Below are 453,862 nucleotides of genomic sequence, written 5' to 3'. Positions count from 1 at the left end.
GCCGGCGTCCTCCAGTCGGCCGCGCCGCAGCATCAGGATGTCGCGCGGGTAGTTCTGGTACAGCCGCCAGGGCGCGATCGCCGTCCACGCCGTGCTCGCGGGCGGTGTCGCGGACGTACTCGCGGATCGCGTCCCCGTCGGCGATCGCCTTGGCGCCGGTCCAGGGCCGGAACGTGTAGCCCAGCGTCTGCATGTCGGAGTCGGAGCGGATGCCGGGGTAGCGGAACAGGTCCCAGGTGCCGCCGATCGCGTCCCTGGCCTCCAGGACCGCGAACGTCCTGTCCGGGGTCTCCCGGCGGAGGTGGCAGGCGGCGCCGATGCCGGACAGGCCGGCACCGACGACGATCAGCACGTCGACGTGGTCCGCGGGCGCGTCGTCACCGGTCGGGGGCGTCACGCACCCGGCTCCGACCGGGACAGCGCCGCCGCGGGGAGGGACGGCTTCGGCCGGCGCGGTTCGCGGACGCCGGCGGGCGGCGGACCGCCGGGACCGCCACCGCCCGGCCGCACCCGGCGCCGGAACCGCCGCAGCAGGGCCACCAGGGGAATGAGCGGCAGGGCGAGCAGGAGCCACGGGTTCCTCGTCATCTGCTTCATCTGCATACTCCGACACTCCGCTCACCGCCCGGCGTGCGCCATAGCCCTTACAGGCTAAGGGACGCCGCTCCCGCTGAGCCGGCCGTCGCTGTGGCAGTGTGGGTGGCGCCGCAGACGACCGGAAGTTCGACGACCGGAGGCCCGACGACCCGTGACCACGATCATCTGGATCACCGAGGGCGCTTGGCAGGCGACCGTGGACGCCGCCCGCTCGCACGTCCCCGACTCGGCCGAACTCACCCTGCTCCACGTCACCGGTGACGACGTCGAGGCCGCCGCGCACGGCGCGTTCGCGGGTCTGCTCGGCCGCGGTCACCGTGAGCGCGATCCGGGCGACTATCTGGAGGAGCTGTCGGCGACGGCCGGTGCCGAACTCCTGGAAGCGGCGGCCGACCGGCTCGGCCGGCCCGCGGCCCGGCTGCAGGTCCACGGGCGCATCGCGCGCGAGGTGGTCCGGGCGGCGGAGGGCGCCGAACTGCTGATCTGCGCGCGGGACGGCGACCTCCACCGGCTGGGGCCCCGCAGTCTGGGGCGCGACGGCCGGTTCGTCGTCGACCACGCGCCCTGTCCCGTCCTGCTGGTGTGGCCCGAACCCGCCCCCGGTCTCGGCTCGATCCCGCCCCCACCGACCGGCCCCCCGCCACCGCACCACGGTCCGCCGCACCACGGTCCGGAGCACCACGGGGCGTGAACGTGCGGGCGCGGGCGGGCTGTGTCGGCGTCACGCGGAGGAGATCACGCCGATCCCGTTCGGCACCGGGCGTTCGGGCACGCCGGACGGATGGTTCCGCACCGTGCTGTGCGCGGCGTCCGGGAGCCGGGTGACGAGGGTGGACGAGCCTCCTCCGTCGAGGTCGACGGCGCCGTCGGCTCCGAGGGCGCGCAGCAGTCGGGCCAGTTCGCCGAGGGTCAGTCCGTCGTCGTGTTCGGCGCCGCCGTCCAGGGCCAGCAGATACAACCGGTGGCCGTGGCGGCTGAATCCGGCGGCGGTCCGGGTGGCGGCGACGGTCTCGTCGAGGCCGTCCAGGGGGACGCCGTCGCGCAGGACCGGATACCCGCCGATCGCGAAGGTCAGCGGGACGCGTCCGGTGGCCCGGAGGCGGTGCCGGACGGCTACGGGGTCACCGGGCCGCAGCTTGCGCAGTACGCGGGCGCCGGCCTCGCGCCCCACCAGGACGACCGTCCCGCGCGGGACGAGGCCTTCGCCCAGGGTGGTCGAGACCGAGGTGACGCGGCCGTTGTGCACCGTCACCTCGTAGGGGTCGGTGCCGCAGGGGGCGGCGCGAACGTCGTCGGTTCCGCATGCGGCGCGTTCGCGGGAGGCGGGTCCCCAGGCCGAGGTGTACGCGCCGATGCCGTTCACGGGCAGCGCGTACTGGTTGAAGCCGGCGAGCTCCCATGTCCCGGGCGGGGTGACGACGGTGCCGCGCAGCCGCAGCCGGTCCAGCCGGGCCGTGCCGTCGGCGCCGATGCCCAGCACGTCCTCGCCGGTCGCTCCCGGCACCAGCGCGGGGCCGTAGCGCTGGCCGTCCGGAACAGCGGCCTTGAGCGGCCGCCCGTCCGCGACGGCAGGGCCCACGGCGGAACCGGTCGGCCGCACGCCCGGGTGCTCGTCCTCGGTGATGTCGAAGAAATCGCCGTTGACGGCGGCGACCGCGCCGCGCGCGTCGGCCAGCCGGGACACCGGCGCCCGGATGCCGGTCACCGCGCCGCTCGTGCCGGGCCGCAGCAGCTCGACCTTCACACGGGCGTCGTCCAGATCGACCGTCAGGAGGTGGCCGTGCGCCGTGCCGTGGGACGCGGCCACCGAGAACGTCTCGTACCGCACGCCGGGCGCTGGATACGTCGCGTCCGCGAACAGCGGACCCGGAACGGCGTCGGCGCTCCCGGGCACCGCCATGACGAACAGGGCGCTCCAGGCGGCGGTCACGACGACCGCCGTACGTAAGCGGCTCCCGGGCCGGGAGTGCCGGCGGGAGCCGGAGGACGGACGGGCGGGCAGGCGCGAGGTGGTGCGGGGCATGGGCCGGACCTTTCTTGCCTGTGCGTCGAGGTGTGGGGTGACACGTGTGCGGTGGACCGCTCGGTCACTCTTCCCGATCGCGTCCGCCCTCCGGCGCGTCCGCCGCCCCGTTCCCGCTGTTGGCGTAGCGCGGCCAAGCGTCCTGCCGTGCCGGACATGCCGAAGGGACCGGCGGACGGAGCATCAACTCCTGTCCGCCGGTCCCTTCCTGGAGTCCGGCCGCGCCCGGTGGCGCGCTGCCCCTAAGGCCTTAGTCGATCGTGATCGGGCCGTCGGTCGGCTTGTCCCGGCCGGTGTCCTTGTCGGTGTCCTTCTCGGTGGGCTTCGGCTTGACCGGCTCCGTGGGGCCGGCGGCCGGCTTCAGGTAACCCTGCAGTTCGAGCAGGCCGTTGTCCTTGCCCGGACGGGGGTACTCGGTGGAGCCGCTCAGGTTCTTGCGGACGGAGTCCAGGATGGTCAGCCCCTGGCCGACCAGTCCCGCCGCGATCTCACTGAGGCCGTCGGCGCCGTTGAGGACGTTGACGTTGGCCCCGGCGAGGCCGCCGGCGGCCTCCTTGACGATAAGCGGCAGCTGGTCGATCAGCATCCGGTCCAGTGCCACCCGGTCGTACGAGGCCGCGGCCTCGGCCTGGATCTTCATCCGCTCGGCCTCGGCGATCGCCAGCACCTTGATCCGTTCGGCCTCGGCCTCGGCGGGCTTCACGATCTCTGCCCGCAGCTGCTGCTGCCGGAGCTCGGCCTGGCGCTGGGCCAGTTCGGTCTGGGCGATGAGCACTTCCTGCTGTGCGTGGGCCATCGCCAGCGGGCCGGCCTGAGCGGACTCCGCCTGCGCGCGGTCCACCTGGGCCGAGTACTCGGCCTTGACCACGGCGGTCTGCCGGGCGTACTCGGCCTGGTTCCGTGCGGCCACCTGCTCCGCCTCCACCGAGGCCTGGGTGGCCTGCGCCTGGGCGATCTGGGCCTGCCGCTGGATGGCGGCCTTGTGCGGCGCCGCCATCGCGGCGATGTATCCGGTGTTGCCGTCGTCGATCGACTGGATCTGCAGCGAGTCGACGGTCAGACCGATCTTCGCCATCTCGGTCTTGGAGGTCTCCAGGACCTCGGTGGCGAGCTTCTGCCGTTCGGTGACGATCTCCTCGACCGTCATCGAGCCGATGATGGAGCGCAGATGACCGGCGAAGATCCGGCCGGTCAGTACCGACATCTGGTCCTGGTCGGAGAGGAACCGCTGACCGGCGTTGACAATGCTCTCCCGGTCGTTGCCCACCTTGAAGGCGATCACGGCCCGGACCGTCAGCGCGATCCCCTGCTTGGTCACACAGGTCTCGGCGACCTCGGCCTCGCACATCGCCAGGGTGAGGAAGCGGGTCTTGCGGAAGACGGGGAGCACGAACTTTCCGTGGCCGGTCACCACGCGGAACGGCGCACCTTCCAGTCCCCGCCTGCCGCCTGAAATCAGCATCGCCTCGTCGGGGGCGGGAACGCGATAACCGAACATTTCGTCTCCTTTAAGGGGCGTCGGTGACGCCGCCCAACGCATCCAGGGGATCTGCCCACTCGATGACGCCGACCTGCCGGGTCCCGCGGGACTCGATGACGAGCACGGTCGTCCCGCGCGGCAGGGGCTCCTCGGACCAGGCGAGGAAGGTCTCGGTTCCCCCTCTGACGCGCACCAGGATCTCGCCGGGTCCGGCGGATCCACGCGTGGCGATCAGAAGTTCCCCCGTGCAGCCGATAACGGCCTCGTCCTGCGCCATTGCCGACTGCCCCTTCGTCGTAGTGGTCCTGGGATATCGACCATAGTCCTCATGCCACCGGCGGCCTATCCTCGGGGACCCGGTGGGTCGTATAGGGGGAGGTCCGAGCGGGTCGGCGGCCCTGCGTAGGGCGTCTGGGACGGAGCTCGTGGCGCCCGCCGGTCAGGTGACGGGGAGGGCGAAGTCGTAGACGAGTTGGGCCGGGCCGGGTGGCAGCTGGAGGTCGGTGACCTCCAGGACGCGGCCGTGCTGATCGGCGATGGTCCGGCGGATGGTCAGCTTCGCGTGGTCCGGGGCGGCCGGCCGGGGGTTGTGGACCGGGGTGAGATCGATGGTGTCGCGCCGGTGGGGGCGCAGATCGGCGTCGATCATCCACTGGTACAGGCCGCGCAGGTTGCCGCGGTGGGGCTCGGACGAGGCGCGGCGGTGTTCGGCCAGCCGCGGGATCTCGGCGAGCGCGACCGGCGAGAAGTACGACGTCGCGTTCGCCAACTGGGCCCCGGGCGCCTGCTCGACCCGCTGGTGGACGAGGGTGGGCGTGCCGGGGGTGAGGCCGAGCAGGCAGGAGATGTCGACGGGGGCGGGCGCGGTGCGCAGCACGCCGAGGTCGTCGTCGATCCCCTCGGGCGTGACGGGCGCCGTATCGATCAACTGACCCGGCAGCGCCACCGGGACGACCGCGGCGCGGGTGCCTCTGCGTCCGGTGGTCACCATGCCGCGGTCGCGCAGGAGCTGCAGGGCCTGGCGTACGGTCTGCCGGTTGACGCCGAAGCGGTCGGCCAGCAGCCGCTCTGCGGGCAGTCGGTCTCCCGGGGCTATGCGGCCCTTGTCGAGCTCGGCCTGGAGTTGGTCGGCGATCCGCTGGTAGAGCGGACGGGCGGGCGGGGCGGAGCGGGAGGAACGGGGCACAGCGGGTGATCCCTTCCCATCGGGAGTGACGCATGGTGATCGCACATGTGAGATCCGTTCCCCATATTTATCATTGGTCTATACCTGTGGCGAGCATTACTCGTCGGTACGCCAGGTATTGGCGCGAACTCGCAGTCACCGGACCCGATCCGCGGCGCCCCGCGGTTTGTCGCTGATTGAGCAGGGCGAAGCGGGACCCCGCAAGGTGACCAGCACATTGCCGAGGGCGTAAGGGTCGGTGCGCGCCCGGCCGGAGGCCCGGCCGTGCGCACGTTCCGTGAGGTTCGCGGCTGCGGTTGAGAGCGCTTGCCGGCCGGGCCGGCGCCGGGGAACCCCTCGGCGCCGGCCCGTGCCGAACCGCTCAGCGCAGGCGGTCGCCGTCCCGGTCACGGCCCCGGTCGCGGGTGCGGTTGCCGGTGCTGGTGCCGCTGCGGTCGCGGTCGCCGTCGCGGCTCCGGCTGCGGAAGAACTCGTCGGTATCGAGGTCCCCGTCCAGGAACTTCCCTGCCACGAAGCCGATGGCGCCGAGCGCCGCCACGAGCAGGAACGCACCGAACCCGCCGAAGTACCCGGCGAACGCCAGGGCCATTCCCACGCCCAGGCCGACCAGCGGCGTGTTCATCGTCCGCCCGCCGTCTCCCGCGCCGGTCCGCCGCTCACTGGACCCGCTGCTCCCGCTCGTCCTCGTCGTCGTCCTCTTCGTCCGGCAGCTTGACGTCGCCGATCGCGATGTTGACCTCGACGACCTCGAGTCCCGTCATCCGCTCGACCGCGGCGATCACGTTCTCCCGCACCGCGTTGGCGACATCGACGATGGACACGCCGTAGTCCACGACGAGGTCGAGGTCGAGGGCGGTCTGCGTCTCGCCGACCTCCGCCTTCACCCCACGGGTGACGGATTTCGCGCTGCCCGGCACCCGGTCGCGCACGGCGCCGAAGGTGCGGGCGAAGCCGGTGCCCAGGGCGTGCACACCCACGACATCGCGGGCGGCCAGACCGGCGATCTTCTCCACCACGCCGTCGGCGATGGTGGTCCGGCCGCGCCCTCCCGCATCGCCGCGCGGTGGCTTGCTCCCGGGGTTGGGGCGGTCGGGCTCGGGCTTGGTCCGCGCTGTGCTGTCGCTCATGGTGAGTCGTCCCTTCGTTGGGCTGCTCTACGTCCCACGCTAAGCACGGGTCGCCGCCACCGCGCGCGGAGAGCGGTCGGGGGTCGGTCGGAGTGCGGCGCTCCGGGGGTGTCGGACGGGGTCAGCGGGCGGCGAAGTCCTGGGTCCACCATGGGCCGTTCGGGCGCATGCTCACGCCGACGCCGATCTCCTTGAACGCGCAGTTCAGGATGTTGGAACGGTGGGCGGCGCTCTTCATCCACGCGGTCATGGCCGCTCGCGGGTCCTTGGCGCCCCTGCCGATGTTCTCGCCCCACCGCGTCCACGGATACCCGGCGGAGGTCAGCCGGTTGCCTGGGTCCTGACCGTCGGGCGTCGCGTGCTCGTAGTAGCCGCGGGCCGCCATGTCGTCGGAGTGCGCCCTGGCGGCCGCCGTGAGTTTCCCGTTCGCCGTGACACGCCGGCAGCCGTGTTTCCGGCGTTCCACGTTGACGATGCCCACGATCTGCTGGGCCCGCCAGTCCGTGCCGGCCAGGGAGGTACCCGTGACGGCCGGGCGCGGGGCCGCCGCGGCGCTGTAGCTCCCTGCGGTGGCGGCGATGAGGCCCGCGGCCACCACCCATGCCGCGGTGCGCGACCGGCGCCGCCGGGGCGGTTCGACGGGAGACGGCGGCGGGGACCCGGAGTCGGGGTTCACGGGGCGTACCTTCCGGGTCTGTCAGTGGCTCGCCGTACGGTGGACACGTCGTGTCCGGGACGCGCGGACGAGGATCCGGGTGAGGCTGAGGACTGAGGACTGAGGACTGAGGACTGAGGGCTGAGGCGATGGCAGAGGTACTGGTGCGGATCGTGGGCCGGGAGCTGCCCGGGGCCGCCTGTGGCGACCACAGGGACGTCCATGTCGGGATCCAGCGGGGGCGGTACCGGACGCCGTGGTGTCGGCGGACGCCGCTGAGGTGGTCTTCGAGACCGCCGTCACCCTGGTCACCGCGCCGGACGGAACGGCCGACTTCCGCGGGCCCCATGCCCAGGGCCGCCGCGGCGGCCGGTTCCTCTATCTGACGTGGGGCGAACAGCCGCCCGGCGGAGCGTTCGCGATGTTCCGCCGGGCCAAGCTCCACCTGGGCGACATTCCCGCCGGGAACCTGGCGGCCGCCCGCGACGGCGGCGGCTGCCTGCGGGCGGACCTGGGACTGACCGACGGCTTCGGCCTGCCCCTGTGTGCCTCCGTTCACCCGCCCCGGGTGACCTGGAGCGTTGTCGCCAGTCGCTGACAGGTGCGCCGGCCGGCTACCGACCCGCCTCGTCGGTGGGCGGACGGGTGCCGCCGATCTGCTCGTTCAGTTTCTCCTGAGCCGTGTCGACCTGGCCGCTGTACTTGTTCTGTGTCTTCTTGTCGACGAGGTCACCGGCCTTCTCGACACCCTGCTTCGCCTGATCCTCGTGACCCTTGAGCATGCCTTTGATTTTGTCGAGCATGGACATGGCGGACCTCCTCGCGTGATGGACAACATCTTCAGGATCTACGCAGAGGACAGGGTTCGCATTACGGGCGTAACGCTTCGGGTCGGCCCGGGCCGGGCGCTCAGGCCGAGTGGACCGCCACCGCCAGCACCAGGAGGACGGTGACGACCGCGCAGATGCCGTGAGCGACGACCGCCGTGACGGGGAAGTGCCGCTCGGCGGTCCGCTCGCCGTGCGCATGGCGACCGGGGCTGGGCAGCCAGCGGAACAGCATCATCAGGCCCAGGGACGCCACGACGAGCACGACACCGCAGGCCGCCCACGCGGAGGCCATCAGATCGCCGAAGAGGAAGACCGTCCACGCGGCCAGGCCGACCACGGCCAGCAGGATGTGCCCCAGGATCAGCGAGACCGGTAACCGGGTGATGCCGGCCTCGCGTTGCCGCAGGCCACCGTGGCGCAGCCAGATCGTGAACAGATATGCCCCCAGGGAGGCGGTGAGCAGCCAGACGCCCAGAGCAACAGAGCCCATTCCCCCGCACCTCGTTCGATCGCTGTCCGGGCCGCGTCCACGACGGTCGGCGCGGCGCCCCCATCAGAGCGCCCCTCCGGATGCGGTCCGGGACAAACATTCCTTGCTTAACCCGAAAGGATGAACCGGGACGGTCCCGTACGGAACGGCGGGCGGCACTGCGCTAGCGCGCGGCCGGGGCGGGCACCCTGGGGTGTCCGCCCCGGCCACGGCCGCGTCAGGAGGTCGCGCTGGGCAGCGTGCTCCGCACCTCGCGGGCGGCGGTGACGAGGTTCTCCAGGGAAGTCCTGACCTCCGGCCAGCCGCGGGTCTTCAGACCGCAGTCCGGGTTGACCCAGAGCCGTTCGGCGGGAATCGCCTCAAGGCCCTTGCGGAGCAGGGCCGCCGCCTCCGCCGCGCTGGGGATCCGGGGGGAGTGGATGTCGTAGACGCCCGGACCGACCTCGCGCGGATAGCCGGCGGTGGCCAGCTCGCCCGCGACCTGCATGTGGGAACGGGCGGCTTCCAGGCTGATGACGTCGGCGTCGAGATCGTCGATGGCCTGGAAGATGTCACCGAACTCCGCGTAGCACATGTGGGTGTGGATCTGGGTGTCGGGACGGACCCCGCCGGCGGTGAGGCGGAAGGCCTCGGTCGCCCAGCCAAGGTACTCGGCATGGCCGTCGGCGCGCAGCGGCAGCGTCTCGCGCAGCGCGGGCTCGTCCACCTGGATCACCGAACTGCCCGCCGCCTCCAGATCGTCGACCTCGTCGCGCAGGGCGAGCGCGACCTGGCGGGCGGTGTCGCCGAGCGGCTGGTCGTCACGGACGAAGGACCAGGCCAGCATGGTGACGGGCCCGGTCAGCATGCCCTTGACCGGGCGGGTGGTGAGGGACTGGGCGAACCGTGTCCAGCGGACCGTCATCGGCTCGGGGCGGGAGATGTCCCCGGCGAGGATCGGCGGCCGGACGTAGCGGGTCCCGTAGGACTGGACCCAGCCGTGCTGGGTGGCGAGGTAGCCGGTCAGCTGCTCGGCGAAGTACTGCACCATGTCGTTGCGTTCGGGCTCGCCGTGCACCAGGACGTCGATGCCGGCCTTCTCCTGGAAGGAGAGGACCTCGCGGATCTCGGCCTCGATACGGGCGTCGTACGCGGCGGTGTCGATGCGCCCGGCCCGCAGCTCGGCCCGTGCGGTGCGCAGTTCGGTGGTCTGCGGGAACGAGCCGATCGTGGTCGTCGGCAGCAGCGGCAGCCCGAGGTGGGCGCGCTGGGCGGCGGCCCGTTCCTCGTAGGGCTGGGAGCGGCGGGCGTCGCTGTCGGTGACGGCCGCGGCGCGGGTTCTGACGGCCGGGTCGTTGGTGAGGGCGGAACCGGCCCGGGAGGCCAGGTCGGCCCGGTTGGCGGCGAGTTCGGCCGCGATCGTGTCGGTGCCCTGGGACAGTCCGCGCGCCAGGGTGACGATCTCGGCGGTCTTCTGCCGGGCGAAGGCCAGCCAGCGGGCGATCTGCGGGTCGATGTCGCGCTCGGCCGTGGCGTCCAGCGGGACGTGCAGCAGGGAGCAGGAGGAGGCGACGTCGACCCGCTCGGCCAGCCCGAGGAGCGTGCCGAGGACGGACAGCGACTTCTCGTAGTCGTTGATCCAGACGTTGCGGCCGTTGACGACACCCGCCAGCAGGCGCTTGCCGGGCAGCCCGCCGACGGCCGCGAGGTCGTCGAGGTTGGCCGCGGCCGGACCGGTGAAGTCCAGCGCCAGCCCGTCGATGGGCGCCTTGGCGAGGATCGGCAGGGCCTCGCCCAGCCGGTCGAAGTAGGACGCGACCAGCAGTTTCGGCCGGTCGGTGAGACCGCCCAGCACACGGTAGGTGCGCGCGGCGGCGTTGAGTTCACCCGGGGTGCGGTCCTGGACCAGGGCCGGCTCGTCGAGCTGCACCCACTCGGCCCCTGCGGCGAGCAGATCCGCGAGCACCTCGGCGTACACGGGCAGCAGCCGGTCGAGGAGCGTCAGCGGTTCGAAGTCCGCCGCGACGCCGGGGGCGGGCTTGGCGAGCAGGAGGTAGGTGACCGGACCGACGAGGACCGGGCGCGCGGAGAGGCCGAGGGCGAGCGCTTCCTTCAGCTCGGCGACCTGCTGGGTCGAGTCGGCGCTGAAGACGGTGTCCGGGCCCAGCTCGGGCACCAGGTAGTGGTAGTTGGTGTCGAACCACTTGGTCATCTCGAGCGGCGCGACGTCCTGCGTGCCGCGGGCCATCGCGAAATAGCCGTCCAGGGCGTCGGCGGCGACCGCGGCGCGGTGCCGGGCCGGAATCGCGCCGACCATGACGCTGGTGTCCAGGACGTGGTCGTAGTACGAGAAGTCGCCGGTCGGGACCTCCTGGATGCCGGCGTCGGCGAGCTGCCGCCAGTTGGTGCGGCGCAGCTCAGCGGCGGCGTCCCGCAGGGCGTCAGCACCGACGTCGCCCTTCCAGTAGCCCTCGATCGCCTTCTTCAGCTCCCGGTTCCGGCCCTGCCGGGGGTAGCCGTGCACGGTCGAGCGTGCGGTGGCGGACGTGCTGGTCATGGAACTCTCCTTCGCGAGTGTCTCCCATAGGACCCCGGGAGAATCGACGGCGCGAAGGGACCACAGACCGGACGGGATCACGTCGCTGAAGCGCCGGAACGCCGCACGTGCCCGCCTGATGTGTACTCCGACCCGCCCTCGAGGTCTCCGGAATCACCGTGCGCCGTTGGGGGCGCGCGGGCAGTGGCAGGTCTTCGGACTCGCGGGCGCGTCTCGTACGGACACGAGACACCTACTGGCCGTCGCTTCCCAGATCCCGGCTCGGGTCCCAGTGCGTATGACGGCGGTCGTTCCCACTCACCGCTGCGGGGCAGTCCCGGAATTCCACCGGGTTCCCTCTTACGACGCGCCTGTCTGGCGGACAGGGCGAACCAGCTGCACCGTCCAGCCTATGGCCAAAGGGGCCGCCGGGTCAGCATTGTTCAGCTACCGGACGGTGAAATGGGACACCGGCTCGTCCCGCCCCGTGGCCCGCTCGAGTACCCGGAAACAGGGGTGGTGCGCGAGGCGCGGCGGGCCGTACGATGCGACCGGTTCCGGCCGTCCGACGGGCGGCGGGGCCGACAATTTCATGCGTCCGCGAGTGGGGAAAGCCGGTGGGAATCCGGCGCTGACCTGCAACCGTGAGCAGCGTTCCGCGCTGCGAGCCGGAGAGCCCGCCGTACGACGTGCACTGCTTCTCACTGTCATGGTCTGCAGCGTGGAGCCCGAACCCCTCCTGGTTCTCCGGCCCCTGCCGCTTCCTTCATGGAACGCGCCAGGGGTTCGACGTGCCGTGGGGGACACGTGCGGGGTCCCGGCGCCGGCCCCGTACGAAAGGCTCTCCATATCGTGCTGCGTACCGCATCCCGGCGCATCGCCCTGGCCGCCGCCGCTCTCGCCTTCACGGCGATCGCTCCCTCGGCGTCCGCCGCGTCCGCCACTCCGGCCACCGCCGCCTCGCTTCCCGTGCTCGTCCGGGTCACGGTCGTCGACACCACCCACACGGTCTTCAACGGCATCGTTCTGACCAGCGGCCATGACGTCACGACCGCCACCGGTGGCACGCACCGGTGCGACGGGACCAACGGCGGCGCCAACCCGGGCCGGGTGGCCACCCCGACCGCGGCGCTCGACGACGCGGCGAGACGGGCGCACTTCTCCTGGGACGGCACCTGGTACCCCTCGTTCGACGACTACGCGGTCAGCCGCATAGCCGCCGACACGGCGGGCGCGAGCGAGTACTGGAACATCTCCGTCAACGGCACGCCGACCCCCGTGGGCGGCTGCCAGTTCCGTATCAGGACCGGTGACAAGGTCGTCTTCACCCTGACCGCGTTCTGACCCCCGGCCCGCCGGGGGCGGCAGCCCGCAGGCCGCCCCCGGCGGCGTCACGCCCCGACCGCATGGTGCAGACTCGATGCCGTGAGAAAGATCTTTGTCATCGGTATCGGCGCGGGCGACCCGGACCATCTGACGCTGCAGGCGGTCAAGGCGCTCAATCAGGCCGACGTGTTCTTCGTGCTGGACAAGGGCGAGGAGAAGTCGGACCTGGTCCAGCTGCGCCACGACATCATCGAACAGCATGTGACGCGCCCGCACCGGCTGGTGTCGGCCCAGGACCCGGACCGGGACCGTACGGCGCCGTCACCGGTCTACGCGTCGGCCGTCGGTGACTGGCGCCATCGCCGGGCCGACATCTACGAGCACTTCATCACCTCGGAGCTGGCGGACGACGAGTGCGGCGCCTTCCTGGTGTGGGGCGATCCCGCCCTGTACGACAGCACCCTGGGCATCCTGGAGGACGTTCTCGGCCGCGGGACGGTCGCGTTCGACTACGAGGTGATCCCCGGCATCAGCAGCGTCGCGGCGCTGGCCGCCAAGCACCGGACCGGGCTGAACCGCCCCGCGCGGCCCGTGCAGATCACCACCGGCAGGCAGCTGGCCGCGGGCTTCCCCGAAGGGGCCGACGACGTCGTCGTCATGCTCGACGCGCACCAGGCCTTCGCGCACCTTCCGGACGGCGGGGACGACGTCACGATCTACTGGGGCGCGTACCTGGGCACACCGGACGAGATCCTCGTCGCGGGACCGCTGCCCGACGTCTCGGACCGCATCCAGACGCTGCGCGCCGAGGCCCGCGCCCGCAAGGGCTGGATCATGGACACCTATCTGCTGCGCAGAACCCCCGCAGGCGACCGCGACGACGGCTGACCCGGCTGCGGGCTACGCCGGCACCTCGTGCAGCCACGCGGCCGCTTCCTCAGGGGTCGCGGCCACGGGCACCCCGTCGGGCACCGGCGGACGGCGGACGACGACGACCGGAACCCCGGCCTCGCGGGCGGCGGTGAGCTTCGCCGCGGTGGCCGGTCCGCCGCTGTCCTTGGTGACGAGGACGTCGATGCGGTGGCGGCGCAGCAGTTCCGCCTCCCCTTCGAGGGTGAAGGGCCCCCGGTCGAGCAGTACTTCCGAGGGCTCCGGCAGTGGTGGCTCCGGGGCGTCGACCGAGCGGACCAGGAACCACAGACCGGTCGTGGCTGCGAACGCGGCCAGCCCCGTCCGGCCCGTGGTCAGGAAGATCCGCCGGCCCAGCCCCGGGAGCAGCGCGGCGGCCCCGGCCAGGGAATCCGCGGGGTGCCAGCGGTCGTCCGGGCCCCCCAGCCAGCCGGGCCGCCGCAACGCGAGCAGCGGGATCCCGGCGGACGCCGCGGCCTCCGCGGCGTGGAAGCTGATGGTGCCGGCGAAGGGGTGGGTGGCGTCGATCAGCGCGTCCACCGCGTGCTCGGCCAGCCAGCGGCCCAGCGCGTCCGTGCCCCCGAACCCGCCGATCCGCACCTCGCCGGCGGGCAGCCGCGGTTCGGCCACCCGTCCCGCCAGCGAGCTGGTCACCCGCAGCGCGGGATCGGCGGCCAGCGCCGCCGCGAGCCGGCGCGCTTCAGTGGTGCCGCCCAGGATGAGCACATGTCGTGTCACGTTCGCCGTTCACTTCCCTCGCAGCGGCCGGTGGGTCCGCCGCGGTGGGGCACGGGCGGGGGACGGCGTCGCAGTTTATCCGTCAGGGCCGGGCACTGCCGGGCAGCGCGGTCGGCTCAGAGCGTGACGAGGGTGACCTCGGTGGCCTTGACGCTGGTCCAGACCGAGGTGCCGTCGGTGAGGCCGAGTTCTGCGGCGGCCTGGTGGGTGATCTCGGCGACGAGGTCGGGTGCCTGGTCGGAGGTGACGAGAAGGCGCAGCCGGCTGCCGGCGGAGGTGATCTCACGGATCGTGCCGGGCCAGACGTTGCGGGGACTGCCGGCGGGTTTGTCGCGGTGCACGGAGACCGCCTCCGGCGCGATGATCGCCAGCGCCCGCGCCCCCTCGGTGAGGGTGTCGGCGACGACGAGCTGTCCGCCGCCGGCCAGCGCGAGGCCGCTGGTGGTCGCCGTACCGGGCCACGCGTTGCGGCCGAGCATCCGGGCCACCCACGGGGAGCGGGGATGCCGGGTCACGTCGGCGGGCGACGCGTCCTGGAGGGCGCGGCCGTCCTCGAGGACGAGCACCCGGTCGGCGAGGGCGACCGCTTCGACGGGGTCGTGAGTGACGATCAGACAGACGCCGCCGAACCCGTCGAGGTGGGTGCGCAGCGTGTGCCGGACATGGGCCCGCGTGGTCTGGTCGAGGGCGGCCAGCGGTTCGTCGAGCAGCAGCAGCCGGGGTCGGGCGGCGAGTGCGCGGGCGAGGGCGACGCGCTGGGCCTGCCCGCCGGAGAGCTGCGCGGGTCTGCGGTGGGCGAGATGGCCGACGCCGAGCCGGTCGAGCCACTGCTGGGCGGTGCGGCGTGCATCGGAGCGCGGGACGTGATGGGTGCGCAGACCGTAGGCGGTGTTGGACAGCGCGGTCAGATGCGGGAACAGCGCACCGTCCTGCGGGACCCACGCGACACCGCGCTTGTGCGGCGGCAGGTTCGTGACATCGGTGCTGCCGAGGCGCAGTTCGGCGTGCGCGCGGGGGGTGAGGCCGAGGAGGGCGCGCAGCAGCGTGGTCTTTCCGGCGCCGTTGGGTCCGACGATGGCAATGGTGGTGCCGGGCTCCGCGTCCAGGGTCAGCTGGTTGAACCCGGTGACGTCGGTGTGCAGCGACCACCGGTCCGGTGCGGCCGAGGACTTCGGGTCGGGAAAGCCGTCCGAGGGGGTGCTCGTCAACGGATCGGCCGGCGGCGGGCCGTCGTCCACGGGTCGCTTCGAGCTGCTCTCCCGGGCCACCGCCCCGCCGGCCCAGCGGCCGCGCAGCGCGATCAGTACGGCCATCGCGATGACGAGCAGCAACAGGGAGACGGACGTGGCGGCTTCGGGTGAGTCCTGCAGGAGCAGATAGACCTCGAGGGGCAGTGTCTGGGTGGTGCCGGGGAGGTTGCCCGCGAAGGTGATGGTCGCGCCGAACTCGCCCAGGGCGCGCGCCCAGGTCAGCGCCGCGCCCGCCACCAGGCCGGGGGCGACCATGGGCAGCGTGACGGTGAAGAACACCCGCACGGGCGCGGCGCCCAGTGAGGCGGCGGTCTCCTCGTAGCTCGGGCGCAGCCCCGCCAGGGTCCCCTCCAGGCTGATGACCAGGAACGGCATCGCCACGAAGGTCGCCGCGACCACCGCTCCGGAGGTGTGGAACGGCAGCACGATCCCGAACGTGTTCTCCAACCACGGCCCGAGCAGCCCCCGTCGGCCGAAGCCGAGCAGCAGCGCGACACCGCCCACGGTGGGCGGCAGCACCATCGGCAGCAGCACGAGGGAGCGCACCAGTGATTTGCCGGGGAAGTCGACCCGGGCCAGCAGCCATGCCAGCGGCACCCCGAGCAGGAGCGACAGGCCCAGGGCCCAGAACGACACCAGCAGCGACAGCCTCAGCGCCGTGGTGACGTCGGGGCTGGTCAGATGGGTGCCGATGTCACCCCAGTCGGTGCGGTAGAGGATGCCGATCAGCGGCATCAGCAGGAACGCGATCGCGAGCAGTGCGGGCAGCGCCAGCGCGACCGGGGTGCGCGCGCCGCGTGCTCGGCTGCGGATGCGTGTCATCGGCGGTTCCTGGGATCGGGGCAGGCGAAGGCAGTCACAGGGCTGTCCGGTCCCCCGACCCGGACAGCCCTCACGGCAGGGGGAGCTGCCGCTTCCCGCACAGGACTACGGCTGCTGGAAGCCCGCCGCCTGCAGGATCTTCTGCGCTTCGGGGGTGCTCAGCCAGGCCACGAACGCGGCGGCGGCCTCGCTGTTCTTCGTGGTCTTCAAGGTAGCGGCCGGGTACGAGGCGACGGCGTTCTGCGCGTCGGGGATCTCGATGGCGTCGACCTTGTTCGTGGCGGTCGCGGCGTCGGTCGCGTAGACGATGCCGGCGTCGGCTTCGCCGAGCTCGACCTTGCTCAGCACGGCGCGGACGTTCGGCTCCTGCGAGACCGGCTTGACCACGAGCTTCTGCGCGTCGAGGACCTGCTTGCTGTACCGGCCGACGGGGACGGCGGGTGCGGCGAGGACGACCTTGAACTTGGTGTCGGCCAGGTCCTTGAGGGCCGTGATCTTCAGCGGGTTGCCCTCACCGGTGGCGATCACCAGGCGGTTCTTGGCAATGATGGCCGGGGTGCCGGTGTCGGACTTCAGGCCGTCCATGGTCTTGGTGTCGGCGGTCACCAGGGCGTCGGCCGGCGCGCCCTGCTTGACCTGCGCGGCGAGTTCCTGCGAGCCGGCGAAGGAGAACTTCACCGTCGTGCCCGGGTGGCTCTTCTCGTACGCGGCGCCTGCGGTCTTGAACACATCGGTCAGCGAGGAGGCGGCCAGCACCGTCAGCGCGGCCTTGGGCGCACCGGAGGTGCTGGCGGACGGGGTCGCGGTGGAACCGGCGTCCTTCTTGTCGTCACTGCCGCAGGCCGCCACGAGCGGAACGAACAGGGCGGCGGTCACGATCGCGGCAGCGGCGCGGCGTCTGTTGAAGGCAAAGGACATGAGGGTTGGACTCCCTGGTGACGTGGCTGTTCGGGCCGACCGGTGTCGCCCGAGCGGGTGGTGGGGGCCGCGTCGGGGACGGACGACGCCGCTGGTTGGAGCGGTGGGTCAGGTGCGGTCGATGTGCACGCTGGTGGACTTCACGCGGGCGGTGGCCCGCATGCCGACCTCCAGGCCGAGTTCCTCGACGGCTTCACGGGTCAGCAGGGACACCAGCCGGTGCGGACCGGCCTGGATCTCCACCTGGGCGGCGACGTCGCCGAGCTTGACCGCGGTGACGATGCCGGGGAACGCGTTGCGGGCGGAGGTGTAGGAGGTGTCCTCCTCACCGGTGCCTGTCTGGGCGATCTCGATGGAGAACGCGGCCAGGTCCCGGCCGTCGATCAGTCGGCGGCCGCCGTCGTCGCGGTGGGTCGTCACCCGGCCGGCGTCCGCCCAGCGGCGCGCGGTATCCGGACTCACACCCAGCAGGCGCGCCGCCTGACCAATCGTGTAGGACTGCATGTGCGACACGGTAGGGGCAATTCCATGGCATTTGCAATTCATGATGCGAATCTCCATGGCAACTGCCCCACCCTTTAGTGAAAGGTCCAATGGCGGTGGTCAGGCGGTGAGAAGCGCCAGTCCGATCCGGCTCTGGAAAACACTCCAGGTGGAGATCTCCGCGCCGTAGACGCCCGGCACGGGAATGTCGTCACTCATGGGATGGCAGAGGGCGACGACCAAATATCCCCGGGGGGTGCCGCCCATGACCCCGACATTGAGACCGGTGCGCTCACAGATCAGCGGCGCCGCCCACAGGTCGGCGTCACCGGCGATCGGGCCGATCGTCACCCGGCGCCCGCTCAGGGAGAAGGGCTCGGTGACCGGGGGTCCGCCGCGGGCGGCGGCCCGCACGGACAGGGCGGCCAGGGCGTCCTCCTGGCGGAAGTACCCCGACCCGTCGTCCCCGGCCGACGCCGCCGCGGTGTGCAGATACCGTCCGTCCGGCCCCAGGAGCGCGGCGGCGTAGGCCACGCCCGGCTCCTCGATGATGTCGGCCCGCAGGAAGTCGTCCCACGCATGGGTGGCCTCGGCGCTCTGTGCGGCGGCCCCGTCCCGGGGTCCGGCACCGTTGTCCGGCGACACCCGCCCTATCCCCTGGCCGCGGATGCGTCGGGCGAGGGGCAGGCCCCGACCCATACGCTGCTGATGGCGCTGATGTAGCGGGCCCCGCAGCGGTCGGAGGGCACCACCAGCTGGCTGCCGGACTCGTCCAGCGCCCCGCCGTCCAGGAGGGTGGCCAGCAGGATGGGGGTGTCCCCGAAGTCGGCGTCGATCTCCGCCCAGGACAGCACCGTGTGGTGCCCGTCCCCGCCGGTGACCGTCAGCAGGAAACGCGAGCGGTCCTTACGCCGCCGGGCGTCGAAGGCGGGCTCCGCGGCGGAGACGACCTCCCGCAGCAGCGGCCCCTCGAAGCGGTGGTGCTGCGGCCCGTTGGTCGCGCAGTCGAAGACCACGTCGGCCCGGTGCTGCTCCCAGCCGTTCCGCAGATCGGCGACGGTCAGGGTGACCGGCCGGTGCACCTCGCCCCGCAGGAGGAAGGACCGGGTGCGCGGCGGCGCGGCGCGCTGCGGCGTACTGGGTCGGCTCATCCGATTCCCCCTCCGGGCGGTGCACGCGGCGGCTGCTCACAACCTCATGCCCAATCGTCCGTCCGGAGAATCGTAGATGCAACCTAAAAGTGCTCCAGTTCCTCGTGTATATGAGGTGGGAATGGTGTCTGGACCGGCAGACGCGGTGTTCCCGGTGCGAGAGGCCCGCGAGTACCGCCCGCCGCTCAGTCGCGGGGCAGGTGGGTGGCGATCTCGAGGAAGAAGGCGTCGATGCCCCGCACGGAGTGCAGGAAGTCGTCGAGGTTGACCGGCTTGGTGACGTAGGCGTTCGCGTGGTGCTGGTACGCGTCCGAAATGTCGTCCGGCGTGGACGAGGTCGTCAGGACGACCACCGGGATGCCGGCCAGCGACGGGTCGTCCTTGAGGACGGCCAGGAGTTCGCGGCCGTTCATCCGGGGCATGTTCAGATCCAGCACGATGAGATCGGGGCGATCGTTGGCCGGGTCCCGCAGGTGCTCCAGGGCGGCGACGCCGTCGTTGGCGCGGGCGATGGCGCGGGTCATCCCCTTTTCCGCGAGGGCTTCTTCGATGAGCATCGCATCGGCGGCGTCGTCCTCGACGAGCAGGATGCTGTAGGAGCGGGGAGAGGCGAGGGCGTTCACGGGTTCGCTCCTGTGAAGTTCGGCGGGACGGAACTGAGGGGGTGCCCGCGGCGGAAGGTCTCCGTGACCGGCCGGTGTGAGGGCGCCGTCCCGACCTGTTCGGCCGCTGCCGTCAACTGGGCAGGGTCGAGTCGGGCGGTGGACTCCTCGCGGCGCATGTGCCCACCCTACGGTCGTGTCGATGAGGCGACAATCATGGTTGCCCGCGCTGGGTACGATGGCGCGGCTGTACCCGGGGGCGGAGTGGTTGGCCCTGCCGCTGCCGCGGCGGGGCGGGGTGATCGAGGAGTCGCAGTGACAGGGCTTGCAGGGGCGCGCAGCCACGAGGATTCGGCCGAGCAGCGGCGCTCCGGAGCGGGTGGGGCCCGCCGGGCCGACGGTCCCACGGCGGGCTGGACGACGCGGCGCTGGCTGACGGCGGGTGCCTGCGCCGCGCTCGCGGTCCTCGCCGTCCTCGCGGCGACCGGGGTGTGGGTCTTCGCCCGCTCCACGGCGATCTCGGACCGGCTGGTGGACGGCAGTACCCCGGCGCTGGTGGCCTCGGTGCGGCTGGAAGGCGCGTTGATCAACCAGGAGACGGGGGCGCGGGGGTACGGGCTGACCGGGGAGCCGGGCTTCCTGGAGCCCTACCGCTCGGGCCTGCAACAACAGAAGGACGCCACCGCGCAGTTGCGGACCCTGTTGGCCGACGACCCGGCCGGGGGCGCCGACCTGGACGAGGTGCTCGCGCGGGCCGAGACCTGGCAGTCCCGGTTCGGCCGGCCGGTGGCCACCGCGCCGGCCGGTGCCCCGGTGGCCCTGGCCACCGAGCGGGCGGACGAGGGCCGGCAGGACTTCAACGCCATCCGCGTCAGCGCCGCGCATCTGGAGAAGGACCTGGAGGCCGCCAGGGACCGGGCGCACGCCGAACTGCACCACGTACGGTCCCAGCGCAACTGGATCTTCTCCCTCATCGCCGGGGTGATCCTCGCCCTGACGGTGCTGGTGTTCGCGGGGCTGCGCCGCGGTGTGACGCTGCCCCTGGGGCGGCTGTCCGACGACGTCCGGCGCGTCGCCGGGGGGAACTTCGGCCACCCGATCACGGCCAGCGGCCCGGCCGACCTGCGCCGGCTCGCGGTGGACGTCGAAGGGATGCGCGGCCGGCTCGCGGCCGAACTGGCCTTCTCGGACTCGGCCCGCGAGCAGCTGGACCTGCAGGCCGCCGAGCTGCGCCGCTCCAACGCCGAGCTGGAGCAGTTCGCCTACGTGGCCTCGCACGACCTGCAGGAGCCGCTGCGCAAGGTCGCCAGCTTCTGCCAGCTGCTGCAGCGCCGCTACGCCGACCAGCTCGACGACCGGGCCGTGCAGTACATCGACTTCGCCGTCGACGGCGCCAACCGCATGCAGACCCTCATCCACGACCTGCTGGCCTTCTCCCGGGTGGGGCGGCTGCACACCGACAACGAAACGGTCGACCTGGAGGAGCTGTTCTCGCGCACCACCGACGCGCTGAGCATCGCCGTCGAGGAGTCCGGCGCGCGGATCACCCACGACCCGCTGCCCGCGGTGTCCGGCGACGCCACCCAACTGGGCATGCTGCTGCAGAACCTCGTCTCCAACGCACTGAAGTTCCGCTCCGCCGAACGGACACCGGCGGTGCAGCTGAGCGCCCGCTGCGAGGACGGCCTGTGGCACTTCGCGGTCACCGACAACGGCATAGGCATCGGAGCCGAGTACGCCGAGCGGGTCTTCGTGATCTTCCAGCGGCTGCACACCCGGGAGGCCTATCCGGGCAACGGCATCGGGCTGGCCCTGTGCAAGAAGATCGTGGAGTTCCACGGCGGTACGATCGCGATCGACCCCGGCCACACCCCCGGCGCCCGCATCACCTTCACCCTCCCCAGACTGCCCCTTCCCCAGGCCGAGTCGGCCGCGGACACCGAGAGAGTCTCGCCATGAACGTGCAGGACGCTCACGGGAACGCCGGCGGGCGCCGCACCGCGCCGACGATGCCGCCCGCCCTGCCCGCCCAGCGGGCGCCGGGGCGCTACGCCGTCCTGCTCATCGAGGACGACGCCGGTGACGCGGTGCTGGTCGAGGAGTATCTGGCCGACACCGGTCTGAGCGTCGACCTGGAGTGGGCCCAGACGCTCGCCGACGGGCTGGCCCGGCTGAAGGGGCGGACACCCGACTGCATCCTGCTCGATCTCCACCTTCCCGACGCCTCGGGAACCGGTGCCGTCCAGCAGCTGCAGACCGCCTGCCCGGCCGCGGCCGTCATCGTCCTCACCGGCATGGCCGAGAGCAGCGCGGGCGCCGAGGCCGTCGCCGCGGGAGCCCAGGACTACCTCGTCAAAGGCGCCGTCACCAGCGAACTCCTCGACCGCGCACTGCGCTACGCGGTGCACCGCAAGCACGCCGAGCGCACCGCGACCGAGCTGCGCGAGAACCATCTGCGGGCTCAGGAGAACACCCGGCTGGAACGGGGGCTGCTGCCCACCCCCATGCTCACCACCCGGGCCGTGGTCCCCACCTCCTGCTATCTGCCCGGCCGCGAAGGCGCGCTGCTCGCCGGTGACTTCCTCGACGTCGTGGAGACCGCGGACGGCGTCGTCCACGCCGTCATCGGCGACGTCAGCGGCCATGGACCCGACGAGGCCGCCATCGGCGTGTGCCTGCGCATCGCCTGGCGCTCGCTCGTCCTGGGCGGCCACCGCGAGTCCGGCCTGCTGGCCCTGATGGAACAGGTCCTCGTCGCGGAACGCCCCTACTCCGCCATGTTCGCCACCGTCGCGACCATCTCGCTCCACCCGGACACCTGCCGGATCGACATCACGCTGGCCGGCCACGACGAACCCCTCCTCGTCCAGCACGGCACGGCCCGTCCGCTGCCGTCCCGGCCGGGTCTCGCCCTCGGTATCGGTCCTGGCGGCGGTGGCCGGCACACCACCCGGGCCGAACTCCCGCCCGCCGCCTCGCTGCTGCTGCACACCGACGGTCTGGTGGAGGGGCACAGCGGTCCCGGGCACGAACGCCTGGGGACCACCGGCCTGCTGTCCATCATCGACAGCGCACCGCGGACGAGCGGGCAGGGGCTGGTGGACCATCTGACCACCGTCACCCGGAAACTGGACGCCGGACGTCATCTGGACGACCTCGCCATCCTGTTGCTCAGCTGGGACTTCACCGCCCCGGAGGGCGGCGGACGCACCGTCTGAACCCCTCGCGGTCAGGTTGTCCACAGGCCCGCCGGTGCTGCCGGAGGCATTGTCCGAGGCTCCCCCTAGAGTCGCAGCAACGTGATCGCGGCGGCGCTGCGACCGGGGGTGTGGCATGCGGTGTGCCCTAGGTGTGCCATGCCCCGGAACAGGCCGTCTGACCAAGGAGACAGCACATGGGGTGGGTTCCGGCCGGCGACTACGAAGTCGCCCTCGACGACGGGAAAGTGGTCTGCCGCAACGCGGCGGGGCGCCGGCTGAAGACGGTACCGCCGAAGCTGGCCGACGATCCGGCCGTGGTCGGGCTGCGCCAGCTGGTGGAGTGGCTGGACCGGCACGAACGGCAGTGCGTCGCCGACGTGGAGCGGTGGATGGTGCGCTCGCTGCCCGTCCCGGTCGCCGCCGTCGCCCAGGTCTGGCAGGACACCGCCTGGCAGTCGGCCCTGCGCGACCTCGTCGTCATGGGGGAGAACGGCGACGTCGCCGGGTTCCTGCGGGACGCCGACCCCGTCCGCGGCCTCGGCCTGGTGGACCTGGACGGTGACACCGTGCGCATCAGCCCCGAGCTGGTCCGCATACCGCACCCCGTGCTGCTGGAGGACCTCGAAGAACTCCGCGAGTTCGCGGTCGAACTCACCGTGAACCAGCGGGTGCAGCAGCTCTTCCGCGAGGTGTGGCGCCGCCCGGCCGGCCCGGACGCGGAGACCGCCTCGGTCGACGACTACGCGGGCGGCACCTTCAAGGAACTGCGGTTCCTGCACGGCCGCGCCACCCAGCTCGGCTACCGGGCGCGCGGCGGCCAGGCGGTCTGCCCGGTGGTCGAGGACGGCAGAACCGTCGAGGCACGGATCTGGATCGGCGACTACGAGAGCTACGAGCAGACCGAGACCGGCTCGCTGACCTGGACCGACGGCGCGGGACGGGCGTTGACGGCCGGCCAGGTCGGCCCGGTCGCCTGGTCGGAAGGCATGCGCATGGCGGCGGCCCTGTACGCGGGACGCGACATCGAGGACGAGGAGCAGGCGGCATGAAGACCGACGACATCACCCGGGCCGCGGCGCTGCTCGACGCCGGCGCGATCCTGCGCCCCGGCACCGTCACCCGTGACGACGCCGACGCGCTCACCGCCCGCACCTACACGCACCCGGCGCTCGACGACCGGCGCGTGGTGCGCCTGGTGGCGGGCACCCTCGGCGAGGCCGAGGACCTGGCGCTGGACTTCCTCGGGCTCGTCCGCGAACCCGACGCCCCCGAGGTGGGACAGGTCCGCCGGGAGACGTTGGGCTTCCCCGCCTGGGCGCTGGTCAACGACCCGGCCAACGGCCACCACGCCCTCGCCCTCGTCAAGGACATGGAGCGGCTCGCCCGCCAGGCCAAGTCGCGTGCCGGCGCGGCGAAGGACGGCTTCGAAGCGCTCGCCATCCGGCTCGGCCGGGCCGTACCGCACTTCCTGCCGACCTTCTACGAGCAGGCCGCCCGGGTCTTCCTCCAGCACGACAACAGCACCTACGCCGCGACGCTCTTCGGCAAGGCACGTGCCGCCGAGCGCGTCCACGGGCTCGCCGTCGACGAGGACCGGCAGCGGGCGGTCTTCCTGGAGTTCGCCTTCGCCGGCGCGCTGACCGTCAAGGCGCTCAAGGACCATGTGCAGGACCTCTCCCGGCGGCTCGACCCGGCGGAGGCCTGGGCGCAGTTCCGCCAGCTCGCCGTCGAACGGTGCGCCGCCGGGATGCCGCCGTACGCCGCCCTGCCGCAGGACGCCCGCGGGCTCATCAAGGCCGCGGGTCTCGACCGGGTGACCGCGGAGTCGGCGTTCGTCGCCGATCTGCTCGCCTCACCCAGCATCGTCCGCGCGCCCGCCTCGTTCTGGACCGCCTACCGCGCCACCCTCGTGGTGCTCGCCGATGGTGAACCCGCCGTCCGCGCCCGGCTGCTGGAGATCATGCCGACCGGCCTCGGGAGCGGCCGGTCCGCCGACGAGTCCTGGCTCGCGCTGCTCGCCGAGACGGGCGCCGACACCCTGCTCACCGAGGAGACCGGCACCGCGGGCGCCGATCCGGCGGACTGGCTCAGCCGCTGGGCCCTGCACCGCAAGCACGGTTCCTCCAGCTCCCAGCGGTGCCCGGTCACGCTCGCGCTCGTGGAGCGGATGGCCGCCCGGCTGCGCCTCGACGGACGTCCGGTCGACCTCTTCCAGGGGCGCTGGCACGCGGGCGCCGACCTCGACCTGCTCGACGGCTGCCTGACCTGGGGCATTCCGCTCACCGAACCGGCCCCCGGCGCCCCGGTCCATCTCCCGCTGGAGGGCTGGCTCAGTGACGGTGTGCCCGGCCGCCGTGACCTGACCGCCGTCGCGGGCCGCCCCCGGTTCCGCGAGCTGCTGTACGACGCCCTGAGCGGCCTCAACGGTCACCGGGCGGGGACCTCCGTGCTCGAGGCGATCGCCGGCCACCCGGTCCTGAGCGCGGTGCTCCACGACTGGCTGCGCGACCGCGCCGCGGAGTTCACCGGAGCGACCGGACTGCCCGGCTCGCGCGCGGCGCTCAGCCGGATCGCACCGTTCCGCCCGGTGGCCGCCCAGGTCAACGCCGCGGCTGTCGCCCGGGTCGCCGGACACGACCTGGCCCCGATCCTCGCCGCCACCCTGCGCGCGGGCATCGTGGACGAACTGGGCTGGCCGGCCCTGGAGGGGGCCTACCAACAGCTCAACACCGGTCAGGCCGACCAGAACCACTGGATCGTCGTCGCCGAGGCGTGGCCCGCGCTCATCGTCGCGAACCGGCACCGGGCCGTCGTCGTCGGACCCGAAGGGGTGCTGCTGGAACACGAACTGCGCCTCCCGGCCGACCTCGACCGGTGGCGGCGCCCGCACTTCCGCTACACGGACGGCGAACTGCTCGTCATCTGGCAGGAGGACGGCAAGCAGCGCGCCTACTGGTCGGCTCGCCCCACCGAGGTGTTCACGCTCGGCGGCGAACAGCTGCCGTACTGGTGGAACGCCCAGCTGGCCGGCTCCCCGTCGCTGCCGTTGCCCGGAGGTGGCCGCGCCACCGGCGGCCGGACCCTGCACGCCGGTGACACGACCCTGCCGTCCTCCCGGCCCGTGCTGGGCGACGGCACCGGACACTGGCGCCAGGGCAAGCAGGGCCGCGAGCACATCTGGGTCGAGTACGACCCGGCCGGCGGCACGCACGGACGCGCCTCGCTGCCCGCCTTCCTGCAGTCCGGGATCCGGGAGGACGCCCGGCTCTCGCCGGAGGACTGCGAGGTCCTGCCGTTGCTCCCCGGCCTGGAGAGCACCCCGTTCGGCACCGACGGCACCGTCCTGGGCCGCTGGGTGCGTACCGAGGGCCGCGACCACGAGCGGCGGGTCACCGCCGGCACACCCGACGGGCGCACCGTCACCCTCCCGGTGGCCCCGGGCCGGAACCGCCACCCCGTACCGCTGGGCGTCCTGCGGCTGCCGGGCGGAGCGGGCCCCGTCGCCGCCCTGGTCGGCACCACGATCCAGCTCCACCCGGCGGACGCCGCATCCGTCGAGGCCGGTGTGCTGGGCTCCGTCTCCGTCTCCGAACAGGGCGGCGAGTACGCGGCAGGCACCGGATACGTTCCGCCGCCGGCGTTCTGGCACGCCCTGCGCCCGCGCGACGAGCAGGGCTCGGCCGCCCTGCGCGCGGTCTCCGACGCGGACATCGCGTCCCTGCTCAGCGCGGCGATCACCGCCCTGGCGGAGCGCCGCGCCGCGGCCGCGGGACAGGAGAAGTACACCGGCCCGTCCGCGGACGAGGTGGCTCGGACGGCTGTCGCCGCGGCACTTCCCGCGCTGTCCGACCCGCGGCTGCTCACGGGAGTGACCGCGATCGTGCGGGCGGCAGTCAACCATGTGGTCGCCACCGCCTCGTTCGTCGCACCCGTGCAGCCCAAGCAGCCGAAGACACCGCGGACCGAGGGCATGTACGCCCAGCACCGGCCCGCACACGGCGACGACACGACCCTGCGGGCCGCCACCGCCGGTATCGCCACGCCCGGCGGCTACATGCGCTGGGGACAGGGCGAGGAGTGGACCGCCCTCCAGCAGATCCTGTCGGTCAATCACGTCCTGTCGGGGAAGCCCGCCGACGGCAAGCCGCTGCCCGAACCCACCCCGCTGCCGGCCCTCGGCGACGGCTGGACCGGCGAGGCCCAGACGGTCCCCGCCGTCGGGATGGTCTGGCTGCCCTTCCTGAACAGACTGCGGCATCTCGCCTACCGCGCGGCTGCCCCCAGCACCTCCGCCGAGCACCGGGAGGCACTGCTGACCCTTCTCGAAGCGGTCGCCACCGGCCCCCTCGCGGACCCCTCGGGCGCCCTGCGCGAGGTCGTCCTGTGCGAGGAGGGCACCGAGCGGGAACGGGTCGGCCAGGTGCTGCGCCGCGGTGGCCGCACCGTGGTGATCCTCGGCCGGCAGAACGTCAACCGGGGCAACGGCCGTGTGCACTGGCTCGCCCTCGACCACGACCCGGAGGGGACGTTCGGCCGGATCGCCGACTTCACCCTCCACGAGGAGCAGCGTCACGACCCGGCGTTCCCGCACGAGCGTCTGCTGCCGCTGATCCGCCTCGTCCGGGAGCGGGGCGCCGTCCCGTGGCGGCCCGAAACGGCCGTCGCGCTCGACGCCGCCACCGGCATCGGGCCCGCCCAGGCGGCCCTGCTGGTCGCGGCGGGCACCGGCGAGACGGAGACGGCCGGGCTCTCCGTGCTCGGCCTCAAGACCCGTCAGGCGGAACGGGCCGACCACCGGCTGAACTCGCTCGGCCGTGCCAACCGGCTGGCGCTGCTGGACGCACTGCTGCCGGCCGACCCGGCCGAACTGTGGGCGACGGGACCGGACATCGAGGCGGCGGCCCGGGTCTGGGCCGAGCGCCTGGGATCGCTGATCCGGCTGCCGGAGGATCTGGCGGACGTGCTGCACGGCGTCGGTACGGAAGCTGCGGAGGCGGTCCTCAACCCCGCGCGGACCGCGTGGCTGAGCCGCACCACCACCATGCGGCGCGACAAGGACGGCAACCTCGTCCCCGACGACCCGTCGGCCCTGCCCGGCCGGGGAGACCTCACCGGCGCCGTCGCCGCGCTCAGCGGGCTCGCCTACGGACTGCCGTACGGACATCCGCTGCGCGCCCATCTGCCCGCCGGACTCTCCGCTGTTCGCCGCCGTCTGACCGACCCCGGACTCGTCCTCGACCTGGACGTGGAGTGGACCGAGAAGGGCACCCCGACCGCCGCGGCACTGCGCACGGCCTACGGCCTGCCCGCGACCGGCGGAGCGGGACCTGACGGTCTCACCCGCGTCGGGGACAGCCTCGTGCTGCGCCCCTGGTACGGCGACAACGAGATGACCCTGGTGCGCACGGCAGGCATCACCGGCGCCGACGATCCCGTCTTCGGACTGCTCGAAGGACTTCTCGGCTCCGGGCGGATCAGTACCCTCGCCTCGGTACGAGCGCTGTTCGGCAGCGACCTGGAGCAGGCCGTCAACGCCGGGACCGGGCCCGACGACTTCACCGGACACGCGCAGGACCCCACCCGATCGGTGCCGGAACTGGTCACTGAGGTGGCCGCCGCCCACGCGCTGAGCGAGGACGCGGCCGCGGTCTACCTGCAGCTGCTGGCCCTGCCCGACCCGACGGACCGCGACTGCGCCCGCTGGACCGGCTGGAAGCCCGCCCGGCTGAAGAAGGCGCGGGCCGAACTCGCCGCCACCGACCTGGTCCTGGAGGCCAAGCGGTCCCGCGCGGGCCGGACCCTGTTCCTGCCCTGCGGCTGGCACGACTTCAAGTCGTCCGCCCTGCCGGTGGAGACCTGGAAGGAAGGGCTCTACCCGCTGCGCGACCACGTACGGGCCGTACCGCTGCTGCCGGTGCCCGCGCTGTTCGCCCGCGCCTGGGGGCGCGTGCAGGACGGCGACGCCCCCGCCTTCGAAGAACTCACCACCCGTGCCACCCGGAAGGGCCGCCGTCGATGACCACCGACATCCGCACCGAGACCGCATCCTCCGCAGCGCCGGACCGCCAGGTCAGCCCGCCCGAGGACCGCCACGCCACCGAACTGGCCTTCCTCGCCGCCTACGACAGCGGCCCCCGTCCGCCCTCCTGGCGGCTGACCCCGCGCACCGTCGTTACCTTCGTGATGGGCAGCAACGGCGAGGCCCTGCACCTGCCGGAGGCCGCCGCGGCGCCCGAAGGGGTGCCGCGCCGGCTGGTCGTCGAGCAGAAGTTCGTCGGCGACCGGGCCCTGGTGGAACGCTGCGTCGTCACCCTCGCCGGAGAGCGCGGGCTGCTGCTCGTCGGCGAGCCCGGCACCGCCAAGTCCATGCTCTCCGAGCTGCTGTCGGCCGCCGTGTGCGGCACCAGCGGCCTGGTGGTGCAGGGCACCGCGGGCACCACCGAGGACCAGCTCAAGTACGGCTGGAACTACGCGCTGCTGCTGGCCCAGGGCCCCACCCGGCAGGCCCTGGTGCCGTCCCCGGTGCTCACCGCCATGACCCGCGGCGCCGTCGCCCGGGTCGAGGAGATCACCCGCTGCCTGCCGGAGGTCCAGGACGCACTGGTCTCGCTGCTGTCCGAACGCCGCATCGCCGTCCCGGAGCTGGCCGGCGGGGAGGACGCCCTCGCGCACGCCGCCCCCGGCTTCACGCTCATCGCGACCGCCAACCTCCGTGACAAGGGCGTCTCCGAGATGTCCGCCGCCCTCAAGCGGCGCTTCAACTTCGAGACCGTCGGGCCCATCGGCGATCTCGACGCCGAGACCGCCCTCGTGCGCCGCCAGGCCCACGCGGCCGTCACGCGGGCGGGCGCCCCCTTCCAGGTGGACGACGCGATCCTCGAAGCCCTCGTGACGGCCTTCCGCGATCTGCGGGACGGGCGGTCGGCCGAGGGCTGGGAGGTCGAACGCCCCTCCACGGTGATGAGTACCGCGGAAGCCGTGTCGGTGGCCGGTGCCCTCGCCCTGGCCGCCGCGTACTTCCCCGGCGACCGTGACGTGCTGTCCCTGCTCCCGGGCCACCTGCTCGGCGTCGTCCGCAAGGACGATCCGGCGGACGCCGCCCGCTTGCTGGGGTACTGGGACGGCGCGGTGCGCCGCCGGGCCGAGCAGGGCTCCGCGACCTGGCGCACGCTGTGGGACCTGCGCTCGGTCCTGGAGAGCTGACGCCATGACCGTTCCGCCCATCACACGGTCCATGAAGCCGTCCGTGACGCCGTCCATGACTCCGGACGAGGCGGTGGCGGCCCTGACCGGCCCCACCGCCCCGTACCTCATCGGCGTCCGCCACCACGCGCCGTCGCTCGCCGCCGTCATGCCGGAACTGCTGGACGCCGCCAGGCCGGAGGTGCTGCTCGTCGAGCTGCCCGCCGACCTGCAGGACTGGCTGCCCTGGCTCGCTCATGCCGACACCCTGGCCCCGGTCGCGCTGGCCGCCGTCCCCGCCGGCGGGGACGGGCGCGGCCCCGCCTTCTATCCGTTCGCCGACTTCTCTCCCGAACTCGCCGCCCTGCGTTGGGCCGCCGCCCACGGCGTCCCAGTCATCGCCTGCGACCTGCCGCTGTCCGACCCGGCCTGGCACGAGCGCCGCCCGCCCGCCGCCCGGGGCAGCTCAGGCGGCGAGGGACCGGGGCTGCGTGACGCGCTGAACGCCCGGCTCACCGGGCGTCCCGGAGAGGATCTCTGGGACCGCCTCGTCGAGACCGCCGCCCCCGGCTCCACACCCGAGGCGCTGCGCCGCGCCGCCCTGCTCACCGGCTGGGCGCTGCGGCACGACGCCGAACGGGGCGGGGGAGTCGAGGCGTCGGACCCGGCCCGGGAGCGGTGGATGCGAGCCAGGATCGACGAGGTCCGGGCCTCCGGCCGCCGGGCCGCGGTCATCGTCGGTGCCTTCCACACCCCGGCGCTGCTGAGCCCGGACACCGACCCGGTCCCGCCGGCCGGCACGGCCTCCGACAGCCCGCCGTGGACGGTGTCGCTCATTCCGTACACCTACCCGCTGCTGGACGAGCGGTCCGGCTATCCGGCCGGCATCCGCGATCCCGAATGGCAGCACCTCGTCCTGCGGGCGGCGGGCAGCCCGGCCGCGATCGACGAGGCACTCCTCGGGACCGCGGTGCGGATCTGCGGCGAACTGCGCGCGCAGGACCACCCGTCGGGTCCGGCCGACGCCCGCGAGATCGTGCGGCTGGCGGGCGACCTCGCCAGGCTGCGCGGTCTGCCCGCGCCCGGCCGAGGGGAGCTCATCGAGGCCGTGCAGACGGTGCTCACCCAGGGCGAGCCCCTCGGGCGGGGGCGTGCTGTCGCCCGAGCGCTGGAACGGGTGCTGGTCGGCACCCGCTCCGGCCGGCCCGCCCCGGACGCGCCGCGCAGCGGTCTGGCACCGGCCGTCGAGGAGGAGGTCGCCCGCCTGGGCCTGCCGGGCCCCGGCGACCCGGGGACGGCCGCCGCCCGCGATCTGCGGCTGGACCCGCTGCGTTCGGACCTCGACCGCCGCCGCGAACTGCTGCTGCGCCGCCTCACGGTGTGCGGCATCCCGTACGCCTCGGCCACGGCCGTGACGGGTGCGGGCGGCAGCGACGCCGTCACCACCCGGTGGGAAGTGCGCTGGACGCCGGCCACCGCCGCCATGCTGGCCGCCGCCGGGGTCCGCGGCGTCACCCCGGGCCAGGCCGCCGAAGGCCTGCTGCGCGAACGCCGCCGCGCAGAACACGACGCGGGCGGCCCCACCGCCGAGCAGACCATCGACGGTCTGGCGGAGGCCGCCTCGTGCGGCCTGCCCGGGCTGGCGGACGCACGGCTCGAGGAGCTGGGCCAGGGTGTGCCCGCCACCGGCACACTGCCCCAACTGCTCTCCGCCCTCGCGCTGCTGGACCGCATCAGGGCCGGCCATGTCGCCGGACTCAGCGTGGACGCGGACCGCGGTGAGCGGGCCACGGCGGTCAACGAACTGCTGACCGCCGCCGCGGTCCGACAGGTCGACGGCCTCACCGGTTCCGACGATCCGGCGGACGCCCGCGCGCTGCTCGAACTCGCCCACCGCGCGGACGCCCTCGGTGGCATCCGTCTCACCGACTCCCTCACCCGGCTGGCCGCCGACGGCTCACCGCTCATGTCCGCCGCGGCCGGAGCCGTACGCGTCCTGCTCGGACACGAGGACTCGGACGCCTTCGGCACCCGCGCCGCGTCCTGGGTCGACGCCGCCGCGGACGCCGGCTCCCGGGCCGCCCTGACCGCCCGCCTCACCGGCCTGCTCACCGCGGCGGGCCCGCTCCTGGAGACCATGGCACCCGTCCTCGACCCGCTGCTGGGCCGGATCACGGATCTCGGCGACAGCTCCTTCCTGGACCGTTTGCCCGCGCTGCGCGGCGGCTTCGACACCCTCAGCCCGGCCGCCCGCGACCGGTTGCTGACGACCGTGGAGGCACGACTCGGGGACGACGTGAGCCACATCACCGACACGGACGGCATCGACCCGGCCGCGCTGGCGCGGTGGACCCGGGCCGATCTCTCCGCCCGGGAGACGCTGGGCCGGCTGGGTCTGCTGCCCGCCACCGAACCGGCTGCGGCCGGTGATCCGGCCGGGGCGGCGGACCTGACGGCACCGGCCGCCGAGTCACCGCCGCTGCCGGGCGGAGAGGAACGGATCCTGGCACCGGCCGACCGATGGCGGCTGGTGCTCGGCCGCCGGACCGACCAACTGCCTCCGTCCGCACTGCCGTTGGCCACCGCCCTGGACGAGCTGTACGGCAGCGGCCGTGGCGAGGGCTCGCGCGGTGATCTCACCGGCGGCGCCGGGGGCAACCGCGGTGGCCGCCAAGCCCCGTACCCGGGTGTCCGGGAGTGGTCCGAGGAGCTGGCCGCGCTGTTCGGTCCCGGCATCCGCGAGGAAGTGCTCGCGGCAGCCGCCGCGTCCGGGCGCCGCGATGTACTGACCGAACTCGACCCCGGCAGCGTCCGGCCCTCCGTGGACCTGCTGAAGACCGTCCTCCAGCACGCCGGCGGCCTGCCCGAGGCCCGGCTCGGCGCACTCCGTCCGCTGGTGCGCCGGCTCGTCGAGGAACTCACCCGGCAGCTCGCCACCCGACTGCGGCCGGCCATGACCGGTATGACGCTGCCCCGCCCCAGCCGGCGCCCCGGCGGACGGCTCGATCTGGCGCGCACCCTGCGCGCCAACCTCGCGACCGCGCGCATGGCACCCGACGGCAGCGTCCAGGTCATCCCCGAACGGCCGGTCTTCCGCTCCCGCGCGCGGCGCGCCGCCGACTGGCGGCTGGTCCTGGTCACCGACGTGTCGGGCTCGATGGAGTCCTCCACCATCTGGTCGGCCCTCACGGCCGCGGTGCTCGCCGGGGTACCCACCCTGTCCACCCACTTCCTGGCCTTCTCCACCGAGGTCATCGACCTCACCGACCAGGTGCACGACCCCCTCTCGCTGCTCCTCGAGGTCCGCGTCGGCGGCGGCACCCACATCGCCGCGGGACTGCGGCACGCGCGCACGCTGGTGACCGTGCCGTCCCGCACCCTCGTCGTCGTGATCAGCGACTTCGAGGAGGGCTATCCGCTCGGCGGGCTGCTCTCCGAGGTCCGTTCCCTCGTCGGGGCCGGCTGTCATGTGCTGGGCTGCGCGAGTCTGGACGACGCCGGACGTCCCCGGTACTCGACCGGTGTCGCCGGCCAGCTCGTCGCCGCCGGCATGCCGGTCGCCGCCCTCAGCCCGCTCGAACTCGCCCGCTGGGTAGGGGAGAAGATCGCATGAGCCAGGACCTCCCCGCCGTCGCACCCGCCGTGACCGCCGAGATCGTCGGCGCCCTCTCGCCCCGGCTGCGCAAACGCCTCGACGCCGCCGCGGTCAAGATCGCCGCCAGGCCCGCCGTCCGTGACGGCGACACCGTACGGATCGCGGTCGACGACGAGATCAGCCTGGAACTCCACGCCCCCGCCGGGGTGGTGACCACCCCGGACGCGATCCGCTGTGGCTGCCTGCTCGCGCCGGACTGCCTGCACCGCGCGGCCGTCGCGTCCGCGGCGCCCGTGGCCGACGACGAACCAGCGCCTTCACCCAACGACACGGACGCGAACACGGCCGCGAACGCGGACAGCGAGGCCGCTCCAGCCCCAGAAGGCGCTTCCGAGGACGTTCCGACGCCCGAACAGCGGGCGGCCGCCGGCGCTCTGTGGGCCGCCGGGGCCGCCGTTCTCGACGCGGGTATCGAAGGTGCCGGGGCCGTCCTGCAGGCCGAGTTGCTCCGGGCGGCCCACGCGGCCCGGCTCGGTGGGCTGCCCCGCCCGGCCGCGGCGGCCGTCTCGGTCGTCAACGGACTGCGCGCCGCGCGTTCCGCCGACCCGGCACACCGGCTGGGGGACCTGACCGCGGCCGTCCGTGAACTGCTCGCCACGGCCCACCGGTTGCCCGACGCGGGCGACTCCGAACTGGCCGCCCTGCGCGGCACCGCCCGACAGGCCTATGTGCCCGACGGATCCCTGCGGCTGTACGGGCTGTTCACCGAACCGCTGATCACCGCGGGCGGTTACGCCGGAGCCACCACCTGGGCCGCGGCCGCCGGCGGCCGGCTCTACACCGTCTCGGACATCGCGCCCGGCGGCCCCGGCCGGGCCGCCGCGGCGGCCGACCGCACCGTGCGGCTCGGCGACACCGCCCTCACCCACCGGGAGCTGTCGCGTGCCGGGCTCGCCCTGTCGGGGGCCACCGTCTCGCCGACCGGACGGCTCGGTGCGGGTGCGGCGGTCAAGGCGGTGCGGGCGGCGGGAGCCGTCTGGACGGCGGAACCCATCGAGGCCCTGTGGGCGGTACCGGCCGCCGAACAGGTCGCCCGTGCCCTCCGCGCCCGCGCCCCCGGTGCGGGGACCACACACGCGGGCGCCGACCTGCTCTTCCTCGACGTCACGATCCTGGGCGCCGCCCGCGAGACCGGCGGGGACTGCCTCCTCGCCGCGTGCGACGAGCTGACGCTCCGGCTCACCGCGGCCCATGACCACCCCGCACTGGCCCACCGGGACAACCTCCGGATGCTGGCGGCGCTCCCCGGCGCCCGGCTGCGGATCGTCGGCCGTCTCGTTCCGGCGCCCCAGCCCCGGTTGCACCTGCTGGCGATCGCGCACCCCGCCGATCCCGAACGCCGCGTCGACATGGGCCTGGACCGCCTCCAGCGCGCCGATCTCCCCGTCCTGCCACCTCCGGCCGGGCCCGGCTCCGGCGGCGAACCGCTGGACCAGGCCCCGCTCCATCTCCTGCACCGGCGGCTCGAACAGGCCGTCGCGGCAGGGCGCCGCTTTCTCGCCGTGCCCGGATCGCTGTCGTCCGACGCCCACCGCCTGCGCCGTTCCGCGCTCCCCACCGCCGCCGACCTCCTGGCCGCACTGCAGCAGGCCGCCACCGAACGCACCCGCGACCCCTTCGGCCGGCTGCTCCCCGCCGACACGACCCACTTCGCCCGCGCGTGGCTGGGCGCCGCCCTGTACGCCGAGGCGGCGGAGAACTCGCTCTGCGCCGCCGCCTGGCAGCCTCCCGGTGCCGCAGCCGGGTCAGGGTGAGCCCGTCGCCCGGTCACTGCATCCCATAACTGGTTACATCGAAGCAGGACCGGACAGGTGCCGGTCCGCCCATTCAAGGAGGAACGTATGGCCTTGCACTGGAAACTCGTCATCGACTGCGCCGACCCGCACCGGCTCGCCGGTTTCTGGGCACAGGCGCTGGGCTACGAGGTCGAGGACCACACCGCGCTCATCGAGCGGCTGCTGGGCGTCGGCGCGATCGGCGAGGCCGATCTGATCGAGACCGAAGGGCGCCGGGGCTGGTCGACGCTGGCAGCCGTGCGCCACCCGGAGGACCCGTTCGATGCCGCCACCGGCATGGGCCTGAACCGGCGGGTGCTCTTCCAGGGCGTCCCGGAGCCCAAGCAGGGCAAGAACCGGCTGCACATCGACCTGCACGTCGGTGCGGAGGCCCGCGAGGCGGAGGTCAAGCGGCTGGAAGGGCTCGGCGCCACCGTCCTGAACGTCGTGTCCGAGCCGGGGGGCAGCCACGTCACCATGGCCGACCCGGAGGGCAACGAGTTCGACGTCCAATAGCCAGCAGGAGCAGGAGCAGGAGCAGGAGACCGGTCGCCGCAGGCCGGTCGGGTGCTGCTGCCCTCACAGCTCCGCGGCAGAGGGCAGCAGCACCCGGAAGACGGCGCCCCCGCCGGGGGAGGTCACCAGTTCCACCTCACCGTGATGGGCCGACACCAGCGCCGAGGCGATCGCGAGGCCCAGCCCGGCACCGCCGCCGTCCTGGCGGCTGCGGGAGGCGTCCACGCGGTAGAAGCGCTCGAAGACCCGGGCCGCCTGCTCGGGCGTCAGCCCGGGTCCCGAGTCGGCGACTTCGATGACGCCGTCGGTGCCGACGGTGCCCACTCCGATCCGGACCGCGGTGCCCGGCGGGGTGTGGGCGACGGCGTTCCCGACGAGGTTGGCGACGACCTGGCGCAGCCGTGCCTCGTCGCCCAGCACCAGCGCGGCGCCGGGGGGCGTCCCCGCGCCGCCGGGCCCGGTCAGGGAGACGGAGCGGGTCGGGTCGAGCGCCGTGGTGTCGTGCAGCGCGTCGACCGCCAGGGTGCGCAGGTCCATCGGGGCGAGCTGGACGGGACGCTGTTCGTTCATCCGGACGAGCGTCAGCAGGTCCTCGACCAGGCCGCCCAGCCGCACCGCCTCGCTCTCGATGCGCGCCATGGTGCGCTTGACGTCCGCCTCGTCCGGCAGCGCACCCATCCGGTAGAGCTCCGCGAAACCGCGGATACCGGCCAGTGGTGTGCGCAGTTCATGGCTGGCGTCGGCGACGAAGCGCCGCATCTGCTCCTCGGACCGGGCGCGGACGGCGAAGGCCGACTCGATCTGGGCCAGCATGCCGTTGAGGGCACTCGACAGCCGCCCCGCCTCGGTGCGCGGGGAGGCCGCGGGCATCCGGTGCGAGAGCGGCCGCCCCGCGGCGATCTCGGCGGCGGTCGCCTCGATACGGCGCAGCGGACGCAGCCCCGCGCGCACCGCGAACCAGCCCGCCAGCCCGAGCAGCGCCACCACGACCCCGCCGATCAGCAGGAACGCGTCGCTCAGATGGTCGACGGTCGAGGAGACCTCGTCCAGCGAGGCCGCCACGACCACGCCGGACGGCAGCGCGCCGGAGGCGGAGGTCGCGGCACCGTTCTGCGCGGCGCCGGTCACCGGCACGATGAGCACCCGCCAGTTGCCGCCGCCGTGGTCGCTGGGGATGTCGAACGGCTTGCCCAGGTGCGCCCGGAGCGCGGCGGCGTCCATCACCGGCCACAGCGGGCGCGGGTCGCCGGCGGCCACCGGCAGCCGGAACTGCTCGGAGACCTTGCCGTCGGCCGCCGCGAAGGCGACGACGTACTGGCTGGGCAGCCAGGAGCGGGTGCTTCCGGCGTGCCCATAACGTGGCTGGGGAGTGCCCTCGGCGCCCAGCCGGCGGGCCACGGTCTCGCCGTACCGCCCGAGCTGCTGGTCGACCCGCTGCACCAGCCGCCCCCGGACCGAGCCGAGCACGACCGTGTCGCTGACCGTCAGCCCGAGCGCGACCAGCGCCACGGAGAGCAGCACCAGCCGGGAGCGCAGGGACAGGGCGGACGGCCGGAGTACGGCCAGCCGCCGTACCGCCTTCGTGAAGCGAACGCGCATTCCGGCTCAGCCCTGCGGGCGGCGCAGCACGTAACCGATGCCGCGCACGGTGTGGATGAGCTTGGGTGCGCCGTCCGCCCCGGAGTCCACCTTGCGGCGCACGTACGAGATGTACGACTCGACGATGCTCAGGTCGCCGCCGAAGTCGTAGGCCCAGACGTGGTCGAGGATCTGGATCTTCGACACCACGCGGTCGGCGTTCGTCATGAGATAGGCGAGCAGCTTGAACTCGGTGGGGGAGAGCGAGACGGGCCGGCCCGCTCGCAGCACCTGGTGGCCCACCGGGTCGAGTTCCAGATCGCCCGCCACCAGGCGCCCGTCGTCGGTGGGGCCGCCGGTGCGGCGCAGGATCGCGCGGATCCGCGCGATCAGCTCCTCCAGGCTGAACGGCTTGGTGACGTAGTCGTCGCCGCCCGCCGTCAGCCCGCTGATCTTGTCCTCCACCCCGTCCTTGGCAGTGAGGAAGAGCACCGGGAGACGGTCGGGTCCCGACGCGGTCCTGGCGTACGGGCCCGACTCCTCGCGCAGCCGGCGCACGACGGCGAATCCGGTCATGTCGGGCAGCATCACATCGAGCACCACCAGGTCCGGCCGCTCGCGGGCGACGGCCTCCAGGGCGTCCGCACCGGAGGCCGCGGAGACCACCTTGAACCCGACGAAGCGCAGTGACGCCGAGAGCAGCTCCCGGATGTTGGGCTCGTCGTCGACGACCAGCAGGCTGGCTTCAGGTGTGTCCATGGACTCTCGGCCCCTCGTGCGATGCGTACGGTTCTGCGGTTCCGGTCGTGCGGGGTGGGCCGATGCACCGTACGCCTTCCGGGCGTAAGGACGGAATCAGCCCCGGCCCGCCCCGAAGCCGCCGCCGCTCGCGCCGCCCTCGGTGACGGTGGTCGCGGCGATGTCGCCGGTGGCGTTCTGGCTGCCGCGTACCGTCACGGTCTGGCCGGGCTGCAGCTCGGACACCTTGCCGCTCTTGGCCTCGGTGACCTTGGTGGAGCCCGCGGTGGTGACCTTGACGATGTTGCCCTGGGCGTCGGTGACGTAGATCGTGCTGCCGTCGACGAGCTTCACCGTGCCGATCGTCAGACCGCCGCCCGCCGCCGGGCCGCCGGTACCACCGGCTCCGCCCTGACCTCCGGTCTGGCCGCCTGCCTGGCCGCCGCCGAAGGTACGGCCGCCGCCGGTCCCGGTACGGCCGGTGGCGGCGCCCGCCCCGGCGTTGAAGCCGCTGCGCCCCGCTGCGGCAGGGTTGTTCTGGACGTGGTTCTTCTCGACCAGCGCGCCGCCGGTGAAGGCCGCCGCGGCCACCACGCCGCCGGAGAGCAGCAGCGTCAGCCAGGGCAGGCTCCGCCGGGGCGGGGCGCTGAGCTCCGCCGAGATGTCCCGGGCGTCCGGCGGCTCGGCGAGGACGTCCTCGGGCCGGGCCGCCGGCCGGCCGCCGGGGCTCTCCAGGAGCTCCGCCCGGCCGGGCTCCCCGAAGGCGTGGGGCTCCGCTGCCGAGGTGCCGGGGACCACCGGCAGACGGGTGGTGCCGTCCGGGTCGCTGAAGCCGGGGTCGTACGCGGTGTAGGTGTCGGACGGCGCCGGATCCTGGGCGTCGGCCTTCACGAGATCGGTGCGGCGTCGGGCCATGTCCGCTTCTCCTGTCCGTGCTGTCGAGGGGGAATGATCGAGGTGGGGCGAGCGAGCGGGGGAGTGCGACGCCGCGGCGTCGTCCCCCGTCGTCTCACTCGTGCCGCAGGGCCTCGATGGGCCGCAGGCTCGCGGCGCGGTTGGCCGGGTAGCTGCCGAAGAACAGTCCGATCGCCACGGCGATGGCGAACGCGCCGACGACCGACTCCGGGATGACCACCGGTTTTATGCCGACGATCGTGAAGTGGGAGCCGATGAGCCCCACCGCCACCCCGAGCCCGCCGCCGACCAGCGACAGCAGTGTCGACTCGGCCAGGAACTGCCCCAGGATGACGCCCCGCGGGGCGCCGATCGCCTTGCGGATCCCGATCTCCCGGGTCCGCTCGGTCACCGTCACCAGCATGATGTTGGTGATGCCGATCCCGCCGACCAGCAGCGAGATCGCGGCCACCGCACCCAGCAGCACCGTGAAGGTCTTGTTGGTCGACGCCTGGGTGGTCAGCAGCGACTCCTGGCTGCTCACCCGGAAGTCGAGCGCCGACGGGTCCTTGAGGCCGTGCAGCCCCATCAGTACGGCGGTGATCTCGTTCTGCGCCGGGGTCGTGGCGTCGGCCGACTTCGCCTCGACCAGGATCTGGTTCAGCGAGCCGAAGCCGGTGAACGCGTTCTGCACGGTCGTCAGCGGGGCGACCACGACATCGTCCGGGTCCTGGAAACCGGTGCCGCCCTTGGCCGCCAGCTCACCGACCACGGTGAACGGGGTGCCGCCGAGCACCACCGACCGGCCGATCGGGCTGGCGGTCCCGAACAGGTCGGTCGCCGTGGTGGCACCGATCACCGCCACCTTGCGGGAGTTGAGCACGTCGTCGGCACTGAAGTAGTCGCCCTTGACGACCTTGCTGTTCGAGGCTTCGAAGTACGCCGGATAGGTGCCCACGACCTGGCCGACCGTGTGCGAGGTGCCCTGGTACAGCGCCGTCTGGGAGGTGGTGACCTCCGGCGCGACGGCCTGGACGCTGGGTGCCTGGGCGGGGTCGGCGAGTGCCTTGGCATCGGCGACCGTCAGCGGTTTCACGGTTGACGAGGAGCGCCCGCCGCCGAAGCCGGCGCCCGAGGAGATGGTCAGGGAGTTGGTGCCCAGCTTCTCGATGGAGTCCTTCACCGCCTGCGAGGAGCCGTTGCCCACCGCGAGGAGCAGGATGACCGCGGCCACCCCGATCAGTACCCCGAGCATGGTCAGCGCGGACCGCACCTTGTTCGCCGCGAGTCCGCCGAAGGCGAAGCGCAGCGTCTCGAACGGGTTCACCGGCTGCCTCCACCGGTCAGCGCCTGCGAGGAAGGCGAGGGGTGCGGTGCGTGCGGGGAGGCGGCCGCGAAGGCTGCGGGATCCCGCAGCGCGGGCGGCGGACCGTCCGCCGGCGCCTGCCGTACGTCCTCCACGACCTGGCCGTCGACCAGCCGCAGCACGCGCTTGGCGTGCCGGGCGACCTCGTCCTCGTGAGTGATCAGCACGACGGTGCGCCCCGAGGCGTTGAGCCGGTCGACGATGGCGAGCACCTCCTCGGTGCTGTGGCTGTCCAGGTTTCCGGTCGGTTCGTCCGCCAGCAGCATCGCCGGCGCCGTGACCAGCGCCCGCGCCACCGCCACCCGCTGCTGCTGCCCGCCGGACAGCTCATTGGGACGGTGGTCCATCCGGTCGGCGAGACCCACCAGCTCCAGGGCCGCCACCGCGCGGCGGCGCCGCTCGGCCGTCTTCACCCCGGCGTAGGCCAACGGCAGTTCCACCTGCGCGAGCGCGGACGTGCGCGGCACCAGGTTGAAGGACTGGAAGACGAATCCGATCTTGCGGTTGCGGACCAGCGAGAGCTGGTGCTCGTCCAGTCCGCCCACATCGATCCCGTCCAGCAGGTACCGGCCGGAGGTGGGCACGTCCAGACAGCCGAGGATGTTCATCAGCGTCGACTTGCCCGACCCCGAACTGCCCATCACGGCCACCATGTCGCCCTGTCGTACCACCAGGTCGACGCCGGGCGCCCTGCCGCTGTCCGGGTCCGGCGGGCCGCCGAGCGCGCGCACGACCGCGTCGCCGTGCCCGTACGTCTTGAGCAGCGACCGCACCTCGATCACCGGCGCGGGCCCCCAGGGGCCGTCCGCACGTGGGTCGGGCCCGCTCGCCGCCGCCTCGCGGCGGCGCAGCCGCAGCCCCAGGGCCGGGGTCATCCGCGGCCACCCCCGCCGCCGGTGCGGATCCCGCCGCCACCCGTACCGCCACCGCCGGTGGCGCCGCCGGTGCGGGTCCGCCCGGCACCGCCGAGACCGCCGGGGAAGGCGCCGCTCGGGAAACCGCTCGTCCCGGACGAGGACACGGTGGTGATCTGGACCTGCTGGCCCTCGGTGAGGCCGGAGGCGATCTGGTCCTCGGTGTCGCCCTCCACGCCGACCGTCACGCTCGTCTGCTGGGTGCTGCCGTCGGGCCTGACCACCGTCACCGTGCGGTTCGCTCCGGTGCCGGACACCGCCGCCGTCGGCACGTACAGCGCTCCGGAGGCCTCGCTCGTCACGACCTGGATGGTGGCGCTGAGTCCGGTGCGCAGGCCCTCGGTCGGGCTGGTGATGGCGAGGGTCGCCGCGTACTGCACGGCGCTTCCCGAACCGCTGCCGCCGCTCGAGCCCGATCCGCTGCTCACGGGCAGCGAACTGACCGAGAGCACCTTGGCGTTGAGCACGGTTCCGGACTCGGCGTTCAGGGTGACCGTGGCCGTCTGGCCGGGCTTCAGCTTGAGGGTGTCGGACTCCGAGAAGTTGGCCGTCACCTGCATACCGGTCGGATTGGTGAGCACGACGAAGCCGGTGGGCGTGGTCGAGGAGCCGGTGGAACTGCTGCTCCCCGAGCCGGATCCCGACCCGGAACCGGATCCGGATCCGCCGGACGAGCCGCCCGCCGTGGAACTGCCCGTGCCGGACACCGACTGCCCGGTCTTGCCGGACACCGAGGCCACGGTGCCGTCGACCGGAGACCTCAGCACCGTTCCGTCGACCGCGCGCTGCGCCGCGTCCACGGTGTTCTGCGCCTGGGTCAGCTGGGCCTGGGCCTGTGCGAGCTGGGCCGGATCGACGGTGGGCGTCGGGGTGGGGGTCGGGGTGGGCGTCGCGTTGCCCTGGGAACGGCCCGAGCCGCCGGACGAGCTGTTGGACGACCCGCCGCCGGAACCCGTCGTCGTGGAACTCGGCTGGCCCTCCTCCACCTTGGTGAGGTTGGCCTGCGCCGCGGTCAGCGACGCCTGGCCCTGGGCGAGCGCCTCCTTGGCCGCTGTCGCGTCCACCTTGGCGAGCACCTTGCCCTTGGCTATCTTGTCGCCGGGTTTGACGTCGACCTCGGTGAGCTGGCCGCCGGTGGTGAAGTTCACCCCGGCGTCGCTGGGCGAGGTGAGCGACCCGGAACCGGAGACCGTCGCCAGCACCGTGCCCTTGGCGACCGTCACCGTCCGCGTACCGGCCCGTGCGGGGGTGTCGCTGCCGCTGTTCACCGTCGCATAGGCGCCACCGGCACCCGCGAGGACCACAACGCCGAGCGCCGAGTTGATCAGGACGGCCCTGCGCCGTCGTGGGAGCACCTTCATGGCGGCACATCCTGGCCGTCCGCACCTTTGAATTCCTGGGAGAAGTCTGGGAGTTCCCTGGGAGCCCGAACGGCCGTATACCGCGCTATTGGGACGACAGCCCATCGAACGGACCCCGATCCGCGCTCCCCGGGCCCCGCCACGACGCCGACTGCCAGGGAACTCACAGCCAGTCCCCTGGCAGCCCCCACCTGCGTGCGGTTCAGTCATGGGCCGCCGGCAGCGCGGGTCCCCGACCCGCGCCCCACCTGACGTCGCAGACCGCTGACCCGTCCAACGCTCCGAGGAGACAACGGCCATGACCTGGACCACCGACGGGCCGTCCACCGACAGGCCGTCCACCGCCCGGCCGTCCACCACGCGACCTGCTCTCCGGGCCGCCGCGGCGGCCGCCGTTCTCGCCTCCGGCGTCCTGCTGCTCGCCGCGTGTTCCTCCTCGACGGCCGCTTCGGGCGCCGCGGCCAAGCCGTCCGCCTCCGGGTCGGCGTCCGGGGCGGCCCGGATGGACGCCTACCGCCAGTGCCTCGCGCAGCACGGTGTCACCCTGCCGGCGCGGCCGAGCGGCAGCGCGCGGCCGGGAGGCGGCGACGGCACGCCGGGAGCCGGCGGGGGCAGCCGCCGGCCCGGTGGCGGTTTCGGTGGCTTCGGCGGTGGCGGCGCCTCCGCGGATCCGGCCCGCCAGCAGGCGATGCAGGCCTGCGCGTCGCTGCGACCGAAGACCGGCGGCCAGGGCGGGAACCGGGGCGGTTTCGGCGGCGACAGCACCGCGATGAAGGCCTTCACCAGCTGTCTGAAGGACCACGGCGTCGTGCTGCCCTCCGCGTCCCCCGGCAGCGGCGGCCCGCGCGGCTTCAACACCTCGGACCCCAAGACGGCCCAGGCCTACCGGACCTGCCGGGTCCTCCTCCCGCAGCGCCCCTCCGGTGCTCCCACCGGAACCGCCAGCCCCTCCGCCTGACGCCGGGTACGAGGCGCCCGTCCCCCGCGCGGGGGACGGGGTCCGTCCCCGGGCATGATCCGGTGCGGCGGTCGCCGGGACAGCCTGGTCACATGGTCGCTCACGAGATTCCCGCAGTCGTCCGCCGCAGCCCGCTTCCCGCCCGATGGGTGGTCGGCGCCGCGCATGCCGCCGCGCTCACCGCCGTCCCGTCCGGGATATGGCGGATCACGATGGGGCTCGGGGTCCCGGTGGGGTTCGACACCACCGGCCTGGGAGCCCCCGGCTGGTTCAGCGTCGTGTGCGTCGCGATGGGCCTGGGCATCGAGGGACTGACGCTGCTCACCCTGGGACTGGTCAGGCCCTGGGGCGAGACGGTCCCGCGCTGGATCCCGGTCGTCGGAGGCCGGCGGGTCCCGCCGCTCGCGGCGGTGATCCCGGCCGCGCTCGGCGCGATCACCCTGATGCTGCTGTCGATCCCCAACGCGAAGGGCTTCGGCGGCGCGGAAGGAGCGCCGACGGGACCCGCACTCGTGGTGATGGACGCCTGTTACGCGCCCCTGCTGCTGTGGGGTCCGCTGCTCGGCGTGGTCACGATCTCCTACTACCGGCGCCGCCGCGGGCAGTAGGCGCGGCGGCGCGAACACTCTCCGCTCCGGCCACCCGCTCCTCCGAGCACCGGGCGGACCGGAGCCGGGCGGACCGGAGCCGGGCGGCCGCCCGGGTGTTCTGCCCTGCTGGTACCGGTGTTCAGCCCTGCTGTACCGCGGCAAGGCCCTTCTGCAGGTCCTCGCCGTTCATCACCGGCTGGATCTCGATCCTCGCGCCGAGTTCGGCGAAGAGCGGTTCCGCGATGGAGGGCAGCAGCGAACTGTCCGTCATGTTGAAGACGAAGGTGCACGACCGGTCGCCCTCGCTGGGGCCGAAGTAGGCCGCCTCGGGCTTGAGGAGTTCCGACAGCTGCTGCATGACCTGCCCCAGCCTGCCGCTCTTGAACGCCGCGTTCCCGGCCTGGGTGTCCAGATGCGCCCTCAGCATGACCCGCATGGGACTCGCTCCTTCCGTCCACCACGCCCGGCGCGGTCACGCCCGCGCTCACGGAGACCTGGTGACGTCGAGCTCAGCCTCTCCTCGGGTGATCGGGGTGGCAACATCTCATCGCCCGTCCGTGCCGACCCGGAAACCGTGACGCCTCCAGGGTGCGGGGACGCGGGCCTACGTGAGGTCGAACCGGGCGCTGACGCGCTTGCCCACCGGTACGAGTTCCATCGTCAGGCCGTCGCAGAGCCGGAGCACGATCTCCATGCCGTGCCCGCCGATCCGCAGCGGATCGGGGGCGAAGACCCGCGGCAGGGTGCTGCCGCTGTCCCACACGGTGACGTGGACGGACTCGGCGTCGCCGGCCAGCTCCACCAGATAGGGGCCGCCGGAGTGGCGCTCCGCGTTGGTGGCCAGCTCACTGACCACCAGCAGGATGTCCTGCATCTGTTCCGCGCCGACCGGGGCGTACCACTCGGCGGCGAGCTGGTGCAGGAAGTCGGCCGTCAGCCGGCGGGCGGCGCCGATACTGCCGACCGCGCCGTCGTAGTGCGCGGCCCGGTGGTGCGTGGCGGCCTGCACCGGCGGCGGCATGGCCGGCGTACGCCGTTTGATCCCGATCATGTCGCTCCTGCCCCCGTGATGGCCCGCGGGCCCGAACACTGACGCCTCTCCTACCCCGGGGACAGCGACCTATACCTGTCAGTAGCAAACCGTCGGTCAGCCGCTCGCGCCGTCGGCCGGCGGAGCGGGCCGTCGGTCAGCCGATCGCGATCACCGGGTGCTGCGCCGGGTCGGCCCAGCGCAGCACGTTGGTGAGGACGCTCTGCGGAATCGCGACGCAGCCCGCGGTGGGACCCGCCTTGGGGCCGAGCGCGTGCAGGAAGATCCCGGCGCCGCGGCCCTTGACCGCGGGACCGGTGTTGAAGTTGATCACCAGCGCATTGCGGTACTGCACGGGGTAGTTGATGAGGTGCTCACTGCCGTGGTCGCCGGCCTCCGTCAGCGGGAAGCCACCCTGCGCGGCCTGGCGCATGCGGTTGTAGTAACGCGAGTCCGGGTCCTCCACCCACCAGTCCGCCGCGGTGACCCGGTGGTACGGCATCCGGGTGCCGGGATCGGCGGCGACGCCGAAGCCCTGGGTGAGGGTGTAGGTGCCGGTGGGTGTCGTGTACGTGCCCTGCTTGCGGGTGGCGCCGTTGGTGATGCCGTGCGAGCCCACCCGCGCCGCGGAGGTCTCGTACCGCTTGATCCAGATGGCGCCGGTCTGCTGCCAGGCGATGACGGTCGCGTACGTACCGTGGGCCTGCACACTGATCACCTGATGGGCGGACCCGACCGTCACCGGCACCGGGAAGCGGGGCGGGGGAGCGGCGGCACCGTGAGCCGGTACCGACCCGAGCAGGGTGCCGGTGACGGCCCAGACGGTGATCGCGGCCACCGCGGCGGCCCGCCGCGAGCGGGGCCTGAGTGATATGACGCGTCGTCCGACAGCGGTCCCGCCGAGGTGTGTGAGTCCCATCGGCACACTCTAGAGCGGCATCCGGCCGCCGGCGCCAGGAGTTCGGCCGGCCGTGTCGGAGACGAGTTGACGGACGCGGCCCGGAAGGAAACGGTCCGGCAGGTGCCCGGTTCAGCGGGCGTCGGATGGCACCCGGTTCAGCAGGTGTCGGCGAGCATGCCCGCGCGCAGCCGGGCCAGCACGGAGCTGAGCAGCCGGGAGACGTGCATCTGCGAGACACCGAGCTCGGCGCCGATCTGGGCCTGCGTCAGCTCGTCACCGAAGCGCATCTGCAGGATGCGGCGGTCGCGCTCGTTGAGCTGCGCCACCAGCGGCTTGAGCGTCTGCAGGTTCTCGACGCCCGCCATGGCCGGGTCGAGATCGCCGATCCGGTCGGCGAGGCCGCCGCCCCGCTCGTCGTCCTCCGAGGCGGGCATGTCCAGCGATCCGGCGGTGTAGCCGTTGCTGGCCATCAGGCCGTCGACGACCTCTTCGGTCGTCAGGTCCAGATGGGCGGCCAGCTCGGCGGTGGTGGGGGAGCGGTCCAGCCGGGCGGACAGGTCGTCGACGGCCTTCGCCAGCGACAACCGCAGTTCCTGCAGCCGGCGCGGAACGTGGACGGCCCAGCTCGTGTCGCGGAAGAACCGCTTGATCTCACCGATGATGTACGGCACCGCGAAGGTGGGGAACTCCACCTCACGCGACAGGTCGAAGCGGTCGATGGCCTTGATCAGCCCGATGGTCCCGACCTGGACGATGTCCTCGAAGGGCTCCGACCGGTTGCGGAAACGCCGGGCGGCGAACTTCACCAGGGCCATGTTCAGCTCGATCAGGGTGTTCCGCGCGTACTGGTACTCGTGCGTTCCCTCTTCGAGCACCTGCAGCTGATCGAAGAAGATCTTCGACAGCGCCCGTGCGTCGGTCGGGGCGACCTTGCCGGCGTCCTCCACCCAGGGCAGTTCCGGCACCGGCACCGTTTCCGGCGCCGTCCCCGGCGCGACGGCGGTGCGCGATAGGCCCTGTGCCCTGGCTACTGCGCCCATGAGGTCGCATCTCCCTGTGGTTGGTGTTCGCCGGTCCCGACGACACTCCGTCTGCCCGCGATCCCGCACCCCATGCCTGCCGGGGCCCACCGGTTCTCCGGGAGGGGCCGAAAACCCGGAAGCATGAGCGGTTCACCTGGGGGCATGCGCTGGTCAGGAGGTTGATAACCATGGGTCCACTGCTTCTGGTCCTACTGCTCGCGCTGATTCTCTTCGGCGCCGGATTCGCCCTGAAGATCCTCTGGTGGGTCGCGGTGATCGTCCTGGTGGTCTGGCTGCTCGGCTTCGTGATGCGCGGTACTGGGGCATCCGGCAGCCGTGGCCGCTGGTACCGCTGGTAGCCGTGACACACGAGGTGACCGACGGGAACACGCACAGGTACGGGAACACGCACAGGTAGACGTATGACAGGTGGGGCCCGGCAGTTCCGACTGCCGGGCCCCACCTGACCTACTCGCCGTGCCCGGACCGCCACTCGGTGTGCCCGGGAACGGTCAAAGGCCCTGCCCCGCACGGCTCTTCATGGCACGATGCTGTCTCCGCGATCACGCCACCGCGAGGGGGACGGGCATGGTGCAGGCGCCGCCCCCTGGGCTGGGCGAGATCGACGCACTGGTGCATGAATGCTGGTCACGGCCGCCCCGGGCACCGGACCGCGCACTGCCGCTGATCGCACTGCTGGGACGGCCGGGCAGTGGCAAGACGTTCGCCCTCGACCACTTCGAGGCGGTGACCCGCGGGGCCCCCGCCGCCCGGGTCGACTTCGCGGCGGCGGACGAACAGCGACCGTACGAGGTCGCCGTGCATCTGGCCTTCCTGCTGGCGCGCAAGCACACCGGGATCAAGCCGCTGCGCTTTCCGCGGCTGCTGCTCGGACTGCTCGCCGTGCAGCCCGAACTGTCGCTGACCGACCGGGAGCAGGCCACCCGCGAACTGCGCAAGGCGTTACGCCAGGCCCGCAGCCGCGGCGCCGCGGTCGACGCGGGCGAGGGGATCAGCTCGATCGTCGACTCGCTCGGCCTGTCGCCGATCCCCGGCACCGACCTGATCATCGGCGTGCTGCTGCGCGGGTTCGAGTACATGCCGACCCGCACCTTCCTCAACCAGACGTACCACTGGTACGGCTCGCTCGGGCCGCCCACCGCGATGGACGAGCTGGTCGAGCTGAACCGGCGCAGCCGCAGCGCGGCGGAGGAGCACCGGGAGGCGGTGGACCGGCGGCTGTGCGAGGCGTTCCTCGCCGATCTGCGCGCCGCGTACGGGCACGCGCGCCGGGACCACAACTGCCTGGTGCTGCTCGACAACATCGACCACAGCCACGGCACCCGCTTCCTGGACCTGCTGGTACGGCTGCGCGCCGAGCACGCGGTGTCGCAACCGGGGAGGTACGACCCGCTGCTGATCGTGGCGACGAGTGCCACCACCCGCGCGGTGCCCGGCCCCGCCGACGGCCGGCCCGGCGACCCCTACATCCAGGTGGCCGACCGTGCCTCGTACGCCGACTGGCGGCCCCGCACCGACGCCCCGCCCGCCGACTGGTGGTACCCGGTGCGGCTGCGGGACCTGTACGAGGTCGAGGTGTCGCTCGAGGCGGGACGCCATCCCGTGCACGCCACGCGGCTGGCCCGCGCCACCCCGCTGGTGCACCGGCTCACCTACGGCCACCCCTGGAGCGTCCAGCAGGTGCACACCGCCATCGGCGGGCTGCTCGCGGCGGGTGTCTCCGACCGTGATCTGTACGGCCTGCTGGACACCCCGGTGCCGGGGGACGGCGGCGACCCGGTGCGCAGGCCGCCGCTCGGCACCGTGGTCCGCGACCATCTGCTCGAGGGGCTGACCACCGACCAGCGGGCCGCGGCCGTACCGGTCGCCGCGGCCAGGACTCCGGCGGCGGCCGTCAACTCCGGGCTGCTCAACGAGCTGTCCGAGCACGCCCGGGACACCGTGATGCTGGAACTGCGCAACCAGCTGTGGCTGTTCACCGCAATCCCCGAGGACGCCAACACCCGTGGCGGACGCGGCCCGTCCGGCTATCTGCTGGCACCCGGCGCCCCCGAGGAGCGGCCGGTCCTGCACCCGTGGCTGCGACTGCTGCTGCTGGAGGAACTCGCCGGACGGCCGGCCGCTCCGGCCGGCGGACCGGCCGCCTGGCAGCAGGCGCACCAAGCGCTGTGTGCCTGGCACGAGCGGCTCAGCCGCCCGCTGGACGCCCTCTACCACCGGCTCGCACTCAACGAACTCGACACGGTGGTCAGGCATTTCGCGCACGGCTTCGGCGCCGCCGACGCGGTGCCGTGGCTGCGCGAGCTCTACCACGTCACCGCCGCCCCGATGCACCGCGCGCAGCTCACGGACGCGCAGCCGTCGCACAACGCGGGCCAGCTGGCCCGCGAGCACGCGCCGGCCGCCTACGCCGATCCGGTCACCGGCCGTCCGCTCGCCGAGCTGGCGGCCGCGCTGTGGCTCGCGGGCGATCCCCGCAACCGGCTCCCACCGGGCCGCCCGGAACTCAACTACAAGATCAGCGCCATGTTCCGGCAGCTGGCGCTGGCGGCGGACGCCGACACCGACACGCTGCTGGACGAGGCCGCCCGCTTCACCGACTGAGGGCCGAAGCCGGTCCGTCCGATCGATCCCTGCCGAGGAGGAGCGCGTGATGTCGACCCGGGGCCATTGGGTGACCGGCCGTCATCTGTGGATGCGGTGGCCGTGGAACGTGGTGCTGGGCGTGCTGGTGCTCGCACTCGTCGGCGGCACGCTCACCTGGGTGCTGTGGCCGGAGGACACCTCGTGCGCGGACGGGGTCAGGCACGTCGGGGCCGACCGCAGCTGCGTCGGGGTGACGGACGGCTCGTTCCACTTCTCCGACAACCTGGCGGCGGTCTCCGACCTGGTCCACACGCAGAACGTCGCGGTCGACGAGGACAACCGTTCCTTCGTGAGCATCGTGTACCTCATGAACCTGGTCCCCGGCCCCGACGACACCAACACCCCGGACTCCGTACGGCACGAGATCCAGGGTGCGTACGCGGCGTTGTACGAGAAGAACAACACGCTCGGCGGAGGCGATGTCCCCCGTATCCGGCTGCTGCTGGCCAACTGCGGCAGTACCGACGAACAGCGGGACGCCACGCTGGAGGAGATCCGCAGCCGGGTGGGCCCGCAGCACATCGTGGCCGTCGCGGGGCTCGGCACCAGCACGGACGCGACCGCGCGGATGATAGGGAAGGTGACGGGCAGCACGGAGTCCGGCGGGCTGCAGCTCGCCGCGGTCGGTTCCGTCCTCACCGCCGACACGCTCGCCAGCATTCCGGGACTCGTGCGGACCGCCCCGACCAACACCGACGAGGCGGCGGCCGCGGCCTCGTTCCTGAAGCAGCCGCCCTACGCCGCGCTGAAAGTGCTGGTGATACAGGACGCCCGGCCCGACGACCAGTACAGCCGCACCCTCGGCAAGGCGTTCCTGGCGGCCTTCCCGAAGGAGCGGCTGGTCGGCCAGGTCGAGCAGTACGACTCCTCGCAGGAAGGCGTCGCCACCGCGTTCACGACCCGGATGGCCAACCTGTGCGCGGTCAAGCCCGATGTCATCTACTTCGCGGGGCGCGGTGTGAATCTGCCCAGCTTCCTCGCGCCGCTCAAGAACCGGCCGTGCTCCGCCCGCAAGCTCATCGTGCTGTCCGGCGACGATGCCTCGCAGACCGCCCAGGCCGCCGGTTTCGGCGAGATCAAGGAGACCCTGCGCAGCGGCACCGTCCGGCTGCTGTACACCGGTCTCGCCCACCCCGAGGCGTGGGCCAAGCGCCCGGAGTCGTACCCGGTCGGGCCGACGGACAACGCCGGCACTCTCGGTGCGCAGGGCTACTACCGGACGACGTTCCCGCTGGAGGCGCTGGACGACGGCCAGGCGATCATGGGGTACGACGCGGTCACCGCGGCGGTCAAGGGAGCCCGTGAGGTGGGCGGCTCCCCGGAGTCGCACGGCCGGGTGACCGGATCCCAGATGATCCAGATCTGGCAGTCGCTGCACGGGGTCAAAGCGGTGGAGGGGGCGAGCGGGTACATCTCGTTCGCCAACGACGGCTCTCCCCAGGAGAAGGCCGTACCCGTCATCGAGATCGGCCCCGACGGCCTGGTCCGCACCCTCGCCGTCTCCTCCCGATCGGGCACTCCGTTCATCCCGAAGAAGAACTGAGCACGGCGGCCGCCATCGAGGCGACCGCCGTGCCCGTCACGCGGTTCGTGTCCTGCGGTCAGGACGGATAGAGCTGACTCGCCGGCACGATGCGCTGTGCCTCGTCGGGCGCGTACCAGAGCAGCTTCATGGCCGCCTCGCCGGTGCGCTCGGTGAAGTCGATGCGGATCGAGTACTTCTTTCCGGCCTGCAGGGTCACGGTGCCGGTGTTGACTGCGGCATCGTGCGGAGTGGTGTTGCTGATGATCTGCTTGCCGTCGACCCAGACCTGCACCGTGTCGTCGGAGACGGTCAGGAAGGTGTACGTCCGGCTGTAGCGGGGCTGGACGGAACCGGTCCACCGTGCCGAGAAGTTGTCGGTCGGGACGGCCGGGGCCGGTGAACCGAGGTAGCGCCAGGCGAAGTTGACCGTCGGGTCGGTCCGCGTCACCTTCGGCGCCCCGCTGAACGAGGTGTTGTCCCAGTACTGCGCGGTCAGCCCGGTGCCGGTACCGTTCGCCGGCTGCGGCGGGGCGTAGGTCAGCTCGATGACGGTGGCGGTCGCGTTGACCGCCGCTCCCGACGGTGTGATGTCGTAGCCGTCACCCGCGGCCTTCACCGTGACCTGCTGGCTGCTGCCCAGCACCCGCGCCCCGGTGATGGTCAGCGGCGCGGTGGCCTTCAGGTGCAGCGGCTTGCCGGCGCCCGGCCAGGTGTAGACCGACGCCTCCAGCTTGTTGCCCGGTGCCGAGGCCACGGCTCCCCAGGCGGGAGTGGCCACGTTCCTGGCCGCGCCCGCGCCGTACACCGCGGCGCCCTGTCCGTTGGCGGAGAGCCAGGAGCCCATCGAGCGCAGCCGGTCGACCGCTCCCGAGGGCACCGCGCCGGTCTTGTCCGGGCCGATGTTGAGGAGGTAGTTGCCGCCGCGCGAGGCGATGTCGACGACGTTGCGGGTCAGGGTGGTCGCGGACTTCCAGTTGGTGTCGTAACTGGCGTACCCCCAGTGGTCATTGAGGGTCATGCAGGACTCCCAGAGCTGTCCGCCGACCGGGGCCGAGGGGATCTCCTGCTCGGGGGTGCCGTAGTCGCCGTCCACGACCCGTCGCTTGTCGACCCGGTTGTTGATCACCAGGTTGGGGTCCAGGCCGTGCAGATAGGTCTGCAGCGCCTCGCCGTCGGCGGTCGACCACGGGTTCACCGGGTTGTCGGTCGCCCACTCGCCGTCGAACCACAGCACCGCCGGGTGGTAGTTGTCGACGAGCTCCTTGAGCTGGGCGTACATGTCCTTCTTGTACTGCGGGAAGTCGGCCGTGAAGTTCGGGTTGTGCCAGTCCCAGATCGAGTAGTACAGACCGAACTTGATGCCCTGGGAGTCGGCGGCGGCCTTCATCTCGGCCAGGATGTCGCGGCTCCTGCTGAACGACGAATGGTCGCGCAGATTCCAGGTGTTGACCTTCGTCGGCCACATCGCGTAGCCCTCGTGGTGCTTGGCGGTCTGCACGATGTAGCGCTGGCCCGCGTCCTTGGCCAGTTTCACGATCGCGTTCGCGTCGAAGGAGGCCGGGTTGAACTGGGCGGCGATGTCCTCGTACTCCGCCTTGGGTATGGCGCAGTCGCGCTCGATCCACTCGGCGTTCCGGCAGACCGAGCCGTCCGGGCGGGTGTACGTCCCCTGCAGCTGGGAGTACGCGCCGTAGTGGATGAACATGCCGAAGTGGTCGTCGCGCCACCACTGGGTGCGGGCGCTGGTGAAGGGGTCGTCATAGGCGTAGTTGGTGCCGGGGCCGGCGGCGGCCGGTGCGGCGGTGGGGGTCGCGGCGGCGGTGGCCGGGCCGCCGGTCAGGCCGATGGCCGTGACCAGGGCGACCACGAAGGCGAGCGCCGGATGGAGGGTGCGTGCTGAGCGGCTCATGGGCATCTCCGTTGATGCGGGGACAGGGCTCATTCGCAGGACAGAACGATGGCAGGGCTATGACAGAACGAGAAGCTTTCATCCGATGTCTAGTGGTGGTCGACGACAACCGTCAAGAGAAATTGCCGGATACACGCCGCTCCACGGCAATTTCCCATCCCTCACCCACACTTGAAGAGGGAAGTCATCCAATCTTTGATGCGTGACTACCAGATACGCCCCGCCCGCAGCAGTTGGTCGCGGACCAGGGCGACATGCGGGAGTTCACCGGCACCGGGGCGCTGGGCGAGGTAGGCGGTGTTGATGGGCGGGTCCTCGGGTTCGAGGAGCGCGACGAGGGCCCCGGAGGCGAGTTCGGCGGCGCAGAGGTAGCGCGGCAGGACGGTGACCCCGGCTCCGGCGACGACCGCGGCGAGTACACCGCGAAGATCCGGGACGGTGATGGCGGCCTGGGCGGACAGCCGGGTGCCGAACACATGGCGCCAGTAGCGGCGGGCGATCGGCAGGTCCTCCGCGTAGGTGATCAGCGGGGCGGCGCGCAGCGCGGCCGGACCCTCGGCCGCGACGGTGCCGGAGCCGATCCGCCCGGCCCAGGAGGGTGCCGCGACGAGGACGAACTCCTCGTCCATGAGCGGGACGGCGGTGACGCTGCGACCGCGCGGCCGGACCGTCGAGATCACGAGGTCGTAGCGGCCGGCGCGGAGTCCTTCCAGCAGGTCGTCGGTGAGGCCGGTGGTGATCCGCAGCCGCACGCCCTCCCCGGTCAGCGGAGCCAGCGCCGGGAGCGCCCGGAGGCAGAGCAGCTCGGCGGGCCCGGCCAGATGCACCGGCTCCGCGGGGGTCCGCCGGTCGGAGTGGTCCCGTCCGGTGACCGCCGCGAGGGCGTCCAGCGGTGCCGAGACATCGGCCGCCAGCTGGTCGGCGACCGCTGTGGACGCGACACCGCGCGGCAGCCGGTCGAAGAGCTGCCGGCCCAGCCGCTCCTCCAGGGCCCGCACCTGGGTCGTCACCGTCGGCTGCGACAGGCCGAGCAGCCTCGCGCCCGCGGTGAAGGAGCCGGCACGGTGCACGGCCAGGAAGGTCCGCAGCAAGGTGAGGTCCACGGGGGCGGGTACGGATCCCGGTCCCGGCAGCTCCGATCCATCGGGATTCCTATGGGTCATGGTGGTGATTCTATTGGATTTCGATGGATCGGCGGCCTACGTTCGAGATCGACAGCGATCTGACACTCCGCGTACGGAATGTCGGACCGTCGCCCCCACCGAGAGATGTGACATGGCAAAGATCCTGTTCGTGATGACCGGCGCCGACCACTGGACGCTGGCCGACGGCACCAAGCACCCCACCGGATTCTGGGCCGAGGAGGCCGTGGCCCCCTACCGTGCCTTCACCGGTGCCGGCCACGAGATCGTGATCGCCACCCCCGGCGGAGTCGTCCCCACGGTCGACCGGGGAAGCCTCGCGCCGGAGGTGAACGGCGGCCAGGAGGCCGCCGACGCGATCGTCGCCGAGCTCGCCGCGATGACCGCCCTGAAGAAGCCCGCCAAGCTCGAAGAGATCGAACTGGCCGACTACGACGCGGTGTTCTACCCGGGTGGCCACGGTCCGATGGAGGACCTGGCCGTCAACGCCGACTCCGGCCGGCTGCTGACCGCCGCGCTGGACTCCGGCAAGCCGCTCGGAGTGGTCTGCCACGCCCCCGCCGCGCTGCTCGCCGCCACCCGCCCCGACGGCACCTCGCCCTTCGCCGGGTACCGGCTGACCGGTTTCACCAACGTCGAGGAGACCCAGGCGGGCTTCGCCGACAAGGCGAAGTGGCTGCTCCAGGACCGGCTCGTGGAGATCGGCGCGGACTTCCAGGAGAGCGACGCGTGGGCGCCGTACGTGGTCGTCGACCGCAACCTGATCACCGGCCAGAACCCGGCCTCGTCCGTGCCGCTCGCCGCCGAGCTCCTCAAGGCGCTGGGCTGACCGTCCGATGCCCACCGACCGGCTGACCGAGGTACTCGACGCCACCTACACCTGCCTGACCAGGTACGGCGTACGGCGCACCACCATGGACGACATCGCCTCCACGATGGAGGTGTCCCGGTCGGCGGTCTACCAGTACGTCCGCGGCAAGGACGACGCCTTCCGCCGGCTCGCCGAGCGCCTGCACATCCGGGCGCTCGATCGGGCCCGGCGGGCGGCGGCCGCCGACGCCCCGGCCCCGGAACGGATCCGGGGCATCCTGGCGGCCAGGCTCGACCTGGTGCGGGAACTCACCGGGGACTCCCCGCACACCGCCGAACTGCTGGACGGGAAAGCCCGGTTGTTCGGCGACATCTGCCATGACTTCACGACCGACCTGCGCACCCTGCTGATCGGGGTGTTCGCCGAAGCCGGCACGGGTCCGTCCGACGCGGCCGACGCCGCCGACATCTGTCTCGCCCTGGTCAGGGGACTGGAGGCCACCGACGACGGTGCGCGGCTGCTCCGCCCGGCCACCGGCGCCCTGCTGGCCGGACTGCCGTCCTGACGTCCTGGCCGGCTCCCGGCCCCGCTTCCGGACGGTCACTCCGCCAGGCCCTCCGGAAGTCCGCCGGTGTGCACCACAGCCAGCGACCGGGTGGCACGGGTCAGGGCGACATAGAGATCACTGGCCCCGCGCGCGGAACCGGAGACGATGAGCGCCGGCTCGACGACGATCACCGAGTCGAACTCCAGCCCCTTGGCCTGCCGGGGTTCGAGCAGCACCAGCGGCTGCGTCAGATCGGGCTCCTCGCCCGCCAGCACCCCGGGGAGCTTCCCGGCCAGTGCCTCGTGCAGCGCCCGCGGCGCGATCACCGCGAGCCGGCCGTCGTCCGGGGTCTCCAGGGACGCGGCCTCCGCGACCGTACGGACGAGGTCGTCCGTGACGCACACCCGGGGCCGTACTCCCGTCGAGCGCACCGAGCGCGGCGGCTCGTACGACGGGTCGGCGGCCCGCGCCACACCGGCCGCCAGCTCCATGATCTCTGCCGGTGTGCGGTAGTTGACGCCCAGCCGCACATGGCTCCAGCGGTCGCCGACGTACGGGTCCAGGATCTGCCGCCAGGAGTCGCAGCCCGCCGGATCGCCGGTCTGGGCGGGGTCGCCGACCAGGGTCAGCGAACGGGTCGGGCAGCGGCGCATCAGCAGCCGCCACGCCATCGCGGACAGCTCCTGCGCCTCGTCCACGATGATGTGGCCGAAGGCCCAGGTGCGGTCGGCGGCGGCGCGTTCCGCGGCGCTGCGGCGGTCGGTCTCCTCATGGCGGTCGGCGAAGCGCTCGGCGTCGATGAGGTCGTGGGCGGTCAGCACCTCGGACTCCCCGTCCTCGAACTCGAAGGAGCGCGAGCCGTAGGACAGTTCCAGAACTCCCTGGGCGTAGGCCACCTGCTCGCCGCGCTCCCGCGCCGCCGCCGCCCGCGCCGCCCGGTCGTCCTCGCCGAGCAGCTCGGCGGCCTCGTCCAGCAGCGGGATGTCGCCGACGGTCCAGTCGCCACCGGTGCGGCGGACCAGCTCGGCGTCCGCGTCCGGCAGCTGGACGGGATCGGCGAGGAAGTCCCCGACCAGCTGCTGCGGGGTGAGGTAGGGCCAGTACGCGTCGATGGCGGCGTGCACCGCGGGGTTGTCGTTCAGCTCGCGGCCCAGCTGCTCGACCTCCTCCGGGCCGAGGAAGTTCTCCCCGTCGTACGGGTCCGCGCCCAGCCGGTCGGCGAGCTGTGCGGTGAGCGCGTCGAGGACGAAGCGGCCGAAGTGGGCGCGGGCCAGGTTGTGCGGCAGCCGGGTCTGGCGCGCGCAGTGCCGGGCGTCCTCGGCGACGGCCCGCTCCAGCAGCAGCGTCTCGCGCTCGTGCTGGATGGGCAGGGCAGGATCGGGGACGGTCTGCCGGTCGCGCAGCACCCGCGCGAGGACCTCGGCCATGCCGGCCCGCCCCTTGACTGCGGCGGCCCCGGGGCTGTCCGTCCCGGTGGCGGAGACGCCGGGGAAGAGCTCTCCCACGGTCGACAGCAGCACGCCGGTCTCGCCGAGCGACGGCAGCACCTCGCCGATGTAGCCGAGGAAAGCCGGGTTGGGCCCGACGATCAGCACCGCGCGGCGGGCCAGCTGCTCCCGGTACGCGTAGAGCAGATACGCCGCGCGGTGCAGTGCGACGGCGGTCTTGCCGGTCCCGGGGCCGCCCTCGACGACGAGCACGCCCCGGTGCGGGGCGCGGATGATCTCGTCCTGTTCGGCCTGGATGGTCTGCACGATGTCGGCCATCCGGCCGGTGCGGGCGGCACCGAGCGCGGCGAGGAGCACGGCGTCCCCGCGCGGGTCCTCGTACCCGGTGCGGACCTGGTCGGTGAGGTCCAGGACCTCGTCGTGCAGCGCGGTGACGGTGCGGCCGACGGTGGTGAGGTGCCGGCGACGGCGCAGGCCCATCGGGGAATGCCCGGTGGCGAGATAGAAAGGACGTGCGACGGGAGCCCGCCAGTCCACGACGAGCGGGGTACGGTCCGCGTCGTCCTGCCGGATTCCGATACGGCCGATGTGATGGCGTATGCCATCGGCGAAGTCGATTCGCCCGAAGCAGAGCCCGGACTCCACGGAATTCAGCGCGGAGAGCCGGTCGGTCCGCTCGGTGGCGATCACATCGCGCTCGAGGCGGGCCTGGATACCCTTGCCCACCTGGGCGAAGGACGCCTGGACTGCGGTCTCGGCCTGCTCCCGGAGCGTGTCGAGGCGCTCGTAGAGCCGTGAGACGAATTGCTGTTCATTCTGCAATTCCTCGGTTGACAATTCAGCTCCTGACGCGGTACAGTGTCCACATAAGACTTCTCCGCGCTGTTTTGACGCGCGAAGACATGAAACACCTAATATACGCAAGGAAATACCCCGGACGTCAATACGTCCGGGGTATTTCCTTGCCCGGAATGATTTCGGGCGGCGGGGCGCGGCGTCCGTCAGCGGGAGGCGGGGGCGGCCCCGGCCGGGCCCGGTGCACCGGGCTGGTCCGCGTCCCGGCCGGTCGCGGCCGGGCCGACCAGTTCCTTGAGGACGTCGGCCATGGTGACGAAGCCGATGCTGCGGCCCTGCTCGTCGACGACCGAGGCGAGGTGGGCCCGGCCCGCGCGCAGGGCGGTGAGGACGTCGTCCAGGGGGCTGGCGGCGCTGACCGTGGTGATCGGGCGCAGCGCCGTACGGGGGAACGGCCGGTCTCGCGGCTCGGTGAACAGGGCATCCTTGACGTGCAGATAGCCCAGCACCCGGCCGTCGCCCTCCGCCACCGGGAAGCGCGAGAAACCGGACCGGGCGGACAGCTGCTCCAGGTCCTCAGGGGTGATGCCGAGCGGGGCGCGGACGACGCGGCCGGTCGGCAGCGCCACCTCGCCCACGGGCCGGCGGCCCAGCTCCAGGGCGTCCTGCAGACGTTCGGTGGCCCGCGAGTCCAGCAGCCCCGCCAGACCGGCGTCGGTCACCATGCGGGACAGCTGGGCGTCGGAGAAGACCGCCGCGACCTCGTCCTTGGCCTCCACCCGCAACAGCCTCAGCAGGGTGTTCGCGAAGGCGTTGATCGTGAAGATCACCGGCCGCAGCGCCCGGGTGAAGGTGACCAGCGGCGGGCCGAGCGCGAGCGCGCTGCGCGCGGGTGCGGCCAGCGCGATGTTCTTGGGGACCATCTCGCCGATGAGCATGTGGAGATAGGTGGCGACGGCCAGGGCGATCACGAAGGCGATCGGGTGGATGAGCGCGTCGGGCACGTTGACGGCGTGGAAGACCGGTTCGAGCAGCTGCGCGATGGCCGGTTCCGCGACGATGCCGAGCACCAGGGTGCAGACCGTGATGCCGAGCTGGGCGGCGGCGAGCAGCGGTGACAGGTGCTCCAGGCCCCAGATGACGCTGCGGGCGCGCCGGTCCCCTTCGTCGGCGCGCGATTCGATCTGGCTGCGGCGTACCGAGATCATCGCGAACTCGGCGCCGACGAAGAAGGCGTTGACGACGAGGGTCAGGGCGCCGATGAGGAGTTGCAGGGCGGTCATCGGGCGCTCTCCCCGTTCGGTGCCGACCGGGTGCCGTCGGCGGGCGGTGCGACGATCCGGACGCGCGAGGCGCGCCGGCCGGCCGCCTCGGTGACCTCCAGCCGCCAGCCGTCGAGCTCGACGGTGTCCCCGGTGGCCGGGATCCGGCCGAGGCGCTGGGCGACGAGTCCGGCGAGGGTCTCGTACGGGCCTTCGGGGGCGTGCAGGCCGATCTCCTCCAACTGGTCGTCGGTGCGGGTCGCGCCGTCCGCGTCGTAGCTCCGCCGGCCGTCGGCGTCCTCGCCGGTGAACGTCAGGTCGGACAGCTCGTGCGGGTCGTGCTCGTCGCGCACCTCACCGACGACCTCCTCGACGATGTCCTCCAGGGTGACCACACCGGCCGTACCGCCGTACTCGTCGATGACGACGGCCATCGACTGCTTGCCGCCGAGCCGGTCCAGCAACCGGTCGACGGTCAGCGATTCGGGCACCAGCAGCGGTTCGCGCAGCAGCGAGGTGACCGGGAAGCGCGGGCGGCGCCCGGCGGGGACGGCCAGCACGTCCTTGATGTGGGCGGTGCCGATGACGGAGTCGAGGGTGCCGCGGTAGACGGGGAAGCGGGACAGGCCGGTGGCGCGGGTCGCGTCGGCGACGTCCTCGGCGGTGGCGCGCGAGTCGAGTGCGGTGACCTGGACACGCGGTGTCATCACGTTCTCCGCGGTGAGTTCCGACAGGTTCAGGGTGCGGACGAACAGCTCGGCCGTGTCGGCCTCCAGCGTGCCGGCCTTGGCGGAGTGCCGGGCCAGCGCCACCAGCTCCTGCGGACCGCGCGCGGAGGCCAGCTCCTCCGCGGGCTCCAGGCCCATCCGGCGCAGCATCCGGTTGGCGGTGTTGTTCAGATGCCGGATCAGCGGGCCGAACGCGGCGGTGAAGGCGCGCTGCGGGGCGGCGACGGCCTTGGCCACCGGCAGCGGCCGGGAGATCGCCCAGTTCTTCGGGACCAGTTCGCCGACGACCATCAGCAGTACGGTCGACAGCGCGGTGCCCAGCACCAGCGCGGCCGAGGAGGCCGCGGAGTCCGGCAGCCCGGCGGCCCGCATCGGACCGGTGAGCAGCTTGGTGATGGAGCCCTTGGAGAGCATGCCGATCACCAGGCCGGTGACCGTGATCCCCAACTGCGCGCCGGACAGCTGGAGCGTCAGGGTGCGGACGGCCTGCAGTGCGGCGGACGCACCGCGCTCACCGGCCTGCTCGGCGCGTTCCAGCTCGCCGCGTTCGATCGTCGTCAGCGAGAACTCGGCCGCGACGAAGACACCGCAGGCGAGGGTGAGCAGCAGAGCGACCACCAGGAGGAGCACTTCGGTCATCGGGTCACCTCCGTCCCATGATCGGGCAGAGGTGGTCGGTCCGCACGGCACCGGCTACTGGGAGGTTCGTCCATGGAGGGACGCTCACACCTTTCCTGGGGGTCGTTCCGTCGGATGACTCGAGCACGCTCATAGTAAAGGAAAGGCAAAGGCGTGGCGTGGCGCGGGGCCTCCCGAGAGCTCGGCAGGTCGCTCACGGCGCCACGCGCGGGCTACCCCACGGTGTTGCGCGAACTCGTTCCGTGATCGCCCCAGGTCACTGTTTCACGCCGTTTTCGATCCAGTGGGAAGGGTCTCCAGGAGGCTTCCGGTGAGGGTGCCGAGGGATAGGGTGGAGGCTTCCCGCGACCCGCCCCGGAGGTGCCTGCCCGGTGTCCGACAGCTTTGTCCACCTGCACAATCACACCCAGTTCTCGCTTCTCGACGGCGCGCAGAAGCTGCCCATCCTCTTCAAGAAGATCGAGGAGGAGGGGATGCCGGCCGTGGCCATGTCGGACCACGGCAACATGTTCGGCGCGTACGAGTTCTTCCAGGTGGCGAAGCGGGGCCCGGTCAAGCCGATCATCGGCATCGAGGCCTATGTGGCGCCGTCCTCGCGGCGCAACCGGAAGCCGGAGTTCTGGGGCCCCGGCGGGCAGCGGGCCGTCTCGGACGACGGCGAGGGCAGCAAGGACGTCAGCGGCGGCGGCCGCTTCACCCATATGACGATGTGGGCCGAGCACGCGCAGGGGCTGCGGAACCTCTTCCGGCTCTCCTCGCTCGCGAGCTTCGAGGGCTTCTACGGCAAGCCCCGTATGGACCGCGAACTGATCTCCCAGCACGCCTCGGGGATCATCGCGACCACGGGCTGCCCCTCGGGCGAGATCCAGACCCGGATCCGGCTCGGCCAGTTCGACGCGGCCCTCCAGGCGGCCTCCGACTTCCAGGACATGTTCGGGCGGGAGAACTACTTCCTGGAGCTGATGGACCACGGCCTGGATCTCGAGCGCAACGTCCGCGAGGACCTGCTCAGGATCGCCAAGGAGCTGAAGATCCCGCTCCTGGCGACCAACGACTCGCACTACGTGCACGAGAGCGAGGCCGACTCGCACGACACGCTGCTGTGCGTCGGCGTCGGCAAGAACAAGGACGACCCGGGCCGCTTCCGGTTCAACGGGACCGGCTACTACATCAAGACCGCGGCCGAGATGCGGGAGCTGTTCTCCGAGCTGCCCGAGGCGTGCGACAACACGCTGCTGATCGCCGAGCGCATCCAGGACTACGACGAGGTCTTCGCCGAGGTCAACCAGATGCCGCAGTTCGTGGTGCCCGAGGGCGAGGACCAGGAGTCCTGGCTGCGCAAGGAGTGCATGCGCGGCCTGGCGATGCGGTACGGCGACCCCATCCCGGACGCCGTCATGGAGCGCTTCGAGACCGAGATGAAGATCATCGGTCCGATGGGGTTCTCCAGCTACTTCCTCGTTGTCGCCGACATCTGCAAGTACGCCCGTGACAACGACGTGCCCGTCGGCCCCGGCCGTGGTTCCGCGACCGGTTCCATCGTCGCGTACGCCACCCGCATCACCGAGCTGTGCCCCCTGGAGCACGGGCTGCTGTTCGAGCGGTTCCTGAACCCCGAGCGCATCAACCCGCCCGACGTCGACCTCGACTTCGACGACCGCCAGCGCGACCGGATGGTGCGCTACGTCACCGAGAAGTACGGGGAGGAGTACACCGCCCAGGTCAACACGTTCGGCACCATCAAGGCCAAGGCCGCGGTCAAGGACTCCTCCCGGGTCCTGGGCTACCCCTTCGCGATGGGCGACCGCATCACCAAGGCGATGCCCGCCGACGTGATGGGCAAGGGCGTCCCGCTCACCGGCATGTTCGACCCGTCGCACCCCCGCTACGGCGAGGCCGGCGAGATCCGGCAGATGTACGACAACGAGCCGGACGTCAAGCGCGTCATCGACACCGCGAAGGGCATCGAGGGCCTGGTCCGCGGCACCGGTGTGCACGCGGCCGCGGTGATCCTCTCGAAGACACCCCTGCTGGACCTGATCCCGATGCACCGCCGGGACAAGGACGGCGTGATCATCACCGGCTTCGACTACCCCAGTTGCGAAAACATGGGGCTGGTCAAGATGGACTTCCTGGGTCTCCGGAACCTGGGCATCATCCATCACGCCCTGAAGATCGTGAAGGAGAACCGGGGGGTCGACCTCAAGACCGAGACCATCCCGCTGGACGACGCCACCACCTACGAACTGATGGCCCGCGGCGACACCCTGGGCGTCTTCCAGCTCGACGGCGGCGCCATGCGCGCCCTGCTGAAGCTGATGGAGCCCACCCGGTTCGAGGACATCGCGGCCGTCCTCGCCCTGTACCGGCCGGGCCCGATGGCCGCCAACGCGCACACCAACTACGCGCACCGCAAGAACGCCCGCCAGGAGATCGAGCCGATCCACCCCGAGCTGCGCGAAGCGCTCGACCCGATCCTCGGCACCACGTTCCATCTGCTCGTGTACCAGGAGCAGATCATGGCCATCGCCCGGGAACTGGCCGGCTACAGCCTCGGCGGCGCCGACCTGCTGCGCCGCGCGATGGGCAAGAAGAAGCCCGAGGTGCTGGCGGCCGAGTGGGAGAAGTTCCACGGCGGCATGCAGACCAACGGCTACAGCGAGGAGTCCATCAAGGCGCTGTGGGACGTCATGCTCCCGTTCTCCGGCTACGCCTTCAACAAGTCGCACACCGCCGGCTACGGACTCGTCTCGTACTGGACCGCCTACCTCAAGGCGAACTACCCCGCGGAGTACATGGCGGCGCTGCTCACCTCGGTGGACGACGACAAGGACAAGGCCGCCATCTACCTGGCCGACGCCCGCAAGATGGGCGTCAACGTGCTGCCGCCGGACGTGAACGAGTCCACCGCGGACTTCACCGCCGTCGGCGACGACGTCCGGTTCGGTCTGAAGTCGGTGCGCAACGTGGGCACCAACGTCATCGAGTCGCTGGTCGCCTCCCGCAAGTCCAAGGGCAAGTACACGGCGTTCAGCGACTTCCTCGACAAGGCCGAGATCACCACGCTCAACAAGCGTGCCGTGGAGTCCCTGATCAAGGCCGGCGCCTTCGACTCGCTCGGACACACCCGCAAGGGGCTTTCCGCGGTCCACGAGGACGCCATCGACGCGATCATCCCGGTCAAGAAGGCCGAGGCGTACGGGCAGGACGACCTGTTCGGCGCGCTCGACAGCGGTGACGGCGGCGGTGGCGGCGGCTTCGGTCTGGACTTCAAGATCGGCGAGGACGAGTGGCCGCGCAAGCAGCTGCTGTCGACCGAGCGCGAGATGCTGGGCCTGTACGTCTCGGCGCACCCGCTGGACGGGGCCGAGCACATCCTCGCCCGCAACCGTGACACCTCCATCGCCGATCTGGTCGCCTCCGGGCAGACCCAGGGCGTGGTGAAGCTCGCGGGGCTGATCACCACCGTCGAGCGGCGGATGACGAAGCAGGGCAACGCGTGGGCGATCGTGCACCTCGCCGACCGTGACGCGAACATGGAGATCTGCTTCTTCCCCGCCTCCTACCAGCTGGTGCAGCACGCGCTGATCCCGGACACCGTGGTCGCGGTGACCGGACGGATCAACGACCGCGACGGAACGATCAACATCGCCGGCCAGGAACTGATGGAGCTGGACATCTCGTCCGCCGAGTACGGCGGCAAGCCCCCCGTCCAGCTGTTCATGCGGGCCCACAAGCTCAACCAGCCGACGATCAACGAGCTCAAGCGGATCCTGCGCGCCCACCCGGGCGACAGCCCGGTGCGCATGCGGGTCCGCGGGCCGGAGAAGACCACGGTCTTCGAGCTGGGATTCCTGGTGAACCACGAGACCATCGCCTCCGACATCAAGGGCTCCTTCGGCGCCGAGAGCTGGCTGGGCGTGGCATGACCGGCCCGTGGTTTCCGTCCCGCCCGTTTCCGGGCTGACGGGACGGAAACCACTGGCCGCGGGGGCGGGCCGGCTGTTTGACTGCGCCGCATGAACGACCTTCACCTCCGCGCGGCGGACCCCTCGGACATCGCGGCCGTACTCGGCTTCTGGCAGGTGGCGGCCGAGGGCGCCAGCATCAGTGACGACGAGCAGGGCGTGGCCCGGCTGATCGCCCGGGACCCGGAGGCGCTGCTCCTGGCCGAACGCGACGGTGTGCTCCTGGGGTCGGTGATCTCCGGCTTCGACGGCTGGCGGTGCCACATCTACCGGCTGGCCGTGCACCCCGCCGCCCGGCGCCAGGGGATCGCCGCGGCGCTGCTGGCGGCGACGGAGGAACGGTTCGTCGCGCTGGGCGGGCGGCGGGCGGACGCGATGGTCCTGGAGCGCAACGAGCTGGCGCACCGCGCCTGGAAGGCGGCCGGCTACGGCCCGGAGGAGCCGTGGCGGCGCTGGACCAAGCCGCTGAGGTAACCGCCGGCCGGCGGGATCCGCCTGCGGCCCACTTGCCGCCGCTAGCGGATCGGCGCTAGCTTGTAGGTATGGCCAAGACCCAGTTGAACGTGCGGGTGGAAGAGTCCACCGCCGAAACGGCCCGGGACCGGGCTTCGCGCCGGGGCATCAGCGTGAACCGGTACATCGAAGAGCTCGTCCAGCAGGACGCGGGTGAACGCGGACGCACCTTCGTCGAGGCCGCGGCCGACTTCATGAAGAGCTATGAGTCGGTGTTCGCGGAGGAGTTCGGCACGGAGCACGAAGGCAGCCGTTGAGCCTGCGTATCGACCTGGCCTGGCTGCTCATGGTCGCCGAGCACAACACCCCTGGCGACCCACAGGTCACCGACTGGGGCGCGCTGCTCGCGGCGGTGAGCCGGCACCAGGCGGAGATCTTCGGCACCCCCGTCTACCCCGACCCGCACGACCGCGCCGCCGCGCTGCTGCAGATACTCGTGCACGTTCCCGCCCTGGAGCGGTCCAACGCGATGTTCGCCTCGGCGGTCGCGTACGCCTACCTCGTCGCCAGCGGACTCAAGGTCACCACTTCGCCGGAGCAGGTCCGTGATCTGGCCCGGCTGGTCAAGGACGGCTCCGCCGGCGTCGGCCGGATCGCGGACGAGCTGCGCGGCTGGGGCGGATAGCCGGACGGCGGTCCCCGCACCCGTCCGGCCGGAGCACCGTCGCTAGCCGAGTCCCTCGGTCCGGGTGAACTCCTCCGCGTCCCACACACCACCGAGCTGCGGAGCCAGCCAGCCCGGCGCGGCGGCGCGGAACTCCTCGGGCGTGAGAGTGCTCGCACCGGCCGGGAGCACACCGAGCAGCGGTACACCCGCCGACTCCGGGAGGTCGACCAGGTTGCAGCGGGCCGCCAGGTCCGGTTCTGCCGGCCAGCTGCCGACGATGAGTCCGGCGCACCGCAGGTCCCGCGCGGCCAGCGCCTCCGTCGTCAGCGCGGCCGTGTTGAGCGTGCCGAGACCGGCGGGCACCACCACGAGTACGGCGGCGCCGAGCAGCTTCGCCACATCGGCCAGCGTCGAGCCGCCGTCGTCGAAGCGCACCAGCAGTCCGCCCGCACCCTCGATCAGCACCACGTCGTGCACGGCCGACAGCTTCGCGGCCGCCTCGGCGATCTCGGTCGGACGCACCGGGTGCAGTCCCGCCCGCCGGGCCGCGGTCGCGGGCGCCAACGGCTCGGGGTAGCGGGCGAGTTCGACCGCGGTGACCCCGCCGGCCAGCCGCGCGACCTCGGCCGCGTCACCCGGCTCACCCTCCGCGAGGCCCGTCTGGGCGGGTTTGAGAACGGCGACGCTCAGCCCCTGCGCCAGTGCCGCCGCGGCGACCGCCGCGGTCACCACGGTCTTCCCGATCTCCGTGCCCGTCCCCGTGACCGCCAGTACCGCCATGTGACCGCTTCCTCCTCGTGTCGATGCGGACGGTGCGCCGACCCTCCCGCGCCGTCCGCCCCCGGTTGTCAGCCCGAGGTTGTCAGCCCCGGTTGTCAGCCCGCGCGCGCGGCCGCCAGGACCGCCGCACAGATCCGCGCCACGTCCTCGTCCCCGGTGACGTAGGGCGGCATGATGTACACCAGATCACGGAACGGGCGCAGCCACACACCCGCCCCCACCGCGGCCCGGGTGGCCGCGGCCATGTCGACCTGGTGGTCGAGCTGGACGACACCGATCGCCCCGAGCACGCGCACGTCCCGTACGCCCGGCAGTGCGGCGGCGGGCGCCAGTCCGTCGAGCAGTCCGGCTTCGATGCGTTTGACCTCGCCCGCCCAGTCCTGCGACAGCAGCAGGTCGATCGAGGCACAGGCGACGGCCGCCGCGAGCGGGTTGCCCATGAACGTCGGGCCGTGCGCGAGCACCGGGACCTCGCCGCGCGAGATGCCGTCGGCGACCCGGGTGGTGCACAACGTCGCCGCCATCGTCAGATAACCGCCGGTCAGCGCCTTGCCCAGACACATCACGTCGGGGGAGACACCGGCGTGCTCCGCCGCGAAGAGGGCGCCGGTGCGGCCGAAGCCGGTGGCGATCTCGTCGAAGACCAGCAGCACGTCGTGCTCGTCGCACGCCTCGCGCAGCACCCGCAGATAGGCGGGCGAGTGGAACCGCATCCCGCCGGCGCCCTGCACCACCGGCTCGACGATGACCGCCGCCAGCTCGTCGGCGTGACGGCCGATCAGCTCGCGCAGATGGGCCACGTAGCGCGGGTCGGGCCCGGCGTCGAAACCGGACGGCGGCGCGTCGGCGAAGACCTGCCGGGGGAGCGCCCCCGACCACAGTTCGTGCATCCCGCCTTCGGGGTCGCACACCGACATCGGCTGCCAGGTGTCCCCGTGGTAACCGCCGCGCCAGGTGAGCAGCCGCTGCTTGGCCGGCCGGCCAAGCGAACGCCAGTACTGCAGGCACATCTTGATCGCGACCTCGACCGACACCGAGCCGGAGTCGGCGAGGAAGACATGGCGCAGCGGCTCCGGGGTGATCTCCACCAAACGCGCCGCGAGCCGGACGGCGGGCTCATGGGTGAGCCCGCCGAACATCACATGGCTGACCCGGCCGAGCTGGCCGCGCGCCGCCTCGTTGAGGACCGGGTGGTTGTAGCCGTGGATCGCCGACCACCAGGACGCCATGCCGTCGATCAGCTCGGTCCTGCCCTCCGCCGGGGCGGCCAGCCGCAGCCGGACCCCGGACGCCGATGCGACGATCAGCGGCTCCTGACGGCCGGGCATCGGCCCGTACGGATGCCAGACGTGCTCCCGGTCCAGCGCCAGCAGCGCGTCGGGAGTCAGCGCCTCCGGGGCCGGCGGCGCGGTGAGGGGCTCAGGCATTGGGCGGCAGGTCCGTTCCCGCGCCCCGCCGGCGGACGGCGACCAGCCCGGTGCGGGCGGCACCCGCCGGGACGGGCTCCTGGGCCGGTGCGCCCGCGGGCTCCGCCACCGGCTCGGGCGCGCTCTGCGCAGCGCCGCCACAGGGACCGCAGCCCCCGCCGTCGGCGTGCGAACCGCAGCCCGCGTCCTCGCTCTGGGAGCCACAGCCGCCACCCGCTTCGTGCGAGCCGCAGCCGCCGCCGGCGTGCGCCACGTCCGCGCGGTGCTGCGGGAGGGTGACCGTACCCGCACCCTCCACCTCGAAGCCGGCGTCGGCGATCATGTCGAGGTCGGCCTGGCCGGCCTGGCCCTCGCTGGTCAGATAGTCGCCCAGGAAGATCGAGTTCACCAGGTGCAGCGCGAGCGGCTGCAGGGTGCGCAGGTGCACCTCGCGGCCGCCGGCGAGCCGGACCTCCACGTCGGGGCAGACGAACCGCACCATCGCCAGGATCCGCAGGGCGCGCTGCGGGGTGAGGTTCCACTCCTCGGCCAGCGGGGTGCCCTCGAACGGGATGAGGAAGTTGACCGGCACCGAGTCCGGGTCCAGCTCGCGCAGCGCGAAGACCACGTCCACGAGGTCGGCGTCGGTCTCGCCCATGCCCGCGATCAGACCGGAGCACGCGGACAGCCCGGCGGCCTGCGCCTGCTGCACGGTGTCCACCCGGTCGGCGTACGTGTGCGTGGTGGTGATGCCCTCGTACGTCGCCTCGGAGGTGTTCAGGTTGTGGTTGTACGCGTCCGCGCCGGCATCGCGCAGCCGGTCCGCCTGCCCGGCGGAGAGCAGGCCCAGGCACGCACAGACCTCGATGCCCTCGTTCTGCTCCTTGATCGCCTCGATGGTCCGGGAGACCCGGTCCACATCGCGGTCCGTGGGACCGCGCCCGCTGGCGACCAGGCACACCCGCTTGGCCCCGCCCGCGACACCGGCCGTCGCGGCGGCCGCCGCCTCGTCCGGCTTGAGCCAGGTGTACTTCAGGATCCCGGCCGTGGAGCCGAGCCGCTGCGAGCAGTACGAGCAGTCCTCCGGGCACAGCCCGGACTTGAGGTTGACCAGGTAGTTGAGCTTCACACGGCGCCCGAACCACTGGCGCCGCACCTTGCCGGCCGCGGTCACCACATCGAGCAGGTCATCGTCGGAGGTCGCCAGTACGGCAAGCGCCTCATCCCGGGTGGGCAGCTCTCGGCGCAGCCCCTTGTCCACCAGCGTGTTCAGCAGATCCATAGGGGCGATCCTGGCCCACCGAGGGGCCGAGAGCCAATGATGGACCGCACAACAGGGGTGGCTACAGGTGTGTGTATCGCCACACCCTGTCCGGGCGGCCCGACCAGTACGTTGCTGCCAGGCCCACCCGCACCTCCGCACCGCCCCGCCGGACCCCCCTGGCGGACCCGCCCGAGCCTGCCCCGCCGACCCCAGGGACCCCGATGAGCCGCGACCCGTTCGACTGGATCGACGCCCACGCCGAGCGGCGCCGCGAGGCCGGTCTCGTCCGCACCCTGCGACCGCGGCAGGCGGAGTCGGCGCTGCTGGACCTGGCGGGCAACGACTACCTCGGGCTGGCCCGGCACCCCCGGGTGACCCGGGCCGGGGCCGACGCCTGTCTGCTGTGGGGCGCGGGCTCCACCGGCTCCCGGCTGGTCACCGGTACCACCGAGCTGCACACCGAACTGGAGGCGGAGCTCGCCGCCTTCTGCGGGTTCGAGGCCGCCCTGGTCTTCGCCTCGGGCTACGCCGCGAACCTGGCCGCCGTCACCGCGCTGACCGGGCCCGGCACGCTCATCGTCTCCGACACCTCCAACCACGCCTCGCTCATCGACGGCTGCCGGCTGTCGCGCGCGGACACCGAGGTCGTCGCGCACCGCGACACGGAAGCGGTGCGCAAGGCGCTGGACGCGCACGACGGGCCCGCCGTCGTCGTCTCCGACTCGGTCTTCTCCGTCGACGGCGACGCGGCCCCGCTCGCCGGACTGGCCGCCGCCTGCCGCGAGCACGGCGCCGCGCTGCTCGTCGACGACGCCCACGGACTGGGCGTCCTGGGCGAGGGCGGGCGGGGCGCGGCCTGGGCCGCGGGGCTGGCCGGCGCGCCCGATGTGGTCGTCACCGCCACGCTCTCGAAATCGCTGGGCAGCCAGGGCGGCGTGGTGCTCGGGCCGGCCCGGGTGATCGAGCACCTGGTGAACGCCGCCCGCACCTTCATCTTCGACACCGGGCTCGCGCCCGCCGCGGCGGGCGCCGCCCTCGGCGCGCTGCGGCTGCTGCGTGATGAGCCGGAGCGTGCGGAGCGGGCCCGCGCGGTGGCCCTGCAGCTGTACGACCGGCTGACCGCGGCGGGGCTGCGGTCGGCCCGGCCGGACGCCTGTGTCGTCGCGGTGCGTGCTCCGTCGGCCGGGGAGGCGCTGCAGTGGGCGGCGGACTGCAGGACCGCCGGCCTGGCGGTGGGGTGCTTCCGCCCGCCGTCGGTGCCCGACGGCATCTCGCGGCTGCGGCTGACCGCCCGCGGCGACCTGACGGATCAGCAGATCGCCGAGGCGGTCGAGGTGATCGTGCGCACCGCGCCGCGGGATTCAGCCCGGTCCGGCGAACTCACCGGCGCGTAGCGCCCGTACGAAGTCGTCCCAGGCGGCCGGCGCGAACAGCAGCGCCGGTCCCTGAGGGTTCTTGGAGTCGCGTACGGCCAGCGGTCCTGCGGACAACCGGGCCGTTTCGACGCAATTGTTGGCCGCGGTGCTGTAGCTGCTGCGCTGCCACCGCGCCGCACAAAGCGTTGTGCTGGAGGAAACGTACCGAGGCAGTACCGGCATATGGTGCCTCCTTACGCGCCTTTGCTGTTCCCGGAGCCGATCCAGGAGTCGCTCCCGGAGCCGATCCCGGAAATGAACGCCAATGAGTCGTCGTACGACAGGGCGTGGGAGCGCAATCGGTCGAACGCGGCGCTGTACGCCCTGAGATCCTCTTGTCGATCCACATAGAGACTACTCGTCAAATGGTCGATAACAACAACGTCCAGATCGGCGATGAGCGGGAATGAGAAGATTACGAAAGATCCCGTAACACCTATGTGGCCGCCCGCGGCGAAGGGCAGAACCTGCAGCCGTATCCGCGGCATCCTGGCGGCTTCCGCGAGGTGCCGCAACTGCGCCCCCATGACCTGTTCTCCACCGACCTTGCGCCGCAGCACCGCCTCGTCGAGCAGAGCGTGCAGCTCCAGCGGGGAATCCTGCTCCAGCACGGCCTGCCGGGCCGTCCGCACCTCGACCAGGGCGTCGACCTCCCGTGCCCCGAGCCGCGGGAGGACCGACCGGGTGAGCGCGCGGGCGTACGCCGGGGTCTGCAACAGGCCGGGCACCACGCTGTTCTCCATGGTGCGCGCCCGGCAGGCGCCGGTTTCCAGACTGATGAAGTCGCGGTACTCCGGGGGCAGTACGTCGCGGAAGTCGTGCCACCAGCCGCGCTGGGTACCCTTCCCGGCCAAGGTCGCCAGCAGGTCGCGCAGTTCACGGTCGCGGACCCCGTAGATGTCCAGCAGGCAGGCCACGTCCTCCGGCCGCGCGCTGCTGCGGCCGGTCTCGACACGGCTCACCTTCGACTGGTGCCAGCCGGCCCTGCGGGCGGCCTCGCCGCTCGTCATCCCGGCCAGATCGCGTTGCCGCCGGAGTTCCGCTCCGAGCTTTCGGCGTCGTACCGCGGGGATCTGTTGCATCGCGCGCCGCTCCTCCTGAAGGGACTTTTCAGACCGTCACCAGTGCGACAGTCTGCGCCTGAATACGTTCTCGCGTAGCAGGGTTCACCGCTTTGAGCGACAGATATATGCATATCGCTGTGGATCGGCCGCATTAGCGGCACCATAGGTGGCACTCTGGCGCGAAGTAGCCGTCCGCGGCTCCCTGCGGGCAGACCGCACGACGGAGTCTCGGGGCACGGCGGGAAAGGGACAGCGTCGCCATGGCAGACCTCCAGGAAGCATCCGTCACCCTGCCGAGCGACCCCGCCTCGGTCACCACGGCTCGCCGGTACGTGTGCGGGCTGCTGGCGGACTGGGGGATGCCGGAGAACGCGCCCGCCGTCGACGCGGTGCGGCTGATCGTCTCCGAACTCGCCACCAACGCCGTGCTGCACACGCTCGGCCAGTCACCCACCTTCACCGTGGACGTCCAGCTGGAGCGGTCCGAGCACCTGCGGATCGGGGTCACCGACAGCCATCCGCGCTGGCCGCAGCGGCTGCCGGCCGCCGTCCAGCAGGACAACGGGCGCGGCATGGTCATCATCCGCCACCTCACCGCGGAATCCGGCGGCCGGCTCTCGGTCACCCCCACGCCGGACGGCGGCAAGACCGTCTGGATCATGCTCCCCTGGGCGGTTCCGGTGCAGTGAGCGGTGCGACGCGGCCGGTGCGCCGTGACCGGTGTGCCGTGATCGGGGCCCGGGAGACCGGACCGGGACGTCAGCCCTGGGCCGCGACCAGGAGCGCCTCCGCACCCACCGGGACGTATCCGGCGGCCAGGAAGGCGCGCACGCTGGCGGCGTTGCCCGGGGCGATCTGGGCCCACAGCGGACGGCCGTCGGGCACCAGGTGGCGGGCGGCGCGGGCGAGGCGGCGGCCCAGACCCGTTCCGCGCGCGCCGGGGTCGACCTCCAGGGCCGCTTCCCAGCGGCCGCCGACGCCCCGGCCGATCAGTACGGTGCCGCCAGGTGTCGTCCAGGCCCGTACATCGTCACGGCGCCGCAGCGCGCGGGCGATCCGCGGATGGGCGCGGTCGGTGGCCGGCTCCAGTCGCAGATCCGGCGGCCCCGGCAGCGGCCGGGCGAGCAGCATCATGTCGATGTTCTCCACCCGCCGGCCGACGCGCCGGCCCAGGGCGTCCAGGAACGCGGGGCTGAGCGGTGCGGCGAGATCGCCGGGGGCCAGCAGGCCGCGCATCCAGTCGTGGTCGGTATCGGTGAACAGGACGGCGTGCGCGGCGAAGGAGAAGACCCCGGCGTCCCGCTCCGAAGGCTGCGGCACCATGGTCACCCCGCCGTCCGGGGAGGGCAGGACGCCCTGTTCCACGTCGGCCAGGATCCGCGGCAGACTCATGCCTGCGCTGCTTCAGCCGCCTGCGTCGCCTCGGCCGCCGCCCGGGCGCGTTCGGGGGCGCTGCGCTCGACGCAGAACTCGTTGCCCTCCGGGTCGGCCATGTACACCCATCCCGTTCCGTCCGGCCTCCGCTGGTCACTGACCACGGTTGCGCCCAGCCCCGCCAGCCGTTCGACCGTCTCGTCGCGGGTACCGGTGGGCGGCTGGATGTCCAGGTGCACCCGGTTCTTGGCCGACTTGCCCTCGGGCACCCGGATGAACAGCAGTCCGGGGACGCCCGGTTGGCCCGGATCGATGAGCACCTCGGCGTCGCCCGGGTCGGAGTCCTCCAGCGCGTAGCCGGTCAGCTCGGCCCAGAACACGGCGAGGCGGTACGGATCGGCGGCGTCGAAGGTGATGTGGTGGACGGGGTTGAGATAGGTCATATACGGCTCCCGGCCGGTGGGTTGGTCCCAAACGGGGTCAACATAGCCGTCAGGCGGGCGTCCTTGCCGGGAATATCGGCCCGCCCCGCGCAACGGCCGCGCGGGTCCGGGGCGTCCGGGCCCCGCGCGCCGTCAGCGGACCCGGCCGTACCAGACACTGCCGGTCCAGATCTTCTCCAGCCGGACCCGGGTGCCGGTCTTGGGGGCGTGCCAGATCTTGCCGCTGCCGGCGTAGATGCCGACGTGGTAGACGCTGCTGCCGGTGTGGAAGAACACCAGGTCGCCGACCTGTCGGCTCGACGCCGTGATGTGCTTGGTGCTGTTGTACTGGGCGCCGGTGGTGCGGGGCAGCTTCTTGCCGGCCTTGTTGAACGAGTACAGGGTGAGTCCTGAGCAGTCGAAGCGGTTCGGCCCCGCGGCACCGTACTGGTACGGCGAGCCCTTCTTCGACGCTGCGATGCTCAGGGCCTTGGCGGAGACGGTGGCCGCGTCGGCGTGGGTGGCGGTGGCCGGCAGCAGGGCGGGGACCGCGACAGCGGCGGCGGTGAGGACCGAGGCGGCCCCCAGACGGGACAGACGTGTGGACATGCCGGACCTGGCCATGCGAAACCCTTCGTCGTCCGCTTGCGAAGGATGACCTGTCGGGTTCGGGCAGGCGAAGAATCCCGGCCGCTGACGCGGCTTCACCCCAAGGGGACGGCCTGGATACCGCTGGGCCGGCCCCGTCGTGCCTGGGTCCTCCGTTCCTGCCGTTGCAGTGTCGACCGGGCATCCGGGCGGCGGCAGGATTGGGCGTCCGCTCGGACCGCCCCACCACGGCGGCGGGGTCTTGTCGTCGAAGGGAGCATGACTCACGAATGCGCTCGGATCGGTACACAAACGGCTTTATGTGATTCTCATCACCCATCACCTATTCGGGTGGACGGAACGCCGGCCGCTGCCGTTTCCGCCCGGGCGCACGCCGGTTGACCTGGGGCGGAGGCAATGACCGTGACGGGCGGACGTCGCAAGTCGGTGCTGCAACATCCACCCGTCACGCGCAAGGGTGACTACTCCGAACGTGCGGGCGGATGTCGCCCCGATGGGCCGTCAGTGGTCCGGCTGCGGCGGGACGGTCACCAGGGACGCCCGCCGCTCGCCGTCCAGGACGCGCAGCGCCCTGCCCAGCGTGCCCGTGTGCACCTCGGTCTCGCCGCGGTCGTGCATCACCGCCAGTGCCTCGCGCAGCGCCGTCGCCCTGCCGACCAGGGCCTGGGCGGCGCGCAGCGCGCCGTAGGTGTCGCGGGAACGGGACGGGTTGATCCGTCCCAGCAGGTCCACGATCTCCAGATAGCGGTCGACGAGTTCGCCCTCGGAACGCGTCAGGGCCGGCAGCGGCGGCGGTTCCGGCACCACCGGTGTCACCGGATGCCGTGCGCGGTGCCGCTGGTCTTCCGGCTGAGGGTGACCCGGTCGACGATTCCGTAGGCCAGCGCCTGCGTGGCGTCGAGGATCATGTCGCGCTCGATGTCGGCGCTGACCCGCTCGGGCTCCTTGCCGGTGTGCCGCACCAGCAGCGCCTCCAACTGCTCCCGGGTGCGCAGCAGTTCCCGGGCCTGGATCTCCAGGTCTGCGATGGTGCCCTGTACGGCCTGGCCGAAGGACGGCTGGTGGATGAGGACCCGCGCGCCCGGCGTGATCATGCGCTTCCCGGGCGCGCCGGCGGCGAGCAGCACGGCGGCGGCCGAGGCCGCCTGGCCGATGCAGACCGTCGACACGTCGCAGGTCACGAACTGCATCGTGTCGTAGATCGCGGTCATGGCGGTGAACGAGCCGCCGGGGGAGTTGATGTACAGCGAGATGTCCTGCCCGGGTGCCGAGCTCTCCAGATGGATGAACTGCGCCATGACGTCGTTGGCGGAGGTGTCGTCGATCTGCGTCCCGAGGATGACGACGCGTTCCTGCAGCAGCTTGGAGTACGGGTCCATGGTGCGGGTCCCGGAGCTGGTGCGTTCGGTGAACTCGGGCAGGACGTAGCGGGCGGTGGGTCGGATCATGGCGGCACCTCCATGTAAAAAATGTACAGGACGTACATCTCGATATGATGGGGAGCATGGCCCATGAAGTCCCGGTGACACAAGCGCGTGCGGAGCTCGCGGAACTGATCAACCGCGTTGTCTACGGCGGTGAGCAGGTGGTGCTGACGCGCCACGGCAAGCCGCTCGTCGCCCTGGTCTCCGCCGCTGACCTGCAGCGACTGCGCGATCTTGATGCGGCGGCCGAGGAGCCGGTGATCAGCACGGTCTCCTCGTTCGGCTCCCGGGCGTCCGCCACGGGCGAACGCCGCCGCTTCGGCATCGCCGCGGAACACCGCGGCCCGGACGCCGGGGATCGGCGTCCGGGCCGCGAATGAGACGGTCGGAGCGGTCGTCGTGCATGAGGTGCGGTGCGCACTGCCGGGCGCGCGCCCGTGCGGTGCGCGCTCAGTGCGTCAGAAGGTCAGCTTCCAGCTGTTGATGTAGCCGGTGTCGGCGCGGGCGACGTCCTGGACCTTGAGCTTCCAGACGCCGTTGGCGACCTCGCTTGAGGCGTTGACGGTGTAGGTGGCGACCACGTTGTCCGCGGAGTCCGACCCGCTGGAGTTCTTCAGCCGGTAGGCGGTGCCGTCGGGGGCGACCAGGTCGATGACCAGGTCACCGCGGTAGGTGTGGACGATGTTGACGCCCACCTGCAGAGCGCTGGGCGCATTGCCCGCGATGCCGCTGACGGTGACCGGCGAGGTGACCGCGGCGCCCGCGTCCGGGATGGCGACGTCCGTGGTGTTCTCGAAGACCGTGCCGGTCGGCGGTGTCGTGGTCCCGGTGCTCAGATTCCAGACCGCGTACGCGATGGCGTCGCTGTTGTTGTCCAGCGCGCTGTCGTTGAGGTTGGCGGAGGTGTCGCACGAGCGGTGGTAGCAGGCGTCGAACGCCTGGCCCGAGGTGCCGCCCCACTTCTGCGCCTGTGCGGCGGTCTTGGTGTAGTCCGCGCCGCTGAAGAGCCCGCCGACCGGCACGCCCGCGTCCTTGAAGGGGGCGTGGTCGGACCGGCCGTCGCCCTCGGTCTCGATCTCGGTCGGGATGCCCTTGGAGGCGAAGAAGTTCTTGAAGACGGTCTCGAGCGCCGCGTTGTCGTCGTAGACGAAGTACCCGGGGTTGGGCGAGCCGATCATGTCGAAGTTGAGATAGGCGTCGATCTTCGACCGCTCGGCGGCCGGCAGGTTGTTGACGTAGTAGGTGGAGCCGACCATCCCCAGCTCCTCCGCGCCGAACCAGCCGAAGCGCAGGTGCTTGGTGGGCTGCAGCCCGGCGCGCGAGACGGCGAGGGCGACCTCCAGCGTGCCGGCGGTTCCGGAGCCGTTGTCGTTGATGCCGGGGCCGGCGGTGACGGAGTCCAGATGCGCGCCGTTCATCACCACGTGGTTGGCGTCGCCGCCCGGCCAGTCGGCTATCAGGTTGTAGCCGGTGGAACCACTGGAAGTGAACTGCTGGATGGTGGTGGTGTAGCCGGCCGCGTCCAGCTTGCCCTTGACGTAGTCGAGGGAGGCCTTGTAGCCGGGCCGCCCGTGGGCGCGGTTTCCGCTGTTGGCGGTGGCGATGGACTGCAGTTGGGTCAGGTGCGCCTTGACGTTGGCGACCGGGATGTCCGGTGCGGCGACGGTCGGCGCGGGGGTGGCCGGGGCGGTGGCCGCGGCAGTGGCCGCGGGCGATGCGCTGATGAGGGCCGCCGAGAGCGCGGTGACCGCGCCGATGGCGGTCAGGGCATGGCGCAGCGTCAGTCTTGTGGACACGTGGTGCTCCGTTTTCCGTGGTGGGGGCGCGGAACGAACGAGGCACGCCGCGGCGTCGACCGCGGCGCGCAGGAGCGTCTTCTGGCCAGAAGTCTCTTTGATGCGGACATGATGATCCGGCGGTCCTGAAGGAGGCGTCAAGGGCGATAACCGGACAGGAAGTTCCGGTGAACGGACGAAGCCAGGCAAAGGCGTTGCAAAAGACCCGCAAAGACGGTGTAGGGGCCCAAGTTCTCACCTGCTGCCCGGGGCGCGTTGCCGGCTCTGGCCGGGGCGCTGTGCGTAACGTGAGTTAACGCCGGTGAAACGCCGCCGAACTATCGTTCCGCACCCGATCGACTGTGAGGTGTGGCCGTGCAACTGACCCCCCATGAGCAGGAGCGCCTGCTCATCCACGTCGCCGCCGACGTGGCGGACCGGCGCCGCGCGCGCGGTCTACGGCTCAACCACCCCGAGTCCATCGCGCTGATCACCGCGCACATCCTCGAAGGCGCCCGCGACGGCCGCACCGTCGCCGACCTGATGGCCTCGGGCCGCACGGTGCTGAGCCGGGCCGACGTCATGGACGGCATCCCCGAGATGATCCCGGACGTGCAGGTCGAGGCCACCTTCCCCGACGGGACCAAGCTGGTCACCGTGCACGACCCGATCGTCTGACGAGGAGGCCCCACCGATGATCCCCGGAGAGATCCTCCACGCGGACGAGCCCGTACCGCTCAACGCCGGAAAGCCCGTCACCCGGCTGACGGTGCTCAACACCGCCGACCGTCCGGTCCAGGTCGGCTCCCACTACCACTTCGCCGAGACCAACCCCGGTCTGGACTTCGACCGCGCGGCCGCCCACGGCCTGCGGCTGTCCATCGCCGCCGGCACCGCGGTGCGCTTCGAGCCGGGCATCCCGGTCGCGGTGGAGCTGGTCCCCATCGGCGGTGCGCGCATCGTCGCCGGGCTGCGCGGCGAGACCGCGGGAGCCCTCGATGGCTGAACTCACCCGCGCCGTATACGCCGACCTGTTCGGCCCGACGGCGGGCGACCGGATCCGGCTCGCCGACACCGACCTGCTGATCGAGGTCGAACGGGATCTGTCCGGCGGCCCGGCCGGCTCCGGCGACGAGGTGGTCTTCGGCGGCGGGAAGGTGATCCGCGAGTCCATGGGCCAGTCCCGGGCGACCCGCGCGGAAGGCACCCCCGACACCGTCATCACCGGCGCGGTCGTCCTGGACCACTGGGGCGTCGTCAAGGCGGACATCGGCATCCGGGACGGCCGTATCACCGCGATCGGCAAGGCCGGAAACCCCGAGACGATGGACGGCGTGCATCCGGACCTGGTGATCGGACCCGAGACCGAGATCATCGCGGGCAACGGCAGGATCCTCACCGCCGGAGCGGTCGACGCGCACGTCCACTTCATTTCACCGACCGTCGTCGACCAGGCCCTGTCCGCCGGGGTGACGACCATCGTCGGCGGCGGCACCGGCCCCGCCGAGGGCACCAGGGCCACCACCATCACCCCCGGACCCTGGCACCTGGCCCGGATGTTCGCGGCGCTGGAGGCGTATCCGGTCAACATAGGACTGCTCGGCAAGGGCAACACGGTGTCGTCCGAGGCGATGTACAGCCAGCTGCGCGGCGGCGCCGTGGGATTCAAGATCCATGAGGACTGGGGGGCGACCCCGGCCGCCATCGACGCCTGTCTGACGGTGTGCGACGCCACCGGAGCCCAGCTCGCCATCCACACCGACACCCTGAACGAGGCCGGCTTCGTCGAGGACACCCTCGCCGCCATCGCCGGCCGCGGCATCCACGCCTACCACACCGAAGGTGCGGGCGGCGGGCACGCACCCGACATCATCACCGTCGTCTCCCGGCCCAACGTGCTGCCGTCCTCGACCAATCCCACCCGGCCGCACACCGTCAACACCGTCGAGGAGCACCTCGACATGCTGATGGTCTGCCATCACCTCAACCCGGCCGTCCCCGAGGACCTCGCCTTCGCGGAATCGCGCATCAGGCCCTCGACGATCGCCGCCGAGGACTTCCTGCACGACCTCGGCGCGATCAGCATCATCAGCTCCGACTCCCAGGCCATGGGGCGGGTCGGCGAGGTCGTGCTGCGGACCTGGCAGACCGCGCACGTGATGAAGAAGCGCCGTGGATCCCTGCCCGGGGACGGGCGCGCTGACAACCACCGGGCTCGTCGCTATGTCGCCAAATACACCATCAACCCGGCGGTCGCGCAGGGCCTGGACCAGGAGATCGGCTCGGTCGAGACCGGAAAGCTCGCCGACCTCGTCCTGTGGGAACCGGCGTTCTTCGGCGTCAAGCCGCTGCTCGTCATCAAGGGCGGCCAGATCGCCTACGCGCAGATGGGCGACGCCAACGCCTCCATCCCCACCCCCCAACCGGTGCTGCCCCGGCCCATGTTCGGCGCCGTCGGACGTGCCCCGGCCGCCAACTCCTTCAACTTCACCACCCACACCGCGCTCGACGACGGACTCCCGGACCGGCTCGGCCTCGGCAAGCGGTTCCTGCCGATCCGCAGCACCCGGGCGCTGACCAAGGCCGACATGCGGGAGAACGACGCCCTGCCGCGCGTCGAGGTCGACCCCGACACCTTCACCGTGCGCATCGACGGCGAGGTCGTCGAACCGGCCCCCGCCGCCGAACTGCCCATGGCCCAGCGTTACTTCCTCTTCTGATGACGTCGAGTGCCACGGTGCCCACGACGGCACCGGCCCCCGCCGCCAGGGCCGCGCTGCTGATGCTGGCCGACGGACGGTTCCCGGCCGGCGGTCACGCCCACTCCGGCGGTGGCGAGGCGGCCGTCACCGCCGGCCTCATCCATGACCCGGCCAGTCTCGCCGCCTTCTGCCGGGGCCGGCTGCACACCTCGGGGCTGGTGGCCGCCGCGCTCGCCGCGGCGGCCTGCGCGGGTCTCGACCCGCTGCTGCTCGACGCCGCCGCCGACGCCCGCACCCCGTCACCCGCGCTGCGCGCCACCGCCCGCAAGCTCGGCCGGCAACTGATGCGCGCCGCGCGGGCCGCCTGGCCCGCCGCGGAACTCGACCGGCTCGCCGCCGCCCGCCCGCGCGGCGCACATCAGCCGATCGTGCTCGGCGTCACCGCCCGCGCCGCGGGCCTGACCCCACTGGACGCGGCGCACGTGGCGGCCTACGAAGCCGTCACCGGCCCGACCACCGCCGCCGTCCGGCTGCTCGGCCTCGACCCCTTCTCCGTCGGCGCCGTCCTGGCCCGCCTCGCCCCCGAACTCGACGCCGTGGCCGAACGCGCCGCCCTGGCCGCCGCCCGCGCCGCGACGGAAGGGCTCGAAGCCCTGCCCGCCGCGTCCGCGCCGCTGCTCGACCTCCACGCCGAGCAGCACGCGGCCTGGCCCGTCCGGCTCTTCGCCTCCTGACCCCGGGACGACCGCGAACCTTCCTGCCGTCCGCCGCCATCCGACCGACCGACCGACCCCGGAGCCGACCATGCACCTCGACCACCCGGACACCTACCCCGAGCGCTACACCTACGGCACCCCCGCCCGGCGCCCCGACGGCACCCGCCGGGCCCTGCGGGTGGGCCTCGGCGGCCCCGTCGGCTCCGGCAAGACCGCCACCGTCGCCGCGCTCTGCCGCCGGTTGCGCGACGAGCTGTCCATCGCGGTGGTCACCAACGACATCTACACCCGTGAGGACGCCGAGTTCCTGCTGCGCCACGCGGTGCTGCCCCCGGAGCGCATCAGCGCGGTGGAGACCGGTGCCTGCCCGCACACCGCGATCCGCGACGACATCTCCGCCAACCTCGAAGCCGTCGAGGACCTGGAGGACGCGGTCGGGCCGCTGGACCTCGTCCTGGTCGAGTCGGGCGGCGACAACCTCACCGCCACGTTCTCCAAGGGCCTGGTGGACGCACAGATCTTCGTCATCGACGTCGCGGGCGGCGACAAGATCCCGCGCAAGGGCGGGCCCGGCGTGACCACTTCGGACCTGCTGGTCGTCAACAAGACCGACCTCGCCCCGCTGGTCGGCGCCGACCTCGGCGTCATGGCCCGCGACGCCAAGGCCCAGCGCGGCGACCTCCCGGTCGTCTTCACCGCGCTGACCGCCGAGGACGGCATCGCCCCGGTCGCCGGCTGGATCCGCGAGCGGCTCGCCGCCTGGACCGCGGACCGGACATGACCGCCGCTGTCACGGGCGGGTCGCGCGCCGGCGGGGTGGGCGCCGCCGCCCGCATCGCCGCCGTGGCCGACGGGTGCGGCGGGACCGTGCTGCCGGTGCTCGCCGGCGACGGTCCGTTCGCGCTGCGCCGTACGCGGGCCACCGGCCGCGGCGCCCAGGTCACGGTCATCGGCGCGATGAGCGCCCCGCTGGGCGGCGACCGGCTGGAGCTGTCCGCCGAGGTGGGCGCGGGCGCCGAGCTGACGGTGACCAGCGCGGCCGCGACCATCTCGCTGCCGGGCACGTCCGGTGAACCCGCCACGTACGACGTGCGGTTGGTCGTCGGCCAGGACGCGGTCCTGCGCTGGCTGCCCGAGCAGGTCATCGCGGCCGCGGGCAGCGACCTGCGGATGACCACCCGTGTCGAGCTCGCGGCGGGCGCCCGGCTCGTCTACCGCGACGAGCAGGTGCTCGGCCGCGCGGGGGAGCGGCCCGGGCGGCTCACCACCCGGCTGACCGTGCACCGCGCAGGGGAGCTCCTGCTGGACCAGGAGCTGTCGTTCGGTCCCGGCGTCCCGGGCTGGGACGGTCCCGCGGTCGTGCACCGGTACCGTGCCGTCGGCCAACTCCTCGTCGTGTCGCCCGACTTCGCCCATGAGCCGCCGGCGGCCGCACTCCTCGCGGCGGACCCCGACGGCGGCCAGGCCGTCAGCACCCCGCTCGCCGGTCCCGCCGTCCTGGTCACGGCCGTGGCGCCCGACGCGTTGTGCCTGCGCCGGTTGCTCGACAAGGCGATGCGAACGGTGCTGCCGAACGGTGACGGTTCCGGTGCCCACCACCCGCAGACCGCCGCGGCCGAACGCGTTAGCGTGGCCCGATGAGCACTTCGATCAACGACGCAGCGGTACCGGCCCCGTCCCCCGGCCGCGAAGGCCCCACCGCGACGCGCGAGGCACAGCCCCACGAGGCCGGACCGGTACGGACGACGTACGCGCCCGACCGCGACGGCGACCCGGATCCCGGCGAAATCGTCTGGACGTGGGTGCCGTTCGAAGAGAACGACGGCCGCGGCAAGGACCGCCCGGTGCTGGTCGTGGCCCGCGAGTCGGCCGGCACGCTGCTGGCCGTCCAGCTGTCCAGCAAGCGCCATGACGAGGACCGCGAATGGGTGCCGATCGGCACCGGATCCTGGGACGCGGCCGGCCGCGAGTCCTGGGTCGACCTCGACCGGGTGCTGCGCGTGCACCCCGACGGGATGCGCCGGGAGGCCTGCGCGCTGGACCGTCCGCGCTTCGACCGCGTGGTGGGACGGCTGACGGAACGCTACGGCTGGAGCTGACCTCGCCCGCGCCGCAGCCCCGCACTCGCGGGCCCGCCGGGGCCGTCAGATCGCACACCATGTCACGTATTGGTAAAGAATCGCCGGTGTGACCTGTTCACAGGCACCTCACAGCCGAAAGGATCCTTTCGAATCTCTGTGATCACCGTGACCACAAGTCGCGGGTCAGTAGGGGGAGGAACTCCTTGAGACGCACTGTTGTGCTCGTCTCCACCGGCGCTCTCATAGCGGGCGCCATAGCCGCCGCTCCGGCGGCCACCGCCGGAGACAAGCGGCCCACCGGCCAGCACCAGCCGAGCGGACTCGCCGAGTCCATCGGCGTGGAGATCGCGGCCGCCCGTGCGGCCCAGAAGGGCATCGACTGGGCCACGTGTCCGGCCGACTGGGGCATCCCGGCCCCTGTCCAATGCGGCTACGTCACCGTTCCGGTGGACTACGCCAGGCCGTTCGGCAAGACCATCAAGATCGCGGTCGACCGGGCCGGCAGCACCGGCACCCCGGCCGAGCGCCAGGGCGCACTGCTCTACAACCCCGGCGGCCCCGGCGGTTCGGGCCTGCGGTTCCCGCTCCGGATCACCAACAAGTCGGCGCTGTGGGTGAACACCGCCAAGGCGTACGACTTCGTGGGCTTCGACCCGCGCGGCGTCGGCCACTCGGCGCCGATCTCCTGCCAGGACCCGCAGGAGTACGTGAAGGCCCCCAAGGCCGACCCGGTGCCCAGCAGTACGGCGGACAAGACCGCGCAGCGCAAGCTCGCCGCCGCGTACGCCAAGGGCTGCCTGGAGCGCACCGGCGCGCAGATGCTCTCGCAGATGACGACGGCCAACACGGCCCGCGACATCGACGTGGTGCGTGCCGCCCTGCACGAGAAGAAGCTGAACTACATCGGCGTCTCCTACGGCACCTACCTCGGTGGCGTGTACGCGACGCTCTTCCCGACCCATGTGCGCCGCATGATCATCGACAGTGTGGTCAACCCGGACGACGACCAGGTCTGGTACCAGAACAACCTGGACCAGGACGTGGCCTTCCAGGGCCGCTGGGACGACTGGAAGGCGTGGGTCGCCAAGTACGACTCCGTCTACCACATCGGTGACACCCCGGCGAAGGTGCAGACGCAGTGGGAAGCCCTGCGCGCCGCCGCCAAGGCGAACCCGATCGGCGGGGTCGTCGGCCCGGCCGAGCTGCTCGGCTTCTTCCAGGGCGCGGCGTACTACGACTCGTCGTGGGCGACCGTCGCGGGCGTGTGGAGCAAGTACCGCGCGGGTGACACCCAGGCGCTCGTCGGTGCCGCGGGACCGGACATGTCCGACACCGCCGGCAACATCTCGTCGGAGAACGGCACCGCGGTGTACACTGCGGTGGAGTGCACCGACACCAAGTGGCCGACCAGCTGGAAGAAGTGGGACCGTGACAACACGGAGCTCCACCAGAAGTACCCCTTCCTGACCTGGTCCAACGCCTGGATGAACCTGCCGTGCGCCACCTGGGGCGTCAAGCAGCAGACCCCGGTCGACGTACGGTCGCACCGCGGGCTGCCCGGTGTCCTCATCGTGCAGAGCACCCGTGACGCGGCCACGCCGTACACCGGGGCTCTCGAGATGCACCGGCGTCTGCAGGGCTCGCAGCTCATCACGGAGAACGGCGCCGGCTCGCACGGCGTCACCGGCCTGGTCAACCCGTGCATCAACAGCCGGGTGGACGACTACCTGATCAAGGGCAAGCTCGACGGCCACGACGTCGTGTGCACTCCGCACGCCGTACCGGTCCCCGCCGCTTCCTAGGTCTCCCGGCTCGGTCGGAAACACCTCGCCCCGGTCCGTCATGGACCGGGGCGAGGTCGTTCCCGGATGTCGCGACGGGCCGGGGTCAGCGGAGCAGTTTGCGTTTCGCGCGCTCGAACTCCGGCCGGGTCAGCAGGCCGCGCTTCATCAGCCCCGCGAGCCGCTCCAGCTCGTCCGCCAGCGAGACGGGCGGCGGCGCGGCGGGCGTTCTGGGGGCCCGGGACTGCTTGCCGATCGCGGCCTCGACGGCCCGGCACAGGACCTCGAAATCCGCCTGCTGCTCCTTGCCGAAGGTCACCGAGGAATCGGTTCTGGGGGCAGGGCCGCTGCCGGTGCCTACCGTGTTCCCGCCCAGCAGGATGAAGCGGATGCTCCCGTAGCCGGTCCAGCCGGGGGCCTTCCAGCGGACGGCGCCGATCCCGGCGACCGGCAGCCGCTCCACCCGCTTGCCCAGCAGGCCGGGCCGCCGGATCGTCACCTGCTCACCGTCGAAATCGACGTGCACATTCCTGCTGCTGGCATCCATGTCGCCCCCTGAGCGCCGATGGACCGGCATCCTTCCACGGCGCAGGTCCGCGTGGGGCGATACGACGAATCGGACGGGCCCGGCGGGCGGACCGCCGCCCGCGTGTCGCGGGGGACCCCGGCGGAGCGGGTAACTTGGCTGGATCATCCAGGCGAGGCGAAGGCACAGCGATGGCGAAGCTCAACGGCAAGATCAAGTGGTTCAACCCGGGGAAGGGCTTCGGTTTCATCACCCCGGCCGACGGCGGCGCTGACGTCTTCGTCCACGGCAAGAACATCGAGGGCAACGTCGCCGACGACAAAGCGGTGGAGTACGAGCTCGGCGACGGCCCCAAGGGCCCGCACGCGCTGAACGTGAAGGTCGTCTAGCCGCCGCTGCGGTCGGTGCGCCCGGCGGATCGGCTGCTCCTACAGCAGTACGAACATCGCGGCGCTCGCCGCGCCGACCGAGGCGCCGGCCACGGTCTGCGCGACGGAATGGTAGGTCAGCGCGACGCGCGACCAGCACACGGCGGCGACCAGCACATAGCCGAGCAGCCACCAGGGCGAGGCGACGACGGCGAGCAGCGCGACGACGCCGGAGGCCACCGCCGAGTCCACGCTGATCTTCCAGACCGCGTTCACGACCAGCAGGACGACGGTCACCGCCCACAGCGAGACCATCGCGATGAGGATGTCGGTCGGCGCGTGGGCCAGGAGCATCACCGCTGCACCGATCCCGATGGAGCCGAGGATGACGGCGAAGATCGGTGCCCGCTGCGTACGGTCCACCACATGCCGGTCGCCCCAGGTGCCGCGCTTGCGCTCCCACTCGATGTAGGCGGCCGGGACGACCCCGGCGCACAGCGCCGCGAACAGCCCCCACGCCGCACCGCTCAGGTTGCCCCCCGCGGCGGTCCCGAGACCGACCAGGCCGGCGAGCAGGGCGTTGCGGGGCTGCAGGACATCGGTGACGATGCGCGCCGTGGCCTCCAGCCTCGTACGGGCCGCTCCACGGGCACGACGGACTGCTGTGACGGGCTGCTGTGGGGCCGTCGCGGAGGTTTCGGCGGCCGGGGTTTCGGCGGCGTCGCATTCGGCGGCGGGGGATTTGATCAAGTGGCGCACCAGGTCAGGGTAGAGCCATCCCCCCGTGGCCGGGACGCGCGGGCCGACCTGTGTCGCGGAGCGCTCCAGCGGTCACTCGGGGCGGGCCTGTACCTCGGGCCCGCCACCACGCCAGTCGATGAGCGGATGGTCCTCGAGCTCCACATCGTCCAGACCGGCCCGGCGCAGGAACTCCACGATGTCCGGGAGCGAGTACGCGCGGCCGACCGGCGTGCCGCCGATCGTCACCCGCCGTGTGCCGTTCTCCAGCGGGTGGACGACGACCTGCTGTGCTTCTGGATCCATATCCCTAGGCTGCGTGTTCGAGCGGCCCGGCGCATCTCTTGTGGCGTATTGGGTTCACTCCCTTCACTCCTTTCAATCGCCGGCCAGGTCACGGCGGCGGAAACCGGTCAGTCCCACGGCCGCCGCCATGGCAGCGACCACGACGAGCCAGAGGTACGGCGCCGCCTCCTGATGCCCGCCCGGCGCCTTGGGCAGATGGGTGAAGGGGGAGAGATCCAGCATCAGCTGGGGGAGGTGGAGGACGGGTCCGAGCTGTCCGCACAGCAGGAAGGCGGCGAAGATCCCCCAGGCCGCCGCTGAGGCCTTCGGTATCCAGCCGAAGAGAACCAGGGCCAGCGCCGCGGTGACCCACACCGCCGGAGCCTGGGCCAGTGCCGCTCCGGTCAGCGCGGGCAGTCGCCCGCTGATGTCGCCGATGGTGGCGCCGTAGGCCAGCCCCGCGGACACTCCGCCGACCGTGAGCAGCACGAGCGTGCCGAAGGCGGGGAAGACCAGGTGGCTGCAGGCCCAGCGCACCCGGCCGACGGCGTTGGCCAGCAGGGGTTCCGCCAGCCGGCCGGTCTCTTCCGAGCGCAGCCGCAACGTGCTCTGTACGGCGTAGGCCGCGGCGAGCATTCCGAGCAGTCCCATGGCGGTGGCGAAGAAGGAGTCGGTCAGGGCGCCTGGTCCCCCCATGCGGCGGACCATGTCGCCCAGTTGCGCGTTGTCCTCGACGATGCCGGAGATCGAGTTGCCCACCGAGCCGTAGAGCGCTCCCGCGACGGCGAAGCCGGCGGCCCAGCTGTACAGGGCGCCGCGCTGCAGCCGCCAGGCGAGGGCGAACGGGCCGTTCAGCGACGCCGCGCCCTCGGCCGGCCCGGGGCGGGCGGGGAGCAGCCCGGCACCCAGGTCACGTCTCGCCACCAGGACGTAGCCGGCCCCGGTCGTGACCGCGGTGAAGGCGGCCACGAGCCCGAGCACCCACCACCGGTCCCCGGCGAACGGCCGGAGGTTCTCGGTCCAGCCGAGCGGCGAGGCCCACACGAGGGGCGAAGCGGCGTCCGCCGACGCCGCGTCCCCGGCGGCGCGGAGCAGGAACGCGAGCCCCAGCACGGCCCCGGCAAGCCCCTTGGCGACCCGGGCGCTCGCGGTGAGCTGGGCGGTGACCGCCGCGACACCCGCGAACATCAGCCCGCTGGCGGCGAGAGCGAGGCCCAGGGCGGCCGATCCGGCGACCGACTGGCCGAGCACCGTCAGTGCGGCGCCGACGATCAGCGCGAGGGCCGCATTGGCCGTCAGAGCGGTCAGCAGTCCCGCGGTGAGCGGCGCCCGCCGTCCCACCACACCGGAGCTGAGCAGTTCCTGGCGGCCGCTCTCCTCCTCCTCGCGGGTGTGCCGGACCACGATGAGGATGCTCATCAGACCGGTCAGCGCGGCGCCGATACATCCCATCCGCCACGCGGTGAGCGCACCGGTGCTCTCCCCGCTGAACGCCGGCCCGTACAGCGCCCGCAGGGAACTGTTGACGTTCATGCCGCGGGCGAAATCCGTCCGCTCCTTGAGCGTGCCGTACAACTTCTCCAGGGAGAGGCAGCTGCTGAGCACCGCGGTGGTCAGGGCGTAGACCCAGGCCGGGATCATGATCCGGTCCCGGCGCAGCGCCAGCCGGGTCAGCACCCCGGTGCCGGTGGCGGTGCCCGTGCCGTGCACCGGGACGCCCACGTCGGTGGAGCTCATCGGGCCACCGCTTCCGGCACGGCCTGGTAGTGGCGCAGGAAGAGCTCTTCCAGAGTCGGCGGCCGGCTCGTCAGGCTGCGCACCCCGGACTCGCCGAGCTGCCGCAGGACGGCGTCGAGTTGATCGGTGTCGACCTGCAGACTGACCCGGTGCCCCCGGACGTCGAGGCCGTGCACTCCGGGCAGGTCCGCCAACCCGTGCGGGGAGCCGCCGAGTTCGGCGGTGATCGCGGTACGGGTGAGATGGCGCAGTTCGTCGAGGGTGCCGGTTTCGACGGTGTGCCCCTGGCGGATGATGCTGACCCGGTCGCACAGTGCCTCGACCTCGCTGAGGATGTGGCTCGAAAGCAGCACGGTGACGCCGCGCTCGCGGGCGTCGGTCACGCACTCCTGGAACACCTCCTCCATCAGGGGGTCCAGACCCGACGTCGGCTCGTCCAGGATGAGCAGCTCCGCCTCCGCCGCGAACGCCGCGACCAGTGCGACCTTCTGCCGGTTGCCCTTGGAGTAGGCCCGCCCCTTGGTGGTGGGGTCGAGCTGGAAGCGGTCCAGCAACCGGGCTCTGCGGTCGGTGTTCAGACCGCCGCGGAGCCGGCCCAGCAGATCGATGGCCTCACCACCGCTGAGATTGCGCCACAGGGTGACATCGCCGGGCACGTAGGCGATCCGGCGGTGCAGGGCGACCGCGTCCCGCCAGGGATTTCCGCCGAGCAGCCGGGCGGTGCCGCCGTCCGGGCGCAACAGGCCGAGCAGGACACGGATCGCGGTCGACTTCCCCGCGCCGTTCGGTCCGAGGAAACCGTGCACCTCCCCCGTGCGGACACTGAGGTCGAGCCCGTCCAGAGCATGGGTGCGGCCGAACGACTTGTGGAGTGCGGCCACGCTGATTGCCGTCGTCATGATTCTGAACGTACAGTAGATTCACAAAGTTGTGAAGATAGAGAATTGTATAAACTTCGGACCGGGCAGGCGGCCGACAACCGGCCGGGCGGCAACGGGCCAGGCGGTAGCCGTCCGGCGGGCGATCGGGAGGCGGACATGGCACAGGAGCAGAGCCACAGCGAAGGCGCGGGGGTGCTGACGTTCGTCGAGCGGTTCGCCGCCGAGCTGGTCGAGGCCGGCATGCCGCGCATGCCCGGCCGGGTCTTCGCCGCCCTGATCGCCTCGGAGCAGGGCGCGCTGACCTCCGCGGAACTGAGCGAACGCCTCCAGGTCAGCCCTGCGGCGGTCTCCGGCGCGGTCCGCTACCTCGCCCAGGTCGGCATGATCGGCCGCGAGCGCGATCCCGGTTCGCGCCGCGAGCGCTACCGGCTGCACAACGACCAGTGGTACGAGACGTTCACCCGCCGGGACGCGATCATCGGCCGGTGGGAGCACACCCTGCGCGCCGGCGTCGAGGCGCTCGGCCCCGGCACCCAGGCCGGCTCCCGCATCGAGGAGACCGCGGAGTTCTTCGCGTTCCTGCAGAAGGAACTCCACTCGATGATGGACCGCTGGCGCGACCACAAGGAACAGCTCCGCGACCACAAGGACCAGCTCCGCGACCACAAGGACCAGCTCCACGAGCCCCAGGACCAGCTCCACGAGCCCCAGGCATAGCTCTGCGGGCGTCACCGAGCACGTCACCGGTGGCGCCCCTCAGACCGCGTCGTCGTCCCGGATCCGGATGAACCGTACGGTCGCCTGCCGTCCCGTCCGCACCCGGACCTCGACCAACGGGCCGTCGCGCACCGGTCGCAGGGGCGATCCGTCCTCGTCCCTGACCTCAGGACCGAGCAGCCCGGCGACCGCCGCCGCGATCCGCCCGGCGGCGACCGGGTCGAGACGGGGTGAGGTCTGAGCGCGGGTCGCGTCGTCGAACTCGACCAGCACCGAGTCGGGGCGCCGCCCGGAGCCGATGACGCCGACCAGCCGGGCGTCGACGGTCTCGGCGTGCCGCACCTTGATCCACCCCGGCCGGGCGCCGGGCCGGTACGCGGAGCCGAGCCCCTTGCAGACCAGGCCCTCCACGCCGTGCGGCACCAGGGTCTCGTACCAGTCCAGCGCCACCGCGCGATCCGTGGTCGCCAGCACGGTCTGCACCTGCGGTCCCAGGTCGCGCAGCGCCGTGCGCAGTAGCTTCCAGCGGTCGGCGAGCGGTAGGTCCCGAATGTCGTTGCCGGGGACGGCGAGGCAGTCGAAGGCGACGTACGCCACGGCGATGCCCGCCGCACGGCGCTGCGCGTCGGGGCGCAGCAGCTCGGTGAAGGCGAACTTCCCGTCGGCCCAGGCGCAGATCTCGCCGTCGAGGACGAGCCCGGCGGGCAGCGCCCGGGTGAGGGCGGCGGCGATGCCGGGGAACTCGGCGGCGATGTCGCGCCCGGAGCGGGTCTGCAGGACCGTGCGGTCACCGAGGGCGAACGCGACGGCGCGGAAGCCGTCCAGCTTGACGCTGTACTGCACTCCGCCGGGCAGCGCGTCCTCGGCCGGGATGTCGGCTTCCGTGCGGGGGCGCATCACGTCGACCCGCGGCCGCAGGACGACCGGATCCGGACGGTTCACGAGGGCCGCCGAACCAGGGGCCGCCTCACCAGGGGCCGCCTCGTGAGGGCCGCGTCATGACGGCAGCTTCCCGGCCCGCTTCCGTTCCAGGAGCGGAGCGAGCAGGTCTCCGTGGTCGGCCACGCGGTCGGGGACGTCGGCGATGGTGAAGGAGAGCCGCCCGGGGTCGTCGCACTCCTCGATCTCGTCCCACGACACGGGCGTGGACACGGTGGGCGTGGCGCGGGCGCGGACGGTGTACGGGGCGGCGGTGGTCTTCTTCGCCGAGTTCTGCGACCAGTCGATGAAGATCTTCTCGGTGCGCAGGTTCTTGGTCATCCTCGACACCACCTGATCGGGATGGTCCGCCTCCAGCTCCTTCGCGAGCGCCTTGGCGTAGGCCGCGGCCTGCTCGGGCGAGGCACCGGTCAGCGGTGCGTACAGATGCAGGCCCTTGGAGCCCGACGTCTTCGCCCAGGACTCGATGCCGTCGGCGCGCATCCGCTCACGCAGCAGCAGGGCGACGGCGCAGCAGTCGACCACGGTGCGGTCCTCGCCGGGGTCCAGGTCGAACACGAGCCGGTCCGCCGTTCCGGGCGCGGCGGCCTTCCACTGCGGGACGTGCATCTCGATGCACGCCAGGTTCGCCGCCCACACGAGGGTGGCGAGGTCGTTGATCTGCACCTGCTCCATCTCCTCGCCGCTGCTGCGCTCGGTGACCGACGTCGTCACCCAGCTGGGGGTACCGGACGGCGGTCTCTTGGCGAAGAAGGACGTGGCGTCCACCCCGCTGGGGGCGCGCAGGAACGACAGGGGCCGACCGCGCAGGTGTGGCAGCAGGACGGGGGCGATGGTGGCGTAGTAGTGCACCAGCTCGCCCTTGGTCGTGCCGGTCCGCGGATAGAGGATCCGCTCCAAGTGGGTGAGGGTCAGCTTGCGGCCCTCGATCTCCGTGATCGGCATAGTATGAAATCTCTCACATTTAGGGACAAAACGATGAGATCGCTCTGGAGCGGCACGCTGTCCTTCGGCCTGGTCGCCGTACCCGTCAAGCTCGGTTCGGCCGTCAGCAGCCACAAGCTCGGCTTCCGGCAGATCCATACAGCCGACCACGGGCGGGTGCGTCTCCAAAAGGTCTGTGCACTCGACGAGCAGGTCCTCACCCAGGCCGAGATTGGCAGGGCGTACGAGACGGCCGACGATCAGCTGATCGAGATCTCCGACGACGAGTTGAAGGCCCTGCCGCTCCCCACGGCCAAGACCATCGAGGTCAGCGGGTTCCTCGACGCCGACAGCGTCGACTTCCTGAAGCTCGACACGCCCTACTTCCTCGCCCCGGCCGATGCCGCCGCCAACAAGGCCTACGTCCTGATGCGCGAAGCGCTCCAGCGGTCGGGCAAGGCGGCCGTCGGCAAGCTGGCGATGCACAACAGCGAGCACCTCGCGCTGGTGCGCGCCCATGACGACGTGCTGATCCTGCAGACCCTGCGCTGGCCCGACGAGGTCAAGTCGACGTCCGAGGCCGCCCCGACCGGCAAGGTGAACATCACCGACGCTGAACTCGACCTCGCCGACACCCTCATCAACGCCCTCGGCGAGGCCGACCTGGAGGAGTACACGGACAACTACGCCGAAGCCGTACAGGCCCTCGTCAGCGCGAAGGTCGAGGGCGGCGAAGCACCCGCCGCGGCCGATGGATCCGGAGGCGGCGGCAAGGTCGTCGACCTGATGGCGGCCCTGGAGGCCAGCGTCGCCCAGGCCAGGAGCGCCCGCTCCGACAACGCCACCGACGCGACCGTCACGCCCATCAAGAAGCCGGCGAAGAAGACCGCCGCCAAGCGCGCGGCTCCGGCGCAGAAATCGACGCCCAAGAGCAACGACACCAAGAAGTCCACCGCGAAGAAGACCGCGGCGAAGAAGACCACGGCGACGAGATCAGCAGGCGGGACGGCCACGAAAACGACGGCCAAGAAGGCCGCGGCGAAGCCGGCGAAGAAGACCGCCGCGAAGACCGCGGCCGGCAAGAGCCGCAGCGCCTGAACCGCCGTCCGTCGCGCATCCGTGTCCCGTCCGGCCGATACTGGTCGGGTGGACAGTGGTCGTACGGCAACCGCGCCCTCCGGCGTGATCGACGAGGCGGTCCAGTGCCTGCCCGCGCCCGCGCTGCGGCCCTACATCGCGGGGTACTGCGGTTATCGGCAGGACGGCGTCCCGCCCACCCGGCACCGGGGCATGCCCTCGCCCTTCCTGACGCTGATCTTCACCCTCGACGACCCGCTGACCGTGGAGCTGCACCCCGACCCACGGCAGGCTCCGGCCCGCTACGACGCACTGCTCGGCGGTCTGCACACCACATCGGCGCTGATCACCCATGGGGGACGCCAGTCCGGGATCCAGGTGGCGCTCAGCCCGCTCGGCGCGCGGGCCCTGCTGCATCTGCCCGCGGGTGAACTCGCCAACGCGGACCTCCCGGCCGACGCCGTCCTGGGACGACTCGCCGACGAGGTACGGGCCCGGCTGCGCGACGCGCCCGACTGGCAGCAGCGGTTCGCCGTCCTCGACCGCGTCCTGTGGCGCTCCGCGCGCCCGGAATCCGTTGTCCCGCCACAAGTGGTCCGCGCCTGGGACCTGTTGGTGCGTTCCGGCGGCGCAATGTCCGCGTCGGTGCTCGCCAAGGACGTGGGCTGGAGCGGCAGGCATCTGGCCGGCCGGTTCCACACCGAGATCGGACTGAGCCCCAAGGCGGCGGCCCGGGTCATCCGCTTCGACCGGGCGCGGCGGCTGCTCGTCGTCCGGGCCTGCGGCCGGGGAGGTGACGTCCTGGCCGGCCGGGACAGCGCGGACGGCCCGGCGGGTGCGTACCGTCCCGGCAGCCCGAACGGTCTGGCGGATCTCGCGGCCGACTGCGGCTACTTCGACCAGGCACACCTCGCGCGTGAGTTCCGCTCCCTGGCCGGCTGTGCGCCGAGCCGCTGGCTGGCCGAGGAGTTCCGAAACGTCCAAGCCTTCGCCGCCCCCTCGGCGGCAGAGTGGACAGCGGACGAGGACAGCGGGGCCGTCCACCACTGAAACAGCTCCGCCGCAGCACCGACCCGAGGAGGTCCGGCCCGCATGGACGCCACCGACAGCCCCAGTGCCACCGACAGCACCAGTGCCACCGACACGACCAACACGACCACCGCCGCCGCCACGGACGACAAGGCGCCCCCGCCCCAGGTGTGGCCGAGCCTGCGGGCCCGTGACGCTCGCGCGCTGATCCGGTTCCTGGTCGAGGCGTTCGGCTTCGAGGAGACCGTCGTCTACGGCGAGGGCGACCGGGTGGACCACGCCCAGCTCGACTGGCCGCCGGGCGGCGGCATCATGCTCGGCAGCGTCCCCGAGGAGGGCGCGGCGGACCATGTCGCCCTGGTACCGGGCACCTTCGGCGGCTACGTCGTCACCGACGAGCCCGACGCGCTGTACGCCCGTGCCCGGGCGGCGGGAGCCGAGATCATCATGGAGCTGACCGACACCGACTACGGCTCACGTGACTTCGCCGCCCGTGACCCCGAGGGGAACCGGTGGTTCTTCGGCACGTACCGCGGTGCGCCGCGGAAGTAGGGAACCGCGAACGGGGGAGGGGGCGGTACCGCCGGGAATGCCGGCCGTACCGCCCCCTCGGGGTGCGTGGAGCTCAGTTCGCGGGGCTCGCGCCGGACGCGGGCGAACCGTACCGGCGCTCGAAGCGCTCGACGCGGCCCGCGGTGTCCAGCACGCGGGACGTACCCGTGTAGAACGGGTGGCTCGCCGAGGACGTCTCCACGTCGACGACGGGGTAGACGCTGCCGTCCTCCCACTCCACGGTCTTGTCACTGTCCGCGGTCGAACGCGTCAGGAATGCGAAGTCCGCTGAACGGTCGCGGAAGACGACCGGGCGGGAGACGGGGTGGATGCCGAACTTCATGGGGTTACCTTCCGTTGTGCGGAACGGGTGGGGCGGCCGGTCCTCGTTGCCGGCGGGATGCGCGCGGCGGGTGTGATCCGTTGGGTCCGTGTGATGCGACTGAACCGTGTGGGGTCAGCGCTCCTCGCGGAAGAGGACGTGCTGTCCGGCGGCCGGGTCGTACTTGCGCAGCACGAGACGGTCGGGGTTGTTGCGACGGCTCTTGCGCGTGACGTAACTCTGGCCGGTGCCGGCCGTCGAACGCAGGGTGATGACGGGACGGGCGTCACTGCGTGCCATGGGATTCCCTTCCGATGCGGTGGTCCAGGACACCGAACGGAATGATTGTCATTGTCATTCGGTATCTGCTCGTCTCAACGCGACCCACCGCCCGCACATTCCCGATCCGGGAACTTGCTCACAGCAATTGCCGTTCACTGTGTGTGACCAGTCGCGCGGGGGCGGTGCGCGATCGGCGCGACTTGTGCCGGCAGGGGGGAGGAGGTCTCGTTATGCCGAGGCGGGGGCGGCGGGGTGCGGTCTTCGATACGCTGACGACCCCGGGAAGGGAGTCCTGGAGAGCGCTCTCCAGGACGTGCTATAAAGACCGGCATGAGCGAAGTCCTCCGACCGGCACTTTCGGGACCTCCCACGCTGGAGGATGTGGCCCGCGTGGCGGGTGTCTCGCGTGCGACGGTCTCCCGGGTCATCAACGGGACCCGCAATGTCGACCCGGCCATCCAGGAGACGGTCCGCCAGGCCATCGCCGCGACCGGCTACGTGCCCAACACCGCGGCCCGGTCACTGGTGACACGGCGTACCGGGGCCATCGCGCTGGTGGTGTCCGGTGCGGGCGGTCCCGGGCCGGACGACGCGGTCCGCAGTGAGGTGTTCGTGGATCCGTTCTTCGGCCGGGTCGTCAGTGGTGTGGTGGGGTTCCTGCGGCCGTTGGGGATGCATCCGGTGCTGATGCTGGCCGAGACCGGCCCGGCGCGCGACCAGGTGGTGGCCTATCTGCGGCAGGGCAATGCCGACGGGGCGATGGTGGTGTCCACGCACGCGGGTGATCCGCTGCCGGAGCAGATCACCGAGGCGGGGGTGCCCGCGGTGTTGTTCGCCCGGCCGGCCCGGCCGATCCCGATCAGTTATGTCGATGTCGCGCATCAGGACGGGGCCAGACTGGCGGCCGACCGGCTGGTGGAGCGCGGCTGCCGGGAGGTGGTGACGATCTCCGGTCCGCTGGACGTCCCGGCCAGCCAGGACCGGCTGACCGGCTTCCGCGAGGCGATGGCCCGCCACGGCATCCCCTATGTGCCGTGCGCGGAGGGCAACTTCACCCAGGACAGCGGTGAGGCCGCGATGGAACGTCTGCTGGCCGAACACCCCCGACTCGACGGGGTCTTCGCCGCCAACGACCTGATGGCCCAGGGCGCCCTGCTCGTCCTGCGCGACCACGGCCGCCATGTCCCCGACGACGTGAAGGTCATCGGCTTCGACGACAGCAGCGCCGCCACCGCGTCACGCCCCGCACTGACCACCGTTCGCCAGCCCGTCGAGGACATGGCGGGCGAAATGGCCCGTCTCCTCCTCGACCGCATCAGCACACCCCAGCAGCGCGTCACCTCCGTCATCTTCGAACCGACCCTCGTCATCCGGCAGTCCGCCTGACGCCTCAGCTCCGGCATTCCGGCTCGGCTCCGACATTCCGGCCCGGTGGACTGGAGAGCGCTCTCCAGCCTTTGGATGGGGCCTGACATGAGCCCCGCCGCCGGGGCGTCCTGTGCCGTGAGCCGGCTCCCTTCGGGCACCATGGGTGGCATGGCCACCATGATCGACGCCGAATGGCGTGCATTCATCAGCGAGGGAACCCGTACCGGCAAGCTCGCCACCGTCCGCGCCGACGGGCGGCCGCACCTCGCCCCCGTCTGGTTCCTCCTCGACGGGGACGACCTGGTCCTCAACACCGGCAAGGAGACCGTCAAGGGCCGCAACCTCGCCCGCGACGGCCGGGTGAGCATCTGCGTCGACGACGACCGTCCGCCGTTCTCGTTCGTGGTCATCGAGGGCAAGGCCCGGATCAGCGAGGACCTGCCGGAGGTCCGCGACTGGGCGACCCGTATCGCCCACCGCTACATGGGCCCTGACCAGGCCGAGGTGTACGGCGCCCGCAACGGCGTCCCGGGCGAACTCCTCGTCCGTGTGCACATCGACAAGGTCATCACGGTCAGGGGCGTCGCCGACTAGCGCAGGTCCGGCCGTTCGCGATCAGCCGGACAGTCCCCTGGGAGACGTGCTGGTGTCAGGCGGCCGCGCCGCCGAACTCGCGCAGGGCCTCCTCGACGATCGCCTCCAGGCGGGCGTGGTGCGCGCCGCGCCAGTACACGCGCTCGCAGGCCGCGCACTGCGCGAACACGTCGTACGAGCGCTGCGTGCCGTGCCGCAGTTGATCCTGGACCGACTCCTTGTCGGCGTCGGCGAGCGGACCGTTGCAGGCCACGCACCGGGACCACGGGGTGAGCACGGGCGCGAAGCGCTGCAGCACGTCGCGGAGTTGATCCTCGGGGCGGTCGCTGTAGATGTACGCCCCGGCCCAGATCTCCCGCCGCCGGAGCAGCCCGCGGTCGCGGGAGAGCATGACGCGCCGCTCCTTCGCGGAGAGCGCGGCCAGCGCGGGATCGCCGATGTCCTCGTTCTCGTAGGCGGCGTCGACGCCCAGCAGGCGCAGCCGCCGCGCGAGGGTGCCGAGGTGGACGTCGAGCAGGAACCGCAGAGGCGCTCCCGGCACGTGCTGGGGCCGCTCGACGGCCTCGACGTGAACGGTTTCGCCCGCGGCGGGGATGTGCGAGACGGGCACGGCGCCGCCGTCGACGAGCAACAGACCGGCCTCGGTGAGCGGGACGCCCAGCGATTCGACGACATGGCCGAGCGTCGAGGTGCCGTCGGTGACGACCGTGCTCGGGCCCTGCCGTCGCTCAGCGGGGACGAAGAGGTGCAGCTCAGGGGCGAAAGTGATGTCGATCTCCGGTCCGTTCACGCGGTCAGGATGCCATCACGGGGCGGCGCCGGGCCAGTTGATTCCGCCGGGTGTCCCCAGTGGGCACCCGATGATTGTTAGATAACTTTCCTAACAGACTATTGACTTGCGCCGGTGCGCGGACCGACTCTGCGGTGACCCTGCTGGATCCCCCCTGGCAACGGAGGCACCATGAGCCGCACCATGAGCCGGCGCGCTCTTGTCGCGTTCCTCGCGACCGCCTGTCTCGTCCTCATCTCGGCGTTCGCGGGACTCGTGAACGCGGCGCCGAGTTCCGCGGCCCCCGCGGCCACGACGCAACAGACGTTCCTGACGTTCTACGGCTGGTACGACAACACACCGCCCGGCGGCGACATCTCGTACCCGCAGATCCACGACACCGCCGGCGGGACCGGCACGTTCGCGGATCCGATCACCTTCGCGACCTCAACGGCGGAGCTCCCGGCCGGCACGAAGGTGTGGGTCGAGCGGGTCAGGAAGTACTTCATCATGGAGGACAGCTGCCAGGAGTGCGGCGCGGACTGGAGCGGCCATGGTCCCAACGGGGGTCCGGGGCTGCACCACATCGACCTGTGGCTGGGCGGCAAGGGCGGCAACGCGATGAACGCGATCGACTGCGAGGACGCGCTGACGCACTACAACGCCGACAACACGCCGACGATGGAACCGGTCGTCGTCAACCCCGCCTCGAACGAGCCCTACGACGCCACGCCGATCTTCAACACCGGCACCGGCAAGTGCTACGGCGGCGCTCAGCCCAACACCACGGTCGGCCAGTACAAGAACGTCTCGACGGCGCAGTGCATGGATGATCCCGGCAACAGCTCCACCTCCGGCACCGCCCTCAAGACCGCCGCCTGCAACGGTGCGGCGAGCCAGCGCTTCACCTTCCACGGCGCGTTCATGGTGATCAACAACCTCTGCGCGGCGACCTCCGGCAGCAGCATCGTCCTCAACGCCTGCACGGGCGGCCCGACCCAGCAGTGGTCGGTCAACCCGAACGGCACGATCTCCGACATGCAGACCGGCCAGAAGTGCTTCCGGGCCTCGGGCGGCAATACGGTCGCCGGCAGCTGCTCCGGCACCGCGAGCCAGTGGGCCTTCACGCCCGCCTCCGCCACCAACGACTTCTCGCTGTCGCTGAACCCGACCGCGGGTTCGGTCAACGCGGGAGCGTCGACGACCTCGACGGTGTCCGTGCCGGTGGCCTCCGGTACGGCGGAGCCGGTGACGCTCTCCGCCACCGGTGCTCCTTCGGGTGTCGGCGTGAGCTTCGCGCCCTCGACGGTGACCGCGGGCGGCACCTCGGTGATGACGGTGTCGGCAACCGCCGCCGCCACCGCCGGCTCCGCGGCGCTCACGGTCACCGGAACCTCGGCATCGGCCGCGCACTCGACGGGTTACGCACTGACCGTCACCGCTCCCGGCGGCGGCCCGGTGCTGCTCTCCCAGGGCAGGACGGCGACGGCCTCCTCGGTCGAATCGACCTCCTTCGCGGCGGCGGCCGCCTTCGACGGCAACCTCACCACGACCCGGTGGGCCAGCAAGGAGGGATCCGACCCGCAGTGGCTGCGCGTCGATCTGGGCGCCACCGCGAACGTCAGCCACGTCAAGCTCCTCTGGGAGGCGGCGTACGGCAAGGCGTACACGATCCAGACCTCCCCGGACGGCACGACCTGGACGACGATCTACTCCACCACCACCGGCAACGGTGCCACCGACGACCTGACCGGCCTCACCGGAACCGGCCGCTACGTCCGGGTCAACGGCACCGCCCGGGGCACCGCTTACGGCTACTCCCTCTACGAGATGCAGGTGTACGGAACGACCGCCTCGTAGCGGATCAGGGAGTGACGGCAACCGTCCACGCGCCCGCGCGTGGACGGTTGCTTATGCGGGTGCGCGTCTGAGCGATGGTCCGTGGTCGCGCCGGCGACTTGACTGGAGCCATGAGCAACCAGCCGAACACGACCGTCCGTCACCCCGCAGGGAGAAGCGAAACGATGAGTGCTGCCCACCCCACCAACGGCGCCCAGAACATCCACCCGACGCCCCAGGCTCCCCTCCACCACCCGGCGCCTCCGGTCCCCGCCCGCAAGAGCGCCGCCGGCCCCGTGCTGGGCGCCGCCACCGTCGCCACGGCACTCATGGCGGGTCTCTTCTTCAGCTTCGACGTCGCGGTCATGCCGGGCCTGGGCCGCGGTGACGACCGGACGTTCATCGGCGCGATGCAGAACATCAACGTGGCCATCGAGAACCCGGTGTTCTTCCTCGCGTTCTTCGGCGCCCTGGTGCTGACGGGCGTCGCGGCCTTCCAGCAGCGCCGGCTGGCGCGGCGCGCCGTGTTCGGCTGGGTACTGGCGTCGGTGGCGCTCTACGTCGTGGCGCTCCTCGTCACGATGGGCGCGAACATCCCGCTCAACGACGAGCTCGCGAAGGCCGGCGACCCCGCGCACATCCGTGATCCGGCCGCGGTGCGCGACAAGTTCGAGAACACCTGGATCGCGCTCAACATGGTGCGGACGGCGGCGTGCACGGTGGCCGTCGGCTGCCTGAGCCGGGCACTGTTCTTGCACGGCCGGGGCGACGCCGGGGCGGGCAGCCGTTGAGCGCCCCCGACGGGCCGGTCCCGCACCGCGAGAAGCGGGTGCGGGACCGTCTGCTGCACGAGGCACGAGGCACGAGGCACGAGGCACGAGGCACGAGGCACGAGGCACGAGGCACGGGGACCGGGCGGCGACGGCGCGCGGCTCGGGGGGACGGATGGTCAGGGCAGGATGACGCCGGTCGTTCCCTCGTTGCCGTCACCGGAGTTGACCGTGCCGCGCGGTTCGAACATCAGGATCCGGGTCCCGGGCTCGGCCACCGGCTTGTGCAGGGTGCCCCGCGGCACGGTGAACACTTCGTGCGGGCCCAGCTCGACGGTGCCGTCCGGGAGTTCCAGCCGCAGCCGGCCGGCGAGGACGAGGAAGAACTCATCGGTGTCCGCGTGCCGGTGCTCGGAGAACTCGCCCTCGACGTTGGCGACCTTGACGTCGTAGTCGTTCACCTGGGCCAGGACGTGCGGCAGCCACTTCTCGGGGACGGCGTCCATGACGGTGTCGATGTTGCGCTTCCCGCCCGGGAGGGCCGGTGCCTCCGTGATGGATTCGATGCGCGGCGCGGCGATCTCCGCGTAGTCCTTGGCCGAGAGCGCCAGGGAACGGTCCAGCCGGGCCGCGTTGAAGAAGATCTCATGGTGGTCCAGCAGCGCCGGGTCCACGATGAGTTCCAGCTTCTCGTCGAACGAGAACGGCAGCACGGTGCCGCTGACACTGCCGGCCAGTCGCTCGGCGGTCTCCTTCGGCGCGAACGAGATGTACGTCCCGCCGAACAGCGCCTTCACCGCGCCGAGGTCAAGCCGCCGGTCACCGGGCACGACGGCGAGGACGTACTTGGTGGTCTTCTTGCCGAGCTTGACCATGACGATGATGCATTTCGCCGCCTGCGCCAGCGCGTTGCCCCGCAGCTCGCTGACCAGCTCGGTGGCGCCCTGCGGCGCGTGGTCGATGGTCCGGTAGACCGCACCGTGCTCGTCGAGCAGTGCGATCAGCCCGTTGTACGTCGCGTGCTCGTTCGTTTCCGCCGTGTCCTCGGTGTCGGTCATGACTCATTAAACCTCGCGGCGAAAGCGGCGCGGGTGGGGGAGTCCTCGCGCCGGTCCAGCACCGGGAAGACGACCTCGTCGAACCGGCCGGCGAAGCGCCCGCCGCCGGTCAGATGGCGGTGGAAGGCGTCCGCGACCTGCGCGGGATCGCACTGGAAGACCCCACAGCCCCAGGCGCCCAGCACCAGCCGCCGGTAGCCCTGGGCGGCGGCGACCTCCAGCACACGCTCCGCACGCGTCAGCAGCGCCCGCGGGATCCGGTCCACCCGGTCGGGGAGATTTCGGGTGATCACACCGGCGTTCGGCGCGGGAGAGGTCAGGAAGCCCGCCTCGTACGGCTCCTCCAGCAGCGCGCCGCGGTCGTCGCGGAAGACCGGTACGGCGGGGGAGTGGACGACCCGGTCCGTGTAGAAGGGGTCGCGGTCGGCACGGTGGACGGCGTAGAAGTCCGGTGTGCTCACCACACACGTGTACAGGGCCGAGGCGCGGCACAGCGACTCCTCCTGCGCCTGGGCGCCGTTGAGGTAACCGCCGCCCGGGTTGCGGGCCGAGGAGAAGTTGAGGACGGCGACGGGCCCGTCCGAGGAGTCCGTCAGCCGGCGCGCGGCCTGGAGGCTGCTCTCGCCGGTCACGCCGAAGGCGGTGGCCGCGGGCGGACCGGACGGCGGAGGCACGTCCACCGGCTCCGGCCCGAACAGCCGGGTCCCGGCGACCGCGCGTGCGACGCCGGCGGCGATCGGGACGTCCCGTCCGCTGGGCGCCGGGTACCAACCCGCCGCGACGATCTCCTGGGTGTGCCGGGCGATGCCGCGCAGCCGGGCGCTCATGCTCCGCACCGTGTTCTGTTCGTGTTCACGGGTCCCGACCCTATGGCTCCCACCTGCGCTGGAACCAGCGGTTTACGTACCGCCGGCCCAGCCGCCGACCGGGTTCCGGCAGCCATCCGGACCGGGTTCCGGCAGCCATCCGGCCGGGTTCCAGCCGCCTCCCAGCCGGGTGCGGCCCGTCGGCGGACGCGGACCTTGCGAACGCGACAGTCGCGATATAGCGTAAGTCTGGTCCGCGTCCGATCAGGAGGTTGCCCGGTGTCCGACACCCCAGCGGAGTCCCGTTCCGCCGACATCGACCTGCGCGCGTCGGACCAGGAACGCGACCAGACCGCCGCGATTCTCGCCGACGCGCTCGCGACCGGCCGGCTCACCACGGACGAGCACGCCGAGCGGCTCGAAGCCACGTACTCCGCGCGCACCCGTGGTGAACTCGCCCCGATCACCGGCGATCTGCCGGAGCCGGCGGTGGGCGCGAACCTGGTCGCCCCCACCGACGCGGACCCCGTCGACGCCCTCTTCAGCAAGATCCGGCGCGGCGGCCAGTGGCCCGTCCCGCCGCACACCGTCGCGCGCGCCCGGTTCGGCGCCGTCGTGATCGACCTGCGGCAGGCGGTGTTCACCCGCCGCGAGGTCGTCATCGAGGCCGGTTCGTTCTGCGGCAAGGTCGAGATCCTCGTCCCCGACAGCGCGCGGGTCTACGACACCGGGACCGCCCTGTTCGGCAAGCGCTCCCAGCTCGGCGGACACGACAAGACCAAGGAGGACTGGGACGAGGACGGCCCCGTGGTGCACATCACCGGCCGGTCCGTGTTCGGCCACGTCCGGGTCATGCGCAGCTACAAGTACCCCTGGCGCGACGGCCGCTAGAGCGGCGGCCGGGACGGCTGGTCGTCCTGCGGTTCGCTCTTTCCCGACGGCCGGCGCAGCCGTGCCGTGACGCCGCGCGCCTGCTCGGCCTTGACCTCGTTCGCGTAGCGGTCGACGTACTCCTGCCCGGACATCGCCAGGATCGCGTACATGATCTCGTCGGTCGCCGACCGCACCACGTACCGCTCCCCCTCCATGCCCTCGAACCGGCTGAACTCCAGCGGCGTGCCGAACCGGATGGTGACCCGGCCCAGCCGGGGGAGCTTGCGGCCGGGCGGCTGCAGTTCGAAGGTGCCCACCATCGCGCACGGGATCACCGGCACCTGAGCCGTGATCGCCATCGCCGCGACCCCGGTGCGCCCCTTGTACAGCCGGCCGTCGTGCGACCGGGTGCCCTCCGGATAGATGCCCAGCAGATGGCCCCGCCGCAGCACCGCGAGCCCGGACTTCAGCGCCGCCTCGGAGGCCTTGCCGCCCGCCCGGTCCACCGGGATCTGGCCCACCCCGCGGAAGAACGCGGCGGTCAGCCGGCCCTTGAGCCCGGCGCCGGTGAAGTACTCGGCCTTGGCCAGGAAGGTGATCCGGCGCGGCAGGATCGCCGGCATCAGGAAGTGGTCGGAGAACGACAGGTGGTTGCCCGCGACGATCGCGGCCCCGTCGTCCGGAATGTGCTCCAGTCCCTCGATCCGCGGCCGGAACAGCAGCCGCAGCAACGGCCCAAGGATCACGTATTTGAGCACGTGGTAGAACACGCGTCCCGTTTCCCCCCTCCACGCCGGGGAACGCCCGCACCCCGGTGACCAGGCACAGTAGTGCCGATACGGGCGGCGCGCGAGAGTACCGGTAAGCGCGGTGCCGGAGCACGGGGCCCTTCGGGTGAACCGGGCGGCCGGGAGGTGCGGTCGCGGGGTGGGCCCGTGGTCAGCGGGGCGCCCGGATGGCGAGCACACCGGCGGTGCACAGCCCCAGCAGCACCCAGGCGAACCACAGCCAGGCGTTCGCGCCCAGCACGACCGTGTAGGCGGACACGGCCACCAGGGACGCCACGGTGCACACCGCCATCGTCTTCGCGGGTGTCGGCATGAGGCCCTCCTCCCCGAGCATCCCAGGACGACCCGCCCGGTGGCGGCCCGCTCTCCATGGTGACCGGCCGCCGCCTCCGGCGCTACCAGTCGCCGTCGGTGACCTGGCCGTCGTCCTTGAGTTTCTTCACCTGGCCGGGCTGGACCGGCGCCCACGGCTGCTGGTCGTCGCCCAGCCAGTCGCCCACCGGTTTCACGTCCGCCAGCGGGGCCGCGGCCGCCAGATCGGCGGCGTCAGCGTCGTAGTAGTCGAACCAGGGCAGGCCGGCCGCGTTGTAGGCCGCCCGGTCCACCGGGGACGGTGGCGGCGCCTCGCCGGTGATCTGCCGCCACTGCGGGGCGGTCGCCAGATGGACGAAGACCCGGCCCGACGGGGCCGGCCGCCAGTCGCCCGGCAGCCGCTCGTCGCGGTACACCTCCTGGCGCATCCGGCCGCCCGCGCCCAGGCCCATCGACGGCGCGGCCGGGGCGGCCATGGCCGCCCTCGGCATCGCCGCGCCGTAGCCCGCCATGGGTGGCATCCCCTCGTCCTCCTCGGCCGCGACGCCCCAGGGGCCGCGGGTGGCGACCGCGCGCCGCTCCTGCTCGGCGCGCCAGACCGCGAGCGGCTCGTCCCGCAGCTCGAAGACCTGCAGCTGCACCCCGCCCCAGACCTCCTCGCCGGAGACCTGGCCCTCCACGGTCGCCCCCAGGCCCAGCGGCACCGCCACGAACTGCCGGATCGTGCCGGATCCGGAGTTGATGCCGTCCAGCCAGGGCTGCCGGGGCAGCACCACGTAGTTCTGCGGATCCTGTGACAGCCGGTCGCTCCACGGCTGCCCCGAGACCGCGCACACCTTGCCCACGCCCACCTGGAGCGCGGCCGGCACCGGCGAGGAGAAGCTCAGCCACATCGCCTCGCGCTGGTACACCGGCAGCACCACACCGCCGCGGGTCAGCCACTCGGCGGGCGCCCGGTCCGGATAGTCCGCCACTCTGCGCAGCGGGAAACTGCCGATCCCCGGCGGCAGCGGATGTGTCCCCGTCTCGGGCAGCCGCAACGTGCGCATGAAGCGCACCGTCACTCCGCCCGGCAGCTCCAGCGCTCCGCCCGATATCCGCACCTGGTCCCCCATCTCGCGCCTCCCCTTAGTCAGCTGTGTCAGCCGCGACCGCGAGCATCCAAGGATGCCAAATAGGCGTTGTACGCCACCAGCTCCGCGTCCCCGTCACGGTCGGCCGCGCGATCCGACCGCCGCGCCTGCCGCTGATCGGAGGTGTACCACTGGAACAGCAGCGCCACCAGCACGAGGACCGACGGGATCTCGCTGAACGCCCAGGCGATGCCGCCCGCCGCGCTCTGGTCCTGCAATGGATCTACCCCGAGGGACGCCGGGGGATGTAGGAACGTGGTCACCATCGGCTCGGTGCCCATCATCAGGGCGATACCGAAGAACGCGTGGAACGGCATCCCCGCGAACAGCTCCAGCATCCGCATGATGTGGCTGGGGCGGTGCGGCCCCGGATCCACGCCCATGATCGGCCAGAAGAAGACCAGGCCGACGGCGAGGAAGTGGGTCATCATCGCGATGTGTCCCAGCCGGCTGCCCATCAGGAAGTCGAAGATCGGCGAGAAGTACACCGCGTACAGGCTCGCGATGAACAGCGGGATCGTGAACGCGGGATGGGTGACGACCCGCATGTAGCGGCTGTGCAGGAAGACCACCAGCAGCTCGCGCGGCCCCTTGCGGCCGCGGCCGTGCGCCGTCGCGGGCAGCGCCCGCAGGGCCAGCGTCACCGGAGCGCCCAGCAGCAGCAGGATGGGGGAGAGCATGCTGACGACCATGTGCTGCACCATGTGCACGCTGAACATGACCATGCCGTAGTCGTTCATCGCGGTGCACATCACCGAGGCCACGGTCAGCACACCCAGCACGAAGGCGACGATCCGGCCGGCCGGCCAGCGGTCGCCGCGCCGCCACAGCCGCACCACGCCCCAGCCGTACAGCCCGAGCGCCAGCAGACAGCCCGCCAGGAAGACCGGATCGCCGCTGAACTCCAGCGCCCGACCGAGGGTGAACGGCGGCAAGTCCATGGGCATGCCGTGCCCGCCGTGGTCCATGGGTCACTCTCTCCTGTTCGTGCCGACTGCCCGCCCGCGCCGTCCGGCATTGTGCCGATTCGACCCGTGCGCCCGCACCAGACTAGAGCCGCCCCCGGCCGGTGATGCGGCCGGGGGCGGCCCCGTACGTCGGAAGCGGGCGTCAGCCCGGCACAGCGTCCGCCGCACGGCGGACGGGACCGGCTACAGGACGCACTCGGCCTCGATGTAGCGCTCGGCCGGCACGGTCTTGAGGTGCTCGACGGCCTCGGCCAGCGGCACCAGCTTGATGTCGGTGCCGCGCAGCGCCGTCATCATGCCGAAATCACCGTTGTGGACGGCCTCCACCGCGTGCCAGCCGAACCGGGTGGCGAGCACCCGGTCGTAGGCGGTGGGCGTGCCACCACGCTGCACATGGCCCAGGATCACCGGCCGCGCCTCCTTGCCGAGGCGCTGCTCCAGCTCCACCGACAGCTGGGTGGCGACTCCGGTGAACCGCTCGTGGCCGTAGATGTCCTTGGCGCCGGACGAGAACTCCATCGAGCCCTCCCGCGGCTTGGCGCCCTCGGACACCACGACGATCGCGAACTTCTTGCCGGCCGCGAAGCGCTTGCCGACCAGATCGGCGAGCTCGCCGATGTCGAAGGGGCGCTCCGGCACCACGATGGCGTGCGCGCCGGCCGCCATGCCGGAGTGCAGGGCGATCCAGCCGGTGTGCCGGCCCATGACCTCGACGATCAGCACCCGCTGGTGCGATTCGGCGGTGGTCTTGAGACGGTCGAGGGCCTCGGTGGCGACCATGACGGCCGTGTCGAACCCGAAGGTGACGTCCGTCGACGCGATGTCGTTGTCGATCGTCTTGGGCACGCCCACGATCGGCAGACCGGCGTCCGACAGCAGCTTGGCCGCCTTCAGGGTGCCCTCACCGCCGATCGGGATGATCGCGTCCAGACCCAGGTCCCGTACATGGCCCCTGGCCTGCTCCACGCCACCGCGCAGATGGGCGGGCTGCACGCGGGACGAGCCCAGAATCGTTCCGCCGCGGGCCAGGATGCCGCTGACGGCGTCCAGGTCCAGCTTGCGGTAGTCGCACTCCAGCAGGCCCTTCCAGCCGTCGTGGAACCCGATGACCTCATCGCCGTGGTCGACCACGGCGCGGTGTACCACCGACCGGATGACGGCATTGAGTCCGGGGCAGTCTCCGCCGCTCGTCAGCACACCAATACGCATTGCTCTCGCACTCCCGCGATTTCCAAACGGACGGCCGGACCCCGTCGTCCGGATGGAACCCCCGTTACCTTAGCCAGCCGCAGGCGGACGGCGCACAGCCGCCCGCACTGCGGACACCGCTCACCGCCTCAGGCGGGCTGACCCGCCGCCGCGATCCGCTCCGTGCGCAGCGCCTCGAACCACTGGTCGTCGACCGGCGGCAGGGCGTTCACGTCCAGCGCCAGCTTCAGCAGCAGGTCGGCGATCTGCGGATTGCGGGCCATGACCGGGCCGTGCATGTACGTGCCGAAGACGGTGTCGTTGTACGCGCCCTCGGTGCCGTCACCGGTCCCGTTGCCCTTGCCGTACCGGACGGTCGCCAGCGGGCGCGCGCTCGGGCCGACGTGGGTGATGCCCTGGTGGTTCTCGAAACCCGTCAGCGGCGGCAGGCCGAGCCGCGGGTCGATGTCGGCCAGGACGTCGCCGACGCAGCGCTCGCCGTCGCCGCGCACGCTGACGACGTCGAGCAGGCCCAGGCCGGCCTCGGGGCGGCCCAGGTCGTTCACGAACTCATGGCCGAGGATCTGGTAGCCGGCGCACACCGAGAAGACGATCGCGCCGTTGGCGACCGCGCGGTTCAGTCCGCCGTCGCGGCGCAGCCGCTCCGCGGCGAGGCGCTGCGGGCGGTCCTCACCGCCGCCGATCAGGTAGATGTCCCCGGAGGTGGGGATCGGCTGGTCGGACCGGACGTCGATCCGGCTGACATTGAGGCGGCGCTGGCGGGCACGCCGCTCCACGACGAGGGCGTTGCCCTGGTCGCCGTAGGTGCTCAGCAGGTCCGGGTAGACCCACACCAGGCGAAGGCTGGAATCGCTCATGCTTGCTTCTCCTTGTCCGGGTCAGTTGCCGACGCGGCGGCGCAGGTCCTGGAAGGCCGTGTAGTTGGCGATGGTCTCGATCCGTCCGGGGGGCGCCGAGCGCACCGCCTCGTCGACGTCGGCGCAGACGCGGAAGTCCAGTCCCGCGACCTCCAGGCGGACCGCGAGGTCCAGCTTGCGGTCGCCGATGACGTAGATCGGGTGCCCGGCGAGCCGGGTGTAGTCCACGTCCCACAGCCAGGAGGTGTCGGTGCCGTCCGCGCCGCGGGCGTTGACGGACAGGATCACCGGGGTGGGCGGGCCGTCGATGAGGGAGAACGTCTCCAGCCAGCCGGCCGGGTTCTTCGCCAGCAGCAGCCGCAGCTCGCGCTCCAGGTAGGTGACGACGTCGTAGCGTCCGGCCACCGCCTGCACCGCGTACATCCGCTCCAGCGCCACCTTCGGCTCCACCCCGAAGGCGGCCGCGGCCGCGGCGGACACGGCCGCGTTGGACTTGTTGGCCCGGCCCGGCAGTTGCAGGCGGATCGGCCAGGCCGCGCCGTACGGGTCGATGACGTGGTCGCCGGAGAGCGCCCAGGTCGGTGTGGGACGGCGGAAGCCGCAGTCACCGCAGAACCAGTCGTCGGAGGGGCGCTGCAGGACGCCGCCGCACGACGGGCACGACCAGGCGTCGTCCTTCCACTCCTGGCCGGCGGCGACCCACACCACGGTGGGGCAGGAGGAGGCGGCCCAGGTGATCAGCGGGTCGTCGGCGTTGGCGATGACGATGGCGTCCGTGCCGGACAGGCCCTCGCGCCAGTGCTCGGCGAGCATGCGGGTCTCGGCCGCGCGGTCGAGCTGGTCGCGGGAGAGGTTGAGCAGGGCGATGGCCTTGGGGGCGACGTCGCGGGCGACACCGGCCAGGTACTTCTCGTCGACCTCGATCACGCCGTAGCGGGCGTCCGCGCCGCCGGCGAGCGCCGAGGTGATACCGGCCGGCATGTTCGCGCCCAGAGCGTTGGAGACCACCGTGCCGTTGGCCCGCAGCGCCTCCGCGAGCAGCCGGGTCGTCGTCGTCTTGCCGTTGGTGGCGGACACCAGCACGACATCGAGGTGCCCTGCCAGCCGGGCCAGCAGATCGGGGTCGACCCTCAGGGCCACCCGTCCGCCGATCACCGATCCGCTGCCGCGACCCGCCGCACGGGACACCGCCGCAGCCGCCTTGCCCGCCGTCACGGCCAGCTTGGCCCGCGGAGTCAGTGGCTCCGAGTTGCCTGCCATCGTCTAACATCCTCCTCGCGTCCGGCCCCCACACCTGCACAAGCCTCGCGGTGGCCGAGTGTCCGCCCCTCCACGCCGATCCAACACCCGGGAGGCCTCGGTCTCGGAGCAGCCTATCTACATTCGCGCGCGGCCCCCGCACCGTCCGCCCCGTCACGTACAGGCTCTACGCTTGCCGGCATGCGACGCGGCACCATCCCCGGCAGTACCGGCACCATCCGTCCGATGCGTCTGATCGGCGACCCGGTGCTCCATGCGCCGTGCGCCGAGGTCACCGCGTTCGACGCCGAACTGGCCCGGCTCGTCGAGGACATGTTCGCCACCATGTACTCGGCCGACGGCGTCGGGCTGGCCGCCAACCAGATCGGTACGGCCCTGCGGGTGTTCGTCTACGACTGCCCCGACGACGAGGACGTGCGGCACCTGGGACACGTCGTCAACCCCCGGTTGGCGGAGGTGGACGGCGTCACCGTCACCGGTTCCGAGGGGTGTCTGTCGCTGCCGGGCATCAACGCGGGCACCACCCGCCACGACCACGCGGTGGTGGAGGGCTTCGACGTCCGCGGTGAGCCGGTGCGGATCGCCGGCACCGGCTTCTTCGCCCGCTGTCTGCAGCACGAGTGCGACCACCTCGACGGCGGCCTGTTCACCGACCGCCTCGGCGGGCTGCGCCGCCGCCGTGCGCTGCGGGCCGCCCGCCGGGCGCCCTGGGCGCGGCAGAACTAGGGCTGCCCGGCGGGGTTATGGCTTCCAGGTTCTGGTTTCTGGGTTCTGGCGGGGTTCGCCGGGTTCCGGATTCCGGGTTCCGGGTTGGTTCCGGGTTCTACAGGCCGGGGCTGCCCGCCCGGTCGCCGGCCGCGGCCAGCCGCCCCCACAGCAGGTCGGCGAGGTGGCTGACCAACTGGTCGCGTGAGACGGGGCGTTCGCTGAGCCACCAGTCGCCCGCCGCGTGCATCATGCCGACGATGCCGTGACCCCAGACCCGCGCCAGCTCCTGGCTCTGCGGGCCCAGGTCGAGCCGCTCGGCGATCACCTCGGCCAGGTCCTCACCCATCCGCCGCAGCAGCGAGGAGGAGTGCCGGCCGCCGTCGAAGCCCTTCTCCCCGTCGCCCGGCGCCTCGGCCGGGTGCATCAGGAAGCGGTACACCTGGGGGCGGGTCTCGATCGCGGCGAGATAGGCGTGCAGCGTGGCCTCCACCCGGTCGCGGCGGTCGTTGCCGGAGTCGAGGGCGGCGCGCAGCGAGGCGAGCAGCGCGTCGGTGTGCCGCTGGGCGAGCGCCCGGTACAGGCCGCTCTTGTCGCCGAAGTGACGATAGAGAATCGGCTTGGTGATTCCGGCTTCGGCGGCGATGGCGTTCATGGAAGCTTCGGGTCCGTCCCGCAGTACGACGCGGTCGGCGGCCTCGAGCAGCTCTTTACGCCGTCGCTCCGTCGCCGTCCGCTGGTCCTGCCGCTGGCCGGTGTCCACCAGGTACTCCCTGTCTGTTCGATTTCGTGCACTCTGCGCAACGTAACACCCCGGTCGGGGCGGCCGGGTTCACGGCGGGGAGTTGACAGCCCCTACTCGCGGGTAACAGACTGATGTTACCGCAAGTAACAACCAGGTGGAGGGGACATGGGCGACTTCACGCTCGAGCTCAACGACGACCAGAAGTCCGTGCGCGACTGGATCCACGGCTTCGCGGCCGACGTGATGCGCCCGGCGGCCGCGGAGTGGGACGAGCGCGAAGAGACGCCCTGGCCGGTCATCCAGGAGGCCGCCAAGATCGGTCTCTACTCCCTCGACTTCTACGCCCAGCAGTTCTTCGACCCCACCGGCCTCGGCATCCCCATGGCCATGGAGGAGCTGTTCTGGGGCGACGCGGGCATCGGCCTGTCCATCGTCGGCACCGGGCTGGCGGCCGTCGGCGTCCTCGCCAACGGCACCGAGGAGCAGATCGGCACCTGGGTCCCGCAGATGTACGGCGACGTCAACGACGTCAAGGTCGCCGCCTTCTGCTCCTCGGAGCCCGACGCGGGATCCGACGTCTCCGCGATGCGCACCCGCGCGGTCTACGACGAGGCCAAGGACGAATGGGTGCTCAACGGCACCAAGACCTGGGCGACCAACGGCGGCATCGCGGCCGTCCACGTCGTCGTCGCCGTCGTCGACCCCGAGCTCGGCTCCAAGGGCCACGCCTCGTTCATCGTCCCGCCGAACACCCCCGGCCTGTCCCAGGGCCAGAAGTTCAAGAAGCACGGCATCCGCGCGTCCCACACCGCCGAGGTCGTCCTCGAGGACTGCCGCATCCCCGGCGAATGCCTCCTGGGCGGCAAGGAGAAGCTCGACGAGCGCCTCGCCCGCGCCCACGAGCGCGCCAAGACGGGCGGCGAGCGGGTCAAGAACGCCGCGATGGCCACCTTCGAGGCCTCCCGCCCGGCCGTCGGCGCCCAGGCGGTCGGCATCGCCCGCGCCGCCTACGAGGTCGCCCTCGACTACGCGAAGACCCGCGTCCAGTTCGGCCGCCCGATCATCGACAACCAGGGCATCGCCTTCCAGCTCGCCGACATGCGCACCCAGATCGACGCCGCCCGCCTCCTGGTCTGGCGCGCCTCCTGGATGGCCGCGGCCGGCCGGCCCTTCACCTCGGCCGAGGGCTCCATGTCCAAGCTCTACGCCGGCGAGACCGCCAAGACCGTCACCGCCCAGGCCATGCAGATCCTCGGCGGCAACGGCTACACCCGCGAATACCCGGTCGAGCGCATGCACCGCGATGCCGCGATCTACACGATCTTCGAGGGCACGAGCGAGATCCAGCGCCTGGTCATCGCCCGCACCCTGTCCGGCCTGCCGATCCGCTGACGCTGATCCCGTTCCGACAGCCGCGTCCCCTTCGCTCCACGAAGGGGACGCGGCTGTTTGTCTCTATGTCTATGGACAGGATTCACCGAACTTCACCGCAGTGAACGTCACCGGCTGCCCGTTGAGCGCGGCGCCGGCCGCCGGCGTCTGGGTGCACACCTGCCAGTTGCTCTCGATGATGATCACGCGTCCTTGAGAGGCGTCCTTGGAGTCGACGGATGTGTTGGCAGGAAGAGCCGCGTGAGCCGCCTTGACGGACTTGCCGACGAAGTCCGGCATGGTCGCCCCGGCCTCCTTCGGCGGCGCCTGGTCGGTGCCGGGGCACTTCTCTTCGAGCTTGACCGCCCCGAAGTCGAGGGTGGTGTCGACGGGGATGCTCTTCCCTGCCGCGTAGTTCTGCGAGCAGACCTGCCAATCCCGGTCAAGGATCTGGTGGCGCGCGCGGCCGAGGGCGTCATGCGAGGTGAGGCCGGCGAACCCTGCGGCCTGCGCGGCGTCCTGCGCGGACTGGAGCCCCATGCCGATGAACGCGGGGACGGTCGCGGTCTTCGCGGGAGCCGCGGCGGACGATTTCGCGGAGGCGGACGGTACGGATGCCGCACCGGACGGAGCCGGGTTACCGGCCGGCGTGGTGGCCTTGGGGTCGCAGGCGCTGAGCGCCGCGGTGCTGATGATGACGGCGGTGGTAACGGCGATGGTACGGATGCGCATGGGTCCCCCTGGTGCTGCACGGTGGTTGCGTGACCGTAGCGCTACGGTGCGTCGCCATGGGGCGGGGCGGCAATTCGTGTCCCTTACGATGCCGGGCGCCCTTGGCGCGGTCGATTCCGGCGTCGGTGCGTGCATGGTGGACGAGACCCACGATTGCTGCCCTCGGCGCGGCCGGTGGGTCATCGGGGGGCCGGGGCGAGGGTTCTTGCGGCTGCCAGGGCCAGGTGCCAGGGGTATTCGGTGGGCTGGTCCTCGTCCGGGAGGTTGGGGACGAAGCCGCCTTCGCCGTACAGGACCGTCACGCCGGCCAGTCGCAACTCGCCCAGGGAGCGCTCGAATTGGGGGTGCTGGACGAAGGCGGAGTTCAGGCAGGGCATGGCCACCGTGGGGATGCCCTTGCCGAGGGCTTCGGCGACGACGCCCACCACGAAGTGGTTGGTGATCCCGAGTGCCCACTGGTTGACGGTGTTGAACGTGGCCGGTGCGAAGAGGATCACGTCGGGCGGGGGCCAGACGTCCGGTTCGCCGGGGAGTTTGTACTGGGAGCGCACCGGGTGACCGGTCAGGGCGGCGAGGCCGTCGAGGTGGTCGCCGAGCCAGTGGGCCGCGGTGGGGGTGAGACCCAGACACACGTCCCAGCCGGCGGCCTGTGCGTCGTCGATCACCCGGGCTATGTCGAAGACGGGCGGGGCGGCCGAGCCGAACAGGTACAGGGTGCGAGAGTCCATGGCCCCATCACATCCTGGCCGGACGATCATGCGCAACCAGCCCCGGACCGGCCTCAGCTGTGGCGTTCGCCGCCGTCGGACAGCAGGGCCACTGTTCCCGTTACCGCGGCCAGGGCGCCCGCGGCGATGACGAAGGTCCAGCCGACGGCGCCCGTCAGCGCCGGGAGGACGAGTACGACCGCGCTGAGGGAGAGCAGCGCGGACACCGCCGCGAGGACGAGCTTCCAGTTCTGGACGGCCATCCGCCCACCTTACGGACGAACCCACCGCGGGGGAGCCGGATCCGCGTCACAGGGGCGGGGGCCGGGTGCCGGACCGGGAGCGCAGGGCTTCCTCGAACTCGTCGAGGGTCTCCATCTGCAGTTCCGCGCCGCGGCGGACCATGCGTTCCCGGGTGGTGTCGCCCTGCCAGCCGTCGAGGACGGTCCGGACCGCGTCCCAGCGCGGCGGCGCACCGTCGCGGACCGCCTGCGCCGATTCGGCGACGGCCTCGCGGAGTACGCGGGCGAACTCCGCCGCGGACGGTACGGGGTCGGCGTCCCGTCCGGGCAGATGGGCCTCCATCAGCATGCCCACGCGGCCCATCGCGGAGAGGACCGTGTCGGCGTCCTGCGCGGCCCGCCGGGACAGCCCGCGGTGCCGGACGGGTTCGGCGTCGGCGCGTGCGACGGCCTGGTCCCAGGTGGCACTGGCAGCACGGGCGTCGAGCAGCGCCTCCCGGACCGTCGAGGAGCGCCGTTTGGCCGGATCCGCGAAACCCTCCAGGACGGCGGCCGTGTACCCGGCGGTGGCTTCCAGCCGCTCCGCGAGCCGGTCCCGCAGCCGCGGGGTCTCCCAGGCGGGGAACACGGCGTAGGCCGCCATCGCCAGCACCCCGCCGAGCAGCGTCAGCAGGACGCGTTCGGGAACGGTCTGGGTCCACTCGCTGCCGCCCATGCCCAGCAGCAGTACCGCGTACGCCGAGACGCAGGCCTGCGAGACCATGTAGCCGGTGCGCATCAGCAGGTACATCAGGGCGATGGAGAGAACGGCGAGGCCCGCGCACAGGTAGACGCCCGGTGACGCCGCCTGCATCACGCCGGTGGCGACGGTCACTCCCAGCAGCGTCCCGACGAACCGGGCCACGCCGCGCGCGTAGGTCTGGGAGAAGTCCGGGCGCATCACCATGACCGAGGCCATCGGCGCCCAGTACCCGTGGCCCAGCGGCAGCGCCGTTCCGATCAGATAGCCCGTGGTGGCGACCGTGGACATCCGCACCGCGTGCCGGAACACCGGTGACTGCCAGCGCATCTGCCGGCGCATCGCCCGCGCGGCCAGCGGTACGAGCCGCGGCAGGGTGGGGCGCAGCAGATGGGCGGACTCGGTGGCGTCCGAGGGGCCCGAGCCGTTGGCGCTCTCCACGGCGGCGCCGAGCAGGCTGATCAGCCGGGCGGCGGCCCGGCGGGCCGAACCGGTCAGCTCCGCCTCCGGCTCCGGCACCTCCAGGAAGGCGTTGACCGCCTTCGGCAGTTTCACCGGCCTCGCGTGCCGGATCGCGCGGGCCACCGAGTCCAGCACCGTCGCGGCCGCCGCCAGCAGTTCGCGGGCCCGGTCCCGTTCCGGGCCCTCGGCCGCGGCACCGACCGAGGGATCGGCGAGCGACGCCAGCACCGGCCGGATCCGCTCCGCCAGCGCCCGCTTGCCGTGCAGTTCCTCCGGACGGCGCCGGGCCTCCCACGGGGTCACCGCGGCCGCGCTGCGCGCCGTCATCAGCGGTTCGGGATCGAACGGGGCGTGCGGATCCTGGCGCAGCCGCCGGGCGTAGTCCGCCTCGGCGGCGAACGCGTCCGAGAGGGCGTCCCGTTGCGCCCCCCAGCGGCGGATGGGGAAGAGCACGATGAGCGTGGCCTGCACCAGCCCGCCGAAGGCGATCACCGCGGCATGTCCCAGGGCGTCCATGACGGACGTGGGCAGCGTGACGACGACCAGCATGACGGCGATGGTCAGGGCCGCGACGATGCCGGACGTCGGGCCGAGCGACCACGCCATGCCGGCCAGGAAGGACCAGACGGCCAGCAGCACGACGAAGGCGAGGAGGTGCGAAGCGGCCAGGTACCCCAGGAAGGTGCTGACGGCGAGGGCGGCGCCGGCGGCGAGGGCGAGCACCGGGCGGGAGCGCCAGCTCCGCTGGAAGGTGGCGGTACCCGCGGCGAAGGCGCCGAACGCCGACGACGCGGCCACGGCAGGGGAGGACAGCCACAGAGCCAGGCCGATCACGATCGCGACCCCGGCCGCACCACGGACGGCCACCAGGGGTTCGAGCCTGGTCCGCTCGACGCGCAACCCGGAGCGGCCGGTCTCCTTCAGCGCGCGCAACCAGGTCATGATCCAGAGGATAGGTGGAAACGCCGGAGAACCGGCTTTCCCTGTCGACGGGGCGGGCGTACGCGTGCGTAGCGTCCCGGCCGTTGGGTAGGCGCGGGCAGCGGCTGCGTCGGTAACGACGACAAACCGACAGAGCAACACAGCGACACAGCGACACGAAGTGAAGGAGAAGTCCATGGCCTATCCCGACCCGACCGTCCTCCGGGCGAGCGTTCCGCCGGTGCCCGATCCGCAACCGACGCCGCAGCCCCCTGACCCCGCTCAGCCGGACCCGGTCCCGCGCCCGGTGCCGCAACCCGGCCCGGGTCCGATGCCGCCCGGCCCGCCGCTGCCGTCGCCCGAACCCCTGCCGCAGCCGGAGCCGACACCGCGTCCCGAACCGGTGCCCGACCCGGCTCCGCTGCCCATGTGAGGCCCGGCGAGGCTGTGTGAGGTCGTGTGAGGCCGTGTGTGGCCGCCGTGTGACGCGCCCGTGGCGACCGTGTAGCGACCCCGCAGTGATCCCGTAGTGACCGGAATCCACGTTCCGCCGGCATCCCCCTGCCGCGCGGGGCGTGGCTTCTGGTTCAATAGGGCCCATGGCCAGCCTCACTGACATCGCGACAGGTCGCACCGACCTCGAGCCCTTCTGGCCGTCCCGGCAGGGACACCACTTCGACCGAGAGTGTTGCCGCGCGATCACCGCGCGGACCCGCACTCCCCGCTGACCTGCGGACAACGGCCTCCGGCCGTCGCCGTCAGCAGTACGGAATCCGGTACCGCGCAATACGTCGTCCAGCCAACGACCCTTCGCGCGAAAGAGCCGAATCCATGTCGAACACCCAGTCCCTGAACCTCCCTGCCGTCAGCCTCTCCCAGCAGTCCGCCGGCGGGACCACCACCCCGCTCCGCTCGCGGCTGCGTGCCGTACGCCCCGACGAGGTCCCGCCCGCCCCCGACTTCCTGCCGCCCGGTGCCACGTGGATGCCGGCGCCCGGCCATGTGCTGCCGACCGTTCCCGGTCAGCAGCGGATGGTCGGCTACCTGGTCCTGGTTCCCGCGGAAGTGGGACCGGTCGCGGTGGAGGCGGTGCCCGAACCCGCGCATGATCCCGGCGCCCGGGTACGGATCGACGCCGAGCGCCGAACGGCGGCGGTGGACGGCCGTCCGCTCGACCTGACCTACCTGGAGTTCGAGCTCCTCGCCCACCTCGTCGCCAACCCGCACCGGGTGCACTCCCGCGACCAGCTCGTCACCACGGTCTGGGGCTACGGTCACGTGGGCGACGGCCGTACCGTCGACGTGCATGTGGCGCGGCTGCGCCGCAAGCTCGGCGCCGAGCACCGCGGCAGCATCGTGACCGTCCGCCGGGTGGGCTACAAGTACGCACCGGTGGCGGCTACGGCACTACGGTGACCGGCCAGCGTCCGGCCTTGACCAGCCGGATGGCGACCGAGCCGACGATGCGGTGGCCGGCGTGCTCGGAGGCGCCGACCACCACCGCGTCGGCCTTGAGTGAGTCCGCCGCGGTGACCAGCCCGTTGTAGGGGTCGCCGCGGAGGGTGTGGAACTCCCAGCGGACGGCGAACATCCCCTGGAGCCGCTCCGCCGACCGGCGGATCTCGGCCATCAGCTCGTCGGCGACCTCGGTGGTGACCTCGGCCACCGGGGCGCCGAGGAGTGCGCCGGTGACGATGACCGGCTGTACGTAGACGACGGCGAGCAAGGCGTTCTGCCGCCGCGCCAGGCCGGCGGCGTAGGACACCGCCCGCCACGAGGAATCGGAGCCGTCCGCTCCGGCGACGATGACCTTGGGGCCGTCCGTTCCGCGCTCGAACGGCGCGGGTTCCTTGTCCACCACGTATCGAGGCTAGCCCCCGCCCTCCGGCACCGTTGGGCGCCTCCGCTTTCTTGATCACCCGAATGGCCGTATTGCCACGACACGCGGGCTTTTGCGATGCAGGATTTCGGTGAGGAGCCCCAGAGAGAACCTGCAGTCCTGTGGCTCCCGGGCCGCCGACGTGCCGCCCGCATCTCTGAGCCAACAGCCAAAGCCGGCAGTGCCGGCAACGGGGAGGTTTGCGATGCCGAGGGTGACCACCAGCGTGATCGTGTCGAGGCCGGCCGCCGAGGTCTTCGACTTCCTTGCCGACGCCCGGAATCTTTCGCTGTGGAGTTCGGGCGTCGCCGGGGTCGACGGGGATGCCGTGCCGCCGGGCGCGAACGCCGAGTACGGCTACCGCTATCCCGGACGGCACCGGGCGCACCGGCTGGTGTGCGCGGGCTACGAGCCCTGCCGGCACATCGTGTTCCGGGGCCAGCGCATGTGGAGCCCGCTGGGCACCCAGGTCCCCGAGTACGGCTTCGACCTGCTGCCGCACGGCGGCGGCACGCTGGTGCGGCTCTCGGTGCACAGTTCGCTGGGAGCCGGGATGGCGCTGTTCTCGCCGGTCGTGGCGATGGCCTGGCGGCGGGACCTGCCGGTCGACGCCCGCAAGCTCTGCGAGGCCCTCGGCGGTCTGCACGCCGCGCCCCGCGCGCTGGAGGCCGTACGCACGGCCGAGCCGGCGGTGCCGACCCCCGAGCCGCCGTTCGACTACGCCCCGGCCGCCCGGGTGTTCCAGCCCGGCGTCGGCGCGTAGGTCCCCCGGAGGGGAAGCGGGGGGACCGCGGGCGGCGGAATTGCAGGAAACCAGTGGAGTCGAACATCACTCATTGAGTGTTAAACTAAGTATGAAAGGTGGCGGGAAACCGCTCCTTTCCCCAAGTTGCCCCGGCCCGGTCCCCCCGTCCTGGCCGGGGCTCCTTTGTGTCCAAGGGGCCCAGCTGCGTCCCGGGGGCCCAGCGCGCCCGACAACGCGGCGGTGGCGTGGGATGCGCTCCCACGCCACCTGTGACCGCGGCTGTCCGTCTGCCAGGTCGAACTCGCCGATCCGGTCGGGCTAGTCGATGCTCCGCAGGATGTGCGACTCGGCCATGTCGTCCTCGTAGCCCGCCAGCTTGATCGGCGCGGACCGGGCCCAGACGTCGAGGTTGCGCACTTCCTTCAGCGGCGGAGGCCATTCACCTAGTCCGGGTGTGGCCTGGTTGCGCTGCTTGGTCTTCTCGGGTGTCACCGCGCACTCCATTCATTTCGAGTGAACCGGATGCGCCGACGCGGCCTACGACCGGGCGTCGGACACCCGGTGGGGCATATGTATCGAGCGGGTGCGGACGCGGTGGCGCCTGGTGCGGAGCCGGAAGGGCGGCCATGGTGGGTGGACGCTTCCCGGGACAGGCTCTGGGCGCTGGTTGCTGCCCCATGAGCCTGTTCGTTCCGCTCAGAGTAAGCCCGCCGAACGGTTCCGACCAGCCGATTTCCTCCCTGGGTCACCCCTAAGAGAACCCCAGTACACATGCGCGCCACTCAAGGGCTCCTCAAGGGTTGCGGGCCCTGGGCACCGGTGAGGTTTCCGACCCCGCCGCGCGGGGGCCGGGAGAGCGGTTGTTACCGTGCCGGGTGCTCCGAAGCAAGCGATCCGACGATTCGGCGGAACCCGGGGAACCCCAGGAGACCGCACCAGGCACGGCCGCCACCCCGTCACCTGCCCTGATACCCCGCCGTACCGCCGGTCGTGTGTTCGCGGACCTGACCCCGCTGCGCGAGTCCCCGCACTTCCGCCGGCTGTGGTTCGGCAACATGGTCTCCTGGATCGGCCAGCAGATGACCGCGATGGCGGTCTCGCTGCAGGTCTACGCGATCACCGGCTCCAGCTTCTCGGTCGGACTGGTCGGGCTCTGCTCCCTGGTCCCGCTCGTCATATTCGGGCTCTACGGCGGTGCCATCGCCGACGCCGTGGACCGCCGCAAGCTGGGCCTGGTCAGCGCCCTCGGCGCGACCGTCCTGTCCGGGGTCCTGGCGGGCGCCGCCCTGCTCGACCTGCGACAGGTCTGGCTGCTGTACGCGATCGTCGCCCTGCAGTCCGTCTGCTTCGCCCTGAACTCGCCGGCCCGCTCCTCGATGATCCCGCGCCTGCTCCCGCCGGAGCAGCTGCCCGCCGCCAACGCCCTCGCCTCGCTCGCCGGCGGCCTCGGCACGATGGCGGGGCCCATGCTCGGCGGCGTCATCGTCGGCCTGTGGGGCTACCAGGCCGCGTACCTGATCGACGTGGTCACCTTCGCCGCCTCCCTCTACGCCATGTGGCGACTGCCCGCCATGACCCCGGAACGCGACGCGTCGACGGCCGCCGGCACCCGTCGCGGATGGGCCTCGGTGCTGGACGGACTGCGTTTCCTCGCCGGCCGGCCCAACCTGCGGATGACGTTCTTCACCGACATGGCCGCGATGGTGCTCGCTCAGCCGCGCGTACTCTTCCCGGCCATCGCCGTCATCTGGTTCGCGGGCGACGCCAAGACCGTAGGCCTGCTCATCGCCGCCCCGGCCGTCGGCGCGCTGCTCGGCGGCCTCTTCTCCGGCTGGCTCGGCCGCATCCACCGCCAGGGACTCGCCGTCCTGGTCTCGGTCGCCTGCTGGGGCGCGGCCGTCGCCGTCTTCGGCCTCACCCGCAACCTGTGGCTCGGACTCCTCTTCCTCGCACTGGCCGGCTGCGCCGACACCATCTCCATGGTCTTCCGCAACACCATGCTCCAGGCCGCCGCCCCCGACGACATGCGCGGCCGCCTCCAGGGCGTCTTCATCGTCGTCGTCGCGGGCGGCCCCCGCCTGGGCGACTTCCTCGCCGGCTCGGCCGCCGACCTCTTCTCGCCGGCCACCGCCATCGTGGGCGGAGGCCTGGCGTGCATCGCGGTCGTCATCACGCTGGCGGCACTACAGCCGAGGTTCGCGCGGTACGACTCGCGCAACCCCGTGCCGTGACGCTCGCGCTCGGCGGTCAGCGCGGGGGTGGGGGAGTGCAGGTACCCCGCGTGATGGACCGGTAGGCGGTGCTCTGGTCAGCGGCGGCCGGCTTGGTCGAGATCCGCACACCCCACATGCGGTTGCAGTCGAGCCCGTCGAAGGTGTGTGACCTGCTGAAGTTGTACTCCCCGTTGAACGTGAACGTCTCCGAGGACCCATCCTGCGCTACGGGATTGCCCTTGCTGTCCGCGTCGTACCACGTCAACGTGATGGTGAAGGTACCGGTGCTGCCCTTGCCGATGGAGAACGAGGCCGTCGCGTTCGACCCACGGGTTGCCACGAACGTGCCGACCGAGGCGGATTTGACCAATGGTTGCGGCGGCTTCGACGTAGTGGTCGACGACGTCGTCGGAACCGTCGTCGGCGGGGCCGTCGGTGCGGTTGTGGTGGGTGTCGTGGGCGGGGTCGTCAGAGTGGTGGTCGTGCTGTCCGTCGGTGTCGGCGTCGTGGACGTTGACGCTGATGTCGTCGGTGTGAGGCTCGGGCCGACGGTCGCGCCGCCCGGGGGCGTGGTGGCGGGCGGCTCGCCGGTTCCGGTGAGCTGTGTGGTGACGGAGGGCGGGGCCGAGAGGCCGTCGGTGTGGTGCGGGGCCTTGCCGGTGCCGGCGAGGGCGACGACCGTGCCGGCGGTGGCGAGGGCCAGCAGGGCGACGCTGCCGCCCACCAAGGCGGCGGCGCGCCCGCGCGGCAGCCGCCGTGGCTTGCCGCCGCCGAACGGCAGGCCCGCGCCGGCGCCCGGAGCGGGCGGGGTGGGCGGGGTCGGCGGTGGGGGTGCGGTGGCGTCGCCGAGGGCGCTCGGCAGCAGGGCGGCGAGCAGCGCGACGATCGCGACGAGCGCCCGGCGTCCGCGGCGCTCCCAGTCCGGGCCGTACGCGGTGGCGGCGGCCGCTTCGAGTTCGGTGAGGAAGGCGGCGGCGCTCACCGGTCGTTCCTCGGCGCTCTTGGCGAGCCCGTGCCCGATCAGTGCCCGCAGTTCCTCGGGCGCGCGGTGCTCCGGAATCGGCGCGGTGATGTGCTGGACCGCCAGCTCGGCCATGGTCGCCCCGGTGTACGGGCGCTCACCGGTGAGGCATTCGAAGAACGTCGCCGTCGCCGCGTAGACGTCGGTAGCGGGTGACGCCGGCTCGCCGCGCCATTGCTCGGGTGCCATGTAGGGCGGCGTACCGGCGCTCGGGGCGTCGGCGCCCTGCCGGACGGCGATGCCGAAGTCCACCAGCGTGGAGACGCCGTTGTTCGAGACCATCACGTTGCCGGGCTTGTAGTCGCGGTGCACGACCCCGGCGGCATGGGCCGCCGCCAGACCGAGCAGCGACCCCTTCAGCACCGACAGCGCCGCCTCGGGAACGGCCGCGCCGTTCGTCCGCAGCATCGCCCCCAGCGATACGCCCTCGATGAGCTCCATGACGATCGCCGCGCCTTCGGCGGTCTCGACGTAGTCGTAGACGCGCACCACGTGCGGGGAGTCCAGCTGCCGCAGGAGCTGGGCCTCGTCGCGGAAGCTGCCGAGGAGGCCGGGCCGCGCCCGGCTCTCCTCGTTCAGGTACTTGACCGCGACCTCGGCGCCACTGCGCTCGTCGACCGCGTGCACCACTTTGCCGCTGCCGCCCTCTCCCAGGACACGCAGTGCGCGGTAGCCGGGAAGGGACCACTCGGGTTCTGACCGTCTGGGCTCTCGTGGGTCGGACATCGTCGGGCGCACCTCGTCGAATCGGACGGGCTCCGGCGCGGGATTTCCGCGGAGCTACCGGTTGATGGGTGGACGCCTGTACGCAGCCGGTGGTTGCACGGGAGCGTGTTCGATTATGGACGACGGTCCGGCGCCGTGTCCGGCGTTCGGCGGAGGTGCCCTGCGGTGCTCAGCCGGCCTGCACCGCGGCGAGCTGCTCCGCCAGCACATCGGTGGTGACGAAGGTGAGACCGGCAAGCGCGACATGCTTCCAGCGCACGTTGCCCTCGCCGTCGAGCAGGAAGACCGAGCGGCGCAGCCCGAGTCCGGGGACGGCGATGCCGTAGGCCTTGGCCACGGTGCGGTCGGTGTCGGCCAGCAGCGGGAAGCCGAGCCGGTGCTTGCGGGCGAAGGACTCGTGGCTGTCCAGGTCCTGTGGGCTGATGCCCCACACCGTGGCGCCCAGGCCGGTGAAACGGTCCAGGTCGGAGGTGTAGGAGCAGAGCTGCTTGGTGCACACGGCCGTGTCGTCGCCGGGGTAGAAGACCAGGAGCAGCGGGTTGCCGCGCTGTCCGGCGAGCGCGTAGTCGGCCCGTTCCGCGTCGGCGTCGCCCTGGCCGAGGACGAGCCCGGGCAGGGTGAAGTCGGGGGCCGGCGTACCCACTGCGGGCTGCTTGGACATGTGCGCTCCCTTGGCCTCGGCGTCGGCGCCGCCGGCGGCGGAACGCGATCACCGTGTTGCGCAGATGGTAGAGCCTGCCCGGTCGCACTCCGGAGGCCGGGCAGGCCCTGGTCGTTCAGGTCACCGCTGTCGAACGGATCATGTTCGTCCGTCCGGCCGGTCGTGCCGGTGCCGGGATCAGCCGCAGGTGAGGCGGGGAAGGGCCCAGTCGGCGTGATCGGAGGTGTTGCCGTTGCCGCCGTCGGTGACGACGAGCTTCAGTTCCAGACCGCCGGTGAGATCGGCCGTCAGATGCTTCGCCGCGTCGCTGACGGTGACCAGACCGCTGTCGGCGACCTTGGTGCCGTCCCGGAAGATCTGGAAGACCACCGATCCGTTGGTCGCCGACTCGTCGTCCACGCCCACATCCGTGGCCAGGGACGTGCAGGTGCCGCCGAGGTAGTAGGTGACGGCGCTGGCGGCGTGGGTGCCCAGGCCCTTGGCGTACGTGGTGCCGTTGATCGTGAGGGTGCGTCCGTCGCCCGCGGGCTGCTCGCCGTTGCTGCGGTCGCGTTCGACCGGTCCCCAGCCGTTCGCCGACGACGTCCAGTTGAGGTCACTGAGGGCGCTGGTACCGGCCGCCGGGCCGTTGCCGCAGGCCAGTTTGGCGTCGGCCCAGTCGGCGTGGTCGTAGTTGATGCCGTCGCCGCCGTCGGTGACGACCAGCTTCAGCTGGCTTCCGCCGGTCAGATCCGCGGTCAGGTGCTTGGGGCCGTCACTGGCCGACCGCACGCCGCTGTCGGCGACCTTGGTGCCGTCCCGGTAGAGCTGGAAGATCACCGTGCCAGGACTGGACACCTCGTCGTCCACGCCCACGTCGACGTTGACCGAACGGCAGCTGCCGCCCAGGTAGTAGCTGATCTCGCTGGGGGCGTGGGTGCCCAGGCCCTTGGCGTAGGTGGTGCCGTTGATGGTGAGGGCGTGTCCGTCACCTGCGGCCTGTTCGCCGTTGCTGTGGTCGCGTTCGACCGGGCCCCAGCCGTTGGTGGCCGACGTCCAGGGCAGATCGCTGAGCTGGTTGATCCCGGTCGGCGGCGGGACGGGACTGCCGGGTGTCACCCGGAACATCACCGTGCCGTGCGCGGGCACCGTGGCGCTGATGGTGCCGGTGGTGGAGCTGGTCTGCTTGGACCACAGGTCCTTGAGCGCGTACGAGGACGCGCCGCCGATACCGGCCGCCTCGGCGGTCGTCGAGATCGTCTGCGCGGACCCGTTCTCGTTGGTCAGGGTCACCGACCGGTCGCCACCGGCCAGCGCCTTGGTCATCACGACCTTGCCGCCGGAGCTGGACACCACGGTGCCCTGCTTGCCGAGGCTGTCCTGGTCGACGGCGATGACGTCGGCGTTCTTGAGGACGGCGAGCGTCGCGGCGCTCGCGGTGCGCAGATCGCTGCCGATCAGCAGGGGCGCGGCCATCTGCGACCAGAGGCTGAAGTGGGTGCGGTACTCGGTGTCCGTCATCCCGCCGTTGCCGACCTCGAGCATGTCCGGGTCGTTCCAGGCGCCCGGCTTGGCGTACGGGGCGAGCGACTGGTTCTGGTGGGCGATGCCGATCATGCTGGACCAGGAGTCGCTGATGTCGCCGGTGGTGCGCCAGGAGTTGCCGACTCCTCCGGCCCAGTTCCAGGGCTGGTTGGAGCCCCACTCACAGATGCTGTAGAGGATCGGGCGGCCGGTGGCCTTGAGGGCGTCGCCCATGGCCTTGTACCGGGTCTGGGCGTCCGCACCGGTGTTGTTGCAGTTGTCGTACTTGAGGTAGTCGACACCCCAGGACGCCCACAGGTTGGCGTCCTGCTGCTCGTGGCCGAGCCCGCCGGGGAAGCCGAGGGTGTCGCAGGTCTTGGTGCCGGCACTGGAGTAGAGGCCGAACTTGAGGCCCTTGGAGTGCACGTAGTCCGCGACGGCCTTGATGCCGTTGGGGAAGCGCGCCGGATCGGGAACGAGGTTTCCGGCGGCGTCACGGTTGGGCAGCGCCCAGCAGTCGTCGATGTTGACGTAGCTGTAACCGGCGCTCTTCAGGCCCTGCGAGACGAAGATGTCGGCGATGCCCTTGACCATCGTCTCGTTGAACTCCGCCCGGCAGTGGGTGGAGTTCCAGTTGTTGAACCCCATCTGCGGGGTCAGTGCGAGGCCGTTGTCGACGGCCGCGGCGGGTGCCGCCGTGGCCAGTTGCACGGTCACGGCGGCGGTGGCGGCAAGCGCTCCACCTCCCGTGATGAGTGCCAGGGAGGCGGCCAGGGCCGCCAAACGCTGTCTGATGATGTGGCGTTCGGGCTGCATGTGCGGCTCCATGCGAGGGTAAATGGCGCACAATTCAACGGGGTCGAACGAAAGCAACCACATCACAGCGGTACTGACAGGACATGTCAAGAAGTTCGACCCGGAAGCGCGATGCGCTTCCGGGTCGAGGGCCCCCGTTCGCCGGGGAGTTGGAGCACCGCCGAGGCGCCTGGCGGCACCTCCCCGCGGTAGCTGGGCGACTAGGGCGACGGCAGTACGCACACCACCCCGGGAGCGGCGAACGGCCGCCCGGTCAGGGTCAGTTTCCCGGTCTTGGTGTCGACATTCAGGACGGTGACCGTGTTGGACTTCTGGTTGGCGGCGAAGAGCAGCCGGCCCGTCGGGTCGAAGGCGATGTGCCGGGGGAAGTCGCCGCCCACCGGGACGGTGTCCAGCAGGCGCAGGGTCGCGCCGGCGGACTCGACGGCATAGCGGGTGATGCTGTTGTGACCGCGGTTGGCGAGGTACGCGAACGCCCCGTCGGCGGTGACCAGCAGCTGCGCCGGATAGCTCTTGACGCTCCCGGTCCCGGTGGGCTGGGGTGCGCCGGGGGTCAGCTTCCCGGTCGTGGCGTTGTACGCGCAGACCACGACGGTGTTGTCCAGCTCGTTGGCCAGGTAGGCGAACTTGCCGCCGGGGTGGAACGTCAGCGACCGCGGCCCGGCGCCGGGCCGCAGCGCGGCGAAGGAGACCTGGTGCAGCGTGCCGGCCGTCTCGTCGAGCTGGTACGTGTACACGGTGTCGTTGCCGAGGTCGACGGCGAGCACGAAGCGGCCGTCGGGGGCCGTGATGATCTGGTGGGCGTGCGGCCCGTCCTGCCCGGGTCCCGGCGGCGGGCTGCTGTGCCGGACGAGGGCGGTCCGCGCGCCCAGTTTTCCGTCCTGGCCTATCGGGTGCACGGCGACGCTGCCGGAGTCGTAGTTCGCGCTGAGCAGGTATTGGCCGCCCGGGTGAACGGACAGATGGCACGGTCCGTCGCCGCCGGTGGGCCGCGACCCGAGCACCTTCGGTGCGCCGTTGCTGCCGCCGTGCAGCGCTATCGCGGTCACGGCGCCCGGTGAGCGCTCGTTGACGGTGTACAGCGTGCCGGTGGTCGGGCCGAAGGCCAGGAAGGACGGATCCGCGACTCCGGTCACCACCCCGGTGGACGTGATCGCACCCGTCGAGGGCTCGTAGGCCGTCAGTGCGACGCCCTTGCCGCCTCCGCTCACGGAGGTGTAGACGCCGAGACAGAGCGGCCTGGTCTCGATGGCGGAAGGTTTCCGCGCCGTGGCCGCCGGCAACTCCGTCCGCGCGGTGGCCCTGGGGGCGCACCCCAGTCCCGCTGTGGCGGCTGCCGCCGCCGCGGCGGCGAGCAGACCTCGCCTGCCCATGCCTGCGTTGACCTCCACGCGACACACCTCCCGATACTGCGTTGCCGGTCCGCTGCTGTGCGGTGCTCCAGGGGAGCAGAGTCCGCCGACCGCCGCAACGCGTGTTGCGCGTGGTGCAACGTATCCACCCCGCGGATCCCGAACCGGCCACCGGCGGGTCGCCGTCCGTATGCCCCCCATTTCGCGCTGCCGTTCGCGACGGGCCAGGTCGGAGGGGTGCGCGCGGGATCGCGACAGCCGCTGGAAGTCACGACCTAGCCGGGAGTACGGTCCTGCCAGCCGTGCAGCGAGATTCGCGGGCCGTCGTCGAGGACGCAGCGCAGTGCGTGACCCGTGCTGGGCACCATCTCCCCGGGGAGGTCGTCGATGTCGAACCAGCGGACCGCGGAGTGCTTCTCCGGCTCGCTGTTGACGGGCTCTCCCGACCAGTCGTGCGTGGTGAAGACGACGGTGAGAAAGCCGTTGGGGGATTCGACGCCCCAGGCACCGTGGATGACGTGGGCGACACGGAGCGCCGCCGGGTCCACCACGAGGCCCGTCTCCTCCCGCAGTTCACGGGCGGCGGTGTCCGTGACGGGTTCACCCGGATCGCTCTTGCCGATGGGGAGATCCCATTTGCCCTGGCAGTACTTCGCCCCAGGACCGCGTTGCAGCAGCACGACCCGCCGCTTCCCGGCATCGTGGACGATCACTGCCGCGGCGAGCAGGGTCATCGAGTCCAGCGCGGGCGTGAGCGCGCCGGATCTGTCGGCGGCCGGAGGAAGGGCCATGGGAGTCCTTTCGTCGGTGGCGGGAGCGGACGCACGGGTCGGGCGGGGCGGGATCAGATCCAGCCGGGGCTGTCGGTGCCCCACAGGGTGGGCGGACGGGTCCAGTCGCCGGGGCCACCGGCGTAGCCGACCGGCGGGCGGGCGTACTGGAGGCGGCCGTACGGGGAGGGCGTTTCGGCCAGCCAGGAGCCGGGGTCGTAGGCCGCCTCACCGTCGGTTGCGGCGGGGCGGATGCCGTGCGTCAGCCAGGAGGCGGTTCCCGCCAGGGAGAACCGCAGATGCCGGCCTCCACCGGTGTCCTGGCGGTCGGTGAGCGCACGCAGCACCGCGGCGGCGAGCAGATATCCGGTGCCGTGGTCCAGGGCCTGGGCGGGGAGCACTCCGGGGTGTCCGTCGGATGCGGCCTCGATCCCGGCGATGCCGCAGGCGGCCTGCACGAGGCTGTCGAAGCCGCGGCGGCCCGCCCACGGCCCCTCCCAGCCCCACGCGCACAGCTGGGCGACGATCAGCCCGGGCCGCCGCTCCAGCAGTTCTCGCGGAGCGAGACCGTGCCGGTCCAGGGCGCCCGGTCGGTAGCCGGTGATCACGACGTCGGCCGAGGAGAGCAGTTCCTCGAACAGCAGCCGGTCCTCGGGCACATCGAGGTCCAGCAGCGTCGAGCGCTTGCCGAACCCCGTATCGGCATGGGCGTCGGGATGCTCCGGGAGCCGGGGGGAATCGACGCGCAGCACATCGGCGCCGAGCAGCGCCAGCGTGCGGGTGGCCACCGGTCCTGCGATGACCCTGGTCAGATCGAGCACCCTGACGCCGGCGGCCGGCAGCGCCGCCGCGCTCAGGGTCCCGGCCGCGCCGTCCCTGGTCCGACGGGACTCGACGAGGGGGAGTTCCGCCTGGTGGCCCGCCGCCGTGGCGACGGCCACGGCGAGCCCGCCCGCCGCGTGAACCGTCTCCTGGATCTCCAGGGCGCGACGGGTCAGCAGCCGCTCCGCGAGGTGCTGGGCCGGTGCGCCGTCGTCGCCCTCGTCCGGGATCTCCAGGGCGGTCAGCAGCCGGGCGCGGTGGTGCGGGTAGTTGGCGTGGGTCCTGACCCAGCCGTCGGCCGCCCGCCAGAAGCCGGAGAGCGGGGCGAACGACGTCGGTTTCCGGCCGTCGATCCGCAGATGCCGTTCACTGACGAAGGCGGTGGCCACCGCTCCCTCGTCCACCCGCACCTCCGGTACGGATCCGCCGGCGCGGCGCGCGAACAGCTCCGCGGCCGCCAGCGAGCACACCCCCACCGTCGCGCGCGCCAGCTCCCGCACCGGAAGCCGGGACGGCGGCACACCGCTCGACGCGATGTACGACACCCCTTCGAGCAGCTCCGCCGGACCGCCGAGTGCGGCCCAGGCGTGAGCGGTCGCCACGTCGATTCCCTCAGTCATCGGCCTATTGTGCTGCAGGCCCCGACCGGCGGCCCAAGCCGGTTCACCCCCACGCCCCCCGTGCGGATCCGGGACGGCGCCCGCTTTCACGCCCCGTGCGAACGGCGCGCGCCGGCGCACGCTGTTCGCACGGTGACGCGCGGGCCGGGAAGGGGGAAGCTCGGAGACAGTCCCGATCCTCCCGTACGACAGGCGAAAGGGGTGCAGCAGAGGCACCGTCCGTGCACGCCCGGCCCGGTGTGAGCGGATCCGAGAAGCGGCGTTCCAGCGGGCGTTCGCGCCATCCGCCTCCCAGACGCCGTCAGACGCCGTGATGCCGTCACGACGTCCCACCCCGCCCCGAAACCGAGGCGGGGCGGGGTGGCGTGCCCGGCCTCGGCACGGTGCACCCCCTCAGCGGGTCCTTCAGAGGACCGCGCTGAGGAATTCGCGGGTGCGGGTGTGCTCCGGGGCCTCGAACAGCTGGTCCGGAGGCCCGGCTTCGAGGACGTGGCCGTGGTCGAACATCATCACCCGGTCGGAGACATCGCGGGCGAAGCCCATCTCGTGCGTCACACAGAGCATGGTGATGTCGGTGCTCAGGGCGATGTCCCGCAGGACGTCGAGCACACCTGCCACGAGCTCCGGGTCGAGCGCGGACGTCACCTCGTCGAGGAGGAGGATGTCGGGCCGCATGGCGAGCGCGCGGGCGATGGCGACACGTTGCTGCTGGCCGCCGGAGAGCTGCGTCGGATGGGCGTCGCACTTGTCGGCGAGGCCCACCAGGTCCAGCAGCTCGCGGCCGCGTTCCGCGGCCTCGTCGCGGCTGAGGCCGAGGACGTGAACGGGCGCCTCGGTCACGTTCTCCAGCACCTTCATGTTGGGGAACAGGTTGAACTGCTGGAAGACCATGCCGATCCGGCGTCGCCGTTCTCGGAGGTACTTCTCGTTCGCCGGCACCAGTCTGTCCCGGCCGCCCGGCATGTGGGAGAAGGGCTCCCCGTCGACATGAATGGTGCCCTCGGTGACGCGTTCGAGGGTCATGAGCAGCCGCAGGATGGTGGTCTTGCCGGAGCCACTCGGCCCGATCAGGGTCACCCGCTCACCTCGTCGCAGCCCGAAGTCGAGCTGGTCCAGGACCGTGTGGTCGCCGAACCGCTTCACCACCTGGTCGAAGCGGACCATGTCCGCGACCGGGGAATCGTTGCGGAGAGCGTCGCCCTTCTCGGTGAGCGCGTCGGTCCCGGACTCGGCGTGGCTGCCGGGGCCGGTCTCTTCCTTGGGGTCGGTGTCACTGAGCAAGGCGCTTCTCCAGTCTTCTCATCAGCATCGAGGTGGGGTAGCTCGCGACGAGGAAGATCGCGGCGGCGAGGGTGAAGGCCTCCAGATAGGCGAAGTGGACGCTGCCGTACTCGTTCGCCTCGTGGACCATCTCCTGCACGGTGATCACCGAGAGGAACGGCGTCTCCTTGAACATGGAGATCACGTAGTTGCCCAGTGCCGGAACGACCTTGCGGACGGCCTGCGGCAGGATCACCGCGCGCCACACCCGGCCGCGCGGCAGCGAGAGCGCGACCGCCGCCTCCCACTGTCCCTGGGGTACGGCGTCGATCCCGGCGCGGTACACCTCGGAGGTGTACATCGCGTAGTGGATGCCGAGGACGGCGATGCCGATGGTCAGCGGATCCAGGCTGGGCACCAGCACCCAGACGGCGAAGAGCTGGATCATCACCGGGGTGGAGCGTACGAACTCCACGACGATGCGGACGGGCACGGTGACCCAGCGGGTCGGGGCGCGGCGGAGCACGGCGATCAGCAGTCCGAGCACCATGGCGACGACGGATCCGAGCACCGTGGCGAGCAGGGTGATCCCGAAGCCGTCCAGGACCACGGGCAGTCCCTCACGGGCGGTGTTCCAGTCCCACATCACACACCACCCGCCCGTGCGGCACGGCCGTCGGGATCAGTGATGCCGGCGGACGACGGCTTGAGGACGTGGCGCAGTCCGCTGCCTTGCCCCAGCCGGGCCTTGGCCACCGCCTCCAGGGCGTTCATCAGCAGCGTCAGCGCGTAGGCGAGCACGAAGTAGATGACCAGGAGCGTCACGTACGCGGCCGCGGTGTTGCCCGTCGTCGAGCGCAACTGGTCCATTTGGAACGTCAGATCGGAGATGGTGATCAACGACAACAGCGGTGTGGACTTGAGCAGCTGGATGAGCAGGTTGTTGAACGGCGGGATCATCTGGACCCAGGCCTGGGGCAGGATCACCCGGCGCATCCGCTGCCAGGGGCTCAGGTTGAGCGCGACGGCCGCCTCCCACTGCGCCTGGGGTACGGCGTTCAGTGCGCCGCGCACCACTTCGGAGCCGTAGGCGCCGTAGTTGAGGCCGAAGGCCACGACCGCGCACGCCATCGGCTCAAGCTTGAACCCGAGGATCGGCAGCGCGAAGAACAGCCAGAACAGCTGGACGTACAGGGAGGTGCCGCGGAGGAACTCGACGACCACCCGCGACAGGCCGCGGACGAGAAGGTGTTCCGAGCGGGACATGAAGCCGAGGACGAAGGCGAGGACGAGGGCCAGCAGCGCGCTGAGCACGGTGGCCTGGAGGGTGACGGAGACGCCCTGCCACACACTCGGCAGGGACCGGGAGAACTGTGTGAGGAATTCGCTCATCAGGTACGCCCATCACGCCTTGCACAGGTCGGCTGTCCGCAGGGTGGCCGGCGGTACCTCCTGCTTGGTGAAGCCGTACTTCCCGATCAGCGCGACATAGTGCTCGGGGTCGTCGGTGATCTTCTTCAACTGGCCGTTGAACGCGTCCCGCAGCGAGGTGGCGTTCTGCCGGAAGACGGCGCCGCCGGGGCTGTACTGCTTCTTGCCCTTCAGCTCCGGCAGGAACGGTTCGAGCACCTCGACGTCCGCGCCCTTGTTGGTCTTCGCCAGCCAGCGCAGGGATATCCCGGTCAGGGCGAACGCGTCGATCCGTCCCGCGACCAGCGCGTCGAGCCCGTCCTGCTGCTTGGCCAGCGACTTGACCTTGGAGTCCCCGACACCGGCACCGGCGGCGTACCCGGCCTCGACCGCGGCCGTCAGCACTCCGACACCGGCGCCCTTCGCGGCGCACGAGGCGAGGTCGCTCAGACCCTTGGGATTGCCCTTGCGCACCATCAGCGCGGTGGGGGAGATGAACTCCGGTTCCGAGAAGATGACCTTGTCGCACCGCTCCGGGGTGATCGCCATCCCGGCGCTCACCACGTCGAAACGGTCCGCCGCCAGTCCGGGGATGAGGGCGCCGAAGTCCGTGAGGGTGGGGCGCAGGTCGGGCACCCCGAGCCCGGCGAAGATCTCCTTGTGCAGGGTCGGGGCCTCACCGGCCAGCGCCGTGCCGTCCTTGAACCCGTACGGCGCCTCGCCGGCGAACCCGACTCGCACGTACCCCTGTTTCCTGAGCTTCGCCAACAGGTCGCCCTCGCCCTTCGGCGCTCCCGTTCCGGTCTCGGTGCGGCTGCACGCCGTGAGCAGCCCCGGTACCACCGCCATACCCGTCAAGGTGGTGGTCCCGAGCAGGAATCCTCTGCGGGAGAAGGAGCTGCGCTGCGACATGGATGGTCCCTTCGGTCACGTGCGCCACCTGGTGCGTGACGCCACATGAGGGCCGCCCCTACCCGGCAACACCGTTTGCATTCAAGGAAATCGCAGGTGGGGGTGGTTATCCGCAGATGTGTGGGATGCGCGGGTTGGGCCGATTACGCGGCGGCGGACCATTTGACGCGAGAGGTGCCGCGCCGCGACGATCAACGGCATGGAAGCGCGGATTCTGCGGGCCGGTGACCGTGTGCCGACGCCCTGGAGCAACGGCGGCGGCGTGACGCGTGAGATCACGGTGGACCCGGCGCACGCGGGCCTGGCCGACTTCGGCTGGCGGGTGAGCCTCGCCGATGTCGTGGAGGACGGGCCCTACTCGGCCCTCCCGGACGTCGACAGGATCATCACCGTGGTCGACGGGCCGGGGATGGTGCTGACGATCGACGGTGCCGCCCACCCGCCGATCCGTCCGCTGCGCCCGTTCGCGTTCCCCGGCGCCGCCGCCACCGACTGCCGGCTGACGGGCGGGCCCATCGTCAATCTCAACGTGATGACCCGGCGCGGACAGGCAGCGGCAACGGTCGGGATCGTGGACGGCGCGCACACCGCCGAGGTCCCCGTGAACGGCTCCGTGCTCCTCGTCGCCCTGACCGACGACGTCGACTTCTTCATCGACCCCGGTTCCGTTCCCGCCGTCGCTCCTGAGGACACCCGCCTCGCCCGCTTCGACGCGGTGCTCGTGTCGGGGACGGGTACCGAGATCGCGGCCCTGCGGTCCGAGGGCAGCGCGGCCGTCATCACCCTCAGGCCCTAGGCCCTAGCCGGACAGCTCGGCGCCGCACCGCGGACAGCGGGCGGGCGGCGGGCCGTCGGACACCGCGTCGCACTGCGGGCAGACGCGGTCGAGCCAGCAGGCGGACTCGCCGCCCTCCGGGTCGGCGACGGTGTCGGGCGGACCGGCGGAGCCGTCCCGGTCGGTCGGTCGCGCCGGTCCCGCGGGTTCGACGGGTTTCGTGGGGCTCATGGCGACCACTCTTCCACGGCGCCACGGCGCATTGTCAGTGGTGGGCGGCACGATGTCCTCATGACCGAGATCACCACGGCCCGGTTGGCCGACGCCGAGTCGTACACGCGGGCCGTCTCCGATGCCACCGAAGCGTCCGCCGCCTACTACAGCGGCGGGGACTCCCGCCTCGACGATGCCACCTACGACCGGTTGGCGCGGGCGATCGCGGCCTACGAGGCCGAGCACCCCGCCGAGATCGTGCCGGCGTCGCCGACCGGAAAGGTCGCGGGCGGCGCGGTGCCGGCCGGCGAGGTGGAACATTCGGCGCGGATGATGTCACTGGACAACGTCTTCGACGGTGCCGAACTCTCGGCCTGGGCGGACTCCCTGGCCAAGCGGCTCGGCGGACCGGTGACGGGCGGTTACGCGGTCGAGCCGAAGCTGGACGGGGTCGCCGTCGCCGCGCGCTACCGGGAGGGCCGCCTGGTCCAGCTGGTCACCCGTGGCGACGGCAGCCATGGCGAGGACGTCTCCCACGCCATCGGGACCATCGCCGGACTGCCGGACCGGCTCGACACCCCGGTGACGTTCGAGGTCCGCGGTGAAGTGCTGCTGACCACCGAGCAGTTCGAGCAGGCCAACCTCATACGCGCCGAGTTCGGCGCCACACCGTTCGCCAACCCCCGCAACGGGGCGGCCGGCACCCTGCGGGCCAAGGAGCGGCCGTACGTCATCGAGATGACGTTCTGGGCCTACTCGGGACTGCCGCTGGAGGAGGGTTCGGCGGAGCTCGTGTCCCTGGCCCACAGCCGCGTCATGGAGATCGTCGCGGAAGCGGGGGTGCAGACGACCGCGGCCACTCCCGTGGGGCTGCGCACCTGTGCCTCGATCGACGAGGTCCAGAAGCGCGTCGAGGAGATCGCCGCGCTGCGGGCCGCGCTGCCGTTCGGCATCGACGGAGTGGTGATCAAGGCGGACGACCCGGCCGACCAGGAGAAGGCCGGTTTCAGCTCCCGCGCCCCGCGATGGGCGATCGCCTACAAGCTGCCCGCCGTGGAGCGCGTCACCCGGCTGCTCGCCGTGGAGTGGAACGTCGGCAGGACCGGCGTCATAGCGCCGCGCGCCGTGCTCGAACCCGTCGAGATCGACGGCAGCACCGTCACCTACGCGACGCTGCACAACCCGGCCGACATCACCCGCCGGGACCTGCGGATCGGCGACCAGGTCACCGTCTACAAGGCCGGTGACATCATTCCGCGCATCGAGGCTCCGGTGGTCCAGCTCCGCACCGGGGCGGAGACGCCGATCGCTTTCCCCGCGGAGTGCCCCCGCTGCGCCTCCGACATCGACACCACTCAGGAGCGCTGGCGCTGTGTGCGCGGCCGGGAGTGCGGGCAGCTCGCCTCGATCCGCTACGCGGTGGCGCGGGACTGCCTCGACATCGACGGGATGGGGCACAAGCTCGTCACGCAGCTGGTGGAGTCCGGTCAGGTCACCGACTTCGCCGACGTGTTCACCCTCGATCGCGGGCAGGTGCTGGGGCTGGACCGGATGGGCGAGGTGAGCGCGGACAAACTGCTGGCGACGATCGCGGCCGCCAAGGACCGGCCGCTGAACCGGGTGTTCTGCGCGCTCGGCGTCCTCGGCACCGGCCGGAGCATGTCCCGGCGGATCGCCCGGCACTTCGGCACCATGGAGGCCATCCGCGCGGCGGACGCCGCCGCGCTGGAGGCAGTCGCCGGCATCGGCGCCGAGAAGGCCAGGGTCGTGGTCGCCCAGATCGCCGAACTGGCCCCGCTCATCGACAAGCTGACGGCCGCCGGGGTGAACATGACCGAGCCCGGAGTGCCGGCGCGGATGCCCGGTGAGGGCGACACCGACGCCGACGGCACGGCGGAGCCGCAGGGGGCCGTTCCGGCCGGCCCGCTGGCGGACCTGACGGTCGTGGTCACCGGCAGCATGACCGGTGCGCTGGCGGAGCTGTCCCGTACGGCGATGAACGAGCTGATCGAGAGCGCCGGCGGCAGGGCGTCGTCGAGCGTGTCGAAGAGGACCAGCCTGCTGGTCGCGGGGGAGAAGGCGGGTTCCAAGAGGGCCAAGGCGGAGGAACTCGGGATCCGGGTGATCGCCCCGGAGGAGTTCGCCGAGCTGCTCGGCGACCTCATACCGTGACCGGCCCGCGGAGAGCACCGAGCAGCGCCGTGTCGCACCCTGTCCCGGTGTCTCGCCGGACGCCCCGCTGAGGAACGCTACGCGGTGGCCTCGCCCAGATAGACCCAGAGCGCGTCCTCGCGGACGAAGCGGCTCACCTCGTGCTGCGAGTCCGTGTCGCCGTGCAGGCGGTAATGGGCGCGGAACTCCACCGTGCCCTCGGTGTGGAAGGCGCTGCCGTCCGTCGTCCCGACGATCTCCAGCCGGGTCCACTGCTGATCCGGCTCGAACTCGATGCCGGACGGCCGGGTGGTGGAGTGCCACGTCCTGAGCAGGTACGCGGCATCGCGGACGGCGAACGCGCTGAAGCGCGAGCGCATCAGCCGCTCCGCGGTGGGAGCCGCGGCCTGGCCGCTGTGGAGCCTGCCGCAGCAGTCGCGGTAGGACGCGTCCAGTCCGCAGGGGCAGGGAGAGGCGGGCCGGGCCGTCACCGAGGGGCGTGCGCTGTTCCGTATCACACCCTCATTGTGACGGCCCCCGGGCACCCGGAACTACGAGGCCACGGCCTGCGGTGCGGAGGACGGTCCGGACTCCGCGGCGAGCCGCTGCCTGGCGGCCTCGACCGCCCGGCCGACCGTGCGGAAACCGGTGATCACGCACAGGGTGTAGGCGGTGTCCTCGAGCCGGCGGTGCTCCAGCGACCCGGCCGAGTCGCCCCGGGCCTGCGCGGCGAGCGACTCGTAGCGCTCCAGTAAGTCGCGCAGGACGGCGGGATGGGCCATCAGCATGGTCGTACTCCTTGGGTGAGTGGCACGAGGTGCCCGACGGGACGGCGTTCGGTGCCTGTCGGGAGTGTTCTCGTCCTGGTTCTCGATTCCCACGAGATCGCCTCGACGACCGGACGATCCGACGACTGGACGACCCGTGGTGCGCCGAGGGTTCCCGGCCCTACGGCGCCTACCCGTGTCCCGGGGAGCGATGCCGCACATCGTCCAGAATCCGTGACAGCGGCAGCGGCTGACGGCGTACCCGTACCTCCAACAGGGCGCGGAAGCAGGTGTCGCACAGGGCCAGCGGCGCGCGCAGGCCGAGGTCGCGGACCGTCCGATCGGTACGGCCGCACTCGTCACAGGCCGCCAGATCCGCTGATCCCGCCATGTTGTCGATGCTGCTCCCGGATCGGGCCGCGGGGTAGGGGGCATCCCGGTCTCATGGGCGCGGGCCCGGTGGAAGGGATGCGCCGCCCCTCCGCCCACCGGAACGCCGGAAGATCGCCGAACGGGCCTTCGGGGCACGGCGGTTGGCGGCGGGCGGCCCGCTGGGGGAGACGGTCGCGGGCGAATGGTAAAGAGCCTTGACAGTCCGTTGGTCTAGTCCAATCATGGGCACTGCTCGGCTCTCCTCGTGACACCGCACCGCGTATCCCCCCATTCGCCGGCTCATTCTGTGGGAGCGTTCATGAGACGACCAAGATCCGTCCGAGTACTGCTGACCGCACTGGCCACGGCCGCCGGGTCCCTCGGCCTGGTGGTCGCGGGCGGCACCGCCGCGCATGCCGCGACGCCCATCCCCGCCCATGTCTTCGCGCCGTACTTCGAGGCGTACAACGGCGACAGCATGTCGGCACTGTCCGCGCAGTCCGGTGCGAAGTACCTGACGATGGCGTTCATCCAGACGCCGTCGAAGGGTTCCTGCACGCCGTACTGGAACGGCGACACGGGCATGCCGATCGCCCAGTCCAGCTTCGGTGCCGACATCGCGGCCATGCGGGCGGCCGGCGGCGATGTCATCCCGTCCTTCGGCGGCTACACCGCGGACAACACCGGCACCGAGCTGGCGGACAGCTGCACGAACGTCAACTCCATCGCCGCCGCCTTCGAGAACGTCATCACCACCTACGACGTGACGCGCATCGACCTCGACATCGAGGACAACTCGCTCACCAACACCGCCGGCATCGACCGCCGGAACAAGGCGATCAAGCTGGTCGAGGACTGGGCGGCGGCCAACGGGCGCACCGTCCAGTTCTCCTACACGCTGCCGACCACCACCAGCGGCCTGGCCTCCAGCGGACTGGCCGTCCTGCGCAACGCCGTGACGAACAACGCCCGCATCGACGTCGTGAACCTGATGACGTTCGACTACTACGACGGCGCCTCCCATCAGATGGCGACCGACACCCAGACCGCCACCACCGGCCTGCGCGGCCAACTGGGCACGCTCTACCCCGCGAAGAGCGACGCGCAGCTGTGGGGGATGGTCGGCATCACGGAGATGCCCGGCATCGACGACTTCGGCGCCGCCGAGACGTTCCAGACCGCCGACGCGGCCACGGTCTACAACTGGGCCGTCTCCAAGGGCATCGCCTCGCTGTCCTTCTGGGCACTCCAGCGTGACAACGGCGGCTGCCCCGGCACCGGGGGATCGGACTCCTGCTCGGGCATCGCGCAGAGCACCTGGTTCTTCAGCCACGCCTTCGAGCCGTTCACCGGCGGCGGAGGTCCGGTCACCAACGACTTCTCGGTCAGCACCACACCCGCCTCCGGGTCGGTGAACCCCGGCGCCTCGGTGACCGCGACGGTGAAGACCGCCGTCACGGCCGGCTCGGCGCAGACCGTCAACCTGACGGCGTCCGGCGCCCCCGCGGGTGTGACGGTCGGCGTCAGTCCCGCCTCGGTCACCGCCGGCGGGTCCGCGACGCTGACGGCCACCGCCTCCGCCACGGCGGCGGCCGGAACGTACGCGGTGACGGTCACCGGCTCGGCGGCGTCCGGCAGCCACCCGACGACGTACACCCTCACCGTCACCGGCCCCGGCGGGTCGGGCGTGCTGGTCAACGGCGGCCTGGAGAGCGGGAGCCCGACCCCGTGGACCTGCCAGCCCGGGGGAGCGGTGGTCGCCAGTCCGGTGCACACCGGCACCCACGCGCTGCTGGTGGCGCCCACCTCGGGCCAGACCGGCCAGTGCGGGCAGAGCGTCGCCCTGTCGCCGAACCACAGCTACACGCTGTCCGGGTGGGTTCAGGGCAGTTACGCCTACCTCGGGGTGAGCGGCGGCGCTTCGGCGAGCACCTGGACGTCGTCCGGCGGCTGGACCAAGCTCACCGTCCCCTTCACCACCGGCGCCTCCGGAACGGTCACCGTGTACCTGCACGGCTGGTACGCCCAGGGCAACGTCTACGGGGACGACTTCTCGATCACGTAGCACCCTCGTTACCCTGGTCCCGGCCTGCCCGGTCGGCGGGCCGTCCTCTACAGTCACACCCAACGTCTACAATTCTGTAGACGTTGGGTGTGCCCGTGAGGCACTCGTTGACAACGGCGCCGCCAAGCCGGTCATTCGACGCAATTCCAGGGACGGGACCAATGAGCGCGATCGGCGTCGGCCAAGCCGCCATTCTCGGAGTGGTGGAAGGGGTCACCGAATTCCTCCCGGTGTCCTCCACCGGCCACCTCAAGATCACCGAGGGGCTGATGAACATCCCGGTGGACGACAAGGCGGTGGTCGGCTTCACGGCGGTCATCCAGGTCGGTGCCATCGCCGCCGTCCTGGTCTACTTCTTCCGCGACATCGTGCGGTTCGCGAGCGCCTGGGGTCGCGGCATCGCCAACAAGAGCGAACGCGACAACCACGACTACAAGTTCGCCTGGTGGGTCATCTACGCCACCATCCCGATCGTCGTCGTCGGCCTCCTCGCCAAACCGCTCATCGACGGCCCGCTCGCCTCGCTGTGGGTGGTGGCCGGCTCGCTCATCGGCGGCAGCATCGTGATGTGGGTGGCCGAACAGATGGCCAGGTTCAAGCGCGGTGAGGACGAGATCACCCTCAAGGACGCCATGATCGTGGGCTCCTCCCAGATCCTCGCGCTGCTCTTCCCCGGCTTCTCCCGCTCCGGCGCCACGATCTCCACCGGTCTGCTCCGCGACCTGGACCGGCTGGCCGCGACCCGGCTCTCGTTCTTCCTGTCCATCCCGGCGCTGACCGGCGCGGGGCTCTACGAGCTCAAGGACGCCACCGGCGGCGGCGTCGACGTGCTCCCCCTCGTCGTGGGCACCGTGGTGTCGTTCGTGGTCGCCTACGCCTCGATCGCCTGGCTCCTGAAGTACATCGCCAAGCACTCGTTCAACCTCTTCGTGATCTACCGCATCATCATCGGGATCCTGCTGTTCTCCCTGCTCGGCACCGGCGTCCTGAGCGCCTGAGGTCCCGCCGGAACCGTCAGGTGTGTGCCTGGAGCGCCGGGGTATACGACGCCTCGACGGTGTGGACTTCCTGAGGAGGACGACATGGCGGGCTCGGTAGTGACGAGGACCTCCCCGACCGCTGTGCGGTTGCCGGAGGCGGACGTGGACCGGGCGGAACTGCCGCGGGTGGAGTGCCCCGGAAAGCTCGCCCCCAAGGACGCGCGGCAGCTGTCGAAGCTGTTCTTCGACCGGCTGCGGGAGCTCGACGAGGGCACCCACGAATACCAGTACGCCCGCAACACCCTCATCGAGCTGAACATCTCGCTGGTGAACTTCGCCGCCGGGCGGTTCCGCAACCGGTCCGAGCCGCGCGAGGACATCGTGCAGGTCGGGACGATCGGCCTGATCAAGGCGATCGACCGGTTCGACCTGTCGCGCGAGGTGGAGTTCACCACGTTCGCCATTCCGTACATCACCGGCGAGATCAAGCGCTTCTTCCGGGACACCAGCTGGGCCGTGCACGTGCCGCGGCGGCTGCAGGAGCTGCGCCTGGAGCTGGCCAAGGCCACCGAGGAGCTGGCCGGCCGGCTGGACCGCGCGCCCACCACCGATGAGCTGGCGGCGCTGCTCGACCTCACTCCCGCGGAGGTCACCGAGGGCCAGCTGGCCAGCAACGGCTACGTCGCCGGGTCCATCGACATCCCCGCGGGCGAGGAGGAGGGCAGCGGCGAAGGCGTGCTGGCCGACCGGCTCGGTGACCTCGACCCCGCGCTGGAGTTCGTGGAGAACCTCCAGTCCCTCAAGCCACTGCTGGCCGATCTCGCCCCCCGCGACCGCCGCATCCTGAACATGCGGTTCGGCGCCGAGATGACCCAGGCGGAGATCGGCGCGGAGCTGGGGATCTCGCAGATGCACGTGTCGCGGCTGCTCACCCGGACCCTGACGCGGCTGCGCGGGCAGCTGCTGATCCAGGAGTGATCCGCGGGCAGAAGACCGCCGGTGGGGCCGCTCGTGGATCGTGCGCGAGCGGCCCCACCGGCGTGGTGAACCGGCCGCGGTGGTCCTGCCGGCGGACCGGCGGCCCTACGCGGTGAGGGCGAAGTACACGCGCAGCGTCGTGCCGGCCGCCGTCGTGTGCATCCGCACCAGGTCGGCGAGGTGGTTGACGAGCAGCATCCCGCGGCCGCCGGGAGTGGCGCGCACGACGGGGATACGGCCGACGAGCGGATCGGTGAGGTGTCCGCGGTCGCGCAGCTCGCAGACGAGGTGGCCGTCCTCGGTCCACAGCCGCAGAGTGCCGGAGCCGCCGCCGTGCAGGACGGTGTTGGTGGCCAGTTCGTTGACGGCCAGCTCCACGTCCGGGATCCGGCCCGGGTCCAGGCCGGCGCCGACGGCGTACCGGGACGCGGCGAGCCGGGGCTCGGTCAGGGTCACGTTGTCGAAGGCGAGGGTCAGCGCGCCGTCCGGGGCCTCGGGCAGCGGCAGGTTCCACTTCGCGACGACGTAGGTGGGGGCGTAGTCCGGGCTGCGGACGCTGCCCGCGCCGTCGATGAGGACGGGGTGGGTGGCCGCGGCGTCGGCCAGGACGTCCGGGCTGAGCCGGTCGACGTCGTAGGGGCACAGGATCGTGACGTCGCGGTCGGCGAAGGCGAGGTTGATCAGTGCCTCGTGCTGGACGCAGGCCGGGTACTCGGTGGCCGAGCGGCCCCGCCAGATCGGCTCGCCGATGATCCGCACCCGGCGGCCGGGGTGGGCGTCGGCGAAGGCCCGCAGCACACCGGGGATGATCCGGCCCGGATTGCGGCCGGCCCGTGTCATGTCGAGCAGGCTCACCTCGGCGGCGCGGTCGTCGAGCGCCTTCTCCAGCAGGGCGAGGTTCGGGCCGGGAACGGCTACGGCGACCGGCTCGCCCCGGTCGAGTCCCTCGGTGATGAAGGGCACGGTTCCGGCGAGATAGGCGTCCCTGCCGCGGTAGAGGAGCGCCGGATGCGCGAACCCGCCGCGGCGAGTCGTGTCCTGCGGTATCGCGCTCATCTCGACTACCCCTCCATCGACAGCGGCCCCGTCCGCGACCACACCGCGGCTTCCGCCCTCAAGGATGCATTGTGCTCGATGGGGAGTCTGCCCGCCCCGGACCAAAGGATGGCACCCCGGTGACCCCTGCCCCGCGAGGCGGCCGTGGAAGAAGTTCTGGCGCGTGGCGCGGGAAGGCGGGATGCTGGGCTAGCCTGCGAAGTGCAGGGCAACATTTGTCATGTGGCAATGAAGGTGGAAGTGCCTCGGGCACCCGCTCGGCATGCGGTGACGACGTGATGGCGGGATGGGGACTGACATGGGCGACATGGTGGATGCGGACGCGCGGGTGAAACCACCGCGCGGCCGGTCCGGCGGTGCACGGAACCGTGCGGACGACCGGGCGCCGGACCAGGCAGCGGACTCCGCCGACCGCGGCGGACCGGTCGGCGAAGCGGAGCTCCGGCGGCTGCTCGCCGGCCTCACCGCCGTCCGTGACGGCGACTTCGGCACCCGGCTGCCCGGTGACACGGCGCTGCTCGGCGAGATCGCCACCGTGTTCAACGGGATGGTCGACCAGCTGTCGCTGTTCACCTCCGAAGTGACCCGGGTGGCCCGCGAGGTCGGCAGCGACGGCCGGCTCGGCGGCCAGGCGGTCGTACCGGGCGTGTCCGGCACCTGGAAGGACCTCACCGACTCCGTCAACGTCATGGCGGGCAATCTCACCACCCAGGTCCGCTCGATCGCCCAGGTCTCGACGGCCGTCGCCAAGGGCGACCTCTCGCAGAAGATCAGTGTGGAGGCCAAGGGCGAGGTCGCCGCGCTCGCCGAAGCGATCAACACCATGGTCGGCACCCTGTCCGCCTTCGCCGACGAGGTGACCCGGGTCGCCCGTGAGGTCGGCACCGAGGGCATGCTCGGCGGCCAGGCCAGGGTGCCGAACGTGGCCGGCACCTGGAAGGACCTGACCGACAACGTCAACTCCATGGCGAACAACCTCACCAGCCAGGTCCGCAACATCGCGCAGGTGACCACGGCCGTCGCCCGGGGCGACCTGACCCGCAAGATCGACGTGGACGCGCGCGGTGAGATCCTCGAGCTCAAGACCACCATCAACACGATGGTCGACCAGCTGTCGTCGTTCGCGGCCGAGGTCACCCGCGTCGCCCGCGAGGTGGGCAGCGAGGGCCGGCTCGGCGGTCAGGCCGAGGTCGAGGGCGTCTCGGGCACCTGGAAGCGGCTCACGGAGAACGTCAACGAGCTGGCCGGGAACCTCACGCGGCAGGTCCGCGCCATCGCGGAGGTCACCGGCGCCGTCGCCGAGGGCGACCTGACCCGGTCGATCTCGGTGGACGCCTCCGGCGAGGTCGCCGACCTCAAGGACAACATCAACTCCATGGTGGAGTCGCTGCGCGAGACGACCCGGGCCAATCAGGAGCAGGACTGGCTCAAGTCGAACCTCGCCCGGATCTCCGGCCTCATGCAGGGCCGCCGGGACCTCGGCATCGTCGCCGAACTGATCATGGACGAGCTGACGCCGCTCGTCGCCGCGCAGTACGGCGCGTTCTACCTCGCCGAGGACGCCCCCGAGGGCACCGAGCTGCAGCTGATCTGCTCCTACGGCTATCCGTCCGGTACCGGATCGCAGGACCGGCCGAGCCGGTTCAAGCTCGGCCAGTCCCTCGTCGGCCAGGCGGCCCGCAGCCGCCGCACCATCGCCGTCGACGACATCCCGGCCGGCTATGTGATCTCCTCCGGGCTCGGCCACACACCGCCCGCCAGCCTGATCGTGCTGCCGATCGTCGTCGAGGGCCAGGTGCTGGGCGTCATCGAGCTCGCCTCGGTGCACCGCTTCACCCAGATCCACCGGGACTTCCTGGACCAGCTGATGGAGACCATCGGCGCCAACGTCAACACCATCGTGGCCAACGCCCGCACCGACGAGCTGCTGGGCGAGTCGCAGCGGCTCGCCGCCGAGTTGCAGGCCCGCTCCAGCGAACTGCAGGTCAGGCAGGAGGAGCTGCAGAGCTCCAACGCCGAACTGGAGGAGAAGGCGGCGCTGCTGGCCACCCAGAACCGCGACATCGAGACCAAGAACCTGGAGATCGAGCAGGCCCGCCAGGAGCTGGAGGAGCGTGCCCAGCAGCTCGCGCTCGCCTCCAAGTACAAGTCCGAGTTCCTCGCCAACATGAGCCACGAGCTGCGCACCCCGCTCAACAGCCTGCTGGTGCTGGCCCAGTTGCTCGCCCAGAACCCGCACCACAACCTCACGCCCAAGCAGGTCGAGTACGCCGGCGTCATCCACTCCGCCGGATCCGACCTCCTCCAGCTGATCAACGACATCCTCGACCTGTCCAAGGTCGAGGCGGGCCGGATGGACGTCGCCCCCGAATGGGTGCCGCTGCGCCAGCTGGTGGACTACGTGGAATCCACCTTCCGTCCGCTGACCTCGCAGAAGGGCCTGGAGTTCCGGGTCGAGGTGGCGTCCGGTACGCCCATGGAGGTCCTCACCGACGACGCCCGGCTGCGGCAGGTGCTGGGCAACCTGATGTCGAACGCCGTGAAGTTCACCGAAGCGGGCGAGGTCGCGCTGCGCGTCTTCGTGGCCCCGCCCGGAGACCTCCCGGCGGCGGCGCTCTCCCAGGGACCCATGCTGGCCCTCGAGGTCCGCGACACCGGGATCGGGATCGCGGAACAACAGCTCGAAGCGATCTTCGGGGCGTTCCAGCAGGCCGACGGCACCACCAGCCGCCGCTACGGCGGCACCGGCCTGGGCCTGTCCATCAGCCGGGAGATCGCCCAGCTGCTGGGCGGCTCCATCCAGGCGGCCAGCGTGCCCGGCGAGGGCAGCGTCTTCACCTTCCATCTGCCCGTCGCCCAGCCCGACTTCGCCGCGCTGCACGGGGCGGCGACCGGCGACGCGACGGCGGAGCCGCTCGTCCTGTCGTCCCCGGAACCGGACCGGGAACGGGACCGGAACGAGAACCGGGACCGCGGCCACGACCACGACCGCCGCCGGGACCCCGGCCGGGACCCCGGCCGGGAGGGGGCGCTGGAGACCGAGCGGCGCCGGCTGCTCGTCATCGAGGACCAGCCCCGCGGACTGCTCTCGCTCGTCGCCGAGAGCGTCGTCGCCGAACTCGACCACGGCCGCGGTCCGGCCGATCCGCGCGGCCGGGTCCGGCTGCGCAGCGCCGCCGGGGCGGCGGAGGCCGTGGAGGCGCTCGCCACCGAGCCGTACGACTGCGTGGTGCTCGGACTCGACGCGAACGGCGAGGCCGGACTGCGCTCGCTCGACGTGATCATGAGCGAACCGGCGCTGCGCGAGGTGCCGGTCCTCGTCCACCCCACCCGGCGGCTCGACCCGGAGCGGGAACGGCAGATCGCCGAGCGGGCCCGCACCCGTCCGCTGGAGGTGCTCTCCGGACTGGACGAGCTCCGGGAGCGCATCGCCCGCCATCTGAAGTCCTACCGGCCGCGGGAGACCGCCCGCGGCGCCGCCGCCGTCGGACTCGACGGCCGGACGATCCTGGTCATCGACGACGACACCCGCAACGTCTTCGCGCTCACCAGCATGCTCGAACTCCACGGAGTCCGGGTCATGCACGCGGAGGACGGCCGCAAGGGCATCGACACCCTGGACCTGAACCCCGGCATCGACCTGATCCTGATGGATGTGATGATGCCGGAGATGGACGGGTACGCGGCCACCGCCGCGATCCGCGCGATGCCCCACTACGCCGATCTGCCGATCATCGCGGTGACCGCCAAGGCCATGCACGGGGACCGGGAGAAGAGCCTGGCCTCCGGCGCCAACGACTACGTCACCAAGCCGGTGGACTCCGCGGCCCTGGTGGCCTGCATACGGCGCTGGCTGCGGTAGAGCAGCCGGCACCCGCCGGCCCCGCCCCTCACCTCACCCGCACCGCCCGGGCCGCCGACACCGCGGCCGGCGGCGGCCCCCATGCCGAAACCGCTCTTCCGACCCGAAGGACCCGCGCCCGTGAACGACCCCACCCCCGAGTCCGTGCCGGACACCGGGCGGCCGGTGCCCCCCGGACCGCTCGCGGGGACCGGCGCGGGCGGATCCGGTGTGGAGCGGCTGGCCGCGGTCGTGGAGCGGCTGCGCCGCAGGCTCGACGCGCAGCAGAACGCGGCCGCCACGCAGGGGCTGCTCGATGTGGCGAAGGGCATCCTGGTCGAACGCGGCGTGGACGGACCGGCCGAGGCCGCCAGACACCTGGAGGAACTCGCCGCCCGCGCCGGGCTGCCGACCGCCGAGCTGGCCGCCGACATCGTCAACGAAGCGGCACACGACCCGTTGTCGCGGGCCGTCCCGGCTCCGGACGACAGCGCCGACCGCGCCGCGCCTCCGGTGTCCGTCCGGCTGCGGATCGCCGAGGCCGGAGCGCTCAGCGGCACCGACGCGCAGACGGTCGCCCAGTCGTTGCTGGTCCACGCGCTGGAGCCGTTGGGCGCCACCGCCGCCGCGGTGTGGCAGGCCGACCAGGAGGGTTCGCTCATCCTCGCCGGCAGCGCGGGATTCCCCCCGGCGGAGGCCGTCCGCTGGCGGTACGTGCCGCCCCGCGTCGGAACGCTGGCCCAGCAGGCGCTGCTGTCGGGGCGGACGCTGTGGCACGGCGCGCCGCCGGCGTCGGCTGCGTCCATCGGCCTGTCCGGCAGCGGTGCCGGCGCCCGGGCGCTGATCCCCGCGCAGCGGGCCGGCCGCACGGTCGGAGTCCTGGAAGTGTGCTGGCCGGAGCCCGGCACACCGCTGCCGCGCGCCGTCCACCGTCAGCTCACCGCCCTCGCCGGGCTGTGCGCGCACACGCTGGAGGGGACCGGCTCCGCCGCACCCGGCGGCGGAGCGGTCCGGGACGACAGCGCCACCCGGCTCGGCGGCCTCGCCGAGGGTCTCCTGGACCCCGCGCTGGTCCTCCAACCGCTGCTGGACGACCAGGGCCGGATCTGCGACTTCCGGATCACGTACACCAATCAGCACTTCACGGACTTCGCCGGCCGCCCGCGGGCCGACATCACCGGACGACCGCTGCTGGAGGCCTACCCGCTCGCGGCCGCGGACGGCGGCCTGTACGAGCGGGCGCTGCGCGTCCATGCCACCGGCGAGCCGTTCCGCACCGAGCGGACGGTCCTGCCGGTCGCCCCCGAGGGCACGGCGCCGCACCCGACGGCCGCGCTGGGCATCGGACGGTACGGCGACGCCCTGCTGGTGAGCTGGCGCACCCACAACGAGGCGACCCGGCTGGCGGCACTGGTCGAGCACACCCAGCGGCTGGGCCGGATCGGCGGGTTCGAGGAGACCCCGGCCACCGGCGAGGTCATCTGGAACAGCCAGCTGTTCGACATCTACGGGCTGCCGCCGGACTCCGCGCCGATCCCGCTGGAACGGCTGCGCCACCACGCCCACCCCGACGACGCCGACATCATCGGACGGTTCCTGCGGGAGGTGCTGCACCAGCGCGGGTCCGCCTCCACGGCCTTCCGGCTGCTGCGCCCCGACGGAGTCGTCCGGTACATCCGGGTGGTCGCGGAACCGGCGGCCGGCCCGGAAGGCGGCCCGATGACCGTGCACGGCGCCTACCAGGACGTCTCCGCGCAGCACTGGACGGAGGTCGCGCTGGCGGCCACCCGCAACCAGCTCGCCGACTCCGAGCAGCGGGCCGACGAACGCGACCTGCTCGCCCTGCAGCTCCAGCGCGCCATCATGCCGGCGGCCCCCGCGCCCATCGACGCGTCCGGGCTGCAGGTCGCGGTCCGCTACCGGCCCGCGGAGAAGGGCCACCTGGTCGGCGGCGACTGGTACGACGCCGTCGTGCTGCCCAGCAAGCAGGTCCTGCTGGTGGTCGGTGACATCGCGGGGCACGGGATCGACGCCGCCACCGGCATGGTCGTGCTGCGCAACGCCCTGCGCGGCCTGGCCGCGACCGGTGCGGGACCCGGCCGGATGCTGGGCTGGCTCAACACCGTCGCCCACCGGCTCACCGAACACGTCACGGCCACCGTGGTCTGCGGGCTGTACGACCCGTCGACCCGGGTGGTCCGCTGGGCCCGTGCCGGGCACCCGCCGCCGGTGCTGGTCCGCGGCGCGCGGTCCACGGTGCTGCCGCTGCCCGCCGGCATCCTGCTCGGCGCCGTCGCCGAGGCGAGCTACGCGGAGGAGACGGTCGTCCTGGAGCCGGGGGACACCCTGCTGCTCTACACCGACGGGCTGTTGGAGCGCCGGGACCGTACCGTCAACCAGTCCCTGGAGCAGCTGCTGCGCGATGCCGGGCCGCCCACCGGCGACCTGGAGGAGGACCTCGACCGGCTGCTCACCCACAGCAACTCCGACACCGACGACGACACCTGCATCATCGGATTCCGGCTTCGGTGAACATCACCGCGGTGAACACCCCGCGCGCCGCGGACGGCGCCTACGCGATGTGCGCGGCGACCGTGTGCGCCGGGAGCGGGGACGTCTCGGAAGCGGCGGCGTCCCGGAACGCGCGCAACCCGCTCAGCAGGGCCGTCCGCGCGGCCGGCTGCATCGTGGCCAGCACCTGCGACAGCTGCTCGCGGCGCCGGGCCCGCAACTCGTCGAGGAACTTCACGCCGCGTCCGCTGAGCCGGAGCCGGACCTCACGCCGGCTCGCCGGATTGGGATCGCGCTCCAGGTATCCGACGGCCTGCAGCCGGTCGCAGAGTCTGCTGACGGACGGCGGGGCCGAGCCCAGTGCCTCGGACAGGGTGCGGAGATTGATGCCCTCGTTGTCCGCGAGTATGAACAGCACCCGCAGCTGTGAGGCGGACACCGGAGCCGCGGAATCGTCACGTCCACGGCCCCACAACACCTCGAGAAGCTCAGTGATCTCCGAGGCGGCGCCTGCCGCCTCCTCGAGGTGGGTTGCGGATCGGGAGGAGTGCATAGCCTTCACCTTCGCACTGTCCGACCCCAACTGTCAGCTTTCCGGCTCCCGCCGGTGCGTACCGACCCATCGACCGAAGGCGTGGCCAGCCACCAGTGAACGCTCTCCAGGACTCCGGGCGCGCCCTGCGCGCCGCGACGCCTCCCGCCCTGCTCGACGCCCTGCGGCCGGTCCTGGCCCGCTGCCACGACGCCCTGGACGCACAGCTGTTGATGGCCGACTACGGTCTGGGACACCTGCAGGCGATGACGGTCCCGCCGCACGGCGTCCCGGCGCTGCCGGTGGACGGATCGGGCGCCGGCCGGGCCTTCGGCTCGCAGGAACCGTACGCCGAGCGGCGGGACGGCGGCAGCGTCCTGCACCTGCCGGTCACCGCGCGCGGTGACCGGCTCGGGGTGCTGAGTGTCACGTTCGCGGAGCCGCCGGACCCGGCCGCCACCAAGGAGCTGCTGGAGATCGCCGGGCTGCTCGCCCACGAGGTGGTGGTCGCCGAGCGCGACACCGACCTGTACGTCCAGGCGCGCCGGCTGGACCGGCTCACCCTCGCCGCCGAGATGCAGTGGCAGCTGCTGCCCGCCCGCTCCTGCAGCCGGCCCGAGTTCGCCCTCGGTGCACAGCTGGAGCCCGCGTACGACACCTTCGGGGACAACTTCGACTGGTCCGCCTCGCCCGACGCGCTGACCCTGTCGATCACCAACGGGATGGGTGACGGCATCAACGCCGCGCTGCTCACCAGCCTGGGCGTGGGCGCGCTGCGCAACGCCCGGCGCGCCGACCTCCCGCTGGCCGACCAGGCCGCGCTCGCCGACCAGGCGGTGTACGGCCAGCACCACGGCACCTGGCACCTGTCGTGCCTGCTGCTGCGGTTCGAGCTGGCCACCGGCCGGGTGGAGATCATCGACGCGGGATCACCGAGGGCGTTCGTGCTGCGGGACGGAACGGTACGGCCCCTGACGTTCGAGGCCCAGCTCCCGCTGGGCATGTTCGACGGCACCCACTACGAACCCGAGTCGATCCGGGTGCTGCCCGGCGACCGGCTGCTGTTCGTCAGTGACGGGGTGCACGCCGTCACCGACGCCGGCGGTGAGGCGTACGGTGACCGGGCGCTGGCCCGCGCGTTCCTGGCCACCCGGCTGCTGCCCGCGGCCGATGTGCCGCGGGCCGTACTGAGGGAACTCACCACACACCGCGGCTCGTCCCAGGGGGACGACGACGCACTGGTCGTCTGCATGGACTGGTTCGGCAGGCCCGCCTGACCGCGCCCGTCTGACCGCACTCGCCTGGCTGCCGCCGCCTGACCGCTCCGGCCGTCAGGCGGCCGGCGCTGTGGAGGTGGAGGTGGAGGACGCCTCGGGTGCGGACGCCTCGGGTGCGGGCGGCTTCGCGGCCGACAGCGGGGTGGCGATGTCCTCCAGGGAACGCCCCTCCGCCGGTACCGCCAGGAAGGCGGCGACGACCCCGGCCACCGTCATCAGTGCCGCACCGATGCAGAACGCCAGGACCGTGTCGTCGACCACCCCGGACTCGGTGAGCTTGGCGAACACCAGCGGCCCGGTGATGCCGCCCGCCGCCGTCCCGATCGCGTAGAAGAACGCGATGGCCATCGCCCGGGTCTCCATCGGGAAGATCTCGGAGACGGTGAGATACGCGCTGCTGGCCCCCGTCGAGGCGAAGAACAGCACCACGCACCAGCACGCCGTCAGCGTGTCGGCCGACAGATGCCCGGCCCCGAAGAGCCACGCGGTGCCGAACAGCAGCAGGCCGCTGCCGATGTAGGTACCCGCGATCATGGGGCGCCGGCCCCAGGTGTCGAAGAGCCGTCCCAGCAGCAGCGGACCCATCAGGTTGCCCGCGGCGATCACCGCGAAGTAGTAGCCGGTGTGCCCGGTGGGGACGTCGTAGAACGTGGTGAGGATCGCTCCGAAGCCGAAGGTGATCGCGTTGTAGAGGAACGCCTGGCCGACGAAGAGCGCCAGACCCAGCGTGGCGCGCTTGGGGTAGTCGCCGAAGACGGTCTTCGCGATGATGCCGAAGCCGATCGAGGTGCGCTGGTGGATGGTGATCTCGCCGGCGGGTTCCGGCAGCTCGCGTCCGGTCTCGCGGGTGATCTGCTCCTCGGCGGACGTCACCAGCTCGTCCGCCTCCTCACCCCGTCCGTGGATGAACATCCAGCGTGGCGACTCCGGCACATGGCGCCGCACCACCAGGATGATCAGACCCAGCACGACCCCCAGGGCGAAGGTGAGCCGCCAGCCCAGATCGGCGGGGAAGATGTTCGTGTCGAGCATGAGCACCGACAGCAGGGAGCCGGCGATGGCGCCCAGCCAGAAACTGCCGTTGATGATCAGATCGACCCGGCCGCGGTACTTGGACGGGATCAGCTCGTCGATGGCCGAGTTGATCGCCGCGTACTCACCGCCGATGCCCAGCCCGGTCAGGAAGCGGAACGTGAAGAACCACCAGGACTGGAACGACAGCGCGGTCATCGCCGTGGCCGCGAGATAGACGGCCAGGGTGATCAGGAACAGCTTCTTGCGGCCGTAGCGGTCGGTGAGCCAGCCGAAGAACAGTGCGCCCACACAGGCCCCCGCCACGTACAGGGCGGCGGCGAGACCGGTCACCTGCGCGGACGTGATGGACAGTCCGCTGCCCTGCTCGGAGAGCCGGCCGGCGATGTTGCCGACGACCGTGACCTCGAGCCCGTCGAGGATCCACACCGTTCCCAGACCGATCACGATGGTCCAGTGCCACTTCGACCACGGCAGGCGGTCGAGGCGGGCGGGTACCGCGGTGGTGATGGTGCCGGTCTCCGCCGCGCCCGCGCCGGCCGCTCTGCTGTCTGTGGTGTCTGACGACGCCATGGAACGCCTCCTCGGGCGATCAGGCACGCGCGGCCAGCGCGGCGGTGTGCTCACCAATCTGGTCCGGCGTCAGATAGGCGTCGGTGTACTCGAAGTCCCGCAGCCGGGCGGGGCGCCGGGCCAGGAAGCCGATGCGGACGAAGTCGTCGCCCGCGGTGGCGTTGAGCAGCCAGTTGGTCATCACCCGCACCTTGGCGACATTGGTCCGCAGCGCCATCAGGTGGTAGCCGCGGGCCACGGCCTGCGCCGGCAGACCGGCGAGGTCGATGCCCAGCGGCCGGGAGACCGCGTCCGTCCCGCCGAGGTCGACGACCAGGCCGAGGTCCTTGTGCACGTAAGGGCGCGGCTGCCGGCCGCGCAGCGCCGCGACGACATTGCCCGCGACCGCCTTGCCCTGCCGCTGGGAGTGCTGCGCCGTGGGCGCGCAGATCCGGCCGTCGCCCCGGGCCAGATCCGGAACGGCGGCGGCGTCGCCGAGTGCGAAGACGCCGTCCAGGCCGGGGACCTCCATCGACGGGGTCACCACGAGGCGCCCCTTGACCGTCTCCGTGCCCAGGGTCCCCATCAGAGGGCTGGCGGCGACGCCCGCCGTCCAGACCAGCGTGCGGCAGGGCAGTTCCCGCCCGTCGGTGAGGGTGACGCTCTCCGGGGCGGCCTTGGCGACGGAGACGCCCAGCGACACCTCGACGCCGCGCTTGCGCAGCATCGTCATGGCTTTGCGGCCCAACTCGTCGCCGAGTTCCGGCATGAGCTTGTCGGCGATGTCGACCAGATGCCACTTGATCAGTGACGGGTCCAGCCGCGGATAGCGCTTGAGGGCGCCGGTGGTGAGCCGCTGCAGACAGGCGGCCGTCTCCGTACCGGCGTAGCCGCCGCCCACCACCACGAACTGCAGCCGGGCCGCCTGCTCCGCACGGTCCGTGCTGTTCGCGGCGAGATCGAGCTGCGCGATGACGTGGTCGCGCAGATACGCCGCCTCGGCCAGTGTCTTCATTCCCCGGGCGTTCTCCTCCAGCCCCGGAATGTCGAAGCTGCGGGTGATGCTGCCGGGCGCCAGGACCAGGTAGTCGTAGGCGATGTCGGTGATCTCGTCGGTGGTCCTGCGCACGATGCAGACCTTCGCCCGCGGATCGACACCGATCGCCCCACCCGGCACGACGGCCGTCCGCCGCAGCACCCGGCGCAGCGAGACCGCCACCGACTGCGGGGTCAGGACACCGGAGGCGACCTGCGGCAGCAGCGGCAGGTACAGCGAGTACCCGAAGGGGGTGACCAGCGAGATCTGCGCCTCGTCGGGACCCAGCAGCTGCTCCAGCCGGCGCGCGCACTCCAGCCCGGCGAACCCGCCTCCCACGACGACGATCCGGGGTCGGTCCATGTCCACAGCCTCCGTTGTCCGTAACGCGGGTCGGCGACGCGGTGACGGATCGCGGTACCGGGGTACCGCGATGTCGTGCGGGCCGCGGCCCGGTCGGACGGTGCGAACGGGCCTCATGGGGTTCGGCTAACCCGCGACCCGGTAGGGAAAACATCTCGTCACCCGATTGATCGGGCCGAGGAGCGGAAGGCGTAGGGGGAGGAGAACAGGGCAGTCGGACCACCGCCGCGATGGGGCGGATCCTGGTGAAGCAGAAGGAGGCAGCGCTGTGCCCAAGGCAGCGAAAGTCGTGTACAAACCGATCGGTCTCATCGTCGGGATGGCGGGCGGCGCGGTGGCCGGCCTGATCTTCCGGAAGGTGTGGGACCGGGTCGGGCCCGGCGACGCGCCGGAACCGCTCGAGAGCGACCACACCTGGGGTGAGGTGCTCGCCGCCGCGGCCCTCGAGGGCCTGATCTTCTCGGTGGTCCGCGCGGCAGTACAGCGCGGCGGCGCCGTCGGCTGGCGCCGCGTCACCGGTACCTGGCCAGGTGACTAGGGCCTGTCCGGCCGATCACGAACGGCCCCTTCGCCGCCTGGCACGGCCCCTCGCGGCGTTGCCGAAACGCCCGAATACAACCGGTATGCGGGCGCTCCGGCGCCTTGCGAGGCACCGCACCAGACGACGCCTGGGCCGCCCATGATCGACCGGACAGGCCCTAGGGCCTGTCGTCTGGATCTTCGCGGCGTCGCGGTGTCCAGCACGCACATCTGCCGCGTTGTCGTCGGTCGACGACGCTCCGCGTCGCCTCCCTCCTCCGCCTTGCAGCTGCACGCACAGGACACCGCTCCTTCCCCCACGGAGATCCAGACGACAGACCCTAGCGGCGGCTCGGCGCCGGCCGGCAGCGCGACATCAAGGGCCGCTCGTCGATGACCGAGGCCGAGCCGACGAAGCCCCCCGGCCGATGGGCGGACTACTGCCGGTAGGTCTCCAGCAGCCGCAGCCAGACTTCGCTGATCGTCGGGTAGGCGGGGACGGCGTGCCAGAGGCGGTCGACGGGGATCTCGCCCGCGACGGCCATGGTGGCGGACTGCAGCAGTTCGCTGACGCCGGGGCCGGTGAAGGTGGCGCCGATGAGGTGGCCGCGGTCCAGGTCGATGACGATGCGGGCCTGGCCGCGGTAGCCGTCCGCGTAGAGGGACGCGCCGGCGACCCGGCCGAGGTCGTGGTCGACGACGCGGATCCGGCGTCCGGCGCGTTCGGCCTCCTGGGCGGTCAGGCCGACGGAGGCGATCTCGGGTTCGGTGAACACCACCTGCGGCACCGCCGCCACATCGGCGGTCGCGGCGTGCGGACCCCACGGCGAGGTGTCCAGCGGCCGGCCGGCCGCGAGGTCGCCGATGGCGGCGCCCGCGATCCGGGCCTGGTACTTGCCCTGATGGGTCAGCAGGGCGCGGTGGTTGACGTCGCCGACCGCGTACAGCCAGCCGCCGTCGACGGCGGTGACCCGGCAGGAGTCGTCGACTTCCAGCCATGATCCATCGGTGAGCCCGACGGTCTCCAGGCCGAGGCCGTCGGTCCGCGGGGCGCGGCCGGTGGCGAAGAGGACCTCGTCCGCCTCGATCTCCTCCCCGCCCTCCAGGATCACGGTCACCGGTGCGGACGGCGACTCCCGGCGGACGGCCGCCACGTCGACCCCGGTGCGTACGATGGCGCCCGCCTCGGTCAGTGACGTCGCGACGGACTCGCCCGCGAACGGTTCCATCCTGGGCAGCAGTTGGGCGCCGCGCACCAGGAGGGTGACCTCGGAGCCCAGCGCCCGCCAGGCCGTCGCCATCTCGACGCCGACCACGCCGCCGCCCACCACGACCAGCCGGCCGGGCACGGCCGGCGAGGACGTGGCCTCCCGGCTCGTCCACGGGTGCGCCTCGTCGAGGCCGGGCAGTTCCGGCAGGACGGCGCGGCTGCCGGTGCAGACCGCGACGGCGTGCCGGGCGGTCAGCGTCCGTTCCGTGCCCTCGGGTGTGCGGACGACGACCTGGCGCGGCCCGTCGAGCCGCCCTTCGCCGCGTACCAGGTCGACATCGACGGATTCCAGCCAGGCGGCCTGTCCGTCGTCCTTCCAGTGCGAGGCGAAATCGTCGCGCCGGGCCAGCACCGCGGCGGCGTCGAGACCGCCGCTCACCGCTTCGCGGGAACCGGCGACGGCGCGGGCGCCCGCCAGCGCGGCCACCGGGCGCAGCAGCGCCTTGCTGGGCATGCAGGCCCAGTAGGAGCATTCGCCGCCGATGAGTTCGCTCTCCACGACGACGGTGGTGAGGCCCGCGGCGCGGGTGCGGTCCGCGAGGTTCTCTCCCACCGGGCCCGCGCCGATCACGATGACGTCGTACGTCGTGGTCCCGGATGACTGGGGTGAGGGGCTCATGAGAGGGCCTGTCTGCAGGGGGCGGGCGTCCAGAAGTCATCTTCGCCCAACGGCCCGGGTACGGCCACCACCCGTCGCACGGGCGCGGCGGCAGCGGAAAGGGCGTGGTGGGGCGAGTTCCATTTGATTGGTCCAGACCCTTGACGCGACCATGATCACGCGAGTTCAATCACCCCTTGAACTAAGTGGTGATAAAAGAAGCCGCGCTTCCGCAACTTCCTTACCCGGCCTTCTCCGGCGGCCGCCGCCGACCCCCCACCAGATCACCGGCGGCTCGTCCCACCACAGCTGATGCACGGCCGCACACCAGCCGTGCACCGGTCGCACCACCGGCCACGACACGCCCGGAGCCGCACCACACCGGGGCGTGCCGCGGCCTGCGCACCACCGGTCAGGACTCCGCCACCCCTGGGGCGGCGGGCACCCCCACGCGCTCCCTTGGCGCACGTTCCGAAGGACAGCCATGCCCTGGTCACGCCTGAAGAAAACCCTGGTCGCCGCAGCGATCCCGATCATGTCCGGAGGTCTGCTGCTCGGCAGCAGCCCGGCCGCGAACGCCGCCGCCAACCCCGGACCCGGATTCCCCGCGCACTACGCGGCTCCTTACGTCGAGACCTGGAACTCGCCCTCGGCGATGGCCAGTGCGCAGGCCGCCACCGGCCTCAAGTACTTCACGCTCGCCTTCGTCATCGGCGGCGGCGGATGCAACGCGACGTTCAACGGCAACACCGACATAGGTGACGCCGGATGGACCAGCGCCATCAACAGCCTGCGCGCCTCCGGCGGCGATGTCATCGCCTCCTTCGGCGGCGCCGCCGGCACCGAACTCGGCCAGGCGTGTACGTCGGTCTCCTCGCTCCAGGCGCAGTACAAGAGGGTCGTCGACACCCTCAACCTGACCCGCATCGACCTGGACATCGAAGGCGGCGCGCTCAACGACACCGCCGCCAACGACCGCCGCAACCAGGCGCTCGCCGCCCTGCAGCAGCAGTACGCGGCGGCCGGCCGCACCCTCGCCGTCGACTACACCCTCCCGGTCAACCCGACCGGGCTGGAGTCCAACTCCATCAGCCTGCTGAACAACGCGAAGAGCCGCGGCCTCAACGTCAGCGTCGTCAACATCATGACGATGGACTACGGGCCCTCGATGGACATGGGCCAGGCCGCCATCAACGCCGCCACCGCCCTGCACGGCCAGCTCGGCCAGATCTGGAACACCAAGACCTCCGACCAGCTGTGGGCGATGGAGGGCAACACCCCCATGATCGGGGTGAACGACTCGACCAACGAGGTCTTCAGCACCGCCAACGCCACCTCGCTGGAGACCTTCGCCGCCAGCCACGGCATTCAGGAGCTGTCCTTCTGGGCACTGGGCCGCGACAAGGCCTGCGCCAGCAACGGCACCCTGTCCGACAGCTGCAGCGGCACCTCGCAGAGCCCGTACCAGTTCGCCCGCACCTTCAACGCGATCACCGGCAACAACGGTGGCGGCGGGACCGAGCCCACCGGGCGGATCACCGGCATCGCCGGCAAGTGCGTCGACGTGGCGGCCGCGAGTTCGGCCAACGGCACCGCCGTACAGCTCTACGACTGCAACGGCACCGGCGCCCAGAACTGGACCGTCGCCGCGGACGGCTCCCTGAAGGCGCTGGGCAAGTGCATGGACGCCACCGGCCAGGGCACCGCCAACGGGACGAAGATCCAGCTGTGGGACTGCTCCGGCGGTGGCGCCCAGAAGTGGACCCGCTCCGGCAACACGCTGGTGAACCCCGCCTCGGGCCGCTGCCTCGACGCCACCGGGCAGAGCTCGGCCAACGGCACGCGCCTCCAGCTGTGGGACTGCGCGGGGTCGGCCAATCAGCAGTGGGCGCTCCCCAGCTGATGACCGCCGCACCCCACAACGACAGGAGTACTCCGTGACCGCACGACACTCGAACCATCCGCTCACCGCCCGAAGAGCGGCACCGCTGGCGCTGGCGTTCGTCGTCCTCGCCATGACCTGCTGGACGCTCCTGGCGCCGGCCGGCAAGGCGTCCGCGGCGGCGCTGCCCACCGGGCTCGTCACCGTCGCCAACAAGAACAGCGGCCTGTGCGCGGACGCCCGCGCCGCCTCGACGGCCAACGGCACCGCCGTGCAGCAGTACACCTGTAACGGTACCGCCGCGCAGCAGTGGCAGTTCCAGGCCACCAGTGACGGCTACGTCCGGGTCAACAGCCAGGGCAACGCAGCCCAGGTGTGGGACGTCGCCGACGTCTCCACCGCCGACGGCGGCCTGATCCACCTGTGGACCTACGGCGGCGGCAACAACCAGCAGTGGCTGCCGGTCGAGGAGACCGGCGGCTCGTACCACTTCGTCAGCCGCAACAGCGGCAAGTGCCTGGACGTGCCGAGCGCCTCGACCGCCAACAGCGTCCAGCTGCAGCAGTGGGCCTGCAACGGCAGCACGGCCCAGTCCTTCCAGGTGACCCCGGCGACCGGCACCCCGCCGGACAACCCGCCCGGCACCCCTGACCTGGGCCCCAACGTCTCCGTCTTCGACCCGTCGATGTCCGCGTCGACGATCCAGAGCCGGCTGAACACCGTCTTCAGCCAGCAGGAGACCAACCAGTTCGGCGCCAACCGCTTCGCGCTGCTGTTCAAGCCGGGCACCTACAACGCCGACGTCAACGTCGGCTTCTACACACAGGTGGCCGGTCTCGGCCTGTCGCCCGACGCGGTCACCATCAACGGCGGTGTGCACGCGGAAGCCGACTGGTTCCAGGGCAACGCCACCCAGAACTTCTGGCGCTCCGCCGAGAACCTCTCCGTCAACCCCACCTCGGGCACCGACCGGTGGGCCGTCTCGCAGGCCGCGCCGTACCGGCGCATGCATGTGCGCGGCAATCTCGCCCTGGACGACGGCGGCTGGTCCAGCGGCGGCTTCATGGCCGACTCCAAGGTCGACGGCCAGGTGCGCTCCGGTTCGCAGCAGCAGTGGCTGTCACGGAACAGCCAGTGGGGCAGCTGGACCGGATCCAACTGGAACATGGTCTTCGTCGGCGACACCAACGCGCCCGCCAACACCTTCCCCAACCCGCCCTACACCACGGTGAACCAGACCCCCGTCACACGTGAGAAGCCGTTCCTCTACATCGACGCGGCGGGTGCCTACCAGGTGTTCGTCCCCGCACTGCGGTCGAACTCGCAGGGCACCACCTGGGCCAACGGCACGGCCGCCGGCTCCTCGCTGCCCATCAGCCAGTTCTTCATCGTCAAGCAGGGCGCGACCTCGGCCGACATCAACGGGGCCCTCGCGCAGGGCAAGAACCTGCTGTTCACCCCGGGCGTCTACCACCTCAACGACACGATCAGGGTGACCCGTCCCGACACCGTCGTCCTCGGTCTGGGCCTCGCCACGCTGGTCCCGGACAACGGCGTGACCGCGATGTCGGTCGCGGACGTCGACGGAGTGAAGGTAGCCGGACTGCTGATCGACGCCGGTTCGGTGAACTCCGCGACGCTCATGCAGGTCGGCCCGGCCGGCTCGAGCCAGAGCCACTCGGCCGACCCGACCTCCCTGCACGACGTGTTCTTCCGCATCGGCGGCGCGGGCGTCGGGAAGGCCACCCAGAGCCTGGTGGTCAACAGCTCCAACGTCATCGGCGACCACATGTGGCTGTGGCGGGCCGACCACGGCAGCGGCGTCGGATGGACGTCCAACACGGCGGCCACCGGACTGGTCGTGAACGGCAACAACGTCACGATGTACGGGCTGTTCGTCGAGCACTACCAGCAGTACCAGACCATCTGGAACGGCAACGGCGGCCGCACGTACTTCTACCAGAACGAGCTTCCCTACGATCCGCCGAACCAGGCGGCCTGGATGAACGGCGGCACCCGAGGCTACGCCGCCTACAAGGTCGCGGACGCGGTCACCAGCCATGAGGCATGGGGCTTCGGCAGCTACTGCTACTTCAGCAGCAATCCCGCGGTCGTCGAGGAGCACTCCTTCGAAGTACCGAACACCTCGGGTGTGAAGTTCCACAACATGGTGACCGTCTCGCTGGGCGGCACCGGAACCATCAACCACGTCATCAACTCCACCGGCGGCCCGTCCAACTCGGGCAGCAACGTCGCCAACCTCGTCAGCTACCCGTAGTTCACGATGCCGCGCCCGGCCGCTGTCACCAGCGGCCGGGCGCGGCATTCGCAGGTACCGGCGGCTACCGGTTCGCGGGGACGGTGGCGGTGGCGGTGTTCCAGCCCGAGACCCGCACGCGGGGCGCGGAGCCGTGCAGGTCAGCGGTCCGGTACGAGGCGGTGAACGTCACCGACTCGCCGGGCCAGAGACTCACCTCGTTGTCGGACCAGGTCACCGGCAGCACCGGGGCGCCGGCGCCGTCCACCAGATGGGCGTCGGTCAGCAGCGCGGGCGCTTTGCCCGTGCCCGTGTTGCTGAGGGTGACCGAGGTGGTGGACGTGCCGTCGCTTCCGGCGGTGGTCCGTGCCGTCGCGGTGACGGTGGCCGGAGCCAGGGAGCTGAGTCCCTTGAGGTCGGCGTAGGCGGTCGTGGGGGTGTAGTACCAGTCAGTGTTGTCCCAGTCCAGGACGTCCTGCCGGGTGGAGAGCCAGTACACGTTGCGGCTGACCTCGGCGCCCGAGGAGTCCGTCAGCACGAGCTTGGCCAGATAGGTGGAGGACAGCCCGCTCACTGTGGACGGCACGGTGAGTGCGGTGGTCTTGGCGCCGTCACCGCCGACCGTCAGTCCGGTACTGGTCTTGTCGTACTTCATGGTCCCGTCGGTGTTGTACAGGCTGACCCGGGCGGTGAGTCCGGACGCGGCCGCGTGCCGGTTGTTGACCAGGACCACCGAGCGGGTGTCGTACGAGTACTGCACGTGCAGCGGTTCGTTGGCCTTCTTGGCGCCGAAGTAGGCGCCGCCCTGGTCGAGATAGCGGTCGACCAGCTGCCAGTGCAGCGAGGTCCAGCCGCTGTTGAACATCCAGTAGATGACTCCGGTGGCCGGCTGGGAGCTGTCGGAGGCGTTGCGGCCGTAGGACTCGAACTGGGCGCGGACGGCCTCGTACTGGGCCAGCTGCGCCTTGCGGACGTAGTCGTCCAAGCCGGTCGGCTTGCCGTAGCGGCCGGTCAGCGCGTTGCCGAAGAGCTTGAGGTCCTTGAAGGTCGACGAGGGCGAGCGGTGGTACTGGGGGCGGTGGGGTCCTTCCAGAGGGTTTCGAGTTCGGCGGGGGACAGCGTGCGGCGCAGGGTGTCCAGGGTGGGGATGTCGGGGCCGGCGCTGGTCTCGGAGTTGAAGCCGGTGGCGCCGCCCTCGCGTTTGGCGTACCAGTAGTTGGGCGGCACCCAGTCGTAGGGACCGCTCATCTTCATGCCGGACGGTCCCGACAGCGGTGCGGACTTGGCGGAGGCGGCCGCGACCACGGGTGTCGGCCAGTCGGCGGCCTTCAGGGCGTCGACGTAGCCCTTCTCGATGGTGGCGTCGGGGGCGAAGTCGCTGCCGATGAGGAACGAGATGACGCTGGGGTGGTCGCGCAGCCGGGCGGCCTCACCGGCCATGGACGCCTTCGCGACGGGGTAGTCGGCCGCGGTCCACTTGTCGCCGGGCTCGCCGCCGTTGACGTTGCCCTCCCACTTGTCGCAGCACTCCCAGCCGGGCATCGTCAGGATGCCGTACCGGTCGGCGAGGTCGAAGAACTCGTCCGGTTCGATGTGGCCTTCGAGCCGGATGGTGTTGAGGCCCAGATCGAGCGCGTACCGCAGCCGGTCCTCGGTGTACGTGCGGTCCCAGCGCAGGAACACGTCGGGTGACCAGCCGCCGCCTTTGATGAGCAGCTTGCGGCCGTTGACGGAGTACTGGCGCGCGCCGTTGCCGTCCACGGGCGCCTTGACGTCCCGGATCCCGAAGCGCTCCTGCGCGCTGTCGGAGGCGGTGCCCGAGACGCTGGCGGTCAGCCGCAGGTCGTACATCGACTGGGCGCCCATGCCGGCCGGCCACCACACCGCGGGCTGGTTCAGCCGCAGTTGGGGATAGCCGGACGGCGCGAAGGCGACCGCCTTGGACTCGTGTGCGGCGAGGCCGACGTTCTGGCTGAAGGTGATGGCGCCGATCGTGCCGGACACGGTCGTCGTGACCGGGTCCGCGGTGTCGTTGCGGACCTGTGCCTTCACGGTCAGGTCGGCCGAGCCGAGGGACGGCAGTGCGAGGGCGGTGACCACGTGCGCGTCCCGCAGCGCCACCGGTCCGCCGCGGCGCACCAGGACGTCCCGGACGAGGCCCATGTTCTCGTCGGGCGGCGGCTGGAGCCAGTCGATCCACCCCATGGTCAGGTTCTTCCGGGGATCGTTCGGCTGGACGAGGAAGGCGACGGTGTTGGTACCCGCCCTGACCTGGGAGGTGACATCCAGCTCATGCCGGGTGTAGGCGCCGGCCACCGCGTCCTTGGTCGCGATCCGGACGCCGTTGACGTACACGTCGGCGGCGGAGACGACGCCGCTGAAGTCCAGATAGGTGCGCGCGGACGTGTCGCTGACGGTGAAGTCGGAGCGGTACCACCACGGGACGGCGAAGTCCGCGGTGGGGATCTTCTTGAGGTTCTGCGAGTAGAACGGGTCCGCGTAGCGGCCGGTGGCGAGCAGTGCCGCGAGCACGGTGGAGCGCGGACCGGCCGGGTACCAGCCGGCGGCCGGATAACCGGGTGTGGAGACCGCGGTGGGGGAGTCGGTGACCTTGGCGGACGACTGGATGGCGTAGCCGGTGAGGGCGGTCGCCGAGCCCGGCTCCGGTGCGGTCACGGTGACCGGTGCCGCCGGGCGGGCTGCGGCGGGGGCCGGGGGAGCGGCGTTGGCGGGGAGGACGAGGGCGAGGGCGAGACCGAGGACGGCGAGTGCCGCCGCGGTGGCCTGCCGTCGACGGTGTGGTGCCGGACGGAGGAACACGCTGGATCTCCCAGTGGCTCGTGGGGGGTTCGCGCCTGGGCGGGGGTGCCGAGTTTCAAGTTAAGGAACTTTACTAATACGGTTCCCCTGAATTTAGGGAGGCGGGCAGGCCGTGTCAACGGCGCCTGGGAGACATGCGCGTGCCGGCGCGGCCCCGCGGTGGCGGGACGGCGCCGGCACGAGGGGGTGTCGGTCCGCGGCGGACGGGAGTCAGTCCTTGTCGGGCCCCTGGGCGCGCACCTGCTCGACGTGTTCCAGGGAACCGCGCAGATCGCCGAGCCAGTCGTCGGCGTTGCGCTGGACCAGCCGTACGCACCAGGCCAGCGCGTCGCTGCGGCTGCGGGCGACGCCCCCCGCGATCAGGGTGTCGAGCACCTGGCGCTCGGGCTGGCGCAGCCGCGTCATGACCGGCGCGGCGACCGTGGTGTACCAGCCGCGGGTGTCCGCGCACTGCACACCCCACGACACCTTGCGCCCGTACTTCTCCTCGGCCTCCCGGGCCACCTCCATGCGGGCGCCGCGGGTGCGCCCGCGGAACTCCGCGATGCGCCCCTCCTGGGCCGCGTCCCGCTCCGCCTGCGAGACGTCCGCGGCCAGTTCGGGCTCGGGGATCCGGCCGACGACGGTGATCTCCTCCCGGTCGACGGTGATGTCCAGGAGCTCGGTGAACAGTCCTTCCGGCAGGCGCCCGGCGAACCAGCCGCGTACCGCTTCACGATCCTTCGCTGTAATCATGTAATCAAAATTACTCCTCCCGATCGGAGGGGCAAGCGATTTTCGCTGTTTACTTCGAGGGGACGGGTAGGCAGGGACGGACGGACTGGTCGGCGGCGACGACAGGGAGACCGATGGACGGCGGACACGGGCTGGACCGGACGGGGACCCGGAGCGTGAAGTGGCTGACCGCGGGCGTGGAGCAGGACGCCGGGCGGATCCCGCTGGGCGTGGCCGACATGGACCTGCCGGGATTCCCGGCCCTCTACACGGCGCTCCGGGACCGGCTGGACCATTACGCACTGGGGTACACCCGGGCCGATCCCGCCGCCCGGGAGCTGGTCGCGCGCTGGTACGCCCGCCGCCACGCGGCCGCGATCGACCCCGACTGGGTGGTGCTGCTGCCGTTCGGTCCCCGCACCGCGGTACGCGTGCTGCTCGACGCGGCCGCGGCCGGCCCGGCGCCGCGCGGCCCGGTGCTGACGCCGGCGCCCGAGTACGGCGGCTTCGCGGCCGTCGCCGGCGCCGCCGGCCGGACCGTACGGGAGATCCCGCTCGACCGGACGGGCGGCGGATACCGGCTGGCCGTGGACGAGTTCGCCGACGCCTGCCGCCGGGAACCGGGCGCCGTGGTGGCGCTGAGCAGCCCGCACAACCCCACCGGCCGGGTGTGGGACGCCGCGGAACTGCACGCGCTCGCCGCGGCGGCCGCCGGCTGCGGCGGGCTGCTGATCAGCGACGAGGTGCACTGCGAGATCGTGCACCCCGGGCACCGGCACAGCACCGCCGTACACGCCGCCGGGGAGTTCGCGCGGCACACCGTCGTCGTCCACTCGGTGGGCAAGGCCTTCAACGTCAGCGGCCTGGCGGACGCGTTCCTCCTCGTACCCGACGCCGGCCTGCGGCAGCGCGTCGTCGCCACGCTGGAGGGATTCGGCTTCTTCGAGGGCGGACGGCTGCTCGGGGCACTCGCCCAGCAGGTCGCGCTGGAACACGGCGAGCCGTGGCTGCGTTCACTGACTGCCGGGCTGACGGACCGGCGGGACCTGATCGTCACCCGGTTGGCGGACGCGGTTCCCGGAGCGGTCGAGTGCGTGCCGGAGGCGTCCTTCCTGTTGTGGCTGCGCGGAGCGGCCTTCGCCGGCGCGCGGCCGGAGGGTGTCGCACCGGACGCCGGGATCCGGGAGGTGCTGCTGGCCGCGTGCGGTGTGGAGTTGACGGACGGCGCCGCGTTCGGGGCGGCGGGGGAGGGATACGCACGGCTGAACTTCGCGCTGCCGGCGCCGGCGCTCGCCGAGGCCGCCGACCGGATCGCCCGTTTCGCCGAAAAGCGGCCGGGAATGCGGTCGGGGGGCAGGTGACGCATGCGGGAGGCATGTGACACAAAAGAACATCGGCCAAAAAGTTAACATATTCGAACAAACCATAAGAAAAAGTGAGCGCGATCGTCCGTAGTGAGGCACATTGGTTAGCGGCCGCCACAGCGGCCCGATGGGAGACATCACCATGCGTCACGACATGGCAGGCACCGCCAGGCGACCGGCCCGGCGGCAGCCCGGTTCCGCGGGACCGGTCACCGAGGCAGAGGCAGAGCTGTTCATCCACGGCATCTGTTTCAAGACCGGCCCACCGACCAGGGTCGGTACCGAGCTCGAATGGTTTCTGCACGACACGAACGACCCGGCCCTGCATATCGACCCCGGCCGGCTGGCAGACGCCGTCAGCGGTCTGGAACAGCTCCCGCTGAACGCCGGGCTCACCCGTGAGCCGGGCGGCCAGATAGAACTCAGCTCCCGCCCCGCCGACTCCCTCGCGCAATGCGTCGAGGAGACCTCGGCCGACCTGGCCGCCGTCCGCGGCCATCTCAAGGCGCGGGGCCTCGTCGCCGCAGGCCACGGCCACGATCCCTACCGCACACCACGCCGCATCCTGGACCTCCCGCGCTATGTCGCGATGGAGGAGTACTTCGACCGGGCGGGCCCCGCCGGCCGTTCCATGATGTGCAGCACCGCCTCCGTGCAGGTCTGCGTGGACGCGGGCACCGACAGCCCCGGGCCGCACGGCATCCGGTCCCGCTGGCGGCTGGCCCATCTGCTGGGCCCCGTCCTGGTCGCCGCGTTCGCCAACTCACCGCTGCGCCAGGGCGTCCCCAGCGGCTGGCGGTCCACCCGTCAGGCCGTGTGGTCCCTGATGGACACCGCCCGCACCCTCGCCCCGCCGCTTGACCGCGAACCCCGCGCCGCCTGGGCCCGGTACGCCCTCGACGCCCCGGTGATGTGCATCCGGCAGCAGGACGGCCTGCCCTGGACCGCGCCCACCGAACTTACCTTCCGCGACTGGATCGGGAACGGCGGCCCGGACGGCTCCGCACCCACCCTCGACGATCTGCGCTACCACCTGACCACCCTGTTCCCGCCCGTCCGGCCGCAGGGCCACCTGGAACTGCGCATGATCGACGCGCAGTCCGGCGAGGACGGCTGGATCGTGCCGCTGGCCGTGGTCACCGCCCTGTTCGACGACCCCGTCGCCCACCAGGCGGCGCTCCAGGCCCTGCTGCCGCTGGGCGTGGGCGGCCCGCCCGCCCCGCGCAACCCGCTGTGGGTCCGCGCGGCCCGCCGGGGCCTGACCGACCCGGCCCTGCGCCGGGCGGCCGACGCCTGCTTCCGGGCCGCCCTCGAAGCGCTGCCGCGGATCGGCGCACCCGCGCACGTCCAGGCCACCGTCACCGAGTTCGCCGAGCGCTACATCGCGCGCGGCCGATGTCCCGCCGACGACCTGATCGACCAGGTCCGCTCCGCGTCCGGCCGCCCGCCGGCCCGGACCGGCACGCCGACCAAGGAGGACCGCGCGTGAACGACAGCACCGCCCCCGGGCGGGCCCCCGGGCAAAACGATGACGCGCTGCGCGCCCGCATCGCGGCGGCCCTGACCACCGCGCGCGCCCGCACCCGGACCCTGACCGAATGCGTCGAGGACCCGGACCTCACCGCCCAGCACTCACCGCTGATGTCACCCCTGGTCTGGGACCTCGCACACATCGGGAACCAGGAGGAGCTGTGGCTGCTGCGCACCGTCGGCGGCCACGAGCCGATCTTCCCCAGTGAGATCAACTCGCTCTACGACGCGTTCGAGCACCCCCGCGCGGAGCGGCCCCGGCTGCCCCTGCTGCCGCCCGGTGAGGCCCGCGGATACAACCACGAGGTCCGCGGCCGGGTCATGGACCTCATCGAGAAGACCCCGCTGCACGGCAGCGGCCTCCTCGACGCGGGATTCGCCTTCGGCATGGTCGCGCAGCACGAACAGCAGCACGACGAGACCATGCTGATCACCCATCAGCTGCGGACCGGCCCCGCCGTCCTCACCGCACCGTCGCCGCCCGCCGCACCCGCCGACGCCGCGATACTGCCGCGCGAGGTCCTGGTACCCGCCGGACCGTTCACCATGGGCACCTCCACGGAACCCTGGGCGCTGGACAACGAACGCCCCGCCCACAGCGTCCAGGTCGATGCCTTCCACATCGACACCACACCGGTCACCAACGGCGCCTACCTGGAGTTCATCGCGGACGGCGGCTACGACGACCCGCGCTGGTGGACAGGACCCGGCTGGGAGCACCGGCAGCGGGCCGGCCTGTTCGCCCCGCTGTACTGGAGCCGCGAAGGCGGCCAGTGGCTGCGCCGGCACTTCGGCGTCACGGAACCGGTGCCCGCGGACGAGCCCGTCCTGCACGTGTCCTGGTACGAGGCCGACGCCTACGCCCGCTGGGCCGGACGCCGGCTGCCCACCGAGGCCGAGTGGGAGAAGGCCGCCCGCCACGACCCGGCCACCGGCCGCTCCCGGCGCTACCCGTGGGGGGACGAGGACCCGGGTCCGGAACACGCCAACCTCGGCCAGCGGCACCTGCGGCCCGCGCCCGCCGGCAGCTACCCCGCCGGAGCCTCCCCGCTCGGGGTGCGCCAGCTCATCGGCGACGTCTGGGAGTGGACCGGCAGCGACTTCCTGGCCTATCCCGGATTCGCCGCGTGGCCTTACCCGGAGTACAGCGAGGTCTTCTACGGCGGCGACTACAAGGTGCTGCGCGGCGGAGCGTTCGCCGTCGACCAGGTCGCCTGCCGCGGCACCTTCCGCAACTGGGACCACCCCGTACGCCGGCAGATCTTCTCCGGCTTCCGCACCGCCCGCTCCCAGGACGGCCGCTGATGTGCCGGCATCTGGCCTACCTCGGGCCGCCCATCGCGCTGCGCACCGTGCTCACCGAGCCGGCACACAGCCTGTACCGGCAGTCCTGGGCGCCCCGCGAGCAGCGCCACGGAACGGTCAACGCCGACGGTTTCGGCGTCGGCTGGTACGCGGACCGCGATCCGGTGCCCGCCCGCTACCGCCGCGAAGGACCGATCTGGGCCGACGCCGCCTTCCCCGACCTGGCCCGCGTCATCAGCACCGGTGCGCTGCTGGCCGCCGTCCGCTCCGCGACGGAGGGCGGTGCGGCGGGCGAGAACGCCGCGGCGCCGTTCGCCGCCGACCGCTGGCTCTTCAGCCACAACGGGGCGCTCACCGGCTGGCCCGCGACCCTGGAGCCCGCCGCCGCGCGGCTGTCCGCCGCGGAACTGCTCTCCCTGGACGCGCGCTGCGACTCCGCCTTCGTCTGGGCGCTGGCCCTGCACCGGCTGCGGGCCGGGGAGCCGCCGGGCGACGCGCTCGCCGGCACCATCGCCGACCTCGCCCCGCACGACCGGGGGCGCCTCAACCTCCTTCTCACCGACGGTGCCGTCATCGCCGCCACCACCTGGGGCGACACCCTCTACTACCGCCACGAGCCGGGCCGTTCGGTCCTCGTCGTCTCGGAACCCCACGACGACGGGGACACCTGGGTCAGGGTCCCCGACCGGACCCTGCTCGTCGCCACCCCCGACGAGATCCAGCTCACGACGCTCAAGGAGCCGAACCGTTGAGTACCTTCACGCTCACCCGCCGCCTGCCCGCCGACGCCACCGCCGACGCCCTGCGCGCCGACGTACGCGAAGGCCTCACCGCCGACCCCAAGTGGCTGCCGCCCAAGTGGTTCTACGACGCCCGCGGCAGCGAGCTCTTCGAGGAGATCACCCGGCTCCCGGAGTACTACCCGACCCGCGCGGAACGGGAGATCCTGCAGTCGAGAGCGAAGGAGATAGCCGCCGCCACGGGAGCGGCCACTCTCATCGAGCTCGGCTCCGGATCGTCCGACAAGACCCGGCTGCTCCTCGACGCGCTGCTCGCCGCCGGGACGCTGAAGACGTACACGCCCGTGGACGTCAGTGAGGCGGCCCTGCAACAGGCCGGGGAAGCGCTGCTCAAGGAGTACCCCGGGCTGCGGGTCGACGCCCTCATCGGCGACTTCCTGGGCGACCTGCGGGTGCCCGGGGCCGAGGGGCCGCGGCTGGTGGCCTTCCTCGGTGGCACCCTCGGCAATCTGCTGCCCGCCGAACGCGCCCGCTTCCTGGCCGCGGTCCGCGCCGGACTCGCCCCCGGCGACGCGCTGCTGATCGGCACGGACCTGGTGAAGGACGAGGCCACCCTCGTCGCCGCCTATGACGACGCGGCCGGGGTGACCGCGGAGTTCAACAAGAACGTGCTGCACGTCATCAACCGCGAACTCGGCGCCGACTTCGACCCGGGTGAGTTCGACCACATCGCCCTGTGGGACCGGCAACGCGAGTGGATCGAGATGCGGTTGCGGGCCCGCTCCCACCTGACGGTGAAGATCCCCGAGCTCGACCTCGCGGTCACCTTCGAGCCGGGCGAGGAGATGCGCACCGAGATCTCCGCGAAGTTCCGCGAGGAGGGCCTGCGCGAGGAGCTCGACGCCTCCGGGCTCGACCTGCGCCACTGGTGGACGGACACCGGCGGCCGGTTCGGGCTGTCGCTGTCTGTCGCCCGGTAACGGCGCTTCTCCGCGGGCACCGCGGCCGGCTCCCGCACCGTCCTCGGCGGTGCGGGAGCCGTCTCATGTCAGGGGTGTTCGAGGGGTGTCACTTCAGGCGGGCTCCGCCCATGAGACTCTGGGCACCGCTGAACTGATGTACGACACCTATAGGAGGGGTCGCGGGTGCCCGCGATACGTTTGACCCGGACGCACCGGATTCTTGTCGGTGTGGTGGTCGCCGGTGCGGTGGTGATCGCCGCGATCGGTTTCGCGGGATCGTATGCCGCGGTGCGGGAGCTGGCGCAGAACAAGGGCTTCGGCTGGTTCGCGAACGTGTTCCCGATCGGTGTGGACGCCGGGATCGTGGTGCTGCTGGCGCTGGATCTGCTGTTGACGTGGATGCGGATCCCGTTCCCGCTGCTGCGGCAGACCGCGTGGCTGCTGACCGCGGCGACCATCGCGTTCAACGGTGCGGCCGCCTGGCCCGATCCGGTCGGGGTCGGGATGCACGGCATCATCCCGGTGCTGTTCGTGGTCTGTGTCGAGGCCGCCCGGCACGCGGTGGGCCGGGTCGCGGACCTGACCGCCGACAAGCACATGGAATCGGTCCGCCTCACCCGCTGGCTGCTCGCCCCGTTCCCCACCTTCAAGCTGTGGCGCCGCATGAAGCTGTGGGAACTGCGCTCCTACGACCAGGTCATCCGCCTCGAGCAGGACCGCCTCGTCTACCAGGCCCGCCTCCAGGCCCGCTACGGCCGCGCCTGGCGCCGCAAAGCACCCGTCGAAGCCCTCATGCCCCTGCGGCTCGCCCGCTACGGCATCCCCCTCGCCGAAACCGCCGCCCTCGGCCTCGCCGCCGCCGGCATCACCCTTCCCGCCGTGCCCGCGGTCACCGCCGGTCCCGGCGGAGCGGACAGCGCCACCGCTGAGGCCGCCACCGCGGACGGTGAGGACCCCGGGGCCACCCGCCATGAGCAGTCCGCCGCTCCGGACAGCGTCGACGGCCGGGCGCACCCGGGACAGCCGGCGGGGGACGACGGGAACGACGGGTACGAGAACCTCTGGTTCACCCCGGTCCCGGTGCTGCCCGCGGACGAGTCCGGCGAGCTCGGCGGCTACCCGGCGCAGGACGACGGCACGGCGCCCGAGCCGGCACCGGTGGCCGCCCGGGAACAGCCGGCCGCCGCGCCCGCGGGTCCGGCCGGCGCCGCCTCGCGCCTCGACACCATCTACGCCGCGTTCGTCGAACTGACCGACGCGCTGGGCCAGTACCCGACCTTCGACGATCTCGCGAAGAGTCTCTTCGTCCGCTACAACGTCTCCGGCCGCGGCGGTCAGCCGCTGAGCCCCGACAGCCTGCGCCGCTACGCCGGCCAACTGCGGGAACGGTACGAGGCGGAGCGCTCGGGCGCGGAGTACGGCGTGGAGGTTTGAGAGCAACCTCCCCCGGAGGAGTGACCGTTGCGGGAAGTTGTCCTCCTGGGTGCCGACGGGCTGGGACACTCCAGTAAGAGCGGTTCGGCATGATCCGGTACCAATGCGTCGTATGGACGGGTTCGCCTCACCCGCCGCCAGCTGCCCCGCGCGGCCGGCGAGACAAGGAGGTGGCGGCGCTGGTGATCACGGTTCTGGAGTGGCTCGGTCTGTGGGTCGGTGTCAGCCTTGCCGCGGGCCTGCTGATCGCCGTGGCCGGATATCGTCGCAACACCCTGCGCCGCCGTGCCGAGGAGTCCCGCCGGATCGACCCGCCGGACGGCGAGCCCCAGGACTGACGTGCGGATCTGCCTCCGGACGAGGGGGGCCGACACGCTATCGCGACGGCGATCCGTGCGCAACACTGGATCCATGACGCCCGAGCAGCAGCGTGTTCTGGACACGATCGCGTTCCGGCTTGCCGCACGACTGGGCATCGACCGGGCCGAGGCCCGGATCGCGGTCGAGGACGCGGCCGACCGGCGTGGTCCCCATCTCGCCGAGGTCGACGCGGAGTTCCGTGCCGTGGCCGCGGAGCTGGCCGCCGCCGGGCAACCGGCCGTCCGGTTCGCCGCGGCGCTCCACCGGGCCGCCCGGCGCAGCGTCCGCGACGCGGTCCGGGAGCGGGAGCGCGGCAAGCGCTTCGTCGCCCGGCATCCGGATCTGGTCGCCCTCGACCACCGGCTCGACAGGCTCTACGAGCGCCCCACGTCCTGACGGCGGCCGCCGCTCCGGCGCGTTATCCGCCGCCGTGCCCGTGCTCCGCCACCGCGTGGCCGAGGTCCGTGCGGCGGTAGCGGATCTCGTGCCGGTGGCGCTCGCCGACGACGAAGCCCGCGTCCCGCAGGACCGAGAGGTGCTCCGAGACGGTGCCGCCCGCGAGGGCATGGCGGTGGGCGAGCGCCGAGGTCGAGGCGGGTTCCGTCAGGCCGGTCAGCAGCGCGGCCCGGGTGCGCCCGATCAGCCGGGCAAGCGCGGCGTCCCCGGTGCCGCGCGGCGGCTGCCACAGGGTGCCGAGGCCGCGCACCGGGTAGATCGCGGTGGGCTGCCAGGGCGGGTCGACGACGATGACGACCTCGTCCCACTTGAAGGCGCTGGGCACCAGCACCAGTCCCTCGCCGTGCAGATCGCGCCGGTCGTCGTCGCCGAACTCCCTCGTCAGGACGTTGTCGTGCCATCGCAGCATGGGGTGGAGCTCGGCGAAGAGCCGGTCGAGACCGCCCTCGGCCAGCCGCCGGGACTGGAAGCCGACATCCGCGTCGAGCAGGTTGCGCACCCGCGGCCAGACCGGTTCGACCAGTGTGTGCCATGCCTCGCGGACCAGCCGCGTCAGCAGCGCGAGAACGCCGGCCGGCTCGCCGAGCAGCAGCCGGCCGGTCTCGCTGTCCGACGCCCCGGGACTCTCCTGGAGCGAGCGGACGATCTCGGCGCGGACCTGTTCCGGTGGGGTCGCCGCGATGCGGGCGAGGTCCTCGTCGAACGTGGCGAGCGGACCGGTCGGCGGCGGCGACAGGAAGTCGGGGGTGTATCCGCGCCGGGGCTGCAACAAGGTGATCGGCCGCAGGTCCAGGGTGTCGAGCGCGGGGCGGACCGAGTCCAGCCACCGCTGGTGGTGGCCAGGACCCTGTTCGCCGGTGGCGACGCGGACCGCGGCGAGCGTCTCCAGCGCCGGAGAGACCGCGAAGCGGCATCGCCGCAGGTCGGCGGGGCTGAACCGCAGAGTGACGGCGATGGTGTGCTCCCCGCGGAGATCGGGTGTCCCGGTGAGTGATTCGGTCCGGGCCGAATGACTGGTGGGAGCGTAGCAAGGCTCGCAGGATGGCCCCCATGAGCAGCGCCACCGCCGCCCGGCGGGGCGACCGTGAGGGGAGCACGACATGAACGACACGACGAACGCGGCCGGTGCGGCGAACGCGACGGCGGGAACGGCGGGAACGGCGGGAACGGCCGGGACGGCCGCGACGGACGCCGGGTGGGAGCGGCGGACGGCGGAGCTGTGGGCGGCCATCGACGACCACAGCGAGGAGGACTTCCAGGCCCGGATGGAGAAACTCGCCGCCGAGCTGCCCCCGGACCATCCGGCGGGGGTGTTCGAACGCGCCGCCTCGTTCGACTCGACCGGCCACTCCGACCTCGCGGTCCCGCTGTACCGGCAGGCGCTCGGCCTCGGGCTGACGGGTGAGCGACGCCGCCGGGCCGTGATCCAGCTGGCCAGTTCGCTGCGCAACCTCGGCCGCGCGCCGGAGAGCGTCGCCCTGCTGACCGCCGAGCGGGACGCCGGCTCCGACCACCTGGACGACGCCGTCACCGTCTTTCTCGCCCTCGCTCTGGCGGACACCGGCCGCGAACGCGAAGCGGTGTCGATCGCGCTGACGGCGCTGGCCGGCCATCTGCCCCGCTACCAGCGCTCGGCGGCCAACTACGCCCGGCTGCTGGTGGAGCCCGATCCCGCCGGGTAACGCCGCACGGCCCGGCCCGGGCCCGGTGTCCGGCCGTGCACCGTCCCCCGTCTCCGGCTCGCGGAACGATGGCATGATGTCGACCTTCGCGAGCGAGAGGGGGCGCCACCGTGCGCATTCTGTTCACCTTCGTCGGAGGGAACGGCCACTTCGAACCGCTGATCCCGATCGCCGACGCCGCACGGGAGGCCGGCCACACGGTCGCGTTCACCTGTCGCCCCAGCATGGGCAGGACCGTGGCGGCGGCGGGATTCGACGTCCTGGAGGAGGACGCCGGCCATGAGTGGCAGGCGGAGCGGCGGCCGCTGCTCGCGGTCAGCACCGAGCGCGAGGACCAGGTGCTGCGGGACGCCTTCGCCGGCCGGATGGCGCGTGAGCGCGCCGCGAGCGGGGTCGGCCTGTACGCCGCGTGGCGGCCCGATCTGCTGGTGTGCGAGGAGATGGACTTCGGCAGCGTGATCGTGGCCGAACGCCTGGGACTGCCGTACGCACGCGTACTGGTCATCGCCGAGGGCTCGTTCGTACGCCACCACCTGATCGCGGAACCGCTCAACGAGTTGCGCGCCGCGCACGGCCTGCCCGCCGATCCCGGGCTGGACATGCTCGGCCGCCATCTCGTCCTGGCGCCCTTCCCGCCCGGCTTCCGGCACCCGGACTTCCCGCTGCCGCCCACCGGGCAGGCGCTCCGGCCGCGCGGCCTCGACGCGGCGGCGGAGGAGGCCGTACCGAAGTGGATCGGGGAACTGGGAGACGCGCCGACCGTCTACTTCACCTTCGGCACCGTGTTCAACGTGGAGTCGGGTGATCTCTTCGCGCGGGTGCTGGAGGGGCTGCGGGATCTGCCGGTCAACGTGGTCGTGACGGTCGGCAAGGACATCGACCCCGCGGAGCTCGGACCGCAGCCCGGTCATGTGCGCATCGAGCGGTTCGTCCCGCAGGCGGCGCTTCTGCCGCACTGCGACGTGGTCGTCTCGCACGGCGGGTCCGGGAGCGTGATCGGCGCGCTGGCGTACGGTCTGCCGTCGGTGCTGATCCCGATGGGAGCCGACCAGCCGCAGAACGCGGCCCGTTGTACCGCGCTGGGCGTCTCCCGGGTGCTCGACGCCGTGCGGGCCACCCCGGACGACGTCCGCGAGGCGGTCGTCGAGGTACTGGCGGACGCGTCCTACCGGCTGGCCGCCGAACGCCTGCGGGACGAGATCGCCGCCCTGCCGGACGCCACCCGGGCCGTCGCGCTCCTGGAACGTCTGGTCGCGGAGTAGGGCCTGTTCGGCCCAGCCGGCCGGGCTTTGGTGAACGATTTCAGCGTGTTGGTCATTTTGGCAGCTTTTGGGATGTTTTAGCGTCTGGGGTGGTGTGGTTGGCGGGTGGCGTGGACTGTGGAGGTTCGGGTGGCGTCGTGCGGTGAGGCCGAGTGCACGGGATGCGCGTGCGATACGGACCGGGAGCGTACGGCGCCTGCTGGAAGCAGATTCGGCATCGAGTCCCGCTGGTGGCCGCTGGCGGCCTACTGGGTGGCCTCGCGGCTGGTGATGCTGGCCATGCTGCGCACCGGGCACGGGGACATCGCGGAAGAGGTGCACCGGCTGTACACGCGCTGGGCCGGGGAACTGGAGGCCGGATCGTTCCCGGCCAGGGACGTCACCTGGCAGTACCCGCCGGGCGCCGGACTGGTCATGCTCGCGCCCACTCTGCTGCCCGTGGTGTCGTACCTGCAGGGGTTCGTCGCGCTGATGGTGCTGGCCGACGCCGTGGTGGTACTGGCCCTGGTGCGCGCCGCGCGCGGCGGCGGCCCGGCCGGCGAGCCCGGCAGCGCGGCCGGCGCCTGGCTGTGGGCGGGTGGTCTGCCCCTGCTGCTGGCGCTGCCCTTCGCGCGGTTCGATGTGGCGGTCACCGCGCTGGCCGTGCTCTCCCTGCTGGTCATCGGGCGGCGGCCGTGGCTCGGCGGCACCCTCGCCGGACTCGCCGCGATGATCAAGGTATGGCCGGCGCTCATCGTGCTCGGCACCCCCAGGGGCCGGTCCACCCGCGAGGCGTGGAGCGCGGTGCTGGTGTCCGCGGCGGTGCTGCTGACGGTGCTGGCGCTCGGCTTCCGCGGAACGTTCGGGTTCCTCTCCTCGCAGGGAAACCGGGGCGTCGAGGTCGAGTCGATGGGCGGCACCCTGCTGCACCTGGCCCGGCTGGGCGGCTGGCCCGGCCGCGTCAGGATGCACTACGGCTCGTTCGAGTTCCTCGGCCCCTACGTCTCCAGCGTCGCCCGCGGCTCCCTGCTGCTGACCGCCGTGGCGTTCGGATGGCTGCTGCTGTGGCGCTGGCGCGCCCGGGTCTGGAGCGAGGCCACCGTCTACGACGCGGCCCTGACGGCGGTGCTGCTGTTCACCTCCACCAGCCGGGTGATCAGCCCGCAGTACCTGATCTGGCTGATCGCCCTCGCCGCGGTGTGCCTGACGGTGCGCGGCACCACCCAGCGCCCGGTGGCGGTCCTGCTGCTCCTCGCCACCGCCGTCACCGCCGTGGACTTCCCGCTGTTCTTCGGCGCCGTGCTGAACAGCTCCTGGCAGGGCGTCGCCGTCCTGGTGACGCGCAACGGCCTGCTGGCGGCCGCGACGCTGCTGTCCTGCGTAAGGCTGTGGCGTGCGGCGGTCCCGGCCCGCCGCACCTCCCGCACGACCGGACGCCGCGCCGGACTGCGGCCGCTGCCCCTGGAGAGCGGAGCCGTCGGCGGCGGCTGACCCCATCCGGGCCACGCCGCGCCGCGCCGGCTTTAAGGTCGTGTCATGGCTGCAGACGAGGGGACCGTACGGGTCGACAGTTGGATCTGGTCCGTACGGCTGACGAAGACCCGGTCGATGGCCGCCGCGGCGTGCCGCGCCGGCCACGTCAAGGTCAACGGTGAGCGGGTGAAACCGGCCCACACGGTGCGGGCCGGGGACGAGGTACGGCTGCGCGGGGAGGGCGCCGAGCGGATCGTGGTCGTCTCGCGCATCGTGCGCAAGCGCGTCGGTGCGCCCGTCGCGGCGGAGTGCTTCGTCGACAACAGCCCGCCGCCGCCCGCCCGCGCGGACCTGCTGGCGATCGGCCACCGCGACCGGGGGGCGGGCCGCCCGACCAAGCGCGACCGGCGGGAGTTGGAACGCCTCCGGGACATCGACGCCTGACCACGCCCGGGACGCGGTCACCGGCCGCCGCACGGCGGCCGTCAGGGGTCGCGGACCGCTTGCCGTGGGAGATCGGCGCACATAGCGTGAGTCGTGCCGGCCGGGCCCCCGGCCCACCGGATCGCGCAGTGCGGACCTGGGAGGCGATCATCACGGACCCGATCGAGTTCCCGGACCGCGTGCCCGCTCCCGCACCTGTCACGGGTGCGGCGCCGCTCCGGCTGCCCGGATCAGAACGGTAGGCCCCGCCATGTTCTCGATGTCGCGGGCGGCCCGGCGGAAAGCGGACGGGGCCGGGCAGCCGGGCGTGGCCGGGAAGCCCGGCGGGACCGGGACGGCCGGGGAGATCCGCGTCCGGTCGGCCGCCGGGCGGTGGGTGCTGGTGGCCTCGGTCCTCGGGTCGGCGCTCGCCGGTATCGACGCCACCGTCGTCAACATCGCCCTGCCGGCGATCGGCCGTGACTTCGGCGCCGGCTTCGGCACCCTGCAATGGGCGGTCACCGCGTACACCGTCGCACTGGCCTCGCTCATTCTGCTGGGCGGAGCGCTGGGCGACCGGTACGGCCGGCGCCGGGTCTTCAACGTCGGCGTCCTGTGGTTCGCCGCCGCGTCACTGCTCTGCGGGCTGGCGCCCACGGCCGGCCTGCTGCTGGCGGCACGAGCGCTGCAGGGCGTCGGGGGAGCGCTGCTGATGCCCGGCAGCCTGGCCATGATCCAGGCGTCCTTCCACCCGGAGGACCGGGCGCGGGCGATCGGTTCCTGGTCCGCCTTCGGCGGCGTCGCCACCGCGATCGGTCCTTTCCTCGGCGGCTGGCTCGTCCAGGCCGCCTCCTGGCGCTGGGTGTTCCTCATCAACGCCCCGCTCGCCGTCGCCGTCGTCCTCATCTCGCGGCGGCACGTGCCCGAGACCCGCGATCCGGCGGCCACCGGCCGGATCGACGTGCTCGGCGCGGCCCTGAGCTGTCTCGGACTGGCGGGCGTCACCTACGCGATCATCGCCGCCCCGGAGCACGGGGCCGGGTCGCCGACGGTGATCGTCAGCGGTGCGCTGGGCATCGCCGCCCTGGCCGGCTTCCTCGTCGCCGAAGCGCGCCAGGCACACCCGATGCTGCCGCTGACCATGTTCGCCTCACGCCAGTTCAGCGCCGCGAACGGTGTCACGTTCGCCGTCTACGGAGCCTTCGGCGGAGTGTTCTTCCTGCTCGCCGTCCAGCTGCAGGTCGTCTCCGGATTCTCGCCGATCGCCGCCGGGACGGCGATGCTGCCGATCACGATCATGATGCTCCTGCTCTCCGCGCGCTTCGGCCGGCTGTCGCAGCGCATCGGGCCCCGGCTGCCGATGACGGTCGGACCGCTGATCTGTGCGGCCGCGATCCTGCTGATGTTCCGCGTCGGGCCGGACGCCGACTACCTCCGGGACGTGCTGCCCGCCGTCGTCGTGCTGGGCTTCGGCCTGGCCGTCCTGGTCGCCCCGCTCACCGCCACCGTCCTGGACGCCGTGGGCGCCGAGCACGCCGGCGTGGCCTCGGGCGTCAACAACGCCGTCGCCCGCGCGGCCGCCCTCATCGCCATCGCCGCGCTGCCCGCCGTCACCGGACTGTCGGGCCGCAGCTACGACGACCCCGAGGCGTTCTCGCACGGCTTCCACCTGTCGTTGATCATCGCGGCGGCGCTGCTCGTGGCGGGCGCCGTGCTGGCCGCCACCATGATCCGCACCCCAACCGCGCCGCCGGCCGAGGTGCCGGCAGCGCCGCAGGAGGAGGAGCCGTCCGCGCCCCGTATGCACTGCGCGGTGGACGGCCCGCCGCTGACCGCCCGCGAGTGCAACAGCGGCTGACGGCGGTCGGTCCAGCCGTGATCGCGACAGCGGCCGACGGCGGTCAGTCCAGCGTCCGCCGCATCGTGTAGATGGAGTACGTCCCCATCTCGCCCCCGGGATCCAGTTCCCTGACCTTGTCGAGCATCCAGGCGGGTGCCATCCCCCGCGCGCTGTACTCGGCCTCGCCGCGCGCCTCGAGGAGCCAGCCCTCACCGCCCAGCCGGTCGAGCCGGGCCAGGATCAGCGTGGGGGTCTGGAGCGTCGAGTCCTCCAGCGCGACGATCTCCGCTCCTTCGCCGGTGACCACCAGCTCGTAGACCTTTTCCGCCCCCGGGGGCCCGTAGTACCCGATGTACAGAAAGCCGTACTGCCAACGCTCCACTGTCGTCCTCTCCAACCGGTCGGATGGTGGCGCGGTCACGTCACTGAGGACGCTTGCGCTCATACAGCCCCTGCCCCGCCAGCGCTCCCGCATAGATGACGAATCCGATGCCGATCAGCCAGGACTGGACGATCAGCACGGTTCCGATGGGCCCGTACGAGACCGCGCTGCTGGCGATCAGCGGTGAGAAGACGGTGATGGAGAAGAACCGGAGCCCGACCAGCCCGCCCACGGTCAGCAGGGCGCCCGGCAGCAGGAGCCGCCGGGCGATGCGGCCGCACAGCAGGAAGTGCTGCATCCACCAGAAGAACGCCACGCCTCCCACCGCCGTCACCACGATGCGGATGAGGGGCTGCAGCGGTGTGTCCTGCAGGACGTGGTCGCAGTACTCGGCCGTCAGCAGGTAGCCGACCAGGACCGCGAGAGCCAGTGCCCGCCGCCAGGTGGCGTGCCAGGGTGCGGACGGCAGGTCCCAGATGCGTTCGTAGGCGGTCTGGATGGCGGCGATGAAGGACAGCCCGAAGACCGCCAGGGACGCGAGGCTGAGCGCGGTCGTCGTACTCAGCACCCGCGCCGGGCTGCTGAACAGGCTCTCCACCGCGCGCGCGGAACCGCCCGTCACCCCGAGCGCGTCCCGCACCCACGCCACGAACCCCTGACCGTTGTGCCCCAGCGCCGCCGCGACGACGATCAGCAGCGGAATCAGCGTCACCAGGCCGAGTGCGGCGAAGCCCATCGACCGCTGCATCAGCTCTATCTCGACGCCCCGCCGCCAGATCCGGCGCAGCACCCGGGCAGCCTTCGGCCCCCGGCGGGACGACGGACCGTCCGAGCCGGAGTGCGCGGTGCGGCGGGTGCCGGGAACGGACTCCGAGCCCATGGAGGTCTGCTACCCCGTCCGCGGGCGTGTGCACGGGCCGACGGCCGTCGGTACGACCGTGCGCGGTTCCGCGGCGGGGGAGCCGGATTCGGCCGAATGACCCGCTGCCACCGGCGACGCCGGGGCCGGGTGGCTGATCTCGGGCCGGGGAGGGCGTACCGGGCGGGACGGCCGGGTACGCGCAGCGCGTGGACGGGTCTCCCGTTCGTCTTGGCCGCAGATCACGAAGGACGGTAGTACGACATGGCGGAGTTCCTGACCGACATCGAAACGCTCCGGAGCCGGGCTCGCAAGGAGATCGAGAAGGGGCCGGTGACGGATGCCTACGGCGCCGACCTCAAGCGGGTCATCCAGGTGCTGAACGAGGCGCTGGCCACCGAGATCGTGTGCACCCTGCGCTACAAGCGGCACTACTTCACGGCCACCGGGCTGTACTCGGAGCCCGTCGCGGCCGAGTTCCTGGAGCACGCCCAGGAGGAGCAGGCGCACGCGGACAAACTGGCCCAGCGGATCGTCCAGCTGGGCGGGGAGCCGGACTTCGACCCGGACACCCTCACCAAGCGCTCGCACGCCGAGTACGACGCGAGCCTCGGCCTGATCGACATGATCAAGGAGGACCTGGTGGCGGAGCGGGTCGCCATCGCCTCCTACACGGAGATCGCCCAGTGGCTCGGCAACGGCGACCCGACCACCCGCCGGGTGTTCGAGGAGCTCCTCGCGCAGGAGGAGGAGCACGCGGACGACCTGCGCGGGCTGCTGGAACGCATCCCCCAGGAGAAGTCGGGCCTCTGACGGGCCGAACTCCCGCCTGTCCGCCGCGGACCGGTGCGCAACACGCCAGAACTCCCGAGCGTGCAGCGCACCGGTCCGCGGCGCGTCGTGGGGTGCGCTCGGGTCCTCGTGGACCGCGGGAGCCCTGTCACGCCCCGGGCGTTTGCCGCCCCGCGCCGGGGGAAGCGGCTTCAGTACAGAGTTCTCCGGCCGGCCGGCGGACCTCCGCCCCCGTGCGGAGCTGAACCGGCCGGAGACCTGCCACCACGAGGTGTATGACGGCACGGTGCGGAGCACGGAGTATCGTCCGGCCGGAAGCGCGGCCGGCGTTGACGAAGGAGTGCACGAGGCGGCCTCCGCCCTGGGGGCCAGACATCGCGGAGATACCCCATGGACGCTGACGAACACTCACAGCTCACACCGGACTTACCTGCCCTGGTCGAGGTTCCCGATCTCCCCGGAGCGGCCGCGTCGGCAACCGAGCGCGCCGCCCCTCCGGCCTCCGGGAAGCACGGTGCGGACCGCCGCGCCATCAGTCCGCTCAGCCGCACGGGGGAGGGACCCACACGATGGGCGCTGTAGAACTCACCGACGAGGAACGCCGGATCCTCAGCAGCATGGAAGTCAACTTCCGCCGTGAGGGCCGGTTCCTGCGCAGGCTGGTCAGTTGGGCCGGCCCCGCCCGCCGCCGGGTGCGACGCCCGCCGGTCCGCTGGCTGGTGGCGCTGCTCGGCGGACTGGCCGCCGGCTCCCTGGTCCTGCTGATCGAAGCGGTACGCGCGGACGCACCGACGCTGATCTACACCTTCGTCGGCACCTGGACGGTCACGCTGATCGGACTCGGGGCCCTGACCCGCCGCGCCACGACCGTCTCCGTCCACCGCCCCCACTGGCACCGGAAGCACCGCGCACACCAACCGGACCGGGCCTCGCGCAGCGCGCCGCGGCACGAGGCCTCCTGAGCCGAACGGCCCGGGTCAGCTCGCGAAGCCGTTCTCGGCCAGGATCGCGTCGATGCGGGCACGATGCGCCGCTTCCCAGGCGTCGAGGGACTCACCGGCCTCCTTGGCCAGCTTCGTGCGGGCGTCGGCCAGCACCTGCTCCTGACGGGCGCCGGGAGTGACGACGATGCCCTCCTCGTCGGCGACCACGATGTCGCCGGCGCTCACCCGCACGCCACCGCACCGCACCGTGCCGTTGAGCGGCACAACGGCCTTCTTGGTCCCCGGGATGGGGATGACACCCCTGGCGAAGACGGGAAAGCCCATCTCACGCACCTCGGCGAGGTCACGGATCACACCGTCGAGCACGAACGCCGCGATCCCCCGGCGCTGGGCGACGGCGCAGACGTTTCCGCCGGCGAGCGCGTAGTCCACGTCACCCGCTTCGACGACGATGACCGAGCCGGGCTCCGCGCGGTGGATGGCCGCGTGCAGCATCAGGTTGTCGCCGGGAGGGCACCGTACGGTGAACGCCGGGCCGGCGACCCGCGGGGACGGCCACAGCGGGCGAATGCCGATGTCCATGACCTGCTCACGGCCGAGGACGTCGGCGAGGGTGGTCGGGGAAACGCTGGTGAATCCGGTGACGCCGTTCATGTTCTTCCTTCGCTCGGGAGCACCCGACTCGGGTCGCTCCCAGGCTAAACCGTTCCCCTGGCCCGCGATCAGCGGGGAGTTCCCGCGAGCAGCGAGTCGACTTCGGCCCGGGTGGGCAGCGCGTTCTGCGCGCCGTGGCGGGTGGCGGCCACGGCGCCGGCCGCGCAGGCCCGGCGGACGGACTCGGCGAGCGGGCGGCCGAGACCCAGAGCGATGGCCAGTTGGGCGCAGAAGGCGTCACCGGCACCGACGGTGTCCACCGCGTCGGCCGGGAAGCCCGGTTCGCTGAGCCCGCCCCGGGCGTCGGCGGCGACCGCGCCGGCGGCGCCGAGCGTGACCACGACGGTCCCGGGTCCCAGCAGACGCAGCCGCTCGGCGCGCGCCGTCCAGTCCTCGTCCCGGCCCGCGGACGGTCCGTCCGGGAGGCCGAGCAGCCCGGCCGCCTCGGTCTCGTTGACGATCAGGACATCGACCGCGCGCAGCAGTTCGGCCGGCAGCGGGCCGGGACCGGGCAGCGGAGCGGCGTTGAGCACGGTCAGCGCCCCGGCGGCGCGCGCCTCACGGGCCGCGGCCAGTACGGTGGGCAGCGGCACTTCGAGCTGGAGCAGGACGGTGTCGGCGCGGTTCGCGACGGTCCCCTCCGTGAGGCTTCGCAACGTGGCTTCGTCCAGGTGGTGGTTGGCGCCGGGGGACAGGGTGATGGTGTTCTCGCCGTCGTGCTGCACCACGATCAGCGCCAGTCCGGAAGCAGTGTCCGGGAGGGTGCCCACCGCGCTGTCGTCGATCCCCTCCGCCGTCAGGGCCGCCCGCAGTTCGACGCCATGGGTGTCGTCCCCGAGCAGTCCGACCAGCCGGACCCGTGCGCCGAGCCGCGCCGCGGCGACCGCCTGGTTGCCGCCCTTCCCACCGGGCCCCCGCACGACATCGGCACCGGAGACCGTCTCGCCCGGCCGGGGGAGCCGCGGCACCGTGACCGAGAGGTCCATGTTGAGACTGCCCACCACGACCAGCCGTTCGTCCATCACCGATGTCCTTCTCTTCGTCGTCGCGACCGGGCCGCCCCGGAGCGCCGGGGCTATGCCTCCGCGAGCAGTCCGGTGATCGCCCGGCCGAACATCAGCCGGCCGGACCGCACCGTCAGGCCGTCGAACAGCCGCGGCAGTCTCCGTACCCGCAGATCCTCCCGCCACACGATCCGCGATCCGGTGTCCCGCGCGCCCACTTCGATCTCGGCCCACCCCACGACGACCGTGCCGCGCTTCTCCAGCCGGCAACGGCCGGTGCCACCCGGCGCGGGCGGTTCCCAGCGCACTACCTCCATGGGGTCGTCGAACCCGACAGGGCCCAGGCCGGTACGCGCGACGAAGACGGTGCCCAGTCGCGTGGGTGGCGGGGTCGTGACGGTGATCCTGGTCAGCGGCACATGGGCCGCGTGCCGCTCCCAGTGGGTGAGCCGCCGCCACACCTCCTCGACGGGCAGCGGGGACGAGCGCTCGATCCTGATCAAAGCCACCACGCGACCCTATGCGAGCGCGCCCACGGGCGCCGGGACCCGCCGTCGTGTCCTGATCCCGTCCCGCGCCGTACTCACCCTCGCGGCTTCCCCTAGGATGGCCGGACTCCGAGCACCGCTCCCTGGAAGTACGCCGCAAACGGGAGCGCGCCCGCACGTCATCGCTCGTGCGAGATCACGGAGGGGCGGCATCGATTTCGTCCGCCCTTTCTGAGGAGTCCCGCATGAACATCGGTCTCGGTCTTCCCGTCGACGACCCCGGTCGGCTGCTGAGTTGGGCCCGTCGTGCCGACGCCGGCCCCTTCACCACCCTCGGACTGCTGGACCGGCTGGTCCACGACAACCCCGAACCACTCATCACCCTCGCCGCCCTCGCCGGCGCCACCCACCGCATCCGGGTTCAGACCGAGGTACTGCTCGCACCCCTGCACCGGACCGCTCTGCTGGCGAAGCAGACCGCCACCCTCGACCGCCTCTCGGGCGGCCGCTTCACCCTCGGCATCGGGATCGGCGGACGGGAGGACGACTACCTGGCCACCGGAGTCGACGTCCACCGGCGCGGCCGCCGGCTCGACGAGCAGATGGCGGTACTGCGCCGGCTCTGGGCGGGCGAGCCCTACGGCGACGGTGTGGGACCGATCGGACCCGCCCCCGCGACCCCCGGCGGCCCCGAAGTGCTCTTCGGCGGCTTCACCCCCGCCGCGCTCGCCCGCGCCGCCCGCTGGGGTGACGGCTTCCTCGGCGCCGCGCCCTCACCGCACTTCACCGACCGCCTGTTCCGCCAGGCGGAACAGGCCTGGCGCGACGCCGGGCGCACCTCGTCGCCCCGGCTGGTGGCCCAGGTCAACGTCGCCATCGGACCGGACGCGGTGGTCGCGGAGGCCCGCGAGAACGTCGCCCGCTACTACGCGTTCCTGGGTGACGCCACCCACTTCGCCGACGGTCTGCTGGGCGATCCGCAGGAGATCAAGGCCGCGGTGAGTGCGTACGCCGACCTCGGCGCCGACGAAGTGATCCTCTACTGCTGGTCCCCGGACCCCGACCAGATCGACCGCTTCACCGACACCCTGTTCTGAGGTTCCGCCCGCTGCTTCGTGAGTGTCGTTCCCGGCCCGCCCGGGGCTGGGAACGGCGCCGACCGTTCCCCCGGCAGGTCAGGGGGCCCGTGGCGGCTGTACGGCCCGTTGCCGGCCCGTCCCCTTCTCATCCGCGGTCCGACAGTCGCGCGGAATGGATCACCCATGCTCCTTCGGCCTTCACACCGTGCGCCGCACCGGCCCTGGCGGGTCCGTACCATCGCGGCGGTAGTGGCGACCGCCGCGCTCGTCGTCGGCATACCGGGCGGACCACCGGCGCCCACCGCTCAGGCCGCCGCGGTGACCGTCGCAGGCGACGCGACCCACGACGCCTACGCGTTCGAAACGGTCCGGGCGGCCACCTGGAACATCTGTGGAGAGGCCGGCGGGGACTACCCCGGCTCACTGGCCGCGGACGGGGCCAGCGCCTATTGCCCGGACCGCAATCAGCCGCAGCTCAAGGCCGCCGCCATCGCCAGGTCCGCAAAGGCGCACGGCCTCAACGCGATCATGATCCAGGAGGTCTGCGGTGAGGTCCCCGGCAGGGAGCCGGCCCACGACGCGACGGTGCCGCCCTCGCTCACGGGCGCGGGTCGTCCTCCGCCGACGGGGGCGCGGGGTGGTGGCCGAGGTGGAGGGCCGGCTCGGGGGCGGTGTGGGGGGTGTCCAGTTCGGGTTCCAGGCCCTGGGCCGGTGAGGTGTGGGCGAGGCCCGCCTCCTGGCGCCAGGTCTGGAACGCGGCGGTGGTGGCGGCGAGCACGGCCAGCCCGAGCAGCCAGCCGCCCACCACATCGCTCGCCCAGTGCACGCCCAGGGCGACCCGGGTGTAGCCGACCCCGACCACGGAGATCACCGCCGCCGCCCACGGCAGCGCCCGCAGGCCGCGGGGGACCAGGGGCAGCAGGACGAGCAGCAGCACTCCGCAGGACGTCGTGGCGGTCATGGCGTGGCCGGAGGGGAACGAATAGCCGGGGGCGTGGGCCACCGGGTCCGGCAGTTGCGGGCGGGCGCGTTCCACCGCGGTCTTCACCATCACTCCCACCAGGGAGCTCAGGGCGGACGTGACGGCGGCCCAGGCGGCCAGTCGCCAGGCCCGGCGGTACAGCAGCCACACCACGACCGCGGCCACCAGCAGCCGCATGACGGTGGGCGACCACGGTCCGTTGGTGAGGAAGCGCAGCACCGTCACCCATGCCGGGTGGTCCAGCGCCGCCCGGTGCAGGTTCTCGGCCGCGCTCCGGTCGGCGCGGTGCAGCGGGCCCCAGTGGGCCTCCACAAGGACCAGGACGAAGGCGAACGGCACGGTGGCGACGGCGCACACCGCCGCCGTGACCAGCAGCCGTACGCCGAGGCGCTCGTCCGCGCCGCGCAGCCGGCGGATCAGGTTTCCGGGGAATCGCGACAGTGCCCTCATGCCGGTGACGGCTACCCGCTCCGGCCGGGAATCATCAGTGCCGGGGCGAGAGGCCGGCCCGGCCGGGTTCCGGCGCCGCACCGCTCAGACCCCCGGATCCTGGAGAACCGGCTCCTTGACGCGGGCGCGGACCGCCTCCAGCTGGGCGGCGAACGCGATGCCCATGAAGAGCGCTATCGCCGTCAGATAGGACCACAGCAGCAGTGAGATGAAGGCGCTCAGCGGGCCGTACACGGAGTTGAAAGAACTACTGAACTCGACGTACAGGCTGAGCAGCCAGGTCAGCAGGGTCCACAGCGCCAGGTAGACGGCCGCACCGAAGGCCAGCCAGGTGTAGCCGGGCTGCCGGCGGCGCGGCGAACTGCGGAAGACGACGGAGGCGGAGAACAGGGCGAGAAGGATGCCCACCGGCCGGCGCAACAGGTTCCAGGCCGTCGTCTGGTCCGGCGTCCAGTGGTACACCTGGGCCGCCGCCCCGGCGATGTCGGCGCCGCCCACCATGAGGATGGAACCCAGCCCCAGGGGCAGTCCGGCGAGCAGCATCATCACCAGCCCGCGCCGGTACTTCAGGTGGAACGGCCGGTCGCGCTCCACGCCGTAGATGCGGTTGGCGCCGCGTTCGATCTGGCTCATCGCGGTGGTGACGTTCACCAGCGCGAACAGCAGACCGAACCACAGTGCCAGCTGTCCGCCCTCGTCGGCGTGCCGGCGGCTGTCGGCGAGGGCGTTCTGCACGACATCGGAGCTCGGACCGCTCGACATGCGCAGCACGGTGAGTTCGGCCACCCGCCCGATGCCCTCGGCGTGCAGCACCGTGGACAGCCCGACGACGGCGATGGCGAACGGCACCAGCGACAGGACCGTCTGCAGTGCCAGTGCCCGCGCGTGGCTGAACCCGTCGGCGTACCGGAACCGCAGAAAGGCGTCACGGACCAGCTGCCATCCGCCGTAGCGGCGCAGGGTGGCCCAGGCCTCATCGCCCGAGAGCTCGTCGCCCGTGATGTCGCGGGTCTGCGGAACTCGTGTTGCCGTACCCATCGTGTGCTCCTGTCAGGGCTGCCGGTTCTTCGGTGCCCGCCGGCGCCGAGGACGATGCCGTGGGTGAGGTCGCCGGCAGCCGCATCAGCAGGGCGCCCGGATCGACCTCGATCACCAGGCGTACGCCGGGACCGACCGGTTCACCGTCCAACTCCCGTTCCTGGGGATGTTCGAAGGTCATCTCGATGCGCCGTGCGGTGAAGTACTCCAGCGCGCCGTCGGCGAACCGTCCACCGCGGCCCGGTGGCCGGGGCGTCCCGTCGTGGTGCGGCCGAGTCAGCACATGGGTGGCGGCGAGCAGCCAGCCGAGCGGTCCCGCCGGGTTGAGCAGCACGACGTCGAACAGCCCGTCGTCCGGCCGCGCGTCCGGGAGCAGCGGTACGCCGCCCTGCAGCGTGCCGACGTTGCCCACCAGCACCATCCGTGCCCGGCGGCCGAGCTCCGGTCCGCCGTCGAGCCGCAGCGTCAGCCGCATCCCGGGATCGCGCAGATGGCGCACCCCGGACACCAGATAGGCCGCCCAGCCGATGCCCGCCTTCATCCGGGAGGACGCGTCCCCGACCACGGCGGCGTCGAACCCGGCGCCTGCCATGGCGGCGAACCGGGCCCCGGAGATCCCGTCACCGTCGGCGGTCCCGAGGTCGATGGGGTGGGTGGTGCCCTCCAGCGCGGCGACGAGCGCGGCGATGGGATCGGCCGGGTAACCGAGGTTGCGCGCCAGCAGGTTGCCGGTGCCGCAGGGCAGGACGGCGACCGGGATACCGCTGTGCGCCAGGCCGTCGGCGCAGGCCATCACCGTGCCGTCCCCACCGCACACGACGATCAGGTCGGGTTTCCTGAGCGCGGCCCGCCGTCCGGCGCCGTTCCCCGGGTCCTCCTCGGTCGTCCCGTGCCAGGAGACGTCCTCGAAGCCGTACCGCCCCAGCGTGCGGCGGATCGCGTCGTGCAGTTCGTCGTCCACGACGGTCGGATTCACCACCACGGCGGCCCGCCGTCCGTACCGGGCGACGGCAGTCGCATCCGGAGAGGTGTCAGTCCCGGCCTGTCCCGGCAGGTGCGGCTGGGCGCGCGCGGGCAGCAGCGAACGCCCCATGACCAGCAGGATCCCGGCCCCGTTGAGCAGGCCGAAGACCACATCGGTGGGATGGTGCATCCCCCGGTACAGGCGCGCCACCGCGACCAGGACGGGAACGGCGAACAGCACCGCGGCCGGCACGAAGCGCCAGGTTCCGCGGAACCGGAGGAGGACGAGAACGGCCAGACCGCCGTACAGCGCCGTCGCGGCACCGGTGTGACCTGACGGGAAACTGGACGTCGGCGGGGCCACATCCAGGTGTGCCACGTCCGGACGGGCCCGGTCGACGGCCGCGGTCACCATGAGGAAGACCACCGACTGCAAGGCCACCGCGGCGCCCAGGAACAGGGCTTCGCGGTTGAGCCGCCCGTACACCGGCAGCAGGAGCAGGGCCACCGACACCGCCGTGATCAGCACGACGGCATGGGTGTTGCCCAGCTGGGACAGCCAGTACGTGACGCTGTTCCAGCCCGCCGACCGGTGCGCGGCGAAGGCCCGGTTGACCGCGTCCTCCGAGGTGAACGGCGGGACCTTCACCAGCCATCGGGTGAGCAGCAGGCCGAAGCCCATCAACAGCGCGCCGTGCATCACGAGCAGCATGCCGACGCGTCGCGCGGCCACTTCGTCGCTTGGTCTCATAGGCGGCTTCTTGCCCGTCCCGGCCGAACAACTCCTGCCGCGGCCGGGTGTTCCGCTCCCGATTGGCGTGGCACTCGGCCCTTTCGCCGCTCTATAAGTTGTGCAAACGCTCGAACACGATGTGTCCTTTCACTCGCGTCACTCCAGGATCGCGCCCCGCCGGAGAGGGCGTCAACGGTCCGGGAAGGCAAGTGCGGGAAGCGCGGATCCGCCGCGGGGAGAGCGGGAGCGAACTCGAACTGTTCGCCGAGTTTCTCCCGCGCGGCGCGAACGCGGGGCGCCGCGGGACCGGCCGGACGGTACCCGGCCGAGTGCGGCAACTCCCGCCGGGGCGAAAGGAATTCGCCATCCGGGCCGCCACACTTCCAGGTCAACGGGGGACGCTGCTCCTATCCTCCCGCGCCCGAAAGATGTAACCTCCCGGACGGGATCCGGGGAACCGAGTTGGCTTTCGCGGACGTTGACTGGGATGGTCTTACTCATACGGATGTCGGCGCAGCTCGGTCCGGCCCGGACCACGGGGACGTGATGTGAGCGTCCGTTTCGAATATCCCCTCATACGTTGATGGCTACCATCACGGTCATCAATGACGCGAAGTGAGCAACGAAAGGCGAGTGGTGTCCATGTCGGACGTCATGTCCAAGAGCCAGAGTCTGCAGGGCGAGTACGAAGCCCGCGTCGCCGCCGATCTGCGGCAGAACGACGGTGACCGCGACCGCGTTCTCGCGCAGATCGACGTGCTCCAGAAGGAGCTGGAGGTCCTCGTCCAGGACCGTGAAATGCTGCTGAGCATGCAGAGCGCCGTCGGCGCGACGAAGCAGCACTCCGCCTCCGAACAGGGCGAACCGCAGAAGACCGAGCCGGAAGCGCACGTCGCGCCGCACACGAAGTCGGCGAAGGTGCCCGGCGCCAGGCGACGTACCGCGCGCAAGTCGGTCCCGACCCAGGGCCGTGCCGGCCGCGGCCGCAAGACCGACGCGAAGAGCGCCGTGGCCGACGCCGCGCACGCCACCAAGGCGGCGCCCGCCAAGACCGCGACCGCGAAGGCCACCCCGGCCAAGACCGCCACCGCGAAGCCGGCGAAGGCCGCAGCGACGAAGGCCGCCACGGCCAAGTCCACGACCGCGAAGCCGGCGAAGACCGCCACCGCGAAGACCGCCGCTCCGAAGGCGGCCGACGCCAAGACGGCCGCCCCCAAGGCGGACAAGCTCGTGAAGGTCGTCGAGAACTACCTGGTCAAGCAGGGCGGCCCGGCCTCGGCGGCGGAGGTCGCCACCGCCATCTCGACGCCGGAGCGCTCCGTCACCATCATGAGCGTGCGCACCGCGCTCGAGGGCCTGGTCCGCAAGTCCGCGGCCCTGCGCTCCAAGCAGTCCCGTTCGGTCTACTACGAGTCCGTCCCGGCCGGCACCACCGTCACCGCGGCCGTCGAGGCCCCGCAGCAGAGCGAGCCCGTCACCCAGTAGGTCCCCGGCTGCCCACGTCGGCCAGGTACTGAGTGAGCAAGCGGAGGGCCGGCGCGGCTGCGGGGTGACGACCCCGCGGCTCAGTCGTCGATCGCCCGGTACGCCGAGGTCCAGAAGTCCTGGAAGACCGCGGGAGAAGTGGTGGAGTCCATGTGGCGCTGGGTCAGCAGAATGCCGACGAGGTCTTCCCCCGGGTCCGAGTAGGCGGAGGTGCCCGTGCCGCCGTTCCACCCGAACCGGCCCGGGGTCGTCGCCAGATCGGAGCGCCGCACGGAGACGGAGACACCGAAACCCCAGCCCTCGTCGGGACCGAGGAAGCTGCGGGTTCCGGACCGCTGCTCCGCTGCCAGATGGTTGCTGGTCATGAGTTCGACCGAGGGCCGGGACAGCACCCGTCCGCCGCCGTGCCGCCCCCGGTCCAGCATCATCCGGCAGAAGGCCAGGTAGTCGTCGGCCGTCGAGACGAGCCCGCCACCACCCGACGGGAACGCCACCGGACGGCCCCAGCGGCTGTCGGCGGGATCGTCCTGGAGCACGAGTTCGCCGGTCGCGGGACGGGCCCGGTAACTCGGCGGCAGCCGGTCCAGCTTCTCCGGCGGCACCTGGAACGCGCTGTCCCGCATGCCGAGCGGATCGAAGATCCGGTCGCTGAGGAAGGACGCGAACGACTGGCCGGCGGCGCGTGCGATCAGCACCCCCAGCACTTCGGAACCCGTGTGGTACATCCAGCGCTCGCCCGGCTGATGGACCAGCGGCAGTGCGCCGAGCCGTTTCATCCACTCGTCGGGATCGATCGCCGGCGGGTTCGGACTGGGGGAGAGGCCGGCCTCGTCCATCGCCCGCTGGATCGGGTGGGTCCCCCGGGGAGCGAGCACCGCTCCGATCCCCAGCCGGAACGTCAGCAGATCCCGGAGGGTGATCGGCCGGCGTGCCGGAACGGTGTCGTCGAGCGGCCCTTCGAGCCGCCGGAGCACCCTGCGGTCGGCGAGTTCCGGCAGCAGCCGGTCCACCGGCTCGTCCAGCCGCAGCCGGCACTCCTCCACCAGGATCATCGCGGCCACCGCGGTGACGGGCTTGGTCAGCGACGCGATCCGGAAGATCGCGTCGCGGCCCATCGGGACGGTGCCACCGGCGGCCATCGTGCCGAGCGCCTCGACCCGTGTCTCACCGCGCCGGTGCACCAGCGTCACGAGCCCCGGTACGTCACCGCGTTCGACGTAGCCGGACATGACGTCGCGCATCCGGTCGAGCCGTTCCCCGGACAGTCCGCTGCCGCTCAAGGATGGTTCCCTTCGTCAGCCGGTGGATGAGTACCGGCGGTGGTCGACTCCGGTCACAGGACGGGTGCGCGTCACTGCTGCTGTGGGTGGGTGCGCGTCAGGCCTTTCCGGAGGCGTCGTCCAGCGCCTTGGACACGATGGCCTTCGCCTCCTCCTGCACCTTGGCGAGGTGTTCAGGACCGTGGAAGGACTCCGCGTAGATCTTGTACACGTCCTCGGTGCCGGACGGCCGGGCGGCGAACCAGGCGTTGTCGGAGGAGACCTTGAGGCCGCCCAGCGAGGCACCGTTGCCGGGTGCCGCGGTGAGGACCGACGTGACCGGCTCACCGGCCAGTTCGCCCGCCGGGACCTGTTCGGGGGAGAGCGAGGCGAGGACGGCCTTCTGCTCGCGGGTCGCCGGCGCGTCGATCCGGGCGTAGGCGGGCTCGCCGAAGCGCGCGGTGAGGTCGGCGTAGTGCCGCGACGGGCTGCGGCCGGTGACGGCGATGATCTCCGCCGCGAGCAGCGCGAGCAGGATGCCGTCCTTGTCGGTGGTCCACACCGATCCGTCGCGGCGCAGGAAGGACGCGCCGGCGGACTCCTCGCCGCCGAAGCCCAACGAGCCGTCCAGCAGCCCGTCCACGAACCACTTGAAGCCGACCGGTACCTCCACCAGCTTCCGGCCGAGGCCCGCCGCCACCTTGTCGATCATCGACGAGGAGACCAGGGTCTTGCCGATACCGGCGTCCGACGGCCACTGCCCGCGGTGCTCGTACAGGTAGGAGATGGCGACGGCGAGGTAGTGGTTGGGGTTCATCAGGCCGGCGTCCGGGGTCACGATGCCGTGCCGGTCGGCGTCCGCGTCATTGCCGGTGGACACCTGGAAGTCGTCGCGCCGCCGGATGAGCGAGGCCATGGCGTGCGGTGACGAGCAGTCCATCCGGATCTTGCCGTCCCAGTCCAGCGTCATGAAGCGCCATGTCGGGTCGGAGTCCGGATTGACGACCGTCAGATCCAGCCCGTGGCGCTCCGCGATCCGGCCCCAGTACGCGACCGACGCGCCGCCCAGCGGGTCCGCGCCGATCCGCACGCCGGCCGCCCGGACGGCCTCCAGGTCCACCACGGCGGGCAGGTCGTCGGTGTAGTGCGTGAGGAAGTCGTAGCGGCCCGTGGTGCCGGCGGCGAGCGCGCGGGCGTAGGGGATCCGTCGGACGTCCTTGAGGCCGCCCGCGATCAGTTCGTTCGCCCGGTCCTGGATCCAGGACGTGGCCTCGGAACCGGCGGGACCGCCGTTCGGCGGGTTGTACTTGAAGCCGCCGTCGGCCGGCGGATTGTGCGAGGGCGTGACGACCACGCCGTCCGCCAACCCCGAGGTGCGACCGCGGTTGTGCACCAGGATGGCGTGCGAGACCGCCGGGGTGGGCGTGTAGCCGTCCGCGCTGTCGATCAGCACCGTGACGTCGTTGGCGGCGAACACCTCCAGCGCGGTGGCCCGCGCAGGCTCGGACAGCGCGTGCGTGTCCGCCCCCAGGAAGAGCGGACCGTCGGTCCCCTGTCCCGACCGGTACTCGCTGATCGCCTGGCTGGTGGCCGCGATGTGGTCCTCGTTGAACGCGACCGCCAGCGACGAACCGCGGTGGCCCGAGGTCCCGAACGCGACCCGCTGGCCCACCTCGCCCGGGTCGGGTCGGAGCGTGTAGTACGCGGTCACCAGCCGGGCCACGTCGACCAGGTCGGCGGGCTGTGCGGGCTGTCCGGCGCGCTCGTGCGGCATCTGGCTCTCTCCTCCGGGTGCGGGTCCGCCCCGCCACTGTGGGCCCGTGCCCGTGGTGGGAGGCGTTCCGCGTCGTTCGGCATTGTTCCCATTCTCCGTGCCCGGCGCGAGAGGGCGCACTCCACCGGCCACCGGACCATTGCCGTGTCGCGGGACAAGCCGCCCGCGGCCGCCTGTCGGCGGACCCCGTGACGTTTGCCGCCTGACGATCCGGTACAGAAGAGGGCTACGAGGCCTGCACCGATCGCCGCATCCCGGGCCGGCCCCGCTGATGCCGGAGCGGAGCGGGCCCCGGACGGCAACGCCCAGGACACCGGGTGATCAGCGGAGAGGTGGGACACGGTGAAGGTCGGGCTGTTAACGCGCGAGTATCCGCCGGACGTGTACGGCGGAGCCGGGGTGCACGCCGAGTTCCTCGCACGGGAACTGCGCGGTCTCGTCGATCTCACCGTGCACAGCTGGAGCGTCGACGACCCCGGCTCCGGTGACGACGGCCCGGACGACGTCGCGGACAAGGCCTCGGGCCTCGTACGGCACCGGGCGGCCGCCGGACTGGACGGGGCCAACAACGCGCTCCGGACGCTGTCGGTGGACCTGTCCATCGCGGCCGCCGTGACGGACATCGACCTCGCCCACTCGCACACCTGGTACGCCAACATGGCGGGCCATCTCGCCAAACTGCTCCACGGCATCCCGCATGTGATGACCGCCCACTCCCTGGAGCCGCTGCGCCCCTGGAAGGCGGAGCAACTGGGCGGCGGCTACGCGGTCTCCAGCTGGGCCGAGCGCACCGCCGCAGAGGCGGCGGACGCGGTGATCGCGGTGTCCCACGGCATGCGCGCCGACGTGCTCGCCTGCTACCCGCGGGTGGATCCCGACCGGGTCCACGTGGTGCACAACGGCATCGACACCGCCCTGTACCGGCCCGACCCGCGGGTCGACGTCCTGGAGCGCCTCGGTATCGACCCGGCCCGGCCGTTCGTCCTCTTCGTCGGCCGGATCACCCGGCAGAAGGGCGTACCGCACCTGGTGCGCGCGGCGCGTGCGTTCGCCCCCGGTACCCAGCTCGTGCTGTGCGCGGGATCGCCCGACACCCCGGAGCTGGACGCGGAGTTCCGCTCCCTGGTCACCGAGCTGCGGGAGCGGCGCGACGGCGTGCTGTGGATCCCGCAGATGCTGCCCCGCCCCGACGTCGTCCAACTCCTCACCCACGCGGCGGTGTTCGTCTGCCCGTCGGTCTACGAACCGCTCGGCATCGTCAATCTGGAGGCCATGGCCTGCGGTACGGCGGTGGTCGCCTCTGCCGTCGGCGGCATCCCGGAGGTGGTCGAGCACGGCCGTACGGGGCTGCTGGTGCCGTACGAGGAGGCCGATCCGCGCGGCTTCCAGGCCGCGCTGGCGGCCGCCGTCAACGAGGTCGTCGGCGACGGCGCCCGGGCGCGGGCGATGGGGGAGGCGGGGCGGCGGCGGGCCGTGACGGAATTCGGCTGGGACGCGGTGGCACGCAGGACCGTGGAGGTCTACGAGTCGGTACTGGAGTGACCGGCTGCCAGCGGGCAGCCGGAGACGAAGGGGGTCAGGGTGAGCGGACGACCGAACGTGCTGGGCATCGTCCTCGCAGGGGGCGAAGGCAAGCGGCTGATGCCGCTGACCGCGGACCGGGCCAAGCCCGCGGTGCCATTCGGCGGGGTCTACCGGCTGGTGGACTTCGTCCTGTCGAACCTGGTGAACGGCGGGATCCACCGCATCTGCGTGCTCACGCAGTACAAATCGCACTCCCTGGACCGGCATGTGTCGACCACCTGGCGGATGACCGGCCTGCTGGGCGACTACGTCACACCCGTCCCGGCGCAGCAGCGCCTCGGCCCCCGCTGGTACCTCGGCAGCGCCGACGCCATCTACCAGTCGCTCAACCTCGTGCACGACGAGCAGCCCGACTACATCGTGGTCTTCGGCGCCGACCACGTCTACCGCATGGACCCGCGGCAGATGCTCGACCGGCACATCGACGCCGGCGCGGGCGTGACGGTCGCCGGCATACGCGTGCCGCGTGAGCAGGCGTCCGCGTTCGGCATCATCACCACGGCGGACCGCAGTTCACGCATCGACGGCTTCCTGGAGAAGCCCGCCGACCCGCCCGGCCTCGCGGACGACCCGGACCGGGTCTTCGCCTCGATGGGCAACTACATCTTCTCCACGAAGGTCCTCATCGACGCGCTCCAGCACGACGCCGAGGACGAGAACTCCGTGCACGACATGGGCGGCAGCATCCTCCCGCTGCTCACCGAGCGCGGCCAGGCGCAGGTCTACGACTTCGACGACAACGAAGTGCCGGGTGAGACGGACCGGGACCACGGTTACTGGCGTGACGTGGGAACACTCGACGCCTACTACGAAGCCCATATGGACCTCATATCGATCCAACCGGTCTTCAACCTCTACAACCGGCAGTGGCCCATCTTCACCAACCAGGCCCAGCGGCCACCGGCGAAGTTCGTCGCCGGCGGGATCGCCGGCGAGTCGATGGTCAGCACGGGCTGCATCATCAGCGGCCAGGTCACCGGATCCGTACTGGCCCCGGGCGTGATCGTGGAGCAGGGCGCCGTCGTGCAGGAGTCCGTCCTGCTGGAGGGCGTCCGGGTCGGCCGCGGCGCCGTCGTCCGCCGCGCGATCCTCGACAAGAACGTCGTCGTCCCCGCCGGAGCCACCATCGGCGTGAACCCCGAACACGACGCCCGGCACTTCACCGTCTCCGCCGGCGGAATAGTGGCCCTGGGCAAGGGCCAGCGGGTGCCCTGACGAGCCGCGCGGGCCCTGGCCGGGCGGGCTGCGGACACAGCTCGGCCCGGTCAGCAGGGGGGGAGAGCTGGCCGGGCCGGGACTGCGAGGTAAGGGGGGCCTCTGAACACTCGGCTGCCCGGGTTCGCCGGTATCAAACCTCTTGGCCTGATGTGACCTGCGTCATGCCGTGATCGGGGCGGTGGCCGTGCTGTCCGGGACGACCGAACGCCCTTGTGTGTCCTGGGACTTGAGATCGCGGCTGAGAGGGTTCAGAGGGTGATGACGACCTTGCCGCGCGCGTGTCCCTCCGCCAGGTAGCGCATGGCGTCGGGGACCCCGCTCAGCGGGTACGTCCTGCCGACGACCGGGGTGAGTTCGCCGGCCTCGATGAGCTCCGCCAGGTACCGCAGGTCCTTCTCGCGCTGTACGGACATGAGGCCGCGCAGTTTATGGCGCAGGAACGGGGACAGCAGCATCGCCCGGAGCTGGCGGTCCGAGCCCTGCAGCCATCGCCCGCCGCCCTCGGCCCCGACGATGACGAGCGTCCCCTCGGGGGTGAGGGCGCGCCGGAGCAGCGACAGTGGACGGTTGCCGGCGGTGTCGAGGATGAGGTCGTAGTGCCGGGTGCCGTCCGTGCAGTCGTCCTGTGTGTAGTCGATGACGTCGTCCGCTCCGAGGGCGCGGACCAGGTCGGCCTTGGACGTGCCGCACACACCCGTGACCTGCGCCCCGAACGCCTTCGCCAGCTGTACCGCGAACGTTCCCACGCCCCCTCCGGCGCCGATGACCAGGACCTTCTGGCCGGCCTGGACCTGCCCCTGGTCGCGAAGGGCCTGCAGGGCGGCGACGCCGGAGCCGGGTACGGCCGCAGCCTGTTGCGCGCTGAGGTTCGCCGGTCTGGGCGTGATGCGGTCCTGCCGGGCGCACGCGTACTCGGCGAAGGAACCGTCGCAGGTGCCGAAGACCTCGTCGCCCGGCCGGAACCGGGTCACGTTCCCGCCGACCTCCTCGACGGTCCCCGCCACGTCGATGCCGCGGACGCGGGCCCTGGGCCTGCGCAGTCCGAAGCCGAAGAGCCGGATCAGGTACGGCCTGCCGGTCATGACATGCCAGTCCCCGATGCCGGCACTCGCGGCGTGCACGCGCAGCCGCACCTCCTCGTCACCGACGACGGGCGGGTCGATGTCCCTGACCTCCAGGACATCGGCCGATCCATAGGTGTCCTGAACGACCGCCTTCATGGTCTCTCTCCTTCGTCGTCCGGTGCGTCGTCCGGGTACTGGAACACCTCGCCGAGCGGCACCCTGAAGGCCCGTGCGATCTGGAACGCCATTTCGAGGGAGGGCGAGTAGCGGCCCTGCTCGATCGCGATGACGGTCTGCCGGGTGACACCGATGCGGTCCGCCAGGTCCGCCTGGGTCATCTCTGCGTTCACGAACCGCAGGCGCCGGATGTCGTTGGTGACCTTGGTCGGCTTTCCCACGGTTAGAACCCCCGGCGGTAGGTGACGAGCTTCACCGTGGTTCCGCAGAGCGCGGACAGCACGAACGCCAGGTAGATCGCGTTGGCGATCCAGAAGTAGTCGACCTCCGCCATCGCCAGGCCGAGCGGCACCACGACGCCGATGCCCAGGACGATTCCGCCGATGTACTCACCGAGCCGGTGGATCTCCTTGTCCCGCTGGTCGGTCCTGCCGGCCTCCTTGGGCCAGGCGGCGGCGATCACGATGTGGCCCACGATCGAGGCCGCGGTCGCGGCGCTGATGGCCAGGATCATCGGCATGACGTAGGCGACCGTGGTGAGCGGGACACCCTGCGCTCTGCCGAGGATGACCGCGAGGTAGCCCGCGTAGCCGCCGATCGCGACCACGGCGTAGACCCAGGCGTTCTTCTCGTCGAATGACATGGCATGAATGTATGGCAGAGCTGACACGATGTCTATGATTCTTTACATCGGATCGCGACGGAAACTGTGCGTGCTGCGCGTGCTGTGCGTCAGGCCTTCGGGCGTCCCGCCCTGCGCTGCCATCGGGTGAGGGCGAAGCCGGTCGCGAGGGAGCTGAGGAGGCCGATGCCCACGCCGCCGGCGACGACGGTACCGACGCCGATGCCGTCATGGCCCACGTTGTCGTCGGCCGCCGCCTCGCTCGTCCGGTCGGCGACCGCGTCGTAGCTCGTGGACGGGTCGTCGCAGAACGACCGGTTCCCGGGGTCCATCGCCGGCACGACCGTCAGGGTCACGGCGGCGGCGGCCTGGCCGCCGGCCCCGGCCTTCAACTCCACGGTGTAGGGACCGGGTTCGATGTCGCAGAGCACCATGGCCATGGCCTTCGCGTACAACTGCCCGCCCTTGCCGTCGTGGAACCGCTCCTTCGTGACACCGACCGGTTTGACGAAGGCACGGGACTCAAGGGTGAACGTCCCCTTGCCGTGGCTCAGGTCGGACTCGTCGACGGCGACGGTGAACGTGACCTCCCGGCCCCGCTGCCGGCTGGAGGCCGGATCCACGGAGAGCGACATGCCGGAGTCCGCGAGGGCGTACGGTGCGGCGGTCAGGAGCAGCGCCGCACCGAGCAGGGTCGTGGCGGTCGCGCGGGCGAAGGGCATGGGTGATGGCCTCGGTCTTCAGGGAGTGCTGCCCAGTAGGACGGACCCCGGGTCCCGATGGTTGTCCGGCCGCGCCGACCGATCCGCCGGCCTCCGGTGTTCGCCGCGCGGTTCGGCGCTGCGGGAGGGGTGGTCTGGTCACTCTGCTTATTGTAGCGTCGGCGTAGCGTGGATTCGTGGGGTTCGTGGGCTGCGGTCGGGGAGGCTGAAGCACGTGAAGTTGTCGGTGTCGCTGGGCTATTGGCAGGACCGGCCGCCGGAGGAGGCGCTGCTCACCGCGGCGGCCGCCGAGCGGAACGGGTACGAGGAGCTGTGGCTCGGTGAGATGGCCACCTATGACGTGTTCGCCCTCGCCACCGCCGTCGGACTCCGGACCCGGAGCATCCCGCTGACCGTCGGCCCGCTCGCCGTGGCCGTTCGGGATCCGATGACGATCGCCCGCGGGGCCGCCTCGGTGGCGGCCCTCACCGGGCGGCGGGTGGATGTGGCGATCGGCAGTTCCAGCCCGGTCGTCGTCGAGCAGTGGCACGGCCGTTCGCACCGGCGCAGCGGGGTGGCGCTGCGGGAGTCGGCGACGGCGCTGCGACAGCTGCTGGACGGGGAGCGGACCACCTCGGAGGGGGAGGTCGTACGCACCAGCGGTTACCGGCTGCGGCTGCCGGCCCCCAAGTCGCAGCTGACGGTGGCCGCCTTCGGCCCCGCGGCGGTCCGCACGGCGGCCGCGTTCGCCGACCGGATGGTGCTGAACCTCCTCACACCGGCCTCGGCGGCGAAGCTGGTCGGGCGGATGCGCGCGGAGGCCGAGGCGCTGGGCCGCCCGTCGCCGCGGGTGGCCGCCTGGGTGACGGCCGCCGTCGATCCGTCCCCGGAGGCGGTGGAGCAACTGCGGCGCGGGGTGGTCGGCTACCTCGCGGCGCCCGGCTACGCCGAGATGTTCATCGAGGCGGGTTTCGCCGAGGTCGTGGAGTTCGCGCGGTCACGCCCGCACCCGCGGGAGCTGCTCGCGGCGGTGCCGGCCGAACTGACCGCAGCGGTCGGGCTGGTCGGCGACCTGGACACGGTACGGGCCAGGCTCGCGGAGTACGCGGCGGCAGGGGTGGACGAGGTCGCGGTCGTCGCGTCGAGCACGGACGCCGACCCAGGAGGCGAGCGGACGCTCGCCCTGTTGCGGGACCGGTAGCTCAGCCGGCTCAGCGCAGGGGTGGACCGGCCGATCGGTGGAGGGGAGAGACATCATGGGGGCACGGAGACTGCATCCGGCCGAACGGGTCGCCGAGTACACCAGGGCGGGCTGGTGGGACGGCGAGACCACGGACTCGCTGCTGCGGGAGCGCGTACGGCGGCATCCCGGCCGGCTCGCACTGGTCGACCCGCTGAACAAGCCGGACCTGGTGGGGATGCCGGTCCGCAGGCTGAGCTGGGCCGAACTCGACGCGGACGTGGACCGTTTCGCGGCCGTACTGCTGCGGCACGGCCTCGGTCAGGGCGATGTGGTGGGGGTGCAACTGCCCAACATCGTCGAGCTGGTGTGCGTCTATCTCGCCTGCTGGCGGATCGGCGTGATCGTCTCCCCGCTGCCGGTGCAGTACCGCGAGCACGAGACGGTGCAGCTGGGCGGGCTGGCGGAGTTCACCGCGTTCATCACGGCGGTGCGGGTCGGCGAGCGGGAGATCGCCGCCGAGGTCGACGCTCTGCGCGACCGGCTGCCAGGGCTGCGGCTGCTGTTCGCATACGGAGCGTACGGAGAGTTCGGAGCATCCGACGCGGCCGGCCGTCACCTGCCGCCCGGGGCGATATCGCTCGACGCCGAACTGCGGTCGCCGTACGACCCGGCCGACGTCGCGGCGTACACCCGCGAGCACCCCGTCGATCCGAACGACTGCGTCACCATCTGCTGGACCTCGGGCACCGAGAGCACCCCGAAGGGGGTTCCGCGCTGCCACAACGACTGGCTGGCCATCGCCTGGACGTGTCTCGAAGCGCCGAGGATGACCGCGGACGATGTGCTGCTCAATCCCTTCCCGATGGTCAACATGGCCGGTTTCGCGGGGCTGTTCCTGCCGTGGCTCCGGATCGGGTGCGTCCTCGTCCAGCACCACCCCTTCGATCTGCCGGTGTTCCTGCGGCAGATCGCCGAGGAGCACGTCACCTACACCGTCGCGCCGCCGGCGCTGCTGACCATGCTGCTCGCCAGGGACGAACTCCTCGCGAGCACCGACATCTCCTCGCTCACCCGGATCGGTTCCGGTTCGGCGCCGCTCTCCCCGGCGATGGTGCGCGGCTGGCAGGAGAGGTACGGGATCGGCGTCATCAACTTCTTCGGGTCGAACGAGGGCACGGGGATGCTCACCGACCCGTACGACGTGCCGGATCCGGAGGAGCGGGCGCGCTTCTTCCCCCGGTACGGGGTGCCCGGCGTCGAGTGGTCCACCCGTGGCGCCGCCTGGACGAAGGTGCGGATCGTCGACGCCGCCACCGGTGAGGACATCGAGGAGCCGGGCCGGCCGGGGGAGTTGCGGATCAAGAGCCCGCAGGTCTTCGCGGGCTATCTCGGCGGCACGGACCTGCCGAGTCCCTTCGACGACCAGGGGTATCTCATGACCGGCGACCTCTTCGAGATCGCGGGCGACCGCGGGCAGTTCCTCAAGTACGTGGACCGGGCGAAGGACGTGGTGATCCGCGGTGGGATGAACATCGCCCCCGCGGAGCTGGAACAGCTCCTCGCCGGGCATCCCGCGGTGGCCGAGGTCGCGGTCGTGGGCTATCCCGACGAGGTGCTGGGCGAGAAGGCCTGCGCGGTGGTCGTCGCCCGGTCGCCGCTCGTGCTGGACGATCTGGTCGGCTATCTCAAGGAGCGGCACATCGCCTCGTACAAACTGCCCGAACGGCTGGAGCTGCGCGACGCACTGCCACGCAACCCCGTCGGCAAGGTGCTCAAACGGGTGTTGCGCGACAGCCTGTGACCGGCGGCTCCGACCGGCGGTTCGTCGCCCCCCGCGCTACGGGACGCGTTCGAGGAGGACCGCCACCCCGAGGCCGGCGGCGCCGCTGACCGCGGCGACGCCGTACCGGCCCGCCCGGCGCTCCAGTTCCTCGACGCAGCAGCCGACCATGACGGCCCCGGTGGCGCCGAAGGCGTGCCCCATGGCGATGGTCCCGCCGTTGGGGTTGAGCCGGTCGGGGCCCGCGTCGAGGTCGCGGCGGAACCGCAGACAGAGCGCGGCGAACGCCTCGGCGAACTCGAAGACGTCGATGTCGGCGGGGCGCAGACCCGCCTTGGCGATGACCCGCTCCACGGCGGTCTGTCCGGCCGTCAGCATGATCACCGGGTCGGTGGCCGCGGTGGCGGAGGCGACGATGCGGGCGCGGGGGCGCCGTCCGGAGTCCGCGCCGCCCAGCAGGAGCAGGGCGGCGCCGTCGGCGAGGGCCGGTGACGTGCCGACGGTGTGCAGGTGCTCGATCCGGCCGGCCTCGGGGTGGGCGGCCAGCGCCAGGGCGTCCTGTCCCTCCGCCCCGAGGACCGCGAACGCGGGTTCCAGCGCGGCCAGCGACTCCGGTGTGGTGGCCGGGCGGATCAGTTCGTCGTGCTTCAGGCCGCCCGCCGGGATGACGCTCGCGTCGAAGTACCCGGCCTCCCACGCGGCGGCGGCCTTGCGCTGGGTCTCCAGCCCGTAGGCGTCGAGTTCGGCGCGCGTCCAGCCGTCGAGGGTCGCGTTGAGGTCGGCCGCGATGCCCATGTGGACCGAGCCCACCCGCCGGATGGTGTCGGGGTCGCAGAACAGCGGCCCGCGGTCGCTGAACATCGGGACCCTGGAGGTGCTCTCGACCCCGCCGGCCACCGCGGTCCGCAGATCGCCGGCCCGGATCCGGGCGGCGGTCTGGGCGACCGCCTCGATACCCGAGGCGCAGAAGCGGTTGACGGTGCCGCCGGGAACGCCGTCGCCCCAGCCGGCGAGCAGCGTCGCGGTTCTCGCGAGGTTCGCGCCCTGCTCGTCCACCTGGGACGCCGTACCGATGACGACGTCCTCGACCAGCGCGGGGTCAAGACCCCGGTCGGTGAGGGCGTGCTGCAGGCCGACGGTGAGCTCGACGGGGCTGATGCCGTGCAGCGCGCCGCGCGAGGAGCCCTTGCCCCGGGGGGTGCGTACGTAGTCGAGCACGTAGACGTCGTCCATCGCGGTCCCTTCTCGAGTGACTCTGTTAGTTGTAGCATCGCATCGGAGGTGACGGATGAACACATGGGTGCTGGGCGGTCATCAGACGGATTTCGCCCGCAACTGGGCACGCGCCGGACTGGAGTTCTCCGATCTGGTACGGGAGGTGGTCGACGGGACACTGGCCGACGCGGGAGTGGAGCCCGAGGACATCGGCGTCATCCACGTCGGCAACGCCTTCGGTCAGCTCTTCACCGGCCAGGGCCAGCTCGGCGGGATGCCCGCGACCGTGGAGGACCGGCTGTGGGGCGTGCCCGCCTCGCGCCATGAGGCGGCCTGCGCCTCCGGCGGGATCGCGGTGCTCTCCGCCATGGCCGATCTGGAGTCGGGCCGCTACGACTGCGCGCTCGTCATCGGCGTGGAGTTGGAGAAGACGGTGCCGGGCGACGAGGCGGCCCGCCATCTGGGCGCGGCGGCCTGGACCGGGCACGAGGGCCAGGACGCGACCTTCATGTGGCCGTACATGTTCTCCGCGCTCGCCGACGAGTACGCGGCGCGGTACGGCCTGGACGACGCCCATCTGCGGGCGATCGCCGAGCTCAACTACCGCAACGGGCGAGCCAATCCCCAGGCGCAGACCCGGGACTGGAAGCTCACCGAGGCGAGCTTCACCGCCGACGACCACGCCAACCCCGTCATCGAGGGCCGGGTGCGCCGCCAGGAGTGCAGCCAGATGACCGACGGCGGCGCGGGTGTCGTCCTGGTCTCGGACCGCTGGCTCGCGGACCGCGCGCCCGCCGGCCGTCGCGCGCGGAAGCCGGCCAGGATCGCGGGATGGGGACACCGCACGGCCGGACTGCCGCTGCGACAGAAGACCGACCGCAGCGCGGGGGAGCCGTATGTCCTCCCGCATGTGCGGCAGACGGTGCTCGACGCCTTCGGCCGGGCCGGGATCGACGGCATCGACCAGGTCGACGGGCTGGAGACGCACGACTGCTTCGCCATGTCCGAGTACATGGCGATCGACCACTGCGGCATCACCGCGCCGGGACTGAGCTGGCAGGCCGTCGAGAACGGCGACCTGGAGATCGGCGGCCGCATCCCGGTCAACCCGAGCGGCGGACTGATCGGCGGCGGCCACCCGGTGGGCGCCACCGGCGTGCGGATGCTGCTCGACGCGAGCCTTCAGGTCACCGGCCGGGCCGGCGGCTACCAGGTCGAGGGAGCACGGCGCTTCGCCACACTCAACATCGGCGGGAGCACGACCACCACGGTCGGCTTCGTCGTGGAAGGGGAGGAAACCCATGGACGTTGAGATCGTCGGGCGCGCCCTGTCGACGCTGCCGGAGGACGACGACCACCCGTACCGCACCGGCCCCTGGCGGCCGCAGACCACCGAGTGGCGGGCGGACGATCTGGAGGTGACCGGTGAGATCCCGGCCGACCTCGAAGGCGTCTATCTGCGCAACACCGAGAACCCCGTGCACCCCGCCATCTCGCTGTACCACCCCTTCGACGGCGACGGCATGATCCACGTGGTGGGTTTCCGGGACGGGAAGGCCTTCTACCGCAACCGCTTCGTGCGCACCGACGGCTTCGCCGCCGAACAGGAGGCCGGGAAGGCGCTGTGGGCGGGCATCGCCGAGCGGCCCGTGCTGTCGCTGCGCGCCGACGGCTGGGGTGCGCGCACCCGGATGAAGGACGCCTCCAGCACCGACATCGTCGTCCACGCCGGGCAGGCGCTGAGCAGCTTCTGGCAGTGCGGTGACCTCTACCGGCTGGACCCGCTCACCCTGGAGACCATCGGCAAGTCGCCCTGGGCGCCGGACTGGGGCGTCTCCGCGCACACCAAGGTCGACGAGCGGACGGGGGAGCTGCTCTTCTTCAGCTACGCCACCGAGGCGCCCTATCTGCGCTACGGAGTGGTCGGCCCGGACAACCGGCTCAAGCACCTCACCGACGTCCCGCTGCCCGGCCCGCGGCTGCCGCACGACATGGCGTTCACCGAGAACTACGCGATCCTGAACGACTTCCCGCTGTTCTGGGACCCGGCCCTGATCGCCCAGGGCAAGTACGCCTCCCGCTTCCACCGCGACCTGCCGAGCCGTTTCGGGGTCGTCCCCCGGTACGGCACCGAGGTCCGCTGGTTCGAGGCCGACCCGACGTACGTCCTGCACTTCGCCAACGCCTACGAGGACGGCGACGAGATCGTCATCGACGGCTTCCACCAGGGCTGCCCCGAACCGGCCGACCCCCGTGGGGAGGGCGTCTACCAGCGGATGTTCCGCTTCCTGGCGCTGGAGCGGATGGAGACCCGGCTGCACCGCTGGCGGCTGAACCTGGTGACCGGGCAGGTGAAGGAGGAGCGGCTCAGCGAGCGGTTCACCGAGTTCGGGATGATCAACCCGAACCTCGGCGGACAGCCGTACCGGTACACGTACGCCGCCACCCAGCGCCCCGGCTGGTTCCTCTTCGACGGCATCGTCAAGCACGATCTGCACACCGGGAGCGAGGAGCGGTACGCGCTGCCCGAGGGCGTGTACGGCAGCGAGACCGCGATGGCCCCGCGGCCCGGCGCGACCGCGGAGGACGACGGCTACCTTGTTACGCTGACGACGGACGTGAACGCCGATCGTTCCGAGTGCCTCGTCTTCGACGCCGCGCGCCTCACCGACGGGCCGATCGCCCGGGTGCGACTGCCGGAACGGATCTCCAGCGGTACGCACGCGACGTGGGCGGCCGGCTCCGCGCTGCCGGGCTGGCAGGACGGGACGAGCATGCTGTAACGCGAACGCGGAGGGAGCCGAGTGGACGACGCCGCACCGACCCGGTTGCCGCCCGGCGGGCAGAACGCGATCGCGGTGGCACTCGGCCTGCTGGGCGACGAGTGGACGCTGCTGATCCTCCGCTACGCGCTGCAGGGCGTCCGCCGGTACCAGGACTGGCACGACCGGCTGCCGATCTCGAACGCGGTGCTCACCGCCCGGCTCACCCGGCTGACCGACATGGGGCTGCTGGTGCGCGACGCGTACCAGCAGCGGCCGGTCCGCTACGCGTACCAGCTGACGCCGCGCGGGCGGGAGATCTGGCCGGTGCTGGTCTCCATCTGGGGCTGGGAGTACCGCTGGGTCGACGCGCACAGCGAGCGGCTGCCGTGGATGCGGCACCGCGGCTGCGGGCGGCACATGGAGCCGGTCATGGTGTGCGGCGGCTGCGAGCAGCCGGTGCGTCCGCGCGAGGTGAGCAGCGTTCTCGGACCGAGCGGGGCCGCCGGACGCTCCATCCCGTCGGGCGCCACCCGGCGGCGCAGCGCCGCGGGCGCGGAGAGCGGTGCCGGGCTGTTCCCCGAGACGATGTCCCTGATCGGCAACCGCTGGTCGGTCGGGCTGCTCGGAGCGGCGTTCCTCGGCGCGCACCGATTCGGCGAGTTCCAGCAGCGGCTCGGTGCCCCGCCGGCGATGATCGCCGACCGGCTGCGGACCTTCTGCGCGCTGGGCGTGCTGGAGGCCCTGCCGGGCGAACCGGGCCGCGGCTCGTACCGGCTCACCGCGAAGGGCCGCGCCTTCTTCCCCGTCGTGATGACGCTGATCGACTGGGGTCAGCACTGGTTCCTGGCTCCCGAGGGGCCGGCCCTGCTCTCCACCCACCTGGGCTGCGGGGCGGACTTCGCGCCGCGGTTGGTGTGCGACGGATGCCGTCAGGTGCTGTGCGACAGCGACGTACAGGTCATCGGCGAGGAACCGGCCGCGCCCGTTCCGGTCCGGGCCAGGTGACGGGTCCGGTCCTCCTCCTGCACCGCTCGACCCGTCACAGGCCGCTGCCGTTCCGGGCCGGTCACAAGCTGCGGCCGTTCCGGGAGAAGTGCTGGTAGTCGGGGTTGTCCCAGCGGCCGCCCCACTGCCAGCCGATGGCCTGCATGGCGCTGTGCACGACATCGCCCGGCCGGATCATCCCCGGTACGGACCGGTCGCGGTCCAGGAACTCCGCGGCTTCGGCGGGGTGGACCCGGCCGTTGACGTCGACATAGGGATTCTCGACGGTGTTGATGTCGATGGCGTCGCCGTAGGAGTGCTGCGACTCCGTCCCCGGATCCCCGGTGACCTGGCGGCAGTTGAACGCCGAGGTGTTGTCGGCCCGCATCGCGGCCTCGTCGTCGCCGTGGAAGTCGGCCATCACCTGCATCCGCGCGATGGGGAAACGTGCCGCGAACGCCTTGGTGAAGACTTCCACCACGGGATCGACGACGTTCTTGTGGACGATGAGTTCGCCGGGATGCACCGTCCCGTCGTAGCCCCAGTAGTTCATCCCGATCAGCCGCAGATCGTCCGGACCCACGGGACAGCCGGCGCGGTAGGTGTCGACCAGCTTCTCCGGGGGGACGGCTTCGACGGTGGCGTCGAGGGCCGGGTCCGGCGCCGCGGCGGCGATGGCCTGGGGCCAGCCGCAGAGAAGAGCGGCGGTCAGCGCCAGCGCCCCGAGCCGGTGGGCCGTGCTTCGAGAAGGTCGCATGGGAGGAGGGGTACCAGGGAGGGCCGTGGTCAACCGGCTGCGGTGGCCGGGTCGCCCGTGCGGCGCACCCCACCCGGGCGCGGTGACCCGAACGGCCCTGTGCCGGGCGCCCGGGCCGGGGTGCCGGGGCCGGGCTCGTTCGGTTGCCGACTCAGTGGCCGCCGCGGAATCTGGTGGCCGGCGCCAGGACCATCACCGCTGCGGCTGACACGACGAGGACCGCGGCGGCGATCCACCCGGTGGTGTCGAAGGCGTCCGTGAACGCGGTCCTGGCGGCTTCCGTGAGCGCGGCGCCGTCCGGCCCGCCGAGCCTGCCGGCGGCCACGACCGCCTCGCCCAGCGAGTCCTTGGCGCGCTCCGCCACGTTCGCCGGGACACCGGCCGGGACCACCAGATCGCCGTGGTAGAAAACCGTGGCCAGGCTTCCGAGGAAGGCGATGCCGAGCACGTTGCCCAGCTCGAAGCCGGTCTCCTCGATCGCCGCCGCGCCACCCGCGCGGTCGGCGGGAGCCGATCCCATCAGCAGGGTGGAGCCCGAGGTGAAGGCCATGCTCGCCCCGGTGCCGACGCACACCAGCGAGACGATCAGCGGCGGGTCGGAGCTCTCCAGAATGGGCAGCACCGTTCCCAGCGCGAGCAGCGTCAGCCCGCCGGCGATCAGCGTCCGCGCCGCGACCCTGGCCAGCAGCGGATACGTCAGCAGCGACATCGCGAACATCGACAGCATGGCGGGCAGCATCCACAGCCCCGCCGCCGCGGGCTGCAGACCCCGGACGAGCTGCAGCCACTGGGTGAACAGGAACAGCACCGAACTCATCCCGAACAGCGCCAGCACGATGGCCACCGCCCCCAGGGTGAAGGCCCGGTTCGTGAACAGCCGCACCTCGACCAGCGGATCGGGCAACCGCAGCTGCCTGCGGACGAAGACCACCAGCAGAACGATGCCCAGCAGGAACATGCCGCCGGACGTCACATGCAGCGGTCCCTGCTTGGCGAGCATCTTGATGCCCTGCACCAGGGAGGCCATTCCGGCGAACGAGAGCAGCACGCTCCACCAGTCCCACTTCGCGGTGGAGGGGCTGGACGACTCCGGAAGAAGGATCCAGCAGGCGCCCAGCGCCACCACCACGATCGGGATGTTGACCAGGAACGCCGCATGCCAGCCGAAGTGCTCCACCAGCAGCCCGCCGACGATCGGTCCCGCCGCCGCGCCCGCCCCGGCGACCGAGGCCCAGATGGTGATCGCCCTGGTGCGCTCGTCGGGGTCGTGGAAGAGGTTGCGCAGGATCGACAGGGTCGCGGGCATGATCATCGCGCCGCCCAGACCCAGCAGCGCCCGCGCCCCGATCAGCCCCAGCGGATCGCCCGCCACCACCGCGAGCCCCGAAGCGGCGCCGAAGACCACCAGACCCGCCATCAGCAGCCTGCGGCGCCCGGTCCTGTCGCCCAGCGCCCCCATCGTGATCAGCAGTCCCGAGATGACCAGCGCGTAGGCGTTGACGATCCACAGCTGCTCCAGCGCCGACGGCTGCATGTCCTCGATCAGCGCCGGCAGCGCCACATTGAGGATCGTGGTGTCCAGCCCGACCACCAGCAGGCTCAGCGACAGCACGGCCAGCCCCCACCAGCGACGCGACGCTGCCGGTGGGGCGGTCACGGGTGCGGGGGACTTGCCGTCGGTGGTCACATGGGCCCCGTATCTTCCGGACGACCGGCCTGCGCAAAAGGCGCGGCGCTGACATACGGGGTCAGTATCGCTCCGCCGGCCCCGCCCCACGAGTCAGCCGCCGCCGGGGGTGGCCACCACCCGGCCGGCGGCTGCCCGGACTCCGGGCCGGACAGCAGGGCAGCGGGACCGGCGGTGCTCGGTGATCCACTTGCCGTGCGGCGCGTGCGGGTGTGACCTGGAGAGAGACAGCGGAAGGAGTTCCGTCATGGCCGCTTCCACAACCGTGCCGGTACGGCACCAGGGCTCGCTCGGGGTGGCACTGCCCGTGACGCTGGGCGTGATCTACGGCGTCTGGGCGGCCTTCATCGCGCGCGGGGGCGAGGGGCTCACCGCCGGAGACATCGGGCTCGGTGTGGTCGCCGGCTTCGCCGTGGCCGTGCTGTGCTTCCTGCTCGGCAGAACGCAGAAGGCCCTGCCGCGCGAGCTGCGCGCCGCCGCCTACGGGACACTGGCCGGCTGCTCGGTCGGATTCCTGCACAGCCTGACCGACGAAAGCATCCTCAGGTGCGTCGGCATGGGCATCGGCTTCGGCGCGGCGGCCGCGGCCGCTTCGTACTACATCTTCTACACCCACGAGCCCTGATCGCATTCGGTACCGGGTCCGGTCCCGGCGTCGTGCACGCAGCGTGCGACCTGGACCCGGTTCGAGACCCCCAGCTTGGCGAACACGCTGCCGACGTGTGTCTTGACGGTGGCCACGCCCATGGAGAGCGATGCGGCGATCTCCGAGTTCGTCAGACCCTCGCTGACCGCGAGTGCGACCTCCCGTTCGCGGGCGGTCAGCCGGTCCAGCAGGGTGGGCGCGGCCCGCTGACGTGAGGTGTCAGGGGACGTGGTGACGGCGGCGATGAGGCGCGTGGTCACGCTGGAGGCTGAGAGAGCCGAGGCCCGGGCCAACTCACAACCTTGCGGGCAGCGATCGATGTTTTGCGTCAAGTCATGGACTTGCTGCGGATCGGCTCGTAGGGTCGGGGATGTCTGGACCAGAGGTGCGTGTCATCGGCCCGAGCGAGCGCGCACAGCGCGGCCGCGTTCCGGGCCCGCGCCGCCTGATCGTCCGTCATCCGGGTGGGGGCCCGGCGGCGGACCGGTGTGGGCCGTCCCTCAGCGAGGTACGGCCCACACCCGGTATGTCAGACGGGCCGGCGCCCGTCGGCCCGAGTCTCGCCCGACCCGCGGACGATGAAACGGGTCAGCAGGATCACCGAACGCGGCGCCGAGCGGTCGCCGTCGATCCGGGAGAAGAGCAGGTTCGCCGCGGTGCTGCCGAGTGCCACCGGGTCCTGGCTCACCACCGTCAGCGGCGGGCTCAGCCGTTCGGCCAGCGGGAAGTCGTCGAAGCCGACGATCGCGATCCGGTCGAACAGACCGCCCTCGGCCTGGCCGAGACCGTCCATGACACCGATGGTGATGAGGTCGTTGCTGGTGAACAGCGCGGTCGGCGGGTGGCGCAGGGCACGCAGCTCGGCCAGCGCCGCGGCCGCGTCGGGCTGGGAGCGCAGTTCGTGCCGGACCAGTTCGGGATCCTCCGTCACCCCCCGGGCCGCCAGGGCCTCCTGATAGCCGGCGTAGCGCTCGCGCTGGGTCCAGATGCCGAACCGGTCGCCGAGATAGGCGATCCGGGTGTGCCCGTGGTCCAGCAGATGCGTGACGGCCCGGTTCGCCCCGGCGCGGTTGTCGACGGTGACGGTGTCGACCGCCAGCCCCTTGGCAGGCCGGTCGACACAGACGACCCGGGTGCCGCCCTCCATGGGCTGCTTGAGGAATCCGTGGTTGCCGATGGTCGGCACGAGGATCAGCCCGTCGACCTGCCGGGCGCAGAACGCCGCGACGACCTCCTGCTCCCGGCGCGGCTCGTCGTTGGTGCTGCCGACCAGGACGAGATAGCCGCGCCGGTGCGCCTCGTCCTCCACGGACCGCGCCATCAGGGCGTAGAACGGGTTCGCCAGATCGTCCACCACCAGTCCGATGGTGGACGTCCCCAGGTTCTTCGACCGCAGGTTCCGGGCGTTGTCGTTGCGCTGGTACCCCAGCTTCCGCACCGCCTGCTCGACTCGGGCCGTGGTGTCCGGGGACACGGCCGACTCGCCGGATATGACACGGGAGACCGTCATGGGACTCACTCCCGCGGCGCGGGCCACGTCCTTCATCGTCGGGCGCTTCACGGGCCTCCTCATCGACGGGTTCCGGTGCGGTGCCGGAACCCGACGCGTGGTTGATGGCCGGCGGGACCCTCCGCACTCCCCGCGTGCGGTCCGGGCACCGGCGGCGCCAACGTTACCCACCCATGCCGCCGGGACCGGGGGCGGGACCGGGTGAACACCCAGGTCCCGCCCCCGGCCCGGGAATCAGCAGGCGGACTTGTAGAAGTACTTGGTGATGGCGGGATCGGTCATGTTCTGCTTCGTGATGGCGACCATGGGAGTGCCGATCTGCGCGGTCACCTTCTTGCCCTGGATCGCGGCCAGCGCCTGGTCGACGCCCTGGGTGCCGATGCCGCCCGGGTCCTGGGCGACCAGGACGTCCAGGGTGCCGTTCTTGAGTGCGGTGATCTCGTCGGGTTCCGCGTCGAACGCGGCGACCTTGACCTTGCCCTGCTTGCCCGCGGCCTGCAGTCCGGTGGACACGCCCTGGGCGGTGTTGGTGTTGCCCGCGAAGACGCCGCCGAGGTCGGGGTGCGCGGCGAGGGTCGCCTGGATCTGCGACGCGGCGGTGGCCGGCAGGTCGTTGTCGTACAGCACGGGAAGCAGCGTGATCCCGGAGTGGTTGCTCTGCATCTCCTCGGTGAAGCCCTTGATGCGGGCATCGGTGGTGGAGACACCGGGCTTGACGCTGATCACGATGGCCGAGCCCTTGTCGCCCATCAACTGCGCGAGGGCCTTCGCCGCGGCCTTGCCGCCGGCCTCGTTGTCGGAGGAGATCCGGGAGACGCCCACCGAGGCCTCGGTGACCGAGGTGTCGACGAGCACGACCTTGGTGCCCGAGCCCTGGATCTGCTGGAGCGAGGGGGTCAGCGCGGTGCTGTCCACCGGGGATATCAGCAGGCCGTCCGGATGGGTGGCGGCGACCGAGTCGATGATCGGCCGCTGCACCGCGACGTCCCACTGCGCCGAGCCGTTGGTCTTGAGGTCCACGCCGACCTTCGCGGCCTCGGCCTGGGCGGCGCACGCCATCGTGATGTAGAAGGGGTCGCTCTTGACTCCGGTGATCAGCTGGATGGTCTTCTTCCCGGAGCCGGATGACCCGTTGTCGTCGCTGCTGCAGCCGGCGGTGGTGGCCAACACGGCCAGCACCGCGCAGCATCCGGCGAACTTCGTGGCTCTGTGCATGGCGGAGATCCTTCTGTGAGGGTGCGGCCCGAGGGGGAGCGGAGGAGCAGGGGGAGGGTTCGGGGCCGGCGGTCAGCCGTGGTCGCGGCTGCGCCTGCGGAACTGGTCGAGGTAGACGGCGAGGACCAGGACCACGCCGATGGCGACGTCCTGCCAGTACTGCTGGACGCCGATGATGATCAGGCCGGTGGTGAGGACCGCCGGGATGAAGACGCCGATCACCGTGCCGAGCACCGAACCGCGCCCGCCGAAGAGGCTGGCCCCGCCGAGCACGACCGCGGTGATGACCTTGAGGTTGTCGGTGGAGTGGCCGGCGATGGACGTGGTGCCGAAGTAGGCCAGCCACATCACGCTGCCGAGCCCGGCCAGCAGTCCGGCCAGGGCGTAGACCAGCACGAGATGCCGGTCCACCGAGATGCCGACCCGGCGCGCGCCCTCCGCGTTGGAGCCGATCGCGTACGTGTAGCGGCCGAACCGGGTGTAGGCGAGCATCAGGCCGAACAGGACGGTGGTGCCGAACGCGATGACCACCAGCCAGGGGATCTGCCCGAAGAGCTTGCCGAACCCGATGCTGTGCTGCAGCTTGCCCGACACGGCTCCGGTGAGGTCCTGCCCGCCGGTGATGATCTGGGCGAGACCCAGGGCCGCGCCGAAGCCGCCGAGGGTGACGATCAGCGGCGGCACCTTGGCCTTGGCCACCAACAGGCCCTGGACCGCGCCCCACACCAGGCCGGTGGCCAGGGCTATCAGCGCGGCGACCGTGATGGTGCCCCAGCCGGACTCGGCGCCGCCGTGGTGCACGGTGTACTCGCCGGACAGCACGGCGGCGAGCACGAGGACCGAGCCGACCGACAGATCGATCCCGGCCACGATGATGACGAAGGTCATGCCGACGCCGAGCACCAGGTAGATCGCGGCGTTGGTGGCTATCTGGGTGATGTCGTACTGGGTGAGGAAGGTGCCCGGCGCGGCGATGGTGAAGAAGGCGACCAGGAGGACCAGGACGCCGAACGTCCAGGCCTCGTTGACCGCCGCGATGCGCTTCGCCCACTCCGGCACGGTGATCCGCGGCCGCGGGGGCACCGGCGAGCCGTCCCCGGCCGGTACCGGGGACCCGGTGGGTGCCGCCTCCCGGGCTTCCGTCTTCTCCAGCCGCGGCTTTCCTGTTTCCGTCATGTCCTGTCCCGCCATTTCCGACTTCACGCCGCGCCACCGTTCGACGCCGGGTCCAGTGCCCCGGTCATGGCGCCGACCAGTTCCTCGACCGACGACTGCGCGGCGGTGAACCGCGCCACCCGGCGGCCCAGCCGCAGTACCTCGACGCGGTCGGCCACCGACAGCACCTCGGGCATGTTGTGGCTGATCAGGACGACGGCGATACCGCGGTCCCGGACGCGTCTGATGGTGTCGAGCACCCGTCCCCGCTGCACCACGCCGAGGGCGGCGGTGGGCTCGTCCATGAAGATGATCCGATTGGCGAAGGCGACCGCCCTGGCCACGGCGACCGACTGGCGCTGACCGCCCGACAGGGACGCCACGGGGACGCCCACATCCTGCAGATCGACCCCGAGTTCGGCGAAGGCCGCGACGGCCGACCGGCGCATCGCCGCCCGGTCGAGCACATGGAGCCGGCCGAGCAGACCGCCGCGGAACAGCTCCCGGCCCAGATGCAGATTGGCCGCCGCGTCCAGGTCCGGGGCGAGCGCCAGGTCCTGGTACACGGTCTCGATGCCGTACCGCCGGGCGTCCAGCGGGCTGGTCAGCCGCACCGGCGCGCCGTCCACCAGGATCTGCCCGCCGTCCGGTCTGATGGTGCCGGACAACGTCTTGACCAGAGTGCTCTTCCCGGCGCCGTTGTCGCCGATGAGTGCGACGACTTCGCCGGGCCACGCGGTGAAATCAGCGCCCTGGAGAGCCTGGACATGACCGAAGTGCTTGGTCACCCCCCGCGCCTCCAGGAGTGGTTCTGTCATCGAGAAGCCTCCCCGGGCCTTGGTAACGTTCTCAGCGATTCCCGGATTGTGGAGGTGACCTGATGTCGTGTCAATACTCTGCGCACAGGTACGTTTTAGCCGCCCAGGTCCGGACAATTTCGCGATTCTCGGCGCAGTGAGCACTCTTGACAGGGAATCAGGGACACGTCAAGAATCCTGTTTCGATTGATAACGTTCACATGCACTTCGAGCATCCTCCGTGCCTTCAGGACGCCGGCCCCGCGGCCCGCGGCCTCCCCCACGACAAGGTGGTTCTCCGTGCTCCGATCGCATTACGTCCGGCACTGTGCTGCCCCGGGCGTCAGTCCACCACCCGAACGGGCGACCCCGCTGCTGAGACTCGGTGTGGCCTTCTCCTGCCTGCTGCTGACCGCGGTCGGCGCGGTCGCGTTCGCCTCGCCCCCGGCGCACGCCGCCGTGTCGAACCCGACCCAGTACGTCGACCCGTTCATCGGCACCGACGACAGCACCGCGCCCAACCCGGTGCCGGGCGGCGCCGGCGGAAGCACCTATCCGGGCGCGGTGGTCCCGTTCGGCGGCGTCCAGCTGAGCCCGGACACCCCGACCGCCTCACCGTCCGGCTACCGCGCCTCGGACACCACCATCGAGGACTTCAGCGCCACCCACTTCGACGGTGCGGGCTGCTCGAACAACGAGGACCTCCCGATCCTCCCGGTCACCGGCGCGCTGGGCGCCTCGCCCGGCACCAGCTGGACCAGCTACGCGTCCGGCTACACCAAGGCGAACGAGGCCGCGGCGCCCGGCTACTACAAGAACCGGCTGGACAAGTACGCCACCAACGTCGAGCTGACCGCGACCACGCGCACCGGCATGGGCAAGCTCGCCTACCCCGCGGGCACCACGTCCCGGCTGCTGATCAACACCAGCCGCAGCGCCACCGGCAACCGCAGCGGCTCGGTCCAGATCAGCGGCTCGGAAGTCACCGGCAGCGTCACCGCCGGCGGGTTCTGCGGCTCGTCGAAGACGTACCAGATCTTCTTCGACATCCGCTTCGACAAGGCCCCCACCGGCTTCGGCACCTGGAGCGGCGGCACGGTCACGGCCGGCTCGGCGAGCGCGAACGGCACCAACACCGGCGCCTACGTCACCTTCGACACCACGGCCAGTCAGAACGTCCAGTTCAAGGTCGCCCTGTCCTACGTCAGCGTCGCCAACGCGAAGACCAACCTCACCACGGAGAACAACGGCTGGGACTTCAACGCCGTACGGACCGCGGCGGACACCTCCTGGAACCAGATCCTCAACCGGGTCCAGGTCTCCAGCGGCGGCGCCACCGAACTGCAGAAGTTCTACACCTCGCTCTACCACGTCTTCCAGAGCCCGAACGTCTCCAGCGACGTCAACGGGGACTACCGCGGCTTCGACGGGGCGGTGCACAACTCCGCCCACCCCGTGTACCAGAACTACTCCGGCTGGGACATCTACCGTTCCTGGGCCGCCCTCATCGCGCTGATCGCGCCGACCGAGGCGAGTGACATCGCCAAGTCGATGGTCCTCGACGGCCAGCAGGGCGGGCTGCTGCCCAAGTGGTCGCAGCAGACCAACGAGGACTTCGTGATGACGGGCGATCCAGGACCCATCATCGTGAGCAGCATGTACGCCTTCGGCGCCCGTGACTTCGACACCGCCGCCGCGCTGACGCTGATGGAGAAGTCCTCCAACGGCGGCACCGCCCAGGGCACCGCGATCCGCGGCCGGCAGTCCACGTTCACCAGCCTGCACTACATCAACGGCGACCCGTCGGACTCACTGGAGTACTCGGCCTCCGACTTCGCGACGGCGCAGTTCGCCAAGTCGCTGGGCAACACGACGAGCTACAACACGCACATGACGCGCGCCCAGTGGTGGCGCAACACGTTCAACGCCGAGTCCGGGTTCGTGCACCCGCGCAACAGCGACGGCAGCTGGCCCTGGCCCCTCGACCCGGCCAGCCAGTCCACCTTCACCGAGGGCAACGCGGCCCAGTACACCTGGATGGTCACCTACGACTTCGCCGACCTCATCAACTCGATGGGCGGCCGGCAGACCGCCGTGCAGCGCCTGGACCACCACTTCACCGAGGTCAACGCCGGGCAGAGCCGGCCGTACTACTACATCGGCAACGAGCCGGAACACGGGGTGCCGTGGGCGTACGACTACGCCCGTCACCCGTCCGGCGCCTCGGACGCGGTGCGCAAGGTGATGACCGAGTCGTTCACCACCGGACCGGGCGGACTGCCCGGCAACGACGACCTGGGCGCGACCTCCGCCTGGTACGTCTGGGCGGCGCTCGGCATGTACCCGGCCACCCCCGGCGCCGACACGCTCGCCGTGCACGGCCCGACGTTCCCCTCCATCACGATCCAGCGGGCCGCCGGGGACATCACCATCAACTCCTCGGGCTCGGGCAACTACGTCCAGGGTCTGAGCGTCAACGGCACCTCCACCAGCCACAACTACCTGCGGTATCCGGACGTGGCGGGCGGCGGCACGCTGAACTACACGATGGGCGGAACGCCGAGCGCCACCTGGGGCACCGGCGCCAACGACGCGCCGCCGTCCTTCCAGGACGGCGGGACCTCGGTCCCGGCCGCTCCCGAACTGGGCGCGAACCTCGCCCAGGGCAAGCCGGTGACCACCGCCTCGACCCCCTGCGCGGCGGCGGAGTCGGCGGACAAGGCCGTCGACGGCACGCTGAAGAACAACAGCAAGTGGTGCACGAACTCGACGGGCCCGGCGATGCAGGTCGACCTCGGGTCAGTGCAGACGGTCTCCTCGTTCGTCCTCGAGCACGCCGGACTGGGCGGCGAGAACACCGCCTGGAACACCGGTGCCTACCAGATCCAGACCAGCACCGACGGCACGACGTGGTCCACCGCGACGACCGTCACCGGTTCCCGGTCCAGCAGGACGTACAACACCATCGCCGCCCGGCAGGCCCGCTACGTCAAACTCGCCGTCACCTCACCCGGCAACAGCGGAGCCACCGCCGTGCGGATCTACGAACTGGAGGTCTACGGGGGCGGCAGCAGTGGCCCGGCCAACCTGGCGCTGAACCGGCCCGCCACCGGGTCCGCCTCCTGTACCACCACCGAGACACCTGACAAGGCGGTCAACGGCAGCGTCTCCGGAGGCAACACCGACAAGTGGTGCTCGGGCGCCGCCGGAACCAAGACCCTCCAGGTCGACCTCGGCGGATCGCACGCGCTCAGCTCGATCACCGTGCGGCACGCCGGCGCCGGCGGGGAGTCGGCCGGCTGGGACACCAAGGACTTCGATCTGCAGGTCTCCCCGGACGGCACCACCTGGACCACGGTGGCCCAGGTGCGCGGCAACACCTCCGACGTCACCAGCAACCCGTTCAACGCCACCGCCCGCTACGCCCGTCTCGCCGTCATCACGCCCACCCAGAACACCGACACCGCCGCCCGGATCTATGAATTCGAGGTCTACGGCAGCTGATCACCCGCCCTTCCGAGCCCCCGGTCGTCGGTCGACGACCGGGGGCTCGGCCGCGTCTCACTTCGAAGGTGCTTGAAGGAGTTGCGGCCTCCACCCCCCTCAATGAGGCTGGGCATCGCCGACCGAGCAACCGTTTCAGGCCAACGGGGGACGGGTCGGCAGGCCGGCGGGGGGACCAACACGGGGGTGTGGTCCACCCGCCCGCCCCTCTTCGGCGGACGGCCGCCGGCCGCCGCAGCACCCTTTCTCCTGCGCGCCCGTTTCGGTCCGCCATAGGTTTTGAACACGTTCAATGTTATGTTCTTCGCCATCGCACCAGAGATGACGCATGAGCGGGGGCAGCATGAGCGTGACCACATTCGCCGGCTGGACACGGGGATTCGAGGCCGAGATCGAGCACCGGCGCGCACAGGGCGAACCTGACTGGGCGGGCGGCGCGAGCCTGGCGCGGCCGCTCGCGCGCAGCCTGCAGCGCTTCCAGGTCGGCGAGGACGGCGACGGGGCGAATCTGATCCGCAAGGCCGACGAGGCCGGGGACCGCGACTACGCCGCGGCGGTCCGGCTGTTCGTGGCGGAGGAGCAGAACCACGCGCGACTGCTGTCGCTGCTGCTCGGCGCGGGCGGGATGCCGACCATCGCGGCCCACTGGAGCGACTCGGTCTTCGTCCGGCTGCGCAGACTGCTGGGCCTGAGACTCGAACTGCTGGTCCTGATGATCGCCGAGGTGGTGGCCCTGCGGTACTACCGGGCCGTCAGCGAGGGCACGGGGGACCCGCTGGTCAGCGAGGTCGCGGCGCGGATCCTGGCGGACGAGCGCCGGCACGTCCCCTTCCACTGCCTGCGGCTGCGGGAGGCACTCGGCGCACTGCCCGGGGTGCTGCGCGTCCTTGTGATGACCGGCTGGCGACTGCTGCTGCTCGGTGCCACCGTCGTCGTCGCCTGGGACCACGGTCCGGCGCTGCGCCATCTCGGCATGCCGCGGCGCCGGTTCATCGCCGATGTCATGCGGTCGTCCACGGACGTCGTCGCCGACATCCTGGGCACCCGGCCGCTGCAGCCGGCCGATGCCGCGCCCCAGCGGACACGGTCCCGGGCGGCCGTCTCACCGGGCCGGGCCGGCTGAGAGGCCGCGTCCGCCGCCCGACGCGGGGGCGGGAGGGCACTCGCCGATAGGGGGTCTGGCACCACCATCGCCGGGTGCCCAACCCCACTGACCTGGCCGTCTTCCTGTCACAGACTCGTGCATGTCAGCAAGTACCAGCGAGCACGGGGAGTTCGGCGATGAAGGGTCACACGCGACGGGACGTAGTACGCAGCGCGGCGATCGTGGCGGCGGGAGGGTTCGCGGCGCAGCTGGTGGGCGGTGGCTCCGCCGGTCTGACGTTGGCGGGCGCGGCGACACGGACACCGGCGGGCGGCAGCGGCTTTCCGTTCCTTCAGGGGGCCTTCGCACCGGTGACGAAGGAGGTGACGGCGTTCGATCTGCCGGTCACCGGCCGCATCCCCCGCGAACTGAACGGCCGCTATCTGCGGAACGGCCCGAACGTGCTGGGTCTCGAGGACCACCGGGCGCACCACTTCATGCTCGGCGAGGGCATGGTGCACGGTGTCCGGCTGCGCGACGGCCGCGCCGAGTGGTACCGCAACCGCTGGATCCGTTCGTCCGGTGTGGCCAGGAAGCTGGGCGAGCCCTACCACGGTCCGGTGCCGGAGAACGACTTCGCGAACAACACCCATGTGATCGCGCACAAGGGCCGCGTCCTGGCGCTGCAGGAGAGCGGGCCGCTGCCCTACGAGCTCGACGAGGAACTGAACACCGTCGGCACGTACGACTTCGGCGGGACGCTGAACGGCCCCTACACCGCGCACACCAAGTACGACGCCCACGCCGGTGAGCTGCACGCCGTCACCTACTACCCGACGTGGGACCACATCCGGCATCTCGTGGTCGACCACGCGGGGCGGGTGGTCAGGACCACCAGGATCCCGGTGGCGGACAGCCCGATGATGCACGACTTCGCGCTCACCAGGAAGTACGTGATCATCTTCGACATCCCCGTCACGTTCGATCCGGTGGCCGCCGAGGCGGGCAAGCTGGTGCCGTACATCTGGAACGACGACCACCCGTCACGGGTCGGGGTGCTGCCGCGGGACGGCGGGCGGATCCGCTGGTTCGAGGTGCCGCCCTACTTCCACTCGCACACCCTCAACGCCTACGACGAGGGCGATTCGGTGGTCGTGGACATCACCACCTACCCGGCCCCCTTCTACGTCGACGGACGGGGCTCCGACGGTCCCTCGTCGTTCAGCACCCCGTCGCTGAACCGGTGGACCATCGACCTGGCGCACGGCCAGGTGCGGTTCGCCCTGCTCGACGACCGGCCGCAGGAGTTCCCCCGGGTCAACGAGACGATGGTCTCCCGGCGGCACCGGTACGGCTACTCGGCGGCGGCCGCCGAGATGTTCACGGCCTACGAGACGGTCGACGGTGTCCCGCCGGACGAGTCCTTCAGCAACGCGCTGATCAAGCAGGACCTGGTCCGCGGCACCTCACAGGTGCACCGGCTGCCGCAGGGCGCGGCGGCCGGTGAGGCGGTCTTCGTCCCGCGGCACGGCTGCGATCCGCATCCGACGGCGGCCGAGGACGACGGCTACACACTGGCGTACGTGCACAACCCGGACCGCGGAGCCACCGACCTGGTGATCCTGGCCGCGCAGGACTTCACCGGCAAGCCGCTCGCCCGCATCCACCTGCCGGCACGGGTACCGCTCGGCTTCCACGGCAGCTGGGTCGCGGACGAGTGACCTCACTCCGGCCGGCCCCCGCCGGCTCAGCCGCTCACCGCCACGGGCGCCGCACCCGCCGTACGGGTGCGGCGCGCGGCGGGGACGACGAGCGGGGTACCGGTCTCGGGGTCGTCGATGACCTGGCAGCGCAACCCGAAGACCCGTTCCACCAGTTCCGCGGTGACGATGTCCCGCGGTGCGCCCTCGGCCACGACCTTTCCGTCCCGCAGCGCGATGAGGTGCGTGGCGTAGCGGGCGGCGTGGTTGAGGTCGTGGAGGACGGCGACGAGGGTGCGGCCCTGCTGTTCGTGCAGATCGGCACAGAGGTCGAGGATCTCGATCTGGTGCTGGATGTCGAGGTACGTCGTCGGCTCGTCGAGCAGCAGCAGCGGGGTCTGCTGGGCGAGCGCCATCGCGATCCAGACGCGCTGGCGCTGACCGCCGGAGAGCTCGTCGACATAGCGGTCGGCGAGGTCGGCGACCGCGGTGGCGGCCATCGACTCCCCGACGATGCGTTCGTCGTCCCGCGACCACTGGCGCAGCAGCCCCTGGTGCGGATAGCGGCCGCGTGCGACGAGATCGGCGACGGTGATGCCGTCGGGTGCGACCGAGGTCTGGGGGAGCAGCCCGAGGATCCGGGCGGCCTTCTTCGCGGGGAGCGACCCGATCGCCTGTCCGTCGAGCAGCACGGAACCGGCCGTGGGTTTGAGCATCCGCGACAGGGCGCGCAACAGGGTCGACTTGCCGCAGGCGTTCGGGCCGACGATGACGGTGAAGGAGCCGTCGGGGATCGCGACCGAGAGGTTCTCGGCGATGACGCGCTCGTCGTAGGCGAGGGTGAGGCCCTCGGCGGTGAGCCGCGGGGTTCCGGCACGGTGCTGCATGGGGTCCTTCCCGGCGGGACGGTGGACGGGGTGCGTCGGGGGTGTCATATCCGGCCCGCCTTGCGTTCGTTGACCAGCAGCCACAGCAGATAGCCGCCGCCGAGCATCCCGGTGACCACACCGGCCGGCAGCAGACGGTCGCCGAACAGCCGCTGGGCCGCCCAGTCGGCGCCGACCAGCAGGGTGGCGCCCATGCAGGCGGCGGCCGGCAGGTTGGGGCCGGCGGAGCGGGTGAGCCGGCGGGCGAGCTGGGGCGCGGTGAGGGCGACGAAGGCCACCGGGCCCGCGGCGGCGGTGGCGGCCGCGGTGAGCAGGACGGCGGCGAGCATCAGCACCAGCCGGGTGCGTTCCACCCGGACCCCCAGCGCGTACGCGGCGTCGTCGCCCATCTCGAGCATGCGCAGCGCCCGGCCGCGGCCGAGCACCAGGGGGACGAGGACCGCGCAGGTGATGAGCAGCGGCCGGACCTGGGTCCAGTCCCGGCCGTCGAGCGACCCGGTCAGCCAGACGACGGCGCGGGCGGCGTCGACGTAGTCGGCCCGGGTGAGCAGATAGCCGTTGACCGCGCCGAGCACGGCCGCCGCGCCGATCCCGACGAGCACGAGGCGGTAGCCATGGATGCCGCGTTTCCACGCCAGCAGATAGACGGCGGTCCCGGTGGCCAGCGCCCCGGCGAAGGCCCCGCCCGTGACGGCGTACGTCCCGCCGTGGAAGAGCACGATGACGGTGAGCGCGCCGGCGGCGGAGCCCTGGCCGAGACCGATCACGTCGGGGCTGCCGAGGGGGTTGCGGGAGACGCTCTGGAACACCGCGCCCGCGATGCCCAGGGCGGCGCCGACGAGCAGCCCGACCAGGACGCGCGGCAGCCGCACGTCGTTGACGATGAACTCCTGGGCGGCGGTGCCGCCGCCGGTCAGGGTGCTGAGCACCTCGCCGGGTGACATCGGGTAGTCCCCGGTGCCGATGAGTGCCACGGCGAGCACCGCCGCCAGGGCGGCGAGCAGCAGGACGACACCGGCGGCCCGGGTGTCGAGGCGGACCGACAGCCCGCCCTTGGTGCGCAGTACGGAACCTCTCACAGCTGGGCCATCCTTCGGCGGCGTACCAGGTGGATGAAGACGGGCCCGCCGATCAGGGCGGTGACGATGCCGGCCTGCAGTTCGCCCGGCCGGGCGACGAGCCGGCCGGCGATGTCCGCGCCGAGCAGCAGGACGGGCGACAGGATCGCGGCGTACGGAAGCGTCCAGCGCAGGTCGGGGCCGGTGATCGAGCGGACGATGTGCGGCACCATCAGACCGATGAAGACGATCGGCCCGCAGGCGGCGGTGGCCGCCCCGCACAGCAGGGTGATGGCGGTCATCGCCAGCACACGGGTCCGGGTCAGCGAGGCGCCCAGGGCCCGCGCGGTGTCGTCGCCGAGGGCGATCGCGTTGAGCGGGCGGGCCAGGGCGAGGGCGAGCAGCACTCCGGCGCCGATGAACGGCGCGACCTGGGCGACCACGGTCATGGTGGCGGACGCGAGCGAACCGACGGTCCAGAAGCGCATGGTGTCGAGCGCCGCGGTGTCCAGCAGTTCGACGGCGTTGACATAGCCGTAGAGCGCGGCGGTGAGCGCGGTGCCGGCCAGCGCCAGCCGCACCGGGGTCGCTCCCCGGCTGCCGCCGAGCGCGTACACCAGGACCGATACGGCCGCGGCGCCGAGGAAGGCGAACCAGACGTACCCCGTCAGCGAGGTGACGCCCAGGAAGCTGATGGCGGAGACGACGGCGGCCGAGGCGCCGGCGTTGACCCCGAGCAGTCCGGGGTCGGCCAGCGGGTTGCGGGTCAGCGCCTGCATGACGGCGCCCGCCAGCCCGAGCCCGGCGCCGACCAGCAGCCCGAGCAGGGTGCGCGGCACCCGCAGTTCACGGACGACGACATCGGTACTCGTGCCGGTGCTGTGGAACAGCCCGTGCCAGACCTGGTCGAGCGGGATCGGTTTGGCGCCGGTCGCGACGCTCGCGATGGCGATCAGCACCAGGACGCCGGTCGCTGCGAGCAGTCCGGCGGCGCGGGTCGCGGCACGCCGCCGGGGGGCGGCTCTCTCGGCCGCCGGTGCTCGGGCGGGACTGTCTACGAACATGCGGTTAGGTTAGCCTACCCTCACATCACCTCCCCAAGAGAGAAGCGCTCCATGCACACCCCCCGCTCCTCGTCCCCCTCCCGCCGCGCCCTGCTCACCGCGGGCGGCGCCCTCGGCCTCGGCGCGCTCGTCGCCGCCTGCGGGGGCGGCGGAGGGAAAACCGCCGCGGAGCCGGACCGGGCGAAGGGGCCATGGAGCTTCCGGGACGACCGCGGTACGACGGCGAAGTCGGCCGGCACCCCCGCGCGAGTGGTGGCCTTCACCGCGGCCGCGGCCGCTCTGCACGACTTCGGCGTCGAGTGCGTCGGGGTCTTCGGCCCCACCAAGCTCAAGGACGGCAAGGCCGATCCCCAGGCCGGCGACCTCGACGTCGCCAAGGTGACCGTTCTCGGCAACGCCTGGGGCGAGTTCAACGTCGAGAAGTACGCGGCCCTCGCCCCCGACCTGCTGGTCACCAACATGTACCAGCCCGACGCCCTGTGGTACGTGCCGGACGACAGCAAGAAGAAGATCCTCTCGCTGGCGCCCAGCGTCGCCTTCACCACCGCCGGCGTCTCCCTCACCGAGCCGATCCGGCGCTACGCCGAACTCGCCGCGTCCCTCGGCGCCGACCTGAAGGCCGCGAAGGTCACCGACGCCAAGGCCCGTTTCGAGAAGGCCGCCGAGACCCTGCGCCGCGCGGCCAAGGCCAAGGGCGGCCTCAAGGTCCTCGCCGCCTCCGGCAGCGCCGACCTGCTGTACGTCTCCACACCCGGCGTCTACGCGGACCTGAGCTACTTCCGCTCCCTCGGCCTGGACATCATCACGCCCGGCAAGGTCACCGGCGGTTTCTTCGAGAACCTGAGCTGGGAGAACGCCGACAAGTACCCCGCCGACCTGATCCTGCTCGACGACCGCACGGCCGCGCTGCAACCCAAGGATCTCGCCGCGAAGCCCACCTGGGCCCAGCTCCCCGCCGTCAAGGCCGGCCAGATCACCCCGTGGGCCAGCGAACCGCGCTTCTCCTACGCCGGCGCCGCCCCGCTGATCGAGCGGCTGGCCGCCGCGGTCGAGAAGGCGGTGAAGGTCGCATGAGCGAGCTGCCCTTCCGCTTCTTCGACCTGCGGGTCCTGCGGACGGCCCGGCTCGCACCGGACTTCGTGCGGGTCACCTTCGGCGGCACCGACCTGGCCCCGCTCGCCTCCGGCGGACGGGACCAGCGGTTCAAGCTGTTCCTGCCGCAGCACGGCCAGGACGCCCCGGTCATGCCCGACCCGTCCGACCCCGACTGGTTCACGGCCTGGCGCGCGCTCGACCCGGAGGTCCGCGGCCTCATGCGCACCTACACCGTCGCCGAACTGCGCGACGCGGGGGAGCCGGCCGGCCGGCCCGCCGAACTGGACGTCGACTTCGCCCTGCACGGCGACATCGGCCCGGCCTCCCGCTGGGCACAGGCCGCCCGCCCCGGCGACCGGGTCACCATCCTCGGCGCGGTCGAGGAGGACAACGGGGGCATCGACTTCCGGCCGCCGCCCGGCACCGACACGGTCCTGCTCACCGCCGACGCCACCGCGCTGCCGGCCGTCGCCGGCATCCTGGCCTGGCTGCCGCCCGGCCTGCCCGCGAAGGTCTGGATCGATATCCCGCACGCCGACGACCGCCGAGAACTGCCCAGCCGGGCCGACACCGTGGTGACCTGGCTCATCGGCGACGACGCGCCGCCGGTCCTGGAGGCCCTGCGCGCCGCGGAACTGCCCGGGAGCACGCGGTACGCCTGGATCGCGGGGGAGTCCGGGACGGTCAAGGCGCTGCGCCGCCACCTCGTCTCCGAGCGCGGGTTCGACCGTAAGGCGATCACCTTCACCGGCTACTGGAAGCGCGGCAGTTCGGAGGACGAACTCATCGCCGAGGTGGTTGCCTGAGCCGTCGCCCCGGCCGGTGGGCGGAACACCGGTCCGGTGTCCCGTTCCGGCCGGTCGGGGTCCGGCACTTGAGTACCGTTCGAGGGGAGCGGTGCAAGAGTGGTCGGGGCAGTTCGCCGTGCCCCTCGGGGAGGAGTCCCGCACATGCCCCAGAGGTTGACGCGCCCATGGGCCGCCGCACTCGCCCTGCTTCTGGCCGTCCCGGTGGTCGCGGCCTGCGACGGTATGGACAAGGCGCTCGACTGCGCCAAGATCGCCGCCCGGATCGCCGGGGATGTGCAGGATCTGCAGTCGACGGCCACCAATATCGGCCAAGTGTCGGAGCAGAGCCGCCGCCAGGACACCTCCGCCTCCCTGTCCAAGCTGGAGAAGGACCTCCAGGAGGTCGGGGGTAACAGCGTCCACGTGGACGTCCGCAAGGCCGTCGACGATCTGTCCGTCGCCCTCGGCCGCGCCAGGGACCGTGCCAAGGACGGCAAGGGGCCCGACGTCACGCCCCTCGCGGACGCGGCGGGCCGGCTGTCCGTCGCCTGCACGAAGGGATAGCGAACCGCCGTCAGGGACGGGGGGATTCCGGGCTGGTGCGGTCCTGGCCGGTGCGGTCCGGCCGGGTGGTCGCCGTATGGGCGGCGAGGACCAGTTGGACGCTGTGGTCGACGAGGCGTTCGCGCGGGACGTCCAGGGTGCCGCGGAGGTGGCCGGCGAACAGGTTCGCCAGGCCGCCGACCAGGGCATAGGCGGTCATCCGGCGGCCGGAGTCGTCCGTGCCGTCCGCGAGCTGGCCGTCGATGAGGCCGGTGAAGGACGGCATCAGCCGGTGGCTGTGCTCGCCCAGGACCGGATCGGCGAAGGGTTCGAGGAGCAGCAGCCGCCCCTTGTGCGGGTCGTCCAGGACGAGCGCGACGAACGCCTCGACGGCGGCGCGGGCCCTGGCCGCCGGCTCCGGCGAGGTGCGGGCGACGGCGTCGGCGAGCGTGTCGCGGGCCTCGGTGGCGACCCGTTCGAAGGCGGCGAGCAGCAGCGCGTCGCGGTCGGCGAAGCTCTCGTAGAAGTAGCGGTCGGTCAACTTGGCGCGGCGGCAGACGGAGCGGACGGTCACGGCCGCGCTGCCGTCCTCGCCGGCGAGGCTCAGGGCGGTCGCGAGCAGCGTCTCGCGGCGCGTCTCGCGTCGGGCGGCCAGCGTGCTGCCGCCCCAGGTGCGATCGCTCAACAGGGTCTCCTCGTAGGTGTGTTGACGACACCTGTCCGCACATTCTAATCTGGGCATCCTATTCTGATGACATGCGTCATCAGTTGGAGGTGCACCGTGTCGGACGTCTTACCGCTCGGACCGGAATCACTCACCTGGAAGTACTTCGGAGACTGGCGCTCCCTGCTGCTCGCCCCCTGGGCGGGCTCGATGCAGAACATGCACCCCGAACTCGGCGCCGGCGTCGCCGAACACTCGCGCTTCTTCGAGGAGCGCTGGGAGCGGCTGTTCCGCTCGCTCTATCCGATCGGCGGCGTCGTCTACGACGGCCCTCGCGCCGCCGAGACCGCGCGGACCGTCCGCGGCTACCACGACACGGTCAAGGGCGTGGACCGCACCGGCCGCCCGTACCACGCGCTCAACCCCGGCACGTTCTACTGGGCGCACGCGACCTTCTTCGTCCTGACCATGCACGTCGCGGAGTACTTCGGCGGTGGGCTCACCGAGGCGCAGCGGCGGCAGCTCTTCGACGAACACGTGCGCTGGTACGCGCTGTACGGGGTGAGCATGAAGCCCGTCCCGGCGACCTGGGAGGACTTCCAGGCGTACTGGAGCCACATGTGCGCCGAGGTGCTGGAGGACAACGAGCCCACCCGGCAGGTCCTCGACCTGGGCGCGGTCGCCAGACCGCCCGCCCTGCGCCTGCTGCCCGTTCCGGTGTGGGACGTGGCCCGGATACCGCTCGCCCGGCTGACGCTGTGGATGACGGTCGGCATGTATCCGCAGGCCGTACGGGACCGGCTGGGCTACGACTGGACGCCGCGCGACGAGCGCAGACTCCGGGCCCTCGGACAGCTCGTGAACCGGGGCATGCGTTTCGTTCCGCACGAGCGCCGCTTCCACCCCCGGGCGCGGGCGGGCTGGCGGCGGGAGAGCGGCCGGCCGCCGCTGGGCGCGCCCACTGTGCACACCCCGCTCCGCAACCTCCCCCCGGCCGATGAACGGCATCTGCCGCAGCACTACATGCCGGGGGACTGACCCCAGGGCGTGACCGCCGTTGCTCCCTGCCGCACACTGGGGCGGCAGCACCGCCCCTCGGCTCGGGAAGTCCGGCGTTTTCTGTTGTCCCCTCGCCGCGCGGGAGTCTCCTGAACGGCAGACAAGTGCCGATCCCGGCGGAAGGCGCCGGGGCGGGACGACGGCGAACGACAGGGAGCACAGCGCGATGCGAGGAACCGAGCGGAGCGGCGGACCGGACACCGGCACGGTGATCGCGGCCCGGGGCGGCGACCGGCGGGCGCTCGACGAGCTGCTCGCCGACTGCGTCCCGCTCGTCTACAACATCGTCGGACGGGCGCTGAACGGGCACAGCGACGTCGACGACGTGGTCCAGGAGACGCTGCTGCGGATCGTGCGCGGGCTGCCCGACTTGCGGGATCCGCGGTCCTTCCGCTCCTGGATGGTCGCCATCGCCGTCCACCAGGTGCGCGACCGGGAGCAGCAGCACCGGGCCGCGCGCCATCGCCGCGCCGATCTGGAGGCCGCCGAGCAACTGCCCGATCCGGGCTCCGACTTCGCCGCGCTCACGATCCTGCGGCTGCGCCTCACCGACCAGCGCCGCGAGGTGGCCGAGGCCACCCGCTGGCTCGACGGCGACGACCAGGAACTGCTCGCCCTGTGGTGGCTGGAGCAGACAGGTGAACTCGACCGGGCCGAACTGACCGTCGCCCTCGGCCTGTCGGGGCGCCATGCCGCGGTGCGCGTCCAGCGGATGAAGGAACAGATGGAGACCGCCCGCGCGGTGGTGCGCGCGCTGCACCACGTCGGGCAGCCGGGCAGCTGCCCGGAGCTGGCCGCCGTCACCCGCGACTGGGACGGAACGCCGAGCCCGCTGTGGCGCAAGCGGCTGGCCCGGCACGTACGCGGCTGCGCCGCCTGCGGCGGGCGGATCGGCGAGCTGCTGCCGATGAACCGGCTGCTCGGCGGGCTGCCGCTGCTGGTGCCACCGGCCGGCCTGGTGGCGCACGCCCTCCCGGCTGCCGCACCGCATACGGCTGTCCCGCATACGGCCGTCCCGCATACGGCGGTTCCGCACGCCGCCGTTCCGCGTACAGCCGTCCCGCACGCCGCCGTTCCGCATCCGTCCGGCCTGAGCGGTGCGCCCGGAAGGCCGCGGGCCGCGCACTCCCGTCCGCCGCGCGGCGCACGGTCGGTGTTCCGGCGCCCTCCCGTCGCCGGCGCGGCGGCGCTGGCGGCCGCGGCGGTCATCGTCGCGGGCGTCCTGGTGGCCAGCCATCTGACCGCGAACCCTCCGGGCCCGCTCGCCGCCGACGCCGCGCCCGCGCCGACGCCGTCCAGGTCCGCCCCCCTCATCCCGCAGGCCGCGGCACCGTCCGGCATACCGTCCGCGGTGCCCACCCCCTCCCGTACTCCCACACCCACCGCGACCGCGACCGGTTCCCCGTCCCGGCACCCGGTCCCGGCGGCGACGGTTCCCGTCGCGCGCTCGGCGAAGAAGGGTGTGGGCGTCTGGACGTTTCCCGGGGTGGACTGGGCGCTGACGCAGTCCGGCGCGAGCTGGTACTACACCTGGTCCACGCAGCATCAGGGGGTCGCGGGGTCCGGCACCGCCGGCTTCGTCCCGATGATCTGGGGCGCCGCCTCCGTCACCGACGCCGCCCTGGCGCAGGCCCGCGCCGCCAGCCCCTACCTGCTGGGCTTCAACGAGCCCGACATGGCCGCGCAGTCCGACATGACGGTGGAGCAGGCGCTGTCCCTGTGGCCCCGGCTCACCGCCGCCGGCCGGACGGTCGGCAGCCCGGCCGTGGCCTACGGCGGTGACACCGCCGGTGGCTGGCTCGACCGCTTCATGTCCGGGGCCGCCGCCCGCGGCTACCGCGTCGATTTCATCGCGCTGCACTGGTACGGCGGGGACTTCTCCACCCCCGACGCCGTCAGCCAGCTGAAGTCGTATCTGCAGGCCGTCCACGACCGGTACCACAAGCCGATCTGGCTCACCGAGTACGCCCTGATCAACTTCTCGCACGGCACCAGGTTCCCCACCCCGCAGCAGCAGGCCTCCTTCGTCACCGCCTCCACCACCATGCTGGCGGCACTGCCCTACCTGCAGCGTTACGCCTGGTTCGGCCTCCCGGCCTCGGACACCGCTCCCAGCAGCGGCCTCTTCCGCAGCGGAGCCGTCGCGACCGACGCGGGCCGGGCGTTCCGCGCCGCGCGCTGAGGCGTGGCAGGCTCGCGGCGCACTGGGTAGGGTCGGAGACATGGCTGCACAGTTCGCGCGGGAGACGGGCACCAAGGGCGAGTTCACCCGGCAGGCGAACCGCTTCACCGATCGGATCACCGCCGACGGCGCCGGCGGGCGGGTGCCCGAGGCGGGCCGCTACCGGCTGATCGTCTCGCTCGCCTGCCCGTGGGCGCACCGCGCGATCATCGTGCGGCGGCTGCTCGGCCTGGAGGACGCGATCGGCCTGGGCGTGGTCGACCCGATCCGTGACGAGCGGGGATGGCGCTTCACCCTGGACGAGGGCGACCGCGATCCGGTGCTCGGGATCGGCTTCCTGTCCGAGGCGTATCTGCGGACGGATCCGGCCTACGAGGGCCGCGTCACCGTCCCGTCCCTCGTCGACACGGAGACCGGGACAGTCGTCACCAACGACTACCCGCGGATCACCCTCGACCTCGAGACCGAATGGACCGCGTACCACCGGCCGGGCGCCCCCGACCTCTATCCGCCGCACCTCCGTCCCGAGATCGACGCGGTCGCCGACGAGCTGTTCCGCGACGTCAACAACGGCGTGTACCGCTGCGGTTTCGCCTCGTCGCAGGAGGCGTACGAGCAGGCGTACGACGCCCTGTTCAGCCGTCTGGACGTGCTCACCGAGCGGCTGGCGGGACAGCGGTACCTCGTCGGCGACCGGATCACCGAGGCGGACGTGCGGTTCTTCACGACGCTGGTGCGCTTCGACGCGGTGTACCACAACCACTTCAAGTGCAACCGGAACAAGCTCACCGAGAACCCGGTGCTGTGGGCCTACGCCCGCGACCTCTTCCAGACCCCCGGCTTCGGTGACACGGTCGACTTCGACCAGATCAAGCGGCACTACTACGCCACCCACGAGCAGCTGAACCCGTCCCGCATCGTGCCCAAGGGCCCGGACCCGTCCGGCTGGACCACCCCGCACGGCCGCGAGACCCTGGGCGTCTGAGACCCCGCACTCCGGTTGGGTGGACCGCATGCAGCGGACGGCCGGCCGGCTCCTCGGCGGCCCGCGCGTGCCAGGATGGCGCCATGTTGGAGATCAGTCCCCTGCGTCCCTGGGACCGTGTGAAGTGGGAAGTGCTGGCGCGCGGTTACCTGGCGTTCTACGAGACGACCGTGCCCGACGCGGGGTACGAGGAGACGTGGCAGCGACTGATCAACGGCGGGGAGCTGTACGGGATCGCCGCGCGCCTGGACGGCGAGGTCGTCGGCATCGCCCACTACCTGTTCCATGCCAACGTCTGGTCGGCCGGCGCCTGTTATCTGCAGGACCTGTTCGTCGACGAGACGGCGCGGGGCCAGGGGGCGGGGCGGGCCCTCATCGATCAGGTGGCCGAGGCGGCGCGGGAACGTGCCGTGCCGCGGCTGTACTGGCACACCCGGCAGGACAACGCCCAGGCCCGGGCGCTGTACGACAGGGTGACGCGTTACCACGGTTTCGTCTGCTACGTCCTGCCGCTCGACTGACGGACCACGTCCGGATGACGGCCCGTCACCGGTCGCGTACACCGTGCTGAGCTGGGGGTCCCGCAGGACCTGAGTGTTTCTGCAGTGTTGCCGAGCACGGTCATCACCTTCCGCCTGAGGAGGTGATGTCATGAAGAAGATCACTGTGCGCAAGAACGGCCCGGTCAAGCTGACCTCGGCTTCGTCCCAGTACGGGACCTGGCCCTGGTGCTGATCTGAGTTCCGCTGTTGGCCCGTGTGCGGGAAGCCCTCCCGTGCGCGGGCTCAGGCCGTTGCAGGAGACGCGTGATGACAGCACCGCATCCGGAATTCCATGAGCTCACCTTCGTGACCGAACGCGACGAGGTCACTGTGGGGCGCCCGGACATCGAGTCCTACGTGACGTTCCCGGCGGACGGCGCCGAACTGCTGCGACGCCTCATGGACGGCATGGAGACCACCGCCGCCGCCCGCTGGTACCAGGAGACCTACGGCGAGCCGGTCGACATCACGGACTTCCTCAGCACCCTCGACGACTGCGGATTCGTCCGCTCGGAGGGCGAGGACACCGCACGCCTGGGTACGGTGCGCCACCAGCGGCTGGGGCGCTGGCTGTTCTCACCCCCGGCCTGGATCGTCTTCGCCGTGCTGACCGCCGCCGGCATCGTCGCGATGGTCCGCGAACCGCAGGCGCGCCCGCACCCCCACGCGATCTTCCTGGCGGACTCCCTGCTCCTCACCCAACTCGTGCTGCTGCTCGGCCAGATACCGGGTCTGCTGTGGCACGAGATGTTCCATGTGCTGGCCGCCCGCAGGCTCGGCGTCGGATCCAGGATGACCGTGGGCCGGCGGATGTACTTCCTCGTCCTGGAGACGCATCTCGACGGCCTGCTCGGCGTACCGAGCCGGCGCCGCTATCTGCCCTTCACCGCCGGGGTCCTCGCCGACGTCCTGCTCTTCTCGGCCCTGACGGTGGGCGCCGCCGCCGACGCGGCCGACGGCGGGCTGTCCTGGCCGGGCCGCGTCGCCCTCGCGTTCGCCTTCCCCACGCTGTTCAGGATCGCCTGGCAGTTCTTCTTCTTCCTGCGCACCGACCTGTACTACATGGTGACGACGGTGCTGGGCTGCACGGACCTGCACGAAGCGGCGACCGCCCGGCTGCGCCGGCAGTGGCGGTGGGTGCCCGGCGTGCGCCCCAGGCCCGCCGACGCCGGGCCGTGGTCGCCGCGCGACGCCGCGGTCGCGCGCTGGTACGCCCCCGCGATGATCGGCGGCGTCATCCTGCTGTTCGGCTGGGCGGCCCTCGCCATCATCCCGGCGCTGGTGGAGTTCGTGACCCGAGTGGCCGCCGGGCTGACCGGCGACAGCGGCACCGGCCTGTACTTCTGGGACTCCATCGGCTCCGTCACCGTGATCCTCGCGCAATTCGCCTTGCCGTTCCTCCTGCCGGCCAGGAAGAGCGCCCGCAGAGAGGAACGCACCACATGAGCAGCAACCGCCAGACGCCCCGTCACAGCTGGCTCAGCGGACCCGACCGTACGGTGCGGGCCGCGACCGCCGGAGCACTCGCTGCCGCCGGGCACCTGACCACCGTCGACTGCCACCGGCGGCTGCGCGGACCGTACACCGCCGCGGGCAGCCTGCTGCGCGCCATCGTGCCCGAAGTGCTGCGGACCAGGCCCGCGCTGGTCGCCCGGCACGCCATCGAGATCCTGTCGGTCGCGCCCGAGCTCAAGGACCTCGTCGACGCGCCACCGCAGACGCTGACCTCCCTCGCGTCGCCGACCGAGCGGACCCGGTACTACTCGCCGCTGCGCACCCGCAGAATCGCCCATGGACTCACCGAATTCCTCAACGCGTGGGCCCAGGAGGCCGGTTCGACGGCCGGCCGGCCGCAACTGGTCCTGTTCGACAACCTGCACGCCGCCGACCCGACCGACCAGGAACTGATCACGGTCCTGCTGCGCCGCGCCAGGACCGAGGTCCTCACGATCGCGATCGGCACCAGCGCCTCCCCGGACCTTCCCGACGGGCTGGCGCAGGCCCTGGACCGCCATACGCGGCGCACCGAGCTGCCGGCTGCGCCCACGGCACCCGACACCCGGGTGCCGAACGAACTCCTCCAGGCGTACATCACCTCCGACGGCACCAGCGACATCCCCGCGGAGGCGGCCGCCTACCGGAACGCCGATCCGCGGCTGCGCTCCGGACTGCACCGCGTCCGCGCCGTCGAACTGGAGGAGGAGGACGACTGGAGCCTGCGGCTCGGCGCCATCGCCTACCACCGGGCGCACGCGGGCGGCCGGACCGACGACGAGTGCCGCGACCTGCTGACCGCCGCCGACTACTGCCTGCGGATGGGCTACTACGACGCGGCCATCGAGCTCGGCGGCCAAGGACGCGACAGCTTCGATCCGGTGGCACAGGAGCGGCTGTACTGCGTGGCCGGCGGCAAGACGGCCCAGGCGCTGGGCGCGCTGGGACGTACCGAGGAGGCGGAGGTGATCTACCGCGAGCTGCGCGGCCGGTACACCGACCCGGTGGTGCACATGGTCTCCAGCTACGCCCTGTCCATGCTGTACACCCGGATCCACCCCGCGGAGCGCCAGGACTCGGAGCTGGCGAAGCAGTACGTCAACAACTCCATCGCCATCGCCAAGCAGCTGCCCGACCCGGCCGACCGCGCCTTCCACACCGTCTTCCACGAGAACGGACTGGCCCTGGTCGAACTGCGCCGCGGCCACCCCGAGACCGCCCTGCGGCTGGTCACCGAGGGACTGGCCCGGCTGGACCGCGAGCTGGAGCCGGGCAAGCAGTCGCTGCACCGCTCCGTGCTGCTGCACAACCGGGCCCAGGTGAACGTGGCCCTCGGCCGGCTGGACGAGGCGCTGGAGGACTTCAACGGCGTCCTCGCGCTCGACCCGTACTACCCCGAGTACTACTGCGACCGTGCCGCACTGCAGTACAAGCGGGGCGACCTGGCAGCCGCGCTCGCCGACTACGACAAGGCGGCCACCCTCACCCCGCCCATCCACGAGCTGTACTACAACCGGGCCGACGCCCGCGCGGCCGCCGGGGACACCGACGGCGCGATCGGCGATCTGCGGTACGTGCTGGAGCTCGAACCCGACTACCTCGCCGCCCGGGTCAACCTCGTCTCCCTGCTCATCGACGAGGGCGACACCGAACTCGCCTCCGCCCAGCTCGCGCAGGGCCTCGAACTGCACCCGGGCGAACCGGACCTGCTGTGCACGCGGGGCCTGATCGCCATGGAACAGGACGACGCCGACGAAGCCCTGCGCGCCTTCGACGAGGCACTCGCCGCCGACCCGCTGCGCTCGGCGGCGCTCGCCAACCGTGCCGTCCTGCACTACGAGGCCGGCGACCACGCCGCCGCCGTCGCGGACCTGACCCGCGCCCTGGAGGTGACCGGCGACGACGCCGACCTCCTCTACAACCGCGGCTTCGCCCACCAGGCGGCCGGCAGCTGGCGGGCCGCCATCGCGGACTACCGGCACGCACTCGACCTGCCGGGCGCCGACCGCGACGCCGTCGAGTGCCAACTCGCCGAATGCCAGGCCGCCCTGGCGGTCGCGGTCGCGGGCTGAGGGGGCGCGCGCTCCGACCGGTGCGGGAATCACCCGGTATGGCGGACGCGCGCCCGCGGTCTGGTCGGAGGGCGTGGAGTCGGGCAGCCTCGAGCAACTGGTCGGCGACGCGGTGGCCTGCGCCCTGGCCGCGGGCGAACCGGAGCAGGCCGCGGTGCTCATGGAACACGGCCGGGTGGCGCTGCTGGCCCATTCGTCCGGCCCCGGCGAGACATTGGCCGCCATCCGTGAGCGGGCTGTGGTGGCTGCCCACCGTGTCATGACTCCGGGAGCTCCCCTGGACGGCGGACCGGAACTCGCCGACGGCCGGCTCACCACCGAGACGCTCTGGCGGTCCCGGCCGGACGACCCGCAACTCGTCGTGCTGTCCGGCTGCCGCACCGCGTCTCCGGCCCAGGACCTGCTGGGTGACGCCGACCGCGGCAGGGAACGGAGATGGGAGGCCGTCAGCCTGGCCTCGACCCTGCATCTGGCCGGGTACCGCCATGTCATCGGCACCCTCTGGGAGGTGTGGGACCGCGTCTACGCCGACGTCACGGAGCCGTTCTACCAAGGGCTGCTCTCCGGCGCCGAAGGCTTCGACCCGGACCGTTCCGCCCGCGCCCTGCACCACGCGCTGGTGGTGATGCGGAGCCGCTATCCGCACATCCCGTCGCTCTGGGCGGCCCATGTGCACGTGGGCCCGTGAAGGCGCCTCCTCAACGGGAGACCGGGCCCGGGGTAATCTGCGCGGACACCGACGGTCTGGGGACATGCACGTGAACGTAGTCATCTTCGGCGCATCCGGCATGGTCGGCCAGGGGGTCCTGCGCGAGTGCGTGCTCGACGACCGGGTCGAGAGCGTCCTGGTGGTGGGCCGCGCGCCGCTCGGCCGGAGCCACCCGAAGGTCCGCGAGGTGATCCACCAGGACTTCACCGACTTCTCCGCGATCGAGGACGAGTTCACCGGCCTCGACGCGTGCTTCTTCTGCCTGGGCGTCTCCTCGGGCGGCCGCAGCCAGGAGGAGTACCTGCGGATCACGCACGACTACACCCTCGCCGCCGCGACCCCGCTCGCCGCGCACAACCCGTCCCTGACCTTCACCTACGTTTCGGGAGAGGGCACCGACAGCACCGAGCGGGGCCGTTCGGCGTGGGCCCGGGTGAAGGGCAGGACCGAGAACGAACTGCTCGCCCTGGACTTCCACGCGTACATGTTCCGCCCCGCCTGGATCCAGCCCCGGAACGGGGAGAAGTCCAGGACCCGCTGGTACCGGCTGGCGTACAGCCTGACGTCCTGGCTCTACCCGGTCCTGCGCAGGCTGGCACCGGGACACACCACGACGACCGAGCACCTGGGACGGGCCATGCTCGCCGTGGTCGCCCTCCAGGGCGCCGGCGAACACGTTCTGTACAGCAAGGACATCAACCGGCTGGGCGGCGCCTGACCACTGCGCGGCCGCGGGGGTCGTACGGTGGAGATCGTTGTACCTCGATCCACCGTCCGCTCCGATCCCCGGGTGACCTCATGTGCTGGACCGCGACAGCCGACCTCGTGGCGGGTACCGGCATCGCCGCGGTCGGGGTGGTCTGCGTGGCGCGGGTGCGGCGGGCCCGCGATCTGCCGATCGCGGCGCTGCCGCTGATCCTCGGCGCCCACCAGATCGTCGAGTCCGTCGTCTGGCGCTCCGACGGCGGCGCGGGACCGGCCACCACGGCCTGGGCCGTCATCGCCCTGCCGCTGCTGCCGGTCTGGGTGCCGTTCGGGGTGCTGCTCGCCGCGCCCAGGAGCGCGCGGCGGCTGCTGATGATCCCGGCCCTCGTGGGGCTCGTCACCGCCGTGACGCTCGCCTACTTCCTCACCACCCGGACCGTGACCGCCGACGTCCGCGGCCACACCGTCGGCTACGGTCTCGACCTGCCGCAGTCGTCGCTGATCATCGCGGGCTATCTCGTCGCGACCATCGGTTCGCTGCTGCTCAGCGGCGACCGGTTGCTGCGGCTGCTCGGCGGACTCGTCGCGGCCGGCGCGCTGGTCTGCGCGGTGGTGTGGCGGCTGGAGTTCATCTCCACCTGGTGCGCCTTCGCCGCTGTCGCCTCCCTCCTCGTCCTCGCCTGGGTGCACCGCCGCCCCGCCGGGCCGTGACCCGGGGCGCCGGGCGCCGGAAGGTCCCCGCACCGTGCGGTGCGGGGACCTCGGGCCATCAGACGGAACGGATCAGGGACGCGGTCTAGCCGCGCGCCACGATCCCGGCCGCCAGGCCGTTCACCCAGAGCCGGTCCACCCGAGCGCGTTCCGTTGCGTTCGGAACCTCGTTGCGGCAGGAGGTGCCGGGGCCGCCGCCCGACATCAGCTCGCTGCACGGACCCGAGTAGTGGTCCGGGAGACCGAGCACGTGCCCGGTCTCATGGGCGACGACACGGATCGAGTCGTACTGCTGGTTCTGCCGGTAGTCCAGGAAGATGTAGCCGTTCCCGTGACCGTCGGTGCTGGCGTACGAGCCCTGGCTGGAGTTGCCCTCGTAGTACGCGAAGTCCGCGTTGCTGCCTTCCTGGAGCTTCACGTTCTTCTCCGCGGAGTTCCAGATCTGCGCGCTGCGCGATATCTGGGACCTGAACGACGGCGCGTTTCCGGTGCTGTAGATGAGAGTGACGGTCTGCAGGCCGGGGTTGGCCGCGCGCTTGGCCGCGACCGACCGCTGGACGGCGTCGAAGAACGCCTTGTTGGCGGCCGCGTTCTCGTTGGACCCGGCGTAGGACGCCGAGGCCTGGGCCGCGGACCGGTCCGCCTGGGGGGCGGCGGCGATGGCGGGCACGGTGCCCAGACTCGCAGCGAGGCCGATGCCCAGCGCTGCCGTGAGCAGCACCTTGGGGTATCGCATGGGGGGTCTCCTTCTCCTCCGAGAAGCCGTCGGTCGCTGTCGGGTACAGCTGAATCGGGGGGAACGGCGACCGGGGCTGGGGGATGAACTGCTGTTGCCGGTGAGTGTGCGGGAGAAGCGCGCCGCCGGGGATGATGCCAGGGGCCGATAGGCCGGGGACATCCCCGATAACGGGTGGCCAACTCGTACGCGAAAGACGGGTATTGCTGCGGTTCGGGACCCTGGTGCGACGTGCGGATCCCGCCATATCCTCCGCTCATGGAGCTCGAGGTGAGGCACCTTCGCGTGCTGTGCGCCATCGCCGATACCGGCAGTGTGCGCAAAGCGGCGCGGCAGCTGGGGATGACCCAGCCGTCCTTGACGACGCAGCTCCGAAGGATCGAGAGCGCCCTCGGGGCCAGCTGTTCTCCCGGGAGCGCACGGGCAGCCGCCCGACGCCGCTGGGGCGGACGGTCCTGTGCCGGGCGCGGCCACTCGTCGCCGAGATGAACACGCTGGTGGCCGAGACTCAGGCGGCGGTCGTCAGGGCCGCCGGACCGCATCTGCGGATCGGCGGCACGGCGAGCCGCGCCATGGCCGGGTGGGTCAGCAGGGTGCACGCACGGCTGCCGGACGCGGACACCACGATCCGGGTGGACGTGTCGGCCAACGCCCTGCTGCAGATGGTCGCGCTGAACCAGCTCGACGTCGCCTTCGTCCACGAGGTCGAGGGCGCGCCGTTACGGATCCCGGACGGTCTCGAACGGCGGATCCTCGTCGCGCGGGAACCGCAGTTCATCGCCCTGCACGCGCACCATCCGGCGGCGCGCCAGAGCGTGGTCCCGCTGTCCGACGTCGCCGGCGACCGCTGGATGGTCGACCCGAGTGTCGACGGCGAGTGGGACGGTGTGCAACGGGCCCTGCGCGCATCGGGGTTCACGCCGCGAGTGGCGTACGGGGACTATCTGACCGCCGCCGACATGGTGGCCGCGGGTGAGGCGGTCGCCCCCTGTCAGCCGACCTCGCAGCCGCGGCACGGCATGGCCATCCGGCCGCTGCGCGGCGACCCGATAGCGGTCGAACTCTTCATGGCCTCACGGGCGTTTCCCGAGGGCACGGCCGGTGAGGTGGGAACCGCCAAGGTCGACGCGCTCTACGCCGACCTGGTGGCGGCCTACCGGGAGGCGGCCGCCGCGGCGACCACGTACCGGCAGTGGCTGGCCAGGAACAACCGGCCGCTGCTGTACGTGGACGAGGACGAGCTGTCCCGGTCCGCCGGCTGCGCCTGACCCCCGACCGCCCGATGCCCGGACGCCTGACGCCGCCGGAACGGGTCAGCCCGCGTCCGGCGGCTGGAAGGCGGCGAGCAGGCGTTCGGCGGCGAGCGTCGCGGTGAGGGTGCCTTCGCGGACCTGCCGCTCCACGACGGGCGCGAGACCACGGACGTCGGGGTGCTCGCGCACCCGGGCGAGGAGCTGGTCGCGGACCATGGACCAGGTCCATTCGATCTGCTGATCGCGCCGCTTCGCCTCCAGCCGGCCGTCGGTCAGCAGGACGCGCCGGTGCTGTTCGAGGCGCTCCCAGACCGTGTCGAGTCCGCTGTTCTCGCGTGCACTGCAGGTGAGCACCGGCGGCGTCCACCCCGCGTCCAGCGGCTGCAGCAGCCGCAGCGCGCCGGCCAGCTCGCGGGCGGCGGAGGCGGCCTCGCGCTCGTGCGGACCGTCGGCCTTGTTGACGGCGACGATGTCGGCGAGTTCCAGGACACCCTTCTTGATGCCCTGCAACTGGTCGCCGGTGCGGGCCAGGGTGAGCAGCAGGAAGGAGTCGACCATGTTGGCCACGGCGGTCTCGGACTGGCCGACACCGACGGTCTCGACGAGCACCACGTCGTAGCCAGCCGCCTCCATGACGATGATCGACTCACGGGTGGCCCTGGTCACGCCGCCCAGCGTGCCGGAGGTGGGGGAGGGCCGCACGAAGGCCGCCGGGTCCACCGCGAGCCGCTCCATCCGGGTCTTGTCGCCGAGGATGGAGCCGCCGGTCCTGGTCGAGGACGGGTCGACGGCGAGGACCGCGACCCGGTGGCCGAGACCGGTGAGCAGGGTGCCGAGTGCGTCGATGAACGTGGACTTGCCCACGCCGGGCACCCCGCTGATGCCGACCCGGCGGGCCGTTCCCGAGTGCGGGAGCAGCTCGGTCAGCAGCCGCTGGGCCAGCTCGCGGTGGGCCGGGCGGGTGGACTCGACGAGGGTGATCGCACGGGCGATGTGCGGCCGCGACCCGTCGAGGACGCCCTTGATGTAGCCGTCGATGTCGATCGTGGGTGCCATCGGCTCACAACTCGTGGCCGAGAGCGGCGGCGAGGGTGTTCAGCAGGTCGTACGCCGCGTCCGGAATGACGGTGCCGGGCGGGAACACCGCCGCCGCGCCCGCCTTGTGGAGGGTCTCGATGTCCTGCGGCGGGATGACGCCGCCGACGACGATCGTGATGTCCTCCCGGCCCGCCTCGGCGAGCTGCTCGCGCAGCGCCGGCACCAGCGTCAGATGGCCGGCCGCGAGCGAGGAGACACCGACGATGTGCACATCGGCCTCGACCGCCTGCCGCGCCACTTCGGCCGGCGTCTGGAACAGCGCGCCGACGTCGACGTCGAATCCGAGGTCGGCGAAGGCGGTGGCGATCACCTTCTGGCCGCGGTCATGGCCGTCCTGGCCCATCTTGGCGACCAGGATGCGCGGGCGGCGGCCCTCGGCCTCGGCGAACGCGTCCGCCAGCTTGCGGGTGCGCTCCACGCCGGGTGACGTTCCCGCCTCGTCTCGGTACACACCGGTGATGGTACGGATCTGGCCGACGTGCCGCCCGTACACCTCCTCCAGGGCGTTCGAGATCTCGCCGACGGTCGCCTTGGCACGTGCCGCGTTCACCGCGAGTGCGAGCAGGTTGCCCTCCAGGCCGCCGCCGGGCCGGTTCCCGTCCCGGGCGGCCGCGGTCAGCGCGCGCAGCGCGTCCTGGCAGGCGCCCTCGTCGCGCTCCTCGCGCAGCCGCCGCAGCTTCTCGATCTGCTGGGTGCGGACCGAGGAGTTGTCGACCTTGAGGACGTCGATCTTCTCGTCCGTGCCGACGCGGTACTTGTTGACGCCGATCAGCGCCTGCCGCCCGGAGTCGATACGGGCCTGGGTGCGGGCCGCGGCCTCCTCGACGCGCAGCTTCGGGATGCCCGCGTCGATGGCCTTCGCCATGCCGCCCGCGGCCTCGACCTCCTCGATGTGCTGCCAGGCGCGCCGGGCGAGATCGTGCGTGAGCTTCTCGACGTACGCGCTGCCGCCCCACGGGTCGATGACCCGGCAGGTGCCCGACTCCTGCTGCAGGAACAGCTGGGTGTTGCGGGCGATGCGCGCGGAGAAGTCGGTGGGCAGCGCCAGCGCCTCGTCCAGCGCGTTCGTGTGCAGCGACTGGGTGTGGCCCTGGGTGGCGGCCATCGCCTCGACGCAGGTGCGCGGCACGTTGTTGAACACGTCCTGCGCGGTCAGCGACCAGCCGGACGTCTGCGAATGGGTGCGCAGCGACAGCGACTTGGGGTTCTTGGGGTCGAACTGCTTGACGAGTTTGGCCCACAGCAGCCGGGCCGCCCGCAACTTCGCGATCTCCATGAAGTAGTTCATGCCGATGGCCCAGAAGAACGACAGCCGGGGCGCGAAGGCGTCCACGTCCAGACCGACTTCCAGACCCGCGCGCAGGTACTCGACGCCGTCGGCCAGCGTGTAGGCCAGCTCCAGGTCGGCCGTGGCCCCGGCCTCCTGGATGTGGTAGCCGGAGATGGAGATGGAGTTGTAGCGCGGCATCTTCTGCGAGGTGTACGCGAAGATGTCGGAGATCACCCGCATCGACGGCTGCGGCGGGTAGATGTAGGTGTTGCGGACCATGAACTCCTTGAGGATGTCGTTCTGGATGGTCCCGGCGAGCTTCTCCGGGGGCACACCCTGTTCCTCGGCCGCGACGATGTAGAGGGCGAGGACCGGCAGCACCGCGCCGTTCATCGTCATCGACACGCTCATCCGGTCCAGCGGGATCCCGTCGAACAACTGCCGCATGTCGTAGATCGAGTCGATGGCCACGCCCGCCATGCCGACATCGCCCGTGACCCGCGGATGGTCGCTGTCGTAACCGCGGTGGGTGGGCAGGTCGAAGGCGATCGACAGCCCCTTCTGGCCGGCCGCGAGGTTGCGCCGGTAGAAGGCGTTGGACTCCTCGGCGGTGGAGAAGCCGGCGTACTGCCGGATCGTCCACGGCTGGTTGACGTACATGGTCGGGTACGGCCCGCGCAGATACGGCGCGATCCCCGGATAGGTCTCCAGGAAGTCGAGCCCGGCCAGGTCGTCGGAGGTGTAGAGCGGTTTGACGGCGATGCCCTCCGGGGTCTGCCAGAGCAGGTCCTCGTCGTCCTTGCCCGTGCTCTCCCGCACGGCCGCCCGCCACTGGTCACCGGTGATGCCGCCACCGGGGGCGGCATCCGCCGGGCCGTCCGGCTCCAGGCTGATGTCCGCGAAGTCCGGGATCGGTCCCGGCTGCCCCGTGCTGCCCTGCATCACGCCACTCCCATGCGGTCGAGGACGGAGGCGAGGACGGCGACCGCGTCGCCGCCCGCGAAGACGAACTCGTCGACTCCGGCCCGAAGATACGTTTCACGCTGCTCGCCCGGACGGCCCGCGAGGAACACCCGCAGCGCCCCGGCCGAGACCAGGGCGGCCGCCGTGTCCACGGCCTGCTCGGCGTAGAGCTTGTCGCTGGAGCACAGACAGGCCACGGTGGCACCGCTGCGTGCGAACGCCTCGGCGGCCGAGGCCGCGTCGACCGTCACCGGGTCCTGGACGGTCTCGATGCCGCCCGCCTGGAAGAGGTTGGCGGCGAAGCTCGCGCGGGCGGTGTGCGCCGCGGCCGGGCCCAGTGCGGCCAGGAAGGCCCGCGGCCGGGAACCCGTGGCGGCCAGATGGGCGTCGGAGCGGGCCCGCAGCGCCTCGAAGGCGTCGTCGCGCCGGACCGTCGGCAGTCCGCCGCCGTCCCCTTCGGCGACCCCGGCCGGATCGGGCGCGGCCTCGCGCTCCACCGACTGCTCGGCGAGGTTCGGGAACTCGCTGACCCCCGTGATCGGCTCACGGCGGTGCGCGAGGTCCGCGGACCGCTGCTCCCAGGTGCCCGACAGTCGTTCGGCGACCAGGCCGGACCGCAGCGCCGCCGCCTGGCCCCCGGCGCGTTCGATCTCCTGGAACCAGGACCACGCGGCATGGGCCAGCTCGTCCGTCAGCTGCTCCACGTACCAGGAGCCGCCGGCCGGGTCGATGACCCGGGCCAGGTGCGACTCCTCCATCAGGATCGACGAGGTGTTGCGGGCGATCCGCCGGGCGAAGTCGTCCGGCAGGCCGAGCGCGTCGTCGAAGGGCAGCACGGTGACGGTGTCGGCGCCGCCCACCCCGGCCGCCACACAGGCGACGGTGGTGCGCAGCATGTTCACCCACGGGTCGCGCCGGGTCATCATCACCGGCGAGGTCACCGCGTGCTGGCGCTGCGCCCCCGCGGTGGAGGCCGCCCCGCTCGCCTGCGCCACCCGGGCCCAGAGCCGCCGTGCGGCGCGCAGCTTGGCGATGGTCAGGAACTGGTCGGCGGTGGCCGCGTAACGGAATTCCAGCTGGGCGCAGGCCGCGTCGACGCTCAGTCCCGCGGCGGTCAGCGCCCGCAGGTAGGCGACGCCGGTGGCGAGGGAACAGCCCAGTTCCTGCGCGGCCGAGGCACCGGCCCCGTGATAGGGCAGCGCGTCCACCGTCAGTGCCCGCAGCCCGGGGTACTCACGGTCGCACCGCGCAGCGAGCGCGGCGGCGGCAGCCGACTGCGCGTCGAGAGCGGAGTGCCGTCCGGTCCGGGCCGCCAGGCCCAGCGGGTCCGCGCCGAGGTTGCCGAGCGCCGAGTGCGCCGGCACCCCGCGGGTCCCGTACAGGCGCAGCAACTCCGCTGCGGCGGCCTCGAACTCGGGGCCGGCGTCCAGGACGACCGGCGCCAGGTCGAGATAGACACCCTCGAGGGCCGCCGGGATCCCCGACACGGGCATGCCGGTGCCGCCGACCAGCAGCCACAGCGAGGTGACGCCGTTCTCCAGGTCCGCGAGCACGGCCGCGTTGGTGCGCTGCGGATGGGGCCGGGCATGCCGCTGGCGCACGTCCCACCCGGTGCCCGCGGTGCCCTCCGGCCGTCCGGCGCGGGTGAACGGCGGGAAGCCGGGATAGCCGGGATCCGCGGCGCTGTCCTGCGCGGTGTACAGCGGACGGGTGGCGATCCCGTCCTGGAGCATGGTGGACAGCGTTTCCTCGGCCGGGGTACCCGGGACCGCTGTACCCGCTTTGGTGAGAACGCCTTCGACAAGGCGTTGCCACTGCTCGCGGGAAGCGTCGGGGAACTCGTCGGCCAAGGGGAGTCCGGGATCAGGCAGGACCGTCATGAGGAAAGGCTAGGGCAGCCGCTAAAGGCAGGGCAGGCCCACGACTGTGACCTTGCCCTCCTTGTCCGCCCCCACCGTCCTGAACTGGGGCTTTTGAGCCTCCGGCGGGTGGGTGCCGCGGACGGTCAGGGGGGCCGGACGGGTGTGGCGCAGGGGGTGGGTGGGGAGGCCGAACGAGCCGGGGCGGCACTCACCGCTGCCTGATCCATCACGATTCGTCCGCCGGTGGCGCGGATCAGGCCTCGATCGGGGAGGCGGCGTCCAGTACGGAGGCCAGCGCGGCCTGGAGGTTCGCCGAGGCGCCGCGCCGGAAGGCGCGCTCGTAGGCCTCGTCGCCGATGCCGGCGCGCGCCGTCCGTTCGCACTCCTCCCGGATCGGTCCCAACTCCGGCGTCCCGCGCTGGGGATGGCCGACGGTGCGCCAGAAGGCCTGCCCGACGCCGAAGACCCCGGCCGCGCGTTCGGCTTCGCCCTGCGCCGCGATGGCGGCGGCCAGCAGGTCGAGGCCCAGGGCGATGCCGAAGTTGTCGCGCAGGAGCCGCTTGCCGTCGAGCATCGTCCGGGCGTGCCGGGCCGCGGCGGTGGGGTTGCCGGCGAGGAGGGCGACGATGGAGAGCTGGTAGTCGAGGTAGGAGCGGGTCCAGCACTCGTCGAGCTCCACGCACCGGTCGCGCAGTGCTTCCGCCTCGGATCGGGCCTCGGGCAGCTTCCCGAGTCCGATGAGGGCGAACACCCTGACCAGGTGGCAGCGGAACCGGGCGGCCGAGGCGTAGGGCCGGCCGGGTTCCGCCTCCAGGGCGTGATCGGCCGTCACCTGCGCGGCGAGCGGGTCCCCGGTCAGCAGGGAGATCAGCCCGCTGAGATAGGCGGCCGCGACGATCGCCTCGTTGTCGCCGTCCTCCCGCGCCGCGCGGGCGGACTTCTCGCTCAGCCGGCGCGCGGTCTCGTACTGGCCCTGGAGCGTCACGGTCAGGCCCAACGCCCACAGCGCCCGGGTCCGTTCGCGGCCGCGCACCGGGTACCCGGAGAGTCCCTGTTCGAGGTAGCCGCGGGTCTCGTGGAGATGGCCGCAGCCGCTCCAGAAGAAGCCGATCAGTCCGGCGAGGTCCAGCGCGTGCCGGGGGGCCCTGGCGAGGAGGTGGTCCAGGGCGGTGCACAGGTCGGTGCGCGCGTCGTTGACCCAGCGGTACCAGCCGGCCTGGTCGGCGCTGAGCCATCCCGCGTCGGCCTGACGGGCCAGCCGCAGGTAGTGGTACGCGTGGCGGTCGGCCAGGGCGGCATCTTCCGACAGCGCCCGGAGCCACCACTGGCCGTACTCCCTGATGGTGTCCAGCATGCGGTAGCGCAGGCCGTCCCGCCGGACCACCGACTGGGCCACCAGCCGTTCCAGCACGGGGCCGACGGCCTCGGCGCTCAGCGGACCGCCCGAGCACACCGACCGGGCCGACTCGAGGTCGAAGCCGCCCCGGAAGACCGTCAGCCGTGCCCAGAGCAGTCGCTCCAGCGGCCGGCAGAGCTCATGACTCCAGCCGATGGTGGTCCGCAGGGTCCGGTGCCGCTGCGGCCACACGGCGACGGACCGGCTCACCAGGTCGAAGCGGGAGCCGAGCCGTTCGGCGACCTCCTCGACGGTGGCCTGCCCGACCTGGGCGGCGGCGAGTTCCAGCGCCAGGGGGATGCCTTCCAGCCGCCGGCAGATCGCGCCGGCGGCCGAGCCGGCGCCGGTCTCCGTCAGCCGGCCGCCGGATCCCGCGGCGGCGCGCTCGGTGAACAGGGACAGCGCGTCCTGGCCGTCGGCCCGCATCGGGAGGACGCCCATCAGGTGTTCGGCGTCCAGGTCCAGCGGCTGTCTGCTGGTGGCCAGGACGGTCAGGCCGGGAACGGTGGTCAGCAGGTCCGCCACCAGATGCCGGCAGCCGTCGACCAGATGCTCGCAGGAGTCCAGTACCAGCAGCAGTTCCTTGCCGGCGAGCCATGCGCACAGCGCCTCGACCGGCAGCCGGGACGTGTGGTCGGAGAGATCGACAGCGTCCGAGACGGTCGCCAGCAAGAGCCGTTCCCCGTCCAGGGACGACAGGTCGGTCCACCACACACCGTCGCGGAACCGCTCGGCGGCGCGGGCCGCGGCCTGTAACGCCAGCCGGGTCTTGCCCACGCCGCCGGTACCGGTCAGCGTGACCAGCCGGTGACCGGCCAATGCTCCGTCCAGGCAGGCCAGTTCGCTGACGCGTCCCACGAAACTGGTGGATTCCTCGGGAATATGCCCCATCACGGGCCCAGTCTGGCACCAGGTGGCAGCGAGGTCAGGCGCGACGGGGAATCCACCCGCTCCCCGGCGGCGGCCGGCGGGTGTCCGGAACGCGCCCTACCGCTTCGGGATCCGACGATCTACCGTCGAATTAGTTTCCTCAGGCTACCAGTTTACGGGGGCTCCCACCGGAGGTGCACGTTCTCCATGACCCACACCGATGCCACACCGTCCCACGGCGGACCGTCCGCCGCCCGCGCCGCGGACCCCGCCTACCCCGCGCACCGCGGCTGCCCGATGGATCCGCCGGCGCTCCTCGGCGAGCTCCGGCAGCAGGCTCCCGCGTCCCGCGTCACGCTCTGGGACGGCAGCAGGCCCTGGCTCGTCACCCGGCATGCGGAGGCCCGCCAGGTGCTGCGGGACGAACGGTTCAGCGCCGACTCCACCCGTGACGGCTTCCCGTTCGTCTCGCCGTCCGCGACCGCCCTCCGCGACTCGCCGCCCTCGTTCATCCGGATGGACCCGCCGGAGCACGACCGCCAACGCCGCATGGTGACGCAGGAATTCATGATCAAGCGGGTGTCACGGCTCGGGCCCCGCATCGAGCGGATCGTGGACGACCTGCTCGACGACATGATCGCGGCCGGTCCGCCGGCGGACCTGGTCGAGGCGTTCGCACTGCCGCTGCCGTCCCTCGTGATCTGCGAACTGCTGGGCGTGCCCTACGCCGACCACGGCTTCTTCCAGGACCACAGCCGGGTGCTGCTGAACCAGAACACCTCCGTGGCGGAGGTCCGTGCCGCACGCGACGAGCTGAGCGGCTACCTGCGGGAGCTGGTCGGGGAGAAGGCCGTCCGTCCGCAGGACGACCTGCTCAGCCGGCTCCTCGCCGATCACACGGACCATGACGACCTCACCATGGACGACACCGTCCGGATGGCTCTGCTGCTGCTCATCGCCGGCCATGAGACCACCGCCAACATGACGGCGCTGTCCGTCCTGGACCTGCTGCGGCATCCGCGCCAGTGGGAGCTGCTGTGCGCGGACCCGGGCCGGGTGCCGGGAGCGGTGGAGGAACTGCTGCGCCACCAGACCATCGTGCACACCGGACTGCCTCGGGTGGCCCTGGCCGACACGGAGATCGGTGACGTCACCGTCCGGGCGGGCGAGGGCGTGCTCGTCTCGCTGGCCGCGGCCAACCGCGACGAACGGGCCTTCCCCGAGCCGGACCGGCTCGATGTGGAACGTCCCGGCCGCCGGCACCTGGCCTTCGGCTTCGGCGTCCACCAGTGCCTGGGACAGCCGCTGGCCCGACTGGAACTCCAGATCGCCCTCACCGGCATCGTACGGAGACTTCCGGGACTGCGGATCGGCGTTCCCGCCGGGGAGCTGTCGTTCCGTCACACCATGGCGGTGTTCGGCCTCTTCCACCTGCCCGTCGTCTGGTGACCCCGGCCGCCGCCGCGAACCCGCCGTCCCTCCCCATCGTGCAATCGTGCAATCGTGAAGGAGTACCCCGTGCGTGTCACCGTCGACCGCGCCCTGTGCTGCAGCTCGGGCCTCTGCGTCCTGACCGCCCCCGACGTCTTCGACCAGGCGGACGACGACGGCCGGGTGGTCCTGCTGCTCGCCGACCCGCCGGAGAGCGAGGAATCCGCTGTCGAGGAGGCGGTCGCGTGCTGCCCGGCGGGAGCCATCGGCATCAGGGACTGACGCCGCCGGCGGCCCGCCGGGGAAGGCCGGTCAGTGGGACCACTGCCTCCGCTTCGCGCAGATGCACTTGGTGCGGTGACACCGCGGGCAGACCACGCGCACGATGGCGCTCATCGACAGGCGGGAAGAATCCACGGCACACTCCCGGGTCTCGTGGGTGACACTGGTCGCTCGTCGCGTACCCCCCTCCTGGGGAGATCACGCCCCGCTTCCCCGGCGCCCCGCTCGCTGCCCGATCGGGTGAACACCGTTGAAGGACACCAGAGTTGGCGCGGAGCGCAGCCGATGCGGTACCCGGGTCCGCGCGCGGTGGCCCGCCGTGGCCGGTCCGCGGAACGTGTCGTCCGCCCCAGGTCCGTGATCCGGATGCGATATTGAGCCGGTCCTTCACACCGGCTCGGAGCGCGGCGGCCCCCGTCCGGCGCTCCAGAACCCGAGGAATGCCGATGACGCCGTCCGCCGAACCCCTCACGCTGCTCTCCCGCTCCCTCGACCAGACAGGTGCGCTCGTCGCCTCGGTCACCGACGACCAGCTGACGCGGCCGACCCCCTGCCCCGCCTGGACCGTCGCCGAGCTCGTCGATCACCTCGTCGACGGCCTGGGGCGGTCCACGCAGCGGGCCGGCGGCGGCACTCCCACGGCGGGCGGGTCCGGGCCGGGCGCGGGCCGTGGGCGGGCCGAGGCGTTCTCCGACGGCTCCGCGGCGCTCCTCGGGGTCTGGGGGCGGGCCGGCGACCTGACCGGCACGATCGAGCTCCCCGGCATGGGGGAGGTACCCGCCAGGTTTCCCGTCGACCAGCAGATGACCGAGTTCGCCGTTCACGCATGGGACCTGGCGAAGGCGCTGGGCCGGCCTGTCACGCTCGACCCCGAGGTGGGCGAGGCCGCACTCACCTGGGCCCGGGGCGCGCTGCGCCCGGAGTTCCGGGGCGAGGGAGACGGCTCCGCGGCGATCGGCCCTGAGGTGACCGCCCGCCCGGACGCTCCGGTGTACGACCGCCTCGCGGCGTTCTTCGGCCGTGATCCCGGGCAGTGGAGCTGATGCACGGTCTCCCCGTGAGCGGGATCCCGTCGGCGCCGCGATGAGACGTGGACCACCATCCCGGTGCGGATGTCACACTCCGGCCGTCCGCACCGCTCTCAGGTCGCACCAGCGACAGGAGGCCCACGATGTCCGACACCCCGCCCGCTGACAGGGCCCGCGAAACGGCGGCGGACGACGCCACGGGGGTGTTCGTCGGCCATCGTGAGCTGCTGTTCTCCATCGTCTACGACATGCTCGGCAGCGTCGCCGACACCGAGGACGTCCTCCAGGAGACCTGGCTGGCGTGGACGTCCAGGGTCGGAGCGCCCGGTGCGGAGCCGGTCCTCGTCCCGCGCCCGTACCTGGTGCGGATCGCGGTCAACAAGGCGCTGGCCCGCCAGGCCGTGATCAGCCGGCGGCGTGAGACGTACATCGGCCCGTGGCTCCCCGAGCCGCTGATCACACCGCTCACCGACGCGACGGCCACCGGTGACGGCGCCGATGTGGCCGAGCGCACCGAGTCGGTGTCGATGGCACTGCTGGTCGTCCTGGAGACCCTGACCCCGCTGGAACGCGCGGTGTTCGTCCTGCACGAGCTGTTCGGCTACGCCCACACCGAGACCGCGGACATCCTCGACCGCAGTCCCGCGGCGGTCCGCCAGCTGGCGCACCGGGCCCGCGAACACGTGCACGCCCGGCGTCCCCGCTACCGGGCCGACCCGCGGCTGCGGCAGCAGGTGACCGAGCGGTTCGCCGCGGCGGTGTCCGGTGGTGACCTGCAGGCCCTGCTCGAACTGCTGGCGCCCGACGTGACGCTGTGGGCCGACGGCGGAGGCAAGGCCACGGCCGCAGGACTGCGGCCGGTCCACGGTCGCGACAAGGTGGCCAACCTGCTGTCCACCCGCGCCGGCCGCGTCGGCCGCGGCCTGGACATCCGCTACGAGCGGATCAACGGAGACCCGTCGGCAGTCCTGTTCCGTGCCGGATCGCCCTTCGCGGTGCTGGTCGTCGAGCTGGTCCCGGAGAGTGCTCAGGTGCAGGGCATCTACTTCGTGACCAATCCAGACAAGCTCTCCCGCATCGGCTGACGCAGGGGCTGACCCGCAGGGCCTGACCCGCAGGGCCTCCGTCCGACCCGACGGCGGGTCAGTCCCGGTCACTAGAGTGGTGGAGTGACGGAATTCAGCGTTCTTGTCGACACGTCCAGCTGGCAGCCGGGCTTCGAACGACGGCTCCGCGCCGCGTACGGCGCCGTGGGGTATCCCGAGGCGGCGGCGGAAGCCGGCCTCGGACGGACCTGCGAGGGCATCGCCGAGTGGACCGTCGCCGAGATCCGATCGGCCGGCACCCGGGTGGGTTTCGTCGCGGTGACCATGGAAACGGACACCCCCACCGGCCGCATCGGCGACCTCTGGGTCGACGCGACCCACGCCGGGCAGGGCCATGAGCGGGCCGCCAGGTCCTGGGCCGAGGGATGGTGCGCGCGGCAGGGCGCGACGCGGGTCGCCGTACGGCTCGTCGAGCCCGACGGGCTCTTCGCCGACTACCCGGTGCGGGGCCAGCTCCGGATGCGTGTCATCACCGACGCCGCGAGGCCCCTGGACGGGGTCACCGCCCGGCCGATGACGCCGGCGGAGTACCCGGGGTGGCTGGCGGCCGAGAACGCCGCCTTTGCCGCCGATATCATCCGGTCCGGGGCCATGACCCCTGACGAGGCCCGGAAGAGGGCCGACCGCGCCTACACGGAACTGATCCCTCAGGGCCTGGACACCGAGGACCATTCCATCCTGGTCCTGGAGCACGCGGGAGCCCCGATCGGCACCGGGTGGCTGAAGCACCGCCACATCCCGGGGGTGACCTTCGGCTTCTCGCTGGAGATCGATGAGCAACACCGCGGCAAGGGGTACGGCAGGGCCGCGATGGCGGTGGGGGAGCTCGCCACCGTCGAGGCCGGCGACTCCGCCCTGATGTTCAACGTGTTCGGCGGCAACGAGGTGGCGATGAGCCTGTACACCAGCGCGGGCTACCCGGTGGTCGAGGAGACCCGGTCCATCGAACTGCCCCCGGGGACCGGCTCCCTGCCGTAACGGCATCCGGCCCCGCCTCCGGTCCGGTTCCGGCCTCGTCCCGGTCCGGGTGCGTCAGGCGCAGTAGCGGATCAGCCAGTCGTTGTCGGGGTTGCGGCCGAACTGGGGGTCGTTCGGTGGATCCGACGGGCTCTCCTCGACCATCTGCTCCGGCGCTATGCGCTCGGGGAGCTGCCCGAAGCGGGCGGCCCGCCCCTCGGCCGGGTCTTCGGCGGGACGCTGCCCGTCGAGGCCCTGCCCGTTGGAATGACCCGCTCGTTCATGACGTGCGTTCATGGCGACCCCGGACTCGGCTCGGCACAGATCGGAACCCCCTGGTTCCTACTCCGCCAACGAACCACCGGCCCCGGAGATTCCCCGGTCCGTGCCTTGCCGGCTGCAGCCGGAGCGCAGCGACCCGACTTTTAGCACTGTTGGGGGCGATGGTGCAGCCGTTTCGTGAAACGCGTCCGGAACTCGTCGGGTGCCCGTACGGTGACTCGCGTCGACCCTGACCCTGTCGGTACCCCCGCACGATCGTCCCGTAGCTGAGGGAGCCGTCGTGGAAGAGTCCACCATGCCCGTGTTCTCACCGGATCACACCCGTGCCCACGGGGACTGCACCGTGGTGCCGCTCCGCGGCGAGATCGACCTGCTGACCGCCCCTGACCTCACCCGCTTCCTGGACGCCCTGACCGAGGGAGTCCACCCGGACCTGCTCATCGATCTGCGGCAGGTGGACTTCCTCGACGGCAGTGGCATAACGACCCTGGTGCGCGCACGCGGCCGGGCGGTCGCCCGTGACGGCCGGCTCCGACTGCTCTGCACCCACCCGCCGACGCTGCGGATCCTCCGGCTCCCCGAACTCCGGCTGCAGTTCGACCTGCTGGAGCACATGCCGGCCCCCGAACCGGCCCCCGAACCGGCCCCCTAGGCCGTGTCTCCCCAGCCCCTGGTCGGATCCACTCAGGTCCGCGGTCGTCGCGCCGCGAACAGACCGATCACGCCCACCAGGGCGGCGGGCGCTCCCAGCAGCGTCCACACCGGCACGTGGGTGAAGAGACCGATGGCGTTGCAGACCACCCCGAACAAGATCAACGCCTTCCACGGGCCAAGGGGGCCGCGCGTCTGCTGCTGCGTCATTTCCGCTCCTCACTGAGAGTGCCGCGCTGTCCCTGCGGCATGGGTCGAACGTAGCCACGGCCGCGCGGCCCCGTCGCGGGCCCGGCGGCGCCGCAACTCCCGTCGTGCCAGGTCGGAGTGGGGTCACCGAGGAAACAGACGGTCCCCGGTGCGGCCCGCTCCGGGAACACCGGCCGAACAGCCCTTCCGGACGGCAGACTGGGAACTTCGAACGCGGCAGCGGGCCCAGCGGGGACCCGCGCGGGCCGGTGCGGCGCTGGGAGTGGGGGCAGGGGTGGCGGTGGCGACCGGGCGCGGAGCCGGGGAGGCACGGGGGGCGTTCGCGGACGCGCTGGCGCGGTTGCGCCGGGAGTTGCCCGACGTGTCGGACGAGACCCTGGCGCGCCGCGCCGGCCGCACGGCGCTGCCGTCGGGGCGCAGGGTCGAGGTCAACGCCCGGCGGCTGGGGGAGTGGCTGGGGGGCCGTTCGGTGCCACGGGACTTCGACGTCGTCGTGGCCGTGGTCCGCGCCGTCGAGACCGCCGTGGCCGGAACCGGGCCGGGACCGGCCCCCCGGCTGTCCATCGCGCAGTGGGAACGGCTGTGGCGCGCCGCCTGCGAGGAGCGTTCGCCCGCCCGGCACGGCGCCGCGGAAGCCGCCGCCGGTGCGGAACCCGGCCCGGCAGGAGCGGTGCGCGGCCTTGCCGTCGGCCGTCCGCCGAGCGACGCGGCGGCCTTGCGGGAGCGGCCGGACCTGGCCGGCGCCCTGGACTCCGCCATCGAGGAGCGTCAGGTCCGTCAGGTCGTGCTCACCGGGGCGGGCGGGGTCGGCAAGTCGCAGCTGGCCGCGGCCGCCTTCCACCGCGCCCGCCGGCGTGGACTGCTGGCCGTGTGGGTTCCCGCGTCGTCCCGTCAGTCGGCGCTGGCGGCCTGCGCCCGCGCCTGGCGGGTGATGGCCGCCGAGGGTGCGACCGGCGCCCGGGACGCCGGCGGCGGAGGGGACCGCGGATGGGACGAGGAGGCGGAGGCGGATCTGTTCGTCGGCTGGCTGCGCACGACCACCCGACCGTGGCTCGTGGTGCTCGACGACGTCGACGACCCGGCGGAACTGGCGGGGATCTGGCCCGTCGGCGACCACGGGACGAGCGTCGTCACCACCCGCCGCCGCGACGCGTCGGTGATCCGGCCGTCATCCCGGATCATCCGGGTCGGGATGTTCACCCCCGAGGAGGCCGCCGGCTATCTGCGCGCCCGCCTCGGCGCGGACCCAGGAACTTCGTCGTCCCCGGCCTCCGACAGCACCGGCGGATCGCGGCACGACGCCGAAGTGGACTCCCTCGCCGAGGCGTTGGGCCACTTCCCGCTGGCCCTGTCCCAGGCGGCGGCGTTCGTCATCGACACCGGCCTGAGCCTCGCGCGGTACCGGCGGCTCCTCGACGACCGGCAGGAGACGCTGGCGGACCTGTTCCCCTCCTCGTCCCCGGCCGACGAACACGGCGGGACGGTCTCCAGCACCTTCCGGCCGGCCCTCGAACGCGCCGAGACGCTGGCCCACCCCGGAACGGTCCGGGCGGCGCTGGCACTGGTGGCGATGCTGGCTCCCGGCGGCATACCCGAGGTGGTGCTGCACACCGGAGCCGCCCGGCGCTGGATCGGCAGGGAGCAGGACCGGCCCCGGGAGCGGGACGTCCTCCTCGCGCTGCGCGCCCTGCACCGGCTGAGCCTGGTCACCCACGACAGCGAACGCGGCCCCGCCACGGTCGAAGCGCACGCCCTGGTGCAGCGCGCCGCGCGGGAGACCGTACCGGCGGCGGACCGGCCGGCCCTGGCCGCCGCCGCGGCGGACGCACTGGAAGAGGTCTGGGCGTCGCGGGAGATCGGTCCCGACCTCGCGGCCGCCCTCTACCGCAACGTGGAGGCACTCCGGCTGACGGCCGGCGAGCTGCTCTGGGAGGGCCGGATGCATCCCGTGCTGCGCCGTACCGGTCCCCATCTGACCGGTCTCGGCCGGGCCGCCGCCACCCGGGACACCTGCTCCGAACTGCTGGTCCGGGCACGGGCCCGGCTGGGGGAGGGCCACCGGGACGTCCTGTTCCTCCGCTCTCAGGTCGCCCAGGCCGTCGGCGACCTCGGCAACGCCACCGCCGCTCACGCCGAGCTGGCCGGGATCCGGCGCGCGGCGGAACAGAACCTCGGCGCCGCGGATCCCGACACCCTGTCCGTGCGGCTGCATGAAGCCCGCTTCCTGATGGAGTCCGGCGGGGTCGGCGAGGCATCGGAGGCCTTCAGCACCCTCGCCGCCGACGCGGCCCGCGCGCTCGGGCCCGGTGCCGCGCCCACCCTCGACGCCCGCGGCTTCGCCGCCATGTGCCGGGGGCTCGCGGGTGACGCCGTCGCCGCGCGCGACGCCTACGCCGCCGTCGCCGAGGACCTGGAACGTGAACGGGGCATCGGCGACCCGGCCACCCTCGGTGCCCTCACCGACCTGGGACGGTGGATCGGGGAGGCGGGCGACCCCGACGCGGCGGTCGCGATGCACCTCAAGGCCGTCGACGCCCTGCGCACGGCGGCGGGACAACTGCACCACGACACCCTCGTCGCCCGGCACAACCTCGCCTACTGGCGAGGTCTGGCAGGCAGCCCCGAGCAGGCGGTGGAGGAGTTCGCCGCCGCCGCGATCGACGCGGAACGCGCGCTCGGGGCCGACCATCCGACGACCCTCACCTGCCGCGTCAACCTCGCCTTCTGGAGCGGCCGCACCGGCCGCCCGGCCGACGCCGTGACCGAACTGGCCCGCCTCCAGCCGCTCATCGACCGGATCCTGGGAGCCGACCATCCCCGCGCGCTGCGAACCCGGCAGCAGAGCGCCGAACTCCAGGACCGGGCGGGCGACCGCGCCGGGGCGACGACTCGGCTGACGACGCTGCTGAGCGACATGACGCGGGTCCAGGGCGCCGGACATCCCAGGACCCGCGAGGTGGCGGAGCTGCTGAACCACTGGGGCAGCCCCGCCGGCTCCTAGATCAGGGGGAGCCCCTCCATACCCCCCGGATCAAGTGCGGTTCAGCCGGCGGCGGGTCCCAGCCGGGCCAGCGTGTCGAGCACCTTGGCCCGGCTGACGAAGACCTCCGGCGGCAGCGAGACGTACAGCTGGATCGTGGTCACCCCCGGGATGTGGTACCGCAGAATGCGCTCCCGGCACTCCTCGGGCGATCCGCTGATGAACAGACCGTCCACGACCTCGTCCGGCAGCGCCTTCTGGGCGCCCTCGGGGTCGCCGGCCTCCCACCGCTCGTGCGACTCCCGCAGCAACTCGCCGTGCCCGAGCCACTCGTGGAACTTGCGGTACGGCTCGCGGTTGAGGATCCACGCGAGGAACGGGCGGGTGGCGCGATGGGCGTAGTCGGTGTCCTCGGTGGGGCACACGAACACCTTGACCACCAGCTCCTTGCCGGCCGGCTGCGGCCCGACCGCGTTCAGCACGGTGGGGACGTCCTCGGGGAAGAGCAGATTGGTGATCGCCCCGTCCCCCTCGGTGAAGCCCAGCCGCAGCATGCCAGGACGCAGCGCGCCCAGGATGACCTTGACCGGTGCGGCCGGCGGGTGCGGCAGCTGGAAGCCGGTGATGGAGAAGGTGTCGAAGTCTCCGGAGACGTGCTCGCCGCGCAGCGCCCGGGTGACGAACCGCAGGACGTCCCGGGTGCGTTTGAACGGTTCGTCGAACGGGATCCCGTTGATGTCGGTGACATGGGCGGGCACCGAGGCACCGATCCCCAGGAGCACCCGCCCAGGCGCGAGTTGGGCCAGGGTCGCGGCGGTCTGGGCGAGTACCGCGGGACCGCGGGTGTGCACCGGGACGATGCCGGTGCCGATGCGCAGCGACGAGGACCAGGCGGCCGCCGCGGCCAGTGGGGTGAAGGCGTCGGTGCCGCCGCCCTCGGCGCTCCAGACGTCGGTGTAGCCGAGGTCCGGGAGCCGTTCGACGATGAAGCGGTGCCGGTCGATGGTGAGCCCCGGCAGCGGCAGGGTGATGCCCCACCGCGGTGGGGCCGCCGCGAGGCGCGGAGGCGGTTCGTGCGGGGCGGTCATGGGGGCGACGGTCCTCTCGTGGCGGATGAACAACGGTGGACGCCGGGCTACTTGCGGACCCAGACGGTCGTCAGGTCCAGGAACCATGACTGCGGCTGCACCAGACCACGGACCTTGGGCGACAGCGCCCGCGGATTGCGGTCGTTGACCACGAAGAGCCACGGCGCGTCCTTCGTCACCAGATCCAGCGCCTGCCGGTAGTCGGCCCGCCGCTTGGCCTGGTCCGTCGAGGCCGACGCGGACGCGAGCAGGGTGTCCACCCGCGCGTTGGTGTAGTGGCCCGTCCAGAAGGGGCTCTTGCTGCCGATGAAGAGCGGCAGCAGTGCCTCGGACTGGAACAGGGTGGTGGACTGCGCGATCGCGTCGGAGCCGAGTGCGACCTGGCCCTTGGCCTCGGCGCTGATCAGGGTCGACCAGTCCGTGGTGCGGAGCTGCACCTTGATGCCGACAGCGGCGAGGTCGTGCTGGATCGCCTCGCTGATCGGCACCGGAAGCAGGTTGCCCGAACCGCCGGTCGGAACGGTGACGGTGGTGCTGAAACCGCCGGCCTTGCCCGCCTCGGCCAGCAACCGCCTGGCCTTGGCCGGGTCGTAGGAGTAGGCGTCGCCGGCCGGATCGAAGGCGAAGGTGGCCCGGGGCGCGGCCTGGTAGGCGGGGTCGGCGGTGCCGTGCAGCAGCTTCCCGGCGATCGCCTTGCGGTCGATGGCGAAGTTGGCCGCCTGCCGGACCCGTGGGTCGTTCCACGGTGCTTTCGACGTGTCCAGGATCCAGTACCACAGGTGGTCGTAGCTGTTGGTGACGAGTTGCACCCCGTCGGCCTTGAGGCTGTCGATGTCGTCGGGGTTCGGGTACTCGATCCAGTTGACGCCGCCGGAGCGCAGCGCCGCGGTACGGGCGGCGACGTCCGGGAGCGACTTGATCACCAGTCGGTCGAGCTTGGGCGCGCCGCGCCAGTATCCCTTGTAGGCGACCAGGTCGATCTCCTGCCCGGCCGTCTGGGAGCTGAACGCGAAGGGCCCGGTGCCGACCGGGTGCTGCCCGAAGTCGGCCGTTCCGTACTTCCGGACGGCGGTGGGGCTGGCGATCAGGACATGGGCGAGGTCTTCGGGAAAGTGTCCGTTGGGCGCGGTGGTGACCAGCTCGACGTGGTCGGCGTCGACCTTGCGGTACGTGGCGATGTCCCCGGCGTACTCCTGCGCGGCGGCGCCGAGCGCGTCGGTGTACTGCGCGTTGTGCTTGTCGAGGTAGCGGTCGAGGTTGAAGACGACCGAGTCGGCGTCGAAGGGGGTGCCGTCCTGGAACTTCACGCCCTTGCGCAGGGTGAAGGTCCAGGTTCTGGCGTCGGCGGCGACCTTCCAGGACTCCGCGAGCGCGCCGGTGATCTCCGGGGGCGCGTCGGTCCTGGACAGGTCGTAGCGGGTCAGCCCCTCGTACAACTGGAAGCTGACCAGGCGCTTGCCCTCGAATCCGGCACCGCCGATGACGGTGTCGGGGTTGGGCAGCTTGCCGGTCGCGCCGATGACCAGGGTGCCGCCCCGGCCGTTGGTGTCGGAGGCACCCGGACCGTCCGAACCCGTCGTGGTGGCCGCCGATCCGCAGCCGGCGGCCGCGAGCAGCAGTCCCGCGGTCAGCAGGGCCCCGGTTCTGCGCCGGAAGCGTGGCGTGGCGTGGTGGTGCGTCATCGTGAGTCCTCGGGGTCGGTGGAGATGCCGGTGTCGACGGGTACGAAGAAGTGGATGGGGCGGGGGCGGCCCGAACGGTCAGGGGAGATCGGCCGGTTCGTCGCCGGCGGCGGCGAGCAGGGCGCGGGTGTAGGGATGGCGGGGTGCCCGCCACATGTCGGCGACCGGCCCCTCCTCCACCACCTGTCCGTGCCGCAGGACCAGCACCCGGTCGGCCAGGTGCCGGACGACCGCGAGATCGTGGGAGATGAACAGACACCCGATACCGGTGGTGTCCTGGAGCTCCACCAGCAGGTCCAGGACCTGTGCCTGGACGGTGCGGTCCAGAGCGGAGGTGGGTTCGTCACAGACCAGCAGCTCCGGGCCGGGAGCCAGGGCGCGTGCGATGGCCACTCGCTGCAACTGCCCGCCGGACAGTTCGCGCGGGTAGCGCCGGGCCAGTCCGGGGTCGAGTCCGACCCGCTGGAAGAGCGCGGCCACCGCCTGCGGCCGGTCCCGTCGCGGGACGCCGTGCAGGCCCAGCGGGAACGCCACCGCCTCCCCGGCCCGCAGACCGGGGTTGAGCGAGCCGCCGGGATTCTGCGGAACGAACTGCAGCCGTCCGCGTACGGCCCGTGCGCTCCGGCCGCGGAGCCGGTAGGGGTCGTGTCCGGCGAAGCGGACCGAACCGGTATCAGGGGCGAGCAGCCCCAGCGCCAGCCGGGCGAGGGTGGACTTGCCCGAACCGGACTCGCCGACCAGGCCGACCGTCTCGCCGCGCCCGACGCCCAGGCTGACTCCTCCCAGCGCGAGCCGCCCGCCCGGATACCGCTTGGTGACGTCGGTGAGGTGGAGCAGGGGAGTGTTCTCGCCGCCGGTCCCCGCGCTGACGCTCATCGGCGTGCCCCCGCCCGGGCCGCGACGAGCTCCGCGGTGAAGTGGTGCGCCGGCCGGGAGAGCACCTGGTCGGACGGGCCCGACTCGACGATGCGTCCGGCGCGCATCACCGCCACCTGTCCGCCCACCCGGCGGGCCACCGCGAGGTCATGGGTGACGAGAAGTACCGCGATGCCGTGCCGGCTGCGCAGACCGCTGAACAGATCCAGGATCTGCGATCGGACCAGCGCGTCGAGCGCCGTGGTCGGCTCATCGGCGATCAGCAGCTCGGGCTCGCAGGCGACCGCGAGGGCGATCGCCGCACGCTGGCGCAGCCCGCCGGAGAGTTCATGCGGGAAGCTGCGCGCGATGCGCTCCGGTTCCGGGACTCCCGCCGTGGTCAGCAGTCCGGGTACGGCCTCCCGGGCCGCGCGGCGGGTGGTGACCACCTGGTGCCGGCGCAGGACTTCGGTGATCTGCGGACCGATGCGGCGCAACGGGTCGAGCGAACCGGTGGGATCCTGCGGCACATAGCCGATCCGGCTGCCCCGCACCCGGGAGAACTCCCGCTCGGTCAGAGCGCGCAGGTCGGTCGCGCCGAGTCGGATCCGGCCGGTGACCCGGGCGTTGCGGCCGGGCAGTCCGACCACGGTCCTGGCGAGCGTGGTCTTGCCGCTGCCCGACTCACCGAGCAGCACCAGGGCGCCGCCCGGCTCGACGGAGAGCGACACGGCGTCGACGGCATGGACGGGGGCGTCGCGGCCCGGGTAGTCGACGGACAACTCCTCGACGAGCAGCGCGGGTCGGCCGGTCGCCCGCGGCGCGTGCGGGGTCATCGGACCGTCTCCGGTGCGAGGTCACTCGGATCGCCGATGCGGCGCCGCAGCGCCTCGCCGAGGGTGTTGAAGACCACCGAGACGATGAGGATGGTGAGGGCGGGAAGGACGGCGACGCCGGGGTGGGTGAGCAGACTGGGGCGCAGGTCGTCGAGCATCGCTCCCCATTCGGCGGTGGGCGGCGGAACGCCGAGTCCGAGGAACGAGAGCCCGGCCGCGTACACCACGGACAGCCCGATCAGGGACGAGGCGTAGGCCAGGATCACCGGCGCGACGACCGGCAGGACCTGGCGGACGGCGACGAGGGTGCGTCCGGCGCCGCTGACCCTGGCCGCCTCCAGGTATTCGGCGGTGCGGATCCGCGCCACCTCGGTATGGGCGACCCGGGCCACCGCCGGAGTGAGCACCACCGACAGCGAGAGCACGGTCGCGCCCAGGCCCGCCGGCATCAGGGTGGCGATGGTCATCGCCAGCAGGATTCCCGGGAACGCGTACAGCACGTCGAGCGACCGCAGCAGTGCCTGTTCGGTGACCCGGCCGCCGAGCCCGGCGGCGATGCCCAGCGCGGTGCCGGCCGTCGCGGCGATCGCCACCGGGACGAACCCGCCGATCAGGGAGGGGCGGGCGGCCCAGATCAGCCGGCTGAGCACGTCGCGGCCCTGCCCGTCGGTCCCCAGGAGATGACCGGGACTACCGGGGTCGAGCAGGCGCACCTGCAGTGATCCGGCGACCGGGTCGTACGGGGCGATCAGCGGTGCGGCGACGGCCAGCAGGAGCAGCAGTGCGGCGAGCGCGGCGGGCAGCAGCAGCCCGGCGTCACGTCCCAGTGTGGCGGCCCACAGGGCTCGGAAGGGGAGTCGCTCTCGGGCGGAGGTATCGGTGCGGAGCACGGTCATCGGGGGCTCCGGACGCGCGGGTCGATCCAGGCGTGGGCCGTGTCGACCAGGATGTTGACGCCGACGAAGGCCACCGCGACCACCAGGACGCCGCCCTGGATGAGGGGCAGGTCACGTGCGGTGAGTGCGTCGTAGAGCAGGTGCCCGAGACCGGGCCAGGCGAAGAGGGTCTCCACGAAGACCACGCCCTCCAGCAGATAGGCCAGTTGGAGGCCGCCGATGGTGAGCAGCGCGGGGGAGGCGTTGTGCACGCAGTGCCGCAGCACCGCCGTACGGCTCAGCCCGCGGGCCCGCAGGCTGTCGGCGAGATCGCCCGCGAGGACCGAACCGAGTGCGGCCCGGAACACCTTGGCGGTGAGCCCCAGCGGAACCAGGGCGGCCGCCACGGCGGGCAGGATCAGATGGCGCAGCAGGTCCGGCAGTCCGCCGTCGCCGAAGACGTCATGCGTACCGCCGGCCGGCAGCCAGCGCAGCCGCACCGCGAAGACGGCGATCAGCAGCAGCGCCACCGAGTACTGCGGGGCGGACACCGACAGGGTGCTCAGCGCGCCCGACACCCTGCCGAGCGGCCCGCGGGGCCGCAGGGCACCGATGGCGCCGAGCAGGGTTCCGCCGATGAGGACCAGCGTGAACGCCGCGGCCGACAGGATCAGGGTCTGGCCCAGCGCCGGCAACAGCAGTTGGTCGACGGGGCGCTGGCCGGCGATGGACGTGCCGAGGTCGCCGTGCAGGGCGTGCGTCAGCCAGTCGGTGTATTGCACGGGCAGCGGCCGGTCCAGACCGAGACGGTCGGTCAGCTCCTGGCGCGCCTGCGGCGGAGCCCCCGGGCCCAGGAACGCGCTGACCGGGTCGCCGGGTACCAGGGCCACGGTGGCGAAGACCACGAGCGTCACACCGACGAGCGTGGGCACCGCGAGCAGCAGCCGCCGGATCAGGAACCGTCTCATGCGGGCACCGGCCGGAGCGGGGCGCCCGGCGGCCGGGCGACGGGGAGGCGGGCAGGGGCTGGCATGAGCGTGGTCCTTCCAGGGCCGGTCACTCCGGCCGATGGGAAGAAGGTGGCTCAGCCGGCCGGCCGGCAGCCAGCCAGGCGTTCATGCTGTTACCTGTGGTCATGGGATCCGGGGTGCGGATCAGCGCGCTGCCCCGCAGCGCCGGTCGTGGACCGACCTTGACCCGTACTCGCGTACGGAATTACCCTGCGCGCATGGCTATCCGGCGCACCGACTTCACGTTGGTCGGCATCTGCGGCTCGTGGCACCGCAGGTGCTTCGACGAGACATGTCGCCCCGGCGCCCGGCGCTGACCGCCCAGCCTCCGGCTGCCCGGCAGCGCCCCTCCTCCCGCAGCGGACAGCCGCCCCTCTGATGATCCGTCAGTGACGTTCCGGGACCTCGGAACCGTCATGGAGCAGGGCGGAACCCGCGTCCTATCGCCGCGTCGTCCCGCCAGGGACCGGCTCCGTCACCTCCGAGGGGACCGCACCGCCATGCCGCACGACATCCGTGACCTGACCCGTCGACCAGCCGGCCGGGCCGGACGGCCCGCCCGAACCGTCAACCTGCCGCTCCGGTCCGGAGGTTCCCGATGGGAACGCTGACCGAGCTCGCCGACCCGTGCTCCGGACGCAACCGGCGGCAGTCCGGGCGGCGGGGCCCGTCCGTCCCGGCCCGGCCGGCCACGACGGACGCGCTGCACATCGAGATCGACAATCCGCTGGACCTCATCGCGGGGCACCAACTGCTGGCGGAGCCGGACGCGTTCTCCGCCGGCGGCGGTCCGGTCCGCCGTCCCGCAGCCGAACCGTCCTGCTCCTGCGGGCATCCGCTGTGCACCGTGGCCGCGGACCGGGCCTCGGACACCACCCGGGTGTTCCTGGTGGAGCGGCACCCGGTGGCCAGCGCCGGACTGCGCAGCGTCCTGGCCAGCGTGCCGGGGATGACCGTGGTGGGCAGCAGCACCGGTGACCCGCTGCGCGCCGTGGAGGGGGTGCGACGGGTGCAGCCCGACGTCATCCTGCTGGGCGGCGGCGCGACACTCGCCGACGACCTCGCCGCCGTGGTCGAACTGCGCGGCCCCGACGGCGCACCCGACGCACGGGTGCTGCTGCTGCGCCGGGCGGAGAGCACGGCGGAGGCCAGCCGGATGCTGCTGACCGGGGCGAACGGCTGCTTCCCGCTGGACCTGCCGGAGGACCGCATCATCAGCGCCGTGGCGACCGCCGCCGCGGGCGGCGCGGTCTTCCTGCCCGCCCCGCCGTCGGCCCGGGTGCACCTGGCCAGTCTGGCCGGGCACGCCGCGGAGTCACCGCCGCAGCACTGCGGACTGACGGACCGGGAGCGCGACGTGCTCTCCCAGCTGGCCCGGGGCCTGGGCAATGCCGAGATCGGGCGCGAGCTCGCGCTGGCCGAGGCCACCGTCAAGAAGCATCTGACCCAGGCGATGCGCAAGATCGGCCAGTCCGACCGGCTGCGTGCGGCGCTCTACGCCCACCGGCACGGTCTGGCCGGCTGAGGGCGGGCTGCCGCTCCGGCGCGGGAGCGGCGGCCGCGGCGCCGTCGACGGCGGGCACCTGTGCGGGGTGCCCGCCGTCGGCATGTCCGGGCCCGGCAACGGCGGGGCGACCTTAGGAGCAGACGGGGGCTCCGTAGGTCGCCCCGGCCCGCTCCGTTCGGGGCTTCTGGCCACGGGGTGCCGCTCCGTAGCGTTGCCGAGGACCGAGACCGCCGCGACCCGCACCCCAGGTCCGCATCCCGGGTCCTCATCCCCCGACCCGTGACGGCCGCACAGCCCGGGGTCCCGGGTCCCGCACGACCCGTCCCCGTAGAACCTGTAGAAGGAGACCCTGATGAGCGATGTGCCCGAGGCAGCCATCGCACGGACCGGACCCCAGGAACCCACTCCACGCGGCGCGGGCGCCGGAACCGTCCCCGGACCGCGCACCGCGGTACTGGGGGAGCCGCGCTCCGGGGACGGCAGCACGCTCCCGGCGGCCGGCGGCCCGTACGACCTCCCCTACCCGGCCCCGTACCGGCCCGCGTACCGGTCGATGCCCGAGGACGAGCGCTCGGCCCTGTGGCGCCAGCGCCTGCACGAGGCAGAGGCCGGCCTCACCTCGTTCCTGGTGACGCGGGGCGATCATCTCCATCTGACCGACTGGTTCGCGCTGCAGGCCGAACTCTTCGCCGATCTGCCCGCTGCGCGGGACGCCGACTCGGCGTCCTGGCAACGGGTGTTCTTCCGCGGCCAGGCACTGATGGAGCGATTCCTCGTCACCCGGTACGGCGAGGAAGCGCTCGCCGGATGGGCCGGCGCCAACGCCGAGGTGCACCGCACCGTCGAGCCCGACCACGGGCGGGGCGCCGCCGACCCGATCCACCGCATCGCCCGGCAGGCCGAACTCTACGGTTCCGACTACGAGTTCGACTCCGACGCACCCGAAGGCCCCGACCATGCGGCGCTGACCATCACCCACTGCGCGATCTGGGACTACCGCGAGAGGGCCCGGCGCAGCGGAGTGCGCCTCACGCTCGCCTCACCGTGCACCTACTGCACCGAGGCGCTGTCCGCCAACATCCGCGCCAAGGGCTACCGTCCCGCGCACCGGCTGCGCAGCGGACCCACCGGGCACGGCTGCCGCTGGGAGGCCGACGCCCCGGCCGGCGACACCACCCTCCCCGTCACCCCGCGGGAGGCGTGATGTGCGGGATCACCGGATGGGTCGACTGGGAGACCGACCTGCGCACCAGGGAACGGACCGTGCGGGCCATGACCGAGACCCTGGCGTGCCGGGGACCGGACGCCGACGGTGTCTGGCTCTCCAAGTACGCCGCACTCGGGCACCGCAGGCTCTCGGTCATCGACCTCGACGGCGGTGTGCAGCCGCTGCGGGACCTCCCCCTTCCGCGCGCCGTGCTCAGCTACAACGGCGAGCTCTACAACTACCGCGAGGTGCGCGCCGAACTGCGATCCCTCGGGCACGAGTTCCGCACCGCGTCGGACACCGAGGTCGTACTGCGGGCCCACGTGCAGTGGGGTGACCAGGCACCCCGCAGGTTCAACGGCATCTTCGCGTACGCGCTGTGGGACACCCGCCGCGAGGAACTGCTGCTGGTCCGGGACCACCTGGGGATCAAGCCGCTGTACTGGCACGCCCACCGCAGCGGTGTGCTGTTCGGCTCCGAGCCCAAGGCCGTCCTGGCCAACCCGCTCTTCCGGCCCGAACTGGACGCCGAGGGCATCGCCGAACTCTTCGCCCTCCCGGCCGCGCCGACGGCGGGCCACGGACTCTTCCGCGGTCTGCACGAAGTGCGCCCCGGCACCGTGGTGACGGTCGGCAGGTCGGTGACCCAGCAGTCGTCCTACTGGGCGCTGGAGTCACAGCCGCACACCGACGACCCGGCGACCACCCGGGAGACCGTCCGCGCGCTCCTCGCCGACAGCGTCGAGCGCCAGCTGCTCAGCGACGTCCCGCTGTGCACCCTGCTGTCGGGAGGGGTGGACTCCAGCGCCATCACCGCGCTGGCCGCGAGCGCCCGCGAGCGCGCCGGCCAGGGCAAGGTCACCAGCTTCTCGGTGGACTTCCCCGGCAGCGCGGAACGCACCCCGGACGCCTGGCGCACCACCCTGGACGCCCCGTACGTCCAGGCCGCCGCCGAGCACATCGGCACCCGGCACACCTCCGTCGTGGTCCCCGACGACGACATGCTCGCTGCCCGTGACGCCGTCCTGCGCGCCCGGGACCGGCCCGGCTGGGGGGAGATGGACGCCTCGCTGCACCTGCTGTTCCGCGAGGTACGGCGGCACTCCACGGTGGCGCTCTCCGGGGAGGCCGCCGACGAGATCTTCGGCGGCTACCCCTACTTCCACGACGCGCAGGCACTCGCCGCCGACACCTTCCCCTGGCTGCACGGCCGCACCACCCCGGCCGCACTGCTGCGCCCCGAGGTCCGCGCCGAGGTCCGCCCCGACGAGTACACCGCCGAGGCGTACCGGCGGTCGCTGGCCGAAGTGCCCCGGCTGGACGGCGAGACCGGACCGGACCGGCGGCTGCGGGAGGTCTTCCATCTGGCGCTGACCCGCTGGCTCCCGCCGCTGCTGGACCGCGTGGACCGGGTGAGCATGTCGGTGGGCCTGGAGGTGCGGGTGCCGTTCTGCGACCACCGGCTGGTGGAGTACCTGTGGAACGTGCCCTGGGACCTCAAGTCCCCCGGCGGGCGCTCCAAGGGGCTGCTCCGCGACGCCGTCCGCGACCTGCTGCCACCCCAGGTGACGGACCGGCCGAAGAGCGGCTACCCGTCGACCCCCGCGGTCCGCTACAGCGAGGTGCTCACCGCCCGCGCGCACGAACTGCTCGCCGATCCGCAGGCTCCCGTCTTCGACCTGGTCGACCGGGACGTGGTGCGCCGTGCGCTCGCCGAAGGACGTCCACTGCCCAGCCCGCGAACGGCTCCCAACCCGATCGGCGGCCTCGACCACCTGATCCAGGTCGACGAATGGCTGCGGGCCTACCGCGTGGGGCTGCGATGAGCCCCACGAGTCCCGCCGCCCGCGCGCAGGCCCCGTCCGGCCGCCCGCGAACCGAACCGGCCCTCGGAGCGGACGCCTTCCGCGCCGCGGCCCGGCACTGGACCACCGGGGTCGGCGTCGTGACCACGCAATGGGGCGAGGAGGTCTTCGCCAAGACCGTCTCCTCGCTGTGCCCGCTGTCCCTGGAACCCCTGCTGGTCAGCGTCGCGGTGGACCGGCGAAGCCCGCTGGTCGACGCCGTCCGCGGCAGCGGCCGGTTCGCCGTGAGCGCGCTGAGCCGGGAACAGGAGCACATCGCCCAGCGGTTCGCCGCCCCGGGCGCCGGCCGCGCACTCGGATTCTTCACCACCGCGCCGATGCGGGCGGAGCTCACCGGCGCGCCCGTCCTGGAGCACTGCCTGGCCTGGTTCGACTGCCGGCTGCACAGCGTCCTGCCCGGCGGCGACCACGCGATCCTCGTCGGGCAGGCCGTCGCCGCGGACACCGGTGACGGTGAGCCGCTGCTCTACCACGACGGACGGTACCGCTCCCTCGACCGCCAACCGATCACCCCGACTGGAGTGCACGCATGACCCTGCTGGACACCACCGACACCGGACGGGGCCTGCTCACCGCCGACCGGTACCGGGCCGAACTCGACGACGGCCGTGAGCTGTACCTCGACGGGAAGCGCATCGGCGACCCGGCCGGCCATCCGGCGTTCAAGCCCGCCGCCGACGAGATCGGCCGGCTGCTCGACCTCCAGCACCATCCCGACCACCAGGACCTGCTCACCTGGCAGGACCCGGCCACCGGGCAGCGCCTGGCCCGCGCCTACCAGCCGCCGCGCACCCTGGAGGAACTGCGCGTGCAGCGGCGCAGCGCCGAGTTCTGGCACGCCGAATCCCTCGGCCAGCACGGGCGCTCGCCCGCCTTCATGGCCTCCATCGCGGTCGGCCTCTACGACTTCCGCCACCAGCTGGAGAAGGCGCGCACCGGATTCGGCACCAACGCCGAGGCCTGGTACCACCACACCTCCCGCAACGACCTGGTGCTCTCGCACGCGCTGGGCGACCCGCAGATCGACCGGTCCGCCGACCCGGTGGACGATCCCGATCTCGCGCTGCGCGTGCTGTCGGAGAACGAGCGGGGCATCGTCGTCCGCGGCGCCAAGCAGCTGACCACCCTGGCCCCGCTGGCGCACGAGGTGCTGGTCTACCTGTCGGCGTCGTTCGCCCAGCGCCGCGGTGAGCAGTTCGTCGTCTGGTTCGCCCTGCCGCTGAACACACCCGGCCTGGTGACCCTGTGCCGCGAACCCCTCGGCAGCAGCCCGTGGGGACACGCCCATCCGCTCGGCGCCCGCTTCGACGAGCAGGACGCCATGCTGTTCTTCGACGACGTCCTGGTGCCGTGGGACCGGGTCTTCCTGCTGCGCGAGAGCGAACTGGCCAGGACCGGACTGGGCCGGATCAACGCCTGGAGCGCCTACATCGGCCACGTCCGCTACCGCGAGCGGCTGCGCACCCTGCTGGCCACCGCGACCCTCGTGGCCGAGAGCATCGGTGTGGACGGCTTCCGGAACATCCAGGAGGACCTGGGAACGCTGGCCGGCTACGCCGAACTCACCGAGTACTTCCTGGACGCCGCCGAAGCCCGTGCCACCGTCACCGACAGCGGTCTGCTGGCGCCCGGGGACACCGCGGCCAGCCGGGTGTGGTCCGCCGAAGTGGCCGGCAAGGCGGTCGACATCGTGCGCGGCATCGGCGCCTCCGGGCTGCTGATGCAGCCGACGGCGAACGATCTGGCCAACCCACGGCTCCGGCCGCACCTCGACCGCTACATGCGCGGGCGCGGCATCGACGCCGAACACAAGTCCCGGCTGTTCCGGCTCGCCTGGGAACTGACCGGTGACGGCTTCGGCCAGCGCCAGGACCTCTACGAGTTCGTCCACCGGGGAGACCTGGCCCGCAACCGCATCAACCTGTACCGGCGCTACGACCAGAGCAGTGTGCGCGAGCGGCTGCAGCGGCTCATCGCCGAACCCACCACTTCCCCGGAGGTCCAGTCGTGACCGCGTCAGCCGTCGAGATCCAGGCCCGGACGCTGTCCGGCTACGCGGACGCCAGCAGGCTCCGGCAGGTCCACGACCGTGACTGGGTGCTCGACCAGGTGCCGGGCGCGCCCGAAGTGCTGCTCGACCTCGGCAGCGGCATCGGCCAGCTGCTGCGCTCCGCCCTCGACCGCCACCCGTCACTGTGGCTGGCGGTCGGCCTGGAACGGTCCGAGCACCGCATCGCCGAGGCGGCCGGACGGCTGCGCCCGTACGGCGACCGGGTCGCGCTGCACCAGGCCGATCTGACCGTGCCCGCCCCGCTGGAGTACCGGCCGGACGTGGTCACCATGACGTCGGTTCTGCACTGGCTGTACCCCGACGAGGACCGCATCCTGGCCTGGGTACGCGACCACCTCGCCCCCGGCGGGCACTTCCTGCTGACGACCTACCATCCGGCGCGGGACGAGCACGGCCTCGGCGGTGAGGACGACATCGTCCGCGACGCCCTGGTGGCCCTGGGCGCCGAACGGGACGCCGTACCCGGGGTGTTCGCCGCGGGGGAGGGGGACGCGGGCGGCGCGGTGCTGCCCATCGCCACCCGCACCCGGACGATCGAGGACCTGGCCGGGCTCCTGGAACGTCACTTCCGGGTCGAGTCGGTCCTCGACCGGGACGCCGTGGTGCACATCGAGGACGCGGGCCAGTACGGCCACTTCCACGCCGCCACCTTCGGCGACTACTACAGCCGCCTCGTCCCGCCCGCGCAACGTGCGGAGTTCTTCCGGGCGGTCGGCGAGGCCGCCTGGCGACGGCAGGGTGAACGCGGCTGGGTCAGCAACATGCCCGTACGACTGTGGAAACTCCAGCCACGTGATTGACGCCTAGTCTGGAAGCACCGAACCGACCCCGCCGGCCGAGGAGTCACCTCCGATGTCCACCCCCCTCCCCAGCCAGGAACTCGGCGCCTTCCTGCGAGCCCACCGCGAACTGCTCCAGCCGTCCGACGTGGGACTGACCGCCAGCTCCCGGCGCCGCACACCGGGGCTGCGGCGTGAGGAGGTCGCGTCGCTGTCCGGAGTGGGACTGGCCTGGTACACCTGGCTGGAACAGGGCCGGGTGACCGCCTCCCGGCAGGTGCTGGAGGCGGTCGCCCGGGCCCTGCGGCTGGATCCGGCGGGGCTGCGGCACGCCATGCGGCTGGCCGGGCACCACGAACCGACCGGTCCGCTGGACCTGGACGGTTCGGGGAACCTCGCGTCTACCGTGCAGCCGGTGCTGGACTCCTGGCCCACCAGCCCGGCCGTACTGCTGGACCGGCACTTCGACCTGCTCGGATGGAACACCGCGTGGAGCGCGCTGTGGGGCGCTCCGGAGGCGGTGCCCGCCGACCGCCGCAACCTGATGTGGCTGATGGTCGCGGGCCGCCAGCTGCGCACCGTGCTGCACGACTGGGAGCCGCTGGCGATGAACGTCTTCCAGCACTTCCGCGCCCAGGCCGGCACGTCCCTCTCCGACCCCAGGACCGGGGAGGTCTACCGCCACCTGGACGAGGACGCCCCGCAGTTGCGCCACTGGTGGGGCTGCCACTCGGTGGCGGAGCTGACCACGCGTACCGTCGTCGTCGAACCACCGGGCATCGGCCGGATCGAGCTGGCGCTGTCCTCCTTCCATCCGGTGGACGACCCCTCGGCGCTCGTGCTGCTCTTCACCCCGCGCACCGCCGAGGACCACTCCCGCATGACGGCGCTGACCGAGCGTCCGCTGCGTGCGGTCACCGGACTGCCCGAACGACACGCCGGCTGAGACGACAAGGAAGTGGGGGGAAGGGCCGCGGCCCTTCCCCCCACTTCGCTGCCCACGTCAGACGCTCTCGGCGGCCTCCTCGACGCCGTCCGACCGGCGACCGGAAGCCTGACCGGGGTCCGACGGCGTGCGCAGGCCGTGACTGACCGCCAGACCTCCCAGCGCGCCGAGCAGCGCGAGACCCACTCCGATGACCAGCGTGCCGGTCGAAACGTCCCCGAAGGCTCCGACGGCCCAGGCCCCCACGCCCGTTCCGGCGTACATCGTCGAGGTCAGCCAGGCGCTGGAGGTGGCGCGCAGCTCCGGCGCGACCGTGCCCGCCAGGGTCTGCTGATCGGTCACGAAGCCGCCGCTGGCCACGAACCACACCGTCACCCCGACGAGCGCCGCGATCAGACCGGGACCGCCGGCGGAGAGGGCGACCCCCACGGCGAGCAACACGCCCCACAGCCCGAGCAGCGGCAGATGGGACCGGCCGGCCGCCCGCGCCCGGTCACCGAGGCGCCCGGCGGCGAGCGAGCCGGTCACACTGCCCGCGCCGACCAGGATCCCGACCAGGCCGAGTTGAGCCACGGAGAGATCGAACCGGTGGACCAGCAGGGCCCCGAGGAAGGTGTACGCCCCGAGGTTGGCCGCGTGGAAGACGGTGTTGACCAGCAGGGCCCTGCGCAGTGCGGGGTCCGTCCAGCCGGCCAGTACGGCCCTGACCGCGCCGATCGCCGCTGCCGGGCGCGGGGTCGCCGCGACCTGGCGCAGGAGCAGCGGCAGCGCCGCCGCGGTGCCGATCGCCAGCGCCACGAAGGCCGAACGCCATCCGGCGATCCCGGCCAGCGCACTGCCCAGCGGCACTCCGACGACCTGCCCGCAGGAGAACAGCGCCATGCCCAGCCCGAGCGCCCGGCCCCGGAAGCGGTCAGGGGCCGTCTCGGCGATGTGCGCCCAGATCGCGGGCCCCGCCGCGGCCGCCGCCAGCCCCGCGACCGCCCGGGAGAGCACCAGCGGTGCCAGCCCGGTCGAGAGCGCGGCGGCGGCGTTGGACACGATGAACAGCGCGGTGCCGGCGAGCAGCGTCTGCCGTCGCCCGATCCGGTCGCTGAGCAGGCCGAGGAACGGCGCGCAGACGGCGTAGACGAGTACGTAGGCGGTGACGCTGGAGGCGGCGGCCGTCTCGCTGACGCCGATGTCCCCCGCGATGGTCGGAAGCAGCGGGGAGACCAGGAACGTCTCGGTCCCGAACAGGAACAGCAGCACGAACACGCCGGCATAGCGCAGCCAGTCGTAGGTCTCGGGCGCGGCGGCCGGCTCAGCGGGTGCGCCGGAAGTGCGGCTCAAGGGAATCACAGCCTTTTCGAGCGGGGATCCGGAGCCAGGGGAACCCGGACCGGCTCCCGCGGCGCGCTGCGGCGCGGCGGGGCAGGGACGGGGCGGGACGGCGGGGTGCGGCTCCGGCGGGGTCGGGGCCGTCCGGCCCCACCATCGTGGGCCGCCGCGCAACGGCCAGCCAGACAGGCGATCATCCTGTGACCGCAGCTCATAGGCAGCACAGCCACGAGGGGCCACGACCCGTCGGCCCTGACCCCTCCATGTCGCCGCGCCCGGCGCGGCGCTAGACGACGACCTCGTCGAGCTTGCCGCTGACCACGTCCTGCCAGGCGTGCGCCAGCAGGTCGAAGGAGCGGATCCGGTCCTGGTGGTCGTGGGTGATGGTGGTGACGAGCAACTCGTCGGCTCCGGTGGCCCGTTGCAGGACCCGCAGCCGCTCGACGACCGTCTGCGGCGAGCCGGTGAACTGGGTCCGCACCCGGTCGTCGACGAGGGCACGCTGCTCCTCGGTCCACACGTGCCCGGCGGCCTCCTCCGGGGTGGGGAACGGGATCGCGCCCCGGCCCGAGCGGATGCTGTGCACCCACAGGGCGTACGGGGCCGCGAGCCGGCGCGCGCTGTCGTCGTCCTCGGCCACCACCACGTCGGCGGAGACCAGGACATGGGGACGGTCCAGCACCGTCGAGGGCTTGAACGCCTCGCGGTAGGCGGCCACGGCCTCCAGTACCGCGGCCGGGCTGACGTGGTAGTTCGCCGCGAAGGGCAGCCCGAGCGCGCCGGCGGCGCGGGCGCTCGCCCCGGCGCTGCTGCCCAGGATCCACACCTGCAGATCGGCTCCCTCACCGGGAACGGCATGGGCCTCGAGACCGCCCTCGGTGAGGTAGTCGCCGCGCACCAGCGCCAGGATCTGTTCCACCTGGTCGCGGTAGTCGGGGAGTTCGGCGCCCGGGAACTGGACGAGCTCGGTGTAGCGGGCGAGCAGCGGGGAGCCGATGAGCCGGCTGATGTCATAGGGCGCGGGGATCAGCAGCCCCTCGGGGGTGTGGCGGGGCCCGGCGGGCGGCGTCGCGGCGGCCGGGCCCGGTGCGGGTGCGGGCGCGGAGGCGCCGGGCTTGCGAAAACCCGAGCGGCCCAGGCCGAGGTCGATCCGGCCCGGGTGCAGGGCGTCGAGCAGCCCGAACTCCTCCACCACCGACAGCGGGGTGCGGTGGCCCAGCTGGACCGCGCCGGCGCCGACCCGGATCCGCTCGGTCGCGGCCGCGACGAGCTGGATCAGCAGGGCCGGTGACACCCCGGCGACACCGGTGGTGAGGTGGTGTTCGGCCAGCCAGTAGCGGTGATATCCGGCGGCCTCGGCGCGCTGCGCCAGGTCGACGGTGTTCCGCAGTGCCTGGGCCGCGGTGGAACCGGAGCTGATGGGCGCCAGGTCGAGGACGGACAGCGGTACGGAGGGCGCCGCTGGGGGTCCCCCCGGACGGAGTTCGGGGGAGGCGCCGGGGGAGGGGTCCGCGGACGGGGCCTGGGAGGTGCCGCGTTGAGCGCGATCCGAAGGAAGTTCCGTCACGACGCCGCCTTCTTCGTACTGTCGTTGCTCCGGGTGCTGTTCCTGGCCGGTGGCCGGTCCAGGCCGAGGTGGTCGCGGAGTGTGCTGCCCTCGTAGTCGTGCCGGAAGACGCCCCGCTCCTGGAGCAGGGGGACGACCGTGTCGGCGAACGCGTCGAGTCCGCCCGGGGTGACGTGCGGGACGAGGATGAAGCCGTCGCTCGCGTCGGCCTGGACGAAGTCATTGATGGTGGTCGCGACGGTCGACGGGGAGCCGACGAAGGTCTGGCGGCCGGTGGTCTCGATCACGAGTTCGCGGATCGACAGCCCGCCGGCCTCCGCCTTCTGCCGCCATTCCTTCGCGGTGGCCAGCGGATCGCGGAACATCCGCACGCTGGCCCGGCCCCGCGCGACCGTGTGTTCGCCCGGGTCGGGGTCGATCTCGGGCAGCGGACCGTCCGGGTCGTAGCCCGACAGGTCGCGGTTCCACAGCTGTTCCAGGTACTTGATCGCGGTCTGCCCGCTGACCTGCGCCCTGCGGACGTCGTGCGCGCGGTCGCGTGCCTCGGCGTCGGTGTCACCGAGCACGAACGTCGCGGCGGGCAGGATCAGCAGCTCGTCGCGGGTGCGCTGATGGCGCGCGAGTCGGTCCTTGACGTCGGTGTAGAACGCCCGGCCGGCGTCGAGGGTGCTGTGCCGGCTGAAGATCGCGTCGGCGGTGGCCGCCGCGAACTCGCGTCCCTCCTCGGAGTCGCCCGCCTGGAAGATGACGGGGCGGCCCTGCGGGCTGCGGGGGACGTTGAACCGGCCGGCGATGTCGAAGTGCTGGTCGCGGTGGTGGAATTCGCCCGCCCGGGGATCGCGGAGGAACCGGCCGGACTCCGTGTCGGCGACGATCTCGTCGTCCTGCCAGGAGTCGAACAGCTCCCATGAGGTGCGCAGGAACTGCTCGGCGCGTGAGTAGCGGTCGTCCTGCGCGAGAAAGCCGCCGCGCCGGAAGTTCTCGCCGGTGAAGGCGTCCCAGGAGGTGACGACGTTCCAGGCCGCGCGGCCGCCGGAGAGGTGGTCGAGGCTGGCGAACTGGCGGGCGACCTCGTAGGGCTCGTTGAACGTGGAGTTGATCGTGCCGGTCAGGCCGATCCGCTCGGTCACCGCGGCGAGTGCGGCGAGCACGGTGAACGTGTCGGGGCGGCCCACGACATCGAGGTCGTAGATCTCGCCGCCCTGTTCGCGCAGCCGCAGGCCCTCGGCGAGGAACAGGAAGTCGAACCTGGCCCGCTCCGCGGTACGGGCGAAGTGCGCGAACGAGCTGAACTCGATGTGGCTGCCGACCTCCGGGTCGCTCCACACGGTGGTGTTGTTGACGCCGGGGAAATGCGCCGCGAGATGGATCTGCTTGAGGGGCTTGCTCATGGTCGGTCGGATCCCTCCGGCTCAGGCGCCGACGGTGCCGGCGGCACCGGTGATGCCGGCAGTGGCGGCGGTAACGGCGGTAGCGGCGGTGGCATAGCGGTTGGCGGGGCGCGGGAGGCCGAGCAGCCCGCGCAGCGTCCGGGCCTCGTAGGAACGGCGGAAGGCGCCGCGGGCCTGGAGCTCGGGCACCAGACCGCGCGTGATCGCCGGCAGGTCGCGGCCGATGGTGGCGGGGCGCAGCCGGAAGCCGGTGAGTCCGGCCCGCCGCCGTTCCAGGAGCAGATCGGCCAGTTGCGACGGCGTTCCGGTGAACACCTCGGCGTCGCTCGTCCAGGTCTCACCCGCCAGGGCGTCGAGCCGGTCCCGGCGCGTCCGTGCGACCCCGGGCCGCTCGTCGAGGAAGACCACCAGGTCGCCGAAGACGTGCACGGTGTCGTCGTTCCGTCCCGCGGCCTCCTGCTCGGCGCGGACCGCGGCGACGACCGTGCGGGCCTCGTCGGCGTCGTGCGCGGTGACGTAGCCGACGTCCGCCGCACGGGCCACCAGCCGGTACGGCACGGCCGAGTCGGCGAGGGCGGTCACGACGGGCTGCCCCTGCGGCGGGCGCGGGGTGATCGAGGGGCCCTTCACGCTGAAGTGCCGGCCGTGGAAGTCGGCGTAGTGCAGCTTGTTCCGGTCGATGAACCGGCCGGTGGCCACCTCCCGGATCTCCGCGTCGTCCTCCCAGCTGTCCCACAGCCGGCGCACCACCTCGACGTAGTCGGCCGCCTCGTCGTACAACTCGGTCACCAGGTCCGGCACGTGCGGCCCACCCGGCTCCGCGGCGCCGAACGGCGGGAAGGAACGGCGCCCGAAGTGCGCCGCCTCGTCGGGCCGGGCCGACACCCGGACCCGTAGTCCGGCGCGGCCGGAGCTGACGTAGTCGAGGGTGGCTATCGCCTTCGAGAGGTGGAACGGCTCGGTGTGGGTGGCGACCGCGGTCGGTACCAGCCCGATGTGCGTGGTCAGCGGGGCGACCCGGGCCGCGACGAGAACCGCGTCCAGCCGGCCGCGCACCTGGTCGGTGCGGTCGTCAGGACCGGTGCGGCCGGCGGACTGGAGGGCGAGGGAGTCCTCGAACGTCACGAAGTCCAGCAGCCCGCGCTCGGCCTCGGCGACGGCGTCGGCCCAGTAGCCGGCGGTGAGCAGGTCCCGGGGGCGGGCCCCCGGCTCCCGCCAGGCGGCGGGGTGCCAGCCGGCGTCGTCGAGCGCTACGGCGAGATGCAACGGGTTCAGGGATGCGGACATGGCGTGGTTGCCTTCCTGATCGACCGGATGAGGACGCGCCGCCCCGGGGGCGCGAGCGTCAGCAGGGAGTCAGATCAGGGACAACAGAGGGAGCCGGCGATCCGTTGCAGATCGATGTGCTGCCGTCCGTAGAGATGGACGACGGGCCCGCGGGGGTCGAGAGTGCCGACGACGACGCGACCGGGTGCTGTCCGCATCGTCATCACCCCTCTCCGGTTCGAACGGCCGGTGGCCTCGTCACCTCATATCGACGCTATCCCGCGGGTATTGCCCGGCGCAATGCCCGCCGGCCGCCCCGCCCCGGTCTACCGCGAGACCTCGATCACGACCTTGCCCCGGGTGTGGCCCTCCTCCACGGCGCGCAGCGCCTGGCCGGCCTGCTCGAAGGGGAAGGTCCGGGTCACGAACGGGTCGAGGGCTCCCTCGGCGACCAACTCCGCCACGGCGTGCAGCACTTCGGTGTTCCGCTTCCTCGCCACCGTCGACCCGCCGAGCTTGACGACGTTCACCTTGTCGGGACCGCTGATCAGCGCCGCGGGGTCCGCCAGGAGCGCGGCGACCTCCTCCAGGGACGCGCCGCCGACCAGGTCGAAGACCGCGTCGACGCCTTCGGGCGCCGCCGCGCGCACCCGGTCCGCCACGCCGGATCCCGACGCGACGTGCACGACCCCGAGGGACTCGACGAACTCCTTCTTCGCCGCGCTCGCGGTGCCGACCACCCGCAGACCCCGGTGGGTGGCGATCTGCGCGGCGGCGCTGCCCACTCCGCCGCCGACACCGTTGATCAGGAGCGTCGAGCCGGCCGGCAGATCGAGCTGCTGCAGACCGTCGTACGCGGTCGCCACGGCGACGGGCAGCGTCGCGGCGTCGGCCCAGGACACCCCAGCGGGCTTGTGCGAGGTGCTGGCCACCGGCAGCAGCGTGTACTCGGCATACCCGCCGGTGAGGGGATTGCCGAACACGGCGTCCCCGACCGCGTACCCCTCGACGCCGTCGCCCACCTGCTCCACCACACCGGAGACCTCACCGCCCAGCACCGCGGGCAGCTCCACGGCCGGCGCGTTGGCCTGGACGTATCCCGTCCGGCGCTTCCAGTCGACCGGATTGACCCCGGCGGCCCGTACCGCCACCAGGAGTTGGCCGGCGCCGGGCACCGGCCGGGGCACGTCGGCGAAGGACTCGGTCTCGGGACCGCCGAACCGGGAGAACACATAGGCCTTGGGCATCGGTATCTCACACTTCTGGTCGAGGAGCTGGAGAGGGCCGGGGGACGAGCCGGACAGGACAAGACAAGCACTTGCACCACGCTGCTGGAGCCCTGACCCGGCGGTCACTCGGGGCGGCGTTGCGCGCTGTCCGGGACCCGGACGAAGGTGAAGAGCGTTCTGCGGCGCAGGGTGAAGCCGATCGACTCGTACAGCCGGACGGCGCCGGTGTTGGACTCCGCCGCATGCAGGAACGGGGTGTCCCCCCGCTCGCGGATACCGGCGGCGGCGTGGCGGATCAGCCGCGTCGCCAGCCCGGACCCGCGATGGTCCGGGTCGGTGCACACGGCGCTGATCTCCGTCCAGCCGGGGACCCGCAGCCGCTCCCCGGCCATCGCGACGAGCCGGCCGTCCCGGCGGACCCCGTAGTAGGCACCGAGTTCGATGGTGCGGGGCAGGAACGGGCCCGGCTGGGTGCGGGCGACGAGATCCAGCATCTCCGGAACGTCGGCGGGGCCCAGCCGCACCGCCTCCGGCTCGGCCTCGGCGCGCAGCGCGGTGTCGACGAGTTGCACTCCATAGCCGGAGTCGATGGTCTCCCAGTCCTCGGGGACGGCCACGGTTCCCGTGACGGCGATGGTGAGGCCCGGCTCCATCAGTTCGGCCAGGTCCTTCCAGCCGCGTGGATCCTCGGCGTCGGCGAGCGCCACGAACGGCGACACGTCGGACTGATAGCGGGCGGCGGCCCCGCGGATCTCGGCGAGGTGGCGGTGCGGGCCCGTCAGTGCGGCCCATGCCGGGTTGTCCAGGACGTGCGGCGGCGCGGCCGCGTCCTGATCCGAGGGGTGCGGGGGATGGAGACCTGTGGGCATGGTGGTGGGGACTCTCCGTTCTGGCACGGTGCTGCTTCTGCGGCTACGGGGCGGTTCGCGGGACGGTCGTCAGCCCGGAGTTCAGCCGCGACAGAGGGCGCTGCTGACCCGCTGCAGATCGATGTGCCGTCGCAGGAACGCCGAGGCCCGGCCGTGGCGTCGCCACGCGGCCATCCCCGGACCTGCGTACATACCGTTCACCATCGTCATTCTGCCCGTGCGGGCCTCGCGTCCGCCGGAGGGGCTCCGGCCGTAAGCTAGGCACGCCGAGCGGAGCGTGTCAATGAGACCCCCGCCGGGCAGGGGGCCACTGTGAAGACAGGGCCTAGGAGTCTTCGGGTTCCCGGGTGAAGCCGAGTGCGAGTTCGGTCAGCAGTCGGGCGCCGAAGCCCGTGCAGCCCCGGGGACGCCAGGACGAGGCGGTGTCGTTCTGGGCCGTGCCGGCGATGTCGATGTGCGCCCAGGCGCGCCCGGCGACGAACTCCTCGAGGAACAGGGCAGCGTGGATCGCCCCGCCGTTGGGCCCGCCGATGTTCTTGAGGTCGGCGACGTCCGAGTCCAGTTCACCGCGGTATCGCCGGGCCAGGGGCAGCTGCCAGACGGGCTCGTCGGTGCGCCGGGCCGCTTCCAGCACCTGGTCCACCAGCGGTTGCGCGTTGCCGAACACCGCGGCGATCTGCGGGCCGAGCGCCCGCAGGCTCGCGCCGGTGAGGGTGGCGATGTCGACGACGGCGTCGGTGGGCTCCTCGGTGGCCAGGACGAGGGCGTCCGCCATCACCAGCCGTCCCTCGGCGTCGGTGTTCAGCACCTCGACGGTCGTACCGCCGCGCAGGGTGAGCACATCGCCGAGCTTGGTCGCGGACCCCGAGGGCATGTTGTCCGTGCACATCAGATAGCCGGTCACGAAGGTGGGGCAGTGCAGTGCGGACAGCACCGACATGGCCGCCAGGATCGCTCCGGCACCGGACATGTCGTTCTTCATCGTGGCGTGCACCGCGTCGGCGGGCTTGAGGCTGATGCCGCCCGAGTCGTACGTGATGCCCTTGCCGACCAGCGCCAGCCGGGGCACCTCGGGGCCGGCGGCGGGGGGCCGATAGGTCAGCTTGATCATGCGGGCCGGTTCCGTGCTGCCCGCGTTGACCCCCAGCAGCCCGCCGCAGCCCAACTCCCGCAGTGCGTCCTGGTCGAAGACCTCGACGTCCAGACCGCTCAGGGCGCCGACGCGCGTCGCGCAGTCGGCCAGCCGGGTGGCGGTGAGCAGGTTCGGCGGGGAGTTGGCCAGATCCCTGGCCAGCAGGGTGGCCTTCGCCAGGAGCCCGCCGCGCCGCGCCCCGCGGTCGGCGGCGTCGGTGTCGTGCGCGGGCACCACGAGGGTCAGGCTCCGGACGGGGACGGTCCCGGTGTCGCTCTTGAGCGGCTCGAAGGCGTAGCGGGCCAGCAGCGTGCCCTCGACCAGTGCCTGCGCCGCGACCAGGCTGTCCACGCCCGCGCCGACCGGGGTGAGCAGCGTCAGCCGCGCGGAGCGCCCGGCGGCCAGGGCGAACGCGGCCGCCGCGTCGCGCAGCGAGGCGGGGTCGGCGGTCTGCGGGTCGCCGATGCCGTAGAGCACCACCGGCGTGCCCTGAGCGTGCGCGCACACCAGCGTCTGTCCGACGCGCCCGGTGAAACCGGCCGCCCCGGCCGCGGCCGGGGTCAGTCCCACGTCGGCGGGCAGTTCGCCGCCCTCGGCGACCGGCATCCCCCAGATGTCGTCCGGGCCGGCCCCTGGCCCGGATTCCTCCGCGGCCACGACGCCGATCTCGGGCATGTGGTCGAGGGAGGGAACGGGGTCGGAGGTGTCCGCACGCAAGGACATGGCGGGTCTGCCTTTCACGCCTGCGGTGTCGGCCGCGTGGTCGCGCCGTCCTGATGCGCGGATGCCACTGTGCGCACAGGGCGCGCGGCCCCGCGCCCGGCAACACGCCGTATTGAGCCGAACGGCCGACCCCGGGACCGCCGGACCGGGGGAGGCGCGCACGGTCCGGCGGACCGTACGGCGCCTTCCGCCGTCGTCACCGCGTGCCGGGCTCCGGCTCCAGCAGCGTGGCCAGCCCGTCGAGGATGCGTTCCAGTCCGAAGGCGAAACGGTCTTCCATGTTCGGCTCCGACAGCTCCGCGGCGAGGGCCACCAGGTTGGGGAACCGGTCGGCGGGGAGCTGCTGGAGGTGGTCGCGGGCGGCGTTGACGACCTCGGTCCTGGTGGCCTGCCCGACGGCCTCGGCGGCCGAGAGGGGGGACTGCTCCTGGAGCACGAAGCCCGCCACGTAGTTGCCGAGCAGATAGCTGGTCAGGGCGGCTTCCGCAGCGGGGAATCCGGCCTCCCGGAGCCGGTCCAGCTGGTCCTCCAGGATGACGAGGAGGCTCGGGCCGAGGTTGAAGCGTCCGGCGACGACTCTGGCGGCGTCGCGTTTGCCGAGCAGGTGCCGGCGGTGCAGATGGCAGTACGCGCGCAGCTGCTCGCGCCAGTCGCCCTCCCGCGGCGGGGGCTCGGCGTCGGCCACCAGGGCGTCGGCCAGCAGGTCCAGCAGCTGCTCCTTGTTGCGGACGTGCCAGTAGAGCGAGGGTGCCTGCACGCCGAGTTCGGCCGCCACCCTGCGCATGGAGAGGGCGTCGAGGCCGTCCCGCTCCAGCACCAGCAGGGCGGCCCCCACCAGCGCTTCCTGGGTGAGCGGCGGCTGCTGGCCGGGCGCCTTCGCGCGGTCTGTCCTCATCGGTCGACTCCTCGTGTCCGCCGATACCGCCGATAGCGCGGATATCCACTTGCCATCTAACACCGTTAGGGGCAATCTAACGGTGTTAGAGATCGACTAACACTGTTAGGGGACCCCATGGCGGAGCTCAGCTCCCGACACAAGTACCTGGTGCTCGCCACCCTGTGCGCCACGATGTTCATGGCCATGCTCGACAACGTCGTGGTGAACACCGCCCTGCCCCGGATCGGACAGGAACTCCATGCCGGGGTGAGCGGTCTGCAATGGGTCGTGGAGGGCTACAGCCTCGTCTTCGCCGCCCTGCTGCTCACCGGCGGCACCCTCGGCGACCGCTACGGGCGGCGGCGGACCTACCTCGCCGGCCTCGCCCTGTTCACCGCCGGCTCGGCGTTCGCCGCACTTTCCGGCACCACCGGACTGCTCATCGCGGCGCGCATGACGCAGGGACTGGGCGCCGCGCTGCTCACCCCGGGCAGCCTCTCGATCCTGCGGCACACCTTCGAGGACGAACGGGAACGCGCCCGCGCCATCGGCCTGTGGTCCGGCATCTCCGCCATCGGTCTCGCCCTGGGTCCGGTCATCGGCGGCCCGATGGTCGACGCCTTCGGCTGGGCCAGTGTCTTCTGGATCAACGTCCCCATCGGCGGGGCCGCACTGCTCCTGGGCAGCCGCGTACTGCCCGAGTACTTCACCCGCACCGCGCGGCTCGACCTGCCGGGACAACTGCTCGCCGCCGTCGGACTGGGCGGACTCGTCTACGCCCTCGTCGAGGGGCCGAGCCGCGGCTGGACCGACCCGGTCACACTGGGCGCCGCCGCGGCCGGGGCGGTGGCACTGCTGCTGTTCGGCGTCGTGGAACTGCGGACCGCCGACCCCATGATGGATCTGCGGTTCTTCGCGGACCGGGTCCTGGCCGGGGCGGCGCTGGCCGCGTTCACGGTCAGCTTCGGCATGTTCGGCGTCATGTTCTTCCTGCCGCTGTACATGCAGAACGTGCTGGGCTGGGCGCCCACCGGCTCAGGCGTCGCGGCGCTGCCGTGCACCGCCATGATCATGATCGCGTCACCGCTGTCCGGCAGACTCGCCCTGCGGTACGGGGTCCGGCCACCCCTCGTCGCCGGTCTGACGCTGTGTGCGGTGGCGCTCGCCGGGCTCTCCCTGTACGGATCCGGCGCCCGGTACCCGCAGTACCTCTGGGTGCTGCCGCTGATGGGCTTCGGCATGGGGCTGAGCTTCGCCCCCGCCTCCATCGCGGTACTGCGCCGCGTCGCGCCGTCCGCCGCGGGCATGGCGTCCGCGGCGCTCAACACCGTCCGCGAACTCGGCGGTGTCGTCGGCGTTGCCGTCCTGGGCGCGGTGCTGACCAGCCGGCTGGCCTCCGGCCTGACGCACCGTCTGGAGTCCGCAGGCACTCCGCCGCGGGCACGCCACGACATCGTCGCCTCGGTCACGGGCGACGGCGCGGGCGGACTCGTCCGCGGCTCGGGGCTGCCCCCGGCACTGCACCGCACGATGGACGCGTCCTTCGTGGACGCCCTCCATCTCGCGGTCCGCTGCGGGGCGGTGGTCATGGCCGTCACCGCCGTGGCCGTCTTCCTCCTGCTGCGCTCCCGGCCCGACCCGGTGTCCCCGGTGTCCGGACCGGTGCTGGAACAGTCCGGAGCCGCCCTCGGTGCGTAGGAGGCCGCCGAGACCGACCGTGGTCGTGGTGCCCCGCCCCCTCGGGGGCACTACGCCGGGCGCACCGGAAGGTAGCTGAGGATGATCATCCCGGTGCTGTGCACCTCGGTGCCGTTCAGGGTGAACCGGGTCTGCAGCGCGTCGCGGTACAGCAGTTGCTCGGAGGTGGCCTTGCCGGACAGGACGGGGTGGAGCCACACCCGGAACTCGTCCAGCAGGCCGTTCTCCAGCAGCAGCCGGGTCACCGAGCCGAAGCCGTACTGCAGGATGTTCCCGCCCGGCTCCTCCTTGAGCTTCCGCACCTCGGCGACCACGTCACCACTGATCACGCTGGTGTTCTCCCAGCCGGGGTCCTTCAGCGTGGACGACACGACGTGCTTCCGGATGCCGTTGATACGGTCGGCGAACTCATCGGCTCCCGCACGCGAGGACCACGCCGGCGCGAACCCGTCGTAGGTCTTGCGCCCCATGATCAGGGCGTCGCTGCCGAACAGCTGGGCGTGGGCGGCCTTGGTGGCTTCCGCACCGAAGAAATCCATGTGCCAGTCCTGCATGTTCGACATGTCGCCGTCGAGCGTCACATAGGTGGCGTTGATGATCTTTCGCATGGCGTTACTTCCTTCGTTGTCGCTCCGTGCGGCGCGTCTCATGGGGATGGACGCCGGCGAAGATCCGAACTCATCGCTGCCTCAAGGAAAATCCCGGCACCCGGTGCGGAGCCGTGGCTACGGTGAGCGGATGACGAACGCCTGGAGCACCACCGACGCCGGCGTTCTCCGGCTTCCCTCCGGACGCCTGGTGCGCGGTCGTGCCCTGCGCCGGCCGCTGCCGGCCGGACCGGTACCCGACTTCGCGGTCCATCTGCTCGGCAAGCGGCCGCCCGAGGTGCCGTGGGAAGCACGCTGGCTGCGCTGGCCGGACTTCCGGCTGCCGGGCGACGACGCGGAGGCCCGGTCCGTCCTCGCCGAGGCGCTGGCCCGGGCCGGCGGCGAACGCGTCGAGCTCGCCTGCGGCGGCGGCCGCGGACGCACCGGCACCGCCCTGGCGTGCCTCGCCGTCCTTGACGGAGTCCCGCCCGGCGAGGCGGTCGCCTACGTCCGCCGGCACTACGACGCCCACGCCGTGGAAACGCCCTGGCAACGCCGCTATGTGCGCCGCTTCGCGCCCGGACGTCCGTGACCGTGCCGACAGCACGCCCCCGGAGTCCGGGCCACCCGCGGTCTCAGGCCCCGACGGTCCCGTCGACACCCTCCCGCAGGAGGTCGGCATGGCCGTTGTGCCGGGCGTATTCGTGCATCATGTGCAGCATCACCAGCCGGAGCGAGACCTGTTCGTCGCCCTTGGGCTCGTGGACGGTCACATCGAGGGACGGCGCCTCCCGCTCGATCCGGCGTGAGTGCTCGACCTCCGCCTGCCAGGCGTCGAACGCCTCCGTCCGGGTGGCGGAGCTCGCGTCGTACGCGACCTGGAAGTCGCGCTCGTCCGACCAGACGAGCGCGATGTCCTCCCCGTTGATGATCCGGCGGAACCACGCGCGCTCCACCTCGGCCATGTGCCGCACCAGGCCGAGCAGGGAGAGCGTGGAGGGCGGCATCGACTGCCGGCGCAGCTCCTCGTCCGAGAGTCCGTCGCACTTCATGGCGAGCGTGGCGCGGTGGTAGTCGAGGAAGGCGCGCAGCATCTCGCGCTCATCCGCGACCGCGGGCGGGCCTATGCGTTCGGTGGTCATTCCACGTCCTCTTTCGACCGCGCCGAAGGTAGTGGGGGATCCGGGGCCGACGCGGTCGCGTGGCAGGCGCCGCGGCCGTCGGCGCGGGCCGTGATCCGGTTCGCCCGGATGCGGACGGCGACCTCGGTTCCATCGCTGACGGCGGGCACGCCGGCCGCCGCGGCGAGGGCGCCCGACTCGTCGAAGACCACCTGGAGGCGCGGCCAGGCCGACGGCGGAAAGGCCTGGCGCAGGCAGCCGCAGAGGTCCGCGACGGCCAGCCGCGCCAGCGGTGCCAACTCGTCGGGGTCCCCGGTGACCAGGACCGCGGTGACCGTCGCGCCGGGCGGCGCCGCCCGCACCGCCTCCTCCACCGCCTCGAGCCGGTGCAGCCCCAGGATCGCCACCACTCCGTCGTCCGTGAGCCGCGCGGGTCCGCCGTGCACCGCGTCGACGGTGGGCGGCGGGGACCACGGCTCGTCGGTCGGCCACGCCTGGGTGATCACGTGCGGCGGTGGCCACCAGCCGTTGAGATCGAGGCCCGCCAGCTGTGCGCAGGCACTGACGACGTTGAACGGTTCGACGAAACCGGGCGCGGCCGCGGCCATCTGGCCGGCGCCGTGCAGGGTCGTCAGGACGGCTTCCGCGACCCGCACCAGACTGCCGGCCGGCGCTCCCGGCGGCCGGAGGCCCTCCAGCGCCAGCCCGAGCAGCAGCGCGTCCAGTTTCATCAGCTGGGCGAACGGCCGCCGGATCCGCTCCTCGGCGAGGATCTCGGGCATCAGGTACATCCCGAGCCGGGCCGGGCCGTGCGGCTCGTCGGTGTCCGCGAGCGGGAGGCGCGCGACCCAGGCGCGGGCGAACGCGCCGAGCGCCTCGGGGGCGGTGTGCCCGGGCTCGGGGTGCGGCGGTCCTGGGGCGCGTTCTGCGAGGGCGGCCAGGACCGAGAAGTACAGCGCGCGCTTGCTGGGGAAGTTGGAGTAGACGGCGCCACGGGTCAGACCGGCGCGCCCGGCGATCCGGTCCACCTTGGCGTCCCGGAAACCGTGCTCGGCGAACTCGCCCCGGGCCGCGGTCAGTACCTTGGCGCGGTTGCGCTCCTGCAGCTCCACCCTGCTGGGCCGGCCCATCGCCCTCACTCTTGCCTTCGCGCTTCCGCGTTGCGTCCGTAGCGGCTCAAGATACCTTGACCATTCAAATGGTGACGTCATATGGTCACAGCATTCGAGTGGCCGTCCCGACTCCCGAGTCCTCGCCTCCAGGGCCGTTCGACCGGCACAACCGTTTGAGGAGACATTTCCGCGTGGCACGCATCGGTGATGGCGGTGACCTGCTGAAATGTACGTTCTGCGGGAAGACCCAGAAGCAGGTCGGCAAGCTCATCGCGGGACCTGCCGACATCTGCATCTGCGACGAGTGCGTCGAGCTCTGCAATGAACTCATCGTGGAGGAGACCGGCGCGCCCCCCGAGGCCGGCTCGCTCGAGCTGCCGACACCGCGCGAGATCCACACGTTCCTCGACAGCTACGTCATCGGGCAGGAGAGCGCCAAGAAGGCGCTGTCGGTGGCGGTCTACAACCACTACAAGCGGGTCCGTCCGCGGACCGGCGGGACCGGGCAGCGCGGTGCGAAGGACGAGCCCGTCGAGCTCGGCAAGTCCAACATCCTGCTGATAGGCCCGACCGGCTGCGGCAAGACGTATCTCGTCCAGACGCTGGCCCGGATGCTCGACGTCCCGTTCGCGATCGCGGACGCCACCGCCCTCACCGAGGCCGGTTACGTCGGGGAGGACGTCGAGAACATCCTGCTCAAGCTGATCCAGGCCGCCGACCAGGACGTCCGCAAGGCCGAGCGCGGCATCATCTACATCGATGAGATCGACAAGATCGCCCGGAAGAGCGACGGGCCGTCGATCACCCGGGACGTCTCCGGCGAGGGCGTCCAGCAGGCGCTGCTGAAGCTGCTGGAGGGCACGACCGCGAGCGTCCCGCCGCAGGGCGGCCGCAAGCAGCCCCGCCAGGAGTTCATCCCGTTCGACACGAGCAATGTGCTGTTCATCGTCGGGGGCGCCTTCGCCGGGCTGGAGCGGATCATCGAACAGCGCGCCAGCCGCTCGGGCATCGGATTCGGCGCCGAGGTGCGCAGCACGGAGGAGCGGCGGAAGCGGGCCGAGGACGCCTTCGCCGACGTCATGCCCGCGGACCTGGTGCAGTTCGGGCTCATTCCGGAGATCGTCGGCCGGCTGCCCATGGTGTCGACCGTGCAGCCGCTGGACGTGGCGGCGCTGACACGGATCCTGACCGAGCCCCGCAACGCGCTCATCAAGCAGTACCAGAAGCTCTTCGAGCTCGACGGCGTCGAGCTCGAGTTCACCGAGGACGCCGTCGCCGCCGTCGCGGAGCAGGCCCTGCTGCGCCGCACCGGCGCCCGGGCGGCCCGCACGATCCTCGAAGAGGTCCTGCTCAACGTGATGTACGAGGTGCCGAGCCGGAACGACGTGGCCCGCGTCGTCGTCGACCGCGACACGGTGCTCGACAACGTCAACCCGACCCTGATCCCGCGCGATCGCCCCGGCCCCGCCCCGGAACCCGGTGAACGGACCGCCTGAGCCGGCTCGCGGGCCGGGCCCGGGGGAGCGCGGCTGACTACGCTGGGGGCGGTGTTCACCTCCGAAGGACCCACGTTCCGCGAACTGACCGTGCAGGCGCTCTCGTCGATCGAGCGCGGCTACGACCTGCTGGCGCCGAAGTTCGACCACACCCCCTTCCGCACCCCCGACCGCTTCCTGGACGCGGTCACCGGCGCGCTGCGCCCGCTCGGGCCGTTCGGGACGGGGCTCGACGTCTGCTGCGGCACGGGCGCCGGGGTCGGGGTGCTGCGGGAGCTGTGCGAGGAGCGCGTCACCGGAGTCGACTTCAGCACCGGGATGCTGGCCGCCGCCGCGGCGGCCGTCCCGGCGGAGGGCAAGCCCGCGGTGGACTGGGTGCGGGCGGACGTGCGGGCGCTGCCGTTCACGGCGGTGTTCGATCTGGCCGTGAGCTTCGGGGCGTTCGGGCACTTCCTGCCCGCCGAGCGGCCGGGTCTGTTCGCCGGGATCCACCGCTCGTTGCGGCCCGGCGGGGTGTTCGCCTTCCCGCTCGGCGCGCCGCTGCCGGTCCGCTCCCCGCTGTACTGGGCGCTGTACGGCTTCGACGCGGTCATGCGGGTGCGCAACGCCCTGTGGCGTCCGCCGTTCGTCATGTACTACCGGACCTTCCCGCTGCGGGGAGTGCGGGACGATCTGCTCCGGTCCGGGTTCACCGTGGAACTGCTGCCGCTGGAGGAGTTCGGCCGCCGACCGGACGGCAGCCCGCACTGCCGGCTGGTGGTGGCCCGGCGTACCTGAGCACGTCCGAACGGCGAATCCTCGCCGGTGGATATGAGGAAAGTGTCAGGATGCGGGAAACATCTCACGGCGACTTTCCTGAACACCAGTGCGCTTAACATCCCAGGGGTGTGCGCACATATTCTGGTCGCGGAAGACGACGAAATGCAGGCGGAGCTGGTACGCCGGTGCGTGGAGGCGCACGGCCACACCGCGACCGTCGTCCATGACGGCCGGTCCGCCGTCGACGAGGTGCTGCGCAGCCGGCCCGACCTGCTCGTCCTGGACTGGATGCTGCCGGAGATCGACGGCCTGGGCGTGTGCAGAATCCTCCGGCCCGGCAGCGATCTGCCGGTGCTGATGCTCACCGCCCGCTCGCACGAGGACGATCTGCTGCTCGGCCTGGAGCTGGGCGCGGACGACTACATGACCAAGCCCTACAGCCCCCGGGAGCTGATGGCCCGCATCCACGCCCTGCTGCGACGCGTCCAGCGGCCCCCGGTGGCAGCCGACGGAGTGCTCTGGGTCGACACCCTGGCGGTGGACCCCGCCCGGCGGGCGGTGAGCTGCGCGGGGGAGCCGGTGGTCTGCACACCGGGGGAGTTCGAGATCCTGCTGGCGCTGGCGGCCGAACCGGACCGGGTCTTCACCCGCGGTCAGCTGCTGGAGTGCGTCCGGGGGTACGAGCGCGCCATCTCCGAGCGCGCCATCGACGTCCACATCCTCAACCTGCGCAAGAAGATCGAGATCGACCCGCGCAAGCCGGTGCGCCTGGTGACCGTGTTCGGCGTCGGATACAAACTCACCGGCGGCCGCCGTGCCCCGTAACGTTCCGCTGCGCAAGAGCCTGCTGGCCCGGCTGCTGGTCACCTCGATGCTGATCGCCGTCTGCTCGATCGTCGCCACCGCGTGGCTCGCGGTGCAGACCACCACCCGGGCCATCCAGCAGGAGCAGGGCCAGATACTGTCCGACGACGCGATGATCCACGACACGCTGACCGGCTACGCCGCCGGGCACCGGGCATGGGACGGCGTCCAGCCGACGATCGACCGGCTGGCCCGGGCGACCGGCCGCCGCGTCGCGCTCACCGACCAGGACCGCCATGTGCTCGCCGATTCCGCGCCGAAGGGCCCTGAACTGCCGCCGCGGGCCTTCGCCGTCATCGACGCCCTGCGGACCGACACCCCGCTCCAGGGGCAGAGCGGAACGCAGCCGGTGTCCCGGATCGATCCGCGCGCCGTCGGCCCGTACCGGCTGCCCGCCGCCGAGCACGCGCTGCTGACGCAGTTCGCCGGCAAGGTGCTGACGTGTCTGCGCGACGAGGGGTGGGTGGGGAAGGTGGCCGACAGCCCCAGCGGCCGGCCCACCGTGCAGGTGTCCCGCGACGGCCAGACGAAGCTCGACGAATACGCCTACGACGACTGCGGTCTGGCGGGGCTGAGCCGGCCCACCGCCACCGAACAGCGCGCCCTGACCGGACTCGACACCCTGGTGAACGCCTGTCTGGCCCGCCAGGGATCCACCGTCGCGGGATATGTGACCCTGTCGTCCGACTTCACCTGGGGCAAGGGCTTCAAGGAACCGTCGGACTACCAGGTGCTGCAGGACTGCATCGACGCCAGCCGCCGGGAGCAACTGCGCACCTTCGTCGCCCCGGCCGCCCAGCTCTTCGTCAGCGACACCGGCGCCGGCGCCGGCCGGCCGCGCTTCGACCTGTCCCGGGCCAACACCACCCGCATCGCCGGCGTGACCGGACTCGTGCTGCTCCTCACCGTCATCGTGACGGCCCTGATCGCCACCCGGCTGGTCCGGCCGCTGCGCGCCCTGACCGACGCCGCGCAGGAGCCCATAGAACGGCACACCCGCGTCCCGGTCACCACCAGCGACGAGACCGGATTCCTCGCCGCGGCCTTCAACGACCTGTCCGAACGCCGGGAACGCACCGAGACCCAGCGCAAGGCCATGGTCAGTGACATCGCCCATGAACTGCGGACCCCGCTGACCAACATCCGCGGCTGGCTGGAGGTCGCCAAGGACGGCATCGTCGTGCCCGACCAGCGGCTGCTGTCGTCGCTCCACGACGAGGCGCTGCTCCTGCAGCACATCATCGACGACCTGCAGGACCTCGCGTCCGCCGATGCCGGCACCCTGCGGCTGCACCCCGAACCGGTGCGGCTGGGCGACCTCCTGCAGCAGGTCACCGACGCGAACCGCGCCCACGCACAGGTCGCCGGGGTGAGCATCGCCGGCTCCGTGGAGGGGGATCCGCAGCTGAGCGCCGACCCCGTCCGGCTGCGCCAGGCCCTCGGCAACCTGGTCTCCAACGCGCTGCGGCACACCCCGGCCGGCGGGAGCGTCTCCCTGCACGCCCACCGGACCGGCGAGATGGTCACCATCGACGTCACCGACACCGGTTCGGGGATCGCGCCGGCGGACCTGGCCAACATCTTCGACCGCTTCTGGCGGGTGGAGAAGTCCCGCAGCCGCCGCACCGGCGGCAGCGGACTGGGGCTGGCCATCGTCCGCCAGCTCGCGCAGGCCCATGGCGGCACCGTGACCGCGCGCAGCGTTCCCGGCGAGTCCACCGTCTTCACTCTGCGACTGCCCTCGCACCCTGTCATGGAAGCAGCGGACGGAGTGGCCGGCGGTCCGGCGTCAGCGGGACGGGTACCTGGCGACGCCGCCGTCCCACGCCGCCGTTTCGGGCGCGACCGCTCTCGTGACCGTCGCCGCGCTCACTGAACGGGCGGGTGCGCCGGCTGCGTCAGCCGCTCCCGGTACGGCAGCGGTGTCGGGTACATCAGCCGCGTCAGCCGTGTCGGGTGCCAGGACCACCCGTGACTCCCGCACGCCGCCCGCTTCGCCACCGACGCAACCGGTCACCACGGACAGGACCGCGAACGTGAGGGTGACCAGTGCGGCGGACCGCCGCATCCGCGGCCGGGCGGCTGTCGATCGCTTCAGTGCGCTCATCATGCCGGTCAGTTTCGCCGACACATTTTAGGAAGTTGTCAGGGTCGGCCGCTGAATTGTTCGCGGTCGCCGGAACACCGGAAAGCCGCGACAGCGACCGCTGCCAGGGCAGCGGTCGCTGTGCGGTTCCGCCGCGACGGGGAGGCGTGCGCGCGACGGCGCATATCCGCCGATACGTCGTCTTCCCCATTGCGGAGCATGGTGCGGAAAGCTCAGTTGGAGAAGTCCTGGGTGAGCCAGACAGTTCCTGAACTGTCCCGGAATACCGCGATACCGATATGGGTGAACGAGGAGCTCAGCATGTTGCGGCGGTGGCCGTCGTCCGGCGGTCGCTCGTCGAGCATGCTCTGGGTGAGCCCGAGCGCCATCTTGGCGATGGCCTGCTCGGTGTTCGCGACCGGTCCGCCCTCGCCGATGTTCTCTCCCGCCGACATCCACTCCACGCCCTGCGCCCGCTCGCGGTCGCCGAACGCGGGCTCGCCGGGGCACTGGTGGGACAGCCCGCAGCCGGCGGACATCACCTTGTTGTGCGCTGCCGCACTGCGGTTCAGCCCTTCGAGGAGCTTGTACGCGGGCAGCCCCTGGCCGGCCCTGGCCTGGTTGACCTTGGCCAGCACCTGCTGCACCGCGTCGCCGGAGACCGGCGGGGTCGACGGGGCGGAGGTGGTGGGGGCGGGCTTCTTCGGGGTCGGCGCGGGCCGGGGCGGGGTGGTGTGCCGCGGGGGCGTGGGGGTCGGCTTCGCCGTCGGCCGGGCGGGGTGCGTCACGGGAGACGTGGGCGGGGTGCCGGTCGGCGGCTTGTGTGTGCCCACCGCTGCGGTGGGGGTCGCAGCGGTGGGCTGTCCTGAGGTGTGGCCGGAGCCGCCGCCTATGCAGGCGAAGGCCGTCCCGCCGCCCAGCGCGGCGATGACGGCCGCGCCCAGGACGGCTTTGCGCAGCCGGGGCTGCCGCGATGCGCGGTGCTGCGGCGAGGGGGCGCTGGGCAGATCGGCGCGGCGGTGCGAGCTCATGTGTGGAAGACCTCGGGGGATCGGAGGTGGGGGCCGGCGCGGAGCACAGGGGGATGCCCCGCGCCGGATGTGTCACGACCGGTCGGAGGGGTGCTGCTGAGTGACCGGGCGAGATCGAACCTAGGCGCTTTCCGGCCCATGTCACACACCGCGACGGGAACCTTAGAGTCTCCTAAGGTTGCCCACAGGTTCCGCTCGGTTCCGGGCGGCCGGAGCCGCCGCGAAGCAACCGTCCGCGGCTACCAGGAGACTTCGCGGGTGGCCGCCTGCGGCTGCGGGTGGATGGTCCCCGTGGTCTCCGAGCGGTGGGTCGCACTGGAGAAGGTCACGGTCAGGGTGTCCGGTGCGTCCTGGACCGTGCTCGTGGTGAAGCCCGGCGACGGCACCGCGGAGACCAGACAGATGGCGTCGGCGCCCATGTTGAACGTCACCCGGCCGCCCACCGACTGCATGCTGTGCACCCCCACACCGCCGCGGCAGGTGCTCGACGCGTTGTGCCCGTTCACCGGGGCCGTCGTCGGAGGGCGCGTGGTGGGTGCCTTGGTGGACGGCGTCGCCGTCGGGGTCTTGCGGGGGGTGGGGGTGAGCGGGGTGCTCGGCGCCGAAGTGGCGGGGATGAGCAGGCCAGGCGTGGGGGACGGCGTGCTGAAGACCGTCGGCAGCGCATGCGCGGTCGGCGGCAGGGGAGCGGTGGAATGCACCACAAAGCGCACGGCCAGGAAGGCGGCGGTCACGGTCAGAGCCGTGCAGCACAGCCAGATCATGAGGTAGCGCAGCGGACGGGGCACGGCACCATCATGGCTGATCCGTTACGGTGTGCCGCATGGCCAGCGTCCTTGTCGTGGAAGACGACCCCGCCATACGCGCGGCACTGATCGAGATCCTGACCGGTGACGGCCATGTGGTGCGCAGTGCCGCCGATGGATTCAGCGGACTGAGAGAGGTGACACAAGGGCCCCTCGACGCCGTCATCCTGGACCTGGGACTGCCGGATCTGGACGGAAGTGACGCGCTGCGCATGATCCGTGGCATCTCCCAGGTGCCGGTGCTCGTGGTCACCGCCAGGGACGACGACGCCGAGATCGTCCGGCTGCTGAACGCGGGCGCCGACGACTATCTCGTCAAGCCCTTCTCCAGCGGACAGTTGACCGCCCGGCTGACCGCGGTACTGCGACGCGTCGGCCGGGCCGTCGCCTCCGTTCCCGGAGGCCTGCACGAGGGCCCGACCGCGACGCAGGGCCCGATGGTCGTCGGTGAGCTGCGGGTGGACGCGATGGCCCGCACCGCGCATCTCGGCGGCCGGGAACTGCATCTCACCCGGCGTGAGTTCGATCTTCTCGCCTACCTGGCAGGCAACGCCGGCTGCGTCGTCTCCAAGCGCAAGATCCTCACCGAGGTGTGGCGCGAGTCGTATGTCGACGATGCGACGATCGATGTGCATCTGTCCGCACTGCGCCGCAAACTCGGTGAACGGGCGATACGTCCGCGGTACCTGCACACGGTGCGCGGTGTCGGCATCAAGCTGGTGACGCCACCGTGAGACGCACCCTGGCAGGGGTGGCACTGGCGGTCACCTCCATGGTGGCCCTGTCCTTCCTGATACCCCTCGCCCTGCTGGTGCGTTCGGAGGCCCGCAACCAGGCGATCACCGCCGCGGAGCAGCAGGCCGCCGCCCTCGCTCCGGTGCTGGCCCTGACCGACGACATCCCCGACCTGCGCCAGGCCATCTCCGTGCTGGCCCCCGGCGAGGACCTGAGCGTCCACCTGCCGGCCGGACAGGTCGTCGGACCGACGCACGCGCCCGCCGCCCTGCTGCGGCGGGCCGCCCGCGACGGCGAGGCCATCGCCCAGAACCGGCCGGGCGGCTGGGTCTACCTCCAGCCGGTCGTCCTGGGTCCCGGGCGGGTGGCGGTGATCGAGGAGTTCGTTCCGTCGGACCGGCTCAACCGGGGCGTGGCCGCCTCCTGGGGAGCCATCGCGCTGCTCGCGGTGGCCCTGGTGGCCGGCTCCACCCTCGTCGCGGACCGGCTCGCCGCCCGCGTGGTGCGCTCCTCGCACAATCTGTCGCGGGCCACCCACGCCCTGGGCCGCGGCGACCTCAACGTCCGGGTGGACCCGATGGGACCGCCCGAGCTGTACGAGGCGGGGCTGGCCTTCAACGCGATGGCCGACCGCATGCTGGAGCTGCTCGCCGTCGAGCGTGAGCTCGTCGCGGACCTCTCGCACCGGCTGCGGACACCGCTGACCGCACTGCGTCTGACCGCCGACCGGATGGGGCCGACCGCCGACGCGGAACGGATCGCCGCCGCGATCCACCACCTCGACGCCGAACTGCACTCCATCATCACCGCGGCCCGCACACCCCTCGCCGTGGGCCCGATGGGATGGGGCCTGCGGCCGCTCTCGGGAGCCGCCGCCCCCGGCCGGTCGCCCGTCTCGGGCTCGCCCGCGGAGAGCTGCGCGGCGGCCTCGGTGATCCGTCGCAAAGCGGCCTTCTGGGCCGTTCTGGCCGAGCAGCAACACCGGCCGTTCCACGTGGACATCACGCTCGAAGAGGCGCTGATCGACCTGCCCGAGGACGACCTCGCGGCCGTTTTCGACGCCCTGGTCGGCAATGTGTTCCGGCACACGGCACCCGGCACCGCGTTCGCGGTGCGCCTGGAGCGCGGCGCACAGAGCGTGGCGCTCGTGGTCGAGGACGCCGGTCCCGGCATCCCGGACCCGGGCGGCGCCGTGGCCCGCGGGGTCAGTACGGTCTCCACCGGCCTCGGACTGGACATCGCCCACCGGGCGGCCGCCGTGACACGCGGAGCGGTGGACATCTCCCGGGGCCGGCTGGGCGGCGCACACATCGAGGTGACCTTCGGACTCGCCGCGGCCCAGGGCAGCGGCGGCCGCAGCAAACGCCGCCGCCGCAACGCCGCCTCCAGGGGCTCCCGGACCCGCTGGTGGACCACGTCGTGACGTCACCCGTCAGGGCCCGTCCGTTTCCCCGGCAGGGCTCGCCCGCCGGGCCTGGCCGTCGCGTCCGGGTCCACGGTCCACGGTCTACGGGCCGGCGGGGAGCGGCTGCTCGGCCCAGATGGTCTTGCCGCGCGCGTCGTAGCGGGTGCCCCAGATCCGGGCGACCTGGGCGACCAGGTACAGCCCGCGCCCGCCCTCGTCCGTTTCCAGGGCCCGCCGCACATGCGGTGACGTGCTGCTGCCGTCGGAGACCTCACAGATGAGGCTGCGGTCGCGGATCAGCCGCAGCCGGATCGGCGGATTGCCGTACCGGATGGCGTTGGTGACCAGTTCGCTGACGATCAGCTCGGTGCTGAACCCGAGCTCCTCCAGCCCCCACGCGGCCAGCTTCGCGGCCACCAGGGCGCGCGCCCGGCCCACCACCTCGGGCGTGGCCTCCAGCTCCCACGTGACATGACGGTCCGGACGCAGCCCGCGCACCCGCGCCATCAGCAGCGCGGCGTCGCCGCCGGGTGCCAGCCGCTGCTTCACCGCCTCGCAGAGGTCGCCGAGCCCGGGGGGCACCGGCAGCGGCGGATCGGACAGCGCCGTGCGGAACTCCTCCCGGTCCCGGGTGGCGGGTCCGTCCCCGGCCGCCGTCCGCCGGCCGGTGTACAGCACCAGCACGTCCCCGTCGGTCAGCGTCACCTCGCCGGTCTCGAACGGGTCGGTGCCCAGGCCCAGCGGAGGGCCGCCGGGCAGATCGGGGAAGCCGACCCGGCCGTCCGCGGAGAGCAGTGCGGGCGGCGGATGGTCCGGATGCGCGGCCCGCGCCATGGCGCACCGGCGCGAGACCGGGTCGAAGACCGCGTACAGGCACATCGTCCCGGCCGCGCCCTGCGCGAGACCGTCACCCTGCGCGGCGTCCTCGTCCTGGTCGCCGCCCTCGTCAGAGGACCGGTGGACGTGGTCGTCGAGCCGGGTCAGCAACTCCTCGGGCGACAGGTCCAGATCGGCGAGCGTCCGCACCGCGGTGCGCAGCCGCCCCACGGTGACCGCCGCGTGCAGTCCGTGCGAGCCCACGTCACCGACGACGAACGCCACCCGGGCGCCCGACAGCGGAATCACGTCGAACCAGGCACCGCCCAGTTCCGCGCGGCCCCGCTCCGGCAGATACCGGCCCAGCGTCTCCGCGCTCCCGAGCACCGGCAGCCGCTGCGGCAGCAGACTGCGCTGCAGGGCCAGCGCCGTCGTGCGCTCGCGGGTGTACCGGCTCGCGTTGTCGATGCACACGGCGGCGCGCGCCACGACCTCCTGGGCCAGCAGGATGTCGTCCCGCTCGAACGGCTCCGGGTGCTTGAAACGGGTGAAGACCGCGGCGCCGAGCACCGCGCCCCGCGCGGACATCGGCACCATGAGCAGCGAGTGCACCCCGGTCTCGCGGATCATCGCGGCCCGGCGTGGATCGATCGGGGTGATCTCGGCGATCAGTTCCTCACCCGTGAGCAGCAGCGGCTCACCGCCGGCCAGGATCCGCGGCATCAACGGCCCGGGTCCCGAGGTGAACGTGTCGATCTCGCCCCGCGCGATCACCGGCCCCGCCGGCCCCTCGGGGATGGACGACGTCGCGGCCCGGCGCAGCGGCACGGTCCCGGCCGGCGGGCCGGCCGGCGGCTCCTCACCGCCGAACACCGGCTCCAGCAGATTGACGTAGGCGTAGTCGGCGAGCCGGGGGACCAGGGCGTCGGTCAGTTCCTGCGCGGTCGTCAGGACGTCCAGGGTGCTGCCGATGCTCACACTCGCGGCGTTGACCAGGGCCAGCCGCTCCCGCGCACGGGCGCGTTCGGTCACATTGGCCACCGCGTGCGCCAGCCCGACCACCTCTCCGCTGCGACCGCGCAGCGGCATGATGGTCTCCGACCAGACCCGGTTCTGTTCCGGGTCGTCGGCGGAACGGCCGTGCACCTCGGTCGCGATCAGCGCCTCACCGGTGGCGAGCACATGCCGCTGACGGGCCTCCAGCGCGTCTATGTCCACATGGCTCAGCGGTGTGACCTCCCGCATGGTGCGGCCGATGGACTGCCCCGGACGGAAACGCTGCGTCCGGTTGTGCGCCAGGAAGCGCAGATCGGTGTCGAAGACGTCGATGACGAACGGTGACTCGGTGAACAGGCCCTGCAGGAGGGCGCGGCCCAGATCCTCCTGGTTCACCGCTTCGGCGTCGGTCCCGCGCAGCAGCCAGTACCGCTCGCCGGCGATCGGGGTGAGGCGATGGGCCCACAGCATGACGGCCACCGGACCGCCGTCCTCGCGGCGCAGCATCGTCCGCCCCAGGGATGTCTCCGGCTCGGCCGTGCAACGCGCCGCGATCCGGGCGGCGTCCGACGGGGTGTGGAGCAGGTCGGCCGCCCGCAGCCCGCCGAGCTCGTCGGCGCCACGGCCGAGCAGCTGCTCGGCGCCGCGGTTCCAGCTCACCACCATGCCGTGCGCGTCGACGACGACGTAGCCCGAATCCTGGGACTCGGGGAGCTGGTCGAGGGCAACGTGGAACAAGGGATCCTGCACGGCTCCCACCTAATCCGCGACCGCCAACCGGATATCGGATCGATTCTACACCGGGAGTATTGCACGGGTTTATGGGGAGTGGCCTTAAGATTTCTTCAAGTCATTTGCGAGGCCGTCAATGCGTTTCCCGGAATAGTGCGCTGTGTGCTGGAAGGTAAAACCACCGCGGGAACAACCGGGCGTTCCTTCCTTCCCGCGGACGGTCACGTCGTGCTCAGCCGATGAGCACCGACGCGACCGCCGCCGCGATCGTGACGACCGCGAAGCCGACCATCACCCCGCGCGCCCGCCGGGCCGGATCCACCCGCGGCAGGGGTTCATCGACCCGGCCGCCCCATGAACCCCCGTCCACCGTGCCGTCCGGTCCGTAGGTGCTGAGCCACCGGACGACGAGCGGGGTCCTGTCCTGCTTCTCCACGTGATGCATACCCACGCCAACGATTCGCCCGGGGACCGGAAACGCGCCCCCCGGCACCGCAACCGGATCGTCACCGGCGGGCCGACCGCATCAGTTTCCGAGGGCCGCCAGCGCTTCGTCCTGGGTGTCGTGCCACAGGGTGGTGACCGGGTCGTAGACCGTGATGCCCGGGGTCGGGGCGCCGATCCCGGCCGCCGTGAAGGTGAGCCCGCTGTGCGCGGGGTCGGCGGCGACCGTGAGCGTCGGGGCGTACCGGGCCGGGGCACTGCGGTCATCGGTCCTGAGCGCCGCGAACTGGTGCTGGCGCGCCTGGACGACCCGCGGGCCGTCGGCCGAGTCCGGGACGGTGCGGGCCTCTCCGTCGAGGCCCCCGAACGTCACGGTCGGGAAGCGGTTGACGGTGCATCTGCTCGCGCTCTGGTTCTTCACACTCACGAGCGCCACCGCACTCGCGATGGGCGGCAGCATGCGGACGGTGAAGGAGAGGTCCCCCGGCGAGCACGCACGCACCTTGGCGGATGCGGCAGGTGCGGCGGGTGCGCCGGGGGCCGCGGATTCGGCGAGTGCGGCCGGGGCCGCGGTGAGGGCGAGAGCGGATGTGAGGGCGAGTGTCGTCAGAGTGCGCATGACCACTCCCTATCCCCGCCGTCGCCCCGCTACGCTCCGTCAGACCGAACGCCGGGGACATCGACCGGTTCGGCGTAAACCCCCGCAAGGGCCCCGTCCGCGCCGGAAACGGCCGGCTGCTACCGTCGGGAATCATGAACGACAGCGTGTAAGTGGGCAATGCGGGCGTCGACGCCGCACTGGACCGGGGCTGGTTGCTCGGTCACTTCAAGGACGGGTCCGACCCCCGGCACAGCGAGGACGTCGAGATCAAGTGGGGCGTCCACCCGCCGGGTGACGAGCGGGCGGTCTGGGTGACCGCGGAGGAGCGTACCGCTCTGCTGGTCCTCATCAAGGGCCGCTTCCGGGTGGAGCTCCCCGGGCGGAGCGTGCTCCTCGCCGAGCAGGGTGACTACGTCGTGTGGGGCCGGGGCGTCGACCACTCCTGGTACGCGGAGGAGGAGTCGGTCGTGCTGACCGTCCGCTGGCCCTCGGTCGCCGGTTACAAGGCGGTGGAGGAGAGCGACTCCGCCCGGGTGTCCGGCTGACGCCGTCAGGGTTCCGAACCCTGACCTGAGTCGGGTTCTCAGCGGCGCTGGTCGTCGTCGGCGCCCCGGGCCGCCCGGCGGGGGCGGGCTCAGAAGGGCTTCGTCGGCAGGTACTTGCCGTCGAGGGTGATGACGGCCCGGGAGCCGCCGTCGGGGTCCTCGACCTTCCGCACATCGAGCCGGAAGTTGATCGCGCTGATGATGCCGTCGCCGAACTGCTCGTGGATCAGCGCCTTCAGCGTGGTGCCGTAGACCTGCAGCATCTCGTGGAAGCGGTAGATCGTCGGATCGGTGGGGACGCCGTTCGGGGCGGAACCGCGCGAGGGGATCGTCCGCAGCAGCAGGGCGGCGTCCTCGTCCAGGCCGAGGAGCCCGGTGACGGCGTCGGAGGCGTCGGCGGGCAGCGGATGCTGGCCGAGCAGCGCGGCCGTCACGAAGGCCACCGACAGGCCGGTGACATCGGCCAGCTCCTGCCAGCTGAGGTCCTTGCGCATCTTGGCGTCGACGACCTGGATCGCGAGCCGCTCGCGGGCCTGCGGGTCGAACTGGGCGTGCATCATGGGAGGTTCCTTCCAGGGGGTGGGGGTGTGACGGCCGGCCGACGTGGTCGTCAGCCGGCGAGTGCGGTGAAGCGGCCGCTCGCCGAGTCGAGTTCCTCGACGGCGCCGGTGCCGATGTCGTAGACCCAGCCGTGCAGGGTGACCGTGTGCCGGTCCAGTGCGCGGGCGACGCTGGGATGGGTGGCGAGATGCGCGAGCTGCGTCAGGACGTTGTCGCGGATCAGGGCCGCGACCGCGTCCCCGCCGTCCGCCGGGGCGGTGCCGGACGGGGCGTTGCCCGCCAGGTCGGTGCCGGCCGGGGAGACGTCGGCGTGCCGCAGCCAGTCGGCGATGGCGGGCAGTGCGGTCAGGTCCCGGCCCTCGGCGAGCGCGGTCATCGCGCCGCAGGCGGAATGACCACAGACGATGATGTCGCTGACGCCCAGGACACCGATGGCGTACTCGATGCTGGCCGCCACACCGTCCGCGCCGGCGGCGTGGGCGGGGACGAGGTTGCCGGCGGTCCTGATGACGAACAGCTCGCCCGGCTCGCGCTGGGTGATCAGCTCGGGGACCACCCTGGCGTCGGAACACCCGATGAACAGGGCGGTCGGCCGGTGGGTGGCGGCGAGGTGCTCGAAGAGCGCCGCCCGGGCGGGGAAGACGTCCCGCTGGAAGCGCTGGACTCCCTCGGCGATGTCGCGCATGGTCACTCCCTTCAGTGAGGGTGTCGGCGGAGGCCGACGTGCTCCACCCTGCGTGACCTGTGCCTATAGTGTCCAAGACGTGGAAGTCATGACATCGATTGCTGTCATCTATAGCTGGGGGCGCGGCCTTGGAACTACGGCACCTGCGCTATCTGCTCGCCGTCGCGGAACACGCGAACTTCACCCGCGCGGCCGAGGCCCTGCACATCTCCCAGCCGACGCTCTCCCAGCAGATCAAGCAGCTGGAACGCTCCTTGAAGGTGCAGCTGCTGGACCGGACCGGGCGCACCGTCCGGCTGACCGACGCCGGCCGGACCTACGTCCACTACGCCCGCCGCGCCCTGCGCGACCTGGCCGCCGCGGAACGCGCTGTCCTGGACGTCCAGGACCTCTCGTCCGGAACCCTGCGGCTGGCAATGACCCCGACCTTCACCGCCTACCTCGCCGGCCCGCTGACCGGGGACTTCTACACCCGCCACCCCGGCATCACCCTGGACGTCCGGGAGGACGCACAGGACCGCATCGAGGCCCGGCTGCTGGCCGACGAGCTGGACCTGGGCATCGGCTTCAGCGGCCCGCACCTGCCGGGCATCGCGGGCACCGCGCTCTTCACCGAGACCCTGAGCCTCGTCGTCGGCACCGGCCACCCCTATGCGGCCCGGAAGCGGCCGTTGCCGGTGCGGGCCCTGCACGGGCACCCTCTCGCACTGCTCACCAGCGGCTTCGTGACCCGCGGCCATATCGACGCGCATCTCGCCGCGCACCAGGTACAGCCGCACATCGCCATGGAGGCGGACTCCGTCAACGCGCTCACCGAGATCGTCCAGCACACACCGCTGGCCACCGTGCTGCCCGACGCCATCACCCGCGACCACCCCCATCTGCACCCCGTCGCCCTGGCACCGCCACTGCCCGCCCGAACGGTCAGCCTGCTGCGCCGTGAGACCGCCTACGAGACCGCCGCAGCCCGCGCGTTCGCCGACCTCACCCACCAATGGGCCGCCGCCCACGGCCACGCCCCCGCCTGACACGGGAACGGGTCGCGGACGGCCGGCAGACGACCCGTCAGGCACCCGTGGCAAAGTAGCCGAGCTGTTACCGAGTGTCGTCATGGCGTGGTGCGCAGGGGCCTGGTAACGGGTGATGCCGGGGGTGACCTGCTGTCGTTGTGATCGTTTCCTGAGGTGAGAGGCACACACCACATTTCCACGCCAGTGGTATCCCTCAGAACAGGACGACACGATGAGCAAGCACCAAAAAGGCCGTAGGCACCGGACGGTCAACCGCAACCCCCGTCCGGCCGGACCCGCGCGGCCGCCGGCCGCGCCCCGGACCCCGGCCGCCGGACGGGTGGTCCCCGAAGAGGAGCAGGGCGCAACGCGCACACCAGAGACGTCCGCGCAGCCTGCGAAGGCTGCGAAGCCGGACGCACCCAGAGCCTCGGAACCGGTGGCGGACGGCGGCCTCGGTCATCATGCGGCGCGTACCTGGGAGGAGGTGCGGTCCGCCGGGGACGGCGGTATCACGGTCGAGGAGCTGTGCACCGCAGTCGGCTACCAGTCGCGGACCGTCCTCAAGCACCTCAAGGTGCTGGCCCAGGACGGGCTGGCCGAACCGTTCGGAGAACGGTGGCGGCCCACCGGCCAGAAGCTGTTCTAGGGTCCGTCAGATCTCCCGCTGGATGGAGCAGTAGACGTCGGCGAGCCGGACCAGCGCCTCCAGCCGGGCCAGCCCCCAGCGCCCGTATCTGCGGTTGAGGGCCTCGAACCGGGCGGGCCCGGCCCGGTCCACGGTCTCGGCGGTGCCCAGGGCGACCTCCTGACCGGCGATGGTCAGCCGGAGCAGCCGGGGGTCCGGGTCGGCGACCGGCGGCAGCAGCGGCCGGGCGAACCCGTGGTGGGACGCGACCAGATGGATGACCAGGTCGGTGTCGAGGTCGTCGCGGCCGGCCGTGTGCAGTGCGGCGATGCGGGCCGAGAGCGCTTCGTGCCGCATTCCCTGCGGATAGCCGGAGGCCCGCCGGGCCTTCCCGGACCCGGCCCGGTCGGCCGGGTCCGTACCGGACTTGGCGAGCGGCTCCGGTGCGGCGAGGGCGGCGTCCTCGTCCCCGCCGTGCAGCATCGTCTGGAAGCGCGGGTCCCGCTTGCCCTCGTCGTGCAGGGCGGCCGCGAGGGCGACGGCGGCGATCGTACGGCCGTCCAGGTGAAGATTGCGGGCGTAGAGCCCGGCGGCCGTGGACACTTCGGCCTGGTGTTCGGCGAGGGTCTGCGGCAGACCGGCCGTGGAGGGCCCGTTGAGGACGGCCTGGCCGGCGACGAACAACCGGAGGCCGTTGACGGTGAGGAGACGTCCTCCGCGGGCCAGGGCGCTGAACACCCTGAGGTGCGGGACGTCGTCGGCCGCGCTGCCGGCCAGTTCGGCGAAACGGTCGCGGTAGCGGGCCTCCTGCTCGGCGGTGAAGGGCGCGGTGTCTGCGGCGATGTCGGCGATCAGCCGGTCCACCCGGGAGGCGAGCGCGGGGTCGCAGACGCGCACGGCGGTGGCCAGGGCCGGGCCGATCCGGACGGCGGCCCGCTCGTCCCCGCCGCCCACCAGGTCCGCGATGTCGATGACCGGATCCGTGGCATCGGGGTTCCAGCCGTACGCGTCGCACCCTCCGAAACCCGTCGGCAGGACGATGAGATCGTCGGCTTCGATGGCGTCGGGCGTGACGATCGCGGTGGCCGCGTCGAACCGGTACCGGAGGACCTCCACCCCGGACCCGCCGTCCGGCGGTCCGTCCGAGGGCCCCTCGCCCGGCCCGGGAAAAGCGTCGTCGTCGGAGATCGCGGCGGCGTTCGGGGTACCGGTCAGCCATCGCCGTACGGCGTGCAGCGGCAGTTCGATGCTCTCCTCGGCGGCGGGCGGGAACAGGTTCACCGAGTCGCGCCACTCCTCAGCGGTCCGGCCCGCCTCGCGGGTCCGCCACGCGACGCTGACGACGGGACGGGCGTCCGCGCGGATGCCGTGCAGATATGGGGCCACCGGCTCGTCCACGTCGGGTGCCGGTTCCGTACGCACCCAGGCGTCAAGCGCCGCCGCTTGCACGGGGGTTCTGGCCGGCGGGGATCCGCGCATCGCCTGCCACGCCGTGGCGTCGAGGCCGGCCGTCAGCCGGCGCAGCGCGGCGGGGGAGACGGCCAGCCCGGGGCCGGTCAGCTCGGGGGTCTCGCCGGGGCCGGTCACGACCGGCGGGCAGAGCCCGGCCAGCAGACGCCAGGTGGCGTCGCTCGCGTCGCTCAGACGCCAGGTGGCGTCGCTCGCGTCGCTCTGGGCCAGGGGCACGTCCGCCGTACCGCGGAGCACGACCGCGCGGGCGTCGGTGCGCCGCCCGGCGCGGTTGAGCCGGCCCAGCCGCTGGACCAGGGCCGGGAGCGGGGCCGCTTCGGTGACCAGCGCGTCGAAGTCGAGGTCGGTGCCGACCTCGACGGTCTGTGTGGTCACTACATGGAACGGGCCGCCGTGGCGGGGCTCGTCGCCGGCCTTCGTCCGGTCGTACCAGCGGCCCCGCAGGTACTCCCGGTCCAGGGCGCGGCTCCGCCCGGTCAGCAGCACCTTCTCGCCGGGCAGCAGCTCCAGGACGGCGCGGGCCCGCCCGAGCGTGTTGCAGACGACTCCGACGACCTCGCCGTCGGCGGCCAACTGCCGCGCCCACGCGGCGAGTGAAGCCGCCATCGACTGATCCGGGCCCGCCGCGTCCGTGCCGACCCCGACGGGGTACAGCCGCTTGGCCGACCGCAGCCGCGGGCCCGCCACCGGATGGTGCTCGTCGTCACCGGTGATGCCGTGCGCGTCGGCGCTCCCGCGCCCGGTGACCGCCGACATGGTCACCAGGACGGGGCGCAGGGCCTCGGGCGTCCCGTCCAGCGCGAAGGCGGCGCGGACGCCGGCCGCGAACTCCTCGGCCCCGTGCGCCTCGTCGATGACGATCAGTGAGTCGGTGCCGGTGAGGGCGGCGTCGATCGACCGGCGCCGGGTGCCGGTGCCGGAGCCGCGGAAGAGCAGGCGGCTGCCCACCTGGTCGACCGTACCGACGGCGACGGCGAGCCGGTCGGGGCGCTCCAGCCAGTTCGGCGACCAGGTCACCCCGCCCCGCATCCGGGTCGCCTCCAGCACATCGGTGTCGCCCTCGCGCCACAGCGCCCGCGCGACGCGACCGGTGACCGTGCCCACCGGAACCGTCGGTGGTGTCGGTGCGATCGGGGTTGTCGGCCGGTCGGCGTACGGATCCGACAGCGCGGACCGCAGCGTCCGGGCGAGCCGCACCGCGTGGTCGTACGCCTCGTCGGAGACCAACCGCCGGTCCACGACGTAGAAGATCCGCAGCGGTGCCCGCGAAGGGCGCACCTCGGCTCCGGTCCGGCCGCGTTCCAAGGCGGCGGTGAACACCGCGACATCGAGGACACAGGTCTTGCCGAGCCCGGTCGGCACCGTGACGGCCCGCGGCCAGCCGTCCTTCACCACCCGGTCCACCAGAGCCGTCTGCCACGGAAAGGGCTCGTACCCGTGAATCTCGCGGCAGAAGGCGGTGAAGTCGCCCGGTTCCAGTTCGAGTTCCAGCATGGATCGGACTCTCCTCAGGTGTCGGCGCCCAGTTTCTCAGGCGCCGTCAGGGCTTGTGAAGGTCGATCCGCCCGCGGAGTCGATGTGAGGGGAGTGAACGGAGAGTTGCTCGGAATTACAAGTTAGGAAACTTTACTAACTTCTATTGACGGCCACCTGGACCTTTGCCACGCTCGCTGCACGCGGCTTGGCGCGGCATCCCCGGATGTGACGCGCTCAGTGAGAGATCTGCCCCGGCCGTGGGCCTCGCGATGTCCCGGTGCAGCCGGGCTCCGCGATCGATCTCCCACGCCCGGAGGCAGTCGTGTCCCTGCTCCTGCCCGCCCGCCATCGCCGTCTGTACGGCCTGGTGGCGGCCCTCGCCCTGCTCATCACCCTGTCGGCGTCGTCGTCCGGATTCGCGGCCGGCGACGTGCTGCTGTCCCGCGGCAGGCCGGCCCTCTCGTCGTCCGACGAGAGTTCGTCCCTCAACGCGGCCAAGGCGGTGGACGGCGACACCGCCACCCGCTGGGCCAGCGAGGAGGGCCTCGACCCGCAGTGGATCCGCGTCGACCTCGGCGCCTCCCACACCCTCACCCGCGTGCACCTCGACTGGGAGGCCGCCTACGGCAAGGCCTACCGCGTCGAGGTCTCGCCCGACGGCTCCGCCTGGACCAAGGCGTACTCGACGACCACCGGTGACGGCGGCATCGACGAGGTGACCCTGCCGGCCGCCACCGCCGGCCGCTACATCCGCGTGTACGGCACCGCCCGCGGCACCGCATACGGTTACTCCCTCAAGGAGTTCGAGGTGTACGGCCCGGCCGGCGGCCCGGACACCACCGCGCCCACCGCGCCCGGGAACCCGCGCGTCACCGGCACGACCGCCACCTCCGTCTCCCTCGCCTGGGACGCGTCCACCGACGACGTCGGTGTCACCGGCTACCAGGTGGCACGGGACGGCGCGGTCGTCGCGACCGCGACCGGCACCACGTACACCGACACCGGCCGCACCCAGGGGACGGCCTACACCTACACCGTCAAAGCCGTGGACGCGGCGGGCAACGTCTCCGCCGCGAGCGCTCCGGTGACCGGCACGCCCGGTCAGAGCACCACGTCGTTCACGGTCGTCGCCGCCGGTGACATCGCCGATCCCGGCTGCGCCGCGGGCAACAACTGCGGGGCGGAGAACACCGCCAAGCGCGTCGAGGCCATCAACCCCGACGAGGTACTCACCCTCGGCGACAACCAGTACGACACCGGCAGCCTCAGCGACTTCAAGAAGTACTACGGGACGACCTGGGGCCGGTTCCTCAACAAGACCCATCCGTCGACCGGCAACCACGAGTACGACGACAGCACCCCGGCGGCCGGCTACAAGGGGTACTTCGGCAGCCGTGCCACCCCCGACGGCAAGACCTACTACAGCTGGGACCGGGGCGGCTGGCACTTCGTCGCGCTCGACACCGAGATCTCCATGTCCGCGACCTCCGCGCAGGGCAAGTGGCTGGAGGCGGACCTCACCAAGAACACCAACGGCTGCGTCGCCGCGTACTGGCACCGGCCGCTGTACAGCTCCGGGCCGCAGGCCGACATGGTCAGCAAGCCGGTCTGGCAGATCCTGCGCGCCCACGGCGCCGACCTGATCCTGAACGGCCACGACCACCTCTACGAGCGCTTCGCCCCGCAGAACGCGACGGGCGGCGCCGACTCGGCGGGGGTACGGGAACTGATCGTGGGCACCGGCGGCGCCGACAGCTACGGCTTCGAGAGCGCACAGCCGAACAGCCAGAAGCGGATCACCGACGTCAAGGCCGTCCTGAAGCTGACCCTCACCCCGACCACGTACACCGGGCAGCTGATCCGCGACAACGGCTCGGTGCTCGACACCTTCGGTCCCGTCACCTGCCACTGACACGTTCCGTCACCCACTACTGACACCTCCCGTCACCCGCTACCGACCCACGCTCACGCTCAACTCGCGGCGCATGCCGTGGAACAAGGAGACACCACGTGAAACGACACCTGACGGTGCTCACCGCCGCCATGGTGGCCCTGGCGGCCGGAGCCGGCGCGATGTTCGCCGGTTCCGTGCCCGGCCGGGCCGAAGCCGCCGACCGCGGCAATCCGCACGGCGTCACCGGTGACCTGGCGCACTCGTCGACCCGGGCGATCAGCAAGGCGGAGGCACTCGCCCACCCGGAGCGACTGGTCACCCTCGCCAAGAGCCTGCACACACGAGTGGTCAACGCCCGGCTGCCGCTGACAACCGATCAGGGCGCCCTGTGGCCCAGCGACTCCGACCCGCGCTGGCTCATCAGCTGCAACGAGAGCGACCCGGACAAGCCGGGGCTGCTGCGCACGGAGCTCGCGACCGGCAGGTCCCAGACCATCCTGACCGGCACCGAGAGCTGCGACCCCGTGCGGCGCACCGCCTGGGGAACGATCGTCATCGGTGAGGAGACCGGTGGCGGCCCCGAGGGCGGCCGGCTGTACGAGCTGATCGACCCGCTGCACACCACCGGAGTGACGCTCGACCGGTCCACCGGCCGCTTCAGCGGCGGCACCGGCGCGGCGAACCTCACCGTCCGGCCCGGCGTCGGCCGGATGTCCTACGAGGGCATCTCGGTGCTGCCCAACGGCCTGCTCTACTACGCCGACGAGAACCGTCCCGACAAGGGCGCACCCGGCGGCGCGCTGTTCAAGTTCGTGCCGGACAAGCCGCGGGCGGCGGGCGCCGGCCCCATCCACCGGCTGAGCGACTCGCCGTTCGCGTCCGGCCGGGTCTACGGGCTCCGGCTGGGCCGGTACGAAGGCGGCCGGGACTACGGCCAGGGCACCCAGACCGGCCAGGGCGCCTGGATCCCCGTCCCCGACCGCACCGACCCCGACCTGACCGGGGCCACCGCCGCGCTCCATCTGACCGGCCTGTACCGGCCGGAGGACATGGACCTGGACGGAACCGCGCTCGCCGCGGGGCAGGTCCGTGCCTGCGTCAACGAGACGGGAAACGAGGACGAGGCGCAGAACTGGGGCGAGTCGGTGTGCCTGACCGACGGGACGGTGGCCGCCGCCACCACCAACGCGGCCATCCCGCAGGTCCAGTTGTTCGTCCCGGGCAGCCCGGCGGTCAACATGCCCGACAACATGGCCTTCCGGCCCGGCCGCGGCACCTGGATCGTGCACGAGGACGGTGACACCGAGAGCGATCTGCAGGGCTTCCACGGCAACGACCTGTGGAGCTGTCTGCCGGACGGGTCCGACCCCGACCTGCAGAGCGACGGCTGTATCCGGGTGGCGACCGTCAACGATCCGATGGGCTCCTTCACCGGGGGCGTCTTCGACGCGACCGGGCGCCATCTGTACGTGATCGTCCAGTACAACGTCACCGGCTACGGCGTACTGCTCGACATCAGCGGGTGGAAGTAGCCGATGTACATCTCGGCGAGCAGCAGCACCAGTGCCGCCGACGGCGCCCCGGGCCTGCGCCCGGGGCGCCGGGCCGGGCTGCTGCGTACGGTCCCCGCCAACGTGGTCGCACTCGGCGCCGTCAGCATGGTCACCGATGTCTCCTCGGAGATGGTCAGCGCGGTACTCCCGCTCTACCTGGTGCTCCAACTGGGCCTGAGCCCGCTCGCGTTCGGCATGTTCGACAGCCTGTACACCGGCGCGACCGTCCTCGTACGGCTGGTCGGCGGCCATCTCGCCGACCGCCGCCAGCGCCGCAAACTGGTCGCCGGGATCGGCTACGGGCTGTCGGCGGTGTGCAAACTCGGCCTGCTGGCCGCGGGGACCTCGGTGGGCGCCCTCGGCGGGGTGGTGGCCGCCGACCGGGCAGGCAAGGGCCTGCGCACCGCCCCGCGGGACGCGCTCATCTCCCTCAGTACGCCACCGCAGACCCTCGGACTCGCCTTCGGCGTGCACCGGGCGATGGACACCGTCGGCGCCTTCATCGGACCGCTCGCGGCCTTCGCGGTCCTCGCCGCGACCGGCACCGCCTACGACGCGGTGTTCGTCGTCAGCTTCTGCGTCGCCGCGCTCGGTGTGGTGCTGCTCGTCTCGCTGGTCCGGGACCGGCAGGATCCATCCCCGGACCGGCGGGAGCCCGCGCTGCGCGCCGCGTTCGGACTGCTGCGCGCGGCCGCGTTCCGCCGCACCTGCGTCCTGACCGCCGCACTGGGCCTCGTCACGGTCAGCGACTCCTTCATCTACCTGCTGCTGCAAAGGCGGTTGGGGATCGCCCCGGAGTACTTCCCGCTGCTGCCGCTCGGCACCACCGGCGCCTACCTCCTGCTCGCCGTGCCGCTGGGCCGCATGGCGGACCGTACCGGCAGGTTCCGGATGTTCCTGGGCGGCCATGTGGCGCTGCTCGGCGCGTACGCGATGCTCCTCGGACCCGTCGGCGGACTGTTGGTCCTCATCCCGGCGCTCCTGCTGCACGGGGTGTTCTACGCCGCGACCGACGGCGTGCTGATGGCCGCGGCCGGCCCGCTGCTGCCCGCCGGGCTGCGGACCAGCGGGATGGCCCTGCTGCAGACCGGCCAGGCGGGTGCCCGGGTGGTGTCCTCGATCATCCTCGGCGCGGCCTGGACGGCATGGGGTCCGCGCACCGGGCTCGCGGTGATGGCGGCCGGGCTGGCGGTGTGCCTCCTGGTGGCCAGGTTCGGCTTCCCGGCAGGTGGCGCGGACACAGAGGGCGTCCGCGAACCCGACGCCCGGTCGTACGACGAGGAGACGATCTCATGACCGCTTTCCGGCAGCACGCCCGCTTCCGGCTGCTCGCACCGGTGGTCGCCCTGCTGGTGCTGGGCGGGCTCGGGGTCGGCTACAGCGTCCACGCGGCGCGGCGCGAGGCGGTCCCCGCCTTCCACGGCGAGCCGATCGACACCGTCCGCCCCGGCCAACTGCTGTTCCGGGACACCGCTCCCGGGGCCGGCCACGGCAACATCGCGGCCGTGCCGGCCGGCGGCGCCGGCGCTCCCCGTACGGTCAGCGGGCTGGGCTGCGAGCGCTTCTACAGCGCGGCGGGCACCGGCGTCTGCCTCGTCACCAGCACCGGCGCCGTCCCCAGGACGTACGCGCTGATCGTCGACCGTCAACTGCGCGAGGTCCGCCGGGTGAAGCTGTCGGGCATCCCCAACCGCGCCCGGGTCTCGCCCAGCGGGCGGATGGTCTCCTGGACGGTGTTCGTCCAGGGGGACTCCTACAACCGGGGCGGCTTCTCCACCTGGACCGGAATCCTCGACACCCGGACCGGCTACGCGGTGCTGAACATCGAGGACATCCCGTTGTTCATCGACGGCCGCCGCTACCGGGCGTCCGACGTCAACTTCTGGGGGGTGACCTTCGCGGCGGACGACAACCGCTTCTACGCGACCGTGACGACGAAGGGGAAGACGTACCTCGTCCAGGGCGACTACGGGAAGTGGGAGGCGCACACACTGCGTGAGAACGCCGAGTGCCCTTCCCTGTCGCCGGACGGCACCCGGGTGGTGTTCAAGAAGCGGGTCTCCTCCGACGCGGCGCGGCCCTGGCGGCTCTACGTGCTCGACCTGGCGACGATGCGGGAGACCCCGCTCGCCGAGCCGGCGAGTGTCGACGACCAGGCCGCGTGGTTCGACGAGCACACCGTCATGTACGCCAGATCCCGGGGCAAGGGGGGCTCCGACGTCTGGGCCGTCCCGTCCGACGGGACGGGCCGGCCCCGTGAACTGATTGTCGACGCAGCGTCACCAAGTCGCTGAAGGAAGGGTTCCGGGCACGGACGGTGGCCGTCGTGAGTCGGCCGACGGCCACCGGGACCACGCTGTGCGAAACCTGAGTGGGGGTACAACTCGGACGAGGACTCCCAAGAGCGGGCGTACGGCGGCCTGGAGAGCAAGCGCTGTCACGAAGTTGCGTCAAAAGCGAACCCAGAACGCGGCTCAAGCGTCTGAAGGAGTGAGCACAACGAGCCTGCCGGGCACAGCCGTGGCGGCGCTGGAGAGTCAGGAGCGCGTTATGGAACCGGAGCCGGCCGTTGACGTCAGGAGACGTGTCGTCTGTCCCCGCTGCCACAGAGTGAGATGCATCTGCACCTGACGGGCCCCGTCCGGTGGGTCCCGAGGCCGGGTCGGCCGGTCAGCCGGTCCGCCCCGAAGCGGCTCCCGTTTCGCCGAGGCGGCTCCGGGCGAAGCCGCGGGTCTGCCAGGTACCACCGTCGGAAGTGACCGCGAACGCCTCCGCTCCCGGCAGCTCCTCCAGCCACCCGCGGGCCCGGTCCGCGCCCATCGCGCAGGCGGCGGTGGCCCAGGCGTCGGCGTCGGTCAGGCCGCGGGCGAGCACCGTGACCGAGGCGAGGGCGTCGGCCGGGGGTGCGCCGGTGTGCGGGTCCAGGATGTGGCAACCGCGTTCGGCGGGGCCTGAGGTGGCCACGGCCAGCGTGTGCCGGGCCTCGACGACGGTCACGACGGCACCGGGCCGCAGCGGGTCCGCCACCCCCACCCGCCAGGGACCGCCGTGCAACTGCACATCGCCGCCGCCGTTGACGCAGACGGCGGGCGCGCCCGCTGAGCGCAGCATCGCCGCCGCCCGCTCCACGGCCCACCCCTTGACGAGACCGGTCGGATCGAGCCCTCCCGCGTACCGGGCGCTGAACCAGCCGCCGCTGCGCCGCTCGGCGTCCGCACACAGCCGCAGCACCTCCCGTACCTCCGGCGAGCAGTCGTCGGGGGCGAGCTCGCCGCGGGCCAGCCGGCTGAGCTGGCTGCCGGGCCGGTAGGGCGAGAACTCCTCGTCCACGTGGTGCAGCCAGACCGTGGCCGCGGCCAGCGCGGTACGGGTGCGCGGACCGCTGTCACCACGGACGTCGAACGAGAACACGGTGCCCATCACGTGCTCCACGTGCCGCAGCCGCTCCGGGGCGTCAGCCACCGGACCTGTCCAGTGCGCTCTGCAGGGAGCGGATGTACCCCTCGCTGGTGTACGTCGCGCCGGAGACGGTGTCGATGCCCGCGCTCTGGGCGTCGAGGGCCTCCTGGGTGAGTTGTGGAATGGAGAATTCAGCGATCTCCTGGTCCCGGCCGTTCTCGTCGGGCACCTGGAGCACGGAGACCGCGGTGATCTTCGCGCCGGTCAGGGTGATCCGCACCTGCACCGGTCCGAACCGCGTCTGGATGGTGTCCCCGTCCACGGTCCTGACCCCGCCGGACGCCGAACCAGCCGAACCAGCCGAACCAGCCGAACCAGCCGAACCAGCCGAAGCCGACGGGTCGGACCCTGCCGCAGTGGGGGAGGAGGATCCGGAGTTCGTGTTCTGCTGCGCCACCGACTGCTGTTGCGCGTGCGGTTTCAGGGACAGCAGGAGGACGACTCCGGTCACGGTCGCCGCCGCGCTCAGCACGATGCGGCGCAGGGGATGAGTTCTCATGGCGCTCACAGCTCGAAGGATTCGTGGTGGATGCGGCCGGCGGGCACACCGGCCGCGCGCAGTGCGTCGTACGATTCCCGCGCCATGCCGTCCGGCCCGCACAGGTACACGTCGTGCTGTGCGATGTCGGGCAGTATCGTCCGCAGGCCGGTGGCCGTGATGGCGGCGCGGGTGCAGTCCGCCGCGTTGACGGCGTAGTACAGCCGGGCTCCGCGGGACTGGGCTATCGACTCCAGCTCCGACCGCAGGGCCAGGTCCCCCGGTGTGCGGGCCCGGTACAGCAGGGTCAGCTCGCCGGGACGGGCGGGGAGCGTTTCGAACAGGGCGCGCAGCGGGGTGACACCCACACCGCCCGCGAGCAGCAGCACCTTGGAACGGGTCCGGCGGGCGGCGGTCAGCGCCCCGTACGGGCCCTCCGCCCAGACCCGGGTGCCGGGCCGGAGCAGGGCCAGCGCCGCGCTGTGGTCGCCGGCCGCCTTGACGGTGATGCGCAGCCGGTCCTGGCGGGGGGCGGCCGACAGCGAGTACGGGCTGGAGGTCCACCACAGTCCGCCGGTGAGGAACCGCCAGCGCAGGAACTGGCCCGGCTCGGCGCGCAGTTCGGCCAGCCGGCGCCCCTGGATCAGCACGGAGACGACGCCGGGCGCCTCGCGCACGACGGCCGCGACCCGCAGCCGGTGCCGGACGTTCAACCGGACGGGGACGAGAACGCGGAACCACACCACCAGCGTCGCGACCCCGAGGTACAGCGCGTACCAGGCGTTCCGGGCCGCTGCGTTCCCGGCGAAATCGGCGCCCAGGGCGAGTTGGTGGCCGAAGGCGAGGAAGAGCGCGAGATAGGTCAGGACATGCAGGTAGTACCAGGTCTCGTAGCTGACCCGGCGGCGTACGGCACGCGCGGAGAGAACGCCGACGGCGATGAGGATCAGCGCACCCGCCGTTCCCTTGAGCATCTCCGGATAGTCCAGCACCACGGTCGTGGTCTCCCGCACGATGCTCGTGCGGGCCTGCACCGAGTAGCCCCAGATGATCAGGACGATGTGCGCCAGCAGCAGACAGACGGTGTAGCGCCCGGCCATCGCGTGCCAGCGGGCCACCCGGTCGCTCCCCACGCCGCGTTCCAGGGCGGGCACCCTGGCCATGAGGGCGACCAGGACGGCGCAGCCGTAACCGGTGAGGAGGCCGGCGATCCGGCCCGCGCCGATCAGCCACCCCGCGGGCCCGACGACGGCGGCGGTGTCGTGCCACCACAGCGCCAGCACCGCGACGGCACCCGACGCGGCCAGGGCGAGCACCGGCCCGGCCGGTGACCGGCGGCCGCGCGGCACGGGCGGCCCGGGCTGCGCGGAGCCCCGCCGGGCTGCCCGGTGGCCGTAGGTCGTCGCCACGATGTCCCCTTTCGTCGGCTGACGGCCCACTGTGCCGCCGCAACCTCTGAATCAGCTCTGAACCGGCGGCCCGGGGCAGGTCTCATGGGAAACGCAGAGGTTGGGGCGGCATGCTGGACGGACCATGGACACCCCACCCGCGGCACGCCCGCTGCCCTCCCTCACCCGCCCGGACGGCACCCCGGTCCGGGTCCTCGTCGTGGATGACGAGCCGGACCTGCTGGAGGTCCTCGCCGGAGTCCTGCACTACGAGGGCTGGCAGGTGCGGACCGCCGCCGACGGTGCCTCGGCGCTCACCGCGGCCCGGGACTTCCAGCCGGACGCCGTCGTCCTCGACATCATGCTGCCGGACTTCGACGGGCTCTCCGTGCTGCGCGGACTGCGGGACCGGCAGCCCGGGATCTGTGTGCTCTTCCTGACCGCGCGCGACGCCGTCGAGGACCGGATCGCCGGCCTCACCGCGGGCGGCGACGACTACGTCACCAAACCGTTCAGCCTCGAAGAGGTACTGGCCCGGCTGCGCGGGCTGCTGCGCCGCGCGGGCATGACCCGGCAGCGGCCCGACGGGGCCCTGCTGACCGTCGGCGACCTGGTCATGGACGAGGAGGCGCGGGAGGTGACCCGGGACGGGCGGAACGTCGAACTGTCGCCGACCGAGTTCGAGCTGCTGCGGTATCTGCTGCGCAACCCCCGCCGGGTGCTGAGCAAGGCGCAGATCCTGGACCACGTCTGGTCGTACGACTTCGGCGGCCGGGCCCACATCGTGGAGCTCTACATCAGCTATCTGCGCAAGAAGATCGACGTCGGGCACCCGCCGATGATCCACACCGTGCGGGGCGCCGGATACGTCCTCAAGCCGGGCACCCCGTGATCGGACCGCACACCCTGCGCGCCCGGCTGACCTGCGGGCTGGTGGTGCTGCTCGCGGTCAGCTGCGCGGCCGTCGGCGTCGCCGCGGTGCTCGCGCTGCGGGGCTTTCTCACCGAGCGCCTCGACCAGCAGCTCAGCGACGCGGGCGGCCAGTTCCCGGCGAGCCTGGAGCACGCGGGGGAACACGGCGAACCGGACGCGGACAACCACGCGGACACCCGCCGCCAGTCGCCCGGCACCTTCGGCGCCCGGCTGCTCGCCGGAGTGGTCACCGACGCCGCGGTGGTGCGCTCCGGCACCGACACCACGGTGGAGCTGACCGCGGCAGACAAGGCGGAACTGGCGGCCGTTCCGGTCGACGGCGGGGCCCACGACATCGGGCTGTCGGCACTGCACGGCTACCGGGTCAGGGCCGTGGCAGGCGACGACCAGGACGTACTCGTCACCGGTCTGCCGCTGCGGGGCGTCGAGGAGGCCGTGCGCCGGCTCGAACTGGTCGAGGCGGCGGTCTTCGGCGGGGCCCTGGTGGTGACCGGTGTGGCCGGAGCGCTCTGGGTGCGCTGGTCGCTGCGGCCGTTGCGCAGGGTCGCCGCGACCGCCACGGCCGTGACGCGGCTGCCGCTGGACAGCGGCGAGGTCGCGCTGCCGCTGCGGGTCCCGGACGCGGATCCGCGCAGCGAGGCGGGGCAGGTCGCCACCGCCTTCAACCTCATGCTCGGCCACGTCGGAGACGCCCTGTCCAAGCGGCACACGAGCGAGGAACGGCTGCGCCGGTTCGCGGCCGACGCCAGCCATGAACTGCGTACCCCCGTCGCCTCGGTGCGCGGTCACGCGGAACTGGCCCTGCGCCACCCCGGACCGGTGCCGGCCGAGGTACGGCGGTCGCTGGAGCGGGTGGCCGCGGAGTCCGCGCGGATGGGCGAGATGGTCGACGACCTGTTGCTGCTCGCCCGGCTGGACGCCGGCCGGCCGCTGGAGCGCCGACCGGTGGACCTGACGCGGCTGGTGCTGGACGCGGTGGACGACGCACGGGCCGCCGGCCCCGGTCACCGATGGGTCCTCGATCTGCCGGCGGAGCCCGTCACCGTCCCCGGCGACGCCCACCGGTTGCAGCAGGTGGTGGCGAACCTGCTGGCCAACGCCCGCATCCACACCCCGGACGGGACCGAGGTCGCGGTGCGGCTGCGGACCGTACCGGCAGGCGACGGGACGGTCGAGGTGAGAGTCGCGGACAACGGCCCCGGGGTGCCGGAGGCGGTGCGCGCGACGCTCTTCGAACGTTTCGCGCGCGCCGACCGGCGGCGCCCCGGCGCGGGCAGCGGCGCGGGCCTGGGCCTGGCCATCGTCGCCGCCGTGGTCGAGGCGCACGACGGCACGGTCACCGCCCGCAGCCTGCCGGGCCGGTGCGAGTTCACCGTGCGCCTGCCGCTCGGTGAGGGCGCCGGCGGCGCGCAGGAGGGGTTGGAGGGGGATACGGGGCCGCAGTAGTGTGCGGCCCCGCGGCCGGCTCAGGGCCAGTCTTGGGCCATCGAGCGGTCTTCGCGCGCGATCGACTTGCACAACTGCCGGACGAGGGTGTGCGGGCCGACGTGCTTGGTGGCCAGTTCCAGTGCCCGCTCGATCGCCAAGTCGAACGGATCGCGGAGGATCTCCTCGCGGCGTCGCGGATCGGCGGAGGCGGTGGCGAAGAGCGACGTGACGGTGTTGCCCTCACGGGCGGACCAGGCGTTGAGCAGCCCGATGGTGTAACTCCGGGCGGCGGAGGGTTCGTTCCGGCCGGCCCCGGCGTCCGGGAGCGCGGTCCATTCTCGGCCCTCGGCCCGATGGATCCGCATGAGGAAGGTCACCGCGACCTTGGTCAGGGTGAACAGGGTGTCGTCGTCGAGTTCGAGCAGCAGGTCCACCCTGCCGCGGGCCGTGGCCGTCTCGCCGAGAGCGGCTTCCGCGACGGCGGCCTGGAGCAGTACATCGCCCCGCTGAAGGGCATTCATGTCGAGCACGGAGATCCTTGGGTGTGGGGCCGGGGGACTCGCGGGATGACCGCGCGAGGCGGGCCGTCCAAGTCTGTCACCGGTGACTCGCGCGGCACTGGAATGCGTCTCGGGAAGCGCCGGGCCACCCCTCGAGTTCCGCTGGAGGACCGCCGGAACGCCCGTAAGGAGGATCGGTTTACGGCCAAGATCGGAAGATGCTGATCGACTTCCGGGTGTACATGTTCGATATTTTGGAACACTTGGATCCGATGTGGTGAATCAATTGAATTGAAGATACACCTGACATTATTATTGCCTTCAACTTCGTTGTAATCATCACTGCTGGTCGTCGGGGGACTTCATGCTTGACTTACGTGCGCACCTCCGTCCCGCCGTGAGTCACCGCGACAGCAACCGCAAGCGGATCATCCTCGCCATCATGATCAAACCCGATACGCAGGCGGGTATCGTGCGTCGCACGCTCCTGTCACAGGCCACGGTCTCCACCGCCGTGCGCGATCTGGAGAAGGACGGCATCGTCCGGATGGAGCGCAACTCGGCCGCCCAGGGAAAGGGCGGCCGCGGAGTCCCGGTCTGTCTGCAGAGCGCGGCCAATGTGGCCGTGGGCGTCGACCTGGGCTTCAACCACGTCACCGTGATCGCCCGGCGGGTCGACGAGCAGTACGACCGGGTCAAGGTGCAGCAGAGCACCGACGGGGCCAACCGCGGCCTCGCGCACGTGATTCCGCTCGTCAAGAGGATGATCGAGCAGGCGGTGGCCGAGACGGGCCGCACGTCCGACGACATCATCTCCGTGGGCATCGCCGTGCCCCGGATGATCGATCCCCGGAGCGGGACGTTCGCCGCCCCGGTGCTGCCTCCCTGGAGCGAGGGCGGCGACCCGGCGAAGGAGCTGGCCAGGGCGCTCGGGGTCCGCGTGGTGATGGACAATGACGCCAACCTCGGCGCTCTCGCGGAGCAGACCTACGGCGGGAGCGAACACCTGGAGACCGTCGTCTATGTGAAGGCGTCGACCGGGATCGGATCCGGCCTGATCGTCGGCGGCAACCTGCTGCGGGGCCGCAGCGGTATCGCCGGCGAGCTCGGCCATCTGACCATGGATCCGCACGGGGTGATCTGCAAGTGCGGCGGGCGCGGTTGCCTGGAGACCATCATCGGCGCCGAGTACCTCATCGACCAGGTCAGGAAGTCGCAGTTGGGGAACTCGGCGGACCTGCCCGGCTCTCTCGCGGCGCTCATCGCGAAGGCGCACGCGAACGACGCCGTGTGCGTGCGCGCCCTGCAGGACGCGGGCCGGCTGCTCGGCAGGGCGCTCGCGCAACTCTGCAACCTCTTCAACCCGGACGTCATCGTGCTCGGCGGGCAGCTCGCCGCGGCCAAGGACCTGGTCCTGAAGCCCTGCAGGGAGGCCCTGGAGCGGTTCGCGCTGTCGGGCGCCGTGGACCCGTCGACCGGCTTCGAACTGCGGCTCAGCTCCCTGAAGCAGCGGGCCGAGGCGCTGGGCGCGCTCGTCCTCGGGCTCGACTCGATCCTCGCGGACGAGGAGATCGAGGAGAGCTGACGGGCGCGATCGATTTGAAGTCGGAACGGGAAATCCGGCAACCGGTCGGTTCAATTAATTGAGTCCGCGTCATCGACCCGCGATACGAACCGTTTCCCGTCCTATTCGGCACGGACGGTGGCGCCGTTCCTGACGTGGCACTCCTCGACTGGATGTGCGACAACGCGCGTGGACCGTTGGCGGAATCAGGCAACTGATGATGCATCAGTCCAGGTAGAGTTTCATCTTGCCGCACGGTGTTCCCCGACGTCCAACGGTCCGGGGCCACGCGGCGACTGATGACTGCCGACCCATTGCGGAGACCTGATGTCTTTCCTTTCGCGGAACGAGTGTTCCGATGATCTCTGTGTCCAGTGCGGACCGGGTTCTCCGAGGTCAGCGGAGGACAACGGGCCGGCGGTCTACGAGGCCCCGCTCCTCGCCGATCTCGGCCATGTCCGGGAACTGACCCTGGGGAGTTCCTCCAGCGGCAATGCGGACGCCAACTCACAGTATTATTGGTAGGACTCCGGTGACATCGCAGCACATTCCGACCCGGGACGCGCGATGACCCTGCTGACCCGTTTGCCCGCACAGTGTGCGCCGTACGTGGCCGGCACATTCCCCGTACCCGCCCCCGTCCCGGAATCAGCGGACGCGCACGCCGCGCCGAACGACCCGAGGCACTTCCCGGCGGACTTCCCGGCTGGGTTCCCGGCGCACGGGATGAGCAGGATCTGGCCGGGACTGTCCTCCCTGTGGTCCAGGGGCCCGTGGCGATCGGGCGAGTTACGGGTCGTGAGCTGCCAGGGGGCGGGCCTCGTCACGATGGGGCAGTGTTTCGCCGACGACCGACAGCTCAGGGCGGGACTCGTCCAGGCGGTGGAGAGCGACCGCTGGGAGGCCCTCACCCGATGGCCCGGCAGCTACCTCGTCGTCGTGGCGCGGGACGACGAACTCCTCGCGTTCACCGATCTGGCCGGCCAATTCCCCCTGTACTACTGCCCCGTACCCGGGCGGGTGGGCTTCGGCTCCCAACCCGCCGTCGCGGCAGCGGCGGCGGGCATTCCCGTACGGCCCGACCGCGCCACCCTGGCGGCCCAGATCCTGTGCCCCAGCGCAGGACCCCTGCTCGGGGAGCGGTCCGTCCTCGACGGTGTACACCGGCTCGGTGGTGGCCAGGCGCTGCGGATCGACGCCGCAGGACACCCGGAGACGTGGACGTACGAGCCCCTGATCCCGGACCGCCACGCGTCGCTCGCGGACAGCGCCGAAGCGCTGAGGACAGCGCTGACGGCCGCGGTCGGCGCACGCGTGGACCTGGGGGAACGGCTCACCGCGGATTTCAGCGGCGGTCTGGACTCCACCTCCCTCGCCTTCCTCGCCGCACACCGGACGCCGGCGCCGCTCCCCGTCTTCGTCTACCACCACCCGGACGCTCCCTCAGGGGACCTGGAGTACGCCCAGCGGTTCGCCCGGCTCGACGGGCGGCTGGAGCTGACCGTCCTTCCCGGCTCCCGAAAGACCCTCACGTACCACGGACTGGATCAGGTGCGCGGAGCCGGCGAGCCGGAGGCAGCCGCAGTGCATGGCGCCCGGCTACGACTCCGGCTCGCGGGCATCGCCGCAGGGGGCAGCACGGTCCACCTCGGTGGCGAGGGCGGCGACGCCCTCCTCGTACCGGCCGCCGGCCATCTGGCCGACCTCGCACGCCAGGGCGGACCGCGCACCTTCCTGCGGCACTGCCGCGAGGTGGCGCGAGCCCGCCGCGAAGCGCCCACGGCCGTGGCCGCCCGCGCGCTGCGCCTGTCACGAACTTCCCCGGCCGAAGCGCTGGAACGGCTGGCCGACCGCCTGGAACGGCCGTCGGAGAGCATCCCGCAGTGGCTGGACACCATCGCGTGGTGGCCGGACCCGGGATCCGAGGCCGGCTGGCTGACCGGGGCCATGCGAGGCGAGCTGGCCGGGCTGGCCAGAAGCCGCGCACGGACCGGGACGGTGACACCGGGCCTCGGCGTGGGCGACCGGACGGCCCTCACCGAACTCCGTATCGCGGCGACCGTCCAGCACCAACTGTCGGAAACAGCACGTGGGTTCGCTGTGTGGCCGCAGGCCCCGTTCCTCGACAACGACGTGGTCAGGGCGTGTACGGGACTGCCGTCGTACCGCCGGGCCGACCCCCGCACCGTGAAACCACTGCTCGGAGCCGCGCTGGCCGGTCTGGTGCCGGAACCCGTGCTGACGAGGCGCGGCAAGGGGAACTACACGGCTGAGGACTACCAGGGCGCACGGCTGCACGCGCAGGAGATCAGATCAGTGCTCACCGGCTCGCGACTGGCGGACCTCGGGATCATCGACCCCCGGGCCGTCGTCGGCTCGCTCGACCGGGTGCTGATGGGGATCCGGGCTCCACTGGCTGCGCTGAACCGGCTGCTGAGTGCCGAACTGTGGCTCCGCGGTCTGGACTGACGCCCCCCGCGGACCGACCCACCTTCCTGAGGAGAGGGCACCCATGCCGGACCTGTACATCCCCGAGCACATTCATGACAGCGTCGCCCCGCACGGCGGCAGCGTTCTGCTGAACGCACACTCGGGGCAGTGGTACGCCCTGAACTCCACCGCGCACACGCTCTGGCAGGAGTGGCAGCGTACCGGCGACTTCGATTCCGCCGTCGACGCCATGGCACACCGCTACCCACGGGAGCAGCGCACCCAAGTCCGGTCGGACGCGCAAGAGCTGGCCGCCGGGTTGGCCGCGCGCGGGCTGGTGGTGTCCGGGCAGCCGGGGGAGCGGCGGAGCCCGGGGGAGCCGGCCGAGAAGATCCCGGCCGCACGGACGGCACCACGGTCGCGATCCCATCGGGGGCTTCCCCAGCTGGCGTTCGCCATCGCGCTGCTGCTGCTACGGCTCCCGTTCCGGCTCACCGTCGCGTTGGTCGGGGCCCGGCAGCGATGGTGCCGTGCGGCCGCCACGCAGGAGCAGGCGCTGTGGGCGGTGATCGCGGCCGAGGCCGTGGCACGCCGATTCCCCGGACGGGCCGCCTGCCTCGAACTCTCCCTGAGCGCCGTGGTGACGATGGCACTGCTGGGGCGGCGGCTCGATTGGTGCATCGGCACGGTCGACGATCCCTATCGGTTCCATGCCTGGGCCGAGGTCGATGGAGTTCCCGTCACGCACCCCTCCGATTCCGAGAGAGCTCTTTTCCGGCGCGTCCTTTCCCTTTGACCGGCACAAGCCTTCCTTCGGTCCCACGGTGGCTCCTGCGGTCCCAACTGCAGGAGCGGCGCCATCGTGTGACGGGGTCTCACGCCTGGTCGAGACGGGCGGTGGAACTGGCGCCGATGATGGGGATGACCGGCAGCTCGCCGCCGAGGAGCCGGGCGAGGACGACCTGCCCAACACACCGATCCGCCCGGCCGCGCGTCCCCCGCGACGGCCGGGCGACACGGCTTACGAGCTGCGGCAGAGCATTCCCCTACCGGTCGTCCGTATGACGCTCATCCGCCAGGCGTCGAACGTGACGGACTCGCCGGGCAGGATCAGCATCCCGTCGTCCCCGTCCTGCCACGTCTCGCCGATACGGCGCACCTGGACCGCCGGACCCCCGACACCGGCCATGAACATGGTCGGGTCGATCTCCCATCCCCGCGCGTCGAGCCAGGCCTCGAACGCGGCGGTGTCCTCCGCGTCCGCCCCCCGTGGCCATAGGAATTCCGTCATGCTGTCCCCATCCCCCGTACATCCCCCGTAGCGCTCGTGGACCGAGCACACTGATCCTGTCAGGCGGCACTGACAAGCCGCTAAATTTTCGGTATACGCCGACGGTGACTCCGGACACCCCGACCATGACGGCGCCGTCCGGCACTCACCAGCGGAAGACGGAGAAGTCGACGGGCCGGGGCCGCAGGGCCTGGGTACGGGTGGTCAGATCGCGCAGCCGCCGGGCCATCTCCTCGGCGGGGAGCTGTTTGCGGTCTCCGTGTCCCGGCAGGACCCATTCGAAGCGCAGCCGGCCGGCGGTGCGGGCCAGTGAGGCGGCCAGCGCCTCGATGGAGTACCAGGTGACGCTCTCGGCGACTTCGAGATCCGCCGTGGTGCGGGACCAGTAGAAGCTGTCGCCGCTGAAGCAGTACCGCTCGTCCGCCAGGTACAGCACGCTCCCCAGGGTGTGACCGGGCAGCGGATACGCGGTCACCCCTTCGGCGATCTCGACGGGGTCCGTGCCCCGGATGACGTGATCGGCGTCCGGGGAGGCGTCGAGGTCGCCCTCATGGATCCACAGCCGGGCGCCGAACCGGTCGGCGTACCGCCGGCCGTGGGCCGCGTGGTCGCGGTGGGTGAGCAGTACGTCGGTGACGGGGCCCAGCGCCTCGTACCGCGCGGCCAGTCCGCTGTTCCAGCGCGGGGTGTCGACCATCATCAGCTGCCCGGACGGGCGGAGTAAGAGATACGCGTTGGCGCCCGCGGTGTGCGAGGAGTTGTGCCCGCACAGCTGGACGTCGTCGGTCAGACGCAGCGGGAAGGGGTCGGCCGCCGGGTCCAGGGCGCCGGACGGGTGGCGGATCGACCGGGTGTGGCAGGCGAAGGCGGCGGTGTGCAGCAGGCGGAGCTCCGCCGCGTCGCGGGGCTGCCGCAGCAGCTCCGAGCGACGGCCGACCTCGCCGATCAGTCCCGGCGCGAGCTGGCGGGCGACATCGCAGTTCGTACAGCGGTCGTCCACATACCAACCGCCGTTCGCCGCGGCCCGCTCGGCGTCCGGGCCGGTTCCCCCCGCTCGCGCCGGAGATGACGTCCGTCCGTCGTCCATGATGCGACTCCCTCCAGTGGTGCGGCCGAGGTGCGGCCGGGTGTCCCTGAGGGGTATCCCGCGGCCGGCCGACAGGGGAAGGGGGTCTGGACCTTGTACTTTGCCGGAAAGGGGTCTCTGCGGAGGGCCGGGAACCGTCGTTCGCAGGCCGGTACCCGAGGCTCCGGTCTGCCGTCCGGTCCCACTGTCAGTGCCCTCGGCTAGGTTCGAAGACGCACCCGATCCCACGATGGAGACGTCCATGCGCACTCTGGAACCGCCGGCCGGCCGGCCCACCGCCGACGACGCCGAAACCGGAGATCGGGGATGAGCACCGATCCTGGGATGAGCACCGCCTTCGAGCCGTGGACCTCGACCGCCGGGCCGGTCCACAGCGATCTGCGCGCGGCGAAGGAACGGGTGTACGACGTCAACGGCTTCGTCTGCTCCCGGCCGGTCCCCGAGGCGGAGAGCGCCGATTACGGTGCGCACGAGTTCACCCTGGACGGCGCCTCCGTCAGGTTCCGGGCGGCCAGGACGACCCCGACGAAGATCGGGCAGTTCGTCACCGTGTGGAAGCGGTCCCCGGAGGGGCCCATTCAGCCGTTCGACTCCACGGACCCCGTCGACCTCTTCGTGGTCAGTTCGCGCGAGGATCAGCACTTCGGGCAGTTCGTGTTCCCACGGGAGGTGCTCTGCGAACGGGACGTGGTGTCCAGGAACGGCATCGGCGGGAAACGGGCCTTCCGCGTGTACCCGCCCTGGGTCGCAGCGGTGAACCGCCAGGCCCGCGCCGCTCAGGCCTGGCAGCTGCGGTACTTCCTGCGGATCCCTGCGGACGGGCCCGTCGACGGCGAGCGGGCTCGCGCGCTGTACCACCCGTAGTACGGGGACGGGCCGTGAGCACGGCGGGCGCGTGACCGGCCGGCCACACCGGTGAGGGCGGCCCGGACGAGCCGCTGACGCCGCTGTCCGGCCGGGGTGCAACCAGGCGTCCCGCGGCCTCGTCTCAGTGATCCAGTAGTCGGAGCACTTCCAGGAGGATCGATGAAGGCTTGTGTGCGTCTCGCGATGGCCGGCATGGCCGCGGCGGGACTCGTCGTCACCCTGTCCGGCTCGGCCTCGGCGGTGTTCGGCGGCAAGCCCGCCACGACCGACAAGTACCCCTACCTGATCGCGATCGAGACTCCGGACCTGCAGGAGCTCTGCACCGGGGCACTGATCGCTCCCGACAAGGTGCTCAGCGCGGCGCACTGCTTCGACGACATGGATGTGACCGGCCTGCGCTTCATCGGCGGGCGTACCGATCTGGGCACCGCCAAGGGCAGGTCCGGCACGGGGCGAAGGTGAAGGTCCACCCGGACTACCAGGGTTTCGCGGGTGACTACGACGCCGCGGTCGTCACCCTCGACAAGGCTCTGCCGTACAGGACGATCCCGGTGGCCCGGCCGTCGGACTCCGCCCTCTACGGCTACGGGCGCCCGGCCACCGTCCTGGGCTGGGGACGGACGGGAACCGAGGCAGCCGTGGCGAACGGTGACACGGCCGCCGCGGGTCGCCGGCTGAAGGAGGCGACGCTCAAGCTGGCTCCGATGAGTGACTGCGGCCCGTGGTCCTCCACTTCGGCGGTGAAGATCTGCGGACTGCCCCGTGGTGCCGCGCCGGAGAGCATCTGTCCCGGGGACTCCGGGGGACCGCTGATCGCCGGTGGCCGCGTCATCGGTGTGGTGAGCAGCGGCAACAAATACTGCACCCCGGATACCGCCTACTCCACGTTCTCCCGGGTGAGTTCGGTGGCAGCGGGTCTCGGACTCCTTAAATAGTCTCCTTGAGCAACGACAAAGAGGAATTGCAGGAGAGACCTGACGCGTTCGGCCTCCTGTCCCGCGCGAAGCCGGGGCAGGGGGCAACCTTGGAGAGCCGGTGCGGGTCTTTACCCATGGCCGCGCCGAACCGGTACGGCCGCGCCCCGCATTGGGCCTGCGAGCGAAAGAGGCTGCATGCTCCGCGTTCACTTCACCCCCCACGACCTGCAGAACATTCGTATTGCCCAGCACCCCGACCCGCTGTGGGAACTGGTGTGCAGTGTCTGTCGTCTGCAGACCAGACAGGGGCCGCTTGATTTCGGCCAATGGCGCGGTACGGCATATGACCGGCTGCGCAGAGATCCCGTTGTGAAGGGGGCGCTGCATCTGCTGCGGCTATTGATCCCCGCTTCTGGTTACATTCCGGACTTTCTCACACCGAGCAATACCGGCGGCGAACTGTTCGCCGGCATCGACCAGGTGCGCGGTACTCCCCGGGGACAACTGACCCGTGAATTGACACGGCTTGCCGAGTCCCGGCCGGTCCCGGCCTGGGCCACGACGCTGGGCCGGCCGGGGGACAAGGGGCTCGTCCCGCTCACCAAAGCGCTCGCCACCTACCACCGGGCGCTGCTGCAGCCCTTCTGGCCGCGCATCCGGACCGCGATTGACAACGATATCGGCCGGCGGGCGAGCACGCTGCTGGGCGGCGGCACCCAGGCGCTGCTGGAAGGACTGCGCCCGCTGGCGCGGTGGAACTCCCCGACGCTGGAAGTGGATTACCCGGTCGACCGTGACCTGCACCTGGCGGGGCGCGGGCTGCTGCTGGTGCCCTCGTACTTCTGCTGGGGGCGTCCGACCGCGCTCGCGGACCCGGGCCTGACTCCGGTGCTCGTCTATCCGGTGGCGAAGGTGCCGCTCGACGGCGAGGGCGCGACGGAACAGGGACTGGTGCGCCTGCTGGGCAGGACCCGGGCCGCGGTACTGGCCGAGGTGGCCAACCGGAACGCCCGGACCACCTCGGAGGTCGCCGAGGCCGTCGGCGTCACCCTGCCCAGCGTCAGCTATCAGATCGGGGTGCTGCGGGACGGCGGGCTCGTGGCCAGCCGCCGTGACGGCAAGTACGTTCTGCACACGGCGACCCCGCTGGGCCTCCGGCTGCTCGGCGGGGGTACGCCGGGCCTGGTCGACAGTCCGCTCCCGCGGGGCCCGTTTAGCCTGTGCTCGAAATGATTGCCCGTCCGGCCGCCCCGCCGCATGCTGTCCCCGCACCTGCACCTTGATGGTGCACCGACAACGGCCTCCGCGGTGACGCTCTCCGTGTCCCCTTCGGCCGATGCCGCGGCAGCGCAGGAAACGGCAGTGCATGAAAGGGCTCTCGTACAGTGAATGTGACTACCAGGTCGAGGCTGCCACGGTGGCTTCTGCTCCTCTCCGTCCTGCTGGCGATGGTGGCGGCCACGACGCTCGGCGCGGCCCCGGACGCCCGCGCCGACTATCCGAATCCTGATCCGGGGGACCCGGTCTGCGGGCCCAGTTGGGTGGTGATCTCGGCGTACGGCACCGAGGAGGACACCACACACCAGGGCGCCGGGATGGAATGGGGTTCCAGCGGCGTCAACAGCTGGTTCATCGCAGGGATCGTGCAGTCCCTGCACGACAAGGGCGTCCAGGACCAGGCGATCAAGGTCCGCAACCTCAAGTACCCGGCGTCACTGATCTCCCGCCCGTTGCCCGGCGGCCTGCCGGACTACTGGACGGGTCTGGGCATCGGCCGTGACCGGCTGGCCGGCGAGGTCAACTTCTACGCGGGGTGCGCCAACCATCCCCATCTGATCCTGCTGGGCTACTCGATGGGCGCGCACGTCGTGAAGTCGGCACTGCAGCTGCCCGTCGTGCAGTCCCACGCGGACACCATCGGCGCCGTGCTCACCGTCGCCGACCCGAGCCGCAACAACGGCCAGATCGGCATGGCGCAGGCCGGTGCGATGCTCACCATCAACCCGGACTTCAGCACGGGCACGTCCGCCGTCGCCGACGGCGGCCTGCTGGGGCGGCTGAACGTTCCCGGAGCCTTCGCCGGATTCATCGGCGACGGCCGGTACTTCGACGTGTGCCGCACCGACGACCACGTCTGCAACCGTCCCGGGCCGCCCAGTACGGACGACCTGGTGCAGCAGTTCGCGTACAGCCTTCCCGCACACACCCAGTACGGCGCCGGTGACCACGGCGCGACGGCGAACCGCATGGCGGCCAAGGCGGTGTCCACCGCGGTCAGCTTCGCCGCATCGGGCGGATCGGATCCCAACCCCAACACCCCGTGCGCACCGCACACCGACACCGACCCGATGGGCGCCGCCGCCATCGCGGCGGCCTGCTCCGTCATCGCGCAGGACACCTGGTACACCTGGGGCGGCGGACACAGCGTCTCGCCACCGCAGGCGACGTTCGGCTCGGTCGACCGGTCCGACCCCGTGCGCAGTGCCAACGACCCGTTCCGCAAGGGCTTCGACTGCTCCGGCTACGTCCGCTTCGCCTACTACAAGGCCGCCGGGTACGACATCATCGGTGACCGCACGGCGGACTCGGCCTACCGGGCGCCGTGGTCGGTGCGGTTCGGTCCGCCGATGGGTGAGAGCGTGCTGCGGGCCGGGGACATCGTCTACTTCGGCACCTCCGCGAGCATCCATCACACCGCGGTCTATCTGGGCACCGGGCTGATCGCCGAGGCCCCGCAGTCCAACGAGAAGATCCGGGTGTCACCCATGTCCAACCACCACGACTACATGGGCGCGGTCCGCCCGTCGGGCTCCGGCAGCGGGGGCGGCGGGGGCGTCGGCGGTCCCAACTCCACCTGGGGCACGGACGTCCGCACGCACACCACACCGTCGACGTCGGGGCCGGTGTACACGACGCTCAGCGGTCCGACGGCGATCCGTATCGACTGCCAGAAGCACGCCCAGTCGGTCACGGCCGAGGGCTACACCAATGACGTCTGGTCGCATCTGCCGGACATCGGTGGCAGCTGGGTCTCCAACATCTATGTCCGCGGACCGGCGTGGCTCCCCAACATCCCGGCCTGTGACGGTTCGCCGCCGGGAGCTGGTGCCCACTCCACCTGGGGCACCAATGTCAACATCCGGGCGATCCCCTCGGCCGCCGGCCGGCTGGTGACCACCCTGGCCGGCCCGACGGACATCGACATCTCCTGCCAGAAGCACGCCGAGTCGGTGACGGCGTCGGGCATCACCAACGACGCGTGGAGCTTCCTGCCCAACTACAACGGCTGGGCGTCGAACATCTTCGTCAAGGGCGCCGCCTGGCTGGTCGACGTCCCCACCTGTGGAGGCGGCAGCGGCGGGGCGGTGGGCGGCGATCACATGACGTGGGGCACCAACGTCTACCTGCACACCGCTCCGACGGCCACCAGTGAGCGGGCGGACCTGCTCCCCGGCCCGACCGCGGTGACGATCGACTGCCAGGTGCACGGCCAGTCGGTGACGGCCGAGGGCATCACCAACGACGGCTGGAGCCACCTCGCCGACCGACAGGCGTGGATCTCCAACATCTATGTCAAGGGCGCCGCCTGGCTCGACGGCGTGCCGGCCTGCGACGGTGATCCTGGCAGTCCGGGCGGCGAGACCCACGGCAACACCCGTACGACCTGGGGCACCAACGTGCGCGTCCACCAGGACGCCACCTCCGCGTCGGGGGTGGTCACCACGCTGGCGGGGCCGACCCAGGTGACCGTGGTGTGCCAGAAGCACAGCGAGAGCGTCACCGCCGACGGCTACACCAACGACGGCTGGAGCCGGCTGGCGGACCAGCAGGGCTGGATCAGCAACATCTACATCAAGGGGCCGGCCTGGGACGACTCCCTGCCCACCTGCTGACAACCGGAGCCCGGAGCCCGGAGCCCGAACAACTGACACCGACAACTGATGACTGACAACTGACGACTGACGAACGGCTCACGGACACGGCGGTCGGATCGCCGTGTCCGTGAGCCGTTCCGTCCGGACGTCCGGAGAAGCGGGACTCAGCAGCCCAGGTTGTTGCCGGCCGGGACACCGAGGATCTGGACGAAGCGCTGGTAGGCGTCGATCCGGCTCTGCACCTGGGCGGGGTTGCCGCCGTTGCATTCGATGCTTCCGTTGATGCTGCGGATGGTCTCGCCGAAGCCGGCACCGTTGACCATGGCGTTGTGCGGGGTCATGGTGCCGGGACCGCTCTGGGTGTTCCAGTACCACAGGCCGGTCTTCCAGGCGACGGACGAGTCGTTCTGGACGAGGTTGGGGTTGTGGAGCAGATCGATGCCGAGTGCATCGCCCGCGGCCTTGTAGTTGAAGTTCCAGCTCAGCTGGATCGGACCGCGCCCGTAGTACGCGGCCTGGCCGGCGGGGCAGCCGTAGGACTGGCTCGCGTCGCAGTAGTGGGGGTAGTTGGCGGTGTTCTGCTCGACGATGTAGACGAGTCCGCCGGTCTCGTGGTTGACGTTGGCCAGGAACGCGGCGGCTTCCTGCCGCTTGACGGTGTCGCTCCCGGTGTTGGCGAAGCCGGGGTAGGCGCTGAGGGCCGCGGTCAGGCCGCTGTAGGAGTAGAACGAGTTGCGGCTCGGGAACATCTGGTTGAACTGGGACTCGCTGACCGGGAAGCCACTCTGGCCGGGCGGTGTGGTCGGCGATCCGCCGCAGGTGTACGGCTCCCAGTACCAGGTGCTGATGACCGGGTCGTAGCCGGGATTGTCGTGCTCGGCCCGGTACGCGTTGCCGTCGGTGTACTTGACGACGTCACCGGTGACGTAGGCCCGGCCCGCGACCCACGCGGGGTAGTCGCACGATCCGGTGCCGCCGGTGGTGCCGCCGGAGCCACCCGTACTGCCGCAGGCACCCTGATCGGCCCAGACCGCGGCGTTGCCGGGGGTCTCGTTCTGGGTCCACCACTTCGCGGACCAGTTGTGACCGTTGTAGGACGCGGACAGGCCGCCGGTGTACACCGTGGAGGCGTTCCACGCGGTCGTACACTGCGCGGCGGAAGCGGTGGAGGCCAGCGGTACGAGGACCGCCAGTCCGACCGCGACGATCAGAGCGGTGAGGAACGCCATGATCCGTTTTCTTGACACGGGGCCACTCCTAGTGGGGGATCGAGTGGGGATAGCCCTGCACTCAACCCGATTGGTCTGGACCTGTCAAGGTCTGGACCAATAGTGCGCGAGGTCCGAGCCGTTCGCCAACGAGCCGCCCCCAACGAGCCGCCGCCGGGGAACCGTTGGCGGCGGCTGCGATAGCCTCCTGGGCAGTGACGGCCGTGACCGCCGTGACGGTGGCAGTGACGGCAGGACGATCGACGGGACCGGAGCATGGCGTCAGAGGGCAGTGCGCGGCATCCGGCGGGCCGAACGGCGTTGGTCATCAAGGTGCCGGAGGCGGAATCCCTGGTGGGGGAGTGGCGACGGCGGTTCGACCCCGCCGCGGCGACCGGGGTCCCGGCGCATGTGTCGGTGCTCTACCCGTTCCTGGACCACGCGCGGATCGATGCTCCCGCCATCGAGGCCCTGCGGGAGTCGCTGGGCGCTCACGCCCCGTTCGAGCTGAGCTTCCGCCACTGCGGACGCTTTCCCGCGATGCTCCATCTCGTCCCCGAACCGGACGGCCCCCTCCGGACGCTCACCCGTGGCGTCGTCGACCGCTGGCCGGAGGCACAGCCGTACGGCGGCCGGTACTCCGACGCGGCACCCCATCTGACCGTCGCCTACAGCCCGGATCCGGGCGTGTTCGACACGATCGAGAGCGCTCTGACGGCCGGGCTTCCCTTCACGACCCGCGTCGCCGCGGTGCAGCTCGTGGTCTGGGACGGCGCCCACTGGCATGACGCGGAGACGTTCCCGCTGCGCGGCTGAGCAGCAGGACCGGATCCGGCCGCTGGGCCGTACGGGTCACTCCGTCAGACAGGGGCAGGACGTCACGCTCTCCAGATTCACCGGGCAGCCGTTGTCCGGACCTCTGACGCAGGCACCATCTCCGCAGCACGAGCAGTTGCCGCAGTAGGTCGACAGCAGCCGCGGCTGCCGGGACATCTGGACCGGGCCGTTCACATCACGTTGTTCTTCCACAGTGGACTGGATACCACCGGCGGCCACGTTCCGCCCGTCGTCGGTCCGGTGCGCGTCGGCGTGCCGGATGACGGAGGCGGCGTGATCCTGGAGCCGTGACCGGGGAGGAGTCCCAGCGGACGCCGACCTGGCCGCGTACCCACTCGGAGACCCAGGAGACCGGTATGGACGCGCGGGCGCAGGACCTCTCCGATCAACTGGTCGCCAAGTGGACCTCGGCCCAGGGGGTGGAGACCACCACCGCCGGAGCGGTGGTGGTGAACGGCCTGCTGCGATACGGGCCGCTCGGCCCGGAGACGGCCGGGGAACTGCTCGGCTGGCCCTCCGAGCGGGTGATCGAGCGCTTTCGCGAGATGAACTTCGCTCTCGAGACCGACGACCGCGGCCTCATCGTCGGCGCCGGCGTCTCCCTCGACGCGGGCCGGCCGCACACCATGGAACTCCAGGGGCGCCTCGTGCACGGCTGGTGTGCCATGGACGTGCTGATGTTCCCGCTGGTCCTCAAGGAGGAGCGGAGCGCCGTCGCCTCCCGCTGTCAGGCCGGCGGCGGTGCCGTCACCCTGACGGTCACGCCTGACGGGGTGCGCGACGTCGTCCCCGCGGAGGCCGCCGTGACGCTCGCGCCCGCCACCGGAGGGGACATCCGCGAGGTCTTCTGCGACCGCGTCAACTTCTACGCGTCGCCGGCGCTCGCGAAGGAGGCCACCGCACGCGACCCCGACCTGGCGGCCTGCACGGTCGAGGAGGCGTGGGCGGTCGGCAAGCGGCTGGCCGGCCTGTTCTGAACCGCCCGGCCTGCGGTCCGCCCGCACGATCCTCACCCGTGGACGAGGGGTGCGGTCAGGACGAACCCGCCAGTTCCACCAGGTGCTGGGCCACCGCCCGGGCGCCTTCGTCGCCGATGAGGATGGTGTAGTGGTTGGTGGCCGCCAGCTTCAGCGGGGTGACGTTCGGGTGGTCCAGGCCGGCCGCGGCCAGCCGCTCCTCGTCGTACAGCCCCTGCGGCTCGTCCATCAGACCGCGCTCCGCCCACAACAGCCGGGCACGGCCGGGCAGATGGTGGACGGCGGCCAGGACGTCCTCGGAGAACAGGTCGACACCGTCGGTGCGCACCGCCTCGATCCGGCAGGAGGACCGCAGTTCCGGCTCCTGCCCGACCAGGTCGCGCTGGAGATAGGCGTCCACCCAGGGCTCCCAGGGGGAGCCGAACGCCGGATGCGCCTGCCAGAAGGACCGGTAGGTGGCGCGGTCCGGGAAGGCCATCGACAGCCGGCTCATGGCCGGTCCGATGACAGCCGCGATCAGCTCGTCGGGTTCCAGCTCCAGCGGTGCCGGGAAGCCGACCGCGCCGTCCACCAGCAGCAGGGAGGGGAACCGGTCCGGGTGGCGTACCGCGGCCACGGCCGCCACGAAGGCGCCCATGGAGTGTCCGGCCAGCACCACGCGCCGCGCACCGACCGCCGCCATCAGAGCCGCCGCGTCATCGGCGTGGCGGGCGATCCCGTACGGTCCCGGCACCGCGGCGCTGCCCGCCCGCCCGCGCAGATCGGGGGCGAGCAGGGTGACGCGGCCCGCCAGATGATGGGCCACCCGCGCCCAGGACAGGGCGTTGCCGGTGATCCCGTGCAGCGCCAGCACCACCGGCGCGTCCGGCACGACCGCCGGCCAGCGCAGTACGGCGAGCTCCCCTCCCTCGACGGGGACGGTGAACTCCTCGAACGTTTCCGACTCGACGGCGGGGACTGGATTCTGCGTCATGACGCGGGCATCTCTTTCCGTTCGGCGGACTCGGCCTCTGTCATGGTGCGCCCGGTGGCCCGTGAGGACCAGGCGACGTGAACCCCCTGAGAGGTCGCGCCCTTCGAGCGCTGTTCGTATTCAGCGCCGACGCAGGTCGTATCGTACGGGTGGTGCCGCGCGTCGTTCCGGGCGCGCCGGGGAATGATTCCCCTAGCATGAAGCCGAGTTGAAAGCCCGATCCTCTTTCCCGTCCGCCCTGTTCTGTCACCGTATGCATCAACCGGGGCCTGATGACGGCCTCCGTTTTCGAGTTTCGAGTTCGCGTTTCGATTTCGAGAGGAGGGGCAACGTGAACCAACGAGGATCGGTGCTCCTGGAATGGCTCACCAACAAACTCGGGCCCAAGCATTCCGTTCCCGCACCCGGCGGACCGCCGCCGATGGAGGGGAACACGCGCTCCACGGAGGAGAACCTCCGGTTCACGGCGGACTTCACCTCGCAGGAGCAGTGGGTCGCCGGGCATTCATGGGCGTATCCGGACGGCGGGCCGGTGAATCCGGGGGACGACAAACTCGATCACCTCGTGACCGATGCCGACTACTGCCGCAGCGGATCGTTCCGGGCGACCCGCCGGTCCGACGGCAACTGGAACACCGGACTGCTGACCACCGAAGGCAGTGCGGAGGAATTCACCCTCCGTACCGGCGACATTCTGGAGACCCGGGTCCGGCTGCCCGAGGCGATCGGGGCCTGGCCGGCGATCTGGACGTGGCGGGACGGCGGAAACGAGATCGACGTATTCGAATACCATCCCGACAATCCGCATCTGCTGGAATTGTCGAACCATGTCAGGGGCGCCCACCGCTCCTACACCGACGCGTCGATCCATCCCGGCGCCTGGGTGGATCTGAAGGTCGAGTTCCGTGCGAGATCCGTTATCTGGTGGGTCAACGGCACCCGGGCCTTCGCCGACGGGAAGGGCGTGGGCCGCAACTGGCACGCCTACGTGATCGTGAACCTCTCGGTGTGCGGCGGCAGATACCACCCGGCGCCGGAGGCGGACGTGACGGCCATGTCGTACGAGGTCGACCACCTGCGCGTCCGTGCGTCCGCGCGCCCCTGAACGACCTGGGGATGTCGACGGAGATGGCAATGGCGTCCCGGTGAGTACGTGATCCGCAGATCCGCCGGCCCCCGAAAACACGTTGCCGGGCGGTCGGCGGGTGGGGGAGGCTTCCGGTCATGTCCGACAACGATCCAAGCAGTTCACAAGGGGTGGCCGGCCTGTTCTCCCACGGGAGACTGGTAGCGATCCCGCGCAAGACCGTCCGCCGCGAGCAGCTGCTCGTCCACCTCACGGAGACCCTGTTCGAGCGGGACCGGGAGTACACCGAGCGAGAGGTCAACGAGGCGCTCCACACGGTGCACGAAGACAGCTCGGCGCTGCGCCGGTATCTGGTGGAGGGCGGCCTGCTGGCCCGGACGAGGGACGGCGCGAGCTACCGGCGCGTCCACTGACCGGATGCGGGGCCCCCTGGCTGCGAGTGGGTGCGGCTGGGCACGCGTACGGCCATGCCGTGTCGCCCGGCGTCTACTGGCTGCAGACCGGGACGGTGAACGCCCGCGTCACCGGATTCCTGGTGACGCGGGCGAGACCACTGGGCTCGGGACCGACTGAAGGGCGCTGCTGTCAGGCGCGTTCCGCCGTGAGGGCCGCCAGTTCGCGGTCGACGGCGAGTTGGTGCTCATCGGCGTCCTCCCGGGCCTTCTTGGGGCTCCATCGTCCGGACATCACGAAGATGAACGGAAGGAAGAGCACCTGGCCGCCGACGCAGATCCACCACCAGGTGCGCCACTGACCGGGGCCGTCCTTGGCGGCCTTCTGCACCTTGGGGCCGTACTCCTGCAGCAACCGCAGCTGGGGCTGGGCCTTCTGGACCACCGCGAGGTCGGCGGGTCCGACCTCCTTCACCGCGCGCGCCGTGAGGTCCGGCGGGATGGCGGTCGGCGGGAATTTGCCGAGTTCGGCGAACAGCTCCTGGTGCGCGCCGACCACGGCGAGGGCCGGACCCGCCTGGACCTGGGCCGCCTGTACTTCGGCACCGTGGTCGACCAGCGGGGTGACGGCCGTGACGAGGACCGGGATGAAGGCGGCGGAGACCGCGACGACGGCCCGGATGATCCAGCCCCAGATCGCCAGACCGGTGGCCGTGGCGGCCGGGTTGTGCTTCTCCACCGTCTCGGTGAAGCTCGCCATCCACGGTGCGTAGGCGAACCCGGCGAAGGCGCCGATGCCGACGAACAGCCAGGCGAAGGTGTAGTAGTCGGTGCCCGGATGCGTGGCGCGCATCGCGAACGCGGCGGTGACCACGATCGAGCCGAGCGCCCCGACGACCATGAACGGCTTGCGCACCCGGAGCCGGTCCGACAGCAGGCCGGCCACCACCAGGGCCACGGCGTTCGCGGCCCAGTACCAGTTGGCCACCGCGTTGGCGCGCTGCTCGGTGTAGCTGAAGACGGTCGCGAAGAACACGACGAAGTTCCCGACCGCGGCGAAGTACAGCAACAGGTAGACGCTGATGGCGAACGCCGAGCCGACCACGTCCAGCCGGAGCATCTGGCGCCAGTGCCCCTGCTGGACGGCCTGCGGGTCCATGCCCTTGGCGCGGACCTCGACCAGGGCGCGGTCGCGCAGACTGACCATGATCTGGTCGCGGAGCGCGGGCGAGAGCTCGCGCAGTGCGAACAGCGCGATGACGAAGACGACGAGTCCGGAGGCGCCGGAGTACCGCAGTTCGTCCTGCCAGCTGGCTGTGTCCAGGGTGTGGCTGGTGACCGTGGTGACGACGAGGCTGCCGATCACCGGGCCCATCGTCCAGTACCCCATGGCGGTGGCCCGCCCGAGCTGCGGGGAGAAGTCACGGATCAGCGCGGGGGTGGCGACCAGGACGACACCCTCGATGAAGCTCACACAGGTGAAGAGCGCCAGGTACATGCCCTTGGAGGAGGCGTTGGGCAGTCCGAACAGGACGAGCAGCGCGGCGATCAGCAGCCCGTAGACGACCATGTTGGCCCGCCCCCAGCGGTCCGCGAGGCCGGCGGCCAGTGATGCGAAGGCTCCCACCGCGTTGCCGACGACCGAGACCCAGATGAAGTAGCTGTAGGTCATGTGGAAGTGCGCGATGATCGAAGTGGCGACCGCGTACTGGATGTACAGCATGTAGTACAGGACAACGGTGGTCACGACGACGATCGCCAGGTACGCCATACGGCGGCCGGTGGCGGGATAGTGCGCGAGGTCGCGGTGCCACAGGCGGGCGGCGAGGCCGGGCCGGGGTCTGGCGGGCGGTTCGGGGACGGCGTTGGCTTCGTCGTGCAACGACGGGGGCGTGGCCATGCGGCTCCTCCTATACGGATGTGCCGAGCGGAGCGCCTTCGGGGGGCGTGGCCAGAGGGTAGTACCGACCAGTCGGTACGGCCTAGATGTGTGCACGAAGGATTCGAACCCGTTCGACACGGCGCGACGGGATCGTCGAGCGCCGTGTTCCGGCCGGTGAGGAGTTCAGCTCTCCGGACTGCCGACCCGGCCCCTGAGGAACGGGGCCAGGGAGTCCTGGAGTCGCTGGTCATGGGCCGCCGAGAGGCCGGTGGCCGGGGTGTCGTCCGCCGGGGCGTCGGCCGGCGGGTCGGTCAGAACTGCCAGAGCACGCCGTGGTTGGCGATCGTCATGACCAGCAGGATGCCGAGGTCGGCGACGCCGAGGGCCAGGCCGATCAGGGCGCGGCCGCGGCGCTGGGTGCCCTTGGCGAGCGCGGTGCAGGCCAGCGCGATGGCGCAGGGGCCGAGCACGAGGTTGAGGACGAGCAGGCCGGGCAGGCCGAGCAGGAACGAGGCGACGGCCATGCCGTCGGCGTCCTTGCGCTCCCGGGTCGACTGCGTGGTGGGCGTGGTGGGCGAGGCGAGCTGGGTGTTGACGGCGTTCATGGTGTTTCCCCCTTGCTAATTGGTGTGGAACCGGGTGGTTCTGCTGGTCAGCGGTGGTTCCGGACGCGGGCGATGCCCTCGCGGACGCCGAAGGCCAGCAGCCAGGCGACGATCAGGGCCGACGCGACGGTGAAGACCGAGAGCGAGGTGTGGGCGGCGGCGCCCATCAGGATGCCCATGGCCATGAGGAGTACGACGAGGCTCATCTGCGGTCCCTCCTTGGGGAGTTGGGTAGTTCGGGTAACAACTGTTCACTGAGTGAGAGTCTACCCTGGCAAATTTCGGAGAACAGATGTTTACTGAATGACATGAGTCACACCCTCGGCGTCCGACAGGCCCGTAAGCAGCAGACCCGCCAGGCCCTCCTGGATGCCGCGCTGGGCCTGCTGGAGCACCAGAATCTGAGCAGTCTCGGGCTGCGCGAGGTCACCCGCGCGGTGGGCGTTTCGCCCACCGCGTTCTACCGGCACTTCCAGGACCTGTCGGATCTCGGGGTCGCCCTGGTCGAGGAGTCGCTCGGCAGCCTGCATTCGGCGATCCAGGCGGCGATGGCCGAGCAGCGGGATCCTGACCGGCTGATCGACCGCACGGTGGAGATCATCGCCGGCCATGTCCTCGACCACCGGCCGCACATCCGCTTCATCGCCCGCGAACGGCACGGCGGCGTCCGTCCGGTGCGCGAGGCGATCGCCACCCAGCTGACGCACTTCGCCGACGAGGTGGCCGCCGGCCTCGCTCTGCAGCCCGTCTCCGACGGCTGGTCGGACGACGACGTGCGGATGCTCGCCGAGCTCTACGTGGACCACATGGTGACCACCGCGTCCCAGTTCCTGGAGGCGACGCCGGAGGACGAGGAGCGCATCACCTCCACCGCACGCCGCCAGCTGCGGGTCATCAGCCTCGGCCGGCGGCATTGGCTCGACTCCTGAAGCGGTCCGCAACCTGGTGTTCTTCGTCAGGAATACCTATATTTGTGGTATATAGCCCAGCGCCTGCCCCCATGGCTTCGGCTCCAGTGCCCACAGGCCGGCGGTACGGCGGCCCGGGCGGACTGGAGGTTTGTCATGCGTAAGGTCGCCGACTGCCGGGACATGCCCAGCGAATCCGGTTGCACGCTGACCATCGCCGGCGAGGAGGATGAGGTCGTACGCGCGGCGTCCGAGCATGCCGCGTCGGTCCACGGACACGCGGACACCCCGGAGCTGCGCGAGATGGTCCGCGGAAGCCTGAAGGACGAAGCCCCGCAACACGTCTGAACGAGCGGACGTCTGAACGCGTGGGCCGGCCCGAAGCCGTGGCCCGTCCGAACCCGGGGTCGAGGTCCCGCTCCACCAGTACTGCCGGACTCCGCCGCACTGACCTGCGGCGGAGCCTCCGTATGTCCGCTTCATGGTGACGGGTGATTAGACCGCATGGGTTACGCATGGTTTCCGGATTTGCGGACAGATGCGCGGAGGGACGCCGTCCGGTTGGCCGCTCGTGTGCTGCGGACGCCGGATGGTCGCCTTAGTGTCGGATAACAGACCGTCACAAGACCGCACAGCCCAACACGAACTGCAGGAGCCTTCATGCCGGAGCTGTTCATCGGCGGCCAGTGGACCGCCGCCTCCGACGGGCAGGTGCGCGAGATCCGTTGTCCGGCGGACGGCAAGCTGGTCGCCACCGTCGACGAGGCGGGTCCCCAGGACGCCGCGGCCGCGGTGGGCGCCGCACGTGAGGCGTTCGACAACGGGCCCTGGCCCGGCACACCGGCCGCCCAGCGTGGCCGGCTGCTGCTGCGGGTCGCCGACCTGCTCGAGCGCGACAAGGCCGCCTTCGCCCGCGCCGAATCCCTGGACACCGGGAAGCGGCTGGTCGAGAGCGAATACGACATGGACGACATCGCCAACTGCTTCCGGTACTTCGGCAATCTGGCCGCCTCGGGCGGCACCGACCGGGTCATCGACACCGGCAACCCGGAGACGGACAGCAGGGTGGTGCACGAGCCGGTCGGCGTCTGCTCCCTGATCACCCCGTGGAACTACCCGCTGCTGCAGACCGCGTGGAAGGTGGCCCCCGCGCTCGCGGCCGGCAACACCTTCGTGCTCAAGCCCAGCGAGCTGACCCCGCACACCGCCATCCTCCTGATGGGGCTGCTCAAGGAGGCCGGGCTGCCCGACGGCGTCGCCAACCTGGTGCTCGGCGCCGGGGCCGTCGCGGGAGCGCCGCTCAGCACGGACGAGCGCGTCGACCTGGTGTCCTTCACCGGCGGGCTGATCACCGGACGGCGCATCATGGCCGCCGCCGCGCCCACCGTGAAGAAGATCGCCCTGGAACTGGGCGGCAAGAACCCCAACATCGTCTTCGCCGACGCCGAGTTCGACACCGCGGTCGACTTCGCCCTGATGGCGGTGTTCCTGCACTCCGGGCAGGTCTGCTCGGCCGGCGCCCGGCTGCTGGTCCAGGACGAGCTGCACGACAGGTTCGTGGACGAGCTGGTGCGACGGGCCCAGGAGATCCGGCTCGGCGGCCCCTTCGACAAGGATGCCCGCACCGGCCCGCTGATCTCCGCCGCGCACCGCGACAAGGTCGAGGCGTATGTCGCGGCCGGCCTGGCGGAAGGGGCGGTGCTCCGCTGCGGCGGTGCGCGACCCGAGGACCCGGCGCTGGCCAACGGCTACTACTACCCGCCGACGGTGCTGGACGAGTGCACCCCTGGCATGTCCGTGGTCCGCGATGAATCGTTCGGCCCGGTGCTGACCGTCGAGCGGTTCCGTGACGAGGCCGAGGCGGTCGCGCTCGCCAATGACACCGTCTACGGACTGGCCGGAGCGGTCTGGACGCAGGACGGCGAACGTGCGCACCGGGTGGCCGCCCGGCTGCGCGTCGGAACCGTATGGATCAACGACTTCCATCCCTATGTGCCACAGGCTGAATGGGGCGGTATGAAGCAGTCCGGCGTCGGCCGTGAACTGGGCCCGGCCGGACTGGCCGAGTACCAGGAGGCCAAGCACATCTGGCGCAACACCGCGGCGCGTCCGCAGCGGTGGTTCGAATGAGCGCCCCCGGCCCGGCCCCCGAGCCGGTGAGCGGCGAGGTCGACAACGACGCGGCGCTCACCGAGCTCGGCTACAAGCCAGGACTCAAGCGCACGCTCGGCAACTTCCACACCTTCGCCGCCGGGATCAGCTACATCTCCATCCTGACCGGCACCTTCCAGCTGTTCTACTTCGGTGTCAGCTTCGGCGGGCCCGCCTACTGGTGGTCCTGGCCGATGGTCTTCATCGGCCAGCTGATGGTGGCGCTGTGCTTCTGCGAACTCGCGGCGCGCTTCCCCGTCGCGGGCTCGGTCTACAACTGGGCCAAGCAGACCGGCGGCCCGCACATCGGCTGGCTGGCCGGCTGGATGATGACGGTCGCGACCATGGTGTCGCTGGCCGCCGTGGCCCTGGCCTACCAGCTGACGCTCCCGCAGATCTCCAGCTGGTTCCAGATCATCGGCGACGGCACCGGCAAGTACGACGCGGCCGCCAACGCCGTACTGCTGGGCACGATCCTGATCATCTTCACCACCGTGGTGAACGCCTTCGGAGTGAAGCTGATGGCCACCATCAACTCCACCGGGGTCTTCATCGAGCTGATCGCCGCGGTCGTCCTGGTGATCCTGCTCGCCGCGCACATCACCCGCGGCCCGAGCGCCATCATGCACACCAACGGGCTCGGCCAGGGGCAGACGCTCGGCTACTTCGGCGCGTTCCTCACCGCCTCGCTCGCCTCGGCGTACGTGATGTACGGCTTCGACACCGCGTCCTCGCTCGGCGAGGAGTCCATCGACCCGGCCAGCAACGCCCCGCGGGCCATCCTGCGGGCGCTCATCGCCTCGTTCATCCTCGGCGGTCTGATCCTGCTCTTCGCGCTGCTGGCCACCCCGGACCTGCACGCCAAGGAACTCTCCGTGGACGGGCTCCAGTACGTGGTGAAGGCCACGCTCGGCGAGACGATCGGCCAGGCGGTGCTGTGGTGCGTCGTCATCGCCATCACCGTGTGCGCGCTGTCCGTGCAGACCGCGGGGCTGCGACTGGCCTTCGCGATGGCCCGGGACAACAACCTGCCGGCCGGCCACAAGCTGGCCAAGCTGCACCCCCGGTTCCAGACGCCGGTGCTGGCCACCTGTGTGATCGGGATCGTGGCGATCGCCATCCTGGTCGTCAACATCAACCAGCCGCAGATCTTCTCGGTGGTCACCAGCATCGCCATCATCATGATCTACGTCGCCTATCTGCTGGTCACCATGCCCATGCTGGTACAGCGGCTGCGCAGGAAGTGGAAACCGTCGACGGACCACTTCTCGCTCGGCCGGTGGGGCCTGCCGGTCAACATCCTGGCCGTGCTCTGGGGCATCGGGATGACCGTCAACCTGCTGTGGCCGCGCGCCGAGGTCTACAACGCCACCGGTCCCCAGCACTGGTACCTGCGCTGGGGCGGTGTCCTGTTCGTCAGCGTCGTCGCGGTCGGCGGCTTCGCCTACTACTGGTTCGTCCAGCGCAAGAAGACCGGCGTTCTCGCCGAACACGCCTTCGGCGCGGAGCCCGCACCGATCCACGGCGGGCCCTGACACGGGCCGCCCTGACCCGGGCCGTACGACCGGACCGTGGGACCGCACCGTGAGCACGCACTGTGAAACGAGGAAGAACTGACATGGACGAGTTCGACTATGTCGTGGTCGGTGGCGGAACGGCCGGCGCCGTGGTGGCCGCCCGGCTGACCGAGGACCCGAGCGTCAGCGTCTGCGTGCTGGAGGCCGGGCCTTCCGACGTCGGTGACGACAACATCCTGCGACTCGACAAGTGGATGGGGCTGCTGGAGTCCGGCTACGACTGGGACTACCCGGTGGAGCCGCAGGAGAACGGCAACAGCTTCATGCGGCACGCCCGCGCGAAGGTGCTCGGCGGCTGCTCCTCGCACAACTCCTGCATCGCCTTCTGGGCACCTGCGGAGGACCTCGACGAGTGGGGCGCGCTGGGCTGCACCGGCTGGAGCGCCGCGGAGTGCTTCCCGCTCTACCGGCGGCTGGAGACCAACGACGCGCCCGGCGACCACCACGGCCGCTCGGGCCCGGTCACCATCCGCAGCGTCCCGCCGAACGACCCGTGCGGCACGGCACTGCTGGAGGCCTGTGCGGCGGCCGGCATCCCCACCACACCGTTCAACACCGGCACCACCGTGGTGCGCGGCGCGCACTGGTTCCAGATCAACGCCCGTGAGGACGGCACCCGCTCCTCGGCGTCGGTGTCCTATCTGCACCCGATCCTCGGCAAGCGGCCCAACCTCGAGGTCCGCACCGGTCTGCAGGCCAAGCGGCTGCTGTTCGACGCCGACAAGCGCTGCACGGGCGTGGAGTACCTGGCGCCCGACACCATCCACTCGCTGGCGGTCGGGGCGCGGCGCGAGGTGATCGTGGCCTGCGGTGCCATCGACTCGCCCAAGCTGCTGATGCTGTCGGGCATCGGCCCGGCCGGGCACCTCAAGGACTCCGGTGTGGACGTCCTCGCCGATTCCCCCGGAGTCGGCTCCCACCTCCAGGACCACCCGGAGGGCCTGGTCATGTGGGAGGCGAAGCGGCCCATGGTCGCCACGTCCACCCAGTGGTGGGAGATCGGCATCTTCACCGACACCCAGGAGGGCCTGGACCGGCCGGACCTGATGTTCCACTACGGCCAGGTGCCGTTCGACCTGAACACGTACCGCTACGGCTACCCGACGACCGAGAACGCCTTCTGTCTCACCCCGAACGTCACCCGGGCCCGGTCGATGGGCACCGTCCGGCTGCGGACCCGCGACTTCCGGGACAAGCCGCGGGTCGACCCGCGGTACTTCACCGACGAGCACGACGTGCGGGTGATGACCCACGGGCTGCGCCTCGCGCGGGAGATCGTCGCGCAGTCCCCGATGGCCGACTGGGCCGGTGCGGAACTGGCCCCCGGTCCCGCGGCCACGTCCGACGAGGAACTGCTGGACTACATCCGCAAGACCCACAACACGGTCTACCACCCGGCGGGCACCGTACGGATGGGTGCGGTCGACGACCCCGAGTCGCCGCTCGATCCGCAACTGCGGGTCAAGGGCGTCACCGGGCTGCGGGTGGCGGACGCCTCGGTGATGCCGTTCCTGCCGGCCGTCAACCCGTGCATCACGACGATGATGATCGGCGAGAAGTGCGCCGACATGATCAAGTCGGCCTGATCCCCGGCGGTCGCCACCCCCCGGCACCTGTCGTCGCCGTCGCGTGACCGCGCTGTCAGGGGTCGGGGGAGGTGATCGCCCGCGCGGCGCTCACCTCCTGGCGGAGCGGGGCGAGGACCCCCTCCTCGTCCCCCGCCAGCTCGGCGCGGACCTCGATCAGCCGGTCCGAGCTCCGTACGCCGACCGCCAGTTCCCGCAGGTGGAGCGCGACCGCTTCGACCTCGGCGGGCGCGGGGTCCGGCGCGCCGTGGTTGACGCGGACCCGGGCGGCGGTCGTCGCGTCGACGATCCGCTCGACCGCGACGACCAGCGGCCACCAGGCGGCGGCCCGGTTTCCGGTGGGCGGCGGTTCGGTCAGCGCGCGCTGGAACTCCGTGCGCACGGTGGACAGATCACGGTAGAGGCGGCGTCGTTGCCGGGTGCGTGAGGCGTGGTCGGTGGCAGGTCCGAAGGCGGTCTCCACATAGTGCGCGGTGTCTTCGACGGCACTGGCGAGCCGGTCCCCGATACGGGTCTGCCAGCTCTCGGGCCACAGCAGATACCCCGCGATCAACGCGATGCCGCACCCGATGAGGCTGTCGACGAGGCGCGGGACCACCAGCGCGAACCCCTGGTGGTTGAGAACGTCGGAGAGCAGCAGGATCACCGGGGTGATGGCCGCCGTCTGGTAGGCGTACCCCTTCGCCGACGCGGCCGGGATCAGCGCCGCGAGCAGCACGAGCGCCAGCACGTCCCACCAGCCGCGCGGCACCTGGCTCAGCACGGCCGCCGCGGTGACCAGGCCCACCGCCGTACCGAGTGCGCGCAGCACGGCGCGGGAGAAGACCGAACCGAAGTCGGGCTTGAGGACGAAGGTGACGGTGAGCGCGACCCAGTAGGAGCGGGGCACGGCGATCAGTGAGACCAGGCCCTGGGCGATCCCGATGCAGAGCGCGAGCCGCAGACCGTAGCGCCAGGACCCCTCGGAGAGCAGCACGTTACGGGTCGCACGGCGGACCCGGATGCGCAGCGCGGCCGGCAGGCCGAGGCGGTCGTCGACGTTGTACGGGTCGGGGTCCGTCTCGTACACGACGGTGGCGGCGTGGCGGAGCGCGACGTCGACGGCGAGTTCGGAGGGTACGGGCGGAGCACTCGCCGAGGGGCGGGTGCCGGGTGCCGGGCGGGCGGGTCCGTCCGCGCCGGGTGGTCCGGCGTCCGGCCGCCCCGTAGTGCCCGTCTCGACCGCGTCGGCCAGGTCCCGTACGGCGGCGGGAATCCCGGCGGGCAGCGGTGCGCCGTGCAGATGGGCGGCGGGCGCCGCCTCGACGAGCGGGATCAGCACGTTGAGCGCGGACAGGAGCCGTACGAACGGGCCGCTGCGACCGTGGGCTCGGGCGCGCCGGGCGAGGATCAGGTCGTACGACGTGTCGAGGGCCTGGGTGACCGCCTGCCGCTTGGCGTCGTAGGTGTCCTTGCCCGCCGCTTCGAGGAGATCCGCGACCGCGCGGTAGGCGGCTCCGACGGCGGCGCGCTCGGGTTCCTGTCTGCGGAACGGCCAGGCGAGCAGGGCGAGGAACAGCACGAACAGGCCGCCGCAGGCGAGCAGCAGCGGGGCCTTCCACCACGGCCCCGGCAACGGGAGCCCGGCCCCGATCACCGAGTTCAGCAGAAGCAGCAACCCCGATACGGAGGCCACCGCGCCGATGGTCGACATCATCCCGGAGACGAGCGCGATCAGTGTCAGGGCGCCGACCGCCAGCCAGCCGTGACCGAAGACGATGGTGCCGAACATGACGCCGAGGGCACCGAAGAGCTGTGGCACGGCGATGTTGAAGACCCGCATGCGGTAGGCGTCGGCGGTGTCGCCGATGACCCCGGACAGGGCTCCCATCGACACCAGCGCCCCGTACGCAGGCTGTCCGGCGGCCAGGCCCACGGCGAGCGGCGCCGCCATGGCGATGCCGGCGCGGCCGACGGCGGGCCAGGGGATGGGAGCGGTCTGCGGAGTGAGTGTCCTGACCAGCCAGGCGGGCGGGGCGAGGCGGCTTTGCATGGGCCCATTATCGGTGTCCGGGCTCGGGGGCTGCCGGGGGCTCCGCGGGGCCAGTCGTGCGCGAGGAGGGCGGCCGGCAGCCGGTGCGGTCTGCGCGGCGCGGCAGTCGGTGCGGTCCGGGCGGTCCGGGCCGTTTGCGGGATGCCGGGGGGAAGTCCGGCATCCCGCTCGGGTCAGTGACCACCGGCTCCCGGTGCGGTGGCCACCAGCGCGGACCACTCGCGGTCGTACTGGCCGGGCACTATGCGCCCGGCCTGGTGCCACTGCAGGGCGAGCGCGGCATAGATCGGAGGCCCGTCCACAAGAAGAACCGATTCTTCGGCCGTGCCGTCGCCTGTCCTCCGCCGCCGGCCGGTCGGAACCCCGGCCTCCTGGATCGCTGTCACGCCCGACCAACGACCTCGCACCGGACAGGCAATCCCCCTCGGCCGCCCTTCACCCCACCGAGTGCACGAGGCGCCGTGAGCATGATGCACCGGCACGCCCCTCGTACGGGTGATCGATGTCCGGGCCGGGTCAGCCGCTGTCCGGCCGCGGCCGGCCGGCGCGGCCGACGGCGTGCAGCGACCCGAGGAGGGCGAGGGAGTCGGCGTTCGCACTGCCCGGCTCGGCGGTACCGACCAGCAGATACTGCCCGGGCGCACTCTGGACGTCGAAGCTCTGGTACGCCAGCTCGATCCGGCCGACGTCCGGATGGTTGAAGACCTTGCTCCTGCTGCCCAGACGGCTGACGTCGTGGTGGTGCCACAGCGCGGCGAACTCCTCGCTGTCGGCGAGGAGTTCGGCGACGACCGCGGCGATCCCGGGGTCACTCCGGTCGTAACCCGCGGCCAGCCGCAGCGCCTCGACCGAGTCGCTCGCGACGGACTGCCAGTCGGCGAAGAGTTCGCGGGCGGCGGGATCGTGGAAGAGCGAGCGGATCATGTCGCGAGGGTCGGTCAGCGGTGACAGCAGAGCGTCGGCCAGTGCGTTCGAAGCGAGGATCTCCAGACGGCGGTTGGTGACGTAGGCGACGGCCGAGGGAAAGGCGTCCATCAGTTGGAGCAGGGCGGGATCCACCAGGTCGGGACTGCCGGCGGGTACCGCCTTCGGCACGAGACCGGCGAGCCGGTACGCGTGCCAGCAGGCGTCGGCGTCCAGCCGCAGAGCCCGCGCGATGGCGTCGATGACCTGACCGGACGGGTTCCGCTCCCGGCCCTGCTCCAGACGGGCGTAGTAATCGGCGCTCACCCCGGCCAGGACGGCGACCTCCTCGCGCCGCAGTCCGGCGACCCGACGCGCTCCGGAGGACGGAATCCCCACGTCAGCGGGTTTGAGCCGGGAGCGGCGAGCCCGCAGGAATTCACCCAGTTCATGACCGCTCATCCATGCATCGTACGTCGCCCGATCCTGGGAGTGGCGCACCCAGGAAGCCTCGTCCTGCCCTGTCGGCGGGATGTGGCGCATGCTCGGAACCGCGGTGGACCGCGCCCACCGCGCCGCCGAACCGCCGAATGACACAGGAACGAAGGAACGAAGCAGCGATGGTAACGAAGCAGCAGGTGGAAGCGTGGGTCGAGAGCTACGTGCGGGCCTGGAGCACCGGCGCGGCGAAGGACATCAAGGCCCTCTTCACAGCGGACGCGGAGTACCACGAATGGCCGTACGCGACCGATTGGAACGGACGTGACGAGATCGTCGAGGGGTGGCTCGGCCGGGAGCCGTGGCAGCAGGGCGGCTGGACGTTCGAGTGGTCCCTTCTCATGATCAACGGAGACACGGCGGCCATCCGGGGCACCGGCGTCTACAAGGAACTCGGCACCTTCTCCAACCTCTGGACCGTGACCTTCGACAACCGCGGCAAGTGCACCGTGTTCCGCATGTGGAACAACGAGGTGTGACGCCCGATGTCTGACGCCTGGTCTGACGCCTGGTCAGGCGTCTGGTCAGGCGACGCGGCTGATGCGGCGGACGGCGAGCCAGAGCAGCAGGGCGGCCAGCGCGATGAAGATGCCGGTTTCGATGCCCTGGAACGCCCAGAAGCGGTCACCGGGCTGGAAGCGCTGCCAGTTGTAGGCGCCGCGCCCCAGACCCATCTGGCTCAGACAGCTGTCGGCGTCGGGGAGTCCCGGGGCCGCCTTGGTCCCGACCGACGGACACCCCACCTGGCTGTTGCTCATGACGGCTCTGCCGCCGGCGTCCCGCACGCCCATGGAGGACACCCAGTTGCTCAGGGACGGGTTCGGCTGCAGGTTGCCGCTGACCGCGTAGGTGAGGTTGCGCGGGGCCATGTAGTGCATTCTGGCGAGGAGTTCGATGCCGATGCGGACCACGAGGAACCCGCCGAGAGTCACCGCCATGGCGGGCATCACCTTGCGCCAGACGGTGCCGGCGAAGATACCCAGTGCCACCGCGAACAGGGTGTAGCCGATCGGCGCGATGCCCTGCACATCGAAGAAGATGTAGGTGAACCGCCCGTTGCCGATGGTGGCCAGAGGTTCCGACCACCAGGAGACGCCCAGCGCGTACACGACGGCGAGGAGCGTCGTGGCCCCGCCGATCAGGCCGAACTTGGCCACTGCCCAGTGCCGACGGCTGACTCCCTGCGTCCACACCAGCCGGTGGGTGCCGTGCTCGACCTCCCGGGCGACCAGCGGGGCGCCGAAGAACAGCCCGACCAGGAGCGGCAGAGCCACGAACAGCACGCTGATGAAGGGCATGGCGGCGAACTGATTGGAGAACTCGGTGCTGAGCTTGTGACAGTCGTTGTGGGAGACGAGCTCGGCCGAACCCAGCTTGGACAGACAGGCGGCCAGGCCGGAGCTCTTGATGGAGTGGTGCATCCGCAGCCCGGTGGGCACCACGAGGGCGGCGAGCAGCGCGAGGGCGATGACGGTGAACAGGGCCTGCTTGCGGTGCTGGCGCCAGGTGAGCCAGATCATGCGGTCACATCCATCGAGGTGCGGGCCGGGCGGGCGGCGGCGGTGAGATAGGCCAGGACGAGGTCTTCGAGGGTCACTTCGTGCTCGGACCACGCGAGGTCGTCGAGCGGGCGGCCCTGGGTGCGCACGAGCAGAGTGGACTGCCGGTCGGTGTGGCTGGCGCGGACGACCTTCGCCGGACCGGGGATCGCGTCGGTCCCGGTGCGCGGGCCGACCCACGTCCGGTGCTCGGCGAGCAGATCGTCGACGGGGCCGGCCAGTTGGACCTGAGCCGTCTGCAACACGATCAGGTAGTCGCAGGTGCGTTCCAGGTCGGTCAGCAGATGCGAGGAGAGCAGGACCGTGGTGTCGGTCTCGCCGACCGCGCCCATCAGCGTCTGCATGAACTCATGGCGCGCCAGCGGGTCGAGACTGGCGATCGGCTCGTCGAGCAGCAGCAGGCGGGGCCGCTTGGCGAGCGCCAGGGCCAGCGCGACCTGGGCGCGCTGCCCACCGGACAGTTTGCCGACCGGCTTGTCCGGCGGGAGGTCGAGCTGGGCGAGCCGGTCGCGGGCGAGGGCGGCGTCCCAGCGGCGGTTGAGCTTGCCGCCCATGGTGATCAGGTCGGTGGTGGTGAAGTCCTCGTAGAGCGGGGTGTCCTGGGCGACGAAGCCGATGTCGGCCAGCACCGAGGGGTTGTCGCGCGGGTCCTGGCCGAAGACCCGTACCTGTCCGGAATCCGGCCGCAACAGGCCGACGGCCAGGTGCAGCAAGGTGGACTTGCCCGCACCGTTCGGTCCGACCAGTGCGGCGATCCGCCCGGCCGGCAGCTGCAGTGAGCAGTCGCGCAGCGCCCAGGTACGCCCGTAGCGCTTGCCCAGGGCGTCCGTTTCCAACGCCGTGTCCGTCATGTGTGCTCCCACTTCGCTCATGAGATGTCCTTGGGTGCCGGGCCGTCGAGGGTGGCGCGCAGGGTGGTGTCGATCAGGGCGGCGATGTCGTCGCGGGGCAGGCCGGCGGCCTGCGCCTTGCGAAGCCAGATCACCAGGTCCTCGCGCAGGTCGGCCTGGTTGACCAGCGACGGTCCTGCCAGCGTGCGCACGATGAAGGTGCCCACGCCGGGGCGGCCCTCCGCCAGACCCTCGATCTCCAGTTCCCGGTACGCCTTCAGGACGGTGTTCGGGTTGATCGCCAGCGACTGGGCCACCGCCCGCACCTTGGGCAGCTGGTCGCCCGGCTCCAGCAGTCCGACCCGTAGCGACTGCTTCACCTGGAGTACCAGCTGCATGTAGGTGGCCACCCGCGAGCGGCCGTCGAGCACGAACTCGATCACCAGTGTTCTCCTATTGTCCTACGACAGTAAGACAGGATCCTCAGGGCACTTCGCACTGTCAAGGCCCAACAACCGGAAGGGCGGACCTCGTTGATCCGCCGAAGGACTTCGGCGGCGCGGTGCGGTCGCGTCGCCCCTGGTCGCCGGTGGTGTCGCAGGCCGGGCCCGGGCGGTGCAGTGTGGAACGCAGCCACCGTGAGGAGAGCGATGATGTCGGCGAACGGCGATGTACGGGTGCGTCGGATCTACGAGGAGCCGGCGCCGGACGACGGTGCCCGGGTGCTGGTCGACCGGCTCTGGCCGCGTGGGCTGACCAAGGCCAGGGCGGCCCTCGACGAGTGGTGCAAGCAGGTGGCCCCGTCGGCGGAGTTGCGTCAGTGGTACGGCCACGACCCGGAGCTGTTCACGGAGTTCGGCCGGCGATACCGCGCCGAACTGGAGGAACCCGAACGGGCGGCCGCGCTGGCGCACCTGCGCGAGCTCGCGGGGGAGGGGCGTCCGCTGACGCTGCTCACGGCGACCAAGCGCCCGGAGATCAGTGAGGCCGAGGTGCTGGCCGGGCTGCTGGGCGGCCGAACCCGCTGATCCGCGGGAGGCTTCCTGATCTGCGGGGCCCATCGATCGGGCCCTGATCTGCGGGGCCCCCGGGTCTGCGGGGGACTCCCTGATCCGCTGGAGAACGTCCGAAGGGCCGGAAGGCGGCGTATGCGGGAGGAGGGGTCGGGTGTAGCGTGTGCTTACACGTGTAACTCAGGGGGTCGCGGGCCGGCCCGGGGCAGGAGAATCATGAAGCTCAACGTCCATGAACGCGGTGACGGCGACAAGGTCGCGCTGCTCATCCACGGCGGCATGTCGGACTACCGCACCTGGCACGCCGTCGAGGACGATCTGATCGCCCGCGGCTACCGCGTCATCGCTCCCGACCTGCGCGGACACGGCCTCAGCCCGCGGGGCGAGTACCGGCCCGAGCTGCTGGCCGACGACCTGGTGGAGAACCTGCCGACCGGCGCGGACCTCGCCATCGGCCACTCGCTCGGCGGTCTGTCCCTCGCGCTCGCCGCCGACCGGCTGCGGCCGGCCCGCGCGGTCTACTCGGACCCGGGCTTCCGGCTGGAGAACATGCCTCCGAACGCGTCGGCGTTCATGCTGGCCATGGTCGCGAACGCGACCGGCGACAGCGTGCGCGCGATGAATCCGCGCTGGTCGGACGCCGATGTCGCGGCCGAGCTGGCGGGGTTCGCCCTCTTCGACCGTGACTTCTTCGCGCTCACCGAGAAGGGCACGGCCCTCGGATACCTGCCGGCGAGCGCCGTCGTGCCGTCGCTGGTGCAGCTCGCCGATCCCAGCCTGTGCATCAGCCCGGAGAACGCCGAGGAGCTGCTGGCCAACGGGTTCGAGATCCGTACGGTCAAGGGCGCCGGGCACTGCATCCACCGTGACGACTTCGCCGGCTTCATGGCGTCGCTCGACGGCTGGATCTGACCGCGACCGGGGACCGTGGATCGGTGGTGAACGGGCCGGGGAGCGGTGCCGGCCCGTTCACCAGCACACCCTGACCCGGTTCCGGTTCCTGTTCCGGCTCGGGTTCCGGCTCCGGTCTCAGTGCACGGAGAGACCGCCGTCGACGAAGATCGCCTGCCCGGTGACGTAGGCCGACGCGCGGCTCGCCAGGAACACCGCGGCGCCCGCGAAGTCCTCGGCCAGGCCGTTGCGCCCCACCATCGTGCGGGCGGCGAGCGCCGCGACCTTCTCGGGGTCCGACGACAGCCGTTCGTTGAGCGGCGTCATCACGAACCCCGGTACGAGCGTGTTGCACGTGACGCCGGACGGTGACCACGCCTCGGCCTGTGACCGGGCCAGCGACTCCAGCGCCCCCTTGGAGACGCCGTAGGCGCCGCTCTGGACGAACGCCCGGTGGGCCTGCTGGGAGGTGATGTGGATGATCCGCCCGAAGCCCCGCTCGGCCATCCCGGGACCGAACCGCTGCCCCAGCAGGAAGGGGGCCTTGAGGTTCACGGCCATCGTGGTGTCCCACACCGCGTCGTCGAGCTCGCTCATCGGCGGCCGCAGATTGATGCCCGCGCAGTTGACGAGGATGTCGGGTTCCCCGAACACCGCGGCCGCCTCGTCGGCCGCCGTTCGGACTCCGTCGCCGGTACTCAGGTCGGCGCTCACCCAGGCCGCCCGGCAGCCGTCGGCCGCCAGCTCGCCGACCGTGGCGGTGAGCTCCTTCTCGCGGCGCGCCACGATCACGACGCTCGCTCCCGCCCGGGCCAGTGACCCGGTGATGGCCCGGCCGATGCCGGAGCTGCCGCCGGTCACCACGGCCACGCGGCCGTCCAGCGAGAACAGGTCGGAGAGATATCCCTGCGAGATCATCCCAGCACCCTAGATCGCGCACCCGCGAGGGTGACGCCCGGGGCGGTTTCGATCGGGCGCGGTGCAGTCCGGTGGGGGAGCGGGGAAAGGTCTCTAGGGTGTGAGGCATGACGGGGAAGTGTCAGATCTGCGGGGAGCCGATCGAGGCCGGTGGGCGGTCCGGCAGGGCCGCGGTGTACTGCTCCCAGGCGTGCCGGCAGCGCGCCTACCGGGAGCGGCGGCAGCCGGCCGGGGTCCCGGCCGAGGAGCTGGTCACGGATATCGGGGACCGGGTGCGGCGACTGCGGCTGGCTCCCGCACTCGCGTTCCACGCCGACGTCGAGTCGCTTTCGGCGGCGTTCGCACAGCTCCGGCGGGTGGCCCGCCAGGCGCGCGAGGAGTCCGCCACGCCAACCCCGACACCGGACCCGACCCCGACACCCGACCCGGCTCCGACGGCTCCCGCCGCGGCCGCCGAAAACGTCACACCCGACCGCGTGACGATTCTCGGTGAGGACGGCTTCGCCGCGCTCACCGAGGAGCACCGGCGGGAGCTGCGGGTGCACTGCTACCGCCTGCTCGGTTCGTACGACGAGGCCGAGGACCTCACGCAGGAGGCGTTCCTGCGGGCCTGGCGGGCCCGCGAGACGCTCGCCGACGTCGGCAATCCACGGGCCTGGCTCTACCGGATCGCCACCAACGCCTGTCTGGACTTCCTGCGCAGGCACAACCGGCGCCCGACCACATACGAGCCGGTGCCGGGCATGGACTCCGGTGACGGGCCCCCGCCGCCGCGGCTGCCGTGGCTCCAGCCGTTCCCCGACGACCAGCTGCCCGAGACGCCCGCACCCCAGCACGAGCCGGACGAGCAGGCGGTGGCGAGCGAGACCCTGGAGCTGGTCTTCCTGACCGCGATCCAGCAGCTTCCGCCACGGCAGCGGGCGGCCGTGATCCTGCGCGACGTCGCCGGATGGTCCGCCCAGGAGGCCGCCGACCTGCTGGGCGGCAGCCTGGCCTCGGCGAACAGCGCCGTCCAGCGGGGCAGGTCGGCGCTGCGCGAGGCGCTGCCGGGGCGGCGCGAGGACTGGACCGCGGCGGAGCCGAGCGCCGAGGACATGGCGCTGCTGCAGGGCTACATGGAGGCCGCCGCCCGCTGCGACATCGACGCGATGACGGAGCTGGTACGAGCGGACGCGGTGCTCACCATGCCCCCGAACCCCTTCTGGTTCACCACCCGCGAGGCGCTCTTCGCGTTCGTCCGGCCGAACCTGGATCCGGCGTCGCCGATGTTCGCCGGGTACTGGAGGCACCTGCCCGTGCGCGCCAACGGCCAGCTCGCGGTCGCCGGCTATCTGCAGCGGCCCGGCACCAGCGTCTTCCGGGCCCAGCTGATCGACGTCCTGCGGGTGGAGGAGGGGCGGATCGCCGAGATCACCACGTTCGAGCCGCACCTGTTCACCGCGTTCGGGCTGCCGATGACGCTCTGACGAGCCGGCGACCGACGGGGCGGCGACTGACGAGCCGGCGACCGATGAGTTTCCGCGTCGGGTACGTCGTATGGGGTGACGGGCGCACGGAGCGCCCCTGACCGAGGGATTGAGAACCATGCTGAAGAACAAGGTCGCGGTGGTCTACGGCGGAGCCGGCTCGCTGGGTTCGGGAGTCGCCGAGGCGTACGCGGAGGCCGGCGCGCGGGTGTTCCTCGTCGGCCGTACGGAGGCCACGCTGAAGAAGGCCGCCGCGGAGGCCGGCGCCGAGTACGACGTGCTCGACGCCCAGGACGAACAGGCCGTCGAGGCCCACGCGGCCTCGGTGGTCGAGCGGGCCGGCCGGCTGGACGTCTCGGTCAACCTCGTGCCCAGGGGGGACTTCCAGGGCGTGCCGCTCATGGACATGACGCTCGAGGACTACACCCGGCCGGTCGTGCGGGGCATCGCCTGCCAGTTCATCACCGCGCGGGCGGCCGCCCGCCGGATGGTGCCGCAGGGCTCGGGCGTGATCCTGTCGCTGAACAGCGGGTCCGCCAACGGCAGCCCGATGATGGGCGGCACCGCCGCGGCCGATGGCGCGCTGGACGCGCTGATCCGCCAGTTCGCCCAGGAGATCGGTCCGGCCGGAGTCCGCGTCTGCGGGATCTGGACCGCCGGAGTCGCCGACAGTCTGACACCGGAGAAGCTGGCCGCGGCGGGCGCCACCGGTATGGACGAGGCCGCCGTGCAGGGGCTCGTCGGACATCTGGACAGCATGCGGATGACGAAGCGCTCGCCGCGGATCGCCGACATCGCCGCGCTGGCGACGTTCCTCGCCTCCGACGCCGGGATCTCCATCACCGGCACCTGGGTCAACGCCACCGCCGGAATGTTCCCCAGCTGACCTCCGCTGACGGACCTCCCTCTGGCGGACCTCCCGCAGCAGGCCCCTCGCCGTCCGCGACGGCGGGGGTCAGAGGTGGTTCCGGCAGGGCAGACCTGTCCCGTGGGCGAAGCACCGCCGGCCCGCACGGTGGTGGTGACCGTGCGGGCCGGCGGACGGACGCACCCGTCAGGAGTGGGCGGCTCCCCGGGCCGAGACGGCGACGTACTGCACGCGCATCGGATGGCCCGGCTCGGTGGCGGGACCCGCGGGGGCTCCGAGCGCGGCGGGGAGGTTGCCGCCGACGGCCACGTTCAGGATCAGGAACAGGCCGTGGTGCACGGCGTCGTCCCAGGTCCTGGGATCCATCTGAGCCGCTGTGACCTTGTGGTACTCGCGTCCGTCGAGGTACCAGCGCACCTGTTCCGCACCGGCGGTGAGGTCGACCTCCACCGCGTAGGAGTGGAATCCCGTCCGGCAGTCGGGGCAGGACCGGTCCCCCGATCCCAGCCCCTGCGGCTCCTTGCAGGGGCCGCCTTCGAGCGTGCCGCAGTGCATCGTCCCGAAGACGGAGTCACGGCCGCTGACGTTCTCCATGACGTCGAGCTCACCGATCGCGGGCCAGCCGGTGTAGCCGTTGCGCAGTCCGGAGCCCAGGGTCCAGAAGGCCGGCCAGTAGCCGGCCGCCGCCGGTCCGGTGACGTCGGGCAGCGCGATCGACGCCTCGATCCGCAGTACCCCGCCGGGCGGTGGGGCGTAGTCGGAGCGCTTGGACTCGATACGGCCCGAGGACCACTGGCCGTTCTGCAGCCGGGGCACGATCTCCAGCGCGCCCTTCCCGTCCAGCCGGACGTTGTCCGTCGAGTCGGTCATCGTCTCGATCTCCCCGGTTCCCCACTGGGCGGCCGGGCAGCCGGGATAGCAGGTGCCGAGGTCGTACTGCCACTTCGAGGCCGACGGGCGGCTGCCGGCCGGTCCGTCGAAGTCGTCCCTGAGGAGCTCGGTCCACCGGCCGGAAGGCACCGCGGCGCGGTCGGGGAGACCGCCCGCGTCCGTCAGCAGCCGCTCCAGCCGGGGTGTCAGTACGGTGGCGGCGACGTTGGTCAGATGTGCGTCGTCCCGGTACAGCAGGATCCGTTCCAGTACCGCCGGGCAGGTGGCACCCGCTCCGGGACACAGCACGGAGTTCACCTCGACGGCCCGCACGCCCGGGACACGGCCGGCCGCGATCGATGCCGCGAGCGGATCGGGCCATTGCGCGGCGGCACGGTCGAACGCGCAGGTGTCCGGGTCCTTGGTGTGTCCGGAGACGCAGGCCGGGATGTCCGTCCCGGGGATCGGGGTGTCCTGGATGTAGACGATCGGCACCCCGAGGGCGCGCAGCGGCGACAGGGTCTTCTCCCAGGCCGCGGTGAGGAGCTTCCGGTCGTCGGTGTAGCGGTTGAGGGACCCGACGACGATGAGTCTGGGCTTCGGACCCTGGCGCAGCCGGGCCAGGCTGTCCGCGCGCCAGGTGTCGCACTCGGTGTACGTTCTGCCCAACTGGGGGTTCCGCACCGTCAGTTGTGGCAGCGGGCAGCCCTGCTTCACCAGTTCCTGCAGCGCCCAGCCGCGTTGGGCCGCGATGCCCAGCAGCGGGGAGAACCACTGGCCGGCGTGCGAGTCCCCGAGCAGGACGATCCGGTCCGGGCTCGCGGTCGCGCCGAACAGGCAGGGCGGGCTGGTGGTCGCGGTGGGCGCCACCTCGCACGCGCCGTCCGGCGGGAAGTCCTTGCGGGCCTGGACGGCGCCCGGCACCGGTGGGCCGTTCTCGAGCGGGGTACCGGTCCGCAGCAGCAGCGACCTGCCGTCGGCCGCGCCCGGCGGCAGTCCCTTCAGGTCGAACGCCGGAGCCGACGCGAGCAGGTTCATCGTTCCGGTGCCGACCACCAGCGCCAGGACCACCGGCAGGACGACCGCCGCGATCCCCAGCGCGAGTCCGCGCCGCGGGAATTCGGAGACGGTCCTGCTGCGGCGCAGCGGCTGTTCGACCCAGCGCATGGTCGCGAGGGCGGGCAGCGCGGACGCCACGGTCAACGCCGCCCTGGCGGGCCAGCCGAGCGTTCCCAGCCGGGCTTCGGCGAGGACGAGGACCGGCCAGTGCCACAGGTAGAGGGTGTAGGAGAGGCGGCCGATCGCCCGCGGTATCCGGCCGCTCAGGATCCGGCCGACACCGTATGCGGTCGCCCCTTCCGCCGCGTCCGCGTCGCCGGTCCCCGCCAGGATGACCGCGGCGGTGGCGAGCGTCGGCACGAGCGCCGCGTATCCGGGGTACGGGGTGGCGCCGTCGTAGCGCACCACGCACCACACGATGGCCGAAGCTCCGGCCCACCCGGCCACCAGACGAATGAGGGACAGCCCCCGCAACCGGTGCCATGGCGTCAGTGCCAGCAGCGCCCCGACCCCGAACTGCCAGGCGCGGGACGGTGTTCCGAGGTACGCCAGCGAGACGGAGGTGTGTGTCCAGTGCAGTGCCAGGAGGAACGAGCCGAGCGTCAGCAGCGCGGTGACCGCGAACACGGCCGACCGCACGGCCCGGCCCCGGCGGGACGTCCTGAGCACCGCGAAGACGATCAGGGCGAGCAGCGGACCCCAGAACAGATAGAACTGCTCCTCCACGGCGAGCGACCAGAAGTGCAGCAGCGGGCTCGGATCGCGTCCCGCGGCCAGGTAGTCGGTCTGCTCGGAGACGAAGCGCCAGTTGGCCGTCGACAGTGCGGCGGCCAGTACGTCGTACTCCAGGTCGGTACGGCGCAGTGGGACGGTGAGCCAGGCGGCGGCCAGCGCGGTCGCGCCGAGGACCACGGCCGCCGAGGGCAGCAGCCTGCGGGCCCGGCGGGAGAAGAACTCCCCGAGCCGGATGCGGCCGGTCGTGGCCGCCTCACGGATCAGCAGCCCGGTGATCAGGTAACCGGAGATGACGAAGAAGATGTCCACACCGACGAACCCGCCGGTCAGGCCGGGCAGTTCGGCGTGGAAGGCGAGCACCGCGAGGACCGCCGCGGCGCGCAGGCCCTCGATGTCGGGGCGGAAGCCGGGAGCGGGGGGCCTGGAGCCGGTCGGGCCGGCCTTCCGGAATCGGTCTCGTGCGGAGCCCGGCCCAGGGGTCGGACGGCTGGAAATGTTTTCGGTTTCCGGATGCCGGTCCGGAACCGTGGTGGAAGGCATGGGTGTGATGGCCTTTCAGCTCAGCCAGGGAAGCATGGGACTGACCCATCCGGAGGCGAGCAGCGCGGTGAGCAGGAGCAGTGAGGTGGCGGCCAGCGCTTCGGGCCAGCGCCGGGGCAGCATGCCGGGGCGGCCCGGGCGGGCGGCCCGTAGAGCCCTGGGCCCGGCCTTCACGGGACGCAGTTCGGCGATCAGATCGCGGACCAGCGGGAGGCCGATCTGGCACTGCACCAGGAGGTACAGGCCGAGACCCCAGTTGGGCCACCATCCGTTGCGGGCGACGGAGAGGGCGAGACCGGCCGCCGCCGCGCCGATGGATCCGCAGAGCCAGGCGAGCGAGATCAGCACGACTTTGCGTGCCATGCCGCTGGGCTTCACCCGTCCGGCGCCGGTCGGCACCCAGGCGGCGCTGTGACCGCGCAGCGTGTGCAGGAACGCGGCCGCGGCGGCGACACTCGTCAGGACGTTGGCGCGGATGACCTCGACCCGCCACCGGGTGTGGCTGATCCGGGGCAGCAGCACATGCCAGAGCCACAGCGGCGCGAGCAGCGGCAGGACGTGCCAGGGACGGATCTGGTCCGGGTACCAGAACATCATCACCAGCGGCGGCAGCGGCGCGGCGAACGTGTTCACCGCGGCGGTCAGATAGCCGACGATGCCCTCGTAGAAGCACAGGCGCATCCGCCAGGGCGCGCCCATGCGCTGGAGGTCGGAGTTCCTGATCAGGTGCAGGTTGCCCATCGCCCAGCGGTACTGCTGGTTCACGAAGGACGAGAGATTGTCCGGCGAGGTGCCCTTGGCGACCAGCACCGGGACGTAGAGGGTGCGGAACCCCCGCTCGTAGAGGGCGAGTCCGGTGTACAGGTCCTCGCTGTGGTCGAGCTTGGCGAACCCGCCGGCCGCGTCGATCGCGGTGCGCCGGTAGACCGCGTTGCTGCCGCAGCAGATGGCCGCGTCACTGGCGTCCCGGGAGGGCTGGATCCACCGGAAGAACCACTCCTGGGCGGAGCCCGCGGCGCGCTGGATCCAGTCCATCGACTCGTCGGTGTCGAAGCACTGCGGGCTCTGGACGATGCCGATGCCGGGGTCGGCGAAGTACGGCACCAGGTGGTGCAGGAAGTCCGGCCGGGGAGCGAAGTCCGCGTCCAGGATGGCGATGTACTGCCCGCTGCTCACGGTGAGCGCGTGATTGAGGTTGCCGGCCTTCTTGAGGTGCCCCCGGTCCGGCCGGACGACGTACCGGTAGCCGTGCGCGGCCGCCAGAGCGGCCACTTCGGAACGGTCCGCGTCGTCCAGCACCCAGACGGTCAGCGCCCCGGCCCAGTCGACGGCCGCCACGGCCCGGTAGGCGTTCTCGAGGACGGCGAGCGGCTCACCACAGGTCGGCAGATAGAGGTCGACGTCCGGCAGTTCGGCCGGCTGCCAGGCCTTGGTCAGCACTTCGTGCGAGTGCCTGGTCAACCGCCGCTGGCGCAGGCTGTTGACCGACGAGAGCGCCAGTGCCACCAGATTGAGCACGAGGACGGCGAGGAAGGCCCACAGGGCCGGGGTTCGCAGCGCGAAGGTGAACATGGTCGCCGCCGTGAACACGAAGGCGAGTGAGGTGCAGATCAGGACCCAGCGGCGCTGCGGTCCGAAGTACCAGTAGAGCTCGTGATCCGACGGTGGTTGCGGCAGATGGTCGACGGTCAAGTGTCCCCCCACGGGCGCATGATGGACGATCCAGTGATCACCCTACTCGCAAAGGTATAGACCACTGGCGCCTCCAGCCACGGACCGGGACAGGCGTCGACATATTCATGGTGACGACAAGATTCCGCGACAGTCCTGTCATCCTCCGTTCCTCTGGGAGCGAGGTCAGGGGCCGTCCGGCAGGCTCACTCCGCGCTCCCGGGCTCTCCTCCCGCCAGTCCGCGCGCCCAGTCGGCGAGTTCGTCGAAGTCCGCCGCGAGGAGTCCGACGCTCGGTTCGATACGCAGAAGGAGGGACGGCGCGGAGTGGTGAGCGGTGACGTACTCGCGGTCCGGGACCCGGATCTCGTCGTCGATCCACGCGAACGGCCGGCCGGCGGCGTACCTGACGATGTCGTGGGTCTTGAAGTACGTGCCGTCGTCGCGTCGGGCGTGGAGCTCAGGCCAGTCGATGGCGGGAAGTTCCGGCAGACCGAGGCGCGGGCTGATCCAGCGGTTGGCCTGCGCGCCCCACGTCGTCGCCCACACCAGGTCGAACGGCAGCGCCATCAGCAGCGGGCCATGGGCGGGGTTGAGCCACACCCGCAGCGGCTTCTGCCAGGGCAGGTCCCAGCCGGAGGGCCGCGTCCGGTGCGTGGTGTAGCCGTCCGGTCGCTGGTGGGGCCGTGCCGCGAACGGGTTGAGGGGGCCGTCCACATCGATGAGGAGGAGGGGCTTCGCGGTCACGCTGACTCCTTGCCGGCTGGGTGCGGTGAGCGGCCGGTGTGCGAGGCCGGTGGACCTCCTCCCTCCGGAAAGCGGACGCCCGACTCAGCTACCCGGTCCCGGAGGGCACCAACCCATCGGTCCCGGACCGGGGGACGGATCCCCGGATCCAGGACCGGTCGTGATCAGGCCGAGCGCGAGCCGGGAACCGGTCAGGAGGACATGACCCGCCGGGGCGGCCGAACGTGCACCGCCGACCCGCACGAGAGGCGGGTCGGCGGTGCGTCCGGTCGGTGCTTCAGCCGGTCAGAGGAGCGACCTCTGGGCCGAGCGGGTGCCGTGCGCGGTCGCCGCGGCCCAGAAGCCGCACTGGTGATCCGCGGCGAAGGCGGTGGACGTACGGTCGGCCACGGGGTTCAGGGTGAGGACCGTGTGCCGGGGGCCGGCCGGCGGCCACGGTGTCTGTCCGGCCACGCCGGGGTTGCCGGAGCGGGCGAACGCGGCCCAGTAGCGCTTCATCCGGTTGCCGAGGTCGACCTGGACACCGGTCAGCGGGCGGTCGCCCATGGTGAAGTCGTAGAGGTAGGCGAGTTCGGCGCTGTGCGCGTTGGCCATGTCCACTCCCGGGACCTGCGCCCCGTACAGCGTCGGTGAGTCCGGGTCGTCGAACTCGTAGACGTACGTGGGCACCTGGCCGGCGAAGGTGTCCGCCGTCCAGTAGGTGTGGCAGGCGAAGGTGGAGTCGGTGAGCAGCGCGGACATCGCGAGGTACGGGCTGGCGTATCCGGCCAGCGGATAGCGTGCCAGCACCTGTGAGGCCGCCGGCCCGTACGTGGCCGTGATCTGGTCCGTGTACTGCTGCGCGGTCAGGTACGGCTGGGTCAGCGCGACGAAGAGCCTGCTCTCGGCGCGGTTGCCGCCGATCAGGACAGGCACCTTGTTCCAGGCCCCGGCGGCGATCGCCTCGGAGGGCTGTGCGGGCAGCAGGAGATCACCGAAAGCGGGCCCGCTCGTCGGCAGCGTGACGGCGGCCGCCGTCAGCCGGTCCGCCGGGGCGGCCCGCAGACAGGCGGCGCTCACCTTCGGGTCGGGGCAGCCGGCCGCGGCGGCGTAGCTCCGGGCCGCGGTCTCGGCCTGGGCGCGGTCGGGTGCGGCCAGCAGCGTGCACGGACCGCTCTGCAGGATGGCGCGGGAGAACAGCCCGGCGGCCTGCGGTGCGGCGAGCAGCGAGCAGACCGAGCCGCTGCCCGCGGACTGCCCCGAGATCGTGATGTTGCCCGGTGCGCCGCCGAACGTCGCGATGTTGCGCTGGGTCCACCGCAGGGCGGCGAGCTGGTCCATCAGCCCCCAGGACCCGGAACGCAGCGCGTTCTGCCGCGCCAGTTCCGGCAGCGCCAGATAACCGAGCTGACCGAGGCGGTAGTTGATGCTGACCACCACGGTATGAGTGAGGTCGGCCATGGTGCGGCCACCGAACTGGGTCCCGGTGCCCTGGCTGTAGCCGCCCCCGTGCATCCAGAAGACCACCGGCAGATCCGCTCCCTGGCGCGCGTCCCGGGGGCGGTACACGTCGAGGTAGAGGCAGTTCTCGCTGACGGCCTGCGGGTCCCGCAGCCCGAACGGTGAGAACTGCAGGCACGCGGGTGCCTGGGTCGTCGCGTCCCGCACCCCGGTCCACCGGGCCGGCCGCTCCGGCGCCCGGAACCGCAGGTCGCCGACGGGCGGCGCCGCGTACGGGATGCCGAGGAACTCCTGCGCCCCGTCATGGGCCTGCCCCCGCAGGACGCCGTCGGAGACCGCCACCACCGGCGGGCTCACTGACGCTCCGGCGGTCGGCGCGGCGGAAGCGGGCAGCGCCTGGAGGAACAGGGCGGCCAGCGCGAACAGAACCACGAGATGAAGGGGCCGTCGGGTGCGGGCCCCGGACCTTGCGGCGCGGTCGGTCACGGGCGCAGCCCGGCGAGCAGGGCGGTGGCCGCCGCGAAGTCGGCCGGGCCGCTGTTCCAGTCGGCGTTCATGGGGGCGATGGAGACCTTGTCGGCGTTCACGGCCGCCACGTCGGAGCCCTTCGCGGGAGCGAGCGGGTCGAAGGACACCGTGACCTTCCACGTGCCGTCGCCCGCGTCGGTGTAGTGCGGGGTGAGCACCGTCTGGGCGTCCTGGAAGGTGAGGGAGACACCGCGCGCGGTGCCGGTGCCGTCCGCGCCGACGATGGGGTGGTTGACGTTCAGTCCGACACCGTCGGGCAGCAGGTGCCCGGACTTCGCGCGGGCCTGCAGCCGGTCGATGAGCTTGACGGTGAAGTCGGCGGTGACGCGCATGGCGTTGAGGGTGGGCCCGGGGGCGGGCACCGAGAAACTGCCGGTGCTCACCGCGATCGCGGGGATGCCTCGTTCGAGGGCGGCGATGGCGCCACCGACGGTGCCGGAGTGGGTGGCGAAGCCCGCGACGTTGGTCCCGAAGTTGGTGCCCGAGATCACCAGGTCCGGGGCCCGGTCGGCGAACACCTGGGAGAGTCCGAAGGCCACCGCGTCGCCCGGGGTGCCGTCCACGGCCCACACCCGGGCCTCGGGGTGCTGCACCACGACGCTGGTCGCGCTCATCATCTTCGTCCCGGCGCCGCTCTGGTTCTGCAGCGGGGCGACGATGGTGACCTGATGGCCGGCGGCGGTCAGCCGGTCGTACTCGGCCCGGATACCGGGCGCGTTGTAGCCGTCGTCGTTGGTGAGCAGGATGCGCAGCGGGCCGGAGGACGCGGCGGGCTGGGCCGCGGCTGCGGGCAGCGTCACAGATGCGGCGGACAAACACAGCAGCAGGGCGGCCGATGACAGCACGTGCTGACGTCTCACGATGTTGCTCCTTTGTGTCGGGGCAGCGGTGGGACCGGCGGGTGGCGGACCGGTGGACGGTCCGCGACCCGCCGGAGTTCTTGTCGGGATCAGCTCTCCGGGGATCCGGCGGACGGCGCGGAGACCGGGGACGGGGGTGATGCCGGGGATGCCGGAGTGAGCGCCGGCAGCCGGATTGTCGGGTGGGCCGGGTCGGCCCGGTCAGCGGACGCTGCGGATGGGGAGGATCGCCAGCGCGCCCAGCAGCGACAGGGCGCCGCCGACCAGGAACAGCGGGGTGTAGCCGCCGAGGGTGGTGACGATCGCGGACGCGACGAACGGGGCGATGATCTGCGGCCCCGCGTTGGCGATGTTGAGCACGCCCATGTCCCGGGCGGCGTCCTCCGCCCTGGGCAGGACGAGCGTGACCAGCGCGGTGTCGACCGCCATGAAGCAGCCGAAGGCCAGACCGTTGAGCGCGCTGAAGACGATCATCCCGGTCCAGGTGGGGCTGATCACGGGGACCGCCATGACCAGTCCCGCGAGGGCGGCCGAGACGGCGACGAACACCTTGCGACGGTTCCAGCGGTCGGAGAGCAGACCGCCGACCACGGTCGAGACCGCCATCGCGACCATCGACACCGGAGTGAGGATCGCCATCGCCGCGGCCGGTTCCAGACCGGCGGGCAGCGCGATGTGATCGTCCAGGATGTACAGCTGGTATCCGGCGACCGAGAAGTATCCCAGCACCATCAGGGCGCGGCCGATGAAGGCCCACCGGAAGTCGTGATGGGACAGCGCCGACAGGAAGGCGGCCAGCTGTTCGCGGCGCGGTACGGCCGGTGCGGGCTCGTGCCGGGGCACGTCGCGGCAGAGCGTCGTCAGCAGCACCGCGGCACCGGCGACGAGCACGCCGAACACCAGGTAGCCGGTGCGCAGATGGTGCGCGGTCTGCGAGCCGATCAGCACGCCGACCGTGCCGCCGATCGGCAGCGCCAGCCCGACGAGTGCGGACGCCGTTCCACGGCGGGCGGCGGGAATGCGGTCGGGCACCACGGCGGTGACCGCGGCCTGGTAGACGTTCATCGTCGCCTGCACCAGGCACCAGCCGATGCCCACCAGCAGCGCGGTGTGCACACTGCCGATGAACGCCAGGCCCGCCAGTGAGGCGAAGGCACCGCCCAGGATCCAGGGGTTGCGCCGGCCGGTCCGGTCCGACAGCGCGCCCGCGATCGGGTTGAAAGCGGTGGCGAAGACCGCGCTGATGCCGCCCACCACGCCCAGGATGGCGACCTTGTGGGCGGGATCGATCGCCTCGATCTGGGTCGGCAGCAGAACAGCGCCGACACCCATGTACACCGCCAGCATGGAGGCGTTGGCCACCAGCAGCAGCGTGAGGAGTCCACGGTGTCGTGGCGTCTCCGGTGCGGGGCGGGTGGTCGGCTGGAGTACTTCGGTCGCGGTCACGGCGTCCTCCGGAGTCCGAGGGCCGCGGCCGGGGCGCGGCGGGTGCTGAGGGCGTACATGTCGACTCCTTGAGGGACGGAGCGGTGGCGTGGGACGGGAGCGGGGGAGGGTGAAGCGGCCCGGGTTCGAGCGGTGGTGGCGGGTGACCCGGGCTGTGCGGGCACGTCATCGCTGTGACTAGTTACACGTGTTATCCAACGCGGTAAGCACTGTGTAGCACCCTTCCGCTCCCCGCACCAGATCTGTTTCCGAACCGCGATACGGATCGTGATGATCGGTCGGCTCGGGATATATGCACGTGTAACTAATCTGGTTCCGGGGCGGTGCGGACGCGAGGCGCCGTGGTGAGGTGGGCCGGGGAATCCGTGCTCCCCGTCCGGGTGGGCCTGGGATTCCATGCTTTTCGTCCGTGCGGACGCTGATGCCGTGCCGCCTCGGGGTCGGCGGGGGACGGTTCCATGTGTATCGTCTTCGTTGCGACGGTCAAAAATGCGCAATGCCTACCGGCGGCGCGAGACCGCCCGGGAGCCGGGTGCACCCCAGACGCGAACGCGCGGGGACACCCTCGGCCCGCACCACCCCGTACCCGATCGCTCCGCTTCCCATCGCGCGGCGTCCCACTTGCCCCGCACCGGGGGGCCGCCACGATCCGGCCGCGCGGCGGTGATGCCCCCTGCGCACATCCTGCACGGACCCCAGAGCACATCCCGCATCCCCGCGTACAGCCGTCCCCTCGCCGCATGCCCCGGGCCCGTCCGCCCGGTGAGCCGACCGTGAAAGGCCGATCATGCAGAACGCGACTCACCTGTCCGAACCGCCGCCGCCTCCACCACCCGTGGCGCCGCCGCGGCACCATCTCCCCGCCATCCCGCCCCGGGGCGCCCTGGTGGCGGGCATCACCCTGCTGTTGCTGGCCGCAGGCATCGGACTGATGCTCCGCGGTGACCGGCCCCCGTTCTTCGAAGGCCTCGACGAGCGCTGGCTGGTGTGGACGACCGGGGCGCGTACGGGTACGGCCTCCGACCTGGCCCGCGATCTCGACCGGCTGGGCGGGCCGTTGGGCCTCGTCCTCCCCTTCGGCCTGATCGGCTGCCTGTGTGTGTACGGGCGTTGGAGGTCGGCGGTGTTCGTCTTCACGTCCGCCGTCCTCGCGAACATCCTGGTGATTCTGCCGCTGAAGCAGGTGGTCGACCGTCCACGTCCGCCCCGGCCGTGGGTGCTGGTGAACAGCGGCTCGTTCCCGTCCGGCGAGGTCTTCACCGCGACGACGCTGGTGATCGCGGTCGCCGTGGTCGCGTTCCGCCCCCGCGCGCGGCGCTGGTGGTGGCTGATCGGCGGCTCCTATGTCGCCGCGATGATGTGGAGCCGTACCTGGCTGCACGCGCAGTGGCTCAGCGACACCGTCGCCGGGCTCCTGGCCGGCGCCGGAACGGGCCTGCTGCTCTGGCTGGCCTTCGCGCCGCTGCTCAGGGGGGAAGCGGTGCGCGCGGCCGCCGACCGGCTGTGGGAGTGACGGCAGGACCGCCCGGTGCGCCGCGGCAGACCCGCTACCTTGGCGGCGGGGGCGGCCGGGCACTGGACGACAGGGCGTGGGGCGGCCGGGCACGTGGTGGTCGGGCATGTGTCAGCCGGGCACGTGGTGGCCCGGCACGGGGCAGTCGGCCACGTGGTGGCCGCGCAACGACACCGTACGACCTTGAGGAGACGTAGCGCTGTGCGAGAGCTCGCTTTGGGGATCGCTCTGGGTTTCAGCGCCGGCATCAGTCCGGGACCGCTGCTCGCGCTGGTGCTGTCCGGGACGCTGCGGGGCGGTCTGGGCATCGGGTTGAGGGTCGCCGCGGTTCCGCTGCTCACCGACCTGCCGGTGATCGTGTCGGCCGTGACGGTACTGGCGATGCTGCCGGACTCGGCGATCTCGATGGGCGGCGTCGTCGGAGGGATCTTCCTCCTGTACCTGGCGCTGTCCACGCTGCGCGAGGCCCGGACCGCGCAACTGCCCAGCCGTGACGGGTCGGATGCCGGGGACCAGGCGAAGCGGGCCCTGTGGCAGGGGGCGCTGGCCAATCTCCTCAGCCCGCACCCGTGGATGTTCTGGCTCACCACGGGTGCGCCGCTGCTCGTCGCGGCCTGGCGGCACGGGTCACTGGAGGCCGGGTCGTTCCTGTTCGGGTTCTACCTCCTGCTGGTGGGCAGCAAGGCGTCGCTGGCCCTCGTCATCGCCCGCGCCCGGCACCGGATCGGAACGCGGGGCTTCCGCTGGACGCTCGCCGGCTCCGGCGTCCTGCTGATGGCCGCTTCCGGGCTGCTGCTGGCGGAGTTCGGACCCGGGCTGGTCGCCGCGTTCCGGTCGACGGCCGACTCGTGAACCCCGGCGAGCTGCTCCAGACGACCGTTCCGGATGAAGGCCCGGAACGCTCAGGAGACAGCGGGGTGTCGCCCCCGCTGATGTGTGACCCGGTGTGCTGGTCATGACGGCTGGTCATGACGGCTGGTCATGATGTGAGTTCACGACGGAGGGCGCGGGCGATTTCGTCGGCCCGGTCGGCCTGCACACACTCCTGCTCGGGGCGTTGGAGCAGGCCGAACACGTGGGGGCCCCGCAGTTCCCGGGGCAGATCCGCCATCCTCGGCACGATGTGGAAGTGGACGTGGGCGAAGCCCTCGGCCTCGGCGAACTGTATGACGTAGGTCTTCGTGCACCCCGTCACCCGGTGCAGGGCCCGGGAGAGCCTGACCTGCCAGGTTCCGAGTGCGGCGGCCTCCGCGTCGGTGAGGTCGTGCACCGCGGTGACGTGGCGGCGGGGCAGGAGCACCAGCCAGCCGGGTAACGCTGTGTCGAGGGCGTGGACCACTCGCCAGTGCTCGTCGGCGACGATGCGCTCGCGCGGCGGCAGGTCATCGAACCGGGACTCCTTGCCGCACGCGTAGCAGTTCGGTATCAGCATGCCCCTGAGCCTAGGGTCGGCCCTCAGGCCGGGGGGCGATGTTCGGACAGGGCGGCGATCCGGTTCGGGACTCCCGGAACAGCCGAAACTGCTGAGCGGACTGCCGAGCCGGCTACCGAGCGGACCACCGGGCCTCGGCGTCGCGGCGGAACAGGGCCGTCCACAGGAAGGGCTCGCCGAAGTACGGGGACTCGGGCGGTTCGTCGTGCATGCGGCGCAGTTCGATCTCTGTCAGGTCGGAGAAGATCCAGCGCAGGGACTCCGGGGTGTAGGCGAGTCCGCCCTGGAGGCCGGATTCGCGGTAGAAGTCCGTGTCGGGGAGTTCGGAGCCCATGCCGGCTTCACCCGCCGCGAAGCAGGTGAGGGCGAGATGCCCGCCGGGGGCGAGGGCGCGGTCGAGGAGGGCGAGGTAGCTGATGCGGCGGTGGGGCGGCAGGTGGTGGAAACAGCCCGAGTCGTAGATGAGGTCGTAGGGGCCGTTCAGTTCGGTATCCGTGAGGGCGAAGGCGTCGGCGCAGTGGAACCGGATGTCGGCTCCCGCCTCGCGGGCGCGGTCCTCGGCCCAGGTGATGGCGGCGGGGGAGAGGTCGACGGCGTCCACCTCGAAGCCCAGCGAGGCGAGGTGGAGCGCGTTGCGGCCGGGGCCGCAGCCCAGATCGAGCGCGCGGCCCGGAGCGATCAGGCCTCGGTCGAGGTAGGAGGCCAGGCTCTCGTCCGGCCTCGCCACGAAGAACGGCACCGGCCTTGAACGGTCCGCGTAGAAGCCGTCCCACCAGTCGGCCGCGCCGGCCGTCCAGCGATCGGCCCCCGGCGCGAACAGGCCGTCGAGGAGCTGCAGAACGTCGTCGACCGTACGGATGTTCCGGTCCATCCGGACCCCCCTTCGCGAAGGGCAATCCTATGCCAGAAACCGACGAAAGACCAGGTCGGGCAGGGTATGGAGGAGGTGCTGAGGGGTGATCTGCGGGCCCGCGCGGCGGGCCTGGCGCGCCTCACCCCAGACCCCGCGCACTCGCCCGTCCACACCTCCGCCCAAGGCCGTGAGGGAGGCATTTCCCGTCACCCTCAGGTTGCTCTTCCTGTCGGTCCGGGCGGAGTTCCGGCGCGGGCGGCGGGTCAGTGCACGGTTCCGGCGTAGCGCTGGACGAACCCGGTGCCGGTGCCCGCCGTGACGGTGACGTCGTAGCGGCCGTCGTCCAGCGGCCAGGCGAGGGTGGTGCGGGAGCCGGGGGCCACCGTGACGGTCTGCGCGGTGCCGGCGTGGTCGTTCGGGGTGATGGTGAAGGTGACTCCGGTCAGGCCGTCGTTGACCAGGTTCAGGACGAGGGATTCACCGGGGGACGCCGTCACCGACGGCACCGCGGCGGCGTTCTGGCCGGCGCGGACGACGGTCCCGGCGAAGCGGCGGACGAAGCCGTCGGGGCCGTGCACGCTGAAGTCGTAGCGTGCGTCGGCCGCCGACGTGACCCACGTGTACGCCTTCGAGCCGCCCGGGGCGACCGTGAACGGGGTGCCGGCGAAGGGGTGAGTGATGTTCGGGTACACGGTGTAGTGGAAGCCGGCCGTCCCGGCGTTGGTCATGGTGCAGGTGAGTACACCGGTCGCGCGGTCGACCGCGAGGTCGGCGCCCGGGGCGTAGGGCAGTCTGCGATGCGGCCGCGCCGCGGTCTCCTGCGCGGGCACGTACTGGGTGCCGGCGGCCGGCAGGGCGACGGCGGGGAGTTTCGCTCCGGCGTCGGCCTTGGCCATCAGCGCGACGGTGTCGGGCAGTTCGGGGATCGTGTAGTCCGGGTCGGTGAAGTCGAAGCAACTGGTGAGGTCGCCGCACACCGTCCGGCGCCAGGCGCTGATGTTCGGCTCCTGGACGCCCGTCACCTTCTCCAGGAAGCGCAGTACGGAGGTGTGGTCGGAGACCTGCGAATTGACGTATCCGCCACGCGACCAGGGGGAGGCCACCCACAGCGGCACCCGGCTGCCCAGCCCGACCGGCCGGCCCTGGGCGAACTCTTCGGGGGTGCCGGCCTCGGGGGTGGGCGGGATCATGTGGTCGAAGTAGCCGTCGTTCTCGTCGTACATCACCAGGAACACGGTCTCCTTCCACAGCTGCGGATTCGACATCAGCGACTGCAGGGCGGAGTTGACCCACCAGGCGCCGTAGTCCGGGCTGGCGGTGGGGTGTTCGCAGTACACGTAGGGCGCGACCAGCCAGGAGACGGTGGGCAGCGAGCCGTCCTTGCAGTGCTGGTCGAAGACGGTGAGATCGAACTTCGTCATCGCGTTGACGTACCGCGGGTCGTTCTTGGGAAAGGTGTGGAACTGCCGGAAGTACGCGAGCGCGCTGTCGCCGTAGTCCCCGGTCAGATCGTCCTCGGTCGGATTGTGGTAGACCCGCCAGCTGACCTTGGCGGCCTCCAGCCGTTCCGCGTAGGTCGTCCAGTCGGCGACGGGATTGTCCGCGCTCGCCGTGTTGTCGGTCCATGGGCCGGTGGTGCCGTCCCGGCCCGGTCCCGAGGTACCGCTCCACAGATAGAGCCGGTTCGGGATCGTGGGGCCTGCCAGTGAGCAGAAGTACGCGTCGCAGAGGGTGAACGCGTCGGCCAGCGCGTACTGGTACGGGATGTCCGCGCGGGTGAAGTAGCCCATGGTGCGCTCGCCCTTGGCGGCGATCCACGCGTTCATCGCGCCGCTGTTGACGGCCTGGTGGCCGGTGGACCAGTCGTGCGGGAGGCCGGCGGCGTTCTGCGCGTTGTACTTCGACGTGTCCATCCGGTACGGGAGCATGACGCCGCCGTCGGTGCGGGCCGGGTCGGGCTGGCGGAAGACGTCGCCGCCGCCGGGGAACTGCAGGGCCTGCTTGTCGCCGAAGCCGCGGACGCCGTTGAGGGTGCCGAAGTAGTGGTCGAAGGAGCGGTTCTCCTGCATCAGGATGACCACGTGCTTCACGTCGGCCACGGTGCCGGTGGGAGCCGCGGCGGCGTCCTGGGCGGAGAGGCCGACCATGGTGGCCGCGCCGGCGGCGCCGGCCGACAGGAAGGTGCGGCGGCTGAGCGGAGTCATCGATCGGCCTTTCGGAGTGGCGAGGGTGGCGATGGCAGCGGCGGCGTCGCAGAGCCGCACAGGAGCGGCGGCGCTCGCGCCCGCATTTCGGCAGGGGCCGGTCGGGTTGACGACCCATCAGTGATCCACGGCTGGCGTGGAGTATTCCATGCGGGTCCCATGAAAGGAATTCTGGAAAAGGTTCTGGATTTGGTGTCGAAAACGGGGCGCCGCCATTGCGGCTGATTATCCGACCGGAGTTCCCTCGTGATAGCCGGCGGTGAGGCGGAACGGGGCGTGCAGCGCATCGCCGACCTGCCGGCCGGCAAGAGCTTCGCCGATTGCGTGCCGAATCCGGCTCATCGGACGGCGAAACTGCTGCGCCCGGCCGAGCGGGGACGTGCCGCGGTGTGGCGGATCGGGTCGGCTCGCGCGGACTTGGGCGCGCGACTGGCCGACACTGTCGGCCAGGAACTGGCTGAATTGTGACAGTCTGGAGTCATCCGGGATGGGTAGATGGGTTAATGCAGGGCGATTCGGACGATAGTTGGTCCATCGGAACACGGTGGGTGACGCGGCGCCAACCTATGTGGTGCGCTGTCCGGATCAGCTCTGGAATGACCCCCGGTGACCGCGCTTGCGGGACGTTTGGGCTTCGGCCCAACCACCATCGGTCTTCAGTCCCATGAAAGCGCTCATGCGAATGCACCGCACCTCCCTCGCCCTGGCCGGATCCGTTCTGCTGGCCACCGGCGCCGCGTGCCTCCTCCCCACCGCAGCACAGGCGGGGGCCGCCGTCACCGTTCCGTGTTCGGAAACCGCGCTCATCGCCGCGGTGAACGCGGCCAACACGGCCGGTGGCGGGACCATCACCCTGACGAAGGGCTGCACCTACACGCTCACCTCCGCCCACGGCAATGACGGCGTCAACGGCCCCGACGGCCTGCCGATCATCACCACGCCGATCGCCTTCTCGGGGAACGCCAACACGATCACCAGGTCGGCGACGGCCGCCGCGTTCCGGATCGTCCAGGTCGCCGCGTCCGGTGGCCTGGCCCTCAACGCGGTCACCCTCAGCGGCGGCAACGCGACGACCGCGGGCCACAACCACGGTGGCGGTGTTCTCAACTTCGGCGCGGTGACGCTGACCGGGAGTGCGATCAACAGCAACACGGCGGGCGGTCTCGGCGGTGCGATCTACAGCAGTGGCGCGGCCGCGGCGGCCACGTTCACCAGCAGCACGGTCAGGAGCAACACCGCGAACCAGGCGGCCGGCATCGCGAGCGCCGGAGCGACGCTCACCATGACCAGCTCAGTGGTCACCCTCAACACGGCAGCCACCCAGCCCGGCGGGATCCACTCCTCCGGAACCTCCACCATGACCACCACCTCGGTGACGGCCAACACCCCGACCAACTGCATCGGCAGCCCACAACCGGTCACCGGCTGCGTCGGCTGACCCCTTCAGCCACCTGAGCCGGATCCCAACCGCGCTCCGGCGAACCGGGCCGTCCGCCACCGCGGGCGGCCCGACCCCGCGGCCCGACCCCGCTCCCGCACCCACGCCCCCGTACCGCAATCCCGTGGTCGTCCGTCATCGGTCATCGGTGGTCGGCCGGTGGCAGGCGATGGACCGCGGAGGGGGACTGGGGGCGCTGTCCGCCGCCGCTCGCGATCATGCGGACCTGTCCCGCGTCACTGATCTCGGCACGGATGATCTTGCTTGCGTCGACATAGATCGGATATCCGCCCGACCCGATCGCGGTCGTCGCGAAAACCTCGACGACCTGCTGGGCGGGTGCGCCGTCCACCGGGAGGGGGTTGGTGAAGGTGAGCTCGAAGCCCGCGCGCTCGGACATGGCGTACTCCCAACGGTGAGCGATACTTCGACGCTACGACCGCCGCCGGTGGCACGCGACCGCAGCCCGTCGCCGGTTCACGCCGGGGCCGGTCATACAGTGGCTACGGCTTGTATTCCTGCCACTTCGTGACGGCTGCTTTGGGATTCCATGCCGAATTCGACGTGTGAGTGGCCAAACAGCGGTATTCCTTTCCCAGGTACGACACCCGGTCATTCTCCGAATACTGCTTCTTGACTTTCCAGTCCGAGAATCCTGCTGCCATGCGAGAGCGCCCCTTCACTGGACCGGCTCACTGCCGACCTACCTGGATCTTCCCACGGCGATCCGGCACGCCCCTCCAGCTCACCGGTCCCCGGCCGGCGGAACCACCCGGATTCAGCGGTCGCCCGGGCCGGGCCGGTCGGCCGTGGCCGGTTGGTTCTGCTGGCCTGGGACCCTTCCGTTGCCGCCGGGGATGTACTGGTCCGCCTGGGACTGGAACATGCGGTGGTAGCGGCCGGCCTCGTCGGCCAGGAGTTCCTGGTGGGTGCCCTGTTCCACCAGGAGGCCTTCGTGGAGGACGTAGATCAGGTCGGCGTGCTGGACGGCCGCCATGCGGTGGGTCACCAGGACGACCGTGGTGGTCGGTGAGCGGAGCCGGCGGATCTTCTCGAAGCAGGCGATCTCCGCCTCGGGATCCAGCGCCGAAGTCGGCTCGTCGACGATGATCAGCGATGCGTCGCGATACCAGGTACGGCTGAGCCCGATGGTCTGCCACTGGCCGCCGGACAGTTCCGATCCGCCGCGGAACTGCAGGGCCAGGAGGGTCTTCATGCCGTGGGGGAGGGCGTTGATGACCGCGTCCGCGCCGGAGAACGCGGCCGCCGCGGCCAGCTGCTCCGGCTCCGGGGTCCGTGCGGGCTTGCCGATCGCCAGATTGGTCTCCGCGGTGAACGGCCACCTCGCGAAGGACTGGTCGAGCAGCGCGATGTGGGAGAAGACCTGATCGCGGTCGGCCTCCGCCAGATCGACCTTGTCCCACACGATCCGGCCGGCCTGCGCCTTGTGGAGGCCGGCGAGCAGCTTCACCAGGGTGCTCTTGCCGGATCCGTTCGTTCCCACCAGCGCCACCACACTCCCGGCGGAGATGGTGAGCGAGATGTCGTCGAGGGCGGGCCGCTCACGATCCGGATACCGGTAGGTGACGTGCTCGAAGCGGATCTCGGCCGGGTGCCGGGGCACCGGAACGCCGCCGACGGGAATGGCGCGGGCGGTGGCTTCGAGGATGTACCGGTCCAGGTCGCCCGCGTACAGGGACTCCTCATGCAGCCGGTTGACGGATCCGACGAGCGCGCCGAGATTCGCCGATCCGGTCCGTACCGCCATGACCGCGGTACCGGCGACCGCCATGCTCATCCGGCCCGACAGCAGCAACCACGCCAGCGTGACGTACGCCAGCAACGACGCGGCGCCCGACAGCGAGGCGGCCAGGAGCTCGGTGGCGGCCTTCTCCTTGGCCAGCCGGGTCTGCTCCGCCTCCGCGGTCCTGGCCATCTGCCCGAAGTGCCGCAGCAGGAAGCTCCCGACGCCGTGCACGCGGGTCTCCTGGGCGGCGCTGCGCCCGGTGATCGATTCTCCGATGACCCGGGCCGCACGCTCGTGCTCGATCCAGGCCATGGTGGAGGCATAGCGGCGCTGGGCCACATGCAGGGCGCCCCACCCGCGCGGCGCCGCGATCAGCATCAGCAGGAACAGGAGCACCGGGTGCAGCACGGTGAGCACCCCGGCCGCGGCGACGAGAGAGAACGTGCCGTTCAGCGTCGCCACCATGGCGCTGATCATCTGGCGGGAGGACTGGGCGCCGAACTGCGCGGAGTCCAGCAGCTTGCGGAACGCCCCGTCCTCGACGGCCTCCAGCTCCACCCGCTCGGCGTGCCGCAGATACTCCTGGGTGGCCAGCCGTTCGACCTTCGGCTCCAGCCGGCCGGTGCTGGCCGTCGACAGGGACGCCGCCACCGCGCTGGTCACGGCGATGACCATGCCCACGATCAGCGCCGGCACCGCCGCGTGCACCCGCGCGACCGTGTCCCCGCTCCCGAACAGCGACTGCAGCACCTCGTTGGTGACCAGCAGTCCGACGGCGTGGGCCGCACCCTGGTAGATCTCGGCCAGGACCATCGTCAGCATGGCGGTCCGGTCGGCCCGCCAGGCCAGCCGTACGGTCCTGCCGACCAGCCGCGGTGCCGAGCGGGCCATGGACAGCGCCGAGTGCTCCAGCATCGTGTACTCGTGCCGGGCCCATCCGTAGTCATAGCGCAGCGCCCCGCCGAACAACAGCTGCTCGCTGTCGGACACGGCCGTCTCGACGGGCTGCGGCCTGCGGAACCACCTCCTCATCGCCACACCGCCCAGGCGTCTGCCGAGCGGGTGTGCGGCGTCGTGCGGCCGGGGCAGCGGCAAGGGAGTACGGCGCGAGTCATGGCGGCGTCCTTCGACGGTCTCGACGATTCGGACTGCGCACAGCACCTGCTGATGCCGTGAGAAGGCCCGGAAGCATCTAGACCTGCCCACCTCCGGTCCGCATCAGCGCTCGGCGAACCGTTGGACGGAAGCACGCCCGGAGCGCGGGCGGGCGCGCGCGATGCGGGGCGCAGCGGAACGGGCGCGGGTACCGCCGCAGGAGGCAGGAGGGCAGGAACAGCCGTGGCCCGACTGCGTCACCGCAGGCTTCGCCGCCACCTGATCTCACCGTCGTGCCATGTGCCGGTGGGCGTCAGTCCGCACGCTGCGGCGACGGCGGCCGACGCCCGGTGGTCCGGATGGACATGGGCGACGAGGGTGAAGGGGCCGTCGACGGGTTGGCCCGCCAGCCAGGCGACCAGGCCCAGCGCCGCCTCCGTGGCGATGCCGCGCCCTTGCCACGGGGTGCCGACGACCCAGGCGATCTCGGCGGTCAGGCCGTCCCCGGAAGGGCCGATCGTCGCCTGGGCCGTGCCCGCCAGGGAGGTCTCCTCGCGCAGCCGGATCACCCAGTTGCACCACGAGACGGCAGGGTCGGGTGCGCCCGCGACCATGCGTTCATAGCGGGCGCGCAGGTCCCGCGGGGTGTCCGGGGTGCCCCCGATGAAGGTGTGCAGGGCCGGGTCGGACAGCGCGGCGGCCATCTCCTCGGCGTGGTCCACGCGGAGTGGCAGCAGTTCCAGCCGCTCGGTGCCGATGGCCGCGGTCCTGATCGTGGGATTCACCGTCCTGGCTTCCGGTCCCGGTCGGCGCGCGCGGCCGAACTGTCCATCCGCTGATGGTGCCTGATGCTGCCGGCCGGAGGAACCGATTTATTCGGATGGGAATCCGGGCCTGTTCGGCGTTGAATCGGTCCGGTAACCCGAGACGACCCGAGGTAACCCGAACCGGTGCGTTCTTCCAGCGGTTCTGAAGGAGAAATGCGATGCAATACACCCGCCTGGGTGCATCAGGACTCGTCGTGTCCCGGCTGGGGCTCGGCATGATGAGTTACGGCGACACGAGCCGGCGCGCCTGGCACCTCTCCGAGGACGAGGCGGAGCCGATCGTGCGGCATGCGGTGGAGCAGGGAGTGACGCTGTTCGACACCGCCGACATGTACGACAGAGGTGCCAGCGAAGTGGTCACCGGGCGGCTGCTCGCACGGCTCTTCGACGACCGTGACGACTATGTCCTCGCCACCAAGGTGTACTACCCGATGAGCGGGAAACCGGGTGACCGGGGTCTGTCGCGCAAGCACATCCTCGCCTCGGTGGACGGCTCCCTGCGCCGTCTCGGTACCGACCACATCGACCTCTATCAGATCCATCGCTGGGACCACAAGACGCCCATCGAGGAGACGATGGACGCGCTCGACACCGTCGTGCGGGCCGGGAAGGTCCGCTACATCGGCGCATCGAGCATGTACGCATGGCAGTTCGCCAAGGCGCAGCACACCGCCGTGCTCGCCGGTGGCACGCGCTTCGTGTCCATGCAGAACCACTACAACCTCGTCTACCGCGAGGAGGAACGGGAGATGATCCCGCTCTGCCTCGACCAGGGCGTCGGCGTCCTGCCGTACAGCCCGCTCGCGCGCGGGCTCCTCGCGGGCGGCCGGGGTCGCGGCGGCGAGCGCACCACCACACGCGGCGGCGCCGATCCGCTCGCCGACCGGCTCTACACGGAAGCCGACTTCGACGTCGTCGACACGCTCCGTTCGGTCGCCTCGGAGCTCGGTCTGCCACCGGCCCGGGTCGCCCTCGCCTGGCTGCTGAACAAGGAGGGCGTGAGCGCCCCGATCGTCGGTGCGACCAAACTCGCCCACCTCCAGGACGCCGTCGGGGCACTGGACGTCACCCTCTCACCGGCACACATGGCGCGCCTGGAGGCGGACTACAGGCCGCACCCGGTGATGGGGCCGGAGTAGCGGCACGCTCGAACCGTGGGCGAGGACCGCGGGTGGAACCGTGGGCAAGAGCCGCGGGCCGAAACGCCGTCCTGGAACGGCGCTTGAGCGGGCCGCATCGCCTATGGACGGACGGCGCACGGTCGGGCACCGTGGGTGATCGCATATCCGGCGCCGGGTGTTCGCTCACCGGTGCACGGGCATGCCCTGTCATCCATCCGGTATCAGGAAACTGGGGTCCTTCGTGAGACACGTGACCAAGGTCTTAGCCGCACTCTCGTCCGCGGCGCTGCTGTCGCTCGGCGCTGCCAACTCCGCCCAGGCGGACAGCCCCGACAACGGCTTCTTCAACAAGCTGACCAACCTGAACTCCGGCATGTGCGCCGCGGTGGGCAACAACTCCACCCAGCCCGGCGCCGGCCTGATCCAGTTCCCGTGTGACAACAAGTACAACAAGCAGTTCTCGTCGGGCTGGGCGGGTACCAGCGCCTACTTCCTCCGGGTCCGGTCGACCGGTCAGTGCGTCACCCCGCAGGGCCCGGCCAACCACGCCCTCGTCGTCCAGTCGTACTGTTCCAACAACGACGCGCAGGTGTGGGTCGCCGAGTCGCTCGGCAACGACAGTTACCGGCTCAGGAACCGCTCCAGCGGCCTGTGCCTGACGGCGGCCTGGGGTATGACCAACAGCGGTCAGCCCCTCGACCAGTCCACCTGCGGTGGATTCAACGGCCAGGCCTGGCGCTTCTCCGCGATGCACAACTGATCGCGTGATCCAGAACTTCCGGGCAGCGGGCTGACTCCTTCGCCGGCCGCTCAGGGGTCGCCCGCACTCCCTTCCCGGGGACGGAATGCCGCGGGACGGCCCGAACCGCCCCCGCCCAGCACGTACGCGACTCCGGCGCAGTTCGCGCGCCCGGGCAGCGCGCGCGCCGGGCGGGGGCTCTCGCTTGTCGTCCGGGCTGCGCACCGTGGGCCGGGAGAATCAGGCCAGGGCAGGTCAGGTCAGTTCAGGCCAGGCCGGATCAGGTCAGCGCCGGGTAGAGGGCGCCCACGCCCCCGGCGAAGCCCGCCTGTACCTGGCGGCTGAGGTCGTCGGCGAGGATCTCGTACGCATCCGCCTCGATGCCGTCGATCGCGAGGGCGGCGACAGCGGCGGGGTCCATCTTCGGAGCGGTGACCGTCGCGGCCATCTCGGTGTCCATGAATCCGACGTGCAGTCCGGCGACCCGGATGTTCTGCTCGGCGAGCTGGACCCGGAGGGCGTTGGTCATCGACCAGGCGGCCGACTTCGCGGCCGAGTACCCGCCGACGGTGGGCAGCGAGATCCACGACAGGACGGACAGGATGTTCAGGATCGTCCCGCCGCCGTTGGCCGCGATCCCCGGTGCGAAGGCACGGATCATCGACAGGGAACCGAAGTAGTGCGTATCCATTTCCAGCTGCAGGTCGCTGAGGTCGCCGGTGAGCAGATCGGCCCCGGTGGAGGACCCCGCGTTGTTGATGAGCAGGGTCACCGCGCCGGCCGCCTTGGCGGCTGCCGCGACCGACTCGGGGTCGGTGACGTCAAGGCTGATCGGGATCACGCCGGGCACGTCGATGGTGTCGGGGTTGCGCGCTCCGGCGTAGACGGTGGCGCCGCGGGCCACGAGCTCGGTGGCCAGCAGCCGGCCGAGGCCGCGATTGGCGCCGGTGACCAGGGCGGTCTGTTCGGAGATGATCATGGCGGAACTCTTCTCATGGAGCCTCGGACCAAGCTTGCAAATTGCAAGCTTGCACAAAGAAAGCTAACATGGGGGCTTGCGGCTTGCAAGCTGCAAGTCGCAGAAGGCAGTGAAGAGGCAGTGAATGGGGAACCCGGTATGAACAGCACAGATCTCGCCTCCGGGCCCTGCCCCCTGGGCCGCGCCGCCGGCATCCTCGGCGACCGCTGGACGCTGCTGATCATGCGGAACGCCACGCTCGGCGCGACGCGCTTCGAGCAGTTCCGTACCGGTCTGGGGATCGCGGACAACATCCTGTCCAACCGGCTGGGCAAGCTGGTCGACGCCGGGGTCCTCACCAAGGAGCCCTACGAGGACGGCAACCGGATCCGCTCGCACTACCGGATCACGCAGGCGGGAGTCGCCCTGCGCCCCGTCCTGGAAGCGCTCGCCGCATGGGGCCACACCTACGCGAATCCGGCGGAGCCCACGATCGCCGTGCGGATCGTGCACCTAGCCTGTGGCCGGCCGACCGCCGACGGAAGCTACTGCGACGTCTGCGACACCGCGATCACCAACGAGGACGCCGCCTGGGTCATGCCCTGGGTGTCGGAGGAGCCCATCCCCCTGGCCACCGCCGCCGCGACCGCCGCACCTGACGGAAGCTGACCACCCACTGCCGGAAGCTGACAACCCACTGCGGACGGCTGGGAATCCGGCACCGCTCGGCCTCGGACAGGCTGCCCGTCCGGGGTCTTGGCGGAACCGCTCGGCGCGTGCCGATGCTGGAGACGGTCGCTCTCGATGTCGAGGTCGGGGATGTACCCGTCGAACCACTTCGGGTGGTATCAGATCTTCGCGCGGATGATCGCCATGAACGCGGGCACCAGGGTGAGCCGGACCACGAAGGCGTCCAGGAAGACACCGGCGGCGAAGCTGAAGCCGACGGCCTTCACGATCGGGTCGTCGGTGAACATGAACGCCACGAAGATGCTGAACATGATGAGCGCTGCCGCGGTCACCACGCGCGCCGCGAGGCCGGTGCCGCGCTCGACGGCCTTGAGCGCGTCCCCGTTCTTGGTGAAGTCCCCCTTGATGCGGGACACGACGAACACTTCGTAGTCGCTGGAGAGCCCGAAGATGATCGCGAGCATCAGGATCGGCGGGAAGCTGATGGTCTGGCTCGGCGTGATGCCGAACAGATGCTCTCCCCAGCCCCACTGGAACATCGCGACCTGCGCCCCGAACGCCGCGGCCCCGGAGAGCAGGAACCCGCTGACGGGCCCGGAACCGCTCAGCGGCGCGGGATGTTTCATAGCCTGGGAGAACCACTCCCTGGCGACCGCTCGTCTTGGTCGCCCTCGGCCGGAAATCACGACGTCGACGAACGCAATCTTCTAGTAGGATCCAGCGCCGATCGGTGCACGCCGGTGTCGGGGACGGCAGTGGCGGTACGACGACTTCCGTCCGGGAGGGCCCATGAGCGCCGACACGGTCGCAGCGCGGCAGTCGTGGGGGGAGTTCGGGCGACGGCTGCGCACGCTGCGCAGGTCGGCCGGGCTGACCCAGCGTCAACTGGCGCTGCGTGTGGGGTATCACCACACGCTGATCAGCAAGCTGGAGGGCGGCGTGCGGGAGCCGCCCGCCGGGCTGCCGCTGCGACTCGACTCGTTACTCGGAAGCCGTGGTGAGCTCCTCGCGATCCTCGCCGACCGGCCGGACGTCCACCACAGCGCGCCGATGCTGCCCGCGACGCTGTTCTCGACCACCCCCCGCGGTGCTGCCGAACCGGCCCCGCCGCAGCCCGTCGACCACTGGCCCACCCGGCTGTTGTCCTGCCCGCTGCACGGCGGCGGCGACTGCGAGGTGCCACCGCTCGCCGACGCGCTCACACTCCTGACCGCCGCCGACGGCGACCACGGGCGGACGGCGATGTGGCCCGGCACCGACGCCGACGCCATGCACGCGCTGACCGCTCTGATCGTCGGGTACACCCAGGACGGGCTGGAGAGCGTCTCCACGGAAACCGTCGGCTCGGTCGAGCGGGTGCTGCGCGTCGTGGTGCGGTGGGCCGAGACGCTGAACGGGCGCGGGACGCTGCCGGTGCCGCAGCTGCGGCTCGCCGCGGAATGCGCGCAGATAGCGGGCTGGCTCCGGGTGGAGCGAGGGCAGCGGATCCTCGGGATGGCCTGGTTCACGAGGGGTCTGACCTGGGCGGACGTCGCCGATGACGTGGTGGCCCGGGCCACCTTGCTGTGCGACGTCTGCACGCTGGTCCGCCTCGACGGGGACGGCGCGTCCGCGCTGGCCTACGCACAGGAGCTGGAGGCGGTGGACCCGCGCCGGGCGTGGATGGTGGCCATGTCGCATCTGCACCAGGCGCGGGCGCGGGCGCTGGGCGGCGACCTCGCGGAGTGCCGCAAGCGCGTCGTCCTCTCCCGCCGGGCGCTGGACCGCCTCGACGGGCGGGACTTCCTCGAGGCGCCCTGGCTCGCCGGCGCCACCGGCCGCCTGCAGGTGGAGGCGTCGATCGGCGGGACGCTGCGCGACGCCGCCGCGATCACCGGGGACCTGTGGGTCGCCCGGCAGGCCGTCAAGGCCACCGAGGCGTCACTCAGCTGTCTGCCCGCCACGCATCGGCCGACCGTTCTGCTGCTCACACTGCGACTCGCCGACGCGTTCGTGTGCTCCGGACAGCTGGACGCCGCCGTGGCCGCCGCCGCGCCGGTGATCCCGGAGGCGGTCGCCGCGGACCGGACCAGTGTGAACCGCGAGCTCGACGGATTCCGGACGAGGCTCACGACGCGATACCCCGGCGCGCGGGAGGCCCGGAGCCTGCTGGAGCAACTGCCCTACCGGGTCTGAGGGTTGGCAGGACTGCCGTGCCGAGTCTGCAGGTTGACAGGTGAGTTCACCTTCGGCGGTCCCCTTCCGTCCTCGGTTCGGTGTCCGCTGAGCGGTGCCGTCGAGCTCGCGGGTTGCCGGAAGTTGCCGGATGTTGCCGGAGTTGGACTAGTCCATTGACGGGGTCATGGCGCGATGTGAACGTTTCGCTCGCTCACTCGAAACACGTAAGTCCCCCCTCGCTCACCGGCCCGGGCCGATCGTCCGGCCGTCGAGTGGAGGGCTTCGTGGTCGAGGCATGCCCCTAGTCAAGGAGCCCCCCATGAAACGCAGAGCAGTGACGGCCGGGACAACCCTGGCCGTCCTCGCCGGGATGATGGTCGCCACCAGCGGCCCGCCGGCCGCCGCGGCCCCCGCCCCGACCGTCTCCCCAGGGCCGCTGGCGCTGGCGGTGTCGGCGGCCGACCGGGCCGCCGCCAGCGGCCTCGACACGCTGGTGAACGGGCCGGGCGAGAGCTACGAACGGCGTCAGGTGACGCCCTGGGTCAACGGCCTCTACTCGGTCGCCTACGAGCGCACCTACCGTGGCCTGCCGGTGGTCGGCGGGGACGCGGTGGTCCTGGCCGACGGCCAGGGCCGGGTGCAGGCGTCACAGTCCGCCGACTCGACGCGCATCAACGTGCCGACCACGGCGACCGTCACGGCCGGCACCGCCGAGGCCACCGCCCGCCGCCAGCTCACCGCGGTGGACAAGGTCGACTCGCACCGCCTCGTCGTGCGGGTCAAGGACGGCCACGACGCGCTGGCCTGGGAGACGGTCCTCACCGGCCGCACCGCCAAGGCCCCGAGCCATCTGCACGTCTTCGTGAACGCGACCACCGGGGCGGTGCTCGACCACTACGACGACGTCAAGGCCGGCAACGGCAACAGCCAGTGGAACGGCCCGAGCCCGCTGACCATCGCCACCACCAACTCGGGCGGCAGCTACTCGCTGCGCGACCCGGGGCGCCCCGGCCTGACCTGCGCCGACTACACGACCGGCAGCGTCTTCACCAAGTCCAGCGACACGTGGGGCACCGGCAGCGCCACCTCCAAGGAGACCGGCTGCGTCGACGTGATGTGGGCGGCGCAGCACGAGTGGGACATGCTGCGCGACTGGCTGGGCCGCAACGGGCACAACGGCAACGGCGGCAGCTGGCCGGTGAAGGTCGGCCTCAACGACGTCAACGCCTACTGGGACGGCTCCTCGGTCTCCATCGGCCACAACACGGCCAACCAGTGGATCGGCGCGATGGACGTCGTGGGCCATGAGTTCGGCCACGGCATCGACCAGTTCACCCCCGGCGGGACCAGCACCGAGGCGGGACTGGGCGAGGCGACCGGCGACATCATGGGCGCCCTCACCGAGGCGTACACCAACGAGCCCTCCCCGTACGACAGCCCGGACTACACGGTCGGCGAGACCATCAACCTCACCGGCAGCGGCCCGATCCGCATCATGTACAACCCGTCCCAGATCGGCGACCCCAACTGTTACAGCTCCTCGATACCCAGCACCGAGGAGCACGCGGCGGCCGGGCCGCTGAACCACTGGTTCTATCTGCTGGCCGAGGGCTCCAACCCCGGCGGCGGCAAGCCGACCAGCCCGACCTGCAACAACTCCACGGTCACCGGTGTCGGCATCCAGCAGGCCGGCAAGGTCTTCTACGGCGGGATGCTGCTCAAGACCAGCGGTATGACCTACAAGCGGTACCGCACCACCACACTGACCGCGGCCAAGAACCTCGACCCCAGCTGTGTCCTGTTCACCAGGACCAAGGCCGCCTGGGACGCCATCACCATCCCCGCGCAGAGCGGCGAACCCACCTGTACCCCCAGCGGCAACAGTGACTACTCGATGTCGCTGAGCCCGACCGCCGGATCCGTACAGCAGGGTGCCTCGGCCAACGCCACGGTCAACACCACCATCACCTCGGGCAGCGCGCAGACCGTGAACCTGACGGCGTCCGGCGCCCCGAGCGGTGTGACGGTCGGGTTCACCCCGGCGTCGGTGCAGTCCGGCGCCTCCTCGACCATGAAGGTCACCGTCGGGTCGGCGGTCGCCGTTGGCTCGTACGTCATCACCGTGACCGGCAGCGGAACCCAGAGCCACACCGCGCAGTACACCCTCACCGTCACTCCGGGCGGGACCAATCCCGGCGGCACCGCGCCGGACATCAGCGTGGCGAACGTCCAGGCGCACCTGGCGCAGCTGTACACGATCGCCCAGCAGAACGGCGGCACCCGGCAGGCCGGCACCAGCGGCTACACGGCGTCGCTGGCCTACGTCAAGGGCAAGCTGCAGGCGGCGGGTTACAGCGTCACCGAGCAGTCCTGCACCGGCTGCACCAACCGCGGCAACAACCTGATCGCGGACTGGCCGGGCGGGCCCACCGACCAGGTCGTCATGTTCGGCGCGCACCTGGACAGCGTGTCGGCCGGCCCCGGCATCAACGACAACGGTTCCGGCTCGTCCTCGCTGCTGGAGAACGCCCTCGTCCTGGCCCAGCAGAACCCCACCATGGCCAAGCACGTCCGCTTCGCCTGGTGGAACGGCGAGGAACAGGGCATGCAGGGCTCGCAGTTCTATGTGAGTCAGCTCGGCTCCACGCAGCGCAGCGCCATCAAGGCGTACTACAACTTCGACATGGTCGGCTCGACCAACGCCGGCTACTTCATCAACAACATCACCTCGTCCGCGGCGGCCCCGATGAAGGAGTACTGGGACTCGCTGAACCTCCGTCCTGAGGAGAACATCGAGGGCCAGGGACGCTCCGACGACTACTCCTTCCAGCAGGCGGGGATTCCCACCTCCGCCTACGCCACCGGCGCCGACGCCATCAAGACCGCGGCCCAGGCCACCAAGTGGGGCGGCACGGCCAACCGGTCGTACGACTCCTGCTACCACCAGTCCTGTGACACCACCGCGAACATCAACGCGACGGCGCTCGACCGCAGTGCCGACGGTGTCGCCTACACGCTGTGGAAGACCGCGGTCGGCACCACGGCCCCGGCCAACGACTTCTCGGTCGCGGTGAACCCCGTCTCCGGCAGCGTCCAGCCGGGCGGCACCACCACCGCGACGGTCTCCACCGCCACCACCAGCGGCAGCGCCCAGACCGTCAACCTGACGGCGTCCGGCGCTCCGACCGGTGTGAACGTCTCGTTCGCCCCGGCGTCCGTACAGTCCGGGTCCTCCGCGACCATGACCGTGGCCGTCGGAGCGTCGGTGACCGCGGGCACCTACACCGTGACCGTCACCGGCACGGGGACCGCCACCCACAGCACCACCTACTCGCTGACGGTCACCGGTGGAGGCGGCGGCTGCACGGGTACGACCTGGGACCCGAACGCCATCTACGTCGGTGGCAACCAGGTCAGCTGGAAGGGCCACAACTGGCGGGCCAAGTGGTGGACCACCGGAGAGGAGCCCGGTACCACCGGCCAGTGGGGCGTCTGGCAGGACCTCGGCGCCTGCTGAACGAAGCCCTGCTGAACGAAGCTCTGCCCTCGAAGCCGTGGCCCGCGTCCAAGCCTCACGGACGCGGGCCGCGGCGGGCGGTCACCAGCGGCCGGAACCGCTGGTGACCGCCGACCCGCTACAGCTGGAACGCGTGCTCCGAGCAGCAGGGTTCGCGGCGCAGTTGGCGGCTGACGTCGAGCCAGTCGGTCCGGTCCGTGGTGCGCCGCTGGGCGAGGCTGGTGCCGAACTCACCGACGAGGTCGTCCTGGCGGTACACGATGCCGTCGCGCATCACCCAGGTCGTGCGGACCAGGTCGTCGAAGTTCTGGAACGGATTCCCGTCGATCACCGCGAGATCGGCGAGCTTGCCCGCTTCGAGCGTTCCGAGATCGTCACCCACACCGAACAGCTCGGCCGGCGCCGCGGTCGCGGTCCGCAGTGCCTGGGCAGGGGTGAGGCCGCCCGCGTAGTGCAGTGCCCGCAGACCGAGATGCAGGTGGAGGCCGATCGGGGTCAGGGGCGCGTCGGTGCCCAGGGCGAGAGCGCCGTCGGCGGCAAGGATGCGCTGGTAGACGGCCGTTTCCATGGCGATGGTGCGTCTGGCCGCCTCGCTCGGCGGGGTGGCCGCCTGGCTCTCGACGAGTGCGGCGTCCCAGGGCGGCATGAGTGTGGTGACCCGGGGGTCCTCGGCCAGTGAGGGATCGTCACCGAGCAGGGCGAGAGCGCTGAACGGCGTGATGATGATTTTGAAGTCACCACCCCGGTACGTCTCGTGGACGTCCTGGTAGGAGTGGCCGGTGGGGGACAGGGCGCGCCCGTACTCCGATCGCTGGGTGGCCTGCAGATGGGTGGTGAGGTCCTGGCCGACGTTGGCTCCCGGTGACAGGAGGTGGCTGCCGGCCATGACGCCGAGCTTGTCGTGGGCGGTGCGGGCGGCCTCCCGCATGATCCAGCTGGGGGCGCGGACATAGGTCTTGACGAAGTCGTAGTCGAGGTCGACCGCCCGCTGCAGGGAGCGCTTCACCCCGGCCTCGGTGCGGTGCGCCCGGCTCATGCTGTAGGCGACCCGGCTGCCGTCGAGCAGTTCGCCGGTCGTGAACAGCCGGGGTCCGGCCGTCCGTCCGGCCGCGACGGACTCCCGGATCCGTACCGCCTCATGGGCGAAGCCGCCGAGTGAGACGTTCGTGGTGACCCCGTAGGCGAGCATCAGACTGGTCTGCCGGCCGCCGTAGGTGTACTGCCACGGATGGGTGTGGGCGTCCCACAGGCCGGGAACGACCGTGGACCGGGACGCGTCGATCAGCTTCTCCCCGGACCTGGCCGGGCCCGGGCGGTGCGGTTCGACGGCCCGGATGCGATTCCCGCCGATCACGATGTCGACGTCCTCGCGGACCGTCTCCCCGGCACCGTCCCACAGCCGCCCGGCGTGCACCCGGGTCACCTCGTTCCGGGCGGGCAGCCGGCGGCTGTACTCCAGCGGCACCCGCACGGTGCGCCGGCCCGTGCCGTCCCGTTCGACCAGCCGCAGCTGACCGCTCGCCTCGTAGAGCAGCCTGCGCGAGTCACCCGACCAGGAGGGGTGGTCGGCCGCCTCGTCGGTGATGCGGCGCGGCTCGCCCGCCGGTGAGCCGTCCGGGCCGACCGGCATGACCCACAGGGCGGACTCCATGATGAACGCCATCGCGGTACCGTCCGGCGACCAGACGGGGCCGGCGTTGCCGCGGTCCGACAGGGAGGCGTGCGGCATCGGCAGATGCGCGGTCCACTTACCGGTGCCGCTGTCGACCACCCGGATGATGTTGTACCCCTCGCGGAACCGCTGGTTGAGGCGGTTGCGGTCGCAGAAGGCGAGAAAGCGGCCGTCGGGGGACCAACTGGGACGTCCCGGAATGCCGTTCGCGCCGAGCGGCGCGACGAGCGTCCTCTCCGTCCCCGCGGCGAGATCGCGGACGATCAGGTTGCCGGTGGTGTCCTGGCAGGCGAGCCTGGCACCGTCCGGGGAGAGCACGGGGTTGAGCCGGCCACCGGTCGACAGCACCTCGTCCTTCCCGCCGTCGAGCCAGTGCCGGTGAACGCTGATCAGGCCGTTCCCCTGAGCGCCGCCTTCGTACGAGTAGAGGACGCTGCGCCCGTCCGGTGCCCAGGACGGCATCTGCACATAGGCGGACGGGGTCGCCTGGACGAGCTTGCGCGGGCGGCCGCCGATCGGCAGCACCCACAGGGCGTTGAGGGCGGCGAAGGCGACGGAACCGCCGTCGGGGGAGAGCGCGGGAAGGTGGACTCCGCGCACCGGGCGGGCGGTGGTCGAGCCGAAGTCGTACGTCTTCCTGCGGTATTCCGGCCGCGGTACGTCCAGTGCGGCGGTGAACGGGATCTCCTCGGCCGCGGACCCGGCGGGGGTCCTTCCCGGCCGGCGGGACCGCAGGTGGCCGTCGGCCACGTAGAGGAGTTCACCGTCCGCGGTCCAGCACGGCGGCAGCGGGGCGACGTCCTCGTCCTCGGTGACGGGCGCACCGTCCACCATCAGCACGGAACTCGGCGCGAAGGCATACAGAACCGTCTCCGCGACCTGGACATAGGCCACCCGGCCGTCCGCGGAGACCGCGGGGGAGGAGAGCAGTCCCGAGGTCGTGGTCCGGACGACCGTCACGGCTCCGCCCCGGGCGGGGACCGAGGCGAGGGTGTGGGCGCCCTTGCTTCCGGCCCGCACGAACAGGACTTCGTCACCGTTCGGATGCCAGGCCGGGTCGAAGTCCTCGACGCCGGTGTCGTTTGTGAGCCGGGTCAGCTCGCCGGAACGCACGTCCACGGTCCAGATCCGGTACGAGGCGCCGGCCGTCGGATCTCCGCCACGCTCCGACGAGAAGGCGATACGGGTGCCGTCCGGCGACCAGGCGACGCCCCGGTCGTCCCACGGCCCTGACGTCAACTGGCGCAGCCGGGAGCCGTCCGGCTCCATCGTCCACAGATGGAATCCGCCGCCCTGGTAAGCACAGACCGCGATCTGCGAGCCGTCCGGCGACCAGGCGGGGCGGGTCGGCTCCAGCTCGGGCGTGGTCAGCGCGGTCGCGGTGCCGCCCCTGCGCGGCAGCGACCACAACACCCCCTGGACCTCGACGATCAACCGGTCGCCGGCGGGGGAGGCGGTCACCGAAGCGTTGGTTCCTGCCGTGAAACGGAGGGTCCGGGTCGCCCCCGCGTGCGGGGACCGCTCGGTGGTGGGGCTCGGCAGCGGGGAAGCGAGGGCGTTCCCCGCGGGGAGCGACAGGGCGGCGACACCGAGTCCGCCGACTCCGGCTCTGACAAAACCTCTACGGGATAACTCGTTGAACTGATCCATGGGGAAGAACATAAACCAGGGGGCTGACCACGCACGGGCGGCGTGAACGGCGCGTTCCGCGCCTGACGTACCGGGAGAAACCGGGCTCCACAAACGGAATCCGAGCGTCGGTTCTCGGACAGGTGTAGTCCTCACCCCGGGCACACGGGTCGTCGCACCGTGGTCCGGTACCCCCCGATCGGGGCCTTCAATGGGGAGGGTTGCGAGGTATCTCCGCCCTGTTCACAGATGTGCAGGCGGGGCTTGATCATGACCTTGCAGGGTACTGGCCGGTATCGGGATACTCGGCCGCACCAACTGGCACGGACGGGCAATCCTTGCTGTTCCGCCCGTTCGTGACCGCACATCCTGCGGGCCCGCTGTCGACCAGGCGGGCCCACCCCCCACAGGAGGCACTGAGTTGAAGCACCGTCGGATAACCAGGCGTCGTATCGCCATCGCCGGGACGAGCGCCGCCGCCGTCGTCGCAGCGGGCGTTCTCCTTCCCCACGCCAACGCCGCCCAGCCGACCGCACCGTCCCCCAAGGCATTCGCCCCCGCCGCCGCGGCCCAGCTCGCGGGCGACCTCACCTCCCGTCTGGGTGACCGCACCGCGGGCTCGTACTACGACGCGAAGACCAAGCAGCTCGTCGTCAACGTTCTGGACGCGACCGCCGACCAGAAGGTGCAGGACGCCGGAGCCGTCGCCCGGACCGTCCAGCACACCATGGCCGAACTGCACCGCTCGGCACAGACCCTGGGGGCGCAGCCCCGCATCCCGGGCACCGCGTGGTCCATCGACTCCCGCACCAACCAGGTGGTGGTGACCGCGGACAGCACCGTGAAGGGTGCGCAGCTGGACAGCCTCACCAAGAGCGTCAAGGCGCTCGGCGGCACCGCGCAACTGCACCGCTCCGCGGGCCGCTTCAAGCCGTTCGTCGCCGGCGGGGACGCGATCTTCGCCGACGGTGCACGCTGCTCCCTCGGCTTCAACGTGGTCAAGGACGGTCAGCCCTACTTCCTGACCGCGGGTCACTGCGGTGTGGCGTTCAAGAGCTGGTCAGGATCGTCCGGTGGCCAGGAGATCGGCAACGTCGAGGCCGCCACCTTCCCCGGCCATGACTTCGCGCTGGTCAAGTACACCGACACGAGCGTGGCCCACCCGAGCTCCGTGGACCTGTACAACGGCAGCACGCAGGCGATCACCAAGGCCGGCGATCCGACGGTCGGCCAGACGGTGCAGCGCAGCGGCAGCACCACCCAGGTGCACGACGGCACGGTCACCGGACTCGACGCCACCGTCAACTACCAGGAAGGATCGGTCACCGGACTGATCCAGACCAACGTCTGCGCCGAGCCCGGCGACAGCGGCGGCGCGCTCTTCTCGGGCGACACCGCGGTCGGCCTCACCTCCGGCGGCAGCGGCGACTGCACCAACGGCGGGGAGACGTTCTTCCAGCCGGTGACGGCCGCGCTCACCGAGTACGGCGCGCAGATCGGCTGATACCCGTCAGTGCGTGATCGAGGGGCGGACCTCCCGGAGGTCCGCCCTTCTTCCATGCCGTCCGGCAGGGCCCCTGGGTCTGAGGGCTTGACCCGTCCCGGAGCGCAGGAGGCTAGTGCCGCGCGGTCGCCGCGTCGATGAGTGTCGCGGCGACCGTCTTCGCCATGTCGGCGGCACCGGGGTTGCGGTCCATCCTGGCGGCGACGCCCGCGCCGTCGTAGAGCAGCACCAGCCGGCTCGCCAGCTGCTCCGGCTCGGGGGCGCCGGCGTCCCGGGCGAGGTCGGTGAACAGCGAGCGGACCCAGCCGCGGTACGTGTCGGTGGCCTGCATGACGGGGCTGTCGGGGCCGACCTCCGCACTGGCGTTGAGGAAGGCGCAGCCGCGGTATGTCGGCTCGGCGAACGCCTCGCCGAGTGCGTCGAAGACGGCCAGCAGCTTCTCCCGCGGCGCGTCGTGGCGGTCGACGGCCGCCGTCACCCGGCGGCGGCGGATCTCGTGCCGGCCGGCCAGATAGGCGGTGATCAGCCCGTCCTTGTTCCCGTACGCGCTGTAGAGGGTCGCTTTGGCGACACCGGCGCGTTCGATCACCCGGTCGATGCCGACGACATGGATGCCCTCCTCGTAGAAGAGCTCGTTGGCGGCGGCCAGCAGACGCTCACGTGCGGTGGGGCGCCCCGCGGCGGCGGGCCGGTCTGCGATCGCTTTCGTAGCCATGACTTGACAGTACCAGACCGGTCTGTCTACCGTAAGGACCACTAGACAGACCGGTCTGATCGGACCGGCTCCCGCTAGGCGAAAGAAGCCCTCCGTGTCCCTGCCGCCGACGTTCCCCGTGACCGACCCTTTCGTCCGCAGAAGCCGGCGGCTCGGCTCGGGTGCCGCCTTCTACCTCCAGGCGTCGATCGTGGTGGCCTTCCTCGCCGCCTCCAGCGCCCCCACCCCTCTCTACGCCGTCTACCAGGGCGAATGGGGCTTCTCACCGATCACCACGACGATGGTCTTCGGTATCTACGCCCTCGCCGTGCTCGCCGCGCTGCTCACCGTCGGGTCGCTCTCCGATCACATGGGGCGCCGTCCGGTCCTGCTCGCGGCGATCGTGCTGCAGGTCGTCGCGATGGTCGTCATGACCACGGCGGGCGGGGTGCCCGAGCTGATGATCGCCCGGGTCGTCCAGGGTCTGTCGACCGGCGCGGCCGTCGGCGCGGTCGGGGCGGGGATGCTCGACCTCGACAAGGCCAAGGGCACCATCGCGAACGCGATCGCCCCCATGACCGGCACCGCCACCGGGGCGCTCGCCTCCGGCCTGCTGGTCCAGTTCCTGCCCGCGCCCACGCACCTCGTCTACCTGACCCTCCTCACCGTGTTCATCCTGCAGGGAATCGGTGTCGCTCTCATGCGCGAGACCTCCGAGCCCAAGCCGGGCGCGCTCGCCTCGCTGCGCCCCCGCTTCGGTGTCCCGAAGGCGGCCCGCGGACCGCTGCTGGTGGCCGCCCCGGTCCTGGTCGCCGTCTGGGCGCTCGCCGGGCTCTACGGCTCCGTCATCCCCGCGGTCATCCGCAGCGTGGTCGGCTCGGACTCGCTGCTGCTCGGCGGCCTGGCGCTGTTCGCCCTCGCCGGAAGCGGCGCGGTGTCGGTACTGCTGCTCCGCAACGTCGCCCCGGGCCGGGTGATGCTGCTCGGCACCGTCGCCCTCATCGTGGGCGTCGGCCTCACCCTGCTCGCGGTCGACCACAATTCGGCCACCGGCTTCTTCATCGGAACGGTCATCGCGGGCGTCGGCTTCGGCGGCGGTTTCCAGGGCGCGATCCGCACCATCGTCCCGCTGGCCGCACCGCACGAGCGGTCCGGGCTGCTGTCCACCATCTACGTGCTGTCGTACCTGGCCATGGGCCTGCCCGCGGTGATCGGCGGCTTCCTGGTCGTGTACGGCGGGGGACTGCTGCCGACGACCCGGGAGTACGGGATCGCCGTGATGGCGCTCGGCGCGCTCGCGCTGCTGGGACTGGCGATACCGCGCCGCGGAACGGTGACCACGGAGTCCGTCGTGGTGAGCAGCAGCGTCCCCGCACCGCTGAAGGCCGCCGTCCGGGAAGCGGAGTACGCGAAGCGCTAGGGCCTGTCCGGCCGATCACGAACGGCCCCCGGAGGACGTCCGGGCGCCGATGACGAAGGCCCTGCCACCCCGCCGCAGCGGGAGGGCAGGGCCTTTCGGCGGTGGGGGCCGCCGTCAGATGGTGGCCGTGTCGATGACGAAGCGGTACCGGACGTCACTGGCGACGACACGCTCGTACGCCTCGTTGATCCGGTCGGCGGAGATCACCTCGATCTCGGCGCCCAGGCCGTGCTCGGCACAGAAGTCCAGCATCTCCTGGGTCTGCCGGATACCGCCGATCATCGAGCCGGCCAGGCTGCGCCGGCCCCCGATCAGCGAGAACACGTTCAGCGAGACCGGGTGCTCGGGCGCCCCCACGTTGACCAGGGTGCCGTCCACCCGCAGCAGCCCGAGGTAGGCGTCCAGGTCGAGGTTGGCCGAGACGGTGTTCACGATCAGGTCGAACGTCCCGGCGAGCTGCTCGAACGTCGACTCGTCGCTGGTGGCGTAGTAGTGCTCGGCGCCGAACCTCTTGGCGTCGTCCTGCTTGCGCAGGCTCTGGCTGAGAACGGTGACCTCGGCGCCCAGAGCGGCGGCGATCTTGACGCCCATGTGGCCGAGGCCGCCCATGCCGACGATGGCGACCTTCTTGCCGGGGCCGGCGTTCCAGTGCTTCAGCGGTGAGTAGAGGGTGATCCCGGCGCACAGCAGCGGGGCGGCGGCATCGAGCTCGATGCCGTCCGGGATGCGCAGGACGAAGTGCTCGTCCACGACGATGTGGGTGCTGTAGCCGCCGTAGGTGGGCTCGCCGTCCCGGCCGGTCGCGTTGTACGTGCCGGTGCCGCCGTTCAGGCAGTACTGCTCGTCACCGGCCAGGCAGTTCTCGCACTCGCGGCAGGAGTCGACGAAGCAGCCCACGCCGACCCGGTCACCCACGGCGTACTTCGTGACGCCCGGGCCGACCTCGGTGACGACGCCGGCGATCTCGTGGCCCGGCACCATGGGGAACTTCGCGCCACCCCACTCGTCCCGGACCTGGTGGATGTCGGAGTGGCAGATGCCGGCGAACTTGATGTCGATCAGCACGTCGCGCTCCCGCACGGCGCGTCGGGGAATCGTGGTGTGCTCCAGCGGTGCGGTGGCGGAGGGAGCGGCGTAAGCGGAGACAGTGGTCGTCATCGTGCGTGGATCTCCAGAAAATCGTCGGGATCGGCGAGCACGGGCCGTGGCACGGCCGGACTCGGTGCGGTCAGGGACGCGGTGAGGTTGGCCAGCAACTGCAGCGCGGTCTCGGAGGGCGAACCTGACTCGGTGGTGTAGACGAAGAGGGTCTGGTCCGTGTCGCCCGGTGGGCTGAGGGCCTCGTACGCGACGGTGATCTCCCCGACCTGGGGGTGCCGGTAGCGCTTGGTTCCGTGCGAGCGGCGGCTCACGTCGTGCGCCGCCCACGCCGTTCGGAACTCCTCGCTCTTGACCGCGAGTTCACCGATCAGCTCGCAGAAGGCCCGGTCCTCGCAGTTGCGCCCCGCGTCGAGGCGCAGCACCGCGGCGGTCTCGGCGGCGATCTGCTCCCAGTCCGGGTACAGCTGCCGGGCGGACTCGTCGAGGAAGATGAACCGGGCCAGATTCCGCTCCCGGTGCGGCAGCGCCTCGAAATCGGAGATCAGCGAGCGGGCCAGCCGGTTGCTGGCCAGCACCTGCATCCCGCGGCCGACGATGAAGGCCGGCGTCAGTCCGTCCAGCGTCTCCAGCATCCGGTGCAGCCCCGGCCTGACCCGCTGGGGGCGGGCCGACGGACGCCGTGCGGCGCGTGGCTGCGGACGGGCGAGCTGTATGAGGTAGATGTGCTCCACCTCATTGAGCCGCAGCGCGCGGGCGACGGAGTCCAGGACGCTCGCGGAGACGTTGCGGTGCCGCCCCTGCTCCAGCCGCGCGTAGTAGTCGGTGCTGACCCCGGCCAGCCGGGCCAGCTCCTCCCGGCGCAGCCCGGGCACCCGGCGGGCGGATCCGTTGACGGCGACCCCCGCGTCCCCAGGACCCAGCCGGGCCCTGCGGGAACGGAGGAACTCACCCAGTTCGACATTGTGGTCCAGACCCATGACTCAAGTATTGCCGCGGCCGGAGCGTTTTCCGTGGCCCAGGGTAGGTCTGTCAGACCCCCCCGGCACGAACCAGGCGGGAGGTGTGAGCGGCTCCGGTGCCGGCCCGGCAGGGAGGTTCCTACCTGGTCAGCGCTGCTTGCCCAGGGTCGAACCCCGGACCACCAGCTCCGGCTGCAGCACGATCTGCTGGTGGCGGTGGTCGCCGGCGTGGTCGCCGGTCTCCGCGATGAGCAGTTCGGCGGCGGTTCGGCCCATGCGGTGGGCGGGCTGGCGCACCGAGGTCAGCGGGACCGCGGCGGCCGCCGCGAACTCGATGTCGTCGTAGCCGACGAGCGCGAGCTCCTGCGGCACGGCGACCCCCGCCGCGTACAGCGCCTGCAGCACGCCCAGGGCGAGCAGGTCGTTCGCGCAGAACACCGCGGTGGGCCGGCCGGCCATGCCCAGCAGCCGGGCGCCCGCGTCGCGCCCGGCGGCGACGTCCAGCCGGTCCGTCTCGATGTGGGACAGCGCCTCGGGGGGCAGTCCCGCCGCGGCCAGCGCGTCGAGCGCACCGGTCCGCCGGTCACGGCACTGGGTCAGATGCATCGGACCGCTGACGTAGACCAGCCGCCGGTGGCCCTGGTCCAGCAGGTGGCCGGCGGCCAGCCGCCCTCCGGCGATGTCGTCGACCGACACCGAGCACGCCGACGCGCTGGGCACCACGCGGTCGACGAAGACGAAGGGGATGTCATGGCGCCGGAACGCGTCGAGGTTGCGCCCCGTGGCGTCGGCGGGAGTGACCAGCACTCCGCGGACCCGGTGCTCGGCGAACAGGCTCAGGTACTCCGCCTCCTCGGTCGCGCTGCCGGCGCTGTTGCACAGCATCACGCCGAGCCCCGCCTCGCGGGCGGCACGCTCGGCGCCCGACGCGACGTCGACGAAGAAGGGATTGGCCATGTCCAGAACGAGCAGGGCGATGATCCGGCTGTGGCCGGCGCGCAGCTGGCGGGCCGACTCGCTGCGCACATAGCCGAGTTGGTCTATCACCTCGAGCACCCGGGTGCGGGTCTGCTCGGAGACCATGTCCGGGCGGTTGATCACGTTCGACACGGTGCCGACGGAGACCCCGGCCTGCCGTGCCACGTCCTTGATGCCCATCATGCGCGCCACGAGCTCCGAACCACCGTCTCCCGCGGCTCTCCGCGGCCGCGGTCTCATGCTACGCACATCTTGTGTGATCAGCCTGCGCCGCGGAGACCGAGCGACGATGTCCTGACGACCAGCTCCGGCTGGAACACGATCTTCTGATGGTCGTGCGCTTCGGGCCGCCCGTCCGTCTCCTCGATCAGCAGTTCCGCGGCGGTGCGGCCGATGCGGAACGAGGGCTGGCGCACGGAGGTGAGCGGGACGGCGGCGCCCGCGGCGAACTCGATGTCGTCGTAGCCGACGAGCGCCATGTCGTCCGGCACCCGGATCCCGGCCGCGAACAGGGTCTGCAGCACGCCCAGCGCCAGCAGGTCGTTCGCACAGAACACGGCCGACGGGCGGTCCGCGGCGGCCAGCAGCCGGGCCCCCGCCGCCCGGCCGGAGGCGACGTCGAACCGCTCCACCTCGACCACCGTCAGACTCTCCCGCGCGACCCGCGCCTCGTCGAGGGCGTACAGCGCGCCCTGACGACGGTCCCGGGACTGGGCCAGGTGCGGGGAACCACTGACGTAGGCGATACGGCGATGGCCCGACGCGAGCAGATGCCGCACGGCGAGCCGGCCGCCGGCCACATCGTCGACGGACACCGAGCAGGCCTCGTCGCCGGACCATTCCCGGTCGGCGACGACGAAGGACATGCCGCGGCTCCGCAGCGCCCGCAGATCCTGGCCGGTGCCGTCGGTGGGAGTGACCAGCACACCGCGCACCCGCTGTTCGGCGAACATGCCCAGGTATTCGGCCTCCTGCGACGGATCGCCCGCACTGGTGCACACCATGACGGCGAGTCCCGCCTCACGGGCGGCCTGCTGGGCCCCGCGGGCCAGCTCGACGAAGAACGGGTTGGCCAGGTCCAGCACCAGGAGCGCGAGCATTCTGCTGCGGCCGGCCCGCAGCTGGCGCGCCGTCTCGCTGCGGACGTACCCGAGCCGCTCGATCACCGCGAGCACCCGCCGCCGGGTGGGTTCCGACACCGTGTCCGGCCGGTTGAGGACGTTCGAGACCGTGCCGAGCGAGACGCCCGACTGCTCGGCGACGTCCTTGATGCCGATCGCGCTGCGCTTGACCCGGCTTCCCGGCGTGCGGCCGGAAAGCCGGACGGGTTCGCCGGCGCCGTCCGCGCGGCGGGAGAGCGACCGGTCCCCGGTCAAGAGACCTCGACCAGTTCCAGGCCCGTGAGGTCGGCCACCGCGCGCAGTTCGGGCACGATGTGACCGGTGGCCAGCGCCCAGTGATGGGCGACGCCCGTGGCGCTCCAGGCGTCGGTCCACTCGCCGGGATCGGTGCCGAAGTCCACCCGGGACGTGGTGTTGCCGATCTTCAGCAGCGGGCCGCCGACCACCTCGCCCTGCGAGGTGACCAGCTTGTAGCGGCCGTCGCGGGTCTGCCCGAGGCCGACCAGGGTGACCGGGCCGTGCCGTACGTCGAACTCGACGGACACGCCCCAGCCGCGCTTGCCGTGGAAGACGCCGAGGCCGCGCAGGAGCGGCCGGTGCTGGCTGATGCCGAGGTGCGCGGGCCCGTCGTGGCCCATCTCCACCACGCCGTCCCGGAAGTTGAGCGCCTGCAGTTCGGTGAAGGAGCCGCCCGCGCCGAGCCGGTCGGCGATCAGCATCGCCAGCGACGTACGCAACTCGTACTCGCCCGCCGCCGGGACACCGCGGGCGGTGAGCAGGGACGCGCCGAGGATCATGCCGGCGCCCAGCCGCTCGTGGATCTCCCCGTCGAGACCCCGGTGGTAGTACGCGAGGCTGTCGAGGTCGAAGTCGGCCACCAGCCGGTCGAGTCCGACCGACACCCGGGCGGCCCACTCCACGTCGTCGGCGACGACGGAATCGTCGAACGCGAAGGTCTCCCTCGCCTCGGCGAGCTTGTCGGCGACCTCCGCGTCGGTGACGTCGTCCACCCGCACCCGCAGATCGTCGAACTCCAGCACCTCCACATGACCGCCGAGGTTGCCGGAGACCATGGCCAGGTCGGTCGAGACGTCGTACATGCCCGGATACAGATGGCCCATCAGGCCGTGCCGGCCGTTGCGGAGCACCGATCGCACCCCGGCCGCCCGGATCCACCGGCCGATCCGGGCCCAGGCCCGGTCGTCCTCCAGATAACCGGAGACGGAGCGGAACGGGACGCCGGCGCGCTCGAAGGAGTTGGCCATCTCGGGCAGCGGGCAGGCACCGCAGTACGCCAGCCACTGACCGGTGTCGAACGTGGCGTGGTCCATCGCCTCGGTGGGCTGCAGATTGATCAGCAGGACCGGAGCGCCCGAGCGCTGGGCCACCGGCGCCAGCATGGTGGCGGTCATGTAGGTGGTGAGGAATCCGACGATGAGGTCGCATCCGGCGGCACGCAGCATCTCCGCGGCCGCCGCGCCCTCCTGCGCGTCCGAGATGAACCCGGCGTCGACGACATCGGCGTCGAACTCCTTCATGCGCTCGGTGACGCGTGCGGCGGAGCGGCGCAACTGGGGGAGCAGGTCGGGGAACTGGGGCCAGTAGGCGCCCAGTCCTCCCGCCACGAGACCGATCTTCGGCCTGCGCGCGGTGGCGGGGGTGCGGGTCATGGCGGATGTCTCCGTTCGTGGGGTCGGCCGGGGAGCGGAGCGGCCGGGTCGCCGGCCGTCACATGAGGTGGAATATCTCGGTGAGGGGGCGTACGGCCCGGTCGGGCCGGCCGTCGTCGGGGGCTTCGAAGAACCCGGCCATCTCCGTCTGCCAGCGGGTGTTGACCTCGGTGGCGGCCATCGCGCTCTGGGCCGCGGCGAAGTCCTCGGTCTCCAGATAGCCCACCAGCAGCCCGTCCTCGCGGAGGAAGAGGGAGTAGTTGTGCCAGCCGGCGGCGGACAGCGCGGCGGTCATCCCCGGCCACACGGCCGCGTGCCGGCGGCGGTACTCGTCGATCCGGTCCTGGCGGACCTGCAGCAGGAAGCACACGCGCCGCATGTACCCGGTCCTTTCGCGGTCGGCGGCCGGCCGCGCCGCCGAGAGGCGGCGGGCCGGGATACGGGGCACGCTCAGAAGTCGAAGCCGTCGATGTTGGTCGTGTCGAAGACGGTGGGCTTGCCGAGGATGACCTCACCGTCCTTGCCGACGGTGAAGGTGCCCAGGTCACCGGCCTTGAACGTCTGCCCCTCCGCCCCGGTGATCTGACCGGAGCACAGGGCGGACGCGGCGTACGCGGCGAGCCGGCCGAGCTTCTTGGGGTCCCACAGGGAGAACTGCGCGACGGTGCCGTCCTTGACGTACTTGCGCATCTGGTTGGGGGTGCCCAGCCCGTTCACCACGACCTTGCCCTTGTAGGACGAGGAGCTGATGTAGCGGGCGGACGCCGCGATGCCGACGGTGGTCGGCGCGATGATGCCCTTCAGGTCCGGGTAGGCCTGCAGCAGTCCCTGGGTCTGCTGGAAGGACTTCTGGTCGTCGTCGTCCCCGTAGGCGACCTTCACCAGCCGCATCCCCTTGTAGGCCGGCAGCGCCAGCTCCTTCTTCATGAACTCGATCCAGGTGTTCTGGTTCGTCGCGTTCTGGGTGGCGGACAGGATCGCGATCTTGCCCTGGTAGTTGAGCTGCTTGCCGAGGTTCTGCACCAGGCTGCGGCCGATCTGCTCGGAGCTCGCCTGGTTGATGAACAGCTGCCGGCAGTCCTTGGCGGTGTCGGAGTCGTACGCCACGACCTTGATGCCCTTGGCCATCGCCTGCTTGAGCGGACCGCAGACCGCGTTGGGGTCGTTGGCTGCCAGCAGGATCGCGTCCTGCTGCTGCTGGATGAGCGTGTTGATGTAGGAGACCTGCGAGGACGCGCTGGCGTCGGAGGGCCCGACCTCCTTGGCGGTGCTGCCGATCTCCTTCGCCGTCGCGATACCGGAGTTGTCGACGATCGTCTCGTAGGGGTTGTTGATCTGCTTGGGCAGGAACGCGAGCTTCAGATCCTTCTTGAGCGCGGCCCCGGGATCGGCCGAGGCCGTCGAGGCCGTGCCCGGCCCCTGGTCGGAGCTGGACTTCTTCGTCGTGCCACCGCAGGCGGTCGCGGTGAGGGCGAGAGCGCAGACGGCGGTCACCGCGGTGAGCGCGCGCACCGTGACGCTGGTGGGGAGGGACATGGCGAAGCCCTTCTTCGGGGATTTCCTGGGGGAGTTCTTCGGGTGACGGTTCTACGGAGGGGGCGGTGCGGCGCCGTCAGACAGCGGCGGCCGCGCGCCGGTGGCGCCGTTCGAGGGCCGCGGCGATCACCCGCGGGGTCAGTACCGAGGCGACCAGCAGGAGTCCGGTGACGATCACCTGGACCTCGTTGGCCACGTCGTTGAGGATGAGCAGGTTCTTCAGCAGGCCGATCAGCAGCACCCCGGCGATGGCGCCGCCGAGCGTGCCCTTGCCGCCGTCGAAGTCGACGCCCCCCAGCAGCACGGAGGCGATGACGAGCATCTCGAAGCCCTGCCCGTTGTCGGCACGGGCGCTGCCGTAGCGCAACGTGAAGACGATGCCCGCGAAGGCCGACAGCAGACCGGTGAGGACGAACAGCAGCAGCTTGATCCGCTTGACCCGGATGCCGGAGAAGTAGGCGGCCTCCTCCTGGGCGCCGGTGGCGAACAGGGAGCGGCCGAACCCGGTGGCGTGCAGCACCACACCGGTGACGGCCGCCAGGACGATGAACAGGGCGAAGGGGTAGGGCAGGAACCCGAGCACGGTGTTGGTGTCCGACGTCCACCGGGCGTACGTCTCGGGGAAGTCGGTGACCGCGTTGCTGCCCAGCGCCACCGACGCCAGCCCACGGTAGAGCGTCAGCGTGCCGATGGTGACGGCCAGCGAGGGCAGCCCGACCCGGGTGACGAGCCAGCCGTTGAGCAGACCGCCGACGACACCGATGGCCAGGACCACCGGAACGATGGTTTCGAACGCCCAGCCCGATTCCCACAGTTTGCCGCTGACCGCGCTGGCCAGGCCGAGCATGGAGGCGACCGACAGATCGATCTCGCCGGCCACCACCAGCAGCGTCATCGGCAGCGCGATGATCGCGACCTCGGCGATGTCGTTGAGGGCGAAGGACAGGTTGCCGGTGGTGGCGAACCCCTCGGTGGTGCCGGCCCCGGTGGCGAAGACGGCCACGAGCAGGATGCCGACCGCGACGTCCCAGCGCAGGAACCGGCTCAGGTCAGACTTGGTGGACATGGCGCGCGTTCCTCTTCCTCAGGGCGCTGGTCATGCGCAGGGTCACGATCCGGTCGACGCTGATGGCCGCGAGCAGCAGGGCCCCGGTGATGGCGCTCTGCCAGAAGGAGTCGACCTTCAGGACGACCAGGACGCTGCCGACGGTGGTGAGCAGCAGCGCGCCGAGCGCCGCGCCCCAGACGCTGCCGGTGCCGCCGGTGATGGCGACGCCGCCGACCACCACCGCACTGACCACGGTCAGTTCCCAGCCGTGGGCGTTGTCGGCGACGACGGTGCCGAAGCGGGCCAGCCACAGGGCGCCGGCGAATCCCGCGACCGCGCCGGAGAAGACGTAGGCCGCCAGGATCCGGCGGCGGATCGGGATGCCCGCCAGCCGGGCGGCCTCCGGGCTGGAGCCGATGGCGTACAGCTCCCGGCCGCCGCGGTAGGAGCGCAGGTAGTAGGAGGCGGCGGCGAGTACGGCGACGGCGATCAGTGCCAGGTACGGGACGCCGAGGACGCTTCCGCTGCCCAGGTCGAGGACGGACGCGGGGACGTCGGCGGCGTTGATCTGCTGACCGTGCGCCCACCAGTAGTCGGTGCCCTGGATGATGTAGAGCATCCCCAGCGTGACCACCAGGGACGGTACCCGTCCGAAGCTGACCAGCAGTCCGCTGACGAGGCCGCAGAGCGCGCCGACGCCGATGCCGAGCAGTAGGGCGAGGACGGCGTTGCGGTCGGTGCCGGAGACGAACTTCCCGCAGGCGAAGGCGGACAGACCCACGACCGAGCCGACCGAGAGGTCGATGTTGCGGGTGAGGACCACGACCGACTGGCCGACGGCCAGCAGGATCAGGATCGACGCGTTGAGGAGCAGGTCCTTGATGCCCTGCTCCGACAGGAAGCGGTGGTTGGCCGCCCAGGTGCCGAGGACGAGCAGCACCAGGCACCCGGCGATGCTGATCTCCCGGACCCGGAAGACGGTCTCGGTGAGCGAACGTGCCGTCACCTTGCGCGCGCCGGGCGGCGCCGTGGGCTGTTCCACTGTCGCTGTCATCAGGCTGCCTTCTCTCCGCCGGCGTTCCGGCCCGTGGCCGCGGCCATGACCGACTCCTCGGTGGCCAGTGCGCGCGGGAGTTCCGCGGTGATGCGTCCTTCGTGCATGACCAGCACCCGGTCCGCCATGGCGAGGACCTCCGGCAGGTCGGAGGAGACCATGAGGACGGCGAGTCCTTCGGCGGCGAGCGAGGACAGCAGCCGGTGGACCTCGGCCTTGGTGCCGATGTCGATGCCCCGGGTCGGCTCGTCGACGATCAGCACACCGGGTTCCGTGGCCAGCCACTTGGCCAGCACGACCTTCTGCTGGTTGCCCCCGGAGAGCACGCCGACCGGGTCGGAGAGCCGGTTGTACTTCAGCTGGAGCCGCACCGCCCAGTCCGCCGCCCGGCCGCGCTCCAGCGTTCTGCGGACCAGGCCGCCGCGGCCGAGCCGGTCGAGTCCGGTCAGGCCGATGTTCCGTTCGATGGACAGCTCCATCACCAGGCCCTGTTGGCGCCGGTCCTCCGGCACCAGGGCGACGCCGGCGGCCATCGCGGCCGTGGGCGAGCCGGCCGGCAGCTTGTTCCCGGCCACGTGGACGTCCCCGGCGTCGGCGCGGTCGACACCGAAGACGGCGCGTACGACCTCGCTGCGGCCGGCGCCCACCAGCCCTGCCAGTGCGACGATCTCGCCGCGGCGGACGTCGAAGGAGACGTCGGTGAAGACGCCCTCCCGGGTCAGCCGGCGCACGGCCAGGGCCGTTTCGCCGATCCGCGCGGGCTGTTTGGGGTAGAGCTCGTCCAGGTCACGGCCGACCATCCGGCGTACCAGGTCGTCCTCGGTCAGACCGTCGACCGGGTCGCTGGAGATCAGCCGGCCGTCCCGCAGGGTGGTGACGCGCTGGCAGAGGGCGAAGATCTCCTCCAGCCGGTGCGAGATGAACAGCACGGCGGTGCCCTGTTCACGCAGCGTCCGCACCACGCCGAACAGCCGGGCCACCTCGGCTCCGGTCAGCGCCGCGGTGGGTTCGTCCATGACCAGGACCCGGGCGTCGAAGGAGAGCGCCTTGGCGATCTCGACGAGTTGCTGGTCCGCGATGGACAGGCCGCGGCAGAGCTGCCCGGGGTCGAGATCGACCCCCAGCCGTTCGACGAGCGCCTGGGTCGCGTCCCGTACCGACCGGTGGTCGACCCGGCCGAAGGAGCGGCGCGGCTGGCGGCCCATGAAGATGTTCTCGGCGACGGTGAGGTCGGGAAAGAGCGTCGGTTCCTGGTAGATGACCGCGATACCGGCGTCCCGGGCGTCCGAGGGTCCGTGGAAGGTGACGGGCTCGCCGTCCACCAGCACCCGCCCGGCATCCGGCCGGTGCACTCCCGCGAGCACTTTGATCAGGGTGGACTTCCCGGCCCCGTTCTCGCCGGCGAGTGCGTGCGCCTCCCCGGCGAAGAGGGCCAGGGACACACCCTGCAGAGCCCGGACCGCACCGAAGGACTTGCTGGCGTCCTCCAGCGAGAGTACGGGCCGTTCCGCCGACTTCGGCTGGTCCATGGTGGGGCCTCACATGAAAGGTTTCAACTGAGTTGCACGGACGTTAGGCCAGTGCGACATGACGCGTCAATGCTTTCGTTTCAAGTTTTCGGCTCAGGTGTCCGCAGTCGGTTGAACTCCCGTAACCAGGAGGTTGACACTCCCTCTTCGGGCACCTAGCTTCCCCTCAGTGAAACGATTCATGGCGGGAGCGATGAACATGACCGACCTGTCCACGGTGAAGGCCGCGCTGAAGGCCCAGTCCATCGAGACGCCGTCCTGGGCGTACGGCAACTCCGGCACGCGCTTCAAGGTGTTCGCGCAGGCGGGCGTGCCCCGTACTCCGCAGGAGAAGATCGACGACGCGGCGCGCGTCCACGAGTTCACCGCGGCCGCGCCCTCGGTGGCGCTGCACATCCCGTGGGACAGGACCGACGACTACCCGGCGCTGGCGGCCCACGCGGCCGGGCAGGGTGTGCGGCTCGGGGTGATCAACTCCAATGTCTTCCAGGACGACGACTACAAACTCGGTTCAGTCACCCACCCCGATCCCAAGATCCGGCGCAAGGCCACCGACCATCTGCTGGAATGCGTCGACATCATGGACGCCACCGGCTCGCGCGATCTGAAACTGTGGTTCTCCGACGGGACGAACTACCCCGGACAGGACGATATCGCCGATCGTCAGGGACGACTGGGCGACGCGCTGACCGAGGTCTACGAGCGGCTCGCCGACGACCAGCGGATGCTGTTGGAGTACAAGCTCTTCGAGCCGGCCTTCTACGCCACGGACGTGCCGGACTGGGGCACCGCGTACGCCCACTGCCTCAAGCTCGGCCCCAAGGCGCAGGTCGTCGTCGACACCGGCCACCACGCCCCCGGCACCAACATCGAGTTCATCGTGGCGACGCTGCTGCGCGAGGGGAAGCTCGGCGGCTTCGACTTCAACTCGCGCTTCTACGCCGACGACGACCTGATGGCCGGCGCGGCGGACCCGTTCCAGCTCTTCCGGATCATGTACGAAGTGGTGCGCGGCGGAGGGCTCGCGGCCGAGACCGGAGTGGCCTTCATGCTCGACCAGTGCCACAACATCGAGGCGAAGATCCCGGCGATCATCCGGTCGGTGATGAATGTGCAGGAAGCCACCGCCAAGGCGCTGTTGGTCGACCCCGCCGCGCTGCGCGCCGCCCAGCAGGCCGGTGAGGTGCTGGAGGCGAACGCCGTACTGATGGACGCGTACAACACCGACGTCCGTCCGCTGCTGCGCGAGATCCGTGAGGAACAGGGCATCGGCCCGGACCCGATCGCCGCCTACAAGCGTTCCGGCTGGGCCGATCACATCGTCGCGGAACGGGTCGGCGGGACGCAGGCGGGCTGGGGGGCGTGACGCCTCCGACGCCCGCCGCCACCGACTCCCGCTTCCGCTCCGCATCCCCATCCCCATCCGCAAGGGATTCCACGATGACCGCAGAACCGCACCCGCAGGCGGCGGAGCTGCTGGCGCGCAGCCACCGGCTCGGCGCCGATCCGCGCAACACCAACTACGCGGGCGGCAACACGTCCGCCAAGGGCACCGCCACCGACCCGGTGACCGGCCAGGACACCGAGCTGATGTGGGTCAAGGGCTCAGGGGGAGACCTGGGCACCCTGCGGGCGACCGGGCTCGCCGCGCTGCGGCTCGACCGGCTGCGCGCCCTCGTGGACGTCTATCCGGGTGTCGACCGCGAGGACGAGATGGTGGCGGCCTTCGACTACTGCCTGCACGGCAAGGGCGGCGCGGCACCCTCCATCGACACCGCGATGCACGCCCTGGTCGGGGCCGAGCACGTCGATCATCTGCACCCGGACTCCGGCATCGCGCTCGCCTGCTCCGCCGACGGCGAGGCGCTGACCAAGGAGTGCTTCGGGGACCGGGTCGCCTGGGTGCCGTGGCGCCGCCCGGGATTCCAACTGGGTCTGGACATCGCCGCCGTCAAGGACGCCAACCCGCAGGCCATCGGCTGCGTACTCGGCGGCCACGGCATCACCGCCTGGGGTACGACCTCGCAGGAGTGCGAGCGGAACTCCCTCGACATCATCCGCACCGCCGCCGAGTTCCTCGACCGGCGGGGCAGGAGCGAACCGTTCGGACCGGTCCTGCCCGGCTACGAGCCGCTGCCCTCGGCGGAACGCCGGGCCAGAGCGGCCGCACTGGCCCCCGTCCTGCGGGCCGTCGCCTCCGCCGACCGTCCGCAGATCGGCCACTTCAGCGACTCCGAAGCGGTGCTGGACTTCCTCTCCCGCACCGAACACCCGCGGCTGGCCGCGCTAGGTACCTCCTGCCCCGACCACTTCCTGCGCACCAAGGTCCGCCCGCTGGTCCTGGACCTGCCCGGCGACGCGCCGCTCGACGCAGCGGTGCGGCGGCTGCGGGAGCTGCACACCGAGTACCGCGAGGAGTACGCCGCCTACTACGCGCGGCACGCGACGCCCGACTCGCCTCCGATGCGCGGCGCCGACCCGGCGGTGGTCCTGGTCCCGGGCGTCGGGATGTTCTCCTACGGCAAGGACAAGCAGACCGCGCGCGTCGCGGGGGAGTTCTACCTCAACGCGATCAACGTGATGCGCGGTGCCGAGGCGGTCTCGTCGTACCTGCCGATCGAGGAGTCGGAGAAGTTCCGTATCGAGTACTGGGAACTGGAGGAGGCGAAGCTGCGCCGGATGGCCCCGGCGCAGCCGCTGGCGACCCGGATCGCGCTGGTGACCGGCGCCGGCTCGGGCATCGGCAGGGCCATCGCCCACCGGCTCGCCGCCGAGGGAGCCTGCGTGGTCGTGGCCGACATCAACGCGACCGGTGCCGCGGCCGTCGTCGAGGAACTCGGCGGGTCTGACCGCGCGGTCGCGGTGACGGCCGACGTCACGTCCGAGGAGGAGATCCGGTCGGCGTTCGACGCGGCGGTCCTCGCCTTCGGCGGAGTGGACCTGGTGGTCAACAACGCGGGCATCTCCATCTCCAAGCCGCTGCTGGAGACCACCGCCGCGGACTGGGACCTGCAGCACGCGATCATGGCCCGCGGATCCTTCCTCGCCTCGCGCGAGGCCGCACGGATCATGATCCAGCAGGGCCTGGGCGGTGACATCGTCTACATCTCCAGCAAGAACGGGGTCTTCGCCGGCCCCAACAACATCGCCTACGGCGCCACCAAGGCCGACCAGGCCCACCAGGTGCGGCTGCTCGCCGCCGAGCTGGGGGAGCACGGCATCCGGGTGAACGGCATCAACCCCGACGGGGTGGTCCAGGGCTCGGGGATCTTCGCTGGCGGCTGGGGCGCCCAGCGCGCCGCCGTGTACGGAGTGAGCGAGGAGAACCTCGGCGCGTTCTACGCCCAGCGCACCCTGCTCAAGCGCGAGGTGCTGCCCGAGCACGTCGCCAACGCCGTCTTCGCGCTGGCCGGCGGAGACCTCAGCCATACGACGGGCCTGCACATCCCCGTCGACGCCGGGGTGGCAGCGGCGTTCCTGCGATAGCGGGTCCCGGCCGGCGGCGGCGACCACCCCCGCCGGCCGGCGAGCTCCCCGTACCCATCACTTCCTGTGAGGCTCCGCATGCCACCGAGCGACCCCCGTGCCTTCGCCGCCGTCGATCTCGGCGCTTCCAGTGGGCGCGTCATCGTCGGCCGGGTGACCGCGCGCTCGGTCGGCCTCGACGAGGTCCACCGCTTCCCCAACCTTCCGGTACGCGTCGGCGGCACCCTGCACTGGGACGTGCTGGCGCTGTACCGCGGGGTTCTGGACGGCCTGCGGGCGGCGGGCCGGGTGACGTCCGTCGGGATCGACACCTGGGCCGTGGACTACGGACTGCTGGCAGCCGACGGTTCGCTGCTCGGCAATCCCGTCCACTACCGCGACGCCCGGACGGAGGGCGTTCCGGAGCGGATCGGGCGGAAGGTGCCGCAGGCGGAGCTGTATGCCGCCACCGGTGTGCAGCACGCTCCGTTCAACACTCTCTACCAGCTGGCCGCTGCCCAGGGGACCCCCCAACTGGACGCCGCCGCGCGGCTGCTGCTGATGCCGGACCTCCTGTCGTACTGGCTCACCGGTATCGCCGGCACGGAGCTGACCAACGCCTCCACCACCCAGCTCCTGGACCCGCGCACCGGTGACTGGGCGCACGCACTGGCCGGGCGGCTCGGTATCGACCTGTCGCTCTTCCCGCCGCTGCGCAGGCCCGGTGACCCGGCGGGCGAGCTGCTGCCGGAGGTTCTGGAGGCGACCGGTCTTGAGCACCCCGTGCCGGTGGTGACGGTCGGCTCGCACGACACCGCGTCGGCGGTCGCCGGGGTGCCGGCGGACACCGAGCGCTTCGCGTACATCTCCTGCGGCACGTGGTCGCTGGCCGGCGTGGAACTGGCGGCACCGGTCCTCACCGAGGACTCGCGCGCCGCGAACTTCACCAACGAACTGGGCGTCGACGGCACCGTCCGCTATCTGCGCAACATCATGGGCCTGTGGCTGCTGCAGGAATGCCTTCGCACCTGGCGGGCCGCGGGCCTTCCGCACGACCTCGGCCGGCTCCTGGCTCAAGCGGCACAGGCCCCGTCGCTGCGCTCCGTCGTGGACGCCGCCGACCCGGCCTTCCTCGCCCCCGACAGCATGCCGGACCGCATCGCCGAGTCCTGCCGCAGGACCGACCAGCCGGTACCGCGGAACCCCGCGGAGACGGTGCGCTGCATCCTGGACTCCCTCGCGCTGGCGCACCGCGCGGCGATCGAGGACGCCCAGCGGCTGTCGGGACGGCACCTCGACGTCGTCCACATCGTCGGCGGCGGCGCGCGCAACGAGCTGCTCTGCCAACTGACGGCGGACGCCTGCGGGCTACCGGTCGTGGCCGGCCCCGCCGAGGCGGCGGCCCTGGGCAACGTCCTGGTGCAGGCGCGGGCCGCGGGCGTGATCGGGGGCGGCCTCGCGGACATCCGGTCCCTGCTCCGCGCCACGCAGCCGCTACGCCGCCACGAGCCGGCCGCCGACCGCACCCGGTGGAACGAGGCGGCCGCGCGGACGACCGGCACGAAGGACGCCGTCCGGACCTAACGTCTGTCGTCCGGTTCTCACTCGGTGATGTGCGGCACGAAGCGCGCGCGCTCGTCCGTGACGAGCCCTCCACCCGGGTCGTGCCGGCACGCCGTTCCGCGGGCTCCGGTGTCCGGAACCACGGGTTTCGGGAGCTCATCGGTGGAAGCCGGGCAGAGTTGGCGCCGCGGTTGATCCAATGGATGCCTCTGGCCTGCGCACCTGTGGTTTTCTGTCCGGGCGCAATCGGGCAACCTCTTGCCCGGAACGGGGCGGCGCATGGCCTGGGCGCGGCGGTATAACTCATGGACGGGCCCATTCGGGCCACGGATGCCCGAACGGGCGGGGAAGGGCGGGTGGCGGTGATGAGGTCGGAGGAGAGGCATCACCGGCTGCTGGCTCTGGCGCGCCAGGCGGGCCGCGTCGAGGTCGCCGTCGCGGCCGCCGACTTCAGGGTCGCTCCGGAGACCATCCGGCGGGACCTGAGCGCGCTGGAGCGCAGGGGACTGGTCCGCCGCACCCATGGCGGTGCCTACCCCGTCGAGAGCGCGGGCTTCGAGACCAATCTGGCCCAGCGCGTCACGCTGCACGTCGAGAGCAAGCGGCGGATCGCCGCCGAAGGCGTCAAGCTCCTCGACGGCGCGGAAACGATCTTTGTGGACGAGGGCTACACACCGCAGATCCTCGCCGCACTGCTGCCGACCGACCAACCCCTCACCGTGGTGACCGCGTCGCTGTCGACGGCCGCGGCGGTCGCCGAGTCGGACAACACCACCGTCCTCCTCCTCGGCGGCCGGGTCCGCGCCCGGACGCTCGCCACCGTGGGTTCCTGGGCCTGCGCGATGCTCTCGGGCTTCGTCGTCGACCTGGCGTTCATGGGATCGAACGGGATCTCCCGGGAGTTCGGGCTCACGACGCCCGACCCGGTCGTGGCGGACGTCAAGGCCAAGGCGATCGAGGTCTCCCGCAGACGGGTCTTCCTGGGGCACCACGGCAAGTTCGGGGCGAGCAGCTTCTGCCGGTTCGCGGAGGTCGCCGACTTCGAGGCCATCGTCACCGACACCGGACTGTCCAGCGCGGAAGCGCACCGCTACACCCTCCTGGGGCCGCAGGTCATCCGCGTCTGACCCGACGGCCCGTCCACTCCCTCCACCCCCTCGATCCGCGGCCCCCGGCCACGGGCAGCTGTGGCGTGGGCGAAATCAGCTGACACCCGGTCCCACCCGGCCGGATCACCAACGAAGGGATCCAGCGTGACGACAAGACCGAAGAACACGCCGCGCACCGTCGCAACGGTCGCCGTGGCGCTCTGCACCAGCCTGCTGGCCGCATGTTCGGGCGCCGGTGGCGGGGGCGGCGGCTCCCAGGCGCACTCCATCAACGTACTGATGGTCAACAACCCGCAGATGGTGGATCTGCAGAAGCTGACCGCGGACAACTTCACCAAGGCCACCGGCATCAAGGTCAATTTCACCGTGCTGCCGGAGAACGACGTCCGGGACAAGATCAGTCAGGACTTCGCCAGCCAGGCCGGACAGTACGACGTGGCGACCATCAGCAACTACGAGACCCCGATCTACGCCAAGAACGGCTGGCTGTCACCGCTGACCGCGCAGTCCAAGGCCGACACCGCCTTCGAGCAGGGCGACATCCTGCCCAGCATCCAGGAGTCCCTGACCTCGGGCGGACAGATCTACGCCGAGCCGTTCTACGGCGAGTCGTCGTTCCTGATGTACCGCAAGGACGTCTTCGCCGCCAAGCACCTGACGATGCCCGCCAACCCGACCTGGACCCAGGTCGCGGACCTGGCGGCGAAGGCCGACGGGGCGCAGCCCGGCATGAAGGGCATCTGCCTGCGCGGGCAGCCCGGCTGGGGCGAGCTGATCGCACCGTTGACCACGGTCGTGAACACCATGGGCGGCACCTGGTTCGACAAGGACTGGAAGGCCCGGCTCAACAGTCCGGAGTTCACCAAGGCGACGAAGTTCTATGTCGACCTGGTACGGGCGCACGGTGAGGCGGGCGCCCCGCAGGCCGGCTTCACGGAGTGCCTGAACAACATGGAGCAGGGCAAGGTCGCCATGTGGTACGACGCCACCTCGGCCGCCGGCCTGCTGGACGGCACGGGCTCCCCGGTCGCCGGAAAGATGGGTTACGTGCCCGCGCCGGTCGACCGGACGAAGAGCTCGGGTTGGCTCTACACCTGGGCCTGGGGTCTGCAGAAGGCCAGCAAGCACCAGGACGACGCATGGAAGTTCATCTCCTGGGCGTCCAGCAAGAACTACGAGAACCTCGTCGGCACCAAGCTGGGCTGGTCCAAGGTCCCGGCCGGCAAGCGCACCTCGACCTACACCAACGCCCAGTACCTCACCGCCGCCTCGGCGTTCGCCGCGGCCACCAAGACCGCGCTGACCAACGCCGATCCGCTGAACCCCGGTGTGCAGCCACGACCCGCCCCCGGCATCCAGTTCGTCGGCATCCCCGAGTTCACCGATCTGGGCACGCAGGTCTCCCAGGAGATCAGCTCCGCCATCGCCGGCCGCGGCAGCGTCGAGAGTGCCCTGAAGACCAGCCAGTCCCGGGCCGAGACGGTCGCCGCCAAGCACGCGGGCCAGTGAGCGGGCCGCGCACCCACAGAACCACTCCCGACCCGCCCCCGCGGGTCGGGAGGCCACCCGCGCGAAGCGGAGAGACACCATGACTGTCCCCCTGACCGCAAAACGCCCGCGACTCCTGCGCCAGGGAGTGCGGGAGTCGTCCACCCGTCCCGCCGACCGGCCGCGTGGCGCCTGGGCCCGCCGGGCACCGCTGCTTCCGGCACTGGTCTTCCTGATCGTCGTCACCCAACTGCCGTTCCTGGGTACCCTGGGTATCTCGTTCATGCGCTGGAACGCCCTCGACCCCGACAACCGGGGCTTCGGCGGCCTGGCCAACTACCGGACCGCACTGACCGATCCGACGCTGCGCTCGTCCATCACCACCACCGTGATCCTGACCGCCTCGGTGGTCCTGGTGAGCCTGCTGTTCGGCCTGGGGCTGGCCCTGCTGCTCGACCGGCGGTTCCGTGGTCGCGGCATCGTCCGCACGATGCTCATCACCCCCTTCCTCGTTGTGCCGGTGGCCTCCGCCCTGCTGTGGAAGCACGCCCTGTACAACGCCTCCTACGGGCTGATCAACGGCACGCTGACGTGGATCTGGAGCCTGTTCGGCAGCTCCGACGCCCCGCAGTTCGACTGGCTGTCCACCAACCCCCTGATCGCCGTCGAGGCCTCACTGGTCTGGCAGTGGACACCGTTCATGATGCTGATCCTGCTCGCCGGTCTGCAGAGCCGGCCCCTGGACATCGTGGAAGCCGCCCGCGTCGACGGCGCCGGCACCTGGCAGGTCTTCCGCCATCTGACCTTCCCGCATCTGCGCCGCTACCTGGAACTGGCCTCGCTGCTCGGCAGCATCTACGTCGTCCAGAACTTCGACGCGGTCTTCACCCTCACCTCCGGCGGGCTGGGCACCGCCAACCTGCCCTACTCCGTCTACCAGACCTTCTACCAGGCGCACGACTACGGCCTGGCCTCCGCGCAGGGCGTCATCGTCGTCGCCTGCTCCATCCTCATCGCCACCTTCGCACTGCGCACCGTCTCGTCCCTGTTCCGAGAGGAGACGTCATGACGAGCACCACGACCACCGTCCCGGCCGGCCGGCCGCGGCGGCGTACCGGCCCGTTCCGCCACCGCGGCAGCATCTGGGGTCTGCTGGCCTGGGTCTGCGGTCTGCTGTTCTTCCTGCCGTTCGGCTGGATGCTGCTCACCTCGCTGCACAGCGAACCGGCCGCCGCCACGAACCCGCCCGACATCGGCGCAGGACTCACCCTCCAGGGCTTCCGCGAGTTCTTCGGTGAGAGCACCGGGGTCAGTCCGTGGCCGCCGTTGATCAACTCGCTGACGGCGAGCATCGCCTCCACCGTCCTGGTGCTGGTCCTGGCCGTCCCCGCCGCCTACGCGCTGTCCATCAAGCCGGTCCGCAAGTGGACCGACGTGATGTTCTTCTTCCTCTCCACCAAAATGCTCCCCGCGGTGGCCGGGCTGCTGCCCGTCTACCTCATCGCCCAGCACGCCGGCCTGCTCGACAACATCTGGCTGCTGGTCATCCTCTACACCTCGATGAACCTGCCGATCGCGGTGTGGATGATGCGCTCCTTCCTCGCCGAGGTCCCCAAGGAGATCCTCGAAGCGGCCTCCATCGACGGCGCGGGGCTGCTGACCGTACTCACCCGGATCGTCGCCCCGGTGGCCGCGCCGGGCATCGCGGCCACCGCGCTGATCTCGTTCATCTTCAGCTGGAACGAGCTGCTGTTCGCCCGGGTGCTGACCGGTGTCGTGGCGGGGACCGCACCCGTCTTCCTCACCGGATTCGTCACCAGCCAGGGCCTGTTCCTCGCGAAGGTGTGCGCTGCCGCCGTCTGCGTCTCCCTCCCCGTACTCATCGCCGGGTTCGCCGCCCAGGACAAACTCGTCCAGGGCCTGTCCCTTGGAGCAGTCAAGTGAAAGCAGCCGTCATCAGCGCCCCCGGCGTCGTCGCGATCGAGAACGTCGAGGATCCGTCCCCCGGCCCCCGGGACGTGGTGGTCCGGGTCGCCGCCGTCGGCCTGTGCGGCACCGATCTGCACATCCTGCAGGGCGAGTTCGCACCCACCCTGCCGATCACCCCCGGGCATGAGTTCGCCGGCGAGATCGTCGCCGTCGGCGGTCAGGTCGACGAGTTCGCCCTCGGCGACCGGGTCGCGGTCGACCCGTCCCTGTACTGCCACGAATGCCACTACTGCCGTATCGGACGCAACAACCTCTGCGAACGCTGGGCCGCGATCGGCGTCACCAACCCCGGCGGCGCGGCCGAATACGCCCTCGCCCCGGCCGCCAACTGCGTGAAACTGCCCGAGCACATCCGCACCGAGGACGCCGCGCTGATCGAACCGCTCTCCTGCGCCGTCCGCGGATACGACATCCTCCGCAGCCAGCTGGCCACCAACGTCCTGATCTACGGATCCGGCACCATGGGCCTGATGATGATGGAGCTCGCCAAGCGCACCGGTGCCGCGACCGTCGACATCGTCGACATCAACCCCGACCGGCTGGAAACCGCCCGAACGCTGGGCTGCACCCATGCCGTCACGTCCGCCGACGAGATCGAGCAACCGCGCGGCTGGGACGTCGTCATCGACGCGACCGGCAACGCCAAGGCCATCCAGGAGGCCATCGGCCGCGTCGGCAAGGGCGGTACGTACCTCCAGTTCGGCGTGGCGGACTACGCGGCGCGGGCCACGATCGAGCCGTACCGGATCTACAACCAGGAGATCACCATCACCGGCTCCATGGCGGTCCTCCACAGTTACGAACGCGCGGCCCGGCTGTTCGCCGCCGGTGTCCTCGACCCACAGGTCTTCATCAGCGACCGGCTGCCGCTGACCGACTACGCCGCCGCACTCCAGCAGTTCCAGGACGGCAAGGGCCGGAAGATCCTGGTCACCCCCTGACCCGGGACGCCGTCCCGACCGGTCCGGGAAGTCCCTCTCCCATGGAGTCGCCCATGCCACCGCCCCTGCCGATGCCGGAAGCCCCGGCATCCGAAACGCCGACGCTCGTCATCGGCGAGGCACTCACCGACATCCTCACCGGCCCGGACGGGTCCCGGCGCTGCCGTCCGGGCGGCAGCCCGGCGAACGTGGCGCTGGGTCTGGCCCGGCTCGGGCACCCGGTCCTGCTGGCCACCCGGATCGGCCGCGATCCCTTCGGCCAGGTGCTGCGGACCCATCTGAGCCGTAGCGGGGTGGTGCTCACGGAAGGGTCCGTCTCCGACGTCCCGACGTCGACCGCCACCGCCCGTCTCGATGCGGCCGGGGCGGCCGACTACACCTTCGACATCTCATGGGAAGCGTCTCCCCTGGCCCTGGAGTCAGCCCGCGCCGGTACGGCGGGCCACCTGCACACCGGATCGATCGCCACGGCGCTCGCGCCCGGTGCCGATCAGGTACTCGCCGCCGTCGAGTCCGCACGGCACACGGCGACCGTCTCGTACGACCCGAACCTCAGGCCCGCACTGCTCGGAAAGCCCGGCGACGAGCGTCCCCGGGTCGAGCACCTTGTCTCGGTCAGTGATGTGGTGAAGGCCAGTCAGGAAGACCTGGCCTGGCTCTACCCCGGGCAGGACATCGAGGAAGTGGCGCTCCGCTGGTCGCGCAGCGGACCCTCACTGGTGGTCCTCACCTTCGGCGCCGGCGGCTCACAGGTCTGGTGGCGGCAGGGACGGCACGCTCTCCCGGCGCCCGCGGTCGAGGTCGTCGACACCGTGGGAGCGGGCGACGCCTTCATGTCGGGGCTTCTCAGCGGCCTGCTGCGGGCCGGGATGCTCGGCGCGGGAGGAGCCGCCGGGGAGTCCGAAGCATCCGCTCCGCGTACGGGACTGCGCACCGCGGCCTCCACCGTCCACCCGCACCAGGACGTGCTCCGTGCCCTGCGACTGGCCACCCGCGCCGCCGCACTGACCTGCACCCGGGAGGGCGCCGACCCACCGACCCGGGCCGACCTGGCGTGACGTGGCTCGTTCCCTAGTGCAGGCGGGGATGGTACCGGGGTACTACCGACCGTTTGTGGATCAGTCCGGGGTACCACGGTTGCGGGGGCTGCGGCTCATAGCGTTACGGGTGAGGCGGTCGGGCAGGACCGGCGCCCGTGAAGCGAGGGAAGACGCGATGATCGAGGCGCAGCAGCTGACGAAGAGGTACGGGGAGACGACGGCGGTGGACCGGCTGGACTTCACGGTCAGGCCCGGCACCGTCACCGGCTTCCTCGGCCCCAATGGCGCGGGCAAGTCCACCACGATGCGGATGATCGTCGGTCTGGACGCCCCCACGCACGGCACGGTCACGGTCAACGGCCGCCGCTACGCCGAACACACCGCCCCGCTGCAGGAGGTCGGGGCGCTGCTGGAGGCCAAGTCGATCCACCCGGGCCGCTCGGCGTTCGACCACCTGATGGCGCAGGCGTACACCCATGGCATTCCGCGCCGCCGGGTGGAGGAGGTCATCGGGATGACGGGTCTGGACTCGGTGGCGAAGAAGCGTGCCGGGGCCTTCTCCCTGGGGATGGGCCAGCGGCTGGGCATCGCGGCCGCGCTGCTCGGCGATCCGGCCACCGTCATGCTCGACGAGCCGGTCAACGGGCTGGACCCCGAGGGCGTGCTGTGGATCCGCAATCTGCTCACCGGGCTGGCGAACGAGGGCCGCACGGTGTTCGTGTCCTCGCACCTGATGAGCGAGATGGCCCTGGTCGCGGACCACCTGATCGTCGTCGGACGAGGGCGGCTGCTGGCCGACACCACCGTCGAGGAACTGATCAGCCAGGCCGGCGGGGACACGGTGCAGGTCGCCACGGCGGATCCCGCCCGGCTGCGCGAGGTCCTGGCGGGCCCCGGCATCGAGATCACCGGCCGGGTCGGCTCCGAGGAACTCCAGGTGACGGGGATCGCGGCTCGCGCGATCGGGCTCAAAGCCGCCGAGGCCGGCATCGCGCTCTTCGAGCTCACGGCGAAGGCGCTGTCCCTGGAGGAGGCCTTCATGGAGCTGACCCGGGACGCGGTCGACTACCACGGCACCACCGAGACCTCCGGGAGCGCAGCATGAGCACCATCACCTCGACCCACACCCCTGTCCCGAGCCCCGTGCAGGGCGCACGTCCGGTCTACCGGGTGACCGCGCGGCGCGTGCTGCGCTCGGAGTGGGCCAAGCTGTGGTCCCTGCGCTCCACCTGGATCACGCTGGGCCTGGGCCTGCTGTTCCTGGTGGCCTTCGGTCTGATCGCCTCGTGGCACTACAAGTCCAGGATCACCTCCGGCGATCACATGGACCGGGACTTCGCCACTTCCACCGCGGTGAGCCTGTCCCTGTTCGGCACGAACTTCGCGCAGTTGGCACTCGGTGTCCTGGGCGTCCTGGTGACCGCGGGCGAGTACTCCACCGGCATGATCCGCTCCACGCTGGCCGCGGTACCGCGCCGGCTGCCGGTGCTCTGGTCCAAGTCGGCCGTCTTCGGCGCGGTCGCCCTGGTGGTCGGCACCGTGGGAGCGTTCATCGCCTTCCTCTTCGGCAGCGGAATCGTCTCGGGCACGCCCGCGGCCCTCTCGATCTCGGACCCGGGTGTGGTGCGCAGCCTGCTGGCGGCCGGCCTCTACCTCGGTCTGATCGGTGTGCTGGGAACGGCCCTGGGCGCGCTGCTGCGATCGGTGGCCGGCGGCATCTCGGTCCTGGTCGGTTCGCTGATGCTGGTCCCCGGACTCATCTCGCTGCTGCCCAGCTCCTGGCAGGACCACGTCAGGCCCTATCTGCCCAGCGAGGCCGGAGCATCGATGTTCGCCCTGCACCACGAGGCGCACACGCTGACTCCTGCGGCCGGGCTGCTGGTCTTCCTGGCCTGGACCGGACTGGCGATGGCAGGTGCCTCCTGGCGCCTGATGCGCACCGACGCCTGACCCTGCCGAAGCCGACGACCCGGGATCACGGCGTCGGCGCGTCGCCCGGCAGCTCGGGTGCCGTGCCGGCGCCGTTGGCCCACGATGGGCAGGTGACCCCCGTGACCACCGACCTCCCCGCCGGAGCTGACCCCTCCGCGCGCCCGCTCCCTCCCGCGGAACCCGATCCGCTGTGGGGACACCCGCTGGTGATCGCGCTGACCCGGGTCGTCCAGCGCCTGCGCGCGGCCGACCTGCGGCGTCCGTGGGTGCTGGACACGGCCGTGGCGGTCGGGGTCTTCCTGCTGTTCGGCGCGGCGGACCTGGTGCACGACGGCGACCGGCACGAGATGGCCGTGAGGTTCACGCACCTGCCGGTGGCCGGGGTGCTGGCCCTGCAGGCCGGGCTGGTGCTGCCCCTGCTGTGGCGGCGCCGTATGCCCTCGGCGACCTTCGCCGCCGTGCTGGCCGTGTTCCTGATCCAGTGGCTGCTGGGGGCCTGGCTGCGCGCCGACGTGGCGCTGCTCATCGCCCTGTACAGCCTGGCACTGCACGGGCGACTGCGGCATCTGCCCTGGGCCTGCGCCGCCATGGCCGGCGTTCTGGGGCTGGTGTCCGTGCGGGTCTCGGAGGCGGTGTCCGTCGGGGACGCGCTGTTCTTCCTGTTCAGCGCGGTGACCGCGGCGCTGGCACTTGGCCTTGCGGTGCGCATCCGCCGGTCCCAGCTCGCGGGCCTGCGCGAGCGCGCGGCCCGCCTGGAGATCGAACGGGACCAGCGCAGCAAACTGGCCGCCGCCGGCGAACGCACGCGGGTGGCACGCGAGATGCACGACATCGTCGGCCACAACCTGTCCGTCATGATCACACTTGCCGACGGTGGTGCGTACGCGGCCCTCATCGCTCCTGAGCGGGGCAAGGAAGCACTGGAACTCATCGGCGAGACCGGCCGGCAGGCCCTGGGCGAACTCCGGCGCATGCTCGGTGTGCTGCGCGATCGGACGGACGCGCCCGAACTCAGCCCGCAGCCCGGCATCGCGGACATCGACGCCCTGTGCGCCCGTATCCGGGCCGCCGGCCCCAAGGTCCGCTACCGCACGATCGGGGAACTGGACGCCCTGGACCGCGGTGTACAGCTGACGGCCTACCGGATCGTGCAGGAGGCGCTCACCAACTCGCTCCGGCACGCCGGCGCCGAAACCGAGGTGCGACTCGCCCTCACCGTCGACGGCACACAGCTGCGCATCAGCGCCGACGACACCGGGCCGCCCACCGGGAACGGGCGGCCCGCTCCGGCGAACCAGGAGGGACACGGCCTCGCGGGCATGGCGGAACGCGCCGCGCTGTACGGCGGGAGCATCGCCGCCGGACCACGGCCCGGCGGAGGATGGACCGTACAGGTCACCCTCGACCTCACCCCGCTCACCGGTCCCCCGGGAGAGACCTCGTGACCGCCGTCCTCATCGGAGAGTCCTCATGACCACCGTCCTCTCGGAGACCTCATGACCACCGTCCTCATCGTGGACGACCAGCCCATGCAGCGTCTGGGCTTCCGCATGCTGCTGGAGTCCGTCCCGGACACCGACGTGGTCGGTGAGGCCGCGCACGGAGCCGACGCCGTACGCCAGGCCGCCGAACTGCGCCCCGACGTCGTCCTGATGGATGTGCGGATGCCCGGCATGGACGGTATCGAGGCGACCCGCCGCATCGTCGCCACCGGCGGACGTTCCCGCGTCCTGGTCATGACCACCTTCGACCTGGACGAGTACGCCCACACCGCGCTGCGCGCCGGAGCCAGCGGCTTCCTGCTCAAGGACGCGCGCCCCGAGGAACTGCTGGCGGGCATCCGCGCTGTCGCCGCGGGCGACGCCGTCATCGCCCCGGCCCTCACCCGGCGCCTCCTCGACGCCTACGCCCACCATCTGCCCGGCCACCTCCAGGACCACGAGCCGCAGGACGACCCCAGGCTGCGCACCCTCACCGGACGCGAACGGGAGATCCTGGTCGCCATCGGCCGGGGCTGGACCAACGCGGAGATCGCCGAGCGGCTGGTGCTGGCGGAGTCCACCGTCAAGACCCACGTCGGACGCGTGCTCGCGAAGATCGCCGCCCGCGACCGGATCCAGGCCGTCATCTTCGCCTACGACCTGGGCCTCACCCGCCCCCACACCACCGACTGAGGGCACACGGGACCACTCGAGCGCGACGGCACGGAGGCGGTCCGTGCCGTCGCGCCCTCGGCGGACATCGATCTGGAATGGGACTATCCGGACTACGACCGAATCCGCATCAGCGGGCGCGATCCAGCATCAGCTGACGCGGTCCTGCATCAGCGAGCGCGATCCGACCCGTGATTCACCCGGCGGAGCTCATCCCAGCAGGGCGGCGGCCTCCTGGAAGTCGTCGTGCGCCTCGGCGTACTGCTTGCCCGCGACCAGCAGGGTCGATCGGTCGGTGAGAGCCCTGGCGAGAAGGTCAGGGCCCTGGTCCTCGCCCAGCCCGGCCGACCGGCGGGCCAGTGCCACTCCCTCGTCGAACAGGGGCCGCAGGTTCTCCATGAACCGGTAGTGATGCCCCCGCTGGTGAACGGCCGACCGGATGGTCAACCTGCGCTGAACGGTGATCAGTTCGGCCAGATGACGGCGCGGGTCGCGCCGGGCCAGGGGAGTGAGGACGGCGACGGTCTCCTCCAGTGCGGTACGCCCCTCGACATAGGCGCGCCTGATGTCGGGCGACCAGCCGTCGGGCGAGCCGAACGGCGGTGCCGGCTCGCCGGGCGCCGGCTGTTCGTCCGCTCGTCCCGACAGGCCCAGCAGGACGGTCCACCAGTCGACGATATTGCTCCAGCTCTTGCGTTCACCGGTCGCGGCCAACTCGGCCAGCAGGGTGAGAACGTCCCCTCGCGCTGTACGGGCCTCATCGTGCCGCGCCCGGGCGTCGAGCAGCTGAGCGAGCCGGACCAGCTCCCACACCCTGATGGACAGCGACGAGCGGCCGCCTTCCAGCTCCGCACGGCCGGCGGCCGAGAGTTCGGTGAACGCGTCGATCGCCGCATCGTGCAGTCCGGCGGCGTCGAGCTCGGCCGACCACTCGACCATCGGCCACCAGAGGCGGCCGTCCGACGGATCGCCGCCCGACCGAACGGCCTCGACCATCTCCCCGTACAGCTGCGCCGCTTCGAGGTGACGGCCCTCCTCGGCCAGCCCGGCCGCCAGCGGCCCGCACCCGAACACGGGGCTGTCCACCTCGCCGTCCTTGAACGCCCTGCGTCCGGTCAGAGCCATCTCCTCGCGAACGGCGAAGCCCTCCGCCCGCCGGCCGAGCGTGTACAGCTGGTGCTGGTAGTCGTTCAGGGTCTCGATCAGCAGCTCGGTTCGCTTCGGTTCCGACGCGTCCAGCCTGCGCACGGCGGTGAGCGCCTCGGCGATCAGGTTCAGCTGGATCTCCGGCCGGTCCCGGAACTCCAGGTGACTGAGCATCAGAAGTGCCCGGACCAGCTTCGGCAGATAGGTCAGCGGTCCCACTTGGGCGAGCACTCGGTACGCCCGGATCTCCTCGTGAAGGCCGATTCTGCCGGAGCCGAGCAGGATCGCGCGTGCTCGTAGGACCGATTCGTGATCGACGTTCTGGGAGTGATTCATGAGGGCGATTGTGGGAGTTCTCGAGGGGGCCGGACAAGGTTCCCCGGACGTGCTGTTCGTCCTACGAAAATGCCCTCTGACCTGTCATGATGGGTGTGTCATAACTCCGGCGGCCGAGAAAACGGACGCCCCGGGCAGCACCGCGGGCCCGCGTCGCCGACCGGAACCGGGCCTCCTCCGCGACGAGTACCTGGCGCGCCGTGCCGACGACCCCTCACTCACCTTCCGCAGGCAAACGCTGCGACGGCCGCACCGCAGGGAGCGGTACGGCCGTCACGGTTCTGTGTTCCGCGGCGCTAGTTCCAGCCGGTCAGTCCGGCGCCGTAGGGATAGAGCGGGTTTCCGTAGGTGGTCGGCACCGGCTGTCCGGCGTCGATCTTCGCGCGGATCTCGGCGCGTTGGGCGTCCGTGGCGCCGAGGTCGTAGGGCAGGTCCCAGCTCTCGTTCGCGTCCGCGACCGTGTCGGTGCCGCCGGGCTTGAGGACCTGGTCCAGGCTTCGGGGCAGTTGCCAGGGCAGCTTCCCCCTGGGGGTGTAGTCGCCGAAGAGCAGACCGGCCGTAGCCGGGCCGGTCTCCTCGCCACCGCGATAGGTCACCACGATGGCGTCCGCCAGACCGTTCCAGTCGCTGATCACGATCGGCCGGGGCAGGGTCAGGACGACCACCACCGGAATCCCCTGGTTCTTGAAGTTCTGGATGACGGCGAGCTGATCCGGCGGGAGATAGGGCTGGGTGTCCACCCACGCGGTGGCGTGGGTGTAGGACGGCTCTCCGACGGCCACGACGGCGAGCTTCGGTGCGGGGCCGGTGTCCTGGTAGACATTGACGCTGGCCTTGGCGGCCCTGGCCCGGATGGCCTCCAGCGGAGTGAGTGAACCGTAGTCCGGGTGGAAGTAACTGGACCAGATGCAGCACGCGGCGCCGTCGGTGGCGCGGGCGCCGGCGACGACGATGTTGTCCCCCGCAGTGAGCTTGACCGGGAGCACGCCGTTGTTCTTGAGCAGGGTGTTGGACTCGCGCGCGGCCTGGTTGGCGAGGGCGGTGTAGGACGGCTGGTGGAACCGGTAGGGGCCGTTGACGGGGTCGCCGTAGGGGTGGTCGAAGATGCCGAGTTCGAACTTCAGCCGCAGGATCCGCGTCACCGCGTCGTTGATCCGCGCGAGCGGTACCTGGGCCTCGAAGCCGGCCATGGTGAACCCGACGGCGCCCGGGTCGGCGCCGCCCATCACGTCGGAGCCGGCGTTGGCGGCGTTCACCCAGGCGCCGGAGGGCAGCCAGTCGGTGGTGATCAGGCCGGTGTAACCGATGTTCTGCCGCAGGTAGTTGAGGATCTTTGCGCTGTCGCCCGCGCCGGGGCCGCCCGGGTCGAGATACGAGCTGCCCGCGTACCCCGGCATGATGTTGACCGCTCCGGCTTCGATCGCGGCCCGGAACGGGATCATGTGGTACTTGATCGTCACCGCGTCGTAGACGATGCCCGCCTCACCCCCGGCGCCCTCGCCGGGCCAGTGCTTGACGGTGGCGAGGACGGAGCCCGGGTTGAGTTCCGGGCCGCCCTGCAACCCGGCGACCTGCGACCGCAGTTGGGCAGCCGCGACGTCCGCGTTCTCGCCGCCGCCCTCCTGGATGCGCGGATAGAGCACCTTGGTGCCGACCTCGGCGAGCGGGGAGAGCGTGCCGCGTGCGCCGACCTCCAGCTCCTCCTTGCGCTGCATGTCCCCCAGCCGGTAGTCGAGCGGATAGTCCTTGCCCGCGGCCAGCGCACTCTGCAGCGGGTACGTGGTCTGGTAGCCGGCGGTGGTGTCGCCCGCGGACACGGGCGGGATGCCCAGCCGGGTGGCCGCCGTGGAGACCAGCACGTTGTGCAGGTCGGCCGGTTGGGCCGGTCCGAAGTGCCAGCCCGACATCGGGTAGGACTGGACGTTGTAGAACATCTGGAAGGCCTCTCCTCCAGCGTCATCCGGCTCAGGAGGTCGGCGGTCCGGGTGCCGACCGGCCGGCGCCAGTCCTCGTACGGCTCGATGGTGCCGTTCTTGTTGAGGTCCCGGGCGCCGTTGACGATGGCGACGCCGTCGTTCACGGTCTCGATGTCGGGCAGGTAGACGCTGAAGGTGCGGATGTCGGAGGTGGTGCGCGCGCCGGAGCCGCTCACCGCGACGACGAACCACTGGTAGGTCCACCGGTCGCTGATGTCCCAGGTCGGGGTGTACGTGGCGCCGGTCGGTTCGGCGACCTTGGTATAGAGGTCGAGCAGGCTGCCCGAGGCGGCGAAGTCGTAGTCGGTGCGGCTGATGTTGAGCCAGACCTCGTAGTGGGCGGTCCCCGCGACGCCGGCCCAGGAGAGCGCCGGCCGGCGGGTGTTCGTGACCATGGCCTTGTCCGCGGGCGCGGCCAGCGCGAACTGGTTCACCGTGGCCGGTGCCTTGGTGGGTCCGGAGAGCAGCGGCGGGGTGGCGGTGGACGTGTCGACCGTGCCGAGAACCTGGAACTCCCACAGCGAGTAGCCGTAGCCGGTGGCGCGGGCGGTGCCGGTCAGCCGGACGTAGCGGCCCTTGCCGCTGACGGTGAGGTTCTCGACGCCGCCCTTGCCGCTGGTCGTGCTGTAGAGCGGCGACCAGGTGGTGGCGTCGTCGGACACGTCGAGGTGGTAGCCAGTGGCGTAGGCGGACTCCCAGTTCAGCGAGATGCCGCTGACCGTGGCCCGGCCGCCGAGGTCGACCTGCAGCCACTGGTTGTCGGTGTACAGGCTGGACCAGCGGGTGTTGGTGCGCCCGTCCAGCGCCGCCGCGGGAGCGTTGGCGCCCTCCCACGAGGAGGCCGAGACCTGTTGGTACGCGGAGATGACCGCGCCGCCCGGGTCGCCCGGATCACCGGGGCCTCCGGAACCGCCGGTGTGCACCGCGAACTCCCACAGCGAGTAGCCGTAGCCGGTGGCGCGCGCCGTGCCGTACATCCGGACGTAGCGGCCGGTGCCGCTGACCGTCAGGTTCTGGGTTCCGCCGCCGCCGGCGGCGGTGGTGTAGAGGGTGGTCCAGTTGCCGGTACCGGTGTCGGAGACCTGGATCTGGAAGCCCGTGGCGTACGCCGTCTCCCAGGTCGGCGAGACCTGGCAGACGTCCTGTACGGAGCCGAGGTCGACCTGCAGCCACTGCGGGTCGGTGGCGGCGCTCGACCAGCGGGTTCCCACGTTTCCGTCGACCGCCGCTGCTGCCGGTGTACCGCCGTTCTCGGTCGACGACGCGGTCGCCGGACGGTTCAGGGCGGCGTTGTCGGTGCCGCAGGTGCCGGGCTGCGTGCCGCCGCCGGTTCCGTAGACCTGGAACTCCCACAGGGAGTAGCCGTACCCGGTCGCCCGGGTGGTCCCGTACAGGCGGACGTAGCGCCCGGAGGCGGTCACGTCGAGGGTCTGGTGGCCGCCCGGGCCGGTGGTGGTGGAGTAGGCGTCGGTCCAGGTGGTGCCGTTGCCGGAGACCTGGATCCGGAACGCCGTGGCGTAGGCGGCCTCCCAGTTGAGGGCGATCTGGGTGATGTCCTGGGTGGAGCCGAGGTCGACCTGCAGCCATTGCGGGTCGGCGACGGCGCTCGACCAGCGGGTTCCGGCATCGCCGTCGACCGCCGCCGATGCGGGGGTGCCCGCGTTCTCCGTCGAGGACGCGGTCGCGGGCTTGCCCTGCGACAGCAGGGTGGTGGCCGCGTTTGCGGTGACGTTCATGGCGCCGAGGGCGCCGCCGGTCGCGAGGACCGCCGCGAGAACCACCGCGATCAGCCGTCGGCGCCGTGCGAGGTGGTGAAGGAGGAGAGACAGGAGGCTCATGCACATCTCCGTGGGGTGGGGTGTGATGCCTCTTGCCACCGCCACGCCGTCATGAGCCCGACGACGGTGCGGCGGCTGTGGGCTGGTTCGGCCTGCTACTGCGGGCTGTTGTGGGTTCGGATAATGACGCCATGAGTGCTGGAGAGCGCTCTCCCGGGGGAGTTTCTTCCAATGCCCGAACACTGTCAACAGATTCGACAGACCCCGCGCCGAGCCGGGCACCGCCGGCGGACCGGAGGGATCTTCACCGTCGAGACGCGGGGGCGCCGTGGGCCGGGCTGCGACGGGTCACCGGGGGCGGCCACCAGGGCCGGTCATCGGGACGGGTCGTCGGGACAGGTCACCGGGGGCCCGTCACCGGGACCGGGAACGTCCACGGGCCTCGAACAGCAGCGGAAGGAGCGAGACGGCGACGATCAGCGCGACGATCAGCAGCAGGTAGCGCTCGATGCCCGGTACGGCGTTCCCCAGCCAGTAGCCGGCCAGCACGAGGCTCTGCGACCAGGCCAGGCCCCCGACGATCTGCCAGAGGGTGAACGTGCGCACCGGCACCTTCAGCGCGCCCGCCAGCGGGCTCAGCACCGTACGGACCACGGGGATGAAGCGGCCGATCACGATCACCTTGCGGTATCCGTAGCGGCGCAGCAGCTCGTCCGAGCGGGACACCGCCGACTTCAGCCGTTCGTTCCGGCTGCGGGCCAGCGCCGCGCGACCGCCGTGCCGCCCCAGGAGGAAGCCGACCTGCGCGCCGGCGATCGACCCGACGGCGGCACAGAGGAGCACCTGCCACAGGGACAGGTGCGGACCTGATTCGACGCCGCCGGCACAGAGCACTCCGGCGGGGAAGAGCAGGGTGTCGCCGGGCAGGAAGAAGCCGACCACCAGCAGACCCGATTCGGCGAAGACCACCACCAGCACGGCCAGTGCGCCGAAGGCCGCGAGAAGGGAGGCCCCGCTCGTCGGGTCGACCGCCATGAGCGCCCAGCTCATGGCGTCCCGGCTGGAGGGCGCCATACATCCGCGTGTCGTCCTGCACGGGAACTGAACACATCTTGAACGGTACCCGCGCGGTGGGGGGTCGGCCCGGCGAGGACCTGGCCCGGGGGAGCGTCCACGGCCATCGACGGTTACGCCGCGTCATCGCGCCAAGGGGCTCGCACACTCGCCTGACCGGCTCCGCAGACAGCGCAGAGCTGCGGATTCGTAGGCCGGAAGCGGGCTGGCGGACCCTCGTCATGGACCCGCCGCCGGTGCGTCACGAGGCTGCTCATGCCCTGGCGCTACGGACGGTGACGCGGGCACCGCAACCGGCTGTTCGGGGAGTGTCGATTCGGCCGGGCCCCGTTCGTATGGAGGGTGGGACGCCGGCGGGCCGTGTCGGCGCGGACGAAGGGCTGTGAGACGGATGAACGAGGTGCGGACGCTGCTTTCCGGGCGGGGGCTGCTCGAGTCGCCGCGCTGGCACGGTGACCGGTTGTACTTCTCCGACTGGTCCGCGGGCGAGGTCGTCGCCGTGGACCTCCAGGGCCGCAGCGAGGTGATCGCCCGCGTGAAGTCCCTGCCGCTCTGTACGGCCTGGCTCCCGGACGGCCGGCTGGTGATCGTCTCGTCCCCCGATGGACTGCTGCTGCGCCGGGAGCCCGATCAGTCGCTGGTGGTCCACGCGGAGCTGGGCATGCCGGGATGGAACGACATCGTGGTGGACGGCCGAGGCAACGCCTACGTCAACCGCGTCGGTTTCGATCCGCTGGCCGGCGAGGCGGTCGAACCCGGGTTCGTCTTTCTGGCGGCGGCGGACGGGTCGGTGCGCCAGGTGGCCGACGACATCATGTTCCCCAACGGGATGGCGGTGACGGCCGACAACTCCACCCTGATCGTCGCGGACTCGTACCGGCACGGCCTGGTGGCTTTCGACATCGGCGCGGACGGCGGGCTGTCCGGCCGGCGCGTCTGGGCCGACCTCGGCGAGGGCACCCCCGACGGCATCTGCACCGACGCCGAGGGCGCGGTCTGGTACGCCGATGTGCCCGGCAGGCGATGCGTGCGCGTCGCCGAGGGCGGTGAGGTGCTGCGGGTCGTCGAGCTGGACCGCGGCGGCTTCGCCTGCGCGCTCGGCGGACCGGACGGGACGACGCTGTTCATGGTGGCGGCGGAATGGCGGGGCATGTCCGAACTGGTGGCTCCGGGCAGCGGTCAGGTGCTCGGTGTCGAGGTCGACGTGCCGGGGGCGGGCTGGCCGTGAGGCGGGGCCCGTGCGCGGCTCACGGTGCAGCGAGGGCCCTGAACGGTGCTGGAAGAATGCCGCCCATGCCCTTTCTGGTCGCTCCCGCGATACCCACCGGTGCTCTCGCCGCCTCCGGCCAGCCGGTTCTGCCGGTCGGCGCCGACGCGTCCCTCCGCCCCTGGCTGCTCGCCGACGCCGAGGCCGTGCGGGACGCGTTCCAGGATCCGTCGATCCAGCGCTGGCATGTGCGGCGAGCCGATTCCGTGGACGAGGCGCGGGAGTGGATCAGAGGGTGGCAGAGCGGTTGGCGGGACGAGAGGGAAGGGCACTGGGCGATCGTCGATGCCACGAGTGACGCGCTGCTGGGCCGTATCGCCCTGAAGTCCCTGGCCTTGGCGGACGGCAAGGCCGAACTCGCCTACTGGACGGTGCCGTCGGCACGCGGTGGTGGGCTCTGCCCCCGCGCGGTCACGGTGCTGACGCGCTGGGCGCTGGGGGAGGGCGGGTTCCACCGCATCGAGCTGCAGCACTCGACCGCCAATCAGGCGTCGTGCCGGGTGGCGGTCAAGGCCGGTTTCGAGGAGGAGGGAATCCGCCGCGGAGCGGCGCTGCACGCCGACGGCTGGCATGACATGCACTTTCACGCCCGTGTCCGGCAGGACCGTCAGCCGTCATGACGTCGAAAATCCGCGCCACCGGCCGGACCGTGCGAAGGCCGGGCCGGTACGGGGTGGACCGGGTACGGGTTGGGCCGGGTGCGGGGTGGGCCGGAGGCTTTCTCAGGCCTGGTCGAGGAAGCGGACGGACCATGCGTAGCCGCTGGTGCTGCCGGAAGGGACCTGGCGGACTTCCGTCACCCGGCAGCCGTCATGGGCGTACTTGCGGGCGAACCGGTCCAGGCGCTGCGCCTCGTCGAGTGCTTCCATGGACAGGGGAGCGCCCACGACGAGGTCCTCGTGCAGCGTCGCTCCGTCGGTGGCGTCGGTGGAACAGGTACGGCACTGGTGCGTTGCGGGTAGGGGCATGGCTCCAGTGTGCGCCCGATGTGCCGCATAGCCCGCATGCATGCCGTCAGCGGACCCGGGGGAACGTCACCAGAGCTTGTCGATCTCGCCCGGGTACAGCTCGATGCGGGAGTGGGCGAACGCATCCCGCGCCTGCCGTCCCGCGGTCGAGAAGAAGTCCGCCATGGTGATCTTGCCGAAGCCCGGCTGGTCGCTCGGAAAGGGAGCCTGCGGCGTTCCTCCGACGAGCACGGCCCCGGGGAGCAGCTGCCAGCCGGCGCTCTCGTAGAACGCCTGGAGCGGCCGGTCGCAGGTGAACAACCCCAGGTCCAGGCCCTGAGCGGGCATCGCCTCCCGGGCGGCGGCCACCAGGCGCCGGCCATGGCCGTGACCGCGCGTGGCCTGGCGCGACACCACCGTGCTCAGCCCGCCCACGGCATGGCGCCGACCCGCGTGGACGATCTCCTTGGACAGGATGTCCAGCGCGGACAGCACCGTGCCGTCCGCCACGAGCAGCATCGACAGCGGCCGAAGCGCTGGATCATGGGTCGGCGCCTCGGCGGGGACCGGCAGGGCATTCCCGGCCGGCCACGCCTGGTGCTGGAGCTCCAGCACCTGGACACGCAGCTCGGACGGGGTGGCCTCTTCGGGGAACGACAGGATCTGCACCTGCTGATTCTGTTCACGCCGCGCGCAAACGCAAGCCTCCGCCCGGGAGCGGGATCCGGTCAGGGCTGCGTGGAGCCCCGGGTGTCCAGCGTCAGCGTGAGGTGGTGAACCGCGCGGTGAGGGACCGAGATGGCGTGGTACTCGCTGTAACGCACGGCGGGACCCGCACGGAAGTGCAGGCGCAGCAGTTCCTCGATGGCGGCGACCGTCGCTTCGTCGGCCGCCTCGATGCTCACGTTGCCCTGTCCGTCGGGAAGCTCGTGTGTCCTCATGCCTCTGTTGTAGGCCGACTCCGCCGGCGGCGCCCGGTGGGGTGAAACGGCCGTCGCTGGACTGCTCCGGTGAACGCACTGCGCGGAGCGGCTCCGGGGCGTCGTGGTGTGCTCCTGCTCGGCATGGTGGCCGTTCTCGCGGCCTGCGGTTCCTCGGTGGAGAACGCGGACCGGGACAAGGTCCGGTCGGAGGAGCGTCCTTCGACCTCGAGATGACGCGGGACAACTACCCGGGTGCGTTCTACCTGGACCCGGCGTCGGACAGGGTGTGTTTCGACACGATGAACCCGAGCGTCGCCATCGACGCCGTGCCGTGAGCCCGAAAGCATTGACGCCTGGTCAGGACAGCCTCAGCGTGATGTAGGCGATGGTGTCGCCCGGCAGCACGTACCTCTCGAATTCGACGAATCCGTGCGCCAGCGCGAACCGCAGCCCGTCCGGGTTGGACGCCAGGACGATGGTCTCGATCACCTCGGCGCCCAGCTTCCGCGCCTGGACGAGCCCCTCCGCGTAGATCTCCCCGCCGAACCCCTGCCCGCGGTGAGCGGGCAGCACTCGGGCGATCACCGTCGCCGTCGAGGTGTCGTCCGCGGGCGGGCGCACCGTCGAGCAGCCCACCAGAACGTCGCCGAGATACGCGACGTCCAACCGGTTGCGCCGCACGCGTTCGCGCACGTCGTCGAGGGACAGCGGGCCGGTCGGGATGATCAGGTTGTGGACGTGCTGCCAGTCCTCGACGGCGGCCTCGCCGCCGACCTGTTCGATGCGGAGCTTGGACATCGGAACAGGAAATCGCACGCCTCACGGGGCGTCAATCACCCCGGGTGGTTCGGCCCCGGACGTGGTGCTGCCCGGCAGGATGCGACATCCGCCGGGCAGCACCACGTGTGACTGGGTTGTCGGGATCAGCAGGCGCCGAGGTCCTGCCAGACGCCCCATTCGCCGGTGGTGCCGGGCTCCTCGCCCGTGGTCCACCACTTGGCCTTCCAGGTGTGGCCCTTGTGGGAGACCTGCATGCCGTTGGTGTAGACGGCGCCGGTGGCCCAGGCGGCGGCGGTGCACTGGTGGCCCGTCCCGCCGGTGACGGTCAGGGTGTAGGTCGCCGTGTGGCTGCCGGAGGTACCGGAACCGGTGACGCTGATGGTGTACGTACCCGACACGGTCGCCGTGGTCGTCGCGAGGGTGAGCGCCGAGGAGCCGCCCGCCGTCACCGAGGTGGGACTCAGCGAGGCGGTGACACCCGCGGGGGCCCCGCTGACGGTGAGGCCGACGGTCTGCGCCTGGCCCGCCGTCACCGCGGTCTTCACCGTGCTGGTGGCCGAACCGCCCGCGACCACGGACCCGGAGGCGGGGGTGGCCGTCACCGAGAAGTCGTTGGCCGGGGTCGTGGTACCGCTGGTGAAGGGCGCGAAGATGTGGGTGAAGTCCCAGGTGTTCTGCTGGATGCCGGAGCAGTTGTCGGCGGCCGCGCCGCCCGGGCAGCCGCCGTTGTCACGCTGCAGTGCCCAGAACGAGAGGGTGTTGATCCCCTTGGAGACCGCCCAGTTGTAGACCTGGGTGGCGTTGGCCACCGTGAAGGTCTCGGCCGGCCCGAAGTCGTCGACGCCCGGCATCTCGGTGATGCCGACCATGGCCCAGAGCTGGGCGGCCGTCTTGGCCGGGTAGAGCCTCGCGAGCTGGTTGTACAGGCCAGTGGCGGCGGTCTGGGTGTCGTTCGCCATGTTGTGGGTGGCGTTGTCGTAGTAGTCGAACGTCATGAGGTTCGCGACGTCGACCCGCGCGCCGTTGGCGACCGCGTTCTGCAGCACCGCGAGCCCGGTCGCGCCGAGACCGCTGGTGGTCGTGGGGAGTGTGTAGGAGACCTCGACCTTGCGGCCGTTGGCGGCCGCCCAGTCCTGGACGAGCTTGATGGCCTTGTTCCGCCGGTCGATGCCCGCGGTGTTGTCCAGCGAGTCGACCTCGACGTCCATGTCGAGCCGCGAGATGTCGTAGGTCGTGATGACCTTCTCGTACGCGGCGGCGATCTGGTTGACGTCGGTACAGCTGTCGGCGATCTCGGTGCCGGTGCTGTCGGCGGTGTAGCCGCCGAACGAGGGGATGACGTCGCCGCCCCTGCCCTGGATGGTCTTGATGTCGGCGCCGAAGTTGGCGGCGGCGATCGGCATCCCGCTGTCGCCGTTCCAGTACACCGTGCAGGAGCCCTTGGTCGCCGCCTGGATGAACGCCATCGTCAGGTGCTTCGCACCGGACTGGGCGGCCAGGGCGGCGGGGCTCTCGCCGGTCCATGCCTCGAAGTAGGGGGCGAAGACGTGGGCCGGCAGGGGAGTGGCCGCCTGAGCCGTGCCGCCGCTGAGCGCGGCCAGGCCAACGGCGGCCACAGCGGTGACGGTCGCGGTGAGGACCGCGCGGAGGGAGCGCATGCTTCTCATGCTTGTCCAAGCTGTGAGGGGGGTGACCGCCAATTCCCTTGGTGCGGGGCGGCTTTGAGTATGGGACCCCTTGAGCAGGCGGCATGTCAATGGTCTGGACCAAGATAGGACTAGACCAATATCCGAAGAGGCTCACCTCCCGCCAGCCCAGCAGGTGCTCCGCGCACTGAACCACCTCCGGGCGCCACCGCAGGTTGGCCGGAACGGCATGCGTACGGGCCGGCTTCCGCGGTCACGGAAGCCGGCCCGTACGGGAGGCGGGTCAGGCCGCGCCCTCGGCGCTCCAGCCCGGGACCTGGAACCGGGCGGTGAGGTCGGTGCTGCGCACTTCCTCGCCGCAGTCGCGGCAGACGACGGCGGGATCGAGGTCGGCGCCGCAGGAGTGCTGGAAGACGGTCGGGGGCAGGTCCGTCAGATGCTGGTCGCCCCAGTGCATCAGCATGAGGAGCACCGGGCGCAGGTCGCGGCCGGCCTCGGTCGCGACGTACTCGAACCGGGGCGGCCGCTCGTTGTAGAGGCTCTTCTCCAGGACGCCCACCTCCACCAGGCGGCGCAGCCGCGCGGCGAGGATGTCGCGCGGGGCTCCGGTGTTGCGGGCGATGGCGTCGAAGCGCCGGACGCCGAAGAAGACCTCGCGCAGCACCAGCAAGGAGTACTTCTCGCCGATCATGCCGAGCGCGTCGGCGATCGAGCACGGGCGCGATGTGGTCATACGGCCAGCCTAGACCAGGTGGGTTTGCGAATCCAACCTATGGCGCTATGGTGAATCCAGTTTTCCAACTAACTGATCGCGCCCGAGAGCTGCTGCCAGAGCTCTCGAGAGTTGAGGAGGCGACCGCCATGCGCGACGCCGTCATCGTCGAAGCCGTCCGCACGCCGATCGGAAAGGGCCGGCCGACGGGCACGCTCGCCGGTGTGCACCCGGTCGAGCTGCTCGCCCACACCCTGCGCACTCTCATCGACCGCGCCGGCGTGGATCCCGCGCTCGTCGACGACGTGGTCGGCGGCTGTGTCGACCAGGTGGCTGAGCAGGCCATGAACACCACCCGTTACGCCTGGCTGTCGGCCGGGTTCCCGGAGTCCGTGCCGGCGACCACGGTTGACCGTCAGTGCGGCTCCTCGCAGCAGGCCGTGCACTTCGCGGCCCAGGGAGTTCTCGCCGGGGCCTACGACCTGGTCGTGGCCTGTGGCGTCGAGTCGATGAGCCGGGTGCCGATGTGGTCCAACGTGCCCGCGGGCGCCGACCCGTTCGGCCCCGGGATCGCCGCCCGCTACCCCGACGGGCTCGTCCCGCAGGGCATCAGCGCCGAGCTGATCGCCGCGAAGTGGTCCATCAGCCGCGATCAGATGGACGCCTTCGCCACCACGTCCCACCGTCGCGCGGCCGCCGCCCACGCCGACGGTCGCTTCGCCGCCGAACTCGCCCCCGTCACCACGGAGACCGGTGTGGTCGACACCGACGAATCCGTCCGTCCCGGCACGACGCCGGAAGTGCTCGCCGGCCTCCGCCCGTCCTTCGCCGACCCCGCCTTCGCCGAGCGGTACCCGCAGATCAACTGGTCGGTGACGGCCGGAAACAGCAGCCCGGTCAACGACGGCGCCTCCGCCGTCCTGATCACGTCCAGCGAAACGGCCGCCCGGCTGGGACTGCGGCCCAAGGCCCGGCTGCACAGCTTCGCCGTCACGGGCTCGGACCCGCTGATGATGCTGACCGGAGTCATCCCCGCCACCGAGAAGGTGCTGCGCCGGTCCGGACTCGGACTGGACGACATCGATCTGTTCGAGGTCAACGAGGCCTTCGCCAGTGTGGTCCTGGCCTGGCTGCAGGAGACCGGGGCCGACCCCGCCAAGGTGAACGTCAACGGTGGCGCCATCGCGCTCGGCCACCCGCTCGGCGCCAGCGGCACCCGCCTCATGACCACCCTCGTCAACGCCATGGGGCAGCGGGGCGCGCGGTTCGCCCTGCAGACCATGTGCGAGGCGGGCGGACTCGCCAACGCCACCATCCTGGAGGCGCTCCAGTAGCCGGTGGCTCCGTGACGAGCGCGGTTCGCCGCCGGCCGGGGGCGTCCGGGCGCCCGTGCACGTCGCCGCGATCATGCACCCCGTTCATCTGGGAAGCTTCGGACATGAAGCCAACCGATGCCACGACCGAGGCCACGCGCTCCGCGGCGGAGATCCGCGAGTACCTGGTCGGGCGGCTGAACGCCGCCCTGCCCCGGCCGGAGATGTTCGGCGGGGAGATCGCCCTGCGGACCCTGCTCGACCACCTGGCCTTCGTGGACGACCGCGAACAGGCCTGGGGGGACGAGAACCAGGCGCTCCGGGCGAGTGGCGCGTTCCAGGCCACCGGTGTCATCGGCGGTTTCGCCCTGCTGCTGCCGGACCACCGCGACCAGAAGGCCGCGGCCTCCGTCTACGCCGAGTTCGCCCATCGCAACGGCTGGCTGGAGCTGGACCGGGCGCTCACGCCCGAGGAGTACCAGGCGCTGCGCGGCGAGGTGCCCGCCTGGTGCGCGGAGAACAAGTGGTTCACCGATGTCGTCGAGTCGTTCGGGCCGCCCTCGCTGCTCATCGGCGGTACGAACCCACAGTTCTCGAAGACGCTGGGCTACGCCACCGAGCGCCCCGAGGATCCGATGGTCTTCTTCCACCTGTGGAACGGGACCCGGCCGGGAAACCCGCCGGGGGGAGCGCCGATGTACGGCCAGCCGGTCGTGATGGCGGTGCGCCGCGCCGACGGCGGCGACGGCCCGTTCGCCGGCACGTTCACCTTCACCCCGGAGGGCGCGCACCGCAGGCCGCCGGCGCAGGAATACTGATCAGGCACGGGATCGCGTGACCCTATGAACTGTTGATGGCCCTTGCTACCCTCCGCCGCATGATTTCCACGGTTGTCTGGGGCACCGGAAATGTCGGCCGCGCGGCCGTCCGTGCCGTCGAGGCCCACCCGGCGCTGAAACTCGTGAACGTGCTTGTCCACAACCCCGAGAAGGTCGGCCGCGACGCGGGCGACCTCGGCGGGCTCGACCATCAGTTGGGCGTCGCGGCGACCGACGACATCGAAGCGGTGCTGGCCGCCGGTCCCCAGGCAGTGGTGTACGCGGCATCCGGCGACATCCGCCCCGACGAGGCCCTCGACGACATCGTCCGGGCGCTCCGGGCCGGGGCCGTGGTCGTCAGTCCCGCGCTGTATCCGCTCTACGACCACCGCAACGCCCCGCCGGAATTCCGCGACCCGGTACTGGCCGCCATCGCGGAGGGCGGCGGCTCACTGTTCGCCTCCGGTGTCGACCCGGGCTGGGGCAACGACGTCCTGCCCCTGCTGATCAGCGGACTCGGCACCACCATCGATGTGATCCGCTGTCAGGAGATCTTCGACTACTCCACCTACGAGCAGCCCGACTCGGTCCGCTACCTCGTCGGCATGGGCCAGCCGATGGAGTACGAGCCGCTGATGCTGATGGAGACGATCCCCACCATGGTGTGGGGCGGTCAGATACGGATGATGGCCAGAGCACTCGGCGTCGAACTCGACGAGATCCGCGAGACGATGGCCCGGCGGCCGCTCGAGACCACCGTGACCACCAGGACGATGGGCGAGTTCGAAGCCGGCACCCAGGGCGCGGTGCGGTTCGAGGTGCAGGGCATCGTCGAGGGCGAGGCCCGCATCGTCATCGAGCACGTCACCCGAATCCACCCGTCCTGCGCACCGGACTGGCCGACGCCGCCCGACGGCACCGGCGCACACCGGGTGATCATCGAGGGCCGGCCGCGCATCGAGGTCACCATCGAGGCCAGTGACGAGGGCGAGAACCGGTCCGCGGGCGGGAACGCCACCGCGGTCGGCCGGCTCGTCGGCGCCATCGACTGGCTCGTGGACGCGGAGCCCGGAATCTACGACGCACTCGACGTCCCACTGCGTCCCGCAGTCGGCAAACTCGGAAGGAAGCAACGATGAACATCGACATCCCCGAGGGTCAGGAGCCGATCGGGTACGTGTGGGGCGACATGGTCCCCGGCATCGGGATGGCCGCGGCGAACTTCTCGCTGTCGGTGTACGCCCACACCACCCTGGGACTGCGTGAGTTCGAGGCCGCCAGGCTGCGGATCGCGCAGATCAACGGGTGCCTGTTCTGCCTCGACTGGCGCACCGACCGGGACGGGGAGAAGGTCGAGGAGGAGTTCCCCGACGCGGTGACCGAGTGGCGCACCACCGACGCGTTCGACGACCGCACCCGCCTCGCCGCCGAGTACGCCGAGCGCTACGCCCTGGACCACCACGGCCTCGACGACGAGTTCTGGGACCGGATGACCGCGCACTACAGCCAGGTCGAGATCGTGGAGCTGAGCATGAGCATCGGCTCCTGGCTGGCGTTCGGCCGGCTCAACCACGTACTGGGCCTCGACGCGGTGTGCGTGCTGCCCACGGGTTGAGGTGTTCCGGGGCCGCCCGGTGCGACCGGCCGGCCCCGGATTCGCGCATACCCCGTAGGAGGGACTTTCCGTCGTCTCCTACGGGGCGGGCTGCCGCGTCGGGCCGTCGCGCCGGTCGGTCGCATGCGGCCGTCGCATCATGCCGTCGCACCGGGGCTACAGGTCGGTGGCGATGATCTTCTCGATGTTCCGTTCGGCGAGTGCCGTGATGGTGACGAACGGGTTGACGCTGGTGTTGCCGGGGATCAGCGCGCCGTCGATGACGTACAGGCCGGAATAGCCGTGCAGGCGGCCGTAGTTGTCGGTGGCCTTGTTCAGCACCGCGCCGCCGAGCGGGTGGTACGTGAGGGTGTCGTTCCAGATCTTGTAGACGCCGAACAGGTCGGTCCGGTAGATCGTCCCCTCCTTCGCGTTGATCTTGTCGAAGATCGTCTTGGCCATGTCGATGGACGGCTGCTTCCAGGCGGTCTGCCAGTCCAGGTCGACCCGGTTGGCGCCGGCGTTCCAGGTGAACGTGCCGCGGTTCGGGTTCTTGGTGATCGACAGGTAGAACGAGGCGAACGTCTCGATCCCGGTCGGCAGCGGCGCGACTTCGGCGAACGCTCCACCGGCGGCCCAGTTGTCGATGCCCCCGCAGGGGATGGTCGCCTGGAGCGAGCCGGTCGGGTCCCAGATGTGGTTGGCCCGGCCGCACATCACGTTGCCGTTGTCGCCCCAGCCCTTGCCGATCTCGCTGTTGAGGTTGGGCAGTGCGCCGGTGGCCTTGAGCTTGGTCAGCAGCTTGCTGGTGCCGACGCTGCCGGCCGCGAAGAACACCTTGTCCGCGGTCACGGTCTTGGTGACGGTGGTGTCGCCGTTGGTGTTGATCTGGTCGATGAGGACCGTGTAGCCGCCGCCGGAGGCCGGGGAGACCGAGGTGACCTTGTGCAGCGGCGAGATGGTGACCTTGCCGGTCGCCTTGATCTGGGCGATGTACGTCTTCTGGAGCGATTTCTTGCCGTAGTTGTTCCCGTACAGGATCTCGCCGGCCAGCGCCGACTTGGTCGCGGTGCCGGCCGCCTCCTGCTTCATGTAGTCCCAGTCGTATACGTCCGGCACGAAGACGAACGGGAAGCCGGAGCGCTGGGCCTGCTTGCGGCCGACCCGGGCGTACTGGTAGCAGTCGGTCGTGTCGAACCAGGCCGGGTCGATCATGCCGACGCCGAGCCCCGCGTTGGCGCGCGGGTAGTAGGTGTTGTACATCTCGTCGGCGTTCACCGACGGGAGGATGGCGCCGAAGTTCTCGCGCTTGGGGGTGACGGCCATACCGCCGTTGACCAGCGAACCGCCGCCGACGCCGCGGCCCTGGTAGACGGTGATGCCGCTGAAGTCCTCGGCGTCCAGGATCCCGGTGTAGCGGGGGATGCTCTTGTCGATCGGGATGCCGAAGAAGTTGCTGAGGGGCTGTTTGGTCTTGGTGCGCAGCCAGTAGGAGCGGTTGTCCGGCGAGGTCGTGTTGCAGAAGATCTTGCCGTCCGAGCCTGGGGTGTCCCAGGCCATGCCCATCTCGATCATTTGCACGTTGACGCCCGCCTGCGCGAGACGTAGGGCGGCTACGGAACCGCCGTAGCCGGTCCCGATCACCAGAACCGGAACGTGGGCGCCGTTGTCGATCACGGCGGCCGCGGGGGTGGCGGCAGCCTGGGCTGCGCTGACCCGTGCGGAGAGCGTCACGGCTCCAAGAATAGAACCTGTTCCAACGATGAACCGACGGCGTGAAACGCCCCCAGAACCGTTACCGCGCATGGTAGAGTCGCTCATGTGACGTTCCTCACTCTCGGTGGAATGGGAACAAGTTCTACTGTTACCAGCTTGTGAAGTCACGCCATACTTATGGGTAACTTCTCCCCGATCACCCAGCTGTGGCTCGGGGTCGGCGGCGCGCGTCCGCTCCGCAATCGGAAGATGTCGCCGTGCCCGGCGGCCGGCGCCGCGGACCGCGGCGGCATCCGGTGATCGTGGAAACCGTCGCTGTGAACACCACTGCCGACGACGGCTCATCGGAACGAACGGGCTACCGGCGATCGGCGGGCTCGCCGCGCGGCGAGGCCAGACGCCAGGAACTGCTCGACAGCGTCACCGAGGACCTCGCGGTCAACGGGCTCGTGGACTTCTCGCTGCGGCGTGCCGCGCGAGCGGCCGGCGCCACCCACAAAGTGCTGCTCCACCACTTCGACGGGGTAGACGACCTGCTCGTGCAGGCGATCGTCCAACTGCGGGAACGGCGGATCGCGAAGGCGTTCGCCGCGGCCTGCCGGGGGTCGACCCCAACCGCCTCGCGATCTGGGCCTTCTCGCTCTCCGGCGTCACGGACACCGGCGGCGACGGTCGTCGCCCGGCTCGTCACGGCGTTCCTGGACCGCCTCGGGCCAGGAACGCCTCGACGGTCCCGGTGAACTGCCGCGGGTCGTCGAGCCACGGGAAGTGGCCGGCGGCCGGCTGGACGGCCACTTCGGCCCGGGGGAACAACTCCGCGATGTCTGCGGCGACTCGGGGGAGCGGACCGCTGTCCCGTTCGCCCGCGAGGAGCAGGACTCCGGCGTCCGACGCGGCGATGGCGGCACGGGTCGCGGCAGGGTCGAACGCGCCGGAGGACGCGTAACGGTCCGCGGCTTCGTCATTGCTCTGCTCCACCTCGGCTGCGGCGTGTGCCTGAGCGGCGTTGTCCCAGCGGCCGTAGAAGAACGGGCTGATGGCATCCTGGTCGGCGTCGGTGGCGGAACCGGCCCAGACCCGTTCGTAGGCGTCGTGCGCGGCCCCGAACCACGGCTCGGCGGTGCGCAGGGCGGCGGCTTCCCGCCGGTGTTCTTCCGTGAAGTCGACACCGAGGGCGCGGGCCCGGGCGGTGATCAGAGTGAGGGTGCGGATGCGCCGCGGGTGTTGGGCGGCATGGAGGATCGCCAGGTCGCCGGCTGCCGAGTGCGCGAGAACGTCGACGCGTTCCAGACCGAGATGGTCGCGGAAGGCCTCGACATCGCCGACCTGCCGGTCGCAGCGGTACGAGGCCGGGTCGACGGGGACACCGGAGCCGCCGGTGCCGCGCAGGTCGAGCATGATCAGGCGGCGCAGCTTCGACAGCCCGCCGAGATCGCCGAGGTACGCGGACGCGCGCATGGGTCCACCGGGCAGACAGAGCAGCGGTTCGCCCTCCCCGACGACGTGATAGGCGAGTTCTGTCCCGTCGGGGGTGGCGAAAGTGGGCATGGCCCCATCCTCATCGCCGCGCGACGCCCGAGGCAAGCGGTTCGGCGTCGATGCGGAGCGCTGCGCAGGTAGGCGCCGGCGAGTTCGCGAAGCCTGGTCCCGTCTCCGCGCCCTGGAGCGTACGTCCGCTCGGTGCCAGGTCCCGTTCGGGGACACCCGTGGCGCCGCCACAGGGTGGGGTGACGGCGCCACGGTGTACTGCCGGCCGAGCCGCTGGGGTCACCAGCCGCTGACGGACCAGGTGAACGTGGCGCTGCCGCTGGGTCCGTTGGCCTCGGTGGCGGTGACGGTGGAGCGGTAGGTGCCGGCGGTGATGGGAGTGCCGGTGATCCTGCCGGTGGCGGCATCGATCGTCAGACCCGCGGGCAGACCGGCCGCGGCGAAGGCGAGCGGATGTCCGTCACTCGCCTTCGCCTGGACCGGGACCGGGAAGATCCAGAAACCGGCCCAGCTCGACTGGTTGCCGGGGTTGGTCACGGTGACGGTGTGTCCCGGGGTGCCCGCGACGACGAGCCGGACCCCGAGGTCGCTGAGGGCGTTGGACACGGGGTAGAAGCTGCTGATGGTGTCGCTGCCGCCGCTGACGAGTCCCAGCGCGGCCGAACCGTCGTACAGGCCGCCGCCGCTGTCCCCGGACTGAGTGATGTTTCCGGTCTGGATGAGGTGGTTGACGACGACGCCGTTGTCGTACGTGACGGTCTGGTCGACGGCCTTGACCGTGCCGCAGGTGACGCCCGACGTGGCTCCCTTCTTGCAGACCTGCTCGCCGACCCGGGCCGTGCCGACACCGGTGAAGGCGCCCGGATCCGGGGCGAGGGCGTTGGTCACCAGGCTGGCGTCGGTGCCGTTGGGGCCGACCTTGGACGTGGTGCCGATGAACTGGCCGTCCGGGGTCTGCCAGCCGTTGGCCGCCTTGCAGTGCCCGGCGGTGAGGACGAAGTTGTCGGTGCCGTTGGTGACGTTGAAGCCCATGGAGCACCAGCTGCCGGAATTGCCGACCACCTGGAGCTTGTCCCCGGTCGCGGTGCTCTGCTGCACCATGCGACCGGACGTGTGCTCCACGCGTACGAGGTTCCGGAGCGCGGCCGCCGTGTCCAGCAGCCGCGGCAGGCGTGGGCCGGTCGCGGCGTCGCTGACGGTGAGGACGACCTGCCCGGCCGAGGTGTCGATGCCCCACGAGGTGTTGGGTACGGCGGGCAGCGCGTCCAGCGTCCGCTTCGCGGCGGTGACCTGCTCGGACTGCTGCGGCGCCGGGTCGCCGATGGGTGACGCCGAAACGGTGGGGGCGGCGATCAGGACGAGGGATCCGGCCAGCAGGGTGCCGGCCAAAGTACCGGCGCCCAGGGTGCGTTGACGGAATTTCACTGAGGTTGGCCTCTCGCGTGGGGGTTGGTCCGGCCATGCTGGCCGCCCGGTGGGAGCGGGCCTATCGGGGGAATCCCTCGTTCTGAGGAACGGCCGCCGGTCGGCGGCGGGACGGGCGGACCGCGCGTCGGCCGCCGGCGTGACGAGGGTTTTCCCTGCTGCGCGGGGCGAGGCGGATCGGCAGGCTGAGCGGTGTCGCCGCAGTGGCGGTCGATGCGCTGGAGGGGGGCAGATGGATCTGCGAGGGATAGTGGACGAGGCGCACGGCGGGGCTGTCCGGCTGGTCGGAACGGGGCGGCAGGCACAGAGCGTTCCGTTGCTGGGCGAGGTGCCGCTGGACCGGCTGGGGGTGGCGCTGGCCACGGTGGACGGCGAGGTGATCGGTGCCGGTGACTGCCGGGAACCGTTCTCCGTGCAGAGTCTCTCCAAGCTGTTCTCGTTGGCCCTGGTCCTCGCTCATGAGGGCGAGAGCCTCTGGAAGCGGGTCCGCCGGCAGCCGTCCAGTCTGCGCTACGACGCGCTGGTCCAACTCGACGTGGATCACGGGGTGCCGCGCAACCCGTTCGTCAATGCCGGAGCCCTCGTTGTGGTCGACCGGCTGATGGCGGCGCGAGGGACGGGATCGGCCGCCGCCGTGCTGGAACTCCTCCGTACGGAATCCGGCAACCCCGCGATCCGGATCGACGGGCGGCTCGCCGCATCGGAACGGGGTGCCAGCCATCGCAATGCCGCCGCGGTGCTGTTGATGGCCTCGCACGGCAGACTGCAGCACGAGGTGACCGAACTGCTCGACCGGTACATCGACCAGTGCGCCATCGCCGCGTCCTGTGTCGATCTGGCGCAGGCGGGTCTGTTCCTGGCGCGGGGCGGCGTGCTCGGCTCCGGCAGGGCTCTGCTGTCGGAGCGCGAGGTGCGCCGGCTCAACGCCGTGGTGCTGACCTGCGGGACGTACGAGGCCGCAGGGGATGTGGCCTGCCAGGTGGGGGCTCCCGTCAAGAGCGGGATCGGCGGCGGCGTCATGGCGGTGTTCCCGGGACACGGCACGCTGTGCGCGTGGTCACCGGGTCTGGACGAGGCGGGCAACTCCGTCGCCGGCCTGGCCGTTCTGGAGGAGGTCGCCGATGCCACCGGCTGGTCCGTCTTCTGAGGACTCCGGCACGATCCCGCCGCCAGAACCGGCGGACGTCCCCGACGCGTACGCGGGTCTGCCGTCCGCGGTGGCGGAGCTCCGGGCCCGTGACCGTGGCTGGAACGTCGTGAGGATCCTCCCCGCCGGAGCGAGCGTCACCATGGAGCGGCAGGCCGGCCGGCTCAACTTCGAGGTCCGGGACGGTGTCGTACGACGCTGCTGGGCGGGCTGAACGGGTGGGCTGAACGCGTGGGCCGAACGCCTGGACCGAACGGGCGGGTGCCGCGCTGGTCAGGTGCGCAGGGCCGCGGCCAGCTGGGTGCGGGAGCGGATGCCGAGTTTGCGGTAGACACGGCTGAGGGTCGATTCGACGGTCTTGACGGAGACGAAGAGGGTCGCCGCGGCGTCATGGTTGGTCAGCCCCTGAACGACGAGGAGGACGAGCCGGTGCTCGGCCTCCGTCAGTGGCGGGGGAGTCGCGCCCGGGACGGCGCGGGTCCCTTCCAGGCGGGCCAGCAGGCTCCCGGTCAACGCGGTCCATGGCCGCGCCTGAGCCTGCTGGAACAGCTCCGTCGCGTTCCTCCATGCGGTGCGCGCCGCGGCCGGCCGGCGGCGGGCGCGTTCGAGCAGGCCCAGTGCCACCCGGGCCCGCCCCTCTTCGAGCGGCAGTCGCAGGCACCCGAACCGTTCTGCGGCCTCGTGCAGCATCGCGGCCGCGGAGTCGCAATCGCCGCGACGGGCGGCGCAATGGGCCTTCGCCCGTTGCAGTGCCGCGAACACTCCGGTGTCCGGGTACGCGGCGGTGATCCGGGTGGCCTCGGCCGCGCGCTCGTCCGCCTCGTCGAGCCGTCCGGTGGCAGCCAGCGCCTCGACCAGTTCCGGCTGCCATCGCAGGATCCGCGGGTCGGCCACCTGCTGTTGCCGCTCCAGGGCGGCCACCCGCTCCAGGGTGCGCGTCGCCTCGGCGGTACTGCCGGTGATCAGCTGAACCGTACCGAGCGCGAGAAGGCTCCGGGACGCGAAGATCATGTCGTGTTCCTCGTGCGAGGTCCGTGCCGCGCGTACCGCGAGTTCGGCGGCCCGGGTGAAGCTGCCCCCGGCGGTCTCCGCGAGCGCGGCGGTGTACCAGACCGGGCCCGGGGACAGCCCGGAAGCCACGCCTACCGCACGCGCCCGGTCGCTCCACTGCAAGGCCTGCGCGCAGGAGCCGGACCGGGCGTCGACCTCGGCCAGGCTGCGCAGCACCTCCTCCAGATCCGCCGCGTCGCCCTGCCGTTCAGCGACGCCGAGCAACTCCAGCAGCTGCGTTCTCGCCTCCGGCAGCCGGTCGTCGAAGACCGCATGACGGGCTGCCAGGTACTGCGGGCTGAAGCGCACACCCACGAGATCGACGGGGACGTCCAGGGCGAGCGCGTCACTCAGGGTGCGCTCGGCGGCGGGATCGTCGAGGATGCGCTCCATCCGGGCCCGCATCGTCAGCGCGACGGCCTCGGTCGCCGGATCGCGGCCCCTGCGTCCCAGTTCCGCGGCGCGCGCGGCGGCGGCGCGCGCCTTGTCCGGCCGGCCCTCGCACACGTTCGCCTTCACCGAGACGCGCATTTCCACCGCGGCCATCAGGGACGGATGCCCGTCGGCGGTGCTGGCCGCCTGGGACAGCACCTGGTCCAGCTCCTCCATGGCCTGACCCGCGGAGTCCACGACCGCCAGCAGCGCCGCGATCAACTCGGCCGGGCTGCCCCGGTTCACCCGGACCGCCGCGGCCACCTTCCCGGCCAGGTCGCTGCGCCCGGCGGCCGCGGCGTCGGTCGTTGCCGCGGCCAGCCGCGCCAGCCGGTAGGCCCGGTCGGACGGTGGGGTCCGCTGAGCGGCGAGGAGTTCCAGCTCCCCGGCCCAGGACCGCTGGCCCGCGCGACGGGCGTCGGCCGCCGCGGCCTCGATCTCGGTGGCCAGACCGGCGTCGAAGGCGTCCGCGGCCAGAGCGCGGTGCCAGATCGCCTCCACCGGGTCCTCGACCGCCCGGGCCAGCGCCTTGTGGGCGGCGCATCGCCGGCCGTCCCGCTGCTGTGACAGCACGGCGTCACGCAGCACGCTGCCGCGAAAGACGATGGAGCCGTCCGGCCCATGGGTCACGATTCCTGCCGCGGCGGCGAGCGCCAGATGCGCGTCCGCCCGCTCGCACCCGGCACGCCGCAGGATGGCGGACGACGGGTCGACGGCCAGCGCCGCCATCAGCAGGGTGGCGGCGACCGGCTCCGGCAGGGCGGCCAGCCACGGTGTGGCCGCGTGCGACGCGGAGGCCGCACCGACCGGTGCCGGACCGTGCGGCGCGTCCCGCAGTTCCCGTGCGACCGCGAGGGCCAGGCCGGGATTGCCGCCGGACATCGCGTGCACCCGGGCTGCCCAGCGGGCGGGGAGTGCGTGACGTTCCAGAAGGTGCGCCACCTGGTCGACGTCCAGTGGCGCGAGCTCGTACAAGACCGCTCCCGGTCCGCACACCCCCGAAGCCTGCGGCGGTGTCGCGCAGCGCCGGGTCACGGCGACCCGCAGGGTGCCGTGCGGCAGCGAGTGCAGGGCATGGGTCAGGGCCTGGGCGCTGTCGTGATCCATCCACTGGACGTCGTCGATCAGGAGGAACGTCCCGGACATCCGGGCCAGCACGTGCGCCAGCGCGAGGCGGACCGCCACCGGATCCATACCGCGCCGCGGGACGACACGGCGGCGCAGCAGCATGTCGACCGCCAGACGGAGCGGCCCGATGGGGAGCGGGAGGCCCAGCGGCTCGAGTGCGCGGAGCAGGTCGGTGAGTACCCCGTACGGGACGGGGGCGTCGTCCTCCCGCAGACGCAGTCGCAGGGTCCTGGCACCGCGCCCGGCGGCCGCGTCCGAGAGGGCGTCCAGCGACACCGTACGACCCGAACCCCGCACGCCCCACAAGACGGCGGGAGTCCCCACTTCCAGCCCGGCCTCCACCTGAGCCATGACCGGCCCGAGTCCCACCGGACCGTGTTGCGTCATGTCACACAGCCTTCCTCCCGAACCCGAACCCGGCCCCTGGACCCCTGACCTGCCGGCCGTCGGTGCGTCGCCCCCTGCGCGGCGGCGCCAGTCTCGGCCCGCTGCCGGTGCGCGTCAAGGAGTCGGACGGCGGGGGGACGCGCCGAGGCAAGAACGAGGGTTTTCCCTGCTCCGGGCCGACGGGAGGCCGCCCTACAGAGCGTCGGGGTCGCAGTTGCTCCGGCGGACGCCGATCGCCCGCAGGGCGTTCACGACGTCGGACGGCTCCGAGCCGCGCAGCAGGTGGACGGAACCCTTCACGGCCAGGTGGTGGGCGGGTTCCGCGCCGGTGAGGTGGGCGGCGACGATCACGACCGCCGGTGGCGGACTCAGGGTGCGGAGCTCCTGGCACAGGGCGAGCGGGTCGATGCCGTCGAGCCGGGCGTCGATGATCACGACATCCGTCAGCAGGGTCCGCGCCAGCGCCAGCACGGTGGCGTCGTCCGTCCCGTGCGCGATGACGCGGAAGTGCCGGTTGGCGTGGATCGCCGAGCGCATGTCGCTGGACGTGTCGCTGTCGTGCTCCATGAGCAGTACCGTCATCACGGTCTCATGGTGCGTCACCCGGCGGCCGAGCGCGCGGAGTGGAGCCGCGCAACGCCGTTCGGCCGCACCTGACGGCGGTCCGGCGGCGAGCGCCGCGAAGGGTCCGGCAGCACACTCACCGGACCCCCGCGACCAGGGGACCCGCGGGGACCCCCGGCCCCCGCGACCACCGCGATCAGAAGTTGATCATGTGCCCCGCCAGGCCGTGGACGGCCTCCTTGACCGCCTCGCCCAGCGTCGGGTGCGCGTGCACGTTGCGCGCCACCTCGTGGACCGTCAGGTCCCACTGCTGCGCCAGGGTCAGCTCCGGCAGCATTTCGGTGACTTCGGGGCCGATCAGGTGCGCGCCGAGCAGCTCGCCGTGGGTCCGGTCGCTGATCACCTTCACGAAGCCGACCGGGTCGCCGAGACCGTGGGCCTTGCCGTTCGCGGTGAAGGGGAACTTCACCACGTTGACGTCGAAGCCCTTCTCCCGGGCCTGGGCCTCGGTCCAGCCGAAGCTGGCGATCTGCGGCTGGCAGTAGGTGGCCCGCGGAATCATGGTGAAGTCGAGTTCCATGGTCTCGGCATCAGCGATGGTCTCGGCCGCGATCACCGCCATCGACTCCGCCGCGTGCGCCAGCATCAGCTTCGCGGTGACGTCGCCGATCGCGAAGATGTGCGGCACGTTCGTGCGGCCGCGGGCGTCCACGTCGATCGCGCCGCGCTCGGTCAGCCGCACACCGGTGGCCTCCAGGCCGTAGCCGGTGACGCGCGGCGCGAAGCCGATCGCCTGCAGGACCTTGTCGGCCTCCAGGATCTGCTGCTGTCCGTCGCGGGTGACGGTGACCCGCACCTTGGCCGCCGGGTCGCTGTCGTCGATGGACTCGACACGGGTGGACGTCAGGATCTCGATGCCCAGCCGCCGGTAGCGCTTGGCGAGCTCGGCGGAGATCTCGGCGTCCTCCAGCGGCACGACCCGGTCGAGGAACTCGACGATCGTGACCTTCACCCCGTAGTTGTGCAGCACGTACGCGAACTCGACGCCGATCGCGCCCGCCCCGGCGATGACGATGCTCTCCGGAAGCGTGTCGGTGAGGATCTGCTCCTCGTACGTCACGACCCGGTCGCTCAGCGCGGTGCCCGGCAGCAGTCGCGTCGTGGCCCCGGTCGCGACGATGCAGTGATCGAACGTCACCGTCTCGGTCCCGCCCGCCCGCAGCGTCACCTGCAGCGTGCGGTCGTCGACGAAGGTGCCCCGGCCGTCGTACTCGGTGATGCCGTTCTTCTTCATCAGGTAGTGCACGCCGGCGACGCGGCCGTCGGCGACCTTCCGACTGCGCAGGTACGCCTCCCGGTAGTCGAAGCTGACCTTGCCCTCGACCTTGATGCCGAAGGTCTTCGCCTCATGGGTGAAGATGTGCGCCAGTTCGGCGTTGCGCAGCAGCGCCTTCGACGGGATACAACCGACGTTCAGGCACACCCCGCCCCAGTACTTCTCCTCGATGACCGCCGCGCGCAGTCCGAGCTGGGTCGCGCGGACGGCGGCCGTGTATCCGCCCGGACCGGCGCCGAGGACCACGACGTCAAAATGTGTACTCATGATCCACACCCTAGACATCCGGGACCCGGTCCGAGCGGGCATCCGGGCAAGCGTGCCGTCTCTCACACGGGTCCGCCCGGGCCCCCGCGCGCCCGCCGGCCGAGGCCGGGGGAGGGCTGCGATGTCCCGCTGACAGGCGCTAACTCCGTATTGGCCGCGGTTTTACCGATTGGTGGTACATCATTCGGCGCTGAACCCTACGCTGGCCCCAAGCCCTCCAGCCGGCCTCGCTGACAGCGGTTCGCGCCAGGGGGCTGGGGAGGGGGCAGAACATGCAGTGGGGGGCCTACTCGCACGGCCGGCCGCCGCCGTCACAGGACCGGTAGGCGAGTGGACATGGGCATCTTCGCCGCGCGTGCCACCAAGCGACTCATCGAGTCCGACCTCGCACCGACGGGCAACTGGCTGGAACCGCCGTCCGACTGGCCCGCTGTCGACCGGGCCGATCTGCTCACCCTGGCGGCACTCCACACACTGACGCAGATCGACGTCGAGGACGCCACCTCCACCTGGGCCGCCGCGGGCGGCAAGGTCAACGTGGGCGAGGTGGCGGGCAAGAGCCTGCGCTCCCTGCTCCGCGTCGAGGGCGGCATCGACGGCGGCTGCAGGTTCGTGCTGGGCGCGGTCGACCCGGTCGGTGGGTTCGCCCGCGACTGGTCGCTCCAGGCCACCCCCGAGGCGGCGGGCGTGCGGCTCACCGTGCCGTCCTGCCGCACCAGGGAGGACACCCTGGTCAACGCCGACCTGTTCGCCTGGGTCCGCTCCGCTCACGCGCAGACGCTCTCCGACGGCCCTCCGCTGCGCCTCACGGACGGGCCGCCCCGGCTCGACGGCCTGGTCGAGTCGCAGGCCCTGCGGGCGCCGACCGTCTTCCACGACGCCTCGCCCTTCGCCGACGACTACGTGATGCCGCTGCCGAGCGCGTTCAGGGACGGTGTCCGCATCCTCGTCCCGGCGACGGAGCGGGAACCGCTCGTGGCACTGCTGCACGCGTGCGGGCTGCCCGTCGCCTCCGGGCCGGGCACGGACCAGGGCCTCTGCGTCGTGGACCTGGACGGGGGCCGTCCAGGACCGGCCGCCCGGCTGCGCCTGGTCGGCGGCCTTCCGGGCACGGACAGCGACGAACTGGTCATCGAACTCCCGCAGGAATCGGAGCTGGGCCGCCAGCGCACCTTCCGCGCCATGGTCTGCCTGCTGTGGCGCATCGCGGACCGCGGCCACGCCGTGTGCCCGCAGACGGTGCGGACCCTCGCCGGGTTTCTCGAGGACTGCGGCGTCGACCGCTCCGATCCCGGTCGCCAGGCCGTGTTCCGGCCCACCTGGAAGCCGGACCTGCCCCTCGGCGTGGTCCCGCTGCGACCGGGCACCCCGCTGCCGGTCGCGCTCTGCGTCCGCGGTCACGGGGATTCGCTGATGGAGTGTCTGGCAGCGGCCCAGACCTGGCTGGTGGTCAGGGAACGCACCTGGACCCGCGGGATGCGGGCGGCCTCCCGCCAGAACAACAGGATCTACTCGATGCGCCGGCCGGCGTTCCTCACCCGGGACGGGAACCGGCTGCCGTATCTGCGGTACGCCCACACGGGTGTCGCGGATGTGGAGACCGCGGTGCTGACCGGCGCGGACACGATGTGGTTCTGGGAGTGCGTCCTCAAGTCCTCCGTGGGTGCGGACGGCGTGCGCGAGAGCGTCCTGATGGTCGACGGGCTGAGCCAGACCGACGGCGTTCTGGGCTACGGGGCGGAACTGCTGCGACTGCTCGGCGCGTTCGCCCGACTGGTCCGATCCGTGGAACCCGCCGCCGAGATCCGGACCATCACCCTGGAGCTGTGAGCCGCTTCCCGGACCGCCGGCCGTGTCCACGCCGCCCGGACCGGGCTACCGCAGCACGTGCACCGCGGCCGAGAAGACGGCGGGCAGGCGGGAGGCGGCCGGGACGACCAGCCGCGCGGTGCGCGGGTGGCGGCCGGCCGTCAGCAGCGCTCCGGTCAGGAGACGGTGGCGCCGTGTCAGCCGCGCCCACGCCGCCTCGTACGCTTCCGGCCGTCCGCCTACCAGACTCCGCACCGCTGCCTCGGCGCTCCGCAGACCCAGCGCGATGCCCTCACCGGTGAGCGCGTCGGTGTAGCCCGCGGCGTCACCGACGAGCAGAATGCGGCCGGCCACCCGGCGGCGTACCCGCTGGCGCAGCGGCCCGGCGCCGCGTACCGCGGTCGCGGTCGCGTCGCGCAGCCGCGCCGCCAGCGCAGGAAAGGCGGCGAGGTGGTCGTCGTAGCCGCGCCGGCTGCGGCTCAGGACGGCCACGCCCACCAGGTCGTCGGCGACCGGCGTCACGTAGGCCTCGCCGTGGGCCGACCAGTGCACCTCGACGAAATCCGTCCACGGCTCCACCCGGTAGTGCCGGCGCAGCCCGTAGCGTCCCTCCGCGCGGTCCGGAAGGGCCAGCCCCAGGCCGCGGCGCACCGGGGAGTGCAGTCCGTCGGCGGCGATCAGCCACCGGGCCGTCATCCCCGCGGCGACCACGCGGTCCGCCGACTGGCGCACCTCGGAGACCTTGCCGGTCACCATCTCCACCCCGAGATCCCGGGCGCGTTGATGCAGTGCCGCGTGGAGGGTGGTGCGGCGGATCCCGAGCCCGGTGCCGCCGTGGAAGGCGGCCTCGGCCCGGCGGGTGGCGTCGAGGTAGCGGATACCGCGCAGTTCACGGCCGGCGACGTCGATGCCCAGCGTCCGCAAGGCGGCGACACCGCCCGGCATGACTCCTTCCCCGCATGCCTTGTCCACGGGAGCGGACCGGGGTTCCACGACGACGGCCCGCATCCCGGCGAGAGCGGCGTGCATGGCGGCGGCCAGCCCGGCCGGACCCCCGCCGGCCACTAGGACGTCGATCATGTCGTCGCGTCCAGGCCGGCGGCGGATCCCGGCGCCCCGGCCGGCGCCGCCTGCGGTCCGGCGGCGCCGGTCAGGGCCTCGTTCTCACAGCGCACACGCACGGCCAGCAGCGTGGCGTTCAGGACGGTGAAGGCGACCGCGGTGACCCAGGCGGTGTGCACCAGGGGCAGTGCCAGGCCTTCGGCGACGACGGCGACGTAGTTGGGGTGGCCGAGCCACCGGTAGGGGCCGCCGGTCACCAACGGCATCCCGGGAATGACGATCACGCGGGTGTTCCAGCGCGGCCCCAGGGTGCGGATGCACCACCACCGAAGGCCCTGAGCCGCCACCACCACGGCGAGCATCGGCCATCCCAGGGCGGGTACGAAGGGGCGGTCGGCGAGCCCCGCCTCGATCAGGCACCCGGCGAGCAGCGCGGTGTGCAGGGCGACCATGGCGGGGTAGTGACCCTGGCCGGCCACGACCGCTCCGCGGGACATGCTCCACCGCTCGTTGCGCCGGGCGACGACGAGTTCGGCGACCCGCTCGGCGGCGACCGCCGCCACCAACAGTGCGTACCAGATCATGCAGTCCTCCGACCTACCAGCGCAGCAGCACCAGTTCGCAGCAGAAACCGGGCCCCATCGCCAACAGCAGCCCCGGGGCGCCCGCCGGTGGGCGGCGCTCCGCCCAGGTGTCGCGCAACACGTGCAGGACCGACGACGAGGAGAGGTTTCCGACGGCGGCCAGGTGCCGCCATGTCACGTCCAGCGCCCCGTCCCGCAGTTCGAGGCTCTCCGAGACCGCCTCCAGGACGCGGGGCCCGCCCGGATGGCAGACCCAGGTGGCCACGTCCTTCGGTTTGAGACCGTGCTCGCCCAGGAACTCCTTGACGTCGTCGGCGAGGTGGCGGCGCACCACGTCGGGGACGGCGGGATCCAGCACGACCTTGAAACCGGAGTTGGTGATGTTCCAGCCCATGACCTGTTCGGTGTCGGGGTACAGCCGGCTGCGCGTCGCCACGATCGTCGGCCCCGACGGTACGGGCGCCCCGGCGGACGGCTCGGCGGCGCGCGCGGCGCCGCAGGCCACGACCGCGGCCGCGCCGTCGCCGAACAGGGCCGTGGCCACCAGGTTGGCCATGGAGTCGTCGTTGCGCTGGAAGGTGAGCGAGCACAGCTCGACCGACAGCAGCACCGCCACGTGGTCCGGCCGCCCGAGCAGGTAGTCGTGCACCCGGGCCAGTCCTGCGGCTCCCCCCACGCAGCCGAGACCGAACAGCGGCATGCGCTTGACGTCCTCGCGCAGGCCGAGCCGTCCGACGAGCCTCGCGTCGATCGACGGGGTGGCGATCCCGGTGACCGAGGTGAACATCAGGAGATCGACGTCGGAGGGGACCAGCCCCGCCGCGCGCAGCGCCCCCCGGATCACCTGGGAGCCGAGGGTCGTGGCCCCGGCGATGAAGGCGTCGTTGGCGGCTCCGAAGCCGTCGAGTTCCGCGTACCGGTCGAGCGGCAGCGTCATATGGCGCGAACGGACCCGGGAGCCCTGATGAAGCCGGTCCAGCACCCGGCGGTCGGCGCTCGGGGGCAGACAGGTGCGCGCCACTATGTCCGTGATCTCGGCCTGCTCGTGACGATGGGGCGCCAGGGCGCCGTGAACGGCTGCGATACGGGTCATGGGACTCCCGACGTGGGGGCGGGGCCTGCTCGGGAACTTCGCCCGGGACAGGCATTCAACACCCGGTGATCGCCCGGACACGCTGCGACACGACCAGAGGTGCCTAGGATCGGCCCGTGGCCATCCCCGAGCAGCCGATCGCCGATGCCCCGTCCGCCCGACGAGACGGCGGCGCAGCCGGACTGACGTGGTCCCGGGCGCGGGCCCCGGTGCGGGCTCTGGTGGGGTCCTGCCACCCCGGGCCCACGGCTGCCGTCACGGTGCTGGTGACCGTTCTGGCCTGGTCCGCGGGCCACAGTGCCGTGCGCACCGCGCTGATCGCCGCGGCCGTCCTGACCGGCCAGTCGTCGGTGGGCTGGTGCAACGACGCGTTCGACGCGCGCCGTGACATCGCCGCCGGCCGCCGCGACAAGCCGATCGCGGCCGGGGCGGTCGGCGTCAGGACGGTGTGGACGGCCGCGTGGTGCGCCCTGGCCCTGTGCGTGCCGCTGTCGCTCGCCGTCGGTCCGCTCGCGGGGGCCGTCCACCTGGCCGGAGTCGCCGCGGCCTGGGCCTACGACCTGCGCCTCAAGTCGACGGCCTGGTCCTGGCTGCCCTACGCGGCGGGCTTCGCGAGCCTGCCGGCCTTCGTGGCCCTGAGCCTGCCGGGGCACCCGTGGCCGGCCTGGTGGCTCGCCTGCGCGGGAGCGCTGTTGGGTGTCGGCGCCCATCTGGGTGATGTCCTGCCGGACATCAGCGATGATCTCGCGGCCGGAGTACGGGGATGGCCGCAGCGACTCGGCGCCTCGGCCACCCGCCTGCTGCTCCCGCTGCCCCTGGTGGCCGCGACCGCCCTCCTGGTCCTCGGACCGCCCGGTCCACCCGGCACCCGGAGTGCGGCGGCACTTCTCGCCGCCGTACTCGTCGCCGTCACCGGATCAGTGGTGGGCCGTCAGTGGGAGCGGGCGGCCTTCGCCGCCGCCGTCATGGTGGCGGCGCTGGACGTGGCCCTGCTCGTCGGCCGCGGCGCGGCGATCACCTGACCGGGACCTCCGCGGGGGAGCTCCGCCGGGCGAGCGCGCGGCCTCCTACCGCGATGACGAGTGCGACGGCGATCAGGGCCGCCGCCACCGCGAACGTGATCCGCATACCGGTGGCTACGGCGTCGGGGGCCGCTGTGGTGATGTCGTTCGTCGCCGCCGCGAGGGCGAACACGGCGCCCATGACGGATGCTCCGGTGATGAGACCGAGGTTGCGCGAGAGATTGAGCATGCCGGAGATGACGCCTCGGCGGTCCGGCGGAACGTCCGTCATGACGGCGGTGTTGTTGGCCGTCTGGAACACCGCGTAGCCGGCGGTGATGACCACGATGGGCACGAGGTAGCCGGCGATGCCGAGGCTCGCCGGTGTGAGGGACAGAACCAACGAACCGGCCGTCATGGCGACCAGCCCGAGGACGGTCATGCGCGGGGCGCCGAAACGGTCCGCGATGCGACCGGCGGGCACTCCGGTCAGCGCGGCGACCAGCGGACCGACGGACAGGACCAGTCCGACCAGCGCCTCATGGAGCCCGAGCGCACGGGCGAGATAGAACGGCCCGACCACCAGCGTGGCCATCATGACCGTCGAGACGAGCGTGCTCATCGCGAGACTCGCGCTCAGCGCGGGATCGCGGAACATCGTCAGACGGATCAACGGTGACGCCGCCCTGCTCTCCGCGCGCACGAAGAGACCGACACCGACGGCGGCGGCCACCAGCAGACCCACGTTGAGCGAACCGAAGCTGCCGCGCCCCATGGTCATGGCGAGCGCATAGGCCGCGAGTGTCAGCGCGAGCAGGAGCGTGCCCACACGGTCGAAGGCGGCGCGGTCGGTCCCGGGTCTCTGCCGGTCGGCGGGCAGGTGACGGTGGGCGAGGAAGAGAGCCAGGAGGCCCAGCGGCGCGTTGACGAGGAAGATCGCCCGCCAGCCGGGTCCTGCGATCAGAGCGCCGCCCAGCGACGGGCCCAGGGCGGTGCCGACCGCGGACATCGTTCCGAGCAGCCCCATGGCGCTGCCGGTGCGTGCCTTCGGCACCGTCTCACCGACGAACGCCATGGTGAGCGCCATCATGATGGCCGCGCCGAGGCCCTGCGCCGCCCGGGCGGCGATCAGCGACCAGAGCGTGGGCGCGAGACCGCACAGCACCGAGGCCGCCGTGAACAGGAGGATCCCGCCCAGGAGCAGCCGCCGGCGGCCGATGAGGTCACCGAGCCGGCCGACACTGACGATCACGGTGGTGATGGCCAGGAGATACGCGAGGACGATCCACTGGACCTGCTGGAACGAGGCGGTGAACGCCTGCGCCAGCGTCGGCAGAGCCACATTGGCGACGCTGGTGCCGAGTGAGGACAGCAGCATGGACAGCGAGAGGCCGGCGAGCGCCCACCGGACCGACGGCGTCGGCACCGTGGCTCCCGCCGCCGTGTCCTGTCCCGCACTGATGATTTTCACGGTGAACTCCGTTTCCTGGTGACCCGCGAACTCGCGCACCCGGTGGGTCCGGCAAGGTCATGGCCAGGAGCGTGCATCTACCGGGAACGCGGCGGCAACTCTTGTTGCCAATTCCGGGACGGCAGGATGGAATGCCCGCATGGACACCCCACCGCCCCACCAAGCGGTCCTCGACGAGGTCGCCCCCCGGCTCCGACGGCTGCGCGCCGAGCACGGCCTGACGCTGGCCGCGCTCTCCGAGGCGACCGGCATCTCCAAGAGCACCCTTTCCCGGCTGGAGTCCGGACAGCGCCGCCCCAGCCTGGAACTGCTGCTGCCGCTCGCCGGCGCCTACCGCGTGGCGCTGGACGAGCTGGTCGGCGCCCCCGAAGTGGGGGATCCGCGGGTGCGGCTGACCCCGCGCGCCCTGCCGAACGGGGGTACGTCCGTAGCCCTGTCCCGGAGTCCTGGCCGCCTCCAGGCGTACAAGATGGTCATCCCCGACCGGGGTGCCGAGCCGGTTCTGCGGACGCACGAGGGCTATGAGTGGCTGTACGTGCTGGAGGGCCGGCTGCGGCTCGTCCTCGCCGAGCACGATCTGGTCCTCGGTCCCGGCGAGGTCGCCGAGTGGGACACCCGGCTGCCCCACTGGTTCGGCAGCGCGGACGGGCGGCCCGTGGAGATCCTCAGCCTCTTCGGGAGGCAGGGGGAGCGCATGCACGTCCGCGCGAAGCCCAGCGCCTGACGGGACGATGCGCCGCCCTGCGACGGCCGCGGCGGGGGAGCACGTCCCGATGCCCGGATGGCCCACGGCCGGGGCGCGGATGCGGCTCCTGGCGCGGAGAGTGGAGACGTATGTCCGTAGCCGTTCGAGCGCAGCCACCCACCTGGAGACAGCGATGACGTGCATCAACCGACGGGACCTCGGTCTGCTCACCCTCCGGGTCGGCACCGGGGCGGTGCTGATGGCCCACGGGACGCAGAAGCTGTTCGGCTGGTTCGGTGGTGGGGGCCTGACCGGGACCGCGGCCGCGATGGAGCACATGGGGTTCACGCCCGGCCGGGAGAGCGCGCTCGCCGCCGGCATCGGTGAGGCGGGCGGCGGAGCGCTGCTGGCACTGGGCCTGGGCACCCCCGTCGCCGGGGCGGCAGCGGCGGGCGCCATGGCAGGTGCCGTGGCGGTCCACGCGCCGGCCGGATTCTTCGCCCAGGGCGGCGGTTTCGAATACCCCGCGTTCCTCGGGTTCACCGCGGCCACGGTCGGTATCGCGGGGGCGGGCCGTTACGCCCTGGACCACGCCACCGGTCACCGTTTCGACCGGCCGTGGGTGGTCGCGGTGGCCTTCGTCGGCAGTGCGCTGATGGCCGCCGCCGTCGTCACGAAGCGGGCCAACGCGCAGGCGGCCGAGGACGACGAGGAGGAGGGCTTCGGACCGGACGAGGACGGCACGTCATGACGGGAAACCGATGTGCACATGGTCGTGATGCGTGTCGTCGGAGAAGAACTGATTCGACGTCACACCACCCGTCAGCAGCACCGGGCCGCCGACGTTGTACGAGCCGGCCGCCGCTGCGGCCCGCATGAACGCGGTGATCAGTGCGCGCGGGGTGGCCGGGTCGACGACCGGGTGGCCGTTGATGCGCCAGACGTCGAAGGCCCTGCCGACCGGATGGTCACTGGGGCGGCTGGTGCCGAACACGTCCAGCGGATGCCCGGACCGCACCACGCTCACCGACATCCGGTAGGTGTCGGCCAGCCGCAACATCGCCTGGAGCACGCTGTCGTGCACGGTGCCGCTCCGGATGTCGGCGGCCGCAGCGGGCGGCAGCTCGATGGCCGAGCGGGCCAGCACCGCGCGTGTCGACGCGGTCGGCGACGGGGCGGCAGGCTCGGAGACCGCCGGATGCAGCGCGGTGACGCTCCAGCCGGAGCCCGTCCGGCTCAGCCGCACGTCCACCGTGGTGCCGCCGTCGATGACGGCTCCGGCGCCGTTCCTGCTCCATTGACGGCACACCACGAGGACGCTCGCGGTGTCGGTCAGCAGGCCGCCGTACTGTGCGTCGATCACCTGCAGACGCGCTTCGTCCCCCGGTCCCAGCAGGGAGCCGGCCTGCGACGCGAGTTGGCCGGCGAGCGGGGCGGGAATGCCGAGCGCGGCGGCCCGCGCCGCGGCCCGGCGCTCTCCGGCCTGTCCGGCCCGCCACGATCCGAGCGCCTCGATGAGCGTGACGGCACTCCGCTTGGCCGCGGGCTCGATCTCGCCGGCACCCGGCCGCCACGGCGCGGTCGCGGGAAGCGTCGCGCTGGGCGGGGCGGACGTCGCGGTGGACGACGTGGGTGCGGCGGTCGAGGTGGCTGACGTGGACGGTGCGGCCGTGGTGGACGCCGTCTGCGGCCCGGTGGTACCCGAGGTGCCGGTGGACGACGGCGCCTTCGTGCCGTTCGAGCACCCCGTCGCCCAGATCAGTACGGACGATGCGCCCCACAGCAGCGACCGGCGGCCGACAGGACCGGTGGCGGCGGGGTGGGCGGGAGGCGTGGCCATTTGCAGCTCCTCGGACGAGGCGGCGTCAGGGCGCGACCAGTATCCGCCCGAGGAGGCTCAGCAGCGGGTTGCCACGGCGCAGGTCAGGTGGTGAGGCGCGGATTGCGCGGGTAGGCGCTGAAGGCGTCGGCCCGCAGCGGGGCCCGGCCGGTCACGAGGTGGCGCGGGGTGAAGTGCACCCGGCGTCCGGTCCCGCCGTCGTCGCCGGGAGCACCGGGTTCCGCCCACCGGACGTCGGCGGAGCCGGACAGGTGCAGCGTGGCGCCGGTGGCGAAATCCACGAACAGCAGGGCGGCGGTGTCGTCGACGGCGAGGTTGCCGAGGCTGTTGAACATGTTGTTGCCGGGGTAGTCCGGCCACCACAGGCCGTCGGGCCGGACGCGGACGAAGCCGGGCGAGCCACCGCGGTGGGAGGCGTCCGCGCCGCGGGTCGGATGGGTGGTTCCCAGGAAGAACGTGTCGGCCCGTTCGATCAGTCGCATGTCGTCGGCGTCCAGGGTCGTGTGCCGACCGTCGGTGCCCGCCCCCGCCACGGAGCGCGCTCCGTGTCCGGGCTCAAGGCGGCGCTGCTGGATGTACTGCGGGCAGTTGCCGTACGCCTGGTCGACCGACACCGTGAAGCCGGTGCCGTCGAGGGCGTCCAGGGTGCCGTTGACGCGCAGTCTGCGGCGGGTCGCGAAGTCGATCGCGACG

Annotated in this window: 410 protein-coding genes, 6 pseudogenes and 3 riboswitches (1 of these 419 only partly in view); of the genes and pseudogenes, 194 read left to right on the top strand and 222 right to left on the bottom strand. The window is 71.7% G+C overall.

The annotated features are described in order from the left end of the window. Window positions 1–85: 85 nt before the first annotated feature. Both LNW72_RS05810 and LNW72_RS05805 read right to left on the bottom strand, forming a co-directional pair. Window positions 86–397 (bottom strand): annotated as a pseudogene (locus LNW72_RS05810) (NAD(P)-binding protein); the annotation flags it as partial. Next, window positions 394–597 carry a hypothetical protein gene (locus LNW72_RS05805; protein WP_250974380.1) on the bottom strand — a complete coding sequence of 68 codons (204 nt, stop codon included), beginning with the start codon at window positions 595–597 and terminating at the stop codon, window positions 394–396. The pseudogene LNW72_RS05810 and the gene LNW72_RS05805, both read right to left, overlap by 4 nt. Window positions 598–748: 151 nt before the next feature. Here LNW72_RS05805 and LNW72_RS05800 point away from each other — a divergent pair, with 151 nt between their 5' ends. Further along, the gene (locus LNW72_RS05800) at window positions 749–1,288 is read left to right on the top strand and encodes a universal stress protein (protein ID WP_250974379.1); all 540 of its coding nucleotides are present in this window, start codon (window positions 749–751) and stop codon (window positions 1,286–1,288) included. 30 nt (window positions 1,289–1,318) lie between these two features. Here LNW72_RS05800 and LNW72_RS05795 read toward each other — a convergent pair whose 3' ends face one another. From LNW72_RS05795 to LNW72_RS05765, 7 genes and pseudogenes are all read right to left on the bottom strand, one after another. Further along, window positions 1,319–2,620: a phosphodiester glycosidase family protein gene (locus tag LNW72_RS05795; RefSeq protein WP_250974378.1), complete on the bottom strand. Its 1,302-nt coding sequence runs from the start codon at window positions 2,618–2,620 to the stop codon at window positions 1,319–1,321. Window positions 2,621–2,870: 250 nt separating this feature from the next. After that, window positions 2,871–4,118, bottom strand: coding sequence for a flotillin family protein (locus LNW72_RS05790; RefSeq protein WP_250974377.1), 1,248 nt, complete (start codon window positions 4,116–4,118; stop codon window positions 2,871–2,873). Between the two features lie 10 nt (window positions 4,119–4,128). Further along, on the bottom strand, window positions 4,129–4,377 hold the full coding sequence (locus tag LNW72_RS05785; RefSeq protein WP_138354456.1) for a hypothetical protein: 249 nt from the start codon (window positions 4,375–4,377) through the stop codon (window positions 4,129–4,131). A gap of 162 nt (window positions 4,378–4,539) precedes the next feature. Continuing rightward, complete coding sequence (locus LNW72_RS05780) at window positions 4,540–5,286, bottom strand: GntR family transcriptional regulator (RefSeq protein WP_250974376.1); 747 nt, start codon at window positions 5,284–5,286, stop codon at window positions 4,540–4,542. 430 nt (window positions 5,287–5,716) lie between these two features. After that, a pseudogene (locus LNW72_RS05775) lies at window positions 5,717–5,908 on the bottom strand (hypothetical protein); the annotation flags it as partial. A gap of 34 nt (window positions 5,909–5,942) precedes the next feature. Further along, window positions 5,943–6,413, bottom strand: coding sequence for an Asp23/Gls24 family envelope stress response protein (locus LNW72_RS05770; RefSeq protein ID WP_250974375.1), 471 nt, complete (start codon window positions 6,411–6,413; stop codon window positions 5,943–5,945). Between the two features lie 121 nt (window positions 6,414–6,534). Further along, complete coding sequence (locus LNW72_RS05765) at window positions 6,535–7,089, bottom strand: CAP domain-containing protein (RefSeq protein WP_250974374.1); 555 nt, start codon at window positions 7,087–7,089, stop codon at window positions 6,535–6,537. A 238-nt stretch (window positions 7,090–7,327) separates the two neighbouring features. Between LNW72_RS05765 and LNW72_RS05760 the strand changes: the two genes are divergently transcribed. Next, window positions 7,328–7,666 carry a DUF5990 family protein gene (locus LNW72_RS05760; protein WP_250974373.1) on the top strand — a complete coding sequence of 113 codons (339 nt, stop codon included), beginning with the start codon at window positions 7,328–7,330 and terminating at the stop codon, window positions 7,664–7,666. Between the two features lie 16 nt (window positions 7,667–7,682). On the opposite strand, the gene LNW72_RS05755 is transcribed toward LNW72_RS05760, so the two are convergent. The 3 genes from LNW72_RS05755 to metE all read right to left on the bottom strand — a co-directional run bounded on the left by LNW72_RS05755 (window position 7,683) and on the right by metE (window position 10,924). Then, complete coding sequence (locus tag LNW72_RS05755; protein ID WP_250974372.1) at window positions 7,683–7,877, bottom strand: antitoxin; 195 nt, start codon at window positions 7,875–7,877, stop codon at window positions 7,683–7,685. A gap of 100 nt (window positions 7,878–7,977) precedes the next feature. After that, window positions 7,978–8,388, bottom strand: coding sequence for a hypothetical protein (locus LNW72_RS05750; protein WP_250974371.1), 411 nt, complete (start codon window positions 8,386–8,388; stop codon window positions 7,978–7,980). Between the two features lie 217 nt (window positions 8,389–8,605). Further along, window positions 8,606–10,924: a 5-methyltetrahydropteroyltriglutamate--homocysteine S-methyltransferase gene (gene metE, locus LNW72_RS05745; protein WP_250974370.1), complete on the bottom strand. Its 2,319-nt coding sequence runs from the start codon at window positions 10,922–10,924 to the stop codon at window positions 8,606–8,608. Between the two features lie 184 nt (window positions 10,925–11,108). Continuing rightward, a riboswitch (cobalamin riboswitch) is annotated at window positions 11,109–11,298 on the bottom strand. 146 nt (window positions 11,299–11,444) lie between these two features. Then, window positions 11,445–11,603: riboswitch (cobalamin riboswitch) on the top strand. Window positions 11,604–11,755: 152 nt separating this feature from the next. Between metE and LNW72_RS05740 the strand changes: the two genes are divergently transcribed. Together LNW72_RS05740 and cobF are read left to right on the top strand one after the other, a co-directional pair. Then, the gene (locus tag LNW72_RS05740) at window positions 11,756–12,247 is read left to right on the top strand and encodes a DUF4430 domain-containing protein (protein WP_250974369.1); all 492 of its coding nucleotides are present in this window, start codon (window positions 11,756–11,758) and stop codon (window positions 12,245–12,247) included. An 81-nt stretch (window positions 12,248–12,328) separates the two neighbouring features. Continuing rightward, on the top strand, window positions 12,329–13,117 hold the full coding sequence (cobF, locus tag LNW72_RS05735) for a precorrin-6A synthase (deacetylating) (protein WP_250974368.1): 789 nt from the start codon (window positions 12,329–12,331) through the stop codon (window positions 13,115–13,117). Window positions 13,118–13,129: 12 nt separating this feature from the next. On the opposite strand, the gene LNW72_RS05730 is transcribed toward cobF, so the two are convergent. The 7 genes from LNW72_RS05730 to LNW72_RS05700 form a co-directional block, all read right to left on the bottom strand. Continuing rightward, window positions 13,130–13,876, bottom strand: coding sequence for a cobalt-precorrin-6A reductase (locus tag LNW72_RS05730; RefSeq protein ID WP_250974367.1), 747 nt, complete (start codon window positions 13,874–13,876; stop codon window positions 13,130–13,132). Window positions 13,877–13,992: 116 nt separating this feature from the next. Continuing rightward, window positions 13,993–15,948 (bottom strand): ABC transporter permease, encoded by a 1,956-nt coding sequence (locus LNW72_RS05725; protein WP_250974366.1) that lies wholly within the window; start codon window positions 15,946–15,948, stop codon window positions 13,993–13,995. 105 nt (window positions 15,949–16,053) lie between these two features. Next, window positions 16,054–16,866, bottom strand: coding sequence for a molybdate ABC transporter substrate-binding protein (gene modA, locus LNW72_RS05720; RefSeq protein WP_250974365.1), 813 nt, complete (start codon window positions 16,864–16,866; stop codon window positions 16,054–16,056). A 108-nt stretch (window positions 16,867–16,974) separates the two neighbouring features. Beyond that, window positions 16,975–17,370 carry a helix-turn-helix transcriptional regulator gene (locus LNW72_RS05715; RefSeq protein ID WP_250974364.1) on the bottom strand — a complete coding sequence of 132 codons (396 nt, stop codon included), beginning with the start codon at window positions 17,368–17,370 and terminating at the stop codon, window positions 16,975–16,977. Between the two features lie 99 nt (window positions 17,371–17,469). Further along, complete coding sequence (locus LNW72_RS05710; RefSeq protein WP_250974363.1) at window positions 17,470–17,994, bottom strand: hypothetical protein; 525 nt, start codon at window positions 17,992–17,994, stop codon at window positions 17,470–17,472. Window positions 17,995–17,999: 5 nt separating this feature from the next. Further along, complete coding sequence (locus tag LNW72_RS05705; RefSeq protein WP_250974362.1) at window positions 18,000–18,500, bottom strand: molybdopterin-dependent oxidoreductase; 501 nt, start codon at window positions 18,498–18,500, stop codon at window positions 18,000–18,002. A 185-nt stretch (window positions 18,501–18,685) separates the two neighbouring features. After that, window positions 18,686–19,123, bottom strand: a complete 438-nt coding sequence (locus LNW72_RS05700) for a response regulator (protein ID WP_250974361.1) — start codon at window positions 19,121–19,123, stop codon at window positions 18,686–18,688. Window positions 19,124–19,534: 411 nt separating this feature from the next. Between LNW72_RS05700 and LNW72_RS05695 the strand changes: the two genes are divergently transcribed. The 8 genes from LNW72_RS05695 (at window position 19,535) to LNW72_RS05660 (ending at window position 35,430) form a co-directional block, all read left to right on the top strand. After that, the gene (locus LNW72_RS05695; protein WP_250980032.1) at window positions 19,535–21,061 is read left to right on the top strand and encodes an ATP-binding protein; all 1,527 of its coding nucleotides are present in this window, start codon (window positions 19,535–19,537) and stop codon (window positions 21,059–21,061) included. Further along, window positions 21,058–22,320, top strand: coding sequence for a fused response regulator/phosphatase (locus LNW72_RS05690; RefSeq protein WP_250974360.1), 1,263 nt, complete (start codon window positions 21,058–21,060; stop codon window positions 22,318–22,320). Before LNW72_RS05695 ends, LNW72_RS05690 begins: the two co-directional genes overlap by 4 nt. Window positions 22,321–22,496: 176 nt before the next feature. After that, on the top strand, window positions 22,497–23,351 hold the full coding sequence (locus LNW72_RS05685; protein WP_250974359.1) for a DUF4132 domain-containing protein: 855 nt from the start codon (window positions 22,497–22,499) through the stop codon (window positions 23,349–23,351). Further along, entirely contained in the window at window positions 23,348–28,321 is a 4,974-nt protein-coding gene (locus tag LNW72_RS05680) for a hypothetical protein (RefSeq protein ID WP_250974358.1), read from the top strand. Before LNW72_RS05685 ends, LNW72_RS05680 begins: the two co-directional genes overlap by 4 nt. After that, window positions 28,318–29,505, top strand: a complete 1,188-nt coding sequence (locus LNW72_RS05675; RefSeq protein ID WP_250974357.1) for an AAA family ATPase — start codon at window positions 28,318–28,320, stop codon at window positions 29,503–29,505. The genes LNW72_RS05680 and LNW72_RS05675 overlap by 4 nt, the downstream gene beginning before the upstream one ends. Before the next feature lie 31 nt (window positions 29,506–29,536). Then, entirely contained in the window at window positions 29,537–33,097 is a 3,561-nt protein-coding gene (locus LNW72_RS05670; RefSeq protein WP_250974356.1) for a DUF5682 family protein, read from the top strand. Then, window positions 33,094–34,893 carry a hypothetical protein gene (locus LNW72_RS05665; RefSeq protein ID WP_250974355.1) on the top strand — a complete coding sequence of 600 codons (1,800 nt, stop codon included), beginning with the start codon at window positions 33,094–33,096 and terminating at the stop codon, window positions 34,891–34,893. The genes LNW72_RS05670 and LNW72_RS05665 overlap by 4 nt, the downstream gene beginning before the upstream one ends. 87 nt (window positions 34,894–34,980) lie before the next feature. Next, the gene (locus LNW72_RS05660; protein ID WP_250974354.1) at window positions 34,981–35,430 is read left to right on the top strand and encodes a VOC family protein; all 450 of its coding nucleotides are present in this window, start codon (window positions 34,981–34,983) and stop codon (window positions 35,428–35,430) included. Window positions 35,431–35,493: 63 nt separating this feature from the next. On the opposite strand, the gene LNW72_RS05655 is transcribed toward LNW72_RS05660, so the two are convergent. From LNW72_RS05655 to LNW72_RS05630, 6 genes are all read right to left on the bottom strand, one after another. Beyond that, entirely contained in the window at window positions 35,494–37,029 is a 1,536-nt protein-coding gene (locus LNW72_RS05655; protein WP_250974353.1) for an ATP-binding protein, read from the bottom strand. Between the two features lie 6 nt (window positions 37,030–37,035). Beyond that, window positions 37,036–37,767, bottom strand: coding sequence for a response regulator transcription factor (locus tag LNW72_RS05650; RefSeq protein WP_250974352.1), 732 nt, complete (start codon window positions 37,765–37,767; stop codon window positions 37,036–37,038). Window positions 37,768–37,863: 96 nt separating this feature from the next. Beyond that, window positions 37,864–38,661, bottom strand: coding sequence for a DUF5666 domain-containing protein (locus LNW72_RS05645; RefSeq protein WP_250974351.1), 798 nt, complete (start codon window positions 38,659–38,661; stop codon window positions 37,864–37,866). Window positions 38,662–38,755: 94 nt separating this feature from the next. After that, window positions 38,756–39,967: an ABC transporter permease gene (locus tag LNW72_RS05640; protein ID WP_250974350.1), complete on the bottom strand. Its 1,212-nt coding sequence runs from the start codon at window positions 39,965–39,967 to the stop codon at window positions 38,756–38,758. Beyond that, the gene (locus LNW72_RS05635; RefSeq protein WP_250974349.1) at window positions 39,964–40,881 is read right to left on the bottom strand and encodes an ABC transporter ATP-binding protein; all 918 of its coding nucleotides are present in this window, start codon (window positions 40,879–40,881) and stop codon (window positions 39,964–39,966) included. Before LNW72_RS05635 ends, LNW72_RS05640 begins: the two co-directional genes overlap by 4 nt. Beyond that, a complete protein-coding gene (locus LNW72_RS05630; RefSeq protein ID WP_250974348.1) occupies window positions 40,878–42,281 on the bottom strand; it encodes a biotin/lipoyl-binding protein in 1,404 nt (467 codons plus the stop codon). The genes LNW72_RS05635 and LNW72_RS05630 overlap by 4 nt, the downstream gene beginning before the upstream one ends. A gap of 298 nt (window positions 42,282–42,579) precedes the next feature. Between LNW72_RS05630 and LNW72_RS41095 the strand changes: the two genes are divergently transcribed. Beyond that, window positions 42,580–43,239: a hypothetical protein gene (locus LNW72_RS41095; RefSeq protein ID WP_285369312.1), complete on the top strand. Its 660-nt coding sequence runs from the start codon at window positions 42,580–42,582 to the stop codon at window positions 43,237–43,239. Window positions 43,240–43,331: 92 nt separating this feature from the next. After that, window positions 43,332–43,847 (top strand): hypothetical protein, encoded by a 516-nt coding sequence (locus tag LNW72_RS05615; protein ID WP_250974346.1) that lies wholly within the window; start codon window positions 43,332–43,334, stop codon window positions 43,845–43,847. Window positions 43,848–43,968: 121 nt separating this feature from the next. Here LNW72_RS05615 and LNW72_RS05610 read toward each other — a convergent pair whose 3' ends face one another. The 4 genes from LNW72_RS05610 to LNW72_RS05595 all read right to left on the bottom strand — a co-directional run bounded on the left by LNW72_RS05610 (window position 43,969) and on the right by LNW72_RS05595 (window position 46,800). Then, complete coding sequence (locus tag LNW72_RS05610; RefSeq protein ID WP_250974345.1) at window positions 43,969–44,265, bottom strand: hypothetical protein; 297 nt, start codon at window positions 44,263–44,265, stop codon at window positions 43,969–43,971. A gap of 168 nt (window positions 44,266–44,433) precedes the next feature. Then, a complete protein-coding gene (locus LNW72_RS05605; RefSeq protein ID WP_250974344.1) occupies window positions 44,434–44,880 on the bottom strand; it encodes an ATP-binding protein in 447 nt (148 codons plus the stop codon). Window positions 44,881–45,016: 136 nt separating this feature from the next. Beyond that, window positions 45,017–45,697 (bottom strand): L,D-transpeptidase family protein, encoded by a 681-nt coding sequence (locus LNW72_RS05600; protein ID WP_250974343.1) that lies wholly within the window; start codon window positions 45,695–45,697, stop codon window positions 45,017–45,019. A gap of 218 nt (window positions 45,698–45,915) precedes the next feature. Continuing rightward, a complete protein-coding gene (locus LNW72_RS05595; protein ID WP_250974342.1) occupies window positions 45,916–46,800 on the bottom strand; it encodes an RNA polymerase sigma factor SigF in 885 nt (294 codons plus the stop codon). A gap of 170 nt (window positions 46,801–46,970) precedes the next feature. Between LNW72_RS05595 and LNW72_RS05590 the strand changes: the two genes are divergently transcribed. The 3 genes from LNW72_RS05590 to LNW72_RS05580 all read left to right on the top strand — a co-directional run bounded on the left by LNW72_RS05590 (window position 46,971) and on the right by LNW72_RS05580 (window position 50,992). Continuing rightward, the gene (locus LNW72_RS05590; protein ID WP_138354488.1) at window positions 46,971–47,141 is read left to right on the top strand and encodes a hydrophobic protein; all 171 of its coding nucleotides are present in this window, start codon (window positions 46,971–46,973) and stop codon (window positions 47,139–47,141) included. A gap of 229 nt (window positions 47,142–47,370) precedes the next feature. After that, on the top strand, window positions 47,371–49,407 hold the full coding sequence (locus LNW72_RS05585) for a hypothetical protein (RefSeq protein ID WP_250974341.1): 2,037 nt from the start codon (window positions 47,371–47,373) through the stop codon (window positions 49,405–49,407). A 49-nt stretch (window positions 49,408–49,456) separates the two neighbouring features. After that, a complete protein-coding gene (locus LNW72_RS05580; protein WP_250974340.1) occupies window positions 49,457–50,992 on the top strand; it encodes an ABC transporter substrate-binding protein in 1,536 nt (511 codons plus the stop codon). Window positions 50,993–51,050: 58 nt separating this feature from the next. Here LNW72_RS05580 and LNW72_RS05575 read toward each other — a convergent pair whose 3' ends face one another. Together LNW72_RS05575 and LNW72_RS05570 are read right to left on the bottom strand one after the other, a co-directional pair. Continuing rightward, window positions 51,051–52,883 (bottom strand): alpha-L-fucosidase, encoded by a 1,833-nt coding sequence (locus LNW72_RS05575; RefSeq protein WP_374117147.1) that lies wholly within the window; start codon window positions 52,881–52,883, stop codon window positions 51,051–51,053. Window positions 52,884–53,089: 206 nt separating this feature from the next. Then, window positions 53,090–54,046: a LysR family transcriptional regulator gene (locus LNW72_RS05570; protein ID WP_250974338.1), complete on the bottom strand. Its 957-nt coding sequence runs from the start codon at window positions 54,044–54,046 to the stop codon at window positions 53,090–53,092. A 112-nt stretch (window positions 54,047–54,158) separates the two neighbouring features. Between LNW72_RS05570 and LNW72_RS05565 the strand changes: the two genes are divergently transcribed. Then, window positions 54,159–54,854, top strand: a complete 696-nt coding sequence (locus LNW72_RS05565; RefSeq protein WP_250974337.1) for a type 1 glutamine amidotransferase domain-containing protein — start codon at window positions 54,159–54,161, stop codon at window positions 54,852–54,854. 7 nt (window positions 54,855–54,861) lie between these two features. Further along, window positions 54,862–55,401 carry a TetR/AcrR family transcriptional regulator gene (locus LNW72_RS05560; RefSeq protein ID WP_250974336.1) on the top strand — a complete coding sequence of 180 codons (540 nt, stop codon included), beginning with the start codon at window positions 54,862–54,864 and terminating at the stop codon, window positions 55,399–55,401. A 35-nt stretch (window positions 55,402–55,436) separates the two neighbouring features. Here the strand turns inward: LNW72_RS05560 and LNW72_RS05555 are convergent, their stop codons facing one another. The 3 genes from LNW72_RS05555 to LNW72_RS05545 all read right to left on the bottom strand — a co-directional run bounded on the left by LNW72_RS05555 (window position 55,437) and on the right by LNW72_RS05545 (window position 60,255). After that, entirely contained in the window at window positions 55,437–57,668 is a 2,232-nt protein-coding gene (locus LNW72_RS05555; protein WP_250974335.1) for an AAA family ATPase, read from the bottom strand. 164 nt (window positions 57,669–57,832) lie between these two features. After that, window positions 57,833–58,909, bottom strand: a complete 1,077-nt coding sequence (locus LNW72_RS05550; protein ID WP_250974334.1) for a hemolysin family protein — start codon at window positions 58,907–58,909, stop codon at window positions 57,833–57,835. Next, window positions 58,906–60,255, bottom strand: coding sequence for a hemolysin family protein (locus tag LNW72_RS05545; protein WP_250974333.1), 1,350 nt, complete (start codon window positions 60,253–60,255; stop codon window positions 58,906–58,908). The genes LNW72_RS05550 and LNW72_RS05545 overlap by 4 nt, the downstream gene beginning before the upstream one ends. A 371-nt stretch (window positions 60,256–60,626) precedes the next feature. Between LNW72_RS05545 and dnaE the strand changes: the two genes are divergently transcribed. The 4 genes from dnaE (at window position 60,627) to LNW72_RS05525 (ending at window position 65,361) form a co-directional block, all read left to right on the top strand. Continuing rightward, complete coding sequence (gene dnaE / locus LNW72_RS05540) at window positions 60,627–64,184, top strand: DNA polymerase III subunit alpha (protein WP_250974332.1); 3,558 nt, start codon at window positions 60,627–60,629, stop codon at window positions 64,182–64,184. Between the two features lie 90 nt (window positions 64,185–64,274). Beyond that, window positions 64,275–64,697, top strand: a complete 423-nt coding sequence (locus tag LNW72_RS05535) for a GNAT family N-acetyltransferase (protein ID WP_250974331.1) — start codon at window positions 64,275–64,277, stop codon at window positions 64,695–64,697. 68 nt (window positions 64,698–64,765) lie between these two features. Continuing rightward, window positions 64,766–64,993: an antitoxin gene (locus tag LNW72_RS05530; protein WP_250974330.1), complete on the top strand. Its 228-nt coding sequence runs from the start codon at window positions 64,766–64,768 to the stop codon at window positions 64,991–64,993. After that, the gene (locus LNW72_RS05525) at window positions 64,990–65,361 is read left to right on the top strand and encodes a fic family toxin-antitoxin system, toxin component (RefSeq protein ID WP_138354500.1); all 372 of its coding nucleotides are present in this window, start codon (window positions 64,990–64,992) and stop codon (window positions 65,359–65,361) included. The genes LNW72_RS05530 and LNW72_RS05525 overlap by 4 nt, the downstream gene beginning before the upstream one ends. 42 nt (window positions 65,362–65,403) lie before the next feature. Here LNW72_RS05525 and bioD read toward each other — a convergent pair whose 3' ends face one another. The 3 genes from bioD to bioB all read right to left on the bottom strand — a co-directional run bounded on the left by bioD (window position 65,404) and on the right by bioB (window position 68,811). Continuing rightward, window positions 65,404–66,123, bottom strand: coding sequence for a dethiobiotin synthase (gene bioD / locus LNW72_RS05520; protein WP_250974329.1), 720 nt, complete (start codon window positions 66,121–66,123; stop codon window positions 65,404–65,406). A 95-nt stretch (window positions 66,124–66,218) separates the two neighbouring features. Further along, window positions 66,219–67,550, bottom strand: a complete 1,332-nt coding sequence (locus LNW72_RS05515) for an adenosylmethionine--8-amino-7-oxononanoate transaminase (protein ID WP_250974328.1) — start codon at window positions 67,548–67,550, stop codon at window positions 66,219–66,221. Further along, entirely contained in the window at window positions 67,543–68,811 is a 1,269-nt protein-coding gene (bioB, locus tag LNW72_RS05510; protein WP_250974327.1) for a biotin synthase BioB, read from the bottom strand. Before bioB ends, LNW72_RS05515 begins: the two co-directional genes overlap by 8 nt. 203 nt (window positions 68,812–69,014) lie before the next feature. Here bioB and LNW72_RS05505 point away from each other — a divergent pair, with 203 nt between their 5' ends. After that, on the top strand, window positions 69,015–70,187 hold the full coding sequence (locus LNW72_RS05505; protein ID WP_250974326.1) for an 8-amino-7-oxononanoate synthase: 1,173 nt from the start codon (window positions 69,015–69,017) through the stop codon (window positions 70,185–70,187). On the opposite strand, the gene LNW72_RS05500 is transcribed toward LNW72_RS05505, so the two are convergent. Next, a complete protein-coding gene (locus LNW72_RS05500; RefSeq protein ID WP_250974325.1) occupies window positions 70,155–70,391 on the bottom strand; it encodes a DUF397 domain-containing protein in 237 nt (78 codons plus the stop codon). The two genes, LNW72_RS05505 and LNW72_RS05500, sit on opposite strands and share 33 nt — an antisense overlap. A gap of 11 nt (window positions 70,392–70,402) precedes the next feature. Next, a complete protein-coding gene (locus LNW72_RS05495; protein WP_250974324.1) occupies window positions 70,403–71,290 on the bottom strand; it encodes a helix-turn-helix transcriptional regulator in 888 nt (295 codons plus the stop codon). A 242-nt stretch (window positions 71,291–71,532) separates the two neighbouring features. Here LNW72_RS05495 and LNW72_RS05490 point away from each other — a divergent pair, with 242 nt between their 5' ends. Next, window positions 71,533–71,961, top strand: a complete 429-nt coding sequence (locus LNW72_RS05490) for an ATP-binding protein (protein ID WP_138354507.1) — start codon at window positions 71,533–71,535, stop codon at window positions 71,959–71,961. 70 nt (window positions 71,962–72,031) lie between these two features. Here LNW72_RS05490 and LNW72_RS05485 read toward each other — a convergent pair whose 3' ends face one another. From LNW72_RS05485 to LNW72_RS05465, 5 genes are all read right to left on the bottom strand, one after another. Further along, window positions 72,032–72,664 carry a GNAT family N-acetyltransferase gene (locus LNW72_RS05485; RefSeq protein ID WP_250974323.1) on the bottom strand — a complete coding sequence of 211 codons (633 nt, stop codon included), beginning with the start codon at window positions 72,662–72,664 and terminating at the stop codon, window positions 72,032–72,034. Beyond that, complete coding sequence (locus tag LNW72_RS05480) at window positions 72,661–73,089, bottom strand: VOC family protein (RefSeq protein WP_250974322.1); 429 nt, start codon at window positions 73,087–73,089, stop codon at window positions 72,661–72,663. Before LNW72_RS05480 ends, LNW72_RS05485 begins: the two co-directional genes overlap by 4 nt. A gap of 132 nt (window positions 73,090–73,221) precedes the next feature. Next, the gene (locus LNW72_RS05475) at window positions 73,222–73,677 is read right to left on the bottom strand and encodes an NlpC/P60 family protein (protein WP_250974321.1); all 456 of its coding nucleotides are present in this window, start codon (window positions 73,675–73,677) and stop codon (window positions 73,222–73,224) included. 18 nt (window positions 73,678–73,695) lie between these two features. Further along, a riboswitch (cyclic di-AMP (ydaO/yuaA leader) is annotated at window positions 73,696–73,859 on the bottom strand. 319 nt (window positions 73,860–74,178) lie between these two features. Further along, on the bottom strand, window positions 74,179–74,484 hold the full coding sequence (locus tag LNW72_RS05470; RefSeq protein WP_250974320.1) for a hypothetical protein: 306 nt from the start codon (window positions 74,482–74,484) through the stop codon (window positions 74,179–74,181). Window positions 74,485–74,489: 5 nt separating this feature from the next. Next, entirely contained in the window at window positions 74,490–75,125 is a 636-nt protein-coding gene (locus LNW72_RS05465) for an ATP-dependent Clp protease proteolytic subunit (RefSeq protein ID WP_250974319.1), read from the bottom strand. Between the two features lie 56 nt (window positions 75,126–75,181). Between LNW72_RS05465 and LNW72_RS05460 the strand changes: the two genes are divergently transcribed. After that, the gene (locus LNW72_RS05460; protein WP_250974318.1) at window positions 75,182–75,481 is read left to right on the top strand and encodes a type II toxin-antitoxin system Phd/YefM family antitoxin; all 300 of its coding nucleotides are present in this window, start codon (window positions 75,182–75,184) and stop codon (window positions 75,479–75,481) included. A gap of 78 nt (window positions 75,482–75,559) precedes the next feature. Here the strand turns inward: LNW72_RS05460 and LNW72_RS05455 are convergent, their stop codons facing one another. Continuing rightward, the gene (locus LNW72_RS05455; protein ID WP_285370070.1) at window positions 75,560–76,879 is read right to left on the bottom strand and encodes a M28 family metallopeptidase; all 1,320 of its coding nucleotides are present in this window, start codon (window positions 76,877–76,879) and stop codon (window positions 75,560–75,562) included. A 372-nt stretch (window positions 76,880–77,251) separates the two neighbouring features. Here LNW72_RS05455 and LNW72_RS05450 point away from each other — a divergent pair, with 372 nt between their 5' ends. The 8 genes from LNW72_RS05450 to LNW72_RS05415 all read left to right on the top strand — a co-directional run bounded on the left by LNW72_RS05450 (window position 77,252) and on the right by LNW72_RS05415 (window position 84,177). Beyond that, window positions 77,252–77,554, top strand: coding sequence for an urease subunit gamma (locus tag LNW72_RS05450; protein WP_250974316.1), 303 nt, complete (start codon window positions 77,252–77,254; stop codon window positions 77,552–77,554). Window positions 77,555–77,570: 16 nt separating this feature from the next. Continuing rightward, window positions 77,571–77,882 carry an urease subunit beta gene (locus LNW72_RS05445; RefSeq protein ID WP_250974315.1) on the top strand — a complete coding sequence of 104 codons (312 nt, stop codon included), beginning with the start codon at window positions 77,571–77,573 and terminating at the stop codon, window positions 77,880–77,882. Further along, window positions 77,875–79,596 carry an urease subunit alpha gene (locus tag LNW72_RS05440; RefSeq protein WP_250974314.1) on the top strand — a complete coding sequence of 574 codons (1,722 nt, stop codon included), beginning with the start codon at window positions 77,875–77,877 and terminating at the stop codon, window positions 79,594–79,596. Before LNW72_RS05445 ends, LNW72_RS05440 begins: the two co-directional genes overlap by 8 nt. Further along, the gene (locus LNW72_RS05435; RefSeq protein WP_250974313.1) at window positions 79,596–80,312 is read left to right on the top strand and encodes an urease accessory protein UreF; all 717 of its coding nucleotides are present in this window, start codon (window positions 79,596–79,598) and stop codon (window positions 80,310–80,312) included. The genes LNW72_RS05440 and LNW72_RS05435 overlap by 1 nt, the downstream gene beginning before the upstream one ends. 70 nt (window positions 80,313–80,382) lie before the next feature. Continuing rightward, window positions 80,383–81,075, top strand: coding sequence for an urease accessory protein UreG (ureG, locus tag LNW72_RS05430; protein ID WP_250974312.1), 693 nt, complete (start codon window positions 80,383–80,385; stop codon window positions 81,073–81,075). After that, window positions 81,072–81,935 carry an urease accessory protein UreD gene (locus LNW72_RS05425; RefSeq protein ID WP_250974311.1) on the top strand — a complete coding sequence of 288 codons (864 nt, stop codon included), beginning with the start codon at window positions 81,072–81,074 and terminating at the stop codon, window positions 81,933–81,935. The genes ureG and LNW72_RS05425 overlap by 4 nt, the downstream gene beginning before the upstream one ends. Then, a complete protein-coding gene (locus tag LNW72_RS05420) occupies window positions 81,932–82,393 on the top strand; it encodes a type II toxin-antitoxin system PemK/MazF family toxin (protein WP_250974310.1) in 462 nt (153 codons plus the stop codon). Before LNW72_RS05425 ends, LNW72_RS05420 begins: the two co-directional genes overlap by 4 nt. Before the next feature lie 185 nt (window positions 82,394–82,578). Then, complete coding sequence (locus LNW72_RS05415; protein ID WP_250974309.1) at window positions 82,579–84,177, top strand: alpha/beta hydrolase; 1,599 nt, start codon at window positions 82,579–82,581, stop codon at window positions 84,175–84,177. A gap of 85 nt (window positions 84,178–84,262) precedes the next feature. Here the strand turns inward: LNW72_RS05415 and LNW72_RS05410 are convergent, their stop codons facing one another. Further along, a complete protein-coding gene (locus LNW72_RS05410; RefSeq protein WP_250974308.1) occupies window positions 84,263–84,703 on the bottom strand; it encodes a DUF4429 domain-containing protein in 441 nt (146 codons plus the stop codon). Between the two features lie 170 nt (window positions 84,704–84,873). Between LNW72_RS05410 and LNW72_RS05405 the strand changes: the two genes are divergently transcribed. Further along, entirely contained in the window at window positions 84,874–85,071 is a 198-nt protein-coding gene (locus LNW72_RS05405) for a cold shock domain-containing protein (RefSeq protein ID WP_250974307.1), read from the top strand. Window positions 85,072–85,110: 39 nt separating this feature from the next. On the opposite strand, the gene LNW72_RS05400 is transcribed toward LNW72_RS05405, so the two are convergent. From LNW72_RS05400 to LNW72_RS05385, 4 genes are all read right to left on the bottom strand, one after another. Further along, window positions 85,111–85,677, bottom strand: coding sequence for a hypothetical protein (locus LNW72_RS05400; protein WP_250980031.1), 567 nt, complete (start codon window positions 85,675–85,677; stop codon window positions 85,111–85,113). Between the two features lie 204 nt (window positions 85,678–85,881). After that, entirely contained in the window at window positions 85,882–86,094 is a 213-nt protein-coding gene (locus LNW72_RS05395) for a hypothetical protein (protein ID WP_250974306.1), read from the bottom strand. A gap of 72 nt (window positions 86,095–86,166) precedes the next feature. After that, on the bottom strand, window positions 86,167–87,810 hold the full coding sequence (locus LNW72_RS05390; protein ID WP_250974305.1) for an ABC transporter permease: 1,644 nt from the start codon (window positions 87,808–87,810) through the stop codon (window positions 86,167–86,169). Continuing rightward, a complete protein-coding gene (locus LNW72_RS05385) occupies window positions 87,807–88,709 on the bottom strand; it encodes an ABC transporter ATP-binding protein (RefSeq protein WP_250974304.1) in 903 nt (300 codons plus the stop codon). The genes LNW72_RS05390 and LNW72_RS05385 overlap by 4 nt, the downstream gene beginning before the upstream one ends. Before the next feature lie 138 nt (window positions 88,710–88,847). Between LNW72_RS05385 and LNW72_RS05380 the strand changes: the two genes are divergently transcribed. Continuing rightward, window positions 88,848–89,408, top strand: coding sequence for a MarR family transcriptional regulator (locus LNW72_RS05380; RefSeq protein WP_250974303.1), 561 nt, complete (start codon window positions 88,848–88,850; stop codon window positions 89,406–89,408). 39 nt (window positions 89,409–89,447) lie between these two features. Here the strand turns inward: LNW72_RS05380 and LNW72_RS05375 are convergent, their stop codons facing one another. Both LNW72_RS05375 and ligD read right to left on the bottom strand, forming a co-directional pair. Further along, window positions 89,448–90,350, bottom strand: coding sequence for a DNA ligase (locus LNW72_RS05375; RefSeq protein WP_250974302.1), 903 nt, complete (start codon window positions 90,348–90,350; stop codon window positions 89,448–89,450). Window positions 90,351–90,404: 54 nt separating this feature from the next. Next, a complete protein-coding gene (gene ligD / locus LNW72_RS05370) occupies window positions 90,405–91,292 on the bottom strand; it encodes a non-homologous end-joining DNA ligase (protein WP_250974301.1) in 888 nt (295 codons plus the stop codon). Between the two features lie 33 nt (window positions 91,293–91,325). Here ligD and LNW72_RS05365 point away from each other — a divergent pair, with 33 nt between their 5' ends. Genes LNW72_RS05365 through LNW72_RS05355 form a run of 3 tightly spaced genes read left to right on the top strand, consistent with a single transcriptional unit; the run spans window position 91,326 to window position 93,929 of the window. Continuing rightward, window positions 91,326–92,369: a Ku protein gene (locus LNW72_RS05365; RefSeq protein ID WP_250974300.1), complete on the top strand. Its 1,044-nt coding sequence runs from the start codon at window positions 91,326–91,328 to the stop codon at window positions 92,367–92,369. 48 nt (window positions 92,370–92,417) lie between these two features. After that, a complete protein-coding gene (locus LNW72_RS05360; RefSeq protein ID WP_250974299.1) occupies window positions 92,418–93,398 on the top strand; it encodes a helix-turn-helix domain-containing protein in 981 nt (326 codons plus the stop codon). A 42-nt stretch (window positions 93,399–93,440) separates the two neighbouring features. Then, window positions 93,441–93,929: a VOC family protein gene (locus LNW72_RS05355; RefSeq protein WP_285369300.1), complete on the top strand. Its 489-nt coding sequence runs from the start codon at window positions 93,441–93,443 to the stop codon at window positions 93,927–93,929. Window positions 93,930–94,002: 73 nt separating this feature from the next. On the opposite strand, the gene LNW72_RS05350 is transcribed toward LNW72_RS05355, so the two are convergent. Together LNW72_RS05350 and rpmG are read right to left on the bottom strand one after the other, a co-directional pair. Beyond that, the gene (locus LNW72_RS05350; protein WP_250974298.1) at window positions 94,003–94,272 is read right to left on the bottom strand and encodes a type B 50S ribosomal protein L31; all 270 of its coding nucleotides are present in this window, start codon (window positions 94,270–94,272) and stop codon (window positions 94,003–94,005) included. A gap of 114 nt (window positions 94,273–94,386) precedes the next feature. After that, on the bottom strand, window positions 94,387–94,551 hold the full coding sequence (rpmG, locus tag LNW72_RS05345) for a 50S ribosomal protein L33 (protein WP_250974297.1): 165 nt from the start codon (window positions 94,549–94,551) through the stop codon (window positions 94,387–94,389). A gap of 312 nt (window positions 94,552–94,863) precedes the next feature. Between rpmG and LNW72_RS05340 the strand changes: the two genes are divergently transcribed. Then, window positions 94,864–95,919, top strand: coding sequence for a LacI family DNA-binding transcriptional regulator (locus LNW72_RS05340; protein WP_250974296.1), 1,056 nt, complete (start codon window positions 94,864–94,866; stop codon window positions 95,917–95,919). Window positions 95,920–96,078: 159 nt separating this feature from the next. Next, a complete protein-coding gene (locus tag LNW72_RS05335) occupies window positions 96,079–96,495 on the top strand; it encodes a PPOX class F420-dependent oxidoreductase (protein WP_374117400.1) in 417 nt (138 codons plus the stop codon). Window positions 96,496–96,550: 55 nt separating this feature from the next. On the opposite strand, the gene LNW72_RS05330 is transcribed toward LNW72_RS05335, so the two are convergent. Next, complete coding sequence (locus tag LNW72_RS05330; protein ID WP_250974294.1) at window positions 96,551–97,285, bottom strand: Mut7-C ubiquitin/RNAse domain-containing protein; 735 nt, start codon at window positions 97,283–97,285, stop codon at window positions 96,551–96,553. Between the two features lie 171 nt (window positions 97,286–97,456). Between LNW72_RS05330 and LNW72_RS41565 the strand changes: the two genes are divergently transcribed. Next, on the top strand, window positions 97,457–99,124 hold the full coding sequence (locus LNW72_RS41565; RefSeq protein ID WP_308401885.1) for a discoidin domain-containing protein: 1,668 nt from the start codon (window positions 97,457–97,459) through the stop codon (window positions 99,122–99,124). Between the two features lie 164 nt (window positions 99,125–99,288). Beyond that, window positions 99,289–99,894: an anthrone oxygenase family protein gene (locus LNW72_RS05315; RefSeq protein ID WP_250974293.1), complete on the top strand. Its 606-nt coding sequence runs from the start codon at window positions 99,289–99,291 to the stop codon at window positions 99,892–99,894. A 158-nt stretch (window positions 99,895–100,052) separates the two neighbouring features. On the opposite strand, the gene LNW72_RS05310 is transcribed toward LNW72_RS05315, so the two are convergent. From LNW72_RS05310 to LNW72_RS05300, 3 genes and pseudogenes are all read right to left on the bottom strand, one after another. Next, window positions 100,053–100,379 carry a cupin domain-containing protein gene (locus LNW72_RS05310; RefSeq protein ID WP_250980029.1) on the bottom strand — a complete coding sequence of 109 codons (327 nt, stop codon included), beginning with the start codon at window positions 100,377–100,379 and terminating at the stop codon, window positions 100,053–100,055. Between the two features lie 48 nt (window positions 100,380–100,427). Then, window positions 100,428–100,931 (bottom strand): annotated as a pseudogene (locus tag LNW72_RS05305) (YbaK/EbsC family protein); the annotation flags it as partial. After that, window positions 100,928–101,758, bottom strand: a complete 831-nt coding sequence (locus tag LNW72_RS05300; RefSeq protein ID WP_250974292.1) for a TIGR02452 family protein — start codon at window positions 101,756–101,758, stop codon at window positions 100,928–100,930. The gene LNW72_RS05300 and the pseudogene LNW72_RS05305, both read right to left, overlap by 4 nt. 258 nt (window positions 101,759–102,016) lie before the next feature. On the opposite strand from LNW72_RS05300, the gene LNW72_RS05295 reads away from it, so the two are divergent. Then, window positions 102,017–102,628: a DUF1707 domain-containing protein gene (locus tag LNW72_RS05295; protein WP_250974291.1), complete on the top strand. Its 612-nt coding sequence runs from the start codon at window positions 102,017–102,019 to the stop codon at window positions 102,626–102,628. Here the strand turns inward: LNW72_RS05295 and LNW72_RS05290 are convergent. The 7 genes from LNW72_RS05290 to LNW72_RS05260 form a co-directional block, all read right to left on the bottom strand. Further along, window positions 102,625–103,380, bottom strand: a complete 756-nt coding sequence (locus tag LNW72_RS05290; RefSeq protein ID WP_250974290.1) for a lysophospholipid acyltransferase family protein — start codon at window positions 103,378–103,380, stop codon at window positions 102,625–102,627. The two genes, LNW72_RS05295 and LNW72_RS05290, sit on opposite strands and share 4 nt — an antisense overlap. A gap of 169 nt (window positions 103,381–103,549) precedes the next feature. Continuing rightward, window positions 103,550–103,711 carry a hypothetical protein gene (locus tag LNW72_RS05285; protein ID WP_250974289.1) on the bottom strand — a complete coding sequence of 54 codons (162 nt, stop codon included), beginning with the start codon at window positions 103,709–103,711 and terminating at the stop codon, window positions 103,550–103,552. 82 nt (window positions 103,712–103,793) lie between these two features. Beyond that, window positions 103,794–104,825 (bottom strand): hypothetical protein, encoded by a 1,032-nt coding sequence (locus LNW72_RS05280; RefSeq protein ID WP_250974288.1) that lies wholly within the window; start codon window positions 104,823–104,825, stop codon window positions 103,794–103,796. A gap of 26 nt (window positions 104,826–104,851) precedes the next feature. Next, window positions 104,852–105,811 carry a cytochrome c oxidase assembly protein gene (locus tag LNW72_RS05275; RefSeq protein ID WP_250974287.1) on the bottom strand — a complete coding sequence of 320 codons (960 nt, stop codon included), beginning with the start codon at window positions 105,809–105,811 and terminating at the stop codon, window positions 104,852–104,854. A 183-nt stretch (window positions 105,812–105,994) separates the two neighbouring features. After that, on the bottom strand, window positions 105,995–107,020 hold the full coding sequence (locus LNW72_RS05270) for a 6-phosphofructokinase (RefSeq protein ID WP_138354543.1): 1,026 nt from the start codon (window positions 107,018–107,020) through the stop codon (window positions 105,995–105,997). A 128-nt stretch (window positions 107,021–107,148) separates the two neighbouring features. Continuing rightward, window positions 107,149–107,877: a glutamine amidotransferase gene (locus LNW72_RS05265; RefSeq protein WP_250974286.1), complete on the bottom strand. Its 729-nt coding sequence runs from the start codon at window positions 107,875–107,877 to the stop codon at window positions 107,149–107,151. Between the two features lie 21 nt (window positions 107,878–107,898). Then, on the bottom strand, window positions 107,899–109,137 hold the full coding sequence (locus tag LNW72_RS05260) for a MurT ligase domain-containing protein (RefSeq protein ID WP_250974285.1): 1,239 nt from the start codon (window positions 109,135–109,137) through the stop codon (window positions 107,899–107,901). Window positions 109,138–109,317: 180 nt separating this feature from the next. Between LNW72_RS05260 and def the strand changes: the two genes are divergently transcribed. Beyond that, complete coding sequence (def, locus tag LNW72_RS05255) at window positions 109,318–109,863, top strand: peptide deformylase (protein WP_138354546.1); 546 nt, start codon at window positions 109,318–109,320, stop codon at window positions 109,861–109,863. Window positions 109,864–109,960: 97 nt separating this feature from the next. On the opposite strand, the gene LNW72_RS05250 is transcribed toward def, so the two are convergent. Then, window positions 109,961–110,605 carry a TetR family transcriptional regulator gene (locus LNW72_RS05250; protein ID WP_250974284.1) on the bottom strand — a complete coding sequence of 215 codons (645 nt, stop codon included), beginning with the start codon at window positions 110,603–110,605 and terminating at the stop codon, window positions 109,961–109,963. A 147-nt stretch (window positions 110,606–110,752) separates the two neighbouring features. Between LNW72_RS05250 and LNW72_RS05245 the strand changes: the two genes are divergently transcribed. Further along, window positions 110,753–111,979 (top strand): acyl-CoA dehydrogenase family protein, encoded by a 1,227-nt coding sequence (locus LNW72_RS05245; RefSeq protein WP_250974283.1) that lies wholly within the window; start codon window positions 110,753–110,755, stop codon window positions 111,977–111,979. A gap of 69 nt (window positions 111,980–112,048) precedes the next feature. On the opposite strand, the gene LNW72_RS05240 is transcribed toward LNW72_RS05245, so the two are convergent. From LNW72_RS05240 to LNW72_RS05225, 4 genes are all read right to left on the bottom strand, one after another. Then, on the bottom strand, window positions 112,049–112,690 hold the full coding sequence (locus LNW72_RS05240; RefSeq protein ID WP_250974282.1) for a PASTA domain-containing protein: 642 nt from the start codon (window positions 112,688–112,690) through the stop codon (window positions 112,049–112,051). A 179-nt stretch (window positions 112,691–112,869) separates the two neighbouring features. Continuing rightward, a complete protein-coding gene (locus tag LNW72_RS05235) occupies window positions 112,870–113,418 on the bottom strand; it encodes a flavoprotein (RefSeq protein WP_250974281.1) in 549 nt (182 codons plus the stop codon). A gap of 53 nt (window positions 113,419–113,471) precedes the next feature. Next, window positions 113,472–113,660 (bottom strand): hypothetical protein, encoded by a 189-nt coding sequence (locus LNW72_RS05230; RefSeq protein WP_250974280.1) that lies wholly within the window; start codon window positions 113,658–113,660, stop codon window positions 113,472–113,474. Window positions 113,661–113,706: 46 nt separating this feature from the next. Continuing rightward, a complete protein-coding gene (locus LNW72_RS05225) occupies window positions 113,707–115,782 on the bottom strand; it encodes an FUSC family protein (protein WP_250974279.1) in 2,076 nt (691 codons plus the stop codon). Between the two features lie 175 nt (window positions 115,783–115,957). Here LNW72_RS05225 and LNW72_RS05220 point away from each other — a divergent pair, with 175 nt between their 5' ends. After that, window positions 115,958–116,194, top strand: coding sequence for a hypothetical protein (locus tag LNW72_RS05220; RefSeq protein WP_250974278.1), 237 nt, complete (start codon window positions 115,958–115,960; stop codon window positions 116,192–116,194). 398 nt (window positions 116,195–116,592) lie between these two features. Further along, complete coding sequence (locus LNW72_RS05215; RefSeq protein WP_250974277.1) at window positions 116,593–117,177, top strand: winged helix-turn-helix domain-containing protein; 585 nt, start codon at window positions 116,593–116,595, stop codon at window positions 117,175–117,177. Here the strand turns inward: LNW72_RS05215 and LNW72_RS05210 are convergent. After that, the gene (locus LNW72_RS05210; protein ID WP_250974276.1) at window positions 117,161–117,622 is read right to left on the bottom strand and encodes a universal stress protein; all 462 of its coding nucleotides are present in this window, start codon (window positions 117,620–117,622) and stop codon (window positions 117,161–117,163) included. The two genes, LNW72_RS05215 and LNW72_RS05210, sit on opposite strands and share 17 nt — an antisense overlap. Window positions 117,623–117,854: 232 nt before the next feature. Between LNW72_RS05210 and LNW72_RS05205 the strand changes: the two genes are divergently transcribed. Next, the gene (locus LNW72_RS05205) at window positions 117,855–118,403 is read left to right on the top strand and encodes an SRPBCC family protein (RefSeq protein WP_250974275.1); all 549 of its coding nucleotides are present in this window, start codon (window positions 117,855–117,857) and stop codon (window positions 118,401–118,403) included. Window positions 118,404–118,703: 300 nt separating this feature from the next. On the opposite strand, the gene LNW72_RS05200 is transcribed toward LNW72_RS05205, so the two are convergent. Next, entirely contained in the window at window positions 118,704–118,877 is a 174-nt protein-coding gene (locus tag LNW72_RS05200; RefSeq protein WP_250974274.1) for a hypothetical protein, read from the bottom strand. Between the two features lie 473 nt (window positions 118,878–119,350). Between LNW72_RS05200 and LNW72_RS05195 the strand changes: the two genes are divergently transcribed. Beyond that, window positions 119,351–120,616 carry an MFS transporter gene (locus LNW72_RS05195; RefSeq protein WP_250980028.1) on the top strand — a complete coding sequence of 422 codons (1,266 nt, stop codon included), beginning with the start codon at window positions 119,351–119,353 and terminating at the stop codon, window positions 120,614–120,616. A gap of 16 nt (window positions 120,617–120,632) precedes the next feature. Here LNW72_RS05195 and LNW72_RS05190 read toward each other — a convergent pair whose 3' ends face one another. The 10 genes from LNW72_RS05190 to ehuB all read right to left on the bottom strand — a co-directional run bounded on the left by LNW72_RS05190 (window position 120,633) and on the right by ehuB (window position 132,471). Beyond that, window positions 120,633–122,345: a serine/threonine-protein kinase gene (locus LNW72_RS05190; RefSeq protein WP_250974273.1), complete on the bottom strand. Its 1,713-nt coding sequence runs from the start codon at window positions 122,343–122,345 to the stop codon at window positions 120,633–120,635. Window positions 122,346–122,514: 169 nt separating this feature from the next. Then, a complete protein-coding gene (locus tag LNW72_RS05185) occupies window positions 122,515–123,006 on the bottom strand; it encodes a peroxiredoxin (protein WP_138353385.1) in 492 nt (163 codons plus the stop codon). A 177-nt stretch (window positions 123,007–123,183) separates the two neighbouring features. Next, window positions 123,184–125,325 (bottom strand): NPCBM/NEW2 domain-containing protein, encoded by a 2,142-nt coding sequence (locus LNW72_RS05175; protein WP_308401883.1) that lies wholly within the window; start codon window positions 125,323–125,325, stop codon window positions 123,184–123,186. 200 nt (window positions 125,326–125,525) lie between these two features. Continuing rightward, window positions 125,526–126,698: a lactonase family protein gene (locus LNW72_RS05170; protein ID WP_250980026.1), complete on the bottom strand. Its 1,173-nt coding sequence runs from the start codon at window positions 126,696–126,698 to the stop codon at window positions 125,526–125,528. A gap of 254 nt (window positions 126,699–126,952) precedes the next feature. After that, on the bottom strand, window positions 126,953–127,468 hold the full coding sequence (locus LNW72_RS05165) for an NUDIX domain-containing protein (protein WP_250974272.1): 516 nt from the start codon (window positions 127,466–127,468) through the stop codon (window positions 126,953–126,955). 53 nt (window positions 127,469–127,521) lie between these two features. Continuing rightward, window positions 127,522–128,889 carry a CoA transferase gene (locus LNW72_RS05160; RefSeq protein WP_250974271.1) on the bottom strand — a complete coding sequence of 456 codons (1,368 nt, stop codon included), beginning with the start codon at window positions 128,887–128,889 and terminating at the stop codon, window positions 127,522–127,524. A gap of 405 nt (window positions 128,890–129,294) precedes the next feature. After that, window positions 129,295–130,053 carry an ectoine/hydroxyectoine ABC transporter ATP-binding protein EhuA gene (ehuA, locus tag LNW72_RS05155; protein WP_250980025.1) on the bottom strand — a complete coding sequence of 253 codons (759 nt, stop codon included), beginning with the start codon at window positions 130,051–130,053 and terminating at the stop codon, window positions 129,295–129,297. A 106-nt stretch (window positions 130,054–130,159) separates the two neighbouring features. After that, entirely contained in the window at window positions 130,160–130,795 is a 636-nt protein-coding gene (ehuD, locus tag LNW72_RS05150) for an ectoine/hydroxyectoine ABC transporter permease subunit EhuD (protein ID WP_250974270.1), read from the bottom strand. After that, entirely contained in the window at window positions 130,795–131,541 is a 747-nt protein-coding gene (gene ehuC, locus LNW72_RS05145) for an ectoine/hydroxyectoine ABC transporter permease subunit EhuC (protein ID WP_250974269.1), read from the bottom strand. The genes ehuD and ehuC overlap by 1 nt, the downstream gene beginning before the upstream one ends. 12 nt (window positions 131,542–131,553) lie before the next feature. Beyond that, on the bottom strand, window positions 131,554–132,471 hold the full coding sequence (gene ehuB, locus LNW72_RS05140; protein ID WP_250974268.1) for an ectoine/hydroxyectoine ABC transporter substrate-binding protein EhuB: 918 nt from the start codon (window positions 132,469–132,471) through the stop codon (window positions 131,554–131,556). A gap of 199 nt (window positions 132,472–132,670) precedes the next feature. On the opposite strand from ehuB, the gene LNW72_RS05135 reads away from it, so the two are divergent. Next, window positions 132,671–133,267 (top strand): HutD family protein, encoded by a 597-nt coding sequence (locus LNW72_RS05135; protein WP_250974267.1) that lies wholly within the window; start codon window positions 132,671–132,673, stop codon window positions 133,265–133,267. 3 nt (window positions 133,268–133,270) lie between these two features. On the opposite strand, the gene LNW72_RS05130 is transcribed toward LNW72_RS05135, so the two are convergent. Next, window positions 133,271–133,477, bottom strand: a complete 207-nt coding sequence (locus LNW72_RS05130) for a hypothetical protein (RefSeq protein WP_250974266.1) — start codon at window positions 133,475–133,477, stop codon at window positions 133,271–133,273. Window positions 133,478–133,537: 60 nt separating this feature from the next. Here LNW72_RS05130 and ligA point away from each other — a divergent pair, with 60 nt between their 5' ends. Beyond that, window positions 133,538–135,631: an NAD-dependent DNA ligase LigA gene (gene ligA / locus LNW72_RS05125; RefSeq protein ID WP_250974265.1), complete on the top strand. Its 2,094-nt coding sequence runs from the start codon at window positions 133,538–133,540 to the stop codon at window positions 135,629–135,631. A gap of 77 nt (window positions 135,632–135,708) precedes the next feature. On the opposite strand, the gene LNW72_RS05120 is transcribed toward ligA, so the two are convergent. From LNW72_RS05120 to LNW72_RS05110, 3 genes are all read right to left on the bottom strand, one after another. After that, window positions 135,709–136,128 carry a YchJ family metal-binding protein gene (locus LNW72_RS05120; RefSeq protein ID WP_250974264.1) on the bottom strand — a complete coding sequence of 140 codons (420 nt, stop codon included), beginning with the start codon at window positions 136,126–136,128 and terminating at the stop codon, window positions 135,709–135,711. Between the two features lie 33 nt (window positions 136,129–136,161). Next, complete coding sequence (locus tag LNW72_RS05115) at window positions 136,162–136,398, bottom strand: DUF5133 domain-containing protein (RefSeq protein ID WP_250974263.1); 237 nt, start codon at window positions 136,396–136,398, stop codon at window positions 136,162–136,164. Window positions 136,399–136,567: 169 nt separating this feature from the next. Next, window positions 136,568–136,768, bottom strand: coding sequence for a hypothetical protein (locus LNW72_RS05110; RefSeq protein WP_250974262.1), 201 nt, complete (start codon window positions 136,766–136,768; stop codon window positions 136,568–136,570). Window positions 136,769–137,068: 300 nt separating this feature from the next. Here LNW72_RS05110 and LNW72_RS05105 point away from each other — a divergent pair, with 300 nt between their 5' ends. The 3 genes from LNW72_RS05105 (at window position 137,069) to LNW72_RS05095 (ending at window position 140,772) form a co-directional block, all read left to right on the top strand. Further along, window positions 137,069–138,814: a glycosyl hydrolase family 18 protein gene (locus LNW72_RS05105; protein WP_250974261.1), complete on the top strand. Its 1,746-nt coding sequence runs from the start codon at window positions 137,069–137,071 to the stop codon at window positions 138,812–138,814. 161 nt (window positions 138,815–138,975) lie between these two features. After that, window positions 138,976–139,812 carry an undecaprenyl-diphosphate phosphatase gene (locus tag LNW72_RS05100; protein WP_250974260.1) on the top strand — a complete coding sequence of 279 codons (837 nt, stop codon included), beginning with the start codon at window positions 138,976–138,978 and terminating at the stop codon, window positions 139,810–139,812. An 84-nt stretch (window positions 139,813–139,896) separates the two neighbouring features. After that, window positions 139,897–140,772: a SigB/SigF/SigG family RNA polymerase sigma factor gene (locus LNW72_RS05095; protein ID WP_250974259.1), complete on the top strand. Its 876-nt coding sequence runs from the start codon at window positions 139,897–139,899 to the stop codon at window positions 140,770–140,772. 105 nt (window positions 140,773–140,877) lie between these two features. Here LNW72_RS05095 and LNW72_RS05090 read toward each other — a convergent pair whose 3' ends face one another. Next, window positions 140,878–141,828: an anti-sigma factor RsbA family regulatory protein gene (locus tag LNW72_RS05090; RefSeq protein ID WP_250974258.1), complete on the bottom strand. Its 951-nt coding sequence runs from the start codon at window positions 141,826–141,828 to the stop codon at window positions 140,878–140,880. A 298-nt stretch (window positions 141,829–142,126) separates the two neighbouring features. Here LNW72_RS05090 and LNW72_RS05085 point away from each other — a divergent pair, with 298 nt between their 5' ends. After that, window positions 142,127–145,690 (top strand): HAMP domain-containing protein, encoded by a 3,564-nt coding sequence (locus LNW72_RS05085; RefSeq protein WP_250974257.1) that lies wholly within the window; start codon window positions 142,127–142,129, stop codon window positions 145,688–145,690. A gap of 81 nt (window positions 145,691–145,771) precedes the next feature. Continuing rightward, on the top strand, window positions 145,772–148,201 hold the full coding sequence (locus LNW72_RS05080; RefSeq protein WP_285369288.1) for a SpoIIE family protein phosphatase: 2,430 nt from the start codon (window positions 145,772–145,774) through the stop codon (window positions 148,199–148,201). Between the two features lie 40 nt (window positions 148,202–148,241). Here LNW72_RS05080 and LNW72_RS05075 read toward each other — a convergent pair whose 3' ends face one another. Then, window positions 148,242–148,733 carry a MarR family transcriptional regulator gene (locus LNW72_RS05075; RefSeq protein ID WP_250974255.1) on the bottom strand — a complete coding sequence of 164 codons (492 nt, stop codon included), beginning with the start codon at window positions 148,731–148,733 and terminating at the stop codon, window positions 148,242–148,244. Between the two features lie 95 nt (window positions 148,734–148,828). On the opposite strand from LNW72_RS05075, the gene LNW72_RS05070 reads away from it, so the two are divergent. Then, window positions 148,829–149,989 carry a PP2C family protein-serine/threonine phosphatase gene (locus tag LNW72_RS05070; protein ID WP_250974254.1) on the top strand — a complete coding sequence of 387 codons (1,161 nt, stop codon included), beginning with the start codon at window positions 148,829–148,831 and terminating at the stop codon, window positions 149,987–149,989. Window positions 149,990–150,043: 54 nt separating this feature from the next. On the opposite strand, the gene LNW72_RS05065 is transcribed toward LNW72_RS05070, so the two are convergent. Continuing rightward, on the bottom strand, window positions 150,044–151,594 hold the full coding sequence (locus tag LNW72_RS05065) for an MFS transporter (RefSeq protein ID WP_250974253.1): 1,551 nt from the start codon (window positions 151,592–151,594) through the stop codon (window positions 150,044–150,046). Window positions 151,595–151,613: 19 nt separating this feature from the next. Continuing rightward, window positions 151,614–152,972, bottom strand: a complete 1,359-nt coding sequence (locus tag LNW72_RS05060; RefSeq protein ID WP_250974252.1) for an NAD(P)/FAD-dependent oxidoreductase — start codon at window positions 152,970–152,972, stop codon at window positions 151,614–151,616. Between the two features lie 268 nt (window positions 152,973–153,240). Here LNW72_RS05060 and LNW72_RS05055 point away from each other — a divergent pair, with 268 nt between their 5' ends. After that, the gene (locus tag LNW72_RS05055; RefSeq protein WP_308401881.1) at window positions 153,241–153,510 is read left to right on the top strand and encodes a DUF4235 domain-containing protein; all 270 of its coding nucleotides are present in this window, start codon (window positions 153,241–153,243) and stop codon (window positions 153,508–153,510) included. A 418-nt stretch (window positions 153,511–153,928) separates the two neighbouring features. On the opposite strand, the gene LNW72_RS05050 is transcribed toward LNW72_RS05055, so the two are convergent. Further along, on the bottom strand, window positions 153,929–155,380 hold the full coding sequence (locus tag LNW72_RS05050; RefSeq protein WP_250974251.1) for an NAD(P)/FAD-dependent oxidoreductase: 1,452 nt from the start codon (window positions 155,378–155,380) through the stop codon (window positions 153,929–153,931). Between the two features lie 463 nt (window positions 155,381–155,843). Here LNW72_RS05050 and LNW72_RS05045 point away from each other — a divergent pair, with 463 nt between their 5' ends. Both LNW72_RS05045 and LNW72_RS05040 read left to right on the top strand, forming a co-directional pair. Further along, window positions 155,844–157,262: a ricin-type beta-trefoil lectin domain protein gene (locus LNW72_RS05045; protein ID WP_250974250.1), complete on the top strand. Its 1,419-nt coding sequence runs from the start codon at window positions 155,844–155,846 to the stop codon at window positions 157,260–157,262. A gap of 112 nt (window positions 157,263–157,374) precedes the next feature. After that, window positions 157,375–159,519 carry an RICIN domain-containing protein gene (locus LNW72_RS05040; RefSeq protein ID WP_250980023.1) on the top strand — a complete coding sequence of 715 codons (2,145 nt, stop codon included), beginning with the start codon at window positions 157,375–157,377 and terminating at the stop codon, window positions 159,517–159,519. A 64-nt stretch (window positions 159,520–159,583) separates the two neighbouring features. Here the strand turns inward: LNW72_RS05040 and LNW72_RS05035 are convergent. Then, window positions 159,584–162,318: pseudogene (locus LNW72_RS05035) on the bottom strand (exo-beta-D-glucosaminidase). Window positions 162,319–162,528: 210 nt separating this feature from the next. After that, window positions 162,529–163,053: a hypothetical protein gene (locus LNW72_RS05030; RefSeq protein WP_250974249.1), complete on the bottom strand. Its 525-nt coding sequence runs from the start codon at window positions 163,051–163,053 to the stop codon at window positions 162,529–162,531. A 113-nt stretch (window positions 163,054–163,166) separates the two neighbouring features. Between LNW72_RS05030 and LNW72_RS05025 the strand changes: the two genes are divergently transcribed. The 8 genes from LNW72_RS05025 to LNW72_RS04990 all read left to right on the top strand — a co-directional run bounded on the left by LNW72_RS05025 (window position 163,167) and on the right by LNW72_RS04990 (window position 171,123). Beyond that, a complete protein-coding gene (locus LNW72_RS05025) occupies window positions 163,167–164,393 on the top strand; it encodes an aminotransferase class I/II-fold pyridoxal phosphate-dependent enzyme (protein ID WP_250974248.1) in 1,227 nt (408 codons plus the stop codon). Window positions 164,394–164,550: 157 nt separating this feature from the next. Beyond that, a complete protein-coding gene (gene egtA, locus LNW72_RS05020) occupies window positions 164,551–165,885 on the top strand; it encodes an ergothioneine biosynthesis glutamate--cysteine ligase EgtA (protein ID WP_250980022.1) in 1,335 nt (444 codons plus the stop codon). Then, window positions 165,882–167,231 (top strand): ergothioneine biosynthesis protein EgtB, encoded by a 1,350-nt coding sequence (egtB, locus tag LNW72_RS05015; RefSeq protein WP_250974247.1) that lies wholly within the window; start codon window positions 165,882–165,884, stop codon window positions 167,229–167,231. Before egtA ends, egtB begins: the two co-directional genes overlap by 4 nt. Next, on the top strand, window positions 167,231–167,983 hold the full coding sequence (egtC, locus tag LNW72_RS05010; protein ID WP_250974246.1) for an ergothioneine biosynthesis protein EgtC: 753 nt from the start codon (window positions 167,231–167,233) through the stop codon (window positions 167,981–167,983). Before egtB ends, egtC begins: the two co-directional genes overlap by 1 nt. Continuing rightward, complete coding sequence (gene egtD / locus LNW72_RS05005; protein WP_250974245.1) at window positions 167,980–168,951, top strand: L-histidine N(alpha)-methyltransferase; 972 nt, start codon at window positions 167,980–167,982, stop codon at window positions 168,949–168,951. The genes egtC and egtD overlap by 4 nt, the downstream gene beginning before the upstream one ends. Window positions 168,952–169,116: 165 nt before the next feature. Continuing rightward, window positions 169,117–170,367 (top strand): DUF2637 domain-containing protein, encoded by a 1,251-nt coding sequence (locus LNW72_RS05000; RefSeq protein ID WP_250974244.1) that lies wholly within the window; start codon window positions 169,117–169,119, stop codon window positions 170,365–170,367. Window positions 170,368–170,549: 182 nt separating this feature from the next. Then, window positions 170,550–170,705, top strand: coding sequence for a hypothetical protein (locus tag LNW72_RS04995; RefSeq protein ID WP_164292787.1), 156 nt, complete (start codon window positions 170,550–170,552; stop codon window positions 170,703–170,705). Between the two features lie 73 nt (window positions 170,706–170,778). Next, window positions 170,779–171,123, top strand: a complete 345-nt coding sequence (locus LNW72_RS04990; RefSeq protein WP_250974243.1) for a hypothetical protein — start codon at window positions 170,779–170,781, stop codon at window positions 171,121–171,123. Between the two features lie 22 nt (window positions 171,124–171,145). Here LNW72_RS04990 and LNW72_RS04985 read toward each other — a convergent pair whose 3' ends face one another. After that, a complete protein-coding gene (locus LNW72_RS04985; RefSeq protein WP_250974242.1) occupies window positions 171,146–172,285 on the bottom strand; it encodes a DUF5937 family protein in 1,140 nt (379 codons plus the stop codon). Between LNW72_RS04985 and LNW72_RS04980 the strand changes: the two genes are divergently transcribed. From LNW72_RS04980 to LNW72_RS04960, 5 genes are all read left to right on the top strand, one after another. Further along, the gene (locus tag LNW72_RS04980) at window positions 172,284–172,865 is read left to right on the top strand and encodes a tetratricopeptide repeat protein (protein WP_250974241.1); all 582 of its coding nucleotides are present in this window, start codon (window positions 172,284–172,286) and stop codon (window positions 172,863–172,865) included. The two genes, LNW72_RS04985 and LNW72_RS04980, sit on opposite strands and share 2 nt — an antisense overlap. Before the next feature lie 110 nt (window positions 172,866–172,975). Next, window positions 172,976–174,127 (top strand): glycosyltransferase, encoded by a 1,152-nt coding sequence (locus LNW72_RS04975; protein ID WP_250974240.1) that lies wholly within the window; start codon window positions 172,976–172,978, stop codon window positions 174,125–174,127. 129 nt (window positions 174,128–174,256) lie between these two features. After that, a complete protein-coding gene (locus LNW72_RS04970; RefSeq protein ID WP_250974239.1) occupies window positions 174,257–175,597 on the top strand; it encodes a glycosyltransferase family 87 protein in 1,341 nt (446 codons plus the stop codon). A 45-nt stretch (window positions 175,598–175,642) separates the two neighbouring features. Continuing rightward, window positions 175,643–176,023: an RNA-binding S4 domain-containing protein gene (locus LNW72_RS04965; RefSeq protein WP_250974238.1), complete on the top strand. Its 381-nt coding sequence runs from the start codon at window positions 175,643–175,645 to the stop codon at window positions 176,021–176,023. Window positions 176,024–176,273: 250 nt separating this feature from the next. After that, window positions 176,274–177,860: a DHA2 family efflux MFS transporter permease subunit gene (locus tag LNW72_RS04960; protein WP_250974237.1), complete on the top strand. Its 1,587-nt coding sequence runs from the start codon at window positions 176,274–176,276 to the stop codon at window positions 177,858–177,860. A gap of 43 nt (window positions 177,861–177,903) precedes the next feature. Here LNW72_RS04960 and LNW72_RS04955 read toward each other — a convergent pair whose 3' ends face one another. Then, window positions 177,904–178,239, bottom strand: a complete 336-nt coding sequence (locus LNW72_RS04955) for a hypothetical protein (protein WP_250974236.1) — start codon at window positions 178,237–178,239, stop codon at window positions 177,904–177,906. Window positions 178,240–178,264: 25 nt separating this feature from the next. After that, window positions 178,265–179,104, bottom strand: a complete 840-nt coding sequence (locus tag LNW72_RS04950; RefSeq protein WP_250974235.1) for a YhjD/YihY/BrkB family envelope integrity protein — start codon at window positions 179,102–179,104, stop codon at window positions 178,265–178,267. A 243-nt stretch (window positions 179,105–179,347) separates the two neighbouring features. Between LNW72_RS04950 and LNW72_RS04945 the strand changes: the two genes are divergently transcribed. Next, window positions 179,348–179,896 (top strand): DUF892 family protein, encoded by a 549-nt coding sequence (locus LNW72_RS04945; protein ID WP_250974234.1) that lies wholly within the window; start codon window positions 179,348–179,350, stop codon window positions 179,894–179,896. Between the two features lie 548 nt (window positions 179,897–180,444). Further along, window positions 180,445–180,837 (top strand): hypothetical protein, encoded by a 393-nt coding sequence (locus tag LNW72_RS04940; protein WP_250974233.1) that lies wholly within the window; start codon window positions 180,445–180,447, stop codon window positions 180,835–180,837. Window positions 180,838–180,852: 15 nt separating this feature from the next. Here the strand turns inward: LNW72_RS04940 and LNW72_RS04935 are convergent, their stop codons facing one another. The 3 genes from LNW72_RS04935 to LNW72_RS04925 form a co-directional block, all read right to left on the bottom strand. Next, the gene (locus LNW72_RS04935) at window positions 180,853–181,473 is read right to left on the bottom strand and encodes an RraA family protein (protein WP_250974232.1); all 621 of its coding nucleotides are present in this window, start codon (window positions 181,471–181,473) and stop codon (window positions 180,853–180,855) included. A gap of 68 nt (window positions 181,474–181,541) precedes the next feature. Then, on the bottom strand, window positions 181,542–182,495 hold the full coding sequence (locus tag LNW72_RS04930; protein WP_285369282.1) for a ribokinase: 954 nt from the start codon (window positions 182,493–182,495) through the stop codon (window positions 181,542–181,544). Window positions 182,496–182,548: 53 nt separating this feature from the next. Continuing rightward, window positions 182,549–182,986, bottom strand: a complete 438-nt coding sequence (locus LNW72_RS04925; RefSeq protein WP_250974230.1) for an SRPBCC family protein — start codon at window positions 182,984–182,986, stop codon at window positions 182,549–182,551. Between the two features lie 224 nt (window positions 182,987–183,210). Here LNW72_RS04925 and LNW72_RS04920 point away from each other — a divergent pair, with 224 nt between their 5' ends. Beyond that, window positions 183,211–184,062 (top strand): LLM class flavin-dependent oxidoreductase, encoded by an 852-nt coding sequence (locus LNW72_RS04920; protein WP_250974229.1) that lies wholly within the window; start codon window positions 183,211–183,213, stop codon window positions 184,060–184,062. 580 nt (window positions 184,063–184,642) lie between these two features. Here LNW72_RS04920 and LNW72_RS04915 read toward each other — a convergent pair. The 3 genes from LNW72_RS04915 to LNW72_RS04905 all read right to left on the bottom strand — a co-directional run bounded on the left by LNW72_RS04915 (window position 184,643) and on the right by LNW72_RS04905 (window position 188,228). Beyond that, a complete protein-coding gene (locus LNW72_RS04915) occupies window positions 184,643–185,476 on the bottom strand; it encodes a phosphatase PAP2 family protein (RefSeq protein WP_250974228.1) in 834 nt (277 codons plus the stop codon). A gap of 84 nt (window positions 185,477–185,560) precedes the next feature. After that, a complete protein-coding gene (locus LNW72_RS04910) occupies window positions 185,561–186,514 on the bottom strand; it encodes a YihY/virulence factor BrkB family protein (protein WP_250974227.1) in 954 nt (317 codons plus the stop codon). Next, window positions 186,450–188,228 carry a diacylglycerol kinase family protein gene (locus LNW72_RS04905; protein WP_250974226.1) on the bottom strand — a complete coding sequence of 593 codons (1,779 nt, stop codon included), beginning with the start codon at window positions 188,226–188,228 and terminating at the stop codon, window positions 186,450–186,452. The genes LNW72_RS04910 and LNW72_RS04905 overlap by 65 nt, the downstream gene beginning before the upstream one ends. Window positions 188,229–188,852: 624 nt before the next feature. On the opposite strand from LNW72_RS04905, the gene LNW72_RS04900 reads away from it, so the two are divergent. Next, a complete protein-coding gene (locus LNW72_RS04900) occupies window positions 188,853–189,695 on the top strand; it encodes a hypothetical protein (RefSeq protein WP_250974225.1) in 843 nt (280 codons plus the stop codon). Between the two features lie 80 nt (window positions 189,696–189,775). Here LNW72_RS04900 and LNW72_RS04895 read toward each other — a convergent pair whose 3' ends face one another. Then, complete coding sequence (locus LNW72_RS04895; protein ID WP_250974224.1) at window positions 189,776–190,975, bottom strand: serine hydrolase domain-containing protein; 1,200 nt, start codon at window positions 190,973–190,975, stop codon at window positions 189,776–189,778. Window positions 190,976–191,072: 97 nt separating this feature from the next. Beyond that, on the bottom strand, window positions 191,073–192,728 hold the full coding sequence (gene pgm / locus LNW72_RS04890; RefSeq protein WP_250974223.1) for a phosphoglucomutase (alpha-D-glucose-1,6-bisphosphate-dependent): 1,656 nt from the start codon (window positions 192,726–192,728) through the stop codon (window positions 191,073–191,075). Between the two features lie 342 nt (window positions 192,729–193,070). On the opposite strand from pgm, the gene glgA reads away from it, so the two are divergent. Together glgA and glgC are read left to right on the top strand one after the other, a co-directional pair. Then, on the top strand, window positions 193,071–194,270 hold the full coding sequence (gene glgA, locus LNW72_RS04885; protein ID WP_250974222.1) for a glycogen synthase: 1,200 nt from the start codon (window positions 193,071–193,073) through the stop codon (window positions 194,268–194,270). Between the two features lie 39 nt (window positions 194,271–194,309). Beyond that, on the top strand, window positions 194,310–195,527 hold the full coding sequence (glgC, locus tag LNW72_RS04880) for a glucose-1-phosphate adenylyltransferase (protein ID WP_308401880.1): 1,218 nt from the start codon (window positions 194,310–194,312) through the stop codon (window positions 195,525–195,527). Window positions 195,528–195,778: 251 nt separating this feature from the next. On the opposite strand, the gene LNW72_RS04875 is transcribed toward glgC, so the two are convergent. From LNW72_RS04875 to LNW72_RS04860, 4 genes are all read right to left on the bottom strand, one after another. After that, a complete protein-coding gene (locus tag LNW72_RS04875; RefSeq protein WP_250974221.1) occupies window positions 195,779–196,750 on the bottom strand; it encodes an NAD(P)-dependent alcohol dehydrogenase in 972 nt (323 codons plus the stop codon). After that, window positions 196,747–196,992: a helix-turn-helix transcriptional regulator gene (locus LNW72_RS04870; RefSeq protein ID WP_250974220.1), complete on the bottom strand. Its 246-nt coding sequence runs from the start codon at window positions 196,990–196,992 to the stop codon at window positions 196,747–196,749. The genes LNW72_RS04875 and LNW72_RS04870 overlap by 4 nt, the downstream gene beginning before the upstream one ends. Before the next feature lie 2 nt (window positions 196,993–196,994). Next, on the bottom strand, window positions 196,995–197,414 hold the full coding sequence (locus tag LNW72_RS04865; protein WP_250974219.1) for a hypothetical protein: 420 nt from the start codon (window positions 197,412–197,414) through the stop codon (window positions 196,995–196,997). An 89-nt stretch (window positions 197,415–197,503) separates the two neighbouring features. Beyond that, window positions 197,504–198,115, bottom strand: coding sequence for a hypothetical protein (locus LNW72_RS04860; RefSeq protein ID WP_250974218.1), 612 nt, complete (start codon window positions 198,113–198,115; stop codon window positions 197,504–197,506). A gap of 214 nt (window positions 198,116–198,329) precedes the next feature. On the opposite strand from LNW72_RS04860, the gene LNW72_RS04855 reads away from it, so the two are divergent. After that, window positions 198,330–199,295: an LLM class F420-dependent oxidoreductase gene (locus LNW72_RS04855; RefSeq protein WP_250974217.1), complete on the top strand. Its 966-nt coding sequence runs from the start codon at window positions 198,330–198,332 to the stop codon at window positions 199,293–199,295. A 55-nt stretch (window positions 199,296–199,350) separates the two neighbouring features. After that, window positions 199,351–201,078, top strand: coding sequence for a class I adenylate-forming enzyme family protein (locus tag LNW72_RS04850; RefSeq protein WP_250974216.1), 1,728 nt, complete (start codon window positions 199,351–199,353; stop codon window positions 201,076–201,078). Between the two features lie 36 nt (window positions 201,079–201,114). Here LNW72_RS04850 and LNW72_RS04845 read toward each other — a convergent pair whose 3' ends face one another. Beyond that, window positions 201,115–202,290: an acetyl-CoA C-acyltransferase gene (locus LNW72_RS04845; protein WP_250974215.1), complete on the bottom strand. Its 1,176-nt coding sequence runs from the start codon at window positions 202,288–202,290 to the stop codon at window positions 201,115–201,117. Window positions 202,291–202,345: 55 nt separating this feature from the next. On the opposite strand from LNW72_RS04845, the gene LNW72_RS04840 reads away from it, so the two are divergent. From LNW72_RS04840 to LNW72_RS04830, 3 genes are read left to right on the top strand one after another with little or no spacing between them, the layout of a single operon-like run. Beyond that, window positions 202,346–203,584, top strand: a complete 1,239-nt coding sequence (locus tag LNW72_RS04840) for an acetyl-CoA acetyltransferase (RefSeq protein WP_250974214.1) — start codon at window positions 202,346–202,348, stop codon at window positions 203,582–203,584. Further along, window positions 203,574–205,055, top strand: coding sequence for a carotenoid oxygenase family protein (locus LNW72_RS04835; protein ID WP_250974213.1), 1,482 nt, complete (start codon window positions 203,574–203,576; stop codon window positions 205,053–205,055). The genes LNW72_RS04840 and LNW72_RS04835 overlap by 11 nt, the downstream gene beginning before the upstream one ends. A 21-nt stretch (window positions 205,056–205,076) precedes the next feature. Continuing rightward, window positions 205,077–206,042, top strand: coding sequence for a helix-turn-helix domain-containing protein (locus LNW72_RS04830; RefSeq protein ID WP_250974212.1), 966 nt, complete (start codon window positions 205,077–205,079; stop codon window positions 206,040–206,042). Between the two features lie 61 nt (window positions 206,043–206,103). Here the strand turns inward: LNW72_RS04830 and LNW72_RS04825 are convergent, their stop codons facing one another. The 3 genes from LNW72_RS04825 to LNW72_RS04815 form a co-directional block, all read right to left on the bottom strand. Then, window positions 206,104–206,778 (bottom strand): M15 family metallopeptidase, encoded by a 675-nt coding sequence (locus LNW72_RS04825; RefSeq protein ID WP_250974211.1) that lies wholly within the window; start codon window positions 206,776–206,778, stop codon window positions 206,104–206,106. Between the two features lie 151 nt (window positions 206,779–206,929). Then, complete coding sequence (locus LNW72_RS04820) at window positions 206,930–208,465, bottom strand: MFS transporter (RefSeq protein WP_250974210.1); 1,536 nt, start codon at window positions 208,463–208,465, stop codon at window positions 206,930–206,932. Between the two features lie 93 nt (window positions 208,466–208,558). Further along, on the bottom strand, window positions 208,559–208,714 hold the full coding sequence (locus LNW72_RS04815) for a hypothetical protein (RefSeq protein WP_250974209.1): 156 nt from the start codon (window positions 208,712–208,714) through the stop codon (window positions 208,559–208,561). Here LNW72_RS04815 and LNW72_RS04810 point away from each other — a divergent pair. Further along, a complete protein-coding gene (locus tag LNW72_RS04810; protein ID WP_250974208.1) occupies window positions 208,713–209,090 on the top strand; it encodes a hypothetical protein in 378 nt (125 codons plus the stop codon). The genes LNW72_RS04815 and LNW72_RS04810 overlap by 2 nt on opposite strands. Here the strand turns inward: LNW72_RS04810 and LNW72_RS04805 are convergent. From LNW72_RS04805 to LNW72_RS04785, 5 genes are all read right to left on the bottom strand, one after another. Then, a complete protein-coding gene (locus tag LNW72_RS04805) occupies window positions 209,072–209,371 on the bottom strand; it encodes a helix-turn-helix transcriptional regulator (protein ID WP_250974207.1) in 300 nt (99 codons plus the stop codon). The genes LNW72_RS04810 and LNW72_RS04805 overlap by 19 nt on opposite strands. Before the next feature lie 269 nt (window positions 209,372–209,640). Beyond that, window positions 209,641–210,672: a LacI family DNA-binding transcriptional regulator gene (locus LNW72_RS04800; protein ID WP_250974206.1), complete on the bottom strand. Its 1,032-nt coding sequence runs from the start codon at window positions 210,670–210,672 to the stop codon at window positions 209,641–209,643. 183 nt (window positions 210,673–210,855) lie between these two features. Further along, complete coding sequence (locus LNW72_RS04795; protein ID WP_250974205.1) at window positions 210,856–211,836, bottom strand: ABC transporter substrate-binding protein; 981 nt, start codon at window positions 211,834–211,836, stop codon at window positions 210,856–210,858. A 72-nt stretch (window positions 211,837–211,908) separates the two neighbouring features. Continuing rightward, window positions 211,909–213,012, bottom strand: a complete 1,104-nt coding sequence (locus LNW72_RS04790) for an ABC transporter permease (RefSeq protein WP_250974204.1) — start codon at window positions 213,010–213,012, stop codon at window positions 211,909–211,911. Between the two features lie 23 nt (window positions 213,013–213,035). Further along, window positions 213,036–213,809: an ATP-binding cassette domain-containing protein gene (locus LNW72_RS04785; protein WP_164292761.1), complete on the bottom strand. Its 774-nt coding sequence runs from the start codon at window positions 213,807–213,809 to the stop codon at window positions 213,036–213,038. A 279-nt stretch (window positions 213,810–214,088) separates the two neighbouring features. Here LNW72_RS04785 and LNW72_RS04780 point away from each other — a divergent pair, with 279 nt between their 5' ends. The 3 genes from LNW72_RS04780 to LNW72_RS04770 all read left to right on the top strand — a co-directional run bounded on the left by LNW72_RS04780 (window position 214,089) and on the right by LNW72_RS04770 (window position 220,097). Further along, complete coding sequence (locus tag LNW72_RS04780; protein ID WP_250974203.1) at window positions 214,089–217,292, top strand: GH92 family glycosyl hydrolase; 3,204 nt, start codon at window positions 214,089–214,091, stop codon at window positions 217,290–217,292. A 343-nt stretch (window positions 217,293–217,635) separates the two neighbouring features. Continuing rightward, window positions 217,636–218,415 carry a ferritin-like domain-containing protein gene (locus LNW72_RS04775; RefSeq protein ID WP_250974202.1) on the top strand — a complete coding sequence of 260 codons (780 nt, stop codon included), beginning with the start codon at window positions 217,636–217,638 and terminating at the stop codon, window positions 218,413–218,415. 158 nt (window positions 218,416–218,573) lie between these two features. Continuing rightward, window positions 218,574–220,097 (top strand): carotenoid oxygenase family protein, encoded by a 1,524-nt coding sequence (locus tag LNW72_RS04770; protein ID WP_250974201.1) that lies wholly within the window; start codon window positions 218,574–218,576, stop codon window positions 220,095–220,097. A gap of 26 nt (window positions 220,098–220,123) precedes the next feature. Here the strand turns inward: LNW72_RS04770 and LNW72_RS04765 are convergent, their stop codons facing one another. Genes LNW72_RS04765 through LNW72_RS04755 form a run of 3 tightly spaced genes read right to left on the bottom strand, consistent with a single transcriptional unit; the run spans window position 220,124 to window position 223,085 of the window. Next, window positions 220,124–220,963 carry an ABC transporter ATP-binding protein gene (locus tag LNW72_RS04765; protein WP_250980020.1) on the bottom strand — a complete coding sequence of 280 codons (840 nt, stop codon included), beginning with the start codon at window positions 220,961–220,963 and terminating at the stop codon, window positions 220,124–220,126. A 44-nt stretch (window positions 220,964–221,007) separates the two neighbouring features. Next, window positions 221,008–222,042 (bottom strand): iron chelate uptake ABC transporter family permease subunit, encoded by a 1,035-nt coding sequence (locus LNW72_RS04760; RefSeq protein WP_250974200.1) that lies wholly within the window; start codon window positions 222,040–222,042, stop codon window positions 221,008–221,010. Further along, window positions 222,039–223,085: an iron ABC transporter permease gene (locus tag LNW72_RS04755; protein WP_250974199.1), complete on the bottom strand. Its 1,047-nt coding sequence runs from the start codon at window positions 223,083–223,085 to the stop codon at window positions 222,039–222,041. The genes LNW72_RS04760 and LNW72_RS04755 overlap by 4 nt, the downstream gene beginning before the upstream one ends. Window positions 223,086–223,136: 51 nt before the next feature. Here LNW72_RS04755 and LNW72_RS04750 point away from each other — a divergent pair, with 51 nt between their 5' ends. The 3 genes from LNW72_RS04750 (at window position 223,137) to LNW72_RS04740 (ending at window position 225,532) form a co-directional block, all read left to right on the top strand. Then, entirely contained in the window at window positions 223,137–224,159 is a 1,023-nt protein-coding gene (locus LNW72_RS04750) for an ABC transporter substrate-binding protein (protein WP_250974198.1), read from the top strand. Next, on the top strand, window positions 224,156–224,986 hold the full coding sequence (locus LNW72_RS04745; protein ID WP_250974197.1) for a siderophore-interacting protein: 831 nt from the start codon (window positions 224,156–224,158) through the stop codon (window positions 224,984–224,986). Before LNW72_RS04750 ends, LNW72_RS04745 begins: the two co-directional genes overlap by 4 nt. Window positions 224,987–225,130: 144 nt before the next feature. Next, window positions 225,131–225,532 carry a hypothetical protein gene (locus LNW72_RS04740; protein WP_250974196.1) on the top strand — a complete coding sequence of 134 codons (402 nt, stop codon included), beginning with the start codon at window positions 225,131–225,133 and terminating at the stop codon, window positions 225,530–225,532. Between the two features lie 10 nt (window positions 225,533–225,542). Here the strand turns inward: LNW72_RS04740 and LNW72_RS04735 are convergent, their stop codons facing one another. Further along, window positions 225,543–226,196: a TetR/AcrR family transcriptional regulator gene (locus LNW72_RS04735; RefSeq protein WP_250974195.1), complete on the bottom strand. Its 654-nt coding sequence runs from the start codon at window positions 226,194–226,196 to the stop codon at window positions 225,543–225,545. A 96-nt stretch (window positions 226,197–226,292) separates the two neighbouring features. Between LNW72_RS04735 and LNW72_RS04730 the strand changes: the two genes are divergently transcribed. From LNW72_RS04730 to LNW72_RS04690, 9 genes are all read left to right on the top strand, one after another. Next, on the top strand, window positions 226,293–227,213 hold the full coding sequence (locus LNW72_RS04730) for an oxygenase MpaB family protein (protein WP_250974194.1): 921 nt from the start codon (window positions 226,293–226,295) through the stop codon (window positions 227,211–227,213). A 187-nt stretch (window positions 227,214–227,400) separates the two neighbouring features. After that, window positions 227,401–229,416, top strand: coding sequence for a sigma-70 family RNA polymerase sigma factor (locus LNW72_RS04725; RefSeq protein WP_250974193.1), 2,016 nt, complete (start codon window positions 227,401–227,403; stop codon window positions 229,414–229,416). Window positions 229,417–229,456: 40 nt separating this feature from the next. Continuing rightward, window positions 229,457–230,401 carry a glutathione S-transferase family protein gene (locus LNW72_RS04720; RefSeq protein ID WP_250974192.1) on the top strand — a complete coding sequence of 315 codons (945 nt, stop codon included), beginning with the start codon at window positions 229,457–229,459 and terminating at the stop codon, window positions 230,399–230,401. An 83-nt stretch (window positions 230,402–230,484) separates the two neighbouring features. Continuing rightward, on the top strand, window positions 230,485–230,922 hold the full coding sequence (locus LNW72_RS04715; protein WP_250974191.1) for a GNAT family N-acetyltransferase: 438 nt from the start codon (window positions 230,485–230,487) through the stop codon (window positions 230,920–230,922). A gap of 288 nt (window positions 230,923–231,210) precedes the next feature. Then, a complete protein-coding gene (locus tag LNW72_RS04710; RefSeq protein WP_250974190.1) occupies window positions 231,211–232,389 on the top strand; it encodes a hypothetical protein in 1,179 nt (392 codons plus the stop codon). After that, window positions 232,386–234,509, top strand: coding sequence for a tetratricopeptide repeat protein (locus tag LNW72_RS04705; RefSeq protein WP_250974189.1), 2,124 nt, complete (start codon window positions 232,386–232,388; stop codon window positions 234,507–234,509). The genes LNW72_RS04710 and LNW72_RS04705 overlap by 4 nt, the downstream gene beginning before the upstream one ends. 73 nt (window positions 234,510–234,582) lie before the next feature. Then, window positions 234,583–235,197 (top strand): CHAT domain-containing protein, encoded by a 615-nt coding sequence (locus tag LNW72_RS04700; protein ID WP_250974188.1) that lies wholly within the window; start codon window positions 234,583–234,585, stop codon window positions 235,195–235,197. A gap of 64 nt (window positions 235,198–235,261) precedes the next feature. Further along, window positions 235,262–235,936 (top strand): epimerase, encoded by a 675-nt coding sequence (locus LNW72_RS04695; protein WP_250974187.1) that lies wholly within the window; start codon window positions 235,262–235,264, stop codon window positions 235,934–235,936. A gap of 80 nt (window positions 235,937–236,016) precedes the next feature. Then, the gene (locus LNW72_RS04690) at window positions 236,017–236,634 is read left to right on the top strand and encodes a DUF6629 family protein (protein ID WP_250974186.1); all 618 of its coding nucleotides are present in this window, start codon (window positions 236,017–236,019) and stop codon (window positions 236,632–236,634) included. An 85-nt stretch (window positions 236,635–236,719) separates the two neighbouring features. On the opposite strand, the gene snpA is transcribed toward LNW72_RS04690, so the two are convergent. Further along, a complete protein-coding gene (gene snpA / locus LNW72_RS04685; RefSeq protein ID WP_250974185.1) occupies window positions 236,720–237,370 on the bottom strand; it encodes a snapalysin in 651 nt (216 codons plus the stop codon). A gap of 258 nt (window positions 237,371–237,628) precedes the next feature. Between snpA and LNW72_RS04680 the strand changes: the two are divergent. Beyond that, a pseudogene (locus LNW72_RS04680) lies at window positions 237,629–238,638 on the top strand (LysR family transcriptional regulator). 45 nt (window positions 238,639–238,683) lie between these two features. On the opposite strand, the gene meaB reads toward LNW72_RS04680, so the two are convergent. The 4 genes from meaB to LNW72_RS04660 all read right to left on the bottom strand — a co-directional run bounded on the left by meaB (window position 238,684) and on the right by LNW72_RS04660 (window position 246,103). Beyond that, window positions 238,684–239,679, bottom strand: coding sequence for a methylmalonyl Co-A mutase-associated GTPase MeaB (meaB, locus tag LNW72_RS04675; protein ID WP_250974184.1), 996 nt, complete (start codon window positions 239,677–239,679; stop codon window positions 238,684–238,686). 4 nt (window positions 239,680–239,683) lie between these two features. After that, the gene (gene scpA / locus LNW72_RS04670) at window positions 239,684–241,933 is read right to left on the bottom strand and encodes a methylmalonyl-CoA mutase (RefSeq protein WP_250974183.1); all 2,250 of its coding nucleotides are present in this window, start codon (window positions 241,931–241,933) and stop codon (window positions 239,684–239,686) included. Next, window positions 241,933–243,834 (bottom strand): methylmalonyl-CoA mutase family protein, encoded by a 1,902-nt coding sequence (locus LNW72_RS04665; protein ID WP_250974182.1) that lies wholly within the window; start codon window positions 243,832–243,834, stop codon window positions 241,933–241,935. Before LNW72_RS04665 ends, scpA begins: the two co-directional genes overlap by 1 nt. Before the next feature lie 235 nt (window positions 243,835–244,069). After that, window positions 244,070–246,103: an NB-ARC domain-containing protein gene (locus LNW72_RS04660; RefSeq protein ID WP_285370045.1), complete on the bottom strand. Its 2,034-nt coding sequence runs from the start codon at window positions 246,101–246,103 to the stop codon at window positions 244,070–244,072. Window positions 246,104–246,289: 186 nt separating this feature from the next. Here LNW72_RS04660 and LNW72_RS04655 point away from each other — a divergent pair, with 186 nt between their 5' ends. The 5 genes from LNW72_RS04655 (at window position 246,290) to LNW72_RS41560 (ending at window position 250,907) form a co-directional block, all read left to right on the top strand. Then, complete coding sequence (locus LNW72_RS04655) at window positions 246,290–247,531, top strand: cytochrome P450 (protein ID WP_250974180.1); 1,242 nt, start codon at window positions 246,290–246,292, stop codon at window positions 247,529–247,531. Window positions 247,532–247,600: 69 nt separating this feature from the next. Beyond that, window positions 247,601–247,795, top strand: coding sequence for a 4Fe-4S domain-containing protein (locus tag LNW72_RS04650; protein WP_250974179.1), 195 nt, complete (start codon window positions 247,601–247,603; stop codon window positions 247,793–247,795). A 446-nt stretch (window positions 247,796–248,241) separates the two neighbouring features. Further along, a complete protein-coding gene (locus LNW72_RS04645; protein ID WP_250974178.1) occupies window positions 248,242–248,838 on the top strand; it encodes a TIGR03086 family metal-binding protein in 597 nt (198 codons plus the stop codon). Between the two features lie 128 nt (window positions 248,839–248,966). Further along, window positions 248,967–249,908, top strand: a complete 942-nt coding sequence (locus LNW72_RS04640; RefSeq protein WP_250974177.1) for a sigma-70 family RNA polymerase sigma factor — start codon at window positions 248,967–248,969, stop codon at window positions 249,906–249,908. An 84-nt stretch (window positions 249,909–249,992) separates the two neighbouring features. Then, window positions 249,993–250,907 carry a GNAT family N-acetyltransferase gene (locus LNW72_RS41560; protein ID WP_250974176.1) on the top strand — a complete coding sequence of 305 codons (915 nt, stop codon included), beginning with the start codon at window positions 249,993–249,995 and terminating at the stop codon, window positions 250,905–250,907. A gap of 54 nt (window positions 250,908–250,961) precedes the next feature. Here the strand turns inward: LNW72_RS41560 and LNW72_RS04630 are convergent, their stop codons facing one another. Beyond that, window positions 250,962–251,183, bottom strand: coding sequence for a hypothetical protein (locus LNW72_RS04630; protein WP_138353469.1), 222 nt, complete (start codon window positions 251,181–251,183; stop codon window positions 250,962–250,964). Window positions 251,184–251,448: 265 nt separating this feature from the next. On the opposite strand from LNW72_RS04630, the gene LNW72_RS04625 reads away from it, so the two are divergent. Further along, entirely contained in the window at window positions 251,449–251,820 is a 372-nt protein-coding gene (locus LNW72_RS04625; protein WP_250974175.1) for an STAS domain-containing protein, read from the top strand. A gap of 32 nt (window positions 251,821–251,852) precedes the next feature. On the opposite strand, the gene LNW72_RS04620 is transcribed toward LNW72_RS04625, so the two are convergent. After that, window positions 251,853–252,029, bottom strand: a complete 177-nt coding sequence (locus LNW72_RS04620) for a hypothetical protein (protein WP_250974174.1) — start codon at window positions 252,027–252,029, stop codon at window positions 251,853–251,855. Between the two features lie 280 nt (window positions 252,030–252,309). On the opposite strand from LNW72_RS04620, the gene LNW72_RS04615 reads away from it, so the two are divergent. Next, window positions 252,310–255,030, top strand: a complete 2,721-nt coding sequence (locus tag LNW72_RS04615; protein WP_250974173.1) for a tetratricopeptide repeat protein — start codon at window positions 252,310–252,312, stop codon at window positions 255,028–255,030. Between the two features lie 41 nt (window positions 255,031–255,071). Here the strand turns inward: LNW72_RS04615 and LNW72_RS04610 are convergent, their stop codons facing one another. From LNW72_RS04610 to LNW72_RS04585, 6 genes are all read right to left on the bottom strand, one after another. Continuing rightward, entirely contained in the window at window positions 255,072–256,097 is a 1,026-nt protein-coding gene (locus LNW72_RS04610; protein WP_250974172.1) for an LLM class F420-dependent oxidoreductase, read from the bottom strand. A gap of 47 nt (window positions 256,098–256,144) precedes the next feature. Then, a complete protein-coding gene (locus LNW72_RS04605; RefSeq protein ID WP_250974171.1) occupies window positions 256,145–257,779 on the bottom strand; it encodes an ABC transporter substrate-binding protein in 1,635 nt (544 codons plus the stop codon). A gap of 78 nt (window positions 257,780–257,857) precedes the next feature. Next, window positions 257,858–258,655 (bottom strand): ABC transporter ATP-binding protein, encoded by a 798-nt coding sequence (locus LNW72_RS04600; RefSeq protein WP_250974170.1) that lies wholly within the window; start codon window positions 258,653–258,655, stop codon window positions 257,858–257,860. Further along, window positions 258,652–259,470 carry an ABC transporter ATP-binding protein gene (locus LNW72_RS04595; RefSeq protein ID WP_250974169.1) on the bottom strand — a complete coding sequence of 273 codons (819 nt, stop codon included), beginning with the start codon at window positions 259,468–259,470 and terminating at the stop codon, window positions 258,652–258,654. Before LNW72_RS04595 ends, LNW72_RS04600 begins: the two co-directional genes overlap by 4 nt. After that, complete coding sequence (locus LNW72_RS04590) at window positions 259,467–260,366, bottom strand: ABC transporter permease (protein WP_250974168.1); 900 nt, start codon at window positions 260,364–260,366, stop codon at window positions 259,467–259,469. Before LNW72_RS04590 ends, LNW72_RS04595 begins: the two co-directional genes overlap by 4 nt. Then, a complete protein-coding gene (locus LNW72_RS04585; protein ID WP_250974167.1) occupies window positions 260,363–261,313 on the bottom strand; it encodes an ABC transporter permease in 951 nt (316 codons plus the stop codon). The genes LNW72_RS04590 and LNW72_RS04585 overlap by 4 nt, the downstream gene beginning before the upstream one ends. Window positions 261,314–261,953: 640 nt before the next feature. On the opposite strand from LNW72_RS04585, the gene LNW72_RS04580 reads away from it, so the two are divergent. The 7 genes from LNW72_RS04580 (at window position 261,954) to LNW72_RS04550 (ending at window position 269,730) form a co-directional block, all read left to right on the top strand. Continuing rightward, the gene (locus LNW72_RS04580; protein WP_250974166.1) at window positions 261,954–262,880 is read left to right on the top strand and encodes a response regulator transcription factor; all 927 of its coding nucleotides are present in this window, start codon (window positions 261,954–261,956) and stop codon (window positions 262,878–262,880) included. Window positions 262,881–263,214: 334 nt separating this feature from the next. Further along, the gene (locus LNW72_RS04575; protein WP_250974165.1) at window positions 263,215–264,066 is read left to right on the top strand and encodes a hypothetical protein; all 852 of its coding nucleotides are present in this window, start codon (window positions 263,215–263,217) and stop codon (window positions 264,064–264,066) included. Beyond that, the gene (gene asnB, locus LNW72_RS04570) at window positions 264,066–265,895 is read left to right on the top strand and encodes an asparagine synthase (glutamine-hydrolyzing) (protein ID WP_250974164.1); all 1,830 of its coding nucleotides are present in this window, start codon (window positions 264,066–264,068) and stop codon (window positions 265,893–265,895) included. The genes LNW72_RS04575 and asnB overlap by 1 nt, the downstream gene beginning before the upstream one ends. Then, window positions 265,892–266,467, top strand: a complete 576-nt coding sequence (locus tag LNW72_RS04565; RefSeq protein WP_250974163.1) for a flavin reductase family protein — start codon at window positions 265,892–265,894, stop codon at window positions 266,465–266,467. Before asnB ends, LNW72_RS04565 begins: the two co-directional genes overlap by 4 nt. Then, window positions 266,464–267,945, top strand: coding sequence for a 4-hydroxyphenylacetate 3-hydroxylase N-terminal domain-containing protein (locus LNW72_RS04560; protein ID WP_250974162.1), 1,482 nt, complete (start codon window positions 266,464–266,466; stop codon window positions 267,943–267,945). Before LNW72_RS04565 ends, LNW72_RS04560 begins: the two co-directional genes overlap by 4 nt. Continuing rightward, entirely contained in the window at window positions 267,942–268,805 is an 864-nt protein-coding gene (locus LNW72_RS04555; RefSeq protein ID WP_250974161.1) for a class I SAM-dependent methyltransferase, read from the top strand. The genes LNW72_RS04560 and LNW72_RS04555 overlap by 4 nt, the downstream gene beginning before the upstream one ends. 52 nt (window positions 268,806–268,857) lie before the next feature. Further along, window positions 268,858–269,730, top strand: coding sequence for a helix-turn-helix transcriptional regulator (locus LNW72_RS04550; protein ID WP_250974160.1), 873 nt, complete (start codon window positions 268,858–268,860; stop codon window positions 269,728–269,730). A gap of 57 nt (window positions 269,731–269,787) precedes the next feature. On the opposite strand, the gene LNW72_RS04545 is transcribed toward LNW72_RS04550, so the two are convergent. The 10 genes from LNW72_RS04545 to LNW72_RS04510 all read right to left on the bottom strand — a co-directional run bounded on the left by LNW72_RS04545 (window position 269,788) and on the right by LNW72_RS04510 (window position 280,122). Then, complete coding sequence (locus tag LNW72_RS04545) at window positions 269,788–271,062, bottom strand: MFS transporter (protein WP_250974159.1); 1,275 nt, start codon at window positions 271,060–271,062, stop codon at window positions 269,788–269,790. A gap of 274 nt (window positions 271,063–271,336) precedes the next feature. Further along, window positions 271,337–272,494 carry an LLM class flavin-dependent oxidoreductase gene (locus LNW72_RS04540; RefSeq protein ID WP_250980019.1) on the bottom strand — a complete coding sequence of 386 codons (1,158 nt, stop codon included), beginning with the start codon at window positions 272,492–272,494 and terminating at the stop codon, window positions 271,337–271,339. Window positions 272,495–272,613: 119 nt separating this feature from the next. Then, window positions 272,614–274,008 (bottom strand): NtaA/DmoA family FMN-dependent monooxygenase, encoded by a 1,395-nt coding sequence (locus tag LNW72_RS04535; protein ID WP_250974158.1) that lies wholly within the window; start codon window positions 274,006–274,008, stop codon window positions 272,614–272,616. 21 nt (window positions 274,009–274,029) lie between these two features. Next, on the bottom strand, window positions 274,030–275,295 hold the full coding sequence (locus LNW72_RS04530; protein ID WP_250974157.1) for an LLM class flavin-dependent oxidoreductase: 1,266 nt from the start codon (window positions 275,293–275,295) through the stop codon (window positions 274,030–274,032). Between the two features lie 74 nt (window positions 275,296–275,369). After that, entirely contained in the window at window positions 275,370–275,498 is a 129-nt protein-coding gene (locus tag LNW72_RS41080; RefSeq protein ID WP_285369270.1) for a putative leader peptide, read from the bottom strand. 102 nt (window positions 275,499–275,600) lie between these two features. Then, on the bottom strand, window positions 275,601–276,521 hold the full coding sequence (locus tag LNW72_RS04525; protein WP_250974156.1) for an NADP-dependent oxidoreductase: 921 nt from the start codon (window positions 276,519–276,521) through the stop codon (window positions 275,601–275,603). A gap of 104 nt (window positions 276,522–276,625) precedes the next feature. Next, window positions 276,626–277,372 (bottom strand): GNAT family N-acetyltransferase, encoded by a 747-nt coding sequence (locus LNW72_RS04520; protein ID WP_250974155.1) that lies wholly within the window; start codon window positions 277,370–277,372, stop codon window positions 276,626–276,628. Between the two features lie 81 nt (window positions 277,373–277,453). Beyond that, a complete protein-coding gene (locus LNW72_RS42040; protein ID WP_374117399.1) occupies window positions 277,454–277,546 on the bottom strand; it encodes a putative leader peptide in 93 nt (30 codons plus the stop codon). Between the two features lie 151 nt (window positions 277,547–277,697). Next, window positions 277,698–279,227 (bottom strand): leucyl aminopeptidase, encoded by a 1,530-nt coding sequence (locus tag LNW72_RS04515; protein ID WP_250974154.1) that lies wholly within the window; start codon window positions 279,225–279,227, stop codon window positions 277,698–277,700. Between the two features lie 196 nt (window positions 279,228–279,423). Further along, window positions 279,424–280,122 carry a TetR/AcrR family transcriptional regulator gene (locus LNW72_RS04510; protein ID WP_250974153.1) on the bottom strand — a complete coding sequence of 233 codons (699 nt, stop codon included), beginning with the start codon at window positions 280,120–280,122 and terminating at the stop codon, window positions 279,424–279,426. A 117-nt stretch (window positions 280,123–280,239) separates the two neighbouring features. On the opposite strand from LNW72_RS04510, the gene LNW72_RS04505 reads away from it, so the two are divergent. Beyond that, entirely contained in the window at window positions 280,240–281,802 is a 1,563-nt protein-coding gene (locus LNW72_RS04505) for an MFS transporter (protein ID WP_250974152.1), read from the top strand. 50 nt (window positions 281,803–281,852) lie between these two features. Here LNW72_RS04505 and LNW72_RS04500 read toward each other — a convergent pair whose 3' ends face one another. Then, on the bottom strand, window positions 281,853–282,410 hold the full coding sequence (locus LNW72_RS04500; RefSeq protein ID WP_250974151.1) for a dihydrofolate reductase family protein: 558 nt from the start codon (window positions 282,408–282,410) through the stop codon (window positions 281,853–281,855). A 130-nt stretch (window positions 282,411–282,540) separates the two neighbouring features. On the opposite strand from LNW72_RS04500, the gene LNW72_RS04495 reads away from it, so the two are divergent. Next, window positions 282,541–282,981 carry a protein phosphatase gene (locus LNW72_RS04495; protein WP_250974150.1) on the top strand — a complete coding sequence of 147 codons (441 nt, stop codon included), beginning with the start codon at window positions 282,541–282,543 and terminating at the stop codon, window positions 282,979–282,981. A 43-nt stretch (window positions 282,982–283,024) separates the two neighbouring features. Here LNW72_RS04495 and LNW72_RS04490 read toward each other — a convergent pair whose 3' ends face one another. Both LNW72_RS04490 and LNW72_RS04485 read right to left on the bottom strand, forming a co-directional pair. Next, on the bottom strand, window positions 283,025–283,531 hold the full coding sequence (locus LNW72_RS04490) for a DinB family protein (protein WP_250974149.1): 507 nt from the start codon (window positions 283,529–283,531) through the stop codon (window positions 283,025–283,027). Then, entirely contained in the window at window positions 283,528–284,640 is a 1,113-nt protein-coding gene (locus tag LNW72_RS04485; protein WP_250974148.1) for a TetR/AcrR family transcriptional regulator, read from the bottom strand. Before LNW72_RS04485 ends, LNW72_RS04490 begins: the two co-directional genes overlap by 4 nt. A 173-nt stretch (window positions 284,641–284,813) precedes the next feature. Between LNW72_RS04485 and clpX the strand changes: the two genes are divergently transcribed. From clpX to LNW72_RS04465, 4 genes are all read left to right on the top strand, one after another. Then, window positions 284,814–286,118: an ATP-dependent Clp protease ATP-binding subunit ClpX gene (clpX, locus tag LNW72_RS04480; RefSeq protein ID WP_250974147.1), complete on the top strand. Its 1,305-nt coding sequence runs from the start codon at window positions 284,814–284,816 to the stop codon at window positions 286,116–286,118. A gap of 51 nt (window positions 286,119–286,169) precedes the next feature. Beyond that, the gene (locus LNW72_RS04475; RefSeq protein ID WP_250974146.1) at window positions 286,170–286,895 is read left to right on the top strand and encodes a class I SAM-dependent methyltransferase; all 726 of its coding nucleotides are present in this window, start codon (window positions 286,170–286,172) and stop codon (window positions 286,893–286,895) included. Between the two features lie 108 nt (window positions 286,896–287,003). Beyond that, window positions 287,004–287,702, top strand: coding sequence for a response regulator transcription factor (locus tag LNW72_RS04470; RefSeq protein WP_250974145.1), 699 nt, complete (start codon window positions 287,004–287,006; stop codon window positions 287,700–287,702). Further along, window positions 287,692–289,617, top strand: coding sequence for a HAMP domain-containing sensor histidine kinase (locus LNW72_RS04465; RefSeq protein WP_250974144.1), 1,926 nt, complete (start codon window positions 287,692–287,694; stop codon window positions 289,615–289,617). Before LNW72_RS04470 ends, LNW72_RS04465 begins: the two co-directional genes overlap by 11 nt. 443 nt (window positions 289,618–290,060) lie before the next feature. Here the strand turns inward: LNW72_RS04465 and LNW72_RS04460 are convergent, their stop codons facing one another. Together LNW72_RS04460 and LNW72_RS04455 are read right to left on the bottom strand one after the other, a co-directional pair. Then, complete coding sequence (locus LNW72_RS04460) at window positions 290,061–290,858, bottom strand: CAP domain-containing protein (protein WP_250974143.1); 798 nt, start codon at window positions 290,856–290,858, stop codon at window positions 290,061–290,063. Between the two features lie 239 nt (window positions 290,859–291,097). Further along, on the bottom strand, window positions 291,098–291,646 hold the full coding sequence (locus LNW72_RS04455) for a hypothetical protein (RefSeq protein ID WP_250974142.1): 549 nt from the start codon (window positions 291,644–291,646) through the stop codon (window positions 291,098–291,100). 35 nt (window positions 291,647–291,681) lie between these two features. Here LNW72_RS04455 and LNW72_RS04450 point away from each other — a divergent pair, with 35 nt between their 5' ends. Further along, the gene (locus LNW72_RS04450) at window positions 291,682–292,398 is read left to right on the top strand and encodes a response regulator transcription factor (RefSeq protein WP_138351361.1); all 717 of its coding nucleotides are present in this window, start codon (window positions 291,682–291,684) and stop codon (window positions 292,396–292,398) included. Beyond that, window positions 292,395–293,822 carry a HAMP domain-containing sensor histidine kinase gene (locus LNW72_RS04445; RefSeq protein WP_250974141.1) on the top strand — a complete coding sequence of 476 codons (1,428 nt, stop codon included), beginning with the start codon at window positions 292,395–292,397 and terminating at the stop codon, window positions 293,820–293,822. Before LNW72_RS04450 ends, LNW72_RS04445 begins: the two co-directional genes overlap by 4 nt. Before the next feature lie 84 nt (window positions 293,823–293,906). Here LNW72_RS04445 and LNW72_RS04440 read toward each other — a convergent pair whose 3' ends face one another. The 3 genes from LNW72_RS04440 to LNW72_RS04430 form a co-directional block, all read right to left on the bottom strand. Then, a complete protein-coding gene (locus tag LNW72_RS04440; RefSeq protein ID WP_250974140.1) occupies window positions 293,907–296,366 on the bottom strand; it encodes a SpoIIE family protein phosphatase in 2,460 nt (819 codons plus the stop codon). 214 nt (window positions 296,367–296,580) lie between these two features. Further along, window positions 296,581–296,799, bottom strand: a complete 219-nt coding sequence (locus LNW72_RS04435) for a hypothetical protein (protein WP_250974139.1) — start codon at window positions 296,797–296,799, stop codon at window positions 296,581–296,583. Window positions 296,800–296,874: 75 nt separating this feature from the next. Continuing rightward, window positions 296,875–297,411 (bottom strand): DUF4232 domain-containing protein, encoded by a 537-nt coding sequence (locus tag LNW72_RS04430; RefSeq protein ID WP_250974138.1) that lies wholly within the window; start codon window positions 297,409–297,411, stop codon window positions 296,875–296,877. Window positions 297,412–297,563: 152 nt separating this feature from the next. Here LNW72_RS04430 and LNW72_RS04425 point away from each other — a divergent pair, with 152 nt between their 5' ends. Then, window positions 297,564–297,938 (top strand): signal peptidase I, encoded by a 375-nt coding sequence (locus LNW72_RS04425; protein WP_250974137.1) that lies wholly within the window; start codon window positions 297,564–297,566, stop codon window positions 297,936–297,938. Between the two features lie 89 nt (window positions 297,939–298,027). On the opposite strand, the gene cynS is transcribed toward LNW72_RS04425, so the two are convergent. Continuing rightward, window positions 298,028–298,498, bottom strand: coding sequence for a cyanase (cynS, locus tag LNW72_RS04420; RefSeq protein WP_250974136.1), 471 nt, complete (start codon window positions 298,496–298,498; stop codon window positions 298,028–298,030). A gap of 50 nt (window positions 298,499–298,548) precedes the next feature. Further along, on the bottom strand, window positions 298,549–299,184 hold the full coding sequence (locus LNW72_RS04415) for a carbonic anhydrase (protein WP_250974135.1): 636 nt from the start codon (window positions 299,182–299,184) through the stop codon (window positions 298,549–298,551). Between the two features lie 128 nt (window positions 299,185–299,312). On the opposite strand from LNW72_RS04415, the gene cynR reads away from it, so the two are divergent. Then, window positions 299,313–300,212 (top strand): transcriptional regulator CynR, encoded by a 900-nt coding sequence (gene cynR / locus LNW72_RS04410; RefSeq protein ID WP_250974134.1) that lies wholly within the window; start codon window positions 299,313–299,315, stop codon window positions 300,210–300,212. 214 nt (window positions 300,213–300,426) lie between these two features. After that, window positions 300,427–300,843 carry a hypothetical protein gene (locus LNW72_RS04405; protein WP_250974133.1) on the top strand — a complete coding sequence of 139 codons (417 nt, stop codon included), beginning with the start codon at window positions 300,427–300,429 and terminating at the stop codon, window positions 300,841–300,843. A gap of 6 nt (window positions 300,844–300,849) precedes the next feature. Here LNW72_RS04405 and cas3u read toward each other — a convergent pair whose 3' ends face one another. Next, entirely contained in the window at window positions 300,850–303,786 is a 2,937-nt protein-coding gene (gene cas3u, locus LNW72_RS04400; RefSeq protein ID WP_250974132.1) for a type I-U CRISPR-associated helicase/endonuclease Cas3, read from the bottom strand. A gap of 304 nt (window positions 303,787–304,090) precedes the next feature. Between cas3u and LNW72_RS04395 the strand changes: the two genes are divergently transcribed. The 4 genes from LNW72_RS04395 to LNW72_RS04380 all read left to right on the top strand — a co-directional run bounded on the left by LNW72_RS04395 (window position 304,091) and on the right by LNW72_RS04380 (window position 309,509). Continuing rightward, a complete protein-coding gene (locus tag LNW72_RS04395) occupies window positions 304,091–305,680 on the top strand; it encodes a discoidin domain-containing protein (RefSeq protein ID WP_250974131.1) in 1,590 nt (529 codons plus the stop codon). 98 nt (window positions 305,681–305,778) lie between these two features. Beyond that, the gene (locus LNW72_RS04390) at window positions 305,779–307,194 is read left to right on the top strand and encodes a PhoX family protein (protein WP_250974130.1); all 1,416 of its coding nucleotides are present in this window, start codon (window positions 305,779–305,781) and stop codon (window positions 307,192–307,194) included. A gap of 3 nt (window positions 307,195–307,197) precedes the next feature. Continuing rightward, window positions 307,198–308,511: an MFS transporter gene (locus LNW72_RS04385; protein ID WP_250974129.1), complete on the top strand. Its 1,314-nt coding sequence runs from the start codon at window positions 307,198–307,200 to the stop codon at window positions 308,509–308,511. Next, window positions 308,508–309,509 (top strand): hypothetical protein, encoded by a 1,002-nt coding sequence (locus LNW72_RS04380; RefSeq protein ID WP_250974128.1) that lies wholly within the window; start codon window positions 308,508–308,510, stop codon window positions 309,507–309,509. Before LNW72_RS04385 ends, LNW72_RS04380 begins: the two co-directional genes overlap by 4 nt. 376 nt (window positions 309,510–309,885) lie before the next feature. Here LNW72_RS04380 and LNW72_RS04375 read toward each other — a convergent pair whose 3' ends face one another. From LNW72_RS04375 to LNW72_RS04365, 3 genes are read right to left on the bottom strand one after another with little or no spacing between them, the layout of a single operon-like run. Beyond that, window positions 309,886–310,635 carry an FAD:protein FMN transferase gene (locus LNW72_RS04375; RefSeq protein ID WP_250980018.1) on the bottom strand — a complete coding sequence of 250 codons (750 nt, stop codon included), beginning with the start codon at window positions 310,633–310,635 and terminating at the stop codon, window positions 309,886–309,888. Between the two features lie 34 nt (window positions 310,636–310,669). Further along, window positions 310,670–311,173 carry an FMN-binding protein gene (locus LNW72_RS04370; protein WP_250974127.1) on the bottom strand — a complete coding sequence of 168 codons (504 nt, stop codon included), beginning with the start codon at window positions 311,171–311,173 and terminating at the stop codon, window positions 310,670–310,672. A gap of 5 nt (window positions 311,174–311,178) precedes the next feature. Continuing rightward, entirely contained in the window at window positions 311,179–312,561 is a 1,383-nt protein-coding gene (locus LNW72_RS04365) for a ferric reductase-like transmembrane domain-containing protein (RefSeq protein WP_374117139.1), read from the bottom strand. Window positions 312,562–312,685: 124 nt separating this feature from the next. Here LNW72_RS04365 and LNW72_RS04360 point away from each other — a divergent pair, with 124 nt between their 5' ends. Continuing rightward, a complete protein-coding gene (locus tag LNW72_RS04360) occupies window positions 312,686–313,432 on the top strand; it encodes a response regulator transcription factor (protein WP_250974126.1) in 747 nt (248 codons plus the stop codon). Beyond that, entirely contained in the window at window positions 313,429–314,919 is a 1,491-nt protein-coding gene (locus LNW72_RS04355; protein ID WP_250974125.1) for a HAMP domain-containing sensor histidine kinase, read from the top strand. Before LNW72_RS04360 ends, LNW72_RS04355 begins: the two co-directional genes overlap by 4 nt. Window positions 314,920–314,939: 20 nt before the next feature. Here the strand turns inward: LNW72_RS04355 and LNW72_RS04350 are convergent, their stop codons facing one another. Then, window positions 314,940–315,422, bottom strand: a complete 483-nt coding sequence (locus LNW72_RS04350) for a hypothetical protein (RefSeq protein WP_250974124.1) — start codon at window positions 315,420–315,422, stop codon at window positions 314,940–314,942. Window positions 315,423–315,798: 376 nt separating this feature from the next. Between LNW72_RS04350 and LNW72_RS04345 the strand changes: the two genes are divergently transcribed. The 4 genes from LNW72_RS04345 (at window position 315,799) to LNW72_RS04335 (ending at window position 320,191) form a co-directional block, all read left to right on the top strand. Next, a complete protein-coding gene (locus LNW72_RS04345; protein WP_250974123.1) occupies window positions 315,799–316,986 on the top strand; it encodes an ROK family transcriptional regulator in 1,188 nt (395 codons plus the stop codon). A 306-nt stretch (window positions 316,987–317,292) separates the two neighbouring features. Beyond that, the gene (locus LNW72_RS42035; RefSeq protein WP_374117138.1) at window positions 317,293–317,490 is read left to right on the top strand and encodes a lasso RiPP family leader peptide-containing protein; all 198 of its coding nucleotides are present in this window, start codon (window positions 317,293–317,295) and stop codon (window positions 317,488–317,490) included. A 42-nt stretch (window positions 317,491–317,532) separates the two neighbouring features. Further along, window positions 317,533–319,434: an albusnodin/ikarugamycin family macrolactam cyclase gene (locus LNW72_RS04340; protein ID WP_308401878.1), complete on the top strand. Its 1,902-nt coding sequence runs from the start codon at window positions 317,533–317,535 to the stop codon at window positions 319,432–319,434. Between the two features lie 43 nt (window positions 319,435–319,477). Continuing rightward, a complete protein-coding gene (locus LNW72_RS04335; RefSeq protein WP_250974121.1) occupies window positions 319,478–320,191 on the top strand; it encodes a lasso peptide biosynthesis B2 protein in 714 nt (237 codons plus the stop codon). A gap of 225 nt (window positions 320,192–320,416) precedes the next feature. Here the strand turns inward: LNW72_RS04335 and LNW72_RS04330 are convergent, their stop codons facing one another. Both LNW72_RS04330 and LNW72_RS04325 read right to left on the bottom strand, forming a co-directional pair. Beyond that, window positions 320,417–320,686: a hypothetical protein gene (locus tag LNW72_RS04330; RefSeq protein WP_250974120.1), complete on the bottom strand. Its 270-nt coding sequence runs from the start codon at window positions 320,684–320,686 to the stop codon at window positions 320,417–320,419. A 145-nt stretch (window positions 320,687–320,831) separates the two neighbouring features. Then, window positions 320,832–321,773 carry an MBL fold metallo-hydrolase gene (locus LNW72_RS04325; RefSeq protein WP_250974119.1) on the bottom strand — a complete coding sequence of 314 codons (942 nt, stop codon included), beginning with the start codon at window positions 321,771–321,773 and terminating at the stop codon, window positions 320,832–320,834. Window positions 321,774–322,079: 306 nt separating this feature from the next. Between LNW72_RS04325 and LNW72_RS04320 the strand changes: the two genes are divergently transcribed. The 5 genes from LNW72_RS04320 to LNW72_RS41555 all read left to right on the top strand — a co-directional run bounded on the left by LNW72_RS04320 (window position 322,080) and on the right by LNW72_RS41555 (window position 327,450). Next, complete coding sequence (locus LNW72_RS04320; RefSeq protein ID WP_250974118.1) at window positions 322,080–322,637, top strand: MepB family protein; 558 nt, start codon at window positions 322,080–322,082, stop codon at window positions 322,635–322,637. A 162-nt stretch (window positions 322,638–322,799) separates the two neighbouring features. Continuing rightward, on the top strand, window positions 322,800–323,102 hold the full coding sequence (locus LNW72_RS04315; RefSeq protein WP_250974117.1) for a trypsin-like serine protease: 303 nt from the start codon (window positions 322,800–322,802) through the stop codon (window positions 323,100–323,102). Then, window positions 323,099–323,575: a trypsin-like serine protease gene (locus LNW72_RS04310; RefSeq protein WP_250974116.1), complete on the top strand. Its 477-nt coding sequence runs from the start codon at window positions 323,099–323,101 to the stop codon at window positions 323,573–323,575. Before LNW72_RS04315 ends, LNW72_RS04310 begins: the two co-directional genes overlap by 4 nt. Window positions 323,576–323,752: 177 nt before the next feature. Next, window positions 323,753–324,790: a helix-turn-helix transcriptional regulator gene (locus tag LNW72_RS04305; protein ID WP_250974115.1), complete on the top strand. Its 1,038-nt coding sequence runs from the start codon at window positions 323,753–323,755 to the stop codon at window positions 324,788–324,790. Between the two features lie 158 nt (window positions 324,791–324,948). Then, window positions 324,949–327,450 (top strand): NlpC/P60 family protein, encoded by a 2,502-nt coding sequence (locus LNW72_RS41555; protein ID WP_250974114.1) that lies wholly within the window; start codon window positions 324,949–324,951, stop codon window positions 327,448–327,450. A 146-nt stretch (window positions 327,451–327,596) separates the two neighbouring features. Here LNW72_RS41555 and LNW72_RS04295 read toward each other — a convergent pair whose 3' ends face one another. Beyond that, a complete protein-coding gene (locus LNW72_RS04295) occupies window positions 327,597–328,661 on the bottom strand; it encodes a glycoside hydrolase family 19 protein (RefSeq protein WP_250980016.1) in 1,065 nt (354 codons plus the stop codon). 255 nt (window positions 328,662–328,916) lie between these two features. Here LNW72_RS04295 and LNW72_RS04290 point away from each other — a divergent pair, with 255 nt between their 5' ends. Both LNW72_RS04290 and merB read left to right on the top strand, forming a co-directional pair. Beyond that, a complete protein-coding gene (locus LNW72_RS04290; RefSeq protein ID WP_250974113.1) occupies window positions 328,917–329,456 on the top strand; it encodes a 2'-5' RNA ligase family protein in 540 nt (179 codons plus the stop codon). A gap of 308 nt (window positions 329,457–329,764) precedes the next feature. Next, window positions 329,765–330,454 carry an organomercurial lyase gene (merB, locus tag LNW72_RS41550; protein ID WP_250974112.1) on the top strand — a complete coding sequence of 230 codons (690 nt, stop codon included), beginning with the start codon at window positions 329,765–329,767 and terminating at the stop codon, window positions 330,452–330,454. Between the two features lie 55 nt (window positions 330,455–330,509). On the opposite strand, the gene LNW72_RS04280 is transcribed toward merB, so the two are convergent. After that, complete coding sequence (locus tag LNW72_RS04280) at window positions 330,510–331,427, bottom strand: alpha/beta fold hydrolase (RefSeq protein ID WP_250974111.1); 918 nt, start codon at window positions 331,425–331,427, stop codon at window positions 330,510–330,512. A 421-nt stretch (window positions 331,428–331,848) separates the two neighbouring features. Between LNW72_RS04280 and LNW72_RS04275 the strand changes: the two genes are divergently transcribed. Together LNW72_RS04275 and LNW72_RS04270 are read left to right on the top strand one after the other, a co-directional pair. After that, window positions 331,849–332,532, top strand: coding sequence for a family 16 glycosylhydrolase (locus tag LNW72_RS04275; protein ID WP_250980015.1), 684 nt, complete (start codon window positions 331,849–331,851; stop codon window positions 332,530–332,532). Window positions 332,533–332,651: 119 nt separating this feature from the next. Continuing rightward, the gene (locus tag LNW72_RS04270) at window positions 332,652–332,927 is read left to right on the top strand and encodes a DUF2087 domain-containing protein (protein WP_250974110.1); all 276 of its coding nucleotides are present in this window, start codon (window positions 332,652–332,654) and stop codon (window positions 332,925–332,927) included. A gap of 172 nt (window positions 332,928–333,099) precedes the next feature. Here LNW72_RS04270 and LNW72_RS04265 read toward each other — a convergent pair whose 3' ends face one another. The 3 genes from LNW72_RS04265 to LNW72_RS04255 all read right to left on the bottom strand — a co-directional run bounded on the left by LNW72_RS04265 (window position 333,100) and on the right by LNW72_RS04255 (window position 335,599). Further along, window positions 333,100–334,806 (bottom strand): MFS transporter, encoded by a 1,707-nt coding sequence (locus LNW72_RS04265; RefSeq protein ID WP_250974109.1) that lies wholly within the window; start codon window positions 334,804–334,806, stop codon window positions 333,100–333,102. Window positions 334,807–335,099: 293 nt separating this feature from the next. Further along, a complete protein-coding gene (locus tag LNW72_RS04260; protein WP_250974108.1) occupies window positions 335,100–335,393 on the bottom strand; it encodes a DUF4190 domain-containing protein in 294 nt (97 codons plus the stop codon). A gap of 47 nt (window positions 335,394–335,440) precedes the next feature. Continuing rightward, window positions 335,441–335,599 carry a hypothetical protein gene (locus LNW72_RS04255; RefSeq protein WP_250974107.1) on the bottom strand — a complete coding sequence of 53 codons (159 nt, stop codon included), beginning with the start codon at window positions 335,597–335,599 and terminating at the stop codon, window positions 335,441–335,443. Between the two features lie 102 nt (window positions 335,600–335,701). On the opposite strand from LNW72_RS04255, the gene LNW72_RS04250 reads away from it, so the two are divergent. From LNW72_RS04250 to LNW72_RS04230, 5 genes are all read left to right on the top strand, one after another. Further along, window positions 335,702–336,322 (top strand): TetR family transcriptional regulator, encoded by a 621-nt coding sequence (locus LNW72_RS04250; protein ID WP_250974106.1) that lies wholly within the window; start codon window positions 335,702–335,704, stop codon window positions 336,320–336,322. A gap of 135 nt (window positions 336,323–336,457) precedes the next feature. After that, complete coding sequence (locus LNW72_RS04245; protein ID WP_250974105.1) at window positions 336,458–336,649, top strand: DUF1059 domain-containing protein; 192 nt, start codon at window positions 336,458–336,460, stop codon at window positions 336,647–336,649. Between the two features lie 312 nt (window positions 336,650–336,961). Then, window positions 336,962–338,431, top strand: a complete 1,470-nt coding sequence (locus tag LNW72_RS04240; protein WP_250974104.1) for an aldehyde dehydrogenase family protein — start codon at window positions 336,962–336,964, stop codon at window positions 338,429–338,431. Further along, entirely contained in the window at window positions 338,428–339,987 is a 1,560-nt protein-coding gene (locus LNW72_RS04235; RefSeq protein ID WP_250974103.1) for an APC family permease, read from the top strand. The genes LNW72_RS04240 and LNW72_RS04235 overlap by 4 nt, the downstream gene beginning before the upstream one ends. An 83-nt stretch (window positions 339,988–340,070) precedes the next feature. Next, the gene (locus LNW72_RS04230; protein ID WP_250974102.1) at window positions 340,071–341,615 is read left to right on the top strand and encodes a GMC family oxidoreductase N-terminal domain-containing protein; all 1,545 of its coding nucleotides are present in this window, start codon (window positions 340,071–340,073) and stop codon (window positions 341,613–341,615) included. A gap of 55 nt (window positions 341,616–341,670) precedes the next feature. Here LNW72_RS04230 and LNW72_RS04225 read toward each other — a convergent pair whose 3' ends face one another. From LNW72_RS04225 to LNW72_RS04220, 3 genes are all read right to left on the bottom strand, one after another. Next, window positions 341,671–343,647, bottom strand: coding sequence for an FUSC family protein (locus LNW72_RS04225; protein ID WP_250974101.1), 1,977 nt, complete (start codon window positions 343,645–343,647; stop codon window positions 341,671–341,673). 173 nt (window positions 343,648–343,820) lie between these two features. Further along, window positions 343,821–343,949, bottom strand: coding sequence for a hypothetical protein (locus tag LNW72_RS41065; RefSeq protein WP_285369262.1), 129 nt, complete (start codon window positions 343,947–343,949; stop codon window positions 343,821–343,823). A gap of 214 nt (window positions 343,950–344,163) precedes the next feature. After that, a complete protein-coding gene (locus tag LNW72_RS04220; RefSeq protein WP_250974100.1) occupies window positions 344,164–345,012 on the bottom strand; it encodes a helix-turn-helix transcriptional regulator in 849 nt (282 codons plus the stop codon). Window positions 345,013–345,170: 158 nt separating this feature from the next. Between LNW72_RS04220 and LNW72_RS04215 the strand changes: the two genes are divergently transcribed. Further along, window positions 345,171–345,527 carry a nuclear transport factor 2 family protein gene (locus LNW72_RS04215; RefSeq protein WP_250974099.1) on the top strand — a complete coding sequence of 119 codons (357 nt, stop codon included), beginning with the start codon at window positions 345,171–345,173 and terminating at the stop codon, window positions 345,525–345,527. Between the two features lie 45 nt (window positions 345,528–345,572). Here LNW72_RS04215 and LNW72_RS04210 read toward each other — a convergent pair whose 3' ends face one another. From LNW72_RS04210 to LNW72_RS04200, 3 genes are read right to left on the bottom strand one after another with little or no spacing between them, the layout of a single operon-like run. Then, window positions 345,573–346,568, bottom strand: coding sequence for an ABC transporter permease subunit (locus LNW72_RS04210; protein WP_250974098.1), 996 nt, complete (start codon window positions 346,566–346,568; stop codon window positions 345,573–345,575). Further along, window positions 346,565–347,479 (bottom strand): ABC transporter ATP-binding protein, encoded by a 915-nt coding sequence (locus LNW72_RS04205; RefSeq protein ID WP_250974097.1) that lies wholly within the window; start codon window positions 347,477–347,479, stop codon window positions 346,565–346,567. Before LNW72_RS04205 ends, LNW72_RS04210 begins: the two co-directional genes overlap by 4 nt. Then, window positions 347,476–347,880, bottom strand: coding sequence for a GntR family transcriptional regulator (locus LNW72_RS04200; RefSeq protein ID WP_250974096.1), 405 nt, complete (start codon window positions 347,878–347,880; stop codon window positions 347,476–347,478). The genes LNW72_RS04205 and LNW72_RS04200 overlap by 4 nt, the downstream gene beginning before the upstream one ends. Window positions 347,881–348,090: 210 nt before the next feature. On the opposite strand from LNW72_RS04200, the gene LNW72_RS04195 reads away from it, so the two are divergent. Then, window positions 348,091–348,465 (top strand): DUF488 domain-containing protein, encoded by a 375-nt coding sequence (locus tag LNW72_RS04195; protein WP_374117398.1) that lies wholly within the window; start codon window positions 348,091–348,093, stop codon window positions 348,463–348,465. A 201-nt stretch (window positions 348,466–348,666) separates the two neighbouring features. Beyond that, window positions 348,667–349,362 carry an alpha/beta fold hydrolase gene (locus LNW72_RS04190; RefSeq protein ID WP_250974094.1) on the top strand — a complete coding sequence of 232 codons (696 nt, stop codon included), beginning with the start codon at window positions 348,667–348,669 and terminating at the stop codon, window positions 349,360–349,362. Window positions 349,363–349,479: 117 nt separating this feature from the next. Here LNW72_RS04190 and LNW72_RS04185 read toward each other — a convergent pair whose 3' ends face one another. After that, window positions 349,480–350,259: an SDR family oxidoreductase gene (locus LNW72_RS04185; protein WP_250974093.1), complete on the bottom strand. Its 780-nt coding sequence runs from the start codon at window positions 350,257–350,259 to the stop codon at window positions 349,480–349,482. 107 nt (window positions 350,260–350,366) lie between these two features. Here LNW72_RS04185 and LNW72_RS04180 point away from each other — a divergent pair, with 107 nt between their 5' ends. Together LNW72_RS04180 and LNW72_RS04175 are read left to right on the top strand one after the other, a co-directional pair. Then, on the top strand, window positions 350,367–351,725 hold the full coding sequence (locus LNW72_RS04180) for an RNA polymerase subunit sigma-70 (RefSeq protein ID WP_250974092.1): 1,359 nt from the start codon (window positions 350,367–350,369) through the stop codon (window positions 351,723–351,725). Between the two features lie 118 nt (window positions 351,726–351,843). Beyond that, window positions 351,844–352,611, top strand: a complete 768-nt coding sequence (locus LNW72_RS04175; protein ID WP_250974091.1) for an SDR family oxidoreductase — start codon at window positions 351,844–351,846, stop codon at window positions 352,609–352,611. A gap of 168 nt (window positions 352,612–352,779) precedes the next feature. On the opposite strand, the gene LNW72_RS04170 is transcribed toward LNW72_RS04175, so the two are convergent. From LNW72_RS04170 to LNW72_RS04145, 6 genes are all read right to left on the bottom strand, one after another. Beyond that, a complete protein-coding gene (locus LNW72_RS04170) occupies window positions 352,780–355,797 on the bottom strand; it encodes an acyltransferase family protein (protein ID WP_250974090.1) in 3,018 nt (1,005 codons plus the stop codon). Between the two features lie 15 nt (window positions 355,798–355,812). Then, window positions 355,813–357,489, bottom strand: coding sequence for a glycosyltransferase family 2 protein (locus tag LNW72_RS04165; protein WP_250980014.1), 1,677 nt, complete (start codon window positions 357,487–357,489; stop codon window positions 355,813–355,815). Between the two features lie 185 nt (window positions 357,490–357,674). Continuing rightward, window positions 357,675–358,214 carry a hypothetical protein gene (locus LNW72_RS04160; RefSeq protein WP_250974089.1) on the bottom strand — a complete coding sequence of 180 codons (540 nt, stop codon included), beginning with the start codon at window positions 358,212–358,214 and terminating at the stop codon, window positions 357,675–357,677. A gap of 285 nt (window positions 358,215–358,499) precedes the next feature. After that, a complete protein-coding gene (locus LNW72_RS04155; RefSeq protein WP_250974088.1) occupies window positions 358,500–360,086 on the bottom strand; it encodes a carboxylesterase/lipase family protein in 1,587 nt (528 codons plus the stop codon). A gap of 50 nt (window positions 360,087–360,136) precedes the next feature. Continuing rightward, on the bottom strand, window positions 360,137–361,042 hold the full coding sequence (gene surE, locus LNW72_RS04150) for a 5'/3'-nucleotidase SurE (RefSeq protein WP_250974087.1): 906 nt from the start codon (window positions 361,040–361,042) through the stop codon (window positions 360,137–360,139). 201 nt (window positions 361,043–361,243) lie between these two features. Continuing rightward, window positions 361,244–362,488, bottom strand: a complete 1,245-nt coding sequence (locus tag LNW72_RS04145) for an MFS transporter (RefSeq protein WP_250974086.1) — start codon at window positions 362,486–362,488, stop codon at window positions 361,244–361,246. Window positions 362,489–363,275: 787 nt separating this feature from the next. Between LNW72_RS04145 and LNW72_RS04140 the strand changes: the two genes are divergently transcribed. Both LNW72_RS04140 and LNW72_RS04135 read left to right on the top strand, forming a co-directional pair. Then, window positions 363,276–364,001: a phosphatase PAP2 family protein gene (locus LNW72_RS04140; RefSeq protein ID WP_250974085.1), complete on the top strand. Its 726-nt coding sequence runs from the start codon at window positions 363,276–363,278 to the stop codon at window positions 363,999–364,001. Between the two features lie 201 nt (window positions 364,002–364,202). Next, on the top strand, window positions 364,203–364,853 hold the full coding sequence (locus LNW72_RS04135; protein WP_250974084.1) for a LysE family transporter: 651 nt from the start codon (window positions 364,203–364,205) through the stop codon (window positions 364,851–364,853). A 127-nt stretch (window positions 364,854–364,980) separates the two neighbouring features. On the opposite strand, the gene LNW72_RS04130 is transcribed toward LNW72_RS04135, so the two are convergent. From LNW72_RS04130 to LNW72_RS04120, 3 genes are all read right to left on the bottom strand, one after another. Then, on the bottom strand, window positions 364,981–365,433 hold the full coding sequence (locus tag LNW72_RS04130) for an HIT family protein (RefSeq protein WP_250974083.1): 453 nt from the start codon (window positions 365,431–365,433) through the stop codon (window positions 364,981–364,983). A 112-nt stretch (window positions 365,434–365,545) separates the two neighbouring features. Beyond that, window positions 365,546–366,304 (bottom strand): class I SAM-dependent methyltransferase, encoded by a 759-nt coding sequence (locus LNW72_RS04125; RefSeq protein ID WP_250974082.1) that lies wholly within the window; start codon window positions 366,302–366,304, stop codon window positions 365,546–365,548. A gap of 245 nt (window positions 366,305–366,549) precedes the next feature. Then, on the bottom strand, window positions 366,550–368,490 hold the full coding sequence (locus tag LNW72_RS04120) for a phosphocholine-specific phospholipase C (RefSeq protein ID WP_285369259.1): 1,941 nt from the start codon (window positions 368,488–368,490) through the stop codon (window positions 366,550–366,552). Between the two features lie 276 nt (window positions 368,491–368,766). Between LNW72_RS04120 and LNW72_RS04115 the strand changes: the two genes are divergently transcribed. Together LNW72_RS04115 and LNW72_RS04110 are read left to right on the top strand one after the other, a co-directional pair. Further along, a complete protein-coding gene (locus LNW72_RS04115) occupies window positions 368,767–368,958 on the top strand; it encodes a hypothetical protein (protein ID WP_250974081.1) in 192 nt (63 codons plus the stop codon). A 208-nt stretch (window positions 368,959–369,166) separates the two neighbouring features. Then, window positions 369,167–369,928 (top strand): hypothetical protein, encoded by a 762-nt coding sequence (locus LNW72_RS04110; RefSeq protein WP_250974080.1) that lies wholly within the window; start codon window positions 369,167–369,169, stop codon window positions 369,926–369,928. 142 nt (window positions 369,929–370,070) lie between these two features. Here the strand turns inward: LNW72_RS04110 and LNW72_RS04105 are convergent, their stop codons facing one another. From LNW72_RS04105 to LNW72_RS04095, 4 genes are all read right to left on the bottom strand, one after another. Then, the gene (locus LNW72_RS04105; RefSeq protein WP_250974079.1) at window positions 370,071–370,328 is read right to left on the bottom strand and encodes a DUF6296 family protein; all 258 of its coding nucleotides are present in this window, start codon (window positions 370,326–370,328) and stop codon (window positions 370,071–370,073) included. A 103-nt stretch (window positions 370,329–370,431) separates the two neighbouring features. Continuing rightward, entirely contained in the window at window positions 370,432–370,593 is a 162-nt protein-coding gene (locus LNW72_RS42030; RefSeq protein ID WP_374117134.1) for a carbohydrate-binding protein, read from the bottom strand. Window positions 370,594–370,706: 113 nt separating this feature from the next. Beyond that, entirely contained in the window at window positions 370,707–372,707 is a 2,001-nt protein-coding gene (locus LNW72_RS04100; protein ID WP_250974078.1) for an ABC transporter ATP-binding protein, read from the bottom strand. 320 nt (window positions 372,708–373,027) lie between these two features. Beyond that, the gene (locus LNW72_RS04095) at window positions 373,028–373,555 is read right to left on the bottom strand and encodes a GNAT family N-acetyltransferase (RefSeq protein WP_250974077.1); all 528 of its coding nucleotides are present in this window, start codon (window positions 373,553–373,555) and stop codon (window positions 373,028–373,030) included. 200 nt (window positions 373,556–373,755) lie between these two features. Between LNW72_RS04095 and LNW72_RS04090 the strand changes: the two genes are divergently transcribed. Both LNW72_RS04090 and LNW72_RS04085 read left to right on the top strand, forming a co-directional pair. Next, the gene (locus tag LNW72_RS04090) at window positions 373,756–374,736 is read left to right on the top strand and encodes an aldo/keto reductase (RefSeq protein WP_250974076.1); all 981 of its coding nucleotides are present in this window, start codon (window positions 373,756–373,758) and stop codon (window positions 374,734–374,736) included. A gap of 232 nt (window positions 374,737–374,968) precedes the next feature. After that, window positions 374,969–375,478 (top strand): RICIN domain-containing protein, encoded by a 510-nt coding sequence (locus tag LNW72_RS04085; protein ID WP_198357883.1) that lies wholly within the window; start codon window positions 374,969–374,971, stop codon window positions 375,476–375,478. 259 nt (window positions 375,479–375,737) lie between these two features. Here the strand turns inward: LNW72_RS04085 and LNW72_RS04080 are convergent, their stop codons facing one another. After that, complete coding sequence (locus LNW72_RS04080) at window positions 375,738–376,436, bottom strand: SDR family oxidoreductase (RefSeq protein WP_250974075.1); 699 nt, start codon at window positions 376,434–376,436, stop codon at window positions 375,738–375,740. 138 nt (window positions 376,437–376,574) lie between these two features. On the opposite strand from LNW72_RS04080, the gene LNW72_RS04075 reads away from it, so the two are divergent. After that, complete coding sequence (locus tag LNW72_RS04075) at window positions 376,575–377,084, top strand: helix-turn-helix domain-containing protein (protein WP_250974074.1); 510 nt, start codon at window positions 376,575–376,577, stop codon at window positions 377,082–377,084. A gap of 179 nt (window positions 377,085–377,263) precedes the next feature. On the opposite strand, the gene LNW72_RS04070 is transcribed toward LNW72_RS04075, so the two are convergent. Further along, a complete protein-coding gene (locus tag LNW72_RS04070; RefSeq protein ID WP_250974073.1) occupies window positions 377,264–377,731 on the bottom strand; it encodes an MMPL family transporter in 468 nt (155 codons plus the stop codon). 163 nt (window positions 377,732–377,894) lie between these two features. Here LNW72_RS04070 and LNW72_RS04065 point away from each other — a divergent pair, with 163 nt between their 5' ends. Together LNW72_RS04065 and LNW72_RS04060 are read left to right on the top strand one after the other, a co-directional pair. After that, the gene (locus LNW72_RS04065) at window positions 377,895–379,280 is read left to right on the top strand and encodes a helix-turn-helix transcriptional regulator (RefSeq protein WP_250974072.1); all 1,386 of its coding nucleotides are present in this window, start codon (window positions 377,895–377,897) and stop codon (window positions 379,278–379,280) included. 301 nt (window positions 379,281–379,581) lie between these two features. After that, window positions 379,582–382,779: a M28 family peptidase gene (locus LNW72_RS04060; RefSeq protein ID WP_250974071.1), complete on the top strand. Its 3,198-nt coding sequence runs from the start codon at window positions 379,582–379,584 to the stop codon at window positions 382,777–382,779. A 118-nt stretch (window positions 382,780–382,897) separates the two neighbouring features. Here the strand turns inward: LNW72_RS04060 and LNW72_RS04055 are convergent, their stop codons facing one another. Next, window positions 382,898–386,101, bottom strand: a complete 3,204-nt coding sequence (locus tag LNW72_RS04055; RefSeq protein WP_250974070.1) for an amidohydrolase family protein — start codon at window positions 386,099–386,101, stop codon at window positions 382,898–382,900. A 400-nt stretch (window positions 386,102–386,501) separates the two neighbouring features. Between LNW72_RS04055 and LNW72_RS04050 the strand changes: the two genes are divergently transcribed. Beyond that, a complete protein-coding gene (locus LNW72_RS04050) occupies window positions 386,502–387,584 on the top strand; it encodes a S1 family peptidase (RefSeq protein ID WP_250974069.1) in 1,083 nt (360 codons plus the stop codon). 112 nt (window positions 387,585–387,696) lie between these two features. Here LNW72_RS04050 and LNW72_RS04045 read toward each other — a convergent pair whose 3' ends face one another. Further along, window positions 387,697–388,299 (bottom strand): TetR/AcrR family transcriptional regulator, encoded by a 603-nt coding sequence (locus LNW72_RS04045; RefSeq protein WP_250974068.1) that lies wholly within the window; start codon window positions 388,297–388,299, stop codon window positions 387,697–387,699. Between the two features lie 94 nt (window positions 388,300–388,393). Between LNW72_RS04045 and LNW72_RS04040 the strand changes: the two genes are divergently transcribed. After that, window positions 388,394–389,698: an MFS transporter gene (locus tag LNW72_RS04040; protein WP_250974067.1), complete on the top strand. Its 1,305-nt coding sequence runs from the start codon at window positions 388,394–388,396 to the stop codon at window positions 389,696–389,698. Between the two features lie 114 nt (window positions 389,699–389,812). Here LNW72_RS04040 and LNW72_RS04035 read toward each other — a convergent pair whose 3' ends face one another. From LNW72_RS04035 to LNW72_RS03990, 10 genes are all read right to left on the bottom strand, one after another. Further along, window positions 389,813–390,856 carry an NAD(P)-dependent alcohol dehydrogenase gene (locus tag LNW72_RS04035; protein WP_250974066.1) on the bottom strand — a complete coding sequence of 348 codons (1,044 nt, stop codon included), beginning with the start codon at window positions 390,854–390,856 and terminating at the stop codon, window positions 389,813–389,815. Then, window positions 390,853–391,776, bottom strand: coding sequence for a helix-turn-helix transcriptional regulator (locus LNW72_RS04030; protein WP_250974065.1), 924 nt, complete (start codon window positions 391,774–391,776; stop codon window positions 390,853–390,855). Before LNW72_RS04030 ends, LNW72_RS04035 begins: the two co-directional genes overlap by 4 nt. 129 nt (window positions 391,777–391,905) lie before the next feature. Next, window positions 391,906–392,919 (bottom strand): LacI family DNA-binding transcriptional regulator, encoded by a 1,014-nt coding sequence (locus LNW72_RS04025; RefSeq protein WP_250980013.1) that lies wholly within the window; start codon window positions 392,917–392,919, stop codon window positions 391,906–391,908. A gap of 77 nt (window positions 392,920–392,996) precedes the next feature. Continuing rightward, on the bottom strand, window positions 392,997–394,013 hold the full coding sequence (locus LNW72_RS04020; RefSeq protein WP_250980012.1) for a LacI family DNA-binding transcriptional regulator: 1,017 nt from the start codon (window positions 394,011–394,013) through the stop codon (window positions 392,997–392,999). A 95-nt stretch (window positions 394,014–394,108) separates the two neighbouring features. Next, the gene (locus tag LNW72_RS04015) at window positions 394,109–395,527 is read right to left on the bottom strand and encodes an L-fucose/L-arabinose isomerase family protein (protein WP_250974064.1); all 1,419 of its coding nucleotides are present in this window, start codon (window positions 395,525–395,527) and stop codon (window positions 394,109–394,111) included. A gap of 58 nt (window positions 395,528–395,585) precedes the next feature. Continuing rightward, window positions 395,586–395,906 carry an L-rhamnose mutarotase gene (locus LNW72_RS04010; RefSeq protein ID WP_250980011.1) on the bottom strand — a complete coding sequence of 107 codons (321 nt, stop codon included), beginning with the start codon at window positions 395,904–395,906 and terminating at the stop codon, window positions 395,586–395,588. Between the two features lie 71 nt (window positions 395,907–395,977). Further along, entirely contained in the window at window positions 395,978–397,063 is a 1,086-nt protein-coding gene (gene rhaS, locus LNW72_RS04005; protein WP_250974063.1) for a rhamnose ABC transporter substrate-binding protein, read from the bottom strand. Between the two features lie 76 nt (window positions 397,064–397,139). Next, window positions 397,140–398,129: an ABC transporter permease gene (locus tag LNW72_RS04000; RefSeq protein WP_250974062.1), complete on the bottom strand. Its 990-nt coding sequence runs from the start codon at window positions 398,127–398,129 to the stop codon at window positions 397,140–397,142. Continuing rightward, window positions 398,113–399,165, bottom strand: a complete 1,053-nt coding sequence (locus LNW72_RS03995; RefSeq protein ID WP_250974061.1) for an ABC transporter permease — start codon at window positions 399,163–399,165, stop codon at window positions 398,113–398,115. The genes LNW72_RS04000 and LNW72_RS03995 overlap by 17 nt, the downstream gene beginning before the upstream one ends. Beyond that, window positions 399,165–400,694, bottom strand: coding sequence for a sugar ABC transporter ATP-binding protein (locus LNW72_RS03990; RefSeq protein WP_250974060.1), 1,530 nt, complete (start codon window positions 400,692–400,694; stop codon window positions 399,165–399,167). The genes LNW72_RS03995 and LNW72_RS03990 overlap by 1 nt, the downstream gene beginning before the upstream one ends. 199 nt (window positions 400,695–400,893) lie before the next feature. Here LNW72_RS03990 and rhaI point away from each other — a divergent pair, with 199 nt between their 5' ends. From rhaI to LNW72_RS03925, 13 genes are all read left to right on the top strand, one after another. Then, window positions 400,894–402,060, top strand: a complete 1,167-nt coding sequence (gene rhaI, locus LNW72_RS03985; RefSeq protein ID WP_250980010.1) for an L-rhamnose isomerase — start codon at window positions 400,894–400,896, stop codon at window positions 402,058–402,060. 74 nt (window positions 402,061–402,134) lie between these two features. After that, window positions 402,135–404,180 (top strand): bifunctional aldolase/short-chain dehydrogenase, encoded by a 2,046-nt coding sequence (locus tag LNW72_RS03980; RefSeq protein ID WP_250974059.1) that lies wholly within the window; start codon window positions 402,135–402,137, stop codon window positions 404,178–404,180. Between the two features lie 78 nt (window positions 404,181–404,258). Further along, a complete protein-coding gene (locus LNW72_RS03975) occupies window positions 404,259–405,743 on the top strand; it encodes a rhamnulokinase family protein (RefSeq protein WP_250974058.1) in 1,485 nt (494 codons plus the stop codon). A 344-nt stretch (window positions 405,744–406,087) separates the two neighbouring features. Further along, complete coding sequence (locus LNW72_RS03970) at window positions 406,088–406,849, top strand: DeoR/GlpR family DNA-binding transcription regulator (RefSeq protein WP_250974057.1); 762 nt, start codon at window positions 406,088–406,090, stop codon at window positions 406,847–406,849. Between the two features lie 126 nt (window positions 406,850–406,975). Then, window positions 406,976–408,340, top strand: a complete 1,365-nt coding sequence (locus tag LNW72_RS03965; RefSeq protein ID WP_250974056.1) for a sugar ABC transporter substrate-binding protein — start codon at window positions 406,976–406,978, stop codon at window positions 408,338–408,340. A 79-nt stretch (window positions 408,341–408,419) separates the two neighbouring features. After that, window positions 408,420–409,388, top strand: a complete 969-nt coding sequence (locus tag LNW72_RS03960; RefSeq protein ID WP_250974055.1) for a carbohydrate ABC transporter permease — start codon at window positions 408,420–408,422, stop codon at window positions 409,386–409,388. Continuing rightward, window positions 409,385–410,263 carry a carbohydrate ABC transporter permease gene (locus LNW72_RS03955; RefSeq protein WP_250974054.1) on the top strand — a complete coding sequence of 293 codons (879 nt, stop codon included), beginning with the start codon at window positions 409,385–409,387 and terminating at the stop codon, window positions 410,261–410,263. Before LNW72_RS03960 ends, LNW72_RS03955 begins: the two co-directional genes overlap by 4 nt. Beyond that, window positions 410,260–411,249: a zinc-dependent alcohol dehydrogenase family protein gene (locus LNW72_RS03950; RefSeq protein ID WP_250974053.1), complete on the top strand. Its 990-nt coding sequence runs from the start codon at window positions 410,260–410,262 to the stop codon at window positions 411,247–411,249. Before LNW72_RS03955 ends, LNW72_RS03950 begins: the two co-directional genes overlap by 4 nt. 53 nt (window positions 411,250–411,302) lie before the next feature. Continuing rightward, window positions 411,303–412,307 (top strand): carbohydrate kinase, encoded by a 1,005-nt coding sequence (locus tag LNW72_RS03945; protein ID WP_250974052.1) that lies wholly within the window; start codon window positions 411,303–411,305, stop codon window positions 412,305–412,307. 157 nt (window positions 412,308–412,464) lie between these two features. Next, window positions 412,465–413,394, top strand: a complete 930-nt coding sequence (locus tag LNW72_RS03940; RefSeq protein ID WP_250974051.1) for an ATP-binding cassette domain-containing protein — start codon at window positions 412,465–412,467, stop codon at window positions 413,392–413,394. Next, window positions 413,391–414,239 (top strand): ABC transporter permease, encoded by an 849-nt coding sequence (locus LNW72_RS03935; RefSeq protein ID WP_250974050.1) that lies wholly within the window; start codon window positions 413,391–413,393, stop codon window positions 414,237–414,239. Before LNW72_RS03940 ends, LNW72_RS03935 begins: the two co-directional genes overlap by 4 nt. Before the next feature lie 170 nt (window positions 414,240–414,409). Beyond that, a complete protein-coding gene (locus LNW72_RS03930) occupies window positions 414,410–415,666 on the top strand; it encodes a histidine kinase (protein WP_250980009.1) in 1,257 nt (418 codons plus the stop codon). Between the two features lie 51 nt (window positions 415,667–415,717). Then, the gene (locus tag LNW72_RS03925; RefSeq protein WP_250974049.1) at window positions 415,718–416,395 is read left to right on the top strand and encodes a response regulator transcription factor; all 678 of its coding nucleotides are present in this window, start codon (window positions 415,718–415,720) and stop codon (window positions 416,393–416,395) included. 189 nt (window positions 416,396–416,584) lie between these two features. Here the strand turns inward: LNW72_RS03925 and LNW72_RS03920 are convergent, their stop codons facing one another. The 4 genes and pseudogenes from LNW72_RS03920 to LNW72_RS03905 form a co-directional block, all read right to left on the bottom strand. Further along, a complete protein-coding gene (locus LNW72_RS03920) occupies window positions 416,585–417,856 on the bottom strand; it encodes a hypothetical protein (protein ID WP_250974048.1) in 1,272 nt (423 codons plus the stop codon). 296 nt (window positions 417,857–418,152) lie between these two features. Further along, window positions 418,153–419,763, bottom strand: a complete 1,611-nt coding sequence (locus LNW72_RS03915; RefSeq protein WP_250974047.1) for a glycoside hydrolase family 3 C-terminal domain-containing protein — start codon at window positions 419,761–419,763, stop codon at window positions 418,153–418,155. Window positions 419,764–420,356: 593 nt separating this feature from the next. Next, window positions 420,357–421,568, bottom strand: a pseudogene (locus LNW72_RS03910) (discoidin domain-containing protein); the annotation flags it as partial. Between the two features lie 456 nt (window positions 421,569–422,024). Beyond that, entirely contained in the window at window positions 422,025–422,684 is a 660-nt protein-coding gene (locus LNW72_RS03905; protein WP_250974046.1) for a DedA family protein, read from the bottom strand. A gap of 391 nt (window positions 422,685–423,075) precedes the next feature. Here LNW72_RS03905 and LNW72_RS03900 point away from each other — a divergent pair, with 391 nt between their 5' ends. Next, the gene (locus tag LNW72_RS03900) at window positions 423,076–423,912 is read left to right on the top strand and encodes an SMP-30/gluconolactonase/LRE family protein (protein WP_250980008.1); all 837 of its coding nucleotides are present in this window, start codon (window positions 423,076–423,078) and stop codon (window positions 423,910–423,912) included. 65 nt (window positions 423,913–423,977) lie between these two features. Further along, complete coding sequence (locus LNW72_RS03895) at window positions 423,978–424,571, top strand: GNAT family N-acetyltransferase (RefSeq protein ID WP_250974045.1); 594 nt, start codon at window positions 423,978–423,980, stop codon at window positions 424,569–424,571. Window positions 424,572–424,673: 102 nt separating this feature from the next. Here LNW72_RS03895 and LNW72_RS03890 read toward each other — a convergent pair whose 3' ends face one another. The 3 genes from LNW72_RS03890 to LNW72_RS03880 form a co-directional block, all read right to left on the bottom strand. Then, window positions 424,674–424,919, bottom strand: coding sequence for a hypothetical protein (locus tag LNW72_RS03890; RefSeq protein ID WP_250974044.1), 246 nt, complete (start codon window positions 424,917–424,919; stop codon window positions 424,674–424,676). Between the two features lie 66 nt (window positions 424,920–424,985). Next, window positions 424,986–425,567 (bottom strand): GNAT family N-acetyltransferase, encoded by a 582-nt coding sequence (locus LNW72_RS03885; protein ID WP_250974043.1) that lies wholly within the window; start codon window positions 425,565–425,567, stop codon window positions 424,986–424,988. A 59-nt stretch (window positions 425,568–425,626) separates the two neighbouring features. Next, window positions 425,627–425,839, bottom strand: a complete 213-nt coding sequence (locus tag LNW72_RS03880) for a hypothetical protein (protein ID WP_250974042.1) — start codon at window positions 425,837–425,839, stop codon at window positions 425,627–425,629. A gap of 69 nt (window positions 425,840–425,908) precedes the next feature. Here LNW72_RS03880 and LNW72_RS03875 point away from each other — a divergent pair, with 69 nt between their 5' ends. Continuing rightward, window positions 425,909–426,055 (top strand): hypothetical protein, encoded by a 147-nt coding sequence (locus LNW72_RS03875; protein WP_250974041.1) that lies wholly within the window; start codon window positions 425,909–425,911, stop codon window positions 426,053–426,055. 123 nt (window positions 426,056–426,178) lie between these two features. Here LNW72_RS03875 and LNW72_RS03870 read toward each other — a convergent pair whose 3' ends face one another. The 3 genes from LNW72_RS03870 to LNW72_RS03860 all read right to left on the bottom strand — a co-directional run bounded on the left by LNW72_RS03870 (window position 426,179) and on the right by LNW72_RS03860 (window position 428,980). Continuing rightward, window positions 426,179–426,619, bottom strand: a complete 441-nt coding sequence (locus LNW72_RS03870; RefSeq protein WP_250974040.1) for a GNAT family N-acetyltransferase — start codon at window positions 426,617–426,619, stop codon at window positions 426,179–426,181. 125 nt (window positions 426,620–426,744) lie between these two features. Then, window positions 426,745–428,268 (bottom strand): chitinase, encoded by a 1,524-nt coding sequence (locus LNW72_RS03865; RefSeq protein WP_250974039.1) that lies wholly within the window; start codon window positions 428,266–428,268, stop codon window positions 426,745–426,747. A gap of 262 nt (window positions 428,269–428,530) precedes the next feature. After that, window positions 428,531–428,980, bottom strand: coding sequence for a helix-turn-helix domain-containing protein (locus LNW72_RS03860; protein WP_250974038.1), 450 nt, complete (start codon window positions 428,978–428,980; stop codon window positions 428,531–428,533). A 128-nt stretch (window positions 428,981–429,108) separates the two neighbouring features. On the opposite strand from LNW72_RS03860, the gene LNW72_RS03855 reads away from it, so the two are divergent. The 4 genes from LNW72_RS03855 (at window position 429,109) to LNW72_RS03840 (ending at window position 432,705) form a co-directional block, all read left to right on the top strand. Beyond that, window positions 429,109–430,293, top strand: coding sequence for a thiolase family protein (locus LNW72_RS03855; RefSeq protein ID WP_250974037.1), 1,185 nt, complete (start codon window positions 429,109–429,111; stop codon window positions 430,291–430,293). A gap of 104 nt (window positions 430,294–430,397) precedes the next feature. Then, a complete protein-coding gene (locus tag LNW72_RS03850) occupies window positions 430,398–431,090 on the top strand; it encodes a hypothetical protein (protein ID WP_250974036.1) in 693 nt (230 codons plus the stop codon). A gap of 59 nt (window positions 431,091–431,149) precedes the next feature. After that, complete coding sequence (locus tag LNW72_RS03845; protein ID WP_250974035.1) at window positions 431,150–432,229, top strand: dihydrodipicolinate reductase; 1,080 nt, start codon at window positions 431,150–431,152, stop codon at window positions 432,227–432,229. After that, window positions 432,226–432,705: a carboxymuconolactone decarboxylase family protein gene (locus LNW72_RS03840; RefSeq protein ID WP_250974034.1), complete on the top strand. Its 480-nt coding sequence runs from the start codon at window positions 432,226–432,228 to the stop codon at window positions 432,703–432,705. Before LNW72_RS03845 ends, LNW72_RS03840 begins: the two co-directional genes overlap by 4 nt. Before the next feature lie 156 nt (window positions 432,706–432,861). Here the strand turns inward: LNW72_RS03840 and LNW72_RS03835 are convergent, their stop codons facing one another. After that, complete coding sequence (locus tag LNW72_RS03835) at window positions 432,862–434,490, bottom strand: GMC oxidoreductase (protein ID WP_374117397.1); 1,629 nt, start codon at window positions 434,488–434,490, stop codon at window positions 432,862–432,864. 227 nt (window positions 434,491–434,717) lie between these two features. Between LNW72_RS03835 and LNW72_RS03830 the strand changes: the two genes are divergently transcribed. Then, window positions 434,718–435,140, top strand: a complete 423-nt coding sequence (locus tag LNW72_RS03830) for a hypothetical protein (protein ID WP_250974032.1) — start codon at window positions 434,718–434,720, stop codon at window positions 435,138–435,140. Here LNW72_RS03830 and LNW72_RS03825 read toward each other — a convergent pair. Both LNW72_RS03825 and LNW72_RS03820 read right to left on the bottom strand, forming a co-directional pair. Beyond that, window positions 435,088–435,948: an alpha/beta fold hydrolase gene (locus LNW72_RS03825; protein WP_250974031.1), complete on the bottom strand. Its 861-nt coding sequence runs from the start codon at window positions 435,946–435,948 to the stop codon at window positions 435,088–435,090. The two genes, LNW72_RS03830 and LNW72_RS03825, sit on opposite strands and share 53 nt — an antisense overlap. Before the next feature lie 219 nt (window positions 435,949–436,167). Continuing rightward, window positions 436,168–437,313 carry a putative Ig domain-containing protein gene (locus LNW72_RS03820; RefSeq protein ID WP_250974030.1) on the bottom strand — a complete coding sequence of 382 codons (1,146 nt, stop codon included), beginning with the start codon at window positions 437,311–437,313 and terminating at the stop codon, window positions 436,168–436,170. Between the two features lie 232 nt (window positions 437,314–437,545). On the opposite strand from LNW72_RS03820, the gene glsA reads away from it, so the two are divergent. Further along, window positions 437,546–438,460, top strand: a complete 915-nt coding sequence (gene glsA, locus LNW72_RS03815; RefSeq protein ID WP_250974029.1) for a glutaminase A — start codon at window positions 437,546–437,548, stop codon at window positions 438,458–438,460. Then, a complete protein-coding gene (locus tag LNW72_RS03810) occupies window positions 438,435–438,674 on the top strand; it encodes a proteinase inhibitor I78 (RefSeq protein ID WP_250974028.1) in 240 nt (79 codons plus the stop codon). Before glsA ends, LNW72_RS03810 begins: the two co-directional genes overlap by 26 nt. Before the next feature lie 59 nt (window positions 438,675–438,733). Here LNW72_RS03810 and LNW72_RS03805 read toward each other — a convergent pair whose 3' ends face one another. The 3 genes from LNW72_RS03805 to lpdA all read right to left on the bottom strand — a co-directional run bounded on the left by LNW72_RS03805 (window position 438,734) and on the right by lpdA (window position 443,624). After that, window positions 438,734–441,457, bottom strand: coding sequence for a LuxR family transcriptional regulator (locus LNW72_RS03805; RefSeq protein ID WP_250974027.1), 2,724 nt, complete (start codon window positions 441,455–441,457; stop codon window positions 438,734–438,736). Window positions 441,458–441,649: 192 nt separating this feature from the next. Next, window positions 441,650–442,039: a response regulator gene (locus LNW72_RS03800; protein ID WP_250974026.1), complete on the bottom strand. Its 390-nt coding sequence runs from the start codon at window positions 442,037–442,039 to the stop codon at window positions 441,650–441,652. A gap of 178 nt (window positions 442,040–442,217) precedes the next feature. After that, on the bottom strand, window positions 442,218–443,624 hold the full coding sequence (gene lpdA / locus LNW72_RS03795) for a dihydrolipoyl dehydrogenase (RefSeq protein ID WP_250974025.1): 1,407 nt from the start codon (window positions 443,622–443,624) through the stop codon (window positions 442,218–442,220). Between the two features lie 336 nt (window positions 443,625–443,960). Here lpdA and LNW72_RS03790 point away from each other — a divergent pair, with 336 nt between their 5' ends. Beyond that, on the top strand, window positions 443,961–445,454 hold the full coding sequence (locus LNW72_RS03790) for a hypothetical protein (RefSeq protein WP_250974024.1): 1,494 nt from the start codon (window positions 443,961–443,963) through the stop codon (window positions 445,452–445,454). Window positions 445,455–445,499: 45 nt separating this feature from the next. Here LNW72_RS03790 and LNW72_RS03785 read toward each other — a convergent pair whose 3' ends face one another. From LNW72_RS03785 to LNW72_RS03775, 3 genes are read right to left on the bottom strand one after another with little or no spacing between them, the layout of a single operon-like run. Beyond that, the gene (locus LNW72_RS03785; protein ID WP_250974023.1) at window positions 445,500–446,513 is read right to left on the bottom strand and encodes an NAD(P)/FAD-dependent oxidoreductase; all 1,014 of its coding nucleotides are present in this window, start codon (window positions 446,511–446,513) and stop codon (window positions 445,500–445,502) included. Continuing rightward, entirely contained in the window at window positions 446,510–447,079 is a 570-nt protein-coding gene (locus tag LNW72_RS03780; RefSeq protein WP_250974022.1) for an isoprenylcysteine carboxyl methyltransferase family protein, read from the bottom strand. The genes LNW72_RS03785 and LNW72_RS03780 overlap by 4 nt, the downstream gene beginning before the upstream one ends. Before the next feature lie 13 nt (window positions 447,080–447,092). Continuing rightward, window positions 447,093–448,172, bottom strand: a complete 1,080-nt coding sequence (locus LNW72_RS03775; RefSeq protein WP_250974021.1) for a 3-oxoacyl-[acyl-carrier-protein] synthase III C-terminal domain-containing protein — start codon at window positions 448,170–448,172, stop codon at window positions 447,093–447,095. Between the two features lie 116 nt (window positions 448,173–448,288). On the opposite strand from LNW72_RS03775, the gene LNW72_RS03770 reads away from it, so the two are divergent. Further along, entirely contained in the window at window positions 448,289–449,194 is a 906-nt protein-coding gene (locus LNW72_RS03770; RefSeq protein WP_374117131.1) for a UbiA family prenyltransferase, read from the top strand. Here the strand turns inward: LNW72_RS03770 and LNW72_RS03765 are convergent. Beyond that, entirely contained in the window at window positions 449,187–450,644 is a 1,458-nt protein-coding gene (locus LNW72_RS03765; protein ID WP_250974020.1) for an MFS transporter, read from the bottom strand. The two genes, LNW72_RS03770 and LNW72_RS03765, sit on opposite strands and share 8 nt — an antisense overlap. 139 nt (window positions 450,645–450,783) lie before the next feature. On the opposite strand from LNW72_RS03765, the gene LNW72_RS03760 reads away from it, so the two are divergent. Both LNW72_RS03760 and LNW72_RS03755 read left to right on the top strand, forming a co-directional pair. Then, window positions 450,784–451,368 (top strand): XRE family transcriptional regulator, encoded by a 585-nt coding sequence (locus LNW72_RS03760; protein WP_250974019.1) that lies wholly within the window; start codon window positions 450,784–450,786, stop codon window positions 451,366–451,368. 154 nt (window positions 451,369–451,522) lie between these two features. After that, window positions 451,523–452,080: a DoxX family protein gene (locus tag LNW72_RS03755; RefSeq protein WP_250974018.1), complete on the top strand. Its 558-nt coding sequence runs from the start codon at window positions 451,523–451,525 to the stop codon at window positions 452,078–452,080. On the opposite strand, the gene LNW72_RS03750 is transcribed toward LNW72_RS03755, so the two are convergent. Next, window positions 452,075–453,169: a hypothetical protein gene (locus LNW72_RS03750; protein ID WP_250974017.1), complete on the bottom strand. Its 1,095-nt coding sequence runs from the start codon at window positions 453,167–453,169 to the stop codon at window positions 452,075–452,077. The two genes, LNW72_RS03755 and LNW72_RS03750, sit on opposite strands and share 6 nt — an antisense overlap. A gap of 83 nt (window positions 453,170–453,252) precedes the next feature. After that, window positions 453,253–453,862, bottom strand: partial view of a pyridoxamine 5'-phosphate oxidase family protein gene (locus tag LNW72_RS03745; RefSeq protein WP_250974016.1) — the 3' portion only. Its footprint extends 359 nt past the window's final position; the window shows 610 of its 969 coding nt (coding positions 360–969); its start codon lies beyond the right edge, outside the window; the stop codon is at window positions 453,253–453,255.

The organism is Streptomyces sp. RKAG293 (assembly GCF_023701745.1).
Taxonomy (GTDB): domain Bacteria; phylum Actinomycetota; class Actinomycetes; order Streptomycetales; family Streptomycetaceae; genus Actinacidiphila.
The sequence above is the reverse complement of the archived record's forward strand: the minus strand, read 5'-3'. Positions and strand labels throughout refer to the sequence as shown.

What these genes read in the sequence shown, in the direction of transcription:
- LNW72_RS04290 (WP_250974113.1), top strand. Translation starts at nt 328,917, where the DNA reads ATGGCGTCAGAGGGCAGTGCGCGGCATCCGGCGGGCCGAACGGCGTTG.
- LNW72_RS05300 (WP_250974292.1), bottom strand. Translation starts at nt 101,758, where the DNA reads ATGAGCGCCCGGCTGCGCGGCATCGCCCGGCACACCCAGGAGATCGTC.
- LNW72_RS05495 (WP_250974324.1), bottom strand. Translation starts at nt 71,290, where the DNA reads ATGCAACAGATCCCCGCGGTACGACGCCGAAAGCTCGGAGCGGAACTC.
- LNW72_RS05530 (WP_250974330.1), top strand. Translation starts at nt 64,766, where the DNA reads ATGGCCAAGACCCAGTTGAACGTGCGGGTGGAAGAGTCCACCGCCGAA.
- LNW72_RS05410 (WP_250974308.1), bottom strand. Translation starts at nt 84,703, where the DNA reads ATGGATGCCAGCAGCAGGAATGTGCACGTCGATTTCGACGGTGAGCAG.
- cynS (WP_250974136.1), bottom strand. Translation starts at nt 298,498, where the DNA reads ATGATGCACGCCCAGTTCGACCCGCAGGCCCGCGAGCGGCTCGCGATC.
- LNW72_RS04215 (WP_250974099.1), top strand. Translation starts at nt 345,171, where the DNA reads ATGGTAACGAAGCAGCAGGTGGAAGCGTGGGTCGAGAGCTACGTGCGG.
- LNW72_RS04235 (WP_250974103.1), top strand. Translation starts at nt 338,428, where the DNA reads ATGAGCGCCCCCGGCCCGGCCCCCGAGCCGGTGAGCGGCGAGGTCGAC.
- LNW72_RS05225 (WP_250974279.1), bottom strand. Translation starts at nt 115,782, where the DNA reads ATGACCTGGTTGCGCGCGCTGAAGGAGACCGGCCGCTCCGGGTTGCGC.
- LNW72_RS04415 (WP_250974135.1), bottom strand. Translation starts at nt 299,184, where the DNA reads ATGCGCGACATCGCCGAGGGAGTCCAGCGCTTCCAGCGGGACGTCTTC.
- LNW72_RS05445 (WP_250974315.1), top strand. Translation starts at nt 77,571, where the DNA reads ATGATCCCCGGAGAGATCCTCCACGCGGACGAGCCCGTACCGCTCAAC.
- LNW72_RS04075 (WP_250974074.1), top strand. Translation starts at nt 376,575, where the DNA reads ATGAACAGCACAGATCTCGCCTCCGGGCCCTGCCCCCTGGGCCGCGCC.
- LNW72_RS05590 (WP_138354488.1), top strand. Translation starts at nt 46,971, where the DNA reads ATGGGTCCACTGCTTCTGGTCCTACTGCTCGCGCTGATTCTCTTCGGC.
- LNW72_RS05275 (WP_250974287.1), bottom strand. Translation starts at nt 105,811, where the DNA reads ATGGACCACGGCGGGCACGGCATGCCCATGGACTTGCCGCCGTTCACC.
- LNW72_RS05715 (WP_250974364.1), bottom strand. Translation starts at nt 17,370, where the DNA reads ATGCAGTCCTACACGATTGGTCAGGCGGCGCGCCTGCTGGGTGTGAGT.
- def (WP_138354546.1), top strand. Translation starts at nt 109,318, where the DNA reads ATGCGACGCGGCACCATCCCCGGCAGTACCGGCACCATCCGTCCGATG.
- LNW72_RS04030 (WP_250974065.1), bottom strand. Translation starts at nt 391,776, where the DNA reads ATGGGTCTGGACCACAATGTCGAACTGGGTGAGTTCCTCCGTTCCCGC.
- LNW72_RS05095 (WP_250974259.1), top strand. Translation starts at nt 139,897, where the DNA reads ATGGCGGGCTCGGTAGTGACGAGGACCTCCCCGACCGCTGTGCGGTTG.
- LNW72_RS05465 (WP_250974319.1), bottom strand. Translation starts at nt 75,125, where the DNA reads ATGATCCGACCCACCGCCCGCTACGTCCTGCCCGAGTTCACCGAACGC.
- LNW72_RS04560 (WP_250974162.1), top strand. Translation starts at nt 266,464, where the DNA reads ATGACCCTGCTGGACACCACCGACACCGGACGGGGCCTGCTCACCGCC.
- LNW72_RS04010 (WP_250980011.1), bottom strand. Translation starts at nt 395,906, where the DNA reads ATGCGGCGCGTGTGCTTCCTGCTGCAGGTCCGCCAGGACCGGATCGAC.
- ligD (WP_250974301.1), bottom strand. Translation starts at nt 91,292, where the DNA reads ATGCCGATCACGGAGATCGAGGGCCGCAAGCTGACCCTCACCCACTTG.
- LNW72_RS41080 (WP_285369270.1), bottom strand. Translation starts at nt 275,498, where the DNA reads ATGACGATGCGGACAGCACCCGGTCGCGTCGTCGTCGGCACTCTCGAC.
- LNW72_RS04370 (WP_250974127.1), bottom strand. Translation starts at nt 311,173, where the DNA reads ATGAGAACTCATCCCCTGCGCCGCATCGTGCTGAGCGCGGCGGCGACC.
- LNW72_RS04665 (WP_250974182.1), bottom strand. Translation starts at nt 243,834, where the DNA reads ATGACGGTCCTGCCTGATCCCGGACTCCCCTTGGCCGACGAGTTCCCC.
- LNW72_RS04985 (WP_250974242.1), bottom strand. Translation starts at nt 172,285, where the DNA reads ATGTCGTGCTCCCCTCACGGTCGCCCCGCCGGGCGGCGGTGGCGCTGC.
- LNW72_RS05535 (WP_250974331.1), top strand. Translation starts at nt 64,275, where the DNA reads ATGAACGACCTTCACCTCCGCGCGGCGGACCCCTCGGACATCGCGGCC.
- bioD (WP_250974329.1), bottom strand. Translation starts at nt 66,123, where the DNA reads ATGGCGGTACTGGCGGTCACGGGGACGGGCACGGAGATCGGGAAGACC.
- egtA (WP_250980022.1), top strand. Translation starts at nt 164,551, where the DNA reads ATGGCAGGCACCGCCAGGCGACCGGCCCGGCGGCAGCCCGGTTCCGCG.
- LNW72_RS03990 (WP_250974060.1), bottom strand. Translation starts at nt 400,694, where the DNA reads ATGGACCAGCCGAAGTCGGCGGAACGGCCCGTACTCTCGCTGGAGGAC.
- LNW72_RS04100 (WP_250974078.1), bottom strand. Translation starts at nt 372,707, where the DNA reads ATGAGGAGGTGGTTCCGCAGGCCGCAGCCCGTCGAGACGGCCGTGTCC.
- LNW72_RS05350 (WP_250974298.1), bottom strand. Translation starts at nt 94,272, where the DNA reads ATGAAGTTCGGCATCCACCCCGTCTCCCGCCCGGTCGTCTTCCGCGAC.
- ehuB (WP_250974268.1), bottom strand. Translation starts at nt 132,471, where the DNA reads ATGTCGCAGCGCAGCTCCTTCTCCCGCAGAGGATTCCTGCTCGGGACC.
- LNW72_RS04645 (WP_250974178.1), top strand. Translation starts at nt 248,242, where the DNA reads ATGACGCCGTCCGCCGAACCCCTCACGCTGCTCTCCCGCTCCCTCGAC.
- LNW72_RS04130 (WP_250974083.1), bottom strand. Translation starts at nt 365,433, where the DNA reads ATGCTGATACCGAACTGCTACGCGTGCGGCAAGGAGTCCCGGTTCGAT.
- LNW72_RS04125 (WP_250974082.1), bottom strand. Translation starts at nt 366,304, where the DNA reads ATGGACCGGAACATCCGTACGGTCGACGACGTTCTGCAGCTCCTCGAC.
- LNW72_RS04960 (WP_250974237.1), top strand. Translation starts at nt 176,274, where the DNA reads ATGTTCTCGATGTCGCGGGCGGCCCGGCGGAAAGCGGACGGGGCCGGG.
- rpmG (WP_250974297.1), bottom strand. Translation starts at nt 94,551, where the DNA reads ATGGCACGCAGTGACGCCCGTCCCGTCATCACCCTGCGTTCGACGGCC.
- LNW72_RS05335 (WP_374117400.1), top strand. Translation starts at nt 96,079, where the DNA reads ATGATCGACGCCGAATGGCGTGCATTCATCAGCGAGGGAACCCGTACC.
- LNW72_RS04110 (WP_250974080.1), top strand. Translation starts at nt 369,167, where the DNA reads ATGCGAATGCACCGCACCTCCCTCGCCCTGGCCGGATCCGTTCTGCTG.
- LNW72_RS04550 (WP_250974160.1), top strand. Translation starts at nt 268,858, where the DNA reads ATGTCCACCCCCCTCCCCAGCCAGGAACTCGGCGCCTTCCTGCGAGCC.
- LNW72_RS03945 (WP_250974052.1), top strand. Translation starts at nt 411,303, where the DNA reads ATGCCACCGCCCCTGCCGATGCCGGAAGCCCCGGCATCCGAAACGCCG.
- LNW72_RS03810 (WP_250974028.1), top strand. Translation starts at nt 438,435, where the DNA reads ATGCCACCGGCTGGTCCGTCTTCTGAGGACTCCGGCACGATCCCGCCG.
- LNW72_RS04980 (WP_250974241.1), top strand. Translation starts at nt 172,284, where the DNA reads ATGAACGACACGACGAACGCGGCCGGTGCGGCGAACGCGACGGCGGGA.
- LNW72_RS05175 (WP_308401883.1), bottom strand. Translation starts at nt 125,325, where the DNA reads ATGCAGCCCGAACGCCACATCATCAGACAGCGTTTGGCGGCCCTGGCC.
- LNW72_RS05080 (WP_285369288.1), top strand. Translation starts at nt 145,772, where the DNA reads ATGCCGAAACCGCTCTTCCGACCCGAAGGACCCGCGCCCGTGAACGAC.
- LNW72_RS05105 (WP_250974261.1), top strand. Translation starts at nt 137,069, where the DNA reads ATGAGACGACCAAGATCCGTCCGAGTACTGCTGACCGCACTGGCCACG.
- LNW72_RS05690 (WP_250974360.1), top strand. Translation starts at nt 21,058, where the DNA reads ATGAACGTGCAGGACGCTCACGGGAACGCCGGCGGGCGCCGCACCGCG.
- LNW72_RS04450 (WP_138351361.1), top strand. Translation starts at nt 291,682, where the DNA reads ATGGCCAGCGTCCTTGTCGTGGAAGACGACCCCGCCATACGCGCGGCA.
- LNW72_RS05610 (WP_250974345.1), bottom strand. Translation starts at nt 44,265, where the DNA reads ATGCGGGTCATGCTGAGGGCGCATCTGGACACCCAGGCCGGGAACGCG.
- LNW72_RS03980 (WP_250974059.1), top strand. Translation starts at nt 402,135, where the DNA reads ATGACCGCAGAACCGCACCCGCAGGCGGCGGAGCTGCTGGCGCGCAGC.
- LNW72_RS04270 (WP_250974110.1), top strand. Translation starts at nt 332,652, where the DNA reads ATGTCCGACAACGATCCAAGCAGTTCACAAGGGGTGGCCGGCCTGTTC.
- LNW72_RS04605 (WP_250974171.1), bottom strand. Translation starts at nt 257,779, where the DNA reads ATGACGCACCACCACGCCACGCCACGCTTCCGGCGCAGAACCGGGGCC.
- LNW72_RS05500 (WP_250974325.1), bottom strand. Translation starts at nt 70,391, where the DNA reads ATGCCGGTACTGCCTCGGTACGTTTCCTCCAGCACAACGCTTTGTGCG.
- LNW72_RS04745 (WP_250974197.1), top strand. Translation starts at nt 224,156, where the DNA reads ATGAGCGAGCTGCCCTTCCGCTTCTTCGACCTGCGGGTCCTGCGGACG.
- LNW72_RS04815 (WP_250974209.1), bottom strand. Translation starts at nt 208,714, where the DNA reads ATGACGGAACTCCTTCCGCTGTCTCTCTCCAGGTCACACCCGCACGCG.
- LNW72_RS04245 (WP_250974105.1), top strand. Translation starts at nt 336,458, where the DNA reads ATGCGTAAGGTCGCCGACTGCCGGGACATGCCCAGCGAATCCGGTTGC.
- LNW72_RS04000 (WP_250974062.1), bottom strand. Translation starts at nt 398,129, where the DNA reads ATGTCCACCAAGTCTGACCTGAGCCGGTTCCTGCGCTGGGACGTCGCG.
- LNW72_RS04190 (WP_250974094.1), top strand. Translation starts at nt 348,667, where the DNA reads ATGAAGCTCAACGTCCATGAACGCGGTGACGGCGACAAGGTCGCGCTG.
- LNW72_RS05135 (WP_250974267.1), top strand. Translation starts at nt 132,671, where the DNA reads ATGGAAGCGCGGATTCTGCGGGCCGGTGACCGTGTGCCGACGCCCTGG.
- LNW72_RS04460 (WP_250974143.1), bottom strand. Translation starts at nt 290,858, where the DNA reads ATGAGCTCGCACCGCCGCGCCGATCTGCCCAGCGCCCCCTCGCCGCAG.
- LNW72_RS04835 (WP_250974213.1), top strand. Translation starts at nt 203,574, where the DNA reads ATGGACGTTGAGATCGTCGGGCGCGCCCTGTCGACGCTGCCGGAGGAC.
- LNW72_RS04725 (WP_250974193.1), top strand. Translation starts at nt 227,401, where the DNA reads ATGCGAGGAACCGAGCGGAGCGGCGGACCGGACACCGGCACGGTGATC.
- LNW72_RS05160 (WP_250974271.1), bottom strand. Translation starts at nt 128,889, where the DNA reads ATGACTGAGGGAATCGACGTGGCGACCGCTCACGCCTGGGCCGCACTC.
- LNW72_RS03800 (WP_250974026.1), bottom strand. Translation starts at nt 442,039, where the DNA reads ATGACGGTACTGCTCATGGAGCACGACAGCGACACGTCCAGCGACATG.
- LNW72_RS05270 (WP_138354543.1), bottom strand. Translation starts at nt 107,020, where the DNA reads ATGCGTATTGGTGTGCTGACGAGCGGCGGAGACTGCCCCGGACTCAAT.
- LNW72_RS04260 (WP_250974108.1), bottom strand. Translation starts at nt 335,393, where the DNA reads ATGAACGCCGTCAACACCCAGCTCGCCTCGCCCACCACGCCCACCACG.
- LNW72_RS05115 (WP_250974263.1), bottom strand. Translation starts at nt 136,398, where the DNA reads ATGCTGATGGCCCATCCCGCCGTCCTGCGCGACTTACTGGAGCGCTAC.
- LNW72_RS05605 (WP_250974344.1), bottom strand. Translation starts at nt 44,880, where the DNA reads ATGATCGGGATCAAACGGCGTACGCCGGCCATGCCGCCGCCGGTGCAG.
- LNW72_RS04875 (WP_250974221.1), bottom strand. Translation starts at nt 196,750, where the DNA reads ATGAAGGCGGTCGTTCAGGACACCTATGGATCGGCCGATGTCCTGGAG.
- LNW72_RS04710 (WP_250974190.1), top strand. Translation starts at nt 231,211, where the DNA reads ATGACAGCACCGCATCCGGAATTCCATGAGCTCACCTTCGTGACCGAA.
- LNW72_RS04335 (WP_250974121.1), top strand. Translation starts at nt 319,478, where the DNA reads ATGCCGGACCTGTACATCCCCGAGCACATTCATGACAGCGTCGCCCCG.
- LNW72_RS04535 (WP_250974158.1), bottom strand. Translation starts at nt 274,008, where the DNA reads ATGAGCAAGCCCCTCAAGCAGATCCATCTCGCGGCGCATTTCCCCGGC.
- LNW72_RS04090 (WP_250974076.1), top strand. Translation starts at nt 373,756, where the DNA reads ATGCAATACACCCGCCTGGGTGCATCAGGACTCGTCGTGTCCCGGCTG.
- LNW72_RS05595 (WP_250974342.1), bottom strand. Translation starts at nt 46,800, where the DNA reads ATGGGCGCAGTAGCCAGGGCACAGGGCCTATCGCGCACCGCCGTCGCG.
- LNW72_RS04600 (WP_250974170.1), bottom strand. Translation starts at nt 258,655, where the DNA reads ATGAGCGTCAGCGCGGGGACCGGCGGCGAGAACACTCCCCTGCTCCAC.
- LNW72_RS05725 (WP_250974366.1), bottom strand. Translation starts at nt 15,948, where the DNA reads ATGACACGCATCCGCAGCCGAGCACGCGGCGCGCGCACCCCGGTCGCG.
- LNW72_RS04945 (WP_250974234.1), top strand. Translation starts at nt 179,348, where the DNA reads ATGGCGGAGTTCCTGACCGACATCGAAACGCTCCGGAGCCGGGCTCGC.
- LNW72_RS05405 (WP_250974307.1), top strand. Translation starts at nt 84,874, where the DNA reads ATGGCGAAGCTCAACGGCAAGATCAAGTGGTTCAACCCGGGGAAGGGC.
- LNW72_RS04280 (WP_250974111.1), bottom strand. Translation starts at nt 331,427, where the DNA reads ATGACGCAGAATCCAGTCCCCGCCGTCGAGTCGGAAACGTTCGAGGAG.
- LNW72_RS04225 (WP_250974101.1), bottom strand. Translation starts at nt 343,647, where the DNA reads ATGCAAAGCCGCCTCGCCCCGCCCGCCTGGCTGGTCAGGACACTCACT.
- LNW72_RS05480 (WP_250974322.1), bottom strand. Translation starts at nt 73,089, where the DNA reads ATGACCTATCTCAACCCCGTCCACCACATCACCTTCGACGCCGCCGAT.
- LNW72_RS03760 (WP_250974019.1), top strand. Translation starts at nt 450,784, where the DNA reads ATGGACACCCCACCGCCCCACCAAGCGGTCCTCGACGAGGTCGCCCCC.
- rhaS (WP_250974063.1), bottom strand. Translation starts at nt 397,063, where the DNA reads ATGTCCCTCCCCACCAGCGTCACGGTGCGCGCGCTCACCGCGGTGACC.
- meaB (WP_250974184.1), bottom strand. Translation starts at nt 239,679, where the DNA reads ATGGCACCCACGATCGACATCGACGGCTACATCAAGGGCGTCCTCGAC.
- LNW72_RS03920 (WP_250974048.1), bottom strand. Translation starts at nt 417,856, where the DNA reads ATGAATCACTCCCAGAACGTCGATCACGAATCGGTCCTACGAGCACGC.
- LNW72_RS05485 (WP_250974323.1), bottom strand. Translation starts at nt 72,664, where the DNA reads ATGAGTCTGCCGCGGATCCTGGCCGACGTGGAACAGGGCGTCCTGCCC.
- LNW72_RS04850 (WP_250974216.1), top strand. Translation starts at nt 199,351, where the DNA reads ATGGGGGCACGGAGACTGCATCCGGCCGAACGGGTCGCCGAGTACACC.
- LNW72_RS04055 (WP_250974070.1), bottom strand. Translation starts at nt 386,101, where the DNA reads ATGGATCAGTTCAACGAGTTATCCCGTAGAGGTTTTGTCAGAGCCGGA.
- LNW72_RS05505 (WP_250974326.1), top strand. Translation starts at nt 69,015, where the DNA reads ATGAGCCGCGACCCGTTCGACTGGATCGACGCCCACGCCGAGCGGCGC.
- bioB (WP_250974327.1), bottom strand. Translation starts at nt 68,811, where the DNA reads ATGGATCTGCTGAACACGCTGGTGGACAAGGGGCTGCGCCGAGAGCTG.
- LNW72_RS04950 (WP_250974235.1), bottom strand. Translation starts at nt 179,104, where the DNA reads ATGGGCTCGGAGTCCGTTCCCGGCACCCGCCGCACCGCGCACTCCGGC.
- LNW72_RS05550 (WP_250974334.1), bottom strand. Translation starts at nt 58,909, where the DNA reads ATGACCGCCCTGCAACTCCTCATCGGCGCCCTGACCCTCGTCGTCAAC.
- LNW72_RS03750 (WP_250974017.1), bottom strand. Translation starts at nt 453,169, where the DNA reads ATGGCCACGCCTCCCGCCCACCCCGCCGCCACCGGTCCTGTCGGCCGC.
- LNW72_RS04810 (WP_250974208.1), top strand. Translation starts at nt 208,713, where the DNA reads ATGGCCGCTTCCACAACCGTGCCGGTACGGCACCAGGGCTCGCTCGGG.
- LNW72_RS05665 (WP_250974355.1), top strand. Translation starts at nt 33,094, where the DNA reads ATGAGCCAGGACCTCCCCGCCGTCGCACCCGCCGTGACCGCCGAGATC.
- LNW72_RS05785 (WP_138354456.1), bottom strand. Translation starts at nt 4,377, where the DNA reads ATGGCGCAGGACGAGGCCGTTATCGGCTGCACGGGGGAACTTCTGATC.
- LNW72_RS05165 (WP_250974272.1), bottom strand. Translation starts at nt 127,468, where the DNA reads ATGGCCCTTCCTCCGGCCGCCGACAGATCCGGCGCGCTCACGCCCGCG.
- LNW72_RS04930 (WP_285369282.1), bottom strand. Translation starts at nt 182,495, where the DNA reads ATGGACGAACGGCTGGTCGTGGTGGGCAGTCTCAACATGGACCTCTCG.
- LNW72_RS04565 (WP_250974163.1), top strand. Translation starts at nt 265,892, where the DNA reads ATGAGCCCCACGAGTCCCGCCGCCCGCGCGCAGGCCCCGTCCGGCCGC.
- egtC (WP_250974246.1), top strand. Translation starts at nt 167,231, where the DNA reads ATGTGCCGGCATCTGGCCTACCTCGGGCCGCCCATCGCGCTGCGCACC.
- LNW72_RS03805 (WP_250974027.1), bottom strand. Translation starts at nt 441,457, where the DNA reads ATGACGCAACACGGTCCGGTGGGACTCGGGCCGGTCATGGCTCAGGTG.
- LNW72_RS04785 (WP_164292761.1), bottom strand. Translation starts at nt 213,809, where the DNA reads ATGACAGAACCACTCCTGGAGGCGCGGGGGGTGACCAAGCACTTCGGT.
- LNW72_RS05755 (WP_250974372.1), bottom strand. Translation starts at nt 7,877, where the DNA reads ATGTCCATGCTCGACAAAATCAAAGGCATGCTCAAGGGTCACGAGGAT.
- LNW72_RS04935 (WP_250974232.1), bottom strand. Translation starts at nt 181,473, where the DNA reads ATGAACGGCGTCACCGGATTCACCAGCGTTTCCCCGACCACCCTCGCC.
- LNW72_RS04755 (WP_250974199.1), bottom strand. Translation starts at nt 223,085, where the DNA reads ATGTTCGTAGACAGTCCCGCCCGAGCACCGGCGGCCGAGAGAGCCGCC.
- LNW72_RS05475 (WP_250974321.1), bottom strand. Translation starts at nt 73,677, where the DNA reads ATGTCCACACGTCTGTCCCGTCTGGGGGCCGCCTCGGTCCTCACCGCC.
- LNW72_RS04060 (WP_250974071.1), top strand. Translation starts at nt 379,582, where the DNA reads ATGAAACGCAGAGCAGTGACGGCCGGGACAACCCTGGCCGTCCTCGCC.
- LNW72_RS03860 (WP_250974038.1), bottom strand. Translation starts at nt 428,980, where the DNA reads ATGACCACATCGCGCCCGTGCTCGATCGCCGACGCGCTCGGCATGATC.
- modA (WP_250974365.1), bottom strand. Translation starts at nt 16,866, where the DNA reads ATGTCCTTTGCCTTCAACAGACGCCGCGCCGCTGCCGCGATCGTGACC.
- LNW72_RS05705 (WP_250974362.1), bottom strand. Translation starts at nt 18,500, where the DNA reads ATGAGCCGACCCAGTACGCCGCAGCGCGCCGCGCCGCCGCGCACCCGG.
- LNW72_RS04580 (WP_250974166.1), top strand. Translation starts at nt 261,954, where the DNA reads ATGGGAACGCTGACCGAGCTCGCCGACCCGTGCTCCGGACGCAACCGG.
- LNW72_RS05170 (WP_250980026.1), bottom strand. Translation starts at nt 126,698, where the DNA reads ATGGGCAGGCGAGGTCTGCTCGCCGCCGCGGCGGCGGCAGCCGCCACA.
- LNW72_RS05130 (WP_250974266.1), bottom strand. Translation starts at nt 133,477, where the DNA reads ATGAGCCCCACGAAACCCGTCGAACCCGCGGGACCGGCGCGACCGACC.
- LNW72_RS03880 (WP_250974042.1), bottom strand. Translation starts at nt 425,839, where the DNA reads ATGAGGACACACGAGCTTCCCGACGGACAGGGCAACGTGAGCATCGAG.
- LNW72_RS04825 (WP_250974211.1), bottom strand. Translation starts at nt 206,778, where the DNA reads ATGCGACCTTCTCGAAGCACGGCCCACCGGCTCGGGGCGCTGGCGCTG.
- LNW72_RS05100 (WP_250974260.1), top strand. Translation starts at nt 138,976, where the DNA reads ATGAGCGCGATCGGCGTCGGCCAAGCCGCCATTCTCGGAGTGGTGGAA.
- LNW72_RS03975 (WP_250974058.1), top strand. Translation starts at nt 404,259, where the DNA reads ATGCCACCGAGCGACCCCCGTGCCTTCGCCGCCGTCGATCTCGGCGCT.
- LNW72_RS04485 (WP_250974148.1), bottom strand. Translation starts at nt 284,640, where the DNA reads ATGGGCCGGCCCAGCAGGGTGGAGCTGCAGGAGCGCAACCGCGCCAAG.
- LNW72_RS05440 (WP_250974314.1), top strand. Translation starts at nt 77,875, where the DNA reads ATGGCTGAACTCACCCGCGCCGTATACGCCGACCTGTTCGGCCCGACG.
- LNW72_RS04015 (WP_250974064.1), bottom strand. Translation starts at nt 395,527, where the DNA reads ATGACCCGCACCCCCGCCACCGCGCGCAGGCCGAAGATCGGTCTCGTG.
- LNW72_RS03835 (WP_374117397.1), bottom strand. Translation starts at nt 434,490, where the DNA reads ATGCGCGGTAACGGTTCTGGGGGCGTTTCACGCCGTCGGTTCATCGTT.
- LNW72_RS04430 (WP_250974138.1), bottom strand. Translation starts at nt 297,411, where the DNA reads ATGCGCACTCTGACGACACTCGCCCTCACATCCGCTCTCGCCCTCACC.
- LNW72_RS04255 (WP_250974107.1), bottom strand. Translation starts at nt 335,599, where the DNA reads ATGAGCCTCGTCGTACTCCTCATGGCCATGGGCATCCTGATGGGCGCC.
- LNW72_RS04330 (WP_250974120.1), bottom strand. Translation starts at nt 320,686, where the DNA reads ATGACGGAATTCCTATGGCCACGGGGGGCGGACGCGGAGGACACCGCC.
- LNW72_RS04175 (WP_250974091.1), top strand. Translation starts at nt 351,844, where the DNA reads ATGCTGAAGAACAAGGTCGCGGTGGTCTACGGCGGAGCCGGCTCGCTG.
- ligA (WP_250974265.1), top strand. Translation starts at nt 133,538, where the DNA reads ATGACCGAGATCACCACGGCCCGGTTGGCCGACGCCGAGTCGTACACG.
- LNW72_RS04900 (WP_250974225.1), top strand. Translation starts at nt 188,853, where the DNA reads ATGTCGGACGTCATGTCCAAGAGCCAGAGTCTGCAGGGCGAGTACGAA.
- ehuA (WP_250980025.1), bottom strand. Translation starts at nt 130,053, where the DNA reads ATGGTCCGCTTCGACCAGGTGGTGAAGCGGTTCGGCGACCACACGGTC.
- LNW72_RS05420 (WP_250974310.1), top strand. Translation starts at nt 81,932, where the DNA reads ATGAGCACTTCGATCAACGACGCAGCGGTACCGGCCCCGTCCCCCGGC.
- LNW72_RS04660 (WP_285370045.1), bottom strand. Translation starts at nt 246,103, where the DNA reads ATGGGGCATATTCCCGAGGAATCCACCAGTTTCGTGGGACGCGTCAGC.
- LNW72_RS04990 (WP_250974243.1), top strand. Translation starts at nt 170,779, where the DNA reads ATGACGCCCGAGCAGCAGCGTGTTCTGGACACGATCGCGTTCCGGCTT.
- snpA (WP_250974185.1), bottom strand. Translation starts at nt 237,370, where the DNA reads ATGCGATACCCCAAGGTGCTGCTCACGGCAGCGCTGGGCATCGGCCTC.
- cas3u (WP_250974132.1), bottom strand. Translation starts at nt 303,786, where the DNA reads ATGCTGGAACTCGAACTGGAACCGGGCGACTTCACCGCCTTCTGCCGC.
- LNW72_RS04500 (WP_250974151.1), bottom strand. Translation starts at nt 282,410, where the DNA reads ATGCGAAAGATCATCAACGCCACCTATGTGACGCTCGACGGCGACATG.
- LNW72_RS03895 (WP_250974045.1), top strand. Translation starts at nt 423,978, where the DNA reads ATGCCCTTTCTGGTCGCTCCCGCGATACCCACCGGTGCTCTCGCCGCC.
- LNW72_RS04515 (WP_250974154.1), bottom strand. Translation starts at nt 279,227, where the DNA reads ATGTCCTTGCGTGCGGACACCTCCGACCCCGTTCCCTCCCTCGACCAC.
- LNW72_RS05670 (WP_250974356.1), top strand. Translation starts at nt 29,537, where the DNA reads ATGAAGCCGTCCGTGACGCCGTCCATGACTCCGGACGAGGCGGTGGCG.
- LNW72_RS04305 (WP_250974115.1), top strand. Translation starts at nt 323,753, where the DNA reads ATGCTCCGCGTTCACTTCACCCCCCACGACCTGCAGAACATTCGTATT.
- LNW72_RS05090 (WP_250974258.1), bottom strand. Translation starts at nt 141,828, where the DNA reads ATGAGCGCGATACCGCAGGACACGACTCGCCGCGGCGGGTTCGCGCAT.
- LNW72_RS04195 (WP_374117398.1), top strand. Translation starts at nt 348,091, where the DNA reads ATGTCGGCGAACGGCGATGTACGGGTGCGTCGGATCTACGAGGAGCCG.
- LNW72_RS05365 (WP_250974300.1), top strand. Translation starts at nt 91,326, where the DNA reads ATGAGATCGCTCTGGAGCGGCACGCTGTCCTTCGGCCTGGTCGCCGTA.
- LNW72_RS03935 (WP_250974050.1), top strand. Translation starts at nt 413,391, where the DNA reads ATGAGCACCATCACCTCGACCCACACCCCTGTCCCGAGCCCCGTGCAG.
- LNW72_RS05240 (WP_250974282.1), bottom strand. Translation starts at nt 112,690, where the DNA reads ATGCGCATCCGTACCATCGCCGTTACCACCGCCGTCATCATCAGCACC.
- LNW72_RS05385 (WP_250974304.1), bottom strand. Translation starts at nt 88,709, where the DNA reads ATGACGACGGCAATCAGCGTGGCCGCACTCCACAAGTCGTTCGGCCGC.
- LNW72_RS04340 (WP_308401878.1), top strand. Translation starts at nt 317,533, where the DNA reads ATGACCCTGCTGACCCGTTTGCCCGCACAGTGTGCGCCGTACGTGGCC.
- LNW72_RS04640 (WP_250974177.1), top strand. Translation starts at nt 248,967, where the DNA reads ATGTCCGACACCCCGCCCGCTGACAGGGCCCGCGAAACGGCGGCGGAC.
- scpA (WP_250974183.1), bottom strand. Translation starts at nt 241,933, where the DNA reads ATGCAGGGCAGCACGGGGCAGCCGGGACCGATCCCGGACTTCGCGGAC.
- LNW72_RS04705 (WP_250974189.1), top strand. Translation starts at nt 232,386, where the DNA reads ATGAGCAGCAACCGCCAGACGCCCCGTCACAGCTGGCTCAGCGGACCC.
- LNW72_RS04325 (WP_250974119.1), bottom strand. Translation starts at nt 321,773, where the DNA reads ATGGACGACGGACGGACGTCATCTCCGGCGCGAGCGGGGGGAACCGGC.
- LNW72_RS04385 (WP_250974129.1), top strand. Translation starts at nt 307,198, where the DNA reads ATGTACATCTCGGCGAGCAGCAGCACCAGTGCCGCCGACGGCGCCCCG.
- LNW72_RS04750 (WP_250974198.1), top strand. Translation starts at nt 223,137, where the DNA reads ATGCACACCCCCCGCTCCTCGTCCCCCTCCCGCCGCGCCCTGCTCACC.
- LNW72_RS05315 (WP_250974293.1), top strand. Translation starts at nt 99,289, where the DNA reads ATGAGTGCTGCCCACCCCACCAACGGCGCCCAGAACATCCACCCGACG.
- LNW72_RS05660 (WP_250974354.1), top strand. Translation starts at nt 34,981, where the DNA reads ATGGCCTTGCACTGGAAACTCGTCATCGACTGCGCCGACCCGCACCGG.
- LNW72_RS05575 (WP_374117147.1), bottom strand. Translation starts at nt 52,883, where the DNA reads ATGAGCCGCTCAGCACGCACCCTCCATCCGGCGCTCGCCTTCGTGGTC.
- LNW72_RS04275 (WP_250980015.1), top strand. Translation starts at nt 331,849, where the DNA reads ATGGAGGGGAACACGCGCTCCACGGAGGAGAACCTCCGGTTCACGGCG.
- LNW72_RS05615 (WP_250974346.1), top strand. Translation starts at nt 43,332, where the DNA reads ATGGTCGCTCACGAGATTCCCGCAGTCGTCCGCCGCAGCCCGCTTCCC.
- LNW72_RS04915 (WP_250974228.1), bottom strand. Translation starts at nt 185,476, where the DNA reads ATGAGGGCACTGTCGCGATTCCCCGGAAACCTGATCCGCCGGCTGCGC.
- LNW72_RS04185 (WP_250974093.1), bottom strand. Translation starts at nt 350,259, where the DNA reads ATGATCTCGCAGGGATATCTCTCCGACCTGTTCTCGCTGGACGGCCGC.
- LNW72_RS04790 (WP_250974204.1), bottom strand. Translation starts at nt 213,012, where the DNA reads ATGACGGAAACAGGAAAGCCGCGGCTGGAGAAGACGGAAGCCCGGGAG.
- LNW72_RS04240 (WP_250974104.1), top strand. Translation starts at nt 336,962, where the DNA reads ATGCCGGAGCTGTTCATCGGCGGCCAGTGGACCGCCGCCTCCGACGGG.
- LNW72_RS03890 (WP_250974044.1), bottom strand. Translation starts at nt 424,919, where the DNA reads ATGCCCCTACCCGCAACGCACCAGTGCCGTACCTGTTCCACCGACGCC.
- LNW72_RS05580 (WP_250974340.1), top strand. Translation starts at nt 49,457, where the DNA reads ATGTCGACCCGGGGCCATTGGGTGACCGGCCGTCATCTGTGGATGCGG.
- LNW72_RS04920 (WP_250974229.1), top strand. Translation starts at nt 183,211, where the DNA reads ATGAACATCGGTCTCGGTCTTCCCGTCGACGACCCCGGTCGGCTGCTG.
- LNW72_RS05795 (WP_250974378.1), bottom strand. Translation starts at nt 2,620, where the DNA reads ATGCCCCGCACCACCTCGCGCCTGCCCGCCCGTCCGTCCTCCGGCTCC.
- LNW72_RS04860 (WP_250974218.1), bottom strand. Translation starts at nt 198,115, where the DNA reads ATGCCCTTCGCCCGCGCGACCGCCACGACCCTGCTCGGTGCGGCGCTG.
- LNW72_RS04025 (WP_250980013.1), bottom strand. Translation starts at nt 392,919, where the DNA reads ATGATGGGCATCAAGGACGTGGCACGGCAGGCCGGGGTCTCCGTCGGC.
- LNW72_RS04380 (WP_250974128.1), top strand. Translation starts at nt 308,508, where the DNA reads ATGACCGCTTTCCGGCAGCACGCCCGCTTCCGGCTGCTCGCACCGGTG.
- LNW72_RS05645 (WP_250974351.1), bottom strand. Translation starts at nt 38,661, where the DNA reads ATGGCCCGACGCCGCACCGATCTCGTGAAGGCCGACGCCCAGGATCCG.
- LNW72_RS04910 (WP_250974227.1), bottom strand. Translation starts at nt 186,514, where the DNA reads ATGGGTACGGCAACACGAGTTCCGCAGACCCGCGACATCACGGGCGAC.
- LNW72_RS05515 (WP_250974328.1), bottom strand. Translation starts at nt 67,550, where the DNA reads ATGCCTGAGCCCCTCACCGCGCCGCCGGCCCCGGAGGCGCTGACTCCC.
- LNW72_RS05050 (WP_250974251.1), bottom strand. Translation starts at nt 155,380, where the DNA reads ATGAGCCCCTCACCCCAGTCATCCGGGACCACGACGTACGACGTCATC.
- LNW72_RS03775 (WP_250974021.1), bottom strand. Translation starts at nt 448,172, where the DNA reads ATGACCCGTATCGCAGCCGTTCACGGCGCCCTGGCGCCCCATCGTCAC.
- LNW72_RS05790 (WP_250974377.1), bottom strand. Translation starts at nt 4,118, where the DNA reads ATGTTCGGTTATCGCGTTCCCGCCCCCGACGAGGCGATGCTGATTTCA.
- LNW72_RS41565 (WP_308401885.1), top strand. Translation starts at nt 97,457, where the DNA reads ATGAGCCGCACCATGAGCCGGCGCGCTCTTGTCGCGTTCCTCGCGACC.
- ehuD (WP_250974270.1), bottom strand. Translation starts at nt 130,795, where the DNA reads ATGTGGGACTGGAACACCGCCCGTGAGGGACTGCCCGTGGTCCTGGAC.
- LNW72_RS04525 (WP_250974156.1), bottom strand. Translation starts at nt 276,521, where the DNA reads ATGCCCAAGGCCTATGTGTTCTCCCGGTTCGGCGGTCCCGAGACCGAG.
- LNW72_RS05075 (WP_250974255.1), bottom strand. Translation starts at nt 148,733, where the DNA reads ATGCACTCCTCCCGATCCGCAACCCACCTCGAGGAGGCGGCAGGCGCC.
- LNW72_RS05560 (WP_250974336.1), top strand. Translation starts at nt 54,862, where the DNA reads ATGCCCACCGACCGGCTGACCGAGGTACTCGACGCCACCTACACCTGC.
- LNW72_RS05570 (WP_250974338.1), bottom strand. Translation starts at nt 54,046, where the DNA reads ATGACCCATAGGAATCCCGATGGATCGGAGCTGCCGGGACCGGGATCC.
- LNW72_RS04530 (WP_250974157.1), bottom strand. Translation starts at nt 275,295, where the DNA reads ATGTCCGCATCCCTGAACCCGTTGCATCTCGCCGTAGCGCTCGACGAC.
- LNW72_RS05685 (WP_250974359.1), top strand. Translation starts at nt 22,497, where the DNA reads ATGGGGTGGGTTCCGGCCGGCGACTACGAAGTCGCCCTCGACGACGGG.
- LNW72_RS04690 (WP_250974186.1), top strand. Translation starts at nt 236,017, where the DNA reads ATGTGCTGGACCGCGACAGCCGACCTCGTGGCGGGTACCGGCATCGCC.
- LNW72_RS04035 (WP_250974066.1), bottom strand. Translation starts at nt 390,856, where the DNA reads ATGACGACCACTGTCTCCGCTTACGCCGCTCCCTCCGCCACCGCACCG.
- LNW72_RS03825 (WP_250974031.1), bottom strand. Translation starts at nt 435,948, where the DNA reads ATGCCCACTTTCGCCACCCCCGACGGGACAGAACTCGCCTATCACGTC.
- LNW72_RS04265 (WP_250974109.1), bottom strand. Translation starts at nt 334,806, where the DNA reads ATGGCCACGCCCCCGTCGTTGCACGACGAAGCCAACGCCGTCCCCGAA.
- LNW72_RS03840 (WP_250974034.1), top strand. Translation starts at nt 432,226, where the DNA reads ATGAACATCGACATCCCCGAGGGTCAGGAGCCGATCGGGTACGTGTGG.
- LNW72_RS03865 (WP_250974039.1), bottom strand. Translation starts at nt 428,268, where the DNA reads ATGAGAAGCATGCGCTCCCTCCGCGCGGTCCTCACCGCGACCGTCACC.
- LNW72_RS04965 (WP_250974238.1), top strand. Translation starts at nt 175,643, where the DNA reads ATGGCTGCAGACGAGGGGACCGTACGGGTCGACAGTTGGATCTGGTCC.
- LNW72_RS05435 (WP_250974313.1), top strand. Translation starts at nt 79,596, where the DNA reads ATGACGTCGAGTGCCACGGTGCCCACGACGGCACCGGCCCCCGCCGCC.
- LNW72_RS04740 (WP_250974196.1), top strand. Translation starts at nt 225,131, where the DNA reads ATGCCCCAGAGGTTGACGCGCCCATGGGCCGCCGCACTCGCCCTGCTT.
- LNW72_RS05260 (WP_250974285.1), bottom strand. Translation starts at nt 109,137, where the DNA reads ATGGCAGGCAACTCGGAGCCACTGACTCCGCGGGCCAAGCTGGCCGTG.
- LNW72_RS03790 (WP_250974024.1), top strand. Translation starts at nt 443,961, where the DNA reads ATGGGCATCTTCGCCGCGCGTGCCACCAAGCGACTCATCGAGTCCGAC.
- LNW72_RS05215 (WP_250974277.1), top strand. Translation starts at nt 116,593, where the DNA reads ATGTCGAACACCCAGTCCCTGAACCTCCCTGCCGTCAGCCTCTCCCAG.
- rhaI (WP_250980010.1), top strand. Translation starts at nt 400,894, where the DNA reads ATGACCGACCTGTCCACGGTGAAGGCCGCGCTGAAGGCCCAGTCCATC.
- LNW72_RS04840 (WP_250974214.1), top strand. Translation starts at nt 202,346, where the DNA reads ATGAACACATGGGTGCTGGGCGGTCATCAGACGGATTTCGCCCGCAAC.
- LNW72_RS05675 (WP_250974357.1), top strand. Translation starts at nt 28,318, where the DNA reads ATGACCACCGACATCCGCACCGAGACCGCATCCTCCGCAGCGCCGGAC.
- LNW72_RS04490 (WP_250974149.1), bottom strand. Translation starts at nt 283,531, where the DNA reads ATGACCACCGAACGCATAGGCCCGCCCGCGGTCGCGGATGAGCGCGAG.
- LNW72_RS03755 (WP_250974018.1), top strand. Translation starts at nt 451,523, where the DNA reads ATGACGTGCATCAACCGACGGGACCTCGGTCTGCTCACCCTCCGGGTC.
- LNW72_RS04180 (WP_250974092.1), top strand. Translation starts at nt 350,367, where the DNA reads ATGACGGGGAAGTGTCAGATCTGCGGGGAGCCGATCGAGGCCGGTGGG.
- LNW72_RS03900 (WP_250980008.1), top strand. Translation starts at nt 423,076, where the DNA reads ATGAACGAGGTGCGGACGCTGCTTTCCGGGCGGGGGCTGCTCGAGTCG.
- LNW72_RS05085 (WP_250974257.1), top strand. Translation starts at nt 142,127, where the DNA reads ATGGGCGACATGGTGGATGCGGACGCGCGGGTGAAACCACCGCGCGGC.
- LNW72_RS04350 (WP_250974124.1), bottom strand. Translation starts at nt 315,422, where the DNA reads ATGAATGCCCTTCAGCGGGGCGATGTACTGCTCCAGGCCGCCGTCGCG.
- LNW72_RS05395 (WP_250974306.1), bottom strand. Translation starts at nt 86,094, where the DNA reads ATGGATCCAGAAGCACAGCAGGTCGTCGTCCACCCGCTGGAGAACGGC.
- LNW72_RS04720 (WP_250974192.1), top strand. Translation starts at nt 229,457, where the DNA reads ATGGCTGCACAGTTCGCGCGGGAGACGGGCACCAAGGGCGAGTTCACC.
- LNW72_RS03925 (WP_250974049.1), top strand. Translation starts at nt 415,718, where the DNA reads ATGACCACCGTCCTCATCGTGGACGACCAGCCCATGCAGCGTCTGGGC.
- glsA (WP_250974029.1), top strand. Translation starts at nt 437,546, where the DNA reads ATGGATCTGCGAGGGATAGTGGACGAGGCGCACGGCGGGGCTGTCCGG.
- ehuC (WP_250974269.1), bottom strand. Translation starts at nt 131,541, where the DNA reads ATGAGCGAATTCCTCACACAGTTCTCCCGGTCCCTGCCGAGTGTGTGG.
- LNW72_RS03960 (WP_250974055.1), top strand. Translation starts at nt 408,420, where the DNA reads ATGACTGTCCCCCTGACCGCAAAACGCCCGCGACTCCTGCGCCAGGGA.
- LNW72_RS04865 (WP_250974219.1), bottom strand. Translation starts at nt 197,414, where the DNA reads ATGTCATTCGACGAGAAGAACGCCTGGGTCTACGCCGTGGTCGCGATC.
- LNW72_RS05030 (WP_250974249.1), bottom strand. Translation starts at nt 163,053, where the DNA reads ATGATTACAGCGAAGGATCGTGAAGCGGTACGCGGCTGGTTCGCCGGG.
- LNW72_RS04045 (WP_250974068.1), bottom strand. Translation starts at nt 388,299, where the DNA reads ATGGCTACGAAAGCGATCGCAGACCGGCCCGCCGCCGCGGGGCGCCCC.
- LNW72_RS04695 (WP_250974187.1), top strand. Translation starts at nt 235,262, where the DNA reads ATGCACGTGAACGTAGTCATCTTCGGCGCATCCGGCATGGTCGGCCAG.
- LNW72_RS03785 (WP_250974023.1), bottom strand. Translation starts at nt 446,513, where the DNA reads ATGATCGACGTCCTAGTGGCCGGCGGGGGTCCGGCCGGGCTGGCCGCC.
- LNW72_RS05585 (WP_250974341.1), top strand. Translation starts at nt 47,371, where the DNA reads ATGGTGCAGGCGCCGCCCCCTGGGCTGGGCGAGATCGACGCACTGGTG.
- LNW72_RS42040 (WP_374117399.1), bottom strand. Translation starts at nt 277,546, where the DNA reads ATGGCCGCGTGGCGACGCCACGGCCGGGCCTCGGCGTTCCTGCGACGG.
- LNW72_RS03905 (WP_250974046.1), bottom strand. Translation starts at nt 422,684, where the DNA reads ATGGCGCCCTCCAGCCGGGACGCCATGAGCTGGGCGCTCATGGCGGTC.
- LNW72_RS04315 (WP_250974117.1), top strand. Translation starts at nt 322,800, where the DNA reads ATGAAGGCTTGTGTGCGTCTCGCGATGGCCGGCATGGCCGCGGCGGGA.
- LNW72_RS04575 (WP_250974165.1), top strand. Translation starts at nt 263,215, where the DNA reads ATGAGCGATGTGCCCGAGGCAGCCATCGCACGGACCGGACCCCAGGAA.
- LNW72_RS04520 (WP_250974155.1), bottom strand. Translation starts at nt 277,372, where the DNA reads ATGCCCACAGGTCTCCATCCCCCGCACCCCTCGGATCAGGACGCGGCC.
- LNW72_RS05390 (WP_250974305.1), bottom strand. Translation starts at nt 87,810, where the DNA reads ATGAGCTCCACCGACGTGGGCGTCCCGGTGCACGGCACGGGCACCGCC.
- LNW72_RS42030 (WP_374117134.1), bottom strand. Translation starts at nt 370,593, where the DNA reads ATGGCAGCAGGATTCTCGGACTGGAAAGTCAAGAAGCAGTATTCGGAG.
- LNW72_RS05065 (WP_250974253.1), bottom strand. Translation starts at nt 151,594, where the DNA reads ATGGCGTCGTCAGACACCACAGACAGCAGAGCGGCCGGCGCGGGCGCG.
- LNW72_RS04610 (WP_250974172.1), bottom strand. Translation starts at nt 256,097, where the DNA reads ATGACCGCCCCGCACGAACCGCCTCCGCGCCTCGCGGCGGCCCCACCG.
- LNW72_RS03940 (WP_250974051.1), top strand. Translation starts at nt 412,465, where the DNA reads ATGATCGAGGCGCAGCAGCTGACGAAGAGGTACGGGGAGACGACGGCG.
- lpdA (WP_250974025.1), bottom strand. Translation starts at nt 443,624, where the DNA reads ATGAGTACACATTTTGACGTCGTGGTCCTCGGCGCCGGTCCGGGCGGA.
- LNW72_RS04295 (WP_250980016.1), bottom strand. Translation starts at nt 328,661, where the DNA reads ATGGCGTTCCTCACCGCTCTGATCGTCGCGGTCGGACTGGCGGTCCTC.
- LNW72_RS04210 (WP_250974098.1), bottom strand. Translation starts at nt 346,568, where the DNA reads ATGATCTGGCTCACCTGGCGCCAGCACCGCAAGCAGGCCCTGTTCACC.
- LNW72_RS04070 (WP_250974073.1), bottom strand. Translation starts at nt 377,731, where the DNA reads ATGAAACATCCCGCGCCGCTGAGCGGTTCCGGGCCCGTCAGCGGGTTC.
- LNW72_RS03845 (WP_250974035.1), top strand. Translation starts at nt 431,150, where the DNA reads ATGATTTCCACGGTTGTCTGGGGCACCGGAAATGTCGGCCGCGCGGCC.
- LNW72_RS03955 (WP_250974054.1), top strand. Translation starts at nt 409,385, where the DNA reads ATGACGAGCACCACGACCACCGTCCCGGCCGGCCGGCCGCGGCGGCGT.
- LNW72_RS42035 (WP_374117138.1), top strand. Translation starts at nt 317,293, where the DNA reads ATGTCTTTCCTTTCGCGGAACGAGTGTTCCGATGATCTCTGTGTCCAG.
- LNW72_RS05650 (WP_250974352.1), bottom strand. Translation starts at nt 37,767, where the DNA reads ATGGACACACCTGAAGCCAGCCTGCTGGTCGTCGACGACGAGCCCAAC.
- asnB (WP_250974164.1), top strand. Translation starts at nt 264,066, where the DNA reads ATGTGCGGGATCACCGGATGGGTCGACTGGGAGACCGACCTGCGCACC.
- LNW72_RS04080 (WP_250974075.1), bottom strand. Translation starts at nt 376,436, where the DNA reads ATGATCATCTCCGAACAGACCGCCCTGGTCACCGGCGCCAATCGCGGC.
- LNW72_RS03870 (WP_250974040.1), bottom strand. Translation starts at nt 426,619, where the DNA reads ATGTCCAAGCTCCGCATCGAACAGGTCGGCGGCGAGGCCGCCGTCGAG.
- LNW72_RS05235 (WP_250974281.1), bottom strand. Translation starts at nt 113,418, where the DNA reads ATGGACTCTCGCACCCTGTACCTGTTCGGCTCGGCCGCCCCGCCCGTC.
- LNW72_RS05280 (WP_250974288.1), bottom strand. Translation starts at nt 104,825, where the DNA reads ATGGGGGACCAGGTGCGGATATCGGGCGGAGCGCTGGAGCTGCCGGGC.
- LNW72_RS03855 (WP_250974037.1), top strand. Translation starts at nt 429,109, where the DNA reads ATGCGCGACGCCGTCATCGTCGAAGCCGTCCGCACGCCGATCGGAAAG.
- LNW72_RS04770 (WP_250974201.1), top strand. Translation starts at nt 218,574, where the DNA reads ATGAAGGGTCACACGCGACGGGACGTAGTACGCAGCGCGGCGATCGTG.
- LNW72_RS04630 (WP_138353469.1), bottom strand. Translation starts at nt 251,183, where the DNA reads ATGAACGCACGTCATGAACGAGCGGGTCATTCCAACGGGCAGGGCCTC.
- LNW72_RS03970 (WP_250974057.1), top strand. Translation starts at nt 406,088, where the DNA reads ATGAGGTCGGAGGAGAGGCATCACCGGCTGCTGGCTCTGGCGCGCCAG.
- LNW72_RS05380 (WP_250974303.1), top strand. Translation starts at nt 88,848, where the DNA reads ATGGCACAGGAGCAGAGCCACAGCGAAGGCGCGGGGGTGCTGACGTTC.
- LNW72_RS05355 (WP_285369300.1), top strand. Translation starts at nt 93,441, where the DNA reads ATGGACGCCACCGACAGCCCCAGTGCCACCGACAGCACCAGTGCCACC.
- LNW72_RS04845 (WP_250974215.1), bottom strand. Translation starts at nt 202,290, where the DNA reads ATGGACGACGTCTACGTGCTCGACTACGTACGCACCCCCCGGGGCAAG.
- LNW72_RS05425 (WP_250974311.1), top strand. Translation starts at nt 81,072, where the DNA reads ATGACCGCCGCTGTCACGGGCGGGTCGCGCGCCGGCGGGGTGGGCGCC.
- LNW72_RS03995 (WP_250974061.1), bottom strand. Translation starts at nt 399,165, where the DNA reads ATGACAGCGACAGTGGAACAGCCCACGGCGCCGCCCGGCGCGCGCAAG.
- LNW72_RS03780 (WP_250974022.1), bottom strand. Translation starts at nt 447,079, where the DNA reads ATGATCTGGTACGCACTGTTGGTGGCGGCGGTCGCCGCCGAGCGGGTC.
- LNW72_RS04510 (WP_250974153.1), bottom strand. Translation starts at nt 280,122, where the DNA reads ATGAGGACAGACCGCGCGAAGGCGCCCGGCCAGCAGCCGCCGCTCACC.
- LNW72_RS03915 (WP_250974047.1), bottom strand. Translation starts at nt 419,763, where the DNA reads ATGTCGGGCTGGCACTTCGGACCGGCCCAACCGGCCGACCTGCACAAC.
- LNW72_RS05045 (WP_250974250.1), top strand. Translation starts at nt 155,844, where the DNA reads ATGCCCTGGTCACGCCTGAAGAAAACCCTGGTCGCCGCAGCGATCCCG.
- LNW72_RS04360 (WP_250974126.1), top strand. Translation starts at nt 312,686, where the DNA reads ATGGACACCCCACCCGCGGCACGCCCGCTGCCCTCCCTCACCCGCCCG.
- LNW72_RS05460 (WP_250974318.1), top strand. Translation starts at nt 75,182, where the DNA reads ATGGCCCATGAAGTCCCGGTGACACAAGCGCGTGCGGAGCTCGCGGAA.
- LNW72_RS04405 (WP_250974133.1), top strand. Translation starts at nt 300,427, where the DNA reads ATGAGCAAGCACCAAAAAGGCCGTAGGCACCGGACGGTCAACCGCAAC.
- LNW72_RS04765 (WP_250980020.1), bottom strand. Translation starts at nt 220,963, where the DNA reads ATGCAGCACCGTGCCGGAACCCCGCGGCTCACCGCCGAGGGCCTCACC.
- LNW72_RS05040 (WP_250980023.1), top strand. Translation starts at nt 157,375, where the DNA reads ATGACCTGCTGGACGCTCCTGGCGCCGGCCGGCAAGGCGTCCGCGGCG.
- LNW72_RS04105 (WP_250974079.1), bottom strand. Translation starts at nt 370,328, where the DNA reads ATGTCCGAGCGCGCGGGCTTCGAGCTCACCTTCACCAACCCCCTCCCG.
- LNW72_RS04140 (WP_250974085.1), top strand. Translation starts at nt 363,276, where the DNA reads ATGCAGAACGCGACTCACCTGTCCGAACCGCCGCCGCCTCCACCACCC.
- LNW72_RS05190 (WP_250974273.1), bottom strand. Translation starts at nt 122,345, where the DNA reads ATGTCCGACCCACGAGAGCCCAGACGGTCAGAACCCGAGTGGTCCCTT.
- LNW72_RS04655 (WP_250974180.1), top strand. Translation starts at nt 246,290, where the DNA reads ATGACCCACACCGATGCCACACCGTCCCACGGCGGACCGTCCGCCGCC.
- LNW72_RS05340 (WP_250974296.1), top strand. Translation starts at nt 94,864, where the DNA reads ATGAGCGAAGTCCTCCGACCGGCACTTTCGGGACCTCCCACGCTGGAG.
- LNW72_RS05185 (WP_138353385.1), bottom strand. Translation starts at nt 123,006, where the DNA reads ATGTCCAAGCAGCCCGCAGTGGGTACGCCGGCCCCCGACTTCACCCTG.
- LNW72_RS04230 (WP_250974102.1), top strand. Translation starts at nt 340,071, where the DNA reads ATGGACGAGTTCGACTATGTCGTGGTCGGTGGCGGAACGGCCGGCGCC.
- LNW72_RS04795 (WP_250974205.1), bottom strand. Translation starts at nt 211,836, where the DNA reads ATGCACAGAGCCACGAAGTTCGCCGGATGCTGCGCGGTGCTGGCCGTG.
- LNW72_RS05245 (WP_250974283.1), top strand. Translation starts at nt 110,753, where the DNA reads ATGGGCGACTTCACGCTCGAGCTCAACGACGACCAGAAGTCCGTGCGC.
- LNW72_RS04595 (WP_250974169.1), bottom strand. Translation starts at nt 259,470, where the DNA reads ATGACCCCGCACGCGCCGCGGGCGACCGGCCGACCCGCGCTGCTCGTC.
- LNW72_RS05805 (WP_250974380.1), bottom strand. Translation starts at nt 597, where the DNA reads ATGAAGCAGATGACGAGGAACCCGTGGCTCCTGCTCGCCCTGCCGCTC.
- LNW72_RS04170 (WP_250974090.1), bottom strand. Translation starts at nt 355,797, where the DNA reads ATGCCTTCCACCACGGTTCCGGACCGGCATCCGGAAACCGAAAACATT.
- LNW72_RS04940 (WP_250974233.1), top strand. Translation starts at nt 180,445, where the DNA reads ATGGGCGCTGTAGAACTCACCGACGAGGAACGCCGGATCCTCAGCAGC.
- LNW72_RS04320 (WP_250974118.1), top strand. Translation starts at nt 322,080, where the DNA reads ATGAGCACCGATCCTGGGATGAGCACCGCCTTCGAGCCGTGGACCTCG.
- LNW72_RS05490 (WP_138354507.1), top strand. Translation starts at nt 71,533, where the DNA reads ATGGCAGACCTCCAGGAAGCATCCGTCACCCTGCCGAGCGACCCCGCC.
- LNW72_RS05310 (WP_250980029.1), bottom strand. Translation starts at nt 100,379, where the DNA reads ATGGACGCCGTCCCCGAGAAGTGGCTGCCGCACGTCCTGGCCCAGGTG.
- LNW72_RS05025 (WP_250974248.1), top strand. Translation starts at nt 163,167, where the DNA reads ATGGACGGCGGACACGGGCTGGACCGGACGGGGACCCGGAGCGTGAAG.
- LNW72_RS05680 (WP_250974358.1), top strand. Translation starts at nt 23,348, where the DNA reads ATGAAGACCGACGACATCACCCGGGCCGCGGCGCTGCTCGACGCCGGC.
- LNW72_RS05635 (WP_250974349.1), bottom strand. Translation starts at nt 40,881, where the DNA reads ATGACCCCGGCCCTGGGGCTGCGGCTGCGCCGCCGCGAGGCGGCGGCG.
- LNW72_RS05750 (WP_250974371.1), bottom strand. Translation starts at nt 8,388, where the DNA reads ATGGGCTCTGTTGCTCTGGGCGTCTGGCTGCTCACCGCCTCCCTGGGG.
- LNW72_RS04495 (WP_250974150.1), top strand. Translation starts at nt 282,541, where the DNA reads ATGACGAACGCCTGGAGCACCACCGACGCCGGCGTTCTCCGGCTTCCC.
- LNW72_RS05565 (WP_250974337.1), top strand. Translation starts at nt 54,159, where the DNA reads ATGGCAAAGATCCTGTTCGTGATGACCGGCGCCGACCACTGGACGCTG.
- LNW72_RS05060 (WP_250974252.1), bottom strand. Translation starts at nt 152,972, where the DNA reads ATGGACCGACCCCGGATCGTCGTCGTGGGAGGCGGGTTCGCCGGGCTG.
- LNW72_RS05770 (WP_250974375.1), bottom strand. Translation starts at nt 6,413, where the DNA reads ATGAGCGACAGCACAGCGCGGACCAAGCCCGAGCCCGACCGCCCCAAC.
- LNW72_RS04775 (WP_250974202.1), top strand. Translation starts at nt 217,636, where the DNA reads ATGAGCGTGACCACATTCGCCGGCTGGACACGGGGATTCGAGGCCGAG.
- ureG (WP_250974312.1), top strand. Translation starts at nt 80,383, where the DNA reads ATGCACCTCGACCACCCGGACACCTACCCCGAGCGCTACACCTACGGC.
- LNW72_RS04220 (WP_250974100.1), bottom strand. Translation starts at nt 345,012, where the DNA reads ATGAGCGGTCATGAACTGGGTGAATTCCTGCGGGCTCGCCGCTCCCGG.
- LNW72_RS04375 (WP_250980018.1), bottom strand. Translation starts at nt 310,635, where the DNA reads ATGGGCACCGTGTTCTCGTTCGACGTCCGTGGTGACAGCGGTCCGCGC.
- LNW72_RS04585 (WP_250974167.1), bottom strand. Translation starts at nt 261,313, where the DNA reads ATGAGACGGTTCCTGATCCGGCGGCTGCTGCTCGCGGTGCCCACGCTC.
- pgm (WP_250974223.1), bottom strand. Translation starts at nt 192,728, where the DNA reads ATGCCGCACGAGCGCGCCGGACAGCCCGCACAGCCCGCCGACCTGGTC.
- LNW72_RS04715 (WP_250974191.1), top strand. Translation starts at nt 230,485, where the DNA reads ATGTTGGAGATCAGTCCCCTGCGTCCCTGGGACCGTGTGAAGTGGGAA.
- LNW72_RS04590 (WP_250974168.1), bottom strand. Translation starts at nt 260,366, where the DNA reads ATGACCGTGCTCCGCACCGATACCTCCGCCCGAGAGCGACTCCCCTTC.
- LNW72_RS05655 (WP_250974353.1), bottom strand. Translation starts at nt 37,029, where the DNA reads ATGCGCGTTCGCTTCACGAAGGCGGTACGGCGGCTGGCCGTACTCCGG.
- LNW72_RS04905 (WP_250974226.1), bottom strand. Translation starts at nt 188,228, where the DNA reads ATGAGACCAAGCGACGAAGTGGCCGCGCGACGCGTCGGCATGCTGCTC.
- LNW72_RS04505 (WP_250974152.1), top strand. Translation starts at nt 280,240, where the DNA reads ATGGCGGAGCTCAGCTCCCGACACAAGTACCTGGTGCTCGCCACCCTG.
- LNW72_RS04250 (WP_250974106.1), top strand. Translation starts at nt 335,702, where the DNA reads ATGAGTCACACCCTCGGCGTCCGACAGGCCCGTAAGCAGCAGACCCGC.
- LNW72_RS04205 (WP_250974097.1), bottom strand. Translation starts at nt 347,479, where the DNA reads ATGAGCGAAGTGGGAGCACACATGACGGACACGGCGTTGGAAACGGAC.
- metE (WP_250974370.1), bottom strand. Translation starts at nt 10,924, where the DNA reads ATGACCAGCACGTCCGCCACCGCACGCTCGACCGTGCACGGCTACCCC.
- LNW72_RS04065 (WP_250974072.1), top strand. Translation starts at nt 377,895, where the DNA reads ATGAGCGCCGACACGGTCGCAGCGCGGCAGTCGTGGGGGGAGTTCGGG.
- LNW72_RS41095 (WP_285369312.1), top strand. Translation starts at nt 42,580, where the DNA reads ATGACCTGGACCACCGACGGGCCGTCCACCGACAGGCCGTCCACCGCC.
- LNW72_RS03850 (WP_250974036.1), top strand. Translation starts at nt 430,398, where the DNA reads ATGAAGCCAACCGATGCCACGACCGAGGCCACGCGCTCCGCGGCGGAG.
- LNW72_RS05110 (WP_250974262.1), bottom strand. Translation starts at nt 136,768, where the DNA reads ATGGCGGGATCAGCGGATCTGGCGGCCTGTGACGAGTGCGGCCGTACC.
- LNW72_RS04120 (WP_285369259.1), bottom strand. Translation starts at nt 368,490, where the DNA reads ATGACTCCGCTCAGCCGCCGCACCTTCCTGTCGGCCGGCGCCGCCGGC.
- LNW72_RS05265 (WP_250974286.1), bottom strand. Translation starts at nt 107,877, where the DNA reads ATGAGCGATTCCAGCCTTCGCCTGGTGTGGGTCTACCCGGACCTGCTG.
- LNW72_RS05285 (WP_250974289.1), bottom strand. Translation starts at nt 103,711, where the DNA reads ATGCCGACACCCGCGAAGACGATGGCGGTGTGCACCGTGGCGTCCCTG.
- LNW72_RS05230 (WP_250974280.1), bottom strand. Translation starts at nt 113,660, where the DNA reads ATGGCCGTCCAGAACTGGAAGCTCGTCCTCGCGGCGGTGTCCGCGCTG.
- LNW72_RS05630 (WP_250974348.1), bottom strand. Translation starts at nt 42,281, where the DNA reads ATGAAGGTGCTCCCACGACGGCGCAGGGCCGTCCTGATCAACTCGGCG.
- LNW72_RS05545 (WP_250974333.1), bottom strand. Translation starts at nt 60,255, where the DNA reads ATGACCGAAGTGCTCCTCCTGGTGGTCGCTCTGCTGCTCACCCTCGCC.
- LNW72_RS05220 (WP_250974278.1), top strand. Translation starts at nt 115,958, where the DNA reads ATGGCCTATCCCGACCCGACCGTCCTCCGGGCGAGCGTTCCGCCGGTG.
- LNW72_RS04620 (WP_250974174.1), bottom strand. Translation starts at nt 252,029, where the DNA reads ATGACGCAGCAGCAGACGCGCGGCCCCCTTGGCCCGTGGAAGGCGTTG.